Here is a 455,063-nt window from a genome sequence, read left to right as displayed (position 1 = left end):
ATGCTCGATCGGCCGCTGAAACACCGGACCGAGCAGCGTATTGTCGCAGGCGATGATCGGAATGTGTCCCTGGGTCTTGCCGATGGCTTCGGCGACACGGCGCATCATCGCGACGTCGACCAGCCCGTTGGTCGGGTTGGCCGGAGTTTCGATCAGAATCATCGAGACCCGGCCCTTGCGCATGGCCTCCTCCGAGGCCTGGCTGACCGCCGCTTCATCAACGCCATCGGCGAAGCCGACGGCGCCGATCGACAGGCGCGCAAGCGTGTTCGTCAGCAGGGTTTCCGTCCCGCCATAGAGCGGCTGGGAGTGCAGGATGACGTCGCCGGGGCGGACGAACGCCAGGATCGTGGTTGCGATGGCCGCCATGCCGGATGAGAACAGCGCGCAGCTCTCGGTGCGCTCGTAGATCGCGAGCCTGTCCTCGACGATTTCGCTGTTGGGGTGGTTGAAGCGCGAATAGACCAGCCCCGCGCCCATCCCTTCCGGCGGCTCGCGCCGGCCGGCGACGAAATCGAAGAAGTCCTGCCCGTCGTCGGCCGTCTTGAACACGAAGGTGGAGGTCAGGAACACCGGCGGCTTGATGGCGCCTTCCGACAATTGCGGATCGTAGCCATAGGTCAGCATCAGCGTTTCAGGATGCAGCATATGGTTGCCGATGTGCGTCTTCGACGGGAACGGTTTGACCATGGCCTGCCTCGCTGTTTTGATTCAGATTCTCGCCGCGAATTGGAACTCTGCGATCGAAGCACACGACTCGGATGCGCCTGCATCCAACAACTCTCGTCAACGCCGCAGCGGCTGCGGTTGAAGATAAGCTCATACGTGGCGCCCCGACAGCGATCAGCCAGGCCTCGCCAACAAATTTTGCCTTTGGTGTGGTTCGACGAATCGATGCCTCGGTAACCGAGGCACCTCAACGCAATGGTCCGAACCTCCCCCGCCGCCGCCCTACCTTTGACGGGCCGCCCGCAAACATCCCCGATTCCGACCATCCATTTTCGTGTTGCCGCCACAAACAGCACTCACGAAGGCGTGACCCGCGTATGGGGAGAAAAAAGTGCGCGCAAGAAGACCATGGAAAGTCGTGGGGGCCAAACATCACCACTCAAGTGTCGAGCAGCTTCAGCTCGATCTGGCGGCGATCAACCGGTGCATACACGTGCTGGAAAAGGCTGACGTCAATCCTCAGGACATTGAGGTACTGACCGTTCATGCGCTGACGCTCGCCGAACAGATCGATGAGGCACGCTGGTTGAACCCAGCGAAGGCTTTGGGGTGGTTACTCGAAAAAGAGACCCGCAAGCCTGCCGCTCGAAAAGCCTCGGGAGCCGGCTGAGCAATTGCACTCGCCTTCGATCCGCCCAGATGCGCGTCCGACCGAAAACGCGTACGAGTCAACCGAGGCGCCCGCGCACAACGCAAAAAGGGCGGATGCCGTGCGCATCCGCCCTCACTTTTTGCCGGCTCCGCGTCAGCTGTTCTTCACACGAAAGGTCTCGTGACAGCCGCCACATTCCTTGCCGACCGCGGGAAAAGTCGCCTTGAGCGAATCGAGGTCCTTGATCTTGCCCTTGGCCTCGCCGACGACCTTGGCGAAGCTTGCGATCTTGGCGTCGAAGCCGGCCTTGTCCTCCCAGATCTTCGGCGAGGCGCTGTAGTCGCCCTCGGGCTTCTGGCCCTTTGCGCTCGCCGGGAACAAGTTCGGCAGCTTCTTGGCCGTATCCGCGAACTGCGCCAGCGCGCTGTCCACCGTGGCCTGGTCGTAAGGCTTCTCGCCCTTGACGATCGCCGCAACCGCGCCGGCGTTCTTGCCGTTGCCCTTCATGAGGGTCTGGACCTCCTTGACGGAGTCCTGCTGCGCCCAAACCGCGCCCATGCCGAGCAGCAGCGCGCCCCCAACAACCAACACTCGCTTCATTCGCAAAATCCCTTTCCCTGAGACAGGATCGTGCTGACCCCACATTGGGCCAACACCGATTGGCAGAGTTCATTCCATCCAAAGCGCGGCGATAGATCGTCGCACTATGGATTATTTGGTCGAGCTCGAGATTAAAGGCTGTGACGGCGGTGGTGCTCGTTGACGGCGATCCACACCCGCTCCGGGGTGGCCGGCATGTCGATGTGGTCGATCTTGTATTCGCGCCAGAGCCCGTCGACGATGGCGTTGACGACGGCCGGACAGGAGCCGATCGCGCCGGCCTCGCCCGCCCCCTTCACGCCCAGCGGATTGGTCGTGCAGGGAACGTTGCTGGTCTCGAATACGAAGTCCGGACCATCAGCCGCGCGCGGCAGCGCGTAGTCCATGAAGGTCGCGGTGATCAGTTGTCCGTCAGTGGCGCCGTAGACCACCTGCTCCATCAGCGCCTGGCCGATGCCCTGCATGGCGCCGCCATGCACCTGGCCCGCCAAAAGCAGCGGATTGAGCGTCTTGCCGAAGTCGTCGACGATCACGTAGTTGACGATCTTGATGATGCCGGTGGCCGGATCGATCTCGACTTCCGCCAGATGCGTGCCGTTCGGATAGGTGCCGTCGGCGCTGGCAAAGGTCGCGCTGCCGTTAAGCTTCGATGGATCGGCGCTCCCGCGCTTGGCGAGATCGGCGAACGACATCGAACGGTCGGTGCCGGCGATCCGCACGACGCCTTCGGAGAGCTCGAGGTCGCCGGCACTGGCTTCCAGCGCCTGCGCCGCGATCTCCTTCAGCTTTTGCCCGAGCTCGCGCGTGGCGCGCTCGACGCTGACGCCGCCTGACGGGATCGAGGCCGAGCCACCGGTGCCGAGCCCCGTGGCGATCTCGTCGGTGTCGCCCTGGCGCACGTGCACGCGCTCCGGCGGCAGGCCGAACTGCTCGGCGACGATCTGCGCATAAGCCGTCTGGTGGCCCTGCCCGCTCGACTGTGTGCCGATCAGGACGGTGACGTCGCCGTTGGGATCGAGCCGCACATTGGCGGTCTCCTCGCCCATCACGCCGCAGATCTCGACATAGCTCGCAAGGCCAATGCCGCGGATCAGACCATTCTTCTTGGCCGCCTTGGCGCGCTTGGGAAACTCCTTCCACTCGCCGATCTCCATCGCGCGCTTCAGATGCGCGGCGAAGTCGCCGGAGTCATAGACCTTGCCCGTGGCCGTCTTGTAGGGCAGCGCCTTCGGCGGAATGAAATTCTTGCGGCGGATGGCGTCCGGCGTCATGTCGAGTTTTCGCGCACAGGCGTCCACGAGGCGTTCGATGACGTAAGCGGCCTCGGGGCGGCCCGCGCCGCGATAGGCATCGACCGGCACGCTGTTGGTGAAGATGGTGCGCACCCGGCAGTGGAAGGCCTGGATGTCATAGAGGCCCGGCAGCATGCCGGCGCCGCCATGCGGAATGTAGGGGCCGAAGGTCGACAGATACGCGCCCATGTCGCCCATCAAGTCGCAATCCATCGCGAGGAATTTGCCGTCCTCGGCCAGCGCCATCTTGGCGGTGGTGACATTGTCGCGGCCCTGCGCGTCGCCCATGAAGTGCTCGGTGCGGTCGGCCGCCCATTTCACTGCTTTCTTGAGCTGCCGCGCGGCGACCGCCATCAAGGCGTATTCGCGGTACGGAAACAGCTTCGTGCCGAACCCACCGCCGACGTCGGGGCAGATCACCCGCATCTTCTCGGTCGGGATATTGAGCACGTTCTGGCAGAGGATGTCGCGCAGGCGATGGCTGCCCTGGCTGCCGACGGTCAGCGTCAGATGATCGCGCTTGGCGTCGTATTCGCAAACCGCCGCGCGCGCCTCCATGAAGCTCGCGACCACGCGCGGATTGACGATGGAGATCTCGGCCACCGCATGCGCTTTGGCAAAGGCAGCCTCGGTCGCAGCCTTGTCGCCGATCGAGACGTCGAACAGCACGTTGCCGGCCTTGTCCGGCCAGACCTGCGGCGCGCCCTTCTTGACCGCGTTGACGACGCCGGTCACGGCCGGCAGCGGGCTCCATTTGACCTCGATCGCCTCGATCGCGTCGCGGGCCTGGTCGACGGTCTCGGCGACCACGAAGGCGATGGAATCGCCGACATGGCGCACCTCATCCTTGGCGAGGATCGGGTAAGGCGGGCCGGTGAACGGATCGGTCTCGAGATTGAACAGGCAGGGCAGATTGCCGAGATCCTTCACATCATCGGCGGTCAGGATCAGGGCAACGCCCGGCAGCGTGCGGGCCCGGCTCGCATCGATGGTGTATTTGGCATGCGCGTGCGGCGAGCGCAGCATCAGGCAGCGAAGCGCGGCCTGCGGCGCATAATCGTCGGTATAGCGCCCCTTGCCGCGGATGAGCGCGTCATCCTCCTTGCGCAGCACGCTTTGGCCAACGCCGAACTTGATGGGAGCCGCCATTTTCTTATCCCGTCCTCATGGTTGTTTTGCGGGCATATTGCCGTGGAAAAAGTGGCAAGGCAAACGGCTTTAGGCGGGCATCGTCCGCGAAGACTCGCCCGGCGCCTCGCCTGTCAGAGCGGGATGCGACGAAAACGCCGCAGCCCGGTCATTTCCCTGTGAGGAACGGTCCGGTTGATGGCACGATAGTTGCCGAACTCGTCCCGCGGTGCACTCCTAAGAAGTAGTCGTGCTGACTGCCGCTTGTTCGCAAAGCGTATCTCCGCTTCCGACGGTTGATCACCTATATCACGCCCCGCCTCCATAGATCCGTGGCGCGATCTCTCAGCCTATCGATAGCGCGTTCAGGCGTGATGTAGTCGATCTCGGCACGCGTCAAGCCGATATCCATCAGCTCCCTGTCACTCAGGTCCTGCAATGCGACCTGCGGGCGCGGCCGCCGCTCCTGAAACGCAAGCCAGTATCGCTTGATCAGTCTCAAGACGATGGAGAGGTCGAGGCGAAGCCTCGCGGCATCGCGCTCAATCTCGGATGCGCTGTTCGTCTGTTGGGGTGGCATCGGATGCTCCTGCTGTTGTGCCGGCAGGGAGCGTGGCCAAACAAAAGGCCCCGTCCGATGCCGGCGGGGCCTGGTGGAAAAGATGTCGTCGTCGAATTCCTAGCGCGCGACTCCTTCCACGGCCCAGCCGAAGCGGGTCATGTGGTTGCGGTTGAAGTGGCGCGACGATTTGATCATGCGGCGCCAATACCACGGCAATCGTGCAAAATCAAGGGATGTGCGGAGGTCGGTTGCACCTTGGAGGCGAGGCCCTCGCTCCGACGAATTCGCTCATTCGACGCGACGGTTCATGTCCCCTACGCGAGGGGCATTCCAAAGCGGACGTTTGCGACCGCTCTGAGAGCGCGGCCATTGACCCGCTGGGACATTCTCAACAGCCGGCCGACCTGAACAAGCCGGCCGGCTGCGCGCATCGACGGACGTGCGTCGCTCAGGGACGAACGCGGATAATCGTATTTCCCTTACGTCGCTCGGTCGAATTTAAGGCGGCGACAGCATCGTCGAGGGTCGAGACGTTGCCGATGTTGGTCCGCAGTCGTCCGTCCCGCACCCGCTGGACGATCTCACTCAGTTGGGCACGATCAGCCTCGACGACGAAGTCGATCGCCAGCCCGTTGGAAGGCTGCGCCTCCGCCGGCCCGACGATGGACACCAGTGTTCCCCCGGCTCGAATGAGTCCTGTCGATCGCTTCTGGATGTCACCACCGATGACATCGAACACCAGATCGACTTCGCCGATGTCCTCCAGTGCGTCGTTGTCGAGGTCGACGAACTCCTTCGCGCCGAGGTCGAGCACTGTCTGACGATCGGCGGCACGTCCGGAGCCGATGACGTAAGCTCCGGCCGCTCGTGCGAGTTGCGTCACCATAGACCCGACTGCGCCTGCAGCCCCGTGTGCCAGCACGCTCTGCCCCGCCTGTAGGCGACCGTGCTGGAACAGCCTTGCCACGCGGTGAGGCCCGAGATCGGCAGGCTCGCGCCCACGGTAAAGTCGACGTCGCCCGGCAGCGGCGCAAGGTTGCGCGCCTCGATTGCCACGTACTCGGCCAGCGTGCCGTCGCGATACCAGTCCGCGAGGCCGAACACCCGTTGTCCCACCGACAGCCCCGTCGTTCCATATCCAAGGGCAGAGACCACTCCGGCCAGCTCGTGCCCAGGGATCGATGGCGTTCGGTTGCGATCAAGGCGATCGGCCCAGCTCGAGGGCCACGCAAGCTCAGTCGGGATAAATCTCGACGCATGAACCTGGACGACGACATCGTTTATCGCTGCCTGCGGCTCGGGCCGGTGCACCAGCTTCATACCGGCCGTTCCTGCGGCTTGCTCCGTTACAACGATCGCCTTCATGAGATTTTCTCCTTGGTCATTTGTCTCTTCGGTGGAAATGTGAGGGAGCGCGCACGCGCCGGCTTTCCACAAAATGCCAGGCAGTGTGGAACTCCTGTCTCCGTGTCGGCGATTGAGTTGTCTGCACCGATCGGAACTCCCGCCAAGCCCGATGGATCGGGCTCGCTCCGATCCACGGTCGTAGCGAGTAGATGCGTTGCGCCTGGCTATAAAAAAGTACCAAGATTGACGATTCTGGCTGTACCAACCGATGCCGTGATGTCGGCCTTGAGACTGTGAGCCGACGAGAATCGCAAAACTGGGCTTGGCAAGTTGCTGCAGACACCAACCGACTGGACTTATTCAGTCAGCGGGGCATTGCGCGAGAACGTCGCAATCATAAGTTCGGGATCAATCAAAACGTAGCAAGCGGCGACGGTGTCGCCGCCTGCTCTTCCAAGGCTGGATCAAGGCGCGAGATGTGCCTTGATCTCAGCCGACATCTGTCGAATCGCGGCCTTGGGCTCGGGGTCGCTCTGGATGCCGTTCAGCAGGACGAAGTCGTGGATCATCCCGTTGTAGCGGGTCGCGATCACGGACACTCCGGCCTCCTTGAGCTTGCGCGCGTAAGCCTCGCCTTCGTCGCGCAGCGGATCGTTCTCTGCGGTGATGACAAGAGCCGGGGGAAGCCCCTTCAATTGCCGCAGGCTGGCGCGCAGCGGCGAGACGTAGGGGTTGTTGCGCGTCGCTGCGTCCGGCGCGTACAGATCCCAGCCGTATTTCATGAAGGCACGGCCGAGAAATCGTCCCGTGCCATATTCGTGGTAGGATGCGGTGTCGACGCTGGCGTCGGTCGCCGGGATCATCATGACCTGATAGCTGATCTTGGGACCGCTGCGGTCTTTGGCCATCAGCGACAACGCCGCGGTCATGTTGCCGCCAACCGAATTGCCGGCCACCGCGATCCGGCTACCGTCCGCGCCGAACTCTTCGGCGTGGCTCGCTACCCACTTCAGCACGGCATAGGACTGATCGAGCTGCGTGGGGAAGCGCGCCTTCGGCAGGGACGTGTACTCAACGAAAACACCGATCTGGCCGGAGCCGACCACCAGGTCGCGCAACAGACGCTGATGGTTCTGGAAATTCCCGACGATCCAGACACCGCCGTGAATGAACAGCAGCACGCCGGGCTTTCCGGTCACGTGCTCGGGCTTCATGATGTAGATTTTCACGGACTGACCGTCCTGGGTGATGGTCTGCTCAGTCGTGTTCACCGCCGACATGTCGACTGGCGTCTTGTTCTGAAGCTCCGTCAGGATGTCCTGCGGCTTGGGCTGGGGCAGCTCCCAGAACGGGCTCGGATCCTTGTTGATCTCGCGCAGGAAGGCGCGAACCTGGGGATCGATCCGGGGGTCGGTCCCGGCGTCTGGGGCCGCATCGGCGGCTTGGGTCATGAGGATTGCTCCGAGGCTGAGGATTGCGAGTGAAGAGAACAGTTTCATGGTCAACTTTTGCTTGGGGGTAGACGCACTCGCACAGCTAGCCCGCGCGGATGGGCTGCCGCTTCTGTCAAATGACCAGTCCGATGACGGGACGGCGATCAGTCCGCGGGGCGGCTGATGCTTGCGAGAACTGGGCGTAGCCCGGACCGCGAGGTGATTCCGGCCTTCGAAAAGATCCGGTGCAGGTGGTACCCGACGGTTCTGTGGGACAGATACAGTCTGGCGCCGATCTCCTTGTTCGAGAGACCTTCGGCGGCGAGTTGCGCGATGTGAAGCTCCTGCGGGGTCAGCGTGTCCCACACCTGTTCGGTTCGCCGGCGGCTGGTTTCGCCCGACGCTCGCAGTTCCTCGCGGGCCCGATCGCTCCAGGGCGAAGCGCCGAGCGCATCGAACATGTCGCGTGCCTCGCGCAACGGAGCCCTCGCATTGGCGGATCTGCGCTGGCGGCGCAGCCATCCGCCATAGGCCAGGAGAAAACGGGCTCGCAGGAACGGCCATTTCTTCGCGACCGGCCCAGGACCTTGCAGTCCAAGACCTTGCAGGAAGAACGGCTCGGCGTCTTCCGGCGCAGCGAGGAACGCCTTGCCATATTGCAGCATCGTCCCGACCCACGGCACCGGCGTCGGAGCCGAGGCGCGCTCGATCTCATCGAGCACGCGGCTCGCCTCGTCCGCATTGCCGGACGACACGGCGGCCTCCACGAAATCCGCGAGGCCAAAGAACTGAAGGCCGAAATTGAAAGCGGGATCGGCCGGCGTGAACAGGCGTCGCAGATGCTCAAAGGCCTCCCAATGACGGCCCGCGCCGATTGCGGATACGCCTCGTGCGATCTGCAACATGGCCAGCAGGAAACTCGCGCCGATGGACAGGGCCAGGGCTTCCGCCTGCGCCGCATACGCTTCGGATTGCTCCAGATTGCCTTGCATTCCTGCGAGCCTGGCTTTCAGGATCGTGGCTGCGGCAATCCACGGAAGCCCGCCGGTCTCTTCGGCGAGCCGGGCGGATTCCTCGGCCTCCCTCATGGCGCCCCGCCAGTCACCGACTTCCATTTCCGCCCACCCTTGGGCGAAAAGCACCCGGGCGAGATCGCTGAGCCGTCCCTGCATGCGCAGCACGGCACTGGACTCGGCGAGAAAGTTCACGCCGATGTCGAAGGTCCCGATGACATTGGCGGTGCTGCCGAGGATGCTCGCAACGGTGGGGTCGCTGTGCGCCGTTCCCGCAAGCCCCTGAAGCTTGAGGTACAAGTCCGCCCCCCGCCGCAGCGGCTCGACGTAAGCGGATATCGCGATCAGGCGGGGGTCCCCGTCAGGCAATTCCAGCCGCGCAGCCGCATCGTGAACCCTTGCGCAGAGTTCATCGCTTGCGCTGCTCCACCAGCAGCGTTGCGCGGCTCGCCAAAGAAGATTGGCGGCCAGATCGATCGCGCCGGCGGCGTGGGCTTTCGCGGCGAACCCGATCAATGCGAGAATCTTCGCGGGATCGTTGACCGCCGGGGACTGGCTGATCTCACGGCACCAGGCGATCCGGACCAGCGCCAACTGGTTCGTCTCGTCGATGTCGGCCTGCCGCAGCAGGCGCTCCATGAGCTCCGGCTGCCCCAGATCGGCGGCGAGTTCGGCTGCTCGCAACAGCCGGTCGCCTCTCGCCTTCGCCGTGCTGCTCAGCCGTGCCGCGCTTTCCAGAACCTCGATCGCCATCGCCACGGCGCCGCGCCGCAACGCGCGCGCCGCCATCAGGTCGTATTCGCTGGCGAGCTCGTCGTCAGGTCCGATCGTTGCTGCGGCACGATGCCACAATTGGCGGTCGAGCTGATCGTGAATCGCGGCAGCAAGCGCGGCGTGGATCCTTTGGCGGGTCGCCGGGTCGGCGGTCTGGTGCATGGCGGAGCGAACGAGCGGATGCCGAAACCTCACCTCCGTCCCGTTGATCTCGATGAGCTTCGCGGCGACCGCGGGCGCCATGGCATCGATACCCACGCGCTCGCCCAACACGGCTTCGGCGGCGGAAAGGATTTCGTGGAGCGATGTCCCGTCGTTCTCCGCCGTCACGAACAACAGCAATTGCGCGATGTGCGGGAGGTCGGACAAGCGACTGGAGAAGGCGCGCTCGAGCCGGTCGGTCAGCGGAAGCCACGGCGCATCTCCAGCGGCTCGTTCTCCGCGGGGTAGCTCCACAAGGGCCAGCGGATTGCCCGAGGCCTCCCGAAGGAAGCGGCTGCGCAGCTCCGCCGGAAGGCCCGGCGCGTTGGCGTCCAGCAAATGCTCGGCGTCGGCTTGATCGAGCCCTGAAAGGCGCAGCCTCAGGGTGGAGGCGTCGCCAAGCGAACTCTTGAAGTCGTCGCGCATGGCGACCACGAGAACGATCGGGTCCGAGCTCAGTCTGCGCGAGACGAAGGCCAGCACCTCAAAGGTCGCCTGATCCAGCCATTGGGCATCGTCGGCAACAAGCAGCAGAGGCTCGCGCGTCGCCCTTTCGCTCAGAAGAGACAGCGTCGCGAGCGCAACCAGGAAGATATCGGGCGGCCCCGCGTCGTCATGCATGCCAAAAGCGGCCAGCAAGGCCGATCGCTGGCGAGGGACAAGGCCCTCGGCCCCTTTCTTCAGCGGACGCAAGGCCTGTTCAAGTGCTGCAAACGGCAAATGGACTTCGGCGAGGACGCCGGTCATGCTCAAGACGGAGAAGCCGCGTTCACCGGCCCTGTGCCTGGCAACATCGAGGAGCGCAGATTTTCCGATGCCGGGCTCACCGCTGATAACAAGCGTGGATCCACCTTGGTCGATCCGTTCGATCAGGTGATCGATCAGCGCAATGTCCTGCGCGCGACCCTGCAAACTGGGGGACGCAAGGGTAGCACCAACCCGCCCTTTCCGCGGCGAGGTCGCCTTTTTCGCCCGTCTGGTCATCGCATAACCGCCGTTGGTGAGACCGCACCCTTTCGAACTGGACCGAGGTTAAACGTTACCATGTACCGGGAACCAGAGGAGAGCCATATACGTGATGGCTGCTTCCGGCGTGTCTCGCCTGCTGCAGCAGGCTTTGGCCCGTCGGATTGATACAGGCCTAGCCACGCACCAGCGAGACCAGCCAGCTGCGGCCGAACAGGACGAGGATCGCGAGCGCGTAGACGATGGTGCCTCCGACGGCCAGCAGCACCAGCATCAGCTCATCGCGGAAGTGCATCGAGCCCAGCATAGAACCGCTGAAGCGCGCGATCAGCCAGAACGTGGCGGCGAGGATCAGTCCGGTCAGCAGGAATTTGGCGAGCGACAACAGCCAGGCGCGGTCCAGCACGAGAAAGCCGCGCCGCACGGCGAAGAACAGCACCAGCAGCAGATTGGTCCAGACACCGACGGCGGTTGCGAGCGCCAGGCCGATCTGGGCGAGCGATCCCATCAAGGCCACCTTCAGGGCGACGTTGACCGCGATTCCGGTCAGCGAGGCGCGCACTGGCGTGGCGGTGTCCTTGCGGGCATAGAAGGTCGCGACTGCGCTGCGGATCAGCACGAAGGGGATCAGGCCGATGGCATAGGCCGCGAGCGTGGCGCCGGCGGCGGCGGCATCGGCCTTCGAGAACGCGCCACGGGCGAACAGCGCACGCATGATCGCGTCGGGCACGGTGATGAAGGCCGCCACGAACGGCACCGAGAAAAGCAGCGTGAAATCGAAGGCGCGGCGCTGCGCCTTCATCGCACCGTCATGATCGTTGGCGGTGATCCGCCGCGACATCTCCGGCAGCAGAACCGTGCCGATCGCGATGCCGATCACGCCGATCGGTAGCTGGTTGAGGCGGTCGGCATAATAGAGCGCCGACAGCGCGCCTGCGGGCAGGAAGGTCGCGATGATGGTGTCGGCGAACAGCGCGACCTGTGTGCCCATCGAGCCCAGCGTCGCAGGTCCCAGTGCCTTGAAGAAGCCGCGGACGTCTTCGTCGAGCTTGAGCGGCGCAAAGCGCGGCAGGCCGCCATGGCGCGCGAGATCGCCCGCGAGCAGGAAATATTGCAGGAAGCCCGAGATCAGGACGCCCCAGGCGGCAGCGTGGCCCGCACTGGGAAACCATGCGGCGAGCGCCAGCGTCATCATCATGGAGATGTTGAGGAAGATCGATGCCGCCGCGGCACTGGCAAAGCGCTGCATCACGTTGAGCATGCCGCCGTAGAGCGTCACAAGCGTGATCAGCAGCAGATAGGGAAAGGTGATCCGGGTCAGCTCGATCGCGAGCTTGCGCTGCTCGGCGTCCTCGGAAAAGCCCGGCGCCAGAATGCTCATGGCCTGCGGCATGAACAGCCAGGCGACGATCAGCAGCACCACCTGCGAGGCCAGCAGCAGCGTGAAGATGCGGTCGGCGAACAGTTTTGCCGCCCCCTCCCCGCGCTCGCCATGGACATGCGCATAGGCGGGCACCCAGACGGCGTTGAAGGCGCCCTCGGCGAAGATCGCGCGGAAATGATTGGGCAGCCGCAGCGCCACGAAAAAGGCGTCGGCCACGGGGCCGGCGCCCAGGATCGCCGCGAGCATGATGTCGCGGGCAAATCCCGTCAGCCGCGAGAGCAGCGTGTAACCACCAACCGTGAAGATGCGTCCGAGCATGCGTCTGTTTTAGAGACTTATCAGCCCAACGATAAGGCTTTGAAGTTTGACGTGATCAAAAAAGACGGGCGCTCGGCTTGCGATGTGCATTGCTGTGCCCTCTCCCCTTGTGGGAGAGGGCAGCGCCGCAGGTAGATACAAACTCAATCGGGTGAGGGGTCTCTCTCCCAGCTTTCCGTGCGGAGAGAGACCCCTCACCCGTCTCGCCGCTATCGCGGCGAGCCACCCTCTCCCACAGGGGGAGAGGGAAAGAAGGGCAAAACAGCGAAATCAGCCCGCGATCGCGCCGCGCACGGCGGCGATGATTCGCTCCTGGTCGGCTTCCGTCAGGTAGGCGTGCATCGGCAGGCTGATGACGTCCTGCGACAGGCTCTCGCAGCCCGGCAGGCCGCCGTCCGCGACCGGATACTGCTTGTAGGCGGTCTGCTGGTGCATCGACTTGCCGTAATAGATCGCGGTCGACACGCCCTGGGCCTTCAGCGCGGCAGCAAAGCCGTCGCGGTCGGTGCCCTCAGGAAGACGGATGGTGTACTGCGCCCAGACCGAGGTATTGCCCGGCGCAAGCCGCGGCACAGTGACAACATTGGACAGGCCACGCGCGTAACGCTCCGCAACCTTGTTGCGGGCGGCGATCTCGTCGTCAAAAATCTTCAGCTTCTCGATCAGGATCGCGGCCTGCATGGTGTCGAGCCGGCCGGTCAGGCCGAGGCGGACGTTGTCGTATTTGTCCACGCCCTGCCCGTGCACGCGGATGCTGCGCAGCGTCGCGGCGAGCTCGTCGTCATCGGTGAAGATCGCGCCGCCGTCGCCGAAGCAGCCCAGCGGTTTGGCCGGGAAGAAACTGGTCGCGGTGGCGAGCCCGAAGGTGCCGAGCTTGCGGCCCTTGTAGCTCGCACCAAACCCTTGGGCGGCGTCGTCGAGCACGAACAGGCCTTCGGCCCTGGCGATCTCGGCGATGGCATCGTGATCGGCGGGCTGGCCGAACAAATCGACCGGAATCACCGCGACCGGCTTCAGGCCGGCCTTGCGCGCGGTCGCGATGCCGCGCTTCAGCGACTCCGGGCTCATGTTGAAGGTGGCTTCATCGACATCGACGTAAACCGGCGTCGCGCCGGTCCGCGCCACCGGCGACGCGGTTGCGATGAAGGTGAAGGACGGGCACAGCACGGCATCGCCGGGGCCGACATTCTTCGCCATCATGACCATCAGGATCGCATCGGTGCCGCTGGCGCAGCCGATCACGTGCTTGGCGCCGCTATAGGCCGCAAGCTGCTTCTCGAGCTCGGCGACTTCAGGACCATTGACGAACTGGCAATGGTCGAGGACGCGCTTGACGGCGGCATCGAGCGAGGCGCCGAGCCGGCGGCGCTGCGAGGCGACGTCGACGAAGGGAATGGGTTCGGAACGCAGATGCTGGTTCATGGCGCCTTGCGGGTTTTGAGCGGTCGACATGGAGAAGAGATCAGCCCGCGACGCGGCGCGGACCCTTGCGGGCGGACGACGTGGCTGCGGGCCGCGACGGTGTTTCCAGGCACTGCGTGGCGATCTCGAGGCTGGCGACGCCCTCGTCGCCGGTGACCGCCGGCGTCTCGCCGTTGCGGACGGCCTTCAGGAACGCGATCAGCTCGGCGCGGAGCGGCTCGTCGTGGCCGACCGGCAGATGCCGCATCGAATAGCTGCCGTCCGGCTTGAAGCCGAAGCACTCGGTGACCTGGCGCGTCAACAGATCGCCCATCACGTATTTGCCGCGGGTCGCGACCGTGACGCTGCGCGCCTTGAACGGCGTCAGCCAGTTGGTGTTGATGTGCGCGAGCACGCCATTGGCGGTGCGGAACTGCAGGAGCGCGATGTCCTCGCGCTCGGCGACCGCGCTCGACAATTGCGGCTGCACCTCGACGATGTCGGATTCGGTGAACCAGCGGATCAGATCGATGTCGTGCACGGCGAGATCGATGACGACGCCGACATTGGACATGCGCGGCGGGAACGGACCGACACGGGTGATCGCGATGGAGAGAATATCCTCGCCCGCGATCGCCTGCTTGACGGCGGCGACCGCCGGATTGAAGCGCTCGACATGGCCGATCATCAGCGTGACGCCGGCTTTTTGCGCGGCGGCGACGATCTCGCGACCTTCCGCGACCGTGGAGGCGATCGGCTTCTCCACCAGCACATGAACGTTCCTGGCGATGCAGGCGAGCGCGACCTCGTGATGCAGATGGGTCGGCGCGGCGATGGTGACGGCGTCGACGCCTTCGGCGAGGAGCTGGTCGAGCGTCTCGAAACCCTGGCAGCTGGCAAGCTCGGTGGTGCGGGTCAGATGCGCTGGCGACGGATCGACCACACCGACGAGGCTGACGCCTGGAAGACCCGCGAGCACGCGCGCATGGTTGCTGCCCATCACGCCCGCGCCAACGACGCCAACGCGCAAGCCGGCCTTTGCCGGTGCAAACCCTTTGGAACTCATCTGAGCAAACCCCGATTCAACGCAAATCCCCGGGCCGCTTCTAGCACGGGCGCCACATTTGTGGCGAATGTCAGCCGCATTGACCGGACACGATTTGATTCAAAAAGTTACACGTTCCCCGGGCCTTAGCACCAAAAGCTTGCGCCCTCTGGCCCGGGTCGCGTGATTCGGAGCTTGCTGGTTACGACCTTTGATAGTCGTCTTCAATCCGGATGATGTCGTCTTCCCCGAGATAGCTTCCGGTCTGGACCTCGATGAGTTCCAGCATGATCTTGCCGGGATTCTCCATCCGGTGCACCGCGCCCATCGGGATGTAGATGGACTCGTTCTCGTGCACCGTCTTGACGGTCTCGTTGACGGTCACCCTGGCCGCGCCGCGAACGACGATCCAGTGCTCGGCACGATGATGGTGCTTCTGCAGCGACAGCCGCCCGCCCGGCTTCACCACGATGCGCTTGACCTGATGACGCTCGCCATTGTCGACGGACTGGTAGCTGCCCCAGGGCCGGTGCACCTTGAGATGCTCCTCGGTGACCTTCGGTGCGACCGTCTTCAGCTTGGTCACGAGGCGCTTCAGGCCGTTGGCATCCTTCTGGCGCGAGACCAGCACCGCATCCGCGGTGGCGACCACGACGAGATCGTCGACGCCTTCGAGCGCGACCAGCGCTGCATCTGTGGTGACGTTGCAGTTGCGCGAGTCTTCGAACACCGCGCTGCCGTGCGAAGCATTGCCTTGCGCGTCCTTCTCCGACAACTCCCACACCGCGTGCCAGGAGCCGACGTCGGACCAGCCGCAGGACACCGGCACGACTGCTGCGCGCGAGGTCTTCTCCATCACCGCATAGTCGATCGAGATCGCCTTCGCCGCGCCGAACGCCTCGGGCTCCAGCGTCACGAAGCCGAGATCGCGGCCGGCATTGCTCACTGCATTGGACACCGCCTCGACGCTCGCCGCGTCGACCCTGCGATACTCGTCGAGCAGGACAGTGGCCGGGAACATGAAGTTGCCGCTGTTCCAGAGATAGCCCGAACTGACATAGTCGGCAGCCTTCACGGCATCAGGCTTTTCGACGAAGCGCGCGACGGCGTGCACCTCGCCGGAGATCACCTCGCCCGGGCTGATATAGCCGTACTCGGTCGCCGGCCGCTCCGGCTTGACGCCGAAGGTGACGATGCGCCCGGCGCTCGCGGCGGTGAGGCCTTCACGGCACGCCGCGACGAAGGCCGCATTGTCCTGCACCACGTGGTCGGCGGCGAGCGCGAGCACGATCGCGTCACTGGAGCGGTTCTGCGCGAACACCGCGCCCGCGGCGATCGCAGGGCCGGAATCGCGCCGCATCGGCTCGAGGATCACGTCGGCCTCGATGCCGATCTCGGCGAGCTGCTCCAGCACCATGAAGCGATAGGACGCGTTGGTGATGACGATCGGACGATCGAACAGCGAGGCATCCGACACGCGCAACAGCGTGTCCTGGAAGGTCGAACGCGTGCCGAACAGCGGCAGGAACTGTTTTGGGCGCACCTCGCGCGAAGCCGGCCACAGCCGCGTGCCGGCACCGCCGCACATGATCAGGGGGATAATGCGTTTGTCCATCGTCATTTCAAACCTTGAAGTAGTCCCGATACCAGGTGACAAAATTACGGACCCCAAGCGCGATCGGCGTTGACGGTGCAAAGCCGGTGTCGCGCGTCAGATCCTCGACATCCGCGAACGTTTCCAAGACGTCTCCCGGCTGCATCGGCAGCAATTCTTTGATTGCCGTCCGACCCAGCTCCTGCTCCAGAAGCCCGACGACATGCATCAGCTCTTCCGGATGGTGGTTGCCGACATTGTAGACCTTAGACGGCGCATTTGCGGCAGCCGGGTCATCCGCGGGCACCCGATCGATGAGCTTGGATACTACACGGGTGACGTCGTCAATATAGGTGAAGTCGCGACGCATTTTGCCATGGTTAAAGAGCCGGATCGGACGCTCCGCCATGATGGCGTTCACGAACAGAAACAGGGCCATATCGGGCCGGCCCCACGGGCCGTAGATGGTGAAGAAGCGCAGGCCCGTGACCGGCAGCCGGTAGAGATGGCTGTAGGACTGCGCCATCAATTCGTTCGCCTTCTTGGTCGCGGCATAGAAGCTCACGGGATGGTCGGTCCGGTCCTGCACGGCAAATGGCAGTTTAGTGTTGGCGCCATAAACGGAGGATGACGAGGCGTAGACGAGATGACGACAAGAGTTGTTGCGGCAGCCCTCCAGCACGTTGAGAAAGCCCTGGAGGTTGGAATCGGCGTAAGTGTGCGGATGGTGGATCGAGTAGCGCACGCCCGCCTGCGCCGCGAGATGCACGACTTTGTCAAATCGATGTCGCGCAAACAGCGCCGCGATGGTCTCGCGGTCGGCAAGATCGGCCTCGACGAAGGCGAAGCGGGAATCGTTCCGAAGCAGCGCCAGGCGCGCCTGTTTCAGCGCCGGATCGTAATAGCTGTTGAGATTGTCGAGCCCGACCACGGGCCGGCCCTCGGCCAGAAGCTGCCGGGCGACGTGAAAGCCGATGAACCCGGCGGCTCCCGTGACCAAAATCGCCTGATCCGTCATCCTGTTCCCAAGCGATCTGTTGCCACGCGATCCCGAAGCCGGCCCTGCGGCGCCTCTTTAGCCGCGGTATCGAGGCCGTCGCAATAGCCTCGCCGCTGTTCATCACCGCACTTGATAAGCGCTATTGCAAGATCGGCGCCAAAACCATACCAAAGCGGCCGAATTCGACGCCTCGCGTCGGGTTGCCTCAAATCTTCTCAAACCCTGATCAAGCGGGCGAGATGCGCCGGATCCTGCTGTCGACGGCCAAAATCCTGATTTCCGGAGCGCTGCTCTACCTGGCGCTGCGCAAGGTCGATCTGTCCGAACTGTTTTCACGCCTGACCGCGACCAGCCTGCTCTGGATCGCCATGGCGATCGCGGTCACGTTCCTGCAAATCTTCGTCGGCGTGGTCCGCTGGCGCGAGGTCAGCGCCGAATGCGGCGCGCCGCTCGAGCTCGGCCGCGCGATGCGCTACAACGTGATCGGTGCGTTCTTCAACCAGACGCTGCCCTCCGCGATCGGTGGCGATGCGGTCCGGCTGTGGTTGGTTGCGCGCGCCGGCGCCGGATGGCGTGCGGCCACCTACTCGATCTTCGTCGACCGCGCGATCGGCCTTGTCGCGCTGGCGATCGTCGTCGTCGCGAGCCTGCCCTGGAGCTACGAGCTCATCACCGATCCGCACGGACGCTCGGCGCTGCTGCTCGTCGATTTCGCCGCGCTCGCGGGCGGCGTCGGTTTCCTGATCTTCGGCGCGCTGAAATGGTCGTGGCTGAAGACCTGGTGGGCCACCCATCACATCCACGCCTGCGCCGTGATTGCCAACCGCGTGATCTTCAACGCCAAGCGCGGACCGATCGTCGCAATTCTGTCGCTTCTCGTTCACGTGCTCGCCGTCGTCATTGCGTGGTGCGTGGTGCAGTCGATCGCCGCACCCGTCAGCTTCGGCCAGACATTCCTCCTCATTCCGCCGATCATGCTGATCACCCTGATGCCGATCTCGATTGCCGGCTGGGGCGTGCGCGAGGCGACGATGGGCCTGGCCTTCGGTTTCGCCGGCCTTTCCGCCAACGAAGGCGTCAACGTCTCGCTGCTGTTCGGCGCCGTGCTCTTCATCGTCGGCGCGATCGGCGGCCTGGTCTGGATCCTCAGCGCGGAGAAGGCCGCAAAAGGGTCGGCGCCGCTCGGGGCGGGTGAATAAGCGTTCACAAGATCGGCACAGAAGCACCGCGACCGCTGCAGTACCTATCAACCCTCGGGGTTGTTTCCTATAATCTCCGGCGCGTAGCATCACGGACCCGGAATGAAGATCAGCGTCATCACTGCCAGCTACAACTCCCAGGCGACGATCGGCGCCACCATCGAATCCTTCCTCGCCCAGACACATCCCGACAAGGAGATGCTGGTGGTCGACGGTGCCTCAAAGGATGCGACGCTGAAGATCGTGGAGTCGTTCGGCTCCAGCGAGATCCGCGTGATCTCCGAGCCCGACAAGGGTGTCTACGACGCCATGAACAAGGGGCTGCATCTGTTCAAGGGCGACGCGATCGGATTCCTCAATTCGGACGACACGTTCCACAACGACAGCGCGCTGGCGGCGATCGCGGCGGCGTTGGAACAGGCCGATGTCGTCTATGGCGACCTCGACATGGTCACCGATCACCAATCCAAGGCCCTCGTGCGTGCCTGGCGTGGCGGACACTACGGTCGCTACTCGTTTCAGCTCGGCTGGGTCCCGCCCCATCCGACCTTCTACATGCGTCGGAAGGTCGCCGAGACGGTTGGCGACTACGATCTCAGCTACGTCACGACCGCCGATTACGATTACATGCTGCGTGCGCTGGCGCTGAACGACTACAGGGTCGCCTACCTCCAGCGCGTCATCGCCGATTTCCAGATGGGCGGCATCAGCACCCGCGGCTGGCGCGTGACCTTGCGCGCCAATCTGGAGTGCCTGCGGTCGCGCCGGCAGCATCTGAACGCGCCGGTCGTCGATGCCGCGTTCTTCCTGCGCTTTGCCCGGCGGATCTTTCAACTCCGCTCGCCGGCGTCCCTCAGGATGCAGCGCTCGCGTTGACGCCGAACTCCGGAACGGCATCCTTCAGGATGGTCCTGATGGTGGCCCGATCGTCATGCGCGATGGCGAGTTCGAGCGCGGAGATCCATTTGCGCAGCGTCTGCATCGGCGGCTCGTTCGGCTTCGCCGCCATGACGCCTGCGACCCCAATATCGACGGTCGGCTCCTCGGAGGCGAACAGAATTTCGTTCAGCCGCTCGCCGGGCCTCATGCCGCTGAACACGACCTCGATGTCGTGGCCGGGCTGCAAACCGGAAAGCCGGATCATCCGTTCCGCCAGATCGACGATCTTCACCGGCTGGCCCATGTTCAGCACGTAGACCGAAACGTCGAAACGCCTGGCGCCGAGCGCGTGGGTCGCGGCGGTGATGACGAGATCGCAGGCTTCGCGGATGGTCATGAAATAGCGGACCATGTCGGGATGCGTCACGGTAACCGGACCGCCGGCCTCGATCTGCGCCTTGAACTTCGGCACGACGGACCCGTTCGACGCCAGCACGTTGCCGAACCGGACCGAGATGAAGCGCATCGCCGGCTTCCTGCCGCCGGCCTGCGCCACGAGGTCGTGGTCGAGCGCCTGGCAATACATCTCCGCAAAACGCTTGGTGAGACCAAGCATCGAGACCGGCTCGATCGCCTTGTCGGTCGAGATCATCACCATGGCCTCGGCGCCTGCCGCAAGCGCGGCATCGGCCACGTTGATCGAACCGAAGATGTTGGTCTTGACGCCCTCGCTCCAGTCCCGCTCCAGGATCGGAACGTGCTTGAGCGCGGCGGCATGGAACACGATGTCCGGCTTGAACTCCGCCATCAGGCGCGTGATGCGCTCGCGGTCGCGGATGTCGGCGATCCGGCCTTCGATCTCGGCGCCGGAACCTTGCGCGGCGAGCGTCTCGGTGACCGCATAAAGGGCCGGCTCCGAATTCTCGACGATCAGGAGACGCGCCGCGCCGAACGCAACCACGCGCTCGCAGATCTCCGAGCCGATCGAGCCGCCACCGCCGGTGACGATGACGCTCTTGTCCCTGATCAGGGCTTCCAGCCGCGCGTAGTCGATCGTCTCGCTCGGCCGCAGCAGCAGGTCCTCGACGGCAACCGAGGTGAGCCGCGGCATATCCCCCCGCTCGAGCGACGGCAGGCGGCTGACGATCAGGCCAAGCCGCCGCGACCGCATCAGCACGGATTCGGGATGCGATTCCGGTTCGAAGGCGGACGGCGTCATCACCACCCGGGCGATCGATTTGTCGCGCTTGGCGAAGCTAGCGATGACCTCCTCGATGTCGTCGATCGCGCCGACGACCGGCACGTTGCGGATGAGCTGGCCCAGATCGGAGCGGGACGGCGACAGCACCCCGACCGGCCGCAGATGCTTGATGGCACCGCTCTCGATGCCGCGGAGCACGACCTCGGCATCGGCGGTGCGCCCGATCAGGAGCGTCGGCGCGGCATTTTCGGTCCTGACATGATGCATCACCCGGGTATACCGGAAATAGCGATAGGTCAGCCGCAACACGCTCAGCGCGGAGATTTCCAGGAACCAGTAGAGGACGATGGTGATCTTGCCGAGAAAGAAGGTGCCGTGCACGTTCGGTGCGACGAAGATGTAGTCGAGCGCGAGAAGCGCGACGGTGAGCACCGTGGCGACGCGGATGATGTTCAGCGCATCGGGCAGCGAGATGAAGCGCCACTTCGTTGTCGTCAGGTTGAAGACGTAGAAGATGACCACGCTGAAAGCGAGGAAATAGGGCAGGATCTGCAGCAGCAGCGGCAAGCGGGCCGTGAAACCCGCGCCACCCTCGAAGCGCAGATAGAACGCAACGAACAGGGCCGCGGCCGTCGCCACCACGTCGTGAAGCGCGATCAGGAAATTACGCAAGGTAAGATGCGAAAGACGCGTCATCTGCCGGCCGACTATATCCAGTTCTTCAACACAACCTGATCGCGCTGATAACCCATCTGTCCGGGACTTGCCAGCGCTCCGAAGCTCAGCTGCGAGCTTCTCCCGGGCTCCGGCTGTTCCGGCCCGAATTGAGCACCATCCCGCCGGCCACACCGACACCGAGGACGTACATCCACCCTTCATGGAAGTCGAAAAGATGGGAATTGAACAGCGAGGTGAATACGTTTTGGACAACGACCAAAAGCCCTATCCAGTTGGCGAGATCGTCGCCGCGGAACAGGAGGAGATGCACCGCCCACATCGCATACAGGATGATGATGCCGACAACGCCCCATTGCACGGCCACGTTCAGCGTTTGGTTATGGGGATTGCCGATCACCTCGTTTGAGGCCTGGTAGGGGCCGCCGGTCGCAGCCTGCTCGAACAAGCCGCGCGTCGAGCCGGTTCCATGGCCGACGAGCGGCGCCTCGGCAAAGAAACCCAGCGATTTGCGCCAGAACTCGAGCCGAAGTCCGATCGATGTCGGGATGCCCTTGTCCCTGTACAGCTCGTACTGCACGGAGAATGTCTCAATCGTCGTGTGCAGCTTCGACGAGCTCTGCCATGCCAGCGCGGCGAGCGCCGCGAGAGCCACGAAGATGATGAGGACGCTGCGCCATTTCAAATGCAGCAGCCCGAACACCGCCAGCATGATCGGTATGGTCACGAGTGCGGTGCGCGAGATCACCACAAAGGCCATGTTGACGAAGAAGCTGAGCGCGATCGCCGCCAGCAGCGCGGCCAGCCAGACCCTCTTCTGCTGCAGCAGCTTCACGATCGGAAACGCGAGCGCGACCGCGCACAGCGTGAATTCCTGGCCCTGGTCGATATAGTTCTTCACGAAGATGCCGCGCGAATTGGCTTCTTCAGGCGGCTTCAGCGAGAGCGCGGGATGGAGAAACACCAGCCAGGACATCACCGACAGCAGCGCGCAGGACACCAGAAACGCGATGAACACAAGGTGGCCGCGCGACGAGCGTTCGAAGTGATAGATCAGGACCGGGAGCACCAGCAGCTTCGTCGTCGGGTTCACGGCGTAGAACCGCGCGCCCCAGGACGCCTCCGACCACAGCGTGCCGACGAGCGCGAGCAGGAACAGCGCGATCGGCAGTGCGCAGATCGGCCGCTTCAGCGACTGCAGAAAGTCCCTGACGTCGAGAAACGGCACCATGCAGACGAGCATCAAGACATTGAAGATCGCCGCCAGCGACGTCGACCACGGCAGCGAGGCCGCGGTCAGGATGGCAAACAGATCGACCGTCTCGGACCATGCCGCCGGACTGCGCAGGCGCCGGAGCGTCGTCCCCCACATCGACTCCCGCGCGAGCTCCGTCACTTCGTCTCTCCGCGCGCGCGATGAACCAGCGCGGTCGTGCTGAAACCCTTGAGAATGTCGATCAGCACGACCGTTCCGCCGGCGGCCTCGACGACCTCATGGCCGACCACCTGCTCGCGGGTGTAATCGCCGCCCTTGACCAGCACGCTCGGCGTGATGCGGGTAATCAGGTCGATCGGCGTGTCCTGCTCGAAGATGACGACGAGATCGACGGCCTCGAGCGCGGCCAGCACCTCGGCACGCGCCCGCTCGTCCTGGACCGGGCGATCCGCGCCCTTCAGCCGCCGCACCGAGGCGTCGCTGTTCAGCCCGACGATCAAGCGGTCGCAGGCGGAGCGCGCCGCGGTCAGCACCTTGACGTGACCGGGATGCAGGATGTCGAAGCAGCCATTGGTGAAGCCGACGCGCAGCCCCTGCCCCTTCCATTCAGCGAGCTGGGCCTCGAGCGCGCCAGGCGCGCTGACGACCTTCTCCTCGGCCGCGAGATAAGCATGCGGCAGGATCTTTCGCCGCAGCTCGTCGGCGCTGACGGTGGCGGTGCCCTGCTTGCCGACGGCGACGGCGGCGGCCGCACTGGCCATGCGCAGCGCCGTTTCCCAATCCGCGCCCGCCGCGATCGAGACCGCGAGCGCGGCAGCCACGGTGTCGCCGGCGCCGGAGACGTCGCGCACCTTCACCGGGACAGCCGGAACATGGACGGCCTCACCCTTGCGCGGCACCAGCGTCATGCCGTGCTCGCCCTGGGTGACCAGGAGCGCCTCGCAATCGGCCAACCGCATCACGTCCTCTGAGGCATCGACGATGCTCTGCGGCGTGTCGGCGCGGCTGCGGGTGGCTTCCGAAAATTCCTTGCGATTGGGCGTGAGCAGCGTGGCGCCGCGATAGATCGCCCAGTTCAGGCTCTTGGGATCGACGATCACGGGCTTGCCGAGTTTTCGCGCGGCATCGATGGTGTGGCGGATCACGCGCGCGGTCAGCACGCCCTTGGCGTAGTCGGACAGCAGCACGATGTCGGCGCGCGCGATCTGCGGCAGGATCGCCTCGATCAACTTCGTCTCGATTTCATCGGAGGCGGGCGCCGCCTGCTCCCAATCCGCGCGCAGCATATGCGTGGAGAAATGCTCGGAGACGAAGCGGACTTTTCGCGTGGTCGGCCGCGACGGATCGCACACCAGCGCGCTCTCGATGCCGGCATGGTCCGCCAGCGCGGCCTTGAGCCGCGCCCCCGCATCGTCCTCGCCGACGAGGCCGACGAAGACGCAACGCGCACCGAGCGAAGCGATATTGCGCGCGACGTTGCCGGCACCGCCGATATGGATCTCGCTGCGCTGGGCCACGATGACGGGGGTCGGCGCTTCCGGCGAAATCCGCGACACCTCGCCATAGACGAACTCGTCCAGCATGATGTCGCCGATGCAGAGCACCGTGCGGCCGGAGATGGCTTGCGCGAGGGCATCGAAATCGAGAATGGGCGTCGGCATGGTGATTGCGCCTTAGCGGAAACGGTCGGGCCGGTCGAGATAATCGGCGACATAGGCCTTCACCGCGTCCTCGAGCGTCGTGAAGCCGCCGTTATAGCCGGCGCGGTGGAGGCGATCGACCTTGCTCTCGGTGAAATATTGATAGCTGCCGCGGATCTGCTCGGGCATGTCGATGTAGTCGATGTTGGGGCTGGTGCCGAGCGCGGCATAGGCAGCCAGCATCAGCTCCCGGAAGCTGCGCGCCTTGCCGGTGCCGACATTGAACAGCCCGGACACCGCAGGCGTCGCCAGCAGCCACAGGATCACGCGCACGACGTCGTCGACATAGATGAAATCGCGGCGCTGGTCGCCGTCGGCGATGCCGTCGCGATGCGACTTGAACAGCTGCACGACGCGCCCCGCTTTGACGTCGTCGAAGCGACGCGCCAACACGCTCATCATCGTGCCCTTGTGGTATTCGTTGGGGCCGAACACGTTGAAGAATTTCAGGCCGGCCCATTGCGACGGCAGCGGATCGCCGTTCGCTGCGCGCCCGGCGACCGCGAGATCGAACAGCTGCTTGCTCCAGCCGTAGAGATTCATCGGCCGCAGTTTCTTCAGTGCGGGTAGCGAGGCATCGTCGTCAAAACCTTCCGCGCCGTCGCCGTAGGTCGCCGCCGAGGACGCGTAAATCAGCGGCACCGCGTTGGCCGTGCACCAGTCGAGCAGGCGCATCGAGAAGCGGAAATTGGTCTCGATCACGAGATCGCCGTCGGTCGCAGTGGTCTCGGAAATCGCCCCGAGATGGATCACGGCGTCGAGCTTGCGGCCCTTCAGCCAGTCAGCCAGCTCGGCCGGGGGAACGATATCCACAAGCTGCCGCTTGGCGAGATTGCGCCACTTGCCGTCGCTGCCGAGGTGATCGCAGACCACGACGTCGCCGCGGCCAGAATCGTTCAGCGCCGCGACCACATTCGATCCGATAAAACCGGCCCCGCCGGTCACCAGCAACATTCCAACCACCCTGCCCGATTTCTTGCGGCCCGATACCTGCCGTAGCGCATCATCTGCCAAAGTGTAAGCATTTTGGGCAGACGCTTTTGGACTCGCGCTTCTGCCGGCTTTACCTGCCGGCCCGGAGCGGCTAACCGAACCGCCTCATCAGAGCGCCCGCGGCACAATTAACGAATGAACACAGATTCGCAATTTGGCGGAAGTGAGAATCGGAGCGACACCCGCCCGATCCTGATCGTCCCCTATATGTGGATTGGCGATTTCGTCCGGAATCACACTGTTGTCAGGGTGCTCAACGAGCGATGGCCGAATCGGCCGGTCGATCTGCTGACCACGCCCCTGTGCGCGCCCCTGGTCGACTACATGCCCGGCGTGCGCCAGGGGATCGTCTGGGACCTGCCCCGCAGCCGTCTCGCCGTGGGCCGCCAGCTCGGCCTGGCGCGGCTCCTGCGCGAGCGGAACTACGGCACGGCCCTGGTGCTGCCGCGGACCTGGAAGGCGGCCATTGCGCCCGCGCTGGCCGGCATCCCCGAAAGGGTCGGCTTCGTCGGCGAATTCCGGTTCGGCCTGCTCAACCGCTGGCGCTGGGGCGAGAAGAAGCTGCCCCGCTTCATCGACAAGAACGCCGCGCTGGCCCAGCCCGACGGCGCGCCCCTGCCCCCGGAATGGCCGGTGCCGCAATTGCGGGTGCCGGCCGAGGAGATCGCCCGCTGGCGGCAGGCCAATGGCCTCAGCGCCGGCGCCGCCGTGGCGCTCGCGCCGGGCTCGGTCGGGGTGTCAAAACGCTGGACCTATTATCCGGAGGCCGCCCGCCTGCTGGTCGAGCGTGGGCTCGAGGTCTGGGTGGTCGGCGGCCCCGCGGAAAAGGGCCTCGCCCAGGAGATCGTCGCAGCCGGTGGCCCGGGCGTGCGGGACCTCACCGGCAACGATCTGCGTAACGGCGTCCTCGCCATGGCCGCGGCCGGCGTCGCGATCTCCAACGACTCGGGCCTGATGCATATCGCAGCCGCGCTCGACACGCCCACCATGGGCATCTTCGGCCCGACCAGCCCCTATCTCTGGGCGCCCCTCAACGGCCTCGCCGCGACCGTGGTCCAGACCAGGAGCGTGCTCGCCTGCCAGCCCTGCCAGAGCACGATCTGCAAGATGAACGACCACCGCTGCATGCGTGACATCGCGGCGCAGGATTTGGTCGAGATCGCAAGAGACGTGCTGGCCAGGACGCAGGGACTTGCAAATGTCTGACGGCCGCGCGGCGAAGCCCGCCGCATTCCTCGATCGCGACGGCGTCATCAATCACGACGATGGCTATATCGGCACGCGAGACCGCATCCGCTGGATGCCCAACGTTGCCAGGGCCATCCGCCGCCTCAACGAGGCCGGCTATTTTGTATTCGTCTTCACCAACCAGTCCGGCGTGGCGCGCGGCCTCTTTTCCGAAGCTGATGTGAACAGGCTGCACAGCTGGATGCGCGACGAGCTCGCTCGCGACGGCGCGCGGATCGATGACATCCGCTTCTGTCCCTATCATCCGCAAGGAACCATCGCCGGCTACATCGGGGAGCATGACTGGCGCAAGCCCGCGCCCGGCATGTTGCGCGATCTCGTCCAGCACTGGCCCGTGCAGCTCGACGGCAGTTTTGTGATCGGAGATCAGGCCAGGGACATCGAGGCCGGCAAGGCGCTCGGACTGCCGGGCTTTCTCTTTCCAGGCGGCGACCTCGACGCATTCGTGACCGGGGTGATCGCGAAGATTAGGCGACCGCTAACCTAACATGTTGCTTACACCCTCGGGAAGAATTGGCATCCTCTCTTTTCAATGGGGAAACAGCCATGGACAAGGACTCCATCAGGAGGACACGCTCAAGACATCCGCGATCTCGCGACGAAGGCGGACCCGTTCACCAAGAAGCGTCTGCTCGACCTCGCCGCCACCTATGAGCGCAGGCTTGGCCCGGCGCCTCACATTGCAAGAGGCGCAGGCGGGCATTCGCAGCCGCAGGCGAAACGTTAGGAATGCCCAAGGAGACGGAAAGCGAAAGTCAGCGCGTCGTCTTCGAGCGACCACTGACGGTGCAGATGATGGCGATCGACGGCACCTGGCGGCGCCCCTGCTTCGTGAAGGACGTGTCCGAGGGCTCAGCCACGCTTCGCGTCGAGAGTTCGATCGAAGGCCTCGCGCTGACCGAGTTCTTCCTCCTCCTGTCATCGACCTGACTTGCCTATCGCCGATGCCAGCTCGACCGCGTGAATGGCGACGAGCTCAAGGTCAGCTTCTTGCGTCAGAAGGCCAAGAAGAAACCGAGCCGAGAGACGTCGGCATGATCGACATTCGCCGCCGCGCGCGTGCCGCCTGCGGGCGGCGCAGTCTCATCGAAATTTCGGGATGACGCCAACCTACACCTGTTTTGCTCGACGAGTCAAAGCGACTTCGCAAAACCCGCAAAGGCATCGCGCGCGCCGCCAAGCCGTTGATTTCGCTGGCCCTGCTACTGGGCATGGGGTTGTTTTCGCGTTTTGGTTTGCGGCCGGCGAAAAGCGGCGGCTCAGAGCAGCGGCCGATAGACCTCGCCGATCCGTGCCGCCTCGGCATCGAGGCTGAACTTCTCAAGCACCCGCGCCCGTCCCCGCTCGCCCATCGCCGTGGCGGCGGCCACATCGCGCATCAGCGGCTCGAGCGCGGCCGCCTGCGCCTCCGCTTCACCGGTCGGGATCAGCACGCCGCTCACGCCATCCTCGACCACGAGCTCGGCAGCTCCAGCGCGCAGCAACGAGTGCTCGGCATTGCGCGCGGCCGGGGCGATAGCGGCGGCTAGAATCGGGAGAGCAAAGATGCCAGCCGCCTTTAAGCACCTCGCGCACAACGGGCTTTCGTGGAGGGCCAAGCGCATAGAAGCGGAGTGGCAACCTCTGGGTTGATCCAGATCAAAAGAACACAAGCACCGAGAGCATGGCCATGATTGTGTCGGTCGGACGCCCGGTTATTAAGAGACCATGGCGCACCTGGCAAATGTCTCCGCATCAAGTGCGGCTGCTCCCGGTCAACTCAATCAGGCACCGGCTCGCTCTCGGGAGACGACGTGCCCGACGGTTTCGGCCTTGTTCTGGTCAGGATCAGCAACTGTCAGCGAATCCAACAGCAGGTCTTGATTTCAGTCCGCCCGCTTTAGTCAGTGACTTGTCAGTTCATCCGCGGAGAAAGGGCAGCGTTGCTGCCGCTTGCGAAGGCTGAACCAAGATCACGTCGACCAAGACGAACCTTCATCGAGATTCGATCAGAGGTTTCGCCTCAAACGTCGCTCGATACATACCTGTTGGACAAGTTGACATAGCAATGGAGGTAATCCCATGCGGCGACCTTTCCAGTTCTGACAGATCCCACTCGTCATCGCGCTGCGCTGCGCGTTGCCTCGAGCAGACGAGTGCTCTGCAGAGCCTATTGACTTAGATCAAGGACAGGTTCGCCAGTTCGCCGCACCCAAATGCTGCTCAAGACCGATACGAAGGGGCGCGTCTTGCCGCGCGCCCATCGGCGTCGAAGAGGCTGATTTGGCAGTATTGACCATTTAGTCGGAGAGTTTCATGAGGACCTTCAATCCTTTGGTGACGTTGGTACTTCTCGTGACGCAATCGGCCTCGATTCAGGCTGCGGATTTGAACGGAGCTTGGACAATCGACGCCTCGGCCTGTGGCCAAATATTCACCAAAGAGAACAACAGGCTTGCCTTCAAGAAAGATGCTGATCTCCACGCGGGCGGTTTAATCGTCCAGGGAAGGCAAGTAACCGGCACATTTGAAAAATGCACGGTCAAATCGTTGCGCGATGACGGGCCGAACATGCGAATAATCGCGTCGTGCTCGGACGGCGTCTCGATTTCAGACGTCGCATTCGACCTGACATTCTCCGGAGAGAATAATATCACACTCAGCTCCAAGGAGCCGGTGCCAGTGCAAATGCCGTATGTGCGCTGCCCAATGTGAAGTCGACCGCGACGGTTTGAAGGAACCTGGATGGATGATCCGGGTATCGCAACTGCGGCCGATGATGACATCGTGCCGCTGTTTTGCCCGACGTGCCAAACGGCCTCGTAAAATCCGCAACGCATCTACCGGATTCCCAAGCCATTGATTCCGCTAGCACCGGCTACTGTGCATGGGGTTGTTTTCGCGGTTATTGTTTCGCAGCCCTGAGAACGACGCCTCAGAGCAGCGGCCGATAGACCTCGCCGATCCGCGCCGCTTCGGCATCGAGGCTGAACTTTGCCAGCACACTCGCCCGCCCCCGCTCGCCCATGGCGGTCGCAGCAGCAACATCGCGCATCAGCGGCTCCAGCGCCGCAGCCAGTGCATCGGCATCACCGGTCGGGACCAGCACGCCGCTCACGCCATCCTCGACCACGAGCTCCGCCGCACCAGCGCGCGCCGCGACGAGTGCGCTGCCCGCCGCCATCGCCTCGATCAGCGTCAGGCCAAAACCTTCGTTGCGCGAGGTGAAGGCGTAGATCGTCAGCCGCTGATACCAGCGCTGCACCTGTTCGATCGGCAACTCGCCGGTGATGACGATGCGCGATTGCAGGCCGGCGGCCTCAATGCGTTTCTTCAGGTCGTTCGCAAAGGGCATTTGCTCCGGTGTGACCTGACCAACGATGACAGCGATGAAATCCGGATAGCGCCGCAGCAACCGGCACATCGCATCGACGAACACATCCGTGCCCTTCTGCGCGCGCACGCGGCCGAAGCAGCCGATCGCGTAGCGACCGGGCAGCGCGGTTTCCGCGAACGCGGCGGCGCGATCGATCGGCGGCGCGTAGATGTCGGTGTCGACGCCATGCGGGATCACCGTCGCCTTTACTTTCAGAAACGAGGCCGAGATCTCTGATGTCGCGATGATCGCGTCCATGCGCCGGATCAGCCAACGCGTGATCCAACTGTGATGCCGCTGCGCCGCCGAGGTGAACACGAGCTTGAGCGGCCAGCCGAGCACACGCAGCGCGACGCCCGCGATCATCTCGTTGTTGCGCCGGGCGTGCCAGATCAGCGGCTCCTTGCGGCCCCATAATTTCAGGAAATCCGCAGTGCGCAGCCGCACAATTCCCTCCGGCGCGTCGGAGCCGAACCAGCCGGTTCGAAACAGCTTTGCCAGCCGCGGCGCCACCATCCGGTTGGTCGCGGTGACCCCGGAATAGCGCCTGTGCAGATTTGGCACGATCACTTCGAGATCGCCGGGGGAATTCGCCACGTCATGCTCCGTTACGGAAGCCCCCTATACGCAACATTAAGCATAGTGACCAGTTCAGGGCTGCCGAAACCCCCTCTTCACCGCGCAAACGTTAACTTGGCGCGTTGATCCAAGACGGGTGAGATCATGACTGTGCTAGTCACCGGCGGCGCCGGCTATATCGGAAGTCACACGGTCCTGGCGCTGGCGGAAGCCGGCGAGGACGTCGTCGTGATCGACGATCTCTCGACCGGTTTCTCGGCCTATCTGCCCGAGGGCGTGCCGCTGTTCATTGGCGACGCCGGCGACGAGAATCTGCTCGAGGGCGTGATCGCCCAGCACAACATCGAGAGCATCATCCATTTCGCGGGCTCCGTCGTCGTACCGGAGTCGATGCGCGATCCGCTCGGCTACTACCGCAACAACTTCATGACCGCGCGCAATTTGCTCAACGTCGCCGTCAAGCGCGGCATTAGCCGCTTCATCTTCTCCTCGACCGCAGCTGTCTACGGCAATCCGGACCTGGTGCCGGTGCCGGAGCACGCGCCGACGCGACCGCTGTCGCCCTACGGCTCGTCGAAGCTGATGACCGAGATCATGCTGCACGACGTCGCCGCCGCCTATGGCATGCAATACGTGACCTTGCGCTATTTCAACGTCACCGGTGCCGATCCGCAGGCGCGTATCGGGCTGGCCACCGTCGGCGCCACGCATCTGCTCAAGATCGCCGTCGAGGCCGCGACCGGCCAGCGCGCCAAGATCGACGTGTTCGGCACCGACTATCCGACCCAGGACGGCAGCTGCATCCGCGACTTCATCCACGTCTCGGACCTCTCGCAGGCCCATCGCTCGGCACTCGCTTACCTGCGCAACGGCGGCGTCTCGACCACGCTCAATTGCGGCTATGGCCGCGGCTATTCGGTGCTGGAAACCATCGACGCGGTGCGCCGGGTTTCGGGGCGCAGCTTCGCCGTGCAATACGCCCCGCGCCGGCCCGGCGACATCATGACCATGGTCGCCGACACCAGCCGCATCCGCGGCCTGCTCGACTGGAAGCCGCAATACGACGACCTCGAGACCATCGCGGCCCACGCGCTGGCCTGGGAGGACAAGCTGTTCCGCGAGCGCCATGGCGAGCTCCGCCACGCCGTCTCGGCCTAGATTCCATCCCAGCGCAAGCCCTTAATTGGGCTTGAAAAGCGCGGCTTTAGCGGGCACAGAGGCCCTTCGATCCCTGACGCGCGGGCAGGCTTTTCCTTGCCCCGTCAATGGACACCGGATGGCCCAGTTTCCAAAGAAAATCACCGACGATCCCTATACGGCGGCAATCCTGATTCGCCGCCTGGTCACGGAACAGGGGGTCATCTACTGGCGGCGTTACCTCGTCGCCTTCGCGCTGATGGCGCTTGCCGCCGGATCGACCGCGGGCGCGACCTACGTGCTCGGCCAGGTCATTAACCAGGCCTATGTCGACAAGAACATCCCGGGCATCGCGATGTTCTCGGGCATTACGGTGATCCTGCTCTTCATCAAGGGCGTGGCGACCTACGGCCACATGGTGATCCTGACCAAGATCAGCAACGCGATCCTCGCCACCAACCAGCGCCAGCTGTTCGCCAAGCTGATGCGCGAGAGCGTCGGCTTCTTCTCCGAACGGCATTCGTCTGAATTCCTGGCGCGGCTGACCGCCGGCGCCAAATCCATCACCGACGTGCTCAACATGCTGGTCAACGCCGTCGGGCGCGACCTGTTGATGCTGCTCGCCATGATCGGCGTGATGGTGTGGCAAGACCCGGTGATGTCGTTCATCGGCCTCGTCGTGGTGCCGCCGGCAATGCTGGTGCTGCGCAAGCTGGTCAAGCGCATCAAGGGCCTCGCCTTCAACCAGTTCACCGGCACCGCCGACATCTTGGAGACGATGCAGGAATCGCTCCAGGGCATCCGCACGGTGAAGGCATTCACGCTCGAAGACACCATGCAAAAGCGCATCGACGAGAACATCGCGATCGTCGAGCGCAACGCCAACAAGATGGCCCGCGTCGCCAACCGTTCCAACCCGCTGATGGAGATGCTCGGCGGCTTCGCGGTCGCCGGCTGCCTGCTCTACGGCGGCTACAGCGTAGTCGCGCTCAACGCCACGCCCGGCGCGTTCTTCTCCTTCATGACCGCGTTCCTGATGGCGACCGAGCCGGCCAAGCGGCTGGCGCGGCTCAACATCGACCTCAACAGCCAGCTGGTCGGCGCCCGCATGCTGCTCGAGGTCGTCGACAGCCCGGCGAGCGAGCATTCCGACGACGACAAGCCGGCGCTGAAGCTGTCCGACGCCCGGATCGAGCTGCGCGATGTCAGCTTCTCTTACCGGACTGGCGAGACCGTCCTCAACCGCATGTCCTTCGTTGCCGAGCCCGGAAAAGTCACCGCGCTGGTCGGCCCCTCCGGCGGCGGCAAATCGACCGTGCTGGGGCTGCTGCTGCGCTTCTACGAGGTGACGCAAGGCGACATCGTGATCGACGGCCAGTCGATCGGCGCGGTCTCGCGCAAATCGCTGCGCGCGCAGACCGCCTATGTCGGCCAGGACGTCTATCTGTTCCGCGACACCATCCGCAGCAACATCGCCTTCGGCAAACCCGGGGCGACCGAAGAGCAAATCGTTGATGCCGCGAAAGCCGCCTGCGCGCATGATTTCATCATGAGCTTCCCGCTCGGCTACGACACGCCGGTCGGCGAGCACGGCACGCAGCTCTCGGGCGGCCAGCGCCAGCGCATCGCGGTCGCACGCGCGCTGATCAAGAACGCGCCGATCATCCTGCTGGACGAGGCCACCGCCGCGCTCGATTCCGAGTCCGAGCGGCAGGTGCAGGAGGCGATCGAGCATCTCTGCCAGAACCGCACCACCATCGTGATCGCGCACCGCCTGCACACCATCATGCACGCCGATGCGATCCTGGTGGTCGAGGGCGGCGAGATCGTCGAGCAGGGCCGGCACGACGAATTGCTCCGCCGCTCGGGCCGCTACGCCTCGTTCTTCCGCCTGCAACACCACGACGCCGGCGCTCTGGCGCCGATCAGCGCAACCGCATAGAGTTTCCTTCACCCCACCAAGAGCAGCGAGATCGCTCCATGAACGCCGCCTCCTACGTCATTCCGCTTCCGCCCCAGGCTTCGCTTCCCGTCGTCGGGGAGAGCGGTCGTTATCCGGTGCGCCGCATCTGGTGCGTCGGCCGCAACTATCTCGAGCACATCCGCGAGATGGGCAACGACGAGCGCGCCCCGCCGTTCTTCTTCGCCAAGCACGCCGACATGCTGGTGCCCGACGGCGCCACCATTCCCTATCCGCCGCTGACCAAGGATTTGCATCACGAGGTCGAGCTGATCGTCGCGATGAAGAGCGGCGGCCTCAACATCCCCGCCGACAAGGCGCTCGAGCATGTCTACGGCTACGCCGTCGGCATCGACCTCACCCGCCGCGACCTCCAGATCGCCTCGCGCAAGAAGGAGCGCCCCTGGGAGATCGGCAAGTCGTTCGACGGCTCGGCCCCCTGCTCCGCAGTGCAGCCGGCCTCGAAGATCGGCCATCCCGCCAAGGGCAAGATCTGGCTGACGGTCAACGGCAAGGAAGCCCAGAAAGGCGATCTCACCGAGCTGATCTGGAACGTGCCCGAGATCATCTGGCAGCTCTCGCAGCAGGTGAAGCTCGCCGCCGGCGACATCATCATGACGGGCACGCCGGCCGGCGTGTCGCAGCTCCAGCCCGGCGACAAGCTCGAATGCGGCGTCGACGGCGTCGGCACGCTGAAGGTCTCGATCGGCCAGCCGGAATAGGCTGAACGACATCTGGAAATCGAAAGGCCCCGGACATGTCCGGGGCCTTTTGCATTTCTACCAGGCCTTCACCGGCCGATTGGCGTGGCTCGCCTGCGGCACACCGCGATTGAGCGACATGTGCGAATGCACGCACAGCCAACCATCAGCACTTCTGGAGAACACCATCGTCGCCCGACCCGGCCGCGGAAACGAACTGCCATCGGGATGATAGCCCGTGCTCGTCCACGGCGCGATCACCGTCGCCATCGTGCCGTCGGGAGATGCCAGGATCGAGACCTGGTCGAGGACGAAGCGGAAGTCGGTCGTCTTCGGCCAGACGTTATTCCATTGCGTCGTAACCCACTGGTCGAGACCCGGGATGGCATCGTTATGCGTGCCGAAGGCGAGCACGTCCGGGTGGAAGAGCGGCCGCGCCGAAGCGTAGTCGACCTCGCGGACATAGCCTGAGAAGGTATCCAGCCACTCGCGGAAGAATTGCACGATCTCGGTGTTCGCAAGTGGCAACGGGGCCATTGCCTGCTCCATCTTTGGTCGCTAAATCGCGGCGACCTTGTTGCCATGGACTGAAGTGTGCGGCAAGATTCGCGGTCGAGGCCGAAGGGTCCGCCGCAGAGACTGCATCAGAAAACGAGAGGATGTCTCGGATGTCGAACACGATCACGGGGCTCGAGGGCCTGCTGATGCAGCGCTCGCTCACCGACCCACAGCTTGTGGCCGCAGCGGAGAAGGCAGCGGACTTCCGCATCCTCCCCGAGGCAACTGTCATCAAGATCGGCGGCCAGAGCATGATCGATCGCGGCCGTGCCGCGGTCTATCCGGTCGTCGAAGAAATCGTCGCCGCCCGCAAGGCGCACAAGCTCCTGATCGGCACCGGCGCCGGCACCCGTGCGCGGCATCTGTATTCGATCGCCGCCGGGCTCCGCCTGCCCGCCGGCGTGCTGTCGCAGCTCGGGGCTTCCGTTGCCGATCAGAACGCCGCGATGCTCGGGCAGCTGCTCGCCAAGCACGGCATCTCCGCCGTCTCCAGCGCCGGGCTGTCGTCCGTGCCGCTGTTCCTCGCCGAGGTGAATGCCGTGATCTTCAGCGGCATGCCACCCTATGGCCTGTGGATGCGGCCCGCGGCCGAGGGCGTGATCCCGCCCTATCGCACCGACGCCGGATGCTTCCTCGTCGCCGAACAGTTCGGCTGCAAGGCGATGATCTATGTGAAGGACGAGAACGGCCTCTACACCGCGAACCCCAAGACGTCGAAGAACGCCACCTTCATCCCGAAAATCTCGGTGGCGGAGATGAAGGCCAAGGGCCTGCAGGACTCCATCCTGGAATTCCCGGTGCTCGATCTCCTCACCTCGGCGCGCCATGTCCGGCAGGTGCAGATCATCAACGGCCTCGTCCCCGGCAATCTCACCCGCGCGCTTGCGGGCGAGCATGTCGGCACCATCATCACCGCGAGCTGAAGAGAGCACCGTCATGGCTGATACCAACCAGATCAAGCACGTCGCCTCGCCGCTCGCGCGCCAGACTCTGCTCGACAGCGATCTCACCCGTCCCGTTGCGGGCAATCGTCCGATCAAGCTGCTGCCCTGGCTGCAGGTCATCAAGATCGGCGGCCGCATCATGGACCGCGGTCACGAAGCGATCCTCCCGCTCGTCGACGAGCTGCGGTCGCTCTTGCCGGAGCATCGCCTGCTCATCCTGACCGGCGCCGGCATCCGCGCCCGCCATCTCTACAGCGTCGGCCTCGACCTCGGCCTTCCCGTGGGTTCGCTCGCCCCGCTCGCCGCCAGCGAGGCCGGCCAGAACGGACATATCCTTGCGAGCCTGCTCGCGCCGGAGGGCGTCTCCTACATCGAGCATCCCACCATCGCGAGCCAGCTCGCCATACACCTCACGGCCGCGCGCGCGGTCGTCGGCAGCGCCTTCCCGCCCTACCACCATCATGAATTCCCGACCGCACGCATCCCGTTGCATCGGGCCGATACCGGCGCCTTCCTGCTCGCCGACGCGCTCGGCGCCGCCGGCCTCACGATCGTGGAGGACGTTGACGGCGTCTACACGACCGATCCCAATGGCGCGGATGGCAAGAAGGCGGAGCTGCTGAAAGAGACCAGTTTCGCCGAGCTTGCTAAGCTGAAGGGTACGCTGCCGTTCGATCCGGCGCTGCTCGAGGTGATGGCCAACGCGCGGCACATCACGCGCGTGCAGGTCGTCAACGGTCTCGTGCCGGGTCGGATCAGCGCGGCGCTGCGCGGCCAGCATGTGGGGTCGATCATCAACACTGGCGCGAGTCCGGTGTGAGGCAAAAACAAAGCCCCGGAGTACGCTCCGGGGTTTTTCGTAGGGCGGATTAGCGAAGCGTAATCCGCCAACGCGTCGCGCAACGCAGGAAGCGTCAATTGTAGATGAACCGAATGGCGGATTACGCTTCGCTAATCCGCCCTCCAGGCCTGCGCACCTAGCGCAGCGCCGACATCACGATGAGACCGAGGATCAGCGCCGTCAGCGAGTATTTCAGCGTGTAGTAGACGTTGCGGTTCCACTCCTTGACATTGCGGCTGCCGAGATGGATCTCGTAGAGCTTGCCGAACACCTTGTTGAGCACGCCAACGCTCTCGCCGTCCACGTTCTGGGTCGCCGACGCCTTGACGATGTGATGGCTGACCCAGCGATTGATCGCGGTCATGAAGCCGTACTTCATCGGGCGCTCGACGTCGCAGAACAGGATGATGCGGTTGACGTCGGTCGCATTCTCCGCGCTGTGGATGAAGGTCTCGTCGAACATGAAGGCCTCGCCGTCGCGCCAGACGCATTCGACGCCGTCGACGAGGATGCGGCACTTGTTCGAGTTCGGCGTGACGAGGCCGAGGTGATAACGCAGCGAGCCGGCGAACGGATCGCGGTGCGCGCCAAGCTTGCCGCCCGGCGGCAGCATCGCGAACATCGCGCCGTGCACGCTCGGGATCGACTTGAGTAGCTCCACCGTCTTCGGGCACAGCGTGTTCGCCGACGGCAGGAAGTCGTCATACCATTTCAGGTAAAACCGCTTCCAGCCGCTCTTGAAGAAGGAGTAGAAGCCCCAATCATTGTTCTTCGCGGCCGCGCGAATAAAACCTTCGTCGAACAGGCGCACCGCCTCGTCGCGAATGGTCTCCCAATTCTCGCTGAGTGGCTTCAACTCCGGAAACTGATCGACCGGGATCACCGGCTTGTTCGGCACGGCCGAGCCCGCATACATCAGCACGTTGTAGGGCGAGAGATAGGTCGAGTGATCGCCGAGCTGGCGCGCGAAGCGCAGTCGCTGCTTGCCGCGGAAGTGAACGTAAATGGTCGAAGCCGCGAGCACATAGAGAATGACAAGTTGCGGCGCAAAAAGCTGTTTCAGCATTTCCCCAAATCCCGAGTGACCCAGCCGGGGACGTCATCTACTCCGACCCGGCCGGAGCTGCAAGATATTGGCGTGCATCCTGAGGCTGTTCCGCAGGTTGTGATTGGGACGTCCCGAGCCGTGCCGCGCACAATTTGAAATCGTAGCTGACCCGCCGCCAATCCCCGCGTTGCGGTCGGTTTGCGGCGTGCTATCCTGGTTCCAGGGTTGGAAAATCGGGGTGCGTCTTGGGGATGTGGCGGTCGTTGGCGGGCTCCGCGCTCGCGCTGGTTCTGCTTGGAATATTCGCACCCGTGAGCGGCCAAGGCACTTCGCCGTCACCCCAAGGCGGCAAGCCTCCGGATCCGGAGCTGCGCGGCCAGTGGCTACGCGTCGGGCAGACATTCGCCTGCAAGGTCGAAGCCGGTAAGCGCATCACCCCGCCCGATCCCGACGTGCTCAGCTTTGCTTGCCAGCGCAAGGGCGCGCTCGGCGTCGGCATCTCGGAGGCCTCGCTCAAGGCCGTGCTCGGCGAGCCGCACCGCAAGCTGCCGCAACCGAACAACGCGACGGCCTATGTCTACTTCCTCGGCAAGACCGGCGAGTTTCCCTATCTTGCCGCCATCGTGAAAGCGAACCGCACCGTCGCGCTCCAGATCAGCGGCGAGGCACCGGTCGCCGCCTACAGCTTCAACCGCGTCAATCTCGGCGAGCACCGACAAACTGATGGCGCAGTTCGGCGGCCCATTCCACGTCGGGCCGAGCGGGCTGGAGAAGACCGAACTCTGGACTTACGAGCCATGGCCCTTCTCATTCGAGGTGAGGCAGGACCGCGTCACCTCGATCCGGATCAGCGATCCGACCATCAAGTAGATTCGATTGTGTCCGATCAAGCCCGCGACAGCGCCTGCAGGCCTTTGAAGGTGAGGCGCTTGGGGTCGGTGACGCCGGCGAGATAGAGGCGGCGGATGAAGGCGATGACGGCGTCGCGGTCGCAATCGGTCAGCGCGACGACGGCGTCGACCGCAATCTTCTGGGCTTCCATTGGGCTCACCTCGGCCTTGCGAGTAACCCCGGCCGAGACAGGCTAGGACTCATCCGTTAAATCGACGTTAACCGTTCTGGAACCATCGCCGATTCAGCCCGGCGGCCGTATACGCAAAACAACGCATTGGCAGTCGCTGCGCGGCCGCAATGTCTAGCGTGCACCGAGGCTCTTCTTGAGCTGAGCAAACTGCTTCTTCAGCCGCGGCACGGCGAAGTCGGTGAAGGCCCGTACCTTGGGCACCGCGAGCCGGCCCTGCGGGCAGATCAAATGCGCGGGCATCTCCGGATCCTCATCGCCGGCCAGCACAATCTCGAGCTCGCCGCGCCCGACCTGCTCGGCCACCTGGTACGAATACATCCGCGCCACGCCGCGCCCGGCAACCGCGGATGCCACCGCCGCATAGGTGCTGTTGACGACGAGGCGCGGCGTGAACTGGACTGTCCTGGCTGCCGATGAGCCAGCCGGTGGCGCAAAGGTCCAGGAATTGGGAAGGTGCGCCATCGCCACGATCTGGTGCTTGGCGAGATCGCCGGGTTCAGCGATGCGCGGGTGCTGCTTCAGATAGCGCGGCGCTGCGACGACGACGCGGCTGATCTCGCCGACCCGCATCGCCACCATCGCCGAATCCGCGAGAGGTCCGATGCGAAGCGCGATGTCGACGCCCTCCTCGATCAGATTGACGGAACGGTCGAACAGCAGGAGCTTCGCCGACACCGTCGGATAGGCATCAAGAAATGCATCGAGGATTGGCCGCAACACCATCTCGCCCGACACCACGGGGGCAGTTATCGTGAGCAGGCCGCGGGGCGCCGTGCGCGGTCCGGCCGCGATGTCGTCGGCCTCCTCCAGCTCGGTGAGCACGCGACGGCAGATCGCAACGTAGCGCTCGCCCTCCTCGCTCAGCTTGATCGATCGCGTCGTCCGGTGCAGCAGCTCGGCGCCGACCCGCTCCTCGAGGAAGGCGATGGCGCGGCTGACCGCCGCCGGCGAGCGGCCGAGCTTGCGCCCTGCAGCGGCCAAGCTGCCCTCGTCCACCGCAAGGACGAACACCTTCATCGCGTCCAGACGATCCATGCCTACCCGTCGCCCCATCAAATTCCAGTGACAAGCTAGGCGTTCGCCCCCGCCGCGACAACCGCCGCCAAAGGCCGGTCCGGCATTCGTTCGCGCCACGTAACAGTGTCTGCCGGACAACGTGTATTCGCAGCCGGGCCGCCGCGGCGTACCTCAGCACGCAAGCCAGCCGCTGCTGGCGCAGGTTCTGAAAGCCAACAACAGGAGTCCGCCATGGGTATCGAGCAGAAGGTCGCCATCATCACCGGTGCATCGCAGGGCATCGGCGCCGCCCTGATCCAGGGTTTTCGCGATCGCAACTATCGCGTCGTCGCAACGGCGCGCTCCATCAAGCCGTCGGGAGACGATGACATCCTAGCCGTTCCCGGCGACATCGCGGACCGCGCCACCGCCGAACGCGTGGTCTCGCAGGCCGTCGCGCGCTTTGGCCGCGTCGACACGCTGGTCAACAATGCCGGCATCTTCGTCGCAAAGCCGTTCACGCAGTACACGGCCGAGGACTATGCGGCGGTGATGGGCACCAACGTCGCAGGCTTCTTCCACATCACGCAGCTCGCCATTGCGGAGATGGAGAAGCAGGGTTCTGGTCACGTCGTCCAGATCACGACCACCCTGGCCGATCAGGCCAATTCGAACGTGCCGTCGGTGCTGGCCTCGCTGAGCAAGGGCGGGCTGAACGCCGCGACCAAGTCGCTCGCGATCGAATACGCCAGGCGTGGCATCCGCGTGAACGCGGTGGCGCCCGGCATCATCAAGTCGCCGATGCATCCCGTTGCGACGCATGCCCAGCTCGGTGCGCTGCATCCGGTCGGCCACATGGGCGAGATGTCCGACATCGTCGGTGCCGTGCTCTATCTCGAGAGTGCCTCCTTCGTCACCGGCGAGATCCTGCACGTCGACGGCGGCCAGAGCGCCGGCCACTGAGCGCGGAGAAACACCATGCCGATCGTCACTATTCAAGTGACCCGCGAAGGAACGACGCCGGGAGCGGCGTCGCTCACGGCGGAGGAGAAGGCCGCGCTGATCAAGGGATCGAGCCAGTTGCTGCTCGATGTGCTCGGCAAGCCGCTCGAGTCCACCTTCGTCGTGATTGAAGAAGTCGACACAGACAATTGGGGCTGGGGCGGCCTGCCCGTGCAGGACTTCCGGCGCCGCCGCGCCGCAAAGATAGGATGATCCGCGCGCCATTGTGCGCGTAGGAGGATGACATGACTGAACTCAATGCAAACACCAGGCACCACGCCCGGCCGCATCAGCGGCCGGGATCGGAATCGCAATCGACTTCGCGGCAGGCTTGGCGGTACGCCGTGGCGGGATTGTCCGCATCACTGGTCGGGCTTGGCCTCGCCCGCTTTTCCTACACGCCGCTGATCCCGGCGCTGATCGCCGCAAAGTGGTTCAGCGCATCCGACGTCGTTTATCTCGGCGCTGCCAATCTCGCCGGTTACCTCGCCGGCGCGCTCGCGGCACGCGCCTTGGCCACTCGCATCGGCGCAGTCCGCGCGCTGCGGGCGATGATGCTGCTTGCGACCCTCTCCTTTTTCGCGAGCTCTACCCCGGTGTCGTTCACCTGGTTTTTCGCCTGGCGCTTTCTGTCGGGCCTGACCGGCGGAATCATCATGGTGCTGGCGGCCTCCGTCATTCTGCCGCACGTATCGGCCGCGAGGCGCGGCATCGTCGGCGGCGTGATCTTTGCCGGCGTCGGCCTTGGCGTCGCGGCATCGGGCACGCTGGTGCCGCTGCTCCTTCAACAGGGCTTGCAACAGAGCTGGTATGGCCTCGGCGTGCTCTCCGCCGTGCTCACACTCGCGAGCTGGCGGAACTGGCCTGCGGAGGCCAAGAGCGATGCCGCGCCTTCGCATCACGCGAAGTCCCATCAGGCCTCGCCCGCCGTCCGCGCGCTTCTGGTCCAGTATGGCCTCAACGCGGTGGCGCTGGTGCCGCACATGGTCTTCATCGTCGACTTCGTGGCGCGTGGCCTCGGCCTGGGCATTGCCGCGGGCTCGCGCTACTGGGTGCTGTACGGTCTCGGCGCCATCGTCGGCCCGCTCGTCACCGGCCATCTCGGTGACCGCTCGGGATTTGGACCGGCCCTGCGCGCGGCGTTCCTGATCGAGGCGGCCGCCGTGCTACTGCCGACCGTCAGCACCGCGCCTCTCTCGTTGATCGTGTCGAGCGTCGTGGTCGGCGGCTTCACACCCGGTATCGTGCCACTGGTGCTCGGGCGCATTCACGAGCTCGTCCCGCATTCGACCGAGCAGCAGCGCGCGACCTGGAGCCACGCCACCACGAGCTTCGCGTTGTTCCAGGCGGCGGCGGCCTACGGTTTCTCCTGGATCTACGCGCAGACCGGCGGCGACTATCTGGTCTTGTTCGGACTTGGGGGCGCCGCCGTGGTGCTCGCGCTTGCAATCGATCTTGGGCTCGCGCTCACGACGCGCAAGGCGTAAAGCGGGCGCCGGCGCGATCAGGAATACTGCATCACGCCGTCGTCGATCCGGCCGAAGCGCAAGGAGACGATGTCGAGTGCGTAATTCTGGTACAGCCGCCATGGCTGCTTCGAGCCCTGCTTCGGCATCTTCGCGACCGAGCGCTGCACATAGCCCGAGGTGAAATCGAGCGACGGCTGCGCGGTGATTTCAGGGTCGTCATTGTGCGGCATGCACTGACGGAAATTGTGCCGGTCCATGTAGTTGATGAGACGGCAGAAATATTCGCAGGTGAGATCGCATTTCAGCGTCCAGGACGCGTTGGTGTAGCCGAAGGCCGACGCCATGTTCGGCACGTCGGCATACATCATGCCCTTGTAGGTCAGCGTGTTGGCGAAATCGACGGCGCGGCCGTCGACGCTGATTTCGAGACCGCCGACGACCTGGAGCACCAGCCCCGTCGCGGTGACGATGATGTCGGCCGCAAGCTCGCTGCCATCCTTCAGGCGAATGCCGGCGCGCGTAAAGGTGTCGATCTCGTTGGTGACGACGGCGGCACGCTGCTCGCGGATCGCTTTGAACAGATCGCCGTCCGGCACGAGGCAGAGCCGCTGGTCCCAGGGATTGTAGCGCGGCGTGAAATGGGTCGCGACGTCGTAGTCGGGGCCGAGCGCCATCTGCACGCCCTTGAGCACCAGCTCCTTGACCTTGGCAGGCCGGCGCCGGCTGAGCTGGAAGAAGAACATCCCCCACATCACGTTGCGCAAGCGGATGACATGATAGGCAAGCCGCGTCGGCAGATTGCGGCGCAATTTGTTGGCGACGGGGTCCTGCGCCGGACGCGACACCACATAGGTCGGCGAGCGCTGGAGCATGGTGACCTGGGCCGCCTGCTTGGCGAGCTCAGGCACCAGCGTCACTGCGGTTGCGCCCGAGCCGATCACGACGACGCGCTTTCCCGCGTAGTCGATGTCCTCGGTCCATTTCTGCGGATGCACAATGCGGCCGGCGAAATCCGCCACGCCCGCGAACTCCGGCGTATAGCCCGCCTCGTATTTGTAATAGCCCGAGCACATGAACAGGAAATTGCAGGTGAAGCGCACGAGCTCGGTTACGCCCTCGCCCGTGATGCGCTCGACCTCGACGGTCCAGCGCGCCTCCGGCGTCGACCACGCCGCGCGCTTGACGCGATGGCGGAAGCGGATGTGCTTCTCGATGCCGTTCTCGGCTGCTGTCTCGCGCACGTAATTCAGGATCTGCGGCCCGTCCGCGATCGCCTTCGGATCGGTCCACGGCTTGAAGGAGTAGCCGAGCGTGAACATGTCGCTGTCGGAGCGGACGCCGGGATAGCGGAACAGGTCCCAGGTGCCGCCGATACAGTCGCGGCCCTCGAGGATGACGTAGCTCTTGTCCGGGCACTTGCCCTGAAGATGATAGCCCGCGCCGATGCCGGACAGGCCGGCACCGACGATCAGGACGTCGAAATGTTCTGCGGCTTTAGCCATGGCGTTCTCCCCGGCACAGGATGGGCGACGCCGTGCCGAATTGCAACCGTCAGGCGGTGGCAGCGCCATAGACAAGGGCTGTGTCGAAATACTCGTAGAATTCCACTGCCTTGCCATCCTTGAAACGCCAGAAATCGACCTTCGGGGTCTCAGCGATCTTCCCGGTCCTTTTGTTGGTCCAGGCACATGAGCCGCGCGCGAAAACAGCGTCGCCCTGCGCGATGTATTCATTCATGGTGTAGTGCTGCATGCTCCAGTCAGCCAGCAGACCGTCGAAATAGCCACGTAGCTGCGCGCGGTCGTCATAACACTTGGCAAAGGGCACCGCCGGAGCCCCCTGCGGAAGCGAGTCGAATTTGATCTGCGGGCCGATGACGCTGTCGAACCAATAGTCGACGCTCCCGCCCTTGCTGTCGTTCCACCGACGATAAGCTTCTTTGAGCAACTGAACGTTGGCTTCGCTGGACATCGCATTCCCTCCATATGCATTTGACAATGAACGTGGGAAACGCGGCCACCCGCTTCAGAAGTGGCGGGCTTGTTTTGGCTCTACCTCCGAGCGTAGCACAATGAGTCTACAAAAAAAGGCCCCGGATCGCTCCAGGGCCTTCGTGTCGCAGCTGGATGCGATCTCAGTAGCGGTAGTGGTCCGACTTGTACGGACCTTCCTGCTTCACGCCGATGTAGTCGGCCTGGTCCCTGCGCAGCTCGGTGAGCTTGACGCCGATCTTGGCGAGGTGCAGGCGCGCGACCTTCTCGTCCAGCGACTTCGGCAGCACGTACACTTCCTTCTTGTACTTGCCGTCCTTGTTGTTGGCGAACAGCTCGATCTGCGCCAGCGTCTGGTTGGTGAAGGAGGCCGACATCACGAAGGACGGATGGCCCATCGCGTTGCCGAGGTTCACGAGGCGGCCTTCCGACAGCATGATGATGCGGTGCTTGTCGGGGAATTCGATCTCGTCGACCTGCGGCTTGATGTTGGTCCACTTCAGGTTACGCAGACCCGCGATCTGGATCTCGTTGTCGAAGTGGCCGATGTTGCAGACGATGGCGCGATCCTTCATCGCGCGCATGTGCTCGATCGTGATGATGTCCTTGTTGCCGGTCGCGGTGACGAAGATGTCGGCGCGCGGGGCGGCGTCTTCCATGGTCACGACCTCGTAGCCTTCCATCGCGGCCTGCAGCGCGCAGATCGGATCGACTTCCGACACCATCACGCGGCAGCCGGCCTGGCGCAGCGACGCGGCCGAGCCCTTGCCGACGTCGCCGAAGCCCGCGACCATCGCGACCTTGCCCGACATCATCACGTCGGTGCCGCGACGGATGCCGTCGACCAGCGATTCACGGCAACCATAGAGGTTGTCGAACTTCGACTTGGTGACGCTGTCGTTGACGTTGATCGCCGGCCACAGCAGCGTGCCAGCCTTCTGCATGTCATAGAGACGATGCACGCCCGTGGTGGTCTCTTCGGAAACGCCCTTGATGCTCTTGGCGATCTCGGCGAAGTAGCCCTTCGGCTTCTCCTTGAGCTGCTTCTTCAGGAGCGCGAAGAAGACTTCCTCTTCCTCGGAGCCGGGCTTGTCGAGGAAGGCGGTGTCGCCGTTCTCGGCGCGCAGACCGAGATGGACGTACATGGTGGCGTCGCCGCCGTCATCGAGGATCATGTTCGGGTGACCGCCGCCGTGCCAGTCGAACAGTTTTGCGGTGTAGTCCCAGTATTCGGCCAGCGTCTCGCCCTTGACGGCGAAGACGGGAATGCCGGCGGCCGCGATCGCCGCCGCGGCGTGGTCCTGCGTCGAATAGATGTTGCAGGAGACCCAGCGAATGTCGGCGCCGAGGGCTGCCAGCGTCTCGATCAGCACGCCGGTCTGGATCGTCATGTGCAGCGAGCCGGCGATGCGCGCGCCCTTCAGCGGCTGCTTCGGGCCGAACTCTTCGCGGGTGGCCATCAGGCCGGGCATCTCGGTCTCGGCCAGCGAGAGTTCCTTGCGTCCGAAATCGGCGAGCGAAATGTCCTTGACGATGTAGTCGGTGAAGCCGGGCTTCGCATTCATAGCGGAGGTCCTGTTGTTGAATTGGTCGTTCCGGGTCGCCCTAGGAAGGCGAACCCGGAATCTCGACATGATGGATAAGGATCCCGGGTTCGCCGCTGTCGCGGCGCCCCGGAATGACGTTGGTACTTAGACTGCGCGCTTGAGCGCTTCGACCAGGTCGGTCTTCTCCCAGGAGAAGCCGCCCTCGTTGTCGGGCGTGCGGCCGAAATGGCCGTAGGCCGAGGTGCGCGCGTAGATCGGGCGGTTGAGGTCGAGATGGCTGCGGATGCCGCGCGGGGTGAGATCCATCGCCTTGGCGGCGGCCATCTCGAGCTGGTCCTCCGACACCTTACCGGTGCCGTGGGTGTCGATGTAGATCGACAGCGGACGCGCGACGCCGATGGCGTAGGCGAGCTGGAGGGTGCAGCGATCGGCGAGACCGGCCGCGACGATGTTCTTGGCGACGTAGCGCGCCGCGTAAGCCGCCGAACGATCGACCTTGGTCGGATCCTTGCCGGAGAACGCACCGCCGCCATGCGGGGCCGCGCCACCATAGGTGTCGACGATGATCTTGCGGCCGGTCAGGCCGGAATCGCCATCGGGACCGCCGATGTAGAACTTGCCGGTCGGGTTGATGTGCCAGATGGTCTTCGGCGTGATCCAGTCCTTCGGCAGCGCCTCGCGGACATAGGGCTCGACGATGTCGCGGATCTGCTTCGACGAGATGTCCTCGACCAGATGCTGGTGCGACACGACGATCTCGCGCACGCCGACCGGCTTGCCGTTCTCGTACTGCACGGTGACCTGGCTCTTGGAGTCCGGACCCAGCACCTTCTCGCGGCCGGAGTGACGTGCTTCCGAGATGAGGCGCAGGATCTTGTGGGCGTAGAAGATCGGCGCCGGCATCAGGTCCGGCGTCTCGTTAGTGGCGTAACCGAACATGATGCCCTGGTCGCCCGCGCCCTCTTCCTTGACCTCGCCCGGCTGCAGCGCATCGACGCCCTGCGCGATGTCGGCCGACTGCGGGTGCAGCAGGATCTCGATGTCGGCCTTCTCCCAGTGGAAGCCGTCCTGCTCGTAGCCGATGTCCTTGATCGCGGCGCGCACGACGCCTTCGATCTGCTCGTTGGTGACGGATGCGGGACCGCGGGTCTCGCCGGCGATCACCACCTTGTTGGTGGTCGCGAGCGTCTCGCAGGCCGCGCGGATCTGCCACGGATCGATGCCGGCTTTCGGCCCTTCACGGTAGAACAGATCGACGATTTCATCGGAGATCCGATCACAGACCTTGTCGGGATGGCCCTCGGACACGGATTCGCTGGTGAAGAGATAGGACGCGCGCATCAGTAACCCCTTGTTCCGCCGTTAACCTGGCGGGCGTTTGCGATGTTTAACCTTGGATTATGTCAATCACGCCGTCGCGAGATGACGTAGGACTCGTCGAGAAACCAGAGCCCGTTGTACTTCCGCAGCACGTCCCGGGCAGCATCCAGAGTGCGGCCGTTTTGAGTCATTTCTGTCAATCGGTCGTCCTCGATCTGCGCCACATACACCGCCGCATTCCACGCTGCAAAGGCCGTCGAGGTTCCGATGGTACCCGTCACCTCGTTGGGCAGCGCTTCCATATCATACCTGAAGATCGAACGGTTGTCCGCATAGGCATTAAAATTTAGGTCGCGGCCCAACGATCCGAGCTCATACTTTACCGCGCGCAATAGCTCATGACGGCTGACCGAGAAAGGATTTTCTCCAGGCCAAATCGCCTGGATCATTTCCATGCCGGGATCGTGACCATGGGAGTGAATACCGATCAGCCGCCCGCCCGGCCGAAGCGCCCGCGCCAGCGGTGCAATGATCCGCTTTGCCCGGAAATTGACCGAGGACAAAGCGCGGTAGGGCTGGGACGCAATGACCAGGTCGAAATTGGCCTCGGTCTGGCCCGGCCGCGGAATGGTCGAATCCAGCAGGAACCTGTGGTCCTCGCGGTAGAGCACCAGGACGACGGGCCGCTCATAAAGTGGCATGGCTGTGCGTGGGCTGATCGCGGCGCGCCAGTTCTGCTCCAGGAACGGCCTCAACTCGGCGATCTGCTGCTCGAACTCGCCTGACGAGGCGCCCCGTAGCGGAACCTCGTGCCAGACGGTGGCCGCCGCCGCCGCAGGCGATGCCGGCGTGAGCCAGGGTGCCTCGGAGTAGAACATGTTGGTGAACACGAACACCGACGCCGGATGCTCGAAAATGCGATCCGGGACCCTCTCCAGCGTCAGCCGGAGGTCCTCGAGGCTGAGCTCCTTGCCGGCCACATAGAACGGCATGTGCGGGTAGCGCTGGTGCGTTGCGCGCAGCACCCGGGCCAGCACCGTGCCGTCGCCGACCCCCGCATCGAAGATGCGCAGCGCCGGCGGGCGCGGATGGATGCTGGCGAGCTCCAGCGCGACGCGCTCGGCGACCACCCGCTTCTCGCTGCAGGTATGGACGAACAGCAGGTATTTTTGCCGGTTCTCGAAGAAACGGAAATTGCCGCGCGGATCGCGTTTTTCCGGTGGCACCTGGAGCCCCCGCGGCGGCGGCAGGCCGCCCGTCGTCGACGCGGCGATATAGGCCTGGATCCGATCAAGCGTGTCGATCGTGATGCGCTTTCCCTCGCGCAGGCGATGGACCAGCTTCCCATCGTTCACCGCGCGCCGGCCAAACGTCGATTCCGCCATGTCCGCCTTGCGGCAGAACTCGGTGATTTGGCTGAGGATTTCGTCGTTTTTCATGAGTGGGAAAGCGGTGGGCAGGAATGTTGGGACCAGCGTCGTAGCAAACTCTGCCCACTGAGGGAATACCCTCCCCCGCTTTACCCCACGTCCAATGACGAGAGCGTGAACCCCGGCGCACCGCCGGGCAACAAACAAGCGCTTCTCCTTCAAGGGACCACCGCCATGCGCCGCCTGCTCGTCGCGCTCTGCCTGCTCACAGCACATCTGTGGGCCGCGCCCGCCTTCGCGCAGGCGCGCAGCCAGCTCGGGCCGCTCTGCACCACCGACACCACGCCGCCAGACCGGATGATCGACGCCTGCAACAAGATCGTCGCGCTGAAGGTGTTTCGCGGCGAGCAGCTCGCGACGATCTATTTCTGGCGCGCGGTGGGTTGGAACAAGAAGGGCGACTCTTCGAAGGTGATCGCCGACACCACCGAGGCGATCCGGCTCCAGCCGAGCCAGGCGGTCTACAATCTCAGGGGATCGGCCTATTACGACAAGGGCGACTAAGACATCGCGATCGCCGATTTCGACGATGCGCTGAAGCTCGGCCCGCCTGATGGCACCATCTTATCCCCGCCACGCGCGAGCTGAAGGCGCACCTGGACGCGTTCAAGGAAGCGAAGCCCGGTGCACTGGTGATGCTGACGCCGACGGGAAAGGCCTACGCCAAGCGCTATTTCAACGAACACTGGCGCGAAGACTGCGACAAGGTCGATGCCATCGTCGGCAGGTCGCCTTAAACTTCGCCATCTTAAATGGCGGTGGCCCAAATTCTCTGTGCACGTTAGTAGTCATTAAGTTCCCAACTATCTAACAAATATTAGGAATTCACCGTCCACCTTTGGCAAAAAGTGTTGTAGGGCGGCTACAGCAATCTCCTGCGAGCCGCATACACTTGGCCAAGTAGTTGGGCGAATACACCGATTCATTGAACTTGTAATTCATTCTGGGGAGACACGCGCATGAAAGTGCTTTTTGCGGCTGCGGCCGGAACGTTGGCTCTGGCTCTGGCGGCACCAGCCAGTGCGGCGGACTTGGCCGCCCGGCCGTACACCAAGGCTCCGCCGCCGATGGTCGCCACCATCTACGACTGGAGCGGCTTCTACATTGGCGTCAACGGTGGTTACGGCTCTGCGCACACTTGCGCGGATATCGTCGCGATCGGCGCGTTCCCGATTGTTCCGGCTGCCGCCGACGGGTGCCACAACGCAACTGGAGGCACGGTTGGTGGTCAGATCGGGTACCGGTGGCAGTCGGCTAACTGGGTCTTCGGCGTCGAGGGCCAGGGCAACTGGGCCGATTTCACCGGCCGCAACATCGGCCTCTTCACAGGTACCGATAATCGCAGCCGCATCGACGCCTTTGGATTGATCACGGGCCAAGTGGGCTATGCTTGGAATAATGTTCTCCTCTACGTAAAGGGCGGTGCGGCGGTAGTTGGAGATCGCTTTGACGCCTACGTTCCGCCTGGTTTCGTCGGCGCCGGTACGCTCCTGGCTTCCTCACGCGACACCGCTCGTTGGGGCGGTACGGTCGGCGCCGGGATAGAGTTCGGCTTCGCGCCGAATTGGTCGGTGGGCTTCGAATACGACCATATCTTCTTGGGACATCACGACACCGTTTTCACCGATCGGGCGGGAGTTTCTTTCGCCACGGCTCGCATCGGTCAGGATGTCGACATGGGTCTGGTTCGCGTGAACTACCGTTTTGGTGGCCCGCTCATCCCAAGGTATTGAGTAGCTTCATTCAAACAACAAAGGCCGGCTCAAAGAGCCGGCCTTCTGCTTTGGGAGGCTCAAGTGACTAAGACTTACCGGCCAGTCATCCCCTCGAAACTCGCCGATGAGCTGAACCAAGCATTCGCATCAGCTGAACCTCACAGAATCTGCGGGGCGATCGGACAGGCGCTCAAAGATTTCAACATTTCGGAGATCTCAAGGGAGGCCGGGCTGCAGCGTACCAGCATTTATCGTGCTTTCGGCAATGAACAGCTTCCGAATTTTTCAACCGTTTTGGCGGTGCTCACCGCAATGGGCTTGCAGCTCAAAGTAACGCCGAAGCGGGGCGCCCATAAGCGAGTTCTCATCCAGCCGGGCCTCCTTGAATAGATCAACACTACGGAGGCTCCGCGAGGGAGCGCAACTGCCGCAGATCATTCCGCGCAGGATATCGATTTCGAGCTGCGCGAGAACCTGCGGGCTGCTATCGAGGCCCTTCCGAATGGCCCAACTCTTGGACGGCCTTGACCGTTTCCTTCAGGTCGCCATCAGAGCCACCGGATACAGAGTTCTCAATAGACTTTTCAATTGATTGCGAAACCAGCGCGGCGGACCGCTCGTCGAGGTGGACTCCGTCCGTCCACCGCAATTGCGATGGGTCAACATTTATCGGCAGCCAAGAGGCTGTGTTTGGAAAGGCCTCTGATGCCATTTGTGTGCTGAACATAGCAAACGGAGTGGCTTCGTACTGAAGTGAGTAAGGCACATGGAACAGCAGGACTTTGACGCCCCTGGACTCGAGCAGCGCCTTGTATTTCCGAATGTCGGACAATCCGCGACGAACTGTATCGATCGGAGGTAGTACTGCCGCGTCGTTTATCGCAAATTGAACAAGATCGGAATCGACGCCGTCCGACGGCGGCTGAGCAATTAAACGATCGACCGCGGACCTGACTTGTTCTTTTTTCAAGGAAGGGTGCATCAACGTTTCGTAGTACGCCGCAGCAGAGCGAACGGGCCGAAAAGTCGAGAAAGTTCTATCATTCACTCTGCCGATGAAACTGTCGTCCAAGCTGCGATTTAGAATGTTCGCTTCGACAAGGACCAGTTTTGGCGTCGGCGCACCTGCGATAATCGCCATGCCTGTTGCGGGAGACCCTCCAGCCAGCGACAGGTTCTCTATATCGTCGGACCGAAAGTAATTTTCGGATAACCTGAATGTCAGAGAGCTGCCCACCAATACGGTATTGTGCGTCCGTCGGTTGAGGTATTTGGCCGCTACCGCATAGTTTTGAGATTCGGTGGTCGTGACTATCGTATGAACGTCATAGTTGGCGCCCAGTCTAAGCGCGGCGATTGCCACAACAGCCGTGGTACCGAATTTGATCATCCAAAACATCGATGGCGCCTCTAGAATTGGAAGTAAATGAAGGCCGACTCTGGACCGGCCTCGGCATACGCCAAAGCGACGAGTGCGCCGTAGGCGAACGGTTCGATCGCTCTAGCGAAAGCGCCTTGCGGTTGGCGCAGCAGAATGAAGTGCTGAAGAATGACGGGCACCGAATAAGCCAGCGCCAGGGTCCGATATATCTTCGGTGGGTTCTGGATAGTGCTCTCGGTAAAGAGCCCGGCGAAATAACTCGCTGCATGGCCAAAATCAGGGAGCTTGAAGAATATCCAAAGCATCGACACGGTGAGAAAGACGATCCCAGCACGGACCACCTGAAGAGCGGGTGACTTGACGCTGTCCAGCTTGTCGAGAAATGGGCGCTCAACCGCCAGCAGGACGCCGTGCATCAAGCCCCAAACCAGGTAGCTAAGGCCTGCCCCGTGCCACAGACCACCCAGGCCCATAACAGCTACCAGGTTGAAGTAAGTGCGAGCCGGACCGTGTCGGCTTCCGCCCAATGGAATGTAGAGGTAATTCCGAAGCCAGCTAGACAGTGAAATGTGCCAGCGATGCCAAAACTCAGCGATCGATCGCGAGATGTATGGCCTGTTGAAATTATCAGGCAAACGATACCCGAACAGCAACGCAAGGCCGACCGCAATCGACGAGTAGCCGAAGAAGTCGGCATAGATCTGGAAACTGTACAGGAAGATCAGAAGCCATTTGTCGCCAGTCTTCACCGTTTCAAAGAGAGGGTGCGCCATGTAGGACGTCATCTCATTTAGATTGTTGGCGCAGTAGAGCTTGAAGAAATATCCAAGCACCAGCCAACGCGTGGTCTCCGCGAAAGGCACCTTCGAGATCTGCTTCACCTGGATCTGTGGGAAAAAGTTCCGAGCCTGCGTGATCGGCCCAGAAATCAGTTGGGGGAAAAAGATCACGTAGAGGAATATCTCCCAGACCGTCGCCGACCGACCTTGCTTTGGAAGGTCGACCAAGAGGCTGATGTTATGGAAAACGAAAAACGAGATGCCGATCGGCAGCGGAAGGTTCAGCAGGAAGTCGGTAACTGCACTGCCCGATGCGATAGGCGTGGCAACGAACAAAAACTTGTATTTGAAGAAAGCAAGTAGACCGAGATTGAAGACGATGCCGTACTTGGCCCAGGCGCGCCTCCGCTTGATGGACAAGGCTAAGAACGCCCACGTTCCAACGACAGCAATCATGAGCAATGGCAGCAGTTCTGGCTGACCATAGCCGTAGAAGAACAGACTGGCAGCGATCAGCACATACACCTGCAGCCTTCGGATAAACGGCAGGTAGTAGATGGCGAAAACGACGCCGACGAAGGCTGCGAATTGCCAGGAGGTGAAGGTCATTACCAGGGCGTCATCGATGAGGGGATTGCGGCTTTTAGGTGATTAAGGACGTTCTGCCAACTAGCCGATCTTGCGGAAACAGCCCAGCGGGCCAGCGAAGACAGCTATCCTCGACGGCACAAAGAGCGTTAGCGACGGCTTCGCCAGCATGGCGCGCGTAAGCTCGTCGAGCTCGCAGCCAGCGTCGAGGCGGTGCAGGACGGCCGGATCTACATCGAGCGGATCAATGCCCCGTTCTTGTTCAAGCTGAAGGGCAGTGGCAGCGAGTTCGGCTCCGGGCTCAAACACGCGGTCGAGCGCGGCTGGCTCCAGCTGCACGAGAGCGGGACTTATGTACGCTTGCTAGGCCCGGGCAACGGCCCACTCACTCAATAGATCAGCGTAAAGGACAACCAGCCCGAGAGAAGCGCGCAGAAACCAATTCCCACATAAGGCAATGCAAGGCGCATCGGGTATTCCCTCCGAGACGCGAATATGCCGTCAGTCTTTCATGCCGGCCGGCCGTCGACAACGAATCTGAAGTTGTATCCTCGCGCTTCGTGCGCCGCGCGGCACCTGCAGAATGAAAAAGGCCGCCAACTGAGGCGGCCTTACTGTCGGTGCCTGCGCTCGGCCCGAGCATCGATATAGATAATCACCGCGAATGTGGCACCCACTGCCAAGACGCCGACCGAGGCAGTAATCAACAGCACCGTCATCATCGCCGGGTCAGTATCCCTGCGTGGGCAGGGTGCCGGCAATTCACGATTGATTAGCGTCTGGTACAAACTAGGACACAGGCTAAATAAACTTAGGACCAGTGCCCGCCAACGGAGGCGGCGTCAAATCATCAGGATCAGCCAGACGATTAGGCCAGCGTTCACGGTGCCCGCGGTGACAATACCTGCCTGAATAAGTCGCTCGGCCATGGTGTCACCCCCGATTGAGAGGATACCATGCGCTCAATCAAAACGAGCGTCTATGCGGATTATGCCAGAACCCGGAATTTTCGGTAATATATGACGGCGTGTTCCGCCCGTGAATACACCGTATGGTTGACCCAGAACAAAACAGGCCATTTGTCGCTTCTAGGCCACTATCGCCGGAAACAGGCCAGCGCAAAGATTGTGTGAAAACAAAATGCGCCCATTTTGGAGAATGGGCCCGCCAGCTATCGGTTCGTCTTGGGAGGCAAGAACGGCGGCGAGCCCGCCATAGACGGTCAGATCGATCTTGAGCACAAGAAAAGGCCGTTGGGTTGAGCGCCTGCATTGCCTAAGACGTTACCAGGGAAGCTTAGCGATCGCGTAGGCAACAAACGCGAGAAACGCAATCCAACCGAACGACACGCACCAAGACCTAACCGCACGATACGTGCCGACGTCCCGCGCAGCACGGCTCACAGCGATAGAATCATCCATACCACCCCCAAAGCGCTGAAGATCGACAGCCCGACAAAGCCGAACCGATAAATTCGTTCCGCCCAATCCATAGGCGTCCCCTGCTTATGCAACCTGTAGTGATTCCCATATCGTGCTTGGTTGTTCGGGAAAAGGAAGTAACGTTGACCTAAATGCAATTTTCGGCGAACCGTGGTCCGCTCGCGCTGGCGGGTCGTCAGGTTGTCATGAGCATAGGAAAGACCGGCAATCGGTTCTGTCCACTTTCACACAAAGCGGTCTGAGGGAGTCGCCTTCGAATACGATGTTTGGGCCTGCGCATGCGGACCCGGGGTAATTGCGTCACCGTCTCCGCCGATCAATCTTACTGTGGCCAAGGAAGAACAAACCGGCCAGCACGCCAATAGCGGCGGGTATGATAAGGCTGAGACAGTCCATGACGCACCGCCTCTCAGCAAAGGAATCGCCCGTTCGATAAAACTGACGGGCCTTCGGCTATCGAGGATTTGCGTCCTTCGCGGCCGGCAGACTTGGTCGGGGCTCATTAAGATCACGAGCCCAAGGGGCAGCCGAATGGGCCGCCTGCTTAGACCTGGCCTGATCAATGCTCGGACAAGCCGAGGTAAGCGATCCGAGAACGACCACACACGCTGCTTGATATCGTCGCCTGAAAACTCATTCCCGATGCCCGCTCACCGACCTTGTTAGCCGGCTGGAGTTGGTGGCGTGAAGTGGACATGATAATGCGGCCGGCGGGCGAGCCACGCTTTGATCTTGGGTGTCTTGTGGGTGGCGTAATTGATCCCAGCGCCCTTTTATGTGACGAACTTGCATTCCAGATGACTAGCACGGGAAATCGGCGCCGACACCCCGATCTACATCTGCCAGACGGTTGCCTCCTCGTGAGTCCATGCGGCGTACAGTGCGCGGACTTCCTTCAGCAGCCGTCCTGCGCGCGCAACAGGAAGGCTGAGCAAGTGATCAACATTGCTGAGGGCGCGGCAAGGGCGACTACGCCAAGGCGATTGCCGACTACGATGCCACGATCAAGCTGCAGCCCAAATCGACGTTCTCGTTCCAGAATCGCGGCATCGCGAAGGAGGCGCTCGGCGAGCTCGACGGCGCGCTTGCCGACATCAACCAGGCGATCCGGCTCGACCCGACACTGCCGCAGCCGCTGATCAATCGCACCGCGATCTGGCGCGTGCGGGGCGATCTCGATCGCGCCATCGCCGATGGCAGCGAGGCGATCCGGCTTGCGAAAGAAAAACCGCCCGTCAACATCATGACGCCGCCGAACAGCGTGCTGATCTCCGGCTATGTCCACCGCGCGCTAGCCTATGAGGCGAAGGGCGACTACGCCCAAGCGCGCGACGACTACAAGGCGACGCTGGCGATCGTGGCTTCCGATGCCGGCAGCAAGGCCAACCAGGCCACCGCCAAGGTGCGGCTGTCACTGGTGATGGATGCGCTCGCCCCCATCCCGCGCGATACGCCGTCACCGGCGCCGCAGCCGGCCCCGCAGCAAACGGGCGCGGCACCTGCGCCCTCGCCGGCCCCGGCGACGCCTGGCAAGCGCCTCGCACTGGTGATCGGCAATGGCGCCTACGCGCATGTCAAGGCGCTGCCCAATCCGGCCAACGATGCGCGCGCCGTCGCCAGGAGCCTGCGCGACATCGGCTTCACGGTGTCCGAGGGCATCGATCTCGACCGCGCGGCGATGCAGAAAGTGACGCGCGACTTCCTGCGCGAGGCGGCGCGGGCGCAGGTCGCGTTGGTCTACTATGCCGGCCACGGCGTGCAGGTCGACGGCCGCAACTATCTCATTCCCGTCGACGTCGAGCTCAAGCCGGGCGCGGGCATGACGGAGGCGATGATCGATATGGACACGATCATGGCCGGCCTCGACGACCAGGTCCGCACCAACATTTTGATCTTCGATGCCTGTCGCAACAACCCGATGGCGCAGCAGGTCGCAGCCGCCGGCACCAACCGAGGCATCGAGGGCGCTTCGGGCCTCGCAGCTCCAACGAGCCTGGGCGCCGGTGCAACGCTAGGCGCGGGGACGCTGATCGCGTTCGCCACCGCGCCGGGCCAGGTCGCGCTCGATGGCGAAGGCGCCAACTCGCCGTTCTCCGCCGCCCTCTCCCGCCATCTCGGCACGCCGGGGCTGGAGGTGCAACAGATGCTGACGCGCGTACGGGCGGAAGTGGTCTCGAGCACGAAGAACAAGCAGGTGCCGTGGTCGAACTCATCGCTGCTCGGAGAGGTTTACCTGGCGGAGAAGTGAGGGCGGGTGAGCGCACTAGTTTTCAAGGGTGCGACGCTGCCCGCCACTCACTCGGTGTCATCGCCCGACTTGATCGGGCGATCCAGTAATTCGAGACGCCAGTGATTCACCGAGAAGACGCGGCGTACTGGATTCCCCGCTTCGCGGGGAATGACAGCGGCCACGTGGCGAACCTAGTTGCCCCACACTTCCTTCGCGATCTCGACTGCAAGCCCGAGCTTGGCCCACTGCTCTTCCTCGGAGAGGATGTTGCCTTCCTCGGTCGAAGCAAAGCCGCACTGCGGGGACAGCGCGAGCTGTTCCAGCGGCGCGAATTTGGCGGCCTCTTCGAGGCGACGCTTGATGTCGTCCTTTTTCTCGAGCTCGCCGAACTTCGAGGTGATGACGCCGACCACAACGACCTTGTTGCCCTTGGGCAGGAAGCGCAGCGGCTCGAAGCCGCCGGCGCGGTCGCTGTCGTATTCGAGGAAGTAGCCATCGTAATTGGTGCCGGCCAGCATGGTCTCGGCCACGGGCTCGTAGCCGCCCGAAGAAATCCAGGTCGAGCGGAAATTGCCGCGGCAGACATGCGTCGTCACCACCATGTCGGCCGGCTTCTCGGCCAGCGCGTAATTGATGACGCGCGCATAGATCTGCTGGAGACCCTCGGGATTGTCGCCGCGCTCGCGCGCCTTCTTCAATTCGTCCTGCGAACAGAGATAGGCCCACACGGTGTCGTCGAACTGAAGATAGCGGCAGCCGGCATCGTAAAACGCCTTCACGGCCTTGCGGTAGGTCTTGCCGAGGTCTTCGTAGAACGCGTCGAGATCGGGATAGACGTCCTTGGAGATTGCCTTGCGGCCGCCGCGGAAGTGCAGCACGGCCGGCGAGGGGATCGTCATCTTGGCGGTGACGTGGGCCTGGTCGGCGGACTTCTTCAGGAAGCGGAAGTGATCGAGCATCGGATGGTCGTCGGGGAAGTCGAGCTTGCCGATCACGCGGACCGCGTCATGCCGCGTCTCGACACCCGCGAACTGGATGCCCGTGTCCGGGTGAAACATTTCGCAGCCCGTGAGCTTGGCCAGGAAATCGAAATGCCACCAGGAGCGGCGGAATTCGCCGTCGGTCGCGAGCTTCAAGCCGATCGAGGCCTGCTTGTGCACGACCTTTTCGATCTCCAAGTCCTCGATCTTGCGCAGATCGTCGACCGAGATCTCGCCCTTCTCGAGCCTGGCGCGGGCTTCCTTGATCTTCGCGGGACGCAAGAGGCTGCCGACCTCGTCGGCGCGGAAGGGGGCTTTGGTTCGCTGCATTTTCTACTCCCGGGATATTTTAGTGGGCCGCCGCCCCTGCGACGCCGAGGTGGCGCTCGAGGACCGACGGGTCGGCCTTCAGCGCGGCGCTCGGGGCGTCGTGGACGATCGTTCCGCGCTCCAATATCACAACACGGTCGGCGAGCCCCAGAATCTTTTGCGCGTTCTGCTCGACGATGATCGAGCAGATGCCGCCCGCCCGGGTGATGGTGCCGATCGCCTTCAGGAGCTCCTCGACGATGATGGGGGCGAGGCCCTCCGTCGGCTCGTCCAGCAGCAGGACTTTGGGGTTGAGGGTCAGCGCCCGGCCGATCGCCAGCATCTGCTGCTCGCCGCCGGAGAGCTGGTTGCCAAAATTGCTCCGCCGCTCCTTCAGCCGCGGGAACATCTCGTAGACCCTCTCGACCGTCCAGGGGCCGGGCTGCGCCACCGCGGTCATGTTCTCTTCCACCGTCAGCGAGCGGAAGATGTTGCGCTCCTGCGGCACCCAGCCAATGCCGGCCCGCGCCCGCTGATCGGGCCGCAAGCTCGTCACATCGGTGCCGGCGAGCGCGACCGAGCCGGAGAAGCGGCGGGTCACGCCGACGATGGAGTTGATCAGCGTGGTCTTGCCGGTCCCGTTGCGGCCCAGCAGCGCAAGCACCTGCCCCTCGGCGAGGCGCAGAGACATGTTGGGCAGCACCACCGCCTCGCCATAGCCGGCGCGAAGTGCGTCGATCGCGAGCAGGTCAGACATTGACCGCCTCCTCGCCGAGATAGACGGCCTTGACCTGCGGGTCGCGCGCGACCACGTCGGGCGGACCTTCGGTGAGCAGCGCGCCCGAGACCAATACCGAGATGCGGTCGGCGAAGGAAAAGACAAGGTCCATGTCGTGCTCGATCAGGAGCACGGTGACGTCGCGCGGCAGGCTGCCTACGACCGCAAGAATGTCGTGGCGTTCGCTCTCGGGCACGCCGGCGGCGGGCTCGTCGAGCAGCAGCACGCGGGGCTTGGCGGCGATCGCGACCGCGATCTCGAGCAGGCGTTGCTTGCCGTAAGGCAGCGTCACAGTCTCTTCGTTCATGACGTCGAGCAGATGGAAGCGCCTCAGGAGATCGGCGATCTCGCCGTTGACGTCGCCCCGCGTGCCCATCCGCCGCCACCAGTCGCCGCCATGGCCGAGGCGCTCGGAGACGGCGAGGCCGATGGTTTCGAGCGGGGTCAGGTCGGGATAGAGCTGATTGATCTGGAAGGTGCGCGACAGGCCGCGCAGCACGCGCTTGTGCACGGGCAGATCGGTAATGTCCTGGCCTTCGAGCAGGATCCGGCCCGAGTTCGGCTTCAGCACGCCGGTAAGCTGGTTGATGACGGTGGTCTTGCCGGCGCCGTTCGGGCCGATCAGCGCGTGGCGGGCGCCCTGCTCGATCTTGAGCGACAGGTCCCGCGTCACGCGCAGGCCGCCGAACTGCTTTTCGAGATTTTGGGTTTCGAGCGCGATGGTCATGCGTCGCTCTCCGGCACGGCAACGACGGCCTTGCGTCCGGCAACCTGTTTGATGACCAGGTTCGGCACGTACAGCACCCAGCGATGCAGGCGCTGGCGGCCGACCAGCACGATCACGACCAGCACGAGACCGATCCAGAACTGCCAATATTGCGGGGTGATGGTGGAGAACAATTCCTGGAGCATACGGAACACCACCGCGCCGACCAGCCCGCCGTAGAGATAGCCGGTCCCGCCGATCACGAGCACCAGCATCAAATCGGCCGAACGCTCGAAAGCGAACACGTCGAGGGAGGCGATCGCCGTGGTCTGGGTGAAGAGCGCGCCCGCGATGCCGGCATAGAACGCCGCGAGCGTGTAGATCGCGATCAGGCGGCGGTTGACGGGGATGCCGATCGCGGCTGCGCGCAGCGGATTGTTCTTGATCGCGCGCAGCGACAGCCCGAACGGCGAATGCACGACGCGGCGAGCGAACAGGAACAACAGGAACAGCACGGCCAGCGAGTAGAAGAAGCCGGTCTTGCCGAACATGTCGAACGAGATCTCGCCGAAGATCGGCTGCATCTCGATGCCCTGAAGGCCGTCGGTGCCGCCGGTGATGTTGGAGAACCGCTCGGCGAGCGCCTCAAGCAGCAGCGCGATGCCGAGCGTCACCATCAGCCGGGTCAGGTCGACGCCGCGGATCACGAGGAAGCTGGTGGCGAAACCCAGCACCATCGCGGCAAGGCCGGCTACGATCAGCGCGAGCACGGGCTCGTTGATGATCCCATGCAAGGCGAGAAGCCCGGCGGCGTAGGCGCCGACGCCGAAGAAAGCGGCGTGGCCGAGCGAGACGATGCCGGCATAGCCGAGGATGAGATCAAGCGACATCGCAAACAGCGCCAGCCGTAGGATGTCGGTCATGATCAGATAGCGCGTGGGAAATGCGAAGCCGCAGGCCAGCACGACGAGCCAGAAGGCGACTTCGCCATAGTGCCAGCGCGCCTGGCGCTGGGCGTGATAACCGACGTCGGAGGAAGCGCTCATCGGCGGCCTCAACGCGCGGCCGTACGGCCGAACAGGCCGTTCGGGCGCCAGATCAGGATCACGATCATCATGGTGTAGATCACGAAGGGGCCCATCTTCGGCACGTAATATTTGCCGGCGACGTCGCCGATGCCGAGCAGGAGCGAGGCCAGGAACGGCCCGGTGATCGAGGATGAGCCGCCGACGGTGACGACGATCAGGAAGTAGATCATGAACTTCAGCGGGAAATACGGATCGAGGCCGAGGATTTCGGCGCTCAGCGCGCCGCCGAGGCCGGCGAGCCCGCAACCGAAAGCAAAGGTGAAGGCGAACACCTGCGGCACGTTGATGCCGAGCCCGCTCGCGGCACGGGGATCATCGACCGCGGCGCGCAGCCGGTTGCCGAAACGGGTCTTGGCCAGCACCATCTGGAGAGCAATGGTGAGCAGGCCGCAGATCACGATGATCATCAACCGGTAGCGGCCGATGCCGACGCCGAACACGTCGAACTGGCCCTGGAGCGCGGCCGGCAAATTGATGAACACCCGCGACGAGCCCTGGATGTAGTCGACGGCCGCGACCGACATGAACGTGAGACCGATCGTGAACAGCACCTGGTCGAGATGGCTGCGCGCATAGAGATGGCGGTAGAGCGTTCGTTCGAGCACGATGCCGATGGCTGCTGCGGAGACAAAGGCGAGCGGCAGCGCGGCGAAGAACGGCCAGCCCATCCGGTTGACCAGGACCATGCAGACATAGCCGCCGGCCATGGCGAAGGCACCGTGGGCGAGGTTGACGAAGTTCATCAGGCCGAGCGTGACCGCAAGCCCGCAAGCGAGCACGAACAGCAGCATGCCGTAGGCAACGCCATCGAACAGGTTGGTGAGGATAGAGGTCATCGTCTCAGCTTAGAGTTATCGTCATGGCCGGACTTGTGCCGGCCATCCACGTTCTTGTCCGGGCTTTGCATGGATGCCCGGGACAAGCCCGGGCATAACGCAGAGTGTGGCTCACGAGATCCCGGGTTCGCGCTAATGCGCGCCCCGGGATGCCCCGCTTTCGCGGGTCACTTCTTCGTCTTGCCGAGATCCTTGACGGCTTCGAAGGTCGCAAACTCGACATTGTAGAGCTCGCCGTCAACCTTCTCGACCTTGCGGATGTAGATGTTCTGCACGATGTCGCGGGTCTCGGGGTCGATCGAGATCGGGCCGCGCGGGCTTTCCCACTTCTGGCCCTTCATGGCTTCGACCAGCTTGGTGCCGTCGGTATCGCCGTTGGTCTTCTTCAGCGCCTCGTAGATGAGGTGGATGCCGTCATAGCCGCTCACGGCCATGAAGCCCGGACGGTTGCCGAAGGCCTTCTTGTAGGCCGCGACGAAATCCTTGTTCATCTGCGAGGGATGCGCCGCGGAATACAGATGCGCGGTGACCGTGCCGAGCACGGCATCGCCCATGTTGTTGAGGAGGTCGTCGTCGGTGACGTCGCCCGGTCCGATCACCTTGATGCCGGCCTTGTCGAGGCCACGCTCGGCATACTGCTTCATGAAGTTGCCGCCCTGGCCGGCCGGCACGAACACGAAGATCGCGTCGGGCTTGGCGTCCTTCATGCGCTGGAGGAACGGCGCGAAATCGGGATTGGCGAGCGGCGTCTTCACCTCTTCGACCACCTCACCGCCGCCGGCGGTGAAGTTCTGCTTGAAGAAGTTCAGTGCGTCGTTGCCCGGCGCGTAGTCGGAGGTGAGCGTCGCCACCTTCTTGATGCCGTTCTTCACCGCCCAGTCGGCGATGATGGTCGAGGACTGCGCCAGCGTGAAGCTGGTGCGCACGATGTAGGGCGAGCGCTCGGTGATGATGGAGGTGCCGGCCGCCATCACGACTTCCGGGATCTTGGCCTGGGTTGCGAGCGGCGCGGCCGCGAGCGCGGCTGGCGTCACGCCGAAGCCGGCGATGAAATTGACCTTGTCGTTGACGATCAGCTCCTGCGCGGCCGTCTTGGTCTTGTCCGGAATCGCAGCGTCGTCCTTGAGGATGATCTCGACCTTCTTGCCGGCGACGGTGTCGCCCTTCTGCTGCATGTAGAGCTTGATCGCGTTCTCGATCTGCTTGCCGGTCGAGGCCTGGCCGCCGGTCATCGGTAGGATCAGGCCGACCTTGACGGTGTCCTCGGCCTTGGCCGGCACGATGGCCGCGAGGCCGGCGATGGCGGCCGCTGCTGCGGTCCAAGAGACCTTATAAGAAAACGTCTTCCGTTCGAACATCAGATGTCCCTCCCCTTCATTCCTGACCTCTTGTGCGCCGGACCGAGTGCCCGGTCCTTGACTCAACCTTAGCTCACGCACGCGCGATGTCGCGCCACATGGCGTCTTTCGCGCCCTTATTGTCAATCGGACGTTTGGCGACCATTCGGCGCAAGCCGCGCGTCCCGATTGCCGACGACGGGAGCGATGCCGTGGTTACGGCCTGGTAACCCGAGCATCCCGACCTTGGCCGCTTTTATTTGTACGATTGTACAAAGAAAATGGACCTGTCAACGAAAAAGCCCCGCTGCCGACCAAGCCAGTTTGTCGCGCCCCTTGGCACAGTCTAGAAAGCGGCCGGCCGCGTGGATGGAGGATTTCGTCTTCCATTGCAGAATTTGAACATCGTGGGTGATGGCAATTGGGTATGCTCGTACCTATCTCGAATAAGCCAATTTTACCTTGTTGAAGGCTACCCTCGTTGAACGCCGGCCATCCGGCACCCAAGCTCCTGTTTCTGCCCGGCGCGCCCACACGATGATCATGCGATTTCGGTCCCTTCTGCTCCTCCTCGCGATTGCTGCGGGGCTGTCGGGCTGCGGCACGGTCAACGAGAGGCTGTCAGCCGGAATGGGCGATTATGTCCCGCAATGGGCCGGCGGGCTGCCGGCGGACGCCCCGCCGCGGCCAGGCACGCCGCAATACGACGCATGGATGAAGGAACGGGAGCAGAAGCGGCTCCAGCCCGCAGCGCCACGCGACGAGGCCAAAACCGGCCAGAGCAGGCTTGACCCCACGCAACAGCGTTGATTGTAAACGGCGGTTGAGGGCGGATTAACAGCATGCTGGACGGCAGCGCAGCCAAGCAAACGGAATGTCTCGTGATCGGCGGCAGCGGACTGGTCGGCGGCTACCTCGTCGACCATCTCGCTCGCCGGCATGGGCGCGTGTTTGCCGTCTCCCGCTCCCCCCGCAGAGCGACCGCCAGCGTGGAGTGGATTCAGGCCGACCTGGCGCAGCCGGACACTCTGAAATTTCCTGCCGTCACGACGCTGTACTGTACCGCCGACGCAATCCTGCTCGCCAAGACATTACCCGTCATCCTCGCATCCCCGATTAAACGTGTCGTGGCATTGAGCTCAACCAGCGTGCTCACCAAGCAGGATACTGAAGTTGCGGAAGAGCGCGAGACGATCCGAAACCTGACCGAAGCCGAGCAGATCATCGCCAGGCTCTGCGAAGAGCGCGAGGTCAGCTGGACCATCCTGCGACCGACCCTGATCTACGCAGAAGGACGGGACACCAACATCACGCCGTTGTCGCGGCTGATCCGGCGCGCCGGCTTCATGCCGATCGTCGGTGGCGCGAAGGGTCTTCGGCAGCCGGTGCACGCCGAGGATCTCGCCATCGGCGCAATCGCTGCAGCCGAAAGTCCGGCAGCGCGCAACAAATTCTATTCGCTGCCGGGCGCGGAAACGCTGCCCTATAGTGAAATGATTGGCCGGGTGTTTGACGGCATGGGTCGCCCTCGGCGGCTGGTTTCCGTCTCCCCGTGGCTGTGGCGCGTCATATTTGCGATGGCGAAACCGCTGTTTCCCACGGCAAACGTCGCAATGGGCTTGCGGATGATGAAGGACATGACGTTCGATGCGACGCCAGCGATCGAGGATTTCGGCTGGAATCCAAGGCTATTCCGTCCGGTCTTCGATTAAGCCGTATTGGTCGCGACGTCGAGCGTGAGCCCCGGATTGCGCCTCAGGTCTTGACGATTTGGTCGACGCCGACGCCCTGCCCGCGCAACGTCGCCCAGAGCAAGCCGAGATCGCCCGCAAAGCTCTGGGAGTTTACGTATTGGCCATCTAGTTCGGCGAGCCGATCCGCGTTCGACATGTCGACTCCCCGAACCTGGGCCAGCCCGGTGATGCCGGGACGTACGTTGAGCACGCCCAGCTTCCGTCGCGCCTCGACGAGCTCGACTTGCGACGGCAGGCACGGCCGCGGACCGACCAAGCTCATGTCGCCGGCCAATACGTTGAAGGCCTGCGGCAGTTCATCGACCTTGAAACGCCGCATGTGATAGCCCAGTCGCGTGACCTTCGCCGCGGAGACCTGATGGGTCGGAAGATCGCCCGTGTCCGAGGCCATTGTCCGGAATTTGTAGCAGGTAAATGGCTGCCCATTCCTACCGACGCGAACCTGGCGGAAAATCGCACCCCCCCGGCTATCGAGCCGGATGGCAGCAGCGACAATCAGGAAGATTGGCCAGAGCAGCAGCAGGAGCGCCGCGCAGACCGCGACATCGAGCAGACGCTTCATCTGGAAGACGCCTGCACCATCGCGCGCAGCCCATCCTTTGTTTGCACGCTGGGAGACCACCCGACGCTCTGAAGATCGGCTGAACTTGCGACAAGCTCGCGTCCGATGCGATCCCAGAGCCAGCGGCGGCCAGCAGCAAAAACCAGCGCCCGCACGGCAGCCGGCGGAATCCGAACGAGATTGCGCGGCCGCCCGGACGCCTCGCGCAGCGTCCCGATCATTTCCGCCAGCGTGATCGGCTCGGGATCACAGACAATGAAAGTCCGATTGATCGTGTTCGGATTACCGAGGCAGAACATCACCGCCTGCACGAGATTGTCGATCGAGAGCAGCGAACGGCGATTCTGGAAGGAGCCAAACGGCAGCGGCACGGGCAGCGACGCAATCCGCATCATCATGGCCATGTTGGCCTTGGCTCCCGGGCCATAGACGATGACCGGCCGCAGAATGGTGTACGGGACGCCAGAGTGACGAATTTCCTCTTCCGCCGCGAGCTTGGCCCGGTCATAGGCCGTGATGGGCCACGGCTCGTCCTTCTCGGAGACGACGTGGTCGGCGGCAGAGCCCGCCTGTGCGCCAATCGACGACATGAAGATGAGGCGCTTGATCCCGCGCTGCGCACAGGCCTGCACCAGGTGCGCCGTCGCCACGCGATTGGCTCTTGTGTACTGGCCGCTGTCGATGTGAGTGCGATGAGCAATGGCTGCGAGGTGAATAACGGCGTCGATGCCATCGAGAAGCGGGGCCCAATCCACCTCGCGCTCGAGATCGGATAGCTCTGCCCATTCGCTTCCCGGCGCATTGGTCAGCGAGGTGGGCTTGCGGGACGCGGCCCGGACGAAGTGGCCGTCGTTTGCCAGCGCATTGGTCAGGGCAGACCCTATGAAGCCGGAAGCACCAGTCACCAATATCCGCAACGACATCCGCTCACTCGCCCCCACGGCCGAGAAGACAGAAGCTTCCGCTCTGCCAGAATGTTCCACTAGGTGGTGCACGCGAACCGCTCCCGGACGATGATTCTCGACATTCTCATCACCCTTGCGGCGCCGGCTCAGCCGCGGACGCTACAATCTGCTGCACTGCAGCAGAAGACGAAAACATCGAGCGACCCAGTTCCCGCCCCCGCTCCGACATAGAATGCCGCAATCCTTCATCATCCATAAGTTGTTCTGCGAGTTCCTTCAACTCGGTAACGGAGTTCCCGACATACACCTTCCCCACCTGCTCAGCCTCGATCAACCTCATCAGGTCGGTGCCCGGATTGACGCGCGCGAGAACCGGCACCCCATATTGCACGTAGGAGACGAACTTACCCGGAATATTGTGCGTTTTATGGTCGGGATGCAGCGCGACCATGCCGACGTGGCACTGCGCGAGAAGGCCCGGAATCTCGCTAGAATCGATCTCGCCGAAGAACAGCGCGTTGCTGAGATCGCGTGATGCTTTCTCGGCCTCGAGGCGCGCAAACTCGGTACCGCGCCCGACGAACAGGAACCCGATATCGGTGCGGTCGCGGAGGCTGTGGATTAGGTCGATGAAGATATCCATGCCCTGGGCCACGCCCATATTGCCGATATAGACGAAGATCTTACGGCCGGCGAGCGGCGTATTCTTCACCACGATGCTGCTGCCGACGTCGGACGTCACCTCGAGCCAGTTGCGCAGCACCTCGATACGGCGCGGGGCGCGCGCCCACTTCTCGAGGTAGTGGAGATTGGACTCGGTCTGCACGCCGATCACCTGGGCGACGCTGTACTGGAATGCCGCAATGGCCTTGAAGACCAAATAGACCGGTCCCCGCCGGACCAGGCCGAGGTCGACCGCCCATTCCGGAAAGATGTCGCGCAGGATGAGATAGGTCCTTGGCTTGTTCCTGCCCTTCGATTTGCGCTGCAATTTCGCAATCAGCGGGCCGAAGAAGATCGGTGGCGAATACCACACCAGAAGGTCCCAGTTCGCCGAGGCAAACGGGCTGCGTCGGAGGTTCAGATACATGGCGAACGGCAGCCACATTTCGGCGATGGCACGCCGGACAAACGACGGCGAGCGCGTCGGCGGCGCAGCCACGCGCAATACCTCGACTCCGTCGAATTGCTCTACCACCCACGGCTTATCCGACGTCGGCGACGGAACGATGACAACCGGCCGATGTCCCTGCGCGGCAAACTCCCTCGAAAGATCCCGCAATTGCACCGCCGCGGACGTCCGCAGCGGCGGATAGTCCGTCGAGATCAGGGCAATCAGCAGGCCACGGTTCATGTCAGTGCTTCACAGGATCAGCGGCGGCGGCTCGCCGCCGCTCGCTGCGAGGCTCAGAAGAAATTCGTGATCTTGGTGCGGATCGCATTCACCACCACGGACGAGGGCGAATAATCCTCCTCGAACTCGTAGCGCGCGTTCCAGGGCAGGCTGACCGCCAGCGTCACCGCCTCGACGATGTTCTCGGCCTCCATGCCCGAAACGATCGTGGCGCCGCTTTCGAGCGTTTCCATGCGCTCCGTCGCCATGCGCAGGCTGACATTGGGCACCTTGTAGAACAGCCCCTCCTCGGCCGCAGTGCCGGAATCGGAGAGCACCACGTAGGACTGCTTCAGCAGCTGGTTGAAATCGTAGAAGCCGAGCGGCGCCATGATCCGGATGTTCGGCGGCACGTCGATGTTCTTCAGCTTGCTGGTCGTGCGCGGATGCATCGGGAAGATGATCTCGCGCTTGAGTCGCTGGTTGAGAACGCCGAGCGCCTTGAAGATATTGGCGAGATTCTGCGGATCGTCGACGTTCTCGCTGCGGTGCGCCGTTACCAGGATGTAGCTCTTCGGCTCGAGGCCGAGGCGCTTGAGGATGTCGCTGTTCTCGATCTCCGGCATGAAGGCCCGCATCGCCTCGAACGTCGTGTTGCCGGTCACAATGATCTTGGAAGGGTGGATGCCCTCACGCAGCAGGTTTTCGCGATGGTAGTGGTTATAGGGCAGCAGGACATTGCTGATGTGATCGATCAGGATGCGGTTGCGCTGCTCGGGCATGCGGCGGTCCCACGCGCGCAGGCCGGCTTCCATGTGGAAGATCTTGATGCCGCGGTGCGACGCAGGCAGCACGCTCAGGCCGCTATAGGTGTCACCGAGGATCAGCAGGGCATCGGGCTTCACCTTCTCCATCAGCGCGTCGGACTTCTTGATGACATCCGCGACTTCGGGGCCATAGCCCGAGGTGTCGATGTCCAGCTCGTAGTCCGGCTTCCGGAGCTTGAGGTCCTTGAAGAAGAACTCGCGCAGCTCCGGCGTGAAATTCTGGCCGGTGTGGACCATCACATGATCGAAATTGTAGTCGTCGAGCTTCTTAAGCGTCGACCACATCTTGATCATCTCCGGCCGCGTACCGAAAATCGACATCACCTTCATTTTGCGTGTTCCGTATGGCTTTCGTTGAACCGGTGCTTGAGAGCGTGACCTTAGGCGTCGGACGGCGGAAAGATCGAGACCTTCGGCAGGGGCAGGATCATCCGCCCGCCCTTCTCCAGATAGGCTGCGTTTCTCTTCCTGATCTCGTCGAAGAAACTCCAGGCGAAGACTAGGAGATAATCCGGCGGATTGTCGCTGCCGAGAATTGAGCTCGGATGAATCTGGAAGTGCGATTTCGGCGTGTAGAACCCGGCCTTCGCCGGCGCATCGTCGATCATGTAGTCGAGGTGATCGTGGCTGATGCCGCACCACTGGATCATGGTGTTGGCGCGACCTGACGCGCCGTAGCCGGCGATACGCTTGCCCTCGGCCCGCAGACGGTTCAACAGCCCGACCAGCTCATCGCGGTGGGCAGCGACGGTCGCGGAAAACGCCTGGAAGGTCTCGAAGCGATCGAACCCGCGCGCGCGCTCCTCCGCCTCGAGCGCCTTGACCGCGGGCGACACGGACGCGCTATGCTTGCTCCCCCTCTTGCAGGTGTAGAAACGGATCGAGCCGGCGTGGATCGGGATCGGCTTGATGTCGAACACCATCATGTCGTAGCGGGCGAGATGGTTCATCACCGACAGCAGCGAGTAGTAGTATAGGTGCTCATGATAGACCATGTCGTATTGCAGCTCGTCGATCACCTTGCCGAGGTAGTGCACCTCGAAGGCGAACACGCCGTCCGGACCAAGCGCAGCGGCAACCGCGCGCGTCGTGCCCTGGATATCGGGAATATGCGCATAGACGTTGTTGGCCATGATCAGATCGACGCCGCCATGCTCGGCGGCGACGCTGCGCGCCACGCTCTCGGTGTAGTAGTCGTTGACCACCTTGATGCGCGGGTCGTTGATGGTCGCGACCACGTTGGAGGCCGGATCGACGCCGATCACGGTGCGAATGCCCTGGTCCGCGAGCGGACGCAGAAGCACGCCGTCATTGCAGCCGAATTCGAGGACCGTCGCCTTGGCCGGATCGAGAAAGCGCATGGTGACCTCGGCCGCATACGCGCTGAAATGGTCGCGCAGGGTTCCGATCGATGACGAAAAATAGAAGTAGTCCTTGAACATCACGTCGGCCGGCACCTTGTCGGTGACCTGCACGGCGTAGCAGTCCTTGCAGAAATGCAGGCGCATCGGAAAAATGGATTCGGTCGCGAACTGCTCAGGCTTCAGGAACCCGCCCGCGAGGCCGACCCTGCCGAAATCCATCACCAGTCCGAGCCGCCGGCTGTCGCAGAACGCGCAGCAAGGCTGGGCGGAATCACCCGGTTCCATCGCGAAAAGTCCCCTGTTCCCTGCCTACGGCAGTGACCTTGACACAACCGTCGGTAACGGAGGTGCGAGGTAGCATAACCATTTCGTCAGGTCGATAACCCGGGAAAAACTAGATCTCTGCAATTTCGCCGTCCGCGCCTCGCAGATGCCGCTGGATGAAATCCAGCTTGAGCAGCAGCGCCTTGACGCCGTCAACAGTCAAACGTTCGGTATTATGTGACGTATAGTCGTCGAGGGTCGAAATCTCCCGCTGGCCGTCGGTGAAATACATCGCGTAGTTGAGATCGCGATTGTCGGCCGGAATCCGGTAGTAGCGGTCCATGTCCTGGACGCGGGCCATCTCCTCGCGTGAAACGAGCGATTCGTAGAGTTTTTCGCCGTGACGCGTGCCGACGATCTGAACCGGATTGTCGGCGTTGAAGAGCTCCTTGAGCGCCTGAACGAGGTCGGCGATCGTGGCTGCGGGCGCTTTCTGCACGAAGATGTCGCCCTGCTGGCCGTGCTCATAGGCGTGCAGCACCAGCTCGACGGAATCGTCGAGCGACATCAGGAAGCGCGTCATGTTCGGATCGGTCAGGGTCAGCGGCTTGCCGGCCTTGATCTGCTGAACGAACAGCGGGATCACCGAACCGCGCGACACCATGACGTTGCCGTAACGGGTCGCGCACAACAGGGTCTCGGACGGCGACTGCTGGCGTGCCTTCGCGACCATCACCTTCTCCATCAGCGCCTTGGTCTGCCCCATGGCGTTGATCGGATAGACCGCCTTGTCGGTCGAGAGCACGACCACCTTCTCGACATTGTTTGCGATCGCCGCGCTCATGACGTTCTCGGTGCCGAGAACATTGGTGCGGACCGCCTCCAGCGGATAGAATTCGCAAGACGGCACCTGCTTCAGCGCGGCGGCGTGAAACACGTAGTGTGCGCCCTTCAGCGCCTGATGGATGGAATCGTAGGCACGCACGTCGCCGATGTAGAATTTCAGGCGGCTGTTGTTGAACGCCGTGCGCATCTCCTCCTGCTTCTTCTCGTCGCGGCTGAAGATGCGTATCTCGGCAACGTCCGTCGACAGGAAGCCCCTGAGGATGTGCTGGCCGAACGACCCCGTTCCGCCCGTGATGACTACAACCTTATCCTTGAACATCGGGTCCCACCGAACTGAATTTGTCGCGGTACATTGCATCCACCAGCGCCGGCCAGTCCGGCGGCTTGTACCCGGTCGCCCGCTCGAAACGGTCTGCGATCAGCGAGCGATCCGGCGCCGGCCGATCGTCAGCTACCAGATTGATGCTTTTGCCGTAACGCTGGGCAACCAGCAATAGCAGATCGAACTTCGAGATCGGCCGGGATGCGACATGGTAGATGCCGCAAAGGTCCAGCCGCGGAATAACGATATCCCGGATCATATCCGCCAGCACGATTGTCGGGAAGCCGGAGAAGATCGCCCGCGTGAAGGCGCGGCATTCGCCCTGTTGCGACAGAAACCATTCCAGCAATCCGCTGCCGGACTGCAATTCGTGGCCAATGATCGACGTCCGCAGGGTGATGGCGTGCGGCGCATCGATTTCGCCGAGGAATTTCGACGTCCCATAGACGTCTTCCGCATCCGGCACGTCGGCCTCGGTATAGGCGCCGCGGTGGCCCGCGAACACGCCATCCGAGCTGATCTGGACGAGACGAGCTCCGGCGCGCCTGCACAGATACGACAGGCGTTGCGGCAGCACCGCATAGATCGCAACCGACCGCATGGGGTCGGCGGGCGCAGGCCGGCCGACCGCGATGCAATTGACGATGACCTCGGGGCGAACCTCATCAAACAGCTCCGCCTGCTGCCCCGGATCCTCAATATTGCCGACCACAGCCAGACGCCCGGCATTTGCAGGATCGAACAGCTTGCGGGCCGTCTCCTGCCGGATCGTCCCCGTGACCTGCGCACCAGGCATCCGCGACAGGCTGCGAAACACCGCATTGCCGAGCAGACCGTTGGCTCCGAGTACGAGCACCTTCACGGCATGCTCCATACCGATGGTAGTGAAGCCGATTCGCTCTTCGGATGAACTCTAACCGAAAATAGCTCGCGCGGGTCGCTCGCCTTGCTGGACCTGTCAATCAACGACAGCCAAAGCGCGTCATCTGCAAAGAAGAGTTTCTCGAAACCGGGTATTCCTCCATCACGATCATAGTCGGCTGACCGCATCACAAAGCCGGTTCCAAAGGTATCCCGATTAAAGGTAAGGCGGCTCTCGAGATAGTCAGCCGCCGTCTCAATCTCCGGCACGCCAATGCAGCTGCGTATCGTCCTTCCCTGCGAATTGATAGGCCGCGCCCCGGTCTGATAGAAACCACTTTCTGGATGCTTCGATATCAACTCAGTGATCGCCAGCAAGAAATCGGGATCGAACTTATCGTCATGGCCGATCATGGTCATGAATTCTTGCTTGGGAACATCCTTTACCCGAGCCCAGCTTTCGACAATCGACAACGACGATGGCGAGGAATGGATCCGAATTCTGTCGTCACCGACGCTCCTTAACCATTCGACGGTTTGGTCTGTACTTTGGCTGTCAAGAACCAGCAGATCGAAATGGGGATAAGTCTGCGCCAGGATACTTTCTACGCACTCCTTGACATAAGGCCATCCGTTCCGGACCGGCAGAAGAACGCTGAATTTGGTCAAGACAGGCATCGCGACCTCAGCTTGCGATCGACGGCAACAAACGGGAGGGACGGATCAGCGATCGTGTCCAGCCATGGCCCTTGTCGTCTCCGGTCCGCTCAAACTGGTGCAATCGCATCAACCATGACCTCGCCAACCTTCGAACTTACCGTGCAACCAGGAGAGGACTTGGACAAGCGCGAGTGCTGGATATAGCACTAACTCGACGGCTCTCCCCAGAAGACCATCGGCTCGTAGTCGGCGTAGGGCAATTCGCCATATTTCGGCGTGATGCGCCAGCCATTTTGCCGAATTTTGGCCTCGACGAACTCGCGCACCGAGATGGGATGGCCCGAGCAGACGTTCACCGGTCCGCGCTCGGCCGGCGCGAGCGCAAGCGCCACCAAGCGGCGCGCGACCTCCTCGACCGGCAGATAGTCGCGCAGTTGCTCGCCGCCCGACATCGGAAACTCTTCCCGGCCAGCGAGGGCTGCAGCCTTCAGGGACGGCAACAGCGACGTTGCTGGCTGGTCGTCACCATACATGTAGAACAGCCGGGCCCAGGTCAGGCGGAAGGGACGGTCGGTTTGCAGGGCCTGCAATTGCCGCCGGAGGGCATCCTTGGCGACGCCGTAAGGCGTGGTCGGACGTGTCTCGGCCGCGGCTGCGAGCGCTCCCGACTGCAAGCCATATTCGAGACAGGTGCCCGCAACCACGAGCGTGGACAGGCCGTTGCGGACGGCGTTCTCGAGCAGGGCAACGTGGCGCGGCAGCTCGGTTTCGACGTGATATTGCGAGCGATAATTGGGCAAGCCGCCCCAGGCGAGATGCAACCACACGTCCGCGCGATCGAGCGCCGCAAAGCAATCCGCAGGCGGATCGACAAGATCGAGCGGCAGCCATCGAAGCTTTGCCGTACCCGATCCCGCCAGTGCGCCTCCGAGCCGTCCACTGGCGACGACTTCGACGTCGTGACGGGCAAGCTCGGCCAGCACATGCCGACCGACAAAGCCTCGTGCGCCGGTAACAGCAACCTTCATCAGACCGTCCACTGCAAGAGGCGTGTCATCGCCCACTCAGACAATGTCCAGCGCCGGCACCGCCGTGACGAAGCGAGTGTCGGACAATCCCGCGCTTCGCAACTGGTCCATCACCTCGGACTTCAGATTCCAGGGCAGGATCACGACGTAGTCGGGCCGGTCGGCAAGCAGCTTTGCTTCTTCGACGATCGGAATCCGGCTGCCGGGCATATACCTGCCCTGCTTAGCCGGGTTGCGATCGACCACATAAGCGATGAGGTCGCGGCGGACACCGGCAAAATTCAAGAGCGTGTTGCCCTTGGCCGCCGCGCCATAGGCGGCCACGCGCTTGCCCGCGCGCTTCGCCTCGACCAGGAAGCCGAGCAGATCATCCTTCACCTTCTCGGCGCGCGATTGGAAACCGCTGTAGCCAGCCGCGGCAGACAGTCCGGCGGCGGACTCGCGCGCCAGGAGTTGCGCGATGCGGTCGGTGACCGCGTGGCTGCCGGATGCCGCGCGTTGCGCGAACACGCGCAAGCTGCCGCCATGGGTCGGCAGCTCCTCGACATCGAACATGGTGAGCCCGTTGTGGCGGAAGATCTTCTCTAGCGCCGTCAGCGACAGATAGGAGAAGTGCTCGTGATAGATCGTGTCGAACTGGTTCTCCTCGATCAGCCGCAGCAGATGCGGAAACTCGAATGTCGCAACGCCGCCCGGCTTCAGCAGATTGGTGAAGCCTGCGAGGAATCCGTTGATGTCGGGCACATGGGCGAGAACGTTGTTGGCCGCCATCAGATCGGCCTGCTTGCCCGCAGCCGCGAGCCGGGCGCCGATCTCCGCGCCGAAAAACTCCTCCAGCGTCTCGATCCCCTTCTCGCGCGAGGCACGTGCCGTGGAAGCGGTCGGCTCGATGCCGAGACAGGGGATGCCGCGGCTCTTCACATACTGCAGCAGATAGCCGTCGTTGGATGCGATCTCGACCACATGGCTGTTAGGCCCCAACTGGAAACGCTCTACCATGTCGGCAACATAGCGCTCGGCATGTTGCAACCAGGTCGTCGAGAAGCTGCTGAAATAGGCATATTCCGCCGAGAACAGCTCGTCGGCCTGCGCGAAGTCCAACGTCTGAGCCAGCCAGCACTGCTCGCAGACCATGACCTTGAGCGGATAGGTCTTCTCGGGCCCCAGTAGGCCTGCTGCGGACAGATAAGCGTTCGACGGCGGCGAGCTGCCGAGATCGATCAGTTCGAGCTTGAGCCTGGCGGCGCAGTGCCGACAATTCATGATGCTATTCCATCAAATGACGGCGGCAACAGGGGATGGCAGCGGTCGCGCTCTGACAACTCGGCCAGCGGCAACGGCCACGCGATGCCGACGCGCGGGTCCTCAACGTGAATCGCGCCCTCGCTCGCCGGAGCATAGGCGCAACTGTGAAAATAGAGCAGCTCGCTGTCCGGCATCAGCGTCTGGAATCCGTGTGCAAACCCTTCCGGGATCAGCAACGCACGGCCATTGTCCTCCGACAGTTCCACACCGTGCCATTTCAGGAATGTCGGCGAGCCTCGGCGCAAGTCCACCGCCACGTCGAAGACCTTGCCGCGGATGCAATTGACGAGCTTCATTTCCACGTGCGGCGGGTGTTGAAAATGCAGGCCGCGCACCGCGCCGCGCGCACGGGTCAGCGTCTGATTGATCTGGGCGATGGATTTGCTCCAGCCGGCCGCCCCCAATTCCTCGGCGCAAAACAGGCGGCTCAGAAAGCCGCGCGCGTCCGACAGCCGGCTGCGCTCGACGAGCTTTAAGCCTGCGAGCGGCGTGTCGATGACGGCGAAGCGGCTCATGCGGAGGGTCCCCGCGCGGCGGCCATCTCGAAATCCGCCATGTCCTGCAGGCAGAGGCCACGGACGTCCTGCTCCTCTTCGCAGCGCCGATACCAGGTCAACGTCCGTTCGACCGATTGTCCGAGCTGCCAGCGCGGCGCAATGCCGAGCGTGTGCCGGGCCTTCGCCGTCTCCAGCGCAAGCCAGCCGGCCTCATGAGGCCCTTCCTGGCCCCCTCCCCACGTCATCTCACCCTTGCCGTAGGTCTTCCGCGCGAGTTCCACGACGTGGCGGACGCTGGCCGCTTCGGACGTGTCAGGACCGAAATTATAGGAACCCGCGAGGTCCGGGCTCAGCCAAAGGCGCTCGGCCAGCCGCAGATATCCCGCCAGCGGCTCCAGCACGTGCTGCCAGGGCCGGAACGCGTCCGGCCGCCGCACGATCAGGGACTGATTGGTGCTCCAGGCACGCACCGCATCAGGGATCAGACGGTCCTCCGACCAATCCCCGCCACCGATCACGTTGCCGGCGCGAGCCGAGGCCAACGCCACCCCGGCGCTGGCAAGATAGGAATCGCGATAACTGGCGATAACGATCTCGGCGGCAGCCTTGCTGGCGCTGTAAGGATCGTGCCCGCCCAGCGCATCCGTCTCCCGATAGGGATAGACGTGCTCGATGTTGCGATAGACCTTGTCCGTGGTGATTGCGACCACCACGCGAACGGACGAGGTCGCACGAACGGCTTCCAGCAGGTTCGCTGTGCCCTGAACGTTGGTTGCGAACGTCTGCAGCGGCTCGCGATAGCTCGTCCGCACCAGCGCCTGTGCTGCCAGGTGCAGCACCACTTCGGGCTTGGCGGCACGAACCCGCTCCGCGAGCAGCTCGGCGTCGCGGATGTCGATCGAATGACATTCGATCAGCTCATCGATACCGGCGAGTTCAGCAAGACTCGGTGTCGTGGACGGCGGCAGGCTGATACCGACCACACGAGCACCAAGCCGCTGCAGCCAAAGCGCGAGCCAGGCGCCCTTGAAGCCGGTATGTCCCGTGAGCAGGACGCGACGGCCGGCCCAAAATGAAGGATCGGGATTGATCTGCCCGGTCATCTACCAGATCTTCCAGGGCGCCTTGCCGCTCGCCCACAGCTCTTCCAGCAGGTTCTTTTCCCGGAGCGTGTCCATCGGCTGCCAGAAGCCATGATGCGGATAGGCCATCAGCTCGCCGCGCGCGGCTAGTTGGGTCAAAGGCTCATTCTCCCAGGAGACCTGATCATCCGCGACGAGATGGATGCAGGCAGGCGACAGCACGAAGAAGCCGCCATTGATCACGGCGCCATCGCCGCGGGGCTTTTCGGCAAATGCCGTTACCTGGTCTCCCGACCGCTGCAGCGCACCGTATCGCCCAGGCGGAGTGACTGCGGTAATCGTCGCGAGCTTGCCGTGGCGGTGATGGAAGTCGATCGAACCGCGGATATCGACGTCGCTGAGACCGTCGCCATAGGTAAAGCAGAACGCCTTTTCATCCCTGAGATGGTCGGCGACGCGCCTCAGCCGGCCCCCGGTCATAGTGTCCTCGCCGGTATCAATCAGCGTGACGCGCCAAGGCTCGGCTTTGCGCTGATGAACTTCCATCTGATTCTGTGTCATATCGAACGTGACGTCGGACATATGAAGGAAGTAGTTCGCAAAATACTCCTTGATTACATAGCCCTTGTAGCCGCAGCAGATCACGAAATCATTCACGCCATGCGCGGAATACAGCTTCAGGATGTGCCACAGGATCGGGCGGCCGCCAATCTCGACCATCGGTTTCGGTTTGACGGAAGTCTCCTCGGAGATTCTGGTCCCAAGGCCGCCTGCTAGAATAACGGCTTTCACAAGTGGTATCCCGATGTTCTGATATCAGGCTGGTAGTGGTTCAAATTGACGCGGATTGTCAATACCGGAGCATTATTCGATTGTTCTCGTCAATGCACCCGATACGCCGGCCCCTTTGGCCGCGGCACGCCCGAATCTTCCACGGGCGTGCGGCTACCCCGCGGCCTTGATTAACCAAACCTGGGCGGCGGGGGCCTGTCATCGTCCCAGTTCCAGGGATGAACCCAACTGAGCTTTTCCAGATATCGGCGATGTGCAAGGCCTGCCTCGCAGAAGTTCGCCGTGCGGTTGTCCGCAACGACAAGATTATCCTGCTCGCCCACCCGGAATGTGGAAGACAACTTCCATTCTGGTATTCGATACACCCTGCCGAGCCGATCGACGACAGCGGGTTGTAAGCCCTGTGTCAGTATCTGCTTCGTCATCGAGCGGCGCCCACTCTCGAATCCGTAAGTATCGGATTTCGATGTGAAGCTTGGCAGGTCCAGGGCGAGGAACCGATCCCGTTCCATCATGAATGCATTCGTTCGAAGATGAGGGTTAGGAAACCGGCCAAAGCGGTAATACCTGACCGCGTAATCGAGCGGAGCGGCGAGATAAAGTCTGGCCGCTCCTCCCCTGCCCGTGCGAGCTTTGTCGCCGTCAGGCGGCACATGCTCGACGGATTGGTGAAGTTGAGCCGGCAAGCCCAGCATCCTTCGCACCAGGAAAACCATCGTCGCCTCTGGGCCGGCGGTATTTGCGGCCCACGAGCCCGTCGCACCGACCACACCGATTTCGGGGCTATCCAGGGCCCGATCGAAATGTTCCAACCAATTGTGAGCCAGAATCTGGCTGAATGTATTGAGGAACAAGAGACGACGGTTGGGCACGAGCTTGGCTGCCTTCACGTACGAGCCGACGTCAAAGCCCTGGTCGTCGACCTCCAGGGCGTTGATTGGAACACCCGCGAACAGGCTCTGCGCCCGCGCCAAGGTTTCCCGATCCGGAAACCCCTTGAAGACAACGGTAAGGTCGTGATCCCGGCCCGCGGGATGACCGCGATAGCTCTCGAGGAAACGATGAACCGGTCGGTCTCCCTCGGCAAAGCGACAAAGATAGATGATCCCTACGTCCCGCACGGCCGTTCCTGTATCCGTCGATACGGCACGGCATCCCGCACCTTGCTGTTGACCTACACAAGAGGCGCTCCATCGCCAAGCTGATTCAGTTCTTGTCGGCGGTTTCTCCCGCCCGTATGTTCCGCTGCGGACGATCGCAGAGGCCTGCATCCGCTCTCGGCTGTCGATTCCCAGCCACAACAGCGCAAGCCTATGTGACTGACGGCCAGGACGCCGTCGTCTTTTCGGAGTCAAATGAAGACATTTCGTCGGTACTTGAACCGCAACTCCATTGGGGCTGCCAGCGTTTTTTCCGCGCTGGTCGCCGGTGCGGGGTTCTCATTCCTGTTCAATGTGCTGCTTGCCCGCATGATTGGCGCCTCGGGCGTCGGCCTCTATTTCATCTCGACGACCATTGTTGACATCGGGGCGACCGTCTCGCGCCTGGGTCTGGAGAGCACCGTTCTGCGCTTCACGGCCATCGCGAATGATAAGGGCGACCGGGCCAGTCTCGCGGCGCTCTACCGAAAGAGCCTCGGGTTGGCCGTCGGCGCCGCAATCATCATTGCCATTCCAGCATGGTTGATCGCTTCAATGACCGGCCTCGGGGGGAACAGAGCCGGTGAGTTGCGCGCCATGCTTCCGCTTGTCGTTCTATCGTTCGCTCCGGTCGCCGTGCGAGCCATCCAGGCCGAATTCTACAAGGGAATTGGCGCCCCCGGGACCGGCGCCTTGTTTCATTCGGCCCTGCCTCCGCTCGTCTTGCTGGTCGGAGGCGTGATTATGTGGCAAGTCGCGGCGATCGATTTTCAGGATGTCGTGCTCGCCTACATTGTCGTGGCCTTTGCCGCGATGATCGTCGCCCTTGCGGCCTGGAGCCGCCGCATGCCCGGCATTTGGCGACAGCAAGGCACCTTCGACACACGGCTGCTGCTGCGAACCAGCCTGCCATTGCTGTTGGTCAGCTTTGGATATCTCGCGATGAACTGGACCGACATTTTGGTTCTGGGCGGCTATTCTGATCCTAGCGAGGTGGGCTTCTATGGTGTCGCGCGCCGGCTCACGATCTTAACGACCACTTTTGTGATGGCGTCCGTGAACAGCGTCGCAGGGCCGCAGTTTGCGGCCCTGCACGCTCAGCGCAACGATGCGGCATTGGCGCGGCTTGCGCGGCAATGCACGTTTTCGATGCTGGCGGCCACGCTCCCGGTCATACTGGCTCTTCTGATTTTTCCAGAGATCGTTCTGGGACTGTTCGGGCCACAGTTTGAACAGGGAGCCTGGCCACTCCGCATCCTAGCGCTTGGCCAACTGATCATGGTCTGTATTGGACCAGTTGAAACCCTGCTCATCATGACTGGCCACGGCAAGCAAATGCGCAATATCATCGGAGCGGCCGCCATTGCCAACGTCATCGGCAATCTGCTGCTGGTTCCCTCATACGGAGCCATCGGCGCGGCTTGCAGCACCTCAGCTTGCCTGATCGGGATGGAGATCGCTTGTCTATTGATGGTGCGACGAAAGTTAAATATTACGACCTGGAGCGCAAAAGCGCCGCAACCGACCGGTGACAAGTAGACGCCGACTATGCGGATTGCTGACTACCCGGAAGTTGGCAAGAGCCGCCGCATCGCCTGGGCTGTTTCTAACTCTGCTGGAGACACAACTTGACTGCAGAAGCCATGGACGCCGACGATGCGAGAACCAGTGCTGCGCGGCCTTCCTGCACTCCGTCGAATGGTGTCCCGTCGCTTCGCGATTTCGTCGAGATCGTTTGGCGCAACCTGAAACTGCTTCTGTTCGTTCCAGCTTTGGCGGGCCTCGGAGCATTTGCAGCCACGAGCGTCACGCCAAAATGGTATACGAGCGCAGCCTATTTGACCCTTGATGAATGGGGTGCCCGTAGTGCCGACGCGATCATGCATAGCCCGCCGGTGCTGGATGCCGTGAGCCGCGCTATTGGCGACTCTGAGCAGGCATCCGACGCGCGCCGGGAGGCACTGGATCGCAATCGGCGTATTGTCGTTGCGCCGGGAAATGTTGAGGGAGCAGCGAAGCTATTTCGCCTCGAATACTCGGATCGAGATCCGCGCCGCGCGCAAAAGATCAACGAGGCGTTCATCTCCGCATGGATAGAGGCGGCAAAGCCTCCGCCCGACGCTCCGTCAAAAGTCAACGCGGATATTAGCCGAATTCAACTACGATTGACTTCCCTTTCCGAATTGCTGGACGATCTGTTGAATCGGGTGCAGGCTGCGGTTGACGCGAACCAGAAAAATAAAAATGAGGTCGCAGTGAGAGCCAGGGACCTGCTGCTCGCCAATCATCTGGATTTCGCGGACGTTGTTGCAGTCCTCAGATCAATGCGCAGCGTATCGCGGGCGCTGGTGATCAGCGAGCCGAGCCTGCCGCAGGAACCGAGCTGGCCCAAAAGGACTATCGTTAGTATCCTGACGGCCTTTGCCGCAGGCTTGATCGCATTGATTTTCGTGCTTTTGCGCGCAAGTCGGCGAACCTCCGTTACCACCTGACGCCGCCCGCCGGCGGGGATGCGGAGGACCGCCGGCGCCTCTACTGCGCATGCATCCAGAACCGGCGGTACATTTCCCAGAATGGAAGTGCCATCTTGCGCATCGGCGATGCGTTGAGCGCCTCAATTAACCTGATCGTCAATGAGCGCCGAATCGAGGCGGTGGCTGCAGGTGCACGTTGCTCAAGCGATGCGAACAGCCTGTTCGCCGTCTCAGGGTCAATCCTGCGTCCCTTCTGGCACGCTTCGAGCAACGCCAGAATGTACAGATTGTTGTGATATCTTTGCATGAAGTCAGGGAAATTCTGGACGACTATGGCCCGCGCAGCTGCATCGGACCGGACATAATCTTCGACAAAATCCGCAAACTGGTTGAGCCCCAACAGGAGGGATGGCCAGGACGACGGCTGAGTTGTGGACTCCTTGCGAGCATGCATTCGGACACTACAGAGCTCGGCTGCATCGAACGCCTTGTAGCCGCCTCGCATCAACGACAGCCACAGAGCATCGTCTGCAAAGAAGAGCCGCTCAAAATGAGGAATTCCGCCGATACGATCGTACTCGGCCGACCGCATGACGACGCCCGTGCCGGTTATGTCCCGCTGATACGTGAGCCGACCTTGCAGATATTGAGCAGGGCTCTCTCGCTCGGGAACGGGCCGGCATCCCCGAATGGTTTTGCCGACCGAATCAATCAGGCGAAATCCAGTTTGATAGAGCTTTGCGTCCGGATATCGGTCGATTTCACGATTGATGGTCAGCAAGAAGTCGGGATCGAGCGCATCATCATGACCAATCAAGGTCATGTATTCCTGCTTCTCGACAGCGGTCGCTCGCGCCCAGCTATCCACGATCGACAACGCGGAGGGCGAGTAGTGCAGCTGGATGCGGCTATCGGCCAGTGACTTCAACCAAGGAACGGTGTTGTCCGTGCTCTGATTGTCCAGAACGATCAGCTCAAAATCGGGGTACGTCTGCGCCAGGATGCTTTCGACGCACTGCCGCACATATGGCCAGCCGTTTCGGACCGGCAAGATGACACTGAAACTCCGCACGACGATTGTCCCCGTCCCGGCTCACAAGTTACAGGCAACACTCTCTCCCCTTCCCATCAAGCCGCAAAGATTCTTTACAGCCCATTTGGCGGCGGGTCGGCTCAATACCCGGAACTCCGGACAGGCGCAAGTTGCTTGCGATCGATCGCAATTGATTTCAGTAAGTTCCGCGCGGCGGATCGGTGCAGAATCGTAAGCAAACATTACTTTATTTTCCTCCGCCCGACCACAGCAAGAAGCCAGGGGAGAGAATTGCTACGTTAGATTGCCGCCCGTCATACTTTCCCGACTCGCGACAGGTGGCGCGTCTCCTCGAAGCTCGCAACCAGCAACGCAGCCCAGATCAGCATTCCCGAGGAGGAGAAAAGCAGCGGATTCGTAGCGCTCATGCCGAGATAAGCCAGGAAGCCGGTCGCCTGAGCGCGTCGCGCTGTAGTGGACCTCATCAGGAAGGCACGCCCGACCGGATAAAGCACAAGCGCGAGCATGATGGACGCCCCGACCAAACCGAACGATCGGATCATTTCGGGATACGTCAGTTCGGAGATGAAGTAGAAGTTCGAGCCGGTCGTTTCAAAATCCGGCAATCCGGACGCACTCCACTTGTAGAAGGCCCCCAGGCCCTGCCCGAAAATCAAATTAACGGGATCGCTGAAGATGCGGGCGTAGTCTCCAAGAAGCGTCAGCTTCGTTTTGTTGGACAGTTCCGCCGGATTGAGAAAAGCCATCAACTTTCCGATGAAGGGCAGGCTCAATGCGATCAGCGTCGCAAGACTGATGAGCACATTGCGCCCTGGGCGCCGCGTGTAGAGTGTCCACAGAAAAGACGGTAACAGTAATGCCACTGCCATTGTATTACGCAGGCCGACCATGAGCATCGCTATGATACCGAGCGCGGTCAGCCCCCAATAAGCCAGCCTCTGGCGCTTTTCGGCGCCGGACATCGCGCAATCAAAATAATACGAAATTGCAATGGTCAGCATCGGCGCCGTCGCGAAGGCGACTTGAGTGAATGACAAGCCCTCGCCGTAGCTGCGGTAAGATACAAGAAATATCCCAGTGCGTTCTCCCCATTCGTGTATGGGTTCAAATATGTCGGGATGAAGCGACAGGGCAATAAAGATTGAGATTGTAAAAAGCGCGAGAACCGTGAGCGCGGCGCTCAAGACGGGTAGCACGTCGGTCTGGTTGATGAACAAGATAATGGCGAGCAAGACGAAGAGATAGCTCTTCAGGAGGGCGAACCCCGCATAGGGCTCCACGCCATTCACAAGATAATACCAGACGATCGACAGAACCGGGATCAGGATAAGCAGCAGCGTCATGATCAAGAGATCGACAGGCAACTGAATTCTTCCGTGCGCCAAAACGCCAACAGCCAGGGTGGCGGGCCACAGCGCCAAGAATATCCAGACCTTGAGCCCAAGCACCCGGTCAGCCGGATCGAACACGCAGACAAGAACGAATGCAACGATCAGCGCTCGTGCAACGAAGCGCGCGCGGCTCAGAAGCGCGGGGCTCGCATGCTCGATGATGGCCTTCAAGGATGCCCTCCGTCCTGATGCATTTGGCGACGATTCGTCGGCTCAAACCTGCGCTGGATTGGTCTCGAGGACGTCAGCCGTTTCCCGGAGGGAACAGAGTCTTCTTGCGGCAAGTCGGAGAAAATTGCCAGCGCAAATTCATCCCTTGTCCGTCTGCGACGGTTCCCGCGGCATCAGGTACCAAAGCAGGAAGAGCAAAGCTCCGCCATGCGTCAGCAGGGCCGTCGAAAGCGGAACGTTCAGGAGGTTCTGCACGAGCATCGCTGCCGAGACCAGGACGAAAGACGGCGGCAGGCCGGCCGATGCCCGATTCCCGAAAGCAATCGCCACGCCGCAGAAGAAGACCGTGATCGGCGCATACAGCACGCCGACAGAGGCAATTCCCTCGGTCGCAAACAGCGAGGCGTTGTAAGTCCCGCCGTTCGGGAAGTATTTCAGCATCACGACCCCCAACTGTTCCTGATAGGGACAGCCGATGACGGGCTTCACGGCGTTGATCTGACAGAAGTGGGTGACATCGTGGTTAGCGAAAAATTCGTTGTAGAGGTCGAGCGCGAGTGATGGGACCGCGAACATGCGGAGGTTTACGATGAAATGATAGACTCCTGCAAATCTAACGACTGGACCAGTGCCACCAAGGAAGGTGAAAAGCAGCACTCCGGCCATGATCGGCAACAACAACGACAACACAACCACCACCCTCGCCTCGAGCAACCTTGCGAGCACGGCCAGGACGATCAACCAGGCGGGCGCAAAGAAAGTCATCTTGCTGACAGCAATCGGGTAGTAGAGGAGCATGAGCACCACGACCGCGCCGGCCCGCCAGAATGCGTTCCGCGCGATGCAGTACGCAAACAGGAACGGCAACAGCGCGCCCGAGGTCATGCCGACCAGATAGTTCACGCTCGTCGGCAGTGCGTCGGTCCGCATCGTTGATGCCTCGCCGGGCGACACGAACCTGAAATTGTAGGCCGCCCCGACGATGACGGTCGCCGCGCAAATCAGGAAGACGGCCACAAGAAGGCGATCGAACGATTTGACCGACAGCTTTGGAATCTGCGGCAGGGGTGACCTCAGGAATAGCGCAGGCAGCAGAAAGACAATCGCCGATGCGGCGGCAGACAGCCTCGCCGTCTCATGGTCATAGGTGCGGAGCGAGAAGAATGTCAGCCACACATAACCCAGCACCACGGCGCTGAGATAGAAACCCACGAAGTAGCCAAGGCTGAACTCGGCAACTACGAAAAGCAGAAAGACGGGCGCAAAGATCGCGACCGTCAGCAGCGCCGGCGCCAGCGCACGGGAGTCGTAGGCGATTTGATATGCGGTATAAACCTTCGAGACGTTTGCGGCGGAGACGCAGAAAACGGCAATGGAAAGCCCGATCAGGACCGCCAGGATCGGGCGCGTCGACCAGGCTGCGTTCGCGGAGCCGGAACCCGGCAGGCCGTTGGCATGATTCGGCGGCAAAGTCTTCAGTCCACGAACACGACCGTCTTGCGGCCGTTGAGGATCACGCGGTCGTCGAGGTGATAACGGATCGCCCGCGCCAGCACGCGGCGCTCGATATCACGGCCCTTGCGGACGAGATCCTCCGGCGTGTCGCGATGGCTGATGCGCTCGACGTCCTGATCGATGATCGGGCCCTCGTCGAGGTCGCGCGTGACGTAATGGGCGGTCGCGCCGATCAGCTTCACACCACGCTCATGGGCCTGGTGATAGGGCTTAGCGCCCTTGAAGCCCGGCAGGAACGAGTGATGGATGTTGATGCAACGGCCGGACAGCTTGGCCGACAGGTCGTCCGACAGTATCTGCATGTAGCGGGCGAGCACCACGAGATCGGTTCCGGCCTTCGCGACGAGATCGAGGATCTGCGCCTCCTGCTCGCTTTTGGTCTCCTTGGTGACCGGCAGATAGTGGAACGGGATGCCGCCGAAATCGAGCCCGGCATAGACCTCGCGCGGATGGTTGGAGACGATCGCGGCCAGGGTCATCGGCAGCTCGCCGGTGCGCCAGCGGTAGAGGATGTCGACTAGGCAGTGGTCGGACTTCGACACCAGCAGCATCACCTTGCGATGCGCGGCGCGGTCGCGCATCTGCCACTCCATGCCGAAGCGCTCGGCGATCGCGGCAAAGCCGGTCTGGAGCGCGGACAGTTCCACCGCACGATCGGCCGCGGTGAACACGACGCGCATGAAGAACTTCTTGGTCTCAACGTCGTCAAACTGCTGGGCGTCGAGGATGTTCTGTCCATTGTGGGCGAGGAAGGTCGAGACCGCCGAGACGATGCCGGGGCGATCCGGGCACGAGAGGGTCAGAACATATTGGTGATCGGGCATGGCGCTGACTGAACTTTGGAGGGCTCGACGAAACTCTGGATTCCGCACCTGCTCTATCATCGGCGCTGCCCTTGCGCCAACCTCTCAGTTGAGTTCGGCGTTACCAGGGACAGGGGTGCGGCTGCTTCCACCATCCCGACTGGTGCGCATTGACCTCGATGATGCACGTCACGGGCTCGCCAGACTGACTGAAGTGGTAAAGCAAGCCATAGCTCTGCCCTGTGTTCGATACGTAGCGGGCGGTCTCATCTAGATCACGAAATCTAACGCGCGAACGAAACGTGACGCCGCTGGTCGCGAGCGCCTCGGTGAGCTGTGCGATTGGAACGTCACTCCCAGGCAGAAGGGGATATTCTCCCTTTTCCTTGTAGTAGTCATCCAGCAATCCCATGACCAATCGGGCGTCCCAAGCTCGCCTGAGATAGATCGCGGGTCGATGCAAATACAGATACCCGAAATAGGCCGACAGGACTGACACCGCGACAGCGGCCACTTTGCAGAACTGACGCATGGCCTGCTATATCATCGTTGGTGACCTTGCGCCAATTCCATGCCAGGGGCAGGATGAAGCGCCCACTGCACCGGAGCACGCCCATGGCCGACCGTTTGACCGGCACCCGCATCCTGATCCTGGAGACCCGCGAGGAGGCGCAGTTCTCAAAACTCCTCGCCGAACAAGGTGCCGAGGTCGTGCAGTGCCCGATGTTCACCATCCAGGATGCGCCGGACCCGGCTCCGGTCGAAGCCTGGATCCGCCGCGCCATCGACAAGCCGTTTGACGACCTCGTGCTGATGACCGGCGAAGGTCTGCGGCGGCTTATGAAGCTCGCGCGCGCCCGCCAGATCGACCAGGCCTTTGTTGCGGCACTCGCCAAATCGCGAAAATTCACGCGCGGGCCGAAGCCCGGCAAGGCGCTGCGCGAAATCACACTCGAGGCGCAGCAGACCACGGAGAAACCGACCACCGAGGGCGTGATCGAGATGCTGGGCAAGCTCGACCTGAAGGGACGACGCCTCGGGCTTCAGCTTTATCCGGACAAGGACCACAGCGCGCTGACCGGCGCGCTGGCCGCGCAAGGCGCCGAAGTCGATACCGTGTTGCCTTACGTCTACGATTCCAAGGCGGCGGATGCCAATATCGTCGCCGCCGTCGACGACATGGCGGAGGGACGGATAGACTCCATCGCGCTGACCAATCTTGGCCAAGTCCGCCGCCTGATCGAGGCTGCGAAGGCGCACGGCAGCGAGACGAAGTTGCGCGCAGGGTTGGACCGGACGCTGATTGCGTCGGTGGGCCCTGCGGTGTCGGGGGAACTCGCCGCGCATGACCTGCGCACGGACGTCGCACCGGCGGAAGACCACTATTTCATGCGCGCGCTGATCTCGGCGATGGCGGCAGCGCTGGCGGAGAAGAGCCGAAAGTGCCGGTGAAGTGAAAATCTTCGGCAGGGTCGTGCCGGAGCACGATACTATCCCCGCACGATACGATAGACGCACGCATTTTCTTCGACGCGCGAAGAGGTGCATCAAACTCGACGATGGCGTGACCGGCGAGGAGATCGCTGACGCCCGGCGCCGCATAGAGCGCTTCCGCGAGGCAGATTTCGCCGGCATCGGCCAGCGCTGGTACGCGCGCCGCGACATTCACAGTCTGCCCAAAGTAGTCCGGATTTTCGTTGAGGGTCACGGCAATCGACGGACCACAATGCGCTCCGATCTTCAGGATGATGCTCGGATCACCATGCTCGCGATTGTAGCGGAATTCTCCAAGTCGATCACAATGGGGCCAGGCGGAACGGCGGACAGCGAAGGCGAATAGCGCCGCCCTATCCTAATCGTAGGACGGTCGGCGCGGCTGCGGGTTCGTCTCCGACCGAGACCACGAATACAGCCTGCGTTTGAATGTTGACGCCGGCCAGGGCACCGGGACCGAGGTCGGCGCGAAGAGTGGTGGTCGAACCCGGCGGCAAGAACGCAAGTCCGCGAACCATCCACGCAGGAAATCGAGAAATCGGATCTGCTGGTCGGGCATGCGCGCGTCGCCGGATTGGGGACAAACAACGTCCCAACTCATCTCGAACAACCCGCCCCTTGTGGCAAGGAGAAACAGGTCAATGCTTTCCGCCTCGGTAATGGAGCGATCACGGCGACGCTAGGGGTTGATCCGGTAGAGGGAGAGATCGTCACCGCTCCTGATAACCGTCTCAAATTTCGAGATTACGCGCGGGCTCCAGATCGGGCCTGCTCAATCTCGGTCATCTTGCTTTCCAGGAGCCGCTCTTGGGTGTTGGTCATCGTGCGCCTCCGTTATTGCAATGTTATGAACAGGAATGGCTCCACTTCAAGCTGATGGGTATTTCACACGGTTACCGATCTCCGCGATGGCGACGGGGCCGGCGGAGAGGAAGCCGCGGGTTGCAGCGCGTCGAGCGCAGCATTTGCACCGCCAACCAGACGACGATACCTAGCTTGCCATCTGCGAGGCGGCCGACATCACCTCCTGAGGGCTCGGAGCCCCGAACATGCGGTGGCCGCCTTCGGGAACCTCGGTAAAGGTCCAGCGCACGACCCCCTCGCGATCGAGCAGGAACTGGCCGAACAGCTGGCCCTGGCCGGTTGCCGCCATGCGCTGATCGGCCTCCATCATCTCGTAACCGTCCTTGTTGTTGAGGTACTCGGCAGCCGCCAACCGATTCATCGACCCCGACGTTTCGCCGGGCACATCCACCTGCATGCTCTTGACGACGTCCATACCCACCTTGCGCGGCCACTCGGTTTCGTTCTCCGTAAACTCGATAGTGGGCAGGCCGAACGCGCGGTGCGAGACCCGCTCGGGGTCGGACGCGGCGAGCAGATTGGGCAAGGGATGATAGCGGAAGTAGAGCCGCGCGCGTTCGATGGGCGTATTCACGACCGTGAGACTTTCGACGCCCTTGTCGCGCAGGGCTGCGTCAAGTTGCGCCTGTGCCGCGATATGGCGCCGACAGAACGGGCAGTGCAGCCCGCGAAACAAGCCGATCAGTATTGGACTGTGCCCGCGAAAATCCTGGAGCGAGATCGTCCCATCCCTTGTGATGGCGTCCAGCACGATGTTCGGTGCGCGATCGCCCGGTTGAAGCGGTCCATCGACATGAAGTTCTGGCATGGTTGAACTCCTTCATATGACCTAGTCAAGAAATGGCAGCACGATCAGCCCGGCGGGATCAAGCCCGTGGCGGGCGCAGACATCATGGGCCAGCGCGAAATATCGGTCGGCCTCGGGCATGTCGCCTCGATCAAGGCTCAGCGTGGCGAGACCATCATAGCATGGAAACAGCTGCTGCGGTTCGCCGGTTTCGTTCGCCACCTCGATTGCCTCATTGTAGCAGAGGGCGGCCAGATCGGGGCGGAAGTGGCATTGATGGATTTGCCCGAGAACGATCAGGGGCACGGAGAGATGCTCGCGCTGATCGAGTGCACGGTCGATTTCGATCGCCTTTTCGGCGGCCGGCACCCCTTCCTCGGTACATCTGTCCGTGAACGTGCAACAGGCAACGGCAAAATTGGCGAGAAGACGCGCCTGGAAGCCGAGATCCCCGATCCGACGCGCGACATCGAGTCCACGCCGGCAGACCTCCACGGCTTTCGCCGGGTCGACGATCGTGTAGAGCACACCGAGATTGGTGTAGCCGCGGCAGGCTACGTTGAGGAGGCCGGCGGTTTCGGCGGCTGCAACGCTTTGCTCCACTTCGCGCACCGCCTCCTCGTGTCGTCCAAGGCGCGCCAGCGCAACGCCCTTGGTGTTGAGGGCCTCCGCAATCGCGCGTGCCGCCTCGAGACCGGCCTGCTCGTCCGCGTCCGCCGGTACGGACCGCGCATAGCCGAGCGCCTCGTCTGCCCATCTTGCGGCGGCCACGTGATCGCCGGTCCGAAACGCGAGACGGCCACGCTCCTGCAACAGATGCGCCCACTCGATGGGCGCGTCGGTCCCTCCAAGCAGTTTGGCCGCCTCGGCGTAATGCGTCTCTGCCTTGATCCGCTTGCCGGCGTCCCACAGCAATCGGCCAAGCTTGCGAAGAATTCGCGCTTCGCCGATCCGGTCCTGGATGACGCGGTGCCCCTCCAACGCGCTCTGATAGTGCTCGTCGGCCGTGTTCCGGCGGCCAGCCGCGGCACAGAGGTCCGCAATCCGCTCGTACAGGACCAGACGTTCCGGCTCCCGTTCGCCGCCGGTCAACAGCACGGCGAGGGCCTGTTGGTAGAGACGGATGGCATCGTCGTTGGCATAGCTGGCGCGTGCGCGATCGCCGGCCGCGCGCAGATAGCGCGCGCCTTTCGGCTTGCTCGCGCTCAGACTGAAGTGATGTCCGAGCAGTATGAGATCTTCGAGGCGCTCGGGCTCATGGCCATAGAGCCTCTCGAGCGCCCCGCCAATCCGTCCGTGAAGCTCGATCCGGCGCTGCAGAAGCAGGTTTTGATAGATCACGTCCTGAAGCATGGTTTGCGTGAAGCGGTAGGTCCGCAGCGAAATCGAGTTCGCGCCCGCGATCTCCTCGATGATCTCCGCGTCGCACAGAAGCTCGAGCCCTGCTTCAACCCTTGCCGGCTCGGTTGCCGCCGCACCGAGAGCAGCCGCATCAAACCGCGGGCCGATCACGGCGGCTTCCTGTGCCAGGCGGCGCACTTGATGCGGCAAACGGTCGAGACGCGCCAGCAACAACGCCTGAATGCTTGCCGGAATATCGGCGGCGGCTTCATCCGATTTCATCCGCCACTGCGCGCCGTCGCGCTCCAGGGTGCCGGCTTCGATCAGGCCGCGTATGATCTCCTCGAGGAAAAGCGGATTGCCGCCGGCGCGATCAAGAATTCGACCGAACAGAGCTCCCGGCGGTTCACGCCAACCGTGACTGAAATAGGCCGCGAGCAGTCTTTGTCCGTCGGCGTCGCCAAGCGGGGGCAGCCGAAGGGTCGTGTGACTGATCCTGCTCGAACCGAACTGGTCCAGTTCCAGCATCGGCCGATGCGTGAACAGCAGCATCAGCCGCGTCCGCTCGAGCCGGTCCATCAGGAACCGCAACGCTTCAAGCGACACCGCATCGGCCCAGTGCAGATCCTCGACGATGATCAGCAATGGCGACAGTGCCAGGCGGCGTTCGAAGACGGTGCGAATCGCGAAGAATATCTGCCGGCGGAGCTGTTCGGGCTCAACATGCCTGAGCGCGGCGTTGGGGTCGCCGAGGCCGAGGACGTGCAGATAGAGGGGCATCAGGCGGTCGGCCTCGTCGGTCGCGAGGCCAAGCTCCGACAGCGCTTCGGCGACCTTCGCCTCCGCCTCCGCGGCCCCCGCCTTCTGCGCGATGCCATAGGCGCTGCGCAGCACGGCGGCGAGAGTGCCGTAGGATTGTTCGCCAAGCGGCGAGCACGCCGCGTGCCGGATCGCCACGCCGGCGAATCGATCCTGGTCGCGGATGCGCGCGACGAACTCGCTGACCAGGCGCGTTTTCCCGATGCCGGCTTCGCCGACCAGCCGCACCAGTTGAGCCGCGCCGCCGCACGCGCGATCAAGGCTGCCGATCAGGCGCGCAAGCTCGGCGTCGCGCCCGATCAACGGCGCATTGAGGCCCAGCGTGTCGAGACCGCGCGCCGCACGGGGCGTGTCGAGCGGCTCCTTCAGACGGTGGACCAGCACGCTGCCCATCTTGCCCTTCAGCGAGACCTCGCCAAGCGAGTCATAGGAGAACGCATGCCGCGTCAGACGGTGGGTCAACGGCCCGACCAGCACCTCGCCCGGAGCCGCCATCGACTGTAGCCGCTGGGCGGTATTCACCGTGTCGCCGGTCACCGAATAGGATTTGGAAACACCCGCACCGAGCCCGCCCGCGACGACGTGCCCGGTGTTGATGCCGACATGGAGCAGCAGCGGTGAACCGGCATACGCCTCCGCGCGTTCGCTGAGGCGCGCCGTCCGGCCGATCATGTCGAGGGCAGCGCGCACCGCCCGTTCCGGGTCGTCCTCGTGCGCCGCCGGCGCACCAAACAGAGCCAGCAGCGCATCGCCGATGAATTTGTCCACGAAGCCGCCAAAGCTTTGCACCGCGGCCGTCAACTCCTCGAACAATTCGTTTTGAAGCGTCTGCATGACCTCGGGGTCGAGCCGCTCGCTCATCGCAGTGAAGCCGCTGAGGTCGGCAAACAGCACGGTGATGGTGCGGCGGTTCGCCTCGCTGTCGATCTTGTCCAACGGAGCTCGAAATGCGGCTTGAGCGTCCTCCGTCGGCACGAGCGGCGGAGAGGAGGACCGGATCGGAAGCGTCGTCGGGCTCGTCCGCGCCGATGCCTGCCCGCCTGTGGGGACCTCAGCGACGAAGGCACCGCATTTCGGGCAATAGGCGAAATCCGGCGCGCATGGAAACCCGCAGCCAGGGCACGCGTTCGGCTGCTTCGTGCCGCACTTCGGGCAGAAGGCAAAGCCGCTCTGGACCTCTAAACCACAGCAAGAGCAGTTCATGGGTCAAGACCTCGCGGAAGCCGCGATGGCGCGAGCTCCCGGACCTGCCGGATGGGCCCAGGAACCTGGCAAGCATGGGCTCGTCACACGGGAAGAGCAAGCGGCGGTTGGTCAACCTCTCCGTATCGGCTGGGCGACGAAGCGATGCTGCGGGCGCACTGGCGCACCGCAAATCGTCGGCAAGCATGGCGGCATGCGGTAGCGCCAATTGACAGGGGCATGGCCGGGGCTACCCTGCCAACAGAAGAACAAAAACAAGGGGGAATCGCCATGAAACCCGTCATCGCATCTTGAACACATCCGCATTCGCGCCGTTCCGCATCCGCAACTATCGCTTCCAGTGGCCGTCCGATCTGCTCACCTCGTGGGCGTTCGAAGTGGAGACGCTGGTGCTCGGCTGGTACATCATGGTCGAGACAGGCTCGGTGCTGCTGCTCACCGTGCTTGCATCGCTGCAGTTCGTCGGGACCCTGGTCGCGCCGGTGCTCGGCATGATCGGCGACCGGATGGGTCACCGCGATCTCCTGGTCGTGATGCGCCTTGCCTATACGGCGCTCTCGTCAACGATCATGGTCCTGGCGCTGACCGGTCATTTGTCGCCGCTGAGCGTGATGATCATCGTCGCGCTCATGGGCCTGATCCGCCCTTCCGATCTCGGCGTTCGCGGCGCACTGCTTGCCGAGATCATGCCGCCCGAGCAACTGGTGGGCGCCATCAGCGTTGCGCGCACGACCCAGGACAGCGCCCGCATCGCCGGAGCGCTGACGGGCGCAGGCCTGTTCGCCGTCCTCGGCATCGGCCTCGTTTACGTGGCGATCGCCTGCCTGTATCTCGCGGCCGCCCTTCTCATGCTCTGCCTGACCCGGCCGAAAAGGACCGTCACGACGAGCGATCTTCCGGCGAACAGCCACGCGGTCTCGCGATTGCTGGGCGACCTCAAGGAAGGGATCGTCTATGCCTGGAACGGCCCGGGAATGCGCGCGGCGTTGTGCGTCGCCTTCCTGGCCAATCTCACCGCATTTCCCTTCACCGGCGGACTATTGCCCTACATCGCGCGGGACATCTTTCATACCGACCAGACCGGCCTCGGCTATCTCTCGGCGAGCTTCGCCGTGGGCTCGCTGATCGGCTCCATCACGCTCAGCCTGGTCAGCGGACTGCGCATTGCCCGGCTTCTCATCGGCGCGACGCTGGCCTGGTACGCCATGCTGCTGGTGTTCGTCGAGATCAGGACCATGCCGGTGGCGATGGCCTGCCTCGTTCTCGCCGGCATCGCCCAGAGCATGTCGATGATATCAGCTGCCGTGATCCTGATGCGGACGGCGAGCGCACACCTGCGCGGCCGCGTCATGGGCGTGCGCATGATGGTGATCTACGGCCTGCCGCTCGGATTGCTCGCGGCCGGTAGCCTGATCGACATCATCGGCTATTCCGCGACGGGCTCGCTCTACGCCGCCGCAGGCTTCATCGCGATGCTGGCGATCGCGATCCGCTGGCGCGCCGACCTCTGGCCGGTCCACGCGCCGGCAAACGCGCGCTAGTCCCCGTAGCCGCGCAGCCGCTCGACATCCAAAATGGTGACGCCGCCATATTCGAGCCGCAGCAGCCCCTCCTTCTCCAGCCGGTTCAGCGCGCGGTTGGCGTTCTGCCGTGACATGCCCGAGAGCGCCCCGATCTCCTCCTGGGTGATTTCCAGATGCGCGGTCGACTCGGGATAGAGGATCGGATTGAACAGCGAGGCGATGCTGCGCGCGAGGCGTGCGGTGGCATCCAGCGTGCGGTTGACCTCGAGCATGCCGATGAACTGGCCGAGCCGCTCGTTGAGCTGACGCACCAGGAAGCGGTTGAAGCCGACGCTGTTCTCGAACAGCCACATGAAGGCGCTGCGTTCCATCAGCGCGACGCGGCTGTCGCGCAGCGCGACCACGTCGTAGCGGCGCGGCTCGTTCTTGAGCACGCTGCCCTCGCCGAACCAGGCCCCGGCCGTCAGCCCCGCAAGGCTCGTCTCCTTGCCGTCGCGCGAGACCCCGCCCATCCGTGCCAGGCCGCTCACCATGCCCGCCCAATAGCTGAACGTATCGCCGCGCATGAACACGGTCTCACCGGTGCGGTAGGACCGTTCCGTGATCCCGGTGCGGGCGACCTCGATCTCCGCGTCCGTGAGCTCGCGCGACCAGGCGGCGACCCGCTTCAGTTGATCCTCTGAAATCATGATGCCGAAGCCAGCCGCACCGTTCGCCACCCAATCTCTCTGCTGCACTGCAACACGATCGCTTCGACCACCATCCGACGAAAGATGAAGGCCACTCCCGCCTGAAAAAACTTTGTCGCAGAATTGTCAGGCGGGAGACATTTCAAAATAGCGCTTTCCCCTATTGAGGACCACCTTGGGTGATGCGGCTTTTGATCCCGATCGGGAGCAAGAGTGGCGCGGCGCCGGTCGAGACCAATAGCTGCATGGCCTCACCGGCACGGCCGTACTAGGATCGCCCGACAGGAACGGACGAAGAGCGCCGCTGAATGCGCCATCACCGGGAGGGATTTGTTTGGTGGCTACCAGTCTCGAAGTGCGCGGCGTGTCCTTGCGATTCGGCGGCGTCCGTGCGCTGACCGATGTCAGCTTTGCCATCAATGACGGCGAGCTGTTCTCGATCATCGGCCCCAACGGCGCCGGCAAGACCTCGATCGTGAATTGTATTTCCGGCCGCTACAAGCCGACCGAGGGCCAGCTGTTCTACCGGGGCCGCGACATCACAGGGCTGACGCCGAACGCGCGCCCCACGCTCGGCATCGGCCGCACCTTCCAGAATCTGGCCCTGTTCCACCACATGAGCGTGCTCGACAACATCATGGTCGGGCGCCATCACCTCCTGAACAACAATTTCCTCACGGGATCGCTGTACTGGCTCACCGGCGCGCGCAAGGAAGAACTCGAGCACCGCCGCAAGGTCGAGGAGATCATCGACTTCCTCGATCTCCAGTCGGTGCGAAAGGCGCAAGCCGGCACCCTCTCCTACGGCCTGCGCAAACGCGTCGAGCTCGCCCGTGCCATGGCGCTGGAACCGCGCCTCATTCTCCTCGACGAGCCGATGGCCGGCATGAACTTCGAGGAGAAGGAGGACATGGCGCGCTACATCGTCGACCTCAACGAGGAGTTCGGGATGACGGTGGTGATGATCGAGCACGACATGGGCGTGGTGATGGACATCTCCCACCGCGTCATGGTGCTCGATTTCGGCCGCAAGATCGCCGAGGGCGATCCGGCCGCCGTGCTCGCCGATCCCCACGTCAGGCGCGCCTATCTCGGCGAGGAGGACGAGGTGCTGGTCGATCCGGACGATGCTCCGCCAGCGCAGGAGAGTGCGGCATGATGGATTACGCGGGCCGCGTCGCGCAGGCCGACACCTATCCGAAGATGCTGCGGCTCAATGCCAGGGAGCACGGCAACGAGATCGCGTTGCGCGAAAAGGATCTCGGGCTCTGGCGCGTCTTCACCTGGAATGACTACCACACCCGCGTACGCGACTTCGCGCTCGGCCTCATCGAATTGGGCCTGGGGCGCGAGGACGTCATCGGCATCATCGGCGACAACCGGCCGGACTGGGTCGCGGCGGAAGTGGCGACCCACGCCATCGGTGGATTGAGCCTTGGGCTTTATCGCGACGTGCTGGACGAGGAAGCCTCCTACCTCCTCAACTATGGCGAGGCGCAGGTCGTTTTCGCCGAGGACGAAGAGCAGGTCGACAAGCTGCTCGCGCTTGCCGAGCGTGTGCCGCGGCTGAAGCACATCATCTATTCCGATCCGCGCGGCATGCGGAAATACGACGATCCCCGACTGATGTCGGCGGAAGCGTTCGCCGAACTCGGCCGCGGCCGCGCCACGCGTGAGCCGGAGCTCTACGATCGCCTCGTCGATGCCACCAAGGGCGAGGATGTCGCGATTCTCTGCACCACGTCGGGCACCACCTCGCACCCGAAGCTCGCCATGCTCGCCGCCGGCCGCGTGCTCGGCCATTGCGCGACCTATCTCGCCTTCGATCCGAAGGGGCCGGACGACGAATACGTCTCCGTGCTGCCGCTACCGTGGATCATGGAGCAGGTCTACGTGCTTGGCAAAGGCCTCTTGTGCCGGATGAAGATCAACTTCGTCGAAGAGCCTGATACGATGATGAACGATCTGCGCGAAATTGCGCCGACGTTCGTGCTGTTTGCGCCGCGCGTCTGGGAATCCATCGCCGCCGACGTCCGCGCCAAGGTGATGGACGCGACGCCTTTCAAGCAGCGCCTGTTCGACATCGGCATGAAAAGCGGCCTCGCCGCGCTCGCAGACGGCAAACGTTCGAACTTTGCCGACGCAATCCTGTTCCACGCGCTCCGCGACCGCCTCGGCTTTACCCGCCTGCGTTCGGCCGCGACCGGCGGCGCGGCACTCGGCCCTGATACTTTCAAGTTCTTCCAGGCCATGGGCGTGCCGCTGCGCACGCTCTACGGCCAGACCGAACTGTTAGGGGCCTACACGCTGCATCCCGAGGGCAAGGTCGATCCCGACACGACAGGCGTGCCGATGGCCGACAGCGTCGAGATCCGCATCGACAATGCCGACGTCCACGGCGTCGGCGAGATCGTGGTGCGGCATCCCAACATGTTCCTCGGCTACTACAAGAGCCCCGAAGCAAGCGTTGCCGACATCAGGGACGGCTGGATGCTGTCGGGCGATGCCGGCTATTTCAACGCGAACCGCCAGCTCGTCGTCATCGACCGCATCAAGGACCTGGCCGAGACCTCGCGCGGCGAGCGCTTCTCGCCGCAGTTCATCGAGAACAAGCTGAAGTTCTCGCCCTATATCGCGGAGGCCGTCGTGTTAGGCGCCGGCCGCGACGCGCTCGCGGCGATGATCTGCATCCGTTACTCCATCATCTCGAAATGGGCGGAGAAGAGCCGGCTCTCGTTCACGACCTACAGCGACCTCGCCTCGCGCCCCGAGGTCTACGCGCTTCTCAAGAAGGAAGTCGAGACCGTCAACGCCACGCTGCCGCCGGCCCAACGCATCTCGCGCTTCCTGCTGCTCTACAAGGAGCTGGACGCCGACGACGGCGAGCTCACCCGCACCCGAAAGGTGCGCCGCAGCGTCATCAACGAGAAATACGAAGGCATCATCAACGCGATCTACCGCGGCGACGCCGACATCCCCGTCGACACCGTGATCCGCTTCCAGGACGGCACCACGCAACGCGTGCGAACGACGCTGCGGGTGGTCGATCTCGGCGGACACGGACACATGGCGGAGGCCGCGGAGTGAGCCTGCTTCGAACCGAGACCGCGCTGCCAGCCGATGCGCCCTCTCCCCTTGTGGGAGAGGGCATCTCCGCCGCTGGCCACACCCTCGCCCGGGTGAGGGGTCCTCTCTCCGCACCGTCGCTGCCGAGAGAACCCCTCACCCGGCTTCGCTTCGCGAAGCCACCCTCTCCCACAAGGGGAGAGGGTGCACCGTCATCGCTTCTGCATTTTGCGCGGACATCGACATGAACACCGCCTTCCTCATCCAGCTCCTGGTCAACGGCCTCGTGGTCGGCACGCTCTATGGCGTGGTCGCGATGTCGTTCGTGCTGATCTACAAGGCGACGCAGGTCGTCAACTTCGCGCAAGGCGAACTGCTGCTGGTCGGCGCATGGGTGTGCTGGGCGTTGCTTGCAAAATACCAGGTCCCGTTCTGGATCGGCATGCCGATGACGCTGGTGTTCATGTTCGTATTCGGCATCGCGATCCAGGTGCTGATCCTGAGACCGATGATCGGCGAACCCATCATTTCGGTGATCATGGTGACGATCGGCCTCTCGACCGTGCTCCAGGCCACGCTCAAATGGATATTCGGCGTCAATCCGCAACCGTTCCCGCGCGTGTTCGAGAGCCAGTCGGTCAGCCTGCTCGGGCTTCAGATCCAGACCGTCTATGTCATGAGCCTCGTGGTCTCGGTCGCCATGATGATCGGCATGGCCTGGTTCTTCCGCGCCTCGAAGTACGGCCTCGCCATGCGCGCCACCGCGTTCAACCAACAGGTCGCGCAGTCGCTCGGCATCTCCGTCAAGAGCGTGTTCGCGATGGCGTGGGCGATCTCCGCGACAGTGTCGGCGGTCGCGGGCGTGGTGGTCGCCGTCGTCAACGGCGTGTCCTCGGGACTTGCGGCCTACGGCATCAAGGTGTTCCCGGCGGCGATCCTCGGCGGGCTCGATTCCGTCGGCGGCGCCGTGCTCGGCGGCATCATCATCGGCTTGCTCGAGAACATCGCGCAATATGTCGACAGCGAGTATCTGCACTGGGGCAATCTCTACGAGATCGCACCGTTCTACGTCCTCATCATCGTGCTGATGATCAAGCCCTACGGCCTGTTCGGCACCCACGACATCGAGCGGATCTGATCCATGGCCGGCCCTGCCCTCATCCCTGCTGGTGATTTCCGCACCTCCTACGCGGCGGACACCACGATCTTCCCGACCACGACCAGCCGCAACTTTGCGATCATCGGCGTGCTGTTGCTCTGCCTCGTGCCGCAATTCCTTGGCGGGTACTGGCTCAGCATCCTGATCCAGATCGGCATCTTCTCGATCGCAGCGCTCGGTCTCAACATCCTGGTGGGCTTCACCGGCCAGATCTCGATCGGCCATGCCGCCTTTTTCCTGCTCGGCGCCTTTACCTCGGCCTACATCTCCAACAACGCGCCGATCCCGGTGTTCTTCGCGATCCCGCTTGCGGGCGTCGTCACCGCGCTGGTCGGGCTGATCTTCGGCATCCCGGCGGCGCGACTGAAGGGGCTCTACCTCGTCATCGCGACGCTGGCGGCGCAATATATCCTGCTCGACTTCTTCTCCCGCGCGGAGTGGTTCACCGGCGGCTCGGTGCCGGCCAGCGCCAATCCGTTCTCGATCTTCGGCTTCACGCTGCGCGGCGACCGACAATATTTCTATGTCGTGCTGGCCTATGTGGTCGCGAGCTACGTCCTCGTCACCAATCTGATGCGCACGCGCGATGGCCGCGCGCTGGTGGCGATCCGCGACCATTATCTCTCCGCCGAGATCATGGGCATCAACCTCACCAAATACCGCACGCTGTCGTTCGGGCTGGCCGCCTTCTTCGCCGGCATCGCCGGCGCGCTTTATGCCCACTACCAGCTCGTCGTCTCGCAGGAGGGTTTCGGCATCGAGCGCTCGATCCTGTTCCTCGCCATGATCATCATCGGCGGCACCGGCTCGATCATGGGCACGCTGATGGGCACCGCCTTCGTGGTGCTGCTGCCTGAGACGATGGAATTCATCAGCCTCTACCTGAAGGGCGGCGCGATCGACAAGGCGCTGTCCCTCAACACCAACATCACCTTCCTGCGCGAGATCGCGATCGGGGTGATCATCATCGCGTTCCTGATGTTCGAGCCGGACGGGCTTGCGCATCGCTGGCGGCAGATCAAGGCGTACTGGAAACTCTACCCGTTCTCGCATTGAGCGCGGGCAACTCTCTAACCAACGAAAAAACAGGAGGAGGCAACCAATGAAGACAAAATCCATTTTGAGCACTGCATCGCTCGCGCTGGCGATCGCCGCATTCTCGGCCGGCGCGCAGGCGCAGATCGCGATCGGCCATCTCGCCGATTATTCCGGCGGCACCTCCGACGTCGGCACGCCCTACGGCCAGGCCGTCGCCGACACCTTCGCCTGGGTCAACAAGAACGGCGGCGTCGGCGGCAAGCAGCTCAGCGTCGATACCAACGATTACGGCTACCAGGTGCCGCGCGCGATCGCGCTCTACAAGAAATGGTCGGCGCCGGACTCGAAGGTCGCCGCGATCATGGGCTGGGGCACCGCAGACACCGAAGCGCTGACCGGCTTCCTCGCCCAGGACAAGATCCCCGACCTCTCCGGCTCCTATGCCGCAGCCCTCACCGATCCCGAGGGCGTCAGCGGCAAGGCCAAGCCTGCGCCTTATAATTTCTTCTACGGCCCGAGCTATTCGGACTCGCTGCGCGCGATGCTGATGTGGGCGGCCGAGGACTGGAAGGCCAAGGGCAAGCCCGGCAAGCCGAAGTTCGTGCACATGGGCGCCAACCACCCCTATCCGAACGCGCCGAAGGCCGCAGGCGAAGCCATGGCGCAGGAACTCGGCTTCGAGGTGCTGCCGCCGCTGGTGTTCGCGCTCACACCGGGTGACTACAGCGCGCAGTGCCTGAGCCTGAAATCCTCGGGTGCCAACTACGCCTATCTCGGCAACACCGCGGCTTCCAACATCTCCGTCCTGAAGGCTTGCAAGACCGCCGGCGTCGAGATTCAGTTCCTCGGCAATGTCTGGGGCATGGACGAGAACGCCGCCAAGACCGCCGGCGATGCCGCCAACGGCGTGATCTTCCCGCTGCGCACCGCAGTGAGCTGGGGCGGCGATGCGCCCGGCATGAAGACGGTGATGGAGATCTCCAAGATGTCCGACCCCACCGGCAAGGTCTACCGGCCCGTGCATTACATCGCGGCGGTCTGCTCGGCGCTCTACATGAGGGAGGCGCTCGACTGGGCTGCCAAGAACGGCGGGGCGACCGGCGAGAACGTCGCCAAGGGCTTCTACCAGAAGAAGGACTGGGTGCCGGCCGGAATGGACGGCGTCTGCAATGCCTCGACCTGGACCGACAAGGACCACCGCGGCACGCTGAAGGTCGACCTCTATCGCACCAAGATCGCGGGTGCGACCGACGGCGACCTCAATGATCTCATGGCCAAGGGCACGATCAAGCTCGAGAAGGTCAAGACCGTCGAGCTGCCGCGCAAGCCGGAATTGCTGGGGTGGTGAGCCCGGCGCTCACCCAACGCACAACGGTCATCCCCCGCGAAAGCGGGGGGATCCAGTACGCCGCGGCCTCTCGGGGAACGTCGAGCGTCTCTGGAATACTGGGTCACCCGCCTTCGCGGGTGACGACATCAAGAGAGTAACTAGCCATGAGTGAACCGGCTCACATCGAGCGTCCCTCCCCCAGCGTCGTGCCCGCGCCGCCCCTCCTCGCCGTCCGCAACATCGAGGTCGTCTATGACGACGTCATCCTGGTGCTGCGCGGCCTCAGCCTCGACGTGCCCAAGGGCGCGATCGTGGCGCTGCTGGGCGCTAACGGCGCCGGCAAGTCGACGACGCTGAAGGCGATCTCGGGGCTGCTCAAGACCGAGGACGGCGAGGTCACACGCGGCGAGATCCTGTTCGAGGGCTCCGCTATCGCCGGCATCGATCCCGACAAGATCGTGCGTCGCGGCATCTTCCAGGTGATGGAGGGCCGGCGCATCGTCGCCGACATGACGTCGCTCGAAAACCTCAAGCTCGGCGCCTTCACCCGCAGGGATCGCGAGGTCGATGCCGATCTCGACATGGTCTTCAACTATTTCCCGCGCCTGAAGGAGCGCACCGGCCTTGCCGGTTATCTCTCAGGCGGCGAGCAGCAGATGCTTGCGATCGGCCGCGCTCTGATGGCGCGCCCGAAGATGATCTTGATGGACGAGCCCTCGATGGGCCTGTCGCCGCTGCTGGTGAAAGAGGTGTTCTCGATTATCCAGAAGATCAACCGCGACCTCGGCGTCACCATCCTGCTGGTCGAGCAGAACGCCCGCGCCGCGCTGTCGGTGGCGAGCCACGGCTACATCATGGAGCAGGGCAAGGTGGTGCTCGACGGCACCGCGGACGAGCTGCGCGACAACGAGGACGTCAAGGAGTTCTACCTCGGCGGCGCCAGCGATCAGCGCAAGAGCTTCAAGAACCTCAAGAGTTTCAAGCGGCGCAAACGGTGGCTGTGAAACTCAGCTCAGCACCTGCTCCGCTTCCGTGACTGCACAGAGAACATGATAGAACGACGATGCAGGAATGGTGTCGACCAGCGATTTGCCGTCGCGATCGAACTGGTCGTACCAGCCGCCCTTCACGGGATGGCTGAGATAATGCCGTTCGAGCAGCACCAGCGCCGCGCGCGCCTCGTCCGCAGCGCCCGCCTCGCCGGACTCGGCCTGCGCGATCCACGCCTTGGCCATCTCGGTCTGCGGCCACAGCCGGCGCGTGCTGCGACGGATGTTGCCGCTGGCATCGCCCTCGTCGACCAGGCACCCCGTGGCCTCGTCGCGATAGCGCAGCGCGGTCGCGAGCAGTTCGGCGCGAAGTTGTCCGGTCGGACAACCCGTGATGCGTTCAAACCCTTTCAGCAGCCAGACCCACTCGGCCTGATGGCCGGGCTCGACGCTGACGGGCTCGATCTTGGACCAGTCCTCCTCGAAATACTCCGTCAGGATCCGCTTCTGCTTGTCGTAGAGATTGGCGAGGAACAGCGCGAAGAGCTCGCCGGCGCGGTTCTGGAACGACAGGTCGTGGGTCGCATCGAAGCACGCGATCATCGCCTCGAACAGATGCATGTGCGGGTTCTGCCGGCGCGGCAGCGAGACCGGCAGGCCTTCATGCACGCCGCCATGCGGCGAGCGCAGATGGCCGTCAAGGAAGGCGAGCAGCGCATCGATCTCGGCGCGAATTTGCGCATCCTGGTCGAGCCCGTAGACGGCCGCGAGCGCAAACAGGATGAAGGCGTGGTCGTAAGCATCGCGTCGGCCGTCCAGCACGGCGCCGTCCGGCGTCAGCCGGTGCACGTAGCCAGGCCGGCCGTCGAGCGCCTTCGCTTTGCTGAGCAGATGCTCCAGCCCCTTCAGCGCGATGGCGCGCCCCCCAGGGTACCAGCCCATCTGCGCCGCCTTGGCGTAACAATAGATCTGGCGCGCCTGTACGAGCACGCGCCGCGGTGCGGTCGCGTCGGCCGTGCCGTCACGGTTGAGCCGGTCGACGAAACCGCCTGCCGCATCGTCCCAGCCGACGGACGACCACAGCGGCAGCGCCTCGTCGATCATGCGGCGCTTCAGGCGCGCGACGACGTCCGCCGCCTCGTCCACCGCAATGATGCCTTCGTCCGCCATCGCGTCCTCTCCACACCTCGACCCTGGCCGTCTGATACCTATGCCGGCGGCGGCGTGCAACGGATGCCAACCCGGAAAGACCAGCCATGACCGCCCATTACGACGCCCGCGAGACGCGCGAACCAGCCGTACGCGAGGCGGAGCTGTTCTCCCGCCTGCCGGACGTGCTGCGCGGCGCGATGGCCGCGCCCGCCTACGCCGAGCGGCTGAAGGGCATAGACCCGGCCGCCGTGACCTCCAGGGCGGCGCTGGCGGGCCTGCCGGTGCTGCGCAAATCGGAGCTGCCGGCCCTGCACAAGGCCTCAGCGCCCTTCGGCGGCTTCGTGCCGGCAGCCCCGGGATCGTTCGCCCGCCTCTTCACCTCTCCCGGTCCGATCTTCGAGCCTGAAGGGCGGCAGGCCGATCCCTGGCGCGGTGCGCGGGCGCTGTTCGCGGCCGGGTTCCGCCCCGATGACATCGTGCTCAACACCTTCAGCTACCACCTCACCCCCGGCGGCTTCATCTTCGATGCCTCGGCGCGCGCGCTCGGCTGCGCGGTGATCCCGGCCGGCCCCGGCAATACCGAACAGCAATTCGAGCTGATCGAGGCCTACCGTCCCGTCGGCTACAGCGGCACGCCGGACTTTCTGAAGATCCTGCTCGATGCCGCCGCAAGCTCGGGGCGCGACGTCTCATCGATCAAGCGCGCGCTGGTCTCGGGTGCGGCCTTCCCGCCCTCGCTCCAGGCCGAAATTAAGGCACGCGGTATCGACGCCTACCAGGCCTTCGGCACCGCCGACCTCGGCCTCATTGCCTTCGAGACCGAGGCGCGCGACGGTATGGTCGTGAACGAGGATCTGATCATGGAAATCGTCAAGCCCGGCACCGGCGATCCCGTCGCGCCGGGCGACGTCGGCGAGATCGTGGTGACCTCGCTCGATCCGCACCATCCCTGGATTCGCCTCGCGCTCGGCGACCTTACCGCGGTGTTGCCGGGCCCGAGCAAATGCGGGCGCACCAACATGCGCACCAAGGGTTGGATGGGCCGCGCCGACCAGACCACCAAGGTCAAGGGCATGTTCGTCCGACCCGAGCAGGTCGCCGAGATCGGCAAGCGCCATGCCGCGCTCGGGCGCCTGCGCCTCGTCGTCATGCGCCAGGGCGAGGCCGATGCGATGACGCTGAAAGCGGAGACGGCGGCCGCGAGCGAGGCGTTGCGCGAGGAGATTGCAACCACCTTGCGCGCGGTGACGAAACTCGGAGGCGACGTTGAACTGGTGAGGCTCGGCGCGCTGCCGAATGACGGCAAGGTGATCGCGGACGAACGGTAAGCCCGGTTCGACTTCGCGAACCGTTCAGCTTCGCTGATCTTGCTTGCGTTCAATTGCGGGGGTTGCGGGTGCCGGCACCTGCGTCCGAGTGGGCAAGCGGAAGATTCGTGATGAGTTTGCCGCCAGCCGCCGGTAAATCCGACAGTCAACCAGCCCGAAGGCGTAACCCGCGATCAGGCCGATCGCAAAATACAGCGGGAGCCAAGCGAGCCCCTGCACGTGCAATACGCGCACAGCAACGATGATTGCCGGAAAGTGCAACAAATAAATTCCGTATGACGCATCACCCAACGTGGCAGCCAGGCGCGACTTCAAATCAACATCGGCAACAGCGAGCAAGAGGCTCGTTGCGGCCACGCCCAGGAAAAGCAGCTTTTGCGAACTGTACTCAGGAAATGCAAAGCTCACGCAAAATGCAATCAGGGCAGCCGCAACACCTGCCAGCCGGGGTACCTTCCTGAGATAGTCGAAATGAATCCCGCAGATGACGCCCATCGGAAAAACCTGCACGGCCGGCGACCATAGAATGGCGGGAAAGCCCGGAAAGGTGTACCTGCCGACATCAGGCGCAGCGGCCATGAGATTGACGATCAAAATCCAGATGACGGCGAGAATGGTCAGGGTTCGATCACTGAGGCGCGCCCAATAAGCGACGGACGCCAAAGCGTAGAAGGTAATTTCGAATGCAAGGGTCCAGTAGGGAATGGTGAGCGAACTGTCGCCGACGGTCGAGGGATACAGGAGCAGCGATGATGGGCTAGCGCTGACCGGCGAACGAATCGCGGCGAGCCCAATCGCTGCAACGATCATGGCCAGCCAGTAACTGGGGTAAATCCGCAACAATCGATGCTGTACGAAGTCCGCCCAATTCTTCGTTCGCTGCAACGCGATCACGAACCCCGAAATCGCAAAAAACAGCACAACTCCGAACGAGGTCATGCGGATCGGCATGTAATGGTTTGCGACATAGGCGGCATGCTCGCCGACGACCCAAATTGCTGCCACGGCCCTCAGCGCATGTATCCCACCGAAAAATCGCGGCGATGCAGTCATCTCAGCACCTCAGCCCGCTTTAGAGAGCCGGTAACTGCCGAGATACAGCACGTCGAGCCCTGAGCAAAAGTAAGTGTGCAGCGCCTCCAGCGGCGCGTTCACGGTCGGCTGCTCGTTGATGTTGAGGCTGGTGTTGATCAGGACCGGCAGCGAGGTCGCTTTGGCGAACTCGCCGATGAGGCGGCTGTAGAGCGGATTGCTATCCGCATGGACGCTCTGGATGCGCGCGGTATTGTCGACATGAACCACCGCCGGCATCGTATCGGCCACCTTCTGGTTGACCGGGAACGTCACCACCATGAAAGGCGCGTCGAACGTGTCCTCGAAATATTCGGCCTGGCGCTCATACGGCACCGACGGGCAGAACGGACGGAACTCCTCGCGATATTTGATCGTGAGGTTGATGCGGTCCTTCATGCCCGCATGGCGTGGATCGGCCAGGATCGAGCGGTTGCCGAGCGCGCGCGGACCATACTCCATCCGCCCCTGGAACCAGCCGACGGTCTTCTGCTCCGTCAGGTCGGTGACGCAGCGCGAGACAGGATCGTCGAGCAGCTCGAACCGGGCGCCGATCTTGTCCAGCGTTTCGCGGATCGTGTCGTTGGAATATTCCGGTCCCCAATAGGCGTGGGTCAGCGGCGCAATCGCGTGGCCAGCTTCCGCGCACTTCATCATCGCGGCGCCTAGCGCCACGCCCGCATCGTGCGGCACCGGCGGCACGTAGAGACGCTTCACGGACGGCTCGGCCGCGATCTCCATGTTCATCTTGCAGTTCAGGCCGACGCCACCGGCGATGCAGACGTCGCCGCAACCGGTCTCGGCGATCGCGGAGCGGATCACCTCGGTGGTGACGATCTCGAGCTGCTTCTGGCCGCTCGCGGCGATGTTGGTCAGCCGCTGGTCGAGCGGCGCGCCACGCAGGCGCCGCGGCCCCAGAATCTCCTCCATCTTCTCGGTGAAGATGCGCTCCTGCCGCGTCGAGAAATCGCTGGTGAAGATCTCGGCGTCGCGCCTGCGCTTGTCGAGCTCGGGATCAAGTTCGTAGTTGATGCCGGCCGGGCGCAGGAGCTTGGCAAATTTGTCGAGATAGTCGGGGCTGCCATAGGACGACAGGCCCATGACCTTGTACTCGTCATTGGTCATCTGATAGCCGAGATATTGCGTCAGCATCCCGTAATAGAGCCCGAGACTGTTGTGGCGGCCGAACCGCGTCAGCACGCGGAAATCATTGCCGCGCGCATGCGCGACGAGGCCCGAGCTGGAATCGCCGGAGAAGTCGAAGCAGGCGACGGTCGCCTCGGAAAAACCGGAGCCGTAGAACGAGCTCGCTGCGTGACAGAGGTGATGGTCGTAGAGCTCGATCCCCGGGCTGTGCCCGAACTGGTATTTGAAATATTCGGTGAGGCGCTGCGCGTAATTTGTGTAGGTCTTCAGCGGCGAGCAGATCCAGTCGACGTCGCGTATGGTGATGCCGGCCTGCTTCAGGCAGAAGCCGATCGCCCCGCGCGGCAGCTCCCCGCGCGCGTGCTTGGCAAGCGTGAAGCGCTCCTCCTCGGCGGCAGCGATCAACTCGCCATCGCGCAGCAACACCGCGGCACCATCGTGGTGACCGTGCTTGATCCCGGAGCTTATTCCAATCACATGCATGGGCTTAGACCTCTGAAGCGCCTTCTATAGCAACTGAACGGATTGTAAATCGGCCCGGACGGCGAAATCCGGGCCCCTTCGCGCGGCGCCCGCAACCAGTTCCGAGTATAGATCTCGGGAGGTCTCATGGACGCGCCTCCGATCCGGGATGGGCCTTTCCGCTTTGAAGTCGCTCTTGCCGGTGGTATCCAGACCGCAGGCGGCCCCGATGTCGCAGGTCTTCAAAACGTCCAAGCCGATGATTTGGGCTTGTTCTGAAACGGCAACGGATCTTCGTGCGCATCCTCGTCCTCAATGCCGACTATGCTCGCTTCTTGGCTTGGCAATACCAGCGCCAGCCGGGCCTTGCCGACACCGACTATGCGACGCAGATGGCGGCCCGCAACGCCAGCCTGTTCAGCGTTGCCGATTTCTACTCCCGAAATTTTGCCAAGCTTGGACACGTCGCCGCCGACATCCACGTCAACAACGCCCGGATGCAAACGGCCTGGGCGCACGAACGCGGCATTGCCGTCGAGCCGCCGCCTCCTCCTGTTGGCATCGCACGCGATGTCGTGCCGGAATGGCTGCACCGCGCAGTCGCGCCGTTCAAACCGGTTCTGAGGCCGCTGGCGCGCAAGGTCGGACTGAGCCCGCGACTTGACGAGCAATCGGAGCGGATCCTGCTTGCACAGATCGAGGAGTTCAAACCGGATCTCGTGCTCAACCAGGATCTGTTTCATGTCGACACGGGCCTGGCGCGCCGAATCAAACAGATCGGCAGGCCCATCCTGATCGGCCAGATCGGCGTCTCTCCATCACGCGGCGAGGACTGGACTGTTTATGATTTGATGATTTCGCAGATGGCCCACGTCGTGAACATCTTCCGTGCCGGGGGCGCGCGCGCGGAAGTGGTCCATCTCGCCTTCGAGCCTGAGAACCTCGACGTGCTGCCGCCGGCGCCGCCTCGAAGCATCGACATCTCCTTCGTCGGCGCCGTATCGGCCGATCACCAGCAACGCGTGGCGCAACTCGAGGCGGTCGCGCGGCGCTATGACCTGAAGCTGTTCGGCAGCGGCCTCAACGCGCTGCCCGCCTCCTCGCCGCTACACCGCTGCTATCAGGGCGAGGTGTGGGGCGTCGAGATGTACCAGGCGCTGCGATCGTCGCGCATCACTCTCAACTCGCATATCGACATGGCCGGCCCCGAGGCCGGCAATGCGCGGCTGTTCGAAGCCACGGGTGTCGGCACGTTCCTGCTGACCGATTTCAAGGACAATCTTCATACCTTGTTCGAGCCGGACCGCGAGGTGGTCACCTGGCGGTCGGTCGACGAATGTGTCGCGATGATCGATCGCTATCTCGCGGACGAGCCGGCGCGGGAGGCGATCGCAAAGGCGGGCCAAGCCAAGACGCTGTCGTCACACACTTTCCGCCGACGTGTCGGCGACATCCTGAACTTCGTCACTTGAGCGCGAGGCCGGCGCGCCCTTGACGGTGTGGGCCAAAATGGCCAAAGTGCCCCTGCGTGACGCCATGTCACTATAATCACATCGTTTTTTGTCGAGGCTAAGGATGGAACACGTCGAACATGTTCGATTCGGCGACCAGCTCTACGCGATCATCGTGCGCGCCTCGTTCCGCGAGCCGGGTATTCACTTCTTTTCGTCGCCGGAACTGTCGCAGCAGCTCGCCTATATGAGCCATCCGAAGGGCAAGAGCATCGAACCGCATCGCCACAACAAGGTGACGCGCGAGGTGCACTACACCCAGGAAGTCCTGCTGATCCAGAAGGGCAAGCTCCAGGTCGACTTCTACACCGTCGACGAAGAATATCTCGAAAGTCGCGTGCTCGGCGACGGCGACATCATCCTATTGTGCAGCGGCGCCCACGGCTTCAAAGTGCTCGAACCGCTCGAGATGTTCGAGATCAAGCAAGGTCCCTATTCCGGCGAGGCCGACAAGACCCGGTTTGCCGAAGCCTCTCCGTCCGAAATCCGGATCAAAGGCCCGAACCCGTGAGCGCGCCGTTCATTCCCGTCAACACGCCGCTGCTCGACGGCAACGAGGCCGACTATCTCGCCGAATGCATCCGGACCGGATGGATCTCCTCGGAGGGGCCGTTCATCAAGCGCTTCGAGCAGGCGATGGCCGAGGCTGTGGGACGTCGCCACGGCATCGCGGCGACCAACGGCTCGGTCGCGCTCGACATCGCCGTTCATGCGCTCGGACTCGAGCAAGGCTCCGAGGTCATCATCCCGACCTTCACGATCATCAGCTGCGCCGCCGCGATCGTCCGCGCCGGCCTCGTCCCCGTCGGGGTGGACTGCGACGCCGCGACCTGGAACATGACGGCTGAGGGCGTCGAAGCCGCGATCACGCCGCGCACCCGCGCGATCATGCTGGTACATATCTACGGCCTGCCGGTCGATCTCGATCCGATCATGGCGCTCGCCCGCAAGCACGATCTGAAGGTGATCGAGGACGCCGCCGAGATGCACGGCCAGACCTATCGCGGCAAGCCCTGCGGCAGCTTCGGCGACGTCTCGACCTTCAGCTTCTATCCCAACAAGCACGTCACGACAGGTGAAGGCGGCATGATCCTCACCGATGACGATGCACTCGCCGATCGCCTGCAAAGCTATCGCAATCTCTGCTTCCAGCCGCAGCAGCGTTTCGTTCACGAGGAGCTCGGCTGGAACGCGCGCATGACCAACCTCCAAGCCGCGCTCGGCGTCGCCCAGGTCGAGCGCCTGCCACGCACGGTCGAGATCAAGCGCCGGATCGGCCGGCGCTATGACGAGCATCTCGGTGGCCTCAACAGCGTCCGCCGCCCGGTCGTCCGAACCAGCTATGCCGACAACATCTACTGGGTCTACGGCATCGTGCTGAACGACGATGTGCCATTCGACGCCAAGGAGGCGATGCGCCGCCTCGGCGAGAAGGGCATCGGAACGCGGCCGTTCTTCTGGTGCATGCACGAACAGCCGGTGCTGCGCCGGATGGGCCTGATGCTCGACGAAAGCCATCCGAACGCGGAATACATCGCGCGCCGCGGTTTTTATTTGCCAAGCGGGCTTGCCTTGACCGATGACGAGATCGCCCGTTCGGCAGAGGCGCTGAAGGAGATCCTGGCGTGACGGTGTTCGCCGAATACGCGCCCTGGTACGACCTCCTCTATCAGGACAAGGACTACGCGGCGGAGATGGCGTTCGTCGAAGCGCGCCTGCGCGACCACGGTGTTGCCTCTGGCAGGCTGCTCGATCTCGGCTGCGGCACCGGGCTGCATGCGCTGGCCTTCGCCCGTCAGGGCTGGAACGTCGCCGGCATCGATCTCAGCCATGAGATGATCGCGAGTGCCCAGGCGCGCGCCGAGCGGGCCGGGCTATCGATTCCGTTCCGGCAGGGCAATGCCTGCGAGACGGGCCCCGAACGCGACTTCGATGCGGTGGTATCGCTGTTTCACGTCGCCAGCTACCAGACCAGCCGCGATGCGCTGGCGGCCATGTTCCGCACCGCGCACGCCGCGCTGAAGCCGGGTGGCACGTTCTTCTTCGACTATTGGTATGGTGGCGCGGTGCTCGCGCAGGGCGTCGAGACGCGGGTCAAGGTGATCGAGCAGAAGCCGCTGCGCCTCACCCGCATCGCGCAATCCGACCACAACGAGCAGGCCGCGACCGTCACCGTGAACTACATGCTGTTCTGCGAGGACACAGACCGCACCACGATTCGTCGTGTCGATGAAACACACCACATGCGCTACTGGTTTCCGTTCGAGATTGACGCGGCGCTTCAGGCGAGCGGCTTCGAGCCCGCCGCTCACGCTGCATGGCTGACGCAGGACACCCCACACACGAAGAGCTGGGCGGCCTACGCCGTCGCCAGAAAGAGCGGCGCGCCGTGAGACCGCTGCGGCTCGCTGTCATGCTGGAGCAGGCGCTCGAGGTCGGCGGCGGCTTCCAGCAGCCACTCAACGACCTGCTCTGGCTGCGCGACTGGGCGGCCAAGTCCGGCAACGAGATCGTGGTGTACTCGCCCTATCCAAAGACGCTGGAGATCCTGAAGGAGTTCGGCGTCGCGGCCCGCCTGCGCAAGTTCGGCGTGCTCGACTATGTCTTCCTGTTCCTGAAATATTGCGGGCCGTTCGATCTCGTCCAGATTGCGCTAAAGCTGAAATCGCCATTCGAAGGGGTGCTGATCCGCGACGGCATCGACGTCGTGCACTTCACCTCGACCTCGAAGCGGCACTTGCTGCTCTACGAGCTGCCCTTCATCATCACGATCTTCGACGGCTGCCATCGCGACGCGCCGGAATTTCCGGAGGTCCGCACCTTCGGCGAATTCGAGCGCCGCGAGATCCTGTTCGGCCTTGCCAGCACCAAGGCGGCGGTGGTGATCGTCAACGCGCCCGAGCTGATCGAGGATCTCTCCCGCCGCTACGCCATGGAGCGGGATCGCGCGGTCTGCATCCCGTTCTCGCCCTCGGCCTATGTCAGCCAGTCCGCCCCCGCCGCCGACGACGATGCTGCGGTGCTGGCAAAGTACCGGCTCGAGCCCGGCTATCTGTTTTATCCGGCGCAGTTCTGGCCGCACAAGAACCACATGACGCTCCTCGCGGCGCTGGCAAGCCTGTGCGAGCGAGGCATCACTGAACGGCTGGTGCTGTGCGGCTCGGATCGCGGCGGCCGCGACAAGATCGATGCGGCGATCCGCACCTATGGCCTGTCGGACCAGATCTCCATCATCGGCTTCGTCGAATCCGCCGAGCTCGGCGCGCTCTATCGCGGTGCCGCCGCGCTAGTGATGCCGAGCTATTTCGGCCCGACCAACCTGCCTCCGCTGGAAGCCTGGGCTGTCGGCACGCCCGTGATCTATCCCGAGGCCTTCAAGGCCCAGGCCGGCGACGCCGCACTCCTGTTCGACTATGACGACCCGCACTCGCTCGCGGACGCCATCGTCAGTCTCCGCGCCGAAGGCACACGCGAGCGCCTGAGCACGGCCGGCCATCGGCGGCTAGCGCAGTTTGCCGAGGAGACCAAGGCTGGCCAACAGCATTTCGCCCGCCACCTCGAACGGCTGAAGCACCGGCTGGCGCTGACTGCACGCTGAGATCGTCGGCTACGCAGGAACCAGCGCCCGCAGGCGATCGCGCAGCGCAGCGTTCAACAGCGGGCTTGCGAGCCCGCCAACCACCGCCATCCAGATCGCGCATTCCAGGACAAAATGCACGAGCCCACTTCCGGGTACGAGCATGGTGATGGCGAGTCCGATCAGCCAGACCGGCGCCACGATCCCCGCGGCCATGAACATCAGGAACGCGATATGCCTGAGCGGGTGGCGGAGAGTCTGCCATATGATCACCAGCGCGAGCAGCCCGAACTGAACGACGATGTCGCTCGCGACCACCGCAAGCCCCGCGCCGAGCGGTCCGAGCCTCGATATCAGGACGAAGGACAGCAGCAGAAATACGACGAACTGCAGCCCCTTGGTCCGGATCAGAAGCGCGCCGCGATTGCTGTGGTTGGCAAAGACCAGCGCCATCAGCGAGGGCGCGCTCGCGGCCGAGCCGAGCAGCAACGTCACCGCAAGCGGCCCGTCATAGGGTATGCTGCCATGGGTCCACAATGCGAAAAAATCGGGCCAGAATGGCAGAAAGCCCGCGACGACCAGGCAGGCAAGCCCGGTGACAAACGCCGATCCGTAAGCATAAAATCGGCGGAGCCGCTCCTTGTCGCCGATTGCATGATCGTGCCCGAGCTCGGCACCGAGCGGCAACGCGATCTGGAGACAGAGTCCACGTACCAGGCTCGCGATCACGCGCGTCAGCCCCCATTGCACCACCGCGACGCGATCGGTGACGAGCGCGGAGACGAGCAGGACCGGAACGTTGATGAGCGCGAGCTCGGTGATGTTGGCGATCGCGAAGGGCAGCGCGTGGCCGAGCTGGCCGGTGCTCCAGCGCCAGGATGGCGCCATCAACGGCGGCGGCCTAGCGGCACGGCGCAGGAACGGAAAACGGCGCGGCGCATCGACGCCCATGATGAAGATCGTGAAGAGGAGCTGCGTCGACACGAACGCAATCGCAACCGCGAGCAGGCTTCCGAACATGGCGAGCGCGGCGAGCTGCGCGATCTGCCCGAGCAGCAGTGCTGCGTTTTGCAGCCAGACGGCCCGGCTATACAGGCCGCGGACGCGATAGAGGCCGGAGCCGAGGTTGGCGGGCAGGCTCAGCAGCGTTCCCAGCGTCATCACCAGCATCGCGGCATCAAATGTCGGCATCCCGCGAAAACCGAACACGGCCGACGGCGGCGCGAGATACACGGCCGCACAGAGCAAGACGCCGAGCCCGGCAACGATGGCAAGATAGATCCGCAGCATCCCGTGGTAGACGTTCGCCGTGCGCCCGTCGCAGTCGACACAGGACTTGAAGGCGAGAAACCGGTTGATGGCGCGAAGCTGCAATCCGGCATCCGCGACGATGACGAGGCTTCCGGCGGCATAGATCGCAAGCCACGCCGCGAGCACTTCGCCGCTCCAGACGTGCAGGAATGCGGGGATCAGCAGCAATTGCTGAGTCAGCCCCAGCACCATCTGGACCAGATTCGCCGACCAGCCGCGAAGGAGCCGGCGGGCCCGTCCGGCGCCGCCCGGCACCTCGGCCTCGCCGGGCGCGTCAGTCTGCGTGTCGGTCAAACCGCATCCTTCCCGACGGCTGGCGATCGGCCCGGCAAGCCCAATCGGCGGTCGCCCCCCCAATGAAAGCTGCCGATCTGGCGCGATCGGATTGGGGCATTGCAGCCGCGTCATACGGCGGTTGAACGGCTTAGGCAATGGTGTCTGAACCCAGCCCCTTCGCGCGATTTGACGCAGCGCTCAGAGCCCGTCCGGCTGGCCGTTCTTGGGTGTGGACCGGGGCACGAAGGGCGCGAACGACGGGCCGCCAGGGGTCGGCATCATCAACTGGCCGCTGCCATCCGCGGAAGTAGCCGCCATCGCAGGCGCGCCCGTGGGAGCGGACGCGGCCTCCGGCCGCTGGAGCGCCAGCACCTCGCTGCGATCGCCCTGCTTGAACGTCACCTCGCGCGGCTGCACCGAGGTCAGCGACCAGCCGCCGAGCGATTCGCCCTGCCGCAGGCGCACGACCTTCTGATCGGTGCGGTTGACGAGAATCGCGATGGCCTCGCCCTCACCCACCACGGCCCCGACTAGCAAGAGCGGCGGCGGGGCCTCGACCGGCTTGGGCGGCGGTGCGGAAACCTCCTCGATCGGCGATGCCGCGACCGCGCGCGGCGGCGGCCGGCGCATCGCCGAGAAGATTGGGCGTTCTTGGGTCGCAGTCAGGGCCGAGAGCGGCACCGACCACAGCGGATTGCCGCGGGGCGCGGGCTTGTTTGCAGCCGCCGCAGGCCGCGCAATCGGTCTTACCGCACCGACATTAACGTTCTCGGCAGGACTGCCGGCGGCATCGTTAGACAGAATGTCCATGCGTGACGAGGTGGCCGCTACGCTTTCGGTGACGCCGAGGACCGCGCACAACATGGCCAATCCAGCCGATCTCAGCCACCCGGACATCGAAGCTCCCCTGCGACCGGCCACCACGCCAGCGCGCGGCAAGCCCGAGACAGCAAACTAGTTCTGATAGACCTCACGATCAACCCGCCGCCATCCCTTGACCTTGTCGGCGGCGCTGCGCCGTCTGGCATGTTGCGACGCATGAAATTGTTGCCCAATGGCCACGATCGTTGAAATTGTGCACGACCTCGCCGCATCAGACCAACGCGCTCGCCCGCACCGGGTTGATCCTGTTCATCCGTCCGACCGTCATCAAGGACGGCGTCGATGCGCATGTCATCGCCGAGGAGATGCGCAGCAAGATGAACAGCCGCCTGGTCGGCACCAGCAATCCAGTGGTCACGGTGAGCCCGCCCAAGGCGGCGCGCTGTGGGCGTGACGGATCACGCCGCGCACGACGGGGCCGGCCCTCCGCTCGCGCTCAGCCTCGCGCTGCCGCTGGGGGTGTTCGCAAGTCCTCGTGACCGCGCCGGGCGCCGAAGGCCTCTACGGCGCGTTCCTGGCCGCCCAGATGCTCGCGATCGCGGTGTACGATGCCCGCCACTATCTCATTCCCAATGAGCTGACGGGGCCGCTTTCGCCCTCGCCTTGCTCCGCGCCGGCGCCTTCGTTCCCGACATTCGCGCCGAGGCACTGCTCCGGCCGGTCGCCCGTGCTGCGGCCGTGGCGCTGCCGCTGCTGCTGATGGCGCTCTACCGGGGCAGGCGCGGCCGCGACGGGCTCGGGCTCGGGCTCGGTGACGTCAAGCTCGCCGCGGTCTGCGGCGCCTGGCTCGATCTTACTACGGTGACCGCGGTGATCGAGCTTGCGGCGCTCCTCGCGATCGGCGCCTATGCCACCAATGCAGCACTGCGAAGAGGGCGGCTGCGCGGGACCGCCTTCCTGCCGTTTGGATTGTTCCTGGCACCCGCCATTTGGGTCGGTTGGCTGGGCGAAACCTGGTATGCGAACTGGCTCGGCGGCTGGCCCGGCTAAGGCAAGCCGCTTTCACGTCGCACCGTCGCGTTGCCCGAGGTGGCGACCGCCGCAACATTCGCGACTGCCGTTCTGCCAAAGCGAACGGCGGAGAACCCGAAGGGGCGTGCCAATGAGGCAAGCCCCTTCGGTGATCTGCGTCCTTTGCCGAGACGATCAGCCTTCAAGACAATTCGCCCTGGCTTCGCTCTCAGCTTACGCTGCGTGCGCGATCGAGAGCTGGGACTGAGGTTGATACCGCTGCCGCTGATGCGCTCTATCGGCGCCGTCTCGGCCGCGGCGGGCTGGGGCTCGGCGACATCAAGCACGCCGCGGCCTGCGGCGCCTAGCTCGATCTCGCGGCCGTGGTCGTGTGATCGATTTGGCAGCGCTGCTCGCGATCAGCGCCTATGCCGTCAATGCCGCGCTGCAAAGATGACCGCCGCGCGCGACAGCCGTCCTGCCCTTCAGATTCTTCCTGGCACCTGCCATTTGGATCGGTTGGCTGGCTGAGACATGCCTCGTCCGAGGGGAATTGTCTCAGAGGAGGTGGAAATTGTGGAGGGCGGCAGCAACGATGATCCCGGGATCTTCGCCTCCGATCAGCGCGGCTGCCGCCGCATCGCTGTCCGGCGCATAACTCAAGGACGCGACAACCGATGACGAGGTCGGTGCGCCGTGCGCGGCGCTTGCAGCCGAGACCTGGAATTTGGTGAAGCTAGTGTTGCCTGAATAATCGTGGCCATCATAGGCCATAACGTAGAGATCGTCGGTCGTCCCCGCGCTGCCCGCCACGAATGTGGCCTGCGCAAGCTGATCTGCGCCGAACGCCACCACGGTCTGGTTCGCCACCGGCGTTCCATTGATCGTGAAGTGGCCGCTGTTGGGACCTGTCGTACCCTCGTAGATGTAGTAAGTCAGGGTATCGTTGTCGGCATCGGTCACATTGAACAGGCTCGAAAGGGAAAGCGCGTGTCCAGCTGATGTGGAAACGACGGGCGACGGGATTGTGACGACCGGCACGTGGTTGGCCGCGGCCGAGACCTGGAACTTGGTGAAACTGGTGTTGCCGGAATAGCTTTGGCCGTCATACGCCATGACGTTGAGATCGTCGGTTATTCCCTGAGCGCCCGTGACGAACGTAGCCTGCGCAAGCTGGTCAATCCCGAGTGCCACCACGGTCTGGTTTGCTACCGCCACACCATTGATCGTGAAGTGGCCGCTGTTAGGCCCCGTCGTCCCCTCGTAGAGGAAGTAGGTCAGGGTATCGTTGTCGGCATCGGTGACACTGAACAGGCTCGAGAGCGAAAGCACGTGTCCTGCCGTTGTCGAAACGACCGAGGAAGGGATCGTGACGACCGGCGCATGGTTGGCCGTGGCCGTGACCTGGACCTTGGTGAAGCTGGTATTGCCGGAATAGTCCTGCCCGTCATAGACCATGACGGAGAGATCGTCCGTCGTTCCCGCGCTGCCCGCGACGAACTTGGCCTGCGCAAGCTGGTCGAACCCGAGTGCCACCACGGTCTGGTTCGCTACCGCCGTGCCATTGATCGTGAAGTGGCCGCTGTTGGGACCCGTCGTACCCTCGTAGAGGAAGTAGGTCAGGGTATCGTTGTCGGCATCGGTCACATTGAACAGACTGGATACCAAGACCGCGTTTCCAGCCTTTGTTGAAACGGTGGAAGAAGGGATCGTGACGACCGGCGGATGGTTTTGTGAAATTCCCACGAGATCGGATGCACTGATCACGAGGTTACCCACCAGATCGATGGCGAAATCCGCAACCCCGTCGCCGTTGGTGTCTCCGGCGAGAACAGTCATGTTCCGTGAGGCGTCGTAAGAATAGTCGAGCCTGCCAGGCACTCCATCGAAGGCGGCCGTGCCAATGAAGTGAAACCCATCTTTGGCAACTGTGTTGCTGTTGGCGTGAATGCCGGACAGATCGATGTGGTCTACGCCCGGAGTGAAGTCCGTGATGCGATCGTGCTGACCGGCCCCTGGCGAACTGTCCCCGGCATTGAACACGAATGTGTCGGCACCGTCGCCGCCGGTAAGGATATCGACGCCTGAACCGCCAGTCAGGATGTCGCTGCTGCCGCCGCCGGAGAGTGTATCGTTGCCAGCACCTCCCGACAGCGCATTGGCGATCGCATTGCCGATGATCGTGTCGTTGCCGGAGCCGCCGGTGGCGTTGTCGATGTAGGAGCGCGCGTCGTTGTTGTAGAGATAGGCGTTGTAGACGTTGCCTGAGGCGTAGTGGTCGTAGCCGAGATTTTGGTTGTCGCCGAGATTGGCCCGTTGCACGGTGGAGAACAGCGACGTCGCGCCGGGATTGAGATTGATGCTCAGATTCGTCGCATAGTTGGACAGATCGTAGGTATCGATGCCGCCGCCGTCCCAGATCGTCGCGTAGATGCGGTTGGCCGAGTTGCCGGTGCCGCCGCCCGGCGCGAGTTGCCCGACACCGTTGATGAACTCTTGACCCGTGGTGGGATTCCAGGAGTAGACGGTGTTCCCGCCCTGGGCCGCATAGTTCGCGCCGTACATCGTCTGGAGCGCGAGGATATCGTTGGCCATGTAGGTCTGCGGATATCCGTAAGCCTCGTTGCTGTAGCCGGCGGTCGTCGAGGCGCCGACATAGCTGCGATAGCTCATGATGGTGTATTCGCTGTCGTCATGCGCACTCGGCACCGCGACATTGGCGGGGCCGCCGGTCTCCTGGCTGTGCTTGAGACCGAGAGCGTGGCCGAGCTCATGCATCGCTGTCGTGAAATAATAGTTGCCGAGCTTGGCCAGCGAATAGTCGTATTGGGTCCCGAACCAGACGTCGCCGCCGGCCGCATAGTCGCCGGGGTAGTAGGCGTAGGAGGTCGCGGGCTTCGACGACTGCGCGATCATGATGTTCGCGCCGTCGGTCCCCACGTACTGGATGCTGGCGTTGGTGTAGCTGAGGATCAGTCCGACCGCGTAGTTGATCGCCGCTTGCATCGCGCTTGGCGCCGCGGCGAAGCCAGACGATGTCGGCTCACTGTTGCCGCCGTAATAAGGATTGGAGTAGTCGCTGGGCGCGTCGGGAAAGCTGTAGGTGATCGTGCCGGTCCACTTGTAGCCCGACAGCAAACCGTCAATATCGGCGTTGTTGGTGGCACCAACGGTGACAGAATTGGCCAATGGACTCTCCGGAGCAACGGATCACGCGATCGCGGACGAAGGCGCATGATTCTAGCTTGAGAGTTATACGTTTGGTTAAAATTCGGCAGCGGCCTCCGGCCCCCTTTAATAGGGCCGTATTAGCCATCAAATCAAGTGGCGGTACGGGCCAAAGGCAAGGATTCAGGTCCCGCCTGCGGGTATAATCTGTAAAGGAAATCATGAAACCAGGCCCATTTTCAGTCGGTCTCATCGGGGTCCTGGCGGTATTCGCCGGGCCGGATCGTCTGCCCATCGGAGAACAGCCTGCCATGGTCGGGAAAGCCAATGCAGACGGCGGTGGCAAGGACAAAGGCAATGAAAGCGGTAAAGCGGGACGCGCCCCCTCCATGCCTATGGCCCGCGACCCCGCGGCGACGGTCACCCGAGAGTACGAGACCGCGCGTCAGAAGGGAACCCGGGAAGCGTTCGAGCTCTTCATTGCGCGCCACGGCGATGACCCGCTGGCCGAGCAGGCACGCGACGAGCTGAAGCGCCTGTCGCGCTGATCCCTTCATGCAGCGCAGCACACCGCACCAAGCACTGCATTTTGACAGGCGGCATCCGCGCCGGCGCAGACTTGCCGCACGATGTTTCGGCACTATGGTGGCTCCGCAATCTGACCCGGAGCCTTTCACGATGCCCTTTCCGCATGCCTCGGAAGCCCTGTCGCGCTTCACCGTGCTCGATCTGACCCGTGTCCGGTCCGGGCCCACCTGCGTGCGGCAGCTTGCGGACTGGGGCGCCAATGTCGTCAAGATCGACGCGTTGACCGAGGATTCCGGCGGCGAGCAGCCGGGCGGGCCGCGGCGGGGTTCCGACTTCCAGAATTTGCACCGTAACAAGCGGGCGATGACGCTGAACCTGAAGGACGAGCGCGGGCTCGCCGTGTTCAAGCGCCTCGCCGCCAAGGCCGATGTCGTGGTCGAGAATTTCCGTCCCGACGTGAAGAAGAAGCTCGGCATCGACTATGAGAGCCTGCGCGAGATCAATCCGCGCATCGTCTATGGCAGCATCTCTGGCTTCGGCCAGGACGGGCCCTACCACAAGCGCCCCGGCTTCGATCAGATCGCGCAGGGCATGGGCGGGCTGATGTCGATCACCGGCGCCCCGGGCGAAGGGCCGATGCGGGTCGGCATTCCCGTCGCCGACCTCACGGCCGGCCTGTTCTGCGCCATGGGCATCCTCACCGCGCTGCTCGAGCGCGAGGTCTCGGGCAAGGGCCAGTGGGTGCAGACCTCGCTGCTCCAGGCCCAGATCTTCATGCTCGACTTCCAGGCCGCGCGCTGGCTGATGGAGAAGGAGGTCGCCAAGCAGGCCGGCAACAACCACCCGACCAGCATCCCGACCGGCGTGTTCAAGACCTCGGACGGCTACATCAACATCGCCACCACGGGCGGACGGATCTGGGAGCGTTGCGCGCAGGCGATCGGCGCCCCTGAGCTCTACAGCCATCCCGATTATGCGACCGCGCCGGCCCGCTCCAAGAATCGCGACGCGCTCAACGCCAAGATCGAGGAGCGCACGGTCACGAAGTCGACCGAGACCTGGGTCCGCGAGTTCAACGATGCCGGCGTGCCCTGCGGACCGATCTACGCCATCGACCAGATGTTCGAGGACGTGCAGGTCGAACATCTCGGCATCGCGCAGGACGTGCCGAACGACGAGGACCGCCACATCCGACTGGTCGGCCAGCCCGTGACGCTGTCGCGCACGCCGAGCAAGATGGTGGCGCGCCCGCCGGAATTCGGCGAGCAGACGAGCGAATTGCTCGCCGAGTTCGGCTTCGCCCCTGACGAAATTGCTGAACTGAGACGAGTGAAGGTCGTTTGACGTCGCCCAGCGCCAACGCGCGCGGCCTGCCTGGGCCTGCGCACGGCTCGGGTATCCTCTCGCGGCCCGCCCGAAGCGATCTGCCACGGCGATTTCGGGCCGCCCGCCGAATATCATGCTTCAGGGAGCAGAACCACGCGTCATCGTCGTCGTCCTGCTCAAATCCTGCCTCGCGGTTTGCTCGGGCGCGCATCTGAGGCGGTGCCGGCCCATGCCCCGCATAACCCGAATTCTCGAGCTGCCCGCTAGGCTGCCTTCTCCCCTGATCTGCGAACCGGCCTTCCCGCCGGCAATGATCCGTTGATTTATATCGCTCTACGATATATTTCCACGCAGTGCGTTGTGGCTAGGGGACGCGCCCGACGACTAGGCGCGTCCCAAGTACGGCGCCGGCCGATGTTATCGGCGCCACTTCATCGTCCTCACAATCGCGTTACCTCGATCGGACCAAGATGCCCCGCCCCATCCCCGCCAATTCCCTGCCGCGACTCGGCGACTTCACGACAGACCGGCGTGTTCTCCTGCTGGTCGCCATGGCTGTCTTCGTCGGCGCGGGTGGCTCCGGTACGGCGTGGCTGTTGCTGCGCGCCATCGCGCTCGTCACCAATGCCGTGTGGCTGCACACGCTGAGCACGCAGACCCTCTCGACAGCCAATCTGAAACCCGACGCCTGGATGGTTGCAGCCCCGGCCATTGGCGGCCTCGTCATCGGCCTGATGGCGCGCTTCGGGTCCGAAAAAATTCGCGGCCACGGTATTCCCGAGGCGATCGAGGCGATTCTGATCGGCGGCAGCCGTTTGCAACCGAAAGTCGCCGTCCTCAAGCCGCTATCGTCGGCGATATCGATCGGCACCGGCGGGCCATTCGGCGCAGAGGGTCCGATCATCATGACCGGCGGTGCGGTCGGCTCTCTCTTCGCGCAATGCTTCCACCTCAGCGCGGCCGAACGCAAGGCGTTGCTGGTGGCCGGTGCCGCGGCAGGCATGACGGCCATCTTCGGAACACCGATCGCGGCCGTCATGCTCGCCGTCGAGCTTCTCCTGTTCGAGCTGAAGCCGCGCAGCCTGATCCCCGTGATCGCCGCCTGCGTGGTCTCGTCGTCGCTGCGGCCCTGGCTGATCGGCAGCGGCGCGCTGTTTCCGTTCGCCGGCCAGCTCGATCTGCCTTGGTGGGGGCCGCTTGCCTGCGTCGGCGTTGGCGTGGTCGCGGGATTGCAATCGGGATTGCTGACCACGCTGCTGTACAAGGCCGAGGATTTTTTCAGTCACCTGCCGATCCACTGGATGTGGTGGCCGGCGATCGGCGGACTGTTCGTCGGCGCCGGCGGCTTGATCAAACCGCGGGCCCTCGGTGTCGGCTACGACATCATCGGCGACCTGCTCAACGACAACGTTGTGGTATCAGTCGCGGTGCAGATCCTGCTGGTAAAGTCCGCGATCTGGATCGTCGCTCTCGCGTCGGGCACATCCGGGGGCGTCCTCGCGCCGCTTCTCATTTTCGGCGGCTGCGTCGGCTGGCTCGAAGGACAATTGCTGCCGGGGCCGCATGGGGCATGGGCGCTCGTCGGCATGGCCGCGATGATGGGTGGCACCATGCGCTCGCCGCTGACCGGTATCCTGTTCGCCGTCGAACTGACTGGTGACTTTCCGCTGCTCGGATCGCTTCTGATTGCCACGAGCGCCTCCTATGCGCTCACCGTGCTGCTGCTCAAGCGCTCGATCCTCACGGAGAAGATCGCGCGGCGCGGCCAGCATGTGGTGCGCGAATACGGTATCGATCCCTTTGAACTGCTGCGCGTCAACGAAGTGATGGTGACGGACGTCGATACGCTGCCCGGAACGATGACGGTCGGCGAAGCGATGTCGTTCTTCTCCGGGGACGAGCGGCGTCACATCGATGCAGGCGGTCAGGTCTCGGGTCTCGTGGGCCGCGCGGACGTCTTGCGCTGGCGCGCGGAAAGCGCCGACGGTCGCGACACCTTGTTCGACTGCGCATCGGATCGCTCGCTCACACTCGGCTATCCCGACGAACCGGTGTCACATCTTGCGGATCGGATGGTTCTGGCCGACGTCGGGCGCGTGCCGATCGTCGAACGCGCGACCGGGCATCTCGTCGGCCTGGTTGCCCGCAAGGATATCCTGCGCATTCGAGCCACCGCAAGGTCCGTCGAGAAGCAGCGCTCGGCCTTCATCGGCCTTCATCGGCCTTGGCGCCGCAGCCCGTCAGAAAAGGTGACCGCCCTTGACGAAGCGCGGCTTTAGACAGCGGATGCGCCTCGCCGACGATGTCATACAATTCTCTTGCTAGTTCGTATCTTGCGATAGCTATCCGGCGAGGAAGAAGGAGCCATAAAACGCTGCGTAGCAGACCCAAGCGAGCCGTGTTCCCTGCCAAAGGCTCGTCTTAGCAAGAGCAAGAGCCGTTCCAAAAGCAATTACAGCGAGAGCTTGTTGCATGCGCTAATCATTCGTGAGTTGCCCATACCGGACGCTGCAGAAATACTGACCCGGCTATGGATCCCCTGTTGCTAATTGTCGGCGTTGTGGCCATTTTGGCTGTTGGCGCCACGTTCGCGGTGATCACCTATTTCGATGTTAGAGCTGAGCGCAGGCGCCAACGGTAAGGCCGGCTCTGTTCATTTCGGTTTTTGGCGGTTCAATGCTCGCATTGATTCCGATACGGGCAAACATTGTCGGGCTGCCGCCTTCCGCCACCAGGATCAGTGCTGCATCGCGGCTTGCCATTCCGGCGCGGAGTGCTCTTTCTTCGGCAGCGTGGCGATGTACTCGCCGGCGTCGAGCAGCGTCACCGGTACGCGATCACCGATCCTGGGTCGGATCCTCGAACGGCCGACGCCGTCCTCGTTCCGTCACACCGCCCCCGGTTTCCAATAGCCCATGCCACCGATAGGCCCTTTGGCGTTCCAGTTGAAGTCCGGTCGTACGTCTGCGCCACGCCAACTCCGGCTGGCGAGTTTTTATCGCTGACGCGGAACCCCGCCGAAGGCCCGTCAGTTTTATTGAACGGGCGATTCCTTTGCTGAGAGGCGGTGCGTCATGGACTGTCTCAGCCTTGTCATACCGGCCACTATTGGCATGCTGGCGGGTTTGTTCTTCCTGGGCCACAGTAAGATTGATCGGCGGAGACGGTGACGCAATTACCCCGGGTCCGCATGAGTATAGAGGACCCGCCCGTTAGCGCTGGGGGCCTTCTTTGCACGCCCCACAAACTCCCCGTTGACGCGGCCGAGAAGGCTGTCACATTACTTTGACAGACAGGTGCCAGTTTGGCAGGCGCTGGGATTTCAGAGCCCAGACCGGAATACGCGGCGAATGCTGCCGAGCGAATATATTCCGCTTGTGCAGCGTTCAGTATCCTCTCAATTTCGGGAGTTCGGCGTGTTTGATGCTGAAATAACTGCGCTGCTCAGGGCGGTGCTCGAGGAAGTTTGCGAAAATATTCCTGTAAGCGAGACGGGCGCCAGAGCGTACGTTGCCGCGAAGCTGCTGGATGCCGCAGCACACGGACAGCTCTCAACCGACGCGTTGAAAGCGGCGGGCCGGAAGGCCCTCGACCCACCAACGATGTGGCCCTGATTATCCGCTCATCACTCGATCACATCGTATTCGAATGCGACGCCGTCAAAAGTGCGTTTAGGTCAATGTTGCTTTCTTTTCGCATGCAATTAAGCGCGATATGGAATACCACAGGTTGCATAAGCAGGGGACGCTTATGGATTGGGCGGAACGAACTTATCTGTTCAGCTTTGTCGTGCTGTCGATCTTCAACGCTGTGGGGGTGGTATGGATGATTTTATCGCTGTGAGCCGTGCTACGCGGGGCCTTAGCACTCATCGTGCGGTTAGGTCTTGGTGCGTGTCGTTCGGTTGGATTGCGCTACTCGCGATTGTTGCCTACGCGATCGCTAACCTTCCCTGGTAAGGCATCAAGCAACTGCGCTCAACACAACGGCCTTTTCTTTATGCTCAGCGTAGCCACCAGCACCGCTGCCAATAAAACCCAGCCGACGATATGAACGATAGTCATAGAACCGTACCCTCAAGATTATCAGGGTAGTGCCTTGGCCCCGAGAAAGGTTCAAAATCTTCGTGTCATCGCTGGCGCGTGCGGTCGCTAGTTCGTGACTGGAATCAGGGGCTTTGAACGCTGGTCGGTGGAGTGGAAGCCTTCTGGCGGAAGATCGATCTGATCGTCTATGGCGGGCTCGCCGCCGTTCTTGCCTCCCAAGCCGCTGCCTCGATCCGCCTCGCCCAGAAGAGTCGAGCCGGCCAAACCGTCTGACCGGGACTCCCAGAATCTGCATCGCAACAAGCGGGTGATGACGCTGAACTTGAAGGACGAACGCGGGCTCGCCGTGTTCAACGGCCTCGCGGCCAAGGCGGACGTGGTGGTCGAGAATTTCCGGCCCGACGTCTAGAAGAAGCTCGGCATACGATCAATCCGGGCATCGTTTCAGGCAGCATCTCCGGCTTCGGCTAGGACGGCCCCTATCACAAGCGGCCGGGCTTCGATCAGATCGCGCAGGGCATCGAAAGACTAAGGGAGGCGGGCGTCGTCTGAGTCCACTCACGACAGGGGCAGTCTCGCATTGGGTAAATCGTTGGATGCCTGTCCGTTCGGGGCCGCCGGGCCCGACCGGACAAGCCTGATTGACCCTCCATCCCGGTTTTCACGAAAAAAGAGTCTCCGTTCCGGCCGTTCCTGGTTGTTCATGCAAGGCTGCCTTAACCACAGGTGCTCTAGATTTCAGCCCATTCAAAGCGGAATGAACCCGAATGGCGATCGATTCCCGGACGGTTAGCTACAGCATCATTGTCCCGGTCTTCAATGAAGAGGCCGTTCTCCCGATATTGCTGCGCCGGCTCGACCTGCTGCTGACCCGGCTCAACGGGCCGGCGGAGGTCATTATTGTCGACGATGGCAGCATCGATTCCGGCACCATCGTACTGGAAGCACTCGTCAAACGCGATCCGCGCTATCGCTTGATCGGCCTGTCGCGCAATTTCGGCCACCAAGTCGCTATTACCGCCGGCATGGACGCGGCGCAGGGCCAAGCGATTGTGGTTATGGATGCCGATCTGCAGGACCCGCCTGAGGTCGTGGAGCAACTCATCGCCAAATGGGAAGAAGGTTACGAAGTCGTTTATGCGCGGCGCCTGTCGCGCGCTGGCGAAAGCCGGTTTAAGCGCTCGACGGCCCATCTGTTCTACCGGATACTCGGGCGCATGACCTCGGTTCGGATTCCGGCCGACGTCGGTGACTTCCGCCTGATCGATCGCAAGGTGCTCGACGCGCTACGCCAGATGCCGGAGCGGGACCGCTTCGTGCGCGGCATGATCGCCTGGCTCGGCTTCCGGCAGACTGAAGTGACCTTCCATCGCCTTGAGCGCGCGGCCGGCGAAACAAAATATCCTCTGCTCAAGATGACCCGTCTTGCGTTGGCTGCAGCGCTCGGCTTTTCCGATGTGCCCTTACGCCTGGCAATCTGGTGTAGGCTCTTGGTGTCGTGCCTGGCCCTCCTCTACGGCGGCTGGGTGCTTGTGCTGTGGATGAGTAAGGACAGCCACCTGGTTGCCGGCTGGTCCTCGACCATGGTCGTCATATCGCTCCTATGCGGACTTAACATGCTCATGACGGGCATCGTCGGGCTCTACATCGGCCGCATTCATGCCGAGGTGAAGCACCGTCCACTCTACGTCGTGCAGAAGCGGTTGGGCTTCGATCGCGCCCAAGCTGCGCCGGCGAGCGCCGCAGCTCACGCCATGCACGAATAGTGAGCCCACATGAGCGAGCTCTTCGACCAGTACCGCAGCAATTACCGGGACGTCGTCCAATCATCGATCGACTTCTCGGGCCTGCCCCACAGCTTCTTCATGCGCTCCAAAGCCGACCTCCTGCGCGACCTGACCGCGCGGCGTCTCGGATCGGCAAGACCCGCGATGCTCGACGTCGGTTGCGGCGTCGGCAGCTTTCATCCGTTGCTGCGCGGCATGGTCGGCAGCCTGACCGGCATCGATGTTTCATCGGAGAGTATCGAGCAGGCGCGCGCCGACAATCCCGGCGGCGAGTACCGCGCCTTCGACGGCAGGAGCTTTCCCTTCGACGACGACAGTTTCGATATCGTGACTGCGATTTGCGTGCTGCACCACGTCGCGCCTGCCCAATGGACCAACTTCATCAATGAGATGCGGCGCGTGGCGCGCCCGGGGGGCCTTATCTGCATCATCGAGCACAATCCCCTCAATCCGCTTACCCGCCTTGCCGTTGCGCGCTGCGAATTCGATCGCGACGCCGTGTTGCTCAGCGCTCGCAAGGCACGGAGATTGATGGCGGCTAGCGGTTTGCAGAAGATCGGCGCACATCATTTCCTGCTGTTGCCCTGGGAGGCAGAGCCGGCACGCCGCGTCGAGGGCGCCTTGAGGCGTATTCCGCTCGGCGCCCAATACGCCGCCTTTGGTACCGCCTGAACTATTTCTACAACACATCCAACCGCCGATGGGCGACCGCCACATTGTCGCTGAAGATGCATTGCCAGTCCGGCAGGCAGTGGAGCAGCGTGACCCCCGGCGTGTCCAGCTCAAGCAGTGTCGCATCAAGCTTGTATTCGTCGAGCAGCTTGAGAAAATCGCGCAAGTCGGCCGGGGATAAGGCTCGATTGTAGCGCACTCGGGCAGCAGCGCCACAACCCCGGGTGCCGCCGAAGCGGTAACTCACGGCGAAGCGCAGGATGTTGTCGGTGGAGTGCGAGCGATAGCCGACAACCAGCGGTGCGCCGCTGAGCGGGATCACGGGCGTTGCGAGCGAGCCCGAGGCGTTTCCGAGATCGACATAGAGATATTCGAGCCTCGCGTTCCAATTGTCGGCGAAGGCGCCTTCGATGCCCGCGCCCCAGCCGACCTTCGTCGTGCTGCTGTTGAAGCTTGCCGCAACCGGCGTGAACGTTCTGCCGTCGGCGCCCCCGAAGCCGCCAACATTGATCGCGCTTACGCTACCTGAGGTCGAGACCCGCCCATAGGCAAGACCGCCGGTGCCTTAGAACAGCAAGCGTGGCGTCACGACGACACCGAGCCGGCTTGCTCGCGAGATGCGCGGGCGATTCAGTGCCGCGACACCAGGGAAGAGTCCGGCTTGGGTCCTGCGATCGGTAGTTCCAGATTTTCATAGCGAGTTCTCAGTATTTGATCCACGCAAGCAGCGCGATTTTGCGCGGCCGCGCCTCGGAGCCGCCGAGCCCGCCGTTAACGCCACCGCTCGCGCCGGTAGTCGGCGACTGCGCGACAGCCGTAGCGCCACCAGGCGAATTGTAGAAGTGAGACGGTGCGCAACTTGGTATCGGCGCCGAAGGGTCGGTCATGAGTTGCTCGATTAGAGGTTGCGAATTAGATTGTCGCCCCGCTGGGGGAATCTAATGATCCATCGGTTTGTTGTGCCCGGTGACCTGCCCCTGCCGATTTCCTCCAGTTGAAGTTAGAGTCCGGCCTTCTGAAGGACGGACAGATGAAGCGAGCCAGGTTTACGGAAGAGCAGATTATTGGCGTGCTGCGTGAGCATGAGGCGGGTGCGAAGGCTGCCGATTTGGCGCGGAAGCATGGCGTCTCTGAAGCGACGCTGTACAATTGGAAGGCGAAGTTCGGCGGTCTGGACGTCTCCGATGCCAAGCGGTTGCGGCAACTCGAGGACGAGAACGCCAAGCTGAAGAAGCTGCTGGCCGAGCAGATGCTGGATGCTGCAGCGCTACGCGAGCTTTTGTCAAAAAAATGGTAGGGCCCGTCGCCAAGCGCGAAGCCGTCGCGCACCTGCAGGCCGTCATGGGTCTGGCGGAGCGGCGGGCCTGCGGCATCGTCGGCGCTGACCGCAAGATGGTTCGGTACCGATCGTGCCGACCGCCGGACACCGAACTACGCGGCCACTTGCGCGAGCTTGCTAATGCCCGTCGGCGGTTCGGCTACCGCCGGCTGTTCGTGCTGCTTCGCCAGCAGGGCGAGCCGTCCGGGCGGAACCGGATCTACCGTCTGTATCGAGAGGAAGGCCTCAGCGTGCGCAAGCGCCGGGCCCGCCGCCGCGCCGTGGGCACCCGAGCGCCGATACTGGTCGAGGCTCGGCCGAACGCCCGGTGGTCGCTGGATTTTGTCCACGACCAGTTCGCCAGCGGCCGTCGCTTCCGGGTCCTGAATATCGTCGATGACGTGACCCGGGAATGTCTGGCGGCCATCCCCGACACCTCGATCCAGGGGCGGCGGGTGGCACGCGAACTGACGGCGCTGATCAATCAGCGCGGCAAGCCGGGCATGATCGTCTCCGACAACGGCACCGAGTTCACCTGCAATGCCATGCTGGCCTGGTCGGAGGAGAACAAGATCGACTGGCACTTCATTGCGCCGGGCAAGCCGATGCAGAACGGCTTCTGTGAAAGCTTCAACGGCCGGATGCGGGACGAGCTTCTCAACGAAACCTTGTTCTTCGGCCTCGATCACGCCCGCGCCAAGATTGCGGATTGGGTCGGCGACTACAACGGCCAACGCCCGCATTCCTCGCTCGGCTATCTGACCCCTGCGGCCTATGCCGCCTACCTCACCGCAACGTGCGATCGGCTGCGCAACCCCGACCAGCTCCGCCGATCGCACGTTGCTCACACCGCGCCAAACGGCGTAACATCCGCCGAGACTCTAACCGCTACTGGGTGAAACTTCAGGGGCAGGTCACCGGCTGCCATTCGCTGTCCGTTCTCGCTCAACGCGTCTATCGGAGGACCGGGAATGGAAATATTAACCTGACCTCTTCAACTTGAGCCAGACGGGGGCGAAACCAATGACGCTCGGCGCACGCTCAGGCGGCGAACCATCTCCGGGGTGACGGCAAATGATCGATAGTAATGATGACTATTCGCGAAGGTTTCAGGAACTAAGGCCATTTCTCGTAAATGACGAAAGTCTCAGATACGCGGACTTCATCAAGACGCTGACGCCCAACTATACGAGGCTCTATCTGGATATTGCGCTCGGCTACTTTGCGCTGATTGTTACTTTTGCGTTTGTCCGCGCCGTGCCCGTGGAAATGAACTATGGACTGCTATTTACTGTGTTTGCTGGTGCAATCTCTATTGGCTTCTGGATCGCCTACCTGCAACTGTTCCTTCATGAAGGCGCTCACTTCAATCTCGCCCCTGATAGAGGACAGAGTGATTTTCTATGCAACATTCTGGTTGCTTGGATGATAGGCACATCTGTTCAGCAGTACCGCATCACCCATTTTCAGCATCATCGCGCGCTCGGCAAAATCGACGACAGCGAATCGACTTATTTCTCCTCGCTTAATCTGGCATTTCTGATCAAGGCTCTGTTTGGCGTCCGAGTGATGGAAGTGCTGCGGTCGCGCACCGAACTCGAAGCTAAAGCCAAGAGGGTCGATCGAGGCACATGGGTCAGGCCCATGGGTCTCCTTGCGCACATTGCAATCGTCACGATTTCCTTCTTTTCTCGCGAGCTACTTTTTTGCGCCGCGTGGGTCCTGGGGACCGTGATGTTTTTCCCCCTCTTCGGCGCTCTTCGCCAGTTGCTGGAACATAGAGACCCCTCTGCGGATTCATGTGTCGATTACAATGAGCATGATCATGGCGCCTATACGAGGGTGTTTGGACCCGGCATATTCGCTTCGGTATTCGGAGCCGCGGGATTCAATCGCCACCTACTGCACCACTGGGAGCCGCAGGTTTCCTATACAACTTGCATGAAATGGAGGCATATCTCCTCAAGACGGAGTTAGCATCGGTTATCGAGCAGCGTCGCTCCACATATTTGAAAACGTTCCTCAGTCTCTTCAGGTTCACATGACCAAAATTACGTGCCCGATTTGTGCCGATGGTTCTGTGCGTCATTTCGCGAAAGCCAACGACGTTGAGTATTTTACATCCGGCAGGCTCTTCGATTTCTACCGCTGTGACAGCTGCGATATTCTGTTCATTTACCCGATGCTGTCGGATCGGCTGAATGAAATCTATCCATCCAACTATTATTCGTTTCACGCCAATGCAGCCGATACCTTGGCACTACGCTTCAAGAAGCGTCTTGACGACAGGGCTTTCCAAGCAATCACCAAACAACTCAATGGAGAACGCCTGTCTGCATTAGACGTTGGAGGCGGAATCGGCTGGCTCCTCGACGGGCTGAAGAGAGCCGATTCCAGAATTGCTGATACAACCGTCGTAGACATTGATGCTGGAGCGGCCGATGTCGCCCGCGCCAAAGGTCACAACTTTCACCTCACGCCTATTGAAGGCTTCGAGACTGAAAAAACGTTTGACTTGATCTTGATGCTAAACCTGATCGAGCACGTTCCAGATCCGATCCAGATACTGAAAAAGGCAAAGAGCCTGCTTTCTCCTGGTGGTCTCATTTGGATTAAAACGCCCAACTACGACTCGCTAGACGCTCGTATTTTTAGAAATCGTTCCTGGGGAGGATATCACACGCCTCGACATTTTGTTCTCTTCACCAAACCTAGCTTCATTCGTCACTGTGAATCCGCGGGCCTTCATGTTTTGAATTGCTCGTATACGCAAGGCGCCCCATTCTGGACCGTAAGCGCCATTAACGAATTAAAGCGCGTTGGCCTCGCGGAGGTGTCAGCTGCACGGCCATCGCTGCAGAACAGCCTTACTCCCTTTTTTCATCTGCTTTTTGCGGCGTTCGATTTTGTCAGGATGCCTTTCTCTAAGACGTCGCAGATGAATTGCATCCTCACGGCCCAATCATCCACTTCTGAGACATCATCGGCAACACCGATTTCGAGGGCGAAGTTGGGGTCAAGCAGGATTTCTGGCGGTGCGTGATCACGTCGCTCCAATAGGAATCAGCGCGCGGGCCGGACGGCAATCTGAATCCCGGCTCCATATGAATGCCATGGCTGAAGACCCCGGCGCTGCCTAGAAGAGCTGCGAGATCTGCGTGCAAGATCATCCGTTTGGCGAGAATTCTCCGACCTCTCTCAGCCATTGCCCCACGCAAAGACCTGCGCTCAGGACGTGCCGAACGACGGGGACCGCTACATTCGACTGGTCGGCCAACCCGTCACGCTGTCGCGCACGCCGAGCAAGATGGTGGCGCGGCCGCCGGAATTCGGCGAGCAGACCGACGAGATCTTGAAGGAGTTCGGCCTCAGTGCAGACGAGATCGCGACGCTCCGGAACGCCAAGGTGGTGTGAAAGAACGGCCGCGTCGCGACAGCCGGCCTTTCGGATCCGGGCCACCGCGGTGATCACCATCGGCCGCGCATTGAGGGCTTAAGCAACCATCTAGATCTTACGCAAACCGTCGAAGCGCGAGCCGACATAGCGGAGAAAGGTCGTTGTTGGACAGGTCGACCGATCCGCCGACTTGCTTGACGCCGATCGTGTTGAAGGAGATCGTTGTGGCGTCAATGTTGATGCCGCCGCCCGAGATGGCAATGCCGGCAACCGAGTTGCTTGACACGACCGAATTGCTGAGGTGAACGGCGGCGTCGGCACCCACGCCGATACCGCTGGCCGCGTAGATCACCTTGACGTTGCTGAGCGTCGCCTTGATCAAGCCCGCAGCCGCGCTTGCAATCGTAAAGCCGCTGCCTCCCATATCCCGTGCCGTTCACGACGTTCAGCGCTCCAGTTTCCAATCCGCTTGGGTCAAGCGGCAGGCTTCGCCCGCCGCGACCATCCGACGCAGCGCAGCAAGCGGTCGATCACAGGCCAAAATAGCAGCACGATCGCCAAGGTTGTGATCGAGCCGACCAAGCTGTTCGACCAGAACACCTTGAGGTTGCCGCCGGACCCGATCATCGACAGGCGGAAGGCATCCTCGGCGCGGTTGCCGAGCACGAGCGCCAGGGTGAACGGCGCGAGCGGGATGCCGATCTTCTTGAAGACGTAGCCGACGACGCCGAAGCCCAGCATCAGCCAGATGTCGAACATCGCGTTCTGGATCGCATAGGCGCCGATCGCACAGGACACCACGATCATCGGCGCCACCGCGGCGAACGGCACCCGCAGGATCGAGGCGAAGATCGGCACCGTCGTCAGCACCAGCACAAGGCCGACGACATTGCCGAGATACATCGAGGCGATCAGGCCCCAGACGAAGTCCTTGTGCTCCACGAACAGCAGCGGACCCGGATTGAGTCCCCACACCATCAACCCGCCGAGCAGGATCGCGGCCGTGCCGGAACCGGGAATGCCGAGCGCCAGCATCGGCAGCAGCGCCGAGGTGCCGGAGGCATGCGCCGCCGTTTCAGGTGCGAACACGCCCTCGATGCGGCCCTTGCCAAAGCTCTCGGGATCCTTGGCGAAGCGTTTTGCAAGGTTGTAACCCATGAAGGAGGCCGCGATCGCGCCGCCCGGGGTGATGCCGAGCCAGCAGCCGATGAAGGAGGAACGCAGCAGCGTCACCCAGTATTTCGGCAGGTCCTTCCAGACGCCGAGCACGACGCGGAGCGAGATGCTCGCGGCGTGTCCGCGCAGCGCCAGCCGCTCCTCCATCGTCAGCAGGATCTCGCTGATGCCGAACAGACCAATGACGGCAACGAGGAAGTTGATGCCGCGGAGCAGTTCTGACGAGCCGAAGGTCATGCGCAGATTGCCCGACACCGTGTCCATGCCGACGCCGGCGAGCAGAAGGCCGAGCGACATCGAGATGACCGTCTTGTGCTTGGCCTCGCGCCCCAATCCGACGAAGGAGCAGAAGGTCAGCAGATAAACAGCGAAGAACTCGGGCGGACCGAACTTCAACGCAAAGGACGAGATCATCGGCGCGAGGAAGGTGATCAGCAGCACCGCGACCAGCGAGCCGATGAAGGAGGACGTGAACGCCGCGGTCAGCGCCTCCGCCGCCCTGCCCTGCTGCGCCATCGGATAGCCGTCGAACGTGGTCGCGACCGACCAGGCCTCGCCGGGGATGTTGAACAGGATTGAGGTGATGGCGCCGCCGAACAGCGCGCCCCAGTAGATGCAGGACAGCATCACGATCGCCGAGGTCGGATCCATCGTGAAGGTGAGCGGCAGCAGGATCGCAACGCCGTTGGGGCCGCCGAGCCCGGGCAGCACGCCGACGAAGATGCCGAGCACCAGCCCGACCATCATCAGCACGAGCGTCTTCCATGTCAGAAGGACGGCGAAGCCATGAAGCAAGAGACCGAAAGCTTCCATCGTGAGCGCCTAGTGGCCGAAGGCCGCTTCGAGCGGCCCTTTCGGCATGATGACGTCGAAGGCGATATCGAAGGTGACGAACATGATCGCCGTGAACATGAAGGCGGTGAGCAGCGACTTCCACAGCGCGATCTTGCCGACGAGCCGCATGAAGCCCGCGATCAGGAGGAAGCTCGCGACGTAGAGGCCGAGGAACTGCATCACCAGGCAGAACAGCAGCGTCGGCACGAACACCGCCATCACACGGCGCGCTTGCGCACGCGTGACGAAGCTTTCGGATGCAGCGCGGTGCGCCACAAAGGCTGCAATCAGGCCATAGAGGCTGCCGCCACCGAGGATGACGGAGAGATAAAACGGGAAATAGCCGGGCTCCGGCCCGGTCGAATCCCAGGAGGCGCCGGCGCGCCAATTGTCATAGCCAAGGGTTGCGGCCAACGCGAGCAACAGCAGGCAGACGAATATCTCGATCGTGCCGGAGGAGACGACGGAGGGTGAGTCGTCTTCAGGCGCGGTCGGATCGTCGACGACGATTTCAAGTTCGGTTTGGGACATGAGCTGCTTTGCAAAAGCCGGGAGTGATGTCACCTCGCCCCGCTTGCGGGAAGAGGCAGAGGCCGCGTCCGCGGCCGTTTTCTAGAACGCCGAAGCGCCGGGTGAGGGGGGACTCTCCGCGAGTCCGCCTGCCACTCTCTTCGGGGAGAGAGCCCCTCACCCCTGCCCTCTCTCCGTAAGAACGGGGAGAGGGAGAAGAGAGACGGCTACTTCGCGACGAATCCGGCTTCCGTCATCAGCGACTTGTTGGTGGCATCGTCCTCCTCGAGGAATTGCACCATGTCCTTGCCGGTGAGGAAGATCGGCTTCAGCGCCTGCTTTTCCATGTAGTCCTTGTATTCCGCAGTCTGCGTCACCTTGTGGAACAGATCGACATAGAACGCCTGCTGCTCCGGCGTGACCTTGCCGGGCAGGAACATCGCGCGCAGCATCAGATACTGGACGTCGACGCCCTCCTCCTTGCAGGTCGGGATGTCGGCCCAGGATTGCGTGTCCGTCACCTTGCTGGTGTAGGAAATGCGCTCCTTGTCGAACACGCAGAGCGGACGCACCTGGCCGGCACGCCAGACTTCGAGATTTTCGCTCGGGTTGTTGACGTTGGATTCAGTGTGGTTGCCGACGAGCTGGGTCGCGGCCTCGCCGCCGGACTTGTAGGGCAGATAAGAGAATTTTGCGCCGGTCTTCTGCTCGAGGAAGACGGTCAGCACGTGATCCTCGCGCTTGGAGCCCGTGCCGCCCATCTTGAACGGCGAACTCGCCGCCTTCGCGGCCGCGACGAATTCCTTCACCGTCTTCGGACCTGCGCTGTTGTCCCACAGCACGAACTGGTCGAGCGCGATCACCGAGACCGGAGTCAGCTCGCGCCAGTTGAACGGGATCTTCGCCGACAGCGGCAGCATGTAGATCAGCGAATAGGCGATCAGCACCTTGTTCGGGTCGCCTTCGCTGGACTTCATGTACATCAGCGCTTCCGCGCCCGAGGCGCCGCCCTTAAGCGAGACGACGATCGGCTGCTTCATCAGATTGTTCTTCTGAATGGCGGCCTGCATCATCCGCGCCATCTGGTCGGAGGCGCCGCCCGCGCCGGCGGCCACCACGATCTCGACGGGCTTGGTCGGCTCCCAGCCGGCAAAAGCCGGCGCGCCACAAAGCGCGGCGGCCAGCACGACCGCGGCCTTCATTCCATGTCCCACGTGCGTCTCCCCAATTTTTCGCCTATGTTCTTGTTCGGATTGGCAATTCGCGAAGCAATGCGAATTGCATTGTGCGGGCGAATGCCGGCCAGTTCAAGCCGGCCCGGCGCCGCTCCGCTTATGACTTTGGAATGAGATCGATTGCAAGCTCGACCGCTGAAATCTCGGGACTGGAATAGAAGGCGAGTCACCAAATCAACGCTGCAGTTCGGTTTGCCGCCTACGATCGTTCGGGAATTCCCTACTGTCTGGCGGTGAGAGATAATTTGTCACAGCTTTGTGCCAAAAAGCCCGCGAGATCATCGGGCGGATCGGCCAGCACGCCGGACGCAACCGATATGATCACTGGTCTCCAGTCGCTTCAGTGAAGCACGGGCGCGTTTCCTCATTTCGCAGATGGCGAGAGCCTATGGTCTATTTCAATCGGAATTCCATTGGTCGAAAACCAGAAGTAATTCAAAGCACTTTGGCATTCGCTGTTGTCGTATTCGTGCTCGTTGTCACGAGCCTCATGATCGCACCGGGCGCGGATGGGCTGTTAGGTGCATACCTCGCCGCCCTAATGCTCGGCATCGCCTGCAACGACGCCCGCCACTACCTCATTCCAAACGAACTGACCGCCGCGGCTTTCGGCATTGCCTTGTTACGCGGATTAACCTTACCCAATGCCAGTGCAACATCGATATTGTGGCCGGTCTTTCGCGCCTCGGCGGTAAGTCTGCCGTTGTTTTTTCTCTTGTTGTTCTACCGTTACTGGCGCGGCCGGGACGGATTGGGGCTTGGGGACGTCAAGCTTGCCGCGGTTGCCGGTGCCTGGCTCGAACTCCCAACGGCGGCTGCGGTGATCGAATTGGCCGCACTTTCAGCGATTGCCGCATACATCGCCAATGCTCTCGTGCGACGGCGGTCGCTGCGAGGTACGGCATTCCTGCCGTTCGGACTTTTTATGGCACCAGCTATTTGGGTCGGCTGGCTGAGCGAACAATTGCTCTTGCGCTGGGGGTATTTCTGGCCGGGTTGACCTCGCGGCTTGCAAGGCCGGTGCAGCGGCGGTCTCACGGCCGCCGGTTGAGTGATCGAGACGCGGAGACCTGGATTGCGCGCTACTTGCCCTTCCAGTTCGGTGTACGCTTGTTGAGGAAGGCGTCCATGCCCTCGCGGAAATCTTCGCTCATATAGGCCTTGAGGATCAGGTCCTCGCCCTCTTCGCGCGACAGCGTGCGGCGGATGCGGCGCACCGCCTCCTTGGTCGCTTCCAGCGTGAGCGGCGCATGGCTTGCGACGAGCTTGGCGGTCTCGTCGGCACGGCGCTGCAGCGTCTCGACGTCGGGCACGACCTCGTTGAGCAGGCCGAGCGACAGCGCTTCCTGCGCCTCGACGAGGCGCGCCTTGAAGATCAGATCCTTGGTGCGGGCGGGACCAACCAGCGAGACGACGCGGCTGATGTTCGACATCGACAGGCAGTTGCCGAGCGTGCGCGCGATCGGAAAGCCGATGCGCGTCGTCTCGGTGCCGATGCGGAGGTCGCAGCAGGCCGCGATGCCGGCGCCGCCGCCGGTGCAGGCTCCCGCGATCGCCGCGATCACGGGCACACGGCACTGCTCGAGCGTGCCGAGCACGCGGTCGATGCGAGCCTCGTAGTCGAGCGCGTCCTGCGCGGTCTTGAAGGCGCGGAATTGAGAAATATCGGTGCCCGAGGCGAAGGCCTTGTCGCCGGCGCCGGTCAGGATCAGCGCCTTGATCGAGCGATCGGCGTTGATCTCCTGGCAGATCTCCGCCATGCGGTCATACATGGCGAAGGTCATTGCGTTACGCGCCTGGGGGCGGTTGAAGGTGATCCGCGCGATGCCGTCCGTCACGGAGTAGAGCAGGTCTTCGCTGGTCGTCGTCGGTGCGTTCATCGCGCGCTCACTTTCTAAGTTAGTTCAGGCCACCAGGGCCCTCAGGCTACCTGAGCCTTGGCCATCGGCACCGCGTCGCGTCCCTTCAGGACGTCCATGGCCGCCAATACGCCACCGCTCCGGTGCGGAATCTTTGCAAGATCCAGGCCCATCTCGACGCCGGCAAGCGTGCCCATCAGCATCAGGTCGTTGAAATGGCCGATATGGCCGATGCGGAACACCTTGCCCTTGACCTTGTTCAGGCCCGTGCCGAGCGACATGTCGAAGTTCTCGAGCACCACCTTGCGGAAGGCGTCGGCGTCGTGTCCATCGGGTACGCGCACGCCGGTCAACGCCGGCGAGTGTGCGGCGGGATCGGCGCACTGCGTCTCCAGGCCCCAGACCTTGACCGCGGCGCGCGTCGCGGCGCTGTGGCGCTTGTGGCGGGTCCAGACATTCTCCAGCCCCTCCTCTTCCAGCATCTTGACCGCTTCACGCAGGCCGTAGAGCAGATTGGTCGCGGGCGTATAGGGGAAGGTGCCGAGCTTGTTGAAGGAGATGACCTCCTGCCAGTCCCAGTAGGAACGCATGCCGGGGTTGGCCTTCGCCACCGCGAGCGCCTTCTCCGAGACGGCATTGAAGCCGAGGCCCGGAGGCAGCATCAGGCCCTTCTGCGAGCCGGCGACCGAGACGTCGATGCCCCAGGCATCGTGCTCGTACTCCATCGAGCCGAGGCCGGAGATGGTGTCGACCATCAGGAGGGCCGGATGCTTGACGCGGTCGAGCAGCTTGCGCACGTCGAGCGGCGGCGTCACGCAGCCGGTCGAGGTCTCGTTGTGGACGACGCAGACCGCCTTGATCGTGTGCTGCTTGTCGGCGCTAAGCCGCTTCTCGATCTCGGCGAGATCGGCGCCATGGCGCCAGTCGCTCGGGATGAAGTCGACGTCGAGCTTGAACTTGTCGGCGATGCCGCGCCACAGCACGGCGAACTGGCCGGTCTCGCACATCAAAACCTTGTCGCCGGGGGCGAACACGTTGACCATCGCCGCTTCCCAGGCACCGGTGCCGGACGAGGGGAAGATGATCACGGGCCGCTGCGTGCGGAACACCCGCTGCATCGAGGCGAGGACCGCGAAACCGAGCTCCGCGAACTCCGGACCGCGATGGTCCAGCGTCGGCATGTCCATCGCCCGCAGCACCCGGTCGGGCACATTGGTCGGTCCTGGAATCTGTAAGAAATGCCTTCCAGTGTGCACGGTCATCGGCGTCCTTCCCGGTCTAGCCTTGGTTTTAATGGGCGCCGAATAGCACCATTTGACCAGCTTGTCCCCTCTCCTTAAGACGCCTCCCATGCATAAGCGGCGGGCCTCCGCCGCCCCTACTCCGCGGCCACCACCTTTCCGACCGGCAGGCGCCCCTCGGCCTCCGTAAACGGGCGCTCCGGATGCATCAGGAAGGCGGAGAAGCCACCGAGCAACAGCAGCCCCATCGACATCAGGAACGGCAGGTACCAGTTGCCGGTCGCGTCGATCACGAAGCCGGCAACGAGCGGGGAGACGATGGCGGCGAAGGCCGAGCCGGTGTTCATGAGTCCCGAGGCGGTGCCGGAATATTTCGGGGCGATGTCCATCGGGATCGACCACATCGGGCCGATCACCAGCTCGGCGCAGAAGAAGCCGGCCGACAGGCACAGCGCGACGATCGTGATGTCGTGGACGAACAGGATCGGAAACAGCGAAAGCAGCGCCCCGGTAAATCCCGCAACGGTGACGCTCAGCCGCGCCAGGCGGACATTGCCGGTGCGGTCGAGGATCTTGTCCGAAAGCACGCCGCCGACGCTGTCGCCGACCACGCCGGCGAAGAACACGCCGGAGGCGAACAGCGCCGAGTTCTTGATATCGAGATTGTAGTTGTTCTTGAAGAACAGCGGCAGCCAGTTGAGATAGAGCCACAGGCACCAGCCGTAGCAGAAATAGGTCAGCGTCACTGGCCACATGCGGCCGAGCAACGGCCCCCACGGCACGCGAGGCCGCTCGCCGGTCGGGCGCGGCGGCAGTGCGGCGAGCTCGGCCTCGGTGATGGCGGCGTGCTCCTTCGGCTCGTTACGGAAGTACCAGACCCAGACGACGCCCCAGACCAGGCTGACGAAACCGAGCACGACGAACGCGCCGCGCCAGGTCAGCCAGAGGATGAGCAGCGCCACCACCGGCGGCGTCACGGCGTTGCCGAGCCGGGCGAAGGAATGGGTCAGTCCCTGCGCAAAACCGCGGCGGTTCGCGGGCGTCCAGTATTGCATCGCGCGCGTTGCCGTCGGAAAGGTCGCGCCCTCGCCGAAGCCGAGCGCGAAACGCGCGACGAACAGTGCGGCAAGGCCGTTGACGAAGCCGGTCGAGATGGTCGCCGCCGCCCAGATCATGCCGCACCAGAACAACGTCTTGCGCGGCCCGAAGCGATCACCGACCCAGCCGCCGATCACCTGAAACAGCAGATAGGGATAGGCGAAGGCGGAGAAGACGAGGCCAAGCTGGGTGTTCGACAGACCCAGCTCCTTCTGGATCTCGCTCGCGGCGGTGCCGATGTTCACCCGGTCGACATAGGTGATGAAATACATCGCGCAGAGCATCGCCAAGACGAGATGCGTGGCCTTGAACCGAATTCCCATCTCCACCCTCCCTGACTGTTTTTTATGATTGGCCTTGCGTGTCCCGCGCGACCTAGGTGCCGACCACTTTCAGATGCGGCGGGGCATTGCCCTGCGGGCGCTGCTCCAGCAGCTTCATCGCGGCGTCGACACCGCCGGAGCGATGCGGCACGCCCGCAACCGACAGGCCCATCTCCACGCCGGTCAGCGCGCCGAGCAGCGTCAGCGCGTTGCATTCGCCGAGATGGCCGATGCGGAAGACTTTTCCGGCGACCTTCGACAGGCCCGAGCCGAGCGACATGTTGTAATTTTCGAGCACGATCTTGCGGAACTGATCGGCGTCGTGGCCCGGCGGCATCAACACCGCGGTGAGCACCGGCGAGAACTCCGAGGGTTCCTGGCAGAGGATCTCGAGACCCCAGTGACTGACGGCGGCACGCGTCGCCGCAGCCAGCCGCTGATGGCGCGCGAACACGTTGTCGAGCCCCTCTTCGAGCAGCATCGCGATCGCCTCGCGCAGGCCGTAGAGCAGATTGGTCGCTGGCGTGTAGGGGAAGAAGCCGTTGGCGTTGGGCTTGAGCATCTCCTCCCAGTCGAAATAAGAGCGCGGCATCTTGTTGGTCTTCGCGGCTGCGCGCGCCTTCTCCGAGATCGCGTTGAAGCCGAGACCGGGCGGCAACATGAAACCCTTCTGCGAGCAGCTCACGCTGACGTCGACCTTCCATTCGTCGTGGCGGTAGTCGACCGAGCCGAGCGAGGAGATGGTGTCGACCATCAGCAGCGCCGGATGCGCGGTGCGGTCAATCGCGGCGCGGATCTCGGCGATGCGGCTGGTCGCGCCGGTCGAGGTCTCGTTGTGCACGACCATGACGGCCTTGATCGCGCGCGCCTTGTCCTCGGTGAGCTTCGCCTCGATCAATGCGGGATCGGCGCCGCGGCGCCAGTCGCCGGGCACGAAGTCGACCTCGATGCCGAACCGCCCCGCCATCTGCCGCCACAGGGTGGCGAAATGGCCGGTCTCGACCATCAGCACCTTATCGCCAGGCGACAGCGTGTTGACGATCGCGGCCTCCCAGGCGCCCGTCCCCGACGAGGGGAAGATCACCACCGGGCCCGCGGTCTGGAAAATTGTCTGGCTGCCTTCGAGCACGGCGCGGCCGAGCTCGCCGAATTCTGCGCTCCGGTGGTCAATGACCGGCATGTCCATGGCGCGGAGGACGCGCTCGGGGACCGGGCTCGGGCCTGGAATCTGAAGGAAATGGCGTCCCTGGTGCATGAAAACCTCCCTGTCGGCGGACTCTAGCCAGCTTCGGAGGCCATTTTGCATTCATTTTTTGTCATTTCAATTGAATTTTGGTATTCGTTCGTGAACATCGACGCGATCAAACAGGCAAACTATTGTGCTGCAAATGAAATCCACGATTCCCGACACCGGGGTTCCGATCGCCCCACCAGCCGCAAATGGCGGCGACCGCCAGGAGGCCTCGCTTCACGGCGAGATCCTGCTGCGGCTGCGCGACTACGTGGTCGAGGGCAACATTCCCGACGGCGCGCGCGTTCCCGAGCGGCAGCTCTGCGCGATGCTCGGGATCTCCCGCACGCCGTTGCGCGAGGCCCTGAAAGTGCTCGCTTCCGAGGGCCTGATCGAGCTTCTGCCCAACCGCGGCGCGCGCGTCCGCCAACTTAGCCAGCGCGACCTCGAGGAGCTGTTCGACGTCATGGCGGGGCTGGAGAGCCTTGCCGGGCGCCTCGCCTGCGAGGCCATTACGGATGAGGAAATCACCGCGATCGAGCAGCTGCATTACGAGATGTACGGGCACTATCTGCATCGCGACATGCACGGCTATTTCCAGACCAACCAGCGCATCCACGAAAGCATCGTCGCGGCCGCGCGCAACGAGACGCTGAAGAGCGCCTACGCCAACTTCGCAGGCCGCATCCGCCGGGTCCGCTACTCCGCCAATTTCGCCCGCAAGCGGCAGCGCTGGGCGGAAGCGATGCGCGAGCACGAGACCATCCTCGACGCGCTGCGCCGCCGCGCCGCCAGCGAGCTCAGCGACATCCTGTTCCAGCACCTGCGCAACAAGCGGGCGGCCGCAATCGAGCACCTGACCGAACCCCAAGAGGACGCGCCGGCCTCACCCTGAGGGGCGGCCGACTTGCTCATTTTGAATTCATAATATAATCGGTCATGAGAAATAATGAATAACTCAGTAAGGCTGGGCCTCGCTGGGTCAATCCGGGACCAGGGATGACAAACGCCTCCTCGCTCGAACGGCGCCTGCGCGCGGAAATGACCGGCGACGTCCTGTTCGACGGCTTCAGCCGCGGCCGCTATGCCACCGACGCCTCGTTTTACCAGATCATGCCGGCCGGCGTGGTCGTGCCCAGGACCATGGACGAGGCCCTCAAAGCGCTGGCGATTGCCCGCGACGAGGGCATCAAGGTCGCCCCGCGCGGCGGCGGCACCTCGCAATGCGGCCAGACCGTCAATGACGGCCTCGTGGTCGATCTCTCGAAGCACCTCAACCGCATCCTCTCGCTCGACGTCGCGGGCCGCACCTGCGTGGTCGAGCCCGGCATCGTGCTCGACGACCTCAACCGTCAGCTCAAGAAGCACGGCCTGTGGTTTCCGGTCGACGTCTCCACGGCCTCGCGCGCCACCATCGGCGGTATGGCCGGCAACAATTCCTGCGGCGGCCGTAGTCTGCGCTACGGCACGATGCGCGACAACACGCTGTCGATGGAGGCGGCGCTCGCCGACGGCACGCTGGGCCGCTACGGCGAGGTGTCGCGCGATCTCTCCGATCTCGATGCGAACGACAGCGCGCGCGCCCTGTTCCGCGACATGCTCGATCTCGGCGCCCGTGAGGCCGACGAGATCGCCGCGCGCTTTCCCAAGGTGCAGCGCCGTGTCGGCGGCTACAATCTCGATGCGCTGACGCCGCGCAATGCGCGCAACAACATGGCGCATCTCCTGGTCGGCTCGGAAGGCACCCTCGCCTTCACCACCAAGGTCGAGCTGAAGCTGTGGCCTGTCATCCGCAACAAGGCGCTCGGCATCTGTCATTTCGGCAGTTTCTACGAGGCGATGGACGCCGCCCAGCACCTGGTCAAGCTCAAGCCGATCGCGGTCGAGCTGGTCGACCGCACCATGCTCGCGCTCGGCCGCGACATCGCGATGTTCAGGCCGATCATCTCCGCCGCCATCAAGGGCGATCCGGATGCCGTTCTGGTGGTCGAATTTGCCGAAGAGGACCAGGCGGACAATCTGGTGCGCCTCAAGCAACTCGGCGAATTGATGGGCGATCTCGGCTTCGGCTGGAATAACGACCAGCGCAAATGGGGCGGCGTGGTCGAGGTCACCGAGCCCGCGCTGCAAAGCGGCATCGCCGATTTCCGCGCCGCCGGCCTCAACGTCATGATGTCGATGAAGCAGGAGGGCAAGCCGGTCTCGTTCGTCGAGGATTGCGCCGTGCCGTTGCCGCATCTCGCCGACTACACCGCGCGCTTGAGCGAGGTTTTCGCCAAGCACGGCACCAGCGGCACGATGTATGCGCATGCCTCCGAGGGCTGCCTGCACGTACGGCCCGTGCTGAACCTAAAGCTTGAGAAGGACGTCAAGGCGATGCGGGCCATCGCCGAGGAGGCCTTCGCGCTGGTGCGCGAGTACAAGGGCTCGCATTCCGGCGAGCATGGCGATGGCCTGGTGCGCTCTGAATTCCACGAGACCATGTTCGGCGAGCGTCTCGTCGCCGACTTCAGGGAGGTGAAGCAGCGCTTCGATCCCGAAGGCGTCCTCAATCCCGGCAAGATCGTCGATGCACCCCGGATGGACGATCGCTCGCTGTTCCGCTTCAAACCCGACTACCGCGTCAACGAGTTGAAGACGAAGCTGGATTGGTCCGCCTATCCCGGCGCCGGCGGCGGTTTCCAGGGCGCGGTCGAGATGTGCAACAACAACGGCGCCTGCCGCAAGCTCGAGGGCGGCGTGATGTGCCCGTCCTACCGCGCGACGCGCAACGAGAAGGACGTCACCCGCGGACGCGCCAACAGCTTGCGGCTCGCAATCTCCGGCCAGCTCGGCCCCGACGCGTTGTCCTCCGACGAGATGATGGAGACCCTAAAGCTCTGCGTCTCCTGTAAGGCCTGCCGCCACGAATGCCCGACCGGCGTCGACATGGCCAAGATGAAGATCGAGGTGCTCGCCGCCCGCGCTGCGTCCCATGGCCTGACCCCGCGCGACCGCCTGGTCGGTTACCTCCCGCGCTATGCCGGTCTCGCATCGCGCTTCGCGCCGCTCGCCAATTTGCGTAACCGCAGCCCGCTGCTGCGAAACCTGTTCGAGCGCTTTGCCGGCATCAGCGCGCGCCGCGCCCTGCCCGCCTTCCGCAGCGACGTGTTCGTGCCGCCCGCGGAAGCGGTTGGGCCGGAGACCGGCCGCGAAGTCGTGTTGTTCACGGACACCTTCAATCGCATCTACGAGCGCGAAAATCTCGACGCCGCGCTCCGCGTGCTCGCGGCGGGCGGTTATCGCGTGCACCTGCCCAAGCCGACGAGCGGCAGTCGCCCGCTCTGCTGCGGCCGGACATTCCTCTCAGCCGGCCTTGTCGATGAAGCGAGATCCGAGCTCGATCGTCTCGTCACCGCCTTCGCGCCCTTTGCCGCGCGCGGCGTGCCGATCGTCGGCCTCGAGCCGAGCTGTCTGCTGACACTGCGTGACGAGCTCGCCTCGCTGCGCAAGGACAACGATGCCAGGGCCGTCGGCGCCCACGCGCTGACTTTCGAGGAATTTTTGGTGCGCGAAGCGGAGGCCGGAAGGCTGCAGCTGCCGCTCGGTACCGTCGCCGACAAGGCCGTCGTGCACGGCCATTGCCACCAAAAATCCTTCGGCGCCTTCAAGCCGGTCGAGCAAGTGCTGCGCCTCATTCCAGGCCTGAAGGTCGAGACCATCGAATCGAGCTGCTGCGGCATGGCCGGCGCGTTCGGTTACGGCGCTGACACCTATGATGCCTCGATCGAGATGGCCGAGCTGTCGTTGCTGCCCGCCGTGCGGCGCGCCGACCAGAATACACTGGTCGTCGCCGACGGCACCTCCTGCCGGCATCAGATCCACGACGGCGCCCAGCGCCAAGCGCTTCACGTCGCGCGCGTGCTGGCGATGAGCCTCGACCGCGCCGGAGCAAATTCCACTTCACACACTAAAAAGGAAACCAGCCATGGCTGACCTCACGCTCGACACCGCCCGCAAGATCCTCGACGCCGCCTTCGCAAAGTCCACCGAGCTGAAGCTCAAGCCGCTGGTCGTCACCATCCTGGACGCACGCGGCGTGCTCAAGATCGCCGCGGCGCAGGACGGCACCAGCCTGATGCGCGCCGAGATCGCCCACGGCAAGGCCTATGGGGCGCTCGCCATGGGCATGGGCTCGCGCGCCTTGTACCAGCGCGCGCAAGAACAGGCCTATTTCATCGATTCCGTAAATACCATCGCCAAGGGCGCGCTGGTGCCGGTCCCCGGCGGCGTGCTGATCATGGATGGCGCAACGCTGCTTGGTGCCGTCGGCGTGTCCGGCGACACTTCCGACAATGACGAGGCTTGTGCCATCGCGGGCATCCAGGCCGCAAGGCTGAAGGCCAACGCTGGATAGCGCTCGTACGCGGCGATCCAGCTCGTTCACACACGTGCCGGCGCGCGACGAGAACGGGTTCGCCGACCGCACGAACCTGGTGGATTGCGATCTCGGCGTACAGGAAGTCCTCTTGAATGCGTGCGCACAGCGCATTTAGCTGCAATTGACGGCGCCATCGACCTCGACGGCACGGCGATCCAATTTGGTTGGGTGATTGCGGATATTGGCGGCGAACTTCATGTTGCCCTCTTGAATGTCGGGCTTGGATCAAACGGGCGGCTGCCGAACGGCCACCAAGCTAGCAGCTTAACGGAGTTGATGATGCACCGCTGCCAGATGAATCAAGACGGAGATCGTCGACGCCGACAACACACTGAAGGGACTTAGCACCTACAAGAAATGGCTTCGTCCCCCTGAGGGAAAATATCAGGCCAACGAGAGCGCCGCGGTCGGCGAACTCGGCCTCACGATTGTAAAATGGAATGTCGAAACGCAGGATTGGCTGAACAAAGATCCCACGAAATGGATTCCGATGGGAATCGTGTTGGTCCGCACTCCAGGGCCAGGCGAACGTACGCTTCGTGAACGCCTTCATCGTCACTCCGACTCAATAGCACCTTTGAATCCGGGCTTTCGGAGCTTTACGATGGCCAAGTTCGCGTGGATTTCACAGCAAGTCGTCCATCCATCCCTGTTCGCGTGCAGCGACGGGCAAAGTACGTCCCCTACTCGGCGCCAGTGGTGCCGAGTAGGAATCGAAAGACAGCAACACTGCGGGGCGACAGAAGTTGCCCGCCCCGCCGGAATGCCCATTCTCCTTTCGATCTCTAGATCGAGATTGGGGAAGTCAGTCGGGCATTCTCGATACCCTCCAGGAACCCATGTGTCGATGCTCACAGATCGATCGTTCAGTTGAGATCGGGAGAGACAATCGTGTTAGCGATCCGTTGGCATTCGATCACCGCCCCCACTAGCGGAGCCGCCTTCGGTTCGGGATCGAAGAGCTTGACCAATCCTCCGACGTAGTCGGTCAGGAAGATCGTCGGAACTATGAGCTTGCATTGACCGGCACGGATGAGCTCTTTTGTCATCATGATGCGCGAGGTTCGGCCGTTGTCAACTCTGAAACCCAGCTGGTGCTCTGGAAACAGGTCGTCAAGGCGCCTATAAGACGTGCGGCGCTAAGCCGCCAAAAGCTGGGGGAGCCGGATTGAAAACCTACTATGGAATTCAGGCGATGCGAGGCATTGCAGCGCTCTCTGTCGTGTGCGGCCACGCCGCAGCCGCGCGGATCGATCTCTTCCCGGAAGGTCTTCTCGTTCTTCGGCTGTTGCAGGGCGGCGTCGACATTTTCTTCGTGATTTCTGGGTTCATCATCGCAACAACTGCGGCCGAGGTCGGAAGCCGGTCCGGTCGCGCAAGCGTTCTAGATTTCGCCATTAAGCGCGTTGCTCGAATTTATCCGCTCTATTGGGTCGTGCTTTTCGCCTCGGTCATCAGCTCTCAATGGATCTCCGTCTCGTCGTGGGGGCAGGGGGGCTTGGATATCGCGCATGTCTTCTCGCTCGTGATATTCAATCGATACGTGGTGACAGCGTGGTCGCTTTGCTTCGAGCTCGCCTTTTATGCCGCTGTCACGATCATCCTGGGCCTGTTTCCGACTCGGGTGATGGAGACGTTGCTTGCTGTCCTCGGAGCCGTCATCGTCGCGGACATCCTCGGCATATCTCTCTGGGTATACTCGATGCCGCTCACGCTGGAGTTCGGGATCGGCGTTGTCATCGCCTGGCTAGTTCGCACGGGCGCTCCCTGTCCGATTCCCTTGGCTGCGGTAGCCCTCGGACTGATACTCTTCAGCGTCGGCTGGATCCTCATGAATCATGGCTACGACGAGTTCAACACGTTCGTGCGGCTGTTCACCTATGGGACCGGTGCGGGTTGCCTGATCTATGCTGTCATTACAGCGGAGCTCAACGGTGCAGCGTTCCCGAAGGTCCTTCTTTGGCTGGGGCAGATTTCCTATTCACTTTATTTGACGCATTTCTTGCTCGTGACTTGGCTCGCGAATATGAATCCAGCTTGGCTGACCGTCTGGGACGAGCACCCACCATTGTGGATCGTGGCCGTCCGTATAACCGCCTCCATCCTGCTCCCGATCGCTGTCGCGGCTACGACCTATCGCCTGATCGAGTTACCGCCGATGCGCTGGGCGCGCGACCCATCGCGGAAGCTGGTTACCTCAGGCCTAAGAAGGGTTTAGGCAAGCGCAATGGGATTGCGTGGATTGTTCCACCCGAGCGTTTGCCCCCCACTGTAACGCCGGCTCAACATCCACGGCGCAACACCGCGCTCGGCAGGCAAGCACGGCAGAGGTGCAACTTTCGTTTTTACGTTTGCGGTTTCATTCCGAGACGTCGAGCACACATGCTGCCGAAACCACCTGGCGCCCCGACAATTCCGCGGCCGGCGTTCGCATCCTCGGTATTGAGCTGGTTTATAACTCCTGCCGGAGAAGCGATGACGCTGACCTTGCAATACCGGGAGCTGGCCGTGCCGGATCCGCGGTCAGTGTCAATGTCAATGATAGCGGACAGTTGCCAGAGATATGGAGTGGGCCCCTCGGAGCAGACGGGGTCAGGCTGCTGGTTTGACCGTTCGCCGGGTGTGTTGATCCTCGAATTGCACAGGACTGAGATAACCGAGTGCCGAGTGAAGCCGTCGACGGTTGTAAACCTCCTCAAGGAAGCGCGGAAGGTTTTCGGCAACGTCGATGAAGGTTTCGAATGCCATCGGATAAACGGCTTCGACCTTGAGTGTCTTCATGAAGCTCTCCGCCGTGGCGTTGTCGTATGGGTTGCCGCGCCGGCCCATGGAGCCGATCAAGCCGTGGGCGGCAAGATGATCGCGATAGGCAGCCGCAGCGTATTGTGATCCACGATCGGAATGATGCACGCAGCCGGGAGGTGGTTTGCGGCCTTCGATCGCGGCGGCCAGGGCCGCGAGCGTCAGCCGGGCGTCGATCGAGCGGCTGATGGCGTATCCGACCACTCGCCGTGACCAGGCATCCAAGATGACGGCGACATAGACAAAGCCGCCGGCGATGGCGACATATGTGATATCGGCCACCCAGAGTTGGTCGGTACCGGTGGGAGTGATGTCGGTGGCGAGATTCGGGAAGGTCGGCTGACCGTGATCGCTGTCTGTTGTCACCATGAAGCGGCGACGTAATCTCGGCTGAAGGTCATGCTCACGCATCAGGCGGCGGATCTTCTTGTGATTAACGATCAGGCCCTGCTGGCGAAGCGCAGCCTGGACGCGACGCCAGCCATAGTGCTCGAACTCGTCGCAGATAGTGGCGATCGCCTCAACGATCGCAGTATCATCGGCCGCCTTCTCAGAGCGGTCATAGTAAGTCGAGCGCGCAATCCCCATCAGCCGACATCCTTCCGTGACGGAGAGGCCGCGGGGCCGGTGATCGCGGATGTAGGCTCGCTTCTCCTCCGCGGTCGTGCATGCAGAGCCCCCTTTAGAAACTCGAGCTCCAGGGCCTGTTTCCCGACCAGCCTCTCGAGGGCGGCAATTCGCGCCTCATAATCCTGGAGAAGATCGGCCGCCGCCAAATCTTCATCGAGAGCGCCTGCCTGAAACTTCTCGACCCAGATCCGGATCAGATTGCGGGAGATGTCATGCCGCTTCGCGAGCCCGTGCAGCGTCTCGCCGCTCAGATACTCTTGCGACACCTGCCGTTTGAACTCGACGCTGTGGGTTCGGTGCTTTGCCATGGGCCTTCATCCTCTGAAAGCCCGGCCGTCCGGTCAATTACTGAAAGCCAACCTGTCCCCCCTGGAGGGCCCACTCCAATATGAGGTCTCTCCGCTGTTCATTTTGAACGTGCTGGTAGGCGGTCCCCACTGCACCACAAGGACGTCAACGTTTTTTCCGATGTATTCGTCGCCCAACCTTGATGCACGGCCATTGTCACCAAAAATCCTTCGTCGCCTTCAGCCGGTCGAGCAGGTGCTGCGCCTCATTCCGGGCCTGAAGGTCGAGACCATCGAATCGAGCTGCTGCGGCATGGCCGGCGCGTTCGGTTACGGCGCTGACACCTATGATGCCTCGATCGAGATGGCCGAGCTGTCGCTGCTGCCCGCCGTGCGGCGCGCCGCGACACCGGCAAGGGCTTGACCGTGGTTGAGTTAATCAATGCCGGCGACGAGACTAAAGGCTATACAGATATTGTTGCATTGGAAATTCTATTCACGCAGACAATGCCGGATCAATATTACCAAGTCGTCGCAGCGGATTGTGACAGGCCAGCTCAGCCCAGCGAGCACTGAGGGTCCGGGTTGCGTCGCGGGCGAGATCGGCAACGCTACGTCGCGATCTGTTGACGTTAGGCTTACCACCCATTGGCCTAAGAACCTCTCATGACGGAATTTAGCCACCTGATTGTCGGTGTTATTGCTGGATCCAAGCGTTCCAGGCGTCTAGCATTCGGGCTTGGTTGGCTGCGATCCAGGCGGAATCGTGTTTTACGATAGCCTGGAAGGCTTCTCGCGAATTCGGGATGTTGGCCCGTGCGGCCTCGCTCATCATCGCCATGGCGGCGAGGCTCGGCGGTGTGACGTTAAGACGCTCTGCGAGTTTCGCCTGCACCGTCGGACTATCCAGGTAGAACTTCAGCAGCGCCTCCGCTCCGGCGGGGTTGGGGCCGTTGCGGAGGATCTGCATCGTGTCGGCCAACATGAAGGCGCCATCGTAGGAAATCTGAACAGGTTGGCCTTCCGCCTTCAAGGCCGAGGCGCGCGTCCCCCAAATCATGCCGATGACGTATTCGCCATTGCGGAAGCCCTGCTGGCTCTGGTCTCCGGTGCGCCACCAGAGCTGGATTTTCGGTTTGATCTGGTCGAGCTTCTTGAGGGCTCGATTGATGTCGAGAGGGAAGAGGTTGTCAGCGGGCACGCCGTCAGCCAGCAGCGCGGCCGCGAACACGCGCCAGGGATCATTGAAGCTCGGCAACGCACGCGGGCCAGGGAAACGGGCGATATCCCAGAAATCAGCCCAACTCCGGGGCTTGGCGCCCGTGAAACGCGCCGCGTCGAAGGCGAGAAGCGTGGCGTTAAACGTGATCCGCACCCCGGCAGAATTGCAGGTCTTATCGATCAGATCTTTGCGCTCCCTGAACTGCTCGCACAAGACCGATAGGTCGCGGGTGAAAGATCGATTCAGCGGTGACTCGGCGATGATGTCGACGTTGTTGATGATGTCCCACGTAACCCGACCTGCGTTCGCCATGGCCTGGGCGCGCGCCCGCTGCTCGGAATCGTTGGCGGTAACGGTGTTGACCTTGATCCCGGTCGCCTTGGTGAAGGGCTCGAACCAAACCTCCTTCAGTGTCCTGTCGTAGACGCCGCCCGTGGTAGCGACGACTACCTCGCCTGACTGTGCTACCGCCGCAGCTGAGAGCAGAAGGCTGAGCCCGATCTGCCGGATGAGCGTCGCTGCAAGGTGTGCGCCGATGCGTCGACTAGAGCCGCGTGTGCTTGGTTTGGTCATGTAGGAAAGTCCCCATGATGTCCGTTGACGGAAGCAACAGCGGATGTTGGCCAGCAGCAGCGAACTGCTGGTACCCTTGCGAACATCTTGGCGGCGAAATGCCGGAGTTGCCGCTAGGGACGACAGCGTTGCCGCGGGGCCGTGCCATCAGATGACCACCGGTTCGGGGGCGACCACGGGGTCGAGCGCTCCATCAAAGAGGGAAATCGCCGGATGTGCGTCCGGATCGGTGGTGATCTCGATCAGGGTTGGTCGTTCTCCCTGCAACGCGTCGCGCAGCGCCGGAAGGATCTCCGTCGGCGTCTCGACGTGCACGGCGACGCAGCCGCAGGCTCGGGCGATCGCGGCGTGATCGACTGGGGCAAAGTGGCAGGCCGTAGTGTAGGCTCCGAACTTCACGGTCTCGGCGTCCCTCTGATAGCCGAGAACGCCGTTGTTCAGCACAATGACCGTGAGCGAGATGCCCATCCGAACCATGGTTTCGAGCTCTGCCCAGGAATGGGCGAATCCACCGTCGCCGACCAGCGCGACCACCCGGGCAACCGGCTTCGCGACCTTCGCGCCTATAGCGAGCGGCACGCCCCAGCCGAGACCGGCGAGGCCGCGCGGGGTCAAAAAGCGCATGCCCGGCGCCAGTCCACGCAACTGGCCGACGATCCACATTGAGGAGTAGCTCGCATCTGCGACGACGATCGTGTCGTGCGTCAGCAGCGTCTGCAATTCGGCCATCACACGTTCGGGCCGGATCGGGCTCGCGTTGTGCCGCGCGAGCGGTGCGCGGGCGGGTTCGAATCGGCTCCAGGCCTCGGCGATGCGGGCCTCCAGAGCGGGCCGCGCTCGGGCGCGTGAGGACAAGTCCATCGCGCGTATTGCTTCCGTCAGCGCGCCGATTGTCTCCGCAGCGTCGCCGACGAGGCGAAGCGCTTCGTAGTTGCGGCCGATTTCTTGCGGGTCAATGTCGATCTGGACGAGGCGTGCGGTCGGAGGCACGAGCCGCCAGCTGTCAGTACCGTTCTGGTTGTTGCGCGTGCCGATCTGCAGGATCAGATCGGCCTCGGCGAGCAGCGCGCGGCTGTGTCGCCCGACCGAGGCTGGCCCCACCAACGCGCCGAGCACGCCACATGATAAGGGATGGTACTCGTCGACCGCGCCCTTTCCCATATTGGTGGTGAAGACGGGCAAGGCCGCGAGGTCCTGGAGCAGTGCCAGCGCAGCCGGGGCGTCCTGCGTGAGGGCGCCGCCGCCCGCCATGACGACAGGATGTCGGGCCCCAGCGATCAGGCAGGCGACGGCCTCGATATTCGCTTGGGCCGGGCGGCTACGATCGAGGGGAAATTTGCCATAGCTCGCGCTACGCCCGACCGCTGACGGTGTAGCGGCCTCGCGTAGAAGATCCGCTGGAAGGAGCAGCACGGCCGGGCCGGGTCGGCCACTTGCGGCAGCTATGAATGCGGCGTCGACGTAGTCATCGACGCGATCGGCGCCCGCAAGCCGCCGTGTCCATTTCGCACAGGATGCGAACAGCGCGACATGGTCTATTTCTTGGAAGGCGTTCTTGTCGACCTGATGCCGTTCGACCTCCTGGACGAGCGCAACGATCGGAATGCTCGCCTTCAGCGCTTCCGCCAGGGGCGGTACGAGCAGAGTGGCGGCGGGACCGTTCTGCGCGGCGACGACGGAGACACGCCCCGACACGCGAGCATACCCGTCAGCCATGGCGCCGCCCATGTTCTCCTGCCGATAAGCGATCTGCCGAATGCCTAGGGCTTCGGCGGCGAGGATAACGGCCGAAGGCAAGCTCTGCCCGAAGATCACCTCGACGCCGTGGCGCTTCAAGGCGAAGGCGATCACTTGTGCGACGGTGGCGGTGGTCTTGGTCATGCTGCGAGGCTTTCGATCAGGTCACTGCGTGTAGCGAGAAAGTCATCGAAGACTGAGGCGACACGATCGGTGTCCTCGGTTGTCATCGGGGTGGAGAGGCAAGCTGCCGCGCCGCTAGGAAGAACGATGCCGCTCTCTGCGAAGGCGCGGCCGAGCTCTTTCATGACATGCGCTTGCGCGGCGGTCGGCGTCGCCTCCCGGAAATCCCGCGGCAGGGTCGCTTTCGGATGGATTCGGAAGAGCGAGGCGGCGCCGGAAACCGAAAGAGGCGCGTGGTGCCGCGCGATCGCGGCCGTGAGCTGCTCGCGCAGTCGGTCGCCTAGCCTTTCGAGATGCTCGAAGGCGGCTCGATCCAAAGCCGTCATCGACGCAAAGCCAGCGACCATCGACAGCGGATTGGCGGAGAAGGTGCCGCCTTGGGGAAGCGCCGGCTTGCCCGCGGAGGCATCGAAGACACTCATAACCTCGCGGCTGCCGGCGATCGCGCCGATCGGGAAGCCGCCACCGATGATCTTGCCGAAGGTAAAGAGGTCTGGCGTTAGGCCGTAACGTGCCGAGGCGCCTTCATAGCCTTGCCGGAAGCTCAACACCTCGTCGGCAATGACGACGACGCCGTGCCGTTTCGCAGTTCGCTGTATCGCAGATACGAATTCCGCCGTCGGAACGATCAGGCCGGCTCGGCTCGGCATCGGGTCGAGCACGATCGCCGCCAGATGGGCCGCGCGGGTCGTGATCTGTCGTTCCGCAACTTCGATGTCGTTGAAACGGAGCGGCACCACCTCGCTCAGAACCGACGCTGGCATGCCACGGTAGTAGGGAACGGCCGCCGGGGCAGCCGCCTGCCCCCAGTTGCTTGGCGTGCTCGCCTGGCTGACTTCAACCCAATCATAGGAACCGTGATAGGCGCCCTCGATTTTGGCGATCGCAGAGCGCCCGGTGAGGGCGCGTGCGGCCTTGATCGCAAACATCACAGCTTCGGAGCCGGTGTTGACGAAACGGATCGTCTCGACGCCGGGAACACGCTCGCAGATCAACTCCGCGAGGCCGATCTCGGCCAACGTTGGATTCGCGAAGCAGGTCCCGGACTGCAGCTGGCGCGTCACCGCCTCGATCACGGGCGCGAAACGATGGCCATGGATGAGGGTAGTGAAATTGGCGTTCAGGTCTAGGAAGCGGCGTCCGTCGAGATCGACGAGATAAGCGCCGTCGCCCCGCTCCATGTATCGCGGAATCGGATCCCGCTCGATTGTCACCCGTGTGGTTCCGTCGATGAAGACGTGCCGTGCGCGCTCGAACGCTTCCTTCGAGGCGCGTCCTACGGAGTTGTGACCTTTGGTCGTCGCTACTGTCATTGTTCCATCCAGGAGCCGCGCGAGGAGCGGCAGTGGTCGGAACCACTAAACCAAATATGATATTTGATGCAACAAAAATATTCGGGAAGTTCAACGCCTCTACGCCCAGCCTAGCGACGGGCTTCAATCATCGCCTTGAGCTGCACGTAACCGTCACGGATGTCCTGTTCCATGGCGGATCTGACCTTGGCACCATCCTTGGCACGCAGGCCCTGCAAAGCGGCCATATGGTTGGCAACGCCTCGCCGATTCATAGCGAAGCCTGGATAAAGCTCGTTTAGCGAAGGACCGACACGCACCCAAAGGGATTCGATCATCGCGACCAATCGTGGCCAGCCTGACAACCGATAGATCAGGAAATGGAACTCGCGGTTGACTCTTAGGACCTCCCGATACTCGGCAGAATCCAACCCCGCGTTGATCGCCACCTGCATCCGTTCAAGGCCCGAAATGTCGGTAGGAGCAACTGCCAAAACGGAGCGCTCGGCGGCCAAACCTTCCAGGGCGAGCCGCGTGGCGGTGATCTCGTCGAGCACTTCCAGCGTCAGAAATGGCAGGACGACCGTCTTGGGGCCTTCATTGATAAGAGCTCCCTCCGACAGAAGCCGATTGATGGCGTCCCGCGCCGGAGTGGTGCTGACCCCCAGCGCGGCAGCGACCGACCGCACCGTCAGCTTCTCGTTGGGCGGGAAGGCGCCGGAGACGATGATCGCCTTTAGGCGCTCATAGGTGAGTTCTCCGAGATTGGATTGCCGGGCGATAGGAGTGACGACACCGGCGAGCAGATACTCCGACATGGAATCCTCTTGTTGCGTGATGCATCAAATAGCCTTGGTTGCCGTCGATCACCAGCCTCCTTGACAGGGCTCCGTAAATGGTGCACCAAATATCAAAATATGGATATCGGGCGACCGTCCCGGCCGGCGAAGCGCCTCTCAGGGATTCAAGAGTGATTATGATCGCCAAGTCCAACAGCGATGCCTCAAACGGGCACCAGAGCCTAAATTCCCTCAAAGGCGGGGCCATCGCCATCCAAGGCGTTTCGAAACGATTCGGACCGATCGTCGGTGTCGATTGTGTCGATCTTCACGTTGAGGCCGGGGAATTCCTCTCTCTGCTCGGCCCCTCGGGCTCGGGCAAAACTACTCTGTTGATGATGCTCGCGGGATTCGAGATGCCGAGTTCGGGGTCGATCACCTTGGGCGGGCGGGATCTGACCCATGTTTCACCCAACAAGCGCGGCATCGGAATGGTCTTCCAGCGCTACGCCCTGTTTCCGCATATGAGCGTGGCACAGAACGTCGCGTTTCCGCTCAAGATGCGCGGCATGAGGAAGGGCGAAATCGCTTTCTTGGTCGAGCAGGCGCTCTCGCGTGTCCGGCTTCAGAATCACGGTGGCCGCATGCCCGCCCAGCTTTCGGGTGGCCAGCAGCAGCGTGTGGCGGTGGCGCGCGCCTTGGTCTTCCAGCCGCCGGTCCTTCTCATGGATGAACCGCTCGGTGCTCTCGACAAGAAGCTACGCGAAGAACTTCAGATCGAAATCAAGACGCTGCACGCCAGCCTGGGCATCACGATCATCTACGTAACCCATGATCAGGAAGAGGCGCTGACAATGTCCGACCGGATCGCGGTCATGGACAAGGGGCGCATCCAGCAACTCGGCAGCCCCGTCTCGCTCTATCACGAGCCCAGCAGCAGCTTCGTCGCCGACTTCATTGGCAAGATGAATTTCCTCAATGGGGTCGTAACTGGGCTCGACGATCGCCGCATCGAGATCGTGGTCTCGGGACAGACATTCGATGTCGCACGGTCTCAAATAGGTGGGCGCGAGGATGTCGCCATTGGACGCTCCGTGCGGATTGCGGCGAGGCCAGAAAGTCTGAGCCCGACGGACGACGACGAACGAGCCATAGCGGGCGAGATCGAAACGTCGATCTTCCTCGGTCCGCATCGAACGCTGATTGTACGAACGAAAGACGGAACCCAGCTCCAGATCCAGGTTCCATCGTCCCATCGGGACACCGGCGTCTCGCCACGCGGGCGGACTTTCGTGCGGCTAAACCCGGCCGCCGTTCGTGTCTTCGCGGGCGAGGCCTAAGCCATGGCAAACACGACAATCGCCGACGCGGAACGCTCGGTGGCCGGCAAGCTCTCCCGCCCCGCCTCGCTCGTTCTCGCGCTGCCGCTCGTCCTGCTGCTGGGGTTCGCCTTTCTCCTGCCGGTCGCGAAACTGCTGCTGGGCAGCATCTTCACGCCGACGCCGACGGCGGAGCAGTATCTGCGCATCGCCGAGGAGCCGATCTTCCTGAGAATATTCCTGCGCACCGTCCAGACGGCCGCGATCGTTACGCTTCTTGCCTTTCTGCTGGGCTATCCCGTGGCACTGGTAATGTCGCAGCTCGGCGCGCGCGCCGCGATGCTGGTCGCGGCCTGTGTCCTGATTCCGCTTTGGACCAGCGTGCTCGTCCGCTCCTACGCCTGGATCGTGCTGCTGCAGAGGACGGGGATCGTCAACAACGCGCTGCTGAACTGGGAGCTGATCAATCAGCCGCTGAAGCTGATCTACACCGAGGGGGCGGTCATCGTCGCGATGACGCATGTGCTCATGCCCTACATGATCCTACCGATCTTCTCCTCTCTGCGCTCGACCCCACCTGAGCTCGAGCGCGCAGCGAGGAATCTCGGCGCCGGACCCTGGACGAGTTTCTTGGCCGTCACGCTGCCGCTTAGCCTGCCCGGCGTCTATGCAGGGGCGACCATGGTCTTCATCCTGTCGCTTGGCTTCTACGTCACGCCGGCCTTGGTGGGCGGCCCGCAGAACCTGACCATCGCAACCTTGATCGGTCAGCAGACCACGGAATTGCTCAACTGGCCCTTCGCCGGGGCTTTGGCCGGTGTTTTGCTCGTGATGACGCTCGGCCTCATCGGCGCATTCAGGCGGTTCCTCCGCTTTGGAAAAGGTGCCTGATGTCGACCTTGTTTGAAACGACTCCCGCAGGGACGCTGGAACCCGCTCTGTCATCTAATCCAGCGTTCTCGCCCGCGATCGGTCGATGGCTCCTGAACGGGTTCGCCGGCCTCGTATTGATCTTCCTGTCAATCGGCCTGTAAATTTGACCCCTCATCGGCGTCCAATTTTGACCCCTTCGTGCGCCGCGGTTTGACGGTAGCGCTCGGCTCGTTGGAGCTGGCCGGGATAGCGGAGACGAGACGAGCGCGGGTGGCGTGATCGTCGTCGCGGCTTTTGAAGCGCCAGCTGTCATTGCCGGTCTCGACGATGTCACAGTGATGGGTCAACCGATCGAGCAGCGCGGTGGTCATTTTGGCGTCGCCGAACACGCTCGGCCATTCGCCGAAGGCGAGATTGGTGGTCACGATGACGGAGGCGCGCTCATAGAGCCGGCTGACGAGGTGGAAGAGAAGCTGGCCACCGGACTGGGCGAAGGGCAAATAGCCGAGTTCATCCAGCACAATGAAGTCCATCCGGGTCAGATGCTCGGCGAGCCGTCCTTGCCGTCCGTTGCGGGTCTCGGTCTCGAGGCGATTGACGAGGTCGACTACGTTGAAGAAGCGGCCGCGGGCACCGGATCGGATGCAGCTTCTGGCGATGGCAATGGCCAGGTGGGTTTTGCCTGTGCCGGTGCCGCCAACCAGCACGACGTTGCGTTGTTGGGCGATGAAGCCGCCGCCAGCAAGATCATTGACGAGAGTCTGATTGATCGGCGTGCCGTCGAACTGGAAGTCGGCGATGTCCTTGGCAAGCGGAAGCTTGGCAATGGTGAGCTGGTATTTGATCGACCTGGCTTGCTTCTCGTTGATCTCGGCGTTGAGCAGGTCGCCGACAATGCGCTGAGGTTCGTGCTGGCGCTTGACGGCAGTTGCCATGATCTCGTCGAAGGCAGCCTTCATGCCGTAGAGCTTGAGTTCGCCCATGAGGTCGAAGATTTGGGTTCGTTCCATCAGATGGTCCTCCGGAGGTTGTCGTAGCGGGCACAATCGGCGATCGGTGCATGACGGAGCGTCAGTGCGGCCGGCGTCATGATGTTGGCCGGTGGGGCGGGTTCACGTTGACGGGCCAGGATATTGAGAACGACATCGGCCGAATGGACGCTGTGACTGAGCGCTTCGGCACAGGCCGCTTCCACCGCGGGCAGACCGTCAGTCAGCACCGCGTTGAGGATGTCGACCATCTGCCGATTGCCGTCGTCGGTGCTGGCAAGCTTGCGCCGGATCCGCTCGATCGCGGCTGGCAGCACCCAGTCTTTGAAGGGAGCACCGTTGCGCAAGGCGCCGGGTTTGCGGGCGAGCACCGGCACATAATGCCAGGGGTCGTAGACGGTATCGCCGCGGCCAAAGGATCGCGGGTGCTCGGCAACGATGCGTCCATCCTGACGGATCACGATGCGATCGGCATAGGCTTGAACCTCGACCGGTCGTCCGACTGCGCTGGCTGCGACCGAGTACTTGTTGTTGTCGAAGCGCACCAGGCAGGTCTTCGAGACCGATGCCGTCACCGCATGGAAGCCGTCGAAGCGGCCGGCATAGGGAACGAGTTTGGGGCGTTCGGCTTCGAACACTTCCCAGATCGTCTGATCGACCAGCTCCGGATGGCGATGAACCTTGGCGTAGGCGATGCATTTGTCGAGCAGCCAGGCGTTTAACTCGTCGAGGTTTTTGAACCGCAGCCGCGGCGTGAAGAAGCGTTCCCTGACCAGCCCGACCTGGTTCTCGACCTGCCCCTTCTCCCAGCCCGACGCTGGCGTGCAGGCGACCGGATCGACCAGATAGTGGCTGCACATCTGCAGGAAGCGGCGATTGTAGAGACGCCCTTTACCGACGAAGATCGTCTCTACGGCGGTCTTCATGTTGTCGTAGATGCCGCGGGTGCAGGTGCCTTTGAACAGGGCGAACGCCCGGTCGTGGGCGTCGAACACCATCTCCTGCGTCTCCCGCGGATAGGCCCGCACGAACAGCATGCGGCTGTGACAGAGCCGGACATGGGCGGCCTTCACCATCACCGTGGTGCCGCTCAGCAAGACCACCTCGTGGCTCCAGTCGAACTGGTAGGCTTCGCCTGGGGCAAAGCTTAGCGGGACATAAGCAGCCGCGGTCGATTGCCCGCGTTCCTTGCTCCACCGCCTGGCGTAACGCCGCACCGCATCGTAGCCGCCGTCATAGCCACGGCTGCGCAGCTCTTCGAAGATCCGGATTAACGTCAGCTGTTCACGAGCCGGTTTGGCCGCGTTCGCCGCCAGCAGTCCGTCGAGCTCTACTGCCCATCGTCCCAGCTTTGGCCGCGGCTGCACTTGCCGCTCGTACTCGAAGGAGGTCTCTCCTGACCTCAGCACCTTCCGGACCGTGTTCCGCGACACCTTCAGGTCACGGGCAATCTCCTTGATCGTCTTGCCCTTGATGAAGTGCTCGCGCCGAATCCGCGCAATCGTCTCCACGATCAGCATCCTCGACCACCTGCTTCATTCCAAAGCAGGCAGCGCAACAGACCAACCTATAGGGGGTCAATTTTGGACGCCGATCCCCCGGCTTAGGGGGTCAATATTGCAGGCCGAATGACACCTTAATGCAAGTTCACGATCGAATCTGTCGGATAGGCCATTGATCATGCATCCAAAGCAGTTGACTGCCTGCTAGCGGTCCCCCGACGACCGCAACCGAAACAATAACTATTGCCGCCTTTTGGGGATTTCGCCGATCAAAATTGGTTCTCCTCGAGAACTGCACGCCAAAGGCCTCCTTTTTGCACGCTATTGTGGCCTATCGCCGCCAAGCCGCACTGCGCAGTAGAGAGGAAAATTCTTTCACCGTAAAAGTCCCTTTAGGACCCACCCCAACTCCCGCTCCACCGACCACAAGCCGCGAGCAACCTAGATCTTCCGGATCGGACGTCGTTCTTCTGCAAATTCAGCTCTTTTTGCACCAAGCGGGCACCCAACAGTGAGATCAGACCGCCCATTTTCACCGCGCCCCGCGCTGCCTGCCCGCTACCCACCCGCTGGGACCTGGCCCGCGATGATGAGAGCAGACATGGCCGCAGCCTATCTGGACTTTGGGGACACAAGCGAGCTCGCGCGTGCAATCGGTCGAGGGGACGCACCGCCACCAGTCAGCTGGCGCGGAACAGGACGGCTGCGGCAGCCAGTTTGGTCGAAGGCGATCGTGGACCAGTTCGCAGCGCCTATCGGGACAAGACATCTTCGAGAAGCGGAGGACCTATTATGCCTCGTATGATGTCATTTGATACGGCACCGACACTTCCTCGATATTGTCGACGAAAACTATTAGCGAACAATAGGGTCGCCTATTACTTCGAGCCGCCAACCTGGGCTCGCCGACAGGGCTGCGACTTAGGCCCTGAAGCGTTAGGGAGCGATTACGCTAGTGCCGTCGAGCGTGTTGAGAAGGTCCTCTTGCCCGCGTTCGACAGCTGGCGCTCGCGAGGCTTAAGTGACATGATCCCCGCCCCTCCCGAACCCGGCACGTTCGATTGGCTAGTCAGCATCTTCCAGGCTCACCAGAAGTGGGACGAAATCGACAGCAACACTCAGCGTCAGTACAGGAAAAGCCTCGCACTCTTCGCCAATCACGAGTTGAAAGATGGAAGTCGTGTTGGGTCGAAGCAATTGTCCGATTTCACAAAGGCCTTCGTCGACGCAGTCTATGGAAAGCTGCTAGTAGTAACAAAAGTAGGTAGCAATGGAGAGGTAATCGTCCGCGAACGTCGACGTTATGCAAATGTGGCCATGGCGAGCTGCCGGCGCGCCTGGTTCGTTGGCCAGCGCGCCCAGGAAAAGATGGTACCGGCGAGCAATCCATTTTCACGGATGGGACTAAAATCAAGTGCACCCGGACGGCCAATACGGCCCACGCCGACCGCAACGTGGGATGAACTTGTCGCTTTCAGAGCCGCCGCGACAAAGCTTGACTACCGCTCGATCGGAACTGCTGCTTTGTTGGCATGGGAGTGGTTACAGCGGGAGCAGCACGTCTTCGGCGCCTTCGACATTTCGCACTATCGCCCAAGCGAGCGGCCAAATAGCGTCAGGATCGTGCATCCAAAGAATGGAGAGGAAGCCTGGTGGCCGCTGCTAGACGAAACGGGCGCCCCTCTCTTTCCCGAACTTATGGAAGAGCTCGACGAGATTAAAAAGACCTCGCTCTCGGGCCTGGTATTCCGACGCGACCATGCGCATCGTCGGTCAAAAACCCCGCTTCCATGGATTACCCCACGCAAAGACCTGCGCTATCTGCGCAGCGTGGTAAAGAAGATAATCGCGGAGGCTGGCCTTCGTCAGGAACTTTCCTTTACTTCCTTCCGGCACGGAGGATTCACCGAAGGCGCCGACAGCGATCTCACGGATGCAGAGTTGCGCGCCGCTGGCCGTCATAGGTCGAGCCGCCAACTGCCAACCTACGCCAAGCGCACCGGAAAGCAATTGATCAGAGCCACCAAGAAACGTCGCGAGGAGCGGGCAAGATCGCTCTTTGTTCGACTAAACGCCAATCATCCCTTGGAATGAAGGTGTATTGGGCGACCGCGGCATCTAACGAATGTAAATGAAATGATCGCCTATTTTCCCGTCCAGACCGGCTTCCTCTTCTCGCCGAAGGCCTTCAGGCCTTCCTTCGCGTCCTCGGTCATCGCGAGCAATGCGATCTGGCTCTCCGTGTAGGCGATACTCTCGTCGAACGACATCGAGGCGATGGCGCGCATGGCATATTTGCCGCGACGGATCGCGGTGGGGGATTTGTCGACGATGCGGCCGATCAGCCAGTCGACCTTGGCATCGAGTTCGCCGGTGGGCACAACGTAGTTGAGCAGGCCCGCAGCTTGCGCGGCTTTCGCGTCGAACGGCTCGCCGGTGAGCGCCCATTCGTTGACGAGTCGCGGCGGCGCGATGCTCTGCAACAGGCTCAGCACCTGCATCGGGAATACGCCGACCTTGACCTCCGGCAGACCGAAGATGACGTGATCGGCCGCAATCGCCATGTCGGTCATGCACAACAGGCCCATGCCGCCGGCCATGCAGACGCCGCCGACTCGCGCAATCGCCGGCTTCGTCGCATTCTGCGACAACCGCAGCAGATCGGCATAGTCGACGTTCGGCTTGGAATGATCCATCGCGAACGCCGCGCCGGAATTCTGCAAGTCGGCGCCGGCGCAGAACGCCTTGTCGCCTGCCCCCGTCAACACGATGACGCGGACGTCCTTGTCGTCATGCGCGTCGCGATAGCCTTTGGTGATGCTGGCGATAACCTCGCCGTTCAATGCGTTGCGTTTCTCCGGCCGGTTGATGGTGATCCAGAACGCCTGCCCACGCTTTTCGGTGATGATTGCTGTGGTGTCGGTCATGGTACGCTCGCTTCCTTGCTCCCGTTTGCAGCCATTTGCGGCAGCTCGGGCGGCAGGCGCAAGGGCAATCTGCGACGAGGCATTGCTTTAGCGCCTCGACACAAATTGGCGGGCGAGCGAAGCGCGCGCTCAGGGCGAGACCGTTTTCCTGATCCAGACCTTGTTGTCGTGGAATGCAGCTCCCCCGATCGGCGCGATCGTATCGGCTCCAGTCAGCACGTTGATGCCGCGGCCACCGATATGATTCTTGTTCGGGTGAACGGATTCCGCGATCAGCACGCCGCGCCGCACGCCGTCGAACAGCGTTGCGAGCAGCGTGGTCTCGCCGCGGGTGTTGCCGAGCGTCACGGCGTCGCCGTCGGCGATGTCGAGCGCGGCCGCATCCAGCGGATGGATCATCACGCTCGCTCTGCCTTCGCGCGCCTGCGAGGACGGCGTCTCGTTGAAGGTGGTGTTGAGGAAGCTGCGCGAGGGACTGGTCGCGAGCCGGAACGGATGGGCTTGATCGGTATGCTCGATCACCGCCCAATGATCCGGCAGCGACGGCATCTTGTCGAAATCGCCCATCGTCTGGCCGAACGGCGGATGCGCCCAATCGGCCTTGAAATGGAATTTCTTGTCGGCATGGGCAAAGCCGTCGAGATAATGCGAGGTCCGGAAGTCCGGTTGCAGGTCGCGCCAGATGTCGGCTTCGAGACCAGCGATGTCGCCGTGGTTGCTGAGCTTCAGCGTCGCGTCGATCAATTCGCGCGGCGTCATTTCGAAGCCCGGATGCTTCGCGCCAAGCCGCGGCGCCAGCGCCTGCATGACCTGATGGTTGGAGCGGCATTCGCCGGGCGGGTCGATCAGCTTCGGCCCGACCGAGATGTGCTGGTGGCCGCCGCCGTGATAGAGATCGTCATGCTCCATGAACATGGTCGCCGGCAGCACGATGTCGGCCATCTCGGCCGTCTCGGTCATGAACTGCTCGTGCACCGCCACGAACAGATCCTCGCGCGCAAACCCCTGACGCACCAGCGCCTGCTCCGGTGCCACCGTCATCGGATTGGTGTTCTGGATCAGCATCGCCTTAATCGGCCCCTTGCCGAGCAAGGCTTCGGCGTCGCCGGTAAGAATGCGGCCGACCTGCGACTGATCGAGCGCCCGCGTGGTCTTATCGATCGCGTCGTGGCCCTCGATGAGGGATTCATTGAAGTGCCACAGCGCGTAATTGTTGAAGAAGGCGCCACCGCCTTCATACTGCCAGGCGCCGGTCACCGCGGGAACACAGAGCGCCGCATGCATTTGGGTGGCGCCGTTGCGCGAGCGGGTGAAGCCGTAGCCGAGCCGGAAGAAGGTCCGTTTGGTCTGGCCGACCAGTTTCGCAAAGGCCTCGATCTCGGATACCGGCACGCCGCAGATCGCGGACGCCCACTCCGGCGTGCGCGTCTTCAGATGCGCCTCGAGCTCATCGGGGCAGTCCGTGTACTTGTCCATATAGGCGCGGTCGGCGTAGCCATCGCGGAACAGGACATGCATCACGCCGCACGCGAAGGCGCCATCGGTGCCGGGCCGCAGGATGATCTTGATGTCAGCCTGCTTCATGGTCTCGTTGTCGTAGATGTCGACGGCGGCAATCTTGGCGCCGCGCTCCTTCCGCGCACGCGCGGCATGCGTCATCACGTTGACCTGCGTGTTGACCGGGTTGGTGCCCCAGATCACCACAAGATCGGAGAGCGCCATCTCGCGCGGATCGACGCCGGCAATCTTGCCGGTGCCGATCGCGAACCCGATGCGCCCGACATTGGCACAGATGGTCTGATAGAAGCGCGAATATTTCTTCACATGCGTGAGGCGATTGAGGCCGTCGCGCATCACCAGCCCCATCGTGCCGGCGTAGTAATAAGGCCAGATCGATTCCGCGCCATACTCGCGCTCGGCCTTGTTGAAGCGATCCGCGATCTCGTCCAGCGCCTCGTCCCACGAGATCCGCGCGAACTGCCCGGAGCCCTTCGGCCCGGTGCGGCGCATCGGATACATCAGCCGCTCGGGGTGATGGATGCGCTCGGCGTAACGGGCGACCTTGGCGCAGACGACGCCAGCCGTGTAGGTCTGCTTTTTCGAACCTCGGACGCGGCCAATGCTGCGGCCCTCGACCACCTCGATATCGAGCGCGCAGGCCGAGGGGCAGTCGTGCGGACAGGTCGAATGGCGGATTTCGATCTTGGCGTGCTGGTTCATGTCCAAATTCGTAACACCAAAATAACGGGCAGCCGAGGGCATTTATCCGGCAATGCCCATGCGATTTGCTCAAATCGCGCGCGCCCGCGGTTCCTGCCGCGCCTGCGAAATGCTGCGGGATCACACCGAAAACCGCCCGATATTCCCTGTTCGACCAGCTTTGTGAGGCGTCGACAGTCCACGTTCCCTGCCGCTACAGTGCCAGCCAACAAGAACGACATCAGGGAGGTGGGCATAATGGCCCGACGTTTTATGCTGGCGCTGGCCGTAAGCCTGTTCGCCGCACTCTCGGCATCCCCCTCATTGGCACAGGATTACCCGACCCACGCCGTCCGGATCGTGGTGCCCTTTGGCGCCGGCGGGCCGGCGGACGTCGCGGCCCGGCTGATCGGCAACGTGCTCCAGGAGAGCTTTGGCCAGCCCTTCGTGGTCGAGAACCGCACCGGCGCGGGCGGCGTCATCGGCACGGTCGAAGCGGCGAAGTCGCCGGCCGACGGCTACACGCTGCTGATGATGTCCAACACCCAGACCGCGAATGAATCGCTATTGACGCCGGACAAGCGCAAATACGAGCTGATGCGCGACCTCGCGCCGATCGCGCCGGTGAACTACTCCGATCTCGTCATCGTGGTGAACCCGCAGGTTCCGGCGAAGACGCTGCAGGAGTTCATCGCGCTCGCCAAATCGCAGCCGGGCAAGCTGAACTACGCCTCATCCGGCCAGGGCACGCCCTATCACATGGCCGGCGAGCTGTTCAAAGCGATGGCCGGCATCGATGTGGTCCACGTGCCCTACCGCAACAGCGGCGAGGCGCGCAGCGGCGTGATCGGTGGACAGGTGCAGATGATGATCGACGCCGTGCCGGCGATGGCGCCGAATATCGGCGAGAACCAGGTCCGCGCGCTCGCGACCACCGGCAAGGAGCGCTCGGCCGTGCTGCCGAACGTGCCGACCGCGGGCGAAGCCGGCGTCGCAGGCTATGAGGCGACGATCTGGCTTGGCCTGATGGCCCCGGCCGGCACGCCGAAGCCTGTCATCGACAAGCTCAATGCCGCCGTGAACGCAATGGTGAAGCGACCGGACATCGTAAAGCTCTGGACCGAGCAGGGTGCCGTACCCATGTCCATGACGCAGGGAGAATTCGAAAAATTCCTTCGCGGCGATATCGAGAAATGGGCCGATGTCGTCAAGAAGTTCGACAAGTCCTGAGGTCGCGGAACGATCATGCCGACCATTCGATTTCAGCTCAACGGCGCGGCGATGGCCGTGGAGGCCGATCCCGACCAGACGCTGCTCGATGTGCTGCGCGGCCGGCTCGGCGTCACCGGTCCGCATTTCGGCTGCGGAGCCGGTGAGTGCGGGGCCTGTCACGTCATGGTCGATGGCCGCGCGATGGCCTCCTGCGACATGCCGATGTGGTCAGTGGCGGACAAGGACGTCGTCACGGTGGAAGGCCTCGGCACGGCCGAGCAGCCGCATCCGCTGCAACGCGCCTTCGTCTCCGAGCAGGCGATGCAATGCGGTTACTGCGTCTCAGGAATCCTCATCAGCGCGGCGGCGCTGCTGAAGCGCAATCCTTCGCCGACGGAGACCGAGGTCAGAGCCGCGCTCGATCGCAATCTGTGCCGCTGCGGATCGCATAATCGCATGGTCCGCGCCGTGATGCGCGCGGCAGCGGAGACGGCGACGTCATGAGTGTGCCGTCCCCCGTCCCGAAACTGCCGGTTAGCCTCGCGGCCAATCCAAAGCTGTCGTCCTGGGTGCGGTTCAGCGGCGAAGGCGGTGTCGCAATTTCGCCCGGCAAGGTCGAGATCGGCCAGGGCATCGTCACGGCGCTGGCGCAGATCGCCGCGGACGAACTCGACGTCGATATCGGCAGGATCGAGCTGATCCGCGCCTCGACGGCGGCCAGCCCGAACGAGGGCGTCACCTCGGGCAGCCTTTCGGTCCAGCAATCCGGCCGCGCGCTGCGACAGGTCTGCGCCGAGGTCCGCCAGCGCTTCCTCGCTGCCGCATCGGAGCGTCTCGGCGTCGATGCGGCGCTGCTCGATGTCGATGACGGCACGATCTCGGGTCCCGGCAATGTCAGGACCAGCTATTGGGAGCTGGCTGGCGACGTCTCGCTCGACCGCGACGCCACCGCGGGCGTCGTTGCGAAGCCCGCTGCCACACGTGGTGTCGCCGGACATTCGGTCCAGCGGGTCGACATTCCCGACAAGGTGTTTGCGCGACCGCGTTTCATTCACGATTGTGCATTGCCGGACCTGGTACACGGCCGCGCGCTGCGGCCTGACATCTCCGGAGCCAGACTGATTGCGCTCGACGAGACGGCGGCGCGCGCCGTTCCCGGCCTCGTCGCGATCGTCCGCGACGGCGGCTTTGCCGGCGTGGTTGCCGATAGCGAGGCTGCGGCGGAAGCCGCACTGAAAGCCTTGCGCAAGGGCGCAACCTGGTCAGCCGGCGAGCCGTTGCCCGACGAAGACGATCTCGCGGGCTTCCTGAAGAGCCAGCCGATCGAAACCACCGTCATCGACGCCAGAGCAGCGGCAGCGACGAAGAGAGCTGCGCGCACCCTTCGCCGGAAATACACCCGTCCCTACATCGCACATGCCTCGATCGCGCCATCTTGCGCCATGGCGCGATGGGACGGCGATCGTCTCCATGTCTGGACCCACAGCCAGGGCGTCTATCTGCTGCGCGCCGATCTTGCGATCGTGCTCGAGCTGCCGGCCGAGAACATCGTCGTCGAGCATATGGAGGGGGCCGGCTGCTACGGACACAATGCGGCCGACGACGTCGCGCTCGATGCCGTGTTGCTGGCGAAAGCCGCCGGCGGCCGCCCGGTGCGGGTGCAGTGGTCGCGCCATGACGAGATGTCTCATGCGCCGTTCGGCGCAGCGATGGCCATCGAGATCGAGGCCGACCTCGATGCGGACAGCGAGATCGTCGGCTGGCGCCATGCGATCTGGAGCAACGGCCATGCCGCGCGCCCGGGACGCGCGGCGCAGCCGGCGCTGCTTGCGGCGACCGAGATCGCGAACCCCTACCCGCGCATGATCTCGACGAATCCACCGGCCGCCAATGGCGGGGGCGGCGACCGCAACTCCGTTCCACTCTACGACCTTCCGGCCTGGACCATCACGAGCCACCGACTGCTGACGATGCCGGTGCGCACGTCGGCGCTGCGGACCCTGGGCGGGCAAGGCAATGTGTTCGCGATCGAATCCATACTCGACGAGATCGCGGTCCTGCGCGGCGAGGACCCGATCGCGTTCCGCCTGCGTCATCTCCGCGACGAGCGTGCCAGCGACGTCATTCGCGCCGCGGCACGGCGCGCGCAGTGGAAACCGCAAAAACAGTCTGGCATCGGCCACGGCGTCGGCTTCGCCCGCTACAAGAACACGGGCGCCTATTGCGCCGCGATCGCGGAGATCGAAGGCACCGACGACATTCGCGTCAGGCGGTTGACGCTTGCGGTCGACGTCGGCGAAGCCATCAATCCGGACGGCGTCATCAACCAGATCGAGGGCGGTGCGATCCAGGCCACGAGCTGGGTGCTGAAGGAACGCGTCCGCTTCGACCGGACGCGCATCACCTCAACGTCATGGACGGACTATCCGATCCTGACTTTCAGCAAGGTGCCGGCGGTGGATGTCGAAATCATCCAGCGGCCGGAGATCGAGCCGGTCGGCGCCGGCGAGGCCGCGCACGGTCCCGTGACGGCGGCGATCGCCAATGCGGTCTACGATTGCCTCGGCGTGCGCGTGCGCGACCTGCCGATCACAAGCGACAGGATCATCGCAGCCATGGAGCTTGCATCGTGACGACAGTGACCATTTTGAGCGGCGGCGCGGCGCAAGGCCTGGTGCGCGGCCTCGGCGAGCCCTTCAAGACGCAGACTGGATTCGGCATCGATGGCGAGTTCGGTGCGGTTGGTCTCATGGCCGACAAGCTGCGCGCCAGCACGCCGGCGGATCTCGTGATCCTCACGCAGGCGCTCCTTGCGAAGCTCGCCGCGGAGAAGCTCGTCGTCCCCTCCTCGATCGCAGATATCGGCCGGGTCGAGACCGCGCTGGCGGTCCGTAACCGCGATCCGAAAGTCACGGTGAAGACTGAGGCCGATCTCCGCGAGGTGCTGCGATCCGCGGATGCCATCTACGTTCCGGACACCAAAGCCTCGACCGCGGGACAGCATGTCGCAAAAGTGCTGGATCAGCTTGGGATCGCCTATGAGGTCGCATCGCGTCTCAAGATCTTTCCGAACGGCGCGACCGCGATGCGCGAGCTTGCTGCATCCACCGCAACTCGGCCGATCGGATGCACCCAGGCGACCGAGATCATCGCGACCGACGGCATCGCGCTGTCGGGGTCGCTGCCGCCGGGCTGCGCACTGGTGACGATGTACACGGCCGGCGTCACGGCGCGGGCCGCACACCCGAAGGAGGCGGCCGCGCTGATCGCACTGCTGACCGGCGCAGACCGGAAGGAGCTGCGCCAGCGCGTCGGCTTTGCCGGCTAGATACGGATGGCCGCCCTATTTGTGCAGCTGGGTAAGGCCGGTCGGCGGCCCGTCGACCGCGGTCCAGCCGCCGTCGACGAACAGCGTGCTGCCGCTGACATAGCTCGCGGCATCCGAAGCGAGATAGGCGACCGCCGTCGCGACTTCGTCGGCGCTGCTCCAGCGGTTGAACACGGTGTGGCCGGCATAGAGATTGTAGATATCGGGCCGCTGCTTGAACGGGCCGGTCAGCGCGGTCTCCGCAATGCTCGGCGCGATCGCGTTGACGCGGACGCCGGCGTGGCCGACCTCTGAAGCAAAACCCTTCACCAGCAGGCCGATCGCCGCCTTGGTCGAGCCATAGACGCCAAGACCGGGCTCGATGGTCACCGCGCGCACCGAGGAGCAGGCGATGATGCTGCCGCCCTTCTGCTCGACCATGATGCGGCCGAAGGCCTGGAAGAACCAGACGGTGCCCTTGATGTTGAGGTTGAGGACACGGTCGAGATCCTCCTCGGTGTAGTCGAGGATGGTCTTGCGGATGTTGAGCCCGGGCGTCGTCACGGCGATGTCGAGCCGTGAGAATTTCTGCATCACGATCTTGGCGAGCGCATTGACGTCCGCAGCGCTCGCGGCGTCGCAGCTGGCTGCTTCCGCCCAGCCGCCCTTGTCGCGAATGCCGGCTGCCGTCGCCTCGGCGGCGTCAAGCGCGCGATCTGCGCAAACGACGCGGGCGCCGAGCCCGGCCAGCGCCTCGGCCGACGATTTGCCGATGCCCGAGGCGGCGCCGAGCACCACGGCGGTCTTGCCGGTGAGATCGAAGAGCTTGCGATAGTCAGTCACGAACGGATTCTCCCTGTTGCTGCTATCCCTTGTAGCCCATCAGCAGGCGGGGCAGCCACAGCGAGAACGCGGGGACGTAGGTCACGAACATCAGAGCTGCGATCAGGGCAGCATAGAACGGCAGGATGGTGCGCATCACCGCCCCCACCGAGATGCCGCCGATGGCGCAGCCGACGAACTGCGTCGTTCCGACCGGCGGGGTGTTCAGCCCCAGCGCGCAGTTGATCAGCATCAGCATGCCGAACTGCACGGGGTCCATACCCGCCTTCATCGCGATCGGCAGGAAGATCGGGGTGCAGATCAGGATGGTCGCCGCCATGTCCATGAAGGTGCCGAGCACAAACAGGATGACGTTGATGAGCAGGAAGATGACCCAGGGTTGCGAGGACACCCTGCTCATCAAGTCACCGGCGAAGTCGGCGACCTCGTAGAGCCCCATCAGATACTGGAACATGGTGGAGACGCCGATCAGCAGCAGCACCACGCCCGTCGTCTTCACGGCCTTGGCGGCAGCCCGCAGGAAGTTCGGCAGGGTCATGGTGCGGTAGATGAAGAAGGTCAGCAGGATCGTGTAGGTGACCGCGACGGCAGCGGACTCAGTTGCAGTGAAGACACCGGACAGGATGCCCGCCAGGATGATGCCGACGATCAGAAGTCCGGGCAGCGCGGCTGCGAACGAGCGGAAAACCTCGGCCCAGCCCGGGAACTTGCCGGCCGGATAGCCGCGCTTCACCGCGACCGCGTAGGCGGCGACCAGCATGCACACCATCAGCACGATCGCCGGCAGAAGTCCGGCGGCGATCAGCGCGCCGATCGAGACCTTGCCGCCGGCAGCGAGCGCATAGATGATCATGTTGTGGCTGGTCGGCATCAGCGCTCCGACCAGCGAAGCGTGGGTGGTGACGTTGACGGCGTAGTCGGTGTCGAACCCTTCCTTTTTCATCATCGGGATCATCACCGCGCCCATCGCCGACACGTCGGCCACAGGCGAGCCGGAGACGCCGCCGAACAGCGTGCAGGCGACCACGTTCGACATGCCGAGCCCGCCGCGGATGTGCCCAACGAGATTCTTGGCGAGCTGCACGATCTTGTCGGCGACGCCGCCATGCAGCATGAGCTCACCGCTGAAGACGAAGAACGGAATGGCGAGGAAGGAGAAGATGTTCATCCCCGACATCATCTGCTGGAAGATGACTGCGACCGGCAGGCCTTCGTAGAGGATGGTGCAGATCGCCGAGAGGCCGATCGCGAAGGCGACGGGTACGCCGAGGATCAGGAAGCCGAAGAAGGTCGCGCCGAGAATGATCAGTTCCATGAGGGGACGACCTCTTCGCCGCGCAGGAGCGCAATGATGTGCTCGATTGAAAAGGAGACGATCAGGACGCCGGAGGCGATCAGCGGGACGTAGCGGATGACCTCGGGGAGCCCGAGATTGGGGATCTTCACGGTTCCGACCGACGCTCCGAGGATCCAGCCGTTATAGGCCATCGCAATGCCGAACACGGCCACCAGAACGTGGATCACGAGCTCGATCTTCTCTCGCAGATGATCCGGAAGCATCACCAGCAAACTGTCCATGCCGATGTGTCCGGCGTCGCGAACGCCGACGGCGGCGCCGATCAGCGTGACATACAGGATCAGGACCAGCGCAAGGTTCTCCGTCCAGGTCGGGCTGGAATTGAGCACGTAACGTCCGAACACCTGGTAGAACACGATGGTGACGATGACGAGCAGGCCGGTCACGGACAGATACATGCCGAGGCGAGCAACGACGGCATTGATCCGCGACAGCAAGCCGGTCGACGGTCGGCCGGTTACCTCCTGCTCGTGGCTTGCGACATGTGGGTCTGTCATCGGCGTCTCCTTGCGGGGGTCCGGCGCCGCCTCGCGGCGACGCCGGACCCGACGCTGTGGCCCTACTTCGTGTCCTGGATCCGCTTGACGAGGCCCTTCAGCTTTTCGTCACCTGCGAACTTGTCGTACACCGGCTTCATCGCGTCGACGAATTCCGCCTTGTTGGCGATCGTGACGACCTGAACGCCGGCCGCCTCGACGGTCTTGCGCGAGGCCTGCTCACGCTCGTCCCAGAGCTTGCGCATGACGGGCACCGATTCCTTGGCCGCCTTGCGGACCATCGCCTGATCCTCCTTGCTCAACGTGTCCCAGACCGTCTTGGACATCACGAGAACTTCCGGCGCGAGCGAGTGCTCGGTGACGTTGTAGAACTTGGCGGCCTCGAAGTGACGCGAGGATTCGTAGGACGGCCAGTTGTTCTCGGCGGCGTCCACGAGGCCGGTCTTGAGCGCGGTATAGACCTCGCCATACGGCATCGGTGTCGGGTTGGCGCCGAGGCTCTGGATCATGCCAACCCAGAGGTCGGACTGCTGGACGCGGATCTTCAGGCCCTTGAGGTCGGCGAGCGATTTGACCGGCGCCTTGACGGTGTAAATGGACCGGGCGCCGCTGTCGTAATAGGCAAGGCCGATCAGGCCCGCGGGCGCCATGGACGCCAGGATTTCGTCGCCGATCGGACCATCGAGAACCGTGCGCATGTGCTGGGTGTCCCGGAACACGAAGGGCAGGCACAACGCGATGGTCTCGGGCACGAAGTTGTTCAGCGGCGATGCGTTGATCCGCATCATGTCGAGCGCGCCGATCTTCAGCTGCTCGATGGTGTCCTTCTCCGAGCCCAGGGCTCCGTTGGGAAACACCTTCACACCGAGCTTGCCGCCGCTCGCGGCTGCGAGCTGCTTGCCCATGAACTTGACGGCTTCGACGGTCGGATAATCGGCGGGGTGGATGTCGGCCGAACGGAAATCGCGTGCGGTCGCCAGCGGCGCTGAGACCGCCAGTACGGCGGCTGCGATGATACCGGTGAGTGTCTTCATCTGGGTTTCCTCCTGAGTTGATTATGTTGTCGTTGGGCCGATGCTGCAGGCCGCCTTGGGTCGCTCCACTTCAGGTGTAAAGTCAAGCGTTACAAACGCACCACCTTGGTAGGATTGCGCGGCGGAGTCGAGCGGATTTGACTGGTGGATGATCACGGCGAGGAAAGGTGCGAGCTTCATCGCGCCCTCTCCGGCGGGGACTTGCGCGGCAGGTGCCGGCTTCCCTTTAATCCCGCCTCGCCGTCGGCCAATGCCGGACGCGAGGTGACGATGCTCGTCATATCCATGGACGTTCCTCTGGTTTTAGAATCGACCGCTATTGGTTGCGGCTTGGAGGTGCAGACGTGACGGTCGCCCCATCCTTGTGCGATGCGCGCTGATCAGCGCGATGTCGCCAACGTCGTCCCTAGGGCGGGCGGCATTCTGAGTCCAAGCCAAATCCGGCATCGATCAATGCTGGAGTTGCATCGATCGATCATGCATCACTTCGAGGGCGCGACCGGCGAATGGCCCCCTTTTTCCGAAATCGCCTGCACCGGGGCGTTACTTGACGCCACGGGTGGAGCCCGCCCAAGATGCACCGAAACGGAACATCGCGAGGAAATGCCCATGCCGCGGAAGCTGATCGATATTTCCGTGCCGCTCAGAAACGACGTGACGGCCGATCCGCCGGGCAATCACCCGACGATCCAGTATATTGATCACCAGCAGGGCCTGCCCCGCATGCTGCAGTTCTTCGACGGCCTCAAGGCGGAGGATTTGCCGGATGGCCAGGGCTGGGCGGTCGAGCAGGTCTCGCTGTCCACCCACAACGGCACGCATCTCGACGCGCCCTGGCACTTCCACCCGACCATGAATCGCGGCGAGCGGTCATGGACGATCGACGAGGTGCCGCTCGAATGGTGCCTGCAGCCCGGCGTGAAGCTCGACTTCCGCCACCTGGCCGATGGGTACGTGGTGACTGCCGACGATGTCGAGAAGGAGCTGAAACGGATCGGGCACACGCTGTCGCCGCTGGAGATCGTGGTCGTCAACACCAGCGCCGGCGCCAAATTCGGCCAGGCCGATTACGTCAACTCCGGCTGCGGCATGGGCTATGAGGCCACCATGTACCTGCTCGAACGCGGCGTGCGGCTGACCGGCACCGACGGCTGGAGCTGGGACGCGCCGTTCGTCTACACCGCGAAGAAATATGCCGAAACAAAAGATGCCGGCCTGATCTGGGAAGGTCACAAGGCGGGACGACACATCGGCTATTGCCATCTCGAGAAGCTGCACAATCTCGACAAGCTGCCGTCGACCGGATTCACGGTCTCATGCTTCCCGGTGAAGATCGAGCGAGCGTCCGCAGGGTGGACCCGAGCGGTCGCCATCGTCGACAATCAGGTCTGAGGCCTCACTCGCCGTTGAGGCCGCTCTCGGCGAGGTCGTGCAGCGCATCGGTATCCAGCACGACGATGGCGCCGTGCTCGAGACGAACCCAGTTGCGGCCGGCCCAGGCGCGCAATTGCTTGTTGATGCTCTCGCGCGTCATCCCCACCATCTCGCTGATCTCCTGCTGCGTGATGGCGAGCGTGCCGCTGCCGGAGTCGAACTTGCGCTCTTCGGTGAGACCGAGCAGCGCGCTCGCAAGCCGGCCCGGCAGATTTTGCAGGATCACCTGCTCGACCTGCTGGCTGGTCCAGCGCAGGCGCGCGCAAAGCAGCTCGATGAACTTCATCGCCAGCGCCGGCTGGCTCTTCACGAATGGCAGGAAGTCGCGACGGTCGATGATGTAGAGTTCGCAATTGGTGTTGGCAGTCGCGTCGGCCGAGCGCGGCGCGCCGTCGAGAACCGCGATCTCGCCAAAGATTTCTCCAGGACCGATCAGATTGAGAATAGCGTTCCTTCCATCCGGCGAAGAAGAGGAAATCTTCACTGTTCCCGTGATCACCGCGAACAGGTTGTTGCCGGGATCGCCCTTGGCGGCGATCGTCGCACCGCGTTTCACCGTGGTGTGCTTGGCGTAGCGGCAGAGCTGATCGAGCGCATCTGGCTCCAGATCCGCGAAGATCGGGTGCTTGCGCAGGACCGATAATTTGTTGCCCGCCGCTTGTCGGGGGTCGCCGGTCTTGTCCTGAGGCACGCCGCTCGGCTCCTAAGACTGCGAGGCACTGGAGTTCCTGCGTAGTCAACGTTAGCAGGCTTTTCAACCGGAAAGCATGTGCACGGTTTGAGCCAAATACGGCGAAAATGCCGCGGTCGGGCGCAAAGGCGGCATCCGGGGGATGAGCCAATGTGTCCCGGTCGATGCAGAGTTGCAGCTATCGCGCGCACCATTGCGTTGAGGCGCTGCCGAACGGCCGCGAGCTGGCCGTGGAAGCCTCCGCGGCAAGCACGGTAAAACGCGATTGTGATCTCGGGACCGTCAGTGCTTGGCGTCCGAATCGGGCCGACCTGCGCTGGTTTGCCGGTCTGCCCATGCCAAGGCCCCGGCGAATGTGACAAAAACGACCACGACAGCGATCGTCACCAGCAGTGCGTCAGTCGGCATGATGCCCTCCCCTGTTATTTTGGGCATTATTGGCGGCGCACGACCGCCGTCATTGATTGGGATCAAAATAGGCGAGCGCCGGATCAGGCCGCAGCCAAGGCCTCGACCTTCGCCGGATCGAGCAGGCTGATGCCGCCATGAACGATCTCGATCACCCCATGTCGCTCCAGCTTGGTGAAGGTGCGACTGACGGTTTCGATGGTCAGGCCGAGATAATCGGCAATGTCCTGACGACTCATCGGCAGCTGAACCGTGTCCGACGCCCCCTTCAGCGAGAATAGCCGCTCGCGCCAGGCGAGCAGAAACGTCGCGACTTTCTCGTCCGCCGATCGGCGGCCGAGCAGGACCATGTGGTCGCGCGCCTGGCTCAACTCGCGAATCGCCAGCTCGTTGATCCGCCTGAGGAGATGCGGCCGGCTCTCGACGAAGCGGCCGAAAGGCGCCTTCGCGAACTGGCACACGGTGACGCCACCGATCGCATCCGCCGAAAAATTGTGACGGCCGGAAATATTCATCCCCAGGAAATCGCCTGGTAACGCAAATCCCACGATCTGTCGCCGGCCGTCGGGCAACAGCTTGTAGAGCCGCATGACGCCGTCGAGGAGATTGTAGAACGAGGTCGTGCTGTCCTCCTCGGAAAAGACGGTCTCGCCCCCGTCAAAGAGGACGCGGCGCCCCAGATGCTCGAATTCCCTGAGCTCGGCCGGGTCCAGCGACGAGCACACCGCGAAGTCGCGGACCGCACAATCGCTACAAAAATGCCCGTTCGGCTCGATCGTCACCACGGAAGCCTTCATCTACCGCTCCAAGCACCGGCTGCCCCGCATCAGGCCGAGCCCACCGCGCGGGCTGCATTTTACTGCACTGCGCCAAAGCCGATTGACCCAGATCAATTTTGGCGGGCATGGCCGTCTTGTGCTGTTGCTAGACCGCCTGCACCGTCCAGCCGATCAGCTCCTTTGCAATGCGGGCGAAAGCTGTGTCGAACGCTGCGACCGCTGCGGCCGGCTCGACCTTGTCAAGCTTCTCGCTGGTCTCGACGAGGCGCGACGCCACCACCTTGCCGTTCTTGTCGACGATGCGTGCCGACAGTCCAATCTCGACCCGAGCCTCGCCTTCCGTGGCGATCCGGAAGCGCCTGATGTCGATCAGAAGCTGGTAGTCCGCCTGGCCGAGATCGCTCGTGCGTAAGGGCGCGTGGGCGATGTCGTAATTCTCAAAACTGTCGATCAGCCGCGCCTGCACCAGCTTCGGAATGCTGTCGGCCCAGAGGAATTCGGCAAAGCCCGGATTATCCCCGCTGGGTGCAAACAACATGCGCTGGGTCTGGAGCATCGCGACCGCGGTCGGCTCGGGAATCGCCAGTGACGCCGAAAGCGTCTTGCCGGCCGGCCCAAGATTCTGCGGCGTGCGCAGGTCATAGGTGATCTTCTGCGCCGGCGTCCCGCCGCCGGTCATCTTTTCCAGGCCTGCCAGAATACCGTCGATCTTGCCGGTGTTGCGCGCGAGCCCGTCGGAGAATATCTTGAGGTTCGCGATAGTGTCCTTCAGCGGACCGGAATTGTCCTCCAGCACGGTGTCGACCCGTCGCAGCGCATCGCGCGCAGCCTGCGTCATGCTCTGGCCTGCACCGGCATCGGCGACCAGGGTCACGGGCTCGCCGGCCTTGGCAACGATCATGCCGCCCTCCAGCGTCACCACCGGCACGCCGGTCAGCCCCTGGAAATCCAGCCCGACCTTGGTGTCGGTACGCACGGGTGTCGTCGAGGCAACCGAGATCGTCGCATTGACGAAGCGCGGATTATCCGGCGCGAGGCCGATCTGCGTCACCTCGCCGACCCGGATGCCGTTGAACAGCACACCGGCACCGACCAGCAGACCCGGCACCGGACCCTGGAATTGCACATGATAGTTCGCGCGCGGCCCGATGCCGCCCGTGTTGTTCAGCCAATAGACGAAGCCGAACACCGCAAGGATAGCGGCCAGCACGAAGCTGCCGATCAGCACGTAGGGAGCCCGGGTTTCCATGTCTCATCTCATCTCGTGTTGCAGCATCTGCGAGCGCTTGCCGTGGAAATAGGCGCGCACCCAGGGATGCTCGGATTGCAGCAAATCGCGCATCGGACCGATCGCCACGATCTTGCCGTCGGCGAGCGCGGCGACGCGGTCGCAGACCGTGGTGAGGCTCGCAAGATCATGGGTGACCATGAACACGGTGAGGCCGAGGGTCTTCTGCAGCGTCCCGATCAGCGCGTCAAAATCGCCGGCGGCAATCGGGTCGAGACCGGAGGTCGGCTCGTCCAGGAACAGGATCGGCGGATCGAGCGCGAGTGCGCGGGCCAGCGCCACGCGTTTGGTCATGCCGCCCGAGAGCTCGGACGGATATTTGTCGGCGTCCTGCGCTCGCAACCCGACCATCTCGAGCTTGGCGATGGCGATCTCGTCCATCAGCTCCTGCGACAGCACGAGATTTTCGCGGAGCGGAAACTGCACGTTTTGACGAACTGTCAGCGAGGAGAACAGCGCACCCTGCTGAAACAGGATGCCCCACGTCTTGGCCGCGCCGTCCTTGCGGCCACCGATCGGCCGTCCCATGACTTCGATGCTCCCGCCCTGGCGCGGGATCAGGCCAATGATGGTGCGCATCAAGACCGACTTGCCGCCGCCGGACGCACCGACGAGCCCGAGGATTTCGCCTCGGCGGACGTCGAGCGACAGATGGTCGAGCACAGTCTGGCGACCGAAGCCGACCACGAGGTCGCGAACGCGGATCGCCAATACCTCTTGCGATTCGTCCATTGTTACATTCCGATCGAAGCGAAGAAGATCGCGAACAGGCCGTCGAGCACGATCACCAGGAAGATCGACTTCACCACCGACGTGGTCGTCTGCCGCCCGAGCGATTCAGCGCTGCCCTTCACGCGCAATCCTTCGCTGCAGGCGACGATCCCGATCACCAGAGCCATGAAGGGCGCCTTCAGGATGCCGACCTCGAAATGGGTGACGGAGATGGCCTCATGCAGCCGCGCGATGTAGATCGCCGGCGCCATGCCGCCGTAGAACTGCGCGACCAGCCCTCCACCATAGAGCGCCGCAACCGCCCCAATGAACGCGAGGATCGGCAGCGCGATGACGAGGGCTGCTACTCGCGGCAGTATCAGGACATGGACGGGATCGAGGCCCATGGTCGAGAGCGCATCGATCTCCTCGCGCATCTTCATCGAGCCGAGCTCGGCGGTGTACGCGCTCCCCGAACGTCCTGCGACCATGATGGCGACGATCAGCACACCCAGCTCGCGCAGCACCAGGATGCCGACCATGTCGACAGTGTAGGACTCCGCACCGAATCTGCGGAAATGAAAGAACCCCTGCTGGGCGATGATGGCACCGATCAGGAAGGTAATGAGAACGACAATCGGAATGGCCTGCCAGCCGATCCGGTAGAGCTGATAGACAAGCGATGTCAGCCGCAGCGAGCGTGGCCGGCGCAGCACGCCGATCACGGCGATGAACAATGCACCCAGCATTTGAAGAAAGATCGTGACGTCTTCGCGCGCGCCAACCGTAGATTTGCCGAGATCGCCGAGCCTGAGCAGAATCGGGTTTGGCGCGGCCGCAACCGCCGGGGGGTGGCGGTTGACCTGACGCACCTCATCCATCAGGCCGCTGAAATGATCGGCAACGCCGACGAATTCGGCCGATCTGCCGGATGATGCGGCCCGTCGCGACAGCTTCTCCAACACCCAGGCGCCGAGCGTGTCGAGCGCACTGACGCCGGACATGTCCAGCGTCACGGCGCTGGATCGATCGACATCCGCTCCGACCGATCGGGACAGCGTTTCGAGCGCCGAGACGTTGGCTGCCGTCCACGGCCCTTCCGGGCGCAATTTCAGCGCATCGCCGGAGGGCGTTGCCAGCAACAGCGGTTCGGAGTTCACGCTTCCACCTCATCGGGACAATTGGCCCCCATTCAGCCGCCACTTCTAGGCCAGCATGTGGCGGCCGGGTTGACCTGTCTCAACACCAGGACCGCGCGCCGTCCCTTGACGCAAATCAAGCGCGGCCGCGCCGCCGGGCCTTAGGGTCGCTTCCATTCAAGGGAGTTCTCAAATCCATGTTCAACAGCGACAGGATGAGCGAAGAACTGCGAGCGTTGAAGGTTGACGTCACGCGTCTGCTGAGCACCGCAGGCGAAGAGATGTTCGACAGCTCGAAAGACCGGGCCGAGGCTCTGGCCGATCAGATCAAGGCCGCGCTTGCCGAGCTCGGAGAAACCGTCAGCGACGAGCAGGAGCAGCTTCAGCGCCTCATTGTGGAACGCCCGGTCACATCGCTCGCCTCCGCTTTCGCACTCGGCGTCGTCGTCGGCGTCATGCTGAGGAGACATTAAGTGAATACCGAGAATGTCGTCAAACATCTGCGCGTGCTGTGGCGCGCGGACAGGATCATCGCGGACATCAAGCTGCGCCATCTGTTGATCGGCCTCGGCCTGCGGGCCTTCGCGGCCCTGATCGCGACATTCGGGCTCCTGATGCTGGAGCTGTCGGCCTATTTCGCGCTGGTCCAGATCTGGAGCGCAATTGCGGCGGCTGCCATCCTCGGCGCCGTCAATTTCGCCATCGCGGCGGTTCTCTTCGTCGTTGCCGGCCGTCCTCCATCCGGCCGCGACATCGAGCTCGCCAATGAAATTCACGGCGCATCCATCGAAGCCTTGCAGCTCGAGGCGCGGGCGCTCCAGGCCCAGGTGTCAGGCGCGGTCCATCATCCGCTCAGCACAATTGTGCCGGTGCTGGTGCCGCTGATCGCGATCATCGTCAAGAGTCTGCGGAAAACGGCCACGGAATCCGCCGCATCGCGCGAAGCGCACTCGTGATCGGAACGCTCAGAGCTTGAGCCTGACGTCACAGAGGTCGGGCTCGGTCGAATCCGGCTTCACGTCGAAGCCGAGCTGGCGGCACATCTCAAGCATTGTGGTGTTCTCCCTGAGAACATCGCCCGAGATGGTCTTCAGCCCCTCCGACCTCGCATAGTCGATGATCAACTGCATCAACGCCCATCCGAGCCCCCTACCCTTGAGGTCCGACCGCAGCAGGATCGCATATTCGCCGCTCTCATAGACCGAGTCCGAATGGAGCCGGACCACGCCGACCATCTCGCCGGTCGCTTCGTCGAATGCGATGAAGGCCATTGCGCGGGCATAATCGAGCTGGGTCAGGCGCGCGATGAACTCGTGGGTGAACTCCTTCATCGGCGCGAAGAAGCGCAGGCGGAGGTCGTGCGCCGTGACGTGACGCAGGAATTCGTGGATGGTCGGCTCGTCCTCCGGACGCAAGGGCCGTACGAAGATGCGCCAGTCATCCTTGAGCGCCAGCCGGCGCTCCCACTGCGACGGATAGGCCCGGACGGCGAAGTTGGCCGGGCCGGAGCCGGCAAATTTGCGCTGCGGCGGCCCCACCGCGACGCGGGCGTCGACCGCGGTCACGCCGGTCTCGTCCGCAAGCAGTGGGTTGATGTCGAATTCCCGGATCTCGGGAATGTCGGCGGCCATCTGGGCGAGCTTGACCAACACCATCGCGACGGCGTCCGGCTCGACCGCGGGTACGTCGCGATAGGCCTTCAGCAGCCGTGATACGCGCGTGCGGCCGATCAGGTCGCGGGCGAGTTGCAGATCGAGCGGCGGAAGCGCCAGTGCCTTGTCGTTGATGATCTCGACCGCCGTCCCGCCCCGGCCGAAGACGACAACGGTGCCAAAGGTGGGATCGTCGGCAAGACCTAGGATCAGCTCGCGCGCCTTCGCCTTGACGACCATCGCCTGCACGATGACGCCCTCGATGCGGGCTTCGGGACGGAGCTTCCTCGCCCGCGCGAGAATGTCGGTGGCAGCCGCGCGCACGGCCTCCGGCGTGGTCAGATTGAGGACGACGCCGCCGACGTCCGACTTGTGGACGATGTCGCGCGACATGATCTTCAGCACGACTGTGACGCCCTGCGCGAACATCTCGCTGGCGCAGGCGACGACTTGCTCGACATCGGTCGCAGCACGGGTCGGTACCATCGCGATGTCATAGGCTCCGAGCAGGTGCTTGATCTCGATGGGCTCGAGCCATTTGCGGCCGTCCGCGATCGCAGCGGCGACGATCTGCCTGGCAGCTCGGGCGTCAGGCACGAACGTGTCGGGCATCGCGGGAGGAACCTGGCTCAGCTCCTCTACGACCTCGCGATGCCTCACGAGATGCATGAAGCCGCGCACCGCGTCATCTTCGGTCGGATAATTCGGAATGCCCGCGCCGGAGAGCGCCTGAACGATGTTCTGATCGGCTCCAACCCAAGCCGCCAGCACCGGCTTCGCCCATCGACGCTGCTTCTCGCGATATTTGCGGACGAGCTCCGTCACGGTCGCGGCGATGTCGGCCGCCGGGGCGATCGCGGTCTGCACGTTGAGGACGAGGACGGCATCATTATCAGGATCTGCGAGCAGCACCTCCAGTGCGGCCGCGTAGCGCGATGCATCGGCATCACCGACGATGTCGACGGGATTTGCACCCGACCAGGTCGGTGGCAGCACTGCATCGAGGCTCTTGCGCGTCTCAGCCGAGATGGGCGCCGGGATTCCACCAAGGTCCACCAACCGATCCACGGCCAAGACGCCGATGCCGCCGCCATTGGTGAGGATGGCGAGACGCTTTCCCGCCGGCGGTTCAACGCGACCGAGCGTCTCGGCGCAATCGAACAGCTCGCGCAGATCGGAGACCCGCAGGACGCCCGCACGGCGGAACGCGGCGTCATAGACGGCGTCGGCGCCGGCGAGCGCGCCGGTATGGGTTGCCGCCGCTTTGGCACCCTGCGCCATGCGGCCGGACTTCACCACGACGACCGGCTTGACGCGCGCCGCGGCCCGTGCCGCCGACATGAACTTGCGCGCGTCCTTGATGGCTTCGATGTAAAGCAGGATCGCGCGGGTCTTGGGATCCATCGCGAAATGATCGAGCAGGTCGGCAATATCGACATCGATCTGATCGCCGATCGTGACAATGCCGGAGAACCCAACGCCGCGCTGCGCAGCCCAATCCACCATTCCGGCCGCGATCGCGCCGGATTGCGAGATCAGCGCGAGGTTGCCCGCCCCCGGCATGTGCGCGGCAAAGCTTGCATTGAGGCTGACGCCCGGCATCATGATGCCGAGGCAGTTCGGCCCAATCAGCCGCATGCCGTATTTGCGTGCAGCAGCGATCGCGGCCTCGTGCAGGGATCCCGGTCCGTGACCGAGGCCCGCCGAGACGATCAGCGCGCCGGCCGAGCCGCGACGTCCGGCCTGGTCAATGATGCCGGGAACCTCCCGCGCCGGCGCGGTGATGACCACGAGCTCGGGCACGAAGTCCAGCCTGTCCAGACTGCCCACCGCAGCGATGCCGCCGATCTCGGCATGGCGCGGATTGACGAGGCCGAACCGACCCTTGAACTCGGCTTTGTGAATGTTCTCGAGAACGGCGCGTCCGACCGAGACCGGGCGGGCGCTCGCGCCGACGAGCGCAACCGAACGCGGCGACAGCAGATTCTTCAAGCGATAGGTTGACATGAAAGCAAATGCGCCCGGTCGGTGGCGGTTCCGATGATTGACAATTAGGCCGATAAACTGGCGATGCGCCTAGTGCGAGATCATAACCCAGCACGGCGGCTGGCCAATGACAGTCTTTGTCACACCACCCCAAACGATCTCGTTCAGGCGTGAATGATGGTAGGCGCCCATCACGATCGCATCCACGGCATGGGAATTAGCCCAGCTTCCGAGCACCTTGCCGATCGAGCTGCCGCCGCCCTTCGTCGTTTCGAACGAGGCGTAGACCCCGTGTTCCCTCAGATGATCGACGAGCGCGGTTCCGGATTGCACGATGGCATCGGTCTTGTCGTCCGCCACCGTGACCACCCGGACGGATGAAGCAGCCTGAAGAATGGGCAGCGCGTCGCCGACGGCCCGCGCGGCGCGGGCGGAGTGATCCCAGGCGATCATGACGTTCTCGAACTCCGGTCGCAGCTCGTCCACATGCTGTTCCGGGCAGAGCAGCAGCGGCCGGCCGGATTCGAACAGGAGCGTTTCGATGATGCGCTCCGTCTGACTGTCATGCGGCCTCACGGGGACCAGCGTCAGATCGCTGAAGCGCGCATGCTCGGCCAGGATCGACGCGATCTGGTCCGCGGGCACCTTGCCCGATCGGCTTTGGGCGCGAATGTTGGCGCGGGAGGCTGCATTGGTGAAGGCGTTGAGGAGTTGCTGCACGTCGCTTACCTCACGCGAACCGCTCGCCTCCGCGGAATCCAGATCGCCAGGGATGATGACCTTCGGCCGCACGAAAACATCTTCCTCGAGCGCGAGCGCGGTGATCCTGGCGCCGAGGTCGGCGGTGACAGCCACGCATGTCGCGATCGCGGCGAGGGCCGGTCCGCGCGGTTGGCCGACAAGCGGCAGAAAGACATCCTTGATGGGCATCGGGATTCTCCTTACCGGTTAGGATAAGCCACCTTTCGCCGGGAAGCTTGATCCTCCTCAAGGCGGGAACACCGCGCAGCCAGCCGACGACAGGCTTTGACCGATGTCAAGGACTGGCCCCGATCCGCCTCTAAGGATTAGCCTGCTGCCTCACCGCTGACGCATCTGGAAATGCCTGCTGAGATGACAGACGATTCTGCAATCCAGGAACGGGTCTTCGAAGCTCTAAACGCGCGTCCTGGCGTAAAGCGGATCAACACCCACGCAGCGTCGGTGTTTCTCGACGGAACGCGCGCCCTGAAGATCAAGCGGGCTGTCAAGTTTCCATTCCTCGACTATTCGACGCTCGAAAAGCGCGAGGCGGCCTGCGAAGAGGAGATCAGGATCAACCGGCCGCTCGCGCCGCAAATCTATCACCGCGTCGTGGCGATCACGGAGGAGCCGGATGGATCGATCGAGATCGACGGTGGCGGCCGGCCGGTCGAGTATGCGGTCGACATGTCCCGCTTCGACGAAAACCGGACGCTGGACCGTGTGGCCAAAACCGGCCCGCTGGATGCAGAGCTCGCCCCGGCCATCGCGGATGCGATCGCAGCATCGCATGCGAGAGCGCCGGTCGCGGACGGCACCGCATGGATTGCCTCCATTCCTGCGCTGATCGATGGCAACAGCACCGGGCTGCGCAATGGCGATCATTTCGAAGCCGCCCAGATCGAGCAACTCTGCGAAGCCTCACATCAGGCATTCCTGCGCGTCCGCGCTACACTGGAAGAACGCGCGCGCCACGGTTTCGTGCGCCGCTGTCACGGCGACTTGCATCTTGCCAATATCGCGTTGATCGATCGGCAGCCTGTCCTGTTCGACGCGATCGAATTCGACGCGCAGATGGCGACCGTGGACGTGCTCTACGATCTTGCGTTCACGCTGATGGACCTGCTGCGCCATGACCAGTCGGCCACGGCCAATGCCGTCCTGAACCATTATCTGATGACGGCGCCCGGCGAAACGCTCGACGCCCTGGCTGCGCTGCCACTGTTCATGTCCATTCGCGCGGCGATCCGTGCGCAGGTGGCGCTGGCGCGGCTGAGACGGCCTGATGCCGACGGCCCCGGCACTCTCGACGAGGCGCGCCGCTATTTCGAGCTCGCCCGGGCTTTGATTCATCCCCCCGCCCCTCGCCTGATCGCGGTTGGCGGACTGTCGGGTACCGGCAAATCCGTGCTCGCGCGCGCGCTGGCGCCCGCCGTGGCACCACAGCCGGGCGCCGTCGTGCTGCGCAGCGACGTCATTCGCAAGCAGCTGTTTCAGGTGGGACACACCGAACGGCTACCGCCGTCCACGTACCGGCCTGACGTGACGGCGCAGGTCTACGAGGTGCTGATGCAGCGCGCCCGGCAGGTTCTGGCGCAAGGCCATTCGGCAATCGTCGACGCCGTCTTTGCGCGCGAGTCCGAGCGAGACGAGATGGCCGCCCTGGCCCACGAGTGCGGCGTACCGCTCAATGGACTATTCCTCGTCGCCGACCTCGCCACCCGCCAGGCGCGAATCGGCGGCCGCCGGGGCGACGCGTCCGACGCCACGCAAGAGGTTGCCGCGCAGCAAGAGCACTATAATATCGGCCATGTCGGTTGGGCGACCATCGATGCATCCAGGACACAAGCGCAGACGCTCCAGAATTGCCGGGACGTAATCGCTGAGGGCAAATAGGGCAATCTGATTGGCGCGGGCTAGGATGGCGCGACCCACCACGAGTTCGATGGCGACCGCTCGCGCCAAGCCTGCGGCGCGGCGCAATGTTCTGCCCGGCCGCCTCAGCCCTGGCATGGCCTGCGACACCGCGTTCCGGATCATCGCCCGCCGTCACCTCGATGCCGTCCTCGCCCAGCACGATGGCACCTGCCACGGCGATCCCGAGGCGCTGCATCAGATCCGGATCGCACTGACGCATCTGCGCACCGCCATCCGCTTCTTCTCGCCCATGGTCGACGATGCCCTGCGGCCGAATGTCTGGGCCGAACTGAAATGGCTGAACAGCCAGCTCGGCATGGTGCGCGACCTCGACGTGGCGATCGAGCGGGTTATCGCCGAGAGCGGGGGCGAGCTTGATGTGATCGCCGAGCTCCAGCATTGGGACGAGAAGCGCGCCGAGAGCCACCGCCTGCTGGCGCGCGCGCTGCAATCGGCGCGGTATCGCCGTCTTGTCGAGCAGACCTCGGCCTGGATCGAGAGCGGTCCTTGGTCGACCCGGCGCAGCAAGGAGGCCATCCGATTGCGCCGTTGCCCGCTTGCCGACCACGCGACGGCGCAGCTTACGGAATGGGAAACGACGCTGCTCAGGAAGGCGCGGAAACTCCGCAAGCTCGACGTCGAAAAACGGCACAAGCTGCGGCTCCTCAACAAACGGCTGACCTATTCGATCGAATCGCTAGAGGATTTGTTTGCAGACGAATCGCTGACCAAACAGAAGTCGATCCTCAAGCAATTGCGCAAGGCGCAGAAGTCCCTCGGGCAATTGAACGACGATGCACGAGGCCAAACCCTGGCAGCGTCGCTGAACGAGGCCGTCCCCGAGGCGGGCATTCGCTTCCTCAACCGGAAGCGCCAAAAGAAGCTGTTGCGGACCGCCTCGAACGCTTACCGGAAACTGGACAAGGCCAAGCCGTTCCGCTCCTCCGACCTCGCCCCGAATGCAGAGCCCGAGGATTAGGTGCGGACCAGCTTGACTTGGGTCAAATCAGCTTCCTGCCGGTGCCCTAAGCTCCACACATCGATATTCGTGTGAACTTGCGGAGCTTTCCCATGCGCGCCCACCAGATCATGACCCGCTCGGTCATCTCGGTTGCCCCCCACACCAGCATCGTCGAGGCGGCAAACATCATGCTGAAGCGGCACGTCAGCGGCCTCACCGTGGTCGACGATGCCGGCAAGCTGGTCGGCGTGGTCTCCGAGGGGGATTTCGTCCGCCGCAGCGAAATCGGCACCGGTCGCAAGCGAGGCCGCTGGCTGCGGTTCATCCTCGGCCCCGGCGCATCCGCCAGCGATTTCGTCCACGAACATGGCCGCAAGGTCTCGGAGGTGATGACCGCCTCGGTCGTGACCATCACCGAGGATACGGCGCTCGCGGAAATCGTTGATCTCATGGAACGGAACAACGTAAAGCGGCTGCCGGTGGTGCGCGGCGACAAAGTCGTCGGCATCGTCTCGCGCGCGAATTTATTGCAGGCGGTGGCGGGGCTCGCCCGCGAGGTACCGGATCCGACGGCCGACGACGATCACATTCGCGGCCGTATCATCGACACCATGGAGAAAAACGACTGGTGCCCGTTCGGACTGAACGTCATCGTCCGGGACGGCATCGTTCATCTCAGCGGCGTCATCACCGAGGAACGCGCGCGTCAGGCCGCCGTCGTCGCGGCGGAGAACGTCGAGGGCGTCAAGAAGGTGCACGACCATCTGTGCTGGGTCGACACTGTATCGGGCGTCTATATGAATTCGCCCGAGGACGACGATCTCGCCAGGGCCAGTTAGGCGCGAACCGAAGGCGACTTAGCGGGGAATGACAGCGGTGGCTTCGATCTCGACGCGCGCCGCCCTCTCGACGAGGCGGACGACCTGCACCAGCGCCATCGCAGGATAGTGCGCACCGAAGGTGGCACGGTAGCTCTTGCCGAGCTCCCTCAGGTTCGCCAGGTATTCGTCCATGTCGACGACGTACCAGGTCAGGCGCACGAGGTGCTCGGGCCGCGCACCCGCCTCCGCCAGTATCTCGGCGATGTTGCTCAGGGCTTGGCGCACCTGCGCGACAAAGCCCTCCGCGAGACGCTCCTCGACGTCCCAGCCGATCACGCCGCCGGTGACGACGATGCGTCCCTCGGCGGCCATGCCGTTGGCATAGCCTTTCGGTAGCGGCCAGCCGGACGGTTGGAGCACCTGCGCCCTGGAGCCGGTTTCGCCCTCGGCTGCTGTCGGCAGCACCGCGAGGTGCGGGCCTTTCGGCGTCGTCACGGACAATTCTTCATCCTTCTCTTATTCCGCCGCAACGCCAGAGGACGTCGCTGCAGCCTGCGCCAACTGCCGCAGGGCAAATCGCTTCAACTTGCCGGTCTCGGTCTTCGGCAGTTGCGCCACGAACTCGATCGCGCGCGGATATTTGTAAGGCGCAATCTCACGTTTGACATGCTCCTGCAACTCCGCTGCGAGCTGAGCGTCCGGCGTCACACCGGGGGCGGCGATGACATAAGCCTTCACGATCATGCCACGCGCCTCGTCCGGCGCACCGACGACGCCGCACTCGGCTACGGATGGATGCGTCAGCAGCGCCGCCTCCACATCCGTGCCCGCGATGTTGTACCCGGCTGACACGATCATGTCGTCGGAGCGCGACTGGTACCAGAAGTAGCCGTCGCTATCCATCAGATAGGTATCGCCGGTGATGTTCCAGCCGTTCTGGACGTATTTGCGCTGCCGCTCGTCGGCGAGATAGCGGCAGCCGGTCGGGCCGCGCACCGCGAGCCGCCCCATCGTGCCCGGCGGCAGGTCATTGCCGTCGTCATCGACGATTTTTGCTTCGTAACCCGGCACGGGTTTGCCGGTTGCGCCGGGACGGATCTCGTCCACGGTCGCGCTGATGAAGATGTGCAGCAGCTCGGTCGAACCGATGCCGTCCATCAGCTTGATGCCGGTGGCCTTGAGCCAGGCATCGAATGTCGGCTTGGGGAGGGTCTCGCCCGCAGAGACGCACTTTCGCAGCGAAGAAATGTCGCGACCCGCGAGCTTGCCGATCATGGCGCGATAGGCGGTCGGCGCGGTGAAGCAGACCGAGGTCTTGTATTGCTCGATCGCCGTCAGCATGTCGTCCGGCGTCGTCTTCTCCAGCACGACGAAGGAAGCGCCGATATGCATCGGAAACAGCACGCCGCCGAAGCCGAAGGTAAAGGCGAGCGGCGCTGAACCGACGAAGCGATCCTTCTGCTCCGCCCTCAAGATGTTGTGCGCATAACCGTCGCAGACGGCCAGCATATCCCGATGGAAATGCATGGTGCCCTTGGGATCGCCCGTCGTGCCCGACGTGAAGGCAATCAGGCAGATGTCATCGGCGGCGCTATCGACCGCCTTGAACTCCGGGCTCGCATCAGCAATCAGCGCCTCGAGCGAGTCCGACGCGCCGTTGCCCCAATAGACCACGTGCTTGAGACCGGGCGCCGCCGCTTTCGCCTTCTCCATCTCCTCCGAGAGTTTTCCATCGCAGAGCGCGAGCGTAATCTCCGCCTTCTGGATCGGATAAGATAGTTCCTTGGCGCGCAGCAGAGGCATGGTCGCCACGACGATGCCGCCAGCCTTGATCACCGCGAGATAGGTCGCAACCATCATCGGATTGTTGGCGGAGCGCAGCAGCACGCGTCCGCCGGTTACGAGACCAAGCTTGCGAACCAGCACGTTGGCGATGCGGTTCACGAGCGCTTGCAGCTCGCGATAGGTGTAGCTGACGGCCGGACTGATCACGCACGGCGCGTCGCCGTGGCCCTGCTCGACCCAGCGGTCGAGAAAATAGCTGACGCAGTTCAATCGCGGCGGGTAGTGCAGCTCCGGCCGCGTGAAGATGAATTCGGGCCAGAACTCTCGCGGCGGCAGATGCTGCCGTACGAATGTATCGACGTGGGCTGTCGCGGCGTTGCCGTCATACGAGCCCGACTCTTGAGCCTTAGCGGCGTTGGCCATCGCACGTTCCTTTCAGCATGGAAAGCACCCGGCAGCATCATATGGGAAACATTTTAGGCTTAAAACAATTCGGCGCAATAGCGGATTTTGGGCATCCCATGCATTTTCCTGCGGCAAGGTGGTGGGACTGGCGGGGTGCCCCGCCGGCGGACTACGGCCGGCGGCGAGCGGCCGATTTCTGCGCCGACGCCTTTGTCTTGGCCAGGAGCCGCATCAATTCGCGGACGTCCTTCGGGGTCAGGTCGGCGAAGAGATCGGCGATCCAGGTCTCGTGCTCCGCAGCCATCCTGCGAAACTCGGCGCGACCCAGCTTTGTGAGGCGGATCACCTGGACGCGGCGGTCCGTCTCCGAGGTGCGCCGGTCGAGATGGCCCGATTCCACCAGCCGTTCGACGAGGCCGGTGACGTTGCCGTTGGACACCATCATGCGCTTGGAGACGTCGGACAGCGTCATGCCATCGGGCGCCTTGTCGAGCTGCGCCATCAGGTCGAACCGGGGCAGCGTGACGTCGAAGCGCTGTCGCAGGCGGCCACGGACTTCGCCTTCGATCAGGGTCGTGCAGGTGAGCAGACGCAGCCACAGCCGAAGCTCTTCGGCGTGGTCCTCCGGCGTCTCGACGGCCTTGGTCTCGGAATCGAGCATCTCGATGCAGTCACTCATGGCCGGCCTTGGCGCCAGCACGGATTCCCCAACGTTTTGAGCTTCAAATAAATCGGCCCCGGCCGCAAGCCTAAAGCTGCAACAAACGACCGCACTCAAATTTCTTTAGGCTTCAAATAACTGGCGCGCCGCTTGCATGCGCCACTGCCCGCAGGATGGCCCCGCCTTGAGCTTGCTTGCCGCGGCCGCCATCATCGGCATAAGCTTGAATTGGAGTACCCGGCTTGCTGCGCAGGCCCGATCGTCACGGGGGACACATCATGAAGACGCAACTGACCTTGGCCGCTGCCGCCCTGCTGCTCGGCACCGCAGTGAGCCCTTCCTTCGCCCAGGAGAAGATCAAGCTGGGCGTGGTCGTGACCCTGTCGGGCCCCGCCGCCGCGCTTGGCCAGCAGGTCCGCGACGGCTTTGCGCTCGCCGTGAAGGATCTCGGCGGCAAGATGGGGGGCCGAGATGTCGAGGTGATCGTCGCCGATGACGAGTTGAAGCCCGACGCAGCGGTCACGAAGGTCAAGGGCCTTCTGGAGCGCGACAAGGTCGACTTCGTGGTGGGCCCGATCTTCTCCAACATCCTCCAGGCGATCCACCGCCCCATTACGGAGTCCAAGACGTTCCTGATCAGCCCCAACGCCGGCCCATCGACTTTCGCCGGCAAGGACTGCAACCCGTTCTTCTATGTGACGTCGTATCAGAACGACCAGGTCCACGAGATCCTCGGCAAGGTCGCGCAGGATCGCGGCTACAAGCGCATGTATCTGATGGTGCCGAACTATCAGGCCGGCAAGGATTCAGTGGCGGGCTTCAAGCTCGACTACAAGGGCGAGATCGTCGAAGAATCCTACATGCCGCTGAACACGCTGGACTTCCAGCCGGAACTTTCCAAGATCTCGTCGCAGAAGCCCGATGCGCTGTTCACGTTCATGCCGGGCGGCCTCGGCGTCAATCTCGTCAAGCAATACCGGCAGGCCGGCCTCGCCGACACTATTCCGGTGCTCTCGGCTTTCACGGTGGATGAATCGACCTTGCCGGCGCAGCAGGATGCGGCCGTCGGCATGTTTGGCGGCGCGAACTGGGCGCCCAATCTCGACAACCCCCAGAACAAGAAGTTCGTCGCGGCCTATGAAGCCGCCTACAACGTCGTGCCCGGCACCTACGCTTTCCAGGCCTATGACGCCGCGATGCTGATCGACAGCGCGGTCAAGGCCGTGAAAGGCGATCTCTCGAACAAGGATGCGGTTGGGGCTGCGCTGAAGAAGGCCGACTTCACCTCTCTGCGCGGCGCCTTCAAGTTCAACACCAACGGCTATCCGATCCAGGATTTCTATCTGACCAAGGTCGCCAAGCGTGCGGACGGCAAGTTCCAGACCGAGATCGTTCAGAAAGTCTTTGAGAACTATGGCGACCGCTATGCCAAGGACTGCAAGGCGGCAAACTAAGCCGCACCGCATTACGGGAGGACTGCAATGAAAAGCGAAATCACCGGCATCACACGGGCCAATGAAGGGATCCAGGGCATTTCCTGGAACATCCTCGGCCAGACCTACGTGCCGAAGAGCAATACCGAGCACAGCTTCTCCTGGCACGCGACATTGCCGCCGGGCACATTCGTGCCGCCGCACATCCATCCCGACCAGGATGAGTATCTCTACATGCTCGAGGGCAAGCTCGACTTCATGCTCGGCAATTCGGAGTCGCAGGCGACCGCGGGCGATCTGATCCGCCTCGGCATGGGTGTGCCGCACGGCATCTTCAACAAGTCGGAGCAGACCGCAAAGGTGCTGTTCTGGGTGTCGCCGACCCGCAAGCTGTTCGACCTGTTCTGGGGCCTTCACAATATGAAGGAACAGAAGCCCGAGGACGTGGTGGCGATGGCCGCCGAGTTCAACATCCACTTCCTGCCGCCGCCGCCCGGCGGCTAGCAGCGAGTCCTAAGCGCGCACCGCCGCCAGACCCGGCACTGCGGCGAAGCCGGCCTTGGTGGCGTAGCCGCGGACGATCGCCTCGCGCTGGGAATAGCTCAGCACGTTGTCGACGTTGTCGAAGCCATCGGGCGCAAGCTGCTCGACTGCGTCGATGACGCCCTCGGGACCGCCGCGCCGGTTGGATCGGACGATGTCAGCGGTCATCGGCAGACGCTTCTTCTCATATTCAAGCAAAGCCTGGCGCGGATGCTCGGCGCGCACCAGCGCATCGGCAAGGCAGCGCGCGTCGAGGATCGCCTGAGATGCGCCGTTGGAGCCGACCGGATACATCGGATGCGCGGCGTCACCGAGCAGCGTAACGCGCCCGGACGACCAATAAGGCAAGGGATCGCGGTCGCAGGTCGGATATTCGTAGAATTCCGGCGTTGCCGAGATCAGGCTCTTGACGTCGATATAAGGCACCGAGAAGCGCGCGACATGCGGCATCAACTCCTCGCGCCGGCCGGGCCGCGACCAGTCTTCCTTCCGGGGCGGCGGGGCATTACCTTCGCCGACCTTCACCAGCACCGCCCAGTTGGTGAGACGGCTCGCCGGGCTCGATCCCTCTGCGATCGGATAGATCACCACCTTGGCGTTGAGGCCGCCGGCCACGATCATCGACTTGCCGGTGAGGAACAGCGGCCAATCGCGCGCACCGCGCCATAGCATCAGGCCGTTCCAGCACGGCGGTCCCTCGTTCGGGAACAGCGTGTCGCGAACGCGTGAATGGATGCCGTCAGCGCCGATCAGGATATCGCCGCGCGCAGTATGGATGTGCGCGCCCGAGCGGTCGAAGAAATAAGCGGTGACGCCGCCCTCGTCCTGCGTGAAGGCGCCGAGGCGGCAGCCGGTGTGAATTGCCTCCGGCCCGAGCCGCTCCTCGACGGCGCGATGGATGACGCCCTGAAGGCGGCCGCGGTGAATCGAGAATTGCGGCACGTCATGGCCGGCGTCGATGCCGCGGGCTTCACGCCAGACCTCCTGGCCGTGGCGATTGAGGTAATAGAGCTGGTCGGTGCGGATCGCGACGTCGTCGAGCTGCTGGAGGAGACCGAGGCCGGCAAGCTCCCGCATCGCATGCGGCAGCGTGTTGATGCCGACGCCGAGTTCGCGGATGGTGTCGGCCTGCTCGAAAATCTCGCATCCGATGCCGCGCGAGCGCAGCATCAATGCCGTGGTGAGACCACCGATACCGCCACCGACGACAATCGCCTTCATCGCCCTTACTCCACTCGAAAATACGCCAGGCAATGGGGTTAAAGTCGCACGGGCGGTCACTCCGCCGCAAGCGGCTTTGTCGCCTCCGCCTTGAGCTCGGCCCGGGTCTTGGGCTTAGCCTTAATTCTCAGCTTCTCGAGATCCCGCCGGCCGCGCACGTCGTTGCAGAAAATCTGATCTGTTCCGTGCAAGTACTGCGGCGCAAATCCCCATTGCTGGCTTCCCGCAGCAAGTCCGGAGCTCAGTCGCCCCTGAAGACCGGTTTGACCTTGTTGGCGAACGCTTCAAAGGCGCGCTCGAAATCCGCTGTGGTCATGCACAAGGCCTGGGCAACGGCTTCCGCTTCGATCGCCTCTTCAATCGACATCGCCCATTCCATCGCCAGCATCCGCTTGGTCATGGTGTTGCCGAAGGTCGGGCCTTCCGCAACCTGCTTGGCCAGCAACTGCGCCTGGGGCAGCACCTGCTCGGGCGTGACGATGCGGCTGAAGAAGCCCCAGCGCTCGCCCTCCTCCGCCGTCATGAACCGGCCGGTGTAGAGCAGCTCGGAGGCGCGGGACTGTCCGATGATCCGCGGCAGGATCGCACAGGCGCCCATGTCGCAGCCGCCAAGTCCGACCTTGTTGAAGAGGAACGCGACCTTCGCGCCGCTCGCCGCAAGCCGCATATCCGATGCCATCGCGATGATCGCGCCGGCGCCGGCGCAGATGCCTTCGACCGCGGCCACAATGGGTTGAGGGCAGGCCCGCATCGCTTTGACGAGGTCGCCGGTCATCCGCGTGAAAGCGGTCAGCCCCTTGGTGTCCATCTTCACGAGCGGGCCGATGATCTCGAACACATCGCCGCCGGACGAGAAGTTACCGCCGGCGCCGGTGACGATGATGGCCTTGACCGCATCATCGAAAGCGCAGGCGCGGAAGAAATCCGTCAGTTCCCGATAGCTCTCGAAGGTCAGTGGATTCTTCCGCTCGGGACGGTTGAGCGTCACCGTGGCAACGCCGTCGACCACCGCCAGCAGGAAGTGCTGCGGCGAATAATCCGCGAGCGGCACGGTCACAGGATTAGCTGGTCTGCTCATGCGATCTCCTAACTATGTTTGTTCCGCGCTACTAGATTTCGCCGCCTGCGACTGCAATCGCCTGCCCGGTGATCGCACCAGCGCCTTCGCCGCACAACCAAAGCACTGCGTCAGCCACCTCTTGAGGCGTGATCAGCCGTCCCTGCGGATTGTGCTTCGCGAGCTCGGCGATCGCCTGCTCGCGGCTCCTGCCGGTCTTCTTCATGATGTTTTCAATGCTGCCGGCGACCAGATCGGTGTCGGTGAAGCCCGGACACACCGCATTCACAGTCACATTGCTTCCGGCCGTCTCGAGGGCAAGAGAGCGCACGAGACCGACGACGGCGTGCTTCGCCGCCGTATACGCGCTGACATAGGCGTAGCCCTTGAGCCCCGCCGTCGAGGCAATCGCGACGATGCGGCCATAGGGACGATCCTTCATGCCCGGCAGAACGCCCTGGATGGCATGGACAACGCCCATGAAATTGACGTCCATCATGCGCACAAACAGGGCAGCGTCCGATTTCGCGAACGGCGCGGATTCGGCGCTGCCCGCGTTGGCGATCAGGATGTCGATCGGCTTTCGCGCGCTCGCTTCAGCGATAGCGGCTTTCAGTGATAATTCGTTCGAGACGTCGGCGATCGCAGCAAAATGCGCGGCACCTGCGCTGACCGCCTCTTCTAGAACAGCGGCGTTCCGGCCGAGCACCGTCACGGTTGCGCCTGCCCCGACAAGAGAGGCTGCGATGGCGCGGCCGATGCCGCGACCGCCACCGGTCACGAGCGCGTGCGGCGAGTGCGGCAATCCGGACATGCGCTGGCTCCTTGGCTCTGCTGATCGTTCCTCGATATATTTTAACCTTCAAGTTTTTGCAACGAAGCTGCCGTAGCGCCGCGAACGCCTTAGCGCGAGAGACCGGCCCGAAAATTGCTTTAAGTATAAAATTATCGCTTCCCATCCCCTACAGGCCTGTTAGCATCGACCGGCCGAGCAAAAGGATGTCGCGTGTCGCAGCCTGCGCCAATGATAACAAAAGACGGCCGCTTCGCCTATGAAGCCGCGGGCGATCCGGACGCGACACCCCTGATCTTCCTGCATGGCATTGGCGGCGCGGCACGGGCCTGGCGGCAGCAGCTTGCGAGATTCAGCACTCAGTTCCGCGCGATTGCATGGGACATGCCGGGCTACGGCGGATCGGCGCCGCTCGCCAGCGTCAGCATCGCGGCCCTTGCCGATGCGCTCCAGCAATTCATTGAGCAGCTTGGTGCAACCAAGCCAATTCTGGTCGGCCATTCGATCGGTGGCATGATCGTCCAGAAATGGCTGGCGCAATCCCCGAAACTGGCGCGCGCGGTCGTCCTCGCGCAGACCAGCCCGGCCTTCGGCAAGGCCGATGGCGATTGGCAGAAATCGTTCATCGCGGCGCGGCTTGGGCCGCTCGATCGCGGCGAGACCATGAAGTCGCTGGCTCCTTCCCTGGTGAAGGAGCTTGTCGGCGACGATCCTGATCCGAAGGGAATGGAGCTTGCGCGCGAGTGCATGGCAAGCGTGCCCGAGGCGAGCTATCGCGCCATGATGCTGGCTTTGATGGGCTTCGATCAGCGCAGCACACTCAAGGACATTTCCGTCCCGACGCTGTTGCTGTCCGGCTCCAAGGACAACAATGCGCCTGCCCCCATGATGGCAAAGACGGCAACATTCATTCCCACTGCCGAATATGTCGAGCTGGCCGGGGTCGGCCATCTCGCCAACCTTGAACGCCCTGACGCGTTCGACGAAGCCCTCGGCCGGTTCCTGAATTCCGTCGCGACCAAAACGTAGGGTGGCTGCGCAATGACCATGCAAGTCAGAAAGAACATCGGCGCAACCGACAAGGTCGCGCTGGATGCTCCGATCTTCGATCCCGTCGCATTCCGCCTGAACGACGAGCAGGCCGGCATCATCGCGCGCGCCCGCGAGATCGGCCAGAGCGTGTTCGCTGGTCGCGCGGCGACTTACGATCGCGAGGCGATCTTCCCGACAGAGAATTATCGCGACCTGCATCGCGTCGGCCTGCTCGGCATCGCGGTTCCCAAGAAGCATGGCGGGCTCGGCGCGCACTATCAAACTTACGCACTAGCGGCAGCGGAAATCGGCCGCTATTGCGGCGCGACCGCCCTCACCTGGAACATGCACGTCTGCTCGACCCTGTGGTCCGGTCCGCTCGCCGACGATCTCGACATGGACGCGGAGACCCGCGCCGAGCACGAGCGGCGGCGCGCGGTGCATTACAAGCGTATCGTCGAGGATGGCGCGATCTACTCGCAGCCCTTTTCCGAGGGCGGAGCGGCCGCGGCCGGCGGCGTCGCGTTCGGCACGGAAGCAAAGCCCGTAAAGGGCGGTTGGATCGTCAACGGCAGGAAGATCTTTGCATCGCTGTCCGGTCATGCCGACTATTACGGCGTGCTCTGCACCGAGATCGAGGAGGGCGAAAAAGCCTCGCGCCGCAACACCCTTTACCTCGCGATCTCCGCGAAATCGGACGGTGTCTCGGTGGTCGGCGACTGGGATCCACTCGGCATGCGCGGCACAGTCTCTCGCACGCTGCTGTTCAAGGATGTGTTCGTCCCTGAGGATTCCGCGCTGATGCCGCGCGGCGTCTATTTCCAGGCGGCGATGCGCTGGCCTCACATGTTCCTGACGCTGTCGCCGACCTATATGGGCCTGGCGCAAGCCGCCTATGATTTCACCGTGCGCTATCTTCGCGGCGAGGTACCGGGCATGCCGCCGGTCAAGCGCCGGATGTACCCGACCAAGCAAATCGCGGTCGCGCAGATGCAGATCAAGCTCGAGCAGATCAAGGCGATCTGGTTCCAGGCCGTCACCGAGGCCCGCGCCAATCCAAGCAAGGAGCAGGTGCTGCGCGCCTATGCCGCGCAATATTCGGTGATGGAGGGCGCCAATGAGCTCGCCGCGCTCGCGATCCGCACCTGCGGCGGTCAGGCCATGCTCCGTTCACTGCCGCTGGAGCGCATCTATCGCGACAGCCGCTGCGGCTCGCTCATGCTGCCCTGGACCGCCGAGCTCTGCCTCGACCGGATCGGGCGCGAGGCGCTGTACGAGGCCGGTGAAACGGACGACTGACCGTGGACCTCTGTAGTCTGATCGATCGCAACGCGGCGTTCGCGCCAGACAAGACGGCGATCGCCTTCGAGGGTGAGCGGCTGAGCTACGCCGCACTCGCCGCGCGCATCGAACGGACCGCCACGGCGTTGAAGCAGGAGCTCGGCGTCGGCCGAGGCGACCGCGTCGCAATCCTGAGCCTGAACCGGCCGGACTATCTGGTTCTGCTCTACGCATGCGCGCGACTTGGTGCGATGCTGGTGCCGCTGAACTGGCGGCTGGCGGTTGCCGAGCAGCGCTTCATTCTCACCGATGCGGGCGCAAAGGTCCTGGTACTCGAGCAGGCATTTGCCGGAGTTCTCCCGGAGCTTGCGCCGGGGACGGCCGTCATCGGCCTCGATTTCGCGCCGTCGCGGGGCGTAACATTCGAAGACCTGCTGGCTCGCAGCGAAGGCAGCGGCCGCAATCCGCACACTGATCTCTCCTGCCCGCTGCTCGTCGTCTACACGTCTGGAACGACGGGACGGCCGAAGGGCGCTGTTCTGCGGCAAGAAGCCTTGTTCTGGAACGGCGTCATGAGCCAGCACATGCAGAACATGACGTCAGATGATCACGTGCTGACGGTACTGCCGTTCTTCCATGTCGGTGGCCTCAACATCCAAACCACGCCGGCGCTGCAGCTTGGTGCGACGGTCACGATCCACGCCCGCTTCACGCCAGATACTGCGCTCGCGGCCATTGAACGGGAAAGACCGACCCTGACGGTGATGGTGCCTGCAATCCTCCAGGCCGTGAGCGAGCATCCCGCCTGGACAACGACCGATCTCTCGTCGCTCAAAGCCGTCTCGACCGGCTCGACCATCGTGCCACCGCACCTGATCGATCGCTTCGTGGCGCGCGATGTTCCGGTGCTTCAGGTCTATGGTTCGACGGAAACCTGCCCCATCGCAATCTACACCCGGCTTGGCGGCGATCTTTCGCGCGCGGGATCGACCGGACTTGCCGGCCTGTGCTGCGAAGCGAAGGTGATCGATCAGGCCGGCAATGAGGTCCCTGCGGGTACGCCGGGCGAAATCGCCGTGCGAGGGCCCAACGTGTTCTTCGAATATTGGGGCAATGCGGATGCCACGCGCGATGCGCTGCACGACGGTTGGTATCGCACCGGCGATATCGGCCTGTGCGACGCCGACGGCTATTTCTGGGTCCGCGACCGCAAGAAGAATGTGATTATTTCCGGCGGCGAGAACGTCTATCCGGCCGAGATCGAGCGCGTCCTGCTCGAACATCCCGATGTCAGCGAATGCGCCGTGATCGGCCGGCCGGACCCGCGCTGGGACGAGGTGCCGATCGCCTATGTCATCGGGCGGTCCGGCTGCCGGCTCGAAGCGGAGGAGCTGAGAGCGCATCTTCAGACGCAGCTCGCCCGTTACAAGGTTCCGCGCGACATCGTCTTCGTCAACGACCTGCCGCGCACGGCGCTGGGCAAGGTCCAGCATTTCCTGCTGAAGCAGCTTGATGCGCAATCGCGCGCGCAAGGAGAAGCATCTTGAAGATTGCAGTTCTGGGTGGGGGAAACGGCTCTTTCGCGGCCGCGGGCGATTTTGCGCTGTCCGGGCATGAGGTCCAGCTCTGGCGCCGCGACGCTGATCAGGTGACGGCGCATCGCGCGGCCGGCTCGCGCATCCTGGTGAAGGATCATAATGGCCGGCACGATGTGAAGCTCGCGCTGGTGACGACCGACATCGCCGAAGCAATTGATGGCACCGAGCTGATTCTGTGCCCCGCCCCTGCCTTCGCGCAGCCGGACATTGCTCGTTTGCTCGCTCCGCATTTGCAGGACGGCCAGGTCGTGTTCCTGCCGCCCGCCACATTCGGCTCGATGATCTTCGCCCAAGCCGCGCGGGATGCCGGAAACCACGCCAAGGCGAGCTTTGCCGAGACCGGCACGCTGCCTTGGCTGACCCGCAAGCACGGGCCGTTCGAGGTCGCGATTACCATCCGCGCCAAGCGGTTGCCGGTTGGCGTGTTTCCGCTCGATCGGGCCGCGCATGCAATCGAAGTGATCGGACGCGCTTTCCCTGATGCGATCGAGCCCTGCGGCGATGCACTCTCCGGCGCGCTGATGAATGCTGGGCCCATTATTCACCCGCCGTTGATCGTGATGAACGCGGGCCCGATCGAGCATTTCGAACGATGGGACATCCACAAGGAAGGAACGCAGGCCGCGATCCGCCGGGTGACCGACGCGCTCGACGCAGAACGAATCGCGGTGCGCGAAGCGCTTGGCTATGGCGCACCGCATTTTCCGCTGGCCCACCACTACGCCAAAGAGGGCGAGATCTGGATGTACGGCCGTGGCTCGCACGACCGGCTGACCGATTCCGGCGACTGGCGTGAGCGGATCGTGCTGACCGAGCACCGCTATATGCGTGAGGATCTGCGGCTTGGGCTGTCGCTGCTGGTCTCCGTTGCCGGCATCGCGGGTGTATCCACGCCGCTGGCCAGAGCATTCCTCTCCATCGGCGGCGCTGTGTGCGGTGAGGATTTTGCGCAAGGCGGCCGAACGCTCGAGACGCTCGGACTAGGCAATCTCGGCAAGGCCGAACTACAGACGATTCTCCGTACGGGGTTTTAACCGATGACCAGTCGCGCCAATATCGCCTGTCTGGGAGCCGGCCGCATGGGACGCGGCATCGCCGTCGCGTTCGCCTATGCGGGTCATGCGGTCACGATGATCGACATCAAGGCCCGTTCCGCGGAGGACTTCGCCAGGCTGGAGGCGGACTCGCTGGGCGAGGTCAGCAAGACCATTGCCAGCCTGTCGAAGCTCGGTCTGCTGACGGAGGCGGACGTTGCTCCGCTCATCGCACGGGTTTCGGTGGTGCCGGCCAGCCGAAGCAGCGCAGCGCTGGCCGAAGCCGGGATGGTCTTCGAGGGCGTTCCCGAGGTCGTCGAGCTCAAGCGCGAGGTGCTGGGGGCGGCTTCAAAACAAGTCGGCCCGGATACGATCATCGCTTCGACCACGTCGACCATCCTCGTCGACGATCTCTCCGGTGCGATCGTGAACCCTCGCCGCTTCCTCAATGTGCACTGGCTCAATCCGGCCTATCTAATCCCGCTGGTCGAGGTTTCGCCCGGCAAAGCCACTGACCCCGCCATCATCGATGAGGTCAAGGCGCTGCTCGAAGCCATCGGAAAGGTCCCCGTGGTCTGCGCGGCGACGCCCGGCTTCATCGTCCCGCGCATCCAGGCGTTGGCGATGAACGAGGCCGCACGCATGGTCGAGGAGGGCGTCGCCAGCGCCGAGGAGATCGACAAAGCGATCCGTTACGGCTTTGGCTTCCGCTATGCCGTGCTCGGACTGCTCGAGTTCATCGACTGGGGCGGCGGCGACATCTTGTACTACGCCAGCCGGTATCTCGAAGGCGCGCTCGGCAGCGATCGCTATCGCGCGCCGGACGTCATTTCCCGCAATATGCAAGAAGGCCGCATCGGCTTGCGAACGGGTGCCGGCTTCCTCGATTATTCAGGCATGGACGTCGACGCCTATCGCGTTAAGCGGCTTCAGGCCATGGTCGACCTGCTCCGGCATTTCGGCCTGGCGCGCCCACCGGTCCTCGACCGCAGCTAGCCGAAGACGTCCTGCAGCACGCCTTCGCGAACGACCGCGACGCCGTCGAGTTCGATCGTCGTTCCCATCATCGGCAAATCAAAGTGGCCCGCCGTGTAGCGGCCGGCAAATTCGTTCGCGCCGGTCGAGAACAGGAAATTGCCGGAGACGGCGCGAATTTCAGTGCCGTTGGTGTCGCGCTGGTCATACATCGAGAGGGCCTCGTAGCGGGCCCCCGGATTCATGCCGAAACCGACATGCGAGACCGCATAGGCCTCGCGATCACCCCACGCTGCGAGATAGGCGCGCATCATCGCGGCATCTGTGCCCTCGCCCTCCAGCTCGACGACATAATCGTCCTTCAGCGTCATTTTCACCGGGGACGCCAGGTAGCGCTTGAAGGTCAGATTGATGTCACCGGGGGCCATCACCAACGTCCCGTTGATCGTTCCGCTCTTGGGAAAGCTAACCACAATGCCACCCGGCCAGTGCGCCAGCGTGCCGGGCTTGTCGGTCCAGCCCCACACGCCGACCGTGGACGCACCGACCATGTCAACGTCGAGCGCCGTGCCGGCGTTCGATGTCACGCGCATCCGCTTCGTCCCACGCAACAACTTCGCCGCCGCGCGAACGCGCTTCTCGAGTGCGGGATCCGGCACCATCCGCTCCAGCGCTTCCGGGTGTTCGTTGGAGATCACCAGTATCCGCGCACCGGCCTTGAGGATCTCCGGCGTTTCCACCGCATGCATCAGGCCCTCGATGGTGCAATCCACCACAAAGCCGGCCTGCTGGAGTGCGGTGATGACCGGACCAAGCCGCTGGATTGCCTCGCTTGCCCCGGTCGAGCGAACCGGCACGATATTCCGGTTACGTGGCGTCGGCATCACCACATGAAACGGCCGCGCGCCCATCCGCAGCAGGGCGAGCTCCGCCAAATGAACGTTCAGCGCGCGCGATTGGGTTTCCGAGAGGATTGCCGCGGTGTCGCCGGCCTTGACGGCGCAGCGCTCAAAGATCTCGCAAAACGCGTCGATCCATTTTGCCTCGATGCGATCCGCCAGCATGGTTCACTCCCAGTCTTCTGGTTTCTTTGTTCAGTCAGATCACGTTTCGGGGAAGCCCCGCAAGAGATACGATCGCAGGGCACCCAGCAAGCCGTTCAGGATCAACCCCAGCAGCGAAATCGTGATCAGCGGTACGAACATGTCGACGGCCTGAAAAGTTCGGGCCGCCGTCACCAGCACGTGCCCCAACCCGTCCGTCGACGTGATCATCTCGGCCAGAAACACCACGATGCAGGAAATGACAAGGCCGATCCGGCAGCCGGTCAGGATCGAGGGCATCGCTGCCGGCAAGACCACCTTGAACAAGATTTCATAGCGCGGGGTTCCCGCTGCCATCGCCGACCAGATCAGCTTCTGCTCGACGGCTGATGCGCCGTAATAAGTGGACAGCAGAATGGGAAAAAGCGCATCCGCAGCCACCAGCGTAATCTTCGATCCGTGACCGAAGCCGAGCAGAAGCAGCAGCGCCGGATAGAGTGCGACTTTAGGCAACGGCGCCAATACGCGCACGATTGGCCGAACCACGGCATTGATCGCTGGATTGGCGGCCGCGGCGATGCCGATACTTACACCGAGCACGACCGCAATCGCAAAGCCGGCAAACAGCCGGATCAGGGTCGCCGCGATCTCCTGCTGAAACGTCCACGTCACGAGTTGCTGGAGCAACCTGCTGAAGACGTATCCCGGCGGCGGCAGCAAGACCGCAGGCGCAAAGCCGAACGATACGAGGCCTTGCCAAACCGCGATGACCAGCACAATTGGCGCGAGCCCGAGAACGACGTTTGCTGAGGGAAGACGCGATGTCATGAGAAGCTCAGCGGCATGTCGAACTGAGGCTCGGACCAGCGCACCAGCCGTGCGCGGACCCGCTCGAAAATCGCATCGAGGCAAATTCCCATCGCCCCCACGATGATGATCATCGCGAAGACGGTGTCGTATTGGCCCATGTCCAGCGCATTGAACAGAATGTTGCCGGCGCCGGACTGGCGGGCGATCATCTCGCTGGTGATCATCGTGATCAGCGCCAGCACGAGACCGGTGCGACATCCGGTCAGGATCTCCGGCAGCGCCGCCGGCAGCACGATCCGCACCAGCCGTTGCAGCGGCGAAAGTCCCATCGCGGCGCCCGACCACAGCATCTTCTCTTCGACGGCTTGGGCTCCCTCAAAGCTGTGATAGATCACGGGGAGGCTGACGCCGAGGAAGATCACCAGCGTCTTCGTGATGTCGCCGACGCCCAGCCAAAGCATGATGATCGGCATCAGCGCCGCTTTCGGCACGGGATAGATCACCATTAGAAGCGGGTTGAAGAAGGCCGCGACGGCGCGGCTACGCCCCATCAACAGACCCAGCGGGATCGAAACGAGCACGGCTACGCCGAACCCGATCGCCATGCGGCGAAGCGAGGCCAGGATGTTGATCAGCGACTCCTTGTCGCCAAGGATATCCGGGATTGCGCGGATCGCCTCGATCGCCGTCGGAAAGCTGTCATTCTTCAGTACGAGCGACGCGACCTGCCACACCGCCAGCAGCCCGATGCAAGCGAACACCGGGGCGGCACGTCTGGCGGCGGCAGCCAGCGATGTCATGACGGCGATCCGGTCTCGTCGACCTCGTCGAACATGCGCTCGATGTCGACGACGTATTTCTGGTAGCGCGGATCGAGCAACAGCTCGTTGCGGCGACGCGGCCGAGGCAGATCGATGTCGATCACCTGCCTAATGCGGCCGGGAGATTTCGACATCATCACGACTTTGTCCGACAGGAAGACGGCCTCGTCGACCGAATGGGTCACGAACAGCACCGTCTTGCGGTCACGCTCCCAGATGTTCAGGAGATCATTCTGGAGACGTGTACGGGTGTGCGCGTCGAGCGCGCCGAACGGCTCGTCCATCAGCAGAACTTCAGGGTGGTAAGCCAATGTCCGGGCCAGCGCGACGCGCTGCTTCATGCCACCCGAGAGCTCCTTGGGATAAAAGTTCTCATAGCCTTTGAGGCCGACCATCTCGATCAAGGCCTGGCTCTGTGCTCCGGCCTCGGTGGCAGGCACACCTTGCTGGCGCGGGCCATACATCACATTGCCCAACACGGTCTTCCAGGGAAACAGAGCGAACTCCTGAAACACTGGTCCGCGATCCGGACCCGGGCCCGTGATCGTCTGTCCCTTCATCCGCGCCACGCCGCTGGTCGGGCGGACGAAGCCGCCGACGATATAAAGAAGTGTCGACTTGCCGCAGCCGGACGGACCAAGGATGGAGACGAAGGCTCCTTCCTCGATCGTCAGCGAGATGTCCGATAGCGCCAAATGATCCTTGCGCGCCGAGGTCTGGAAAACCTGGGAGACGCGGTCGATCTCGATGATCGCAGAAGCCGGCCTTTGTGACGTCACCGGATTCACCCATTCGCTCGATCTCGAAGGCACTACCCTCATTCCGTCTCTCGCTTGACTCACGCGCGAACGTCACGCAGCCGATCCGCTGATGTCCTCCATCAGCTGATCGAGCTTAGCAAGAAACTTGCCAGACAGGCGGTCATTCTCGCGCGGGAGCAGCGCATCATTCGAACCAAGGCCATTCTGCAGGGCCCTCATGTGTCACGGCTCCGCCCGGCGCCTGTCCGACCAGCCGCGCATACTTTGCGAGCGCACCTCCACGGTGACGGGGCGGCCTCGGCTTCCAATCGCGTCGGCGCGCCGTGAGTTCCTGCTCGTCGACCAGCATATCCATCCGCCGGTTTGCGGCATCGATCAGGATCCTGTCGCCGTCGCGAACAAGCGCCAACGGACCGCCGACGAACGCTTCGGGGGACACGTAGCCGATGCACATGCCGCGAGTAGCGCCGGAGAACCGTCCATCGGTGATCAGGGCCACTTTCTCGCCCATACCCTGGCCGTAGATCAGCGCGGTAACGCCGAGCATCTCACGCATGCCCGGGCCGCCGACTGGCCCTTCATTGCGGATCACCAGCACCTCGCCCGCCGTGTAGGCGCGGTCACGGACCGCTTTGACACACGCCTCCTCATCTTCGAAGACGCGCGCAACGCCCTCGAAGTGCTGACTCTTTAAACCTGCGACCTTGATCACCGCACCGTCTGGACAGAGATTGCCCTTCAGAACCGCCACGCCACCATCAGGCATGATCGGCGCACGAGACGCGTAAACGACTTCACCATCGGGAGCGTTGGCCGCGCCATATTCTTCGGCGAGCGTGCGCCCCGTGACGGACAAGCAGCTCCCATCGATGTGCCCGCTCTGGATCAACTCGCGGATCACGACGGCCGCACCGCCGATGTCGTAGACATCCTTCGCAGTGTACTTGCCGCCCGGCCGCAAGTTTCCAATCAGCGGCGTCCTGGCAAAGACCTTGCCGACGTCATCAATCGTGAATGCGATCCCGGCCTCATTCGCGATCGCCGGCAGATGCAGCGCAGCGTTGGTCGAGCCGCCCGTGGCGGCAACAATCGCCGCACCGTTCTCGAGGGATTTCCGAGTCACGAGGTCGCGCGGCAGCGGGCCGCCACGTTCCAGCATCTCCATCACCAGCCGCCCGGCGCGGCGCGAGATCTGTGCACGTTCGGCATAGACACCGGGCACCATCGAGACGTTGGGAATGGTCAGCCCCATCGCCTCCGACGCCATCCCCATCGTGTTCGCGGTAAACTGGCCCGCGCACGCGCCAATGGTCGGCAGGCAGGCGCGCTCGATCCGTTCGAGCGTGGCGCCGTCGATCTCTCCGGTCATGAAGCTGCCGACAGCTTCATAGGAGTCGAGCACCGTGAGCGTCCGCCCGTCCACCCGGCCCGGCAGCGAGCTGCCGCCGTAGATGAAAATGGACGGTACGTTGCAACGAACCATGCCCATCATCACGCCGGGAAGTGTCTTGTCGCATCCGCCGTACCCGATCAGCGCGTCATAGGCGAGACCATGAACGACGGCTTCGATCGAATCGGCAATCAGCTCGCGCGAAAAGAGAGAAAACTTCATTCCCTCGTGATTCATGCTGATGCCGTCGGAGACCGACACGGTGGAGAATTCGCGCGGCGTGCCACCCGCCTCCTCGATTCCCGTCTTGGCCGCGGCCACTTGGAAGTCGTGGGTCATATTGCAGGGCGTCTGCTCGCCCTTCATGCTGACGACGCCCACCATCGGCTTGGCGATCGCTGCGTCGTCGAGCCCCATTGCGCGCATGAAAGCGCGGTGCGGGGCCCGGTCGAGGCCGTCAGTCGTGACCCGTGATCGCAACTTCTTCATGCGCGCATCTTTTTCATGCAACGTCCGAGATGATCCGGGACGCCGCGCCCCTTGTTGGGACAATTCGCCCGTCGCCTATTCCAGCGGCGCGACGATCGTCGCGTGCTTGAACTGCATGGCATCCAGCTTCGGCAGCATTCCGGTCTCCGCGTAGATGTCCAGCATCTTCTGGATCGCGGGGAAGTTCGGCGCCGCACCCGGATCGCGGCCGAAATCGTTGTCCTTGAGCAGATAGGTCTCGAGCACCGGAATAGGCGCCTTCAGAACCTCATTGACGACCTTTAGCGTCTCTTCGCGGTTGGCCAGCGCTTTCTTCATACCTGAGATAATGTCACGCACGTAGGCCTTCACCAAGTCGGGGTTCTTGTCGACGAAATCCGCGCGGCAGGCTTCCAGGATGTGCACGATGTTCGGCATCGCCTGCGACAACGAGAACAGCTTTCTTGTGCCACCCTTCGCCTCCGCACGTGCGGCAAAGGGCTGGTTCATGTTGACCGCGTCGACGCGGCCCTGACGCAGCGCATCTTCGGAGACGGCAAAGCCGACCTCGACCAGCTTGATGTCCTTGGCCGGATCGACGCCATTCTGCTTGAGCAACAGGTTGAACGGGCCTTGCGTGCCGCCACCGATCACGGAAATGCCGACCGTCTTGCCTTTGAGATCGGCGATCGTCTTGATCGGCGAGTCATCCATCACCGCCCAATAGACCGAGAAACCGCCGGGCTTCTCGAAGACGTGCTGCGCCACGATGTAGGCCTTGAGATTGCCGCCGACCACACCGTTGGCCAGCGACAGCGGCGCTTGCGTCGCGCAATCCAGCGCGCCGGCCGCCAATGCCTGCGTCATCGGCGCGGTGCCCTGAAATTGGGTCCATTCGATGTTGTAGGCCTTGCCGATATTGGGAAACTCAGCTGGCCTGCGCATCATCCAGTACTTGGATTCCTCGGCCGGGATGGTCCAGCCGACGCGAATGGTCTGCTGTGCCCATGACGGGGCTGCCCCCGCGCTCGCAGCCACGGCCGCTCCCAAAGCCAGGATCCACTTCGAAACGGTTCGCATCGTGCCCACTCCGCTGCTCCGGCGCCGACCGGCGCCGCCCAACCCGACCACTCAAATGTTTCATGGTTCAAACAATCAGGCAAGCCATGCGAGCCGAACGGTTTCACTGTCCAGCCTGCAATGTATGGTAAGGCGGCGTTTGCGCTGCGACAGATGGAGGCAACCTATGGCTGATGCGAGCAAGACAAACCCGCAGGGCGTCGAGAGGCTCGGCTATCTCGGCCTTGGACTGATGGGAACGCCGATGACCCGGCGCCTGCTCAAAGCCGGCCATCAGGTCGCTGTCTGGAATCGTTCGGAGGGCAAGGTCGCTCCGCTCGTCGCGGCCGGCGCCAAGCGCGCAGCCACGCCCCGCGACATGTTGGCGAACGCGGATCTCGTCTTCATGTGCGTGACCGATGCCGCCGCCGTCGAAGAGGTGATCTTCGGGCCCGACGGTCTTGCAGCGGCTCCCGGCGCAGGCAAGCTCGTCGTTGACTTCTCGTCGATCCATCCCGACGCCGCGCGCGATCTTGCAGCGCGGCTGAAAGACGCGAATGGCGCGGGTTGGATAGATGCGCCGGTGTCCGGCGGCACCAAGGGCGCAGAGGAAGGCACGCTCGCCATCATGGCCGGCGGAGAAGCTGCTGACATCGAGCGGGCACGGCCCTATGTGCTGCACATGGCACGCAGGTTCACCCACATGGGCCCGATCGGGGCTGGCCAAACCACAAAACTCTGCAACCAGGTGATCGTCGGATGCGCGATGGCCGTTCTGGCGGAAGCAACGCGCCTTGCCTCGAATGCAGGGATTGACGCAGGCCGGCTGCCCGAGGCGCTCGCCGGCGGCTTTGCGGATTCCATCCCGCTTCAGCTCTTCGTGCCGCGCATGGTCCAGGGCATCCACTCGCCGCCGCTTGGCCATATCGCGACAATGCTCAAGGATCTCGACACAGTCGCCGATGTCGCCCAGGCGACGTCAACGCCGGTGCCGATGGCGACCCTCGCCGGACAGATATTCAGGCTGGCCAAGGCTGCACGCGGCGCGGACGCGGACGCTTTGGAAATCTACAAACTCTCGGCCACAGACCGCTGAGCCGACGAGCGTCCTTGTATCGCCTTATGGCGACTTCTTGCGTTCATCATCAGCCAGGAACCGGCCATACCCCCCGCGCGCAAACAGCAGGGGCTCCTTGGCACTGTAGGCATAGGCCTCGACCGCGCCGAGAAAAATCACGTGGTCACCGCCATAATAGCGATTGACCGATCGGCACTGAAAGTTGGCGACACTCTCGGCAAGGACCGGCGCGTTCCCGAGGCCCGGGGTCCAGTCGACTCCGGCGAACTTGTCCTCGGACGATTTTGAAAATTTGTTCGCAAGCGTTTGCTGCGACGTGCCGAGTATGTGAACGGCGAAATGGCTGGCGTTCTGAAACACGGGGAGGCTCGAGGAATAGAATCCGAGGCTCCACAGGACCAGAGGGGGATTCAGGGAGACTGACGCGAACGAATTGCAGGTGATACCATAGGGCTTGCCATCAGCGGCCATGGCCGTGATGATCGTTACGCCCGTTCCGTATGTTCCAAGCGCGTTGCGAAAATCACGAGGATCGATCGGCGAGCTGTCGCTGGCGAGTTCGTTGGCTGGATCGGAAATGGCCGGCTGCTTCGGCAGATCATTCATCGGCCGGCCTCACAGCGTGAGATTCTCGGACGGCAGCCCCAGAGCCACCCGTCCGTAGTTGGTTCCGGCCGCATCGAAGTTGAACGCAAGATGCGAGTTTATCGCGTGCGCATCGCGGAACTGCCGCTGCAACACGCCCGTCGTGAACAGACCGCGCGCTCCGCTCGCCGCAAACAGCATCGAGACCGCGTCGGTGCATAGATTCACCGAAAATGCGCCATCGCGACGATATCTGGTCTTGATCGCCATATCAGGAATACGGCCGCGCCTTGCATCTTCCATTGCATTGACGCAGGCCGAACGCATGATCAGGCGCGCAGCGTCGATCTTGGCCGAAGCCTCCGCGATCTTGATCTGAGTGCTTTGAAAGTCGCTGAGCTTGGCGCGGTTGTAGGTTGAAATGCGATGACGTGCGACCTCCGCATAATCGTCGAGGCATACTTGAGCGTTCCCCAGCGCGACGCCGGAGAGGACGTAAGGAAATAGCGAGAACACAGGTAGCGCATACAGCGGATTGGGATTGACCGTGCTTCCCGGCGTCGGGCCACCGGCAAGATCGCCAACCGCTACCGTCATATAGTCGGCCACGAAAACGTCCCTGACTTCGACATCGCAGGAGCCGGTACCGCGCAGTCCCGTGACATTCCAGGTGTCGAGCACCTTGTAGTCGACTTTCGGCAGCAGGAAGATTCGGTACTCGATCCCGTCTGCTTCGTCGTCGGAATAGACAACGCTTGCAAGCATGTTCCATTCGCAGGAGGCAACGCCCGAGGAGAACGGCCAGCTCCCGTGCAACCTGTAACCGCCCTCGACCCTCGTGGCGCGACCGGCTGGAAAAATGAACGAGGACGCAATCAGCGCGTCGGGATCACGGCCCCAGACCAGATCCTGCGCCTTCTGCTCGAACATGCCGAGCATCCAGTGATGGCTCGCCAGGTTAGCGAGATTCCACGCCACTGACGCATCCGCCATTCCCAGCAGTTCGGCGCAGTCGACAAGGGCGACATAGTCAAGCTCGGCACCGCCGATGCGCTTCGGCTGCAGCATGCGGAACAGGCCAGCGTCGTGGAGATCCTTCTCGGTTTCCGTCGGAAGATGCCGCAGCTCCTCCGTGCGGGCAGCCCGCTCTCGCAGCCGCGGCACGAGCGCCCGGGTCCTCGCGATCATTGCCGCATAGGCGCGTTCGCCGGCTTCCTGCCCCGTCGGCTGGCCCATGCTCGGCCCTTGACCAGGCGCCATTCGTGTCCCTCGCTTTCACATAGTTATGCGGCGGGAACTTCGCCAAATCAAGCTGGGCAGGGTTAACGTTGCGTGGTCGCCCTGCATCCCGGCTGTCCGCAGGAATGCGATGTCACGTACACCGTCTTCTCAAAGCAGCTTTCCGCGAACTTTGCGGTGCCTGGCTCCGCGGACCTGACCGCTCAGGCTTGGCCTGAGGTCGATGGCTTGTCTGATCCAAAGACGCCCTTCTGAGTGAACTCCGAAATCCGGCGCTCGTCGTAACCGAGCGTATCACGCAGGACGTCTTCGGTATGCTCGCCTAACAGGGGCGCAGCGACGGGATCAATCGCTCCCGTCAGGCTCATATTGATCGGAGGTTCGATATTGGGGACCCACTCTGCAGTACGGTGCGGAATCCTGTTCAGGCGATGGCGCTCGCGGGCCTCGGGCGCATTGAACCCCTCCTCGACCGTTCGGAGATAGCCGACCGGGATATTGGCCAGCTTCATCTTCGCTATCCAGTTCTCGAGGGTATCGCTCGCAAAGACCTCTGCGATGGCTGCCCGCAGGAGCTCCTTGTTCTCAGAGCGCGCTTTGCGCGACGCGAACTGCGGATCAGTGATCAAATCGGGCCGGTTCAGCACCTCGACCACCAGCCGGCGATAGAGCCGGTCGTTGGCGCAGGCCATGTAAAGCGGCCCATCGGAAGCTTCATAGACACCAACAGTGGGGGACCCGTTCGGCGAATTGCCGAACCGGCCAGGGTTTTCGCCGTTGATCAGATAGGCCATGCCGTAGAAGCCGGTCATGCCCATGGCGACGTCGAACAGGGCGACCTCGACATGCTGCCCACGGCCGAGCCGATCGCGCGCCAACAGCGCCAGCAGGATGGCGTTGCAGGCGGACATCCCCGTCGCCATGTCCACGATCGGCGGGCCGGTACGAACCGCAGGCCCATCGGCGAACCCATTGAGGGACAGGAAGCCGCTTTCCGCCTGCGTGATGGGATCGAAGCCGGGCCGCGCGGCAAATGGTCCTGAGCGTCCGTAAGCCGAGATCGAGCAATAGACCAGCCGCGGGTTGAGCGGCGCGACCGCCTCGTAGTCGAGGCCGAACTTCTTCATGACCCCGCTCGAAAAATTCTCCACGACTACATCCGCCTTCCGGATCAGGTCCAGTGCGATCTCGCGAGCCTGCGGCATGGTCAGGTCGAGCGCGATGCCGCGCTTGTTGCGGTTCAGGCTCAGATAGGCGGCGCTTTCTCCGCCGATTTCGGCGTGTTCGTAGGCCCGCGTATCGTCGCCACCATCCGGATTCTCGATCTTGATGACGCGTGCACCGAAATCGGCAAGCGTCTGCGTGCAGGCCGGCCCCGCCACGACCCGCGTAAAATCGACGACCAACAGACCGTCGAGCGCGGTAGGCGCGCCCGTCGCCCGCGACGAACGTTCCGGTAATTGAGGCTTGGTGGGCATCGACGGCGCTCCCTTACATCGGCTTATGGTTGCCGAATTTCCTGCAAGAGCAAACTTAAAGCCCGGCACCACCAACTTCGCAAGTGCTTCACCCGCATCGCTTCAATACGCAAAAAGGGCCCGTCAGCCATCAAGCCGCCGGGCCCCCGAACATCTTGGGAGTGCGAGCCACACTGTGTCTCGCATTGGCCATCCTACGCCGAGAAAAGTACGTTCCGCATTACGGGAAACCCTGCTCAGCGAAGCCACTTCCGCCAATAGAGCGTGTGCGCCGAGGCCTCGGGCACCTCTGGCTCGAAGAGCCGATAGCCCGCCTGGATGAAGTTGTCCGTCGTATTCAAGACAATGACATCCCTTTCGATACGCAGCCCCCTGAAGTCCCCGCTCCCAATGCCGTCGCAGCACGCCGACCCTCGAGAAGTAGCGCCGTTTCGAATGTGCGTCGACGGTATGACGCCGGCAAATGCGACCGCCTCATCGCCATGTTAGGCAAGCCACCACGCTCCCAACTCGAATTGCGGCATGGCCGCCGTGTCGAAGAACGTCGACCGATGCAGATCAGCCAACGTCTCGACGAGGTCGTCATCGGATGCATCAACGATGCGAATTTTGTACGGCCCGTTTGCGGGAAATAGCGTGCGTGCAAGTGCAGCGATGTCGGCACCGTGGGAGCTCACTTGCCCAGCACGACCCTAACGCCTAGCAAAACGGCCCCCATCAGTCCGGTCGCGATCACCGTGATAACGGCCTTGAAGGTGTAGCTCTGCGCCTGCTCCACGCTCTTTCGCCACCTCCGCACGTGTTGGAGATCAGCCCTTAGCTCCTTCCGGTCGTCATGTTCGATTCCGAAGGAAGTTAGCACCGATGCGACGGCCTTCAGTACGAAGGCATCGATGCTCTCCTGTTGCACCCTGTGTTGCTCGGCCAGTGTCTCAGCCACGATCGCCCTGATTTCATCATCTGGTTGATGATCCTTGCAACGTTCTCGAAACCACGCTTGGCGAAGTAGAAGGATACAATCAGTCTCGGTCAGCATCCGCGCCTTAGACGTCTTCCGTCGCGCGGGCGGGCGGGCCGGCTCGCTCGCGAACTCCCTTTCGATCTCATCGCTCAAGAAAACGTCTCCCACAACACGATTGCAACCAAGCCCGCGAGTGCGAGCGATATCAGTTAGGCGGTCATCGTCTCTCCACGAAAAAGAAAAAAGTGGCAGATCGCGTGACCAAGCGCGATCGTTTCGGGCGCGAACCCTATGTCCGTGAGCCCCGAGACCGCAGCGGCGCGAGCAACGGACCCGGCGCCGCGCCGGTCGGCGTTCCTTGAACGTGGTCTAGCGAGTGCGTGGCCGGATGCGCGGCCACCGTCCGATCTCAAAATCGAGACGAAAAACCCGCGGCGGGTGCTTCCAGCGCGGGTGACCAAACTCGTCTCGATGATGTCATTGGCCAGTGTTTCGACATGTCAAACATCCCTCGTTCGACCACACCGTGCCGGAACTAACCCGAAGAGCGTCGCGTTCATTCCTTTAGTCAAAGGAACGTGCATGCGATGAGCCACACTGTACTGGTTGTTGACGACGATCCCGGCGTCCTCGACGTCATCGTGGGCATGTTGGAAGATCTCGGCTGCGAGGTGACAAGCGCCGAAAGCGGCCCGGATGCGCTCGATCAGCTCGGGCAGAACGAGAACATCTCCATCCTTATCACGGACATCAATATGCCGGGCATGGATGGTCACGAACTGGCCGAACTGGCGAAGCGGCTACGCCCGGGATTGAAAATCCTGCAATTATCGGGGCGCGAGCCGCGGCGCGGAGGCCTGCCAATGATCCGGAAGCCGTTTTCGTTCGAGGAGCTCGCCGACACCATGCGGCGAACCACCGGCGTTTGCTGAACGCAGAGCCCAAAAGAAAACCCGCGGCGGGGGCTCCCGCGCGGGTCGAACCAAACTCATGTCGATGATGCCATTCTGCCGGTGTTTTGCCCGACGTGTCAACGCGGCGAACGCGGAAGAAGGAGCCCTCCCTCCCACTTTGATATGTGGTGCGCAAGAGACTTGCTTCAAGCCCCCCGCCCTGCCGTAGAACCCCCGACCCAATGAACATCCAAAGCAGGGGGTCCACATGCCTGTATTGCTTCCGTCGTCCCGGCCGCGCGGCCGTTCCGAGCGGGCCGGCGCCAGCCGCGCGAGTCACCATGCCGTGGTGATCGCCGGCGGCGGCCCGACCGGTTTGATGCTGGCCGCCGAGCTGGCGCTCGCCGAGGTCGACGTCGCCGTGGTCGAGCGGCGCCCGGATCAGGAGCTCGTCGGTACGCGGGCCGGCGGATTGCACGCGCGTACCATCGAGATCCTCGATCAGCGCGGCGTCGCGGAGCGCTTCCTGCGCGAGGGGCAAGTCACCCAGCTCGCAGGCTTCGCCTGGACCAGGCTCGACATCGGCGATCTCCCCACCCGGCACGCTTATGGCCTCGCGCTGCGGCAGAGCCACATCGAGCGCATCATGGCCGACTGGGTCGAGGAGCTCGCGGTGCCGATCTATCGAAACTCCGAGGTGACGGGCTTCGTTCAGGACGCGACCGGCATCGACGTTGCGCTCTCCGGCGGCAAGACATTGCGCGCAAACTATCTCGTCGGCTGCGACGGCGGTCGCAGCCTGGTGCGCAAGCGGGCCGGCATCGATTTCGCCGGCTCCGATCCAACGCTCAGCAATCTCATGGCCGAAGTCGAGATGCGGGACGAGCCGGTATGGGGCCTCCGCCACGACGCCATCGGCTTTCATGGCCTCAGCAAAGCGGAGAGCGGTCGCGTGCTGGTCGTCGTGACGGAAGCGACGCTCGACCGCACCGGCGAACCCGGACTGCGCGATCTCAGCGATGCGCTCGTCGCAGTATTCGGCACCGACTTCGGGGTCCAAAACCCCGCCTGGATCTCCCGCTTCACCGATGCGGCGCGGCAGGCCGTGTCCTATCGCCGGGAGCGCGTGCTGCTCGCCGGCGATGCCGCGCATATCCATCACTCCGTCGGCGGGCAAGGCCTCAACACCGGCGTGCAGGACGCGGTCAATCTCGGCTGGAAGCTGGCGCAGGTGGTCAGGGGCATTGCGCCCGACGGCCTGCTCGACACCTACCACGCCGAACGTCATCCTGTAGCCGCGCGCGTCTTGCGTAACACGATGGCGCAAATCGCCATGCTCCGCCGCGGCGAGGCCGGCCTCAGGGCCGCGCGCGATGTGGTGTCCGACCTGCTCGCCATGGAGGAACCGCGCAAACGTTTTGGCGCGATGATGAGCGGGCTCGATATCCGCTATGATCTCGGCGAGGGACACGAACTGCTCGGGCGCCGGATGCCCGATCTCGACCTGATCGTCGACGGCTATCCACAGAGATTGTTCACGCTGCTGCACGGAGCGCAGGCGCTGCTGATCAATTTCGGCAAGTCCGGCGGCTTCGACATAGTATCCAGGGCTGATCGCATCAGAGTCATCAACGCCAGCCACGACGGCGCGTGGGAGCTCCCCGCCATCGGGCAGGTCGCCGCGCCCGAAGCGGTGCTGGTTCGGCCAGACGGGCACGTGGCGTGGGTCGGAGATGAAAGCCAGCGAGGACTTGAGGACGCGCTGATCATCTGGTTTGGATCGGCTGCCGCGGCGTAGCGCATGAGCGCCTCACCTAGAAACAAAAAGAGCCCGCGGCATTCCGCAGGCTTGATCGTAAGCGTCGTTCCGCTCCCACCTTTTCGGGGCAGATGGGATAGGCGAGTTTCACGATCTCTTTGAAGGGATCGGTTTGTGTCTATGTTTGACCATACGCTTAAGTCGGATGTAACGGCGCGCCGGCTGGAAGTGATCACGGAGACGGGACGACGTCGTTGGTTCTCCAAGGACGACAAGGCCCGGATTGTCGAGGAGACGCTGGTACCAGGCGCGGTCGTTTCCGAGATTGCCCGGCGACACGGGCTGACCCCACAACAAGTGTTCACTTGGCGCCGGCAAGCGCGCCGGGAGCCGGCGCCGATGGCTAACGATCCGCAGTTTGTACCTGCGGTGGTAGACGCCATGGCGCCGGTCGCGGTTGCGGGCCGTGAGCGCAAGACAGCGCGACGGAAGGCCAAGCCGGATGTTGGGGGCATCGAGATCGAAGCCGAAGGCGTCACTATCCGGGTCGGCCAAGGCGCGGACGTGGCGATGATTGCGGCCATCGTCCATGCGTTGAAGGCAAGCCGGTGATCGGCCCGTCCGGCACTGTCCGGGTGATGGTGGCAACCAAGCCAGTCGACTTCCGCAAGGGAATGGAAGGGCTTGCTATGTTGGTACGCGAGCACATGAAGGCCGATCCGTTCTCGGGTGCTGTTTATGTCTTCCGTGCCAAGCGCGCGGACCGGATCAAGCTGATCTTCTGGGATGGTACGGGTTTGTGCCTGTTCGCCAAGCGGCTCGAGGAAGGCGTCTTCCGCTGGCCGAAGATCGAGGATGGCGTGATGCGTTTGTCAGCGGCAGAATTGTCGGCGCTGCTCGAAGGGCTCGATTGGCGGCGTGTCCACGCGGCACGGGAGACGGTCGTCCCGACGCAAGCCGGATAATTGTGGGCCGCGCTGCGGCGAAGTGAATCAGAGGCATCGAGTACGTCGTCAGGCGGGCGCGAATATGCTCTGATTTGCCCGTGAGCGATAACCTTCCTGATGATCCCGAGACGCTGAAGGCGATGCTGCTTGCCGAGCGGCACGAGAGCGAGCGGCTGCGCCAGATCATCAAGGAATTGCAGCGTCATCGCTTTGGCCGGAGGGCGGAGTCGCTTCCTGAGGAACAGATGCTGCTGGGCCTCGAGGACGTCGAGCAGGTCGCGGCCTCTGCCGAGGCCGGTCAGGACGAGACCGCCCCGGAAGGTCGGGCGGAACGGGCGCGCAAGCGCCGCGTCAACCGCGGGGCACTGCCGGCGCATCTGCCGCGGATCGAGGTCGTCGTCGACATCGACGACAAGACCTGCCCCTGCTGCCAGGGCGAACTGCATTGGATCGGTGAAGACAAGAGCGAGCGGCTGGACATGGTGCCGGCGCCGTTCCGCGTTGTCGTTACCCGGCGTCCCAAATACGCCTGTCGTGCCTGCGAGGATGGTGTCGTGCAGGCCGAGGCTCCGGCCCGGCTGATCGAGGGCGGCCTGCCGACCGAGGCCACGGTCGCCCAGGTTCTGGTGTCCAAATATGCCGATCATCTGCCGCTCTACCGGCAGGCCCAGATCTATGCCCGCCAGGGCATCGCTCTCGATCGATCGACGCTGGCGGACTGGGTTGAGCATGCCGCCTTCCACCTGCGCTCGCTGCATGAGCGCCTTCTCACGATGCTTCGAGCGAGGTCCAAGCTGTTCGCCGACGAGACGACGGTGCCGGTGCTCGATCCCGGTCGAGGGCGCACCAAGACCGGCCAGCTCTGGGCCTATGCCGCCGACGACAGGCCCTGGGGCGGCCTCGATCCGCCGGCATCGCCTATGTCTATGCACCCGACCGCAAGGCCGAGCGGTTGTTCAGCCATCTTGCCGGCTACAAGGGCGTCCTGCAGGTCGATGGCTACACCGCCTATCCAAAGCTTGCCGAGCGCGGCGAGGTCGAGCTCGCCTTCTGCTGGGTGCACATGCGGCGCAACTTCTACGAACTCGCGACGGCGGGCCCCGCGCCGATCGCAAGCGAGGCGCTGAAGCACATTGCCGCATTCTACGCGATCGAGAAGGAGATCCGCGGCCGCAGCCCGGAGGAGCGCCGTCTCGTGCGTCAGCAGAAAAGCCGACCGCTGGCCGATGCCTTCGAGGCTTGGCTACGCGCCAAGCTGGCTCTCATCAGCCAGAAGATCAAGCTCGCCGCCGCCATCCGCTACGCTCTCTCGCGCTGGCAGGGGCTGACGCGCTTCATCGATGACGGTCGCATCGAGCTCGACAACAATACGGTCGAACGATCGATCCGCGGCATCAAGCTCAGTCGCAAGAACGCGCTGTTTGCCGGATCCGACGGTGGTGCCGAACACTGGGCGGTCGTCGCGTCCCTGGTCGAGACCTGCAAGCTCAACGACGTCGATCCGCTTGCCTATCTCACCGACGTCCTGACCAGGATCGTCAGTGGTCATCCGAACCGCGACATCGACCAGCTATTGCCTTGGGCCTACCGCACTCAGTTCCTCAAAGCCGTGGCCTGATAACGACGCTTACGCTTGATCTACATCAAGTTTTTGGAACCCGTGGTTGATGCGGCTTCTACCAGTTGGTGCTCATGTATTCTGCTGCGAACGCAGCCAAAGCTCTTCGTCGAAATCGCCCGTCGCGCCGAAGCTTCCAAGAACGCTTAGCCACAGCCGCCGGCAACGTAGCCGAGGCCGAAAGCACCCCGACGTCATTACCGGCCGAAACGACAAAGCCCGCCGCGGAGGTCCGGGCGAGCGTAATTCGGCATTCAATGTGATCGTGCAGGTCATTTTGCATATTCCAGCGCTAGGCGTTTGCCTGGATCCCATCGCACTTCGTGTTGCACGAGCGTTCAGGACAAACGAAAAAGCCCCGGCGATGCCGGGGCTTTGACGTCTGAAGTTGAGTTCAGATCAGTACTTCGCGACAACCGGACCGGTCCAGTTGAAGCGGTAGACCAGCGAGGTCGAGATCGTCTGATTCCAGCTGTTGGCGCGGATGCTGTTGCCGACCGGAACATTGCCAGCGTCGAACAGCTCGTCCTGGGTCTTGGCGTTGTAGAAGGCCGAACGATATTCGGTCTTCATGAACCAGCCGGGCGAGCTGATGCCGAAGAAGTTCAGGCTGTTCTCGACGCCGCCACCGATGAACCAACCGTTGCGGTTGTAGCTGTTGAGGTGGGCACCGACGGGAACGCCGGCGAGGTCCGTGAAGTTGGTCTGGCCGAAGTGGGCGCCCGAGTAACCGCCGTTGACGTAGGTAAGAACGTTCGGGGCGGCCAGCCAGCCGAGGCGCACACCAGCGGCCCACGACGTCTCGAGCTTCTGGGAGCCCGTGATCTGATTGAGCGGATCCTGGATGGTGGCGCGGATGCTGCCGAACTGACCGTCAGCGAACACGCCAGCGACCCAGGTGCCGCTGAACTGCCAGTCGTAACCGGCGCCCACGGTGCCGAACCAGCCCGAGCCGCCCTGACGCTGGGTGATCGTCAGCGGCGTACCGGAAACCGTATCCACAACGCTCTGGTCAGCATTCGAGAGGCCGCCACCGCCACCGCCAAAAATGTAGAAGCCGGTCCAGTTGGCGACCGGCGCCGGCATCGGAGCGTTCACGTAAGGGCGGGCAGCCAGGTCAGCGGCCGAGGCCGAACCGGTCATCGCCACAACCGCGGCGAGAGCGAGCAAAGTCTTTTTCATTGTCGAAATTACCCCAAGTGGAAGCGTCGTCGATGTCTGTGAGGTAATCTAGACGTATTGGCCGATAATGCTGTAGCTGGAAGGCCACAGTGACGGACAAACGCTCTGGAAATGCTGGCTGGCAACGAAGAAGACATAGCCAATTTAGTCCGCGACAATCCAGCGGCTATCGCCATCTATCTATCTGATAACTTTGAAGAAAACGAGATACTGAAGGCTAAGACGGCGCTCAGCCTCGTCACGCGAGCTCATAACGTACAGATCCTGGCACGGGACGCGGGCCTTCGACGCGACACCCTCTATAGGACGTTTGGCGGTCGAATCGACCCGCAGCTCAGCCGGGTTCTTAGGCTGCTCGAAGCGCTGAACGTAAAGGCCCGGGTTACGCCTGCGTCCGGGATCGCCAGCCCGAGCGCGATCGCTACACGGCTCAGTCAAGCCTTCGCTTTCGACGATCCGACTGACACCATCCGGGAGCTGAGCACCGTCGTCAAATCGCAGAACGTCACCTCGCTCGCGCGCGAACTCGGCATTATGCGGACGACGGTTTACAAGACGTTCGGAGGAACCGTCGATCCGCAGCTAAGCCGGGTCCTAAGTCTCTTTGAGACTTTCCGGGTCAGGCTGGAGGTCGTGCCGTCGACTGAGCCCAAGGCCAGGCCACCCCGTCCGAAGCTTGGTCGACCGCGAAAGACCCTGGTCGAGCGGCCTTAGAGTTTCTCAAGTTGAGCCCCGTCCCGGCACCTATATGCGGCCTCGTACGGGAAACTCTTTCAAGCCAGAAAACCCGCTGGCCTCGCATGATGTGCAGGACCGCGTCCTGCGACCAGTGCGGCGGCGGGCGAGTACCTCACGGTAATGATCCGCGAGCTTAGCAATGTCGAGCCAGACTGGGCGGCTTGTATAACCCTTCGACACCTCGCCAGCCTCGAAAGCGAAGCCCTTGAGATCGACTTCGCTCCCCCCTCTTTCCAAATAGGTGGTACTTTCCGAATGGGTGGAAAGCGTCAGCCCGTGCATTTCGGAATCCCTGCCCTGCGCTAGCTCCCCGGGACGTTGAGCCCGCTCGCTGATTCGTCATTGCGTAACCCAGAAGTTTCGCGGCTGCGGCCCGAGCAGCTCACGAGCGAACAAGCCATGGCGAAGGCTAAGGAGTTTGCCAGAGAGGCGCTGCTGCGTAAGTCAGCGACGCGCCTTCGACCACCGTAATTCCGCGGTTCTGGAACATGGCCGAGAGATCGGCTTCGGTTGCCTTCCCCGTCGCCAAAAGCTGATCCGTCTTGAAGTCGTCGACCACGAAGCTTTTGCCGGCTGCCCGGCAGATGAGGTTGTTCTTCATGCAGTAGACCGCCCCGGGGATCTTCGAGACGCTCACCGCCGCCGCGGTCATGGCGGCGGCGGCGGTCGCGTAGCGGGCGCGGAATTGCGGATCAAGCAGTACTTGGGCGCTTTCCTGTCGACCGGACAAGACCAACCGCAGCGCCAACGCGACAACCACCATCACTCGCGATCGGTTCAGGCCGATCGCCGCGGCTATTGGCGAAGCGGCGATCCGCGCCAAGGTCGCGCCGAGACCGATCGCGAGCGCGATCGTAAGGTCGAACTCAGCATTCCCGAAGACGCCATCGCCGAGCCATTGCGTGAGGCAGGAGGCCAGCGCAACAGCGGAATGCAGCGCCGTAAAGCGCGCGGCGTAGCTGGCCCGGTCGAACCACGCCCACGACCCCCACAGGATCGCCGCGAGTGCCAGCCATTGCAGATGCCCCAACTGGCTCACCAGATGCCCCACCGAATAGGCGCGAGCAGTGAGCAGATTGGCGAAGAACTGAGGTCCGAAGACAGCGCCGCAGAGGGCGAGCCCCGCCGCTGCCGCCCCGCCACTGATCAGCACGGGCCGTGCAGCAGAGCGCCAGTCGCGCAGGCATAGCCACAGAACGGCCGCCGCCGGGATCGCGATGATGTTGTGTTTCCAGAAGCCTGCCAGAACCATCAGCAACAGCGGCGGAAGCGCTGATCGGCCAGCCTTTTCTCGGGCGAGGAACCACACCAGGGCAGCGCCCATGATCGCCTGCCCCGCAATCTGCGGGTCGTTCGCTCCAACATAGAGGGCGGCATTGTGCGCCATCAGAGCGACGAACCACATCCCGCCGACGACGCCGGCAGAGAACGACCCGGCCAAGATCCTTACGGCCAGCGTGATCTCCACGGCCAGCGCTAGCAGCCCAACGAACGAGAGCACCCGTCCGACATAGAGATTGTCACCGAACAGCTTGCCGAGCTCGCCGATGACTAAGAAGGAAAGCGGAGGGTAGTTGTTAACGACGAGCTGATCGCTGCCTGGATAGAGAGGCAGCCCAGCGGCCGCGATATCCTGATGGAACGCGTTCCACGACTCGGTGAACCAAATCTCGATCGGGAATTGAGCCCGCCAGACCGGCCAAAGCAAAAAATACGACGCGAGCATCGCAAGGATGCCCACGCACAAAAAGCGCGTGTGACTATGCATTTCTCAGCCCCGCCGGACGCTACTCAACCGGCGCGCGAACTGCAAGTCCTTCAATTGAACACGGGAGTTTAGATCCTGCGTCGGAAGCGAGCACCCTCTGGTCGTATCGGCAAGCTGTCGCGCGAGAGCAGAGATTAGCCCGCAAAATAGAGGTTCAGCGGCAAGCCTTGCTCGACTTGCAGGAGGCCGCTGCGTCTCTTGTACGCGCGACTTCGATCGGCTCACTTCACGACATCACGCATCTCACCGAAGCTCGACCCACAGGTCGGCAACAATATCGTTGCGAGTGTCCTGTTGGAGGTTACGTGGTGCGAAGCTGGACAGCCACTCGAAGTCACCGTCTTCGGGTATGTAAAGCGGGATATCGCTGCCAGGCACGACCTCAGCGGGTCGCTCAAAAATCACCCCTTTAACGCGCTGGGACGGGAGATTGTCGCAAAGTATAAGAGAGAGAATCCAATGAAAGCCTATGGCGACATTCGTTCACCGCGGCCGCTCGATGCGCCTGCGTATCTCGACGGTACTATGACGCGCGTCGAGATTGTCTCGGAGAGCCTCTGGTCGTGAACCAGCCGGTCTAGATTCGTTAGTTATCGACAACAATGCGGGCCCGTCAGCTGACACTGGCGGGCCGCTAACTGAAGCAGGCTTGTTCTCACAGCTTTCTACCCATTCGGCTCTGTACGGAGATTTCCGATCGGTGTTAAGTTGGCACGCGATGATCTTCAGAAATCCTCAGGCCGTCATTACGTTGATGGGCATTGGGGCCTGTTTTGGTCTGATGCTCTGGCTCCTTGCAAGCCTCTGGCCGGTTTTGCTTGCTCTCGGTGGTTGACGATTCCTTTGCTGAAAGGCGGTGCGTCATGGACTGTCTCAGCCTTGTTATACCCGCCGCAATTGGCGTGCTGGCCGCTTTGTTCTTCATTAGCCACAGTAAGATTGATCGGCGGAGACGGTGATGCAATTACCGCGGGCCCGCATGTGTATAGAGGGCCCGCCGGCTCACGCTGGCGGGCTCTTCGTCAGTGGAATCGCGGTCTAAGCCGTTGAGCTGACTCTCGTTTGATCCGGAATAAGCCAAAACGATTCACTGCAAGAATCCCCGCCGGCGTCACGTCGGCGGGGGGCTGACACTAACGGGAGGCGGAGAGAATGATCTTTTGGGCGTTCGTTTCGAATTTGATGGTGGTGGTCTGCGTCTTGGCGGCAAACTACCTAGATCGCCGAGCTATTGAGGCCGGGGCCTCTGGTCTGCGGTGGCGCCGACATTAAGGCCGCCTCAGTTGGCCTACTTGCCGGTTTTCGACACTGTCTCGCGCCGAATTGGCACAATGCTGCACATGCCAAGGAAAAGAGTCCCAGCTATGTTGGGTGATGCGTGAGGAATGGGGTTTTCGGTTTTTCATCTGCGCGGCCGGGGCCATACCAGTCGTCGTAGTGTTCATTCTGCTATTCAAAAAGTAAGGCCGCGTCGGTCGGCGGCCTCTCTACTGATCCCTCTTGAGCTTGCGCCGGCCCCAATGGGGCTCCTTTCCCTTCGGGTTAAGCTCGGGACGTGGTGCCGGTTCAATGCCCGCATGATGCCGATCCGAGCGAACATCGTCGGGCCGCCACCTTCCGCCACCAGGATCAAGGCTTCCATCGCCGCTTGCCACTCCGGTGCGGCGTGCTCCTTCTTCGGTAGCGCGGCGATGTACTCGCCGGCGTCGAGGAGCGTCACCAGAGTGCGTTCGCCAATCTTGACCGGATCCTCGAAACGCCGACCCAGCCTCGTTCGGTCATTCCTTCCGCTTCAGCTCAGGTCCCGCAACAGCAATGGCGTGTTCAACCTCGTCGGCCAGAACTGTCAGATGCTCGGCCAGCCTTGTGAACAGTTCTCGCTTCTTGGGTTCAGTAGCAAGATCGCGGATCAAGGCGCACTCGGCAGCATCCGTGCGGAGCTTTTCTAACTGAGCCTGCATGTCCTTCATTGCGATCGGTTCCGTTCCCGATGAGGAACTATACCGCTTTGGGCACAAGTGGACAGAACTGATTGCCGGTTTTTCCTATGCTCGTGATCACCGTGGCGACCCCATTACCGCCAAGGTAACTCCAACGGCCCCGGCCTTCACACCTCAAAAGCCATGCCGGGGCCGTTTTTAAGTGGCGATAGCCCATGCCACCGATAGGCCCATCCCTCGCCGCCGCTCTGTTCTCTGCCTTGGTCATGGCCCAAGATTACGAGGGAGTCGGACAAGGAGCCAGCCGCCGGATTTCGCAGGGCTGAAGCGGTCGAGCCCAAGCTATAGGTCAATAGGCTAGCGCTCGTGGACCCCAAAGCACCTTATCGATCACCGTCGCCATTAGAAGAATAGATGCGCGGTCAGTGAGGTGAACTGTATCGCTTGAGGTGAGATCGGCCGCCGTTGGTCCAATTCTCGTCAAACACCCCCGATGGTCGCAGAGTGCATCCCGTGCCGAGATGAACTCAGCTCCAAGCTGTTCCAGCTTCGCCCGCATGGGGGCATCCTGCCAATTCAGGGAAACTCCTATATTGGATCTTTCGGGGATCAATTCCTGATGTTGCAAGTAATGCAAAATGACCTCCTGCGGTAGGCCGCGCCGCCACACCGGCACGGGACCGAGGACCACTATACGGGCGTGAGTGCGCTGTTTCAGGGCCGCGACAATGCCGGCCACGCCATCCAAGTTTAGACCCCAGTAGGCATGCAGCAGCACAACCTCCGGGTCCATCTTCACCGCGATTTCGAGCACTCGTGCATTGTTTTCACGGCAATTCGCAGGGCCGTCCAGATCGGGCATGCAAGAGCTGGCAGTGAATTGCGCAATGCCAAATTCGCGCGTTTCTTGGGCTCGGCGCAGTCCAGGCAGAAGCGCACCGGCCGTCGAATCGCCCCATAGGAAAACCATCGGGCGCTTGCCGTGATCGACGCACGTTTCGGCGTAATCTGTTTTTTGACTCAGATCGAGAAGGCATTCGCCGACTCGCCAGCCAGAGCCATCCGTGCGGATGGAAGCTATCGCTCGGACCTGCGGAGGCAACCGCCCGTCAAAGCCATCCGATCGAACCACAATTATGCCGGCGGCCGCGATTGCCATCATCCCCGCGACTAGGCCGCAGGTCTTGAGTGGTTGGCTGCGGCCGAACCGGATTGGAAATTCAATGAACCGATAGGTCACCCATGCCAGCAGCAAGCTGAGGCTGATGACTAGGCCACGCTCGATTTCGGTCAGTGAGGCGGTTTTGATCATCGCGAAGTAGACAAGCAGCGGCCAGTGCCAGAGGTAATGCGGATAACTGATCAAACCACCCCACACCATCGGTCGGCTGGCAAGAATGACTCGGCACCCCCACGCGCCGGGAGACGAAAGCACAAGCAGCGTTCCGATAACGGGCAGCGCAGCCCGCCAGCCAGGAAATGGAGTGGCGCTATCGAATAGAACCACCGTGCAGCCGATCAACAGTGCGCCTGCCAGTGCTCGAATGTCCTGCCATCGCCCTTCCGAGGCCTCGCGACAGCCCAAAGCAAGCGCTGCGCCCGCGAAAAGCTCAAAGGCTCGGGTGACCGGCAGATAGAAAGCCGCAATGGGGTGATTGCCGATCAGCGCCAAATTTAGCGCGAATGAAGCCAAGCCGAGGAACAGCGACGCCCGGAACAGGCTTAGGCCTTTGCGGGCAAATACAATTAAAACCAATGGCCAGAAAAGATAAAACTGCTCTTCGATGCCGAGCGACCATAAATGCAGAAGTGGCTTCTTCGCCGATTCCACGTCGAAGTAGCCGGACTGCATCATGAGCGCGATATTGGCAGAGAACGCCGCGCTCGCCGCCGTGTCGATGCCAAGTTGCCGATAGGCGTCTGGAAGCATCAACCTGTAGCCGAGGGCCAATGCGGCGGCCAGCACAACCAGAAGCGCCGGGAATATTCGGCGAGCTCGCCTTGCGTAGAAGCCAGCCAGATCGAAGCGGCCCGCGCCAACGTCCCGAGCAATAATGCCCGTGATCAAGTAGCCGGAGATGACGAAAAAGATGTCAACGCCAATGAACCCGCCTGGGAAGGTGGACGGATAGGCGTGGAACAAGACGACCAGCGAAACCGCGATGGCGCGGAGCCCGTCAATGTGCGGTCTATAAATAGCTTGATTGCCCATGTCCCAGCGCCCGGCCAGCGCCCCCAGAAACATTGGGCAATAAAGCGTAACGAGCACACAAGGGCAACCATTGCGCGAGCGGGACTATTCCGGGGGCGGAAATCGACTAACTGGCAGGTGCTGCGCAGGTCTTTTCTATCAAATTGGTCAGCAGGCGGCCCGCGACGTTCATGTCCTCTCGGCCTGCGCTGACCAGCAGTCAACTTCAGGCGGGGCAGCACCCACGTTTCCTTCATGACAATGTAGCCTGGTCCGGTCCGTTGGACGTTGGCGCAAATTTCCGGATTAAACCGCGGGGCAGGAGGCATCTGAGCAACGCTAGTTGCCAATAAGACCGCGACAATCATGAACACCTCTACAGCAGGCCGGCGCCAGCATGATCCTTAAAAAGTTCCGCCTCTTGGACGTAGCCGCTCATCGTCTCGATTGACTTATGCCGGCTCACGTCTCGAATTCGGAAGATGGACTTTCCCGCAGCAGCAGACGAGGTGAGGAAGCCGCGGCGCAGCGAGTGCCCGGAGAATTGCTTTTCGTCCAAGCCGGCGGCGCCAGCGTAGACCTTCACGATGTTGGCGACCGATCGATCAGTGAGCCTACCCACGCTCACCGTGCCGGCTTTGTTGACCGGTCGGAACACTGGCCCGGCTTCAATGCCAGCCGCGTCGAGCCATTCCCGCAGAGCGACAACCGGACAGCTTGTGGAAGATCCTCGAGCAATGGCTATGGTTACGCCTTGGGCCACCATTAGGCCACCCCAGCGAACTGCCGCGGATCGATGCCGTCCGCCTTCAGTCTTACGATTACCGACTGCCGAATGTATTCGGATTTCGACTGCCACTTCGTAAGCGATGTTCTCAGGCCACGCGCCAGCGTTCTTGGGTAGCGAGATAGGCCCAGGGTAGCAGTTCGTCGATCTGGCTGTTCGGGTGGTCGTTGACGATGCGGGTGATGACGTCGGCGAGATAGGCGTGGGGTTCGACGCCGATGAGCTTGCAGGTTTCGATCAGTGAGGCGATGACGGCCCAGTGTTCGCCGCCGCCGTCCGAGCCAGCGAACAGGGCGTTCTTGCGGTTGAGCGCGATTGGGCGGATAGCGCGCTCGACGACGTTGGAATCGATCTCGACGCGGCCGTCGGCAATGAAGCGCGTCAGCCCGTCCCAACGCGACAGCGCATATCGGACGGCCTCCGCGAGTTTGGTCTTCTGGCTAATCAGACCAAGCTTGGCGCGCAGCCAGGGTTCGAACTCGTCGGCGATCGGCCGGCTCTTCTCTTGGCGGACGGCGCGACGCTCGTCGGCGGTGCGGCCGCGGATCTCGGCTTCGATGACGTAGAGCCCGGCGATACGTTCGAGTGCCTCGCTGGCGATCGGTGCGGGACCGGCCGCGGCGAGTTCGTAGAAGCGCCGGCGCACATGGGACCAGCAGAACGCCAGTTCTACGTCACCGCGCTCGGCCAGGACCCGATAGCCGGCATAGCCGTCGACCTGGAGGATGCCGGCAAAACCCGCGAGGTGGACGATCGGCCGTTCGGCCTTGCGATCGGGAGCGTAGACATAGGCGACGGCGGGCGGGTCCGTGCCGCCCCAGGGCCGGTCGTCGCGGGCATAGGCCCAGAGCTGGCCGGTCTTGGTGCGGCCGCGTCCGGGATCGAGCACCGGGGCGGTGGTCTCGTCGGCAAACAGTTTTGGCGACTGCTTCAGCCTCGCGAGCAGTCGCTCATGCACCGGCCGCAACAGGAAGGCTGCCCGCCCGACCCAATCGGCCAGGGTCGAGCGATCCAGCTCGAGGCCCTGGCGGGCGTAAATTTGAGCCTGCCGATACAGCGGCAGATGGTCGGCATATTTGGCGACGAGTACCTGCGCCACGGTGGCTTCGGTCGGTAGCCCGCCCTCGATCAGCCGCGCTGGCGCCGGTGCCTGTACCATGGTCTCGCAGGCCCGGCAGGCATACTTCGGCCGCCTTACGACTAGGACCCGGAACTGGGCCGGGACGATATCCAGTCGTTCGCTCACATCCTCGCCGATCCGGTGCAGCGCCTGCTGACAGCACGGGCAGGCGTGATCGTCGAGGTCGACCAGCATCTCGACCCGCGGCAGATGCGCCGGCAACGCTCCTCTGTTCCTGCGGCGCCGTGCGGCTCGGCTCGATCGCTCGGCAGCATTGGCTGCATCGGTCGCCGCATCACTGCTCGCCTCGACCTGCTCGACCTCCTCCAGGCCGAGCAGCAACTGGTCCTCCGGCAGCGTCTCGGCCCGGCGGCCGAAGCGATGACGCTGCAACTCCTTGATGATCTGCTCGAGCCGCGCGGCGCGCGCCCGTTCGGCCAGCAGCATCGCCTTGAGCGTGCCGGGATCGTCCGGAAGCGTGTCGGCCGTCGTCGCCATGATGCGATTACACCATGCGTCGCGGCATCCCGCGAGCGCGACATGCATACTGATTCACTGTGCCGCAGTTCAACTCGCTTGGATCGGCGACGGTGTCTCGCGCGCGGCGTGGACGCGCTTCCAGTCTAGTCCTTCGAGCAAGGCTGACAGCTGCGCCGCGGTCAGGCGAATGACGCCGTCCTGCACGTTGGGCCAGCAGAACGAACCGGTCTCAAGCCGCTTGGCGAACAGGCACACACCCGTGCCGTCCCAATAGATCAGCTTTACCCGGTCGGCGCGCTTGGCGCGGAACACATACACGGCGCCGGAGAACGGATCGGCCTGGATGCTCTCACGCACCAGGGCCGCGAGCCCTTCGGCACCCTTGCGGAAGTCGACCGGCCTGGTCGCCACCATCACCCGCACCGCGCCCGTCGGACCGATCACGTGCAGGTCTTCAGCGCATGGATCACGGCCGCAATCGTCGCGGCATCCGCGCCGCGGCCGACCCGGACCGCGACGCCGTTGATCTCGAGCTCGATGATGCTGCTGTTCTCGGCGCCCTCGAGCGCCTTCCGGAGGCGTCGGCGCTGCCGCGGTGAGCGCTCCGGCGGCGTGGACGATGGGGTAACGACAGCGGGCACGAACGTCTGCGGCTCGGGAGCCACAGGGATCGCAACCGGCTGTCGCATTTGCCGGCGCCACGTAAACAGCTGTTGCGGCGACAATCCGTGCCGCCGCGCGACCTCCGATACCACGGCTCCCGGGGCCAGCGTCTCCTCGACGAACCGCGCCTTGTCGTCGGCCGAGAACTGCCGGCGTCGGCCGCTCTCCGTGATGACCTCGACCAGACGAACCGAGGCCCTGGGCTCAAGCATATGTTCAAGCTTAGACACAAGCCGATCTCCAATCAGAGATCGATCATTCCTCGCTCGACGCCTTCAATGGAAGGTGGGACCGAAACAGCGCTTACGCCACTTCAGTCTGGCCGCGCCGTCAATCGCTTCCGACAAACCAGTCGGCGCACGAAATTTCACCAATTGTTCAAACCTGGTGGGGTCGTCCATTTCTTGTCCTCATGCGCTCTGCATGAGGTTGTAAATACGCGAGATGGATGATGCGTGGCCATGCCAACGCTGCTGGTGTTACGAGTTTGGTGAAAGCCGCGAACTTTCCGGCGCGCATCTGGGCCGGTCTCGGATCTGCCTTCTTCCGAGAAGGGACGACACTCGGACATTGCGGTAAAAAGAGAGGCACTACATCAAAAGAAAATCCAGGAAGTGCAAATGCTCCCGTACAAACACAGGACGCAAATGGACGCCGTCCGAAAATATCGGCTCGCGCGCTCCAAAAAAGGGTGAACACATCTCACCGTTACCGCAAACGTCAGGAAAGACATCTAGCAACTTCGCGCCCGTGCGCTCCGCGACGGTGCGTAGATCTGCGTCATGCTGAGCAAAAGGCGCTCGCAAATCGGTAATTCGCACGGATGATTGGGCATTCGGATCGACACGAATCCCAGTGACACTTCGAGTGACCATGCGTTGGGGATTTAGAGCGGTAGGGGACTGCGGCGCGCCTAGCACAAGGTAAACCGTCGCGTTTCGCTTCAATTCGCGAACAAAATCTTCGAGATTGGCATAGAAAGCGCGCCTGCCTTCGTCTCCTCCCTCCAGAGGGATAGACGTGCCAGCCCGTTCGATGAAGGCATGTTTCCTTGGCCAATAATGAGGACTGATAACGACCGCTTGCACTTTCTCTCTTCGTACCAGTTCCGACAATCTGTTCACGACGACGCCGCAGTCTGCAAATTCATCGCGTGCGGTCACGCCAGGCACCAACGGGCATGCTGGGCCTGTCACAAAATAAGCGCTGACCGCCAACTGCCCTTGGTCTTCGAGTTGCTGCAAACGAGGGCCGTAGTGGAACATTGTGCTATTGCCTGCCAGCGCGACTTTACGGTCGCCTTGTCCGATCTGCGCCACTACGGAATTTCTGCGGCGATCAAATTCAAGAACGTTCATGCCCTTCGTCGGCGCGTAGGTCTCATCGAGAGTGGCAGCATTCATCTTCTCCAGATCAAGGCTGGCCTGAAACCGTTGAGGCACACCACCTATGATCGATACCATCAAGCCAGAAGCGCCAAGCACGGCGACGCATGCCGCCGCAATGGCAGTGTATCGAAAGCGATTTGAATTAAGACGAACGGGCTGCTCAATGAAACGATACGTGGCCCAAGCTAGCAGCAAGCTCGCAACCACAAGTCCGAAAGCCATAAGAGAGGTTGGGGGCTTCCCTCGGATAACATAGGAGAAGGCGATCAGTGGCCAGTGCCAAAGGTATAGGGGATAGCTGATAAGGCCTATGGATACCGCAGCGCGGTTTGAAAGGATCGTTTTGTTAACAATGGCATTTGGTCCCGCCATGATGACCGCGATCGACCCCGCCACAGGTAGCAAAGCGAGCCATCCGGGAAAGCGCATCTCGGGTGCGAACGAAGCCGCAGAGATTGCAATGGCTGCAATGCCCGTAATTGAAATTACATGCCTGAGGCTTGCTTTGAGATTGATATCCGGTCGCCAAGCCAGTGCTGCACCCGCCAGTAGTTCCCAGAAGCGGGAGACCGGCAGGTAGAAATCGCTCGATGTGTCAGTGAGCGAGAGAGCCAAGTTGACCACAAAGGAGGCCACAAGCAACCCAGCTGTCAATCGCCCAATCGTAGCCTTTAGTTTGAAAGCAACCCAAAGCAGCGGTGGCCAGAGAATATAAAACTGCTCTTCAATCCCCAAAGACCAAAGATGCAGTAGCGGCTTTGAAGTAGCGGCACCGTCGAAGTACCCGCTCTCGCTCCAGAGCGCGATGTTAGACAGGAAGCTGGCCCCGAAAAATACCTGCTTGCCGAGTTGAGCAAGCTGCGAGGGCATCAATACGACGAAGCCATATACCAAGACGGCGGTGAGGCATACGGCGAGGGCAGGAAAGATGCGCCTGATGCGGCGCCCATAAAAGCCCGCCAAGGAGAAGCGGTGCTGCTCGATTTCGCTGAACAGGATTTTCGAGATGAGATATCCGGAGATGACAAAAAACACGTCAACGCCAACAAAGCCGCCAGGAAGCCACGCTTCATTAGGGAACGCATGGAAGATCACCACCAAAAGCACAGCCACCGCCCGCAACCCGTCGATATCGGGGCGATAGCTTTGGGCGAGCGTAGTTGTGTTGATCGGCGCGCGTCCGGCGCGGTTGAACTGCCCTGGATAAGATCCAAACTCGACAAATGTTTTTGTTGGCGCGTCTCGCGGAAAACTGTCGAGCAACTCCGCTTGTCTGCGGGCGCCTTGCATCCGGGAATAATGCTGTCGCAACTGAGTAGCGTTGCGAAGCACTCCAACCACAGTATGGATCATGCCGCTCGTTCTGACCTGCCCCTGAAGTTTCACCCAGTAGCGGTTAGAGTCTCGGCGGATGTTACGCCGTTTGGCGCGGTGTGAGCAACGTGCGATCGGCGGAGCTGGTCGGGGTTGCGCAGCCGATCGCACGTTGCGGTGAGGTAGGCGGCATAGGCCGCAGGGGTCAGATAGCCGAGCGAGGAATGCGGGCGTTGGCCGTTGTAGTCGCCGACCCAATCCGCAATCTTGGCGCGGGCGTGATCGAGGCCGAAGAACAAGGTTTCGTTGAGAAGCTCGTCCCGCATCCGGCCGTTGAAGCTTTCACAGAAGCCGTTCTGCATCGGCTTGCCCGGCGCAATGAAGTGCCAGTCGATCTTGTTCTCCTCCGACCAGGCCAGCATGGCATTGCAGGTGAACTCGGTGCCGTTGTCGGAGACGATCATGCCCGGCTTGCCGCGCTGATTGATCAGCGCCGTCAGTTCGCGTGCCACCCGCCGCCCCTGGATCGAGGTGTCGGGGATGGCCGCCAGACATTCCCGGGTCACGTCATCGACGATATTCAGGACCCGGAAGCGACGGCCGCTGGCGAACTGGTCGTGGACAAAATCCAGCGACCACCGGGCGTTCGGCCGAGCCTCGACCAGTATCGGCGCTCGGGTGCCCACGGCGCGGCGGCGGGCCCGGCGCTTGCGCACGCTGAGGCCTTCCTCTCGATACAGACGGTAGATCCGGTTCCGCCCGGACGGCTCGCCCTGCTGGCGAAGCAGCACGAACAGCCGGCGGTAGCCGAACCGCCGACGGGCATTAGCAAGCTCGCGCAAGTGGCCGCGTAGTTCGGTGTCCGGCGGTCGGCACGATCGGTACCGAACCATCTTGCGGTCAGCGCCGACGATGCCGCAGGCCCGCCGCTCCGCCAGACCCATGACGGCCTGCAGGTGCGCGACGGCTTCGCGCTTGGCGACGGGCCCTACCATTTTTTTGACAAAAGCTCGCGTAGCGCTGCAGCATCCAGCATCTGCTCGGCCAGCAGCTTCTTCAGCTTGGCGTTCTCGTCCTCGAGTTGCCGCAACCGCTTGGCATCGGAGACGTCCAGACCGCCGAACTTCGCCTTCCAATTGTACAGCGTCGCTTCAGAGACGCCATGCTTCCGCGCCAAATCGGCAGCCTTCGCACCCGCCTCATGCTCACGCAGCACGCCAATAATCTGCTCTTCCGTAAACCTGGCTCGCTTCATCTGTCCGTCCTTCAGAAGGCCGGACTCTAACTTCAACTGGAGGAAATCGGCAGGGGCAGGTCAGTTCCACCCTAGGTGCGTCGTGGCATGTTTTTCGATATGTGTCTAATTATTTCCAAGCGTTTCTATTCCGCTGTCGAAAATCACCTATTCTGGACATTTGGAGGGTTTGGGCAGGGGGACGCCGAAGCGATCAACGTACCGCACCACTCGCAAGTTCGAATGATCGCCCGCATGGTAAGCCGCGAGCGCCGCCTCATCCCCGTCTAGGAACATGGCAAGTGCAACTTGACTGACGACCCAAACGCCACCACCGACCCGCCGGCCAAGTCCATGTTGAGGACACCAATTCCGGATCGTGGTCTCAGATTTTCCTGCCCTTCTAGCTGCCGCAGCTAAACTGATCCCTTCCCGAGGGTCATATGGCGTGAGCACCTTCATATGAGCAGCCTCAGGCGCTTTCACGTTCAGTCTAAGTATCCCGGAAGGGTCGACTTGCTCAAACCGGTCGATTATCTCTGCGACCAAACGTGCCCAACGTATCACGCAGGCCATTGGCTTTATTGGGACGCTACGCATTTTACCTTGGCCGGATCGACTTTCATGACCGATAGGGCTGCCTCAACATTTCGCACGTTCATCCTGGGTGGATCGAACGCGATGTCTTCAGGCGCACCAACTGGGAACTGATCTGTTTCGCCTTCGCGCTCGACGAGGTCCGTCCTCTCGCATACTTCGTCGTGCGCGTGGTGCACGTTGTCGATCACGTATGAAGTAACAGGAGTAAGATTCGGGTTCATGCACGAGCTCTCCTGTGTCCGACAAGTACACGCTGGGATGTGCGCCAACTTAAACTTGCGAAAAATGACGGATTATTTTTGCGGGGGCATCAGATAGGTTGACGCTTGCAAGTTTCCCCCATGCCGCGCGTGCGTCGGCAAATTGTGGTCACAGCACTGTCACAACGGTCACATCAATTCGGCTTGCCTCGACTTGACCTTTGGGGGGTACGCCCCCTAACATATTGTAGTGATCGTCAGTGTTTTCAGGGACTTTTGAGACTTGCACTAGAGAGACGCCAAGCCCACCGAACCGGTCGCGTTGCCCTCCAATGCAGCCGTTTCACCCGGCGAGCCGACGTCTAGAGCCGGGCTCTGTGGTCTGTATGTAAGCGCGTCGGCCATCCAGCGCGGCCAACCGGTCAATTCCGCAATGCCTTGAGCTGGGGGATCTGGCTCAATCCGCGGTTGGCGCGGCTTCTGTCGGTCAGTGCTCATGTATTCTCCTGCGAACGCAGCCAAAGCTCTTCGTGAGAGACGTCGAAATCGCCCGTCGCGCCGATGCTTCCAAGAACGCTTAGCGGTTCGCGGAGCACGGATTCCTCAACATGGGCGTCGAACGTTTGACCGTCGCCGGGATGTACAATGACCCGCTCGATGCGATGAATGAACTCAAGGGCTTACCGTCTTCATTCGCGATGGGCTGCAACGGCTTGCCCCATCCGCGATCGAGAATGGCATTGGCGGCCGAGACACGTGCATGCGCTGGAGCATTCTTGTCGAGCATGATCTTCACGAGAGTATTCACGGCGTGTACCGTGTGCGTCCGCGCAAAGGATTTGATCTCAGTCATCGTTCGCTGCTTCAAAGTTCTGCGAGCCGCCTCCCTCACCAACGCCACTTCAGAACGCTTGTTCACCAATTCGGTCATCTGAAAAACCCCGTTGCAATCAGGTCCGGTCCTGGTTCGAGAATAAAAAAACCCGCGGCGGATGAATCTCCGGCGCGGGTACGAACGAAATCGTCTCAATGATAGTATTATGCCAGTGTGTTGCCCGACGTGTCAAAGACGCCAAAGCGGCTCCGGGTGCGGGTCGCGCCGGCGCCGTCATTCCAACCGGCAAATCGGCGACGTCGGTTTTTGGGATTTGAGCAGAAATTCTCTGCCAACCAGAGTATTGCCGGTTTTGACCCAACTCGGACCTCGACAGCTACGGCCGCGCGTCCAGTGTTGCCAGACGATTTCTCATGGCTCTCAACTACTTCTTGTAGCCGACGTAATAGGTGCCGATTTCGGCGCCCGTACTGTCCTTGATCGGTTCGTATCCGGTTATGTAGGGCGTACCCAGTATAGGCACCTCGCCGTAATAGCTCTTCCCCGCCTTGATCGCTTCAAGCGCTGGCCCGGCCAGGACGGTGCCAACTGCTCGGCCGCTTCCATCGGGTTTTGGCACACTTGTGGACACTCGGACGTATTCGCCTCCGTCTTTTGCAAACAGCGTGGCCGTCATCCCTTTGCCGTCCTCGCTTCCAACCGCGTCGACGATGTCAAAGTTGTTATTGATCTTAGTCGTGCCGAAATGCAGAGCGGGTGCGTCTTTACCCCCAACAGCTTCCCTTCCTTCGAGCTTGGGGGCTCCTAATTTCGCCGTCATAGCTTTTAAGGTTTCCATCGATTTCGTTACTCTCGGATCCGCTTGGGCGTGCCCGGTGCCCGGCGTTAGTGCAACAAGGCATGCGGCGGCCATAATGCCGACCAGAAAGGTTTTCCGATCCATTGTAAGCTCCTGATGTGAAATACGGCATTTTCCTTCACGCGCACATCACGCGGTGTGCACGACATTCGCGCCTCGGTTTTGACTGCGATTGAACAGACCAGAGATTACAGGTCTAAGAATTTGCCCGCCGACGGCATCAGCGCTGCCGCTAAGATAATTGGCGAATACAGGACTGTCGGCACGTCCTCATGGCAGCTCGCAAGAGAAGTTACATCACTTCTGCCTTGCCGCAAAGCGCGGTCGCGGCCCGCGCGTTGGTACACGGTTCACTCTGCTTCAAGGTCCTGCATTAGATTTGTAGTCGGGGTACCCGAAACTGACGAGCCCGGCGGCACTCGAGCAATCACAGAAATGCGCTCTGTTGGGCAGACCGGACATAGGCGACACGGTCGCTGATCGATGCGATTGACCGAGGCGGTCCTGCACGCGGATGGCGCGTTGTCGCATGCACCATCCGCACCCACAATCGATCTCTTGCGAAGAAACGAGCGTTAAGCCTTTAGGTCGGTGATCCGCATAATCGCGACCACATTCCCATCGTTGAACGCCTGTTCTTTTGTTTCCTTGTTGCAGGTCCAGACAAAATTCTTCTTGCCCGTAAAGGTCTTTCCCTCCTGCTCAAGCCGAAGCTCCCCTTCGGTGATATGGCAGATCATGGCATTCATCATCGGGGGCCCCATGGTCTTTGACCCCGGCTGCATAATGATATCGCGCATTGAGACGGTCTTAAAACCTGGGATCAAGGATGGTGTTTCGCCTTCATATTCACGCACCACGACACCTGGCCAAGGCGTCGTATCCTTGTAGCTTGTGGCTTGAGCGGCGGCTGGCTTGACCATGGCAGCCGAAACTGCAGCCAACGCGATTCCCAGTGCGGACCTTCGATCGATCTTGCTCATCGCTTTCTCCCGACGTTACCGAACGAGCCGCCGCATAAGCAGCGCGCAAAGTTCGTGGTGAACGGTGGTACGAAACCGAAAAAAGAACGGCTTCTAAGAGAGCGTGCTTGCCGACGGCACAAGTGCTGCTCGTTTGCCCGGACGGTGATTTCGGCACGTCCCGCTTCAAGGGGCAGTGGCATTCTACGTCACTTGACGCATCCGGGAAACAGGTGGCGTCACACGAAGACACTGTGGCCCCTAAGCAATGTCCGGAATTGGCCCTTAATGCACAGGCCAACCTGACGTCTGTTTGCCCATTGATGCGAATACAAGCATCATTACAACTAGCGACCCCCCTCACTCGAAACTACCTTTGGCCTGGCGAGCGGTAAGGAATAATCGTCTCCATGTGCAATCTGTATTCGATCACCACCAATCAGGCCGCCATCGCCGGGCTCTTCCGCGTGGTCCGTCGCTACGAGGGTAACTTGCCACCAATGCCGGGCGTATTTCCGGATTACCCGGCACCGGTCATTCGCGACGCAGGTGGGGGCGAACGGGAGATTGTGATGATGCGTTGGGGCATGCCGCCACCACCGAGCAAGCCCGGCCCGCCCGTCACCAACATCCGCAACACCTCGTCGCCGCACTGGCGCGCATGGCTCAAGCCGGAGCATCGCTGTCTCGTGCCCGTCAACAGTTTTGCTGAGTATGCCCCTGAGCCGAATCCGGAAACAAAGAAGAAGGACGTCGTGTGGTTTGCGATGGACGAGACGCGGCCGCTGTTCGCGTTCGCCGGTATCTGGACAACTTTCAAGGGCGATCGCGGTACGAAGTCAAAGCCCGTGCCTGGACCTCATCAGGTCCATGGCTTTCTCACGACGGCGCCGAATGCCGTTGTCGAGCCCATTCATCCAAAGGCAATGCCGGTGATCCTGACGACGGCCGAAGAACGAGATGCTTGGCTGCGGGCGCCATGGGACGAGGCTAAGGCGCTGCAACGGCCTTTGTCAGATCAAGCGCTTAAAATCGTGGCGCGGGGCGCAGACAAGGAGGATAGACCTTCAATCGCCGACGCCACTTCCGTTCAATAGTGAACTTAGGAACTACCTGCACGCGATAGGAATAAACTGCTCAAACCGAGCTGCGATGACGCCCGAGAGATTCTTCGATCCACTTAACAAATGATACTGACTCTCCTCGGCCCGAGGCGTAGAGTTGAAATATCACCGCAGCGGCACTTGGCATCGGTCGGTGATGAGAACGCCAGTTGCGCTCCCGCCCCACTCGAACGAGGGAGCAATGCCATGCTGAAGCGACGTCGTTACAAACAGTCCAAAACTCTCAAGGAGCGGCTCGCTGACGAGGCCGCTCGCCTTCGCGAGGAGGCCCAGTCGCTTGCGCCGGGACGGCGCCGTGAGATCCTGCTGCGCCGGGCGCGACAGGACGAGACGGCCATGCAGATCGAGTCCTGGCTGCATTCGCCGGGCCTGAGGGCGCCGACATGAGCCGGCAATACCGCGCCTATCTGGTCGGCGAGAACGGCGTGTTTCGCTCCGCCGAAGCGTTCGAGGCTGACTCCGATGCATCCGCGCTTCGCGTCGCACAACAGTTCACGCGCCGGGGCAACGTCGAGGTCTGGCAGCTCGACCGGAAGATCGGCCTGTTGCTGGCGCAAGCCACGCCGCCCATCGCAGCCTGACCGGCAGCCACGCGCCTGAACCGCCGCACTGGAAGGTGTCACTCCTCCGCAAGCTTGCGCTCGATATAGGCGTCCACCGTCTCCGCGAAGGAGCGCTGCACCCCGACCGCGGCACCGTGCTGGTCGAGCGCGTCGCGCTGGAGCACGCGCAGGCCGCGCCCGCGGAGGCTGGCCGGCGCGGTGTTCAAATATTGATCGATGGCGCCTTTGGCGAGCGGAATGGCCCTCGGATCGCCCCTTGCGATCAAGAGACGCAAGAGGCTCTGGCAATCGGCCAAACCGGGCATGGCTCCGCCTTCAGCGTTGCTGCGATTTCGGCTTCGGCCGCTTGACCGGCTGGGTGTGCGTGCCGAACAGTGCCAGCAGAAACGCGACTTCTTCCTTCGAACCGACCTGGATCATGACTTGTCTCCTTCTCGCTCCGTTGGTCGGGGCCAACGGGCGCGGCGTTCAGGACAATCGGGTTTCAGCAATGTTTCAGGCGTGTTTCGTCGAGACCGAAATCGATCTTCAGACAACGATCTACAGGTGGCTGCTGAACGTCTGGCGGCGGTGCCGCCGGTGTTTTTGTCCCACCTAACTCCTGAAAACGGCCCCGGCGCGGGACGGGGGGCTGGGGGGCGCCGGAGCCGCCATTCCAGGCCGGCCATCGGCGGTGGGCCGACCACAAGACCAATTCCAGTTTGGAGCAAGAAGTTCCAAAGGGGACCTGGCAAAGCGAACAGCTCAATACTGAGGACGCTTCAACAGCTCCGGCAATCGCGCGATTGCCGTTGCGATCCGTCGCGCCTCGTCGCGCGATAGATATTGGTGGGCATACTGATAGCCCCACGAGTGCAGATCATCGCGATGAAGAACGCAGCAGATCGTGAAGCCGTTCGCGTCCTTGACTCGGAAGCACTCCTCTTCCGCGATCATGACCCACGGCGCCGGAAACCGCCTGAGATTGTCCATCCATGATCACGGGCGTGCGTGGCCCCGTTGCTGCTCAACTCCGTGCGGTACGAGGCGGCGCTTGGCAAGACCAGTCCGCGGCGTTGCCGGCGGCCGGCGCGGAACGAAGAGGCTGCGCACGAGAATAGGCTCGCTGTCGCCGAGCCGTGTCCGCTCCTGAACCAGGCCGCTCATCACGACGCGCATCTTCATGATCTCTTCCGCCACGAAGGTGCAGTCCTCGTCGCGATTGATCTGCTCGTGCATGATGGCCTCGGCCTCTCGCATGCTGATGCGTAACGCTCTGATAATGTTGCGGATTTCATTGATGCGGTTGTCCACGGCCCATCTCCACCTGACGACCGGACAATAAGAACAAATCATGAACAATGAGTCAATACGATCTTCACTCGGATGACTGATTGCTGCCGGAGAGGCCATGCACAAGAATAGGCTGTCGCCGAGCCGTGTCCGCTGGCCTGTTTCCGACGTGGCCTAGTTTCAATTTTGGAACTGAAACCGGACGAGCCGTTACGAGAGTCGATCAAATGGCTCAAGGAGCGCGACATGCCGGAGCGCCGGAGAGTGACGCAAACCCGCTCCCTTGAGGAACGCCTTGTCGAAGAAGCCAAGCGGCTTCGTGCGCAGGCTCAACTACTCCCCCCAGGTTTTGATCGGGAGCATGCAATCCGTAAGGCCTGCCAAGCCGAGACCGGGTCGCACATGAACGAGTGGCTGAGATCGCCCGGGCTACAGCCGCCGAAGTGAGGCCACCTCAGTTGGCGGCCTCTCCTGTTTCTGGCGGCATGTAATCGTCCGGAAACGGCAGCATGAAGTCCTATCCCATGGTGTCCTAATCCGCCTCTGCGGGTGTGAAACGATCTCGTCTCCTACCCGTATCTATTGGGGCGGGGGATTTCAGTGCCCAGTTCGACGCAGCGCCGCTAAGCATCCATTTGAGCTTGGTCGCGTTGTGCCGTTGAACCTTCTCGTCATCCATTTGGACTGATCAATATCCGGGATTTTGCTGATCCCTCTCGGGGCTGGAACGCCGCCGCCTGCGCTTCATTTCAAGCGGGCGGCGTTTTCATTTGTGTCCTAATCTGCCAGATCGGCTGTCCTAATTAGAACAGCCCCCGATGTGGGAGATCTTCCACCCCCAAAGGTCCGGCCAACAGCGTCCCGGCATCGTTGGCCCAACGGGTCAAACTTTAGCCAAATGCGGTGAAGCGGATTCGGCGGAATGAAATCTCCTCGCGCCATGCTGGGACATGTCCCTTGCGAGGGTGCATGGGCAGGCTGGAGATTCCGTCGATGTATTACGTCGCCGCCGCATTGCTGGTGCTGTCGGGACTGTTCTACTCCGCGAGCCATCACGAGCTCGGCCAGTTCGGTGCGAACGTGTGCAGCTATGGCAGCACGTTCTGCGACAACCCGGTGGTCGTCTTCACCGGCGGCGCGCTGGCCGCCGCCTGGGGCATGTTCGTCAGCATCAAGTAGCAGCACGCGCCTCGGCGCGCATGCGTTGGACGCGTTACATCGCCAATTCCTTGCGGACGGCCGCGGCCGAATTGCCGACCTTGTCGACAGCCTTTTGCAGCTCCTCCTTCGATACGCCGAGCGCGTGCGTCCAGTACTTGACCTCGAAGGCCTCGTGCATGTTGATCTTGCTGCGATCCGGTTGCCCGCGCTTCGTCAGATGGTCCATCGCGTATCCTCCCTCATGGAAGAGCAAAACGCCACCATGGACCGGCCGTTCCAAACGGCAGGACGAGACTCATACGTCGAGGCTTACGCGTCGAGGCTCATACGTTCAGCCACAGCATCGAAGCGAGCACCGCTGAAAAGAGAAACAGCCCGACAATTGCAATTCTGAAAACCAGGTCGGCGGCCAAATGTGCCCCCTCTTGTCGTTGCAAATTCTTTGCTCGTACGGCGCGCGGCCCCGCCTTGGGCAAGGCAGGACCGCACCGTGACTTTGCTGCCGGGGCGGGTTGGAACGGCCCGTCAAGCGGCACCGCAACACGCTCATCCACCATTGGTTCCAGGTTTTTCGGAGAGCGCGAATCGGAGCGATGTTAACCCCACTGATCAGTGGGCGCCACTGTCATGAGAACCAGACCGTGCCGCGCGACGGCGGACAGCCGAGCAAGTGCTGCCTGATCGCCGACGGCTTCCGTGTCCAGGGATCGGCCGACCGTCGGCGACATGCTCTGGCGCAAGAGGCTGGCGACCGTTTTGAACGTGGGCAAACGAAGAGCCCGCAACCGGTGACGGTGCGGGCTCGACGATCTCTGTGATGGTACTACTTTACAAGTGTTTTGCCCGACGTGTCAAAGCAAAGAAGAAGCATCGGCGTCAGCAGACGGCGCGGCGCCGGCCGACGCAGGAACTTTGCGGCCATGACGCGCTTAAAGCACACTTCGCAATTCCGGAAGCCGGAAGGTCAGCCCCTGTCAAACCGATCGAAGCAGCACGCCGCCAAGCACGACAGCGCCGAAGGATCGGCGAAGCCCGGGACGGGACTGCTGCAACGGCTGGGGCCCGGGCTCATCACCGGCGCAGCCGACGACGATCCGTCGGGCATCGCCACCTATTCGCAGGCGGGTGCGCAATTCGGCTACGGGCTGCTCTGGACGGTTTTTCTCACCCTGCCGTTCATGATCGCGATTCAGCTCGTCAGCGCTCGGATCGGCCGGGTCACCGGCAAAGGGCTCGCCGCCAACGTCCTGCAGCTCGCGCCGCGCTGGATCGTGCTGGGGCTCGTCTCGCTGCTCGTCATCGCCAACACCTTCAACATCGCCGCCGACATCGCCGCGATGGCGGAGGCGCTCTCGCTGGTCATCGGCGGGCTCAATCACGAGCACGCCCTGATCTTCGCGGCGGGTTCGACCCTGCTCCAGGTGTTCGTGCCCTATCGCCGCTATTCGCCGGTGCTGAAATTCCTGACGCTGACGCTGTTCGCCTATGTCGCCACCGCCTTCACCGTGGAGATCCCGTGGAGCACCGCGTTGCTCGCCGCGGTATGGCCGAAGGCGACGATCAGCGCCGACTATTTCCTGATGGTCGTCGCCGTGCTCGGCACCACCATCAGCCCCTATCTCTTCTTCTGGCAGGCCTCGCAAGAAGTCGAGGAGATGAACCAGGGCAAGCGCGACAAGCCGCTGCGCGACCTTCCAACCGGGGGCGCCCCTGAAATCGCGCGCATCAAGGCCGACACCATCGTCGGCATGCTGCTCTCCAACAGCATCGCCTTCTTCATCATCCTGACCACGGCGGCCGTGCTGAACGGCAATGGCATCACCAGGATCAACTCGGCGACGGAAGCGGCCGAAGCGCTGCGTCCGCTCGCCGGCGATTTCACCTTCGCGCTGTTCGCGCTCGGCATTATCGGCACCGGCCTTCTGGCGATCCCGGTACTCGCGGGCTCGGCGGCTTACGCCGTTGCTGAGACTTTCGGCTGGCACGCCACGCTGGAGGCGAAGCCGGAAAAGGCGATCGGCTTCTACGCCATCATCGCGGCCGCAACCATCATCGGCTTCGGTCTCGGCTTCACCGGCATCGACTCGATTCACATGCTGGTATGGAGCGCGGTGCTCAACGGCATCGTTGCCGTGCCGGTCATGGCCATGATGATGCTGATCGTCTCGAGCCGTGCGATCATGGGCCGCTTCAAGGCCCGCTCACGGCTGGTCGCGCTGGGCTGGCTCGGCACCGCGATCATGGCGCTGGCCGTCCTCGCTCTGCTCGGCTCGTCCGCGATCGGCTGACCAGACCGGCGACAGCGACGCCGAGACCTGCGACGCCAAGATCTGCGGCGCCAAGATCTGCGACGCGACGACGACGATGAAGGCCGCGAGCACGGCCGGCACGCTGATGAACCGTATTACGGCGTCACGGGATTGACGGTCGGAGATGTCTTCGGCCCCGGCCGCTCCGGCTCGACCAGCGACTTCGGTGCGGTGGGAAGCACCTTGGCGCCGGCGGCATGTGCGGCCTCGCCCGTCGTCGCATACATCGCAACATGAGCCGGCTGAGTCTTGGCGCGGTTCCACGGCCCGTGATCGACGATCACCATCGCAGCAATCGTCAAGCCGGCCACGATCAACGCGATCACGCCGGGATGGCGAAGCGCCGAGGACATGGAGTTTACGAAGCGATGTGTTGTCATCGAAGGACCCGTGCTGTTTCCTCTCGCGGGTTAACTCAAACGCATCCTGCGAGTTCCGCCCTTCGCTTAAGCAAGTTCTGAGCCACTGCGCGGAACCGATCGTCCCGATGCGATCACTTTTTCACGTCCGGGCGCGCGTCGCCGACAAAGCTGTCGCGGTTCGGCATTTTGACAGCCGAAAGCGATTTGGCATTGAGTGTCGCATCGGCTCCCACCAGCCCGTTCAGGTTCAGGATATAGGCGGACACCGCATAGACGTCCTCGTCGCTCAGCGACTGCGGCGCGTTCTGCGGCATGGCGCGGCGGATATAATCGAACAGGGTCGGCGCATAAGGCCAATAGCTGCCGACGGTGCGGATCGGCTTGGCCGTTGCGATCGTGCCCTGCCCACCGGCGAGCCGGTCACCCAAGCCACCCTCGCCTTTATCGCCATGGCACGAAGCACATTGCTGGGCGAACACCTCGCGCCCATGGCTGACCGAACCGCCTCCCTGCGGTAGATTGCGGCCGTCACGTCCGACATCGATATTCCAGCCCGCGATCTCCGCAGCCGTCGCAGGGCGACCGATGCCATAAGGGCTTTGCGCCTGCGCTCCGCTCGCGAAGGCACCCAGCGCGATTGCGACGGCAACGCCGCAGGTCTCACGCCAGCGCATTGGTCACCTCGCCGTCGGCCGCGATGCGCCAGGGCCAGATCGCGTTGTTGTGGTAGAAATAGTTCTCGCCGCGCACCGCGAGCAGTTCGGCCAGCGTCGGCTGCACATAGCCGGTCTCGTCGACGGCACGGCTCTGGATCACGGCTGGCTTGCCGTCCCATTGCCAAGGCAGGCGGAAGCGCGTGAGGGCGCGCGTCAACACCGGCTCCTGCAATCGCGCGTCCTGCCAGCTCTTGCCGTCATCGACCGAAACCTCGACACGCTTGATCTTGCCATGTCCGCTCCACGCGATGCCGGTGATCTCGTGGAAGCCGGGCGCGCTCAGGCGATGACCGCCCGAGGGGCGCGTAATGATCGACTTCGTTTCCATATAGAAGGAAAACTCGCGCGCCGTGCCGTCGGACAAGAGATCGGTGTATTTCGAGGTCTCTTCGCGCGAATAAATGGGCTCCGCGGTCACGTGCAGGCGGCGCAGCCACTTCACGCTCATATTGCCTTCGAAGCCCGGCAGAAACAGCCGCAAGGGATAGCCCTGCTGCGGACGCAACCGCTCGCCGTTCTGGCTGTAGACCAGAAGGGCGTCCTCGAGGCATTTCTCGATCGGAATGCTGCGCGTCAGCGCGGCGGCGTCAGCGCCTTCGGCGACGACCCATTTGGCGTCCGGTTTCAATCCGGCCTCCTGGAGCACGAGCTTCAGGCTCACGCCGGTCCATTCGGCGCAACTCACCAGACCCACGAGGTCCGATGCCGTCTTGCCATAGGGCTTGGTGTAACCGGGATTGCCGGAGCATTCGAGGAAGTGGATGCGCGACTCCGACGGGAAGCGCCTGAGATCGTCCATCGTGAAGATCAGAGGCCGCTCGACGAGGCCGTGCATCATCAACCGATGCTGCGCCGGGTCGATGGTCGGAACACCGCCATGATGCCGCTCGTAGAACAGTCCATTCGGCGTGATGATGCCGTCGAGCTCCTGCAATGGCGTCCGGCTGGAGGCCGATATGTACTGCTTGAGAGTCTTCGAGATGTTCTTGACGACGCCCTTCTCGAACGGTGACGGCGCGCCATAGGGCTGGGCTCCCATCGGCTCGCCCGGCGCCTTCATCCATTCGGGAATGTTGGGCGGAAGGTTGTCCGTCTCCGCCGCGGCCGACGCACCAGCGCCCAGAACGGCGCCGCCCGCCACCGCGGTGCCGCCTTGCAGGAAGCGACGGCGTGTTGTTCTCGCGGATTTTCCCGCGGCGTCGATCGTGCTGCTCATTGCGGATCCTCGGCTGAAGCGCGACCCGCATCAAACCCTCCGCGAAGGGCGTTTGCAATCCGCACCTATTTCAAAAACAGGCGATTTCGACCAGGACTGGTCTAGATCAGCCAGCCGCAACAGTCATTCCGTTCTTCGCGATGCAAGACAGCTCTCAGTTTCACTCGCCCGGAGCGATCGCGTTACTCGGCGTCGGGCGGTCGGTGATCTGCTGTCCGAACAGGCTGCCGATCAGCTCGACCGCAGTGCGCGCGGTGCGACCGCGCTCGTCCAGGAACGGGTTGAGCTCGACGATGTCGACCGATCCGACCACGCCGGAATCATGAAGCAGCTCCATGATCAGATGCGCCTCGCGATAGGTCGCTCCGCCCGGCACTGTGGTGCCGACTCCCGGCGCCACACACGGATCGAGGAAATCGACATCGAAGCTGACATGGAGCACGCCATCGCACGCCTTGACGCGCTCGATGACGCGCCGGATCAGCACAGCGACGCCAAACTCGTCGATCTGGCGCATGTCGACCACCCTGATCCGGCGTGTGCGCATCAATTCCCTTTCGAGCTTGTCGATCGAACGCGCGCCGAACAGGTCCAGCCTGTCGGGATCAATCGAGGCGCGCGGATCATCGCCGAGCAATCCGTCGAGGCCGGGCTCGCCACACAAGAACGCCGCCGACATGCCGTGCATGTTGGCGGTGATCGTCGTCTCGGGCGTGTTGTAATCGGCATGGGCGTCGAGCCAGAGCACGAACAGCGCGCGTCCGCGCTCCTGCCAATGGCGCGCCATGGCATTTACCGATCCCATCGACAATGTGTGATCGCCGCCGAGGAAGATCGGCAACGCGCCGGTCTGCGCGATCTCATGGCCTCTGCGACTCAGCACCCGCGTCCAGCGCTGGATTTCGCGATAGTGATTGGCTTTCTCGGGCGGCCTGTCAGCGAGGTCCCCGACCTCCGCCACGGAGAGATCACCGTAATCGACGACTTCGAAATCAAGGCTTTCGAGCAGTGCCGCAAGGCCGGCGGTGCGCAGCGCTGCGGGGCCCATCAAGGTGCCACGCTGCGAAGCTCCCATGTCGATGGGCGCGCCTAGCAAGGCGATGCGCCGGGCTCGATCCGGCATGGTCCGATCGGTCACGGCAGCCTCCTGACATCCACAAGGTCGTGACAGCCTAACAGAGATTCGGACCCGTCGTTTCACGGGTATTTCCCGCTGAAAAGACGCCGCGCGAGAAGCCGTCCCGGAACAAAATCCCGCGCGCCGCATTTTCCCTGCAAGGCCGGCACCCGCCGTACATTACGGCGCCTGTCGCGGATAGCCAAAGGTCTTCGGACCCGCTGTTCAAAACGAGCGCTCGCGCGGATAGCCAAAGGTGCCGGCCTCATTCACCTCATCAGAAGCGGAGTTTACGACTTTGAGCACCGAGATTCCGCAGCCCCCGTCCCAGCCCGGCATGGCCGAGCGCGCCATCGACGCGGCGGCCGACGTCTCCCACACGATCGGAGAGGTCGCGGGAGGCTTGCGCGCCGCTGTCGACCGCTTGACGCATGTCATCGACGAAGCTCGAAAGCCCGGCCGGCCGCTCGCGACGGTCGCGGCAATCACGCGCGAAGCGCCCCTGGCCAGTCTGTTCGTCGCCTTCCTCTTTGGCGTGGCAGTTGCACGCCGGCGCTACCGATCGGAGTTGAAGCGGTTCAGGCCGCGCTGACGGCTTCGAGTTCAGCCGGCAGGAATTGCCTCTCGAACGCCTCGGCAGGCATCGGGCGGCCGAAGAAATATCCCTGCCCTTCCTCGCATCCCATGCTGACCAGGAAGTCGGCCGTGGCACGGTTCTCGATGCCTTCCGCCACCACAGTGAGCCCGAGTTGCTTGCTGAGACCAATGGTCGAGCCGACGATCGCGGCGTCGTCGGAATCGGCGAGCAGGTCAAGCACGAACGACCGGTCGATCTTGAGCCCGTCGAGCGGAAACTTCTTCAGATAGCTCAGGCTCGCGTAGCCCGTGCCGAAATCGTCGAACAGGACGCGGACGCCGAGCTGCTGGATCCGCTCGAACATGTCGAGCACGCGGCTTTCGTCATGCAGCAGGATATCCTCCGTGACTTCGAGCTCGAGCAGCGAGGGCGTGAGCCCCGTCTTCGCGAGCAGCGCCGCAACGGAATGCGCGAGGTCGCCGGAGTCGAGCTGCGACGGCGAGAGGTTGATCGCGACGCGCACGCTGTTTCCGGACAATTCCCAGGCTCGCGCCTGCCGGCAGGCGGTCTCCATCACCCAGTTCGCGATCCGCTCGGACAGGGACGAGGTGTTGACCACCGGCATGAATTCCCCGGGCGAGACATAGCCGCGCGCGGGATGCCGCCAGCGGATGAGCGCTTCAGCCCCGAGCAGGCTGCCGTCGACCAGCCGAACCTGTGGCTGGTAGAACAGTTCGAACTCTCCGCGATCCGCGGCAAGCGCCAGTTCGCTCTCCAATGTCAGCCGGTTCTCCAGCTCCTGCCTGATCGCGCTCTCGAAGATCACGTGGCTGCCGCGCCGCGTCATCTTTGCCTTGCTCAGCGCCAGATGACCATTGCCGAGAAGATCATCGGCGTTGTGCCCACCTTCCGGATAAACGGCGACGCCAATGCTGATCCTGACGCGATGTTGGCGCGCGCCCGTTGCGAGCGGCACTTCGAACGCGCGCGCGATCCGCTCGGCAAACTCCACAATCGGCTCGCCAGCCTCCGTGCAATCAAGCGCGATGGCGAACTCGTCGCCGCTGAGCCGGGCGACGACCGCCTTGCCATCGACCTTGGTCCGGAGGCGCTCCGCGACGGCCCGCAGCACGAGGTCGCCGGCCGAATGTCCAAGCATGTCGTTGATCTGCTGGAAGCCATCGAGGCCGAGCACGAGCAGCGCGACGTCGGACGATCGCCGCTCCGCCGCGGCGATCAGATTGGCGAGGCTCGCATGCAGCATGTTGCGGTTGGCAAGACCGGTCAACGCGTCATGTTCGGCGAGATACCTGACGCGTTCGGCTTCGCGCTTGCGGACCGAGATGTCGCGCAGGATCGCTCCGTACTGGAAGCCGTCCGTGCCCTGCCAGCCCGAAAAGCTCGCTTCGACCGGGAACGTCTCGCCGTTCTTCCGCCGCCCCTGGAACTCGACGACGACGGCACCGCCGGGCACCAACAGCGCCTGGCGCGCAGCATCGCGCATGGCAAAAGCCTTTGCGCCACCGCCGGTGGGCTCCGCACAGAGCGTTTCGAACGGACGCCCGATCATCTCGGTCGGCATGTAACCGAAGATCGCACTGGCGCCCGGATTCCACACCGTGATCCGATGATCCTCGTCGGTGCAGATCAAACCGTCGCCGAGCGACATCGCGATACGATGAAAGCGGCTCTCGGCAATACGTCCCAGGAGACTACGGAAATCGATCTCGTCGAGTGCAATCGCCGTCAGATAGGCAATGATCGCAATGTGAAACAGCGACGTGTCGATGATGAGCGGCCAGCTTGCCTGCACGAGCGCAGCGGCAAGTTCCACGCCCGCTCCTGCGGCGACGAGGATGGTGACACGGACGCCCGGTGCGGAACGGCGCCACGAATACATCATCGCCAGGCAGATCAGGCCCAAGCCAATGATCATGCCGGCATCGGACGTCCAGCGCAGCATCCGGTTCTGGAGGATCGATTCCGCCGCGAGCGCCTGGAGGACGGGCCCAGAGACGCTCTTACCGTTTGGAACACTGAACCGGTCGCCCAGTTCGAGCGCGGTAGCACCGACGATGATCTTCTTGTCTCTCAGCTTGTCCAAGGTCGCGGTATCGCCGCGCAGCACGTCATAATAGGAGACACTTGGGATGGAGGCCGCACGAATGCCGAAATCGATCAGGAAGGGTGGCCGCCGATTGGCGTCCTGCCCGGCCAGCACGACGGCCATCGACGGCATCACGGCATCGCCAAGCTTCTCTCCGACCGGATAGCGGCGCACGAGCCCGTCGGATTCGATCGCAACATTGACGACGGCCGGCCACGACTGGTTGCTGAACGGCTTCAGTGGACGATTGATGTGAACCGCGCCACCATTCGGCGTCGGCTGCTTGAAGGAGGGCAGGATCGTCGAACCGCCGACCTCCCGAAGCGCCGTGACGAGGGCCTCGTCTGAGGCCGGATCCGATGGTGTGCTGAAATCGACGTCGAAGGCGACGTCCTGTGCCCCCGCCGCCTCGAGCCTGTGCAACAGTTCCGCGTGGAGCCGGCGCGGCCAGGGCCATATCCCGATCTGGTCGATCGAGGGGGCGTCGATCGCCACCACGACGACATTGCCGCTGGCCGTACGCGATTGCCAGGCGAAGCGCAGATCGGTGAGCGCGTTGCGAAGCGCGCCGTGCCACCCCGTGGACAGCACGACCGCAAGCGCGATCATGACGAGAATATGCGGCCGATGGCGTTTCACTTTGCTCCCCTGCACCGGCGGTCCCTGCCGCCAGGCGCTCCCCTATGCCGACGACACGGTCCTAGCGATGGCCTCTGCCCCAATACCAACCATAGTGGTGGCCATGATTGCCGTTACCGTTGTTGCCGTTATTCCCGTTTCCGCTATTCCCGTTGCCGTTGTCGCCATTATTGCCGGTGCCACCGCTTCCGTTGCTGGTTGTACCAGTCCCGTTGCTTCCGCTCCCAGAGCTTCCGCCGGACACATCGCTGGTCGAACCAGAGGTGGTCGCAACAGTCGTCGTCGTATTTGACGACGTCGACGTGGCACTGGCCGCGGGTGCACTGCTGCTCACCGTAACCGCCGTCACGTTGGAGCTGTTGGCGGCCGTGGTCGTCTTGCTCGCCTTCGTATCGCTCCACACCGTCTCGGTCCCGGTGCTGGCGTTCGCGTTGCGCACGTGCCCCGTTGTCACGGCGCCGTGGGCGAGCCCGTTCGTGACCTTGTGGACGTTCAGCTTGACCTCGCCGAGCGAACTGGAGATGCGCACGACGCCGCCTTTGGGCGCCTGACCGCCGGCCGCTTGATGCGATTGCGCCGGCGCGCCGGCCGCCTTGGTCCCCTTGTCGATCGGACCGAGCGCATGGATCGCATGGCCGCTCGCCGCATTGCGCGGTGCCGACAGGCCCGATTTCGGCACCGGGACACGCTCGATCGTCGAGGCGCGCGGCTTGCCGTGCTCGATCGGATTGAAGGTCCCGGCACCACTCAGGCTGAGGCCGGGCTTGCCGTGCTCAAAGGAGGTGGCGGCCTGTCCCGGCATGACCTGTGCGATCTGTCCGGACTTGAAGTCGGAGACTTCAACCTGGCCGCGGAGCACGCCGACCTTGGTGCTGCCAGCATTCACGGTGACGCTGAATTGCGTTCCCTTGACCACGGCGGCGAGATACGGCGTCTCGACCTCGAAATGCTTGACGTTGCGCTTCTCGACCTCGAGCAGGATCGAACCCGCCTGCTGGATGATAGTGGTCGAGAGCCCTTCCTTCTTCTCGGCCGGCAAACCGACCACCGACTTCGGGGAGATCAAAATCGATTCCTCGCCGCGGACGAGTAGCACGCGTCCGTTGCGTCCGGTGCGAATGGTATCACCGGCCCTCAGCGTCCCTTCTTGGGTCAATGACACAGGCTGCGCGCCGTTGGCGGCAAGCCAGACCTCACCCGAGGACTTGCTGATTGACCAGACGCCATCATCCGCGGCAGATGCGAACGAGGCCGTACCCAGGATCAGCGCGGCCACGAAGGCGCACCGCATTCCAACTCTGCCCAGCATCACGATCCTCAGTCCCGCATTACAGCCAGGCCTGAGGCGTATCCGAAATCACTCAAGAGAGAATTAGCGGGAACCGGCAAGTCCAATGGCTGCATTAACCAATCATTGACCATAAAAAACTAAGAAAAATCATGCAGCTAACGAACTCTTACCGGCTCTTGTGCACTGCTCCGTTAAACTACGGTGAGCAGCTCGCTGCGCGCGTTGAGAAGCGGCATCTCCTCGTTGCACTGGTGCTGGCGGCACCGATTTTCACGGGAATTTCGCAGGCGTTCGCTCAACAGGCGAACCAGCCCGGCTTCGATCCGCGGCAGCCCGAGAAATACTTTGAAAACCAACCGAGCAGGAATCGCTGAGCCGTCCTCCGGTCACGCTGCCGGCGGTCGGCCGGCCCAACACAGGCGGGGATGCGAAACCACAATTCGTGTTGCGCGGGATCGATGTCGGCGGCGCCCAAGCCATTCCCCGCGATCGCATCGCCGCAGCCTATCAGTCCTATCTCGGCAAGAAGGTCTCGCAAGCCGACCTCGCCACGATCGCCGGCGCGATCAGCGATCTCTACCGCGCAGACGGCTTTCATCTGAGCCGGGCGATCGTGCCGCCGCAGGACATCGCCGACGGTCGCATCCGGATCCAGGTGATTGAAGGCGCCATCGTGCAGGCCGAGCTGAAAGGCGACGGCGCCGAGCAGTTTGGCGTGAGGCCGATGCTGGGGCCGGTTCTCGCCGAGCAGCCGTCGCGCCTGGCAACGCTCGAACGTCAGCTCTTCCTCATCAACAGCGGGCCGGGCATCCGGATCACCGACACCGCGCTCGAGGAGATCGGCGGTGCCACCGGCCGCTTTCGCCTCATCGTCCATTTGAAAACCTGGCACGTCTTCTCGTCGTTCGGCGTGGATAATTTGGGCTCATCGTCGGTCGGCCCGTGGCAGACCTACGCGACCGGCGCTTTCAACTCCTACCTCACGCCCGGCGATACGCTGGCGGTCAACCTGTCGACCATTGCCAACGACCCGCGTGAGCTTGGCTTTGCGCGATTATCCTATGACGCGCCCGCCGGCGTCGACGGCGTGCGCCTCGGCGCTTCCGTCCTGTACAGCGCGGTCCGGCCGGGTGACGCCCGCCGCCTCGACAGCGACATCACCACGACAGAGGCGTTCGAGCTGCGGGCAAGCACCGTGCCCTTCATGTCGCAATCATCGGCGTTGACGCTGACCTTGGCCGGCACCTTCAGCAACGTGTCCGAGCACGATCTTTACGGCCCCTGGTACAACGACCACATCAGGACCGCGAGCCTGACCGCCGATTACCGGCTCCAGGATCGCTTCGGCGGCACCAATTTCGCGACGCTGACCTACCGCCAAGGTCTCGACATCTTCGGTGCCTCGCATTTCGACGACGATCTGCTGTCGCGCGACGGCGCCGCGTCGAACTTCTCGGTGCTGAACCTCTGGTTCACGCGCTACCAGACCCTCAACGACGCCTGGTCGCTCAAGCTGTCCGCGGCCAGCCAGACGGCATCGCGGCCGCTGTTCATTTCGCAGCAGTTCTATCTCGGCGGCGCGGCTTTCGGCCGGGGCTATGGCGCGGCCGAGATCAGCGGCGACAACGGTCTTGCCGGCTCGCTCGAGCTGCGCTTCGACCAGAAGCTCAATTTCCGCTACTGGACCGGCTATCAGCTCTACGCCTTTGGCGACGCCGGCGCAGTCTGGAACGACGGTTACCGCCTGAGCGACGGCCTGTCGCTGACATCGGCCGGAGCCGGCGTGCGGTTCTTTCTGCCGGATGATCTTCAAGCCGATCTCGGCGTAGCCGTCCCCTTGAGCTACCGGGCGCCAGACAACGAGCGCCGCAGCCCACGCTTCCTGTTCACCCTCTCGAGCGCATTCCGGCTCTGCCCCGAACGCGGCAGGGGCGGCTGCCTCTAGCTGCCGCGCTTTGAGCACACCCGGCATGCGGCCCTTTTGCGGCCTTGCTCACAGACTTGCCTAAATTTAATCCCGTAACCTGCTCACGATCGCTCGATCCGGGGGCTTGCAATGACCATTTTCAGTCGAAAGTGATTGGGACGGAACCATGAAGAGGGTGTTTGCAATCCTGGCCTTTCTCTGCGTGCTCGGCGTCGGCCAGTATTTCGTGGTCAGCCGGTTCGCGATCCGACATGAGATTTTGACCCTGTTCGATGCCTCGCGCCAACGGCCGATCTCGGTCGAGATCGCGGTGCGGCGCGACTACGAGACCAAGGCCAATCTCGGGCTCTGGAAGCTCCCGCTCGCCATCATCAGCAACGGCAACACCGTCAAGGCGACCGAGTATTCCTTCCTCGCCAACGTGCTCGCGGCGCGCGGTTATCTCGTTGCCAGCATCCAGCAGGACCTGCCGAGCGATCCGCCGTTGATGACCCATGTCGGTCAGCAATATGTCGGGCGGCGCGAGGTCTATATCCGCTGCGAGGCCAACATCCTTTTCGCCCTGGCCGAACTGAAGCGACGGCAGGAAAACACCGACTACGACCACATCACCCTCGTCGGCCATTCCAACGGTGGCGACGTCTCGATGTATGTCGCCCATCAGCACCCGGAGATCGTGTCGAAGGTGATCACGCTCGACAATCTGCGGGTGCCCTTCGTGCTCAGCGACAACCTGAAGATCCTGTCGTTCCGCTCCAAGGATCCGCATTTCCAGACCGACCCGGGCGTGCTGCCGACGCCTGAAGAGGCCAAAGCGCGCGGCATCGACATCGTCCATACCGGTGCTCAGCACACCGAGATGAGCGATCGCGGTCCCGATGCGGTCAAGGAGAAGATCCAGGCGACACTCGACCGCTTCCTGCGTGACAGCGCCAGCAGCTCGCTCGCGCCGGCTGACACCAGAAGCCCGATGATCATGAACCCCGGCGACTACTAGCCGGGTCCCCTTTGCGGCAGATCAAGGCAGCTCCAGGGTGGCGACGATAGGAAGGGCCTCACCATCCCGGAGGGGCACGTGTCGCACTCCATCGAAAGCCTTGATGCGAAACGTCTCGAGACGGCAGGCCTTGGCCTGCCGGCTGCGGGGACACCGGCATTCGCGCGGCATCTCTATCGTGCGACCCGCAAGCTGCTGCGGTCGATCATCGCCCGCATCGATCTCTCGCAATTTCCGGGATCGTGCTGCGGCTGAGCGCGGCGTCACGCAAAATCAATTTGCGGTCACGCGGCGCACACCGGAACTCAGGACTTTCCCTTGCCGGGCTGCATGAAACTGCCGGTCATCTGGCGCATGTGGTCGCCGGCGCTGGTGAACTGGCTCCGCAGGAAGTCGGACTGGATTCGCATCGCTTCCTGAAGGTCGGTGGCATGCACGAGCTTGCGCGCGTGCTCGAACGCCGACTTCATGTTCTGCTCAGTGAACGCGAGCGCCTGCTTGGACACCTCGGTACCCGCTCCGGGAACCGACGTCATCGATTTGGTGGCAGCTTCGAAAAACATGCCGAATGCCTGTTCCGCCTGATCGATCGTCTTTTCGGCCAGGTCGCGCAGTTCGGCCGGGACTTCGAGCTTCGGTTCGATCATGGTCATACTCCTCCCCTTTTTCCCAACTGAATACCACACTTGCCGGATCGCATTCCAGCGGCAGCCTGGCGGACAAACGTCGCCCGGCGGTCCGGCTCCGGCCGGAAAACGGGGGACGAGGCGTACGGCCGGGGTCAGGACAGGGGGTGCTCGGGAAGGGTTTCTTCGGTGCCGAGGTCTTCGACCAGCTTGATGACCTCGAAACGCTGTCGAGGCCCGAGCTTCAGGAACGCGCGAAGCAGGCGCAGACTTTCAACGGTGCTGCTTGCAGGCGCGCCGAGCTTGAGGTGCAGTTCAGCCGCGAAATTGAGGTTTTTCATCTCGCACCTATGACAAGCATCGGCCCTCGTGATCAGACGTCGAGGTCTCGCTCGAGAATCGAACACCATGACCGGACGCCATGGTGACCCTGAGATCTCGGCCGGGGCACCCGGTGGGTTAACACGCTGAACCATATACTGGCTCAACCGAACAGGTTGCAATTATGTCAAGAAACAACCCTTCCGGCAAGCCCAACCGTCGCCGTAGCGATGCTTCGTCCGCATCGCAGCACGGCAATTCCGGATAACAGGAATATGGACCGTCGTCACCCACCTGCGTCAAGAAGCGGCATCACTCACGCACACGGCCTCGGTCGCTGTCAATCGGTGCGGCGTTTCGCCGTGTTTCCGGTGTGAACGAGGCCAGATTGAAGTTTCTTCAGCGTATACACGTAATTGTTGAGCCCGACCTCGGCGGTTGTATCGTCGGCGAAATGAACGTCGAGCCGCGCAGCCGGCCTGCAGCGTCTTGATCCGTCCGCCAGTGAAGCCCCCCTTGAGCTGCTCGGCTTGGACGCGGTTCCCCGTACCGGGTTCATCGGTCCGAAGATATCTCCGCCAATGAACCGTCGTTCAAGGTGGAACGACCAAGCGGTTGCGAAGCGGCCACGCAGACCACGGGCGCCATGGCTGACGGACTTCTCGATTCGGGCGCGCCTCAGCACCAAAGGACGACAGCATGCTTTCCCGCTGCGATCTCATCAAGGGCGGCGCCGTCGCGCTTCTCACTTTCTCGATACAAGGCGCATGGGCGCAGGAGACAAGGATGAATCTGTTCAAGATCGTCACCATCAAGGACGAAATCGTCGTCGGATTGTCGGCGGAGGAGCTCCAGGCGCTCGGCGGCAATGATGCGAGCGCGGTTGCGCACGCGCTGGCGCAGAAGGGCGATCTCACGGTCTGGCAGTACAACGTGCATCGCGGCCCGAACGGTGAATTGCAACAGGCGCCGACCGCGAAGATCGGGCTCTTGGCCAACGCGTCTCTCCGTGTCGAGCCCTACACGACGCCTTACCAGATCGTGCCGCATCCGTAACAAGCGACCCGGGCGCGCCTGCGGCGAGACCCGCAGGCGCACCACTACTCTCAACGCTGCTTGGCGCGCCGAGCCCGGCCTTCCGTCGCAAAGCCGTAGATCAGCGCCAGCCGGTCCAGGCATTCGCGAAAGCGCCGCGCGAAATAGTCGTTCCAGCGCTGGGTACGAACAGCGCGCCGCTCCCCGATCTGATCCATGGTCAGCCCCAGCACCAGGACGTCGTGCACCAGCGCGGCGCCATCGGTACCGAGTTCGCGCTCGACCCGGTTGAGGCGCAGCACGGCCTGGCGCTGGTCCTCGGTGACGGGCTCGCGCGAGCGCGTGCCATCGACATATTCGCGCGTCGGGTCCACCGCCTGGGGCCCGCGCTCCGCCCTCTCCCAGTCGTTCTGGAAGGCGCGCCCGCCGCGATATTGCGCCTCGTCGATCTGGTGATGCGCGTGCAACCGGCCGAGCGGATCGCCGCGGATCGAGCGGACGGCGACGATCTTCTCGCCGGCATCGAGCGCCAGCGGATTGTCGACCTCGACCTCCGCCACCTCGGCATTGAACGGCACCTCGCGCGAGCGCCGATCGTAGATTCCAGTCAATCTGTAGGACTTGTTACGTCGTGCACCTGCCACTCGGATACTCCTCGCAAATTGAATGAATAGCGGTCCCGTCAGGCGGCAGAGATCAGCCTCAGGACGACGGGACCGGCGGCGCGAGCGGACGCAGCCTCAGACCTTCGCGTCAGGCAGGCATGCGGCGTGCAATAGCTGGAGCCCGGTTGGCGCGGATGGCCACAGAAGGCGATCCCCTCCCCGTCCTTGTCGCCACCATAGGGATAGCGGCAGTCGTCGCGCCCGAGTTCGCCTAGCGCGACTAGGCGGGGCTGGACGCCGACACAGCGCAACTTGACCCGCGCGGGTTTCATTGCGGATTTCGGTGGCAAGTTCAGGTTCGGCACCGCCGCACGGGGCGGCCCGATGAGACAGGCTCCTGACGGCAAGGACGGCACGATCGATGGACTCGTCATCCGCGCCGGCGTCGCGAGTCCAAGCCGCTTGGCGCGGCCGGCCACCGCGTTGCGTGTGTAAGCCGTTCCAAACCTTCCGTTTATCTGTCTTCCGATCTCCGCATAAGACATTCCCTTGAGAAAATAGTCGCGAAGCGCGTCGGAGTGCTCCGACGGCCAATGACCCGGTTCCATGCTGCTGTCCTGTGATGCGCCTCCTCCGATCGTTCGATCGCGAGGCGGATCCTACATTCCGGTATTCCGAAGCAACTGTCAAGCGACAATTCTGATATTCATAATTGCATCAATTCCGAATTTCGGATTACAAGAGGCGGGACGATGGGCAATCGAGGGAATCACCATGTTGGACGTTGCAATGATCGAGCGGGGCCTGGAGAAGACGGGCAAGAGCAAGGGCGGCCTGGCGGCGGCCATGGGCGTGCGGCCCGGCGCGGTGTCGGAGATCCTGGGCGGCGAGCGCCTGGTGAAGGCGTCCGAAATCATTCCGATCATGGAATATCTTGAGCTCAATCTCGCGCCGATCATGGGCCGCGTCGGGGCCGGCGCTGTGATCGAGCCCGATTATGAACAGGTTCCCCCGGAAGGCCTCGGCGATATCGCGCTGCCGTTCCCGATCATGGAAGAGACCGTCGCCTTCGAGATCGTTGGCGATTCGATGCTGCCCAAATACGAGAGCGGCGACGTGATCGTCGTCTACAAGGACCAGCGTCATCCGCTGTCGAGCTTCTACGGCGAAGAGGCCGTGGTCCGGCTCAAGACCGGTGAACGCTATTTGAAGACCATTGAACGCGGAAAAACTCCCTCCGTCGTCAATCTCAACAGCTTCAACGCCAAGCCGATCGTCGGCGTCAAGCTCGAGTGGGTCGGCGAGATCTGCTTGTCCATGCCCAAGGGCCAACTCGAGCGGCTGCGCGCCAAGTCGGCACGCCCTCGCAAGAAGAGCAAATAGGCGCCGATTTCCGATTTTTGGAAATCTTCCTTGACTTAATTCTGCTTTTCGGAAATACTCTGCCGCACTCCCGGCTACGGGGCGCGGCAGGATCGTTTCATGCAGTATTTCGTCGTGATGATCGACTATGGGCGGCGCGGACGCGAGGCGGTCGTCGATCCCGAAATCACAAGGCGCGAGGTCATCTCCCGCGTCGTTTCGGGTGAATATCGAAACATCTCGTTCATCCACGAAATCGCGGAGAATGCGGTCGAGGACGTGACCGAGGCGATCCTGACCGAGGCCGCCCTCCCCCAGGTTCCGCCTGAAGAAGTCGACCTCCAGGCCATCCGCCTCGATCACGCCCGCGACCTGCGCAAGCACGAGAAGACGTGACGCAGGCCCAAGCGGCCTGCGTCACGTCACTGCCCGGCCGGATATCACACCGTGAGAACGGTCGATCCCGTGGTCTTGCGCGCAGCGAGATCGGCATGCGCTTTGGCGGCATCCTTCAGCGGGTAGGTCTGGTGCACCTCGATCTTGACTGCGCCGGACTTCACGACGTCGAACAGCTCGTTCGCCATGGCGACCAGGGCCTCGCGCTTGGCAGCGTAGGTGAACAGCGTCGGACGGGTGACGTAGAGCGAGCCCTTCTGCGCGAGCAGGCCGAGATTGAGCGGCTCGACAGCGCCGGAGGACGCACCGAACAGCGCGGCAACACCGAGCGGCGCAAGACAATCCAGCGACTTCAGGAACGTATCCTTGCCGACGGAATCATAGACCACCGGCACCTTCTTGCCGCCCGTGATCTCGTCCACGCGCTTCACGAAATCCTCGCGCGTATAGATGATCACATGATCGCAGCCATGTGCCTTGGCGAGCTTTGCCTTCTCGTCGCTGCTGACGGTGCCGATCACTGTCGCGCCGAGATGTTTTGCCCACTGGCTCAAGATGAGACCAACGCCGCCGGCTGCGGCGTGGAGCAGGATGGTGTCGCCGGCCTTCACGCGATAGGTCTGCCGGATCAGGTATTGGGTGGTGAGCCCCTTCAGCATCATGGCCGCCGCGGTCTTGTCATCGACACCGTCGGGCAGCTTCAACAGCCGGTCGGCCGGGATCAGCCGCGCCTCGGCATAGGCTCCGAGCGGTGAGGCGCCGTAGGCAACGCGATCACCGGTCTTCAAATCGGTGACACCGGCCCCGACTTCCTCGACGACGCCGGCACCCTCGCTGCCGAGACCGCTCGGCAATTGTACCGGATACACCCCGGAGCGATTGTAGATGTCGACGAAGTTGAGGCCGACCGCCGTGTGGCGGATGCGCGCCTCGCCCGGCCCGGGCTTGCCGACACTGACTTCCTCCCAGACCAGGACTTCAGGACCGCCGGTCTTGTGAAAGCGAATGGCATGCGTCATGGGCGTTGCTCCCTTATTGTTGCAGTGAAGGTCCGTGGAAAACGGATCGGCCTGTGAAATAGGAATTCGGTCGGCCCGTTACAGTACAGAGACGTAACAAGAATGTCACAGCGAACGACAAACGCCTGCCGTTCCGCCTCTGTTCGAAAGAGTTGATGACGGCACCGGCGCGTTCCGGCAGTAGCCTTTTCGCGGGGTTTGGTGGTCGCCTGCGAAGGAGAGCCGAGATGCCAGCTTATGTACAGCATCATCAGGACATCGAAATCGCGCCTGTAATTTGTCCCGCCTGCATGGGGTTCCTGCCGATGTACGTCCGCGAGGTCGAACCGCATTGGGGCCTTGCCAGGATCGACTTCGTCTATGAATGCGCGGACTGCGGCGCGGAAGTCCGGCAGACCATCCGCAAGCCGGAGCTGCGGCACTGACCGCACCATCAGCCATCGCTTAAGTATTTGCGCTGAACGGAAAAAGCGACGTTCTGCGCGGGTCAGGCCGTCCCAAACGAGGCTTGTTCTTTGCCGGGAACGCAGGCAGAACAAGCCTCAAGCAAGACCTTTGGGAGCGCCCTTTCGTGGCTGAACAGAAGGCCTCGACCTCGATCGAGGCAGTGGAGAGCGGCCTCGCCGCGCAAGGCTATATCGCGAGCCGGCAGATCGCGACCGCAGTCTATTTGTCGCAGCAGATCGAGAAGCCGATTCTGGTCGAAGGCCCCGCGGGCGTCGGCAAGACCGAGCTTGCCAAGGCCATTGCCGCCTGGCGCGGCATGAAGATGATCCGCCTGCAATGCTACGAGGGCCTCGACGAGGCCAAGGCGCTCTACGAGTGGAAATACGCAAAACAGCTTCTCTATACCCAGATCCTCAAGGACAAGCTCGGCGAAGTCCTCGGCGGCGCGCAGACGCTGCATGCCGCGCTCGAGCAGCTCCATGATTTCGGCGATGTGTTCTTCTCCAAGGAGTTCGTCGAGCCCCGACCACTGCTCCAGGCGCTGGAGCAGCCTGGCGGCTGCGTGCTGCTGATCGACGAGATCGACAAGTCCGACGCTGAATTCGAATCGCTGCTGCTGGAAATCCTCTCCGATTTCCAGGTCACGATCCCGGAGCTCGGCACGGTCGCGGCGATCACGCCGCCGACGGTGATCCTCACCTCGAACAGCGAGCGTGACCTCGGCGACGCCCTGAAGCGGCGCTGCCTGCATCTGCATATCGGCTTCCCCGAGCAGCGGCTCGAAGAACGCATCGTCGAGAGCCGCGTCTCCGGCATCTCGCAGGCGCTGCGCCGGCAGATGGTCGGCTTCATCCACGAGATCCGCTCGCTCGACCTGAAAAAGCTGCCGTCGGTCAGTGAGACCATCGACTGGGCGCGCGTCCTGGTTCTACTTCAGGCCACGGAGCTCGACACCGATATCGTCAAGGACACGCTCAATGTGCTCCTGAAGTACGAGGCCGACATCGAGGCAGCAACGCCGCAAGTTACGACCTTCATTGCCAAGGCGGCACGGTCCAACGTCTTCGGTTGACGCCGATGCGCGAGAATCTCCATCGTTTCTTTCGAGCGGCGCGCGGTGCCGGCGTGCATGTCTCGCCCGCCGAAAGCATCGATGCGATGCGCGCGGTCAAGCAGGTCGGCTTTTCCGACCGGGCCATCCTGCGCGATGCGCTGCTCCTGACGCTCGCCAAGTCGCAGGACGAGAAGCTCGCCCTCGGCGACTGCTTTGATCTCTTCTTCAGCCAACCAGAGCCGCGGCAAGATCAACCCGAGGCCGACGACAACGACGACGCATCGCAGGACGCGGATCAGACCCCCTCACCCAGCTCGGCCAGTGAAGCAGGCGAAGGCCAGGCTTCCGAAGCATTGGGCCCGCTTGCGCAGATGCTGCTGTCGCAGGATCGCAACGCGATCGCAGCGGCGATCGCCAGCGCTTCCGGTGTGGCTTCGCTGTCCGACATCCGCTATTCGACTCAGCGCGGGATCTTTTCCAGCCGCATCCTCGACGCCATGGGCCTTCAGCGCCTGCGCGACGATCTCGACGCGCTCACCGCGACCAATCCGTCGCTGGCCGAGCGTCTGCGCGGCGCGCTGGACGCGTTGCGCGAAGCAGTCCGTGACACGGTCTCGCAAGGCCTTGCGCTTTATGCCCGCGAAGAGGCCGAAAACCTCCGCAACGAGATCCTGCGCAACGCGCCTCTCGCCCGCATCGAGCGGCGCCAAGTCGCGGAGATGCGCGCGCTCATCCGCCAGATCGCGCGGCGCCTGCGCGAGCGCTACTCGAAGCCGCGCAAGCGCCAGCGCCGCGGCCATCTCGACGTCCGCCGCACACTGCGCCGCAACGCGGCCTGGGGCGGCGTGCCCTTCCTCACCGCGTGGAAGCGCAAGCACCGCGACCGGCCCAAGATCGTCGCCATCTGCGACGTCTCAGGCTCGGTCGCGCAGGTCTCCGATTTCTTCCTGCTCCTGATCCACTCGCTGCACGAGGTGGTCGACGACGTCCACTCCTTCGCCTTCTCCTCGCATCTGATCGAGGTCAGCGAGATCCTGGAGAAGAAGTCGCCGGAAGAGGCGATGGCCGAGATCATGTCCAAGGTCGGCTTCGGCTCATCCGACTACGGCTCCTCGCTGGTCGATTTCGAGAAGGAGTTTATGAGCACGCTGACGCCGCAGACCACGGTGATCGTGCTCGGTGACGCCCGCAGCAACAATCTCGACCCGCGCGCCGACATCCTGCGCCGCATCTCCGAACGCTCGAAGCGCGTGGTCTGGCTCAATCCCGAAGGACGGCTCGCCTGGGGCTTCGGTGATTCCGAGATGCCGCGCTACGCGACCTTCTGCACTGTCGTGCGCCAATGCGCCACCGCACAGCAGCTCGAGCGCGCCGTGTCCGACATCGTGGCGACTTATCAGTAGACGGCAATCACGTCCGCCGCTGGCGTCAGGCGGCAGTCAGTTCGGCCTGGACGAGGTTGCACTCCCGAAAGTGATGCGCAATTTCGTCGAGCGCGCGCTGCTCCCATTCCTGGGCCTGCGCGAGCCAGAACGCCCGTCGCTCCGAATCCAGCGCCGCGCGCTCTCGGCAGAGGAATTCCTGACTGCGAATTGCCATCAGCCTGTTCATGCACTCACACTCCTGTCGTGTGAAGCCAATCCCCTGCGAATCAACGTAGCAGAGTCCAGTCAGAGTCCAATCGCCCTCGCTTCACGATTTCTGTGCATATCGCGACGCGCAATGGGACAGTGATGCTTCCCGTGCACTGCGGTAACTCTCGCCGCACGATCAAGCGCACATCATCAATTAGTGATCGGAGACCGGGACGATTTTCGTGCGCGAGCGATCTTAACTGTTGTGGCGCAATGAAGTGCGGCAATTCGTGAAGAGAGGTTCTAAACAGCTTACCGAATTCCCGACTCATTGTCGTCGCATGGTGTTCATGCGGCGCCGCTAACAGGGGCGCACGAACTTGGACTATCGCTTGAGGCAACATGAGCAACGACATCGACTTCGATCTTTCGCCGGACCAATGGGAAGCGCTGAAAGCGCTTCGCAACCCCGTGTCGAATGGTCGCCTCTCGAAGGCCTATCTCGTCGAAGGTCTCGTCAAGCTCGGTCTCGTTGTTGTCAGTGACGGCGTACCTTCGATGACGCCAACCGGACGCAAGGTGCTGGTGCGCGGATCGTGCCGGCTACTGGATCTCGTGGCGTGACGGGACTGTCCGCGCGCAATAGCTCTGCATGATCGCCTGAAAAATAATCTCTTGCGTTCCCGCTGACAGCGCGTCGCGGGAACGACCTCAATCCGCCAGCGTAACGATCAAAGGCCCATTGCGGGTTGCGACAACCGTGTGCTCGTACTGAACGGTAGGCGCCTCGGGGCTGCTGTAGAGCGTCCATGGATCGTCATCACCGTTCTCGGCCCACTCCGCGCCAAGCGACAGGAACGGCTCGACGGTGAACACCAGGCCATCGCTCATGATGCGTCGCTCGGAGCGATCGGGCCATGTCGCGATCTCCGTCGGCTCCTCGTGGAGCGACAAGCCGACACCGTGACTGGCTAGGTTCTTGACGAGCATGTAGCCGTTTTTCCGCGCAAACGTCCCGATGGCTTGACCGATGCCGGCAATCGGTTTGCCGGCGCCGACCTGCCGCAAGCCCGTCCACATCGCCCGCCGACCATCCCTGCAAAGACGCTCGATCGAACGGGTCACGGGCGGAACGGCGAACGAGGCTCCCGTATCGGCAAAGAAGCCGCTCTTCTCGGCCGAGACGTCGATGTTGACGAGGTCGCCACGCTCGATCCGCCGGGCACCCGGGATGCCATGAGCGATCTCTTCGTTCACGCTGATGCAGGTTGCGCCAGGAAAGGCATAGGCCAGTTCCGGCGCCGAACGCGCTCCGGCGGCCTCAAGGAGCGCTCGTCCGATCCGGTCGAGTTCCGCGGTGGCCATGCCGGGCTCGAGGGCCTTCCCCATCGCCTCAAGGGCATTGGCGACGATACGCCCGACCTCTTTCAGGCAGATCAGATCGTTCTCATTCGAGATTGTCATATCAGGCTCTTGCGAAAGCCGGGACATAGCTGTTGCGATGCCGACTTGCAAACGGAAGAGCGCGCGCAAGAATCCCGGATTATGCGCGCCCTGGATCACTTCCAAGACCAGGCCGCGACAATCTGGCACGGTTGTTGCTCCTTTTTGACGTCCAAGACGCGTCAAACCGGGGGAGTCCACCATGTCGACCATCACCGCGGCACCTACCGCCGAGCCGAAGCCGCTCTACACCTCGCTGTTCGTCCAGGTCCTCGCCGCGCTGGTGCTTGGCGTCATCCTGGGGATGGCCGTTCCGGACTTCGCCATCGGGCTCAAGATCCTCAGCGACGCCTTCCTGAAGCTGATCTCGATGATCGTGGCCCCGATCGTGTTCTGCGTCGTCGTGCACGGCATTGCCGGTGCCGGCGACCTCAAGAAGGTCGGCCGGGTCGGCGTCAAGGCGCTGGTCTATTTCGAGGTGATGACGACGGTCGCCCTCGTGGTCGGTCTGCTGCTCGCCTATCTCTTCGGTCCCGGCCACGGCATGAACATCGATCCCTCGACGCTCGACGCCAAGGCGCTCAACACCTATGCCGACAACGCGCACAAGCTGTCCGGCGGCGGCATCGGCGCCTTCCTGATGAATGTGATCCCCAGCACCTCCTTCGATGCGCTGTCGCGCAACGACGTGCTCCAGGTGCTGTTCTTCGCGGTCCTGTTCGGTGTTGGCCTTGCGCTCGTCGGCGGCGAGAAGGGCGCGCTGGTCACATCGATCATCGACGCGGCCTCCACCGTGCTGTTTCGGGTCATGGGGCTGATCGTGCGGGTCGCGCCGCTCGGCGTGCTCGGCGCGGTCGCCTATACCGTCGGCAAATACGGCGTCGGCTCGCTGAAGCAGCTCGTCTCGCTGGTGATGCTGTTCTACGTCTCGGTCGGCATCTTCGTGCTGGGCGTGCTCGGCGGCGTGATGGCGCTCGCCGGAATCAACATCCTCAAATTCCTCGCTTACCTGCGCGAAGAGCTGACCATCGTGCTCGCGACCGCATCCTCCGATGCCGTGCTGCCGCAGATCATGAAGAAACTGGAGCGGATGGGCGTGAAGGATTCCGTGGTCGGCCTCGTCATCCCAACCGGCTATTCCTTCAACCTCGACGCTTTCTCGATCTACCTGACGCTCGCCGTCGTCTTCATCGCGCAGGCGACCAACACGCCGCTGTCCTTCGGCGACCTCCTGCTGGTGCTCGGCGTCTCGCTGATCACGTCGAAGGGCGCGCACGGCGTGCCGGGCTCGGCGATCGTGATCCTGGCCGCGACGCTCAACGCGGTGCCGAGCATTCCTGCGATCGGCCTCGTGCTGGTGTTGTCGGTCGATTGGTTCATCGGCATGGCCCGCGCGGTCGGCAACCTCGTCGGCAATTGCGTGGCGACGGTGGTGGTGGCCGCCTGGGAAGGCGATCTCGACCGCGCCAAGGCGGCCAAGGTGCTGGAGGGCGGCGAACTGGTGGACGTGACCGCGGGATAGGCCGCGGATCAATCATTCCACTGGAGGAGCGGCGTTCCATACGCCCTCCTCCAGACCGACAGGAAGCGCGGAAACCAGGAATGCGCCACGGCGCCCTTATAGGCCCAGGTGCGATACTTGAGCCCCTGCTCCGAGATCAGCTCCTGATAGCCGCCATGGACCTCGGTCGCGGTCCGAATGTCCTTCAATATCCCCTGCGCGCAAGCCCGATAGGTATCGCTCCCTGAGGCTTCATCAAAATCCAGCATCCGATCCGCGAATTCGACATTGAATGTCGGCCACGACGAACGCCCCTGATAGGCCGGCGCCGCGATCTTGTGGATCATCTTGTTCCGTGGATTATCCGCGGACACCAGGAAGTGGAACGTGCTGGGGATGCGAAAGCGCGGCTCGGCGATGATCAGATCCGTCGTAGCCGCAAACAGCGCCCGCTCGCTGGCATCGTTCATGTCCCAGAAGCCGCGATGCACGCTGACGAAATCCAGGGCCACCAAGGACACCGGTGCGCCCGCCGGGCCGTCAAGCGAATGCCTGATATAGCCGTCCTTGCCGAACAAACGGAGCAGATCCCTCTTGTACTGCGCAAGGTCGCGACCGAGCAGCCGCTTCAGTTCGTTCTCGTCGACGATCCCGAGCTGCACGCCCCACACGAACGTCGTGTAGACGCAGGCGTTGGTGACGAAGCGCCTGCGCTCGGCCCGCGTATCCGTTGCCGCAGAGCGAGGTCCGCCGGCATCGCACAGCAAATACCTGGTACCGTCAGCGTCAAACGGCTCAAGCTCACTCGCGAGCTGAAGGATCGCGCGCTTCAGGTCGACGCCATATTCGGCCAGCAGCAGGCGGCCGGCATGTGCGCATTGCGACATCGCCAGATAGGAAGACGCTCTCTCGTCGGCACCTATCATCTGCTGGAGACCGGCGAGAATGCCGAGCAGCGTGTCCGAGGGCCGCGAGAAATAATTCACGCCGAGGTACCGCCCGCGTCCCGCAGGAACGATGGTCGTCGTGACCACGTCGGCGCGAACCGCCTCCAGCAGGAGGCGAACGCTCTTTTCGAGCAGGCGCGCCCGGCGCACTGCGTCCTGCGAATCCATGATGGTTTCGGGATCGAGAACGTCGGGATAAAACCAGGCGAAGTCGCGCGGGTAATAGGCGGAGGCGTGCGGCGCTCCCGTGACGAGGAAGGCCTCGGTCACCGAAAAGGCACTGTCCATCGAGTGCCGGTAGAGGTCCTCGATGTCCGACAACGCATGATGCGATTGTCTCAGGAAGCGATCACCGAGAAAATTGACCGCCTGAAGCGCGTTGGCGACGAAGGTCGCAGCCATCCCCTGGTAGAACCGGTTCTCACGATGTGATGGAAGAGAGATGTCGCTGTTCATATGCGTCAATCGGCTGATGTCTCGTGACCCCGTGATGGCGGCCACCATTTTAAACATGACTGATTCGTATCTCTACCCGGTGACTTGCGGGCTTCGGGCTATCAGGTCGCGCCGGCACGGCCCTCCTGCGGCCTGAAATTCTCGATCACCCGCAGCAGCACGCGCGCGCCGGCATCGGCATCGGCGAGCTCGACGTGCTCGTCCGGGTGGTGGCTGATGCCGCCGCGGCAGCGGACGAAGATCATGCCGACATCGGCGATATCGATCATCGCCATGCCGTCGTGCCCTGCCCCGCTCGGCAGCTCGAACACCGACGCGCCTTCGGCAGCGATCGCCTGCGCGATCTGATCCTTCAGCCAGGGTGCGCAAGGCGCGGTGCGGTTCTCGTGCGTGACGTCGAGCTGAAGCGCCAATTGCCGGCGCTTGGCGACGGCCTCGATCTGCCGGACGACGTCGGCGACCGCGCGCTTGCGATGCATGTCCGTCGGTGCCCGCATGTCGATGGTGAACGACACTTCGCCCGGGATGACATTGGTCGCGCCGGGCCTCGCCTGGATATAGCCGACGGTGCCGACCAGCCCGTCCGCGTCGGTACGGCAAAACTGCTCGATCGCGCCGATGCATTCGGCCGCGCCGGCGAGCGCATCACGGCGCAGCGCCATCGGCACGGTGCCGGCGTGACCGGCCATGCCGGTCAGCCGCGCAGCGAGCCGTGTCGCGCCCGCAATCGCAGTGACGACACCGACGGGCAGGTTCTGGGCTTCCAGCACCGGGCCCTGCTCGATGTGCAATTCGAGATAGGCGAGCAGTTCGCGCCGGGCCCGCGCAGCCGCGCCGATTAGATCGGGATCGAGGCCGAACGCGACGAGCGCATCGCGCATCGACACGCCGTCGCGGTCGCGCGTGTTCAGGACGCTCTCGTCGAAGGTGCCAGCCACCGCCCGGCTTCCGAGCAGCGTCGAAGCGAAACGTACCCCCTCTTCATCGGCAAAGCCGATCACCTCGATCGCGAACGGCAGGCGCTTGCCGCGGCGATTGAGATCGGCGACGCAGGCGACCGCCGTGATCACCCCCAGCGGCCCGTCCCATTTGCCGGCATCGCGCACCGTGTCGTAGTGCGAGCCGAGCATCAGGCAGGGCGCCCCCAACTGCTCGCCTTCGTAGCGTCCGCAGACATTCCCGATCGCATCGAGATGCGCGCTCATGCCGGCTTCGCGCATCCAGCCCAGGATGAGGTCAGCGGCCTTGCGCAGTTCGTTGGTGAGGTAGATGCGGGTGAGCTTGTCGCCGTCTTCCGAGATCGCGGCGAGCTCGTCGATCCGTCGCACGATCTCCTCGCCGAGCGATGCATTCTGAACGGCGTTACCAGCAACCATCTCGACGAGCTTCCCATCTCTTGGGACCGCGGCGGCGGTCCTGGCGGCGATCGATACAAGTTCGGTGCCAGCAAAAAATCACGACCGCGGTCCCGATCCGCGCGTGGGTAGCATGAATGCGGGTTGCCGGCAGTTCGTAGCTCCCGCCATGCACACACGCGCCCTGGCCTGGCTGCTTAACTCAATTGCATACAACTGATATATTTTGCTCAAAAATTAATCTGCCGGCGTACTCGGCAGGATTCTGAAAATTTATAAATACGATACTTTTCAATAACTTCAGATCAATTGACCACTCCGTGGCCTCTGGCACGAAGCTTGCGACATCTTATCCCCAGGCTCCGCCAGACCGGCGCGGCCGCGAGATTAAGGCGGGACATCCGCCAAGGGGAGCGAGCAATGGATTTCGGCAAGATTTCACGACGTCATTTGTTGCAGGGCGGCGCGGCCCTGACCCTCGGTGCGGCTGCGGGCGTCCGTCCCGCCTTCGCGGCCGATACCACCATCGGCTTCATCTATGTCGGCTCGCGCGACGACTACGGCTACAACCAGGCGCATGCGCAGGGCGCGGCGGCACTGAAGAAAATTCCGGGGCTGAAGGTCGTCGAGGAAGAGAAGGTGCCGGAGACCGACGCGGTCGAGAAGACGATCGAGTCCATGATCAACCTCGACGGCGCCACCCTGCTCTTCCCGACCTCGTTCGGCTACTACAACCCGCACATGATCAAGATGGCCACCAAGTTCCCGAAGCTGCGCTTCGAGCACTGCGGCGGCCTGTGGAGCGACAAGGATCCAAAGAACGCCGGCAGCTATTTTGGCTATATCGACGAGGCCCAGTACATTTCGGGCATCGTTGCCGGCTACACCTCCAAGAGCGGCAAGCTCGGCTTCGTTGCCGCCAAGCCGATCCCGCAGGTGCTGCGTAACATCAACGCCTTCGCGCTCGGCGCCAGGCTCGCCAATCCCAAGGCCACCACGCAGGTTATTTTCACTGGCGATTGGTCGATGCCGGTCAAGGAGGCCGAAGCCACCAACAGCCTGATCGATCAGAGCGTCGACGTGCTCACCTGCCATGTCGACGGTCCGAAGACCATGGTCGAGAACGCCGCACGCCGCGGCGCCTTCGTCTGCGGCTATCACACCAACCAGTCGCCGCTGGCGCCGAAGGCGTATCTCACCGGTGCCGAGTGGAATTGGGAAGCGCTCTATCCGAAGTTCGTGAAGATGATCGCCGCCGGCGAAAGCATCCCGAACTTCTATCGCGGCGGCCTCAAGGAAGAGATCGTCAAGACCTCGCCCTACGGTGAGGCAGTCTCCGCCGAAGCGCGCAAGCACGCCGACGAGGTCAAGGCCAAATTCCTGTCGGCGGAGGGCTACGCCATCTTCAAGGGCGGCTTGGTCGACAACAAGGGCAAGACGGTGATCGCAGCCGGCACCGATCGCGGCCAGAAGGATCCCGAACTTGAGAAGATGGACTACCTGGTCGAAGGCGTGATCGGAGCGACTTCGTGACAACGGAAGCCGCGGATTCTACTGAAGCGGCCGGGACAATTGCCCCGGCCGCCGATCCCGGCTTTCTCCAGCGCCACGGCGCGACAATCGAATACATCCTGATCCCGGGCGCGGCGCTGGCCGGCGCGCTCGTGATCTTCGGCATCTTCGTCGCGATGTTCGGCAAGAACCCGCTCGACCTCTATTTCTACATGTACTACGGCGCTTTCGGCACCTGGTTCTCCTGGCAGAATACGTTGACGCGTGCCGCGCCGCTGATCCTCACCGCGCTCTGCACCGCACTGCCGGCACAGCTCGGCATGGTCATCATCGGCGGCGAAGGCGCGCTCCTGATCGGCGCGTTATCGGCGACCAGCGCCGCGCTGGCGCTTCAGGGCATGCCGCCGCTCGTCGTCCAAATTGCCATGGTCGTCGGCGGCGTGATCGGCGGCGGTCTGTGGATCATGCTGTCGGGCGGCTTGCGCCAGTATCGCGGCGTCAACGAGACCATCTCGAGCCTGCTGCTCGTCTACATCGCGCTCGCGATCCTCAATCACCTCGTCGAGGGGCTGATGCGCGATCCCGCCAGCCTCAACAAGCCGTCGACGCGCGAGATCGGCGCCGCCAACATGATCGGCAGCATTCCCGGCACCGACGTGCATTGGGGCCTCGTCTTCGGCCTGATCGCCGCGATCGCCGCCTACATCCTGATCTATCACACCGTGTTCGGCTTCGCCGCGCGGGTCGCCGGCGGCAACATCCGCGCCGCAAAGATCGTCGGTCTCGGCGTCAGCAAGCTGATCCTGACCATCTGCTTCCTCGCCGGCGGCGCCGCGGGCCTTGCCGGCATGGTCGAGGTCGCCGCCGTGCAGGGACGCACCAACGCCAATCTTGCGGCGGGCTACGGCTTCACCGGCATTCTCGTCGCCTTCCTCGCCCGGCAGAATCCGCTCGCGATCATTCCTGTCGCGATCCTGCTCGGCGGCATCAGCGCCAGCGGCGGCCTGCTGCAGCGCCGTCTCGGATTGCCCGACGCATCCGTTCTGGTGCTTCAGGGCATCATCTTCGTCTTCGTGCTGGCCAGCGATGCACTTTACGGCCGCATTGGATTGTTGAAGGGAAAATCCTGAGATGGCAGACGGATCGATCGGGCTCTGGACTGTCCCGCTCGCCGTGCTCGGCGGCGCCATCCGCGTCTCGACGCCGTTCCTGTTCGTGAGTCTCGGCGAATGCATCACCGAGCGCTCCGGCCGCATCAATCTCGGCCTCGAGGGCACGCTGGTGATGGGGGCGATGAGCGCCTACGGCATCTCCTATCTCACGGGATCGCCCTGGCTCGGCGTGCTCGCCGCCGGCATCACAGGCGCACTGCTGGGGGCGCTGCACGCCGGTATCTGCTCGCTGCCGCGCGTCAACGATATCGCGGTCGGCATCGCGCTGATGCTGTTCGGCACCGGCCTTGCCTTCTATCTCGGCAAGCCGCTGATCGAGCCCACCGCGCCGCGCCTGCCCGCGATCGATTTTGGCTGGTGGAGCGACGTCCCGCAGGTTCGCGCCGCGCTGCGCGTCAACGTCCTGTTCCTGATCGGCGTCGCGCTGGCGCCGATCCTCTATTGGGCCTTCCGCACCACGCGCTGGGGCCTTTTGATCCGCACCGCCGGCGAGAGCTCCGACGCAGCGCGCGCGATGGGCCACTCCGTGCTGCTGATCCGCCTGCGCGCGACCATGGTCGGAGGTTTTCTTGCCGGCATCGGCGGCTCGTTCCTGTCGCTGTTCTATCCCGGCAGCTGGAACGAGGGCCTGTCCTCCGGCCAGGGCATCACCGCCGTGGCGCTCGTGATCTTCGCGCGCTGGGATCCCCTGCTCTGCCTGTGGGCCTCGCTCGCCTTCGGCGGTGCCGCGGCCCTGGGCCCTGCACTGCAATCGGTCGGCGTCACCTCCGGCTACCACCTCTTCAACGCCGCCCCCTACATCCTGACGCTGGCGATCATGATCATCACCTGCTCGCCGAAACGCACGCTGACCGGAGCCCCGGCCGAATTGTCGATCACCCGCTAGAGAGCGAAATCATGCCCGAGCGCTATATCAAGTCCGAGCCCTACGCCTGGCCCTACAATGGCGATCTCCGCCCCCAAAACACCGCGCTCGTCATCATCGACATGCAGACCGATTTCTGCGGCATCGGCGGCTATGTCGACAAGATGGGCTACGACCTCTCGCTGACGCGGGCGCCGATCGAGCCGATCAAGAAGCTGCTCGCGGCCATGCGCGCCCAAGGCTTTCACATCATCCATACCCGCGAGGGCCATCGCCCCGATCTCTCCGACCTTCCCGCCAACAAGCGCTGGCGCTCGCGCCAGATCGGCGCCGGCATCGGCGATCCTGGTCCCTGCGGCCGTATCCTGGTGCGCGGCGAGCCGGGCTGGGACATCATCGAAGAGCTTGCACCACTGCCGGGCGAGCCGATCATCGACAAGCCCGGCAAGGGCTCGTTCTGCGCCACCGACCTGGAGTTGATCCTGCGCGTGCGCGGCATCGAGAATATCGTGCTGACGGGCATCACGACCGACGTCTGCGTTCACACCACGATGCGCGAGGCCAACGACCGCGGCTTCGAATGCGTCCTGCTGCACGATTGCTGCGGCGCCACCGACAAGAGCAATCACGACCATGCCCTGAAGATGATCAAGATGCAGGGCGGCGTGTTCGGCGCGGTCTCGACGTCGGACGCCTTCATCGGAGCTATTTCGTGATCATCGGCGAAACGCCGCCGCCAGCAGGCGCCTTCGGCGTCGACGCCATCGCCATGACCATGCGCTTCGGCGACTTCCTCGCGCTCGACAATGTCGAGCTGAAGGTGCGGCCGGGCTCGTTCCACGCGCTGCTCGGCGAGAACGGCGCCGGCAAGTCGACGCTTGTCAAATGCATCATGGGCTATTACCACGCGACCGAAGGCGACATCCTCGTCGGCGGCCGCGAGCAGGCGATCGCAAATCCAAAGGACGCTCACGCGCTCGGCCTCGGCATGGTCTACCAGCATTTTACCCTGGTGCCGGCCATGACGGTCGCCGAAAACCTCGTGCTGGCCCGCGACGATGTGCCGGCCGTGGTGAACTGGTCGAAGGAGATGAAGGAGCTCGAGGCTTTTCTGGCGCGGATGCCGTTCAAGGTGCCGCTCGGCGCCAAGGTCTCCGACATCTCCGCCGGGGAGCGGCAGAAATGCGAGATCCTCAAGCAGCTCTATCTGAAGCGCCGCTTCCTGATCCTGGACGAGCCGACCTCGGTGCTGACGCCGGCGGAGGCCGACGAAGTTCTTGGCATGCTCCGCGACATGGTCGTCAAGGGCGAGCTGACGATCCTGATGATCACGCACAAATTCCGCGAGGTCATGGCCTTCGCCGACGACGTCACGATCCTGCGCCGCGGCAAGCTCGCAGGTGCCGGCAAGGTTTCCGAACTCACACCGGATGCGATGGCGCGAACCATGATCGGCGCCGAAGAGCTGACCGTGCAGCCGCCGCGCACCGGCGAAGCTGGCAATGCGCGTTTGGAGCTGGAAAAGCTCCGCGCGCTCGACGATGCCGGTGCCATCGCCGTGCACGACGTCTCACTCACGGTCCGCGCCGGTGAGATCGTCGGCATTGCCGGCGTCTCCGGCAATGGCCAGCGCCAGCTGGTCGAGGTGTTGGCCGGCCAGCGCGAGCCGGAGGGTGGTGAAATTCGCGTCGCGGGCGATTCCTATCGCGCCAGCCGCGAAGAGATGCGCCGCCACAAGATGTCGCTGCTGCCCGAGGAGCCGCTCAAGAACGCCTGCGTCGGCGGCATGAGCGTCGCCGACAACATCGCCTTCCGCGAATTCGACCGCGCGCCCTTCGCAAGCCTCGGCTGGTGGCTCAACCGCGGCGCCTTCCGGGACGATGCGAAGAAGAAGATCGCCCAGTACAAGATCAAGACCCGCACGCCCGATACGCCGATCGCGGCGCTGTCGGGCGGCAACGTCCAGCGCGCCGTGCTGGCGCGCGAGCTTGGCGGCAACGTCGAGGTGCTGATCGCGGCCAATCCCTGCTTCGGCCTCGACTTCGCGGCGGTGGCGCAGATCCACGCCGAGATCATGGCCGCCCGCAACCGTGGCGCCGCCGTGCTGCTCGTCAGCGAGGACCTCGACGAATTGCTCGAACTCTCCGATCGGCTGGTGGTGATGTTCCACGGCGAATTCGTGTATGAAGCACGAACCAGCGAAGCCGATCTCACCGTGGTCGGCCGGCATATGGCGGGGCATTGACCAGGGACGAGCGATGAGCGGCGGATCCGAGCGCGACGAGCACTTCCTCCGCCTGTCCTTTACGGTCGCCCGCCGCTCGCTCACCCATGGCAACCATCCGTTCGGCTGCGTCGTCGTCGATGCCGATGGCAAGGTGCTGATCGAGACCGAGAACGGCTACATGCCCGACCACGACGGCACTGCGCATGCCGAGCGCCTCGCGGCCACGCAGGCCTGCCGTAGGTTCGACCGCGAGGTGCTGGCGAAGGCCACGCTCTATTCCTCCGCAGAGCCCTGCGCGATGTGTGCCGGCGCCATCTACTGGGCCGGCATCGGCCGTGTGGTCTACGGCCTCAGCGAGCACCGCCTGCGCGGCGTCACCGGCAACCATCCGGACAACCCCACGCTCGATTTGCCGTGCCGTCAGGTCTTTGCCAGCGGCCAGCGGCCGACGGAGGTTGTGGGGCCGCTGCTTGAGGACGAGGCCGAAGCGCTGCACGACGGCGTGTGGACGAAGTAGGCGCCGCCACACACTCGGCTTCGTAGCCTTAGTAGGGTGGGCAAAGCGAAGCGTGCCCACCAATCCCAACCGCCCGGAGAGATGGTGGGCACGGCGCGTTGCGCCTTTGCCCACCCTACGCTCTCACAAGCGCCGATGGAGCCGCGCGGACATGCGCGGCGCCATCGTTGTAGCTTGGAGACTCAGCTGATCAGAACTTCACAGTGATACCGCCGTAGACCGTGGATTCGGTGCAGCTGTTGGTGCTCTGGCCGGTCGCGGCGACCGTGCAGACGCCGGGCATGGCGTTGTGGTCGAGGCCGAACTTGTTCTGCCAGTAGCGATAGGCAACCCAGAGATCGACGAAGTGCGAGTACTTGTCACCCCAGGCGGCCTTCGAAGCGTCGAAGGTCAGACGGATCGGTTCGCTGTTCAACTCGACCTTGGAAGCAGTAGAGAACCGGCCAGGGCCGGAGAGCGCGGGAAGGCCGTTCGAGTCGCCCTTCGCTCCATACCAGCCGGCGCGGCCGCTGATCGACCAGAACTGCATGTTCGGCGGCAGGAAACCGAGGTCCATGTAGTAGTTGATTTCGACGGCCCAGGTCGGGTTGTAGCTGACATTGCCATCGGAATTACAGCTCACACCCGGGAGGGGGCCAGCAAAACCGCTGCCGCACTGAGTGAAGGCGTTGTGGTTGGAGAACTCCCAGTACATCAAGGGCGCGACGTTGATGTAGCCCTTGTAAGGAAGATCGAAGGCGAACTGGAGACCGGCAACGACGTCCCGCTTCGCGGGCGCCAAGAAGGTGTTCTCGGAATTGCCATCCATACCGACTTCAAACGAGATGTTCTGCAGCGGCCCCGTGGTGAAGGCCTTGGTGTTGAAGAGCTGGTTCCAGCCGAAGGTCGAGCGGAATAGGCCGTAGATCTCGGTCGCGCCGGCGCAGTCGGCTGCACCGAAGGAGGAGGACAGACCAGGTGCGATACAGGGCGAAGCAGGGTCGTTATGACCCGACTTGAACATGGAGATGGTGAAGAAGTTGGTGCCGTAGGCCCAGAGGTCGAAGTGCGTGAACGAATAAACCTGCTTGGCGGTCGTACCGTTGATGCTGCCGTTCGGATTGACGCTCCACATGCCGGGGTCAGTGCCCTTGGGCATCCAGGAGAACGTGACGCGGTTGTCGATCACCAGGAAGAACGGGACGTCCGACGCTTTCTTGGCAGCCTTGACCGGCAGGTCCGCTGCCTGAGCCAGGCCACTGGTAGCGAGTGTAGCAATCGACAGCGCCGCGGCTGCGATTGCCTTGAAACCAAACGACATCCTGAATACCCCCAAGTTTGGACACGTAAAAATGAACGCCCCTTGGGTGCGACACTTGCGCCGATCTCCCGGAGTGAGAAGCCTCAACTTTTTTCAAGGCATGCCGCTTGTTTCGGCAGGAGGCGGCCTTTCAACCCAGGAATTCGAGGATTTTTTCCGTTTCGCTGCGGCGTGCGTGCGGTGACGCGATGCCGAAGATTCCCGTTTGATTTCATTTGTCTTTTGTGGCGGCGCAAGAATGCAGACACAATTGACGACAGCGACCGTTGGCCCGGTCGGGAATTGCATACGCGCGCAGGCGCGACTTTGCTCAACTTCACGTCAGGCCTGCACAGCGGGTTCCGATTTGGTTTGAGCCGTCACAAATTTGCAACAGGCGTCTCTCGCAGGAGGCCGCCGCAATGGCTCTCCCTGATGTCGGTTGGAAACGATCATCGACTGACGAGGGCCGCGACTCGCGACACAGACCGCCTGCCGAAGCGTTGAGCAAGGGATGACGCTTTTTCACATCTTACGCGACGGTTCAAACTAGCCCACAATTGAGGCACTTCACCCCGTGCCAGCGCATCAGCGAATGTTAGACCAGACGTCCAACGACCTGCATTCCGGCGAGCCCCCTCTGCTTCAGACGATCGGGCTCACCAAGCGCTATGGTGATTTCCTCGCCAACGACTCCATCAGCATCGAGATCCAGCCGAAACAGATCCATGCCCTGCTCGGCGAGAACGGCGCCGGCAAGTCGACGCTGGTCAAGGCGATCTACGGGCTGATCCAGCCCAGCGCCGGCGAGATCCGCTGGCAGGGCCACCCCATCGTGCTGTCGGGTCCGTCAGAGGCGCGCAGCCGCGGCATCGGCATGGTGTTCCAGCATTTCTCGCTGTTCGACAATCTCACGGTCGCCGAGAACGTCGCGCTCGGCCTCGACGGCAGGGAATCCTTCAAGGACATGTCGGCGCGGCTGGAGCAGGTGTCGAAGACCTATGGACTGCCGCTCGATCCCAGGCGCGAGGTCTGGCAACTCTCGGTCGGCGAGCGCCAGCGCATCGAGATCGTCCGCGCGCTGATGCAGGATCCGAAATTCCTGATCCTGGACGAGCCGACCGCCGTGCTGACACCGCAGGAGGCCGACCAGCTCTTCATCGTGCTGGAACGCCTCAAGGCCGAAGGCCGCGCCATCCTCTACATCAGCCACAAGCTCGACGAAGTGAAGCGGCTCTGCGACACCGCCACGATCCTGCGCGGCGGCAAGAAAGTCGAGACCTGCAATCCCCGACTCGAGACCGCGGCCTCACTCGCGCGGATGATGGTCGGCGGCGAGATCAGGGAGGTGAAGGCACCGGCAGGCCGGAAGACCACCGTGCCGCGACTCGTCGTCAACGACCTTTCACTCGCGCCGAGCGAGGCGCATGGCGTGCGGCTCGAGCACATCTCGTTCGAGCTGAAGGGCGGCGAGATCCTCGGCATCGCCGGCGTCGCCGGCAATGGCCAGGACGAGTTGTTCGCCGCGCTCTCCGGCGAGCGCCTGTCGAAGGACCCTGGCACGGTGGTGATCGAGGGCATCGCCGCCGGCCACCTCTCGATCACCCGGCGCCGCAAGCTGGGCGCGGCGTTCGTCCCGGAGGAACGGCTCGGCCACGGCACCGCGCCGCGCATGAAGCTGTCGGAGAACGCGCTACTGACCGGGCACGCCGCCAGCGGCATGGTCCATCACGGCTTCATCGACACCGCGGCGACACTGAAGACCGTGGACCGCGCGACCGAAACGTTCGACGTTCGCAAGGCCAAACGGGATCCGGAAGCTGCGAGCCTGTCCGGCGGCAATTTGCAAAAGTTCATCGTCGGCCGCGAGATCCTGCGCAACCCCGCGGTGCTGGTGGTGAGCCAGCCGACCTGGGGCGTCGATGCCGGTGCCGCCGCCGTGATCCGCCAGGCGCTGCTTGATCTCGCAACCGCAGGCGCCGCCGTGCTCGTCACCAGCCAGGATCTCGACGAGCTCGCGGAGATCGCCGACCGCATCGCCGTGATGTTCCACGGCCGGCTCTCGGCGCCGCTTGTCACGAGCGAAGCCACGCGCGAAAAACTCGGCCTGTTGATGGGGGGCAGCAGCCTGGAGCCGAAGGAGGCCGCGCATGCAGTTGGTGCTTGAGAAGCGCGTCGAGCGTTCCAACACGATCGCGCTGGTCTCGCCGCTCATCGCGATCGGCCTCACGATCGCGACCATGACCGTCCTGTTCGCGATCCTCGGCAAGAATCCGCTTCTGGCGCTGCAAGCCTATTTCATCGCGCCGTTGACCGACGGCTATTCACTGCAGGAGATCGCGGTGAAGGCGACGCCGCTGGTGATGATCGCGATCGGGTTGTCGCTCTGCTATCTCGCCAACGCGTGGAACATCGGCGCCGAGGGCCAATTCCTGATCGGCGCGGTGGCCGGAAGCTGGATCGCGGTGAAGACGCAGGGCACCGATGCCGGGGCCTGGGTGCTGCCGGCGATGCTCGTGCTCGCCGCCGCCGCAGGTGCGCTCTATGCGCTGATCCCGGCGATCTGCAAGGTGAAGTTCGGCGCCAGCGAAATCCTGACCAGCCTGATGCTGGTCTATGTCGCCGACCTCTTCCTCGACTATCTCGTGCGCGGCCCCTGGCGCGATCCGCATGGCTTCAACTTCCCGACTACGGCCGAGTTCGATCCGGTAGCGACGGTGCCGCTGCTGATCGAAGGCGGCCGGCTGCATCTCGGCTCGATCATCGCCCTGCTCGTCGTCGCGGCAGCCGCGATCCTGCTCGGACACACCATCAAGGGCTTCGAGATTCGCGTGGTCGGTGCGGCGCCGCGCGCCGCACGGTTCGGCGGCTTCAACGCCAACCAGTTGGTCATCCTGACTTTCGCAGTGTCGGGCGCGCTCGCCGGGCTCGCCGGCATCATCGAGGTCGCGGGTCCGGTCGGGCATCTCCAGCCCGGCATCTCGCCCGGCTACGGCTTCACCGCGATCATCGTCGCCTTCCTCGGCCGGCTGAACCCGCTTGGAATATTAATTGCAGGCCTTTTTCTCGCATTGACCTTTATCGGCGGCGAGCAGGCGCAGATCGCGATGAAGATCCCGTTGGACGTCACCAAGGTCTTCCAGGGCATCCTGCTGTTCTACGTGCTCGCCTGCGATTCGCTCATTCTCTATCGCTTCAAGCTGGTCTTCCCGAACCGACAGGTGGCCCGTGGAACTGGTTGAAGCCATCATCCTCGCGGTGCTCGCCGCCTCGACGCCGCTGCTGATCGCCGCGACCGGCGAGCTCGTGACCGAGCGCTCCGGCGTGCTCAATCTCGGCGTCGAGGGCATGATGATCGTCGGTGCAGCCTGCGGTTTTGCAGGTGCGTGGCTGACCGGCTCGATCTTCATCGGCGCGCTGTTCGGCATCGTCGCGGGCACGCTGATGTCGCTGGTGTTCGCGCTGATGACGCTCGGGCTCGCCGTCAACCAGGTTGCAACGGGTCTCGCGCTGACCATCCTCGGCGTCGGCCTGTCCGGCCTGATCGGCGCCGGCTTCGTCGGCGAGCGCATCACGCCCGCGATGCACCTCTATATTCCCGGCCTCACGGACATGCCGCTGATTGGCCGGGTGCTGTTCGGCGAGGACGCCTTCGTCTATTTCTCCATCGCACTCGTCATCGGCGTCTGGTGGTTCCTGTACCGCACGCGGGCGGGTTTGATCCTCCGCGCCTGCGGCGACAATCATGTCTCCGCGCATGCGCTCGGCTATCCCGTGCTGCGTATCCGCACCTTCGCTGTGATGTTCGGCGGCGCCTGCGCAGGCCTCGCCGGCGCCTATCTGCCGCTCGCCTACACGCCGTTCTTCATTCCAGGCATGACCGCGGGGCGCGGCTGGATCGCGCTGGCGCTGGTCGTGTTTTCGTCCTGGCGGCCGGGCCGGCTCGTGGTCGGCGCTTATCTGTTCGGCGCGGTGACGATCCTGCAACTCCACGCTCAGGGCTGGGGCGTCGGCATTCCCTCGCAATTCATGTCGGCGCTGCCTTACCTCGCAACCGTCGTCGTCCTGGTCCTGCTCTCACGCGCGCGCACCGGCGGCTCGACCGCGCCGGCCGCGCTCGGCACCGTGTTCGTGCCGGACCGCTAGCGTTTCATTTCCGCGGCGGGCGCGATGGGGCGCGCACGTTGCGGATCGTGGCTGTCCCCTGATGTTTGGAGATTGATGATGAGGAAATCACTTCTTGCGCTGGCTACCGGGCTTTTGCTTGCCGGAAGCGTCAGCGCAGCCTCCGCCGCCGACAAGCTGAAAGTCGGCTTCATCTATCTGGGTCCGATCGGAGACTTGGGCTGGACATACCAGCACGACCTCGCGCGCCAGGCCCTGGTGAAGGAGCTGGGGGACAAGATCGAGACCACCTATCTCGAGAACGTGCCCGAAGGTCCCGACGCCGAGCGCTCCATCGAGCAGCTCGTCCGCGCCGGCAACAAGCTGATCTTCACGACCTCGTTCGGCTACATGGACCCGACGCTGAAAGTCGCCAAAAAATATCCGAACGTGCATTTCGAGCACGCCACTGGCTACAAGCGCAACCCGAACATGTCGACCTACTCGGCCAAATGGTGGCAGGGCCGCTACATCCAGGGCCTGATCGCGGCCAAGATGTCGAAGTCCGGCGTGCTCGGCTATATCGGCTCGTTCCCGATTCCGGAGGTCGTCTCCGGCATCAACGCGACGATCCTCGCGGCGCAGACCATCAATCCGAACATCAAGGTCAAGATCATCTGGGCCAACACCTGGTTCGACCCGGGCAAGGAGGCCGACGCCGCCAAGGCGCTGATCGACCAGGGCGCCGACGTGATCATGCAGCACACGGATTCGCCGGCGGCGATGCAGATTGCCAGCGAACGCGGCAAGCTCGCCTTCGGCCAGGATTCCGAGATGATCAAGTTCGGGCCAAAGACCCAGCTCACCTCGATCCTGGACACCTGGGGCCCTTACTACATCGAGCGCGTCAAGGCCGAGCTCGCCGGCACCTGGAAGTCCGAGGACAGCTGGGGTGGCCTCGACAGCCACATGTTCGCGATGGCGCCCTACACCAACATGCCTGACGACGTGAAGAAGCTCGCCGAGGATGCCCAGGCCGCGATCACAGCGGGCAAGCTGCATCCATTCAAGTGCCCGGTCGTTGGGCAGGACGGCAAGCCGGTCGAGTGCAAAGGTGGCGATCACCTCGATGACGGCCAGATCCTCGGCATGAATTTCTACGTCAAGGGCATCGACGACAAGCTTCCGGGCAAGTAGCACGCTTCTTGCATTGCCTAGATCACCTGCTCCTCCCGGAGGAGGTTCGGAGGGGGTGGCCAGAAGCACCCGGCACTTGTGGTCGCCCCCTCTTTCTTTTTTGCCCGGATTATCCCGCCTGCATCGCCCGCGCCGCGGAACTGTGGCGGCGAATGAGATCGGGAACATCCAGTCCCGGGATCGCGCCGTCGATCACGGCCCATTGTCCCGCCACCATCACCCTGTCGGCCCGATGCGCCCCGCACAGCACCAGCGCGGCCAGCGGATCGCCGTGACCGGAGAAGCGTAGCTCGTCGAGCCTGAACAGGGCGAGATCGGCGGCCTTGCCGACGGCGATCTCGCCCAGCTCCGGCCGGCCGACGCAGGCCGCCGAGCCCTTGGTCGCCCAGCGCAGCGCATCCTTGTGGCTGACCTTGGCCACTCCGTAGCGCGCCCGCTGCAGCAGAAACGCAGCCCTCACCTCCTGCATCAAATTCGATCCGTCGTTCGAGGCCGAGCCGTCGACGCCGATGCCGATGCCGACACCGGCCTCCTCCATCTCGCACACCGGGCAGCAGCCCGACGCCAGAATTTGATTGCTGCACGCGCAATGGCTGATGGTCGTCTTCGCCTTGCCGAGCCGCTTCATCTCCTCCGCATTGAAGAAGATGCCGTGAGCGAGCCAGGTCCGCGCATTGAGCCAGCCGCATTGCTCGAGATAGTCGAGCGGGCGGCAGCCATACATCTGCTGGCAGAATTTGTTCTCGTCCTCGGTCTCGGCGAGATGGGTGTGCAGACGGACGTCGAGCTTGTCGGCGAGATCGGCGGTGGCGCGCATCAGTGACGTCGTCACCGAGAAAGGTGAACATGGCGCCAGCGCAATCTGCACCATCGCATCCGTGCCGCGCTGGTGATGCTTTGCAACCACCCGCGCGCTGTCGGCGAGGATGGTGTCCTCGTCCTGTACGACGCTGTCAGGCGGCAGGCCGCCGTCGCGCTGCGACAGGTTCATCGAGCCGCGCGTGAGCAGCACCCGGACACCGAGCCGTTTTGCGACTGCGACCTCGATATCGACGGACTCCTCGAGTCCCGCCGGGAACACATAGTGGTGATCCGTTGTGGTGGTGCAGCCCGAGAGCAGGAGCTCGGACATCGCCACGGTGACGCCGAGCTCGAGCGATTCCGGCGTCATCCTCGCCCACACCGGATAGAGCGCCTGGAGCCAGGGAAACAGCTCGCGGTCCATCGCCGCCGGCAGCGCCCGCGTCAGCGTCTGGTAGAAATGATGATGCGTGTTGATCAGGCCCGGCAGCACGACATGCTCGCCCGCGTCGAACACCGCGACATCCGCCGTCGCAGGCCTGCCGCCGGCCGGCACGAGCTCGACAATCCGGCCATCCCTCACCACGATCCCGCGCTCGGCACCATCAGCGAGGATGGCGAGGGGATCCCTGATCCAGATCGGCTTTGCATCGCTCATGATCGTGGTCTCCTCACATCCGCTGATGACAAGGCCGGCAAGGCGGCCGCCGGCCCGATCACCTTCATGCTACGACTTGCTTGTTGCGACTTGGCTCCGGTCTTGCAAGACTCATCTGTACGATTCACGGGCGAAAAGCTTTGGCGCAGCCATGGATTTGAATACCATCACGACGGTGGCCCATCCGCAAACGCGCGCGCAGCTGCCCGCCTGGACGGAAGGTGATGCTTGGCTCGCGGGCGGCACCTGGCTGTTCTCGGAGCCCCAGGTCCACCTGAAGCGGTTGATCGATCTCACTGACCTGAAATGGCCGGCGCTGACGATCACCGACACCCATCTCACCATCTCCGCCACCTGCACCATCACGCAGCTCGACGGTTTCGCCTGCCCGCCCGACTGGCTCGCAGCCCCGCTGATCGGCCAGTGCTGCCGGGCTTTCCTTGCTTCATTCAAGATCTGGAAGACCGCGACGGTCGGCGGCAATCTCTGCATGTCGTTGCCGGCGGGACCGATGATCTCGCTCACGTCAGCGCTGGATGGCGTCTGCACCATCTGGAAGGCCGGCGGCGGCGAAGAGAAGATACCCGTCGTCGACTTCGTCATTGGCAACCAGCGCAACCGCCTGACGCCGGGCGACCTGATCCGGCAGATCGATATCCCGATTGCCGCGCTGAAGCGCCGCACGGCCTTTCGCCAGATCTCGCTGGCCCCGGTCGGCCGCTCTGCGGCGCTTCTGATCGGCAGCCTGGACAGCGATGGCACGCTGACGCTGTCGGTGACCGCATCGACGGTGCGACCGATCCAGCTGTCCTTTCGCAAGGCCCCGGACGCGGGCGCGCTTCGCGACGCGATCGCGCAGCAGATCCCGGATGATCTGTACCACACCGATATCCACGGCAAGCCGCTCTGGCGCAAGCACATGACGCTACGGCTCGCCGAGGAGATTCGCGCCGAACTCGTCGGGGCAACGCCGTCATGAGTTTCGAGGTCAACGGCAAGACGTTTCCGCAAGAGCCGCGCGCCGGCCAGTGCCTGCGCACGTTCCTGCGCGAGCTCGGCCATTTCGGCGTGAAGAAGGGCTGCGATGCCGGCGATTGCGGCGCCTGCACCGTGCTGCTCGACGGCGAGCCGGTGCATAGCTGCCTGATCCCGGCATTCCGCGCCGAGGGGCGCGCCGTCACCACGATCGAGGGCCTCGGTGGCGACCATGGCGCGCATCCGATGCAGCAGGCCTTCCTCGATGCGCAGGGTTTCCAATGCGGCTTCTGCACCGCCGGCATGATCCTGACCTGCGCCTCGCTGAACCAGGCGCAGCGCACCGACCTCGGATCGGCGCTGAAGGGCAATATCTGTCGCTGCACCGGCTATCGCTCGATCGAGGACGCGCTGCTCGGCAAGACCAATGTCGAGGAGAGCGTCGAGGCCGGCGCTGCCTTCGGCCGCAGCCTTCCGGCCCCAGCAGGCCCCGACGTCGTGCGCGGCAAGGCGCGCTACACCTTCGACACCCAGATCGACGGCCTGCTGCACATCAAGCTGCTGCGCTCACCGCACGCCCACGCGAAGATCGTCGCGATCGACAAGTCGGACGCGCTACGCGTGCCCGGCGTGCACGCGGTCTTGACGCACGAGGATGCGCCGTCGGTGCTGATCTCGACCGCGCGGCATGAGAAGGACTGGATGGATCCGGAGGATACCCGCATCCTCGATGACGTCGTCCGCTTCATCGGCCAGAAGGTCGCCGCCGTCGTCGCCGAGAGCGAGGCCGCCGCCGAGGAGGCGTGCCGGCGGCTGAAGGTCGATTACGAAATCCTGCCTGCGCTGATCGACCCGGAGCAGGCGATGGCACCGGGTGCACCTGTCATTCATCCTGACCGCACCACCGCAAACCGCATCGCCGATCCCCAGCGTAACCTCGCGGCGGAGACCCATGGCGAATACGGCGACGCGGCGGCGGCACTCGCCACGTCTGCCGTCACCTATGAGGCGACCTTCCACAGCCACCGCGTGCAGCACGCGGCGCTGGAGACCCATGGCGGCCTCGCCTGGCTCGATGCTTCCGGCGTGCTCAATGTCCGCACCTCCACGCAGGTGCCGTTCCTGACACGCCGCGCGCTGTCGGACATCTTTGGGCTTCCCTTGGACAAGGTCCGCGTGTTCTGCGAACGCGTCGGCGGCGGCTTTGGCGGCAAGCAGGAGATGTTCGTCGAGGACATTCTGGCGCTCGCGACGCTCAAGACCGGACGACCGGTCAAGCTGGAGCTGACCCGCGAGGAGCAGTTCATCGCGACCTCGACGCGGCATCCGATGCGGGTCCACATCAAGGCCGGCGCCGATGCCGACGGCCGGCTCACCGCGCTCCAGCTCGAGGTGCTCTCCAACACCGGCGCCTACGGCAATCACGCCGGGCCCGTGATGTTCCACTCGCTGTCCGAGTCCATCGCCGTCTACAACTGTCCGAACAAGAAGGTCGACGGCTTCGCCGTCTACACCAACACGGTGCCGTCGGGCGCGTTTCGCGGCTATGGCCTGCCCCAAACGCAGATCGCGATCGAAGCCGCGATCGACGAATTGGCACGGCAGCTCGGTATCAACCCCTACGACATGCGCCGGCGCAACGTCGTCAAACCAGGCGATCCCATGCTGTCGCCGCCGCCGTCCGAATTTCATGACGTGCTCTATGGCTCCTACGGGCTCGACCAGTGCCTCGACCTCGTCGAACGCGCCATGCAGGCCGATGGCCCGCAGCCGGACTTGACGCCGGAGTGGCTGATCGGCGACGGCGTCGCGCTGACCATGATCGACACAGTGCCGCCGGCCGGCCATCTCGCGGATGCGATGATCGCGCTCAACGACGACGGCGGCTTCGACCTCACCGTCGGCACCGCCGAGTTCGGCAACGGCACCAGCACCGTGCACCGGCAGATCGCGGCGACGACGCTCGCAACCACCGTCGACAGGATCCGCCTGCGACAGTCCGACACCGCCCATGGCGGTCACGACACCGGCGCCTATGGCAGTGCGGGCACCTTCGTTGCGGGCAAGGCAACGCATGCGGCCGCGATGCGGCTTGCGACCGAACTGAAAGCTGCAGCCGCCAGCGCCTGGCTGTGCGACGCAGCGAGTTGCACGCTCGACGACGAAGCCGTCGTCAGCGGCGTCCGGCGCATGTCCTTTGCAGAACTCGCGAAGCTTGCGCGCGAACGCGGGCAGCCGTTCGCGGCCAGCGGCAATTCCGAGGGGACGCCGCGCTCGGTCGGCTTCAACGTCCAGGGCTTTCGCGTTGCCGTGAACAAGGGCACCGGCGAGATCAAAATTCTCCGGAGCGTGCAGGCGGCGGACGCCGGCGTCGTCGCCAATCCCATGCAGTGCCGCGGCCAGGTCGAGGGCGGCGTCGCGCAGGCGATCGGGGCGGCGCTCTACGAGGAGATGGTGATCGACGCAACTGGCCGCGTCACCAACCCGAAATTCCGCGACTACCACCTGCCCTCCTTCGCAGACGTCCCGCGCACGGAGGTCTTCTTTGCTGAGACCTCCGACACGATCGGGCCGCTCGGCGCCAAGTCGATGAGCGAGAGCCCCTACAATCCGGTCACCGCCGCGCTCGGCAATGCGATCGCGGATGCCACCGGCATCCGCTTCACCGCGCCGCCGTTCAAGCCGGACCGGCTGTTTCCGGCACTGCACGAGAAGTTTGGGAATTAACTTCCACGATAGGTCGAGTAGCTCCACGGCGTGACCAGCAGCGGCACATGGTAGTGGCTTTCCGGCTCGCTGATCGCAAAGCGCAGCGGGATCTCGTCGAGGAACGGCGGGTCTGACAGCGGCACGTTGCGCTCGGCGTAATATTTGGCAACGCTGAATTTGAGCTCGTAGCGGCCGATCGGCAGCGGACGGCCGCCGATCAGCGGCTGGTCGGTGCGGCCATCGGCATTGGTGATTGCGCGCGCGATCACGCGGCTCTCACCGAGGCTCGCGAGCTCGACGAGCTCCACCGGGATGCCGGCTGCAGGCTTTCCGGCGTGATTGTCGAGCACATGCGTGGAAAGCCGGCCATGCACTTTCAGCTTGTCGTCGGCGACGACGAGCTGATCGAGCCGCAGCGCGGAGATGCGGCCGATCTCCTCGATCGCGCGCCGCGTCTCGGTCTTGGCGATATTGCGCAACCGCGTCTCGAAGTCGCGCAACACGGAATCCCTGGTGTGACGGCGCACGCAGACGATATAGGGGAAGCCGAATTTTTCGCGGTACGCATTGTTGACGCGCTCGAACGCGGCGTATTCTGCATCCGAGAGACGGTCGAGGCCGGCGCTGTTCTGCTCGTCTGTCGATTCTGCAGTGAGCCCCGCTGCACGCTGGGTCTTGTTGGCGAGATCGGGATGCGCCCGGATCAGCGCGAGCTGCACGTCGGGCTCGGCGGCCTGGATCGCCGCCATCAGCGCTGAGTGCAACTGGTTGATACCGGCGAACGGCCGCTGCCCGGCAAGTTTCTCCGCAATCCACGGTGAATATTCGACGACGTTGGCGAGGGCCGCGACAAAGCTGGCCTTATCAGCAGCATTGAGATCGGCGAGCGAGATTTGCGCCATCGTCCTCACCCGATCTCGAAGGCGTCGGCGGCAAGATGGGCATGCTTGTCGTGCCAGTGCTGCGCGATCTGGAGCCGCGTCGGCACCCAGACGCGATCGTGCTTGCCGATATAGTCGAGGAAGCGGATCAGTCCCGCGGCGCGGCCGGGCCGGCCGGCAAGACGGCAGTGCAGCCCCACCGACATCATCTTCGGCGCGGTCTCGCCCTCGGCATAGAGCACGTCGAAGGCGTCCTTCAGATAGGTGAAGAACTGCTCGCCTTCGGCAAACCCTTGCGGGTTGATGAAGCGCATGTCGTTGGCATCTAACGTATAGGGAATGATGAGCTGCTTACCGTTCGCGCCCTTGACCCAGTAGGGCAGATCGTCGGCATAGGAGTCGCAGAGATAGAGGAAGCCGCCCTCCTCCATCAGGAGGCGGTTGGTGTTGATCGAGGAGCGCCCGGTGTACCAGCCGAGCGGCCGCGAGCCCGTCGCCTCGGTGTGAACGCGAATGGACTCGGCGATCTCGGCACGCTCCTGCGCCTCGGTCATGTCCTTGTGCTCGATCCATTTCAGGCTGTGGCTTGCGATGTCCCAGCCTGACTCCTTCATCGCCGCGACAATCTCCGGATTCCGCTTTAGCGCGGTGGCAACGCCGAACACGGTGGTCGGCCACTTCCGCTCGTTGAACATCCGCCACAGCCGCCAGAAGCCGGCGCGCGAGCCATATTCGAACATCGACTCGATATTGGCGTGGCGCTGGCCCGGCCAGGGCTGCGCGCCGAGGACGTCGGACAGAAACGCTTCCGAGGCGCGATCGCCGTGCAAGATGTTGTTCTCGCCGCCTTCCTCGAAGTTGACGACGAACTGCACCGCGACCCGCGCGTTGTCAGGCCATTGCGGATGCGGCGGGTTGCGGCCGTAACCGCGGAGATCGCGCGGGTAGCGAGTATCCGTCACTCAGACTTCCTCGAAGCGGATCGGCAGGGCGCCCTTCCACAGCACGCTCTTGCCGAGGGTCGCGAGATTCTCGAGGCCCGAGGTCAGCGTGATGAAATGGTTGCCGGCGAGCTGGCCCATTTTGCTGGCGAAGTGTACGCCGCCATAGGCGAGCAGGATCTCGGTTTCGCTGATACCGCCGGGATAGAGGATGATCTGACCCGGCGCGGGATAGCTCGTGTGGTTCTCGTAGCCGACGCCGAAATCGAGATCGCCGAGCGGCATCCAGACGCCCTCGCCGCTCCAGCGCACATGGATGATGTGGCTTTCGAACGGCAGCGCCTTGCGGAACGCAGCGACGGTCTTGGGCGCCAGTTGCTCCTCGAAGCGGGCATCGAAGGTGAAGTCGCCGGCGCGGATAACGAGTTTGCTCATCTCATCTCTCTGGATCGGGGGCTAAAGGCCCACGGGGAATTTTCAAGCAAAGAGCATTCCAGAGGGCTTCACGCAAGTGGCGCGGCCCGTCATCTGCGGTCGTAGGACCAGCCGAAAATACCGCTCCGCCGCACCTCCGGCTCGGGCTCGGCGGCGGGCGCGGCCGAAGGGGGCGCCTCCTTCAGTTCCGCCTGTGGCGGAGGTGGAGGCGGCGCCGGCAGATTCTCGCATTTCATGGAGTAGACCAGCTTGCCGTCCGCGGTCCGCCCGATCGGGGCGCAGGGGTCTGGATGCGCTGCCGAGGTCTTTGGCGTGAGCTTAACCTGCGCGGCCGCCGGCGACGCGATCAGGAGAAGGACCAGCAGATATTTCGACATCGTTGTCGCCTGAGAACTCAATTCGCCTCATTGAACCGGATTGCCGGGGGCAAGTCCACCGGCGCTGCGGGCGCGATTGCCGAATATTTGGCCGGGGCCAGAAAATTTGCTCGCCCCAACGTGATGGCCGCGCTTCAGATCGTGAAACCGGCCCGGCTGATATCCGGCAGGACACATCGCCATGTCAGCCACGACCGCGAACACAGGCGACCTTTTTCTCACAGCCTGAATCGCCGTCACGGGAGAAACAACCATGCGAAAGACCTTTGCCATTCTCGGCGTCACCCTGATCGCCGCCGCCACCATCCAGACCGCCGCCGCGAGCGACCGCCACCACAGAAGCAAGGTACACCCCGCCCCGATCACCCAGTCGGTCCGCGACTCCAACGCGTTCTGGCCGTCGCAGCCGACCACACCCGACTGGCAGCGCTACGCCAACGGCGCGCTGTCGGCACCGGCGGGGCGGTGATGCGGGCGTAGAACGCGGTTGCTGCGACGTCTCTCGTGTCCCGGACGCGCTGCAACGCGCAAGCGTTGCTGCGCAGAGCCGGGACCCAGAAAGCGACACGGTACAATGCGGAGAGTAGAACGCGGAGACATGGGCCCCGGCTCTGCAGCGCACCGCAAGAGCGCTGCGCTGCGTCCGGGGCACGAGACGGAGTATGAGGCAGCGGCGGCGTCCTCCAAGTGCCATTGTCATTCCCCGCGCAGGCGGGGAATCCAGTACGCCGCGGCCTCTCGGCTCAATCACAGCCGTCTCTGGAATGCTGGATCGCCCGGTCAAGCCGGGCGATGACAGCGAGTGCTGCAGACGCACCAATGGCCGACGCGCTGACAGTCGCAGAACCTTTGGCGATGGGCGGGCCGTCGCTCTCGGTCATCGTGTTCATTCCTGTTGCGTCGCGACAGGATAACTCGCTTCCGCTTTTTTGGCGGCATAGCGAACCTTGCCCGGACTTGCCGGTAGGTCAACCGAATGACCCCAACCGGACTTTGGCTGCGGGCCTCACGCATGCGCTACGCGGTTCGGGATGAACCCTGCATGACACGCTTGACCACCATGGCCGCGATCCCCGCGAGCACGGCCTTTGCCTGCGGGGACGCAAGTATGTCGATGATCGGGTTCGACGGTTGGGCTTGCTCGTGAGGCTGGGCATCGCCACTCGCGAGGATATCCCGGAGCTGACCGGGCCTCCCATGCAGATCGGTGAGCACCTCGCCCAGTTCCTTCGGTTCGGGGGCCACTTGTCCCGGTAGCGCCACGCCGCGCGCGGCGGCTCGCTCCTGCAGCATCTTCACGAACGCCGCCCGTTCTTCCGGCGAAAGCTTGCCCAACGCTTCTATCGCTGCCTGCGCGTACTGGTCAGACGGCACGGCGTGTGACACATCACCATACCGTTTGAGAACCTCTTGATCGGAATAACCCTCCGACGGATTTCCTTGTTCGTATCGATCAACGAAATCCCGATACTCTTTCTGGCGTTGCCCACCGCCCAGTAACTCGTCAAGGATACCCATGTACAGCTCCTCCTTGCGTGATTAGCTCAGGCTGCTTGCCACGGACAACCACACGTTTCCCTTGCGCGACATACGAGCGATATCGGCGTTACGCAGAAGATACAGGCGAAGAGTGCGGTCGCTCCGATAGTTGCTACTTCCAAGGTAAACCCACGTTGAGAGTATTGACCTAGGTCAAAGGGTCATGGCGGCCGTGCAAACTGAAAGTTTTGCTTGTGAGGCGTGAGTGGACATTCCACGCGCGTGTCGCAATGATCGCTATTGTCCCTGCTGAAGCTTTTGGGTCCGGCCAAATGTGCGGTTTGCGCCAAAACGGGCTGCACTTACGGTCCTCGGATTACGGCATTCGCCACATCGCGCCCGCCGTTTGTCTACCGGTTCGTATTAAATAAAATCGGGAATGCGCGATGGCAAATATTCGCAAGGGTCACCGTCGCGCGGTCCCCGCCAATCCTTTTGCTCTCCACAGGACCCGGTGACCGATGCGGATGGTCGCTCTGCGACGCCCGGCAATCCAGAGGAGCAAAAGATTCGTTTTTACGCCGGAGCAGCTGCCTTCGCCTGATCCGACGCATCAGGTTGCGCAGAGGTCACGTGAACGACTGCTTCCAAGGCTGCACCGAACGACCCGCTTGCTACCAACGCGTTGGAAGCGTTTCCCACCGTTTCTGCGGCTCCCGTTCCCAGCAAAGCGAACAGGATACGGGTTGCGCCAATCCTTTTACTGAGCCCTCGAACGACGTGCTGAATCTTGGCGGTGGACGGCTGACTCAGATAGCAGACGCATACAAGCGCGGTGTTCGCCAATTCGAGCGAAAGCAATTTCGACATTGATGAAGCATCAGCCTTTTCCGCAATTGCCTGAATCCCGCGGTACCGCAGAAGCTGCGCCAGCACAAGCGCCGTCGCCTCATCGAGTCGCCCGGCACCAGGGATGCAAACGACCGAAATAGACGAGGTCGGCGGCTCCGGAATCAAAGCGTGCTCGGAGCCTGCTCGCTCGAATGTAATGGCAGCTCCGGGGCTTGAGCTTAGATCCGGGGAACTGGGTCCTGTTGCTTCCACGTCATGGTGTGCCCCCAGCTCAGCGACCAATTCTTCCACCGTTGAGACTACCCGATTTAATCGGTCCTGATCGAGGTGACCCAATTGACGGTCGGCCTCCGCGAGTCTCAGGCCTTTCAAGAGGATGTCGTCATAATAATTCTCAAGCGACGAGTCATTCAGGTATTCATGTGCCTGTTCCACCGCTTCAATGGGATCTCCCGCCAGCATTCGTTGATAAGCCAGTTGCGGCGGCGTCAGCGGTGGTCGGTCGCCAAGCATAACGTCAAGAAATTTGAGGCGATCGACATGCCGCCCAAGGACGACGAGACAAATTGTTAAGGGCGTGGCCAACACCAGTCCGACCGGCCCCCAAAGCCACGTCCAGAATGACGCTGACAGGATAATTGCAATCGGGGAAAGACCCGAGCTATGCCCAAAAATCAAGGGTTCGAGGACCTGTCCTGCGAGCAACTCAAGCACGACGAACAATGCCGCCGTAAGTATCAGCATCTGCCAGCCCGTGCCCACCGCCGCCGCGAGAATGAGAGGGAATACCGCAGATATCAATGCACCGATATACGGTACAAATCGCATAATCATCGCGATCAGACCCCATAGCGGAGCCGAGGGGACACCGATGAATTCAAGACCTAAGCCTATTGCAAGACCGAACACGCCATTGAACGCGATCTGGGTAAGAAAGAGCTTGCTCAGACGCTTACCGGCGTCGTCCAGGGCCGCAGTCGTGCGTTGAATATCCGCGGATCCGGCCAGTCGGACAAGCCGATTCCTCAGATCTTCCCGTTGCAGCAGGACAAAGACAACAAAGATCACGACGATCCCTGTCGTCGTTAAAGGTGAAATCAGTGGCTGGATGATTGCGCCAAACGTCGACAGAGCACCAGGATCGGGTTGCCTTACCTCAACGGGTATGGGTATCGGCTTGTCTGAGGGCTGTCTGCTGAGTTCGCCGTCAGTAGGTCGACCGGCCCCATCTCGATTCTGCAACTCTGTCTTCAATTCTTTCAGAACTGTCGACGCCTGCTCCAATGTTCCAGAGCCGCCGCCCATTAAGCCGCGCAGGCTTTCGATCTTGTCACTCAATGTTTGTTGATAGCCTGGCAGCTTGGTGGCGAGCCGGGTCGCCTGCGAAACCATAAGACCGCCTAGACTAAATATGATCGAGAATCCGATGAAGACGACCACCAGCACAGAAATCGTGCGCGGAATTCGCCAGGAACGTAAGCGCATCACGAAGGGCGCCATAACGAAACTCAGGAGAACTGCTAACGCGAAGGGGACAAAAATTTCACGACCGAAATAGAGCGCAGCAATTATCAACGCTGCGACGGCCATATTCGTCAGCACAGTCCCCCGCGGCTGTGCCAATCTCATTTGAGGAGATTTCTCTTCCATGGCGCGTCTTCCATGGCGCGGCTCATTCATCCCATACGTGGGTGAATTCTCCTTCGCGACACCATCCTACACCGAACTAACTTGTTCCGACAGCCCGAGCATGCCGTTCAATGTCGCTAGCTCGTCTCATAGCGCGCGGGTTGACAGCCCGCCGGGTGTTTTGCCCGTCGGGCAACACAGAGACGCGTAACCCGGACGGAGCCAACGGGTCGGCGCGAAGCACCGCAGGCTGACACGCTCCGTGCAATCCGGGCTACGGAGAGAACAGGTGCCTAATAAGGCTGATAGTAGCCACGCGGACCGTAATAGGGACCGCCGCCATAATATCCCTGACCGCCATAGTAAGGACCCGGGCCGTCATAATAGCGATTCTCGTAGTACTCTTGGCGTCGGCTCTCTGCGATCGCGCCTCCGATCAGACCTGCCGCCACGCCCATGAAGGCAAGCCCTGCCGCATTTGGACCGCGGCGATAGTAGCGGTGGCGGCGGGCGGCGCTGAAATCGGTCGCTGCTGATCTGCCCGATGTCGCAGAGTCCGCGCTGACGGACGGCGAACCGGCCGGCGCCGCAGACGAGGGCGAGACGGAAGCTGTCGCCAGAGCCAGACTCGCAAACGCAGCCAGCGCGGTGTTGCGGCCGAACCTTGAATTTACGGGCCTGTCGCTCATCTCGGCGTCCTTTGTTCTTGTTCAAAGTCAAAATATGAAACGATCCACAACGTGCAAACCACTGAAAAGTTTCGTGATCGCGGCAATCTGCCACGCTTCGAACGATTGTAAACCGAACGACCAGATCCAGCTTGAACCACTCAACCTGAGCGGATAATGAACAGCCGCGCCGTTTTTCGGTCGCCGTAAGCGTTTCACGTGAACCAACGCATCAACCGACGCCGTCGGGATCGATGCATTTTCGCAGGTTCAACGTGACTGACGCGTCCTTTTCCTCAAGAGAAATCAGATGATTGCGGTTCGCAAACTGCCGGCGCGCTATGCGCCGATCGTGATGCCATTTGTGCTGTCCATCCTCATGACGGCCGTGGTGTCGGTCATTTCGACGCTCCGGAGCCTCGGCGCGACGCCGGCGTTCCTCGCGACCTGGCCGGGCGCCTGGGCGCTGTCATGGCTCGTCGCCTTTCCCACGCTGCTGATGGTGCTGCCACTGGTCCGACGGATCGTGGCGTGCGTCGTCGCTTCCCCATCTCAACCAGGCCGATAGCCGGCGCGGACGGCGGCACACGAAGCACGCCGTCCCGCTTCCATGCGCCTGCGGGAGTGATCCTACGACAGCGCCCCGAGCACGCCGCGCGTTGCCTTGTCGATCTCCTCGACATAGCGGCGGCGGGCAAACGTCTCGGTGAGGAAGCCGACCACCTTGCGGCTGTCGGTGGAATCGACCACCGCCAGCATCTCGGCTTCCGCTTCGTCGAACACGGCCATCGCCGACTTCACATTCATTTCCGGGATCAGCACGATCTCGGTCAGGCGTGCGAGCTCGATCACCTGGATGTCGTCGGCGATGCTGTCGAGGTCGCTGGAGAACAGGTCGGGCAGCAGGACGAGGCCGACATATTCGTCCGCATTGTTGACGATGACGATGCCGGGCCGCGATCCCAGCGCGAATTCACCGCGCACGGCGGCGATCGTCGTGGTCGACGGCACCTTGCCTACGTCGGAGCGCATCAGCCGCTCGACCGTCAGGTTGCGCAGCCAGCCCACGTCATTGGCACTGCGGATGGTCTCGCCGCGCAGATGCAGGCGCCAGGTCGAGAAGGAATGGCCGAACATGAAGCGGACGCAGATCGAGGTGACAATGCAGCCGGCCAACACCACGGCGGTGACGTCGACATTGCGGGTCATCTCGAGCACGAGGAACGACATGGTCAGGGGACCGCCGACGATGGCGACGCCGAGCGTCGCCATACCCGTCAGCATCGCGACCAGCGGGTCGATCACGAACTCCGGGCTGATGAGCAAAAGAACCGCAGCGAAGAACTTTCCGATCAGGCTGCCGACGAACAGCGAGGCGAAGAACAGTCCGCCGCGGAAGCCCGAGGCGAGCGAGATCAGGCAGGCCGTCACCTTCAGGGCGATGATCAGCGCGATCAGGCCGATCGTCATGTCGTGAAAGAGATCGAGCACCATGGCGCCGTGGCCGGCCGCGAGCACCTGCGGCGTGACGATGGCAAAGCTGCCGACGATAAGGCCGCCGATCACCGGGCGCAGCCAGACCGGCAGCCAGACAAACAGGCGCTCGAACATCGAAGACGACCGCATCACGGCGATGCCGACGCCGCTGGTAATGAGCGCAAGCCCGATCAATGCCAGATATTGCTCGACGCCGACCGCGCTGACCTTCGGTATCTCGATAGAGTACGGCGCGCCGCCGAGCCATTGCGCGGTCAGCGCGCCAGCAAGCGAGGCCGCCAGGATCGGCGCGGCGCTGCCGACCGAATAGACGCCGACGATCAGCTCGCAGGCATAGAACGCGCCGGTGATCGGCGCGCCAAACGCCGCTGCGATCGCAGCGGCGGCGCCGCAACCGACGATCAGGCGCAAATCGTTGCGGCGCAGATTGAAGAACTTGCCGAGCAGTGAGGCGATACCCGAGCCGATCTGGGTGTAGCCGGCCTCGAGGCCGACCGAGGCGCCGCAGCCGTTCGAGATCAGCGTCTGGCTCGACACCACCATGCTGTCGCGCATCGACAGATTGCCGCCGCGCAGCGCGTTCGCCTCGATCGGGTCGACCGCGTTGGAGATCTTCAGCCGCCGCCGCCACCACTCCATGATACCGAGCGCCAATCCGCCGAGCGCGGGCGCGATCAGGGCCGCCCAGGGGCTGACCCGGGCGTGCGCGGATAGGCGAACGTCGACGGGAATGCCGTAGATCATCATATGGGCAATCTGCGCGATCTCGGCCATCAGCGTCACGATGGCACCGGTAAACGTGCCGATCACGAGTGCCAGCGGGATCAGGTAGAACTCGTTGCTGCGCAAGAGCGCGCGCAGGCGAACCATGACGCGGTTCGATCCCTTGCGATCGGCGATGTGTCTGATCCGCGCGAACACCTTTTTGCCCGCCCTAACCTTCCGACATGCCGTAGCCGGCCATGCGCTGGCTGACACGTTCGATCTCGGCACTCGACAGCAGTGGCGGTTTTCCGATCTGGAGGCAGCCGTGATACTGCCGCGCCAGCGTCTCGACCTCGACGGCGAGCCACATCGCCTTGTCCAGCGTCTTGCCGACCGCAATCATGCCGTGATGGTCGAGCAGGCAGGCGAGCCGGCCCTCCAGCGCCCGCAGCGCATGCTCGGACAGCTCCGCCGTTCCGAAGGTGGCATAGGGTGCGCAACGGATACTGTCACCGCCGGCGGCCGCGATCATGTAGTGCACGGGCGGAATCTCCATGCCCAAGATCGCCAGGATGGTGCAAAAGGTCGGATGAGCGTGGACGACGGCGTTGACGTCGGGCCGCGATTTCAGGATGTCGCGGTGGAAGCGCCATTCACTGGACGGCTTCTGACCGGGGGCATGCGAGCCGTCCATCGCCATGAACACGATCTGGTCGGGCGTCATGGCGTCATAGGGCACGCTGGTCGGCGTGACCAGAAGCCCGTCCAGATGCCGGACGCTGATATTGCCCGAGGTGCCCTGATTGATGCCGAGCGCGTTCATGCGGCGGCACGCGTCGATGATGGCCTGTCGCTTTGCGAGCTCGTCCGCTGTCATCGATATCTCGGATTCTTCTCGGTTTCTTGACGATGGACCTTTGTTAGACCGGGAGTACGTCAAAGCTATATGGCAGTGCAAGAGAAAGCGGCCGGGATTGGCTGCTGCCTTGCCGGCTGTACCGTTACATCAAGAAACCAATTGTAAAATCAGTATATTAGCAGATTGTCGCAGGTTTACAAAAAGCTCGCCCGGACGGCCGCGATCCCGTTGATCACGAACTGCACCGAATAGGCTGCGAGCAGCATGCCAAGCACGCGTGAGAGCACGGCATTTCCGGTGCGCCCGAGGGTGTGCGCGATCAGGCTCGCGGAGACGAAGCACAGCATGCAGAGCAGGCAGACGGAGACGACGACCGCGATGATGATCGCGAGCTTGGCCCCATAGCCGGCATTGCCCGTCAGCAGCAGAGTGGTCGCGATCGCGCCGGGACCGGCCATCATCGGGATGGCCAAGGGAAACACCGCGACGTCTGAGGCATGCTCCGAGGTCGCCTTGTCGGCCTCGCGCGCCTCGCGATGCGGACGGTCGCCGAAGATCATCTGGTAGGAGACGCCGAACAGCAGCAGTCCGCCGGCGATCTGGAAGGCGGGGATGCCGATCCCGAGTTGGCGCAGCAGCCAGTTTCCGGCCAGCGAGATCACCACCAGGATCGAGGCCGCGATCAGCGGCGCGCGTAGCGCGATCGTTCGCTTGACCTTGTCGGGCATGCCTCCGGTCGCGGCGAGGAAGGCCGGCGCAAGGCCGACGGGATCGACCACCAGCAGCAGCGTCACGAAGGCGGACAGGGCGAAGTCGAGCATGCGGGTGGGTCTCACGCGAGGTGCAGCCGCAATCCATAACCGCTGGAGGAGGCCTTCGCGAGGAACATTTGCCCTCGCAGAGTCTTGGTCGCGCGAGGATTGAGGAGGGCATCGCCCTTCCCGTGTCGCCTCAAGAGGAGGATTTATGGCTAAACGAGCGAAGAAACGTGCGAACGCCAAAAAGACCGCGGCGCGCCGTCCGCGTCAGGCACCGAAGATGTTGAGCGACCTGTTCCTGGAGACGCTGAAGGACATCTATTACGCCGAGAACAAGATCATCAAGACGCTGCCGAAGATGGCCAAGGCCGCGCATTCCAAGGACCTTGCCGCCGCCTTCAACAAGCATCTGCGCGAGACGCAGGGCCAGGTCAAACGGCTCGACCAGATCTTCAAGATGCTGGGCAAGCCGGCCCGCGGAAAGCCCTGCGAAGCGATCAACGGCATCACCGACGAGGGCGCCGAGATCATGAAGGATTTCAAGAACGCCCCTGCCCTCGACGCCGGCCTGCTCGCGGCCGCTCAGGCCGTCGAGCACTACGAGATCTCCCGCTACGGCACGCTGCGCACCTGGGCCGAGGAGCTCGGCATGCCGGACGCGGCAAGGCTGCTCCAGGAGACGCTGGACGAGGAAGAGGCGACCGATCACACGCTGACCGAGCTCGCGACCTCGGTCATCAACCTCGAAGCGGAAGAGGAGTACCGCGCCGCGGCCTGATCGGCGCGACGCGCCCTACTGTTGCCTTCGATGCCGCGGAATATCCCCGCGGCGTCGAAGCGTGCGACGACAAGGGCCTCTTCCGGTTGGAGAGGCCAGGCATGCTCCAAACGCGCGATGCTGGAATTTTGGGGAACCGTCCCCATATGCTCGTTTTCCAACCGCAGCGCCTTCCCCGAGTTTTGCCATGCAACCCAAAAATCCCCTCGACTGGATGCTGTCCGAAGCCCTGGACTCGCTGACCCGCGCCGAACGGCTGCGGCAGCAGTTCGGCCGCCAGGAAGCCTGCTGGGAGCCGCCGATCGACGTGCTCGAAACCGAGCATGAGCTTCTCATCCTGGTCGCGCTTCCCGGCGTCAACCCTGATAATGTCGAGACGGTGATCCTCGACGGCGTGCTCGTCATCTCCGGCCAGCGCACGCTGCCGCCGGAGCTTCGCAACGCCCGCATCCACCGACTCGAGCTGCCGCAGGGCCGCTTCGAGCGGCGCATCGCGCTTCCCGTTGGCCGCTACGCCATCAGCCGCTTCGTGATGGACGGCTGCGTCGCGCTGCGCCTCGCCAAATCCTGAGGTCGATCATGGCCACCGAACAGATGAATAACGCACAGACCAATTCCACCGAGTCCGACGTGAAGATTCCCGAAGACGCGCTGATCGTCATCCCGGTGCGCGAGATGGTGCTGTTTCCCGGCGCCATCGCGCCGATCGCGATCGGCCGGGCGAAGTCCATCGCCGCCGCGCAGCAGGCGCTGCGCGAGCAGCGGCCGGTCGGCATCGTCCTGCAGCGCAGCCCCGAGATCGAGGAGCCCGGGCCTGATGATCTCTACCGGGTCGCGACCATCGCCAACATCGTGCGCTACATCACTGCGCCCGACGGCACGCATCACATCGTCTGCCAGGGCGTGCAGCGCGCCCGCATCCTCGACTTCCTGCCGGGAACACCGTTCCTGGCCGCGCGTTTCCAGCAGATCCCCGAGCCGACCACGAGCTCGCCCGAGATCGAGGCGCGCGCGCTGAATCTGCAGCGCCAGGCCATCGAGGCGGTCGAGCTGCTGCCGCAGGCGCCGCCCGAGCTGGTCGCGATGTTCCAGAGCACCACCGCGCCCGGCGCGCTGGCGGACCTGGCGACCTCGTTCATGGACATCAAGCCGCAGGACAAGCAGGAGGTGCTGGAGACCATCGACCTCGCCTTGCGCGTCGAGAAGGTGTCGAAGCACCTGGCCGAACGGCTGGAGGTGCTGCGCATCTCCAACGAGATCGGCCAGAAGACCAAGGCCTCTTTCGACGAGCGGCAGCGCGAGGCGATCCTGCGCGAGCAGATGGCGACCATCCAGCGCCAGCTCGGCGAAGGCGACGGCAAGGCGGCCGAGGTCGCCGAGCTGACGGCTGCCATCGCCAAGGCCAACATGCCGCCGGAAGCGGAGGCGCACGCCAAGAAGGAGCTGCGGCGGTACGAGCGCATGCCGGAGGCTGCCGGTGAATCCGGCATGGTCCGCACCTATCTCGACTGGCTGATCGAACTGCCGTGGGCGCTGCCCGCGGAGAAGCCGATCGACATCACGGAAGCACGCCGCATCCTCGATGCCGATCACTTTGGCCTGGAGAAGATCAAGAGCCGGATCATCGAATATCTGGCGGTACGCAAGCTCGCTCCGCAGGGCAAAGCGCCGATCCTGTGCTTCGTCGGCCCGCCCGGCGTCGGCAAGACCTCGCTCGGCCAGTCCATCGCACGCGCGATGGATCGCCCGTTCGTGCGCGTCAGCCTCGGCGGCGTGCATGACGAGGCCGAGATCCGCGGTCACCGGCGCACCTATATCGGCGCGCTGCCCGGCAACATCATCCAGGGCATCAAGAAGGCCGGCACGCGGAACTGCGTCATGATGCTGGACGAGATCGACAAGATGGGCCGTGGCGTGCAGGGCGATCCCTCGGCCGCCATGCTGGAGGTGCTCGACCCCGAGCAGAACGGGACGTTCCGGGACAACTACCTGGCCGTGCCGTTCGACCTGTCGCGCGTGGTGTTCATCGCGACCGCCAACATGCTGGACCAGATTCCGGGTCCGCTGCTGGATCGCATGGAGCTGATCAGCCTCGCCGGTTACACCGAGGAGGAGAAGCTGGAGATCGCGCGCCGCTACCTGGTGCGGCGTCAGCTCGAGGCCAACGGTCTGACGGCCGAGCAGGCCGAGATCGAGCCGGAGGCGTTGAAGCTGGTCGTCAAGGGCTACACCCGCGAGGCCGGAGTGCGCAATCTCGAGCGCGAGATCGGCAAGGTGTTCCGCCATGCCGCGGTGCAAATCGCCGAGGGCACGGCTGCCAAGGTCGTGGTGAGCCCCAAGGACATCGCCACCGTGCTCGGCCAGCCGCGCTTCGAGGGCGAGATCGCGCAGCGCACCAGCATTCCGGGCGTCGCCACCGGGCTCGCCTGGACGCCGGTCGGCGGTGACATCCTGTTCATCGAGGCCTCGCGCGTGCCCGGCCGGGGCGGCATGATCCTGACCGGCCAGCTCGGCGACGTCATGCGCGAGAGCGTGCAGGCTGCGATGACGCTGGTGAAGAGCAAGGCCACGCAGCTCGGCATCGATCCGTCGGTGTTCGAGAAGAGCGACATCCACGTTCACGTGCCGGCGGGCGCAACCCCGAAGGACGGACCGAGCGCGGGCGTTGCGATGTTCACGGCGTTGACGTCCCTGCTCACCAATCGCACGGTGCGCAGCGACACCGCGATGACCGGCGAGATCTCGCTGCGCGGCCTGGTGCTGCCTGTCGGCGGCATCAAGGAGAAGGTGGTGGCTGCGGCCGCCGCCGGATTGAAGCGGGTGATGCTGCCGGCACGCAACAAGCGGGACTACGACGACATCCCGAAGAGCGCGCGGGACAACCTCGAATTCATCTGGCTGGAGCGCGTCGACGAGGCCATCGCCGCAGCGCTCGAGCCGGCTGATGCCAAGGTCGAAGCGGCGGAGTGAAGACGATGAAGAAACTGCTGGAAAAAGCGAGGCGATCGCGGAAAACGCAGCGGCTGCGTCAGCTGCTCGACCGTGCGATCGACCGGGTTCGCGATGCGCTGGCGGCACCAGGGCCGCGGCTTCAGCCCGTTCCGGTCCGGGTGAAGCGCCGCAAGGGTTGAGCCCTCCGTCTCAAGCCCTCGCGGCAGCCCCAAACAAAAGGCCCCCTCCTAGCCGAGGGGGCCTTTGCGTTGTTAGCCCACCGCGTCCTTGGCGGCCTTGACCGGGCGGGCGCGGACGATCTTCCGGGCCGGCTTGGCCTTGAACATCATCTCTTCACCCGTGAACGGGTTGGTACCCTTGCGCGCCTTGGTCGCGGGCTTCTTGATGACCACGAACTTGGCGAAGCCCGGCACCAGGAACAGGCCGTTCTTCTTGAGCTCCTTGTGACCGACGTCGGTCAGCGTCTCCATGACGCTCTTGACGTCGCGCTTGGAAAGCTCGGTGGCGGTCGCAATCTTTTCGATCAGCTGCGATTTGGACATTTGGGTTGGCATCGTGTCTCCTCTGATTCGTTGCCGGTTGCATATTAGACCAACCGTTGAAGGCCCAGAGCCTTCTGCACAGTTTTGTCGCGATTTTACGGGCTTTTTTGGCCCTCTGAGGCAAAAAACCCTGCTTTTCAGCGGCTTCCAGAGCGGAAGGAGCCTCCGGCAGCGGTTTTTGCCTTGTTTCAAAGGCCCGCACGCCGCCTTGCTAAAGCTGATTCGCTGCTTTCGACAAGCGACGACCGGCCTCTTTGTGAAAGGCCGGTCGCGATTCACCCTGAAAAATAAGGCTAGACGCGCTCGATGATGACGGCGGGAGCCATGCCGCCGGCCGCGCACATGGTGACGAGACCGCGCTTCAGGTCGCGCCGTTCGAGCTCATCGAGCACGGTGCCGATCAGGATCGAGCCGGTGGCGCCGATGGGATGGCCGAGTGCGATCGAGCCGCCATTGACGTTGACCTTGGCGCGGTCGAGCTTGAGGTCGCGGATGTACTTTTCCGCCACCACCGCAAAGGCCTCGTTGATCTCGAACAGGTCGATGTCGTCGATGGAGAGCCCCGCCTTCGCCAGCACCTTGCGCGTGGCCGGCACCGGCGCGTTCAGCATCAGGGTCGGCGAGTCCCCCATATTGGCCATCGCGATGACACGAGCGCGCGGCTTCAGGCCGTGCGCGCTGGCATAAGCGGGCGATGCGAGCAGAATCGCGGCGGCACCGTCGACGACGCCGGAGGAATTGCCGGCGTGATGCATGAAGTCGATGTTCAGGTCCGGATATTTCTGCAGGATGAGGCCGCGATAGGTCGTCCCCTTGTCGTCGAGCGCATAGTCGGCGATCGCGGGGAATGCAGGCTTCAATGCGCTCAGCCCTTCCATCGTGGTTTGCGGCCGCGGATACTCTTCATGGTCGAGCGCGAGGCTGCCGTCCTCGCGATGCACGGGCACGAGGCTCTTCTTGAAGTGACCGCCGGCAATCGCCTGCGCTGCGCGCTTCTGGCTTTCGAGACCGAGCGCGTCGACGTCCTGCCGCGTGATGCCTTCCAGCGTCGCGATCGCGTCGGCGCAGACGCCCTGATGCGACTGCGGATGCCGCGCACGCAGGCGCAGATTGCCGGAGTCCATCATCATCGGACCGCCGCCGCGGCGTCCCTCCATCGACATCATCTCGCAGCCGCCGGCGATGACGAGGTCTTCGGTGCCCGACATGATCGAGGCCGCCGCCATGTTGACGCTGGTGATGCCGCTTCCGCAGAAGCGGTCCAGCGTCACCGCGCTGGCGCGCACGTCGTAGCCGGCATCGAGCGCCGACATGCGGCCGAGGTCGCCACTTTGGGTCGCGACCTGCGCGCTACAGCCCCATACGATGTCGTCGACATCGGCGGTGTCGATGCCGGTGCGATCGGCGAGCGCGCGCAGCACGGTCGCGCCGAGCTGCTGCGGATGAATGCCCGAGAGTGCTCCCTTGCCGGCCTTGCCGACGCCCCGCGGGGTCCGGCAGGCATCGATGATCAGCGCGTCAGCCATTGGCGTTGTCCTCTTGTTTATGGGTGTTGATGTCGTTTCTGAATAAGGGGAAGAGTGGAGTCAACGTGCGGTGCTGCGCAGCCTCCGCGCAAAAACTGAAAAACAACCCCATGCACAGTAGAAACGCGGGTTCCGCATGAGGCGCGGTGATACCGGTGAAGCGATTGGCCTGTCAGGCTAAACGGCCGTGGCCGCGCGATCTTGCGTCACCTCGCCCCGCCTGCGGGAAGAGGTCGGATTTTACGCGCGGCGGAAAATCCGGGAGAGGGAGAGAAAGCTATGCCCCCGCCGCGTTCTTCGCGATCACGTTGCGGTAGAAGGTCGCGCTGAGCTTCGGCGTGCGCACCTGCGTGTCGAAATTGACGTGATAGAGCCCGAAACGCTTGTTGAGCCCGAACACCCATTCAAAGTTGTCCAGCAGGCTCCAGAGGAAGTAGCCGCGCACCGGCACGCCCTCCGCGGTGGCGCGCTGGAGCTGCGCGAGATAGTTGCGCAGGTACATGATGCGGTCGGTGTCGTAGATCTTGCCGTCGGGCGTCACCACGTCGTCGCCGGAGGTGCCGTTCTCGCTGATGTAGATCGCATCCGTCTTCCAGATCTTTGCGGCCAGCTTCGGCACCCAGTAGATCGTCTCCGGCGCGACGCGGAGCCAGTTCGAGTTCATGTGCGGGAACGATTTCGGGATCGGAAGCGGCATGAAGCCCGCGCCCTGGTCGGAGGGCACCACGTAGTTCTGTGGCGCGTAGATGTTGAGGCCGAGGAAGTCGACCGGCGAGGAGATGATCTTCAGCTCGGCGTCGGTGTATTTCGGCGCATCGGCGCCCGCGTATTTCAGGAAGGCGTCGGTATACCGGCCGGTCATGATGACGTTGAGATAACCGGCATTCATCTCGCGTAGCGCGATCTCGGCCGCACGGACATGCTCGGGCGTGTCGATTGCGGGAACGCAGACGTCGATATTCTCGGCCGGCCCGACCCTGGTGCCGGGGCGGCCGTGCGCCCGCACCGCCTGCACCGCGAGCCCGTGCGCGAGCGCGCTGTTATGCCTGACCTGGTTGACCTCCGCTTGCGGCAGCGTCACGCCGGGCGCGTCGATGCCGAGGCCATAGCCGAACTGGACGAAACGTCCGCTCTCGTTCAGCGTGAACACGTTCTTGACGCGATCGGTCAGGCGCTCGGCGACATAGCCCGCATAGTCGCCAAAGATCTTGCACGTCTCGGTCGAGCGCCAGCCGCCGAAGCGATCCTGGAGCGATTGCGGCAGGTCCCAGTGATAAAGCGTCAGCCACGGCTCTATGCCGTTCTTGAGGAGCTCGTCGACGAGACGATTGTAGAAGTCGAGCCCCTTCGGGTTCGGCTTGCCGTCGCCGTCCGGAAACACCCGCGGCCATGCCACCGAGAAGCGGTAGGCCTTGCAGCCGAGCTCCTTGATGAGCGCGATGTCCTCCTTGTAGCGCTGATAATGCTCGACGGCGCGATCGCCGGTGGTGCCGTCCTCGATCTTGCCGGGGATGCGCACGAACTTGTCCCAGATCGAAGCCCCCCGCCCGTCGACGTCCACCGCACCCTCGACCTGATAGGACGAGGTCGCCGTGCCCCAGACAAAGCCCGCCGGAAAGCCGTCCACGCCCCGCGGCGCCGGCGCCGGCTTAACCTCGGCGGCCTCCAGCGGATTTGCGATTCCGGCTGCGGACAATCCCGCCAGCTTGGCAAACTGGCGACGCGAGACCTTGTCCGACATTGATACTGCCCCTTGAGACGATTGTTGCGGCGGCACAATGGCGTGTCGGAAGCTGCTTGAAAAGCGGGAGTTCCGGGACTTGCGGATGCAAAAATGCAGAAGAACGCCCCGGATTTACCCCACAGCCCTGCTTTTTGCCCTTCACGCCCTGAGCCGCGTCGAAGCACGCCAACAGCGAATTGATCACGGCTCGCGAGCCCAGACCATCCACCACGAAGTCGCGGTCCTTGCCGTTGGGCGGTATGATCTTCAGCTTCGCGCTGCGAATGCAGGAGCGATCGTCCGAAACCATCGATAGAACGATCCGACGCTCCACCATCGATGGCAAGAACGCATACGTCCGTTCACAAACGCGGTCCCGAGTGATTGCGAGTCCTGCTGCGGCCGTCGCGCCAGCCTGGCAAGCTGGCGACGCGAAGCCTTGTCCGACATGATGCTGTATTGAACCGAGCACGCCGAGCGACCCGGCTCGCTCGATCAGCGCGAGCGCTTGGGCAATTTCGGAAGCTTGTCGGGATTGAACGCCGATGCCTGCTCGGTTCGCTCACGCGCGGGCGGCTGCTGTTCCGTGAGAATGAGCGTACCCTGGAGGATCATTCCCGGCATCTGCGCTGCCTTCGCCGTGTAGGTCGCGACCTTGCCGGGGCAGTTTCCCTCGATGTCCAGCGTGAGCTCGTCGTCGATGCCGAAGACCGTTGCACGTCCGTCGGTGTGACGCTTCGTCGACACGGTGGCGGTGAAGCGATCGCCATCGACCTTGCAGGAGCCGTGATAGGTCATCAGGCTGTCGCAGCCCCAGATTTGTCCGTCTGCGACATGGACGATCCCGGTACCCTGGTCGAGTGGCGTCTTGTACCACGCCGCGTAGGTGCCGTCCTTCAGCATGGGAGCAGTCTCCCTTGACATTCCCTCGCGAATAATCCGCATGATTAGCGCTAAGAAACGGTTAATCGCGCGGCCCGTGCGAATCCGGTCTGTCCCTTCGCAACTCGGCTTCCAGATCCTCGATGATGCTGTGAAGCAGGCACGCGGCAAGCGGATCGGTGACTTCGCGCTCCAGAAGCCTGTAACGCGCGATCTGGAATTCCCGCTCTCGCAACTGGTGCTCTGTCATCGGACGGGCCCTCCGGCAAACCTACCCGGAAACAGCCAAGTCGTTTCGTTACAATTTTCAGATCATTCGCTATGGTTTCTGATCGGTAAAGGAACGCGGCGCCAAGCAGGTCGGTGTACGGGGTTTGCAATGTCGATCGTTCAAAGCTATCGCGCCTTCGCCTACAATAATGCCTGGGCGAACCACCGGTTGCTCCGCGCGTGCGCCGAGCTGAGCCAAGGCGAATTTGAGGTCGAGCGGACGGGCTTCTTCCCGAGCCTACAGCGGACGTTGAACCACATTTACGTCGTCGACCTCTTTTACGTCGATGCACTCGAGGACGGATGGCTTGGGCCGAAGGCCTGGGAGGATCCGATCCCATTTCCAGCTCTTGCAGGGCTCTCGGAAGCTCAAGCATCGATGGACCGGCGCTTCATCGGCGTCTGCGATGCTCTGACACCCGCCTCGTTGAACGAAGACGTGCGGATCAATCGAGATCCTGGTGTCCAGATAGAGCGACGCGACCGGCTGCTGATGCATCTCATTCAGCATCAAATTCACCACCGTGGGCAGGTGCATACGATGTTATCGGGAACACGCGTCAAGCCGCCGCAGCTCGACGAGTTCTTTTCAGCTGCCGAAGCGCCGTTGAGGGCATCCGAGTTTGCCGATCTGGGCTGGACGGAGGAAACGGTTTGGGGGCCGCCCAACTCCTAGGTCGCCTATGGCTTATCAGCCCTCTCCCACAAGAAGGGGGAGAGGGCAAAACCTGCGCCGGTGCCCGACGCTAGTGGCTCAACGGAGCCACACTCAGAACGTCATCCGCATGCCCGCATAGAACGCACGGGGCCTTGCCGGGCTCAGCGATCGCGGGTCGTTAAATTCCGCACCGCCATTGGTGAAGTTGGGCAAGGCTTCCCTGTCGAAGAAGGTGCCAAGGGTCGAGTAGCGGTTGTCGAAGATGTTGGCGACGCGACCGTAAATCTGCAGGTTCTTGGTGATCTGGTAGGAGGTGTGGAGATTGAACACCGCGTAGGACGGCAGCTGCGGAAACTGGTTGGACTCGTCGCCGACGAAATACTGGCTCGAGACAAAGAGCGCGTCACTCCCGACCTTCCAGACATCGGTAACCGCATATTCGATGCTTGCCTTAATAAGGTGGCTAGGGAGGCGCGGAATGTGATTGCCCGGCAAGACCTGGATGTTGCCGGCGTCGGCGAACGGGCTCTCTGATCCAAGCGTCAGCGCGTCGAGGAAGCGCGCGTCCAGGAACGCATAGCTCGCCTGGAACTGAAGCACATTCGACTTCAGGCTCACCTCGGCTTCGATACCCTGCCTGCGCGTCCGGCCGACGTTCTGGAAGAAGCCGAAGCCAGTCAGGCCCGGAATTGGGGTCGCGAGGATGTCGTCGTAGTTGGTGGCACGGTAGGCACCGATTTTCCAGCCGAGCGAGCCGATGTTCAATTCCTTGGTACCGCGGAAGCCCGCTTCGAACGTCTTGGATACGACTTGCTGAAGTGGGGGGTCAGCGATCAGAAACTGCCCGATGATGCACGGCCTCGCCGGATCGGCGCAGCCGAGCTCGAGTGGCGTGGGCACCCGGTTGGCTTCGGAATAGCCGGCATAGGCAGTCACTTCAGAGGTGATCTTGTAGGTGCCGCCGATGATCGGATTGAACCGATCATAGGTATGATCGCCATTGAGTGCGGTGCCGAGCTGGTCCATCAGCGTGACACGGGCCGCGTTGAATCGCCCGCCTGCCGTCACCGCAAAGCGATCGTCCACGTTGAACGTGTCGAGCGCATAGAGCCCGTGATATTGGTTGACGGTGCGAAGCGACACGGGACCAACCGATGTCGGATCACCGGAGGGACCTAGGAATATGCCGCTGCCCGTGACGACATAGTTCGTGCCTATGGTTCCTAATTCAGCGCTGCCGGTGAAGCGCGTGCTGCTGACATCATAGCTCGCGCCAACTACGAAGCGGTTCTCATGACCGAACAGCTGGTCGGTGTTGGTTGCCTGACCGGATACGCCAAATGTGGTCGATTTCGTGCTGGTGCGATCGATCTCGCTGAGGATGGCGTCTGGCGCAAAGGTATTGGCGAGCTGAACGCCATTCAGGCCAAAAGCCGGGACCGTATCATTGCCAAAGCACAGGAGCGTTGGATCGGCACATGCCTGGGCGTCGGTCGGGTTTCCGTCCACGGTGCTCTGTTTGAAGCTCCGCACATGCGCCGTGCCCTCAAAGGTCCAGGTCGGCGTCGCCTCCACCTTGCCGGTCAGGTTGAGATAGCCGACCTTGTTGGAGATGGTTTGCGGCGTTGTGTAGGTCGCCCCCCAATATTGCTGGAGCAATTCGGCCGGAACAGTGCTGGGTCCTGCCAGGGAATTGTTGGCGACGCCGCCATTGAGGTGAAACTCGTTGCCTTCGAAGCGATACCCGACATCGCCATAGAACCGCCGGACATCCGATTGCGAGAAATTGCGGAAACCATTGTCGTGAACGCCTTCGAGCGCTCCGTAGACCGACCAATTGTTGTCGACCTGCTTGCCCCATTGTGCAGAGCCCTGGATGCGGCCGAATGAGCCGCCCATGATGTCGATTTCGGCACCTTGATAGTTAAAGCCGTTCTTCATCTGCAGATCGATGGCGCCGCCGAGCGCGTTAAGGCCGTATGCCGGATTGTTAGTTACGACCAGCGCCGATCGGATCGCGGCCGTCGGGATCAGATCCCAATTAACAGTGTCGGAAAACGCCTCGTTGATGCGCACGCCGTTCTGGTAGACGGCGAGGCCCTGCGGCGTGCCGGCCAGAGGTGAAGCGACGAAGCCGCGAAACTGCACATCGGGCTGGAATGGATTGCCGGTCACTTCATTGATGCTGAGACCAGGCACGTACTGCTGCAGGGCAACGGCGATATCTGGCGAGGCGGTACGCCTGATCTGGCTGGCATCAACCGCATTGATCGCGGACGGCACCTTGTCGACATCGAGACCTCGGCCGGTGCCCGGTGAGGTCGGGTAGACGTAAAGGCGTGTCTTCGGAGCGGCGGACGCCGGCGCCCCTACCCGTGCGACCGGCCGCGTTGGCGCACTGCGCCTCACGGCCGACGGCGGTGGTGCCGCGATCTCGACCGCCGGCAGATTCTGGACGTTGGTTTCCTCATCCTGCGCGGCTGCGGCGGGGCCTGCAAGGACCAAGCCCGACACCAGCCCCGTCGACACCGAGGCTATCAACAAACGACGCTTGAACCAAAGAGGCTTGCCCATCCCTGCCTTCCCATCCGTGACCACCGGCTGTTTTGATTTTCGCCGTTTGGTTGAGATGAGTGTATTCGGCGGCAGTGAGTCCGCCAGCCACAAAAGGTCTGGCACTATCCGCACCCGTTTTCCCGACCAAATCGGGAATTTTTCCCGATGCAATCAGGACGCCGCCGTCGGAACCAGCGCCTCCACGGTCAAGCCGCCGTCGCCGGAGACGACGTTGAGCGTGCCGCCCAGCGCCAGAATGCGCTCGCGCATGCCGACGAGGCCGAAGCCGAGCTTCTGGCCCGGCTCCATGCCGCGGCCGTTGTCGCTGACCCGCACGCGCGCATAGCCGCGGCCGCCGGCCTGCTCGACGGGCTCGATCACGACATTGACCGACGTCGCGCCGGCGTGGCGGAACACGTTGGTGAGCGCCTCCTGCACGATGCGGTAGATGGTGAGGTCGGCCGTCTCGCCGGTGACCCCGAGCGTGGCGGAGATCACGGTTTCGATCGCGACGTCGGGATGCGACTCCCGCCACAGCCGCGAGAGCGATTCCAGCGCCTGGCGCAGGCCGAGCTCGGCAAGGCCGACGGGCCGGAGCCGCTCCAGCACCCGGCGGGTGAACTGCTGGAGCTGGTTGATCTGTTCCAGCAAGGCGCTGCCGTGCTTTCGGACCGAGTCGGCATTCGGCGCGCGCCCGTCCGCGAGCTTCGCCAGCGCGCTCGCATGCGCGCGCAGCGAGAACAGATACGGCCCGAATTCGTCGTGCAGCTCGCGCGCGATCTCCTTGCGCTCGACGTCCTGGAGCGACACCGCGCGCTCGGCCAAAAGCCGCTTTTCCTCCACCGCCTCGCCGAGCGCCGCCGCGAGATGATTGAGCTTGCCGCAGATCGCGGCCAGCTCGGGCGCACCGCCCGGCGTGGCGCGCGCGTCATAATGCCCGCCCTCGATCGCGGTCATCGTCTGCGCCAACGACTGCAGCGGCGCGAGCGCGCGGCCGACCACCGTCATCATCACCAGGAACAGCGCGAGCGCGATCACCGAGCCGACCTCGAGCTGGGTCACGATGGCGTCCCAGATCTCGGCGATCTCGTCATCGGGATGCGCGGTGATCACCAGCGAGCCCGGCTTGCCATGGACCGAGACCGGCACGCTCACCGTGGTCTGCTCGGGATGAACCAGGCCGACGAACCAGGCCGGCGGTCCGCGCGCGTCGTCGTCGGCAGGCCGGGGCGGCGTCAGCGGGTTACCGCCGGCGTCCTGAAGCGCGATGCTGACATGGCGCAGGCGGCTCAGATCGCGCGCGATCTGGTTCAGCCTGGCATCCGGATCGGGCGCCTCGTTCAGATCCGCAACGATCATCTCGATGAATTCGCGCGCAAGCCGGATCACGCTCTGGTCCTCGGCCTGCACGCGCGGCCCGGCTTCCGCGACCTGGCGGCCGATATTGACGGCAAGCCCCAGCGCCAGCAGCAGCGCCAGCAGAAGGTTGATGCGCGCGCGCAACGATAGATTTTGCCACATTGGTGCTGCCCGTGCCTCGCGAAGGTTGGCCCGCGCCTGTCCGATGACGTTGACAGAGGCGAAGCGCCCGATATCTAATCGAAAGCGTACAGCAATCCCGGCCGGGTTGCATGAGGCGACATGAGACGCGCGCAGCGTTCTTGTTCGGATCATGCGGCGGAAAAGCAGGCCGAGGCTGTCACGGGGAACGCCTATGCGCATTCTGATCGTCGACGATCATCCCATTGTCGCCTCCGGCTGCCGTGCCGTGCTGGCCGACGAGGGCGAGATCGAGATTTTGGAGGCCGCCGACGCCGAGGACGGCGAATGCGTCTTCATTGTCGAGCGCCCCGACCTCTGCATCATCGACATCAACCTGCCGACCGTCTCCGGCTTCGAGCTCGCGCGCCGCATCCTCGAACGTGCGCCCGAGGCCCGCATCATCATGTTCAGCATGAACGACGACCCTGCATTCGCCGCGCGCGCGATCGAGTGCGGGGCCAAGGGCTACGTCTCCAAGACCGGCGACCCCGACGACCTCGTCGAGGCGATCCGCGCCGTCGGGGGCGGCGGCACCTATCTGCCCACCGCGATCGCGCGCAGCATCGCGTTTGCAGGACCGACGCTGGCGCAAAGCCCGCTGTCGAAGCTGAACGCACGCGAGATGGAAATCCTGCGGCTGCTCAGCGCCGGAAAGAGCCTGTCCGAGATCGCGTGGCTGGTGCAGTCGTCCTACAAGACTGTCGCCAACACCTCCTCGATCATGCGACAGAAGCTCGGCGTGAAGACCTCGGTCGAGCTGGTGCGGCTGGCGATCGACAGCGGCGTCGCCTGACAAACACCGCCACGAATTCGGTCACACAAGCGTTGCAATCTTGATGTGGTTAGATGCCACGGAGCATAACGGCATGACGATCCAGACTGTCTCGACCAACACATCCTATGGCGGCGTGCAGGGCGTGTACCGCCATGCCAGCCAGGCGACCGGAACCGACATGGTGTTCTCGGTCTATGTTCCCCCACATTCCGCCGGCGCAAAGCTTCCCGTGGTCTGGTATCTCTCCGGCCTCACCTGCACGCATGCCAACGTCACCGAGAAGGGCGAATTCCGCAAAGCCTGCGCCGAGCTCGGCCTGATCTTCGTCGCGCCGGACACCAGCCCGCGCGGGCCCGACGTGCCGGGCGACGCCAACAATGCCTATGATTTCGGCCTCGGCGCCGGCTTCTATGTCGACGCGACGCAGGAGCCGTTTGCGCGCAACTATCGCATGTGGAGCTATGTCACCGACGAGCTGCCCAAGCTCGTGGCGGAGAATTTTCCGGTCGACGCCAAGCGGCAATCGGTGATGGGCCATTCGATGGGCGGCCACGGCGCACTGACGGTCGCGCTGCGCAATCCGCACCGCTATCGCGCCGCCAGCGCATTGGCGCCGATCGTGGCGCCCTCGCTCGTGCCCTGGGGCATCAAGGCGCTGACCGGCTATCTCGGACCGAACAAGGAGACCTGGCGCAACCACGACACCGTTGCGCTGATCGAGGACGGCGCGAAATATTCCGGCTTCCTCGTCGACGTCGGCGAGGCCGACAATTTCCTGAAAGAACAGCTCAAGCCTGAGCTGCTGCAGGCCGCCTGCACCAAGGCGGGCATCCCGCTGACGCTGCGGCGGCAGGCGGGATATGACCACAGCTATTATTTCATCTCGACCTTCATGGGCGATCATCTGCACTGGCATGCGGAAAGATTGAAGGGGTGATGACTTCTTCCTTCTCCCCTTGTGGGAGAAGGTGGCATAGGCGGCCCACGGCCGCCGTTCTTAAGAACGCCGAAGCAAAGCTTCGGCTATGGCGCCGGATGAGGGGTATCTCACCGCGCGTTCAAATGAGAGTTAGACTCGCGGAGAGAGACCCCTTGTAAGTCGAAGCGCCGCAGGTCTGCTATTGTAGACGTTGCGGTGACGGACGGGAGCCCGCAAACCCCCAGGTCGTTGCAGGCCGTGGGAGAGAGAGGTGCCCCGTCCGTTAGTCCATTGAACCCGAACAGTCGCCTGGGCCGCAAAGTGCGAAGCCCGATTAGGCAAGGAAGGGTGACCATGGATATCATCGCGGTTGGTATCGACGTATCGAAGGACCGTCTTGACGTTGCAGTTCATCCCGGTGGTGAGGCGTTCGTCGTAGAACGCAACGATGCGGGGTTGGAGCAGCTGACCGCTCGGCTGAAACAGCTTGCACCCACTATTGTGGCGCTCGAGGCGACGGGCGGCTTCGAGACCATTGCGGCAGCGGCAGTTGGCGGCGCCGGCCTTCCTATCGTCGTTGTCAATCCGGCGCAGGTCCGTGCCTTTGCCAAGGCACTCGGACAACGCGCCAAGACCGATCCGATCGATGCTTCTGTAATCGCTCACTTTGCCGCAGCGACACGGCCCGAACCCCGGCCTTTGCCGGATGAGGCGACACGGTTTTTGTCGGATTTGGTGACGCGCCGGCGTCAAATCGTGGACATGATGGGTGCCGAGCGGCAACGGGAAAAGCGCGCAACCTCGCAGCATTTAAGAAAGAGCATCACACGGCTGATCAAGGCGCTGGAGAAGGAGCTCGTCAGCGTCGATACGGACATCGACGATGCAGTGCGATCTTCGCCGGCCTGGCGCGAAGCAGAGGATTTGCTCGCCTCCGTTCCCGGCGTTGGGCCCATCATTCCCCGGACCTTGATGGCCGAACTGCCAGAGCTCGGCCGCCTGAACCGCAAGCAGATTGCGGCACTGGCCGGCTTGGCGCCCTACACGCGCCAATCCGGCCAATGGCGCGGAAAAAGCTTCATTGGTGGCGGGCGACAAGCGGTGCGAACGGTATTGTTCATGGGAGCAATGACCGCCAGACGTCACAACCCCGTCCTCAAGGCCTTCTTTGAGCGCCTCGTGGCCAAGGGAAAGCCGAAGCTCGTTGCCCTGATCGCCGTCGCCCGCAAGCTGCTTACCATCCTCAACGTCATGATCAGGACGAAAACACCATGGCAACCCGCTTGACAGCGAACACAGTCGCTCACCCGTCTTCGCTTCGCGAAGCCACCCTCTCCCACAAGGGGCGAGGGTGCAGCAGAGCTAGCGGGGAAAGGCGAAAATCTACTCCGGCTTCCCGTAGTTCGGCGCCAGCAATCGATTGCGGATCAGGTAGCTCATCGTGCGCGACCACGATTCGTCCGTGTTGCCGCGCATGTCGGCGCTGGCGGTGGTGATCATGTTGCCGGTCTTCACGTCGCGCAGATAGATGTTGAGATTGATGATCAGGTTCGAGACCTTCTGCACCATGCCGGTGATCTCGAGGTCGGCGCCAAGCTGGCCGGCAAGCTTGAGGTCGCAGCCGCCGCAGGCCTGCAAATTGGCGTGACGGGCGGCATCCCTGATCGGCGCGATGTCGAGCAGCTGGAACCTTCCTGACAGCGCCAGTTCCTTGCGCAGCTGGTCGCTGATGCGCTCGAGCCGCGCCTCTTCCGGCCTGGAGCCGTAGAACTCGCCGGGAAGGCTGGTGTCGATCAGCTCGAAATCGAACACAGCGAGCTTGGGCGGATCGGCCAACGCGACCGAACCCGTCAACAGCAAAGCTGCGAAATAGATCAGCGCTCGCATGATCGTGATTCCCGGCCTCGCGCGCGCGGGGACGAAATGCGGGGTTGCAAGCCGGGCCAAATCGGTCATGCTTTAGCAGAGACAATTCTCCACCGGCGGTCAAGCCAGGGAGAACATCTGGAGGAAACATGATCCGATGGTTGGTCGGCCTGATCGGCCTGGGTCTTGCCGCGACGAGCGCGCTCGCGGCCGACCCGGTGCAGATCGGCGTCGGCTATCTCGGCGTCGCCGGCACCAGATCGACGCTGTCGCTGGTCGAGCAGCCCGCGGAGAATGACGGCGTCGCCGGCGCGCGCCTCGCCATCGAGGACAACAACACCACGGGAAAATTCCTCAACCAGCGTTTCACGCTGGAGGAGCGCCGCATCAAGGAAGGCGAAGATCCGGTTGAGGCTGCGGCTGCGCTTGCCGAGAAGAACGGCTTCATCATCGCCGACCTGCCGGCCGACGCGCTGTTGAAGGTCTCGGATGCCCTGCGTGAGCGCGGCACGCTGCTGTTCAACGCCGGCGCGATCGACGAGCGCCTGCGCGAGGCCGATTGCCGCGCCAACGTCATCCACACCGCACCGACGCGCGCGATGCTGGCCGATGCGCTCGGCCAATATCTGGTGTGGAAGCAGTGGAAGCGCTGGGTGCTCGTGGTCGGCTCGCATGACGAGGACAAGCTGTTTGCAGACGCGTTCCGGCGTACCGCCACACGCTTCGGCGCCAAGATCGTGCAAGAGAAGACCTTCGAGGACAAGGGCGGCGCGCGCCGCACCGATAGCGGTGTCACGCTGATCCAGCGCCAGATGCCGGTGTTCACGCAACAGTTGCCGGCCTATGACGTGCTGGTCGCCGCCGACGAGAGCGAAGTGTTCGGCGCCTACCTGCCCTATCGCACCTGGGATCCGCGCCCCGTCGCGGGCTCGGCCGGCCTCGTGCCGCGCAGCTGGGACGCATCGCAGGACCAGTGGGGCGCGATCCAGATGCAGAACCGCTTCATCAAGCTGAATTCGCGGCGCATGACCGCGCTCGACATGCAGGCCTGGACGGCGGTGCGCATGATCGGCGAGGCCACCTCGCGCACCAATTCCGGCGACGTCAAGAAGGTCACCGACTTCATCAAGGGGCCGGATTTTTCGGTCGCTGCCTTCAAGGGCACGAAACTGACCCTGCGCGACTGGAACCTGCAGCTGCGCCAGCCGATCCTGCTGGTCGACGGCCGGATGGTGGTGTCGGTATCGCCGCAGGAGGGATTTCTGCACCAGGTCTCCGAGCTCGACACGCTCGGCTACGACCGCCCGGAGAGCAAATGCAAGCTGAAATGAGGACGCGAATGTTGCGCATGTGGCGTGTGGGGTTGCTGTCCGGACTGGCGCTTGCGGCCGCGCCCGCGCATGCGTTCATCGCCTATGTCTCGAACGAGAAGAGCAACACGGTCTCGGTGATCGACACCGACAGCTGGACCGTGACCAAGACCATCAAGGTCGGCCAGCGCCCGCGCGGCATCGATTTCACGCGCGACGGCAAGTTCGTGATGGTCGCGGTCGGCGACGACGACACCATCCAGGTGATCGATGCCAAGACGCAAGCGATCGTGGACAGCCTGCCCTCCGGGCCCGACCCGGAATTGTTCGCGCAGGATGCGGCCGGAAAAATCCTCTATGTCGCCAACGAGAACGACAACACGGTGACCGTGATCGATCTGGAGAAGCGCGCGCGGCTCGGCGACATCCAGGTCGGCGTCGAGCCCGAGGGCATGACCATCAGCCCCGACGGCAAGACATTGATCAACACGTCCGAGACGACCAACATGGCGCATTTCATCGACACCTCGTCGCGCCAGATCGTCGCCAACGTGCTGGTCGACGCGCGGCCGCGCTTTGCCGAATTCAAGCACGACAGTTCGGAGCTGTGGGTGTCCTCGGAGATCGGCGGCACCATCTCGATCATCGATCCCAAAAAGCACGAGGTAACCGGCAAGGTTACGTTCGAGATTCCGGGGTTGCGGAAAGAGGCGATCCAGCCGGTCGGCATCGGCATGACCAAAGACGACAAGACCGCCTTCGTCGCGCTCGGCCCGGCCAACCGCGTCGCCGTGGTCGACGTCGCCTCGCGCAAGGTGACGAAATACCTGCTGGTGGGACAGCGGGTCTGGCACATGGCGTTCACGCCGGACGAGAAATACCTGCTCACCACCAACGGCGTGTCGAACGACGTCTCGGTCATCGACGTCGCCGCGCAAAAGGTGATCAAGACCATTCAGGTGGGCGAACTGCCCTGGGGCATTACGATCTCGCCATGACCAGCCCTGCTCCCATCGCCGAGCCGCAGGAGATGCCGAGGCTGGAAGCGGCCGCGGTGCCGGCGCTGTCGATCGACGGCGTCAGCCATTCCTATGGGCCGCGCCGGGCGTTGATGGACGTCTCCTTCAATGTGCAGCCTGCGAGCTTCACTGCGCTGCTCGGGCTCAACGGCGCCGGCAAGAGCACGCTGTTCTCGCTGATCACACGCCTGTTCGGCATCCAGAGCGGCCGCGTCGGCATCTTCGGCCACGACATCAGCAAGAGCCCCGGCGAGGCGCTGCGGCTGCTCGGCGTCGTATTCCAGCCGCGCACGCTCGATCTCGACCTGTCGCTGACGCAGAACCTGCTCTATCACGCCGCCCTGCACGGCATCAACCGGCGCGAGGCGGCCGCGCGCAGCGGCGAGCTGCTCGGCCGCATCGGCCTCTCGGAGCGTGCCGGCAGCAAGGTGCGCGATCTCTCGGGCGGCCAGATGCGGCGGCTGGAGATTGCCCGCGCCCTGCTGCACCGGCCGCGGCTGCTGTTGCTGGACGAGCCGACCGTCGGCCTCGACGTCAAGGCGCGCGCCGACATCATCAGCCATGTCCGCCAGCTCGTCACCGAGCAAGGCATCGGCGTGCTCTGGGCCACGCATCTGTTCGACGAGATCATGCCTGGTGACGACCTCGTGGTGCTGCACCAGGGCAAGGTGCTGGCGCAGGGGCCGATGAGCCGCGTCATCACGGATGCCGGCGCACAGGACGTCAACACCGCCTTCATGCGCCTGACCGGTGCGCAGACGATGCCGGGAGGCGGTGCATGAGCAGCATCACGACGCGGGATACACCGCGCGGTTTCTCGGCCGCGGAATACATGACTTGCCTCACCGGCATCGTCTGGCGCGAGGGCCTGCGCTTCCTGCATCAGCGCGAGCGCTTCGTCTCGGCGCTGGTGCGCCCGCTGGTGTGGCTGTTCATCTTCGCCGCCGGCTTCCGCCAGGTGCTCGGCATCTCGATCATCCCGCCTTACGAGACCTACATCCTCTACGAGGTCTATATCGCGCCCGGGCTGATGGCGATGATCCAGCTCTTCAACGGCATGCAGTCCTCGCTCTCGATGGTCTATGACCGCGAGATGGGCAATATGCGGACGCTGCTGGTGAGCCCGCTGCCGCGCGGGTTCCTCTTGTTCTGCAAGCTGCTGGCGGGCACCGCGGTGTCGCTGCTCCAGGTCTATGCGTTCCTGCTGATCGCCTGGTTCTGGGACATCACCCCTCCCGCGATCGGCTATCTCACCGTGCTGCCGGCGCTGATCCTGTCGGGGCTGATGCTGGGCTCGCTCGGCATGCTGATCTCCTCGGGCATCAAGCAGCTTGAAAGCTTCGCCGGCGTGATGAACTTCGTGATCTTTCCGATGTTCTTCGCCTCCTCCGCGCTCTACCCGCTCTGGCGCGTGCAGGAGGGGAGCCCCTATCTCTACTATCTCTGCCAGGCCAACCCGTTCACCCATGCGGTCGAACTGATCCGTTTTGCATTCTACGGGCAAATCAACTGGATCTCGCTGGCGGTAGTGGCGGCCTGCACAATCGTCTTCATGATCGGCGCGATTCTGGCCTATGATCCCTCGCGCGGGCTGGCGCGACGGGGCCCTGCGGGAGGCGAAGGATGAAGGTTCTGGCCATGGCCGCTTTTGCGCTCGCCGTTGCGAGCACGGCTGCGTGCGCCGCCGATCCGCGCTATCCCAACTGGCCTTGCACGCAGGCCAAGGTGCCGGACATCTCGCTCGCCGCCGTCTGGGCCGGTCCCGCACTCGACGACGCCGAGACCAAATGGAAGGACGACGCAAAGGTCACCGCGCTGGTCTCAAAACTGTCGGCGCGGAAGACGCCGATGGACGAGGCCGAGAAGTCGGTGAAGGAGTTTTTGGCCGGCTCCGCCGCTGACAAGACGGCAAACGCCAAGCTGTTGTTCGCCGGCTTGTTCGACACGCTCAACGCCCAGCGCTCGCAGGTCATGAACGGGCTCGAACGCGTCAGCCGCAAACAGCGCGAGGCGGCCGACAAGATCCGCGAGGAGTCGATCCAGCTCCAGGCGCTCCAGAGCGCGACACCACGCGACGACGCAAAGGTCGATGCGCTCAGCAACCAGTTGATCTGGGAAACCCGCATTTTCGAAGATCGCCACAAGGTGGTGCGGTTCGTCTGCGAGGTTCCGACCGCGATTGACCAGCGCCTGTTCGCTCTCGGACGCGTGATCCAGCAGGAAATGGAATAGCGTCAGCCTCGCTGACGACGACTTTCGGAAGGTTCCCGCGATATCAACGCCATCGTTACCCTTTGCCGCGCTATCAGCCGGAACCAAATCGCTCTAGGATGGCTTGTCGACGTGAACTCCAAGACGTCGGGAGGCCTCGATGGGAACAACAAAATTCATCTTCGCATGCGCTGCAGCCATCAGCACGCTTGCGTCCCCTGCTTTTGCTGACGACATGACCGGGATGGTCACCAGAATCGACCGGCTCAACAGCACGATCTCGATCCAGCAGACACAGAAGGGCACGGTCGGCGGCAGCGCAGGCGGCGCCGGCACGCTTCAGGAGTACAAGGCCAAGGACGCCGCGATGCTGGATGCCGTCCATGCCGGCGACAGGGTGACGTACTCGGCGACCGACAACAATGGTACAGGCACGCTGACGAAGCTGCAGAAGCAGTAGGCTTTGCTTCCGCCTCGCTCTCGGCGAAAGGGAGCTTCCGCGAGGCGTCTAGTCGATGTGCGCGGACGCTCGACCCACACCGTCATTGCGAGGGCAGCGAAGCAATCCAGAATCTTTCCACGGAGGGACTCCGGATTGCTTCGCTACGCTCGCAATGACGAGGAGAGAACTATTGCTCCGGCCGCGGCTCGGGTTGCGCATCGTCCAGCGGAAGGTTTGCGCGCTCCCAGCCATCTGTGCCGTCGGGGTACCAGGCGACGTTGGCATAACCGTAAGCCAAGGCGCGCTTGGCGGCGTTCCAGGACATCCAGCAGTCGGCCAGGCAATAGATCACGAGCAGCGCAGCCTTGTCGCCGCGCGCGGCGCGGGCGAGGCCGCGCTGGAAATAATCGTCCATGGCGGGCGGCAGCACGCCGTAGCCGGTGTCCGGCAGCCAGGTGCTGCCCGGTATGTTTCTTCGCGGCATATCGCGCCAGACGGTGCCTTCGGGAAGGTTCTTCGGCTTCGGCGCGCGCGGCAGCACGTCGATGAAGGCGCCGCTCTTCGCACGCCAGATTGCTTCGGCCTCCGCAGTCGTCAGCACGCGCGCGCCAGTGAGCGTCGCCGGCACCGGCGCGCGGTAATTGTCGGAGCGATATTCCTCGGGCTCGAACGGCTCCTGCTGCTGCGCCAACGCCGGCGCCACCAGAATGGCGGCAACCAGCGCAGCGGCAACGCGCCGCCTCATGGCGTCTTCTTGGCCGTCTCCGCGCCGAGCGGCTTGTCGCTCTCGTCGAGCAGCGGCACGCCAAAGTCGATCAGGATCTTGTTGATCTCGCCCTGGTTCTCCTGGATCAGCTTGTTGAGCTGCCGCTTCCAGTTCTGGTCGGCGGGCCGCACGCCCATGCCGATGCGATAGACCAGCTTCGGCCCGGTGGTTTCCTTCACCAGCGGCGTGACATGAAGCGAGCCAGCCTTCTTCGCATAATACCCGGCCATCGGACCCCACAGCACGCCTGCGTCGATCTTGCCGGCGACGAGGTCGTCGACCATCGCCTGCGCGGAGTTATCGAAGCGCGTGTCGATCATCAGGGGATAGGGTTTTGCATCGCCCATCAGGCCGGCGATCGCCATGTTGGTGGCCGGCGGCGTGCCGGCGACGATGCCGACATGCTTGCCCTTCAGGCGCGCGTCTTCGAGCGTATCGACGTCCTCGAGCCCGCTGCCGGTCTTGGCGACCAGCGCATAGGTCGTGCGGTAATAGGGATTGGTGCCCTGCACGAGGTCATCGCCTTGCGGAAATCCCATGATGACGTCGCAGCGATGCGCGCCCAGCGTCATGCGCACGAAGCCGGTGGCCTGCGGGAAGAAGACGTAGTCGAGCTTCTTCTGGAGCTTGTCCGCGAGCAGCTCGGCGAGCTTGTTCTCGAACCCCTCGCCCTTCTCGTTCGAGAACGGCAGATTGCGCGGGTCTGCACAGACGCGCAGCACTTTTGGATCGACCAGCTCGAACGAGAGGTCGCCGGTCTCGCTGGTCTGCGCAATGGCGACGTCGCCGAATGCGCAGGATGCCACCAGGACCCACAGTGAAAACAACCAGCGACGATGTCGCCCGGCCTCCGTCATCGCGCTTCCTCCTCGGTTTGTTTGAATGCTAGCCATGCAACGCATGACGCGCCATGCTTTGCCAAACTTTGTGTTGGCTTTGGTTTGTTGCAGTGCAGTGCGGCAAGCCATCTGAACTGAGGCGGAAAAGTGTCTCGCATCGCTTCCTTGATCGCAGCCCTGTCCCTGCTGGGGACAGCAACGCTAGCACGCGCCGGGGCAGCCGAATTGCCTGTGAGCGAAGTCGCACCGGGAATCTTCGTGCACTCCGGGACCACCGCCCTCATGACCCGCGAGAACGAAGGCGACATCGCCAATGTCGGCTTTATCGTCGGCGAGGATGCGGTAGCCATGATCGACACCGGCGGCAGCCTCCGTGAGGGCGAGGCGCTGCTGGCGGCGGTGCGGGCTCGCACATCCAAGCCGATCCGCTACGTCATCAACACCCACGGCCATCCCGACCATGTCTTCGGCAATGCGGCCTTTGCCGCAGAAGGAACCAGCTTCGTCGGCCACAGCAAGCTGCCGCAGGCGCTGGCGACGCGCGGGCCGTATTATCTCGACAATTTTAGACGCATCATGGGTAGCGAATTGATCGATCCCGTGAAGATCGTGCCGCCCACCCTGCTCGTCGTTGATACCCTGAAGCTCGATCTCGGGTCGCGCCGCCTCACCTTGCGGGCCTGGTCGGCCGGGCACAGCGACAACGATCTGACCGTGTTCGACGAGACCAGCAAGACGCTGTTCGCGGGCGATCTCGTCTTCCTCCGCCATATTCCGGTGATGGACGGCAGCATCCGCGGCTGGCTCGGCACGCTCGGGGAACTCGATAAAATTCCGGCGCAGCGCGTCGTGCCGGGTCACGGGCCTGTGAGCGACTGGCCTGCCGCGCTCGGCGACGAACGGCGTTATCTCACGACCCTGCTGGCGGACGTCCGGGCGTCGAACAAGAAGGGCGAGCCGATCCGGACTGCCGCCGACAAGGCGGCCGCATCGGAACGGCCGCATTGGCAATTGTTCGACGACTACAATGCTCGCAACGCAACCGCAGCATTTTCGGAAATTGAATGGGAGTAGTGGACGCGCTACGCTGGACGGGGGATCGGCTGCGCCGCCCCAGAGAAAACTGCTTCGTCCGCACGGAACCACGACCATGACGGGATGCACACGCCGCCTGCCCCTGATCGCCGCATTGCTTGGCATCGCCTTCGCTGTGCCGGCGAGCGCCGAGGAGGCTTACGATCCCTGGCCGGGCCTGGTGCAGGACATCTTCAGCAACCGTCCGATCAACGACGGCAACGACGTCATCGGCATCGAGATGCCCTATCGCGCCGAGGACGCGGCGATCGTGCCGGTGACCCTGCGCAGCAAACTGTCGCCCGCGGATAGCCGCCGCATCCGTTCGATCACGCTGGTGATCGACCGCAACCCCGCGCCGATGGCAGCGAAGTTCGAGCTCGGCGCAGATGCCAACGTCACCGAGATCTCCACGCGCGTGCGCGTCAACAACTATACCGACGTCCACGCGGTTGCCGAGCTCAGCGACGGCCAGCTTTACGTCGCCAAGACCTATGTGAAGGCCTCAGGCGGCTGCTCGGCGCCGGCAGGAAAGAACATCGAGGAAGCCAGGAACCGGCTCGGCCAGATGCGCTACCGGCAATTCGCGCGCGAGGAGGCACCTGCGAGCCGCGTCCGCGAGGCGCAGATCATGATCGGCCATCCCAACAATTCCGGCCTGCAAATGGACCAGGTCACGCAGCTCTACATCCCCGCCTTTTTCGTCAACCAACTGAGGCTGACGCAGGACGACAGTCCCGTGCTGTCGGTGGAGGGCGGCATCTCGATCTCGGAAGATCCCAATCTGCGCTTCACCTACGTCTCCAATGGCGCCAAGCGCTTCCGTGCGGAGGCGAAGGACACGGATGGGCACGTGTTCCGCAATGAATGGGATGTGGAGAAGCCGGGGACGTGAGGCTCTCGATCGTCATGGCCGGGCATAGCCGTCCGAAGGACGGCGTCGCTTTGCTCGCCTATGTCCCGGCCATCCACGGACTTCGCGCCTATCCTAAGAACGTGGATGCCCGGGACAAGCCCGGGCATGACGGCTACGGTTGGCGTGAAGCTAGCCGTCAGAAACACCTCACCTCGGCTTCCGCCTGCGCGCGCCTGAGATCATTCACCGCCGAATTTGCCTGCTCGGATGTACGAAACTGGACGCCGAGATTGCCGCGCACCTGGGACATGCTCAGCGCCGTCTCGGCGGTGACGTAACGGTCATAGGACACGATCGAGGCCACCACGTCGATCGAGCAGGAGCATTGCTCGATCGACTGCCGGCTCTCGCCATTGGCCTTCATGCAGCCATAGACGTACTCGGCACGCGCTGAGGTCGGATAATCATTGGCCTCCTCGGCACGCGCGGCGTAGACGGTCGCAGCCCACACCGCCAATGCGGCGACAATCGGTCGTAGCTGTCCCGCCAGATTCATGAGCGTCCTCCCGCTGGTTGCGACGAAAGCTATGCTATGCGTATTGTCATGAAAAGCACTCCCTTCGAGGAAACGGCTCACAAGGTGATGAGAGCACTTGGTTTGAGAGCGCCTGGACGAACATTGGCGCTCGCGATGACGCTGGCGCTGTCGCTGGCCGCCCCCGGCCGCGCCGCGGATACGATCCGCCTTGCAGTGCAGAAGACCGGAACATTCTCCTGGGAGCTGGCTGCAATCCGCGCCGGCGGGCTCGACAAGGAAGCCGATCTGTCGCTCGACGTCACCGAGCTCGCGAGCCCCGAGGCCGGCAAGATCGCCCTGCGCGCCGGGAGTGCCGACATCATCCTGTCCGACTGGCTGTGGGTGTCGCGCGAGCGCGTGCTCGGCGCCATGCTCACCTTCTATCCCTATTCCAGCGCGCTCGGCGCGGTGATGGTGCCGGCCTCGTCGCCGCTCAAGACGCTCGCCGACCTCAAGGGCCGTAAGCTCGGCGTCGGCGGCGGCGCGATCGACAAGAGCTGGCTGCTGCTGCAGGCGCGGATGAAGCAGGACGGCATCGACCTGAAGTCCGATGCGAGCATCGTCTATGGCGCGCCGCCTTTGATCGCCGCCAAGGCGCTCGATGGCGAGATGGATGCAAGCCTCAACTTCTGGAATTTCTGTGCGCAGCTCGAGGCCAAGGGCTTTCGCCGCCTCGCCGGCATCGAGGACATTTTGCCGAAGCTGGGGGCCAAAGGCGCGGTATCCGCGGTCGGCTATGTCTTCGACGAGAGCTGGGCCGCAAGCCATCGCGATGCGGTGGCGCGTTTCATTGCGATGACCCGCAAGGCCAAGCAGCTGCTGGTCACCTCGGATGCCGCCTGGGACAAAATCGCTCCGCTCACCGGCGCGAGCGATCCGGCCATCCTCAAGACCTACCGCGACCGCTATCGCGACGGCATTCCGCGCCGAAGCATCGTGGACGAGGAGGCGGATGCGCGCGTGCTCTATCGCGTGCTCGCCGAGATCGGCGGACGCGACCTGGTCGGGCCGGCGGCCGAGCTCGATCCCGGCACCTTCTATCACGCGGTCCCCGGAGACTGAGGTGCTGCGTCTTCTCTCGTTTTCCCTGTTCCTCGCGACCTGGTGGATTGCAGCGCTGTTCGTCGGCGGCGCAAAGCTGCCCTCCCCGCCTGCCGTGCTCAACGTCACCATCGCCGAAGCATCTAGCGGCGCCCTGTTCCTGCATCTCGGCGCAACGCTGGCGCGCGTCGCGCTCGCCTTCGTGCTAGCGATGTCGCTCGGCAGCGCCATCGGCTACTTGATGGGACGGGTGAAGCTTGCCGACCGGCTCGGCGATCCCTGGCTGATCCTGCTGCTGAACCTGCCGGCGCTGGTCGTGATCGTGCTGGCCTACATCTGGGCCGGCCTGACCGAAGCGGCCGCGATCGCGGCGATCGCTATCAACAAGCTGCCGACCGCCATCGTCACCTTGCGCGAGGGCACGCGCGCGCTCGACCGTTCGCTCGACGAGATGGCCACCGTGTTCGCGATGCCGCGCTGGCGTGCGTTCCGCCACGTCGTGCTACCGCAGCTTGCGCCCTATATCGCAGCCTCGGCCCGGTCCGGATTGTCGCTGGTATGGAAGATCGTGCTGGTGGCCGAGCTGCTGGGACGGCCGAACGGTGTCGGCTTCGAGATCGGCGTCGCCTTCCAGCTGTTCGACACGCCGCGACTGCTGGCCTATTCGCTCACCTTCGCGGCCGTCGTACTCGTCATCGAAACCTTGCTGGTGCAGCCGTTCGAAGCCCGCGCAACACGGTGGCGGCCCCGTGCGGCTTGAAGTCGATATCTCCGGAAAGACATTCAGGAGTGCCGCGGGCGAAACGCACGAGGTGCTGGCCCCGGTCAGCTTCGCGCTTCAATCCGGTGAGGTCGGCGTTTTGATCGGCCCCTCCGGCTGCGGCAAGAGCACGATGCTGCGCATCATCCTCGGGCTCGACCGCGATTTCCACGGGACCATCGCGCGTCCACCGGAAGCGCGGATCGGGATGGTGTTCCAGGAGCCGCGGCTGTTGCCGTGGCGCTCGGTCGAGCAGAATGTGCGGCTTGCGGCTCCTGATATCTCCGAGGCGAAGCTGTCGGAGCTGTTCAGGATCCTGGAGCTGGAAGCGCATCGCAGCCACTTTCCCGGCGAATTGTCCCTGGGTCTTGCCCGGCGCGTCGCGCTGGCCCGCGCCTTCGCGGTCGAGCCCGATCTGCTCGTGCTCGACGAGCCCCTCGCCTCGCTCGACGACGCGCTCGCTGGCCGCCTGCGCGACGAGATCGCGACGCTGGTCGCAAGCCGCCCCATGATGACGCTGCTCGTCACCCACAGCCTCGACGATGCGATCCGCCTCGGCGACCGCTTGTTCTTCCTGTCGCCGCAGCCGGCGCGAATTCTGGCAGAAGTGCCCATCAGCATCCCGCGTGGCGCACGCGGCGACGCAGAGATCGCCGCGATCAGGGCGGACCTCGTGGCGAGAATCCAAGGCGAACATGGCGGCGAACACGCCGGGCGTGATGCCTCATAGGCAGCCACGCAAAGCGCGTGCTAAACAGGGCCCGTAGCGGAGCCCGATGATGACGCGAATGGTCGCCCTCATGACGCTTGGCCTCGCTCTCGTCGCGACCATGGCGAGCGCGCAGGACATGATGCGTGACGTCGACCTCACGTCACCCGCGATGGTCTCCGCGGAAATGAGCCGGCAGGAGGTCGAGGCCATCCTGGCCAAAGCCAGCCCCGGGGCGCCGGCCGATTTCACCGGCAAGCGGTTGTCGGGGCTCGATCTCTCGGGTCTTGACCTTTCCACGGCGATTCTCCGTGCGGCACGACTCAACAAGACGAAACTCGCCGGTGCCCGTCTTGATCAGGCGATCCTCGATCAGGCGTGGCTGCTCGACGCAGATCTCGCGGGCGCGAGCCTGAAGGGCGCCAATCTGTTCGCCTCGCAGATGGCGCGCGCGCGTCTGGACGGCGCGGACCTGACCGGTGCTCGCATCGCGGCCGACCTCACCGGCGCAAGCCTGATCGGCGCCTCGATTGCGAACGCGCATCTTGGCGCCGATATGCGCAACCAGTCGATGGGGCTGATGCGCGCCGTGCTGCGATCCGCCAATCTGGAAGGGTTGAACGCGCGCAATGCCGACCTGTCGCGCGTCGATCTCGAATTTGCCTCCCTCAAGGGAGCCGACCTGACCGGCGCATCGCTCAAAAATGCTCAGCTCGGCGGCGCCGACCTGACCGGAGCCACCGTCACTGACGCCGATTTCGAGGGCGCTGATCTTGCCTCGGCGAAGCTGATCGCGCCGATCGGCCTTGACCGCGCCAGGAATTTCGACAAGGCAAAGAACCGCGAGCGCCTGATCAGGGAATAACAGGGCGCCTTTGGGAGGATCGGCTGATGCGTTGGTTTCTGGCTTTGATCGCGTTGTTGACGTTGGCCGGCGAAGCCGCCGCCCAAAGCAAGGGCAAGGGCATCCGGCTCTGGAATTTGACGACGGAGACGATCTCCGGCTTCCAGCTCTCGCCCGCCGGCAAGACCGAGTGGGGCCCGAACCAGTGCCTGAACGACAAGGACAAGGAGGTCGACCACGACGAGCGGCTGCGCATCACCGGCGTCGAACCCGGCCGCTATGACGCCAGGGTCAGCTCTCCCAATGCGCGGCAGTGCATCGTCCGCGACATCGAGATCAAGGCGGACGCGGTGTTCTCGATCGCCGACAAAGACCTGAAGGACTGCTCGAAATAACGAAGGCGGCTCACGCCTTGTCGTTCGGGTGCGGATATTCGCAGCGCCACCGCACCGCCTGCCACTTCGGATGGTCGCCGACCCATTGCGCGATATAGGGCGGCGCAGCCATCACGCATTGCCTCGGCGACCCCGCAAAGTTGAACACCAGATGCTGCTCCTCGCAGGTCGCAGGCGAGAGCACCGCACACACAGTCACCACCAGGTCAATCGGGTTCATGCCGGAATCCTGTCGCAAGGGGACAATCGAGATTAGCACGAAAGATTACGTTCCGAGGAGCGGGAAGTTTCGAACGGACGGGATGTTCCCTCTCCCAGCGCGCGGGCAGAGGCGGAACAAACACCTAGAAGTTTACCCCGAACACCAATCGCGCCTGATGACGCTCGAAATTGACGAGGTCGAGATTGCCGCCCGATCCGGCCGGGCGGCCCCAGGCCTGCATGCTCCAGCTCAGGGTGAGCCGCGACTTCTCCGATAGCTGGAAATAGGCGGTCGGACCGACAAACAGCGCCTGCCCCGAGAGCTCACCGAGGCCGATGCCCTCATACTGGCGGAAGTAGCGCATCTCCCCACCGAGCAGAAAATTGGGGCGCACGCGCACCAAGCCGCCAAACGCCGCCCCGATCGTCGAACTCTTCTCGGACAGACCTGCCACCTCGAAGCGCGCCCATTCCGGCTGATAGATCAAATTGAGCGCGCCGATGACGAAGTTCGGGACCAGCTCGCGGTCGAAAGCGAGCGTGAAATCGGTGCCGTACATCCGCCCCTTCGCGCCGCTGGTCTCGTCGATGCGATCGCCATGGAGTTCGGCGGCGACAGTCAATCCGAATGGCGCGCGCCCGCGGTCGAGCAGGCGGTAACGCAGGTCGAGCGAGGCGCCCTGGAAATTGAACTGGCGGCGGTCGTCGATATCGGGAACGCCGGTGATGTCATGCAGCGTGGCGGTGCCGCCGACCTCGATACGGAAGTTCGGCAGCGGCACGACTTCGATCTCGACCTCCTGCTGGAGGGCGCGATAGGTGCCGCCCTTGCCGAAGCGTCCCGTGGTCTGAGTCTGGAATTCGCGCTCGCCGGGATTGCCGACGTCGGTGCCGATCATGAAGCCGAAGATGTGCTCGGTATCGAAGCTCTCTTCGGCACTGACACACGCCGGTGCAAGCGCAACACCGAACGCAATTGCCGTCCAGATCGTGTGGGCTCCAAGGCGCATTGCGAACACTACCACGGCTTCGACGGCGTTCGCCATCGAAGCCGCGGCAGGTCGTCAGTCTTACTTGCGCGCAGCGCAGGCGTACATGTTGATTTCCATGCCGACCGGCACTTCCACGATCTTCGGAGCTTTCCAAGCCATTCGGGTCTCCCAAGGGTATTGAGCGCGACATCGCGCGGGGCAAAACCTAGGGCTGCGTCAGGTGCAGCGCAAGCCTGGAATCGAAGCGCAAACACAGCGAACTGTCGCATTATGCTCGCGAATTTCCCTCTCGGGCAAATCGCCTTCGCTCCCAGTCAAGCGCCGCGTCTCTCACCGCAACAAGCGCAGCAGCGCGCGGCCGGCGCGCGAGTTCAGCTCCTTCGCATCCAGCGTTCCGTCCTTGTCGGGATTCGCTGCGTTGAAGCGCTGCTCCACCACCGCGAGATATTCGTCGAGCGTGAGAGTCCCGTCGCGATCGGGATCGGCGGCGGCGAGTTCCTTCGCCGTTAACCGTCCGCGCAATTCGCGCGCGTCAAGCGTGCCGTCGTGATCGGGATCGAGCTTTGCGAACAGCGCGGCGGCCGCCTTCTTCACCTCGGCGAGATCGAGCGTGCCGTCATTGTCGGTGTCGAACATCTTTACGGCGTTGCCGGAAGCAGCCCAAGCTGGACCGGACAGCACTGCAATCGTGAGCGCAAGCGCAACTGAGCGACGTGAAATCATCAAACCCTCCTGACCAGCCCCCCGATTCGCAGGGGATCGAAACGACATAAGTCTACAAGCGAGCCCCGGTTCAAGTCCGGAATTGCAACCTGCGCACTGCACAACTCGCGGAACCCGACGGCCCGAGCAGAGCGGCCGAAGCCGCCTCCGCTTCATGCCACGGAATTTTTTCAGCGTCTGCGCACAAGTGAAAGTGGGTTGTCAGGTTTCTGTCAGGTGACCGGCATCTGGCATCCAACATATCGGCGACGCACTTACCACTTTCGTATTGACGTGTTTTGCGTTCGGGCGGAGTGTTGCTGCCGCAGCGTCAAAAGGCGCGCATATTGGGAGGAACGGATGAAACGCTTTGCGATGGCCGCGAGCCTCGTCATGCTTGCATCGACGTGTGCAAACGCCCAGACCACCGAGCAGCTGGTCAAGGGTGCGACCGATACATCGAACGTTCTCAATTACGGGATGGGCTACAATCTGCAGCGCTTCTCGACGCTGAACCAGGTCAACAAGGACACCGTCAAGAATCTCGTCCCGGTCTGGAACTACAGTTTCAACGACGATCGCAGCGAGGAATCGCAGCCGCTGGTGTACCAGGGCGTGATCTACGTGACCTCGCACAACGCCACCATGGCGGTCGACGCCAAGACCGGCAAGCAGATCTGGAAATCCAAGGTCGAGTATCCCGCCGAGACGCCGCGCATCGTCTGCTGCGGCATCATCAACCGCGGCGCCGCGCTCTATGACGGCAAGGTCTTCCGTACCACGCTCGACGCCAACGTGATCGCGCTCGATGCCAAGGACGGCAAGGAGCTGTGGCGGCAGAAGGCGGCCGACATCAAGGAAGGCTATTCGATGACGGTGGCGCCGCTGGTCGCCGACGGTGTCGTCATCACCGGCATCTCCGGCGCCGAGTTCGGCACCCGCGGCTTCATCGACGGCTGGGACCCGGCGACGGGCAAGCATCTCTGGCGTACCCATTCGATCCCCTCGCCGGACGAGCCCGGCGGCGACACCTGGAAGGGCGACACCTGGAAGCTCGGCGGCGGCTCGACCTGGATCACCGGGTCCTACGATCCCGAGCTCAACACGGTCTATTGGGGCATCGGCAATCCCGGACCGTTCAACTCGGCGGTGCGTCCCGGCGACAACCTCTACACCTGCTCCGTGCTGGCGATGGATCCCAAGACCGGCAAGATCAAGTGGCACTACCAGTTCTCGCCGAACAATCCGTTCGACTATGACTCGGTGGCCGAGATGGTCCTCGCCGACATGAATGTCGAGGGCAAGCCGACCAAGGTGCTGATGGACGCCAACCGCAACGGCTTCTTCTATGTGCTCGACCGCACCAACGGAAAGCTGCTCGCGGCCAATCCTTACGTGAAGGTGAATTGGGCAACCGGCATCGACATGAAGACCGGCAAGCCGATCGAGACCGACGTCTCGAAGGACGCGCGCGACGGTAAGAAGGTCACCGTCTATCCGTCGATCCTCGGCGGCAAGAACTGGGAGCCGATGTCGTTCAATCCGCAGACCGGATTGGCCTATGCCAACACGCTCGCCTTCGGCGGCAGGTACAAGACCGAGCCCGTCACCTTCAAGCAGGGCGAATGGTATCTCGGCATGGACCTCACCGACCTCTGGGAGTGGGGTGACGGCCCGCGCGGTCATCTGAAGGCGATCGATCCCATGACCGGCAAGGCCAAGTGGGAAGCGCCAAGCGACATCCCGCGCTTCTCGGGCGTGCTGTCGACCGCAGGCGGCATCGTGTTCTCGGGCGCACTGACAGGCGAGTTCGAGGCCTTCGACGCCGACACCGGCAAGAAGCTCTGGCAGTTCCAGACCGGTTCCGGCATCGAGGGACAACCGGTGACCTGGCAGCAGGATGGCGTGCAGTACGTTGCCGTCACCTCCGGCTATGGCGGCGTCTACTCGCTGTTCTCCGGCGACGAGCGGCTTGCCAAGGTGCCGCCCGGCGGCTCGCTGTGGGTTTTTGCGGTCAAGCAATAACCACGGCCCGATGCTGAAGGACATATCTCACAAGACGGTGGCGACGATCGCCACCGTCGCGGTGCTGACGGTCGCGCTTGCGGCGACCGTTCGTGCCGCGGACGATGCAACCGGCAATCCCGTGCAGGCACAGATCGACTATGGCAAGTCGACCTATACTTCGAAATGCTCGCACTGCCACGGCCCCAACATGATGAATTCTGGCACCATCACGCCGGACCTGCGCGCCTTTCCCGACGACAAGACGCGCTTCGTCACGACGGTGAAGAACGGCAAGAACAACAAGATGCCGCCCTGGGCCGACATTTTGAGCGACGACGAGATCGGCAATCTCTGGGCCTTCGTCTCGAGCAGGAGAAAGCCATGAGACCCTGGCTCGCCGCATGGAGCGTTGCCGCGATCCTCGCGGCGGCGACTACCGCCTCGCGCGCGGCCGAGGAGCCGCTGAAGGTTTGCCTCGATGAGGACCGGCCTCCGCTCTCGGTGCATCACAAGGGCAAGCCGGATTCAGGCTTCGACGTGCTGCTGGCGCAGGCGATCGCGGACCGGATCGGCCGGCCGCTGAAGATCCAGTGGTTCGAGAGCAAGCTGGACGAGGATTCGAGCCCGCAGCTCGAGGCCAACGCCTTGCTCTCCGATGGGCGCTGCTCGCTGGTCGGCGGCTATGCGTTGACGACGGATTCCCTCGTCAAGCCCGGCATGAAGACGGCACGCTTGCCCGACTTCGCCGGGGCCACGCGCGACGACCGGCGCCGCCGCGTCGCGCTCGGCGTGCTTGTGCCCAGCCAGCCTTACGTCTATTCGCCGATGACGGTGGTACTCGGGCCGAAAGCGCAGGGCCGCAAGATCGGCGACATCGGCGATCTCGGCGGCCTTCGCCTTGCGATCGAGAGCGGCTCGCTGGGCGATGCCATCCTGATGACCTTCGAAAAGGGCCGCCTGATCGACAGCATCACCCATCTCGTCCCCGGCCGCGACGATCTCCTCGGCGCGCTCCAGCGCGGCGACTATGACGCGACGCTGATCGACCTCGGCCGCTTCGATGCCCACCGCGCCGCGCATCCCGACACGACGATCACCGCGTCGGGCTATTATTATCCGATCGGCGCCAATCGCGGCTATGTCGGGCTCGCCAGCGACGGCGCACTGATCGACGCGGTCAACAAGACGCTGACCAGCCTTGCCGCCGAGGGCAAGATCGCCGAATTCGGCAAGCAGGCCGGCCTCACCTATCTGCCACCGCGCGAGCCTGCGATCCTCGGCGATGTCTGGACGAAGATCATTCAGCGGTGAGGTAGCCACACGTGCCGTCACATCACCGGTGTCATGCCCCGCGAAGGCGGGGCATCCAGTACGCTGCGGCCTCTCGATTCAATCGCAAGCGCCTCTGGAATACTGGATCGCCTGGTCAAGCCGGGCGATGACAGCGAGGGTGTGGCGCGACCGTCGCTCCACACGCCAAAGTGCCGACCACATTTCCGTGGTATGCATCGTGTTTCGTTCGCCCCTTTGGTGCCCCGTGAATCCCCCCACGACTCCCTCCGCCACCAACTTGCGTGATCTCCTCTCCCGCGAAGTCAAGACCAGCGAACTGCTGCGCGCGCTGATCGTCGTCGGTCCGATGGTCGCCGCCTATTTCATCTCGCGCGAGACGGCGCTGCTGAACCTGGGGCTCGTCGCGGTCTCGCTGCTGATTCCGGCGCTCAGGCAGCACTTTCCGCCAAAAGTCGTCGCGTGGCATTATCTCGCCATCCTCGTCACCTTTGCCGCGCTTTTCCTTGCAGCTCCGGTCAAGCCGCTATTCGTGGTGCTGACGGCGCTCGCCGGCTTCCTTGCGGTGGCGGGAACGCGCTATGGCGAACATTTCCGCACGCTCGGCAATTGGGTTTTCATCCCCGCCGTCTATCTCGCCTGCGAGGTGCGGGAGGGCGTGAGCGCCGAGGAAGCGATACGTCATGCCGGCGTGGTCATCGCCTCCTCTCCGATCGCGCTGGCGCTCGTCTGCGCGATCCAGATTTACGACCAGCGGCAGCGCGGCAATGCCGCGACCTCGTTCGGACCGCCCGCGACCGACTGGTTTCTGCCCGCCGCGGCAACCGCTATGGCGGTCTTTGCCGCAGCCGCCCTGGTCGAGATCTTCAACCTCGCGCAGGGGCAATGGGTGATGTGGTCGGCCGCAAGCGTCGTGGTCGGCGACCTCACGGCGTCCACCGGCAAGCTGAAGCAGCGGGCGATCGGCGCCTTCATCGGCGCGCCGCTCGGCTTTCTCGCGGGCCTTGCACTGCCGCAAAGCCGCGTCGGCTACGCCATCGCGATTCTCGCGGCCACCCTCACCCTGATCTCGTTCTCCCGCTACATCGTCGGCTTCGGCCTGCGCTGCTGCTTCATCGCGCTCGCCGCATCCTTTGCCGGCGGCGCCAGCGGCATCGCCGAGGAGCGCATCGTCAACGTGCTGATCGGCGGCACGTTCGGCCTGATTGCGGTGGCCCTGACCGAGATCGTCTGGCTGCGGGTGATGCGGAAGACCCGATCGCCCGGATGACGCGCAAATGGGCACCGCGCGGCCTTGTCGAATGCGCCAATCTGTCTCGCCTACCACCCCAGCCTGATGCAGTAGGGTCGGCAAAAATCAGGAGGGAATCATGCCCGCAAAATTCGATCGCCGCCACTTCATCGCCGCCGGTACCAGTGCAATCGCGATGCCCTTCGTCGCGCGCGGCGCCTCGGCGCAAGGCAGTTGGCCCTCGCGGCAGATCCGCATGATTTGCAGCTATCCCGCCGGCGGACAGACCGATTTGCTCGCGCGCGCCTATGGCGAATTCATCTCCAAGCAGGTCGGTAAGACCGTCGTGGTCGAGAACAAGCCCGGCGCCTCCGGCGCGATCGGCACCGCAGAGGTCGCCCGCGCCGAGCCCGACGGCCACACCATCCTGTGCTCGATCTCGACCACCTACATCATGAACCGGGTCGTGATGAAGAATCCCGGCTACGACATGGACAAGGATCTGACGCTGGTCAGCGTCATTCCGGGCGCCGGCCTGTTGCTGGTCGCAAACCCCAAGACCGGGGTCAAGACGCTGGAGGATTTCGTCGCCTTCGCGCGCAAGAGCGGCAAGGTCAACTTCGGCACCTATAGCGCGGGCTCGGCCCCGCACATGACGATCAACGAGCTCAACAAGCAGTACGGTCTTTCCATCGAGCCGGTTCACTACCGCGGCGAAGCGCCGATGTGGACGGGGATGCTGGAAGGCACGCTCGATGCCGCAATGGGCAGCTACACGGCGGCGCAGTCCGTCCTGCAAAGCGACCGTGGCACCGTGTTCGCCGTGCATTCGAAGAAGGTCGACGCGATCCCAGCCATCAAGACCCTCCCGGAGCAGGGCGCAACGTCGAAATTCTTCACCGTGAGCGGCTTCTCCGGCTGGGCCGTGCCGAAGGCGACGCCGCAGCCGGTGGTCGACCGCCTGGCGGCGCTCTGCGTCGCCGCCAACAGCGATCCGAAGGTGAAGGAGGTTCTCGCGACCTTCGTGCTCGAGCCGGCCATCGGCTTCAAGGAGACCAATGCCCTGTATCAGCACGAGTTGCCGATCTGGATCGAGAGCGCGCGGTCGCTCGGCCTCGAGCCGGCCTGAACCTTCCGCGGCGCACGGGGCTGTCCCATCGGAGCCCGGCATCCGACCAAAGCCTAGTGTCGGAAGCGCATTTTCCCGCTATGATTGTGCGCCGGTGCCGGCCCCCTCACCGGCGGACAAGAAAGGCCGATCGCATGACACCGGATGGCGTCGCCGTTGCCGTCATGATCACTCTGCTCTTTCCGATGGGCTACTTCACGCTGGCCTCGCCCGCCTTCCTGCTGGTGAAGCTCGATATCCAGCCCGTCGCCCAGCTATTGCGTGGGATGTTCAACGCCCATTTTCTGGTGATGCGCGTCGCCGGCGTGATCGGGGCGCTGGCTTTCCTGCTCGACGGTCGCCTGGTCGCCGCGATGGGCGTCGGCCTGCTCGCGGCCCTGGCGATCTGGGGACGCCGCTGGTTCATGCAACGGATCGACGACCAGCTCCGCGCGAGGGACGCAGGTGATGCTGAGGCCCCGCACCGGCTGCGCCGGCTGCATTGGAGCGGCATGCTGGGCAACGCGGTGCTGCTGGTCGCTCTCGTGACCAGCATTCCCTACGTCGCCATATCGGCCTGAGAGATATCGCCGCGCGGCCTGCGTCGGCTGCGGCGCTCGCCTAATGCTCGCCCGAGGCCGCGGCGCCCTGCTGGGCCTTGTGGATCGAGGACGGCACCACGCCAAAATATTTCCGGAACACGCGGCTGAAATGCGATGAGCTGGAGAAGCCCCAGGAGAAGGCGACATCGGTGATGGTCTTGCCGCCGTGCGCCTCGAGCTCCTGGCGACAATTCTGCAAGCGCGCCTGCCAGATGTAGTCGCTCACCGTGGTGCCGCGCTCGGAGAACAGCATGTGCAGATAGCGCTTGGAGCAGCCGAGCTCGGCGGAGATCTGGTCGATGCACAGATCCGGATCGCGCAGGTGCTCGCGGATGAAGAATTGTGCGCGCACGTACATTGCCTCGGGCCCGACGCGATCGAACATCGTGTCCGCTTCGCGCAACGGCAACAGCAAGAGGTCGATCAGCGAATCGGCGACACCGACCGCGCTGTTCGCCGACAGCTTGGCCGCCTCGTCGAAGGTGGCATGGACGAAATCATGGGCGATCCTCCCCGTCCCGGTCTTCGCCGACAATTTGCAGGCCGGCATCCGCTGCGACGGGAATCCACGGTCGCGCAGCAAGGCCTTCGGCACGATCACCACGTCGTGGCGGGTGAAGGCGGGGCTGATGATGGAATGCGGACACGAGACGTCATAGGCGATGATGTCGCCCGGGTTCAGCTCGATGTGGCGGCCTTCCTGCTCGAAATAGGACACGCCGTAGGTCTGGAAGTGGATCTTGATGTACGGGTGTTCGTTGGCCTTGGCGCGCGCCAGCGTGTGCGCGATGCGATGCTGGCTGACCTCGATCTGGCAGAGCTTCAGGCGCGAGACGCTCGTGTAGTCGATGCGGCCCTCGAGCGAGGACGCCTCGAGCGGATCGACGTCGAAATGCCCACACAGGCTTGTCAGCCCGTCGATCCAGCTCTGGATCTGCCGCTTCGGCGTCAGGCCGGTCGTCGAGAGCGTGTGAATGGTGTCGGACATTAATCCAGCCGCTGGTTTCATCTGCAGATTCGACGCGAATCGCAACCAGCGCTGCTGGAGCCCTCAGCCATGATTGCGTGACGTTTACCTCGAATTTGAGCGGTCTCTTGCAACGAGCGCGATCGTTCCATTGCCACCCTTGACGGTTAATCCTCCGCCTTAGTTGCAGCGCCGTCAAGGGGAACCTGAGCGCCGAAGGCGCCGCGAAGGCGCGCGGAAGCCGCTGAATTCGCTACTGCAAAATCAAAAACTTTGCGTCCGTGCGCTGTCAAGCAAACCGGCTTCCCTCTTGGGCAAGTTTCCCGATGACGAAGTCGTTAGGGATTGCGGCAGGAACAACAAAAACGGGCCTCTCCTGCACGTGGACCCGTAGCTCTCATCCGGAGGAGGAAACAGCACAGCATCGTTTCTGGTCCCAAACGTGACCGCCCTGCACGAGCAGACGCCGGACGAGAAGCCCGGTGATTAATCAATGCTTCGGAAACAATAAACGAGACCAACGGAGGAATGACTATGCGCAAGGTGCTAATGGCGACCTATCTTGGCTCCGCGGCGATGCTCGCCGTCGGCAGCGCGTCAGCCAATGACGAGCTGATCAAGATGTCGCAGAATCCCAAAGACTGGGTCATGCCGGCGGGCGACTACGCCAATACCCGCTATTCCAAGCTGAACCAGATCAACGCACAAAACGTAGGCAAGCTCCAGGTCGCCTGGACCTTCTCCACCGGCGTGCTGCGCGGCCACGAAGGCGGCCCGCTGATCATCGGCAACGTGATGTACGTCCATACACCGTTCCCGAACAAGGTCTATGCTCTTGACCTTTCCAACGAGAACAAGATCATCTGGAAGTACGAGCCGAAGCAGGATCCGAACGTCATCCCGGTGATGTGCTGCGACACGGTCAACCGCGGCCTGTCTTACGGCGACGGCAAGATCATCCTGCATCAGGCTGACACCACACTGGTTGCGCTCGACGCCAAGACCGGCCAGGTCGCCTGGTCTGTGAAGAACGGCGATCCCACTAAGGGCGAGACCGGAACCTCTGCGGCGCTCGTCGTCAAGGACAAGGTCCTGGTTGGCATTTCCGGTGGCGAGTTTGGCGTCCAGGCTCACATGACGGCTTACGATCTCAAAACGGGCAAGTTGGCTTGGCGCGGTTACTCGGGAGGGCCTGATGATCAAATCCTGGTCGATGCCGAGAAGACCACCGCTCTCGGCAAGCCGGTCGGCAAGGACTCCAGCCTCAAGACCTGGCAGGGCGATCAGTGGAAGATTGGCGGCGGCGCCACCTGGGGCTGGATCTCCTTTGATCCTGAGCTGAACCTGATCTATTACGGATCAGGCAATCCCTCGACCTGGAACCCGAAGCAACGTCCAGGCGACAACAAATGGTCGATGACGATCTGGGCCCGCAATGCCGACACCGGCGTGGCCAAGTGGGTCTACCAGATGACGCCGCACGATGAGTGGGATTATGACGGCGTCAACGAAATGATCCTCTCGGATCAGTCGATCAACGGCCAACCGCGCAAGCTGCTGACCCATTTCGACCGCAACGGCCTCGCCTACACGATGGATCGTGTCACCGGCGAACTGCTGGTCGCCGAGAAATACGACCCGAAGGTGAACTGGACCTCCGGCGTCGACATGGACAAGAACTCACCGACCTATGGCCGCCCGAAGGTTCTCGACGCGGCCTCGACTGAAAAGGGCGGCGAGGATCACAACACCAAGGGCATCTGCCCGGCCGCGCTCGGTACCAAGGACGAGCAGCCGGCAGCCTACTCGCCGGACACGCAGCTGTTCTACGTTCCGACCAACCACGTCTGCATGGACTACGAGCCGTTCAAGGTGAGCTACACCGCGGGCCAGCCCTATGTGGGTGCGACGCTCTCGATGTATCCGCCGCAGGGTGAAACCCATATGGGTAATTTCATCGCCTGGGACGGCAAGACCGGCAAGATCGTCTGGTCGAACAAGGAGCAGTTCTCGGTCTGGTCGGGTGCGCTCGCAACCGCCGGCGGCGTGGTGTTCTACGGCACGCTCGAAGGCTACCTGAAGGCGGTCGACGCCAAGACCGGTAAGGAGCTCTACAAGTTCAAGACTCCCTCCGGCATCATCGGCAACGTCACCACCTATGAGAACGGCGGCAAGCAGTATGTCGCAGTGCTCTCCGGCGTGGGCGGCTGGGCCGGTATCGGTCTGGCAGCTGGTCTGACCGATCCGACCGCCGGTCTCGGCGCAGTCGGTGGCTACGCGGCTCTCAGCAACTACACGGCACTCGGCGGTACGCTGACCGTGTTCTCGCTGCCAGCGGCGAACTAGCCTCACCTTCGTGTCGCTCCGGCGCGTGGATCAACTCCACGCGCCGGCTCGTCTCCACCGAACGCCTTCGAGGATCATCTCTTGCGTAAAATCTGCTTTGTCATCGCTGCGACCATCTTCGTGACCTCGGGGGGAATTGCCGTTGCGGACGGTCCGGGCGACCCGACCGCCGTCAAGAAGGAAGACGACGGAAAGTGGCTCGATAAGGAAGGAAACCCGACCTACAAGATTTCGGCCGACGGCACCGTGGACTGGTTCACCTATTCCGGATATCGCCGCTATCACTCCGACTGCCACGTCTGCCATGGCCCCGACGGCATGGGATCCACCTACGCACCGGCGTTGAAGGATTCGGTCAAGACCATGAGCTACGGCGACTTCCTCGGCGTCGTCGCCTCCGGTCGCAAGAACATCTCGACCGCGCAGGAGAACGTCATGCCTGCCTTCGGCGACAACCCGAACGTCGCCTGCTACATGGACGATCTCTACGTCTATCTGCGCGCCCGCTCCGACGAGGCGTGGGGCCGTCAACGTCCCTCCAAGAAGGATGAGAAGAACGAGACCTACACCAAGGCGGAAGACGCCTGCATGGGCAAGAAATGAAGGTTACCAGGACCGATACCACCTCGTGGCGTCCTGCGAGAATTTGAGGAGTTTACGATGAAGACACGTGCCGCCGTTGCTTTCGAAGCCAAGAAACCACTCGAGATCGTCGAAGTCGATCTGGAAGGACCGAAGGCCGGCGAAGTCCTGGTCGAGATCAAGGCGACGGGCATCTGCCATACCGACGCCTACACGCTCGACGGCTTCGACAGCGAAGGAATCTTCCCGTCGATCCTGGGTCATGAGGGCGCCGGTATCATCCGCGAGATCGGACCGGGCGTGACCTCGGTGAAACCGGGCGACCACGTCATCCCGCTCTACACGCCGGAGTGCCGGCAGTGCAAAAGCTGCCTGAGCCAGAAGACCAATCTCTGCACCGCGATTCGCGCGACGCAGGGCAAGGGCGTGATGCCTGATGGCACCAGCCGCTTCTCCTACAAGGGCAAGCCGGTCTACCACTACATGGGCTGCTCGACCTTCTCGAACTTCACCGTGCTGCCGGAGATCGCCGTCGCCAAGATCCGCGAGGACGCGCCGTTCGACAAGAGCTGCTACATCGGCTGCGGCGTCACCACCGGCGTCGGCGCCGTCGTCAACACCGCCAAGGTCACGCCGGGCTCCAACGTGGTCGTGTTCGGCCTCGGCGGCATCGGCCTCAACGTGATCCAGGGCGCCAAGATGGCCGGCGCCGACAAGATCATCGGCGTCGACATCAACGACTCCAAGGAGGATTGGGGCCGCCGGTTCGGCATGACCGAGTTCGTCAACCCCAAGAAGATCACCGGCGACATCGTCGCGCATCTGGTCAACCTGACCGACGGTGGTGCCGACTACACCTTCGATTGCACCGGCAACACCACCGTGATGCGCCAGGCGCTGGAAGCCTGCCATCGCGGCTGGGGCACCTCGATCATCATCGGCGTTGCCGAATCCGGCAAGGAGATCGCCACCCGCCCGTTCCAGCTCGTCACCGGGCGCAACTGGCGCGGCACGGCCTTCGGCGGCGCGCGCGGCCGCACCGACGTGCCCAAGATCGTCGACTGGTACATGAACGGAAAGATCCAGATCGATCCGATGATCACCCACGTGCTCAAGCTCGAGGAGATCAACAAGGGTTTTGACCTCATGCACGAGGGCAAATCCATCCGTTCAGTCGTTGTGTTCTAGCTCGAAAGCGTCACACCCAAGGAGGATCGACCCATGACTGTTGCACTCCATCCCTCGATCGATAACGGCGTCAAACAGGGCAGCGGCAGCTTTGCCGGCGGCACACTGGTTTGCAAATGCACGGACCACCCGGTCAAGGTCGCCGTGAAGGGCGACGTCGCCCACAACCACGCCTGCGGCTGCACCAAGTGCTGGAAGCCGCAAGGCGCGAATTTCTCGGTGGTCGCCGTGGTGCCGCGCCAGAACGTCAGCGTGACCGAGAACGGCGACAAGCTCCAGATCGTCGATCCCTCGGCGGTGATCCAGCGGCACGCCTGCAAGGCTTGCGGCACCCACATGTACGGCCGCATCGAGAACAAGGGCCATCCGTTCTACGGCCTCGACTTCATCCATCCCGAGCTGTTCCAGGAGCAGGGCTCGCAGGCGCCGCAATTCGCCGCCTTCGTCTCCTCCGTGATTGAATCTGGCGTGAAGCCGGAACAGATGGCAGGCATCCGCTCGCGGCTGAAGGAAATCGGGCTCGAGCCCTATGACTGCCTATCGCCGGCGCTGATGGACGCGATCGCGACCCACGTGGCGAAAGCCAAGGCTGCCTGACAAGGCTGCCTGACAAGGCCGCCTGAACAAGGCCGTCAGACCTTCGCCGTGCCCGTCCGCTCGCTGGCCCCGACCATCGCCAGCGAGCCGGACGGTCCGGCCCTCGACCAAATCGCTGCGATGCCGCCGCATCGCACGAGGCAGACGCGAGCGCCATGAGCTCCTCAGATGAGCTCCTCAGTCCTGGTCTCTGAATGACTGCGCAGTGCCGCCCACTTCCCCCTCGAAGTCCGCGCCGCTGCGTTCTCCCTCCCTCGACTGAGGCATCCTGCTTCGTCCGCGCAGTCTCTGCCGGACGAAGCTTTTTTCGTCGTGCACATTTCGCAGGCGCAGGGGCGTGATGCCGCGCCCTGCTTTTGACAAACCTTCGTTGCAACTTTTCCCTTCAACAACACCCGGCTGTGAACGCCGGGCCGGCGCGGTCTCTGCTACGGTCGCGTCGTCACGATGCCGCGCGAATTCAATCAATCAAGAATAAGACGGGAGGTATCGAGCACATCCGGACATCACGATTCGCATTCCTGCTTGCTGCCGGGATCTGCCCGCGCAGGAGAACAGGCCGGGATGCGACGACACGACGAAACGGGCAGTGCGCCGACCTGTGTCGGCAATGTTCAATCGACAAGCTTATGAAGAGCGAGGGACCATCATGATCAAGGTGAAGATCAACGGCCAGGAACAGAGCTGGGACGGCGACCCGGATCTCCCGCTACTCTGGTTCTTGCGTGACGAGGCCGGCCTGACCGGCACCAAGTTCGGCTGCGGCCAGGCCCTGTGCGGCGCCTGCACCGTCATCGTCGACAAGGAGGCCGTGCGTTCCTGCATCACGTCGATCAACGACGTCGCCGGGCGCGAGGTGACCACCATCGAAGGGCTGCATCCGAACGGCGACCACCCCGTCCAGAAGGCCTGGCGCCAGGTCAACGTGCCCCAATGCGGCTTCTGCCAGGCTGGCCAGATCATGCAGGCCGCCGCGCTGTTGATGGAGAATCCCAAGCCGTCACACGACCAGATCCGCGAAGCGATGGCCGGCAACATCTGCCGTTGCGGCTGCTACCAGCGCATCGAGAACGCAGTCCATCTCGCATCGACGGGAGTGTGACATGAATTTCATCGATAAACCCGGGAAGCTTCGTGGCTTCGAGAAGAACATTCGGGTCGAGAAGGTCTCGCGCCGCAGCATCCTGAAGGGGCTCGGCATCACCGGCGGCTTCGTGCTCGCCGCCCCCGTGATGTCGCGCCAGGCGTTTGCCTACGAGACCGGCGCCGGCAAGATGCCGCACGGCGTCGTGGTCGATCCCCGCGTCTTCGTCGCGGTTGCGCCCGACGGCACCGTCACCATCCTCGCCCATCGTGCCGAAATGGGCACCGGCGTGCGCACCAGCCTTCCGCTGATCGTCGCCGAGGAGATGGAGGCTGACTGGTCCAGGGTCAAAGTGCAGCAGGCCCATGGCGACGAGGTCAAGTTCGGCAACCAGGACACCGATGGCTCCCGCAGCACGCGGCATTATCTGATCCCGATGCGCCAGATCGGTGCCTCCGCCCGCACCATGCTGGAGCAGGCCGCGGCCAAGCGCTGGGGCGTGCCGGCGACCGAGGTCAAGGCCGTCAACCACGAGGTCGTCCACAGCGCCAGCGGCCGCAAGCTCGGCTTCGGCGAACTCGCCGCGGACGCAGCCAAAGAATCGGTGCCGAGCATCGAAGGCCTCAAGCTGAAGGACCCCAAGGACTTCCGTTATCTCGGCAAGGGCCAGATCAGCATCGTCGATCTCCACGACATCACCACCGGCAAGGCGCGCTACGGCGCCGACGTACGCCTGCCAGGCATGAAATATGCGGTCATCGCACGCCCGCCGGTGACCGGCGGCAAGCTGGTCTCGTTCGATCCGGACGCGGCGCTGAAGGTCCCCGGCGTCGAGAAGGTGATGCAGGTGCGCGGCTGGCCGTGGCCGTCGAAATTCCAGCCGCTCGGCGGCGTCGCGGTGATCGCGCGCAACACCGGCGCGGCGATCAAGGGCCGTGACGCGCTGAAGCTGACCTGGGACGACGGCGCCAACGGCAAATACGACTCGGTCGCCTATCGCAAGGAGCTCGAGGAAGCCTCGCGCAAACCGGGCCTCGTCGTACGCCAGGAGGGTGACGCAGACGCTGCGCTGAAGAGCGCCGACAAGGTCGTCGTCGGCGAATACTATCTGCCGCACCTCGCCCATGTCAGCATGGAGCCGCCGGTGGCGGTCGCCGACGTCAAGGGTGACAAAGCGGAGATCTGGGCGCCGGTGCAGAGTCCCGGCGGCACCCGCGAGGACGTCGCCAAGACGCTCGGCATTCCCGAGGACAACGTCACGGTGAATGTCACGCTGCTCGGCGGCGGTTTCGGCCGCAAGTCGAAATGCGACTTCGCGCTCGAGGCCGCGCTGCTGTCGAAGGAGCTCGGCGCGCCGGTGAAGGTGCAATGGACGCGCGAGGACGACGTCCGTCACGACTTCCTGCACACCGTCTCGGTCGAGCGGATCGAGGCAGGGCTCGACAAGAACGGCAAGGTGATCGCCTGGCGCCACCGCAGCGTGGCCCCGAGCATCGCCTCGACCTTCGCCGCGGGTGCAAACCACCAGGCACCCTTCGAGCTCGGCATGGGCCTCGTCGACATGCCGTTCGAGATCGCCAACATCTCCTGCGAGAACCCGGAAGCCGCGGCGTTCACCCGCATCGGCTGGTTCCGTTCGGTCTCGAACATCCCGCGGGCCTTTGCGGTGCAGTCGATGGTCGGCGAGATCGCGCAGGCGACCGGGCGCGACCAGAAGGAGACGTTGCTCGCGCTGATCGGCAGTCCCCGCATCGTCAAGCCGGCGGTGAAGGACATGTGGAACTACGGCGAGCCCTATGACAGCTACCCGATCGACACCGCGCGTCTCCGCAAGGTGGTCGAGCTGGTCGCCGAGAAGGGCGAATGGGGCCGTCAGGTACCGAAAGGCCATGGCCTCGGCATTGCCGTGCACCGCAGCTTCGTCAGCTACATCGCGACCATCGTCGAGGTGGCCGTCGACGAGAAGGGCAAGCTGACGGTGCCGCGGGTCGACACCGCGATCGACTGCGGCACTTATGTCAATCCCGAGCGCATCGCCTCGCAGATGGAGGGCGCGGCGATCATGGGGCTGAGCGTCGCCAAATACGGCGCGATCACCTTCAAGGACGGCAAGGTGGAGCAGAAGAACTTCGACGACTTCCAGGTCCTCAGGATGGATGAATCTCCTCTTGTAACCAACGTCTACATCGTCCCGCCCGGACCCGACACGCCGCCGAGCGGCGTCGGCGAGCCCGGTGTTCCGCCGTTCGCACCCGCGCTGACGAACGCGATCTTCGCCGCGACCGGAAAGCGTATCCGCAGCCTTCCGCTCGGTAAGCAATTGGAGGCTTAAGGCGGAACATTGAGCGGCCTCGCGCCGTTTCCATCGATCTGACAGGAGCAGATCGATGACCAACATCTCAAAGGCGCTCGCAGTCTCGTTGCTGTCGGGCGCCTTTTTCATGACGACCACGGCTGCGTTCGCTCAAAGCAACACCACCCCGCCGACCACCGCCACGCGCCCCACCGCGCCGGAGCAGAACTCGCTTCCCAACGCCGGAGCCCCGCCGCCTTCGACCACACAGACCACCGGGCAGACCAGCTCCGATCCGAAGGTTCAGGAGATGAACCAGAAGGAAAAGGACAAGGTTGATCGGCAGGGGAAGTAGCGGTCCAGCGCCTGCGCCCACAAACCGCCGCTCGCCGTCATGGCCGGGCTTGTCCCGGCCATCCACGACCTCTGCCGCGGCACGAAGAACGTGGATGCCCGGGACAAGCCCGGGCATGACGGGTTCGTGGCGCGAGCACCGCACACGCAAAATGCGGCGGACGTTGCCGTCCGCCGCATTTGCCCCCTGACGCTCCGCTTCCTTCGATTCGCCCGCGGAGCTTATTTCTTCAGCGCGAACACCCAGATCACGCCGCCCTGCGGCACATTGGATTCGATGCCGATATTGTTGGTCGCGAGCGCATCCTGGATGCGTTGCGCGTCCACGCCCCACCCCGACTGGATCGAGATGTATTGCGTGCCGTCGATCTCATAGGACACCGGCATGCCCATGATGCCGGAGTTGGTCTTCTGCTCCCACAAGAGTTCGCCGGTCTTGGCGTGGAAGGCGCGGAAGTTGCGGTCGTTGGTGCCGCCGACGAAGACGAGATCGCCTGCCGTCGCCGTTACCGAACCGAACAACTGCGATTTCGGGAAATTGTGCTGCCACACCTTCTTGCCGGTGGCGGGATCCCAAGCCTGGAGTTCGCCGAAATGATCGGCGCCGGGCTTCGTCGTTAGGCCGATGTCCTCCGGCTTGGTGCCGAGCCAGAGTTCGCCCGCCTTGAGCGGAACCTTCTCTCCGGTGAAGCCGCCGCAGAAATTCTCGTTGGCGGGCACGTAGACGAGGCCGGTCCTCTGGCTGTAGGCCGCCGACGGCCAGTCCTTGCCACCCCACAGCGACGGACAGAACTCGACCCGCTTGCCGATGACCGGCTTGTGCGCAGGATCGACGATCGGCTTGCCGCTCTCGGCGTCGATGCCCTTCCAGACATCGGTCGCGACGAAGGGCCAGCCTGCGACGTGGTTGATCTTGGTCGGGGTGCGCTCGAGCACCCAGAAGATCGCGTCGCGGCCCGGATGGATCAGGCTCTTGATGGTGCGACCGTCGCGTTGCAGGTCGACCAGGATCGGTGCTTCGACCTCGTCCCAGTCCCAGGAATCGTTCTGGTGGTACTGGTGGTAGGTCTTGATCTTCCCATTGCTGGGATCGAGCGCGAGCACCGAGGAGGTGTAGAGATTGTCGCCGGGATGCGTCTCGCCAGGCCATGGCGCGGCGTTACCGACGCCCCAATAGATCGTCTTGGTGTCCTTGTCGTAATTGCCGGTCATCCAGGCGGAGCCACCGCCGGTCTTCCAGTCGTCGCCCTGCCAGGTATCGTGACCGGGCTCGCCCTCGCCGGGGATGGTGAAGGTGCGCCACAACTCCTTGCCGTCCTTGGCATCGTATGCGGCGACGTAACCGCGCACGCCGAGTTCACCGCCGGAGCCTCCGACGATGACCTTGCCCTCGACGACAAGCGGCATCAGGGTCATGTACTGGCCCTTCTTGTAGTCCTGCACCTTGGTGTCCCACACCACCTTGCCGGTCTTGGCGTCGAGCGCGACGACATGGTCGTCGGTGGTGGCGAGATAAAGCTTGTCCTCCCAGAGACCGACGCCGCGGTTGGTCGGATGCAGCTGAAAGAGGTCGTCGGGAAGCTGCCGCTTGTAGCGCCAATATTCGTCGCCGGTCTTCGCGTTCAGCGCGATCACCTGCCCCATCGGGGTCGTTACGAACATCACGCCATTGTTGACGATCGGCGGCGCCTCGTGGCCTTCGACCACGCCGGTGGCAAAGGTCCAGACCGGTGTGAGATTCTTGACGTTCGAGGTGTTGATCTGGTCGAGCGGGCTGTAGCCCTGTCCGTCATAGGTGCGCCGATAGAGCATCCAGTTGCCGGGTTCCGGATTTTCCAGCCGCTGCTGGGTGACCGGCGCGTAGTTCTCGATCGGGCCGGCGACGGCGACGGTCGAGACAAGGCACGTGAAGGCGACGAAGCCGGACAGTAACCATTGCTTCCTGGTCATGAACGTTCCCCTTTTTCATCCGTTTGAATTCTTGTTTTGAATTCTTGTCGTTCGTCCCGTCGTCCGCCCATCGGCGGATGCGGCCTCTCGTGACGCGGGCACAACCCGCACCGTCCGTCATCCTGGCTGCACGCCACCTACCTTTCCGATGAAGTTGCCGGCGACGCTGAGCGAACCGTCAGCGAGCGCGAGCGGCAGCGCGGCAAGCCGCCGCGGCGCCGGTCCGAACACGACCTGCGCGCCCTCGCGGGGATCGTATTCGGAGTTGTGACACATGCACTTGAACACGTCCTTGTCGCCGACATCGCTCTTGACCCAGGCAGTGACGGGACAGCCTGCATGCGAGCAGATCGCCGAATAGGCCAGGATGCCATCGACGGCCCGCGCGCGGGTCTTCTCGTCGAGCTCGGCGGGATCGAGCCGGATGATCAGGATTTCGTTGAGGCGCGATGCGCTGCGCACCACCGATGTGTTGGGATCCTTCGGCCACGCATGGACCGGCGGTCCACCGGCCGGGAGATCGGCCGCAGTGATGAGCTTTCCCTCCTGGTCGCCTTCGGAGAAGACGAGCAGATCACCCTTCTGCGGACGTTCATCGGAGCCTGGCGGATCCTCGCCCGCGCGCGTCTGCGTGGAACAACCAAGGCAGGCGGTCGTGGCGAGCGCGCCAAGCAGCAGCGTTCGCCGCGTCTGTTCTGTACCCGCGTCGACTTCAGACTCCGCGGTGCTCTCGGACGATGAGGGAGTGGTGTTGAATGATGCGCGCGACATGCACGTTAGCAGGCGCTGGAACTCTGCCGAAAAAAAGGCGGAGAGTTGGCGCCGCAGCGCATCAATATGTCTTTGCTCGCTTTGGTTGAACGCAAATGAATGCGTTCCAGCGCATATTTGCAATTGCAACGTCGCGTCGCGCGATCGGCATGATGATTTTGCAGATCAGACCGATGATGCGGGAATTGGTGCAACGCGTTATTAGCCGCGCAGCGCAACCTCAGAGCGACACAACTGCACGTTTTACAGGCAGATTTGCTGTCGTCAGGACCGGAGCACGTGACGCGGCGCAGCGATACGGCCGGCGATGGTCGCCGACGCCATCTCAAAACTGTCGGCGATGCGTCGCGCCTTGTCGATGAAGAGCGCGGCCGCCGGCGGCGGACAGACCTCGCGCGCGGTCTGCTCGAACAGATCGAGCCAGCGGTCGAAATGATCGCCGACCAGGCTGAGCGGCACATGCGCCCGCATCGGCGAACCATGGTAGCGGCCGCTCATCAGCACGACCGACGACCAGAAATCCTTGAGTTTGGCGAGATGCTCGTCCCAATTCTGCACGATCGCAAAGACCGGCCCCAGCAGCGCATCCTCGCGCACGCGTCCGTAGAAGCGGGTGACGAGCTCCCCGATCATCTCCTCGGTGATCCCGGTGCGCTCGATCGCATCCTGGGTCAGCAGGTTCCGCCGCGCGGCCGCCGCCTCGCGCTCGGCCTTCAGTCGATCCGACATGTCCTTCGTTATCCGTTCATTTGTTCCCGCGGGCCGCCCGTTCGACATTGTCGGGCCAATTGCGCGCGGCGTCTTTGTCGCAGCGCAAATTGCGGGGATCGGGCGGCGGATGCTGGGCACCCGCCGCCGGCGCCATCAGGCACCGTAAGTGTAGAAGCCCTGGCCGGTCTTGCGGCCGAGATGGCCGGCATCGACCATTTCCTTGAGCAAGGGGGCCGGACGATATTTGGGGTCATTGAAGCCCTTATAGAAGACCTCCATCACCGAGAGCATGGTGTCGAGCCCGACGAGATCGGCGAGCGCCAGCGGCCCGATCGGATGGTTGCAGCCGAGCTTCATGCCGGCATCGATCTCCTCGGCGGTCGCGATCCCTTCCTGGAGCGCAAAGATCGCCTCGTTGATCATCGGGCACAGGATGCGATTGACGGCGAAGCCGGGGCTGTTCTTGGCCGTGATCGCCACCTTGCCGACCCGCTTGGCGAAATCCAGCGCCTTGGCGTGGGTGTCGTCGGAGGTCTGCAGGCCGCGGATGAGTTCCAGCAGCGCCATCACCGGCACCGGGTTGAAGAAGTGCATGCCGATGAAGCGATCGGGACGATCGGTTGCGGCGGCAAGCTTCGTGATCGAGATCGAGGAGGTGTTGGTCGCGAGCAGCGTGCGCGGCGACAGCGTGGCGCAGAGGTCCTTCAGGATCTTGACCTTGAGCTCCTCGTTCTCGGTCGCGGCCTCGATAACGAGGTCGCAATCGGCGAGCTTCGCGCGATCGGTGGTGCCGGTGATGCGCTTGAGAGCCGCCTCGCGATCGGCAGCCGACATCTTCTCCTTCTTGACCAGGCGCTCGAGGCTACCGCCGACGGTCGACAGCCCGCGGTTCACCGCCGCATCGGAGATGTCGACCATCACGACCGAGAGCCCGGCCGCGGCACAAATCTGCGCGATGCCGTTCCCCATGGTCCCTGCCCCGATGATGCCAACCGTGTTGATCATTGCCTCGTATCCTTCATCCTTGCGGGCGTGCCAGACGGCCCGGCCCCATTGTTCCTGCATCAGGGTCTAGCACCGCCACCGGGCGGGTGCGACCTGATCCTGCCTCTCCTTAAAGCATCCCGGGCGGGAATAAAGCCGCTCTTCCGCCGCGGAGAGGTGCGATTTGATGCCCCGGCGAGCTGATTTGTTCGCATTTTGCCCGGCCGCTGCAGGGGGCGAGGGGCGCGCCAGCGAGCAGCTGGCCAAGACGTCTTTGTGACACAGGCCACATCTGCCTCGCGCCCGGCCTGCTAGGCTCGGCCCTATGATGAAGCACCTAACTCTCCCCGTACTCTTCACCGCTCTGCTCGTCGCCACGCAAAGCCTGGCGGCCGAGACCAAGGGAGCCGGCTCAACCTTCGTTTCGCCCGTGATGGCGAAATGGATCGACGCATACAAGACGAAGACCGGCAACACCGTCAGCTATCAGGCGGTCGGCTCGAGCATCGGCGTCGGCCTGATCAAGAAAGAGGCCGTCGACTTCGGCGCAAGCGACATGCCGTTTGATCCCAAGGAACTGGAGAGGCTCGGCATGATGCAATTCCCGATCGTGATCGGGGGCGTCGTACCGGTCGTCAATATCGATGGAGTCAAACCCGGCCAGATCCGCTTCACCGGCCAGATGCTCGCCGACATCTATCTCGGCAAGCTGAAATCATGGAACGATCCGGCCATTCGCGCGATCAACCCCGACATCAGGCTGCCGAACACTGCGATCACGGTGGTTCATCGCATCGACGGATCCGGCACGACGTTCAACTGGTCGAACTACCTCTCGAAGGTCAGCACGCAGTGGAAGACGAGCGTGGGCGAAGGCACCTCGGTCGAGTGGCCACTTGGTCTCGGCGGCAAGGGCAATGACGGCGTCGCCTCGCTCGTCAGCCTCGTGCCCGGTTCGATCGGCTATCTCGAATACACTTACGCGCTGCAACGGCTAGATAGAATCTCATTTGGCGTCGTGCAGAACAGCGCCGGAAATTTCGTCGTCCCCGACGCCGCATCGTTCCAGGCAGCGGCCTCGAGTGCGGACTGGAAGGCGGAGAAGGATTTCCACCTCGTGCTCACCAACGCGCCCGGCGAAGACGCCTACCCGATCACGGCCACGACGTTCGTACTGATGCCGAAGGCGCCGAAATCCGAGGAACGATCGGCAGCGGCCATCGACTTCATCCGCTGGTCGTTGGAGAACGGAAAGGCCCAGGCCGAGACGCTCAATTACGTGCCGCTTCCGCCTGCCCTGGTCAACCAGATCGAACGCTATTGGCAGCAGAGCATCGAGACAAACCCCACGGTCTCGGCCTCGGCTAACGTCAAGCGCTGAAGCTTGGAAACGAGCGGCCGTCATGCCCGGGCCTGTCCCGGGCATCCACGTTCCCAGTGCCAGCCACGCGACCGCGATCCTTCTGGAAATCTCGCCGTGAATCGTGATTTAGTCCCGCGGAAGGCCTGTTGCCGGCTCGCAGCGGCGAGAACGCGCGAAGGTCCAGGCCCGGGGGCTTTCGAATGGACGTGATCATCTACCACAATCCCGATTGCGGCACGTCGCGCAGCGCGCTTGCCACAATCAGGAGTGCCGGCATCGAGCCGCACGCGGTCGAATATTTGAAGACGCCACCTTCGCGTACCTTGTTGCAGCAGCTCGCGCGCATGGGGATTTCGGTGCGCGAGGCGGTCCGCGAAAAGGCGGCGCCCGATACGGAGCTCGGGCTCGACAACCCGGCACTGGCGGATGACCAGCGGCTCGAAGCGATGATGGTACATCCGATCCTGATCAACAGGCCGATCGTGGTGACCCCGAACGGCGTCAGGCTTTGCCGCCCTTCGGATCTGGTGCTTGATCTCCTGCCGGCGCAACAGCGTCCGGCCGGATGAACGATTTCGCGCGATCCATCGGCGCCGCGCTCACGCTGATCGGCGAGGCCGACGCCGAGCTGCTCGGCATCGTCGCGCTGTCGGTTCGTGTCAGCCTCACCGCCGGCATCGTCGCGCTGCTGATCGGCGCGCCCTTCGGGGCCCTGCTCGCGATCACCCGATTCCGCGGGCGACAGGTCGTCATCGTATTGACCAATGCGTTGCTCGGCCTTCCGCCGGTCGTGGTCGGGCTTGCGCTCTATCTTCTGCTGTCGCGGTCCGGCCCGCTCGGAGCAGCCGGACTGTTGTTCACGCCGACCGCCATGGTGATCGCGCAGACCCTGCTCGCGACCCCGATCGTGGTCGCGCTGGTGCACCGGCCGGCAAGCCTGCTCTGGGCCGAGTATGGCGACCTCGCGCGGATCGACGGACTATCGATACTGCGCAGCATCGGCTTGCTGTTCGCGCTCGGCCGAACGTCGCTGCTGACGGCCTTTCTCGCGGCTTTCGGACGCGCGATCGCCGAGGTCGGCGCCATCATCATCGTCGGTGGCAACATCCGCGGCTTCACGCGCACGATGACGACGGCGATCGCACTGGAGACCAGCAAGGGCGACCTGCCGCTGGCACTCGGGCTCGGGCTGATCCTGCTCGCGCTCAGCGTGGCGGTGTCGACCGTCGCCTTCCTGCTAGTGGGACGCGTTGGGGAAAAATAGCTGCTCGCCGCCGACCTTGTAGCCGGCGATCGCATCCTGCCCCTTCGGCGAGACCAGCCAGTCGATGAAGGCCTGTCCGTCCTTCGCCTTCACGTTCGCATGCGTCGCCGGATTCACCAGCATGACGCCATACTGGTTGAACAGCCGCTTGTCGCCCTCGGTCAGGACGGCAAGCTCGCCCCGGTTCTTGAACGACAGCCAGGTGCCACGGTCCGACAGGAGATAGGCGTTCGACGACGAGGCCATGTTCAGCGCCGGACCCATGCCCTGGCCGATCTCGCGATACCAGCTGTCCTTGCCGCCGCCGATATCGACGCCCGCCTCCTTCCACAATCTCAGCTCGGCCGCATGCGTGCCGGACTTGTCGCCGCGCGAAATGAAGGTTGCCTTTGCCGCCGCGATCTTGCGCAGCGCATCCGTGACGTCCTTGCCGCCGGCGATCTTTGCGGGATCGCTCTTCGGACCAACGATGATGAAGTCATTGTACATGACATCGAAGCGCTTCACGCCCTGCCCCTCGGACATGAACTTGTCCTCGGCCGGCCTGTCATGCACGAACACCACGTCGGCGTCGCCGCGCCGCCCGATATCGAGCGCCTGGCCGGTGCCGACGGCAACGACCTTCACCTCGATGCCCTCCGCCTTCGAGAACAACGGCAGCAGGTAACCAAACAGGCCCGACTGTTCCGTCGACGTCGTCGAGGCCACGGTGATGGTGCGATCCTGCGCGAATGCGCATGTCGACCAGAACAGAACCGCTGCGATGGCGGCAAGCTTTCTCATTGCGTTGTCCTCACTCCCCAGACGTTTGAACTTAGGCGGGAAGGATGACGCAGGGAAGTCCGACGTTCGGTGCAGGATCAGCGGCCGGGTATGTCTTGCGGATCACGCCTTTTCTCCTTCGCTGCCGAAGGAAGCGTTTCGGGGATCGGCGCGGCAACTCTGTGGGCGCGGTCACATTGGCCGCCTGCCGCGCCCGAGCTTCAGGACGGCCGCAGCTTTTCGATGATGGCCGTCACCTCGTTCAGCTGGGCCTTGGCCGTGGCCAGCAGATCGAGCAGATCGCGCGCCGACTGGGCTGATCCGCCAGCGGCGGCCTGATCGATCACGCTCAAGCCGTCGGTGAGACGCGAGATGATTTGCACGAGTTCATCGCGGCGCGCCTCGAGGTCCGCAAGCGTTGCGTCAAAGCGCTCGTCGAGCCGGGCGCCTTGCAACGAGCGGATCGGAACGATCCTGTCGTCGGGAGGATCGGACATGCGCGTGCTTTGCGTTGCTGTCCCGCCCATCCTAGGCGCGACCGCCCGCAACCCGGCGGTGGTGCATTGTCGCATCCGACACGGCAGTCGCGTTGCCCTTTCCCGCGCGTTGGACGCACGGATGTTCTGCAATTGGTCCCACCTACATTGACATCGATGTGACGGCCGGGGCACTTTTTTGCATTGCTGGCGAATCAGCGATTGCTTCACGCCGAGTACCTCTTGGACAACTCCCTGTGCTTTCGAGACTGATATCGTTGCTGCGCCGCATTCCCGCGGTGAAATGGGCGTTCACCCGGCTTAGGCCCTTGCCTCACGGCGGCAGCGTCGATGTCGCGCCGATCGCGGCAAGCGATTCGCCCGCAACCGTTGCCGACATCGCAGAAGCTGTTGCGGCTCCCGACAGCATCAGCACCAACCCGCTGCCCAGTGACACCGAGATCGCCGTTGCGGCTCCGGTCGCCGAAGATGGCGCCGCTATCTCTGTCATCCCGGAGAGCTCGTCCGCGGCGCCAACTGATGTCAGCGTCGCCGATGATTCATCCTTGGAAGCGCCGACAGAGGTCGAGGCGGTCGTCGTCGAAGAGGTTTCGGTCTCATCAGTCGAGGTGGAGAGCGAGGCCGTTGAGCTCGTCAGCAGCGATCCACCCGCGGAGCTTGAGACCAGCGTCGCACCCGTTGTCGTAGAAGAGACACCGGTCCCGGTTGTCGAGATCGAGAGTGAGCCGGTCGGTGCACCCGAGCTCGTCATCAGCGACCCACCTGTGGAACTTCCGGAGATCGTTGAACCCGTCATCGTTGAAGAGGCGCGGCTGTCGCCTGTCGAGGCCGAGAACCAGCAAGCCAACGTTTCCGAGCCCGTCATCGGCAGCGATCCATCTCCCGACCTCTCGGCCGAGGTGGAGCTCGTCGTCGCAGAGGAGGCGCTGGTCTCGTCTATCGACATCGAGATCGCTCCGGTTGATGCCCCCGTTCTCGCCGTCAACGACGATACCTCCTCTGACGTCGCTGATGTGGAGCCGACTGTCGTAGAGGACACGTGCGTCGCGCTTGCGGACAGCGACGTCTCGGCGGGAGAGGTCTCCGGGAACAGCATCGACAGCGTTGCCATCTCTGTCGTCGCAATGGAGATCGAGCCGGTCCCGGCCAACGATCCCGCCCCGATCGCAACGGAGGGTCCCTCCGCCGACACAGCGAGCGCCGTCACGCATGTCGCGCCGGAGCCGGTCCTCGAGTCTCCCGCTCCGGTGATCCCCAGCGCTCCGAAGACGCGCGCAAAGGTCGTGGAACCCGTCGACCGCGCCACGTTGATCCGGCAGCGCTGGACGGAGACCGGGATCAGGATGTGGAATCCGCGGCTTCACGGCGCCGGCGACGCCACGCTGAACATCCAGGGCCGCGTCGAGCTGCTGCCGCCCGCGCCCGGCGAGACCATGCCACGCTACGACAAGCTCGAATTCAGGATGCTGGACGGGCAGATCGTCTGCGAGGGCGTCGTCGTCGAGGCGCCCGCGTCGGCGGGTCAGCGCAGCTTTACCCGGCTCGCCGAGCCGCGTAACCCCGACCGGCCCCGCGAACCGGTACGGGAGCGCCGGGCCGCTCTCGCCTGACCCTTGTCCTCTGCGACCATGCCCGCCATATGCTAGGCTGACGGCTTGGACATGGGAGGCCGCATGCCCGCAAGATCATTGCGCCTGGTCGTAATCGCCGCCCTCTGCATCTCGCAAGGGGCCTTTGCGGCGTCCGGCAAACGCCCGCACCATGCGCCCGCCACCGATCGGGCCGCGCCCTACAAGGCCGACCGGCTCTCGACCTCGCGCGGCGATACGATCCTCAACACGCCCGGCCAGACCACCGTGCTGACACGTCAGATCCTTGACGACATGAACGCGACGACCCTCCGGGACGCCATGCGCTCGACCGCCGGCGTGACGATAGGGATTGGCCGCTAGATTTCGCGCGACTTCGCGTTCAGGGGATCGGATAGCCCTTCCAGACCCACTCCAGCGCCGACGGCAGCGTTTGCGCAATCGTCGGCCGGTCGACGTGCTTGGCGTTGCGCACGAACAGGAACTGGTAGTGGTAGCCCTTCTCCGCCAGCACCTTCGCCATCAGCGCGTTCGACAGGGTCCAGTCGTGCATACCATCGGGAATGGTGGGGTTCGGATAGAACAGGTCCTGGTCGCCGCCGAAGAACCAGAAGCGGATCGGCTTCGCCGGCGCGGCGACGATCAGCGGCACGCCGGGCGGCTCGGCCGGCGTGAGCACGCCGGCCTTCGATATGAGGTTGGGACCGGCCGGCCCCGTCCATACGCTGTGATATTCCCAGGCGCCGCCACGCAGCGACGGATCGTGAGGCCATTGCTGGTTGACCATCGTCGGCGAGAAGGCCAGCACGCGGTGATAGAGATCGGGATAGAACCACGCCATGGTGAAGGCCGCCACACCGCTCGAGCTCAGGCCCATGGTCGCGCGCCCGTCGGGGTTTTTGGTCAACTTGACGTCGGCGTTCTTCTCGACCAGCGGCAGCACCTCGCGCTCGACGAACTGCGCATAGTCGCCTGACACCGCATCGTATTCGCGGCCGCGCTGGCTGCCCTGCGCGTCCTGCCCGCCATTGCCGATCTGGATCGCGATCATCGGTGGCACGCGGCGCTGCGCGATCAGATTATCGAGCGTCGTGGCGAGGTCCTTGTAGGCGTTGGAGCCGCCGTCGCCGACCACGATGAACGGCGCCTCGGTGCCGCGTACATATTGCGCCGGCACGTAGACGTCGATCGTGCGCGACCAGATTCCAGGATGGCTGGTGGTGACGATCATGTGCGACTTGTCATCCGGCGCAGTGACGGTCGTCATGATCGACGAATTGGTGCAGCCGGCGACGTCGTCGCGGATCAGGCCGGGATTATAGATCGTGCTCTCTTTCGACGTCAGCGTGAAGGATTTTGTCGTGCCGCGTGGTACGCCTTCCTTCGCAATCGTCTCCGGCGCTGGATTGTGGGTGGGCCCGATGATGAAATTGCCCTCGGCGCCGGGCGGCGGCAGCGTTCCGTCGGGCAGCTCGGTCGCGCGCGGATAGTTGGGGTTCGAGGGATCGCGCGTCGGCGGCGCCGTCTTGAAATCCAGGCCCGCCGTGTCAATGAAGAACGGTGCCGCCTTGTCGGTGGTGTTGGCCCCGGGCGGCACAGCCATGTTCTGGATGACGCAGGCCGGCTGCGACAATGCAATTGAAGTGAAGGAGACGAGGGAAATCAACGTCCCCGCAAGGACGGACAAAGAATTGGTCATTTCAGCTCCCGGTGCCGACAAGTCTTTCTGGCTCGCCTTGACGCAAAGTATGGCGGGCCGCCTGCGCGCGGTCAAACAGCAAGCGGCCGCATTCCAGCGATAGCCGCCATGCTCAAACCGAACGGCGACCGCTATTCCGCGCATGCCCATGAATATTTCCGGATACGAGGCCGTTGCTGCCGCAGCTCGCGCGACGTAGCTTGGGCACCGCGCCGTGCCAAGCAAAAGGCGCGCACGGTCAAAATGAACAAGAACACTTCGGGAGGCAACCTATGAAGAAGCTCGCGGCCACGCTATGTGCGCTGGCGTTCCTCGCAACCGGCGCACAGGCGCAGACCATCAAGGATTTCCTGACAGCGGTCATGCAGAAATGGACGGCGCCATTCGATCCGTTCCAGCTGATCGGCAACATCTATTATGTCGGAACCGACGGCATTGCCGTTTATGTCATCAAGACATCGCAGGGCCTGATCCTGATGGACACGGCGATGCCCCAGTCGACCGGCATGATCGAGGAGCACATCGCGAAGCTCGGCCTCAAGGTCGCGGACATCAAGATCATCCTCAACACGCATGCGCATCTCGACCACACCGGCGGCTTCGCCGAGATCAAGAAGGAGACCGGCGCGCAGCTCGTTGCCGGTGAGCGCGACAAACCGCTGCTCGAAGGCGGCTACTATCCAGGCGACGAGAAGAACCAGGACCTCGCCTTTCCGGCGGTGAAGGTCGACCGCGCGGTGAAGGAAGGCGACAAGGTCACGCTCGGCGACACCACGCTGACGGCGCATGCAACGCCCGGCCACTCGCCGGGCTGTACGAGCTGGGAGATGACCGTCAAGGACGGTGGCCAGGACCGCGAGGTGCTGTTCTTCTGCAGCGGCACGGTGGCGCTGAACCGGCTGGTCGGCCAGCCGACCTATGCCGGCATCGTTGATGATTACCGCGCGACCTTCGCCAAGGCCAAGGCGATGAAGATCGACGTGCTGCTCGGACCGCATCCGGAAGTCTATGGCATGCAGGCCAAGCGTGCGGAGATGAAGGACGGCGCACCGAACCCGTTCGTCAAGCCAGACGAGCTCGCAACCTACGCAACCAGCCTGTCGGAGGATTTCGACAAGCAACTCGCCAAGCAGACGGCGGCGTTGGAGAAGAAATAACGGCCATTTGTCCTCTCTTCACCTCTCCTTCCGCGGGGAGAGGTGAAGCGCGCGCGTCGGCTGACCGCGCGGCCATGCGCCGTCGCCGACGTGAAAAGCCAAGACTCGCAATGGTTAGCGGATCGTAGCTGCGGGTGGCTGCGGGCAAGGTGTGCCTGAGACACGCGCCTCGGCCGCCGGATATCCTTAACACGGTCTCACCAATACACGCGGCTGGAAAATCCCGTGGCCGCGCGCAACCTGCGCTGGCTTTTCGTGCAGCCCCACCTAACGCGACCTTTACCCCCGTCGTGCAAGATCGCCGCCGTTTTGAAGGGATCCGGGGCGCGTATTGCAATGCCTGTCGCCAATTTGAAGTCTCAGCTCGCCGCCGCGATGCGGCTGTTTCGCGTGCCGGCCGATAACCCGGACCTGACGCGCGCGCAGTTCGATGCCTTCTCCAAGCAGATCCCGCTGCTCTATTTCATCCTGATGAGCAACACGATCGCGGTCGCCTACACCTATGTCAATGTGGCGCCGGACTGGCTGACGTTGATCGTGCCAAGCGTGCTCACCGTGCTCGCCGCGCTTCGCACCTTCTGGTGGCTGCGCCAGCGGCACCTCGTGCGGAGCGATGCCGATATCCTGCGCAATCTGCGCGCCACCAACTGGATGACATTGCCGATCGGCGCCGGCTTCACCGCATGGTCCTTCGCGCTGTACCCTTACGGCGATGCCTTCGCCAAGAGCCAGGTCGCCTTCTACATGGCGGTGACCGTGATCGGCTGCATTTTTTCGCTGATGCATCTGCGTTCCGCAGCGTTGATCGTGACGCTCGTCGTCGACGTGCCCTATGTGCTGTTCTTCTGGGCCACCGGCGAACCGACGCTGAAGGCGATCGCGGTCAACAACCTTCTCGTCTCGGGCGCGATGGTGACGGTGCTGTTCATCTACTACCGCGACTTCGCCGATCTCGTCTCGAGCCGCAAATCGCTGCTGGCGCAGCAGGCGGCGACGCAAGCGCTCTCGGACGAGAATTTCCGCCTCGCCAATCTCGATTCCCTCACCGAGCTGCCGAACCGCCGCCGCTTCTTCGCCGAGCTGTCGAGCGCCTTCAGCGACGCCGAGCGCAGGCGCGTTCGCGTCGCGGTCGGGATCATCGACCTCGACGGCTTCAAGCCGATCAACGACAATTACGGCCACTCGGTCGGCGATCGCGTCCTGATCGAAGCCGGGCGCCGCATCCGCGAAGTTTGCGAGGGCTTCGGCCCGCAGCGGGTGGAATTTGCCCGGCTCGGCGGCGACGAGTTCGGCCTCGTAGTGTGCGGCGATCCCGAAGATGACGATTTGATGCGGCTCGGCCAGCGCATCGGCGAACAGGTCAAGTTGCCCTACCAGCTCGACACCGCCCATACCGGGCTGTCCTGCTCGATCGGCTTCGCGCTGTTCCCAAGCTCGGCGACCAGCGCCGAAGCGCTCTATGAATGCGCCGACTACTCGCTCTATCACGCCAAGCGCCATCTGCGCGGCCGCACCGTGATCTTCTCGAGCGAGCTCGAGGCCGAGATCCGCAGCCGCGGCGTCATCGAGAACTTGCTTCGCACCGCCGATTTCAGCACCGAGATGGACCTGGTGTTCCAGCCGATCGTGGACGCCATGAGCGAGCACACCGCCGGCTTCGAAGTCCTGGCGCGCTGGCACAGCTCCCGCCTCGGCCTGGTCTCACCGGCCGACTTCATTCCGGCCGCAGAGCGCATCGGCCTGATCCGGCCGCTGACGCAGGCGCTGCTGGTCCGCGCGCTTGCGACGGCAAGGACCTGGCCCGACCACATCCGTCTGTCGTTCAACCTGTCCGCTCACGATGTCTGCGCAGCCGAGGCATTTTGCCGCTGATCTCGATCATCGAGAAGAGCGGGTTGCCGCCGAACCGGATCGACTTCGAGATCACCGAGACCGCCGTCACCTTCGACTTCGTGCGCGCGCAGCAATCGATCGCGACGCTGAAGGCCATGGGCTGCGGCATTTCACTGGACGATTTCGGCACCGGCTATTCCTCGCTGAGCCACGTGCATCGGCTGCCGCTCGACAAGATCAAGATCGACCGCAGCTTCGTCGCCGACATCAACGAAAATCCGGTAAGTCACAAGATCATCAAGTCTCTCGCCGGCCTGTGCGACGACATGGAGATCGCTTGCGTCGCCGAGGGCGTCGAAACCCGCGCCCAGCTCGACAGTCTGCGCCGCCTGGGATGCGACTTCATCCAGGGCTACTACTTCGCAAAGCCGATGTCGGGCGATGCGATCGGCGACTATCTCGCAAAGGAACGCCAGCGTCTCGGCGCCGGCGCCAAGGTCGTGGCCTGAGAGGCCAGATCTCAATCCGCACGCGCAGCGCTGATAAATTAAATTGCTGCCTGTCAATCGTCCGCTTCACATGCGTCGAAACGCCCCCGACATGCCGGGATGCTGTGTCGGTGCTTGTCAGCGACGTCAAAACGCGCGATACTCAATTTCAAGGGGAAAGATATTAAATATACAACTTTTTGATCTTGGTGGCCTTCAACTGGGCGCGGCGGCAAACACGGTTGTGAGTTGGCAATCGGGAGGCAGGCATGTCGTCCAATGCGTCATTTTCGGCAGGGCGCCACGCCCCGCCGCATTCCCACCTCACCGCTTCGCATGCATCACCGCCGCCCGCCGAGCTGGACGCCGGCAGCCTCATACCCATCAGCCTCTTCATCCTCAGCGACGTGCGCCTGCTCTGCGAAGGCCTCAGTTCCTGCCTGGCCCGGCAGGAATGCTTACGCATCGCCGGACACGGTGATCTTGCGACCCCGCCTGAGCAAGTCGTCGACAGCGGCGCGCAGGTGCTGCTGGTCGACATAGCGACGCCGCAAGGCTTGCAGCAATCGGCAGCCTGCCGCGCCCTGGCGCCGGCGTTGAAGGTCGTCGCCATCGCGGTCGCCGAGGCCGAGCAGGATATCCTGGCTTGCGCGGAGGCCGGTGTGTCCGGCTTCGTGCTGCGCGAGGGTTCGATCAGCGACGTCGTCGCCGCCGTCCATAACGCGATGCGCGACGAGCTCGTGTGCTCGCCCAAGGTCGCCGCCGCCCTGTTCGGCCGCCTCGCGCTACTCTCTGCGCGGACCGTCACGCGAGAGGCGGCCGCCGGCGTCGACACGCTGACACCTCGCGAGCACGAGATCATTCGCTTCGTCGGCGAAGGGCTGTCAAACAAAGAGATCGCACGAGCCTTGCGGATCCGCAATTCGACCGTGAAGAACCACATGCATAACGTGCTCAGCAAATTGCAGATTCGCCGGCGCGGCGAGATCAGCAAGCATCTGCACGCGAACGGCGCGCTCGCGTCTGCATCGTCGCGGATCCAGACCCGCTAGACCTTTCGGACTAGATCCTCCGAGCCGTTACGGGCCGGCATCGCGCGCGAAGCCGCCATGTCGCGGTGCATCGCGCGCCCGTTTCCGTCATCGGGGTCTCACCGCCGCGGGCATGGTCCGGACCATCAACTCCATCCTCGCTAGACCTTTTGGCTCAGTCGCGCCGTCGCGCCTTGTGCAAGGCTCACCGCAAAGGTGGCCATTGCGACAGAGACGCATCCTCATTGCGGGATTTCCGAGGCTGATGACCGATCTTCTCGAGCATGTCGTCGCGAAAGATCCGGCGTTGTCCGTAGTCGGGACGAGTGACGACGCCAATCTGGCAACGGAAGCACGCCGCACCCGGGCCGACGTTCTCGTGGTGGCACAGAAGGCACCGGACGAGCGCGACAGCCTCGCAAGCCTTCTGCACAGTCGGCCGCGGATGAAGGTCGTCACCATCGTCGCAAGCGGCGAAAGCGGCGCGCTCTACGAGCTGCGGCCGCACCGCACGGCCATCACCGAGATCACGACGCAATCCCTGTCGGAAGCCATTCGGGATCCGCCCGGCCCGAGGCGCAGGCCGCGCCAGCGGCGCGCGCGCCGGCTGGGCAAGACCATCGCCGCGGTCTGACCAAGGAAGACGGACCGCCAAATCACAGGAGCCGACATGCCCTCAGCCCTTCTGCAACCCGGCGTCTATATCGAGGAAATCTCCAGCGGCGTGCGCTCGATCTCGGGCGTGGCGACGTCGATCGCGCTGTTCATCGGCTGGGCGCCGCGCGGCCCCGTTGACCGTGCCGTGCGCATCTCGAGCTTTGCCGACTATGAGCGCGCCTATGGCGGGCTCGACCGCCGCGCCAATCTCGGCTACGCCGTGCGCCAATTCTTCGACAACGGCGGCAGCGACGCCTACGTCGTGCGGATCGCGCTGTTCAATTCGGGAACGCCCGCCAACGACGCGAAGACCGCGACCTGCGCGATCAACGATCTCGGTATCGAGGCGAGTTCGCCGGGTCTGTGGGCCAACTCCTACAGCGTCCGACTGACGCTACGCGCGGACGACAGCACCCGCTTCCGGCTCGACGTCATCGGCCCGTCGCCGAGCACTGACATCGTGGAGACGTTCCAGGACCTGTCGATGAACAAGGCGGATCCGCGCTACGCGCCGAGCGTCGTCAACGGCCGCTCCGCCTTCATGGACAAGCTGACCACGGCGTCAACGACGGTCCCGACCCCGGCCACGAAACCACTTGCGGGCGGAGCCGATGGCACGGTCCTCTCCGCCAATGACGGTCCGTTCGTCAGCGCGATCGATCCGCTGTTCGCGACCGGCGGGATCGTCGATCGTATCGACATCTTCAACCTGGTCTGCGTGCCCGGCCTCACCAACGTCAATTCAACAACCCAGGGCGCACTCGCCAAGCTACAGCAACGCTGCCACGTCCGCCGTGCGTTCCTGATCATCGACAGCCTCCAGAACGAGACCGTCGCCAACATGAGCGGCGCCAACGGCGAGGCCGGCCTGACCGGCTCGGACGGCAATTTCTCCGCGCTGTACTACCCGTGGGTGATGCAGGCCGATCCACTGCAATCCGGCGTCGTGCGCGACTTTCCACCTTGCGGCTTCGTCGCCGGCGTCTACGCCCGAACCGACGCCACGCGCGGGGTCTGGAAGGCGCCGGCCGGCACCGATGCCAGCGTCAACGGCGGCGTCGGCTTCGCGTTGAGCTTGAGCGACGCCGAGAACGGCCAACTCAATCCGATCGGCGTCAACTGCCTGCGCACGCTGCCGGTCTACGGCAACGTGGTCTGGGGCGCGCGCACGCTGCACGGCCAGAACGACCGCGGCTCGGAATGGAAATACGTTCCGGTACGGCGCATGGCGCTGTTCCTGGAGGAGAGCCTCTACCGCGGCACGCAATGGGTGGTGTTCGAGCCCAATGACGAACCGCTCTGGGCGCAGATCAGGCTCAACATCGGCGCCTTCTTGCAGGGCCTGTTCCGGCAGGGCGCGTTCCAGGGCCGCTCGCCGCGCGAGGCCTATTTCGTCAAATGCGACCGCGAGAGCACGACGCAGGCCGACATCAATCTCGGCATCGTCAACATCATCGTCGGCTTCGCGCCGCTGAAGCCCGCCGAGTTCGTCGTCATCAAGATCCAGCAGATCGCCGGCGACATTCCAACCTGAGGCAAAGACACCTGAGGCAAGCAAATGGCACAGTTCTCGGTCAATCCGCAGCGCTTCGATCCCTACAAGAACTTCAAGTTCCGCGTGAAATGGGACGGCCGCTACGTCGCCGGCATCAACAAGGTGTCGGCGCTGAAACGCACCACCGAGGTGGTCGAGCACCGCGAGGGCGGCGATCCCTCGACGGGACGCAAGTCGCCCGGCCGCAGCAAGTTCGAGGCGATCACGCTCGATCGCGGTGTCACCCACGACACCGAGTTCGAGAAATGGGCCAACAAGGTCTGGCATTTCGGCGCAGGACTTGGCGCCGAGGTCTCGCTGAAGGATTTCCGCAAGGACATCATCCTCGAGGTCTATAACGAAGCCGGGCAGCTCGCGCTCGCCTACAAGATCTACCGCTGCTGGGTCTCCGAATACCAGTCGCTACCCGATCTCGACGCCAACGCCAATGCGGTGGCGATCCAGCACATCAAGCTGGAGAACGAGGGATGGGAGCGCGATCAAGCCGTCGCCGAGCCGTCCGAGCCCACTTTCACCGATCCAGCCTGAGACCGCTCATGCTCTCCGCCACCGCTCAACGCGAGCAGGACATCCTGGCGCTGTGGGACCGGGCCGCCGGCCGCGCGCAGCGCCAGCGCGACGATGCCCTGTTCGCGGCGGCCGGCGCAGCGCCGACGGACTCGATCGGCACAGGCAATGCCGCGCTGCTGGCCTTGCGCACGCGATTGTTCGGCGCGCCGTGGCGGCTGCGCGCCGCCTGCCCCATTTGCCGCACCGACTGCGAGTTCACGGCGGACAGCGCAGTGCTCGCGGACGGACTTGCACCACCGGCTGACGCCGTGCCGCCGCGTATCACGAACGGGGGCAGCGAGCTGGCGCTGCGGCTGCCGACGCTGTCCGATCTTGCAAGCCTCGCCGCGACCTGCGATTCCGCCGCCGCGGCAAACCTGTTGCTCGCACGCTGCCTCGGTGAGGCGCCGCCGGCTGCGCAGGACATCCTGCACAGGGTCGAGGCCGAGCTCGAACGTTGCGATCCCGGCGCGGTGCTCAGTTTCGCGCTCGACTGCCCCGATTGCGGCCACGCCTGGCAGGCCGTGATCGACATCGCGCCGGCGCTCTGGACCGAGGTGCAGGCAGCGGCCGAGCGTACCCTGCTCGAAGTCGACGCGCTCGCGCGCGAATATGGCTGGAGCGAAGCCGAGGTGCTGGCATTGCCGCACACCCGCCGCGCCGCCTACCTGCAACTTGCGGGCGCGTCATGACGGGCCTCCTGCAAAATCTCGCGCGCATCGGCCGCGGCGAACCGATTCCCGGCGCAGCACGCGTTGCCCTGCCGCCGCGTTTTGCCGCCCCGCCCCAGAACGACGATGCTCCGGTGCACGAGACGACACAGGATGAAAGGCAGACACCGGCATCCTCGCCGGCGGCATTGCCGAACATGACCGGCGCAGACGATCCTGCCACTGGCGTGCAGGCGCCGCAGCGCAGACAAAGGGAGCCGGACAACGAAGGCGCACCGTTACGTCTCGAGGCCAAGGTCGCTGCTGCCGCACAGCCGCTTCAATCGACCGACGCGCTGTTAAGATCGCCTGTCGATGCCCCTCTGCCTGCCGCCCCGCGCGATCCGCTACGCGGCAGACAGCCGCGTGACACGGTTTTGCGCGAAACGCCCCGCCCCCGAAACGAGGCTGTAACACCGCCGGCGCTTCCGCTCGGCCAGACCGTGCTCGCCGGCCAGGCGCAGCGCCGACGCGAGACACCGCCGGTGATCAAGGTGACGATCGACCGCATCGACATCCGCTCGCCGGAGCCCCCACGCGCGGCGCGCGCCGTCAAGCCCGCACCAAAGCCGTCGGTGTCGCTGTCCGACTATCTGCGCCGCCCTGGACCTGGAGGCCGCGCATGAGCTCGCCGCTCGCAATCGGCGCGGTCAGCGCAGTCCTGCGCAACCTGCTCGACAACGGGCTGATCGAGGCCGGGCCCGCGGTCGGTGGGACGGTGAACGTCAGTGCTGTTGCGCCCGACACGATCGACCTCAGCAGCGCAGAAGAGCAGCCGCGGCTCAATCTGTTCCTGCATCAGGTGACGCCGAACCCGGGCTGGCGCAACCATTCCCTGCCGTCGCGGTCCTCGACCAGCGGCGAGCGACTGACCAACGCGCCGCTCGCGCTCGACCTGCACTATCTGCTGACGGCCTACGCGCGGGTCGACTGCCAGGCCGAGATCCTGCTCGGCTATGGCATGCATCTGTTGCACGAGCGCCCGGTGCTTGATCGCGCCGCCGTGCAGCGCGCGCTCAATCCCAATCCGCTCGACGTCGCGATGCTGCCGCCGGCGTTCCAGGCGCTCGCTGCCGCCGACCTCGCCGATCAGGCCGAGTTGATCAAGATCACGCCGGCTGTGATGGGGCCGGAGGAGATGTCACGACTATGGGCGGCCATCCAGTCGCATTACCGGCCGACGGCCGCCTATGTGGTGTCGGTGGTGCTGATCGAAGCCACGAAGCCCGCAGTCTCGCCGCTGCCGGTGCTGTCGCGCGGGATCATCGATCCCGCCACCAAGCGCGACCGCGGCGTCGTCGTCAATCCCGACACATTGCCTCCGTTGCCGACGCTGTTTGCGGCGACGCCGCAGAAGAAGCAGGCCGGCGCGCGGCTCGGCGAGCCCGTGGCGCTCTCCGGCATTCGCCTCAGCGGCAGCAATTTTCATGTGCGGCTGGCGCACCCGCTATTTCCAGCTCCTTTTGAACTGGTGCCCGGCGTACCCAACGACGACGGCACCGAGCTCACCGTGACGCTACCGAACGATGCTGCCGCGCAGGCAGCGCTCGCGCCTGGGCAATGGAGCCTCACGCTGCGCCTGCTGCCGGCCGGCGAAGCCAATGAGCGCGAGACCAACGCGGTGGCCCTGGTCATCGCCCCAGCACTGGTCATTGCAGCCGATGCCGGACTTTCGCTGCCCGCGGCGACCGTGCTGCGCAAGACTGCGCCGCTGCGCGTCACGGCCACCCTGTTCTCGCGGCCTCAGGTGCAGCCGCGGCAGCGCGCGAGCCTCGTCCTCGGCACGGCGGAAGCCACCGCCAAACCGCGCAGCGCGGCCACCGATCCGCTGGTGTTCGACTTCCCCACGACGCTTCCCGCTGGGGCCTATCCGGCGCGGTTGCGCATCGACGGCGTCGACAGCCTCCTGCTCGATCTCAGCGGCGATGCGCCCGCTTTCGATGCCTCGCAAACCCTGAGCGTGCCGCCATGAACATGCACGACAGACCGCAAGCGCAGCCGGGGCTCGATTGGGCCAGCCGCAACCAGCAATGGCTGGCGGAGCAGCTCGTTGCGCTGCGCCTGCGCCTCGCACGGCAGTTGCGCGAGACATCGGCCAACGCCGAGCCGCCTCCGCCGGTATGCGGCGATGATTTCGAGCCCGCGCTCGACGCGCTGACAAAGCTGTTCGGCCTGTCAGCGTTCGAGCGCGACGTCGTGCTGCTCGCGGCCGGCGTCGAGCTCGACACTGCGCTGCGTCGCCTCGTCGGCGTGGCGATGGCGCAAGCGCCCGAAGCTATCGCGAGCACGCAGCCGACGTTCAATTTCGCCGTGCAGATGCTGACTGAGCCACATTGGGATGCGCTCTCGCCGCTCCGGCCGTTGCGGCGTTGGCGCCTGATCGTGTGCGAGGGCCGCGAGGCGCCGCCGCGCCGTCCGATCCAGATCGATGAGCGCGTGCTCCACTACCTGACCGGCGTGGCCGCGATGGATGCCCGCCTGATCGGGCTCGTTCGCTGCGAGCCGGTCGGCTCTATCCAGCCCGATACACCACAGGCGAACACGATCGCGCACGCGCTCGGCACGGGGGCGGCCGCCCTGGCCGCCCTGGGTCACGCTCGCGGCGAGATCGAGCCGCAGCGAGACCTCGCGCGCGCGGCGCTCGCCTGCCTCGGTGCGAACGGGCTGTGGTTGCACGCCCGCGATCTGCCGCACGATCCGCGCGAGCTTGCCGAGATCGCCCGTCTGCTCGACCGCGAGGCCGCCCTCTCGGATGCCATCATCGCGCTCGAGCTCGACCGTCCGATCGAGGCGGCGGATACCGAGGCGCATGCGATGACGCTGCTCGCCCATCTGATGGGACCCGCGATCGTGCTCAACGCGCCGGAGCCGGCCCGCTTGTCGCGACTCCGGCAGCGCCGCACGCTACGGCTCCAGGTCGCCGATGCCCCCGCCGCTGCGCGGCAAGTCGCAGCCTTGCGCGGGCTTTCGCGCGAGCAGGCCGCCGCGCTCGCAGCCGCGCTGCGTCCGGCGCTGCGGCAGTTCAACGTCTCCGCCGCCGACCTGCGCCTCGTGGTCACCGAAGGCCTCGCCGAGACACAGGCCGATCCCGCTCTGCTCGGGCCGGCGGTATGGCGGCTCTGCCGCGCCGCGGTGCGCGGCGGGCTTGACGCGTTGGCGCAGCGGATCGACAGCCGCGTTGCCTTCGACGACCTGGTCGCGCCACCGGTGGTGACCGCGCAGCTCCGCGCCATCGCGAGTGAATTGCAGCACCGGCCGCGCGTCCATGGCGACTGGGGCTTTGCCGCGCATAACGGCCGCGGGCTCGGAACCGCTGCGCTGTTCGCCGGGGAATCCGGCACCGGCAAGACCTACGCCGCCGAAGCAATCGCGAGCGCGGCCGCACTTGATCTCTACCGCATCGATCTTGCCAGCGTGGTCAGCAAATATATCGGCGAGACCGAGAAGAATCTGAGCCGGCTGTTCGAGGCCGCGGAGACCAGCGGCGCCATCCTGCTGTTCGACGAGGCCGATGCGCTGTTCGGCAAGCGCAGCGAGGTGCGCGACAGCCATGACCGCTTCGCCAATATTGAGATCGCCTACCTCTTGCAGCGGATCGAGACCTATCGCGGGCTCGTGATCCTCACCACCAACATGAAGAGCGCGCTCGATCGCGCCTTCCTGCGCCGCATCCGCTACGTGGTCCAGTTCCCCTACCCTGACGCCGCTGCGCGCGAGACACTCTGGCGCATGCAATTCCCCGCCGACGCTCCGCTCGGCGAGGTGGATTTCGCAGGCCTCGCCAGACTGCAACTGACCGGCGGCAACATCCGCGCCATCGCGCTTAACGCCGCCTTCCTGGCCGCCGCCGGCGGCAGCGGACGGATCGACCAGGACGCGATCAACGCCGCGGTGCGTGCGGAGTTCTCAAAGCTCGAGCGGCCTTGGCCGGGAGTCGGGTCATGAAACATTCCGGCATCGATATCCGGATTAGACATCTCGTCGTCGATGCGTCGCGACACTCCGAAGCTGCGGGACTTGCCGACGCAATCGGACAGGCCTTGCAACAGCGGCTCACGGGGTCCGCCAACGAGGCGAGCGCCGCCCATGCCGAGGCGCCGCGCGCGGTCGCCGATCGGATCGCGGCACGATTGACCACCACATCCGGCGCCGACGCTCCGCGAGGCAAGCCATGACCGTGCACGCCGCACCAAAGGCAGTGCCGAAGCCATCCTCGCCGGCCCATGCGCCTTCGCTCGAGCTTCGTCCGGCCCGCGACCGCTTCGAGAGCGAAGCCGAGCATGCGGCCAAAAACGCCCTGCGGCCATCGCAGCCGGCTGGCCCGGCGCCGGCGCTATCGCCGCTTCCACGCTCCACTGGCACGACGGGACCGGCCGCGCCGGCCGCGGTATCAGAGGTGGTCGGATCGACAGGCTCGCCACTCGGCGCTCCGACGCGCGAGACGATGGAACGTCAATTCCGGTCCGACTTCAGCCATGTGCGGATCCACACCGACGCGCAGGCCGCAGCCTCGGCCCGTGCGATCCGCGCAACCGCCTACACCGCGGGCGCCCACATCGTGTTCGGCGACGGCGCATACAATCCGCAAAGCCCACGTGGCCGGCACATTCTGGCGCACGAGCTCGCCCATGTCGTGCAGCAGCGCGGCGCGACCGTGCCGCCGGCGGCGGTGCAGCGGCTCGCCTGGTACGAATCGATCGCCGTGTTTTTCGGCGCCGAGGGCAATTTCGGCGACAAGGAGCTGCTCGCCTATCTCGACAAGATCACCAAGTCCGCAGCGATCGAAGGTAGCTTCGACAGCGACAACAAGGCGCGTGCGATCGTCCGTCGGTGGAAAGCCGGCCAGGCCGAGTTCAAGCTCGATCCACGGCAAAAGGCGCTGTTGATCCTGGAGATGCAGGACGGCCCCACACTCGATGACGACGAGAACGCCATCCTCGACCTGCTCGAGCTGAGCGATATCGCCGCACTGAGGATCATGTTCGGTTCAGGCAAACTCAGCGTCACCGAGCTCGAATCCGACATCGACGGCGCCGAGTACAAGAGGTTGAAGCGCTTCTTCGCAACCCGCTTTCGCGGCGGACGCGACGCGCTCGCCAAGGGCGACGTCGAACCGCAGGGCGAACCGGGCAAGGGCGCGCCGACCTTCGCCTACGATGCCATGGCCATCAAGATCCGGATTGCGACGGCAGCGGGCCACGACGAGGTCGCCACCATCGCCGCGGAGGTGTTCGCGCTCGCGCCGGCCGAGCGGGCGAAGGCCACGGAGGAACTCGGCCGCGAACGCGCCGACATCGCCCGCCGGTTCGACCTCCTCAGCGACCAGGCCGAGGATGAAAGCGATCCGGCGAAAAAAGCAACGCTCAAACAGCAGGCTGACGCGACAGAAAGGATCCTCGGCAAATACGACGTCATGCTTCAGGGCGTGTTCCGCGACGTCACGCTGACCACCAGCGCCGGCGATCTGTCGACGACGGTCGAACCCGATGCCGCGAAGAAGGCAGACATCGCGGTGGCGCTGAGGCCCGACCCCAGCAGCCCGCTGCCGTTCGACAACTCCCCGGCGGGCAAGAAGAAGTACGACGACGCCTTGCGCCTGCTGATGCCCGGCATGATCCAGGACTACTGGGATGAAATGGTCAAGGACAAGGGGACCGCGGAGCACGGCGATCCGAACAAGGTGCACCAGCTTGCGGAGTTCGAGCGGATCGGCAAGGCCAGCAAGGACGAAACCGACAAGGTGTTCGGCGAGTACTACGACCAGTCGAAGCATCCCGAGCTGAAAGCCGATACGCTCGGCGCGCGCGGCAACATCCACGACCTGTTCGCCGAGACCGAGGCCGAGCTCGCGGGCATGGACAGCACCGAGAAGCGCGACAAGGCGAAGGCGCTGATGCGGTATTTCTTTCAGGCCAACGACCGCGTGCGCGCCATCAATCGCAAGCTCAATGCCTCACCGCATTTCGATGCCAGCAACAATCCCGTGGGCGACGAGGCGATCATCCTCGACCAGATCGCCGACGACTTCACCAGCACGGCCGCGCAGGTCGACAAGCTGAACGAAATCGACCGCGGCTGGGATGCCTCCGCCAATCTCGGCGACATCAACATCCAGATCTTCAAGAAGGCCGACTCGGACAAAGATCGCGATTTCCTGTGGGACATGTTCCAGACGCTGATCCACGAATATATCCACACGCTGCGGACCACGGAATACGACAATTTCGCCAATACTTTCGGCGATGGCTCCAACGAGAACAATACGCTGATCGAAGGCGTCGATTCGCTCTTCGACGAGATCGCCTGGGAGAATGTCGCACCGCGGGTCAACGATCCCAAGCTGCGCGAGGCGGTTGAGGGCCCCGCATATGCAAAGCTCAAACCGATCACCGTGCAGCCGGCATCACGCCGACGCTATTCCTCGTATGCGGAGGCGGTGAAGCTCGTCAACGTCGTCGGCATCCGCAACCTCTACGCCGCCTATTTCCAGGGCGACGTCAAGAAGATCGGAGGCTGAGCGATGCAAGCCGCGCGCCCGTCGGATCTCGCTCTGTCACCACTGCGGCTGCTCGCCGGCCGCGACCTGCGTTCGTTCGCAGGCCTCGCGCACCCGACCTCCCTCGACGACGTCGCAGCCGTATTCGATCTCGACCGCTCCTGGCATGGTCAGGGCGCGCTCGGCAGCGCCAGGCACCGGACCGACTGGTTCAACGCCGCGGCCGCAGGCTTCGCGCGCGGCGCACGGGTATGGGCAAACGACGGCACGGTGGTGCTGATCGATGCGACCGACGTCGTCCTCGTCGAGCCGCTGCCGTCGTTGCTCGACGCACTCGGCGAGCCGGAGACAAGGCTCAATTCGTTCCAGGGGACGTTCGAGGTCGAGGCCAATGAATACGTCTACGCGCGGCGGGGCCTGACGCTGTACGTCAATCGCGCCGTCGATACGACGCTCCGGATCGCCGCGTTCGCACCGAGCAGTCTTGAACGCTATCAGCGCGACTTGCGGCTCGACCTTCAGATGAAACGACTGCCACCGTCGCGCGGCCCATCGGGGGATCGCCTGCCATGACCGGCCTCACCTCGTCCCCAAAACTGATCAAGGGCGGCCTCGTGGTGTTGGCGCCGGGCGGCGGCACGGTGCGACGGCAGATCGCGCTCCAGTACAATCCGGACACGCTGAGCCGCAGCTACCAGGTGCAGGGTACCGGCGGCGACGGCGCGGCCGGCGGGCGGGCGCAACCGTTCCGGCTGAAAGGGCCCGCGATCGAGACCATCAAGCTCGACGCCGAGATCGACGCGACCGACCAGCTCGCCGATCCCGACGCGCATGCCAATGCGATCGCCTTCGGCATCGCGCCGCAGCTCGCGGTGCTCGAGGCCCTCGTCAATCCGAGCGTCGACGATCTGCTCGGCATCGCAAGCCAGGCCGATCGCGGCACGCTCGAGATCCTGCCGCCGGAGGCGCCGCTCACCTTGTTCGTCTGGAGCAAGAACCGGGTCGCGCCGGTGCGCGTCGCCGAGTTCTCGATCGTCGAGGAAGCGTTCGATCCCGCGCTCAATCCGATCCGCGCAAAGGTCTCGCTCGGGCTGCATGTGATGAGCACCGACGATCTCGGCTTCTCGCATCGTGGCGGCACCATCTTCCTCAATTACCTGCGCAATCGCGAGACGCTTGCCGGCCTGACCGGCGGCGCCTCACTGGCCTCGCTTGGTCTTTCCAGTCTGCCCTGACGGAGCACATGATGTCCTCGGATCCCGTCCAGATGCTGATCGATGCCGGAGCGTTCCCGGACAACAGTTTTCCGCCGAACAGCCGCTATCACGGCGCCGCGATCGGGCGGCTCAAGCGCAGCGCGGACGATCCCGGTGTCGCCTATGTGCTGCGCCGCTTCATCCCCCAGGCGCGCGACATCGGCATCGCCGGCGAACACATCGTCAATGCCGGCGAACGGCCCGACACGCTCGCCTCCGCGACGCTCGGCGACCCCGAACTGTATTGGCGGATCGCCGACGCCAATGTCGTGACCGATCCGCTCGAACTCACCGACACGCCCGGTGAGCGCGTGCAGATCCCGCGCCCGAACGGGCTTTAGGGAGACGATTTCCGATGATGCAAGGCGGCGTCCAGCTATCTCTCCAGATCGGTCCGGCGCCGGTGCCGGCGCCGCGCGAGGTGCTGGAGACGCTGACCCATGCCAAGATCGAGATCGGATCGGGCGATGCACAGAGCGGATTCGAGCTCACGTTCGACCTGCCGGTGCGCTCGCCGCTGCGCACCATCTTCCTGCTTGCCGGCGGCGGCGCGCTGCCGCCGCTGCTGCGCGTGGTGCTGATCGTCACCATCAACGGTACGGCCGAGTCCGTCATCGACGGCATGGTCACCAATGTCGAGACCCAGCCCGGCAGCGGCGGCGTCGGCAAGCTGGTGATCAAGGGCAAGGACATGTCGGCGCTGATGGACATCATCGAGCTGCCCGGCCTGCCCTTCCCGGCGATGCCGCCGTCGGTGCGGGTGCTCGCGATCCTCGCCAAATACGCAGCCCTCGGCGTAATCCCGATGGTGATCCCGAGCGTGCTCGACATCCCGCCGATCCCGGTTCAGCAGATCCCGCAGCAGAAGGGCAGCGACTACGCCTACGTCAAGAAGCTCGCGGGCGAAGCCGGCTACGTCTTCTATCTCGAGGCCGGTCCCGCGCCCGGCGCCTCGAAGGCCTATTGGGGCCCGGAAATCCGCTTCGGCGCGCCGCAGCCGGCACTCACCACCAACATGGATGCGCTCACCAATGTCGAGGACATCTCGTTCAACTTCGACAAGGAACGCAAGGTCATGCCGATCGTGTTCTTCCAGGAGGCCAACAGCAAGGCACCGATCCCGGTGCCGATCCCTGACATCACCCCGATGAGCCCGCCGCTCGGCGCGGTGCCGCCGCTGCCGCCGAAGATCGAGAAGCTCTCCAACACCGCGCATCTATCCGCGCCGCAGGCGCTGATGGCAGGCCTTGCCTATGCCAGCCAGCACAGCGACAGCGTGTTCGGCTGCGGCAAGCTCGACGTCGCCAGATATGGCCGCGTCCTGAAGTCGCGGCAACTGGTTGGCGTGCGCGGCGCAGGCCTGCCGTTCGACGGGCTCTATTACGTCAAAAACGTCACCCACGAGATCGAGCGCGGCTCCTACAAGCAATCGTTCTCGCTCGCACGCAACGCGCTGATCTCGACCGTCCCGCAGGTGCCGACATGAGCGATGCGCCACTTTTCGGAAAGTATCGCGCGGTGGTGATCAACAATATCGATCCGCTGCAGATCGGCCGGATCCAGGTGATGGTGCCCGACGTCGGCGCCGCGATACCGACGAGCTGGGCGATGCCTTGCCTGCCGACCGCAGGCATCAATGCCGGCTTCTTCACGGTGCCGATCATCGGCGCCGGGGTCTGGGTCGAGTTCGAGCGCGGCGACCCCGACTATCCGATCTGGGTCGGGTGCTACTGGGGCAGTGCCGCGGAGGTGCCGGTACTGGCGCACGCAGTGCCACCCGGCGTCCCCGGCATCACCCTGCAAACCCCCTTGAAGAACGGTCTCACCATCAGCGACGTGCCGGGCCCGACCGGCGGCATCCTGATGCAGACCACGACGGGCGCGATGATCTCGGTCAGCGACGTCGGCATCACCATTTCCAACGGCAAAGGCGCGGTCATCACCATGACCGGACCGACCGTCGACGTGAATCTCGGCGCGCTCACCGTGATCTAGGAGACGCACATGCCCGCTCCCGTCTTGCATCTCGGCGCCACGGTATTGTGCAGCCATGCCGGACAGGCAACGCCGGTCGCGCCGTTCCCGCGTGTGATGCTGTCGGGCCAGCCCGCGGTCAATCTCACCAGCCCCTATGCGATCGTGGCCTGCTCGCTCACCGGCTCGGCACCGCCTTGCGTCACGGCGCAGATGGTGATGGGCGCGGCGCGGGTGATGATCGGCGGCGCACCGGCCGCGACCATGATGGGGCAATCCGTCTGCACGCCGACGGGCACGCCGATGCTGCCCGTCGTGGCGCAGACGCGCGTACTGGCAACCTGAGGGGAGGACGGCGTGAGCAGCGAACTCGACTTCCCCTATCATTTCGACGACCAGGGCCGCACGGCCACGACCGGCCGCCCCGATCACATCCGCGACCTAATCGAGCAGGTGCTGTTCACGATGCAGGGCGAGCGGGTGATGCGGCCGGATTTCGGCGCAGGACTCCTGGCGCTGGTGTTCGAGCCCAACTCGGTGACGCTCGCCGCGACGACGCAGATGCTGGCCCAGGCCGCGCTGCATCAGCACCTGTCGCATCTGATCGCCGTCACCTCGGTCGAGGTGATCAATGACGACGCCGTGCTGCGGGTCGAGATCCGCTACGTGGTGCTGGCCGACCGCACCAGCCACGTCGCGAGCTTTGCGGTTCCAGGAGGCGCGGCATGAAGCAACATTGCTGCGATCCGCGCCGGCTCGAGGTGCTCGAGGCCAAGGGCAGCGCCAACGCCATCGCATTCATCGAGGTGCTCGACCTCGCTTCTCCGCCCGGCGCGCCGCGGCAACAGACCCTGCTGGTGCGGCTGCTGCATTCCGGCTTCACGCTCTCGCCGGACAATCTGCGCATCACCGGTGGCGAGCGGATCGCGACCGTCGGCGTGGTCTGGTGCGCACCGGCCGACGCGCTGCCGGTGCAGGCTGAGCCCGGTCTGGTCGACACTGTCGACGATCTCGCCCGCACGCTGGTCGTCCGGACCGACAGCAGCGGGGATTATTCGATCTACAATTTCGGCATCTTCGCCAATTCCGGCTCGGCCCTGCCGCCGGCCGGGTTCGATCCGAAGCTGTCGGCGATCGACTTCACCTGCAAGGTCGAATGCCCCTCGGACTATGACTGCGCGGACACCGCGCCGTGCCCGCCCGCGCCGCGTTTGAGGCCGGAGATCGACTATCTCGCGCGCGACTATCAGGGTTTTCGCCGGCTGATGCTTGACAGGCTGAGCCTGCTCGTGCCCGGCTGGCAGGAGCGTTCGGCGGCCGATCTCGGCGTGACCCTGGTCGAGCTGCTCGCCTATGCCGCCGACAACCTCGCCTATCGCCAGGATGCAGTCGCCAACGAAGCCTATCTCGCCACCGCGCGGCAGCGCATCTCGGTGCGGCGCCATGCGAGGCTGGTCGACTATCACCTGCACGAGGGCTGCAACGCCCGCGCCTTCGTCCATTTCGACGTGAATGGGCAGAAGATCGCACTGCCCAAGGGGACGCAGCTGCTCACCCGCGTGCCCGGGTTGGACGTGGTGCTGACGCCGGGCTCGCGCGCGCTCGGTGATGCGATAGAAGGCGGCGCCGAGATGTTCGAGACGGTCGCGCCCGCCGAGCTGGATCAGCAGCAAAATAGCCTCGCGTTCTATGCCTGGGGCAACAACGGATGCTGCCTGCCGCGCGGCACCACACGCGCGACGCTGCGCGGCCACATTGATACGCTCGCCATCGGCGACATCCTGATCTTCGAGGAGGTCATCAGCCCAACGACGTTGTCTACCGCCGATGCCGATCCCGGCCATCGCTGCGCGGTGCGGCTGACCGAGAGGACGCTTGCGAGCGATCCGTCCGGCGGGCTGTTCGACGAGCCCCCGGTCGACGGCCCGGTCGACGTCACCGAGATCGCCTGGAGCGAGGCCGACGCACTGCCCTTCCCGCTTTGCCTGACGGTGGAGGATCGCCCCGAGCTCGCGATCAGTGTTGCGCGCGGCAACATCGTGCTCGTCGATCACGGCCGCACGCTGCCGCCCGAACAGCTCGGCGTGATGCCGCGCGCGACATTGAAGCAGGCATCATCTGCGCCGGGGGATTGCTGCACGTCGGCCCCGGACGTCATGCTGCCGCCGCGCTTCCGCCCGGTGCTGGCAAACAGCCCGTTGACGCAATCCTTCGATCTCGGCGCGCTGCTCGCCGTTCCCGTCAGCAAGGACAAGCCGTGGTGGGCGGCGAGTGCGTTCAGCCTCTTGTCGCCGCGCGACGCCACGCCTGCGATCGTCGATCTCACCGGACAAGTTGCCGGCATCACCGAACACTGGCTGCCGCGGCGCGATCTCATCGACAGCGCCGGAAATGCACCCCATGTCGTCGTCGAGATCGACCATCACAGCCGCGCCTTGCTGCGTTTCGGCGACGGCCTACTCGGGAAGCGTCCGGCCGAGGATACCGCGTTCATGGCGACCTACCGGATCGGCAACGGCACGGCAGGCAATGTCGGTGCGGATGCCATAGCGCACATCGTCAGCGCGACGAATGGCGTGTTCACCGCCGTGCGCAATCCGCTTCCCGCATCCGGCGGCGTCGAGCCCGAGGACATCGAAGCCGCGCGCCGCGATGCCCCACAGGCGTTCCGCACCCAGGAGCGCGCGGTGACGGCGGCCGACTACGCCGCCGCCAGTGAGCGACGCGCCGACGTGCAGCGCGCGGCCGCAACATTCCGCTGGACCGGAAGCTGGCACACCGTGTTCGTGACGCCCGACCGCTTCGGCGGCGGCGCGGTCGACGCGCCCTTCGCCACCCAGCTGCGCAACCATCTCGAGCGGTTCAGGATGGCCGGCTACGACCTCGACGTACGACCGCCGCGCTATGTGCCGCTCGACGTCACACTGCATGTCTGCGTCAAGCCGGACTATTTCCGCGCCGATGTCGCGCAGGCCGTGCGGACGGTGCTGTCGAGCGCGGTGCTGCCCGACGGCACGCTCGGCCTGTTCCATCCCGACAATTTCACCTTCGGCGATCCCGTCTATCTCAGCCGCATCATCGCGGCCGCACAAGCGGTCGAGGGCGTCGAGGCGGTGCAGGCGGAAAAATTCCAGCGGCTGATCTCGCCGCTCGCGACCTCGCTGGATGACGAGGTGATCCCGATCGGAAGCCTCGAGATCGCGCAGCTCGCTAATAATCCGAGTTTCCGCGAGCGCGGCCGGCTCATCATCGAGGCGGGAGGCGGCAAATGACGCTACCGGTTCCAACCATCAAGCCTCATGCCCTGCCTGCCGGCAGCGAGAGCTGCGGCTGCTGCGCCGGTGTCGAAGCCGAGACGCCGCAAGGCATCTCGAACCGCTACGGCCTCTCCGCCATCGCCTACCGCGTCGGTGACTACGCCCAGTTCCGCGACAGCCTGCACGCCGCGCTGTCCTCTGCCGCGTTCGCACCGCTCGGCAAGCTGCAAAGCCGCGCCGATGACGATTTCACCATCGGCCTGATCGATGCGTTCGCCTGCGCTGCCGACGTGCTCACTTTCTACCAGGAGCGCATCGCCAACGAATCCTATCTCCGCACTGCGCTGGAGCGCGTCTCGCTCCAGGAGATGGGCCGGCTGATCGGCTACCGCCTGCGGCCCGGCGTCGCCGCCGAGACATGGCTCGCCTTCACGCTGGAAACGCCGCCCGCGCCGCCACCAAAACTGTCGCCCGAGCCGGGCAGCTTCGTCACCGGCGTGCCCGCGCAAGTGTCGATCGAGATCGGCACGAAGGTGCAGAGCGTGCCGGGACCGGACGAGAAGCCGCAGACCTTCGAAACGGTCGAGCGACTGGACGCCGCACGGCCGGCCTGGAATGCGATCCGGCCGTGGCTGGCGGAGACACGCCGGCCGGACAAAGGCGACACGGTCATGTACCTTGCCGGCCAGCGCAACAATCTGAAGCCGGGTGATGCGTTGTTGATCGTCGGTGACGCCTTCAATCCCGGTACGAATGACAGCAACTGCGATTTCCGCTTCATCGACAGTGTCGAGCTGCAATCGGATTTCGATCGTACCAAGATCACCTGGCAAGCCGGTCTTTCCGGGGTCACGGCCGCCCAGAACTCGAAGGTCTATGCGCTGCGCAAGCGGGCAGCACCCTTCGGCCACAACGCGCCGATGTGGAAGTCGATGTCGACGGACTTTCGCAACAACTATCCGAGCGGGAGTGACGCGCCGGAGTGGCCCGACTACACGATCTCGCCGATGGGCTCGGCCCAGGGCGGCGGTTTCATTGATCTCGATACGGTCTATTCCGAGGTCCGCGCCGGCGGTTACGTCGTGCTTTCGATGGCAGCCAGGGGCTCCATCCAGGTCATCATCAAGGCCTTCGGCAAGTCGGATGTCATCCTCGATCTCGGCCCGCATCTCGACGTCTACCAGATCGCCGATGCGGAAGAGACGTCGCGCGCGGAGTTCGCGCTGGCCGGCAAGGTCACCCGGCTGCAACTGCGCGGCTCCCATTACGACCGCTATCAGGACCAAGTTCGTCGCATCACGGCCTTCGTGCAGTCCGAGCAGCTCGCGCTTGCGCCCTACGCCGTCGATGATGCCGCGACCGGCAGCAGCATCCCTGCAGCCGTCAGTGCCGATGGCCTCATTGCAGGGCGACGACTGATCGTACGTGGCAATCGCGTCTCCGACGGCAAGGCTGTTGTCGTGCAGGCCAATCTCGTATCCGCCCAGGCTGTCGATGCCGGCCGCTGCATGCTTCAGATAGATCCGCCGCTCGCCGGCAGCCTCGAGCGCGGCAGCGTCGTCGTTCATGGCAATGTGGTGCCGGCCTCGCATGGCGAGACGGTGACTCAGATCCTCGGCTCGGGCGATGCGGCCCAGCCGTTCCAGCAATTCGAGCTGAAGCAGGTACCGCTGACCTATCGCGCCGCCGCCAATGAGAGCGGTGCCGCGAGCGAATTGACGCTGCGGGTCGGCGAGATCGCATGGCACGAGCGCGCGACGCTGTTCGGCACAGTCGCCACCGATCGCGTCTTTGCGCTCGATATTGACGAGCAAGGGCGCAATCTCGTGAAGTTCGGCGATGGCGTCAGCGGCGCGCGGCTGCCGAGCGGGCTCAACAACATCCGCGCCACCTACCGCAAGGGCATCGGTGTCGCCGGCAATGTTCGCGCCGAGACGCTGGGCCAACTGCTGTCGCGCCCGCTCGGCCTCAAGGGCGTGAGCAACCCGTTCGCGGCCGAAGGCGGCAACGATCCGGAGCCGGCGGATGCGGCGCGACGCAGCATGCCGCTCGGCGCACGCACGCTCGGCCGCGTCGTGTCCGTCCTTGACTATGAGGATTTTGCCCGCGCCTTCACCGGCATTGCCAAGGCGCAGGCGCAGGTGTTGCAACTGCCGCGCGGAAAGACCATCGCCATCACGATCGCGGGGCCGCTCGGCGCTCCCGTCAATTCGACAAGCCCGGTGTGGACCAATTTGCTCGCTGCGCTGAAGGCCGGCGGCGATCCGCATGTCGCCGTCGTGCTGCTGCCCTACCGGCCCGGCACCTTCCGGATCGGATTGAAGGTCAAGCGCGATCCCGATTTCGACGCCAAGGCCGTGCTCACCGCGGTCGAGGCGGCGCTACGCGCGCACTTCGCCTTCGACGCGCGTGAGCTCGGCCAACCGGTGCAGCAATCCGACGTGATCGCGGCGGCACAATCGGTGCCCGGCGTCGTCGCTGTCGACCTCGTCCAGCTCTATGGCGGCACGGCGCCCTTCGCGCAGACCATTCCCTCGCGCCAGGTCCGCCTGCTCGCCTCGCGGATGCATGTCGACCAGGGCGTGGCGAAGCCGAGCGAGCTACTGACATTGAACCCGGCGCCGTTCGACCTCCTGGAGGAGATGGCATGAACAGCCTCACCCCCGAACGGCTCTACAGCCTGCTGCCGACGCTGCACCGATTGCGCGACGCCGCGCTTGCGGGCGATCCGGCAAAGGCCGGTCCGCTCCAGGCTCTGTTGGCGGCAATTGCGCGCGAGTTCGCCACGCTGGAAGAGTCCGTCGACCAGCTCTACGACGACCAGTTCATCGAAACCTGCGCCGAGTGGGTGACGCCCTATATCGGCGATCTCATCGGCTACCGGCCGCTGCGCGGGCTCGGCACCGAGCTGACCTCGCCGCGTGCCGAAGTCGCCGACACCATCGCCTTCCGCCGCCGCAAGGGCACCGCGCTGATGCTGGAAGAGCTCGCGCAGGACGTCACCGGCTGGCCGGCACATGCGGTCGAATTTTTCGAGCAGCTCGCCACCACGCAATACATGAAGCACATCCGACTGCATGCGCCCGCGACCTGCAATCTGCGCGACACGGCGGCGCTGTTCCGGCGTGACGGCGCCTTCAACAGCATCGCGCACACCGCCGAGATGCGGCGGCCGGAAACCGGCGCCGGCCGCTACAACATTCCCAACATCGGCATCTTCCTGTGGCGGCTGTTGTCGCTGTCGCTCACGGCGGTGCCGCTGACGCCTGACGCCGGCGACGCGACCGGCCGGAAATTCCGTCTCAACCCGCTCGGCGCGGACATGCGGCTGTTTCGATTCGCGCAGGCCGAGTCCGACATCTCCCATCTCGCCGAGCCGGTCAACGCGCCGGAGCCGCTGTCGGTGCGGCTGATGGCTATGGGGGTGCGCGCCGCACAGGCAACCGCACAGCCGGACGCACAGCGCGAGGGCGATTATGGCGACGGCGAGAGCCTGGTGTTTTTCACGCCGGGCACCCCGCCCATCCCGATGCCGACGGCCAAGGTGCGGGTCTGCGATCTCCGCGACATTCTCGATGGCGGCGGCAATGTCATCGGCTGGGCCCATGAGGCGCAGGTGACGGCGGGCACGATCGGCTTCGATCCCGAGCGTGGCCGTGTGCTGCTCGGCAATCCCGCCGACGGACCGCTGCTTGCGACATTCCACTACGGCACTGCGCGGCAGATCGGCGGCGGCGAGTATCCGCGCGTGCCCGCCGCGGGCGATATCGGCAACGAGCAGGCAGTCGATGCCGGAGGCGCGTGGCAGGCCAAGCTCAATCTGATCAGGACCGGTGGCCGCCTCATCATCGGCGACAGCCTGACCTACAAGGAGACGCCGACCTTTGTCGTCGACGACGTGACCGGCGATGCCACGCCGCACCATGTTGTGGTCGCCGCCCATGACCAGACCCGCCCGCTGCTGGCGGCGGGCGGCGAGATCACGCTCGACATCGGCGCGCGTGGTCGCCTCACGCTCGACGGGCTCGTGATATCGGGCGGCGCGTTGCGGCTGGCGGCTTTTGCCGATGTCGAGCCGCGGGAGCTGCTGCTGCGCGATTGCACGCTGGTGCCCGGACTGACCCTGAATGGGGACGGCAGTCCGACCTCGCCGGGCGAGCCGAGCCTGATCATCGAGCATCCCTTCGCCAAAGTGACATTGGAGCACTGCGTCGTCGGCCCTATCCGCGCCGTCACTGATGCCGAGGTAACGCTGACCGACTGCATGATCGATGCCGGCGCGCCGGCGAACGTCGCCTTTGCCGCCGATGCCGCGGGCAGCCCCGGCGCCGAACTGACGGTCGCCCAATGCACCGTCATCGGCAAGGTTCACACGAAACTGTTGAAGCTCGCCTCCAACACCATCTTGTTCGCAGAGCTTGGTCCAAAGCCCGCGGAAACGTGGATCGCGCCGCTCTTGGTCCAGCGTCGCCAGGAAGGTTGCGTCCGCTTCTGTTACGTGCCCGCGGGTTCGATCACGCCGCGGCGCTTCCATTGCGTGCCGAATGACACGGCGCCCACGGCGCTGCCGCTGTTCACCTCGCTGCGTTATGGCGATCCCGGTTACGGGCAGCTGCGCCGCGCCACGAGCCTCACGATCCGCGCCGGCGGCGACAATGACAGCGAGATCGGCGTTCTCAACGCATTATTCCAGCCGCAGCGCGAGGCCAATCTCAGGCTGCGGCTCGATGAATATCTACGTTTCGGGCTGCACGCGGGCCTGTTCTTCGCGAGTTGACCGAGTGCATCGGAGGCTATCATGGGTGCCGACTTCTCACGCGTTCGTCTCGACCCGCTGCTCGACTTCGCCGGCGTGGAGCTGAAACAGGGCGCGGTGCTGCTGGACGGCGATGCCAACGAGTTGATGGCGATCCTCGATCGCAGGCTGCGGGCGCTCGCCAGCGACATTCTCGGCCGCGATACGGTGTCCTCGACGACCCCGGATGCATTCAAGCTCGGCGTTGCCGGCAATACGCTCGAAATCGGCAAGGGGCGGCTCTATGTCGACGGTTTGCTCGCGGAGAACCACGGCCTTGCCGATCCCGACAAGCGCCTGTTCGACGATCTCATGGCCGAGACTGTTTTCACCGACAAGCTGACCTATGAGACCCAGCCCTATCTGCCGGATGCGGTGCGGCCGCCGCTGCCGACGGCCGGTCGCCATCTCGTCTATCTCGACGTCTGGGAGCGCGAGCTGACCTGGCTCGAGCGGCCGGAACTGGTCGAGATCGCCGTCGGCGTCGAGACCAGCTCGCGGCTCCAGACGGCGTGGCAGGTGCGTGTGCTCGACACCGATGCCGGCGCCAACACGAGCTGCGCGACGCCCGATGAGGACATGCCGGGTTGGAGCACAGTGATCGCGCCATCGACCGGCGTGCTCACGACAGGCACGTTTGATGCAGCTCCGGTGACCGACCCCTGCGAGCTGCCGCCGACCGGCGGCTTCCGCGGCCTCGAGAACCAGCTCTACCGGATCGAGATCCACGACCCCGGCCAGCCCGGCGGCACTGCGACCTTCAAATGGTCGCGCGAAAATGCCAGCGTCGGCTCGCGCGTCGCCAGCATGATCTCAGCCACCGAACTCGAGCTCGACAGCCTCGGGCGCGACGACGTGCTGCGTTTCAACACCGGCGACTGGGTCGAGATCATCGACGACCCCAGGGAGTTCTCGCAGAAGGCCGGCGAGATGCGCCGCATCACCGTCACCGAGGCGACCCGCCGCATCAGCTTCACGCCGGCACTGCCGGCCCTGATGCTGCCGCCGGGATTCCCCAACAGCGATTGGCCGAAGCAGACCAATTTGCGAGTGCGCCGCTGGGATCAGAAGGGAAAGGTGTTCCGGACCGATGCCAGCGGCACGCCGGTGCAGATCGGCGATCTCGATGCCGCCGGATCGACCGGCGTGATCAAGGTGCCGGCCGCGGGCACGACCGTCCTGCTCGAGGACGGCGTCACCGTGAGCTTCGATTCGACCGGGGCTGCGGGCTGTCGTGCCGGCGACTGGTGGGCCTTCGCCGCGCGCACGGGGGATGCCAGCGTCGAGTTGCTCGACCGCACCCCGCCGCGCGGGATCCATCACCATTATGCACGGCTCGGCATCTGGGATGTCGATGCCAAGAGCGTCACCGACTGCCGCCACCCTTGGCCGCCGAAAGGCGAAGGCCACGACTGTGCCTGCACGGCCTGTGTCACCGTCGAGCAGCACGAGAGCGGCAGCTTCACCATCCAGGACGCCGTCAACAAGGTGCGCGAGACCGGCGGCACCATCTGCCTCGGCCCAGGCCGCTACGTGCTCAAAGAGGCCGTGGCGATCAACCAGGCGAAATCGGTCCGCATCACCGGCAAGGGCCCGGCGACGCTGCTGGTGGCGCCGACCGGCGCCTTCGTCATCCAGGACTCTTTTGCGATCGCAATCGAGGACCTCGCGATCCTTTCGCTCGCACGCGATCCCACCATCGACGTCTCGACCTGCATCGGCCTCGGCCTGACCCGTCTCGCCATCGCGGCACTCGGCACCGAGAATGCACAGCTCCCGGCGGTGGTGCTGCGCGGCGTGGTTGGCGCTGTAAAGCTCGCCGAGAACGCAATCTTCGCGCCGGTTGGGATTGCGGGCGGCGCGCTCAAGGGCGTGGAGAACGGTGCCGGCTTCCTGCTGACGGCCGCGGTGACCATCGAGGAGAACGTCCTGCTGTGCCAGCGCGGCGCGATCGCCTTCGCCGACGAGGTGCTGCATCTGCTCGCCACGCGAATCGCGCATAACGAGATCATCGGCTGCACCGACACCGCCATCGCCGCGCAGGGCCTTGCGCTTCCCGGCGCCTCGCTGGCGATCGACGGCAACAGTTGCAACGTCACGGCCAACGGTATCGCATGCGCCGCGGCGGGGCTGTGGATCGACCGCAACCAGCTGCGCAACTGGTCGCCCGGCGATCACGTCGGCATCGGGCTGATCCCCGGGCTCGACCGCCGCAGCACCGCCACCGCGCATATCCTCGCCAACCAGATCCACGGCTTCGGCACGGCCGGAATCAAGGTGATTGCCGGAGCACAGGACCTGATCATCAAGCTCAACGCGATCGACGCCTGCGGCGCCGGGATCATGCTCGGCGGCGCGACCGACGCCGCAGCCGTCTCGATCGAGAACAACCACATCCGCAACATCGAGCCGGTCACCGAGAGCGAGAACGGCACCGTGGTCGGCATCGAGGTGATCCGCGCCGACAGCGCGACGATTGCGGGCAATCTGGTTCGCGCGATCGGCCTGACGGCGGTCAAGTCGGCACTGCGCGCCGGCGTCGTCACCTTCGGCGTCAACCGCCCGCGCGTGAGCGGCAACGAGATCGTCGAGGTCGCGCCCGCCAAGGGGTTTGTCGGCACCAGCGCCGGCATCATGCTGCGCGCGCCGCAGACCCAGATCGAGGTCAATCACAACAGCGTGCAGCGCGACCTCACGCCGGGCGTGGACAATTCGGACGGCAACTGGTTCGCGCTCACCACGGCGGAGGTCAATCCGAAGGTGCCGTTCGGACAGGCCGGCGACAAGGTCGCGATCCGGCTCGGCGACGGGCGGATCCTCGCGCTTGGCGCCGACTATGCGTTCGTCAGGGCAAGCCTTGCCGCCAACGACACCGAGGGCGCGCGCGCCGGCATCATCGGCAACATGCTGTCCGCGCGCGGGCCAGCCCCCGCCGTTCTGGTCGTGGCCGGCCAGGAATGCCTGTTCAACGACAACCGGGTGGAATCCGGCAGCAAAAGCGTCGCCGTTTCGCTGGAGAGCGCGGTCGCCATCATAAGCACGAACCGGGTGCGCGGCGGCGAAAGCTCGATCCGCCTCACCGGCGCGCGGGCAGTGACCGTGATCGGCAACATTACAACCAGCACCATCATCATCCCCGGCGGCATTGCCAACACGCCGTGGGCGCCACTCAACGTGATCGGCTAATTCGCGGAGATTTCGATGCGCACCTTCATCGTTGGAGACGAGACGAAACTCAAGGCTGTCAGCGAGAAGCTGCTGCATGCCAATCTGAGCCAGGTTCGCGGCGAGGCTGCGCTGAAAGCCTTGCAGGAGGCCAATCCGCATGCCGATCTGAACAGGCTCGCGCGCGGCACCGTGCTGTTCGTGCCGGATACGCCGGGCTTCAAGGTCAGCACCACAAGCTCCGCCACCGAGGGTCCGCTCGCAGCCTTGCACGAACTCCTGGATGAGGCGCTCGGCCTCGCGCTCAAGGAGACCGAGGCCGGCAGCAACGCGCGGCTCGAGGATCAGGAGCAGACCGTCAAGGCCTTCGACGACGGTGCGGTGAAGAAAGCGATCGGCGACCCCAATGTGGGCGGCCAGATCCGCGAAAGCGTCAATGCCGCCAGGAAAGGCTTCGAGGCCGATCGCGAGCTCGCCGCGCGCGCGGAAAAGAACATCACCGAGGTCGGCAAGGCCGCGATCGCAAAGCTCAACGAGCTCGGCAAGCTGCTCGGATGACCTGCTGGCGTGCGGCCCTCCGCGGCCGTCACACCGCGCAATAACGCTCCTGGATGTCCTTGTCCGCCAGCAGCGCCGCGGCGCTGCTTTGATGCACGACCTCGCCCTGGTCGATGATCACCGCGCGGTCGGCCAGCCGCAGGGCCCATTCGACGTTCTGCTCGACCAGCAGCAGTGTCTTGCCCTCGTCGCGCAGGCGGCGGAACAGCACGCCCATCTCCTCGACCAGGACGGGCATGATGCCTTCCGAGGGCTCGTCGAGCAGGATCATCTTGGGCTTTGCGATCAGCGCGCGGGCGATCGCGAGCATCTGCTGCTCGCCGCCCGAAAGCGTGACGCCCTCCTGATCGAGGCGTTCCTTCAGGCGCGGAAAGGTTTCGGCGATCTCGTCGATCGCGGCGCGCTCCTCGATCTCGCTTCCGGCCGCGACCAGGCCGAGGCGGAGATTTTCGCGCACGGAGAGCCCGGGAACGATGCGGCGCTCCTCCGGCACATAGGCCAAACCGAGATGGAAGCGCTGATGAGCGCGGAGCGGCAGCAGCTCCCTGCCCGCAAAGCGCACGCGGCCGGTCGCCTTCGGCATCAGACCCATCATCGCCCGCAGCGTCGTGGTCTTGCCGGCGCCGTTGCGGCCGACGAGAGCTACCACCTCGCCCTCCTTCACGTGCAGGGAGATGCCGTGCAGGATATGGCTTGCGCCATACCAGGCGTGGAGGTCATCGATTTCGAGCAGCGCGGTCTCAGCCATAGCCTTCACTCTGTCCGAGGTAAACCCGCCGGACTTCCGGGTTGCTCCTGATCTCGTCGGGCGCGCCGTCCGCCAGCAGACGGCCGTGATGCAGCACCACGACACGCTTGGACAGGCCGAGCACCATCTTCATCTTGTGCTCGACCAGCAGCACCGTGCGCTTCTCCGCGAGCCGTTCGAGCAGCGCGACCATGTCCTTGGTCTCTTCCGGCCCCATGCCGGCGGTGGGCTCGTCGAGCAGGAGCAGCTCGGGCTCGGAGACCAGCGCGATCGCGATCTCCAGCGCGCGCTGCTGGCCGTGCGAGAGGAATTTTGCTAAGTCGGCGCGCTTGCCGAGCAGTCCGACCGCCTCAAGCGCCGCGTCGGCGCGCGCGTTCAGCTCCGTCAGCCGGGCGCGGTTGCGCCAGATGTCGTAGCTCACGGTCAGCGCCTGGGCCGCTACGCGCACATTCTCGTGCACGGACAAGTCCGGAAAGATGTTCGTGATCTGGTAGGAGCGCGAGATGCCCTGATGCACGAAGCGGTGCTGCGGCAGGCCGTTCAGTTCGCGTCCCCTGAAGTGCAGCGTGCCCGACGTCGGGGCCAGCGCGCCGGAGAGGATGTTGAAGAAGGTGCTCTTGCCAGCGCCGTTCGGCCCGATGATCGAGGTGAGCTGTCCCGCCGCAAAGGACACGGTAATGTCTTCGAGCGCGACGAAGCCGCCAAAACGCTTGCCGACCCCCTCGACGCGAAGCAGTTCGCCGCTCATGGCCGCGCCTTTCCGATGCCGAGCGTGTCGAGCAGCGTTCCCCAGATCCCCTTGGGCAGGAACAGCACGAACAGCGCGAAGATCGCGCCGACAAAAATCTGCCAATGCGGCGTCCAAAGCGAGATGACATCCTCCAGGATCAGGAAGCTCGCAGCCCCGACGAAGGGCCCGAAGAAGCTGCGCGCGCCGCCGAGCAGCACCATCATCACGATCATGCCCGATGTCTGGTAGTGCAAAAGGTCGAGCGGTACGATCGACAGGTGCAGCGCCAGCATGCAGCCGCCAAGCGAGGAGATCGCACCCGACAGCATGAACACGATCAGCTTGCTCCGCTCGACGTCATAGCCGCACGCCCGCGCCCGCTGCTCGTTTTCGCGGATGGCCTCGATGACGGCGCCGAACGGTGAGTTCAGGATCCGCGACTGGAACCACATCGCGAGCGCCGCGAAGGCCATCAGCACGTAATATTTGTTGACGGGGTCGAGGAAATTGACGGGGAAGCCGAACAGGCTGATGCGGTCGACGGTGAAGCCGCGCAGGCCGTTCTCGCCGCCCGTGAAGGACGAGGCTTGCAGCGCGACGTAGTAGACGAGCTGGGCCAGCGCCAGCGTCACCATGGAAAAATAGATGCCGCGGGTGCGCGTCGAGACGATGCCGATTGCGGCGGCAAGGCCGGTGCTGAGAAGCACAGCGATCGGCACCGCGGCGAACCAGGGCACGCCGTAGCGGCCGATCGCAATACCCGTGAAGTAGGCGCCCGCGCCGAAGAACGCCGCCTGCCCGAACGACAGCAGCCCGGTGTAGCCGAACAGCAGATTGTAGCCCATCACCACGACGCCGTAGATCAGGACGTTGACGGCCAGCGCCTGCGACGGCAGCAGCCATGGCAGCACGGCCAGCACCGCGATGGAGAGCAGGACGCGCTGCTCGAGAATCCAGCCGAGCCCGCGGGACGAGGGCTTGGCGACCGCTTCGCCGTTCGATGGTGACCTCACGCGGTCCTCCCTCTCACGCCGAACAGGCCTTGCGGGCGGATCAGCAGCACAATCGCCATCAGCGCGAACATCACGATGGTCGCCATTTCAGGTGCGAACAGCGCCACCAGGCTGATGGAGATGCCAACCATGAGGCCGGCGACGACTGCGCCGACGATCGAGCCGAGCCCGCCGATCACGGTCACGACGAAGGCCTCCGCCAGTACCAGCGAGCCCATCTCCGGATTGACGCTGCGCATGGGACCCGCGAGCACACCACCGAGCGCGGCAAGTCCGACGCCAAGGCCAAAAATCGCGAGCCAGACCCGGCCGATATCGACGCCGAGCACCTGCATGATGGTGGGATCGCGGGCGCCCGCGCGCACAATGAGGCCGATGCGGGTCTTCTCCAGCGTCAGCCAGAGCACCAGCAGCACCACCGCCACCAGCGCGATGACGAACAGGCGATAGCGCGGGAAGAAGCCGATGCCGAGATCGAGCACGCCGACGAGCTGCGGCGGGGTCGGAAACGGAATGCCGTCGCTGCCGAACACGATCCGCACGCCCTCGACCAGGATGTAGCTGAGGCCGAAAGTGAGCAGCAGTGGATCGTCGATCGAGCGTCCATAAAGTCTTCGGATCAGGACGAACTCGATCAGCATGCCGAACGCGCCGATCAGGATGGGAGCGAGCAGCAATCCCCACCAGAAACTGCCGGTGAGCGACGCCAGATACAGCCCCGCATAGGCTCCGATCATAAACAGCGCGCCATGGGCGAAATTGACCACCCCGAGCATGCCGAACACGATGGTCAGTCCAAGCGCAGTGATCACCAGGACCGCCCCAAGGGCGATCCCGGAAAGAAGCTGCATGATGATCAGCGACAGGTCCATCGGTTGAGGCTTCAGGTCGCGTGGCCGAGCTCGCTGCAGCTGCGCAGCATATCATCGGAGCCGGTGTCGTTGGCGAGAATCGCAAACAGGTCGTTGTCGTTCGCCATCGCGGACTTCTTCTTGGACTCCAGCACCAGCACCGACTGCACCGACTGGTGGTCGCATTTGCGGTAATGCTGCGGGCCCTTGGTCAAGTCATATTGCAGCTTCTCGAGGGCATCGACGACCTTGTCGGTGTCGGTGCCGCCGGCGGCCTGCATGGCTGCCAGCAGCGATCCGACGCCGGAATAGCCGTAGGCGCCGTAATCGGTCGGGATCGCACCGCCATTGGCGGCCTTGAACGCCGCGTTGAAAGCGGCCGCCGATTTGCTCTGCGGCTCCAGGCCCCAATAGTAATTGGCACCGCCGACCACGCCCTCGAACACGTCAGGGCCGACCGCGAGCCGCTGGTTGTGCAGGATGACGGGCACGACGATCTTCATCTGCTGCTTGACGCCGAAATCCACCGCCTGCTTGATCGCGTTAGCCTGGTCGCGGCCGAAATTGGAAATGCAGAGCACGTCCGGCCGCATCGACATCAGGCGCGGCATGAAGGTGGAATAGTCGGCCGCGCCGAACGGATGAAGAATTTCGCCGACGGTATCGGCGCCGATCGCCGTCTGCGCGCGCTTGAAGCCACGCAGCATCTCGTGACCATAGGCGTAGTCCGCAACGAGATGGGCGACCTTCATGCCCTTCTTCAGCGTCTGCCGCGCCACCGCAGCGGTCGTCATGTGCGGGTTCAGCGCCTCGTGGAACGTATACTTACTGAAATCCTTGGCCTCGTTGATGGTGTCGGACTGGCTGATCGACACGTAGATCACGCCGCGGGCACGGGTGACTTCATTGACGGCGAGCTGCACCGCGCTGGAAAGCGCGCCCACCACGGCGTGGACCTTGTCCTTCTCGATCAGCTCCAGCGTCCGGGTCGCGGCCTCGCCGGCATTGAGCTTGTCGTCACGCACCAAGAGCTCGACCTTGCGGCCGCCGATGCCGCCCTTGTCGTTGACGAGCTTGACGGCGAGCTCGGCGCATTTGACCTGATCGCGCGCCTCAGCGGCGAACGGTCCGGTCAGCGGCGTCGGGAAGCCAATGCGAATCGTCTCGTCCGCGGCGCGGCCGAGCCGCGGCATGGCGAGCAGGGCGGCGCCGGCGGAGAGGCCGGCGAGCGCAGTGCGGCGGGATATTGTCGAGGTCGAACCGGATTTGGGCATGATTTCCTCCAACTGACTTTTTTTAGAAGCGTTTCAGGGCTTTCAGGACTTTTATGGGCGTGATCGGGATCGAATTGATCGTCGCGCCGAACGGCGTGAGCGCGTCGTTGACGGCGTTGAGAACGCAGGCGGATGCCGCCGCCGTGCCGGCCTCGCCAACCCCCTTGGCGCCGAGTTCGGTGTCGGCGGTCGGCGTCTCGACATGGCCGATGACGATGTCGGGCATTTCCATCGGCATCGGAACGAGGTAGTCGGCGAGCGAGCCGTTCATGAGCTGACCTGTCTCGCTGTAGCGGCATTCCTCAAACAGCGCCGCGCCGAGCCCCTGCACGATGCCGCCGCGAAGCTGCTCGTCCACCAGCATCGGATTGATGACGCGGCCGCAATCCTCGACGATGAAGTGCTTCAGCACCTTGATGAAGCCGGTCTCGACATCGACCTCCAGCGAACAGCCCTGGATGCCGTTGGTGAAGGCGAAGGGATAGCCCTGCGGAGCGAAATGATGACTGACGGTGAGCTGCGCCTGTGTGCCGGGCGGCAAGGTGTCGGAGCGGAAATAGGCGATCCGCGCGATCTCGGAGATCGGCAACCGCTGGTTCCGGGTCACGGCGTCGACGACCTCGCCATCGATGATGTCGAGTGCCGACGGCTGCTCCTGAAGAATGAGCGCGGCAATCTCCAGAATATTGCGCTTGAGCACGCGCGTGGCCTGCAGCGCGGTCTCACCGCCGATGCCGGCGCCACGGCAGGCCCAGGTCGCGCCGCCATGCGGCGTCACCTCGGTATCTCCCGTGATGACCTTGACGTGTTCCTGCGCAAGGCCGAGCTGATCGGCCACGATCTGGCTGATGATCGCCTCGGTACCCTGCCCCTGCTCGGTGACCGAGATCAGGCAGCGGACCTCGCCCGACGGCGTCAGGCTGAGGATCGCGCCGTCCTGCGACGAGATGCGCGCGCCGCCGACGCCGTAGAAGGCCGGGCTGGGATTGGTGATCTCGACGAAGGCCGCAATGCCGATGCCGCGATAGATGCCGCGCTTGCGCAAATCGGCCTGCTCGGCGCGCAACGCCTCATAACCCATCATCTCGTGCAGGCGCTTCAGGCAGGCCTGATGCGACAGCGCCTCGAAGCGATAGCCGGTCGGCGAGGTCTGCGGATAGGCATCGTCAGCGATAACGTTCTGCGCGCGGATGACGAAGGGATCGAGGCCGACCTTGGCCGCCGCCATGTCCACCAGCCGCTCGGTGACGGCGCAGGCGATGGGATGGCCGACGGCGCGGTACTGGCTGGTCTGCACCTTGTTCTGGAAGATCACCTCCAGTGTGGCGCGATAGTTCTTGAAACGATAGGGCGCGCCGATCAGGCGGATCACCTGGTTGCCCTCGACCACGCTGGTGCGCGGATAGGTCGAGAACGCCCCGATCGCGGTCAGGTCCAGCACGTCCATCGCCAGAATCTCGCCCTTGGCATCGAGCGCCATGCGGGCGCGGACGCGATGGTCGCGGGCGTGGATGTCGGAGACGAAGGACTCGATGCGGTCGGCGACGTATTTGACGGGACGGCCGAGCAGGATCGACAGGCCGACCACCGCCATGTCCTCGTGATAGACATGCAGCTTCATCCCGAAGGAGCCGCCGATGTCGGTCGCGATCACGCGAACGCGGGCCTCGGGGATACCGTAGTGGCGCGAATAGAGATCCTGGAACTGGTAGGGCGTTTGCGTCGCGTGATGCACGGTCAGCGCACCGGCGGCGGGATCGTAGTCGGCGACGATGGCGCGAGGCTCCAGCGTCACCGCAGTGTGGCGGCCGAAGGAGAACTCCTCTTCCACCACATGCGCGGCCTGCGCAAACGCGTCGTCAACGGCGCCATTGTCGAGCTGGGCCCGGAAACAGGTGTTATTGACACTGCCCGGATTGATCAGCGGGCCACCAACCTCTCGTGCACTGTCGATATCGACCACGACAGGGAGGTCCTCATAGTCGATCTCGATCAGCTCCAGCGCATCTTCCGCAAGCGCCCGGCTCTCGGCCACGACGGCCACCACAGCCTGCCCGGCCCAGACCACGCGGTCGAGCGGCAATGGCAATTGCGGAGCCGACGTCATGCCCTTGAAGTGGTCGAGCGTGCCGGTCCAGGGCGTGCAGATCTTTGCGAGGTCCTCGCCGGTGGCAATGAGATGCACGCCTTCGAGTGCGCGCGCTTGCTCGGTATTGATGGCGACGATCTTCGCGTGCGCATGCGGACTGCGCAGGAAGGCGGCATGGAGCATACGCGGCAAGCGAAGGTCGCTGACATAGCGTCCGCGGCCGGCGAGCAGCCGCTTGGCGTTCGGGCGCGGCACGGAACGGCCGATATAGGAATTAGGGCGGTCGAGCGAGGTCAGTGGCGCGCTCATGTCGCGCCTCCATTTTCATTGCGCGCTTTGGCCACCGCGTCGATGGCGTCGACGATCGCCTCATAGCCGGTGCAGCGGCAATAATTGCCCGACAGCGCGTCGCGGATCTCGTCGCGGCTGGGCAGAGCGATCTGCGAGAGCAACTCGTGCGCATTGACCAGCATGCCCGGCGTGCAGAAGCCACATTGCAGCGCGTTGCGGCGATGGAATTCGGCCTGGAGATCGGCGATCACGCCGCTCTCGGTAAGACCTTCGATGGTATTGATCTTGGCGCCATCGGCCTGCACTGCAAAGATCAGGCAGGAGTGCACAGCGCGGCCGTCGAGCTGCACCAGGCAGGCGCCGCAGGCCCCCATCTCGCAGCCCGCATGCGTGCCGGTCAGTTCGAGCGCGTTGCGCAGGCAATCGACCAGCGTCTCGCGCGGCGCCACCTCGCAGGCGACCTTGCGGCCATTGACGACGAAGCGGACCCGCACGGTCTCGTCGGGGTCGTCCAAAAGGGTTTCGTCAAAACCGCTCATGCGCCCTCACCCAGACGTCCGAGCAGGCGGCCGAGCAGCACGCGGGCAAGATGCAGCCGCATCGCCGGCGGCACCTCGTCGCTGTCCGGCGGGGCGAGATCGCCTTCGAGCGCAGCTTGTGCGGCGGCGATACGCTCAGGATCCAGGTTCGAGCCGATCAGGGTTGCCTCAGCGCCCTTCACCCGCGTCGGTGTATTGCCGACCGAGAAGAAGGAAATGCGGATGTCGTCGATGCGTTCGGCTGTGAAAGTCGCAAGCATGCCGCACCCGACCAGAGCATAGTCCCCGCGCCGGCGCGCCAGCTCGTCGAACGCAAAACGCTGATCGGCTTTGAACAGCGGAACATAGATCGCGGTGATCAGCTCACCGGGCTGCAATGCGGTCTCGAACAGCTCGACGAAGAAGTCGTCGGCTTTCACACGCCGGCTGCCGGAAGGGCCGGCGATTTCGATCTCGGCATCGAGCGCCAGGGTCATCGCCGGGAATTCGGAGGCAGGATCGGCGAGCGCGACGCTGCCGCCAATGGTGCCGCGGTTGCGGATCGCGGGATGGGCTACAAAAGGCGCAGCAGCATGCAGCAGCGGCGCGAATTCGGCGATTAGCGGCTCGCTCAGCATCTCGCAGTGCCGCGTCAGCGCGCCGATACGCAAGTAACCGCCTGCACGCCCGACGCCGCGCAGCTCGTCAATATGGGTGATGTCGATCAGCAAGCGCGGTGCTTGCAGCCGCAGCGACAGTGCCGGTACGAGGCTCTGCCCCCCGGCGATGAAGCGCGCGTCATCGCCAGCGCGGGCATGAGCATCCAGCGCCTGGTCGATCGTCGCAGCACGAAAATAGCTGAAAGCCCTCGCCTTCACCGCCGTTTCCTCAGAGATCCGTCGGCTCATCAGCCGGGATGCCAGATTTGTAACCATCTGGTCTCAAAATCCTGACACGCCGCCGGGAGGCGGTCAACAGGAAATGACCATTTGGTCACAAATGCACCTTTAGGCTAAGAAGGCAGCCGGAGATTGCTAAACAGCGTCGAAATGGCCCGAAAAGCGCAGAAACTAGCGAAGCGACCGGTCCGGAAGCGGACGGACACAGGCAGCAAGTCCGCGCCAAAGCGCCGCAACATGCGCGCGGCCGACCGCGAGCGCGCGATCGTGGACGAGGCGATCCGCTTCTTCGCCGAGCATGGCTTCGAGGGCCAGACCCGCGAACTGGCAAAACGCATGGGCATCACGCATTCGGCGATCTATCGCCACTTCCCGAGCAAGGAGGCGCTGATCGAGCGGGTCTACCAGGAGGTCTATCTCAGCCGCTGGTCGCCCGACTGGGGGCCGATGATCCGCGACCGAACCTTACCGCTCGAGGCGCGGCTGACGCGCTTCTATCTCGACTATGTCGAACGCGTGTTCGAGTACAATTGGGTGCGGATCTTCGTCTTCTCCGGCATGAAGTCGTTCGGTATCACCGGCCGTTATCTCGACATTGTCCGCCGCGAGATCATCGAGCCCGCGGCGGCCGAGCTGCGCCACGATCTGAAGCTGCCCGACGCGAAATCCCATCCGCTTAGCGAACGCGAGACCGAGCTGTTCTGGGGCCTACACGGCCGCATCTTCTATCTCGCCATCCGCAAGTTCATCTACGAGACGCCGATCCCGCCCGATCTCGACGCGATCGTCCGCGACGCCGTCCAGACCTTCATGGACGGCGCGAAGATGACGATGCCGAAGCTTTTGGCGCGCGACTGAAGCGTAGCTACTTCGCCAGGCTCGGTAGATCGAGCCCCTTGCCGCGGGCGCAATCAATCGCGGTCTCATAGCCCGCGTCTGCGTGGCGCATGACGCCGCTGGCGGGATCATTCCACAGCACGCGCTCAATGCGCTTCGCGGCTTCCGGCGTGCCGTCGGCGACGATCACCATGCCGGCATGCTGCGAGTAGCCGATGCCGACGCCGCCGCCATGGTGCAGCGAGACCCAGGTCGCGCCGCTGGCGCAATTGAGCAGTGCGTTGAGCAGCGGCCAGTCGGACACAGCGTCCGACCCGTCCTTCATCGCCTCGGTCTCGCGGTTGGGACTCGCCACCGAGCCGCTGTCGAGATGATCGCGGCCGATCACGATCGGCGCCTTCAGTTCGCCACGTGCCACCATCTCGTTGAAGGCAAGGCCCAGGCGATCTCGGTCGCCGAGGCCGACCCAGCAGATCCGCGCCGGCAGGCCCTGGAACTTGATCCGCTCCCTGGCCATATCGAGCCAGTTGTGCAGATGCTTGTCGTCAGGCATCAGCTCCTTGACCTTGGCGTCGGTCTTGAAGATGTCCTCGGGATCGCCCGACAGCGCAGCCCAGCGGAACGGCCCGACGCCTCGGCAGAACAAGGGACGGATATAGGCGGGAACGAAGCCCGGAAAATCGAAGGCGTTCTTCAGGCCCATGTCCTGCGCCATCTGGCGGATGTTGTTGCCGTAGTCGAGCGTCGGAATGCCCTGCGCATGGAAATCCAGCATGGCCTGGACGTGCTCGACCATCGACGTCTTCGACGCACGCTCCACCGCCTTCGGATCGGCGGCGCGCTTGGTTTCCCAATCGGCGAGCGTCCAGCCCTTCGGCAAGTAGCCGTTGATCGGATCATGCGCGCTGGTCTGGTCGGTGACGATGTCGGGTTTGACGCCGCGGCGCACCAGCTCAGGGAAAATCTCCGCGGCATTGCCGAGCAAACCGACCGATATTGCCTTCTTGGTCCTCGCCGCCTCTTCCATGATCGCCAGCGCCTCGTCGAGCGTCGCGGCCTGCCGATCGAGATAGCCGGTGCGCAATCGCATCTCGATGCGGCTCGGCTGGCATTCGACCGCGAGCATCGAGGCGCCCGCCATGGTCGCGGCCAGCGGCTGCGCGCCGCCCATTCCGCCGAGACCGGCGGTGAGAATCCATCTTCCCGCGAGGCTGCCGCTATAGTGGCGCCGGCCGACCTCGACGAAGGTCTCGTAGGTACCCTGCACGATGCCCTGGCTGCCGATATAGATCCAGGAGCCCGCCGTCATCTGGCCGTACATCATCAGGCCCTTGCGATCGAGCTCGTTGAAATGGTCGAGCGTCGCCCAATGCGGCACAATGTTGGAGTTCGCGATCAGGACGCGCGGGGCATCGGCATGGGTGCGGAAGACACCGACCGGCTTGCCGGACTGAACCAGCAGCGTCTCGTCATTCTCGAGCTTGCGCAAGGCCGCCGTGATGCGGTCAAAGCTCTCCCAGTCGCGCGCGGCGCGGCCAATGCCGCCATAGACGACGAGCTCGCTCGGACGCTCCGCGACATCAGGATCGAGATTGTTCATCAGCATGCGCAGGGGCGCTTCCGTCAGCCAGCTCTTGGCGCTGATGTCGCTGCCGCGGGGGGCGCGGATGGTGCGGTCATTGTCCAGTCGGCGGTTCATGCGGAGCACCTCTTTGGTCAAGTCTCGGGAACGGATCGGTTGGAAGCGCCGCGATCGCCACGGCCGGTAGCGCATCGGCTTCGATCAACGCAGCCGCCCTGGCGAGATCGCCGGCCATGTATCGGTCGGCGGCGAGTGCGGGCACATGCTCGCGAAGCGCAGCGATGACGGCTGCGAGTGGAGCACTGGTCGCATGCGGCGCGCGCAGCGTGATGCCTTGTGCGGCGACCAGCAGCTCGATGCCGAGGATGGCGGCGAGATTATCGGCCATATCCGAGAGGCGACGCGCGGCGTGCGCGGCCATCGAGACATGGTCTTCCTGGTTGGCGCTGGTCGGTGTCGAGTCGATCGAGCAGGCAGCCGCACGCTGCTTGTTCTCGGCGTACAGTGCGGCAGCCGTGACCTCGGCGATCATGAAGCCGGAATTGATGCCGGGGTCGGGCGTCAGAAACGGCGGCAGACCGAAATTGAGCGCGGGATCGACCAGCGTCGCGATCCGCCGCTCGCTGATCGCACCGATTTCCGACAGCGCCAGCGCGATCGTATCGGCGGCAAAGGCGACCGGCTCGGCGTGGAAATTGCCGCCGGAGACGATCTCGCCGGTCTCGACCAGGACGAGCGGATTGTCGGTGACGGCGTTTGCTTCGACGATCAGCGTGCGCGCGGCCTGCGTGATCAGGTCGAGCGCAGCGCCCGCGACCTGCGGCTGGCACCGCAGGCAATAGGGATCCTGCACGCGCTCGTCACCTTCGAGATGCGACAACCTGATATCGCTGCCGTCGAGCAACGCTGTCAACGTCGCGGCGGCAGCGACCTGTCCTGCGTGACCGCGCAACGCCTGAATTTCCGGGCGGAACGGCGCCGTCGAGGCCATTGCCGCATCGACCGACAGCGCGCCGGTGACGAGCGCGGCGCGAGCCAGGCGAAACGCGCGCAGGACGCCGGAGATAGCGTAGGCGGTCGAGAACTGCGTGCCGTTGATCAGGGCGAGCCCCTCCTTGGGGCCCAGCGTCAGCGGCGCAAGTCCGGCGACGGCGAGTGCCTCACGGCCGGAGACAGTCTTGCCATCGACAATCGCCTGCCCCTCGCCGATCATCACCGCCGTCATATGCGCGAGCGGCGCAAGATCGCCGGAGGCGCCGACCGAGCCTTGCTGCGGCACCAGCGGATAGACGTCCTGCGCCAGCATGGCCCGCAACTGCTCGATCACCTCGCGACGCACGCCGGAGGCGCCGCGGCCGAGCGAGACGATCTTCAGCGCCATCATCAACCGGACGATCGGCTCCGGCGTGGCCGGGCCGACGCCGCAGCAATGCGAGACGATGAGATTGCGCTGGAGCATCGCGGTCTGGTCGGGCGGAATGCGCTTCGAGGCCAGTTTTCCAAAACCGGTATTGATGCCGTAGACCGGCGCGGCGCCATGTGCTGCCTTTGCGACGATCTCCGCCGCCGCTTCGACGCGCGGCCAGAATGACGGATCGAGTACAACAGGAGCGCCAGCGAGCACGCGCGCGAGATCGTCGAGGCTGACCGTTCCTGGATTGACGACGATCGCCGCGCCCTGTTCCGTCACTGTCCCCTCCACACCCGGCGATGCAGCGGATTGAAGCCGATGCGGTAGACGAGCTCGGCGGGCCGCTCGATGTCCCAGATCGCGAGATCGCACCACTTCCCTGCTTCCAGCGTGCCGGTCTCATTGAGCACGCCGAGCGCACGCGCGCCTTCACGGGTGACACCAGCGAGGCATTCGGCCACCGTCATCCGGAACAGCGTCGCGCCCATGTTCATCGTGAGCAGCAGCGATGTCAGCGGCGAGCTGCCGGGATTGCAGTCGGTCGCGAGCGCCATGTGGACGCCGTGCCTGCGGAACGCTTCGATCGGCGGTTTCTGCGTCTCGCGGATGAAATAGAAGGCGCCGGGCAGCAGCACGGCGACAGTTCCGGCCTTCGCCATTGCGGCGGCGCCGGCCTCGTCGGTGTGCTCGAGATGATCGACGGAGAGCGCCGAGAATTCTGCGGCCAGCGCAGCGCCGCCGAGGTTCGACAGCTGGTCGGCATGGAGCTTGACCGGCAGCCCAAGCCCCCTCGCCGTCTCGAACACCCGCGCGGTCTGCTCGGCCGAGAACGCGATACCTTCCATGAAGGCATCGACGGCATCGGCAAGACCGGCCTTTGCGACGGCCGGCAGCATCTCATGACACACGAGATCGATGTAGCGATCCTTGTCACCGCCGGCCTCCACAGGCAGCGCATGCGCCCCGAGAAAGGAGGTGCGGATCGCAACCGGCCGCTGACGGCCGAGGATGCGCGCCGCTGAGAGCTGCCGCATCTCGGTCTCGGTATCGAGGCCGTAACCGGACTTGATCTCGATGGTGGTGACGCCCTCGCCGATCAGCGCATCGAGCCGCGGCAGCGCGCTTGCAACGAGCTCGGCCTCGCTCGCCTTGCGCGTCGCGGCGACTGTCGAGACAATGCCGCCGCCGGCGCGCGCGATTTCCTCGTAGCTTGCGCCCTTCAGGCGCAGCTCGAATTCGTGCGCGCGATTGCCGCCATAGACGAGATGGGTATGGCAATCGACGAGGCCGGGCGTGATCCAACGCCCCTCGCAATCGATCCGCTTGATCGCGTCCGCATCACCAGGAAAATCCGCCGCCGCGCCCGCATAGACGATATGGCCGCCGCGCGTGGCGATCACGCCATGCTCGATCTCGCCGAGATCGGAACGGTCGGCCCGCATCGTGGCGAGCCGGGCGTTGTGCCAGATCCGGTCGAAGCGCTCTGCCATGCAATGGTCCCTTCGTGGGATGCTTGACTTATATGTCTAGACATATAATCGTGGGGCGGTTCTGTCCAGCCGGCGTGTAATCATGACCCGACTGCATTTCGCCTCCGCGCTCCTGCCTTCGGGCTGGGCCAATGACGTGCAGATGGTGATCACCGCCGGCGCGATCGCCGAGGTGACGCCGGGCGTGGCGCCGGCCGCCGGCGACGAGCGTCATGGAATTGCGCTTCCGGGGTTGGCGAGCCTGCACAGCCACGCATTCCAGCGCGGCATGGCGGGGCTGGCCGAACTGCGCGGCGATAGCACCGATACGTTCTGGACCTGGCGCGACACGATGTATCGCTTCGCGCTGACGATGACGCCGGACGATGTCGCCGCCGTTGCGACGCTGTTGTATGTCGAGATGCTCGAACAGGGCTTTACCCGCGTCGGCGAATTCCACTACCTCCACCACGATCGCGACGGCTCCCCTTATGCCGACCTCGCGGAAATGGCTGCGCGCATTGCACAGGCTGCCGAAGCTTCCGGCATTGCCCTGACGCTGCTGCCGAGTTTTTATGCGCATGGCTCCTTTGGCGGCGCAGCACCGCATGCCGGACAACGCCGCTTCATCTGCTCGGTCGATCAGTTCGCCGCGCTGATGGCTGCGTCGCGCAAGTCGATCAGCAGATTGCCGGGCGCCAATATCGGCATCGCGCCGCACAGCCTGCGAGCGGTGACGCCGGATGAGCTCGCGGCGATCATTCCGCTCGCGGATGGCGGGCCGGTGCACATCCATGCCGCCGAGCAGGTGAAGGAAGTCGAGGATTGCCTGGCCTGGTCGGGACGACGGCCGGTGCAATGGCTGCTGGAGCACGCGCCGCTCGATCAACGCTGGTGCCTCATCCACGCGACCCATACGACTGATGCGGAAGTCACCGCGTTCGCGAAGACCGGTGCTGTGGCGGGTCTCTGCCCCATCACCGAGGCCAGTCTCGGCGACGGCATCTTTCCGGCGCGCGAATTCGTCGACGCTGGGGGCGCGTTCGGTGTGGGCACCGACTCCAACGTGCTGGTCGGCGCCGCCGACGAGCTGCGTCAGCTCGAATATGGCCAGCGTCTCAAGCATCGTGAGCGCAACGTGCTCTCCGGCGGCGCAGGTCGCTCGACGGGACGTACGCTGTTCGATCACACGCTCGCCGGCGGTGCGCGCGCGCTGGCACAGGCGACGGTTGGCCTCGGGCCCGGCGCACGCGCCGACATCGTCACGCTCGACACCGCGCATCCGTCGCTCGCGGGACGTTTGCGCGACGCCGCCATCGACGGTTGGATTTTTGCCGGAGGGACCGGCGCGATCGATTGCGTCTGGGCCGGCGGCCACAAGGTCGTCGAAGGCGGACGACACAGACTGCGACAGACCGCGCGCGAGCGCTTCAACGCAGCGGTGCGGAGGCTCGTCGCATGAGCCTGGCCACCGATGCCGCCGACCAGCCGACGCTCTACAAGCGCATCCGCGCCGACATCGAGAGGCGCATCCTGACCGGCGAATGGCCGCCCGGGCATCGCATCCCGTTCGAGCACGAACTGGTCGCACGTTACGGCTGCTCGCGCATGACGGTGAACAAGGCGCTGTCGGAGCTCGCGCAGGCAGACCTGATCGAACGGCGGCGGCGCGCCGGCTCCTTCGTACGCCGGCCGCAGCATCTGTCCGCGGTGCTGAAGATCGCAGACATTCGCGCCGAGATCACCGCGCTTGGCCGCGGGTACGGCTACGAGCTGATCGGGCGCAAGCTGCGCGCGGCGACCGCCGCCGACCGCGAGCGTCTTGGCGTCAAGAAGGCCGGAAAGGTGGTTGCGATCACCTGCCGGCACAGCGCCGACAAGGTGCCGTTTGCCGTCGAGGACCGACTGATCGATCTGTCGTCCGTGCCGGATGCAGCGACGGCGGATTTCTCGCGCGAACCGCCCGGCTCGTGGCTGCTTCATCATGTCCCATGGACGGAAGCCGAGCATACGATCAGCGCCATCGTTGCGGACGATCGCACGGCGGAGGCGCTCGACATCGCCGTCGGCGCGCCTTGCCTCGTGATCGACCGCTATACTTGGCGCAGCGCGCGCACCATCACCGCGGTGCGCCTGCTCTATCCCGGTGACTCTCACCGCCTTGTCGCCCGATTCAAGGGAGGCTGAGAGAACGATGTCGGCACAAATCGTGCAACGCTTCGGGCAACGGTCTATCAGGACCGAATGATCAACAGGGACGTCAATCCATCGATCGGCAAGAGGACGACAATCATGCGTAGTTCGACAATTTTTGCGACAATCATTGCCCTCGCGGCCTCCACTCCCGTGCTCGCCGACGACGTCAAGGTCGGCGTGGGCATCTCCGGATGGACCGGCTTCGCGCCGCTCACGCTGGCGAAGGAGGCCGGCATCTTCAAGAAGAACGGTCTTGACGTGACGATCAAGAAGATCCCGCAGAAGGACCGCCACCTCGCGATCGCCTCCGGCGACGTCCAGTGCGCGGCCACGACCGTCGAGACCTGGATCTCGTGGAACGCCAATGGCGTTGCGACCAAGCAGATCTTCCAGCTCGACAAGAGCTACGGCGCCGACGGCATGGCCGTGCGCAACGATCTCGCATCGATCAAGGACCTCAAGGGCAAGACCGTCGCGGCTTCCGCGCCCGGCACCTCGCCCTATTTCGCGCTGGCCTGGATGCTCAAGAAGAACGGGCTCTCGGTGAAGGACGTCACCGTCGTGAACCTCGAGCCCGCGGCGGCCGCGCAGGCCTTCGTCTCCGGCCAGAACGATGCCGCGATGACCTACGAGCCGTATCTGTCGACGGTTCGCGCCGCGCCCGACAAGGGCAAGATCATCGCGACCACGCTCGACTATCCGATGGTCATGGACACCTTTGGCTGCACGCCGAAGTTCCTCACCGAGAACCCGAAGGCCGCCAAGGCGCTCGCCGACAGCTATTTCGAGGCGCTCGACATGATCGCCAAGGATCAGGCCAAGGCCTATGAGATCATGGGTGCCGATGTGAAGCAGACCGGCGACGCGTTCGGCAACTCGGCAAAATATCTGCGCTGGCAGGACAAGGCCGCGAACCAGAAGTTCTTTGCCGGCGATTTCCTGACCTTCAACAAGGAGGCCGCCGACCTCCTGCTCGAGATCGGCATCATCAAGGCCGCGCCGAAGGTCGAGGACCTCTTCGACGCGAGCTACATCAAGTAAACCGTTCAGGAGCTGCCGGCCCCGTCTCGCGGCGGGGCCGGAAAACTCGTTCACCGCCCGGATAGATCGTTGATGCGTCCCCTGGATCCCGTGACATCGAAGCAGCGCGTGGCTTACGGCCTCGCGTTCTTCGTGCTGTTCGTTGCCCTCTGGTCGTGGGCGACGCTCGGCGGCCATGTGTCGAAGACCTTTCTCGCCAACCCGCTGACCATGATGCAGGAAGGCTATGACCTGCTCGCCAAGCAGGGCTTCCTGTTCGACATCGGCATGACGATCTGGCGCGTCGTCGGCGGCTTCGCGCTCGCGGCGATCATCGCGGTTCCGCTCGGCGTGCTGATGGGCGCCTACAAGCCGGTTGAAGCGTTCCTCGAACCGTTCGTCTCCTTTGCTCGCTATTTGCCTGCCTCGGCCTTTATCCCGCTGCTGATCCTGTGGGCCGGCATCGGCGAATTGCAGAAGCTGCTCGTCATCTTCATCGGCGCGGTGTTCCAGATCATCCTGATGATCGCCGTAACCGTGGGCACCACGCGGCGCGATCTGGTCGAGGCGGCCTATACGCTCGGGGCCAGCGACCGCGGCATCATCCGCCGGGTGCTGCTGCCCTCCTCCGCACCCGAGATCGCGGAGATTCTGCGGCTGGTGCTGGGCTGGGCCTGGACCTATGTCATCGTCGCCGAGCTGATTGGCTCGTCATCGGGCATCGGCCACATGATCACCGACAGCCAGGCGCTGCTCAACACCGGCCAGATCATCTTCGGCATCATCGTGATCGGACTGATCGGTCTCCTCTCGGACTTCATGTTCAAGGCGTTCAACGCCTGGCTGTTTCCGTGGAGGCTCGCATGACCACGCTGAAGATCGAACAGGTCTCGCGAACCTTCCCCGCGCGCCACGGCAACGCACCGACCAGGGCGCTGGAGCCGACCGACCTCACCATCGGCAACAACGATTTCGTCACCATCCTCGGCCCCTCCGGCTGCGGCAAGTCCACGCTGCTTCGCATCGTCGCCGGTCTCGACCGGCCGACCAGCGGGCGCGTCACGCTCGACGGGCGCGAGGTGACCGGCCCGGGCGCCGATCGCGGCATGGTGTTCCAGTCCTACACGCTGTTTCCCTGGCTGAGCGTGCGCGAGAACATCGCCTTCGGCCTGCGCGAGCGCGGCGTGCCCGAGGCGGAGCGCAACAAGATCGCCGATGCCTTTATCCGCCAGGTCGGGCTGTCCGGCTTCGAGAACCACTGGCCGAAGCAGCTCTCCGGCGGCATGCAGCAGCGCACCGCGATCGCCCGCGCGCTCGCCAACGATCCAAAGATCCTGCTGCTCGACGAGCCCTTCGGCGCGCTCGACAACCAGACCCGCGCCCTGATGCAGGAGATGCTGCTGGGCATCTGGGAGCGCGACCAGAAGACCGTGCTGTTCGTCACCCACGACATCGAGGAAGCCATCTTCCTCGGCAGCCGCGTCATCGTGATGAGCGCGCGCCCCGGCCGTATCAAGGCAGAGATCAATGTGGACCTGCCGCATCCGCGCTCCTACAAGATCAAGACCACGCCCGAATTCGTCCAGTTGAAGGAACGGCTGGTCGAGGAGATCCGCACCGAGGCGCTGAAGGTTGCCGAACATGCCTGACACCAAGCCGCGTGCCGATGGGCAACGCGTTCTCGCCGATCTCAATGCGCTCCGTGCCATCGGCGCCTACAAGACCGGCGTGCACAAGCCGACCTTCTCCGAGCCGCACAAACTGTCGCTCGACTGGCTGGTGCAGAAGCTGCCCGACGCCGGCCTCACCGCCGCGATCGACGGCATCGGCAATGTGTTCGGCAGCAGCGCGAAGCCGGGGCCGAAGCTGCTGGCGGGCTCGCACCTGGAGAGCCAGAACTACGCCGGTTGGCTCGATGGCCCGCTCGGCGTCGTCTATGCGCTCGAAGCGGCCCGCGTGCTCAATGCCGATCCGTCCGTGAGGGGCGCGGTCGAAATCGCCGCCTGGTGCGACGAGGAAGGACATTTTGGGCACTTCCTCGGCTCGCGCTCCTATGTCGGACAGGTGACCGAGGCCGACATCGATGCCGCCCGCGACCGCACCAGCGGCCGCACCATGCGCGGCGCGCTCGCCGACATGGGGCTCTCGGGCCGCGCGCGCGTCGCGGCCGAGCCGGGACGGCACGTCGGATATCTGGAGGCGCATATCGAGCAGGGCGACACGCTCGAAAGCGGCAAGCTGGCGATCGGCGTGGTGACCTCCATCGTCGGCATCTGGCAATACCAGATCAATTTCGTCGGCGAGCAGAACCATGCCGGCACCACCCGCATGGCGGCGCGGAAAGATGCCGGCCTCGCGCTGGCCAAGTTCTGCGTCGCGATCGACGAGCGGTTCCCAGGCGCCTGTGGCCCGCGCACGGTCTGGACCACCGGCCGCATCACGCTCGATCCCGGCGCGCCGAGCATCATTCCGGGCAAGGCCGAATTGCTGTTCCAGATCCGCGACGACGATCCGGCTGTGATCTCGCGGCTGGAGCAATTGCTGCGGACCATGTCGGAAGAGGCCAACGCGAAGGGCCCTTGCACCGTCACCGTGGAGAAGATTCGCACCGGCGCGCCCGCGATGATGAACGCCGGCTTCCAGGACGCCATCGAAGCCGCGAGCAAGGCCCTTGCCAGCGGACGATCCATTCGCATGCCCAGCGGCGCCGGCCACGACGCGCAGCTGCTCGCGACCGTCATGCCCGCGGGCATGCTGTTCGTGCCGTCGATCGGCGGCATCAGCCACCACTGGACCGAGAACACCGCCGACGCCGACATCGTCACGGGCGCGCAGGTCTTCGTCGACGCCTGCCGGCGGCTCCTCGGTGGTTAGAACGACGTGCCGCCGCATCTGAACTCCTGGACGATGTCGTACTTGCCCTTCGTGATCGGCACGGCATAGCCGAAGCGCAGCGTTCAACCACACCCGCCTCTGGAATGCTGGGTCGCCCGCCTTCGCGGGCGATGACAGCGCGTGTTGCAGACACACCATCGCATTCTCGCGGCTCATTTCGCCCGAGCTTTGCTTCGTCGTTCCACCCTCGAAGCCAAGAGGGCGCAGGGAAGGCCGGGTGCTGACCTCGCACCCGCGGTCCGCTGCGCGAAAGGTAGCGCAAGGAAACCGCACAGCAGCATACAGGTGGTGCCAATCACTCGGCCTTCCCTGCGCAGGGAAGAATTAATGAGCAAAAAATGTAGCTAAATCAATTCCATGTGGTTGTTGTGTTTACATTTGTGTCGCGATCCGGTGACGGTTCGGCCGCGAAAATATATATGAATGCCTATGAACCCCTGTGGATGGCGGTGAAGGCTGGCGGCGGTCGCTCCCACCAGTGCACTGAGTGATTTTGCGCGTCTCGGGCAATCAGGGTTATGCACGCCAGAGGGCTTTTGGTTCCGCTAAGTCATTAATGGATATAAACAATTTGAAGATGTGATCCGAAGCGAGTGTTGCAGCTCGGCTACAGCAACCACGGGGCGAACGAACTACTGTTGATTCGTCGGGCGGGGCTTATCGCCCTATCGAACTGCTTTCTGAGGAGATTACTTGTATGAAAAAATTTCTGGTTGCTGCGGTCGGGATGATGGCCGTTGGATTGTCCGCTCCGGCGTCGGCGGCTGACTTGGCGGCGCGTCCGTACACCAAGGCACCGCCTCCGATCGTGGCACCGATCTACGACTGGACCGGCTTCTACATCGGCGGCAATGGTGGCTGGGCGCAGAACCACAACTGCGTGGATTTCCTTGACGCGGCCGGCGTAGCCGTAGCTTCCGGCTGCCGCGATCGGTCCGGTGGCGTCATCGGCGGCCAGCTCGGTTATCGCTGGCAGGCCAGCCAGTGGGTGTTTGGCCTGGAAGCCCAGGGCGATTGGGCGGATCTCAGCAACCAGCGCGTCAGCCTGATCGATGCTTCGCTCTCCACTCGCACCAAAACCAGTGCCATCGGCCTCTTCACCGGCCAGATCGGCTACGCCTGGAATGCGTCACTGTTCTACGTGAAGGGCGGCGCGGCGGTGACAGACAACCGCTTAAGCGTCATCGATAATGCCTTCGGCACCGAGCTCGCCGCGCAAAGCGCTACCCGCTGGGGTGGTGTCATTGGTGTTGGATACGAGTATGGCTTCACCCCGAATTGGTCGGTGGGCGTCGAATACGACCATTTGTTCATGGGGCACCGGAATAATTCGTTCACGGTCGCTGATCCGCGACTTGCCGCCTTTGTGAACGACCGGATCACGCAGGACGTGGACATGATCACGCTGCGCTTCAATTACCGCTTCGGCGGTTATGGCGCCCCGATCGCAGCGCGTTACTGATTTCCTCCAGCGAACTTAAGCCCCGGCGTCGTCCGGGGCTTTTCTTTATCTCTCGACAACGCGGCGGTCCCGCTTAGGAAAAAGCCGGTAGGACCACTCAGGCGGTGCAGACGCCGATAACGCCGAGCATCTGCCTCATTGAGGATCAAGATCGCGATTTGCATGGCGCGGGAAAGCCTGTCCATAAGGGCAATTGAAAGGCGCCGCAAGGTCATCGATGGTCGATGCGCGTTCGAGCCTCAGCCCGAGGCCTGGCCTTAACAACCTCCAAGCCCCGGCCTGCCCCAAACCCAAGGCCGGGGTTTTTTCTCGGCTGCGCGAGGCCCTCGCCAGTGTCCTCTGAGCCAGGCGATCGCCTCATCGAGGCTGTCGGCGCACAGCGCCGGGCCAGGCGCGCCGGCATCACCGGCGGCTCACACCAGGCCGACGCCGAGGACCGGCGGGTGCTCGACAGATTGTTGGCGGACGCCCTCACTGCGGAGCGAAATACCCTCAACGAAGGGACCAATGTCAGCTACAAAGAGAAGGAAAACCGAGGCAAGTCCTCTGCGGAAAATCTAAGAATGGCTAGCAATCAGGCCCCGCTTTTACTTTACCCCGCCGAGTTTCGGTCGCTCCGTTCATAAAGAAGATGGCGCTAGACACGACCGATGCACACGCTACGTTAGTCCGATAGTTTGGTAGTCGCGTACTGGTGGCGGACGTGAGCTTTCAGATGTCGATACTCAAAATCCTCGCCGGCCAGCCCGATGGCCGGGCCAGTCTTGACGTCGTCAAGCAACACCTGGCTCTTTTCTACACCAGCGGACCCGAGTGGACCGGTCGCATGAAGCTTCTGGCTGCGCGGGCACCAGACCTCGATATCTTCGGCCAAAAGCTGATCGCGCGCGAGCCAGGCGAGTGGTGTATCACGGACGCGGGCCGGGACTTGCTCTCGGCGGTTGAGCAGCCACCTACGACCGTATCTAAAGATCTTACGCTCGGCGAGCTGATCGAGAATCTGCCGGCCAGCGAGTTTGCCTCGCCGCCCCCGCCCCCGCAACGTCGTCTAGAAGAGCACAAGCGTCGCCGCGGCATCCAACGCCGGGTCGCACGAACGCGCAGATCGGCATAAGAGCTCCCGACTACCTTATCGCTCCTCGACCAATGGCGCTCATGACGTCGAAGAAAAGCGCGAGCGGGAACCGTGACGAACCTGCCTTCAAAAGATCACCTTCGGTGAGATGCGCGCCTCCGGCGCCCGCGACGTCCTGAACTACACCGCGACTATGGCTGCTGCCAGCATGTCGACGCCAGCGCTGACGGCTGGGTCCTCCAGTTCAACGCCGCCGACTATCTTGGCGCTGCATTGACCGGCGATGGACGTGACATCGAGGCCTGGCAACCCGCAAAGTTACCGTTCTGAAGGACAAAGATTGCCCTCTGCGAGGCCGGCCTCTGGGACGCCGTTACAGACCCAGCACCAGCGTATACGCGAAAGATGCTGAAAGAACGCTCAGCCCAATAATGGCGACTTTGAAAACGAGGTCTGGCGCTGCCACGATGCCCTCCACGAGTTCGCAAATCACTTGAATCTTACGCTTTATTCCGGAGGTTGCAATTCGGCTTCACAACGTCAACGATGCGATCAACGCGAGACCAAACGCGGCTGATGCCCAGACCAGTGATTGGTAAATCCAGTACCGACGGCGATTTCATGACGCGCCTTCCTCGCATGAGGAGGCCGCTCGATAGGCAGCTGCGCCATTGAGCCAGATCAATGAACGTCGTTAATCACATTCTAAAAAGCGCGAAAGAGAGCAGCGCCACCGGCAGCATGCCGACAGCAATGACTGCGATCCGAAGGAGCACTTCCCGCCACATGGGTAATCGTAACGGGCCGCGCCCCAAGGGGGCTGCAGTTCGTGCCAGCTTGACCGAAACAGTAAGAGGAATTCGGCAAAAAGCTGCGCGACTAGAAGGGTCTACGCCCTCGGGAGACCAATGACCGCAGAACGGTCAACAAATATAAGCTCGCGATCACGCCAGCGTCCGACCAAACGCCAGCTGGCATTAATCGCATGGACGGTGGCCCACCCGGCTCGGGACGCAAGCTTCAGCGAGAGGGCCATGATCGCCGACAAGCTGACCCGGTGGCTGACCCAGGCTGAGCAGCATCAGGTCTCGAAATTCATCGCGGACGAAACGGCGATGCGCAAAGCACTCAACAAGCGGGTCACGAAGCGATAGCCGCCAAGTGCGGATGAGGACGCACGGGCCAGCCCACTTTGACGGGAGGCGATCTCACTTGCCTTCCGACTTCGCGATCTCTGCAAGGTTCTCAAGCTGGCTCCCAAGCGCTGCCCAGCTCCGTGAGATGTTCGTCAGCACGGTCGCTCGGCGGGGTGAATTCCTCGGATCAGCGGCACGTAGTTTGTACTCGGCGGCATAAGCGCGGCATTGTTCAGCTGTAGGCACGTTGTCCCCTTGTGCGCATCAGTGTCACTGTCGTGTGACCGATGGCGATGAGACGATCATCACCATTGCAAGGAAGCCGACACAATCAGGAGAAGCCGCGATGCAGCTATGGGGCTTTGCCGTGCCCCACGATGCGGCGGCCCGTCACCAGACCGATACACGACGCCAGCGAGCACAACCGCGCTGACGGCAACAGTGACAATGCTCCACTGTCCCTTGGTACAGTACCATCGCGTCAGTCGCCAAATACTATGCTTCACTCCACCTTGGGGTGGAGCTTATCGTTCCGCGCACCGAGACGTATTCGATTGGCTAAAAATCAATAAAAGAGTAGCCCGCATGTTTGTGCGTAATACTACGGGGCGGTCCCTCTGCCCTAATTCGCTCACTGACCTTGGCATCACGAGCGAATCAAATCCGGGCGTCAGTTCGAGTGTATTGATCTACAAAAAGGGGAAAGCAATTTTCAGTGAGAAGGAACCTGCCGAATACGTCTATCAAGTAATCAGGGGAGCGGCGCGCAGTTACAAACTGCTCTCTGACGGTCGACGCCAGATTGGCGCATTCCATTTGGCCGGAGATATTTTCGGGCTGGAGAACAGTGGGACGCATCGATTTACGACCCAGGCGGTGGTCGAGACGACGCTTCGCCTGATCAGACGGCAAACTCTAGAAATGGTCGCCGAAACCGATCCAGCTGTCTCGCGCAACCTACTCCGTATGACTACCAGCAACCTCGAGCACGCGGAAAATCATATGCTGCTGCTTGGCCGTAAATCGTCATCGGAGAGAGTTGCCGCGTTCTTGCTGGAGATGGACAAGCGCCTGACCGCCACTAACTCAATGGCACTCCCCATGTACCGTCGCGATATAGCTGACTACCTCGGCTTAGCACTCGAAACGGTGTGTCGTGTTCTATCCAGGCTGCATGGAGCGGGCGTACTTGATTTCACCGCTGGTAGTCACCGGGAAATCGTACTTCTCGACCGAGAGCGGCTGGCAAACCTCGATCCACCAGATTAGGTCCAGTTCAGGACGAAGCTGAGTGCCCTCGAAGCAGGCTAAGTGCGGCCGGCCGTAGCGGAGTTGACGGGTGTTCGAGATGACGAACCTAAAATCCAGAGCCGTTTATTTGGTTCTTCTCGTGGTTCAACTGACAGGAGCACTCTTCATAATCTTGGACGGCCTGCCCGAATTTAGGCACTTGATAATCCATCCCGGTGAGCAGTTGCCGTTCGAACGGTCCGATAACCTTGCTAGGCCCGTCATTATCATTGCGATGCAGGTCGCCTATTGGTATCGCCTGCGACGCGTTCCGCTCCCACCTCCGCGCTCGAATCCGATCCTGAGTCACCTGTTTCTGTTTCTGGGGCGTCTCGCCTTTATTTTCGGCGGCTCGCTATTCGGTGTCGTGTTCTTCAGACATTTGCCGGAGATCAATCAGGGCGCCGATCTTTGGCTCATGTTCCGCCGGGGACTGCAACTCGTCGTATCGTTGTTCACGCTATTCTGCGTCACGCTTGAACTGGAACGACTGGGGCGTGCGCTTGGAGGCAGCCAATAGAACTGACGGATGCCGGCCCTCCGCATCGTGACTGACATTTTTCCATTTAGCTTCTTGCCCCCAACTACCTCAATACCTGCGGTCGCATTGGCACAAAGGGCACTAGCCAAACACCCAGGTTCTGCTTGTCTGGGGCACGCCTTGCCCATCTTTCCAGCCCCCAAGCTTTCTTAGATTGGCGAGAACGTAGAAGGCCCCGGCGCGGTCAGCAACTTCGCCGGGGCCGGTTAACACGTGGGGTAGCTAAGACGATGGACGCAGAGGCTGAGCGGCAACGCGGATTGGAATTGGGACGCCGCTGGGCGGAGCATGCTTCGGCGCATGAGCTTACGACTATGGTGAGCGGCTCGTTCGATGATCTCAGCCAAATTCTGCCAGCGGATACGTCTGATCATTTCGTCGGCGGCTTTCGCGAGGGCGTGTTGCGCGTCTGGCGCGGGGCTTAGGCCTCAGCACAAGGGCGCCCGGATGGGGGACCAAGCACCCTTGCACCCCCATCGTTGGCCGATCCAGGTGTGAGTTCTAAGGGACTGCTGGACAAGCCGACGAACGCTGGATTACCGAGCGAATCAATAGCTGAGTCCCTTGCCGCAATTGAGGCGGTTGCATTTTTCGACAATGCGGCACTGACCAACAGTGCCTTACCGCCGCACTCCCACGCGATTGACGCCGCCATTTGCGTTGCCGCCGACGTTATGACGGACCGCAGCGCGCGCCACGGGACGAGGCCTGAGCACGACGCCAGCCCTCGCAACGCACCCGACCGGATATTCAACGTACTGGCAATACACGACCGCCTTGGCTGGCGTTGGATTGAGCGTGAGACCCGCCAACCCCAACAGGAAGCTGGCGGCAATCCCGGCAACTGTCGCCGACTTGATCGAGAGACTCTTTGTCCGATGCATGGTGATCCTCCCTTTCGCCGCGAACCGATGGAGATGCACCGGGCGGCCAAGCGTTTGTGAGCGGTAAGGAGACTAGGTGATGTTGACGTAGGTCAACGCTGGAGGCGACGTCGCTCTCAATAGCACGGGGGGTATGGATAGTAACCGCATTGCCGGCGGTGATAGTACGCTCCCGTGGCCGCTGCTCCGACGGCAGCCGCACCTACAGCAGCTCCATAGTACCCGCGCCGATACGCGCGTCTATGCACTCGCCTATTAACCCCCGCAACGCTGCCAGGTGTGAGCGGACGACCGACACGAGCGTCAGCTTTCTCGACGGAGATAACGACAGTCCCTTCTGGTGACCAGTGAAACGACACGGGCGCCAAGCACAACATCGCTGCACCGAGGGCCGCGCCGAGCACCGTTGAATTTTTCATGTTCTTGCTCCTAATTGGTTTCTTGGGACGTGCTGGTGGACGCGCGGCTACTTTTTCTCTTCGGCAGCACCGTCATGCCGCTCTTCGCGCCGCTCCGTGCGCCCCGTCCGTCGCGCCTGACGCCGTTCTGTTCGCCCTGTCCGTCGATCCTGACGCCGTTCGGTGCGCCCCGTGCGTCGTTCCTGACGCCGCTCCGTACCCGACTGCGGTGTCTCAGTGGAAGGCGCTGCGGGCGTGGTCGGTGCGGTTGAGGTCTGAGCGCCAGCATCTGACGAGGCCACGAGCCCGAACACGGCTGCGTATCCACAAAGAGCAAGAGCGCCTCGACGGCTGACCATCGATTCCGAACGTTCACCCATATCTCAAACTCCCGGTCTCCCGCCCTTTTGCAACTGGTCCATATTCCGGAGTGTGATTATTGATCTAAATCAACCTTGAGGCATGCGCTCGCCGACGATGGACGCTGGCAACGGCACGAGCCTTTACCCACGCCAGCGCGAGGGGGCGTCTCCGAAACGGACCCGCGCTGTGCGCAAATCCAAGACGGAACCCCGCAGCCGGCTCGTTCGGGTGAAACGTGGATGGAGCGAAAAGAATGAAGAAGATCTTGTTGAGTGGTGTGGGCTTGCTGGCAGTGAGCATGGCGGCACCCGCGTCAGCGGCTGATCTGGCTGCTAAACCTTACGTCAAGGCCCCGCCCCCGGTGGTCGCGCCGATCTATGATTGGACCGGTTTCTACATCGGTGCTAACGGCGGTTGGGGGCAAAGCCACGGTTGTGTGGATTTCGTGACGCCCGCAGGAACAGTCGCAGGTGGTTGCGCCGATCGCTCCGGGGGCCTCGCGGGCGGACAGATCGGGTACCGCTGGCAAACCAACCAGTTTGTGCTCGGCCTCGAAGCGCAGGGAGATTGGGCCAACATCAAGAACACGCGCGTCAGTCTAATCGATCCATTGATCTCGACCACAGGCAAGATCGACGGCATCGGGTTGTTGACGGCGCAACTCGGTTGGGCGTGGAACGCCTCCCTATTCTACGTGAAGGGCGGCGCCGCCGTGACGCGCAATCGCTTCGATATCTTCAACAACATCACCGGTGTCGGCTTGGCCTCGGCAGGCCACACGCGCTGGGGCGGCGCCCTGGGCGTCGGCTGGGAATACGGCTTCACGCCCAACTGGTCGCTCGGTATCGAATACGACCACCTCTGGATGGGGCGTGATAATTCCGGCTTCGCAGGCGTGGTTACTCCCGGAGGGTTCACCCTGACCGGGAGCGGCGTCAGCCAAGATGTGGATATGGTCACGCTTCGGCTGAACTATCGCTTCGGTGGATACGGTGCCCCGATCGCGGCGAGATACTGATCACACCAGTCGCGCAGGCCAAAGCCCCGGTTCGCCGGGGCTTTTTTGCGGGTTAACCATCCCAAGCGCTTGCTGCATCTTAAAATATCTAGGGTCAGAAGCAGCGGTCAAGACAAGTGCGGCTCGACACCGGTTGACCGACGACAGCCGACATTGAACCGGCACCAGATGCGATTGTGAAATGGTTCACAGATCGCAAAAAAGTTCGGGGAACGTTCCTTCGAACGTTTCTTGTTTCTGTCATCTAAGTGCGCAAGAATTGGAGGGCCAGGATTTAAAGCCCCGGCCAAGGGGAATTTCGGCGTTGGGAGGAAAAATATTCTGCTCCAGCGACGACTAGGAATGTTGCCTCGGGGCACCTCACCCATGAAGCAAAAAGGAAATGAGACAGTAGCGTCAAGGAAGGCGATGATGATTGACGACCAGTTGGCGCGTGCACACCGCAACAATATTCAACGCTATCGCCACTTATTGCAGACTAGCGTGACAGAGGTCGAGCGCCAGTTTGTCGAAAGGCGCTTGAGTGAAGAGCAATCGAAGCTCGAACTATTGATCGTCTCGTTCTCAAATGAAGTGCACCACGATCCTTTCAGAGGACCGGACAGCCGCTTGACTTAAGTCGTTCAAGCGGTGGTGGACCGGCGGTCGCTGCCCGTCGGCAAACTTCTCCGCATCGGACCGGCAACCCGCGCGAAGATGAGCTCGCTTAGTGTCTACACTGGCCCGACATGCGAACTCAGACGTTGGAGTTCATGCAAGCCAACTTTGGCAAAGAGGCGCGCGCTTTCCGCCATCGGACGTATCCGATCATTTCGTTGGCGGCTTTCGCGAAGGCGAGCTGCGCGTCTGTCACGAGCCTAGGCTCAGCACGTACGCTCGATGCGGAACCGAGCGCCTTGTACCCCCATCGTTGGCGGTCACGAGGTTACTCTCTAGATCGTGGCACAAGTCTAGCTGCACTCGTTTCCAAATTCGCCCATCGAAAGCAGCGTTCTAAAACATAGCGCATTCGAGAATTTTTCCTCTCCCTTCATGCGGGCAAAGCGTGCCTTCATGCGCCGCCCGACATGACCCGTACAATCACGGTGCTAGAATCGCAGCTCTCCTGTTAGAAACCGTCAGACCTACCTCCCCATGTAGTGGGATATCCTGCTCGGAATGAGATCGGTCGCTGGTTCATCGCGGCGGAGCTTGGGCGAGAGCTGCTGCTCGTCACTGCGCTCTTCTAGGTCACGGCTGACGTAAGTCTTGGGGAGTCACGTGTTGGGGTTTGTGCATGTTGTGGATGACGACAGTGCCTTCCGAATAGCAGTCGAACGTCGCCTCAAACTCGCCGGGTACGAAGTGGCGACCTATGCGTCGGCTGAGCAGTCGTTGGATCGACTACCGGACGACTGTAGACCCGGCTGCATTCTCCTCGATGTGCGACTACCGGGAGTGAGCGGTCCTGAGCTCCAGGCGCAATTATACGAACTCGGTTCGACGTTGCCGATTATATTCTTTACGGGCTTTCCCGACATCCAGACCACCGTACAGGCCATCAAGGCGGGCGCAGAAGATTTTCTGATCAAGCCCGCATCTTCCGACGACCTACTTCGCGCAATTGAGTGCGCGTTCGCTCGTTACGAAGTCACGCGCGCCAAAAAGGAGGAGCTGGATGCGGCTCGCGCTCGTGTCACGGCACTAACGCCGCGTGAGCGGCAAGTGTTCGAGCTTGTGGTTCAGGGCAAGATCAACAAGCAAATCGCGTACGCTATAGGCTGTACCGAGCGTACGATTAAGGCACATCGCCATCAGGTGATGGAAAAAATGCAGGTCCAGTCATTGGCGGAACTTGTCGCCATTGCCGAGCGTATGGGCTATCGCCCGAACGGGCCGTCTCCTCACCTGCCTTAGACGAACCATAAGCGGTTCCAGCGGTTTGACAGGAGTAACGCGCTCATTGGACCCAGCAAAACTCGGCTGCGTCTTCGTCCGTGAAATCAGGCATTAACTCTTCCTATTGACACAAAGTGCAATAGCCAAACACTCCGCCTGTGATTGTCTAACAACGCGCTTTTTAGATCTCTCACAGAGCCCTAGGCCCCCAAGATCGGCGGCAGCGCGCTCGGCCCCGGGGCGGGCGCAAGTCCTCGCCGGGGCCGCTTAAACGTTGGATGATCGAGGACGGGGACGCGGAGCAGGAGCGACAACGTGGTTTGCAACTAGGCCGCCGATGGGCGGCGAATGGTCCGGCGCATGTGCGTGCGACAAGGCTCGAAGCTTGAACTCGGGATCTAGCCGGGGGTAAAATGACGCCGACTTGGTACGTTACCTTTGAAGCTCAGAAGCGTGGCATCCTGCCAAAAAGCCGCAGCCCTCGCGGGACAAAGACGTTTGCAACAGAACATGAAGCAAAGGCGTTCGCTATAACGAGGCTAGGTGGTTTGGCGCTATTTGCCGGCACGATCAATCCGCATTCTCCCAAACAACTTATTCCATCGTCGCGCGTCCATACTTGGCTCTATGGGGAACAGGTGGAAGGCGGCGGGTCGTAGAAATTACGGTGTCGGAGTCGAATGGGTGCCGGCTTGACGTGCATCCAGACAAGCCTTAATTGGCGGCGACGGCGGCAGGCGGACTAGACCCCAGCGTCTCAGTAAACGGCCCGATAACCGCAAATCTCCATCATCGGCCCGACTAGCGCATAATCATCATCACGAACTCACACAGAGCCGTCGCTGACCTCAACCCGGCGACGGCCGTTTTGTTGGTTGCACTGATGGACTATCGAGCTTTCACGAACGACAGTCTCACGATGATGTACGAGAGCATTCGGGGGGCTCTCGCGTCGGACGACGCTCAGAAGGCTGCCGGTGAACAGCCTCGCTTCAAGGTTCGTGAAACATCAGATTGGAAGGCGCACGCGGCAAATCTAGAAACCGAAATGCTGCGACGAGGCATGTTCTTCGAGATCATCGATTGGTCCGAAGATCAGGCACAACTGCCCCTCTAAAGGCGCGTCCTGGATTTTTGCAGTGCATCCTGTTCGATAGCGCCCCAAGTACCAATAGCCTTCTCACGAAATTGGCTACAATGTTCCTCGCGCCACTGCAACTGGTAGGCCGGCTATTCGAGGACCGGTCCATGAAGGACATGACAACGCAATTAGAGAAGCTGCGAGTGGATGCGGCGGAATGCGCTTTGATCCGGGACCTTGCTACGGACCCCAAGAAGCGCGAGCTTTTCGCTCGCTTGGCTGACCATCTTCAAGTGCTCGCGGCCGAAGTGGAGAGCGCCGTTGGCGCAGGTCGAAACCCGAACGCACCCGACGGCGCGAAATAGATCCCATTAGCATCATCTCACCCCAGCCTTATCAGAGCGAGGACGGCGCAAGCGAGCCTGCACCAGCGTGTTACTTAGGAGCATTCTTCGTAGGGGCTTTGGCGAAAACAAGCATGCTTTCCGGCATATTTCCTCCCCTTTGGGTTGCCCGCTCCCTTGGCCGGATCATTTAGACGAAGCAGCTTCGATCATTTCTCGAACGCCCGCGATTTCGCACCGGGCAAGCCTCGGATCTGTGCGGCGTTCGGGATGCCGACTGCCGACGCGTTGCGGGTCGGATACATCAACAAAGTTCTTCCGCCCATCCCCGCTAACAGCAGACATCCTCAGAAGCAGTCGGCAGGTCTGAAAAGGAGCCACAAGCAGACATCGGCACCGGATCGATCACCTCGTTCGCGCTCAGTAGGAACGATCCGAGCGTCGTTGACGACGTAAAGTGCGTCAGCGCGACCATTGAGCGATGAGCGGCACCACATGCCGCCGCGGCGGTGAGGCCCCGCTCGGCCCGCGGGTGCGGCAACTCCTGCCAACCACTCAACGGAAATTTACTGGTGCGCTCGTTCGGCGGCGGCGGTCGCGGTGCCCATGTATTTCGATTGGAAATGAGCAACCCGCTCGCGCCACATTCCGACGAACGCCTCCGACGTCAGCTTCTCTACCGATTTCCACGCCTCTTTGACGGCTGGAAGCGTATTGCCCCAGATCGCGCGCCTGCACCATTTTTCGCCCTTCTCCCTACCTTCGCTGGTGGCGCACATCGATTTCCAGGCGATGCGATTGGGTTGACTGAGGTGCTCCGCGGCGCCTTCCCAGCCCTGCTGATGGATCAAGTAAAGATCGTTCAAGTCCGACTTCCTGTGCGTCACCCACTCGAACAGAATGCCTTCGGTGATGACCTTGTAGGCTGCCGCAACGGCATTATCGCGGGGATTAAGAATGTCTCCGGAGCCGAACTTTCTGAACTCGTATTTGCTCAGCTGGAACAGCCCGATATACGACCCGGTGCGTTGCTTGGGGTCGAAACCGGACTCGACCTTGGCCACCGCCTTCATGAAAGTGAAATCCAGACCGAAAGCGTCGGACGCGCGCTTGATCTCTTCCACCGGCGTTCCGACCGGGATGTCCTTGAACGAACGCAAGACGATCGCCGCCGGCTTCTCGGCAGGCGGCAGTTCGGACCAGACATAACAAATGAGATACCGGAAATCCTGCGGCCCCTTGCTGGAGGCACCGCCGGGTGCATCGCACATTGTCGGCGCCGGTTGGGCGACATAACGGTGACCCAAGTCCACCGATTCCTGCACAGGCGGTAAATCGGCCGACGGCATCTGCGACGGATCGGGCAACGCGGCCACGACGATCGAGTCCGGCTTATCTGATGCCGCCGTCGTGTCGGTGGTCATCCCTGCCGCGGATTCATCGGCCGTCGCCACTTCGGCGTTCGCGACAACGGTGTTAGCGACAACGGTGTTAGCGACAACGGCGTTGTCCATTGCGATTGCCTGCGGTTCATCCGCGAGCCTGGCGTTGGCGGCGAAAGATGCTGCGCGGTCCTCGATTGGCACTGCGCGGGTGTTCTCGGTGCCGGCCGAACCGAAGCCAGCCAACCAGCCAGTGATCCACCCCGCGAGAACGACCGTTCCGCAAAAGGTCGGCGCCACTATCGTAAATCGCCGCGGGTTCATGATGCTGTCGCCTCCATAGGCTCCGCCGGAGCCGTGTAGAAAAGCCAAGCATGCGAAGAGCCTCATTCTTGGGATCAATGTGCGTTGCGCAATGGCGGAAACGGCCGCTCGTCGATATTTCCAAAGCATGTTGCCCGATTGCAACGCGTCGACCGCAAGCCATTGTGCCCGCCTCAACGGCAACTCGCACTGTAATCGTGAGTACGGTCCCATTTTCGACCCACTGCGACCAGATTTGGAGGAGAGGCTTGATGCGCTGTCAGGATGACGCATCAGGCGTCGGCTTCGCGCATCGTCTCGAAAAGAGGAATTGCGCCTATTGGGACCGGGCGATGCTCGTTAAGAAATTACCAGCAATGCGGCGCACGATAGCAACTGCTGTATTCGCCATTTCCATGCTCCCTCCGGGGATCGCACACGCTCAATTTCTGTTTGGACCCCAACACACGTTCTGGCGAAGCCAATACGCTCCGTACAAGCACAAGCACCACCACCGGCAGAGAAACTCTGAAACGCCAAAGAGCGCTCGGCCGGAGCCCCTTCCGAAGGGCCCGCTCCAGATCATCATCTCGATAGCAGACCAACGGGTCTCGCTTTTTGACAACGGGGTGCTGATTGCACGCTCTTCGGTGTCCACGGGAATGGAGGGGCATCCGACGCCCCTCGGTGTGTTCAGCGTCATCAGCAAACAACGATGGCACCGTTCAAATATTTATAGCGCCGCCCCCATGCCCTACATGCAACGCATCACCTGGTCAGGGATAGCGTTGCACGCCGGTGTCGTGCCTGGGCATCCAGCGTCACACGGCTGCATCCGTTTGAACAACGATTTCGCCGTTCGACTCTGGCACCTCACGAAGCGCGGCACGCGCGTGATCATTGCGCATGGTGATGTCCAGCCGGTCGAGATAACCAATCCGCATCTATTTCAACCGAAAGCCGCGTCCGGTTCGTCCGAACTCCAGAGTGCCACCGTCGCAACCAAGAGCATCGGTGCAGCCGCGGCAACGCAGGGAACACTGGTGTCAAACGCCGAGACTCCAGAAGCCGCCAATCTCCAGGTGCCGGGCTCGGCTCCCGCCGCAAGCGCGCCTAAAAAGATTGTCCCGATCTCCATCTTCGTCAGTCGTAAGTTGAGCAAGCTGTTCGTGCGTCAGGGCTTCACGCCCTTGTTTGATGTCCCGGTCAAGATCGAAAATCCGGAGGAGCCGCTGGGAACGCACGTGTTTACCGCAATGGAATTCCAGAAGGAGGGAACGGCTATGCGCTGGAGCGTCGTGTCGATTCCAGAGGAATTGCCCCGTAGATCCGAGGCTGCCACAAAAGGGCGAGAAGCGCCCGCGAAGCAACCCGTGTCGGGACCGTTACCCGACAAAGCCAACGCTGCGCTCAACCGCATCGAAATGCCACAGGATACGGTTGAGAAGATCTCTGAACTCCTGACGCCGGCCTCTTCGTTGATTGTTTCCGACTACGGAATTAGCCACGAGACGGGAAAAGATACGGATTTTATCGTGGTAACGCATTGATGCAGCGACGCGACCCGCCAACAAGGCGACGCTGCTGCGCAACCGCTGAATTGTTCGACCGCAATTCTGCTGCAACTTGATGTCCGCACCTAAGCCAAAGGGGCGCGAGGTGCGTTCTGAGTCACGCGATTTCCGCAAATGGGCCGGCAACCAGCTTGGCGGATAGCCTCAAACACTGATCTGGCTGCCGATACGCGTGTCGTTTGGTGCAGAGTCGGGACTATGGGAACAAGAGCGCCGGCCTGGGTGACCAAGCGTCCACAGGCAAGACCTTTACCGCCTCGCCCCCACGCGATTGACTCCACCATTCATATTGCCACCAGCGTTGTGACGGACCGCAGCGCGCGCCACCGGGCGAGGCCTGAGTACGACGCCCGCCCGGGCAACACAACCAGCTGGGTACTCAGTGTATTGACAGTAGACCACTGCACTGGCGGGCGCTGGATTGAGCGTGAGACCGGCAAGGCCCAGGAGGGCGCTAGCAGCAATCCCGCTAACAGTCGCTGACTTGATCGAAAGACGCTTCTTGGAATGCATGGTGCGGGTCTTCCTTTTTCGTGCCTGCGCAACAGATGCACGGACGCCATCTCCGGTGCGGCTGCACGCAGCGTGTCCGCCAAAGGAGCGCCGGCGTTGACATAGATCAACCGAGTGTTTGCCTAGCGACGCGGGGAACCTCACAGGACGCGAGTGCAGCGCACACGTGTCGGTGCAGCTCCTGCGGCTCAGGCGGTAGGGGTGGGCTTACGCGCCGAGCCGGTGCTGCTGAGCTCGAGGGTAACGAGCCTCGCCAGAAGGGTCGCCGGATAAAGCTGACCGATCACGCTCTCGATGTTGCAGAGACTTCGTGCCAAGGGATGTACCGGAACGATGTCTCCATACCCGGTTGATGTAAGTGTGACAAAGCTCATGTAAAAAAGCGATGCGGCGACCGAATGATCGTCCTCGAAAGCTATTCCCTTGATTGCGTCGGGAGCCGCCAGCCCTACAAACAGGAACAGCGTTGCAAAGGCCACCGCAATTAAAAGGTACAGAAGGATCGCTCCGATAATTCGGTGATATGTAACGAGACCTCGCCTGAATACGGCCTGAAGCACGACAACACCTAACGTGCAGGCGATGACCAGCCATGCGCCGGCCAAAATGTGAAGGTGGTACGGTACTGGGTAGTAAATGCGCAGGAAGAATACGGCGACGTTGAAAACGAGCGCGAGCGACATCAGAACGAGAGCAGTCGGATTGTTGGAGATGATCACCATGCTGACGATGATCGCTAGCAACAGGCCATCCGCAAACAGGTGAAAGGCGGTAATGCCCATTGCTTGTAGCGGGGCGAAGACAAAAATCAGTAATGCCAGCACTCCCGTGAGCACCGAGAGCAGCCAGTCAATGCGTTCTCCGCGCAAACGGCGCAGCTCGCTTACGGGCGTCTTCATCGATGTTCCTAAGGCCTGGCGCTGACCGCAGCGCTGCACCTTTGTACAATTCAGGACGAAAGTTCAGTCTCGTTGACCTAGATCAAGGGAACGGGAGCAAGCCCAGGCGCGCTCAGTGAATGGGTTAGTGGCCTGCCGCAGCCTGTTTGAGCGGCTCGATCAGCTCGTGCGCTGAGAACGGCTTAGTTAGAAATGCGACGCATCCGGACCGCAGTGCGGCCTCGCGAACGGAAGGAATCTCATTGCCGGTGATGAAAATGACGGGGACCGCAACGCCGTTGGCTTTGAGTTGATGCCGGAGGTCGATCCCCGACCCCCCGTTGAGGTTGATGTCCAAGATGATGCAGAGTGCGTTGGCGATGTCGGCGTGCTGCTCCAGCTCTTCGGCAGACGAGAAGAGGATTGGTTTGAAGCCATGCTGGCATAGCAGCCGATTGAGGGCTCGCAGCATTCCGGGATCGTCATCGACCACCAAAACAGGGTCGCTTCTACCCATTGGATTGCGCTCCGATGACAAGCGGGAGCGCACCGGCTCTCTCAGTCACCGATGGTAGCCGCTGGCGACCCAGTGATGACGAGAACCAATAGGCATTCGGGAGTCTGACACAAGTGTCCCATAGGCCAATAACTTGAAAAATGGTTGAGAATTGGCCTAGGCCATAGGTCCGCTATTAGGCTTATCGCCAATGACACCGACTCGTTCAGCAACCGCCACAAGTTCAGCCAAGGTCCGAACCTGCATTTTCTCCATGACCTGCTGGCGGTGGGCCTTGATGGTGCGTTCGGTCGTACCCAAGATGCTGCCGATCTGCTTATTGGTCTTACCGGCAACGATGAGTTCAAATACTTGCCGCTCCCTCGGCGTTAGTTTGGCGATGAGGGCGCGAACAACATCCAGCCTGGACTGTTGCTCGCGGAAGCCTCGGTGGCGTGCGAACGCCCGTTCAATTGCAGTAAGAAGGCCGTCGGACGTTACCGGCTTTGTCAGGAAATCCTCCGCGCCCTCCTTTAGGGCGCGCACCGTGAGCGGAATATCGACATGACCGCTGACGAATATGATCGGCAGCGTCGAACCGAGTTCGTTTAATCGCTTTTGCAGTGCTGGACCGTCGATGCCAGGTATCCGTACGTCGAGGAGGATGCAGCTCGGAACACTGTCGCTCGGCAGTCGGTCCAGCAACGCCTGTGCTGACGCATAGACCGCGACCTCATAACCGGCGTGCTTCAAATGACGCTCCATCGCCGTCAGAAAGGACGGATCGTCGTCAACAATATGCACAAGCCCCTGCACCGGTCCCCTTTCGTTGCAAAGAGGGTACCGGGCAATTCAAAGTGTGTAAGTATCGTTTAACGCTCATTTGGGGCATGGCTGATCTGTCAGTCCGAACGCGACTATGCAGTTTGTGCCAACCCGATGCCTCGCTGACTGCCGTCCCGTCGCCTGACGTGATGACAATGACCCGGCGATGCTGCCGGCAACCTTGCCCAGACCGGAGTTACAGGCTGTGTACCCCAGCGGCTGGCCTCCGTTGCGTTTGGGTCCCGCATTCGCGCAATTCAGCACTGGGGTCCTCTGAGGGGCGTGTGTATGTGGGGGGACCGCGCGACGGCAGCATTTGAAGACATTAGCATTTTTGGTTTTCCGAGTTGCGTTTCGGAGACGATTTGCCCGGTGTTTCGCGCGCTGACCTCATGAGAACCGCAATGTCGTACTTCGAAATTGCGAAGCTGTTCGGATCGACCGGCGCGGCGAGCGGGGCTCGATGAGCCGCCGCATGAGCCATTTCGCGGAATTGCTGCCGCTCAAGGCGCAGCGCCGCCCGCAAGCCCGCTTGGAAAAACCGTTCGCGCTGGGATGGGTTGAGCCGCGCCCAGCCCCGCATCGTTGCCTCGAACAGATCACGCGGCATCTCGCGGCCTTTCAAAAACGAGAATTCAGCAAATGAAACTCAAAAATCGAGAATTGCAAAGATGCTGATCGTTGACGACCGGCGGCACTGGTGGAGGAAATCCGGCCGGGGGCGCGACAGTCCGCGCCAGCGTGTCATCACCTAGACAGTCATGCCATTACGTCGCTCACCGGGGCAAAGCAGACATCCGCCGCAAGGCCGGGTCGTCCGATCTTGACCCCAAGCGGTCGTTTGATTTGAATCAACACAAACTAACTGGCATCTCCTTTCTTGCTTGCCTGATGGGGCAGTCAGAGCACAAGAGATTCAAGCTCACGCCTGCGGTTCGTCGCGCGATGATCGCGACCAATGACCAGAAAGTGTTCGCACTTATGGGCCGAACGGCAGCGCTTGGAAGAGCGAGCGCAATGGCGTCTCGCCGCGCGTGCTCTGGAAACTCCTCGCGAACGAACTGATCGAGGACGAGCCACAGACGGCCGTCACGACGGCTGCATCCACAACCATCCGCACGCGCCTGAGTAAGGTTGGGCTGATCATTTTGAAAGCGAGCTTAGACGGGAAAGCATGAGGCGGCCAAAGATCATAGGCCAACGTCCTCAATCTAGTAAGTAACGCACGGAGGGACCCCCCGGACGATCAACGGCCATCCGGCGTATGTTGGCACTCACCATCGCACCGGCCACGGCTCACGCGATCATGTGTCCTCTGCCGGACGCTGGCGAACGCGCTGTAGGTACTGCGCCAGTGCCGTAGCGGAGAATGGCTTGGTGAGAAACGCGAGGCAGCCGGATCGATGCGCTGCCTCGCGAAGGACGGGTTGGTCGTTTCCCGTCATGAAGATGATAGGCACCGAGACGTTTGCCGCCTTGAGACGGTGAGCGACCTCGATGCCGGAAACCTCGCCGATATTGATGTCCAGCAGGATGCAGGCGGCTTTGTCAAAATCGTCGTGCTTGGTGAAAGTTTCCGCCGAGGGAAACAATAAACTGGTATAGCCGAGGGACCGCAGCAGTCGCCCCAAGCTTTGCAATAGCGTGACGTCGTCATCAACGACGTAAACACAGTTTCCCTGCGACATGCGTTTGCTCCATTTTCATGGTTCCCGCCACAGACGTACTTTTTCCTCGGTGTGCCAACGTCCAAATGGACCATCAGTTTCGATTCCGACGGCTTGGAACTCTTTGCACGCCGCGCGGTCGCTTTTGGCCATTACGCTGTGCCTGACAGCCGCCTCAGTTGGCGGCCTCTTTCATGTTCGGGGGTAAAACTGGGATGTCGCTCATTTGCCCAAGGGGGACCTGCTGAAGGCCAGCCCGAATGTCCGCTTCTTGCCGTGAGACCTTGGCCGCGTCGCCGCCTCCGTTGTGCCCGTCTCGTCATCCACGCAATCTGTAGCGGCTTGCCTGGCCCGCGCGGCCCGCACGCGGTCCAAAGGACAGGAGCCTTGTGATCCCTAGCAGCCGCAGCACGGCTCACAGCGCCGGTTTTGCCTATTAATCGTTTGGTCGAGCCGCTACGGTATTCGGACTGCGGACTTCGGAGTAGGACGGGAATGCTTTTCTGGACTGCTGCTCTATCTTGGCGATCTTTTTGCGCGCGGACCCTCATCGCTGTGCTGGCCGTCGCATTATTGCTGGCGATGCAGGGCCAAAGTCAGGCGGCTGATCCAGAACCCAAGCGGGTAATGATGCTGCATTCATTCGGTCTTCGCTTTAGGCCGTGGACTGATTATTCCGAAGCCCTTCGCGCCGAGTTAAGCCGACGGGCATCCATTGAGTTTCAAGATCACTCGCTATTGAATGCCCGGCGAAGCAGCGACAAATCAGACGCTCCATTCGTCGAGTATCTTCGCACTCTTAATATTGACCAGTCGCCCGATCTGATCATCGCCATCGGCGCGCCTGCGGCCAATTTCGTGCAGGCCCACCGCAAAGACCTCTTTCCAACGACGCCCATGCTGTACACTCTGGTAGAGCGACGCCGCGTGGACTTCGATAAATTGACCAAGTACGATACTGTCGTGGCGATCACGAACGACGATCCTGTTTTCTTTGAAAATATCCTGCACGTCCTGCCTCAAACAACGACCATCGCCATCGTTGTCGGTGCTTCGCCGAGCGAAACCTGGTGGCGCAACGAGGTCGCCAAGTCCACTGCGCGGTTCGCGGATCGTGTGCGATTTCGATGGTACAATGAACTTTCCTTTGAAGAGATGCTCAAGGATGCGGCCAACCTTCCGCCACACAGTGCGATTTTCTGGATTGGGTTGAATGTCGATGCGGCGGGAGTGGCGCATGAGGGTAACAGTGCGTTCGCCCGGTTTTACCGGACAGCCAACGCACCCATCTTTTTTCACGACGAAGCCTTTTTTGGAGAGGGCATCGTTGGTGGGCCAATGCAGATCGTCGCCAGACAAAGCAAGCAGGCGGCGGAAGTCGCGCTCCGCATCCTTGACGGCGAAAATGTTGCCGACATCAAGCCGACGTTTGTTCAACTGGCCGCGCCTATGTTCGACTGGCGGCAAATGCAGCGGTGGGGAATTGCCGAGAGCAATCTGCCGCCCGGCAGCACCGTCTATTTCCGAGAACCAACCGTCTGGGAACGGTATTGGTGGCAAGTCGCACTCACAGCCACGATTATTCTATCGCAAACCGCGCTGATCGCCGGTCTGCTGCGCGAACATCGTCGGCGTCAACTTGCCGAAGTGCAGTCGCGGCAGCGCATGACGGAACTGGCGCATGTCAACCGCTTCTCAACGGCTGGCGAATTGACCGCGTCAATTGCCCACGAAATCAACCAGCCGCTCGGCTCTATTCTCACCAATACCGAGACGGCGCAGGCGATCTTGAAGTCTCCAAATCCGGACATCGACGAAGTAAACGAAATCCTTGATGACATTCTAAGGGACGACAACCGCGCCACCGAAGTCATCCGGAGAATGCGCAGCATTCTGAAAAAGGCACCGTTTGAGCAGAAGCAATTTGACCTCAACGAAGTCGTGCGTGAGACGATCAGTTTTTTTTCAGCGCTGGCGGTTGGCCGGAAATTCCAATTAGTCAGCGCGATCACGCCGGATGCGCTTCCGGTTCTCGGCGACCGCATTCAAATTCAACAGGTGATCTTGAACCTTGTCGTGAACGGGATCGACGCGATGAAGGATACGCCAATCGAAGACCGCATCATCAACATCCGGACTTCGCGCGTCGAAAAGTTTGCCGATCTATCCGTGTCTGATCGCGGCCATGGCATTCCCGAAGACAAACTGAAAGAGATCTTCGAGCCGTTCTACACCAGCAAGGCGGAAGGCATGGGTATGGGGTTGTCCATCGCGCGCACCATCGTGGAAGCGCACAATGGCCAGTTATCGGCGAAAAATCGGGATCACGGCGGCGCGTCGTTTAGGATCAGGCTTCCTCTTGTCTGATGCTCACCAAAGGGTGAATAGGACCACGACCACCACAGCCACGCTGAGAACGATGGTGGCGTATCCGATATAGCATGCTTGCGCCGCTAGTTTGTCAAAAAGCACTACGGCCCCAGTCGGAGGAGAATGACTGGGGCCGTCGGGGCTAGAGTTTAGTACCGCGCTGGTACCTCCGATCATGGCTCAATGACCGAGCCACGACAATTGTCTCGGGGGACATTGTCCTGAGGTACAAGCGACATCGAGACCGTGGTCATCATCGCCATAATGCGGCAAGCGCGGCGCCGGAAGTCAGGCCGAAGTTGCATGGGAACCGGACTATCCGCGCCTGTGGCCGGTGACCCATGGTCGAGCCTGACCACACTGCGAGGCTGGGATAGACGGACGCCAGCACATGACGGCTCGCGTGATGAAGATCAGCAAACGTCGTGAGTATCGCCGCAAGGTGTAGGCCAAGGCCATCGCGATGAAGGGTGGCCGGTGCGAGCAGTGCGGCTTCGAAGATGAACGGGCATTGTGCTTCCGTCACATCAGACCTGTGCGACGTGGCCGCAACGGACTGCGCAAGCAGGCTCAGTCATCGACCAAGTCGCATCTCGCTGTTGTTCGCGGTGAGGGCAAGGGCGTTCTCCTGCTGTGCGCGAACTGCTCCTGCATCGACACGGCGCGAGACTGGACGTTGAGCGTCAACATCAAGCGGACCGCGAAGCGCGCGTGACAGTCGGTGCGAGTGGATGGGTGCGCGCTCAAGTCCAAATTTGGACCGGTTCGCCGTTGGGGTCCTCTGAGGCGGGTGAGTTTGTGGGGGGACCGCAGAACCCCACGTCTCGATCGTATCTAACCCGGGTGTTATCCAGATTGCGTTGCGGAAGGGTTTTTTGGGGCGCGCCGACTTCATGAGCAGCGCAATGTCGGTCTTCGAAATTGCGAAGCTGGCCGGATCGACCGGCGCGGCGAGCGGGGGTTCGATCAGCCGCCGCATGAGCCAAGCGCGGAATTCCTGCCGCTCAAGCCGCAGCGCCGCCTTCAGGCCCGCTTGGAAAAACCGCTGGCGCTGCTGCGGGTTGAGGCGCGCCCATCCCTGCATCGTGGCTTCGAACAGATCAGTGCGCCGCATCTCGCGAGCCTTTGAAAAGCAGATGCGGCAAACAAACATCGAAAAACGAAAAACGCAAATATGCTGAAGGGGCGCGGTCACGCGGTCCCGGCACCAATACCCCTTATCGGAAGGACCCTAACGACCTGGGGAGGGTCCGCCTTCTCTCGATGCTCCCCGCCAACGTCATCTCGACGCGGCGGCGCATGGGTGCCGAGAACACGGCGTTGGCGCGCGCGTCACGTCGCGTGGGCCACGCCACAATCAGCCCAAGCGTTGATCTAACGCAAGCACCTCCAAACTGGGTTCCGATCCCATGGATCCTATCTGCTCGCCTACATCGAGAGGAGAACGCAAATGAAGTGGATCATCCTGTTGTGGACGTCCTTCGTTTCTGTCTTGATCGCGATTTATGCCTATGCCTGGCGCGACATGCTCAAGACCAAGCGGGTTGTGCGACCGTACATCGACGACATTCCGTTTCGGCCTAATCGCTATCGTCAGAGCGACTGACTTAAAGCGAACCAACCGGGCGCGGACAGGCGATCGATCGCGGAGGGCAACCAACGGAGCATGGCTGATGATGGATAAAATCCAACGCGCCATTCTAGAAAATCAAGTCATCCTTGCCGAAGCGCTGTGGATGCTCCTGCATTCGCAAGGTATCAGTTCGGACGCAACGCTTCAGAACGTCTCCGCCCGCATCAAGGCTACGCGGAAGCTGCTCGAAGAACACAGCGAGGAGAACCCTTAGCGCGGCGTCGCCTCATCACCCGTCGAGCGCGGCAGCACGTCACCGCAACGGCGACAGGCGGCCCACGGCACCGCCAAGGCCCGGCAGAAGGCCGTACAGTGCGCCGCCAGCGCCGGGCCATAGGACGGACACCGGGAGGGGCAACAGTGCACAGACCCCTCGTTGATCTACGTCAACGTTAGCGGTCCTTTAGCGCTCACGCTATGTTCAGCCGCACCTGAGGCGGCTCCCGTCACCTTTCAGTGACGCAAGCGCGAAGAGGGAGGTCCAACATGCATCCGGAGAAGCGTCTTTCGATCAAGTCAGCGACTGTTGCCGGGATTGCTGCTAGCGCCCTGTTGGGGCTTGCAGGTGTCACTCTCAATCCAGCGCCAGCCCAGGCGGTCGTGTACTGCCAGTACGTTGAATATCCGGTGGGTTGCGTTGCCCGGGCAGGCGTCGTGCTGAGGCCTCGTCCGGTGGCGCGCGCTGCGGTCCGTCATAACGCCGGTGGCAATGCAAATGGCGGCGTCAATCGCGTTGGGGCGGGGCGGTAAAGGCTTGTTCGCGGTCACGAGCGAGAAAGAAGCCGTCACCGCTTCGTCCCGGTGGCGGCTTTTTTATCGTCCCGACGCGGACAGGCGACCGAATAGCGAACGGGCGGGACATCACAGCCACGTGGCGGCGACTTTTTGGAACCAAGTCAATACATGCGCAGGAGCTGCGGCGCACGTGCGCCGCAAGGGCTATGCCGATGGCCGCAGGCAACAGATCCAATGTCCGGCGCGGGCAGCATTTCAGGATGAGATCACGAGGTTGACCGCCTTGGGGCCTTTGCCCTTCTTGTCCGGTTCGACCTCGAATGTAATGCGCTGTCCTTCAGTCAAGTCCTTCAGTCCGGCCCGCTCGACTGCGGTGATATGAACGAACACATCACGGCCGCCGTCATCGGGATTGATGAAGCCATAGCCACGCTCTCCATCGAAGAACTTGACCGTACCAACCATGGACATCGCGAAACCCCTCCCCCCGTATTGTAGGCTCGCCATGAAAGCGGACGACCTATTCTTCGCCGAGCCAAACCGAAACGCTTTCTAGGACAGCGCGCCTGACCGGCAAATTGCCCTTAGGGACAATTGCAAGCTTCGGTTCGGTCGCCTTTTATGGGCGCGCGAATGGCGTCGCGCAGGGACAGGGAGGCGCTCATGGGGTCGATGGAAGAGTTCATCCACTATGCGAATTTGATCATCGCCAAGCGGCAGCTTGCCAATCCGAGCATCACGGACAAACACCGGCGGATGCTCGCAAGGCTGGTCGCGCAGGAGGAAGCGAAACGCTTTCACGAAGAGGACGGCGGTCACGCTGAATGCTAGTCCGTTGCCTTTCCCAAATTTGCTGGCTATCGCGTCAATTTTCGCTCATCAGGAGTTTTAGCATCGCATCGCAGGCAGCTTCGGCCTCGTCGAAAGTTTTAAAGGGCGAGCCGGTGATCCTGATCGCGCTGCGGCCTTCATAAACAGGACGCCACGACGCCAGATAACCGGCGCGTCCGTGAAAGCCGGGACGGCAGGGCTTTCATAGCTGATCACGAAAGAATAGCCGTCGCTGTTCGCGCTCCATATTTCCATCTTCTCGACGGCACGCTCGAACTGCAGGGGCATGGCTGTTCACGAGTATTCAAGCAATTCCCGAAGGATCCAAGTCTTTAAAAATTCCCTCCCGGCGTGGTCTGAAGAAGTCGTGCCGCACCGATGGCAATTCAGCTTGCCTATTCACTACAGGGCTTGATCTGGATCAAGCTGCGAGCACCTGCAGACGCTCGTGCCTGTTGGGCCGTCACGCTATCCACCGCAATCTGTGGCGGCTTGCCTGCCCATCGTGTCCGGGCGGAGTTGCTTGCTATCTCTGCGCCCCGCGATATTCTCGATGTGTATCTGAACACTAAGCGTGATCTGTTGGTTGTGCGCAATGGTCTGCCAATTCCTGACGCGTCAGGTAGATGGCGTAAGAAGAAAAAAGTAGCGAGCGTTAGCGAGGACATTAAGCTCGCCGTTGAGAGGCAGGGCTACTACATGCGGAAGCTAACGGACTTCAACAAGTGTTAGCCCGCAAAGCGCATGTGCAACCTCTTGTCTGATTGCGGTTGCTGGCACAAGGGTTCAGCTCGTTACCGACAGCCTGCGAGGCTCGCTCTTGTCTACGAGGTCGACGTTCATAGCCGCCTCACGATGGTAGTCCGAAGATCGGGAGCTGCTATCTATTAGGCGCGTGCTGCAGGCCCAGAGGTTGCAGCGCAGTCACCCCGACCTCGTCCTCGCAGGACGTCGTCCCGCCTTTTCGGCGGATCCGCTGAATTGCTAATTGATCATGCGGTCGCCTCCTCGCGGGTCCATCGGAACTCGCTTCCATCTGCCCAGATCCGATGCATCACGATCGCTAATTTTCGTGCGACTGCTACGACCGCTCGGCGAAGGCCGCGTCGCTTGGCCACCCTTACACCCCAAGCTTTCAATGCGGACCAACGCTTGGTGCGGGTTAGAAGTGCAAGCGCTGCCTGATAAAGTATGGTGCTGAGCATCACATCGCCACACCTCGAAATAGCGCCATTCCGATCGGTTTCCCCAGATGCGTATTTGCGTGGCGTAAGGCCAAGATGCGCGCCAACATCGCGGGAGCGTTGAAAGCGATCCGGGTCATCAATGGTTGTTAGAAACGTGATTGCCGTCAGTGCACCTACGCCCGGTATCGTCATGAGCCGCTGACATGTCGGTTCGCGGCGTACTATTTCAAGTACCATCTTGTGCAGGACGCCGTACTGTTCACGCAGCGCGGCTCGAGCCACAAGCATTGGGCGCAGCATCGCCGCGAGTCGTGGATGGCCATCTGTGAGTTCATTAGTCTGCTGCTCAAACGTCGCTTGAGGTATACGACCAGATAGCTTTAAGCCGAAGACGCGTAAGACGCCGCGAATTTCGTTCTCGATATCGATCTGCTTGATCAAAAGCGTCTTGCGATTGTTGAGAAGCATTCGTAGCTCCTGGCTCACGTCACCCTTGATATGAACAACGGTGTACCAGCCGACCCGCATTACCTGTGCAATGGCGCGAGCGTCGTTTCGATCGGTCTTAATCGGCATCGTCTTAGTCACGCCACGCAGTCTTCGGGGATCGATGCAGACTGCGTGTAAGCCGGCAGCACGCAGTTCGCTGTACAGCCAACGAGCGAGACCACCAATCTCAATCCCGATCTTGACAATGGGCAATCCGCTTTCGTTGAGCCAGGCACCAATAGCCTCCGGTTCCGAAAGTGCCTTGCCCTCGCGAATGACGACGCCATTCTCGTCCACAACACAGATAGCCGTCTCCTTTAGCGAAACATCCAGACCGACATAGTGCTTCATGTTCCCGCTCCTGCTGCCACCGGCTCGCCGGCTTCCCTTCCAGGCTGAGCCTTTCGAGCAGCAACCGCAATCACCCCATCTACAGCATCACCACAAACCAAGCCGCGATCATCGCCCTATTCCGCGTCGTCAACCGCTATGTCGGCAACCTCGCGCCGATGCCGGTCGTGTTTCCGGATCACCCGGTGGTGCGCAACACCGACACGGGCCGCGAGCTGGCCATGATGCGCTGGGGCATGCCGCCGCCACCAAAGTTCGGCGGGCCACCGGTCACCAACATCCGCAATGCCGTCACCGCACTGGCGAGCCTGGCTGAAGCCGGAGAACCGCGGCCTTGTCCCGGCTAACAGCTTCTCCGAGCAACGTCCGCTGCCGGGTGATGCGCTGAGGATCGTGGCGCGTGGCGCCGAAGGAGGACTAAGGCCGTCAAATGAAAGTCGCCGTCGATCGACCTTACCGATCCCCAAAAATCTGCCCGCAAGAGTCTTGAGATCGCTATGCAGTCTAGCTCGGCAAGCGCGCGGCATCGCCGATTAATTTCTTGAAGCCGAGCATTTCAGGCGCTCTAGGTACCGTTTTCTGTCCGCGGCACCCGCCAGGAGATGTTCGGCAATTTCAAGTGCCGAAGGCGACTTCCGCTGATGGAAACGGACGTCAAGCAGCACCTCGTCCAACGCGCGGCGCAATGTGGCTATCGTGGATGGATCGTAGCTCATGTCGGTCGTGTAGCCCGCGCTGACAACAGTGAGATGGCTGCCAAAGGACGCCAGGTCCGTTTGGCCTCTTTACGGCCGCGGTCACACTGAAGATCAAGAATTGTCCGGATTTTATACCCGTTCAGTCGTTTGGTTGTCGCAGATCGATGCACCTACAGCGCCGAAGGCCTCCAGCCGGCGGATTTTGGCTTCGGCGCCAGCGTATGCGGCTCGTGCGAGATCGGATCGAGGGGCGGGCCTCTCCGGGGGCGTCGGCCGCCTCAACCCGAGTCGTCGCGCCCCTGTCCGATCTAGTAGGCGCGACGAGGCCGTCGATAGGCTGGTTCCCGTGGCACTTGTGCGTTCGCAAAATATGGATTGGTAACGCACATGGCGGAGAGGCCCGATGCATTGGCGTGGCACTGCGCCATCGAGCTATAGCCGCAGTAGAAAGTTTCGCCTCCGCCCCAGTACCAACGTTGTAGGCAGATCGGTGCATTCCCGCCATATGTTTGGGCCTGAGTTGGTGCGGCGGTCAAAACCGCGATCGTTGCCCAGATCGCCAAAGCTGGAATGCGCATCAGAATTTCCTTACGGATCGACGCCATCGCATCAGCACCTCGAACCAGACAAAGCCTATTGCTTCAGATCAATTCACATTCGCGCCGACAACATTGCTGGGCCGGAGAAACTCGCAATGCAGGATGATGCTTACTGTCAGTCAATCGGTGCTGCCAAAGGCACCCCACAATATACGAATTGTCGACTGACGGTAACTCAGCAGCGCGAAGACAAACATAATACAGCGTGGGCAGCAGCAATCATATCGGAAGGGAACAATTCCGACGGGAAGCATGCTTTTTGTTGGGGGCGGGTGTCAAACCATGCCGCGATTTACGTGCCAACCGGTCTTGTCGTGATGGCGCTGCGAAATGCGAGAGGCGAATTAACGGTGGAAATGGTTTGCGTACCCTCGCCGACGCCCTGAATGGTGAGGTCGCCATAGTTCAAAAGGCGGCCAAGAACGCTTTGATTGACATCGACGCTCTCAACTTTGTCGAGGCTCATCTCAAAGGTCCGCCTCTTGATGAAACCGGTCTTGTGGACGACCCGCATGTTGGTAACGTCGGTCTCGGTGGTCCAGCGGTGGAACCAAGCCGTCGCCGTCCAGTACAATGCCGCAAGCCCAGCGACCGCCGCCAATACTAACCAAACCAACATCAGCGCGTCGGCGGCGGCCAGGCGCCACAGCACCAGAAATGCGACCGCCGCGATCCACGCCCCGATTGCAGGCAGAAAGTACACCCAGTGTTCGTTGGTCGAATACAGCACCCTTTCGCCAGGCTGTAGGATTTCGTCAATATAGCGCCCCATACGCCTACCCTGAGTTTACCTATCACCGCAGTAATATGCGCCATTTTAAACCGAGACAGACCTTGATCTATCTCAAGCCTTCCAACGGCCAGCGCCGGAAACTCGCGTTGCTTTCACACGAGAGCCGGACCCATCTCCTGCCGTGAGAAGTCGGGAGGTTAGGGACGGTTAAGGGAGGTGCAGAATGATTAGGTTGATTGCTATTGCTGGCTTCGCCTTATCGGTCGCAGTATCGGCGCAAGCCATGACACCTGCGCCGATTACTCCTCCGCCCAACGGCATGATCACGGAAGTCGCTGCTGCCTGCGGCGCGGGTAGGACACGAGTTAACGGTGTGTGCGTCGCAAGAACGACCGTCCGCCATACCCGTCGAGCCGTCCGTAGATGTGCGACCGGAATGACTTGCTAGCGCGCTGATGGCTTAAGCGGTGCAACCATGAGGGCTGAGACGACCCGAAACTGTCCCTAGCGGCATTCTGCGCTCAATGTTGCCCGAAGCCGCTGAAGGAGCGGCTGCTGGGTGTGATGGTCGCCGCACATGATCCAGATTAACGCTGTCGCTCGACTGCCACCAAAAATGGCGCATGGCATTTAACCCAAGACGGGTATTCACCGTCGAAGCGGCGGGGATCGCCACCCTCGTTCCCAGCGTGGCTGCGCTCTCCGTCGTCCTGTTTTGGTAGGTTCAGCCAAGAGGAAGTCTGATCCGGAACATCGCGCCGCCGTGATCCCGTTTTTCTGCTCATACTGCCCGCTGTGCGCTTCAAAACAATAGTGCGCGGCGATCGACAACCCCATGCCCATGCCCTCCGTCTTGCTGATGAAAAACGGCTCAAACACCGCTTTCATTTGTCTTGGGAATGCCCGAGCTGCGATCCGAGACAGATAGCTCGGCAATGTTATCGACGGCGCGAAGTCCGGATGCTGATGATGTGGTTTTCGGTAGGCGTCCTTCATCGCGTCCATCCCGTTCACAACAAGGTTCAGAATGACTTGTTGAAGTTGAATATGGTCGCCAAGGATCGGAAGCGCATCCCGCGTGATCATGTTCGCCATTTTGAAGTTCCGGCTAACAGCCAACGCGGAAAAAAATCTGATCGTCTCTTCCACAACTAAAAGCATTCCCGTCCCGCCCCAAGGGTCCCGAGTCAGTCCGAGTACCGTAGCGGCTCGACCAAACGATGAACAGGCAAAAACGGGTTGTTATCAGCCCGTGCTGCGGCTGCTAACGAGCAGGAGGCTTGTGGACGGCGTGCGCTCGGACGGGACTGGCCGCGCGGAACAGGCAAGCCGCTACAGATTGCGGTGGATGACGTGCCCGCCTACGCCATGGGCAGCGCGAGATGTTCCAAAACGAACGATTGCCGCCTAGTTGACGTGGATCAAAGCCATCGTTTTCCGACTGTTGCTAACGATGGCGTATCGCATTTGACCCGCGAAGGGATTTCTCATAGATGGCCTGCATGCCAGAGCGGGGTCTTGTTCTTGTCGTCGATGACGACGCCGGAATGCTGCGGAGTGTAACGCGACTGCTGCGGCAGTCTGGCTACGAAACCTTGCTATTTCCTTCGGCGGAAGCCTTCTCAAATCACAACGATTTCGACGGGGTGACCTGTGTCATTCTCGACATCGACGTGGGCGGCGTTTCGGGTATCGAAGTGAGGCACCGTCTCAAAGCAGCGAACATTTCTGTGCCAGTCATCTACATCACCGGGAACGACAGCCCAGCCGTTCGCGCGGCTGCGTATCAATCCGGGTGCCTCGCCTATCTGACAAAGCCATTCTCGGCGAATTCGTTGATGGAGCCGCTGCATAGGGCGGCGACGGGGTTGGCGTAGCGCGCCCACTATCCGACGGCTGGCACGGTTCGATGAAAGCCGGGAGGACGCCGCCGCGCGGCGAGACCATGATGGCTGTTTGGGCGGGGCTCAACCACTACTCCTCGTCGTCTGGCCACACCAGCACGACCTTGCGACCGAAGTGATCCGCCAGCGCGTGAGCAAGATCGTCTATCCTGTCAGCTTCGTCCCGCTGATCGGCTGACACTTCTGCTTCTGATTTCGGCACTTCCACGATCCCCCTACTGCGTCCCCGGAACCGAAAATCGTAGGTCTCCGGGATCGCTCTAATTATGACGGTCGAGGGAACAACCGCGCATTTCCAGCCGGTGTGACAAATCTGCACGGTCGCCGGGGCCTCCAGACCTTCCAATGGAGCGGCGCGCCGCTCCGCTGCCGGTCAACGATTGGGCCAGCAAGCATCACCGCGACCGCGACCACAACGGCGATCACGACGATGAAGATCAGTGGCTCGGTTGCGCAGCCTGATCGCCTGCCACCGGATTTGCAGCACCGCCGGTCGTCAACGCCACGTCAGCATCACCGCGCCCGCGATGGTGATCATCACCGCCAGCAGCATCAGCACCTCAAGGTTGGACATGGTCCCCATCGGGATCACTCAAGGTTTAGAAGCGACTTCTAAACTCGTCAGCCCTGCTCATCCATGCTTTTTGGGTGTCCCTTAGGGCACAGGACCCTTCCGCCGGGGTGCGCGAACCGCGCCCCTTCAGCCTTTGCAATTTTCGATTTTTGAGTTTCACTCGCCGAATTCTCGTTATTAAAAGGTCGCGAGATGGCGCGTGATCTGTTCGAGGCCACGATGCAGAGATGGGCGCGGCTCAACCCAGCGCAGCGCGAGCGGTTCTTCCAGGCGGGCCTGAAGGCGGCGCTGCGCCTTGAGCGCCAGGAATTCCGCGAATGGCTAATGCGGCGGCTGATCGAGCCCCCGCTCGCAGCGCCGGTCGATCCGGCCCGCTTCGCCATCTCGAAGGCCGACATTGCGCTGCTCATGAAGTCGGCGGGCGAAGCACCGCTCGAATAAGCGTCCGCTATCAGACAGTTTCGCGGCGTGCCGTCTCCGCAACGCAATCTGGATTTCGTCCGGGTTGAATACGATCGTAGGGCTCCGTTCTGCGGTTCCCCCACGAATTCACGCCTTGAGAGGACCCCAGCCCCGATGGCGTCCCGCAAGAGGTCCCTCACCGTCACCGCATCGACTGTCACGCGCGCTTCGTGCTTCGCTTGATGCTGACGCTCAACGACCAGTCCCGTGCCGTGTCGATGCAGGAGCAGTTCGCGCACAGCAGGCGGGCGTCCTTGCCCACACCGCGAACATCAGCGAGATGCGACTTGGTCGATGACTGAGCCTGCCTGCGCAACCCGTTGCGACCACGCCGCACAGGTCTGGTGTGGTGGAAGCGCAGCGCCTGTTCGTCGGCAAAGCCGCATTGCTCGCACCGGCCACCCTTCAGCGCGATGGCTCTGGCCTTCACGTTGCGGCGGTACTCTCGGTGCTTGCTCTGCTTCATCACGCGGGCCGTCATGGTTGCTGGCGGCATTCTATCCGATCCTCACCACGTTGATCAGGTAGTAACACCACCTCTAGCCCTCGCGACGAGAGGAAGTGGCATCGCGCCCGTCGTTAACGCTCCCTTCACCATGTCCGAGCATCATCGGTCCCGTCCTTTCTGGGACACGGTGTTGCGTGCGTGAGCGAGAAGGAGCCGTCACCGGGGCATCGGTGACGGTCTTTCGTCGTCTAATGCCCGAAACCTAGACCCATTCGTCCGGGGAGAACTCGATCTGTGCCGGGGCTCATCCATCTCGTTGACGACGACCAGTCATTCCGGACGGCGATAGAGCGTCGCTTGAAGCAGGTCGGGTACAGCGTGGCGACCTACGCTTCCGCCCAGCAGTTGCTCGACCGGCTACCGAGCGATAACGAGCCAGGCTGCATCATTCTCGACGTGCAGATGTCCGGCTTGGACGGTCCGGCTCTGCAAAAGCGGCTGAGCGAACTCGGGTCATCGCTGCCGATCATTTTTCTCACCGGCTATGCTGACACCCCGACCATCGTACGGACGCTGAAGGCGGGTGCGCACGACTTCCTCACCAAGCCGGTAGTCGTCCGTGAAGAATGCGGATTGATCTGAGAAATAAGCAGAATTTGTCTTGATGTAGTATTCGATTTTGCAGGAAAGCGGGGTGTTGGACCTCGCTTTCTTGCGTTTTAGGATTTTGCTTTTGGGCGATTCGTGATTCCCTGACGGCGTCGTCGACATTGGGGAATGCGATGAGCAAGCCGAGGGATGATCGCCAGAAAGACCTGTTGCTTCCGGCGCTTGATCAGATCATCGACATGGGTCATCCGCTGGTGCGGTTGGCAGCGCTGATCGACTGGAACATCCTGAATGAGCGCTTCAGTTCAGTGTGCCAAGCAGGGTCGGGCCAGCCGGGCTTGCCGACGCGGCTAGTCGCCGGCCTGTTCATTTTGAAGCACATGCACAACCTGTCAGATGAGGTGCTGTGCGCTCGCTGGATCGAGAACCCCTATTACCAATACTTCTGCGGCGAATTGAGCTTCTGCCACCGTCTGCCGTTCGATCGATCGTCGATGACACGCTGGCGGCAGCGGCTCGGCGAGGAACAGCTCGTCGCCCTGATCCAGGAAAGTCTTTCAGTGGCGCACAAGACCGGCGCCATCGGTCCCAAGGACCTGGAACGGGTGGTCGTCGATACCACAGTGCAGCCCAAGGCGGTTGCACATCCGACCGACGCGCGGCTGCTGCATCGAGCAATCACCAAGCTGGTCGGGCTCGCCAAGTGCAACCGTGTGCCGCTACGCCAGAGCTATCTGCGCCTGGCCAAGCGCGCCGCCATCATGACCGGCCGCTATACCCACGCCCACCAGTTCAAACGCGCCCGGCGGCAGCTCAAGTTCCTGCGGACACGGCTTGGCCGGATCATCCGCGACATCCGCCGCAAGATTGATGGCGATACGGTGCTGGAAGCTCGCTTCGGCCCGTTGCTCGGTTTAGCGCAGCAGGTGCGCAGCCAGGATCAGCATCAGCGCGGTCCGAAGGTCTATGCGTTACATGCTCCGGAGGTTGAGTGCATCGGCAAAGGTAAAGCCCGCGCGCCCTACGAGTTCGGCTGCAAGGTCAGCATCGCCACCCCTGTGACGTCTCCGAAGGGCGGCCAGTTCGTGCTCCATGCCAAGGCCCTGCATGGCAATCCCTTCGATGGGCACACGCTCGGTCCCGTAATCGCCGACATGGAGAAGCTCACCGGGGTGGAGACTCGCCGTATCCACGTCGACAAAGGATATCGCGGTCACAACCACCCGCATCGGTTCAGGGTCTGGATCTCGGGTCAGGTCCGCCGCGTCACAGCTTCCATCCGTCGCGAGATGAAGCGTCGCGCGGCTGTCGAGCCTGTCATCGGCCACGTCAAGGCCGAGCACCGCATGGACAGAAATTATCTCAAGGGACGCCTCGGCGACCGCATCAACGCTGTTCTCGCCGCCGCCGGCTATAACTTCGGTCTGCTGCTGCGATGGCTCGCAGAGCTCTTGCGTGTCATCATCCGAGCCTTCTTCGAGACCGTCCCGGCTCGAAACACCGCTTGAGCCGGGCGCCGCCGCCAGTTCTTCACGAACGACCCGGTACAAGGCGATGAACTGCTTCGCGCCATTGAGAAGGCGCTCGCACATCAGCAAACATGGCGCGATCAGCAGAGCGCCTTGGACAGCATTCGCGCTCGCCTCGCGACGCTGACGCCGCGCGAGCGGCAGGTTTTCGAACTGGTCATTCGCGGCAAACTCAACAAGCAGATCGGCCACACGCTGGGAGCGACCGAGCGCACCATCAAGGCCCATCGCCACATGGTGATGGAGAAGATGCAGGCTCAAAGCTTGCCCGAGTTGGTTTCGATGGCCGAGCGGATCGGCATTTTGAACGACCACAACCGAGACCGACCAGCGAGCTAATTGGTCAAGATCGCGCGCCCAGCGTCATCGCCAGATCAGAGATACGATTGACGCCACACCAAGAGCGGCGATTGCCCAGATCAAAGCATTGATCCGCAAGAACTGACCGCGTGTCATGATGCACCTCATGGAGGCCTAATGGCGAAGCAGTTCAGCCGAAGAGCGGCAAGGCGACGATAACGGGCGTCCCGCCACCCACCATGGGACCACGGGAGGTTCGCGCCGTCGTCATCACTGTCTCAATCTTCCTTTGGCTGCACGTCGTCGGGGTACACGTCTGGCGGTTGGACGGTCACTGGCGGGGATAGCTCGCCAGCTTCGTCTTTAAGTTTGGAGGCGGCTTCAATAAGCCCGACAGCAACAGCCGGATCGGAGGTGGCCTTTGCCATTTTGAGCAGCGCCGCTGCCGCTTCGCGCGCGTGGTAGTGGTTCTTGGACAAGGTACGCCAGCCCCAAAGTTTGGCGCACTAACGCTGCAGCCTGAGTTTCCGTTCCGCAGCGAAAGTATAAAAGTGAACCGAAGAAAGCGGATTCGTCAGACACCAAGGTCACAGGACGGCCCGAACAACCCCGCCAGCGCCCAAGAGGGCAATCCGGTCGATCGCATGCGCGGACTCGCAGGGGACGCCCTGGTGGGCGTCTGTCCCGTCGCACATGTGAAGACGCGCACGGCCCGCAGACGTACCAGAGCGCGTCCCAAACGCGTTAGATCGCGTCCCTGAGAGGGATCAGTGCCTGAAGATCGGGAGGTTGCAACCACAGCCAGAAGCCCTGCGATCTTTCCTGTGTAAAGCCCGTGCGCGCTGTTTGTCTGGAACGTATATCGCTGGCGGCCTCGCCGTCGAGAAACGTCGCTTGAGAAATACGATAACCAATTGAAACAACACGGTCTTTCTGATTGATCCGAATTATCGATCGACATTGTTGCAAAAGTCGAAAATCGAACAACCGTAAAAATCGCGAAAGCTAATCTCAAGGCCTCTCCGCTGCTGCAGCGGTTGTCAGTGCCATTATGGAGATCGGGGATCGATTTTGGATCAGTTGATATGGTCCCTCACGTCGGCGCCCGCAAAACGAATTAGTGGTTCTAAGAATTTTTGTTCGACGCACCAAAAAGAGTTTTGCAACAATATCCTCCGGAAGCGGACTCCAATCTGCGCATTGAGTACATGCCCTGCCTACTTGACCCATCCCGGTCGGGGGTCTTCGGCTTCAGGCTTTGCTTCACCGGTTGTTCACTGGCACCTTTGCTACCCGTCGCGAATGTTACAGTGTCTTCGTCGCAACAACTCTTTTGTTTCATTCGGAGGAGCATACTTTGGACTCGCGCTCCGATTTGCTCGGTGCAAGCTTTGCGATGGACCGGGCGGGCCGATTGAGCAAGCAATCAATACTGAGGAGCCCGGCAATCCCGCAGGGCGCGAATGCTCTGCGGGAATTCCGGTAGTCGGAGAGGCAAACAATGACGTTCAGGTCGTTGCTCATTCTCGTCGCCATCTGCTTTTCGACAACAGCGCTCGCTCAGAGCGCGTCCCCAAAGGTAGGCAACAGGCCGGCGGTTCAGGCAAAGCCGAAAGAGCAGACCGGCTGCAAACTCGTTGGAACGGTCCGAGGCACAAAGCTATGGGCCGGTGATTGTGTAGGAGTTGAGCTGCTCAAGGGCACGACGGAAACGACCCCGCCCGATCAGAAGGAATGAAAGCGGCCCCGGCGGGGGCTGGCTTCGCGCGGGGCCGCTCACTCCCCTGCACGCAAATCTATCGTAACTGTAAAAGTTCGCACCAGGCACGCCATCCTGGCATGGGCGCAAGTGCATGAAATTATGGAAGCAGCGCTAACGCGATGAAGACAACGATGCTTTCACGAACGGCCCTCTTGCGCGAAGTCCGCTTTTCCAGCGTGCAGCTCGTTACTTTAAGTTTCCGGCAGTCGATACCAGCGCGTGTCACGAAACGGTCGCATGGAACTCTTAAGCGAAATTAAGACTTTGCCCGAGTTTTGGTTAGCGAGTGTGGTTTCCACGCTACGGCCGCTCCGCCTTGTCTCATCTACCAATACAGTTGGAGTCGCAGGCATTCCTGCCTAGCCCCTTCGGGGTCAACGGAAGCGGATTTGAGGAAAGCAATGAAGAAGATTTTGGTAAGGGCTATTGGCGCAATGGCGCTGGCGGCTAGAAAAACCCTGGCATGCCGCCGACAAAGAACACTTTCTCGAATTTGACGTTGATGTCGAACGCCGCGCCGCCACCATCTGCGTAGATGCGGCACTATACGGACCGCCGTTGTACACCACGTTCTCAACGCGCTTATCGCCTCAATATCTAGCCGCCTTACCGGAGCGAGCCAAGGCAGTCGGCGATTACTGACCCGGCCGGAGCTACAGGCGGTTGGCGGGAGAGACCTTTGTCGGGGTTCGTGCGATTGTCGACGACGACGCGCGTCGGCCGCAAGCCACCACGCCCAACCGTTGATGTCCAGTTGTGCAATCGTCGATTTACGGAACTTCGCGGCGCGAGATGCGCATTTCCAAATTGGCGCGCGGGATCATCTGATCTGCAATCGTGAGGGCCGGACCATGCGCAGCAAGAGTTTCAAAGGTCTCGGGCTGATATTGACGACCAGCCGCGTCAGTTATGTACACGTCCCAACCCGCGTCGTGAAGCGCGAGCGCGCGCTCGACTGCTGAACGAGAATTAATTCTCAACGTCTGTTGGACGTTTCCGTCTTTTGACGAGTGGATCGTGAAGGTCAAGGCTACCTCCTCGCTTCCCTGCGGATGGAGCCCAACACATCGAGCAAACGACAACAAGAAAATTGCATCTCGCAACGCGGCAGCTGACTGAGCAAGCGCAAAGCACACTATTCTTGCTCGGCATACAGTCGTTCGGATGAAGAGCGATCCGCCGGGCGCTCCGTAAGTCTCCAGCGCTGTCTCGAGCGCGGGACCTTCCACGCCCACCCTCGCCGCCCGTGCACTTAGCAACCCAGCGCGGTAATAGCGTATCTTACGTCGGGCGGGCGCTTTTTGTGCTAGGGTATGCGCGTGACGCGCAGCGCCGGACGCCGCCAACAGGAGGGGGAGGTTCACCCCGCACACCATTGCCGCGAAAGAAAATCCCAACTGATCTGCGGTCGCTCGCACGGGGCCACACCGCGCTATGTGTCAAGGTGTTGGCTGGGATCGTCAGCCAAGAGACCGTGCCACCGGCGGCGCGCGTGGCGGCGGCAGGCATCCTGCTGGATCGCGGCTGGGGTCGACCGATCCAGCCGCACACTGACGAGGATGGCGGGCCGATCCGGGTCATCATCCGCCAGATCATCGATTCCGGCAGCGAAGCCGAGCCGCTGCTGATCGAACATGAAGCTCTGAAAAAATAGGCCCTTCGATCAGCCTGCACCTTGTTGCAATCGAGGTGATTAGCACAGGGCATTCCGCCCTGAGCACGGGCGGAATAGTCGGCTTGTGCTACCCCTGACCATTGGACATCGTTTGCTCCGTTGCTTCCAGAAGGCTATCTGGCGACCACTCATGCGTTATTTCAGCAGGCCAGTGGGTAGCCCCTAACCACGCTGCCCCTCTGTGAATCTCCGGCCGCCCATGGCGCGGCAGGTGCGCCTCCTCGTGTGTCGGCTATTTGCAAAACACCAATACGTTCGATATGGTGTTTTGCAAATGCAGGCAGGACATGGTCAGACACGACGGCAAGTATGTCAGTTACCTCAGAGTTTCGACCGGTAAGCAGGCTCGATCTGGCCTAGGCCTCGAAGCGCAGCGCACGGCGGTCACCACATGGCTCAACGGCGGCCGCTGGAAGCTGGTCGATGAAGTCGTCGAGATCGAATCCGGCAAGAGCGACAAGAACCGGCCGGCATTGCAGCGGGCACTGGATGCTTGCCGTCGCTACAAGGCTAAACTGATCATTTCGCGGCTTGATCGTCTGTCGCGTGATCCGGTGTTCCTGCTGAGCCTACGCGATGCCGGGATCGATTTCGTCGCGCTCGACATGCCGGAAGCCAACCGCATGATGGTCGGTATCATGGCAATGGTCGCCGAACAGGAGCGCGAGGCCCTCAGCCAACGCACAAAAGACGCGCTGGCCGCCAAGAAGGCGCAAGGCGTCAAACTCGGCAATCCGCGCCCGGAAACGCTGACCTTCAACGATCCCGCCGCCGCCGCCGCCGCCGCCGCCAAGTCCGGTGCTGCGGTCCGTGAACAAGCGGACCAGTTCGCCAAACTGATTCGTCCGATGTTGCAAGGCGAACTCGCCGGGCTAAGCGCCAACGCCAGCGCACATGAACTTAATCGTCGCGGCGTTCGCACCGCTCGTGGCGGCAAGTGGACGGCGCGCGCGGTCATCAACGTGCGCAGTCGCCTCGCAGATTGAGGCCCACCTCCCGTGAACGGATCGGAATCGTTCAGCGGGGGGTGGGGAGATACCGGGGTATAGGTCCGGATTTGATCAGGCTGGGACTCCGGTACCGGTCATTGAAGCTTGTTTTCGCCCACAGTTGATTGCCCGACGGTGGCCGCCGGTCGGTAGGAAATGAATGCGAAAATCGATGCTCCGCTCGGGTTGTTACCGGGGGGCAATATGCCCCCCGATCAATGAACCAAAGGTTCAGAACGGCGGATCGTCCTCAAACTCCATCTGACGCTCGAGGCCGCGCTTCGCGAGGCAGATGCCACGCTGAACAATATCGAACGGGACATCCCCAAACTGCGATTCAACGATGTCGGAGATGACATTGTCCAGCGTCGCCCCCGTTCGAGCGCGCTCTTTCAGCAGTGCATCACGGATGTCCCGTGCCGTCATTGGCCGACGCGATCGGGCCAGTTGGTCATGTTCCAATTGCAAATCGGTCGCCGCGCTGCACAGGCGCCGGATAGTCAGCACCAACACCGCTTCGCATTGCGAGGGCTCCATGTGATGCTCAAGCTTGAACTTCAACCAATCATCCGCCGCAAACCAAGGGGGGCTCGCGGTGACGCACATGTTATACAGTCGCCGAGCGAGATCGGTAGTGTCCATGGTTTTGTCTCCTAGGTGTTGCCCGGCAGCCGGCCGGGTGCGGTTTCAATCCCGATCGCGCCGTCGCATCAGCGCCGACCGGGTGTGATCGAGCGGAGGCAGGCGCTCCCAGCCATCCGCCTCAAACCTCGCAACGTCGGCATGCCGGACGTAGCGGCACACTGCGGAGGAACCCGGTCGAGCGGCTGTCACGCTAGATGTCACGCGAAGCCTGTTGCGATGGGCGCGCTGCCTACACCTCTCGGAACAGAACCGCGAACTGGATCGCTGTGGCTCGTAAGCATTCCGGCAGTGTTCACACAGCCGGAATCGTAATTCCGGCGTTGACCCCTTCGGGTGAAAGATCGGTCCCCCGGCATGATCGACTGAGAATCGATACCAAGCGCAATTCTCCTTGCCGGTGTGCTTGGAGCCCTCAATCCATTTGACCCGGCCGATTGCCACTATGTCCGTGGCATAGGGCAAAAAGGGTGCTGCCTGTTTGGTGTGCGCCCAATCCGCATCCAGAAGCAGCCAAGTCGGCCGGATGCTCTGGAAGTGCGCGATCAGCCTGTGCATCAGGTTGCGAGACCAAGGCGGGTTCGTGATGATCACGTCGGCTGCGCCGTAATGGTCGAGCGCAAGCGCATCCTGACCGCTGCGGATGTCGCCGCTGTAGACGCAAGCCAGCCCGAAAGATTCCAGATGCCGGACAAGGTCGCCATTGCCCGCACAGGGCTCGGCAAAGCTCTTGACGCTACTAAGGTACGGGATCAGCGGCACCACCGCATCGAGTGGCGTCGGGTAGAAATCAGCCTCGCGGCGCTCGAAGTTGGATCGCTTGCCCATTAGCCAGCCCCTAGGGTCAGCGATAAGGCGGCGGCTACCGTCGCCTTCCGATCCGCATGCCATGCTGCCCAGCAGCGCGAATGCAGCCAGGCGTGACCGGTCGGTTCGGTGCCATACGGCAGCAGCTCGTCGTAGGTGTCCTCGCTGGCACCGCATTCGAGACAGCGGCCACGCGGAGAGCAGACCGGATGGCGGTTCAGCCATTCGACAACGCAGCATTCAAAGGCGCGAGCCTCGGCGGGCGCCCGCGGCAGTCCGCCATCGAACTCGGCAATGCCCGCCCGTTCATTAAAGTAAACTTGCCAGTCCTCAGCCGACCATCCGTCACCGGGCCGGAGCAGTGCCACGACCTCGGCCTTATGCCGGGAAAGTGCATCGAGAACGGCGGTCGGCGGTGCCGAGGTTCCCCTCAACGCGAGATCGTCGCCATCGAGTGCGAGTTCTATACCGGCGGCCCGGGCCGCCTTGAGAGCCTCGACCGCGCTCATAGCCGCGTACTCCACCCCGCGACAGTTTCTTCAGCCGATGGAGCGGAAGGCGGAAAAGGCGGTAAAGGCGGTGATCTAGCGGGCACCACACGCCAGGCGGCGCGCCCGTCCGCTTCGGTCCGTTGAAACTTAAATCCCCCAACGATCCGGTCGGCATTCTTCTTCAACAGCCAGCCCAGCTTCGAACGGTTGATCTCGCCGCGCTCCTCCACCGGGAATTCGCGCATTGCATCGAGCAGATTGGGGTAACTCTTCGCCGCCTCAACCGCCTTGCGCACGGTCGTGGCACTTTCACCGAATACGGCATGCCATTCTTGCATCAGGCCGCTGAGGGCATCACCATCCGGATCGTGACGGATCTGTTCGAATAGCGCCGTCGCCGGATCGGGGTATCCGAGCCACATCAACGGATACCTACAATAGTCCGACCACGCGCCGCTGTAAGTGACAATGCTATCAGCCGGAGCACGAGGCGAACCTGCCCTGCGCCACGCCTGAATGATCGTCAGCACGGCGGCTACGTAAGCGCCGCGCCGCTGGCGCACCTTATCGACTGGAGCGCCTTTGTAGGTCATCGTCGCTGGTGTCGGGCAGCGAGGGTCGAGATGGATCGTCAGTACGCGTCGCAGCAGATCGCGGACCGGACCGACGTTATTTCCGGATCCGAGAAACAGGGCGCGCGTGCTGACCGTCGCCGTCTTGCTCACCCCGAGGATTCGATCCGTAATCGTCTCCGCCGTGAGCATCCTCTTGATGATGCCGTGCGGAATCCAGTCGGTGTCCATGTCGTCGAACTCGACGCAGGCCGGGCTCGTTAACAACAAGGACAGAATGACCTTGGTCGCTTCCTCCGAGGTCTTGGGATAGCTCACCTTGGCGTTGCCGCCCGGCCCGGAGAAGGCACCGATCAGTTCGCAAAGGTAGGTCTTACCGCTTCCAAATATCGGCGCTCGGACGTGAAATGCAGGCGCATGTGGCAACGTCGGGCGCACCACGGCGGTGAAGATGGCTGCCAGAGCAGCAGCCTTATCGTGGGCGGCCAGGAAGTGGAATTCGGTGAGCAACTCTTCCAGCAGGGTCAGTGCCGCGCGAGCCGCATCAGGTGTCGCGTCAGGGATTACGAAATGCCGCGCATCGAACACGCCGAACCGCTGTGCGGTTTTGTCATAACCAGGCTGCTTGACGAGTTCGCCGTCCGATTCACGGAAATACGGTTGCCGCGCCACGCCCGCCAGGGGCGGCAAGTAGCGATAGTTCTGTGCATCGAACAGGATGCCCATGTGTCGTGCCGGCGGATCGCAGCGCACCCAGTCCTTCGCTCTGCCGTCATATTTCTCCCATGTCGCCGCGACTGACAACTCGCGCGTCAGCGCCGGTGCGCTGGTCGGCACAATCGACGGATCACCGCTGGTAGGATTAGTCGCGACCGAGACAATCAAGCTTCCTGCCTGGTAGTGCCGCTCGCGGTTCGCCAGTTCCTGTTCGGCGGCGTCCACGACGCGGTGCAGGTCACCGGCCACGACACGAATGACCGGCTTATGCCGGGCTTCGGCGACGGGCACACCGATGAAGTCGAGCAGCGCCAGAATATGGAAATTGTCACGGTGCGAATGCTGGCAGCAAAAACCGCCAATGGGAAAGGACTCGTCTGGCTCAAAATAGCCCGCCGCCGTGTCCAATTCATCGGTGTGCTCATGGACCCACGGACACGTCATGTCGTGCTTGCCGGACCCCAAGGGGGTCTTGTAAAGCCCCCGCGCCTTGAGCGCCGTAATGACCGGGTTCTCCTCCGCCTTCGGAGTCAAGACGTCGTCCGCGTCGTGGCCAGAGCGGAGCGGAACCCTGGTGAATGGCGCAGAAGCCTTTGCAGGCTTCTTCTTCGGCCGTCCGGTGGGGACGAGTTCCAATTCTAGCCGATCCACAATCTCCTGTGGCGAGTAGCGCTTGCCAGGCCGCCATTCGATCAGGCGGCACCGGAACGGAACGCCGGCCTCGTCCGCGTATTTCGGTTTGCCGTTGATGGCCACCGGCAACCGTGCCCAGCGGCTCAACGGCCCCCTAGCCCCTGCGTCGCACAGACCCGCGTCGATCACCGAATTGAGCAAACGCACGGCAACCGCGCCATCGGTGATCGCGGAGTTGAGGATAATACCGCCCTGATAATTTTCAGGGCTGGTCTCGATCAGCCAGGACAATTCAAAATCACCCAGCCGATCCAGCGGCACCTTGGTGCCCAGGTCATCGAGCAGCAGGAAATGGCAGGCGGCAAACTGCGCTTTGCGGGCCTTGAACGACCCGTCTTCACCAGCATAGAAACTTGAGCAGCCGAGGTAGTTGTTGTGCTCTGGCACAACGATCGAGGGCACCCCATCGACCCTGCGCGCCACCCATCCGCCCAGATTCGGGTTGCCAGGCTTCGAGCATACGGCTGCAAAGGCACCGTGGGGTAGTTCCGCGATAACCGCCGCAATGAACTCAGCGTTGGTAATCCGAAAAGCACCGCCTTCGCCGCCTTTACCGGCTTCCCCTTGCCCGAAAGGCAAAACTGTCGGCGCGTTCTTCGCAGCAGTGATAGTCTCGGTTGCCCTCTTCCCCAATCCTTCCGATGCGTCACGCGCCTTCTCCGCCGCAACATTCGCATTGGAGGCCTTGAGCTCGGCGACACCGATCGATTCGTCGTTGGCTGTATTCACTTGGATGACGAGCTGCGAAGGAACGCCCGGGGCGAGAGGATCGTTTCCATTGCAGCGTCGGCAGGCCGAATGCGGAAGCCCGTGCAGGCACTCGTCCACGGTTACCGCCATGGCAGGTCACCCTGCGTGGCACTTTCGCGCTCACGACGCCATTCGGCCGCGGATTCCAGCGTGATCAGCGTGCGCGCGCCGACTTTCATCTCGCGCGGGCCTTCACCCTTCTTTTTCAGCTTGTAGAAGAATCCCGCACTGATGCCGTGGGCGGCGCAAAACTCGGCGATGCTGAGCGCCAAGCGCGGCATTGGAGGTCGCGGCCGGTCGGCAGCGAACTGGGTGCGGGATTTCGGCATGCTCAGCACCTCGATTAGGGCTGGCACCGCTTGGCGAATGCGAAGATCGGAACTATAGTAGGGCTCTCGATGCCCCTATTCATGTGTTCCCGGCCGGCGCCTCGCCAAAGGTGCCGGCCTCTCTATTTTGCGGAAGACTTATCGGACAGCGCCGCGCGGCGCTTAACCCAAGCATGCACGCGGGTTTTCAGGAACGGCGCTTGGCGTTCCCCGGTTTTGATCGGCCACGGAAAACCGTACCGCAGTTGCTTGCGGCGCAAATCCGATCGATCACGAACGATGCCGCGCGCTTCCAGATCAGCGTAGCTGTAGAGCCCGGCCGCGATCTCCTCGTCGGTCGGCGCATCGTCTTTCACTTCGTTTTGGGGCTTAGTCAGGAACATCGCGTCACCTCAGGCAATTTGGTGACCCAGAAACCTAAACAGAAAATCTCGCCTGTAAATACCAGAAAACTGCGAAAATAGGGCCTCGGCGAAGCTAAGTGGCTCATTTGCATCGCCGGGTCTAGCTCAGCTCCGAGCTCGGCTTGGACCGATATAGCCCTCGTTTGCCGCGCCCCTGCAAATCCGCTTGTCGGCGGACTTCAAGGACCCGTGGCATTGGTTACGAACGTTTCGAAGTTTATGTCGACCTCAACTCCGAGTGCATCATGCAACCATGTTGTCAGCGGCTGGCGCAGGTTCCGACAACAACCCGACGCGCGCGATGTCGTCGATGGAATGCTCGGTGATGTACCTCGAGTAATGCTTTTCGATCATCGCTACGCTGGTGTTGTGCAGCGACGCCACCAGCCTGATCGGCACATTTCGCAGCAGCATGCGGACGATGCTCGAGTGGCGCAGGCAGTACATCGTCACCTCGGCGGGATCGAGCCCAATGGCGGTAACGGCCTTGTCCACTTGGCGATGATAGTTCTCGCGCGGATTGTTGTTCCAGGGACTGCCGTTGCTTTGCAACAGCAGCTGAGCATCGGCTGCACGACCTCTAGCCGCCAGCTTGAGCCGTACAGCCAACTGGACCGTAATCGGCACGCTGTAGCGCTCGGCCTTTTTCGCACTGCGATTTCTGCCGCCGCCCTTGGCAGACTTCGGCATCATCAATTTCGGCCGCACCGGATGATCCTGCAGATCCTCGACGCGAAGCCGGACCGCCTGACTGGGGCGCGCGCCAGTGTTCGCCAGTGTGTCGGTCAGCAGTCCGAATTGATGATCGAGTCCGTAAGCGGCGGCGACGAATTCGTGCACCTTGTTGTCCGGCAGGATCACGTTTCTCGCCTCCTGCGCGTTAGGCAGATTGGCAAGACCAATTTCCCATGCCTCACGGTTCTTGACGCGCTGGTCATGCTGCGCCGCCAGTTCCAGCGCAGCGCAAACGCAGCGGCAGAGCCGATTGATCGTGGCCGGCGCCATCGTGCCAAGCAGGCCGTCGCGCCACTTCTTCAGTTCGATCGCCGCGAGCAGCGCCACCGGCTTCGACAACAGCGCCGGCGTGAGATGCAGGCGCGGATGCTCTGCGTTGTAAGGATTGGCTGCGCGGGCCTCAAGATCGCGCTTGTAGTCCTTGAGCGCACCGTCAACAGTGATCGGTGCGTTGCTGGCGCTACCGTCATCGCTGCGCGCCAGCTTCTTCGCCGCATCCTGCGCCTCGTGGAACGTCAACACGTTCCTGGCGTCGGCATCCTCGAAATCGTCGGCCAACGCAAAGCTCTTGGTCCAGTAAGCGCCATGGCCGTCGCTGACCTTAAGCACCCATGTGCCGTTGGTCTTGTTGCGCCTGTACATCAGCGCGATTCCGCGCGCGAGCGACGGGCCACTGTAAGGCCTGCGGCGAATCTTTAATCGCAGCCGCGCGCTGCGGCTTTCCAGCGCACTGAAGCTGACTTTGCGTGCCATGTAATTCGTGTCCCCGTTCTCGCGAAGTGTCGCGATCGTGTCTGTAGAGGCCCATGAAGGCGTATGACACGTTATGGGGATATTGCGCGCGGGATCAATGGGATGCGAACTGCACGTCGCTCTACAGAACTCCATGCGCCTATTTATTTTCCCTGCGCAGTGGTTGGACGGCTTATGCCGTGCTCTCCCGGGAGCCGAGTTCCTTCTGGCCTCCCTCACGCTTGCAAAAGTCACCAGCACCGCACCGGTTGACGCGACTGCCGCATTCGCAAAGCACTTGACCGTAGCAACGACGGCCAGGACCACACGTCTATACTTTGGCATTCGGTGAAACACGCCGAAACTAACAAAACCCTTTAAAATTAGGCTTTTTCAACTAGCCTGATGCGGGCTGTTTCAGCGGGCTTCACCAAAATAAGGGCCCGGCCCTAAGCCTTTCAGCGTCCGCACGACAAACTGAAAGCCCCAATGCCGAGCCCTTTGGTCTCAAGCCTTAGGAGCCGAAACCACATGGATAGTAGCATTGCCCCCTCCCCCGCCGGCAAGCGGGGCCGCAACAGCAGCGTCATTCTGACCGACCGCATGTGCGAGAAACGCGTTGCCAAACGGACCAAGCTCTACGACCGTAAGTGCCCTGGTCTGTACGTAAGCATCACCACGACCGGGGTGGCAACCTTCTCGTTCAAGTTCACCGACCGGGAGACCGGCAAGCAACGCACCGGCTGGCTTGGCGTCTACAATGCTGAGACCTTCACCGTCGAGGACACCCGTAGCAAGGTCTACGGCCTCAGGGCCAGGGGTGGCGAGGCGCTTGCCGAGACCTTCCGCGACCAGAAAGCTGCGAAGGCGAAGCGCGGCAAGACCGTCGCCGAGATCATCGACGAGCGCATCGCGTGGATGAAGACGTTGGTCAAGAAGCCCGATGGCGAGATGCGCCCCCGGCTCGAAAGCTGGCAAAACACCGCGAGCCACCTCGACCGCCTCATCCGTCCACGCCTCGGCAAGAAGCTGGCCATGGAGGTCACCAAGCACGACATCGCCACACTCTCGAACGACATCGTCGCAGGCAAGTTCGGCAAGCCCTCGGTCAGCAACGCGCGCCATATGCGCAAGGCGGCCTCGGGCCTGTTCACCTGGGCGGCGGAGGCAGGCCGCGACTATGTGACCGCCAGCCCCTGCGTCAACCTGCCAAAACTCGATCCCGAACATCCCCGCACCCGGGTCCTCTCCGAAGACGAGATCAAGACGTTCTGGCACGGACTGGACCGCAACGACCTTCCCTACGACCGCCGGACCCGGCTCGCACTCAAGTTCGAACTGGTCACCATGCTGCGCTCGCGGGAACTGCTCGGCGCGCATCGGGATGAGCTGTTTGACCTCGACGGCGAGCATCCGCGCTTCGAGTGCCGCTCAAGCGGGTCAAGAAGCGGCGGGTGATCCAGCAGCCGTTATCCGATCTGGCGGTCGAGATCATCAAGGAGGCGCTCGCCTCGGATGGTCAGCAGTTTGTCTTCGAGAGTCCCATGTACAAGGGCCAGCCGATCCACCGGAAAGCGATGGCCGACGCCCTGCGCGGCACCAAGCACGAGACGAACAAGGACAAAACCAAAACCGCTGGCCTCTGCGAGCTGCTCGGTCTCAAGCCGTTCACGCCCCATGACCTGCGCCGGACGGCAGCGACCCTGGCCGGCGACCTCGGCTTCGACGACGCATGGATTGCGAAGTGCCTCGACCACGCCGCGAGCAAGAAGGCCGAGCAGATCGTGCCGACGGTCACCGGCAAAGTGTACAATCACTCCAAGCGGATGAAGGAAAAGCGCGCGGTGCTGGACGGCGTCGCGGCCGAGCTGCGGCGGATCGTCGGCGGGCGGACATCGAGAAAGGACGCCAATATCGGGCTTCACGTTGCGGCCTGATCTATCGCCCCGCCTGAGCTTCGATCAGGCGGGCTTCAATCAGTAGTTCTGCGGGAGTGCGTTCAAGCAGCATTCATCACAGTCCATCTAAGTCCCGCGCCGGGAGCGGCGCGGCTGATGATGGAACCTCCATGCCTATTTCGAGGGATGACTTTGACCCCGTTGCCACAGTTGTAGACTGGCTCGACGCCTGCCGGCGTGGAGACGTCAACGCGCTGCTCGATCTGTATGATGAGCGAGCGGTGCTTGAATGCGCCTGCGAAGGCGTCAGCCTGACTGGGCGAGAAGCAATCGCTGCCTACTGGTCACCTAAGCTCGAAACGAAGCGAGTACTCTCATTTTCGCTGGACGACGTGAGCCTGACGGGCCACGGCGTTCAAATCGACTATCAAAATTACGAAGGCAAGCCGGCTCGCGTTTATTTTCGGTTCGGTGTCTCAAACAAGATCATCTACACAAGCTGCGCACCCATGGCTCGGGCGGCCGCCCGAAGCTCCGTCAACTGAGATAACGGTCCGCGCGGCCGCAGAGTTGCGGCGATTGTAGCTCTATCGAGCAGCCCAGCCGGCACGTCCCTAGCCGGCGGCACACATCAGCCCTTCGGCAGACACTCCGCTGCTTCACTTCACCTTCGCTGCTTCATCGAGACACTTGTAACCTGAGCCGCCGCGCGCCATGCACTGGTCGAAGTGTTTTGTCTGCCGCGCTGCCGTTGGTCCAGCAGGCTGCAGCTTTCCGTTCTTATCGACGCATTCGTACAGCAAGCCGGGTGTGCGCAGCGAGCAGGGCATGCACGACTGCTGGGCTTGCACCGCGCCCACTCCGACCAGCAGCAGCATCATCACAAAACAGCTTTGCTATCACATCAAAGGGGGCCGAATCGATTCGCGCGGAGTCAAGACGCTGTGAATAGGTCGAATAACTGCGGGGTGTTTCCCCCGGACTCCGCGTGGCGCGCGAATCTCTTGTAGGGTGAGTAGGTCAGGCGAACTTGATTCGTCTGATGTCCGAGGCAGCTGGCGGCCGACCGGCGTGCGACGAAACGGTTCACGTCATGGCCGCCCGGCTGACGATGCGGTCGGATGCCCTTCCTTTGGATCAGACGGTTGCCCCGCGTTGCCCTCTCCGAGCACGCTGTCGAGCGATCGGACGGCGCGTTCATAAACGGGCCTCGTTGAGGTCGGCTTCGCGGCCAGGCAGCAGGGTTAAGGGAGCGATCACAGCGATACCAAGCTCCGTCCATGCAGACCAAGCCGGTAGACCCAAAGCAGAACACGACTGGTACCCGATCGTCGCGGTGCGCCGACGAAGCAGTGACGATGTCCATCGTGCTCATGTCCGAGACGTCGACTGTCCCGAATCCTGCACGGCTCAAAAGGCGAAGGCGTGCCGTCGGCGAGGATTGATCTAGATCAAGCGTCGCCGGGTTTCACGATTCAGATTCGGCGCAAATGGCTGGAGGGCATGCGCCATGGATACCGTCAGGTGGATGATCTCCACCGCTCCGGAAATCTTCCTGCTGCTTTCCATCGCCATCGGCACGGTGCTGGGCCGAGCCAAGATTCGTGGTTTCTCAATCGGAACGACAGCCTG

The 455,063-nt window shown here is 63.1% G+C and carries 420 protein-coding genes and 18 pseudogenes (2 of these 438 running past the window's edge); 217 read left to right on the top strand and 221 right to left on the bottom strand.

Annotated features, from left to right (window positions below; genetic code table 11):
* Nucleotides 1–690 carry the 5' portion of a cystathionine gamma-synthase family protein gene (locus tag AB7G19_RS14360; protein ID WP_063982215.1) on the bottom strand. 594 nt of this gene lie to the left of the window's left edge, so only the first 690 of its 1,284 coding nucleotides appear in the window; the start codon lies at nucleotides 688–690; its stop codon lies beyond the left edge, outside the window.
* A gap of 370 nt (nucleotides 691–1,060) precedes the next feature.
* Between AB7G19_RS14360 and AB7G19_RS14355 the strand changes: the two genes are divergently transcribed.
* Nucleotides 1,061–1,339, top strand: a complete 279-nt coding sequence (locus AB7G19_RS14355) for a hypothetical protein (RefSeq protein WP_354126690.1) — start codon at nucleotides 1,061–1,063, stop codon at nucleotides 1,337–1,339.
* Between the two features lie 135 nt (nucleotides 1,340–1,474).
* On the opposite strand, the gene AB7G19_RS14350 is transcribed toward AB7G19_RS14355, so the two are convergent.
* The 11 genes and pseudogenes from AB7G19_RS14350 to AB7G19_RS14300 form a co-directional block, all read right to left on the bottom strand.
* Nucleotides 1,475–1,921 (bottom strand): c-type cytochrome, encoded by a 447-nt coding sequence (locus tag AB7G19_RS14350; RefSeq protein WP_028153044.1) that lies wholly within the window; start codon nucleotides 1,919–1,921, stop codon nucleotides 1,475–1,477.
* Between the two features lie 131 nt (nucleotides 1,922–2,052).
* Entirely contained in the window at nucleotides 2,053–4,362 is a 2,310-nt protein-coding gene (locus AB7G19_RS14345) for a xanthine dehydrogenase family protein molybdopterin-binding subunit (RefSeq protein WP_354126691.1), read from the bottom strand.
* Nucleotides 4,363–4,645: 283 nt separating this feature from the next.
* The gene (locus AB7G19_RS14340; RefSeq protein ID WP_441267888.1) at nucleotides 4,646–4,921 is read right to left on the bottom strand and encodes a DUF1127 domain-containing protein; all 276 of its coding nucleotides are present in this window, start codon (nucleotides 4,919–4,921) and stop codon (nucleotides 4,646–4,648) included.
* 430 nt (nucleotides 4,922–5,351) lie between these two features.
* Nucleotides 5,352–6,268 (bottom strand): annotated as a pseudogene (locus AB7G19_RS14335) (NADP-dependent oxidoreductase).
* A 446-nt stretch (nucleotides 6,269–6,714) separates the two neighbouring features.
* The gene (locus tag AB7G19_RS14330) at nucleotides 6,715–7,701 is read right to left on the bottom strand and encodes an alpha/beta hydrolase (RefSeq protein ID WP_354130484.1); all 987 of its coding nucleotides are present in this window, start codon (nucleotides 7,699–7,701) and stop codon (nucleotides 6,715–6,717) included.
* A gap of 146 nt (nucleotides 7,702–7,847) precedes the next feature.
* On the bottom strand, nucleotides 7,848–10,655 hold the full coding sequence (locus AB7G19_RS14325) for a helix-turn-helix transcriptional regulator (RefSeq protein WP_441267887.1): 2,808 nt from the start codon (nucleotides 10,653–10,655) through the stop codon (nucleotides 7,848–7,850).
* 157 nt (nucleotides 10,656–10,812) lie between these two features.
* Entirely contained in the window at nucleotides 10,813–12,339 is a 1,527-nt protein-coding gene (gene murJ, locus AB7G19_RS14320; protein ID WP_354130487.1) for a murein biosynthesis integral membrane protein MurJ, read from the bottom strand.
* Between the two features lie 270 nt (nucleotides 12,340–12,609).
* Nucleotides 12,610–13,761 (bottom strand): DegT/DnrJ/EryC1/StrS family aminotransferase, encoded by a 1,152-nt coding sequence (locus tag AB7G19_RS14315; RefSeq protein WP_441268826.1) that lies wholly within the window; start codon nucleotides 13,759–13,761, stop codon nucleotides 12,610–12,612.
* A gap of 40 nt (nucleotides 13,762–13,801) precedes the next feature.
* Nucleotides 13,802–14,806 carry a Gfo/Idh/MocA family protein gene (locus tag AB7G19_RS14310; protein WP_028153038.1) on the bottom strand — a complete coding sequence of 335 codons (1,005 nt, stop codon included), beginning with the start codon at nucleotides 14,804–14,806 and terminating at the stop codon, nucleotides 13,802–13,804.
* A 181-nt stretch (nucleotides 14,807–14,987) separates the two neighbouring features.
* The gene (locus tag AB7G19_RS14305; RefSeq protein WP_354130489.1) at nucleotides 14,988–16,400 is read right to left on the bottom strand and encodes a mannose-1-phosphate guanylyltransferase/mannose-6-phosphate isomerase; all 1,413 of its coding nucleotides are present in this window, start codon (nucleotides 16,398–16,400) and stop codon (nucleotides 14,988–14,990) included.
* A gap of 7 nt (nucleotides 16,401–16,407) precedes the next feature.
* Complete coding sequence (locus AB7G19_RS14300) at nucleotides 16,408–17,397, bottom strand: SDR family NAD(P)-dependent oxidoreductase (protein ID WP_354130490.1); 990 nt, start codon at nucleotides 17,395–17,397, stop codon at nucleotides 16,408–16,410.
* Between the two features lie 221 nt (nucleotides 17,398–17,618).
* Here AB7G19_RS14300 and AB7G19_RS14295 point away from each other — a divergent pair, with 221 nt between their 5' ends.
* Together AB7G19_RS14295 and AB7G19_RS14290 are read left to right on the top strand one after the other, a co-directional pair.
* Nucleotides 17,619–18,578, top strand: coding sequence for a lysylphosphatidylglycerol synthase transmembrane domain-containing protein (locus AB7G19_RS14295; protein ID WP_354130491.1), 960 nt, complete (start codon nucleotides 17,619–17,621; stop codon nucleotides 18,576–18,578).
* Between the two features lie 102 nt (nucleotides 18,579–18,680).
* Entirely contained in the window at nucleotides 18,681–19,454 is a 774-nt protein-coding gene (locus AB7G19_RS14290) for a glycosyltransferase family 2 protein (protein WP_354130492.1), read from the top strand.
* On the opposite strand, the gene AB7G19_RS14285 is transcribed toward AB7G19_RS14290, so the two are convergent.
* From AB7G19_RS14285 to rfaD, 4 genes are all read right to left on the bottom strand, one after another.
* Nucleotides 19,432–21,354 carry an SDR family NAD(P)-dependent oxidoreductase gene (locus AB7G19_RS14285; protein ID WP_441267886.1) on the bottom strand — a complete coding sequence of 641 codons (1,923 nt, stop codon included), beginning with the start codon at nucleotides 21,352–21,354 and terminating at the stop codon, nucleotides 19,432–19,434. The genes AB7G19_RS14290 and AB7G19_RS14285 overlap by 23 nt on opposite strands.
* Nucleotides 21,355–21,439: 85 nt before the next feature.
* Entirely contained in the window at nucleotides 21,440–22,729 is a 1,290-nt protein-coding gene (locus tag AB7G19_RS14280) for an O-antigen ligase family protein (protein WP_354130494.1), read from the bottom strand.
* Nucleotides 22,726–24,210, bottom strand: a complete 1,485-nt coding sequence (gene rfaE1 / locus AB7G19_RS14275) for a D-glycero-beta-D-manno-heptose-7-phosphate kinase (RefSeq protein ID WP_354130495.1) — start codon at nucleotides 24,208–24,210, stop codon at nucleotides 22,726–22,728. Before rfaE1 ends, AB7G19_RS14280 begins: the two co-directional genes overlap by 4 nt.
* A gap of 12 nt (nucleotides 24,211–24,222) precedes the next feature.
* The gene (rfaD, locus tag AB7G19_RS14270; RefSeq protein WP_354130496.1) at nucleotides 24,223–25,203 is read right to left on the bottom strand and encodes an ADP-glyceromanno-heptose 6-epimerase; all 981 of its coding nucleotides are present in this window, start codon (nucleotides 25,201–25,203) and stop codon (nucleotides 24,223–24,225) included.
* Nucleotides 25,204–25,377: 174 nt separating this feature from the next.
* Between rfaD and waaF the strand changes: the two genes are divergently transcribed.
* The 3 genes and pseudogenes from waaF to AB7G19_RS14255 all read left to right on the top strand — a co-directional run bounded on the left by waaF (nucleotide 25,378) and on the right by AB7G19_RS14255 (nucleotide 27,528).
* A complete protein-coding gene (gene waaF, locus AB7G19_RS14265; protein ID WP_354130497.1) occupies nucleotides 25,378–26,448 on the top strand; it encodes a lipopolysaccharide heptosyltransferase II in 1,071 nt (356 codons plus the stop codon).
* A complete protein-coding gene (locus AB7G19_RS14260; RefSeq protein ID WP_354130498.1) occupies nucleotides 26,441–26,977 on the top strand; it encodes a D-glycero-alpha-D-manno-heptose-1,7-bisphosphate 7-phosphatase in 537 nt (178 codons plus the stop codon). The genes waaF and AB7G19_RS14260 overlap by 8 nt, the downstream gene beginning before the upstream one ends.
* 242 nt (nucleotides 26,978–27,219) lie before the next feature.
* Nucleotides 27,220–27,528, top strand: a pseudogene (locus tag AB7G19_RS14255) (PilZ domain-containing protein).
* Between the two features lie 221 nt (nucleotides 27,529–27,749).
* Here AB7G19_RS14255 and AB7G19_RS14250 read toward each other — a convergent pair.
* Nucleotides 27,750–27,971 (bottom strand): annotated as a pseudogene (locus tag AB7G19_RS14250) (glycosyltransferase); the annotation flags it as partial.
* An 814-nt stretch (nucleotides 27,972–28,785) separates the two neighbouring features.
* Here AB7G19_RS14250 and AB7G19_RS14245 point away from each other — a divergent pair.
* Nucleotides 28,786–29,184 (top strand): hypothetical protein, encoded by a 399-nt coding sequence (locus tag AB7G19_RS14245; RefSeq protein ID WP_283017097.1) that lies wholly within the window; start codon nucleotides 28,786–28,788, stop codon nucleotides 29,182–29,184.
* A 220-nt stretch (nucleotides 29,185–29,404) separates the two neighbouring features.
* On the opposite strand, the gene AB7G19_RS14240 is transcribed toward AB7G19_RS14245, so the two are convergent.
* Nucleotides 29,405–30,442 carry a glycosyltransferase family 4 protein gene (locus AB7G19_RS14240; protein WP_354130499.1) on the bottom strand — a complete coding sequence of 346 codons (1,038 nt, stop codon included), beginning with the start codon at nucleotides 30,440–30,442 and terminating at the stop codon, nucleotides 29,405–29,407.
* A 126-nt stretch (nucleotides 30,443–30,568) separates the two neighbouring features.
* On the opposite strand from AB7G19_RS14240, the gene galE reads away from it, so the two are divergent.
* The 3 genes from galE (at nucleotide 30,569) to AB7G19_RS14225 (ending at nucleotide 34,243) form a co-directional block, all read left to right on the top strand.
* A complete protein-coding gene (gene galE / locus AB7G19_RS14235; protein WP_354130500.1) occupies nucleotides 30,569–31,582 on the top strand; it encodes a UDP-glucose 4-epimerase GalE in 1,014 nt (337 codons plus the stop codon).
* A 118-nt stretch (nucleotides 31,583–31,700) separates the two neighbouring features.
* On the top strand, nucleotides 31,701–33,503 hold the full coding sequence (locus AB7G19_RS14230) for an ABC transporter ATP-binding protein (RefSeq protein ID WP_354130501.1): 1,803 nt from the start codon (nucleotides 31,701–31,703) through the stop codon (nucleotides 33,501–33,503).
* A gap of 38 nt (nucleotides 33,504–33,541) precedes the next feature.
* A complete protein-coding gene (locus AB7G19_RS14225; RefSeq protein WP_354126545.1) occupies nucleotides 33,542–34,243 on the top strand; it encodes a fumarylacetoacetate hydrolase family protein in 702 nt (233 codons plus the stop codon).
* Nucleotides 34,244–34,300: 57 nt separating this feature from the next.
* Here AB7G19_RS14225 and AB7G19_RS14220 read toward each other — a convergent pair whose 3' ends face one another.
* Nucleotides 34,301–34,759 (bottom strand): YybH family protein, encoded by a 459-nt coding sequence (locus AB7G19_RS14220; protein ID WP_354130502.1) that lies wholly within the window; start codon nucleotides 34,757–34,759, stop codon nucleotides 34,301–34,303.
* 131 nt (nucleotides 34,760–34,890) lie between these two features.
* Between AB7G19_RS14220 and AB7G19_RS14215 the strand changes: the two genes are divergently transcribed.
* Together AB7G19_RS14215 and AB7G19_RS14210 are read left to right on the top strand one after the other, a co-directional pair.
* The gene (locus AB7G19_RS14215) at nucleotides 34,891–35,703 is read left to right on the top strand and encodes an amino acid kinase family protein (protein ID WP_441267885.1); all 813 of its coding nucleotides are present in this window, start codon (nucleotides 34,891–34,893) and stop codon (nucleotides 35,701–35,703) included.
* A 13-nt stretch (nucleotides 35,704–35,716) separates the two neighbouring features.
* Nucleotides 35,717–36,544 (top strand): amino acid kinase family protein, encoded by an 828-nt coding sequence (locus AB7G19_RS14210; protein ID WP_283017102.1) that lies wholly within the window; start codon nucleotides 35,717–35,719, stop codon nucleotides 36,542–36,544.
* 157 nt (nucleotides 36,545–36,701) lie between these two features.
* On the opposite strand, the gene AB7G19_RS14205 is transcribed toward AB7G19_RS14210, so the two are convergent.
* Together AB7G19_RS14205 and AB7G19_RS14200 are read right to left on the bottom strand one after the other, a co-directional pair.
* On the bottom strand, nucleotides 36,702–37,631 hold the full coding sequence (locus tag AB7G19_RS14205) for an aspartyl/asparaginyl beta-hydroxylase domain-containing protein (protein WP_354130504.1): 930 nt from the start codon (nucleotides 37,629–37,631) through the stop codon (nucleotides 36,702–36,704).
* Nucleotides 37,632–37,996: 365 nt separating this feature from the next.
* Nucleotides 37,997–38,332 carry a hypothetical protein gene (locus AB7G19_RS14200; RefSeq protein ID WP_354095682.1) on the bottom strand — a complete coding sequence of 112 codons (336 nt, stop codon included), beginning with the start codon at nucleotides 38,330–38,332 and terminating at the stop codon, nucleotides 37,997–37,999.
* 4 nt (nucleotides 38,333–38,336) lie between these two features.
* On the opposite strand from AB7G19_RS14200, the gene AB7G19_RS14195 reads away from it, so the two are divergent.
* On the top strand, nucleotides 38,337–38,483 hold the full coding sequence (locus tag AB7G19_RS14195; protein ID WP_354095681.1) for a hypothetical protein: 147 nt from the start codon (nucleotides 38,337–38,339) through the stop codon (nucleotides 38,481–38,483).
* A gap of 16 nt (nucleotides 38,484–38,499) precedes the next feature.
* On the opposite strand, the gene AB7G19_RS14190 is transcribed toward AB7G19_RS14195, so the two are convergent.
* Together AB7G19_RS14190 and AB7G19_RS14185 are read right to left on the bottom strand one after the other, a co-directional pair.
* Complete coding sequence (locus tag AB7G19_RS14190) at nucleotides 38,500–38,655, bottom strand: hypothetical protein (RefSeq protein ID WP_014493894.1); 156 nt, start codon at nucleotides 38,653–38,655, stop codon at nucleotides 38,500–38,502.
* Nucleotides 38,656–38,808: 153 nt separating this feature from the next.
* Entirely contained in the window at nucleotides 38,809–39,732 is a 924-nt protein-coding gene (locus AB7G19_RS14185) for a LysR family transcriptional regulator (RefSeq protein WP_354095680.1), read from the bottom strand.
* A gap of 213 nt (nucleotides 39,733–39,945) precedes the next feature.
* Between AB7G19_RS14185 and AB7G19_RS14180 the strand changes: the two genes are divergently transcribed.
* Genes AB7G19_RS14180 through AB7G19_RS14170 form a run of 3 tightly spaced genes read left to right on the top strand, consistent with a single transcriptional unit; the run spans nucleotide 39,946 to nucleotide 42,182 of the window.
* The gene (locus tag AB7G19_RS14180; RefSeq protein ID WP_354095679.1) at nucleotides 39,946–40,656 is read left to right on the top strand and encodes an SDR family NAD(P)-dependent oxidoreductase; all 711 of its coding nucleotides are present in this window, start codon (nucleotides 39,946–39,948) and stop codon (nucleotides 40,654–40,656) included.
* A 15-nt stretch (nucleotides 40,657–40,671) separates the two neighbouring features.
* Nucleotides 40,672–40,908: a tautomerase family protein gene (locus tag AB7G19_RS14175; RefSeq protein ID WP_354095678.1), complete on the top strand. Its 237-nt coding sequence runs from the start codon at nucleotides 40,672–40,674 to the stop codon at nucleotides 40,906–40,908.
* 32 nt (nucleotides 40,909–40,940) lie between these two features.
* Nucleotides 40,941–42,182, top strand: a complete 1,242-nt coding sequence (locus tag AB7G19_RS14170) for a YbfB/YjiJ family MFS transporter (protein WP_354095677.1) — start codon at nucleotides 40,941–40,943, stop codon at nucleotides 42,180–42,182.
* 17 nt (nucleotides 42,183–42,199) lie between these two features.
* Here the strand turns inward: AB7G19_RS14170 and AB7G19_RS14165 are convergent, their stop codons facing one another.
* The 5 genes from AB7G19_RS14165 to AB7G19_RS14145 form a co-directional block, all read right to left on the bottom strand.
* The gene (locus AB7G19_RS14165) at nucleotides 42,200–43,666 is read right to left on the bottom strand and encodes a flavin-containing monooxygenase (protein WP_354095676.1); all 1,467 of its coding nucleotides are present in this window, start codon (nucleotides 43,664–43,666) and stop codon (nucleotides 42,200–42,202) included.
* A 49-nt stretch (nucleotides 43,667–43,715) separates the two neighbouring features.
* The gene (locus AB7G19_RS14160; protein ID WP_354095675.1) at nucleotides 43,716–44,135 is read right to left on the bottom strand and encodes a nuclear transport factor 2 family protein; all 420 of its coding nucleotides are present in this window, start codon (nucleotides 44,133–44,135) and stop codon (nucleotides 43,716–43,718) included.
* Nucleotides 44,136–44,298: 163 nt separating this feature from the next.
* Complete coding sequence (gene ahcY / locus AB7G19_RS14155; RefSeq protein ID WP_441267884.1) at nucleotides 44,299–45,720, bottom strand: adenosylhomocysteinase; 1,422 nt, start codon at nucleotides 45,718–45,720, stop codon at nucleotides 44,299–44,301.
* 126 nt (nucleotides 45,721–45,846) lie between these two features.
* Nucleotides 45,847–47,043, bottom strand: a complete 1,197-nt coding sequence (metK, locus tag AB7G19_RS14150; RefSeq protein WP_259256739.1) for a methionine adenosyltransferase — start codon at nucleotides 47,041–47,043, stop codon at nucleotides 45,847–45,849.
* Between the two features lie 62 nt (nucleotides 47,044–47,105).
* Entirely contained in the window at nucleotides 47,106–48,461 is a 1,356-nt protein-coding gene (locus AB7G19_RS14145) for a hypothetical protein (RefSeq protein WP_354095674.1), read from the bottom strand.
* 165 nt (nucleotides 48,462–48,626) lie between these two features.
* Between AB7G19_RS14145 and AB7G19_RS14140 the strand changes: the two are divergent.
* The 3 genes and pseudogenes from AB7G19_RS14140 to AB7G19_RS14130 all read left to right on the top strand — a co-directional run.
* Nucleotides 48,627–49,016, top strand: a pseudogene (locus tag AB7G19_RS14140) (tetratricopeptide repeat protein); the annotation flags it as partial.
* A 395-nt stretch (nucleotides 49,017–49,411) separates the two neighbouring features.
* Nucleotides 49,412–50,185 carry an outer membrane protein gene (locus tag AB7G19_RS14135; protein ID WP_354126555.1) on the top strand — a complete coding sequence of 258 codons (774 nt, stop codon included), beginning with the start codon at nucleotides 49,412–49,414 and terminating at the stop codon, nucleotides 50,183–50,185.
* 63 nt (nucleotides 50,186–50,248) lie between these two features.
* Nucleotides 50,249–50,557 carry an addiction module antidote protein gene (locus AB7G19_RS14130; protein WP_354095672.1) on the top strand — a complete coding sequence of 103 codons (309 nt, stop codon included), beginning with the start codon at nucleotides 50,249–50,251 and terminating at the stop codon, nucleotides 50,555–50,557.
* A gap of 94 nt (nucleotides 50,558–50,651) precedes the next feature.
* Here AB7G19_RS14130 and AB7G19_RS14125 read toward each other — a convergent pair whose 3' ends face one another.
* Genes AB7G19_RS14125 through AB7G19_RS14115 form a run of 3 tightly spaced genes read right to left on the bottom strand, consistent with a single transcriptional unit; the run spans nucleotide 50,652 to nucleotide 53,254 of the window.
* Nucleotides 50,652–51,566: a hypothetical protein gene (locus tag AB7G19_RS14125; protein ID WP_354095671.1), complete on the bottom strand. Its 915-nt coding sequence runs from the start codon at nucleotides 51,564–51,566 to the stop codon at nucleotides 50,652–50,654.
* Between the two features lie 11 nt (nucleotides 51,567–51,577).
* Nucleotides 51,578–52,936 carry an MBOAT family O-acyltransferase gene (locus AB7G19_RS14120; protein WP_354095670.1) on the bottom strand — a complete coding sequence of 453 codons (1,359 nt, stop codon included), beginning with the start codon at nucleotides 52,934–52,936 and terminating at the stop codon, nucleotides 51,578–51,580.
* A 60-nt stretch (nucleotides 52,937–52,996) separates the two neighbouring features.
* The gene (locus AB7G19_RS14115; RefSeq protein WP_354095669.1) at nucleotides 52,997–53,254 is read right to left on the bottom strand and encodes a hypothetical protein; all 258 of its coding nucleotides are present in this window, start codon (nucleotides 53,252–53,254) and stop codon (nucleotides 52,997–52,999) included.
* A 2,058-nt stretch (nucleotides 53,255–55,312) separates the two neighbouring features.
* On the opposite strand from AB7G19_RS14115, the pseudogene AB7G19_RS14110 reads away from it, so the two are divergent.
* Nucleotides 55,313–56,605 (top strand): annotated as a pseudogene (locus AB7G19_RS14110) (caspase family protein); the annotation flags it as partial.
* A 173-nt stretch (nucleotides 56,606–56,778) separates the two neighbouring features.
* Here AB7G19_RS14110 and AB7G19_RS14105 read toward each other — a convergent pair.
* The 6 genes from AB7G19_RS14105 to AB7G19_RS14080 all read right to left on the bottom strand — a co-directional run bounded on the left by AB7G19_RS14105 (nucleotide 56,779) and on the right by AB7G19_RS14080 (nucleotide 62,642).
* Nucleotides 56,779–57,897: a cobalamin-independent methionine synthase II family protein gene (locus AB7G19_RS14105; RefSeq protein WP_354095668.1), complete on the bottom strand. Its 1,119-nt coding sequence runs from the start codon at nucleotides 57,895–57,897 to the stop codon at nucleotides 56,779–56,781.
* 19 nt (nucleotides 57,898–57,916) lie between these two features.
* A complete protein-coding gene (locus AB7G19_RS14100) occupies nucleotides 57,917–58,633 on the bottom strand; it encodes an ABC transporter ATP-binding protein (protein ID WP_063982182.1) in 717 nt (238 codons plus the stop codon).
* Entirely contained in the window at nucleotides 58,626–59,381 is a 756-nt protein-coding gene (locus tag AB7G19_RS14095; RefSeq protein ID WP_135214497.1) for an ABC transporter ATP-binding protein, read from the bottom strand. Before AB7G19_RS14095 ends, AB7G19_RS14100 begins: the two co-directional genes overlap by 8 nt.
* Complete coding sequence (locus AB7G19_RS14090; RefSeq protein ID WP_354130729.1) at nucleotides 59,378–60,406, bottom strand: branched-chain amino acid ABC transporter permease; 1,029 nt, start codon at nucleotides 60,404–60,406, stop codon at nucleotides 59,378–59,380. Before AB7G19_RS14090 ends, AB7G19_RS14095 begins: the two co-directional genes overlap by 4 nt.
* 8 nt (nucleotides 60,407–60,414) lie before the next feature.
* Nucleotides 60,415–61,284, bottom strand: a complete 870-nt coding sequence (locus AB7G19_RS14085; RefSeq protein ID WP_354130728.1) for a branched-chain amino acid ABC transporter permease — start codon at nucleotides 61,282–61,284, stop codon at nucleotides 60,415–60,417.
* Between the two features lie 167 nt (nucleotides 61,285–61,451).
* The gene (locus tag AB7G19_RS14080) at nucleotides 61,452–62,642 is read right to left on the bottom strand and encodes an ABC transporter substrate-binding protein (RefSeq protein WP_354130727.1); all 1,191 of its coding nucleotides are present in this window, start codon (nucleotides 62,640–62,642) and stop codon (nucleotides 61,452–61,454) included.
* Nucleotides 62,643–63,158: 516 nt separating this feature from the next.
* Here AB7G19_RS14080 and AB7G19_RS14075 point away from each other — a divergent pair.
* On the top strand, nucleotides 63,159–63,431 hold the full coding sequence (locus AB7G19_RS14075; protein WP_354130726.1) for a hypothetical protein: 273 nt from the start codon (nucleotides 63,159–63,161) through the stop codon (nucleotides 63,429–63,431).
* Between the two features lie 32 nt (nucleotides 63,432–63,463).
* Nucleotides 63,464–64,333: an NAD-dependent epimerase/dehydratase family protein gene (locus tag AB7G19_RS14070; protein ID WP_354130725.1), complete on the top strand. Its 870-nt coding sequence runs from the start codon at nucleotides 63,464–63,466 to the stop codon at nucleotides 64,331–64,333.
* A 43-nt stretch (nucleotides 64,334–64,376) separates the two neighbouring features.
* On the opposite strand, the gene AB7G19_RS14065 is transcribed toward AB7G19_RS14070, so the two are convergent.
* The 14 genes from AB7G19_RS14065 to AB7G19_RS14000 all read right to left on the bottom strand — a co-directional run bounded on the left by AB7G19_RS14065 (nucleotide 64,377) and on the right by AB7G19_RS14000 (nucleotide 78,144).
* Nucleotides 64,377–64,937, bottom strand: coding sequence for a sugar transferase (locus tag AB7G19_RS14065; RefSeq protein ID WP_354130724.1), 561 nt, complete (start codon nucleotides 64,935–64,937; stop codon nucleotides 64,377–64,379).
* Entirely contained in the window at nucleotides 64,934–65,860 is a 927-nt protein-coding gene (locus AB7G19_RS14060) for an NAD-dependent epimerase/dehydratase family protein (protein ID WP_354130723.1), read from the bottom strand. Before AB7G19_RS14060 ends, AB7G19_RS14065 begins: the two co-directional genes overlap by 4 nt.
* 109 nt (nucleotides 65,861–65,969) lie before the next feature.
* Nucleotides 65,970–67,196 carry a glycosyltransferase family 4 protein gene (locus AB7G19_RS14055; protein ID WP_354130722.1) on the bottom strand — a complete coding sequence of 409 codons (1,227 nt, stop codon included), beginning with the start codon at nucleotides 67,194–67,196 and terminating at the stop codon, nucleotides 65,970–65,972.
* A gap of 53 nt (nucleotides 67,197–67,249) precedes the next feature.
* On the bottom strand, nucleotides 67,250–68,332 hold the full coding sequence (gene wecB, locus AB7G19_RS14050; RefSeq protein ID WP_354130721.1) for a non-hydrolyzing UDP-N-acetylglucosamine 2-epimerase: 1,083 nt from the start codon (nucleotides 68,330–68,332) through the stop codon (nucleotides 67,250–67,252).
* A 50-nt stretch (nucleotides 68,333–68,382) separates the two neighbouring features.
* The gene (locus AB7G19_RS14045) at nucleotides 68,383–69,651 is read right to left on the bottom strand and encodes a class I SAM-dependent methyltransferase (RefSeq protein WP_354130720.1); all 1,269 of its coding nucleotides are present in this window, start codon (nucleotides 69,649–69,651) and stop codon (nucleotides 68,383–68,385) included.
* A 109-nt stretch (nucleotides 69,652–69,760) separates the two neighbouring features.
* Nucleotides 69,761–70,795, bottom strand: a complete 1,035-nt coding sequence (locus AB7G19_RS14040) for a polysaccharide biosynthesis protein (protein ID WP_354130719.1) — start codon at nucleotides 70,793–70,795, stop codon at nucleotides 69,761–69,763.
* Nucleotides 70,782–71,660 carry a dTDP-4-dehydrorhamnose reductase family protein gene (locus tag AB7G19_RS14035; RefSeq protein ID WP_354130718.1) on the bottom strand — a complete coding sequence of 293 codons (879 nt, stop codon included), beginning with the start codon at nucleotides 71,658–71,660 and terminating at the stop codon, nucleotides 70,782–70,784. Before AB7G19_RS14035 ends, AB7G19_RS14040 begins: the two co-directional genes overlap by 14 nt.
* Entirely contained in the window at nucleotides 71,657–72,328 is a 672-nt protein-coding gene (locus AB7G19_RS14030) for a glycosyltransferase family 2 protein (RefSeq protein ID WP_354130717.1), read from the bottom strand. Before AB7G19_RS14030 ends, AB7G19_RS14035 begins: the two co-directional genes overlap by 4 nt.
* Nucleotides 72,329–72,525: 197 nt before the next feature.
* Nucleotides 72,526–73,347: an NAD-dependent epimerase/dehydratase family protein gene (locus tag AB7G19_RS14025; protein ID WP_354130716.1), complete on the bottom strand. Its 822-nt coding sequence runs from the start codon at nucleotides 73,345–73,347 to the stop codon at nucleotides 72,526–72,528.
* 36 nt (nucleotides 73,348–73,383) lie between these two features.
* On the bottom strand, nucleotides 73,384–74,610 hold the full coding sequence (locus AB7G19_RS14020) for a class I SAM-dependent methyltransferase (protein ID WP_354130715.1): 1,227 nt from the start codon (nucleotides 74,608–74,610) through the stop codon (nucleotides 73,384–73,386).
* Nucleotides 74,607–75,167 (bottom strand): dTDP-4-dehydrorhamnose 3,5-epimerase, encoded by a 561-nt coding sequence (gene rfbC / locus AB7G19_RS14015; RefSeq protein WP_354130714.1) that lies wholly within the window; start codon nucleotides 75,165–75,167, stop codon nucleotides 74,607–74,609. The genes AB7G19_RS14020 and rfbC overlap by 4 nt, the downstream gene beginning before the upstream one ends.
* Complete coding sequence (gene rfbG / locus AB7G19_RS14010; RefSeq protein ID WP_354130713.1) at nucleotides 75,164–76,252, bottom strand: CDP-glucose 4,6-dehydratase; 1,089 nt, start codon at nucleotides 76,250–76,252, stop codon at nucleotides 75,164–75,166. Before rfbG ends, rfbC begins: the two co-directional genes overlap by 4 nt.
* Nucleotides 76,253–77,023, bottom strand: a complete 771-nt coding sequence (gene rfbF, locus AB7G19_RS14005; protein WP_354130712.1) for a glucose-1-phosphate cytidylyltransferase — start codon at nucleotides 77,021–77,023, stop codon at nucleotides 76,253–76,255. It abuts the gene before it with no gap.
* A 170-nt stretch (nucleotides 77,024–77,193) separates the two neighbouring features.
* On the bottom strand, nucleotides 77,194–78,144 hold the full coding sequence (locus AB7G19_RS14000) for a hypothetical protein (protein WP_441267883.1): 951 nt from the start codon (nucleotides 78,142–78,144) through the stop codon (nucleotides 77,194–77,196).
* Nucleotides 78,145–78,378: 234 nt separating this feature from the next.
* Between AB7G19_RS14000 and AB7G19_RS13995 the strand changes: the two genes are divergently transcribed.
* Nucleotides 78,379–79,701, top strand: coding sequence for a lipopolysaccharide biosynthesis protein (locus tag AB7G19_RS13995; RefSeq protein ID WP_354130710.1), 1,323 nt, complete (start codon nucleotides 78,379–78,381; stop codon nucleotides 79,699–79,701).
* A gap of 89 nt (nucleotides 79,702–79,790) precedes the next feature.
* Nucleotides 79,791–80,654, top strand: a complete 864-nt coding sequence (locus tag AB7G19_RS13990; RefSeq protein ID WP_354130709.1) for a Wzz/FepE/Etk N-terminal domain-containing protein — start codon at nucleotides 79,791–79,793, stop codon at nucleotides 80,652–80,654.
* Between the two features lie 40 nt (nucleotides 80,655–80,694).
* Here the strand turns inward: AB7G19_RS13990 and AB7G19_RS13985 are convergent, their stop codons facing one another.
* From AB7G19_RS13985 to AB7G19_RS13965, 5 genes are all read right to left on the bottom strand, one after another.
* Nucleotides 80,695–81,708 carry a glycosyltransferase family 2 protein gene (locus AB7G19_RS13985; protein WP_354130708.1) on the bottom strand — a complete coding sequence of 338 codons (1,014 nt, stop codon included), beginning with the start codon at nucleotides 81,706–81,708 and terminating at the stop codon, nucleotides 80,695–80,697.
* A 275-nt stretch (nucleotides 81,709–81,983) separates the two neighbouring features.
* Nucleotides 81,984–83,252 (bottom strand): hypothetical protein, encoded by a 1,269-nt coding sequence (locus AB7G19_RS13980; RefSeq protein WP_354130707.1) that lies wholly within the window; start codon nucleotides 83,250–83,252, stop codon nucleotides 81,984–81,986.
* A 138-nt stretch (nucleotides 83,253–83,390) separates the two neighbouring features.
* Nucleotides 83,391–84,722: a hypothetical protein gene (locus tag AB7G19_RS13975; RefSeq protein ID WP_354130706.1), complete on the bottom strand. Its 1,332-nt coding sequence runs from the start codon at nucleotides 84,720–84,722 to the stop codon at nucleotides 83,391–83,393.
* A gap of 5 nt (nucleotides 84,723–84,727) precedes the next feature.
* Entirely contained in the window at nucleotides 84,728–85,591 is an 864-nt protein-coding gene (gene purU, locus AB7G19_RS13970) for a formyltetrahydrofolate deformylase (RefSeq protein WP_354130705.1), read from the bottom strand.
* A 100-nt stretch (nucleotides 85,592–85,691) separates the two neighbouring features.
* The gene (locus tag AB7G19_RS13965; RefSeq protein ID WP_354130704.1) at nucleotides 85,692–86,102 is read right to left on the bottom strand and encodes a hypothetical protein; all 411 of its coding nucleotides are present in this window, start codon (nucleotides 86,100–86,102) and stop codon (nucleotides 85,692–85,694) included.
* A gap of 83 nt (nucleotides 86,103–86,185) precedes the next feature.
* Between AB7G19_RS13965 and AB7G19_RS13960 the strand changes: the two genes are divergently transcribed.
* Entirely contained in the window at nucleotides 86,186–87,022 is an 837-nt protein-coding gene (locus AB7G19_RS13960; RefSeq protein WP_441267882.1) for a uroporphyrinogen-III synthase, read from the top strand.
* Nucleotides 87,023–87,060: 38 nt separating this feature from the next.
* Here the strand turns inward: AB7G19_RS13960 and AB7G19_RS13955 are convergent.
* From AB7G19_RS13955 to AB7G19_RS13945, 3 genes and pseudogenes are all read right to left on the bottom strand, one after another.
* A pseudogene (locus AB7G19_RS13955) lies at nucleotides 87,061–87,886 on the bottom strand (DUF5939 domain-containing protein).
* 169 nt (nucleotides 87,887–88,055) lie between these two features.
* Nucleotides 88,056–88,736 (bottom strand): redoxin family protein, encoded by a 681-nt coding sequence (locus AB7G19_RS13950; RefSeq protein ID WP_354130702.1) that lies wholly within the window; start codon nucleotides 88,734–88,736, stop codon nucleotides 88,056–88,058.
* 21 nt (nucleotides 88,737–88,757) lie between these two features.
* A complete protein-coding gene (locus tag AB7G19_RS13945) occupies nucleotides 88,758–92,078 on the bottom strand; it encodes an adenylate/guanylate cyclase domain-containing protein (protein WP_354130701.1) in 3,321 nt (1,106 codons plus the stop codon).
* 290 nt (nucleotides 92,079–92,368) lie between these two features.
* On the opposite strand from AB7G19_RS13945, the gene AB7G19_RS13940 reads away from it, so the two are divergent.
* Nucleotides 92,369–93,619 (top strand): MFS transporter, encoded by a 1,251-nt coding sequence (locus AB7G19_RS13940; RefSeq protein ID WP_441267881.1) that lies wholly within the window; start codon nucleotides 92,369–92,371, stop codon nucleotides 93,617–93,619.
* Here the strand turns inward: AB7G19_RS13940 and AB7G19_RS13935 are convergent.
* Entirely contained in the window at nucleotides 93,616–94,290 is a 675-nt protein-coding gene (locus tag AB7G19_RS13935) for a Crp/Fnr family transcriptional regulator (RefSeq protein WP_028152011.1), read from the bottom strand. The two genes, AB7G19_RS13940 and AB7G19_RS13935, sit on opposite strands and share 4 nt — an antisense overlap.
* Nucleotides 94,291–94,627: 337 nt before the next feature.
* Between AB7G19_RS13935 and AB7G19_RS13930 the strand changes: the two genes are divergently transcribed.
* The 6 genes from AB7G19_RS13930 to AB7G19_RS13905 all read left to right on the top strand — a co-directional run bounded on the left by AB7G19_RS13930 (nucleotide 94,628) and on the right by AB7G19_RS13905 (nucleotide 101,887).
* Complete coding sequence (locus tag AB7G19_RS13930) at nucleotides 94,628–95,449, top strand: ABC transporter ATP-binding protein (protein WP_063986231.1); 822 nt, start codon at nucleotides 94,628–94,630, stop codon at nucleotides 95,447–95,449.
* Nucleotides 95,446–97,377: a long-chain fatty acid--CoA ligase gene (locus AB7G19_RS13925; RefSeq protein ID WP_354130699.1), complete on the top strand. Its 1,932-nt coding sequence runs from the start codon at nucleotides 95,446–95,448 to the stop codon at nucleotides 97,375–97,377. The genes AB7G19_RS13930 and AB7G19_RS13925 overlap by 4 nt, the downstream gene beginning before the upstream one ends.
* Nucleotides 97,378–97,600: 223 nt before the next feature.
* Nucleotides 97,601–98,494, top strand: coding sequence for a branched-chain amino acid ABC transporter permease (locus tag AB7G19_RS13920; protein WP_063982173.1), 894 nt, complete (start codon nucleotides 97,601–97,603; stop codon nucleotides 98,492–98,494).
* A gap of 3 nt (nucleotides 98,495–98,497) precedes the next feature.
* Entirely contained in the window at nucleotides 98,498–99,571 is a 1,074-nt protein-coding gene (locus tag AB7G19_RS13915; protein WP_041960455.1) for a branched-chain amino acid ABC transporter permease, read from the top strand.
* Between the two features lie 46 nt (nucleotides 99,572–99,617).
* On the top strand, nucleotides 99,618–100,901 hold the full coding sequence (locus AB7G19_RS13910; protein ID WP_354130698.1) for an ABC transporter substrate-binding protein: 1,284 nt from the start codon (nucleotides 99,618–99,620) through the stop codon (nucleotides 100,899–100,901).
* A 146-nt stretch (nucleotides 100,902–101,047) separates the two neighbouring features.
* Nucleotides 101,048–101,887 carry an ABC transporter ATP-binding protein gene (locus tag AB7G19_RS13905; RefSeq protein ID WP_354130697.1) on the top strand — a complete coding sequence of 280 codons (840 nt, stop codon included), beginning with the start codon at nucleotides 101,048–101,050 and terminating at the stop codon, nucleotides 101,885–101,887.
* Between the two features lie 3 nt (nucleotides 101,888–101,890).
* Here AB7G19_RS13905 and AB7G19_RS13900 read toward each other — a convergent pair whose 3' ends face one another.
* Nucleotides 101,891–103,042, bottom strand: a complete 1,152-nt coding sequence (locus AB7G19_RS13900; RefSeq protein ID WP_354130696.1) for an AGE family epimerase/isomerase — start codon at nucleotides 103,040–103,042, stop codon at nucleotides 101,891–101,893.
* Between the two features lie 86 nt (nucleotides 103,043–103,128).
* Between AB7G19_RS13900 and AB7G19_RS13895 the strand changes: the two genes are divergently transcribed.
* Complete coding sequence (locus AB7G19_RS13895; protein ID WP_354130695.1) at nucleotides 103,129–104,352, top strand: phenylacetate--CoA ligase family protein; 1,224 nt, start codon at nucleotides 103,129–103,131, stop codon at nucleotides 104,350–104,352.
* A gap of 24 nt (nucleotides 104,353–104,376) precedes the next feature.
* Here AB7G19_RS13895 and AB7G19_RS13890 read toward each other — a convergent pair whose 3' ends face one another.
* On the bottom strand, nucleotides 104,377–105,405 hold the full coding sequence (locus AB7G19_RS13890) for an acyltransferase family protein (RefSeq protein WP_354130694.1): 1,029 nt from the start codon (nucleotides 105,403–105,405) through the stop codon (nucleotides 104,377–104,379).
* A 9-nt stretch (nucleotides 105,406–105,414) separates the two neighbouring features.
* Nucleotides 105,415–107,052 (bottom strand): carbamoyltransferase family protein, encoded by a 1,638-nt coding sequence (locus tag AB7G19_RS13885; RefSeq protein ID WP_354130693.1) that lies wholly within the window; start codon nucleotides 107,050–107,052, stop codon nucleotides 105,415–105,417.
* 275 nt (nucleotides 107,053–107,327) lie between these two features.
* Between AB7G19_RS13885 and AB7G19_RS13880 the strand changes: the two genes are divergently transcribed.
* The 5 genes from AB7G19_RS13880 (at nucleotide 107,328) to AB7G19_RS13860 (ending at nucleotide 112,140) form a co-directional block, all read left to right on the top strand.
* Entirely contained in the window at nucleotides 107,328–108,503 is a 1,176-nt protein-coding gene (locus AB7G19_RS13880) for a CgeB family protein (RefSeq protein WP_441267880.1), read from the top strand.
* 103 nt (nucleotides 108,504–108,606) lie between these two features.
* Nucleotides 108,607–109,053 carry a cupin domain-containing protein gene (locus AB7G19_RS13875; protein ID WP_354130691.1) on the top strand — a complete coding sequence of 149 codons (447 nt, stop codon included), beginning with the start codon at nucleotides 108,607–108,609 and terminating at the stop codon, nucleotides 109,051–109,053.
* On the top strand, nucleotides 109,050–110,171 hold the full coding sequence (locus AB7G19_RS13870) for a DegT/DnrJ/EryC1/StrS family aminotransferase (RefSeq protein ID WP_354130690.1): 1,122 nt from the start codon (nucleotides 109,050–109,052) through the stop codon (nucleotides 110,169–110,171). Before AB7G19_RS13875 ends, AB7G19_RS13870 begins: the two co-directional genes overlap by 4 nt.
* A complete protein-coding gene (locus AB7G19_RS13865) occupies nucleotides 110,168–110,935 on the top strand; it encodes a class I SAM-dependent DNA methyltransferase (RefSeq protein ID WP_354130689.1) in 768 nt (255 codons plus the stop codon). Before AB7G19_RS13870 ends, AB7G19_RS13865 begins: the two co-directional genes overlap by 4 nt.
* Entirely contained in the window at nucleotides 110,932–112,140 is a 1,209-nt protein-coding gene (locus tag AB7G19_RS13860) for a glycosyltransferase family 4 protein (RefSeq protein ID WP_354130688.1), read from the top strand. The genes AB7G19_RS13865 and AB7G19_RS13860 overlap by 4 nt, the downstream gene beginning before the upstream one ends.
* A gap of 9 nt (nucleotides 112,141–112,149) precedes the next feature.
* Here AB7G19_RS13860 and AB7G19_RS13855 read toward each other — a convergent pair whose 3' ends face one another.
* Together AB7G19_RS13855 and AB7G19_RS13850 are read right to left on the bottom strand one after the other, a co-directional pair.
* Entirely contained in the window at nucleotides 112,150–113,724 is a 1,575-nt protein-coding gene (locus tag AB7G19_RS13855) for a lipopolysaccharide biosynthesis protein (protein WP_354130687.1), read from the bottom strand.
* A 180-nt stretch (nucleotides 113,725–113,904) separates the two neighbouring features.
* Complete coding sequence (locus AB7G19_RS13850) at nucleotides 113,905–114,570, bottom strand: hypothetical protein (RefSeq protein WP_354130686.1); 666 nt, start codon at nucleotides 114,568–114,570, stop codon at nucleotides 113,905–113,907.
* Between the two features lie 203 nt (nucleotides 114,571–114,773).
* Here AB7G19_RS13850 and AB7G19_RS13845 point away from each other — a divergent pair, with 203 nt between their 5' ends.
* Nucleotides 114,774–115,067 (top strand): hypothetical protein, encoded by a 294-nt coding sequence (locus AB7G19_RS13845; protein WP_441267879.1) that lies wholly within the window; start codon nucleotides 114,774–114,776, stop codon nucleotides 115,065–115,067.
* A gap of 124 nt (nucleotides 115,068–115,191) precedes the next feature.
* Complete coding sequence (locus AB7G19_RS13840) at nucleotides 115,192–115,578, top strand: prepilin peptidase (protein WP_354130685.1); 387 nt, start codon at nucleotides 115,192–115,194, stop codon at nucleotides 115,576–115,578.
* A gap of 519 nt (nucleotides 115,579–116,097) precedes the next feature.
* On the opposite strand, the gene AB7G19_RS13835 is transcribed toward AB7G19_RS13840, so the two are convergent.
* Nucleotides 116,098–118,728: a M10 family metallopeptidase gene (locus AB7G19_RS13835; protein ID WP_354130684.1), complete on the bottom strand. Its 2,631-nt coding sequence runs from the start codon at nucleotides 118,726–118,728 to the stop codon at nucleotides 116,098–116,100.
* Between the two features lie 200 nt (nucleotides 118,729–118,928).
* Here AB7G19_RS13835 and AB7G19_RS13830 point away from each other — a divergent pair, with 200 nt between their 5' ends.
* From AB7G19_RS13830 to AB7G19_RS13800, 7 genes and pseudogenes are all read left to right on the top strand, one after another.
* A complete protein-coding gene (locus AB7G19_RS13830) occupies nucleotides 118,929–119,255 on the top strand; it encodes a hypothetical protein (RefSeq protein ID WP_354130683.1) in 327 nt (108 codons plus the stop codon).
* Between the two features lie 130 nt (nucleotides 119,256–119,385).
* Nucleotides 119,386–120,579, top strand: a complete 1,194-nt coding sequence (locus tag AB7G19_RS13825; RefSeq protein ID WP_354130682.1) for a CaiB/BaiF CoA transferase family protein — start codon at nucleotides 119,386–119,388, stop codon at nucleotides 120,577–120,579.
* Between the two features lie 452 nt (nucleotides 120,580–121,031).
* Nucleotides 121,032–122,840, top strand: a complete 1,809-nt coding sequence (locus AB7G19_RS13820) for a chloride channel protein (RefSeq protein WP_441267878.1) — start codon at nucleotides 121,032–121,034, stop codon at nucleotides 122,838–122,840.
* 1,071 nt (nucleotides 122,841–123,911) lie between these two features.
* Nucleotides 123,912–124,175 carry a hypothetical protein gene (locus AB7G19_RS13815; protein WP_441267877.1) on the top strand — a complete coding sequence of 88 codons (264 nt, stop codon included), beginning with the start codon at nucleotides 123,912–123,914 and terminating at the stop codon, nucleotides 124,173–124,175.
* A 709-nt stretch (nucleotides 124,176–124,884) separates the two neighbouring features.
* A pseudogene (locus AB7G19_RS13810) lies at nucleotides 124,885–125,075 on the top strand (CoA transferase); the annotation flags it as partial.
* 299 nt (nucleotides 125,076–125,374) lie between these two features.
* A complete protein-coding gene (locus AB7G19_RS13805; protein ID WP_441267876.1) occupies nucleotides 125,375–126,373 on the top strand; it encodes a glycosyltransferase family 2 protein in 999 nt (332 codons plus the stop codon).
* Nucleotides 126,374–126,382: 9 nt separating this feature from the next.
* Nucleotides 126,383–127,066: a class I SAM-dependent methyltransferase gene (locus tag AB7G19_RS13800; RefSeq protein WP_212454617.1), complete on the top strand. Its 684-nt coding sequence runs from the start codon at nucleotides 126,383–126,385 to the stop codon at nucleotides 127,064–127,066.
* 7 nt (nucleotides 127,067–127,073) lie between these two features.
* On the opposite strand, the gene AB7G19_RS13795 is transcribed toward AB7G19_RS13800, so the two are convergent.
* A complete protein-coding gene (locus AB7G19_RS13795) occupies nucleotides 127,074–127,388 on the bottom strand; it encodes a hypothetical protein (RefSeq protein WP_354130679.1) in 315 nt (104 codons plus the stop codon).
* A gap of 88 nt (nucleotides 127,389–127,476) precedes the next feature.
* On the opposite strand from AB7G19_RS13795, the gene AB7G19_RS13790 reads away from it, so the two are divergent.
* From AB7G19_RS13790 to AB7G19_RS13765, 6 genes and pseudogenes are all read left to right on the top strand, one after another.
* The gene (locus tag AB7G19_RS13790; RefSeq protein WP_354130678.1) at nucleotides 127,477–127,614 is read left to right on the top strand and encodes a hypothetical protein; all 138 of its coding nucleotides are present in this window, start codon (nucleotides 127,477–127,479) and stop codon (nucleotides 127,612–127,614) included.
* Nucleotides 127,615–128,096: 482 nt separating this feature from the next.
* Nucleotides 128,097–128,249: pseudogene (locus AB7G19_RS13785) on the top strand (transposase); the annotation flags it as partial.
* Nucleotides 128,216–129,283: an IS3 family transposase gene (locus AB7G19_RS13780; RefSeq protein WP_231142186.1), complete on the top strand. Its 1,068-nt coding sequence runs from the start codon at nucleotides 128,216–128,218 to the stop codon at nucleotides 129,281–129,283. The pseudogene AB7G19_RS13785 and the gene AB7G19_RS13780, both read left to right, overlap by 34 nt.
* Nucleotides 129,284–129,458: 175 nt before the next feature.
* On the top strand, nucleotides 129,459–130,361 hold the full coding sequence (locus AB7G19_RS13775; protein WP_441267875.1) for a fatty acid desaturase: 903 nt from the start codon (nucleotides 129,459–129,461) through the stop codon (nucleotides 130,359–130,361).
* Nucleotides 130,362–130,425: 64 nt separating this feature from the next.
* Nucleotides 130,426–131,427, top strand: coding sequence for a class I SAM-dependent methyltransferase (locus AB7G19_RS13770; protein WP_354130676.1), 1,002 nt, complete (start codon nucleotides 130,426–130,428; stop codon nucleotides 131,425–131,427).
* Between the two features lie 183 nt (nucleotides 131,428–131,610).
* Nucleotides 131,611–131,799 (top strand): annotated as a pseudogene (locus AB7G19_RS13765) (CoA transferase); the annotation flags it as partial.
* Between the two features lie 97 nt (nucleotides 131,800–131,896).
* On the opposite strand, the gene AB7G19_RS13760 reads toward AB7G19_RS13765, so the two are convergent.
* From AB7G19_RS13760 to AB7G19_RS13745, 4 genes are all read right to left on the bottom strand, one after another.
* On the bottom strand, nucleotides 131,897–132,205 hold the full coding sequence (locus AB7G19_RS13760) for a right-handed parallel beta-helix repeat-containing protein (protein WP_354130675.1): 309 nt from the start codon (nucleotides 132,203–132,205) through the stop codon (nucleotides 131,897–131,899).
* 50 nt (nucleotides 132,206–132,255) lie between these two features.
* Nucleotides 132,256–133,770 (bottom strand): tripartite tricarboxylate transporter permease, encoded by a 1,515-nt coding sequence (locus AB7G19_RS13755; protein ID WP_354130674.1) that lies wholly within the window; start codon nucleotides 133,768–133,770, stop codon nucleotides 132,256–132,258.
* Nucleotides 133,771–133,779: 9 nt separating this feature from the next.
* Nucleotides 133,780–134,322: a tripartite tricarboxylate transporter TctB family protein gene (locus tag AB7G19_RS13750; RefSeq protein WP_063982139.1), complete on the bottom strand. Its 543-nt coding sequence runs from the start codon at nucleotides 134,320–134,322 to the stop codon at nucleotides 133,780–133,782.
* A 206-nt stretch (nucleotides 134,323–134,528) separates the two neighbouring features.
* A complete protein-coding gene (locus AB7G19_RS13745; RefSeq protein ID WP_028149699.1) occupies nucleotides 134,529–135,503 on the bottom strand; it encodes a Bug family tripartite tricarboxylate transporter substrate binding protein in 975 nt (324 codons plus the stop codon).
* Between the two features lie 421 nt (nucleotides 135,504–135,924).
* On the opposite strand from AB7G19_RS13745, the gene AB7G19_RS13740 reads away from it, so the two are divergent.
* Entirely contained in the window at nucleotides 135,925–136,536 is a 612-nt protein-coding gene (locus tag AB7G19_RS13740) for an A24 family peptidase (protein WP_354130673.1), read from the top strand.
* An 82-nt stretch (nucleotides 136,537–136,618) separates the two neighbouring features.
* Here the strand turns inward: AB7G19_RS13740 and AB7G19_RS13735 are convergent, their stop codons facing one another.
* From AB7G19_RS13735 to AB7G19_RS13720, 4 genes are all read right to left on the bottom strand, one after another.
* Nucleotides 136,619–137,416, bottom strand: coding sequence for an enoyl-CoA hydratase/isomerase family protein (locus AB7G19_RS13735; RefSeq protein WP_354130672.1), 798 nt, complete (start codon nucleotides 137,414–137,416; stop codon nucleotides 136,619–136,621).
* A 41-nt stretch (nucleotides 137,417–137,457) separates the two neighbouring features.
* Nucleotides 137,458–138,657, bottom strand: a complete 1,200-nt coding sequence (locus AB7G19_RS13730) for a pyridoxal-phosphate-dependent aminotransferase family protein (RefSeq protein ID WP_354130671.1) — start codon at nucleotides 138,655–138,657, stop codon at nucleotides 137,458–137,460.
* A 116-nt stretch (nucleotides 138,658–138,773) separates the two neighbouring features.
* Nucleotides 138,774–140,057, bottom strand: a complete 1,284-nt coding sequence (locus AB7G19_RS13725) for an MFS transporter (RefSeq protein ID WP_354130670.1) — start codon at nucleotides 140,055–140,057, stop codon at nucleotides 138,774–138,776.
* Nucleotides 140,058–140,109: 52 nt separating this feature from the next.
* The gene (locus AB7G19_RS13720) at nucleotides 140,110–141,312 is read right to left on the bottom strand and encodes a pyridoxal-phosphate-dependent aminotransferase family protein (protein WP_441267874.1); all 1,203 of its coding nucleotides are present in this window, start codon (nucleotides 141,310–141,312) and stop codon (nucleotides 140,110–140,112) included.
* 133 nt (nucleotides 141,313–141,445) lie between these two features.
* On the opposite strand from AB7G19_RS13720, the gene AB7G19_RS13715 reads away from it, so the two are divergent.
* From AB7G19_RS13715 to AB7G19_RS13705, 3 genes are all read left to right on the top strand, one after another.
* Nucleotides 141,446–142,183 carry a GntR family transcriptional regulator gene (locus AB7G19_RS13715; RefSeq protein WP_304490682.1) on the top strand — a complete coding sequence of 246 codons (738 nt, stop codon included), beginning with the start codon at nucleotides 141,446–141,448 and terminating at the stop codon, nucleotides 142,181–142,183.
* Nucleotides 142,184–142,287: 104 nt separating this feature from the next.
* A complete protein-coding gene (locus tag AB7G19_RS13710; protein WP_354130668.1) occupies nucleotides 142,288–145,263 on the top strand; it encodes an FAD-binding and (Fe-S)-binding domain-containing protein in 2,976 nt (991 codons plus the stop codon).
* Nucleotides 145,256–145,684, top strand: a complete 429-nt coding sequence (locus AB7G19_RS13705; RefSeq protein ID WP_354130667.1) for a GlcG/HbpS family heme-binding protein — start codon at nucleotides 145,256–145,258, stop codon at nucleotides 145,682–145,684. Before AB7G19_RS13710 ends, AB7G19_RS13705 begins: the two co-directional genes overlap by 8 nt.
* 890 nt (nucleotides 145,685–146,574) lie before the next feature.
* On the opposite strand, the gene AB7G19_RS13700 is transcribed toward AB7G19_RS13705, so the two are convergent.
* A complete protein-coding gene (locus AB7G19_RS13700; protein ID WP_441267873.1) occupies nucleotides 146,575–146,757 on the bottom strand; it encodes a hypothetical protein in 183 nt (60 codons plus the stop codon).
* A 119-nt stretch (nucleotides 146,758–146,876) separates the two neighbouring features.
* Here AB7G19_RS13700 and AB7G19_RS13695 point away from each other — a divergent pair, with 119 nt between their 5' ends.
* Nucleotides 146,877–147,926, top strand: a complete 1,050-nt coding sequence (locus AB7G19_RS13695; RefSeq protein WP_441267872.1) for an acyltransferase family protein — start codon at nucleotides 146,877–146,879, stop codon at nucleotides 147,924–147,926.
* Nucleotides 147,927–148,300: 374 nt separating this feature from the next.
* Here AB7G19_RS13695 and AB7G19_RS13690 read toward each other — a convergent pair whose 3' ends face one another.
* Complete coding sequence (locus tag AB7G19_RS13690) at nucleotides 148,301–149,149, bottom strand: IS3 family transposase (protein ID WP_354133514.1); 849 nt, start codon at nucleotides 149,147–149,149, stop codon at nucleotides 148,301–148,303.
* Entirely contained in the window at nucleotides 149,098–149,448 is a 351-nt protein-coding gene (locus tag AB7G19_RS13685) for a transposase (protein ID WP_063981905.1), read from the bottom strand. Before AB7G19_RS13685 ends, AB7G19_RS13690 begins: the two co-directional genes overlap by 52 nt.
* A gap of 179 nt (nucleotides 149,449–149,627) precedes the next feature.
* On the opposite strand from AB7G19_RS13685, the pseudogene AB7G19_RS13680 reads away from it, so the two are divergent.
* A pseudogene (locus AB7G19_RS13680) lies at nucleotides 149,628–149,830 on the top strand (hypothetical protein); the annotation flags it as partial.
* 294 nt (nucleotides 149,831–150,124) lie between these two features.
* On the opposite strand, the gene AB7G19_RS13675 reads toward AB7G19_RS13680, so the two are convergent.
* The 4 genes from AB7G19_RS13675 to AB7G19_RS13660 form a co-directional block, all read right to left on the bottom strand.
* A complete protein-coding gene (locus AB7G19_RS13675) occupies nucleotides 150,125–151,222 on the bottom strand; it encodes an ABC transporter substrate-binding protein (protein WP_441267871.1) in 1,098 nt (365 codons plus the stop codon).
* A gap of 147 nt (nucleotides 151,223–151,369) precedes the next feature.
* A complete protein-coding gene (locus AB7G19_RS13670; RefSeq protein WP_354130570.1) occupies nucleotides 151,370–153,103 on the bottom strand; it encodes an acetolactate synthase catalytic subunit in 1,734 nt (577 codons plus the stop codon).
* Nucleotides 153,100–154,455, bottom strand: a complete 1,356-nt coding sequence (locus tag AB7G19_RS13665) for an aspartate aminotransferase family protein (protein WP_354130571.1) — start codon at nucleotides 154,453–154,455, stop codon at nucleotides 153,100–153,102. Before AB7G19_RS13665 ends, AB7G19_RS13670 begins: the two co-directional genes overlap by 4 nt.
* A 110-nt stretch (nucleotides 154,456–154,565) precedes the next feature.
* Nucleotides 154,566–155,252 carry a GntR family transcriptional regulator gene (locus tag AB7G19_RS13660; protein ID WP_354130572.1) on the bottom strand — a complete coding sequence of 229 codons (687 nt, stop codon included), beginning with the start codon at nucleotides 155,250–155,252 and terminating at the stop codon, nucleotides 154,566–154,568.
* Between the two features lie 158 nt (nucleotides 155,253–155,410).
* On the opposite strand from AB7G19_RS13660, the gene AB7G19_RS13655 reads away from it, so the two are divergent.
* Together AB7G19_RS13655 and AB7G19_RS13650 are read left to right on the top strand one after the other, a co-directional pair.
* A complete protein-coding gene (locus AB7G19_RS13655) occupies nucleotides 155,411–156,553 on the top strand; it encodes an ABC transporter ATP-binding protein (protein WP_441267870.1) in 1,143 nt (380 codons plus the stop codon).
* 3 nt (nucleotides 156,554–156,556) lie between these two features.
* On the top strand, nucleotides 156,557–157,423 hold the full coding sequence (locus AB7G19_RS13650) for an ABC transporter permease (RefSeq protein WP_441267869.1): 867 nt from the start codon (nucleotides 156,557–156,559) through the stop codon (nucleotides 157,421–157,423).
* Nucleotides 157,424–157,551: 128 nt separating this feature from the next.
* On the opposite strand, the gene istB is transcribed toward AB7G19_RS13650, so the two are convergent.
* Nucleotides 157,552–158,415, bottom strand: a complete 864-nt coding sequence (gene istB, locus AB7G19_RS13645; protein ID WP_039183785.1) for an IS21-like element helper ATPase IstB — start codon at nucleotides 158,413–158,415, stop codon at nucleotides 157,552–157,554.
* A gap of 8 nt (nucleotides 158,416–158,423) precedes the next feature.
* Nucleotides 158,424–159,914 (bottom strand): annotated as a pseudogene (istA, locus tag AB7G19_RS13640) (IS21 family transposase); the annotation flags it as partial.
* A 966-nt stretch (nucleotides 159,915–160,880) separates the two neighbouring features.
* On the opposite strand from istA, the gene AB7G19_RS13635 reads away from it, so the two are divergent.
* Complete coding sequence (locus AB7G19_RS13635; protein ID WP_441267868.1) at nucleotides 160,881–161,990, top strand: hypothetical protein; 1,110 nt, start codon at nucleotides 160,881–160,883, stop codon at nucleotides 161,988–161,990.
* A gap of 50 nt (nucleotides 161,991–162,040) precedes the next feature.
* On the opposite strand, the gene AB7G19_RS13630 is transcribed toward AB7G19_RS13635, so the two are convergent.
* Both AB7G19_RS13630 and AB7G19_RS13625 read right to left on the bottom strand, forming a co-directional pair.
* The gene (locus AB7G19_RS13630) at nucleotides 162,041–162,823 is read right to left on the bottom strand and encodes an enoyl-CoA hydratase/isomerase family protein (protein WP_166100021.1); all 783 of its coding nucleotides are present in this window, start codon (nucleotides 162,821–162,823) and stop codon (nucleotides 162,041–162,043) included.
* Between the two features lie 129 nt (nucleotides 162,824–162,952).
* Nucleotides 162,953–165,043: a molybdopterin oxidoreductase family protein gene (locus tag AB7G19_RS13625; protein WP_441267867.1), complete on the bottom strand. Its 2,091-nt coding sequence runs from the start codon at nucleotides 165,041–165,043 to the stop codon at nucleotides 162,953–162,955.
* A gap of 237 nt (nucleotides 165,044–165,280) precedes the next feature.
* Here AB7G19_RS13625 and AB7G19_RS13620 point away from each other — a divergent pair, with 237 nt between their 5' ends.
* From AB7G19_RS13620 to AB7G19_RS13605, 4 genes are read left to right on the top strand one after another with little or no spacing between them, the layout of a single operon-like run.
* The gene (locus AB7G19_RS13620) at nucleotides 165,281–166,252 is read left to right on the top strand and encodes a Bug family tripartite tricarboxylate transporter substrate binding protein (protein WP_441267866.1); all 972 of its coding nucleotides are present in this window, start codon (nucleotides 165,281–165,283) and stop codon (nucleotides 166,250–166,252) included.
* 15 nt (nucleotides 166,253–166,267) lie between these two features.
* Nucleotides 166,268–166,738, top strand: a complete 471-nt coding sequence (locus tag AB7G19_RS13615) for a (2Fe-2S)-binding protein (protein WP_441267865.1) — start codon at nucleotides 166,268–166,270, stop codon at nucleotides 166,736–166,738.
* Complete coding sequence (locus AB7G19_RS13610) at nucleotides 166,735–168,867, top strand: molybdopterin cofactor-binding domain-containing protein (RefSeq protein WP_441267864.1); 2,133 nt, start codon at nucleotides 166,735–166,737, stop codon at nucleotides 168,865–168,867. The genes AB7G19_RS13615 and AB7G19_RS13610 overlap by 4 nt, the downstream gene beginning before the upstream one ends.
* Nucleotides 168,864–169,562 carry a molybdate ABC transporter substrate-binding protein gene (locus tag AB7G19_RS13605; protein WP_441267863.1) on the top strand — a complete coding sequence of 233 codons (699 nt, stop codon included), beginning with the start codon at nucleotides 168,864–168,866 and terminating at the stop codon, nucleotides 169,560–169,562. Before AB7G19_RS13610 ends, AB7G19_RS13605 begins: the two co-directional genes overlap by 4 nt.
* A gap of 15 nt (nucleotides 169,563–169,577) precedes the next feature.
* Here AB7G19_RS13605 and AB7G19_RS13600 read toward each other — a convergent pair whose 3' ends face one another.
* The 5 genes from AB7G19_RS13600 to AB7G19_RS13580 form a co-directional block, all read right to left on the bottom strand.
* A complete protein-coding gene (locus AB7G19_RS13600) occupies nucleotides 169,578–170,384 on the bottom strand; it encodes an SDR family NAD(P)-dependent oxidoreductase (RefSeq protein ID WP_247303232.1) in 807 nt (268 codons plus the stop codon).
* Between the two features lie 22 nt (nucleotides 170,385–170,406).
* Nucleotides 170,407–171,699: a TRAP transporter large permease gene (locus AB7G19_RS13595; protein ID WP_208087830.1), complete on the bottom strand. Its 1,293-nt coding sequence runs from the start codon at nucleotides 171,697–171,699 to the stop codon at nucleotides 170,407–170,409.
* A complete protein-coding gene (locus AB7G19_RS13590; protein WP_014493779.1) occupies nucleotides 171,690–172,238 on the bottom strand; it encodes a TRAP transporter small permease in 549 nt (182 codons plus the stop codon). The genes AB7G19_RS13595 and AB7G19_RS13590 overlap by 10 nt, the downstream gene beginning before the upstream one ends.
* 62 nt (nucleotides 172,239–172,300) lie before the next feature.
* The gene (locus AB7G19_RS13585) at nucleotides 172,301–173,272 is read right to left on the bottom strand and encodes a TRAP transporter substrate-binding protein (RefSeq protein WP_071911867.1); all 972 of its coding nucleotides are present in this window, start codon (nucleotides 173,270–173,272) and stop codon (nucleotides 172,301–172,303) included.
* A 21-nt stretch (nucleotides 173,273–173,293) separates the two neighbouring features.
* Nucleotides 173,294–173,452, bottom strand: a complete 159-nt coding sequence (locus AB7G19_RS13580; RefSeq protein WP_161495946.1) for a hypothetical protein — start codon at nucleotides 173,450–173,452, stop codon at nucleotides 173,294–173,296.
* A 429-nt stretch (nucleotides 173,453–173,881) separates the two neighbouring features.
* On the opposite strand from AB7G19_RS13580, the gene AB7G19_RS13575 reads away from it, so the two are divergent.
* Nucleotides 173,882–174,664, top strand: coding sequence for a cyclase family protein (locus tag AB7G19_RS13575; protein WP_071917324.1), 783 nt, complete (start codon nucleotides 173,882–173,884; stop codon nucleotides 174,662–174,664).
* A gap of 4 nt (nucleotides 174,665–174,668) precedes the next feature.
* Here AB7G19_RS13575 and AB7G19_RS13570 read toward each other — a convergent pair whose 3' ends face one another.
* From AB7G19_RS13570 to AB7G19_RS13545, 6 genes are all read right to left on the bottom strand, one after another.
* Nucleotides 174,669–175,397 carry a Crp/Fnr family transcriptional regulator gene (locus AB7G19_RS13570; protein ID WP_259256673.1) on the bottom strand — a complete coding sequence of 243 codons (729 nt, stop codon included), beginning with the start codon at nucleotides 175,395–175,397 and terminating at the stop codon, nucleotides 174,669–174,671.
* A gap of 282 nt (nucleotides 175,398–175,679) precedes the next feature.
* Complete coding sequence (locus AB7G19_RS13565) at nucleotides 175,680–175,805, bottom strand: hypothetical protein (RefSeq protein WP_256461316.1); 126 nt, start codon at nucleotides 175,803–175,805, stop codon at nucleotides 175,680–175,682.
* 83 nt (nucleotides 175,806–175,888) lie between these two features.
* Complete coding sequence (locus AB7G19_RS13560; protein WP_071911865.1) at nucleotides 175,889–176,602, bottom strand: helix-turn-helix domain-containing protein; 714 nt, start codon at nucleotides 176,600–176,602, stop codon at nucleotides 175,889–175,891.
* A gap of 127 nt (nucleotides 176,603–176,729) precedes the next feature.
* Nucleotides 176,730–177,833: an ABC-type transport auxiliary lipoprotein family protein gene (locus AB7G19_RS13555; protein ID WP_354130614.1), complete on the bottom strand. Its 1,104-nt coding sequence runs from the start codon at nucleotides 177,831–177,833 to the stop codon at nucleotides 176,730–176,732.
* Between the two features lie 3 nt (nucleotides 177,834–177,836).
* On the bottom strand, nucleotides 177,837–178,604 hold the full coding sequence (locus AB7G19_RS13550; RefSeq protein WP_354130615.1) for an ABC transporter ATP-binding protein: 768 nt from the start codon (nucleotides 178,602–178,604) through the stop codon (nucleotides 177,837–177,839).
* A gap of 2 nt (nucleotides 178,605–178,606) precedes the next feature.
* On the bottom strand, nucleotides 178,607–179,743 hold the full coding sequence (locus tag AB7G19_RS13545) for an ABC transporter permease (RefSeq protein WP_354130616.1): 1,137 nt from the start codon (nucleotides 179,741–179,743) through the stop codon (nucleotides 178,607–178,609).
* Between the two features lie 176 nt (nucleotides 179,744–179,919).
* On the opposite strand from AB7G19_RS13545, the gene AB7G19_RS13540 reads away from it, so the two are divergent.
* A complete protein-coding gene (locus AB7G19_RS13540) occupies nucleotides 179,920–180,195 on the top strand; it encodes a hypothetical protein (RefSeq protein ID WP_208087837.1) in 276 nt (91 codons plus the stop codon).
* A complete protein-coding gene (locus AB7G19_RS13535) occupies nucleotides 180,196–180,678 on the top strand; it encodes a phage holin family protein (protein WP_354130617.1) in 483 nt (160 codons plus the stop codon).
* Nucleotides 180,679–180,687: 9 nt separating this feature from the next.
* On the opposite strand, the gene AB7G19_RS13530 is transcribed toward AB7G19_RS13535, so the two are convergent.
* Both AB7G19_RS13530 and AB7G19_RS13525 read right to left on the bottom strand, forming a co-directional pair.
* The gene (locus AB7G19_RS13530) at nucleotides 180,688–183,381 is read right to left on the bottom strand and encodes a bifunctional acetate--CoA ligase family protein/GNAT family N-acetyltransferase (RefSeq protein ID WP_354130618.1); all 2,694 of its coding nucleotides are present in this window, start codon (nucleotides 183,379–183,381) and stop codon (nucleotides 180,688–180,690) included.
* A gap of 69 nt (nucleotides 183,382–183,450) precedes the next feature.
* The gene (locus AB7G19_RS13525; protein WP_354130619.1) at nucleotides 183,451–184,290 is read right to left on the bottom strand and encodes a universal stress protein; all 840 of its coding nucleotides are present in this window, start codon (nucleotides 184,288–184,290) and stop codon (nucleotides 183,451–183,453) included.
* 183 nt (nucleotides 184,291–184,473) lie between these two features.
* On the opposite strand from AB7G19_RS13525, the gene AB7G19_RS13520 reads away from it, so the two are divergent.
* The 3 genes from AB7G19_RS13520 to AB7G19_RS13510 all read left to right on the top strand — a co-directional run bounded on the left by AB7G19_RS13520 (nucleotide 184,474) and on the right by AB7G19_RS13510 (nucleotide 187,818).
* Nucleotides 184,474–185,997 (top strand): AAA family ATPase, encoded by a 1,524-nt coding sequence (locus tag AB7G19_RS13520; RefSeq protein WP_354130620.1) that lies wholly within the window; start codon nucleotides 184,474–184,476, stop codon nucleotides 185,995–185,997.
* 25 nt (nucleotides 185,998–186,022) lie between these two features.
* The gene (locus tag AB7G19_RS13515; protein WP_071911849.1) at nucleotides 186,023–186,997 is read left to right on the top strand and encodes a CHAD domain-containing protein; all 975 of its coding nucleotides are present in this window, start codon (nucleotides 186,023–186,025) and stop codon (nucleotides 186,995–186,997) included.
* A 92-nt stretch (nucleotides 186,998–187,089) separates the two neighbouring features.
* Nucleotides 187,090–187,818: a CBS domain-containing protein gene (locus AB7G19_RS13510; RefSeq protein ID WP_354130621.1), complete on the top strand. Its 729-nt coding sequence runs from the start codon at nucleotides 187,090–187,092 to the stop codon at nucleotides 187,816–187,818.
* Nucleotides 187,819–187,836: 18 nt separating this feature from the next.
* On the opposite strand, the gene AB7G19_RS13505 is transcribed toward AB7G19_RS13510, so the two are convergent.
* From AB7G19_RS13505 to AB7G19_RS13495, 3 genes are all read right to left on the bottom strand, one after another.
* Nucleotides 187,837–188,295, bottom strand: a complete 459-nt coding sequence (locus AB7G19_RS13505) for a RidA family protein (protein ID WP_441256270.1) — start codon at nucleotides 188,293–188,295, stop codon at nucleotides 187,837–187,839.
* Nucleotides 188,296–188,316: 21 nt separating this feature from the next.
* Nucleotides 188,317–190,008, bottom strand: coding sequence for a benzoate-CoA ligase family protein (locus AB7G19_RS13500; protein ID WP_441267862.1), 1,692 nt, complete (start codon nucleotides 190,006–190,008; stop codon nucleotides 188,317–188,319).
* A 151-nt stretch (nucleotides 190,009–190,159) separates the two neighbouring features.
* Nucleotides 190,160–190,669 (bottom strand): MarR family winged helix-turn-helix transcriptional regulator, encoded by a 510-nt coding sequence (locus tag AB7G19_RS13495; RefSeq protein WP_231142628.1) that lies wholly within the window; start codon nucleotides 190,667–190,669, stop codon nucleotides 190,160–190,162.
* Nucleotides 190,670–190,929: 260 nt separating this feature from the next.
* Between AB7G19_RS13495 and AB7G19_RS13490 the strand changes: the two genes are divergently transcribed.
* Together AB7G19_RS13490 and AB7G19_RS13485 are read left to right on the top strand one after the other, a co-directional pair.
* Nucleotides 190,930–192,105, top strand: a complete 1,176-nt coding sequence (locus tag AB7G19_RS13490) for an ABC transporter substrate-binding protein (protein WP_063982087.1) — start codon at nucleotides 190,930–190,932, stop codon at nucleotides 192,103–192,105.
* Between the two features lie 27 nt (nucleotides 192,106–192,132).
* Nucleotides 192,133–192,588 (top strand): cupin domain-containing protein, encoded by a 456-nt coding sequence (locus AB7G19_RS13485; protein ID WP_007601580.1) that lies wholly within the window; start codon nucleotides 192,133–192,135, stop codon nucleotides 192,586–192,588.
* A gap of 9 nt (nucleotides 192,589–192,597) precedes the next feature.
* Here AB7G19_RS13485 and AB7G19_RS13480 read toward each other — a convergent pair whose 3' ends face one another.
* From AB7G19_RS13480 to AB7G19_RS13470, 3 genes are all read right to left on the bottom strand, one after another.
* On the bottom strand, nucleotides 192,598–193,848 hold the full coding sequence (locus tag AB7G19_RS13480; protein ID WP_063982086.1) for a flavin-dependent oxidoreductase: 1,251 nt from the start codon (nucleotides 193,846–193,848) through the stop codon (nucleotides 192,598–192,600).
* A 241-nt stretch (nucleotides 193,849–194,089) separates the two neighbouring features.
* Nucleotides 194,090–194,926 carry an enoyl-CoA hydratase family protein gene (locus AB7G19_RS13475; RefSeq protein WP_028156623.1) on the bottom strand — a complete coding sequence of 279 codons (837 nt, stop codon included), beginning with the start codon at nucleotides 194,924–194,926 and terminating at the stop codon, nucleotides 194,090–194,092.
* A 31-nt stretch (nucleotides 194,927–194,957) separates the two neighbouring features.
* Nucleotides 194,958–195,719 (bottom strand): SDR family NAD(P)-dependent oxidoreductase, encoded by a 762-nt coding sequence (locus AB7G19_RS13470; protein WP_063982085.1) that lies wholly within the window; start codon nucleotides 195,717–195,719, stop codon nucleotides 194,958–194,960.
* A 210-nt stretch (nucleotides 195,720–195,929) separates the two neighbouring features.
* Here AB7G19_RS13470 and AB7G19_RS13465 point away from each other — a divergent pair, with 210 nt between their 5' ends.
* Genes AB7G19_RS13465 through AB7G19_RS13445 form a run of 5 tightly spaced genes read left to right on the top strand, consistent with a single transcriptional unit; the run spans nucleotide 195,930 to nucleotide 201,639 of the window.
* Nucleotides 195,930–196,727, top strand: coding sequence for an alpha/beta fold hydrolase (locus AB7G19_RS13465; RefSeq protein ID WP_441267861.1), 798 nt, complete (start codon nucleotides 195,930–195,932; stop codon nucleotides 196,725–196,727).
* 12 nt (nucleotides 196,728–196,739) lie between these two features.
* Nucleotides 196,740–198,029 carry an acyl-CoA dehydrogenase family protein gene (locus tag AB7G19_RS13460; protein ID WP_441267860.1) on the top strand — a complete coding sequence of 430 codons (1,290 nt, stop codon included), beginning with the start codon at nucleotides 196,740–196,742 and terminating at the stop codon, nucleotides 198,027–198,029.
* Nucleotides 198,030–198,031: 2 nt separating this feature from the next.
* Nucleotides 198,032–199,558, top strand: a complete 1,527-nt coding sequence (locus tag AB7G19_RS13455; RefSeq protein WP_354098874.1) for a class I adenylate-forming enzyme family protein — start codon at nucleotides 198,032–198,034, stop codon at nucleotides 199,556–199,558.
* Nucleotides 199,555–200,643, top strand: coding sequence for an NAD/NADP-dependent octopine/nopaline dehydrogenase family protein (locus tag AB7G19_RS13450; RefSeq protein WP_135215116.1), 1,089 nt, complete (start codon nucleotides 199,555–199,557; stop codon nucleotides 200,641–200,643). The genes AB7G19_RS13455 and AB7G19_RS13450 overlap by 4 nt, the downstream gene beginning before the upstream one ends.
* Nucleotides 200,644–200,646: 3 nt before the next feature.
* A complete protein-coding gene (locus tag AB7G19_RS13445; protein ID WP_441267859.1) occupies nucleotides 200,647–201,639 on the top strand; it encodes a 3-hydroxybutyryl-CoA dehydrogenase in 993 nt (330 codons plus the stop codon).
* Here the strand turns inward: AB7G19_RS13445 and AB7G19_RS13440 are convergent.
* The 6 genes from AB7G19_RS13440 to AB7G19_RS13415 all read right to left on the bottom strand — a co-directional run bounded on the left by AB7G19_RS13440 (nucleotide 201,636) and on the right by AB7G19_RS13415 (nucleotide 207,991).
* On the bottom strand, nucleotides 201,636–202,682 hold the full coding sequence (locus tag AB7G19_RS13440; RefSeq protein ID WP_441267858.1) for a peptidase M29: 1,047 nt from the start codon (nucleotides 202,680–202,682) through the stop codon (nucleotides 201,636–201,638). The genes AB7G19_RS13445 and AB7G19_RS13440 overlap by 4 nt on opposite strands.
* Nucleotides 202,683–202,721: 39 nt before the next feature.
* Nucleotides 202,722–203,489 carry an ABC transporter permease gene (locus AB7G19_RS13435; protein ID WP_441267857.1) on the bottom strand — a complete coding sequence of 256 codons (768 nt, stop codon included), beginning with the start codon at nucleotides 203,487–203,489 and terminating at the stop codon, nucleotides 202,722–202,724.
* The gene (locus AB7G19_RS13430) at nucleotides 203,486–204,271 is read right to left on the bottom strand and encodes an ABC transporter permease (RefSeq protein ID WP_439035334.1); all 786 of its coding nucleotides are present in this window, start codon (nucleotides 204,269–204,271) and stop codon (nucleotides 203,486–203,488) included. Before AB7G19_RS13430 ends, AB7G19_RS13435 begins: the two co-directional genes overlap by 4 nt.
* Nucleotides 204,268–205,113: an ABC transporter ATP-binding protein gene (locus AB7G19_RS13425; RefSeq protein ID WP_439036986.1), complete on the bottom strand. Its 846-nt coding sequence runs from the start codon at nucleotides 205,111–205,113 to the stop codon at nucleotides 204,268–204,270. The genes AB7G19_RS13430 and AB7G19_RS13425 overlap by 4 nt, the downstream gene beginning before the upstream one ends.
* A 124-nt stretch (nucleotides 205,114–205,237) precedes the next feature.
* Nucleotides 205,238–206,932 (bottom strand): dihydroxy-acid dehydratase, encoded by a 1,695-nt coding sequence (ilvD, locus tag AB7G19_RS13420; protein WP_441267856.1) that lies wholly within the window; start codon nucleotides 206,930–206,932, stop codon nucleotides 205,238–205,240.
* 75 nt (nucleotides 206,933–207,007) lie between these two features.
* Nucleotides 207,008–207,991 carry an ABC transporter substrate-binding protein gene (locus AB7G19_RS13415; RefSeq protein ID WP_441267855.1) on the bottom strand — a complete coding sequence of 328 codons (984 nt, stop codon included), beginning with the start codon at nucleotides 207,989–207,991 and terminating at the stop codon, nucleotides 207,008–207,010.
* 166 nt (nucleotides 207,992–208,157) lie between these two features.
* On the opposite strand from AB7G19_RS13415, the gene AB7G19_RS13410 reads away from it, so the two are divergent.
* On the top strand, nucleotides 208,158–209,066 hold the full coding sequence (locus tag AB7G19_RS13410) for an NAD(P)-dependent oxidoreductase (protein WP_441267854.1): 909 nt from the start codon (nucleotides 208,158–208,160) through the stop codon (nucleotides 209,064–209,066).
* A 24-nt stretch (nucleotides 209,067–209,090) separates the two neighbouring features.
* Here the strand turns inward: AB7G19_RS13410 and AB7G19_RS13405 are convergent, their stop codons facing one another.
* The 4 genes from AB7G19_RS13405 to AB7G19_RS13390 all read right to left on the bottom strand — a co-directional run bounded on the left by AB7G19_RS13405 (nucleotide 209,091) and on the right by AB7G19_RS13390 (nucleotide 213,365).
* Nucleotides 209,091–209,654 (bottom strand): flavin reductase family protein, encoded by a 564-nt coding sequence (locus AB7G19_RS13405; protein WP_231142657.1) that lies wholly within the window; start codon nucleotides 209,652–209,654, stop codon nucleotides 209,091–209,093.
* Nucleotides 209,655–209,663: 9 nt separating this feature from the next.
* Nucleotides 209,664–210,869 (bottom strand): acyl-CoA dehydrogenase family protein, encoded by a 1,206-nt coding sequence (locus AB7G19_RS13400; protein ID WP_441268825.1) that lies wholly within the window; start codon nucleotides 210,867–210,869, stop codon nucleotides 209,664–209,666.
* 206 nt (nucleotides 210,870–211,075) lie between these two features.
* Nucleotides 211,076–212,350 carry a CaiB/BaiF CoA transferase family protein gene (locus tag AB7G19_RS13395; protein ID WP_441268824.1) on the bottom strand — a complete coding sequence of 425 codons (1,275 nt, stop codon included), beginning with the start codon at nucleotides 212,348–212,350 and terminating at the stop codon, nucleotides 211,076–211,078.
* A 673-nt stretch (nucleotides 212,351–213,023) separates the two neighbouring features.
* Complete coding sequence (locus tag AB7G19_RS13390; RefSeq protein ID WP_063986218.1) at nucleotides 213,024–213,365, bottom strand: hypothetical protein; 342 nt, start codon at nucleotides 213,363–213,365, stop codon at nucleotides 213,024–213,026.
* 533 nt (nucleotides 213,366–213,898) lie between these two features.
* On the opposite strand from AB7G19_RS13390, the gene AB7G19_RS13385 reads away from it, so the two are divergent.
* From AB7G19_RS13385 to AB7G19_RS13360, 6 genes and pseudogenes are all read left to right on the top strand, one after another.
* Nucleotides 213,899–214,243: a response regulator gene (locus AB7G19_RS13385; protein WP_063982070.1), complete on the top strand. Its 345-nt coding sequence runs from the start codon at nucleotides 213,899–213,901 to the stop codon at nucleotides 214,241–214,243.
* 229 nt (nucleotides 214,244–214,472) lie between these two features.
* Nucleotides 214,473–216,002 carry an FAD-dependent monooxygenase gene (locus tag AB7G19_RS13380; protein WP_063982069.1) on the top strand — a complete coding sequence of 510 codons (1,530 nt, stop codon included), beginning with the start codon at nucleotides 214,473–214,475 and terminating at the stop codon, nucleotides 216,000–216,002.
* Between the two features lie 141 nt (nucleotides 216,003–216,143).
* Nucleotides 216,144–216,575, top strand: coding sequence for an IS66-like element accessory protein TnpA (gene tnpA, locus AB7G19_RS13375; RefSeq protein ID WP_231145760.1), 432 nt, complete (start codon nucleotides 216,144–216,146; stop codon nucleotides 216,573–216,575).
* Nucleotides 216,572–216,928 carry an IS66 family insertion sequence element accessory protein TnpB gene (tnpB, locus tag AB7G19_RS13370; protein WP_063980520.1) on the top strand — a complete coding sequence of 119 codons (357 nt, stop codon included), beginning with the start codon at nucleotides 216,572–216,574 and terminating at the stop codon, nucleotides 216,926–216,928. The genes tnpA (AB7G19_RS13375) and tnpB (AB7G19_RS13370) overlap by 4 nt, the downstream gene beginning before the upstream one ends.
* Before the next feature lie 212 nt (nucleotides 216,929–217,140).
* Nucleotides 217,141–218,387 (top strand): annotated as a pseudogene (gene tnpC, locus AB7G19_RS13365) (IS66 family transposase); the annotation flags it as partial.
* Entirely contained in the window at nucleotides 218,379–218,528 is a 150-nt protein-coding gene (locus AB7G19_RS13360) for a transposase domain-containing protein (RefSeq protein WP_354142353.1), read from the top strand. The pseudogene tnpC (AB7G19_RS13365) and the gene AB7G19_RS13360, both read left to right, overlap by 9 nt.
* Nucleotides 218,529–218,927: 399 nt before the next feature.
* Here the strand turns inward: AB7G19_RS13360 and AB7G19_RS13355 are convergent, their stop codons facing one another.
* Nucleotides 218,928–219,710, bottom strand: a complete 783-nt coding sequence (locus AB7G19_RS13355) for an outer membrane protein (RefSeq protein ID WP_063982067.1) — start codon at nucleotides 219,708–219,710, stop codon at nucleotides 218,928–218,930.
* A gap of 111 nt (nucleotides 219,711–219,821) precedes the next feature.
* Between AB7G19_RS13355 and AB7G19_RS13350 the strand changes: the two genes are divergently transcribed.
* Nucleotides 219,822–220,424 carry a helix-turn-helix domain-containing transcriptional regulator gene (locus tag AB7G19_RS13350; RefSeq protein ID WP_063982066.1) on the top strand — a complete coding sequence of 201 codons (603 nt, stop codon included), beginning with the start codon at nucleotides 219,822–219,824 and terminating at the stop codon, nucleotides 220,422–220,424.
* 433 nt (nucleotides 220,425–220,857) lie between these two features.
* Here the strand turns inward: AB7G19_RS13350 and AB7G19_RS13345 are convergent, their stop codons facing one another.
* The 11 genes and pseudogenes from AB7G19_RS13345 to AB7G19_RS13295 all read right to left on the bottom strand — a co-directional run.
* Complete coding sequence (locus AB7G19_RS13345; RefSeq protein WP_354100732.1) at nucleotides 220,858–222,216, bottom strand: hypothetical protein; 1,359 nt, start codon at nucleotides 222,214–222,216, stop codon at nucleotides 220,858–220,860.
* A 1,453-nt stretch (nucleotides 222,217–223,669) separates the two neighbouring features.
* The gene (locus tag AB7G19_RS13340) at nucleotides 223,670–223,936 is read right to left on the bottom strand and encodes a hypothetical protein (RefSeq protein WP_354102597.1); all 267 of its coding nucleotides are present in this window, start codon (nucleotides 223,934–223,936) and stop codon (nucleotides 223,670–223,672) included.
* A gap of 58 nt (nucleotides 223,937–223,994) precedes the next feature.
* Nucleotides 223,995–224,186, bottom strand: a complete 192-nt coding sequence (locus tag AB7G19_RS13335; RefSeq protein WP_063982064.1) for a hypothetical protein — start codon at nucleotides 224,184–224,186, stop codon at nucleotides 223,995–223,997.
* A gap of 319 nt (nucleotides 224,187–224,505) precedes the next feature.
* A complete protein-coding gene (locus AB7G19_RS13330; RefSeq protein WP_187387994.1) occupies nucleotides 224,506–226,368 on the bottom strand; it encodes an acyltransferase family protein in 1,863 nt (620 codons plus the stop codon).
* Nucleotides 226,369–226,723: 355 nt separating this feature from the next.
* Nucleotides 226,724–227,113, bottom strand: coding sequence for a tyrosine-type recombinase/integrase (locus AB7G19_RS13325; protein ID WP_063982062.1), 390 nt, complete (start codon nucleotides 227,111–227,113; stop codon nucleotides 226,724–226,726).
* Between the two features lie 109 nt (nucleotides 227,114–227,222).
* The gene (gene tnpC, locus AB7G19_RS13320; protein ID WP_283018506.1) at nucleotides 227,223–228,752 is read right to left on the bottom strand and encodes an IS66 family transposase; all 1,530 of its coding nucleotides are present in this window, start codon (nucleotides 228,750–228,752) and stop codon (nucleotides 227,223–227,225) included.
* Nucleotides 228,753–228,821: 69 nt separating this feature from the next.
* Nucleotides 228,822–229,178 (bottom strand): IS66 family insertion sequence element accessory protein TnpB, encoded by a 357-nt coding sequence (tnpB, locus tag AB7G19_RS13315; RefSeq protein ID WP_007606730.1) that lies wholly within the window; start codon nucleotides 229,176–229,178, stop codon nucleotides 228,822–228,824.
* On the bottom strand, nucleotides 229,175–229,609 hold the full coding sequence (gene tnpA / locus AB7G19_RS13310; RefSeq protein ID WP_441267853.1) for an IS66-like element accessory protein TnpA: 435 nt from the start codon (nucleotides 229,607–229,609) through the stop codon (nucleotides 229,175–229,177). Before tnpA (AB7G19_RS13310) ends, tnpB (AB7G19_RS13315) begins: the two co-directional genes overlap by 4 nt.
* Before the next feature lie 378 nt (nucleotides 229,610–229,987).
* Nucleotides 229,988–232,138 (bottom strand): acyltransferase family protein, encoded by a 2,151-nt coding sequence (locus AB7G19_RS13305; protein ID WP_084795043.1) that lies wholly within the window; start codon nucleotides 232,136–232,138, stop codon nucleotides 229,988–229,990.
* A 29-nt stretch (nucleotides 232,139–232,167) separates the two neighbouring features.
* Nucleotides 232,168–233,235: an IS3 family transposase gene (locus AB7G19_RS13300; RefSeq protein ID WP_231142186.1), complete on the bottom strand. Its 1,068-nt coding sequence runs from the start codon at nucleotides 233,233–233,235 to the stop codon at nucleotides 232,168–232,170.
* A pseudogene (locus tag AB7G19_RS13295) lies at nucleotides 233,202–233,354 on the bottom strand (transposase); the annotation flags it as partial. The pseudogene AB7G19_RS13295 and the gene AB7G19_RS13300, both read right to left, overlap by 34 nt.
* Nucleotides 233,355–233,795: 441 nt before the next feature.
* Here AB7G19_RS13295 and AB7G19_RS13290 point away from each other — a divergent pair.
* Nucleotides 233,796–233,909: pseudogene (locus AB7G19_RS13290) on the top strand (hypothetical protein); the annotation flags it as partial.
* 5 nt (nucleotides 233,910–233,914) lie between these two features.
* On the opposite strand, the gene AB7G19_RS13285 reads toward AB7G19_RS13290, so the two are convergent.
* The 4 genes from AB7G19_RS13285 to AB7G19_RS13270 form a co-directional block, all read right to left on the bottom strand.
* Complete coding sequence (locus tag AB7G19_RS13285) at nucleotides 233,915–234,154, bottom strand: hypothetical protein (protein WP_187387993.1); 240 nt, start codon at nucleotides 234,152–234,154, stop codon at nucleotides 233,915–233,917.
* A gap of 556 nt (nucleotides 234,155–234,710) precedes the next feature.
* Entirely contained in the window at nucleotides 234,711–235,064 is a 354-nt protein-coding gene (locus AB7G19_RS13280) for a hypothetical protein (RefSeq protein WP_063982058.1), read from the bottom strand.
* Nucleotides 235,065–235,392: 328 nt separating this feature from the next.
* The gene (locus AB7G19_RS13275) at nucleotides 235,393–235,911 is read right to left on the bottom strand and encodes a Cache 3/Cache 2 fusion domain-containing protein (RefSeq protein WP_063982057.1); all 519 of its coding nucleotides are present in this window, start codon (nucleotides 235,909–235,911) and stop codon (nucleotides 235,393–235,395) included.
* Between the two features lie 491 nt (nucleotides 235,912–236,402).
* Nucleotides 236,403–236,810 carry a hypothetical protein gene (locus AB7G19_RS13270; RefSeq protein WP_085405751.1) on the bottom strand — a complete coding sequence of 136 codons (408 nt, stop codon included), beginning with the start codon at nucleotides 236,808–236,810 and terminating at the stop codon, nucleotides 236,403–236,405.
* Nucleotides 236,811–237,199: 389 nt separating this feature from the next.
* Between AB7G19_RS13270 and AB7G19_RS13265 the strand changes: the two genes are divergently transcribed.
* The 3 genes from AB7G19_RS13265 (at nucleotide 237,200) to AB7G19_RS13255 (ending at nucleotide 238,494) form a co-directional block, all read left to right on the top strand.
* Complete coding sequence (locus tag AB7G19_RS13265; RefSeq protein ID WP_354077023.1) at nucleotides 237,200–237,886, top strand: SOS response-associated peptidase; 687 nt, start codon at nucleotides 237,200–237,202, stop codon at nucleotides 237,884–237,886.
* Nucleotides 237,887–238,099: 213 nt separating this feature from the next.
* On the top strand, nucleotides 238,100–238,300 hold the full coding sequence (locus AB7G19_RS13260; protein ID WP_063982055.1) for a hypothetical protein: 201 nt from the start codon (nucleotides 238,100–238,102) through the stop codon (nucleotides 238,298–238,300).
* Nucleotides 238,297–238,494, top strand: a complete 198-nt coding sequence (locus tag AB7G19_RS13255) for a hypothetical protein (RefSeq protein ID WP_028153017.1) — start codon at nucleotides 238,297–238,299, stop codon at nucleotides 238,492–238,494. Before AB7G19_RS13260 ends, AB7G19_RS13255 begins: the two co-directional genes overlap by 4 nt.
* 38 nt (nucleotides 238,495–238,532) lie before the next feature.
* Here the strand turns inward: AB7G19_RS13255 and AB7G19_RS13250 are convergent, their stop codons facing one another.
* From AB7G19_RS13250 to AB7G19_RS13240, 3 genes are all read right to left on the bottom strand, one after another.
* On the bottom strand, nucleotides 238,533–238,781 hold the full coding sequence (locus AB7G19_RS13250) for a hypothetical protein (RefSeq protein WP_014493719.1): 249 nt from the start codon (nucleotides 238,779–238,781) through the stop codon (nucleotides 238,533–238,535).
* A 439-nt stretch (nucleotides 238,782–239,220) separates the two neighbouring features.
* Nucleotides 239,221–239,412, bottom strand: coding sequence for a hypothetical protein (locus AB7G19_RS13245; RefSeq protein ID WP_231142698.1), 192 nt, complete (start codon nucleotides 239,410–239,412; stop codon nucleotides 239,221–239,223).
* Between the two features lie 42 nt (nucleotides 239,413–239,454).
* Entirely contained in the window at nucleotides 239,455–239,769 is a 315-nt protein-coding gene (locus tag AB7G19_RS13240; protein ID WP_231142700.1) for a hypothetical protein, read from the bottom strand.
* A gap of 972 nt (nucleotides 239,770–240,741) precedes the next feature.
* Between AB7G19_RS13240 and AB7G19_RS13235 the strand changes: the two genes are divergently transcribed.
* A complete protein-coding gene (locus tag AB7G19_RS13235; RefSeq protein WP_014493715.1) occupies nucleotides 240,742–240,927 on the top strand; it encodes a hypothetical protein in 186 nt (61 codons plus the stop codon).
* 34 nt (nucleotides 240,928–240,961) lie between these two features.
* Here the strand turns inward: AB7G19_RS13235 and AB7G19_RS13230 are convergent, their stop codons facing one another.
* Complete coding sequence (locus AB7G19_RS13230; RefSeq protein ID WP_064502491.1) at nucleotides 240,962–241,135, bottom strand: DUF3606 domain-containing protein; 174 nt, start codon at nucleotides 241,133–241,135, stop codon at nucleotides 240,962–240,964.
* 694 nt (nucleotides 241,136–241,829) lie between these two features.
* On the opposite strand from AB7G19_RS13230, the gene AB7G19_RS13225 reads away from it, so the two are divergent.
* Nucleotides 241,830–243,197 carry an NRAMP family divalent metal transporter gene (locus tag AB7G19_RS13225; RefSeq protein ID WP_231142703.1) on the top strand — a complete coding sequence of 456 codons (1,368 nt, stop codon included), beginning with the start codon at nucleotides 241,830–241,832 and terminating at the stop codon, nucleotides 243,195–243,197.
* 116 nt (nucleotides 243,198–243,313) lie between these two features.
* On the opposite strand, the gene AB7G19_RS13220 is transcribed toward AB7G19_RS13225, so the two are convergent.
* The 4 genes from AB7G19_RS13220 to rocF form a co-directional block, all read right to left on the bottom strand.
* Nucleotides 243,314–243,598 (bottom strand): hypothetical protein, encoded by a 285-nt coding sequence (locus AB7G19_RS13220; RefSeq protein ID WP_063982050.1) that lies wholly within the window; start codon nucleotides 243,596–243,598, stop codon nucleotides 243,314–243,316.
* Between the two features lie 113 nt (nucleotides 243,599–243,711).
* Complete coding sequence (locus AB7G19_RS13215; RefSeq protein WP_063982049.1) at nucleotides 243,712–244,254, bottom strand: c-type cytochrome; 543 nt, start codon at nucleotides 244,252–244,254, stop codon at nucleotides 243,712–243,714.
* Nucleotides 244,241–245,512: a sulfite dehydrogenase gene (gene soxC, locus AB7G19_RS13210; protein ID WP_063982048.1), complete on the bottom strand. Its 1,272-nt coding sequence runs from the start codon at nucleotides 245,510–245,512 to the stop codon at nucleotides 244,241–244,243. The genes AB7G19_RS13215 and soxC overlap by 14 nt, the downstream gene beginning before the upstream one ends.
* A gap of 160 nt (nucleotides 245,513–245,672) precedes the next feature.
* A complete protein-coding gene (gene rocF, locus AB7G19_RS13205) occupies nucleotides 245,673–246,650 on the bottom strand; it encodes an arginase (protein WP_063982047.1) in 978 nt (325 codons plus the stop codon).
* 277 nt (nucleotides 246,651–246,927) lie between these two features.
* Between rocF and AB7G19_RS13200 the strand changes: the two genes are divergently transcribed.
* Nucleotides 246,928–247,221: a hypothetical protein gene (locus AB7G19_RS13200; protein ID WP_063982046.1), complete on the top strand. Its 294-nt coding sequence runs from the start codon at nucleotides 246,928–246,930 to the stop codon at nucleotides 247,219–247,221.
* Here AB7G19_RS13200 and AB7G19_RS13195 read toward each other — a convergent pair.
* Nucleotides 247,208–249,952 (bottom strand): EAL domain-containing protein, encoded by a 2,745-nt coding sequence (locus AB7G19_RS13195; RefSeq protein WP_063982045.1) that lies wholly within the window; start codon nucleotides 249,950–249,952, stop codon nucleotides 247,208–247,210. The genes AB7G19_RS13200 and AB7G19_RS13195 overlap by 14 nt on opposite strands.
* Before the next feature lie 61 nt (nucleotides 249,953–250,013).
* Nucleotides 250,014–251,261: a FecR family protein gene (locus AB7G19_RS13190; protein ID WP_063982044.1), complete on the bottom strand. Its 1,248-nt coding sequence runs from the start codon at nucleotides 251,259–251,261 to the stop codon at nucleotides 250,014–250,016.
* 131 nt (nucleotides 251,262–251,392) lie between these two features.
* On the opposite strand from AB7G19_RS13190, the pseudogene AB7G19_RS13185 reads away from it, so the two are divergent.
* The 3 genes and pseudogenes from AB7G19_RS13185 (at nucleotide 251,393) to AB7G19_RS13175 (ending at nucleotide 254,422) form a co-directional block, all read left to right on the top strand.
* Nucleotides 251,393–253,188 (top strand): annotated as a pseudogene (locus tag AB7G19_RS13185) (ShlB/FhaC/HecB family hemolysin secretion/activation protein).
* A gap of 148 nt (nucleotides 253,189–253,336) precedes the next feature.
* Entirely contained in the window at nucleotides 253,337–254,167 is an 831-nt protein-coding gene (locus tag AB7G19_RS13180; RefSeq protein WP_063982042.1) for an alpha/beta hydrolase, read from the top strand.
* 78 nt (nucleotides 254,168–254,245) lie between these two features.
* Nucleotides 254,246–254,422, top strand: a complete 177-nt coding sequence (locus AB7G19_RS13175) for a hypothetical protein (protein ID WP_441267852.1) — start codon at nucleotides 254,246–254,248, stop codon at nucleotides 254,420–254,422.
* Between the two features lie 50 nt (nucleotides 254,423–254,472).
* Here the strand turns inward: AB7G19_RS13175 and AB7G19_RS13170 are convergent, their stop codons facing one another.
* Entirely contained in the window at nucleotides 254,473–254,814 is a 342-nt protein-coding gene (locus tag AB7G19_RS13170; RefSeq protein ID WP_014493705.1) for a phasin, read from the bottom strand.
* A 134-nt stretch (nucleotides 254,815–254,948) separates the two neighbouring features.
* Nucleotides 254,949–255,134, bottom strand: a complete 186-nt coding sequence (locus AB7G19_RS13165) for a hypothetical protein (RefSeq protein WP_063982041.1) — start codon at nucleotides 255,132–255,134, stop codon at nucleotides 254,949–254,951.
* A 679-nt stretch (nucleotides 255,135–255,813) separates the two neighbouring features.
* Here AB7G19_RS13165 and AB7G19_RS13160 point away from each other — a divergent pair.
* Nucleotides 255,814–256,170: a hypothetical protein gene (locus tag AB7G19_RS13160; protein WP_063982040.1), complete on the top strand. Its 357-nt coding sequence runs from the start codon at nucleotides 255,814–255,816 to the stop codon at nucleotides 256,168–256,170.
* 50 nt (nucleotides 256,171–256,220) lie between these two features.
* Here the strand turns inward: AB7G19_RS13160 and AB7G19_RS13155 are convergent, their stop codons facing one another.
* Together AB7G19_RS13155 and AB7G19_RS13150 are read right to left on the bottom strand one after the other, a co-directional pair.
* Complete coding sequence (locus AB7G19_RS13155) at nucleotides 256,221–256,793, bottom strand: hypothetical protein (protein ID WP_063982039.1); 573 nt, start codon at nucleotides 256,791–256,793, stop codon at nucleotides 256,221–256,223.
* Nucleotides 256,794–256,831: 38 nt separating this feature from the next.
* On the bottom strand, nucleotides 256,832–257,362 hold the full coding sequence (locus AB7G19_RS13150) for a GcrA family cell cycle regulator (protein WP_084795042.1): 531 nt from the start codon (nucleotides 257,360–257,362) through the stop codon (nucleotides 256,832–256,834).
* 166 nt (nucleotides 257,363–257,528) lie between these two features.
* Here AB7G19_RS13150 and AB7G19_RS13145 point away from each other — a divergent pair, with 166 nt between their 5' ends.
* Nucleotides 257,529–258,137 (top strand): S24 family peptidase, encoded by a 609-nt coding sequence (locus AB7G19_RS13145; protein ID WP_028152904.1) that lies wholly within the window; start codon nucleotides 257,529–257,531, stop codon nucleotides 258,135–258,137.
* A gap of 99 nt (nucleotides 258,138–258,236) precedes the next feature.
* Nucleotides 258,237–258,512: a hypothetical protein gene (locus tag AB7G19_RS13140; protein WP_063982037.1), complete on the top strand. Its 276-nt coding sequence runs from the start codon at nucleotides 258,237–258,239 to the stop codon at nucleotides 258,510–258,512.
* Between the two features lie 44 nt (nucleotides 258,513–258,556).
* Here the strand turns inward: AB7G19_RS13140 and AB7G19_RS13135 are convergent, their stop codons facing one another.
* Nucleotides 258,557–259,531, bottom strand: a complete 975-nt coding sequence (locus AB7G19_RS13135) for a quinone oxidoreductase family protein (RefSeq protein WP_063982036.1) — start codon at nucleotides 259,529–259,531, stop codon at nucleotides 258,557–258,559.
* 227 nt (nucleotides 259,532–259,758) lie between these two features.
* On the opposite strand from AB7G19_RS13135, the gene AB7G19_RS13130 reads away from it, so the two are divergent.
* The 3 genes from AB7G19_RS13130 to AB7G19_RS13120 all read left to right on the top strand — a co-directional run bounded on the left by AB7G19_RS13130 (nucleotide 259,759) and on the right by AB7G19_RS13120 (nucleotide 262,435).
* Nucleotides 259,759–259,956, top strand: a complete 198-nt coding sequence (locus AB7G19_RS13130) for a hypothetical protein (protein WP_028152902.1) — start codon at nucleotides 259,759–259,761, stop codon at nucleotides 259,954–259,956.
* Between the two features lie 146 nt (nucleotides 259,957–260,102).
* Nucleotides 260,103–261,050, top strand: a complete 948-nt coding sequence (locus AB7G19_RS13125) for an AAA family ATPase (RefSeq protein ID WP_063982035.1) — start codon at nucleotides 260,103–260,105, stop codon at nucleotides 261,048–261,050.
* 5 nt (nucleotides 261,051–261,055) lie between these two features.
* The gene (locus AB7G19_RS13120) at nucleotides 261,056–262,435 is read left to right on the top strand and encodes a vWA domain-containing protein (protein ID WP_063986213.1); all 1,380 of its coding nucleotides are present in this window, start codon (nucleotides 261,056–261,058) and stop codon (nucleotides 262,433–262,435) included.
* A 25-nt stretch (nucleotides 262,436–262,460) separates the two neighbouring features.
* Here the strand turns inward: AB7G19_RS13120 and AB7G19_RS13115 are convergent, their stop codons facing one another.
* Entirely contained in the window at nucleotides 262,461–262,643 is a 183-nt protein-coding gene (locus AB7G19_RS13115; RefSeq protein WP_028152900.1) for a hypothetical protein, read from the bottom strand.
* A gap of 365 nt (nucleotides 262,644–263,008) precedes the next feature.
* On the opposite strand from AB7G19_RS13115, the gene AB7G19_RS13110 reads away from it, so the two are divergent.
* A complete protein-coding gene (locus tag AB7G19_RS13110; protein WP_063982034.1) occupies nucleotides 263,009–263,230 on the top strand; it encodes a hypothetical protein in 222 nt (73 codons plus the stop codon).
* An 87-nt stretch (nucleotides 263,231–263,317) separates the two neighbouring features.
* Here the strand turns inward: AB7G19_RS13110 and map are convergent, their stop codons facing one another.
* Nucleotides 263,318–264,070 (bottom strand): type I methionyl aminopeptidase, encoded by a 753-nt coding sequence (gene map / locus AB7G19_RS13105; protein ID WP_354096647.1) that lies wholly within the window; start codon nucleotides 264,068–264,070, stop codon nucleotides 263,318–263,320.
* A 181-nt stretch (nucleotides 264,071–264,251) separates the two neighbouring features.
* Between map and AB7G19_RS13100 the strand changes: the two genes are divergently transcribed.
* The gene (locus AB7G19_RS13100; RefSeq protein WP_063982032.1) at nucleotides 264,252–265,571 is read left to right on the top strand and encodes a dicarboxylate/amino acid:cation symporter; all 1,320 of its coding nucleotides are present in this window, start codon (nucleotides 264,252–264,254) and stop codon (nucleotides 265,569–265,571) included.
* 8 nt (nucleotides 265,572–265,579) lie between these two features.
* On the opposite strand, the gene AB7G19_RS13095 is transcribed toward AB7G19_RS13100, so the two are convergent.
* The gene (locus tag AB7G19_RS13095) at nucleotides 265,580–266,953 is read right to left on the bottom strand and encodes a hypothetical protein (RefSeq protein WP_441268823.1); all 1,374 of its coding nucleotides are present in this window, start codon (nucleotides 266,951–266,953) and stop codon (nucleotides 265,580–265,582) included.
* A gap of 101 nt (nucleotides 266,954–267,054) precedes the next feature.
* Nucleotides 267,055–268,329 carry an allantoate amidohydrolase gene (locus AB7G19_RS13090; RefSeq protein ID WP_166100278.1) on the bottom strand — a complete coding sequence of 425 codons (1,275 nt, stop codon included), beginning with the start codon at nucleotides 268,327–268,329 and terminating at the stop codon, nucleotides 267,055–267,057.
* A 399-nt stretch (nucleotides 268,330–268,728) separates the two neighbouring features.
* On the opposite strand from AB7G19_RS13090, the gene AB7G19_RS13085 reads away from it, so the two are divergent.
* Genes AB7G19_RS13085 through AB7G19_RS13060 form a run of 6 tightly spaced genes read left to right on the top strand, consistent with a single transcriptional unit; the run spans nucleotide 268,729 to nucleotide 274,601 of the window.
* A complete protein-coding gene (locus tag AB7G19_RS13085; RefSeq protein WP_441267851.1) occupies nucleotides 268,729–269,841 on the top strand; it encodes a BMP family ABC transporter substrate-binding protein in 1,113 nt (370 codons plus the stop codon).
* Nucleotides 269,838–270,950 carry an ABC transporter permease gene (locus AB7G19_RS13080; RefSeq protein WP_441267850.1) on the top strand — a complete coding sequence of 371 codons (1,113 nt, stop codon included), beginning with the start codon at nucleotides 269,838–269,840 and terminating at the stop codon, nucleotides 270,948–270,950. The genes AB7G19_RS13085 and AB7G19_RS13080 overlap by 4 nt, the downstream gene beginning before the upstream one ends.
* Before the next feature lies 1 nt (nucleotide 270,951).
* Nucleotides 270,952–271,878, top strand: coding sequence for an ABC transporter permease (locus AB7G19_RS13075; protein WP_038957599.1), 927 nt, complete (start codon nucleotides 270,952–270,954; stop codon nucleotides 271,876–271,878).
* An 11-nt stretch (nucleotides 271,879–271,889) separates the two neighbouring features.
* Nucleotides 271,890–272,573 (top strand): biuret amidohydrolase, encoded by a 684-nt coding sequence (gene biuH, locus AB7G19_RS13070; protein ID WP_354096633.1) that lies wholly within the window; start codon nucleotides 271,890–271,892, stop codon nucleotides 272,571–272,573.
* Nucleotides 272,570–274,102 carry an ABC transporter ATP-binding protein gene (locus tag AB7G19_RS13065; RefSeq protein ID WP_354266771.1) on the top strand — a complete coding sequence of 511 codons (1,533 nt, stop codon included), beginning with the start codon at nucleotides 272,570–272,572 and terminating at the stop codon, nucleotides 274,100–274,102. The genes biuH and AB7G19_RS13065 overlap by 4 nt, the downstream gene beginning before the upstream one ends.
* Nucleotides 274,103–274,115: 13 nt before the next feature.
* Entirely contained in the window at nucleotides 274,116–274,601 is a 486-nt protein-coding gene (locus AB7G19_RS13060; RefSeq protein WP_441267849.1) for a nucleoside deaminase, read from the top strand.
* A gap of 190 nt (nucleotides 274,602–274,791) precedes the next feature.
* Here the strand turns inward: AB7G19_RS13060 and AB7G19_RS13055 are convergent, their stop codons facing one another.
* Nucleotides 274,792–275,901: a hypothetical protein gene (locus AB7G19_RS13055; protein WP_354130744.1), complete on the bottom strand. Its 1,110-nt coding sequence runs from the start codon at nucleotides 275,899–275,901 to the stop codon at nucleotides 274,792–274,794.
* A gap of 574 nt (nucleotides 275,902–276,475) precedes the next feature.
* Between AB7G19_RS13055 and AB7G19_RS13050 the strand changes: the two genes are divergently transcribed.
* From AB7G19_RS13050 to AB7G19_RS13035, 4 genes are all read left to right on the top strand, one after another.
* Complete coding sequence (locus AB7G19_RS13050; protein WP_441267848.1) at nucleotides 276,476–278,047, top strand: ABC transporter ATP-binding protein; 1,572 nt, start codon at nucleotides 276,476–276,478, stop codon at nucleotides 278,045–278,047.
* Complete coding sequence (locus AB7G19_RS13045; RefSeq protein WP_441267847.1) at nucleotides 278,031–279,122, top strand: ABC transporter permease; 1,092 nt, start codon at nucleotides 278,031–278,033, stop codon at nucleotides 279,120–279,122. Before AB7G19_RS13050 ends, AB7G19_RS13045 begins: the two co-directional genes overlap by 17 nt.
* Nucleotides 279,109–280,026, top strand: a complete 918-nt coding sequence (locus AB7G19_RS13040; protein WP_441267846.1) for an ABC transporter permease — start codon at nucleotides 279,109–279,111, stop codon at nucleotides 280,024–280,026. The genes AB7G19_RS13045 and AB7G19_RS13040 overlap by 14 nt, the downstream gene beginning before the upstream one ends.
* 78 nt (nucleotides 280,027–280,104) lie before the next feature.
* Nucleotides 280,105–281,181, top strand: a complete 1,077-nt coding sequence (locus AB7G19_RS13035) for a BMP family ABC transporter substrate-binding protein (RefSeq protein WP_441267845.1) — start codon at nucleotides 280,105–280,107, stop codon at nucleotides 281,179–281,181.
* Nucleotides 281,182–281,290: 109 nt separating this feature from the next.
* Here AB7G19_RS13035 and AB7G19_RS13030 read toward each other — a convergent pair whose 3' ends face one another.
* Nucleotides 281,291–282,640 (bottom strand): 8-oxoguanine deaminase, encoded by a 1,350-nt coding sequence (locus AB7G19_RS13030; RefSeq protein WP_441267844.1) that lies wholly within the window; start codon nucleotides 282,638–282,640, stop codon nucleotides 281,291–281,293.
* A 151-nt stretch (nucleotides 282,641–282,791) separates the two neighbouring features.
* On the opposite strand from AB7G19_RS13030, the gene AB7G19_RS13025 reads away from it, so the two are divergent.
* Together AB7G19_RS13025 and AB7G19_RS13020 are read left to right on the top strand one after the other, a co-directional pair.
* Nucleotides 282,792–283,619, top strand: coding sequence for an FAD binding domain-containing protein (locus tag AB7G19_RS13025; protein ID WP_441267843.1), 828 nt, complete (start codon nucleotides 282,792–282,794; stop codon nucleotides 283,617–283,619).
* The gene (locus AB7G19_RS13020) at nucleotides 283,616–286,342 is read left to right on the top strand and encodes a molybdopterin-dependent oxidoreductase (RefSeq protein WP_441267842.1); all 2,727 of its coding nucleotides are present in this window, start codon (nucleotides 283,616–283,618) and stop codon (nucleotides 286,340–286,342) included. Before AB7G19_RS13025 ends, AB7G19_RS13020 begins: the two co-directional genes overlap by 4 nt.
* Here the strand turns inward: AB7G19_RS13020 and uraD are convergent.
* The 4 genes from uraD to AB7G19_RS13000 form a co-directional block, all read right to left on the bottom strand.
* Entirely contained in the window at nucleotides 286,339–287,226 is an 888-nt protein-coding gene (uraD, locus tag AB7G19_RS13015; protein ID WP_441267841.1) for a 2-oxo-4-hydroxy-4-carboxy-5-ureidoimidazoline decarboxylase, read from the bottom strand. The genes AB7G19_RS13020 and uraD overlap by 4 nt on opposite strands.
* A gap of 5 nt (nucleotides 287,227–287,231) precedes the next feature.
* Nucleotides 287,232–288,167 (bottom strand): allantoinase PuuE, encoded by a 936-nt coding sequence (gene puuE, locus AB7G19_RS13010; RefSeq protein ID WP_063982017.1) that lies wholly within the window; start codon nucleotides 288,165–288,167, stop codon nucleotides 287,232–287,234.
* A complete protein-coding gene (locus AB7G19_RS13005; RefSeq protein WP_014493672.1) occupies nucleotides 288,168–288,581 on the bottom strand; it encodes a DUF3830 family protein in 414 nt (137 codons plus the stop codon). It lies immediately after the preceding gene.
* Between the two features lie 89 nt (nucleotides 288,582–288,670).
* Complete coding sequence (locus AB7G19_RS13000) at nucleotides 288,671–288,958, bottom strand: hypothetical protein (RefSeq protein WP_038934641.1); 288 nt, start codon at nucleotides 288,956–288,958, stop codon at nucleotides 288,671–288,673.
* Nucleotides 288,959–289,211: 253 nt separating this feature from the next.
* Here AB7G19_RS13000 and AB7G19_RS12995 point away from each other — a divergent pair, with 253 nt between their 5' ends.
* Complete coding sequence (locus tag AB7G19_RS12995) at nucleotides 289,212–289,427, top strand: hypothetical protein (protein ID WP_063982016.1); 216 nt, start codon at nucleotides 289,212–289,214, stop codon at nucleotides 289,425–289,427.
* A 548-nt stretch (nucleotides 289,428–289,975) separates the two neighbouring features.
* On the opposite strand, the gene AB7G19_RS12990 is transcribed toward AB7G19_RS12995, so the two are convergent.
* The 3 genes from AB7G19_RS12990 to AB7G19_RS12980 form a co-directional block, all read right to left on the bottom strand.
* The gene (locus tag AB7G19_RS12990) at nucleotides 289,976–290,476 is read right to left on the bottom strand and encodes a hypothetical protein (protein ID WP_063982015.1); all 501 of its coding nucleotides are present in this window, start codon (nucleotides 290,474–290,476) and stop codon (nucleotides 289,976–289,978) included.
* Nucleotides 290,477–291,013: 537 nt separating this feature from the next.
* Complete coding sequence (locus tag AB7G19_RS12985; RefSeq protein WP_231142722.1) at nucleotides 291,014–292,939, bottom strand: AI-2E family transporter; 1,926 nt, start codon at nucleotides 292,937–292,939, stop codon at nucleotides 291,014–291,016.
* 272 nt (nucleotides 292,940–293,211) lie between these two features.
* Nucleotides 293,212–293,607 carry a hypothetical protein gene (locus AB7G19_RS12980; RefSeq protein WP_063982014.1) on the bottom strand — a complete coding sequence of 132 codons (396 nt, stop codon included), beginning with the start codon at nucleotides 293,605–293,607 and terminating at the stop codon, nucleotides 293,212–293,214.
* 289 nt (nucleotides 293,608–293,896) lie between these two features.
* Here AB7G19_RS12980 and AB7G19_RS12975 point away from each other — a divergent pair, with 289 nt between their 5' ends.
* A complete protein-coding gene (locus AB7G19_RS12975; RefSeq protein WP_014493668.1) occupies nucleotides 293,897–294,154 on the top strand; it encodes a DUF2798 domain-containing protein in 258 nt (85 codons plus the stop codon).
* Nucleotides 294,155–294,216: 62 nt separating this feature from the next.
* Here AB7G19_RS12975 and AB7G19_RS12970 read toward each other — a convergent pair whose 3' ends face one another.
* The 3 genes from AB7G19_RS12970 to AB7G19_RS12960 form a co-directional block, all read right to left on the bottom strand.
* Nucleotides 294,217–296,004 (bottom strand): chloride channel protein, encoded by a 1,788-nt coding sequence (locus AB7G19_RS12970; RefSeq protein WP_063982012.1) that lies wholly within the window; start codon nucleotides 296,002–296,004, stop codon nucleotides 294,217–294,219.
* A gap of 13 nt (nucleotides 296,005–296,017) precedes the next feature.
* Nucleotides 296,018–296,665 (bottom strand): L-fuculose-phosphate aldolase, encoded by a 648-nt coding sequence (locus tag AB7G19_RS12965; protein ID WP_231142724.1) that lies wholly within the window; start codon nucleotides 296,663–296,665, stop codon nucleotides 296,018–296,020.
* 176 nt (nucleotides 296,666–296,841) lie between these two features.
* On the bottom strand, nucleotides 296,842–297,468 hold the full coding sequence (locus AB7G19_RS12960) for a MarC family protein (RefSeq protein ID WP_231142726.1): 627 nt from the start codon (nucleotides 297,466–297,468) through the stop codon (nucleotides 296,842–296,844).
* Nucleotides 297,469–297,613: 145 nt separating this feature from the next.
* On the opposite strand from AB7G19_RS12960, the gene AB7G19_RS12955 reads away from it, so the two are divergent.
* The 4 genes from AB7G19_RS12955 (at nucleotide 297,614) to AB7G19_RS12940 (ending at nucleotide 301,314) form a co-directional block, all read left to right on the top strand.
* A complete protein-coding gene (locus AB7G19_RS12955; RefSeq protein WP_063982009.1) occupies nucleotides 297,614–298,183 on the top strand; it encodes a YciE/YciF ferroxidase family protein in 570 nt (189 codons plus the stop codon).
* 187 nt (nucleotides 298,184–298,370) lie between these two features.
* The gene (locus AB7G19_RS12950; RefSeq protein WP_014493661.1) at nucleotides 298,371–298,754 is read left to right on the top strand and encodes an Hsp20/alpha crystallin family protein; all 384 of its coding nucleotides are present in this window, start codon (nucleotides 298,371–298,373) and stop codon (nucleotides 298,752–298,754) included.
* A gap of 8 nt (nucleotides 298,755–298,762) precedes the next feature.
* A complete protein-coding gene (gene lon, locus AB7G19_RS12945) occupies nucleotides 298,763–301,153 on the top strand; it encodes an endopeptidase La (protein ID WP_354096624.1) in 2,391 nt (796 codons plus the stop codon).
* A gap of 5 nt (nucleotides 301,154–301,158) precedes the next feature.
* Complete coding sequence (locus AB7G19_RS12940) at nucleotides 301,159–301,314, top strand: hypothetical protein (RefSeq protein WP_187387991.1); 156 nt, start codon at nucleotides 301,159–301,161, stop codon at nucleotides 301,312–301,314.
* A 72-nt stretch (nucleotides 301,315–301,386) separates the two neighbouring features.
* On the opposite strand, the gene AB7G19_RS12935 is transcribed toward AB7G19_RS12940, so the two are convergent.
* The 5 genes from AB7G19_RS12935 to AB7G19_RS12915 form a co-directional block, all read right to left on the bottom strand.
* Nucleotides 301,387–301,689, bottom strand: a complete 303-nt coding sequence (locus AB7G19_RS12935; protein ID WP_014493658.1) for an HU family DNA-binding protein — start codon at nucleotides 301,687–301,689, stop codon at nucleotides 301,387–301,389.
* A 281-nt stretch (nucleotides 301,690–301,970) separates the two neighbouring features.
* Nucleotides 301,971–303,203: an acetyl-CoA C-acetyltransferase gene (locus AB7G19_RS12930; RefSeq protein WP_063982007.1), complete on the bottom strand. Its 1,233-nt coding sequence runs from the start codon at nucleotides 303,201–303,203 to the stop codon at nucleotides 301,971–301,973.
* Between the two features lie 277 nt (nucleotides 303,204–303,480).
* Complete coding sequence (locus AB7G19_RS12925; protein ID WP_063982006.1) at nucleotides 303,481–304,944, bottom strand: GH1 family beta-glucosidase; 1,464 nt, start codon at nucleotides 304,942–304,944, stop codon at nucleotides 303,481–303,483.
* A 477-nt stretch (nucleotides 304,945–305,421) separates the two neighbouring features.
* Complete coding sequence (locus AB7G19_RS12920) at nucleotides 305,422–305,829, bottom strand: hypothetical protein (protein WP_063982005.1); 408 nt, start codon at nucleotides 305,827–305,829, stop codon at nucleotides 305,422–305,424.
* Between the two features lie 61 nt (nucleotides 305,830–305,890).
* Nucleotides 305,891–306,058, bottom strand: a complete 168-nt coding sequence (locus AB7G19_RS12915; protein WP_187387990.1) for a hypothetical protein — start codon at nucleotides 306,056–306,058, stop codon at nucleotides 305,891–305,893.
* A gap of 129 nt (nucleotides 306,059–306,187) precedes the next feature.
* On the opposite strand from AB7G19_RS12915, the gene AB7G19_RS12910 reads away from it, so the two are divergent.
* On the top strand, nucleotides 306,188–306,754 hold the full coding sequence (locus tag AB7G19_RS12910) for a DinB family protein (RefSeq protein ID WP_063982004.1): 567 nt from the start codon (nucleotides 306,188–306,190) through the stop codon (nucleotides 306,752–306,754).
* A gap of 93 nt (nucleotides 306,755–306,847) precedes the next feature.
* Here AB7G19_RS12910 and AB7G19_RS12905 read toward each other — a convergent pair whose 3' ends face one another.
* Nucleotides 306,848–309,310 (bottom strand): TonB-dependent receptor domain-containing protein, encoded by a 2,463-nt coding sequence (locus AB7G19_RS12905; RefSeq protein WP_441268822.1) that lies wholly within the window; start codon nucleotides 309,308–309,310, stop codon nucleotides 306,848–306,850.
* Between the two features lie 153 nt (nucleotides 309,311–309,463).
* The gene (locus AB7G19_RS12900; RefSeq protein WP_063982002.1) at nucleotides 309,464–310,813 is read right to left on the bottom strand and encodes a histidine kinase; all 1,350 of its coding nucleotides are present in this window, start codon (nucleotides 310,811–310,813) and stop codon (nucleotides 309,464–309,466) included.
* Nucleotides 310,814–311,006: 193 nt separating this feature from the next.
* On the opposite strand from AB7G19_RS12900, the gene AB7G19_RS12895 reads away from it, so the two are divergent.
* The 3 genes from AB7G19_RS12895 to AB7G19_RS12885 all read left to right on the top strand — a co-directional run bounded on the left by AB7G19_RS12895 (nucleotide 311,007) and on the right by AB7G19_RS12885 (nucleotide 313,815).
* Nucleotides 311,007–311,627: a response regulator gene (locus tag AB7G19_RS12895; protein WP_014493646.1), complete on the top strand. Its 621-nt coding sequence runs from the start codon at nucleotides 311,007–311,009 to the stop codon at nucleotides 311,625–311,627.
* A gap of 73 nt (nucleotides 311,628–311,700) precedes the next feature.
* Nucleotides 311,701–312,546, top strand: a complete 846-nt coding sequence (gene fghA / locus AB7G19_RS12890; RefSeq protein ID WP_354102667.1) for an S-formylglutathione hydrolase — start codon at nucleotides 311,701–311,703, stop codon at nucleotides 312,544–312,546.
* Between the two features lie 336 nt (nucleotides 312,547–312,882).
* Nucleotides 312,883–313,815: an IS110 family transposase gene (locus AB7G19_RS12885; RefSeq protein WP_354102668.1), complete on the top strand. Its 933-nt coding sequence runs from the start codon at nucleotides 312,883–312,885 to the stop codon at nucleotides 313,813–313,815.
* A gap of 96 nt (nucleotides 313,816–313,911) precedes the next feature.
* Here AB7G19_RS12885 and AB7G19_RS12880 read toward each other — a convergent pair whose 3' ends face one another.
* Nucleotides 313,912–314,484 (bottom strand): DUF3280 domain-containing protein, encoded by a 573-nt coding sequence (locus tag AB7G19_RS12880; protein WP_187387989.1) that lies wholly within the window; start codon nucleotides 314,482–314,484, stop codon nucleotides 313,912–313,914.
* Between the two features lie 59 nt (nucleotides 314,485–314,543).
* Here AB7G19_RS12880 and AB7G19_RS12875 point away from each other — a divergent pair, with 59 nt between their 5' ends.
* From AB7G19_RS12875 to AB7G19_RS12850, 6 genes are all read left to right on the top strand, one after another.
* The gene (locus AB7G19_RS12875) at nucleotides 314,544–315,725 is read left to right on the top strand and encodes an ABC transporter substrate-binding protein (protein WP_063982000.1); all 1,182 of its coding nucleotides are present in this window, start codon (nucleotides 314,544–314,546) and stop codon (nucleotides 315,723–315,725) included.
* An 8-nt stretch (nucleotides 315,726–315,733) separates the two neighbouring features.
* Nucleotides 315,734–316,702: a YVTN family beta-propeller repeat protein gene (locus AB7G19_RS12870; RefSeq protein WP_063981999.1), complete on the top strand. Its 969-nt coding sequence runs from the start codon at nucleotides 315,734–315,736 to the stop codon at nucleotides 316,700–316,702.
* Complete coding sequence (locus AB7G19_RS12865) at nucleotides 316,699–317,505, top strand: ABC transporter ATP-binding protein (RefSeq protein WP_354096576.1); 807 nt, start codon at nucleotides 316,699–316,701, stop codon at nucleotides 317,503–317,505. Before AB7G19_RS12870 ends, AB7G19_RS12865 begins: the two co-directional genes overlap by 4 nt.
* The gene (locus AB7G19_RS12860) at nucleotides 317,502–318,350 is read left to right on the top strand and encodes an ABC transporter permease (protein WP_063981997.1); all 849 of its coding nucleotides are present in this window, start codon (nucleotides 317,502–317,504) and stop codon (nucleotides 318,348–318,350) included. Before AB7G19_RS12865 ends, AB7G19_RS12860 begins: the two co-directional genes overlap by 4 nt.
* Nucleotides 318,347–318,955 carry a hypothetical protein gene (locus AB7G19_RS12855; RefSeq protein WP_063981996.1) on the top strand — a complete coding sequence of 203 codons (609 nt, stop codon included), beginning with the start codon at nucleotides 318,347–318,349 and terminating at the stop codon, nucleotides 318,953–318,955. Before AB7G19_RS12860 ends, AB7G19_RS12855 begins: the two co-directional genes overlap by 4 nt.
* 139 nt (nucleotides 318,956–319,094) lie before the next feature.
* Nucleotides 319,095–319,394 (top strand): copper-binding protein, encoded by a 300-nt coding sequence (locus AB7G19_RS12850; protein WP_063981995.1) that lies wholly within the window; start codon nucleotides 319,095–319,097, stop codon nucleotides 319,392–319,394.
* A gap of 169 nt (nucleotides 319,395–319,563) precedes the next feature.
* Here the strand turns inward: AB7G19_RS12850 and AB7G19_RS12845 are convergent, their stop codons facing one another.
* Nucleotides 319,564–320,121: a PQQ-dependent catabolism-associated CXXCW motif protein gene (locus AB7G19_RS12845; RefSeq protein ID WP_441267840.1), complete on the bottom strand. Its 558-nt coding sequence runs from the start codon at nucleotides 320,119–320,121 to the stop codon at nucleotides 319,564–319,566.
* Complete coding sequence (locus AB7G19_RS12840; RefSeq protein WP_063981993.1) at nucleotides 320,118–320,999, bottom strand: substrate-binding domain-containing protein; 882 nt, start codon at nucleotides 320,997–320,999, stop codon at nucleotides 320,118–320,120. Before AB7G19_RS12840 ends, AB7G19_RS12845 begins: the two co-directional genes overlap by 4 nt.
* A 129-nt stretch (nucleotides 321,000–321,128) precedes the next feature.
* On the opposite strand from AB7G19_RS12840, the gene AB7G19_RS12835 reads away from it, so the two are divergent.
* Together AB7G19_RS12835 and AB7G19_RS12830 are read left to right on the top strand one after the other, a co-directional pair.
* Nucleotides 321,129–322,055, top strand: a complete 927-nt coding sequence (locus AB7G19_RS12835; protein WP_063981992.1) for a quinoprotein relay system zinc metallohydrolase 2 — start codon at nucleotides 321,129–321,131, stop codon at nucleotides 322,053–322,055.
* Between the two features lie 76 nt (nucleotides 322,056–322,131).
* Nucleotides 322,132–322,950: a quinoprotein dehydrogenase-associated SoxYZ-like carrier gene (locus AB7G19_RS12830; protein ID WP_063981991.1), complete on the top strand. Its 819-nt coding sequence runs from the start codon at nucleotides 322,132–322,134 to the stop codon at nucleotides 322,948–322,950.
* 157 nt (nucleotides 322,951–323,107) lie between these two features.
* Here AB7G19_RS12830 and AB7G19_RS12825 read toward each other — a convergent pair whose 3' ends face one another.
* The gene (locus AB7G19_RS12825) at nucleotides 323,108–323,467 is read right to left on the bottom strand and encodes a hypothetical protein (RefSeq protein ID WP_014493633.1); all 360 of its coding nucleotides are present in this window, start codon (nucleotides 323,465–323,467) and stop codon (nucleotides 323,108–323,110) included.
* 135 nt (nucleotides 323,468–323,602) lie between these two features.
* On the opposite strand from AB7G19_RS12825, the gene AB7G19_RS12820 reads away from it, so the two are divergent.
* From AB7G19_RS12820 to AB7G19_RS12800, 5 genes are read left to right on the top strand one after another with little or no spacing between them, the layout of a single operon-like run.
* Entirely contained in the window at nucleotides 323,603–324,550 is a 948-nt protein-coding gene (locus AB7G19_RS12820) for an ABC transporter substrate-binding protein (protein ID WP_063986209.1), read from the top strand.
* A 1-nt stretch (nucleotide 324,551) separates the two neighbouring features.
* Complete coding sequence (locus AB7G19_RS12815) at nucleotides 324,552–325,289, top strand: ABC transporter permease (protein ID WP_063981990.1); 738 nt, start codon at nucleotides 324,552–324,554, stop codon at nucleotides 325,287–325,289.
* Nucleotides 325,279–326,019, top strand: a complete 741-nt coding sequence (locus AB7G19_RS12810) for an ABC transporter ATP-binding protein (protein ID WP_063981989.1) — start codon at nucleotides 325,279–325,281, stop codon at nucleotides 326,017–326,019. Before AB7G19_RS12815 ends, AB7G19_RS12810 begins: the two co-directional genes overlap by 11 nt.
* A gap of 46 nt (nucleotides 326,020–326,065) precedes the next feature.
* Nucleotides 326,066–326,863 carry a pentapeptide repeat-containing protein gene (locus AB7G19_RS12805; protein ID WP_063981988.1) on the top strand — a complete coding sequence of 266 codons (798 nt, stop codon included), beginning with the start codon at nucleotides 326,066–326,068 and terminating at the stop codon, nucleotides 326,861–326,863.
* 26 nt (nucleotides 326,864–326,889) lie between these two features.
* Complete coding sequence (locus tag AB7G19_RS12800) at nucleotides 326,890–327,237, top strand: hypothetical protein (protein WP_354096575.1); 348 nt, start codon at nucleotides 326,890–326,892, stop codon at nucleotides 327,235–327,237.
* A gap of 10 nt (nucleotides 327,238–327,247) precedes the next feature.
* Here the strand turns inward: AB7G19_RS12800 and AB7G19_RS12795 are convergent, their stop codons facing one another.
* The 4 genes from AB7G19_RS12795 to AB7G19_RS12780 form a co-directional block, all read right to left on the bottom strand.
* Nucleotides 327,248–327,457 carry a hypothetical protein gene (locus AB7G19_RS12795; protein WP_014493627.1) on the bottom strand — a complete coding sequence of 70 codons (210 nt, stop codon included), beginning with the start codon at nucleotides 327,455–327,457 and terminating at the stop codon, nucleotides 327,248–327,250.
* A 124-nt stretch (nucleotides 327,458–327,581) separates the two neighbouring features.
* Nucleotides 327,582–328,484 (bottom strand): hypothetical protein, encoded by a 903-nt coding sequence (locus tag AB7G19_RS12790; protein ID WP_063981986.1) that lies wholly within the window; start codon nucleotides 328,482–328,484, stop codon nucleotides 327,582–327,584.
* A 24-nt stretch (nucleotides 328,485–328,508) separates the two neighbouring features.
* Nucleotides 328,509–328,589, bottom strand: coding sequence for a pyrroloquinoline quinone precursor peptide PqqA (gene pqqA, locus AB7G19_RS12785; RefSeq protein WP_012029362.1), 81 nt, complete (start codon nucleotides 328,587–328,589; stop codon nucleotides 328,509–328,511).
* A gap of 171 nt (nucleotides 328,590–328,760) precedes the next feature.
* Entirely contained in the window at nucleotides 328,761–329,153 is a 393-nt protein-coding gene (locus AB7G19_RS12780; RefSeq protein ID WP_063981985.1) for an EF-hand domain-containing protein, read from the bottom strand.
* 339 nt (nucleotides 329,154–329,492) lie between these two features.
* Here AB7G19_RS12780 and AB7G19_RS12775 point away from each other — a divergent pair, with 339 nt between their 5' ends.
* The 6 genes from AB7G19_RS12775 (at nucleotide 329,493) to AB7G19_RS12750 (ending at nucleotide 335,349) form a co-directional block, all read left to right on the top strand.
* Complete coding sequence (locus AB7G19_RS12775) at nucleotides 329,493–331,157, top strand: methanol/ethanol family PQQ-dependent dehydrogenase (RefSeq protein ID WP_354096574.1); 1,665 nt, start codon at nucleotides 329,493–329,495, stop codon at nucleotides 331,155–331,157.
* 10 nt (nucleotides 331,158–331,167) lie between these two features.
* Nucleotides 331,168–331,524 carry a c-type cytochrome gene (locus AB7G19_RS12770; protein ID WP_063981983.1) on the top strand — a complete coding sequence of 119 codons (357 nt, stop codon included), beginning with the start codon at nucleotides 331,168–331,170 and terminating at the stop codon, nucleotides 331,522–331,524.
* Entirely contained in the window at nucleotides 331,521–332,450 is a 930-nt protein-coding gene (locus AB7G19_RS12765) for a substrate-binding periplasmic protein (protein ID WP_063981982.1), read from the top strand. The genes AB7G19_RS12770 and AB7G19_RS12765 overlap by 4 nt, the downstream gene beginning before the upstream one ends.
* 259 nt (nucleotides 332,451–332,709) lie before the next feature.
* The gene (locus AB7G19_RS12760) at nucleotides 332,710–333,699 is read left to right on the top strand and encodes an FUSC family protein (protein WP_231142734.1); all 990 of its coding nucleotides are present in this window, start codon (nucleotides 332,710–332,712) and stop codon (nucleotides 333,697–333,699) included.
* Between the two features lie 100 nt (nucleotides 333,700–333,799).
* A complete protein-coding gene (locus tag AB7G19_RS12755; RefSeq protein ID WP_231142736.1) occupies nucleotides 333,800–334,789 on the top strand; it encodes a Bug family tripartite tricarboxylate transporter substrate binding protein in 990 nt (329 codons plus the stop codon).
* Between the two features lie 134 nt (nucleotides 334,790–334,923).
* Nucleotides 334,924–335,349 carry a hypothetical protein gene (locus AB7G19_RS12750; RefSeq protein WP_063981979.1) on the top strand — a complete coding sequence of 142 codons (426 nt, stop codon included), beginning with the start codon at nucleotides 334,924–334,926 and terminating at the stop codon, nucleotides 335,347–335,349.
* Nucleotides 335,350–335,389: 40 nt separating this feature from the next.
* On the opposite strand, the gene AB7G19_RS12745 is transcribed toward AB7G19_RS12750, so the two are convergent.
* Nucleotides 335,390–336,358 carry a helix-turn-helix domain-containing protein gene (locus tag AB7G19_RS12745; protein ID WP_014493617.1) on the bottom strand — a complete coding sequence of 323 codons (969 nt, stop codon included), beginning with the start codon at nucleotides 336,356–336,358 and terminating at the stop codon, nucleotides 335,390–335,392.
* A gap of 513 nt (nucleotides 336,359–336,871) precedes the next feature.
* Between AB7G19_RS12745 and xoxF5 the strand changes: the two genes are divergently transcribed.
* The 7 genes from xoxF5 to AB7G19_RS12710 all read left to right on the top strand — a co-directional run bounded on the left by xoxF5 (nucleotide 336,872) and on the right by AB7G19_RS12710 (nucleotide 344,782).
* A complete protein-coding gene (xoxF5, locus tag AB7G19_RS12740; RefSeq protein ID WP_063981978.1) occupies nucleotides 336,872–338,683 on the top strand; it encodes a lanthanide-dependent methanol dehydrogenase XoxF5 in 1,812 nt (603 codons plus the stop codon).
* A gap of 81 nt (nucleotides 338,684–338,764) precedes the next feature.
* Nucleotides 338,765–339,286 (top strand): c-type cytochrome, methanol metabolism-related, encoded by a 522-nt coding sequence (locus AB7G19_RS12735; protein ID WP_207794581.1) that lies wholly within the window; start codon nucleotides 338,765–338,767, stop codon nucleotides 339,284–339,286.
* A 57-nt stretch (nucleotides 339,287–339,343) separates the two neighbouring features.
* A complete protein-coding gene (locus AB7G19_RS12730; protein ID WP_014493614.1) occupies nucleotides 339,344–340,453 on the top strand; it encodes an S-(hydroxymethyl)glutathione dehydrogenase/class III alcohol dehydrogenase in 1,110 nt (369 codons plus the stop codon).
* 33 nt (nucleotides 340,454–340,486) lie between these two features.
* A complete protein-coding gene (gene gfa / locus AB7G19_RS12725; RefSeq protein WP_063981977.1) occupies nucleotides 340,487–341,050 on the top strand; it encodes an S-(hydroxymethyl)glutathione synthase in 564 nt (187 codons plus the stop codon).
* Nucleotides 341,051–341,699: 649 nt separating this feature from the next.
* Nucleotides 341,700–342,152 carry a (2Fe-2S)-binding protein gene (locus AB7G19_RS12720; protein WP_014493612.1) on the top strand — a complete coding sequence of 151 codons (453 nt, stop codon included), beginning with the start codon at nucleotides 341,700–341,702 and terminating at the stop codon, nucleotides 342,150–342,152.
* Between the two features lies 1 nt (nucleotide 342,153).
* Entirely contained in the window at nucleotides 342,154–344,466 is a 2,313-nt protein-coding gene (locus AB7G19_RS12715; RefSeq protein WP_063981976.1) for a xanthine dehydrogenase family protein molybdopterin-binding subunit, read from the top strand.
* Between the two features lie 55 nt (nucleotides 344,467–344,521).
* Nucleotides 344,522–344,782 carry a hypothetical protein gene (locus AB7G19_RS12710; protein WP_028151274.1) on the top strand — a complete coding sequence of 87 codons (261 nt, stop codon included), beginning with the start codon at nucleotides 344,522–344,524 and terminating at the stop codon, nucleotides 344,780–344,782.
* Nucleotides 344,783–345,003: 221 nt separating this feature from the next.
* Here the strand turns inward: AB7G19_RS12710 and AB7G19_RS12705 are convergent, their stop codons facing one another.
* The 4 genes from AB7G19_RS12705 to AB7G19_RS12690 all read right to left on the bottom strand — a co-directional run bounded on the left by AB7G19_RS12705 (nucleotide 345,004) and on the right by AB7G19_RS12690 (nucleotide 349,278).
* A complete protein-coding gene (locus AB7G19_RS12705; RefSeq protein ID WP_283017230.1) occupies nucleotides 345,004–346,731 on the bottom strand; it encodes a methanol/ethanol family PQQ-dependent dehydrogenase in 1,728 nt (575 codons plus the stop codon).
* Nucleotides 346,732–346,848: 117 nt separating this feature from the next.
* Complete coding sequence (locus AB7G19_RS12700) at nucleotides 346,849–347,502, bottom strand: ubiquinol-cytochrome c reductase iron-sulfur subunit (RefSeq protein WP_063981974.1); 654 nt, start codon at nucleotides 347,500–347,502, stop codon at nucleotides 346,849–346,851.
* 264 nt (nucleotides 347,503–347,766) lie between these two features.
* The gene (locus AB7G19_RS12695; protein ID WP_063981973.1) at nucleotides 347,767–348,231 is read right to left on the bottom strand and encodes a group III truncated hemoglobin; all 465 of its coding nucleotides are present in this window, start codon (nucleotides 348,229–348,231) and stop codon (nucleotides 347,767–347,769) included.
* 135 nt (nucleotides 348,232–348,366) lie between these two features.
* The gene (locus AB7G19_RS12690; protein ID WP_155257984.1) at nucleotides 348,367–349,278 is read right to left on the bottom strand and encodes a 3-hydroxybutyryl-CoA dehydrogenase; all 912 of its coding nucleotides are present in this window, start codon (nucleotides 349,276–349,278) and stop codon (nucleotides 348,367–348,369) included.
* Between the two features lie 244 nt (nucleotides 349,279–349,522).
* Here AB7G19_RS12690 and pstS point away from each other — a divergent pair, with 244 nt between their 5' ends.
* From pstS to AB7G19_RS12675, 3 genes are all read left to right on the top strand, one after another.
* The gene (pstS, locus tag AB7G19_RS12685) at nucleotides 349,523–350,578 is read left to right on the top strand and encodes a phosphate ABC transporter substrate-binding protein PstS (protein ID WP_187387986.1); all 1,056 of its coding nucleotides are present in this window, start codon (nucleotides 349,523–349,525) and stop codon (nucleotides 350,576–350,578) included.
* 182 nt (nucleotides 350,579–350,760) lie between these two features.
* Complete coding sequence (arsC, locus tag AB7G19_RS12680; RefSeq protein WP_063981972.1) at nucleotides 350,761–351,129, top strand: arsenate reductase (glutaredoxin); 369 nt, start codon at nucleotides 350,761–350,763, stop codon at nucleotides 351,127–351,129.
* On the top strand, nucleotides 351,126–351,824 hold the full coding sequence (locus AB7G19_RS12675) for an ABC transporter permease (RefSeq protein WP_063981971.1): 699 nt from the start codon (nucleotides 351,126–351,128) through the stop codon (nucleotides 351,822–351,824). The genes arsC and AB7G19_RS12675 overlap by 4 nt, the downstream gene beginning before the upstream one ends.
* Here AB7G19_RS12675 and AB7G19_RS12670 read toward each other — a convergent pair.
* A complete protein-coding gene (locus tag AB7G19_RS12670) occupies nucleotides 351,798–352,607 on the bottom strand; it encodes an extracellular solute-binding protein (protein WP_063981970.1) in 810 nt (269 codons plus the stop codon). The genes AB7G19_RS12675 and AB7G19_RS12670 overlap by 27 nt on opposite strands.
* A 200-nt stretch (nucleotides 352,608–352,807) precedes the next feature.
* Nucleotides 352,808–353,215: a hypothetical protein gene (locus tag AB7G19_RS12665; protein ID WP_283017231.1), complete on the bottom strand. Its 408-nt coding sequence runs from the start codon at nucleotides 353,213–353,215 to the stop codon at nucleotides 352,808–352,810.
* Nucleotides 353,216–353,340: 125 nt separating this feature from the next.
* Here AB7G19_RS12665 and AB7G19_RS12660 point away from each other — a divergent pair, with 125 nt between their 5' ends.
* Both AB7G19_RS12660 and AB7G19_RS12655 read left to right on the top strand, forming a co-directional pair.
* Nucleotides 353,341–354,693 (top strand): hypothetical protein, encoded by a 1,353-nt coding sequence (locus tag AB7G19_RS12660; RefSeq protein ID WP_354096572.1) that lies wholly within the window; start codon nucleotides 353,341–353,343, stop codon nucleotides 354,691–354,693.
* Between the two features lie 63 nt (nucleotides 354,694–354,756).
* The gene (locus tag AB7G19_RS12655) at nucleotides 354,757–355,035 is read left to right on the top strand and encodes a Plug domain-containing protein (RefSeq protein WP_201266280.1); all 279 of its coding nucleotides are present in this window, start codon (nucleotides 354,757–354,759) and stop codon (nucleotides 355,033–355,035) included.
* 19 nt (nucleotides 355,036–355,054) lie between these two features.
* On the opposite strand, the gene AB7G19_RS12650 is transcribed toward AB7G19_RS12655, so the two are convergent.
* Complete coding sequence (locus tag AB7G19_RS12650) at nucleotides 355,055–356,371, bottom strand: alpha/beta hydrolase (RefSeq protein ID WP_283017232.1); 1,317 nt, start codon at nucleotides 356,369–356,371, stop codon at nucleotides 355,055–355,057.
* A gap of 272 nt (nucleotides 356,372–356,643) precedes the next feature.
* On the opposite strand from AB7G19_RS12650, the gene blaBJP reads away from it, so the two are divergent.
* The 24 genes and pseudogenes from blaBJP (at nucleotide 356,644) to AB7G19_RS12530 (ending at nucleotide 385,852) form a co-directional block, all read left to right on the top strand.
* Nucleotides 356,644–357,528, top strand: a complete 885-nt coding sequence (gene blaBJP / locus AB7G19_RS12645; protein ID WP_283017233.1) for a BJP family subclass B3 metallo-beta-lactamase — start codon at nucleotides 356,644–356,646, stop codon at nucleotides 357,526–357,528.
* A 336-nt stretch (nucleotides 357,529–357,864) separates the two neighbouring features.
* Nucleotides 357,865–359,870: pseudogene (locus tag AB7G19_RS12640) on the top strand (putative bifunctional diguanylate cyclase/phosphodiesterase).
* Between the two features lie 248 nt (nucleotides 359,871–360,118).
* Complete coding sequence (locus AB7G19_RS12635; RefSeq protein WP_283017234.1) at nucleotides 360,119–360,901, top strand: LuxR C-terminal-related transcriptional regulator; 783 nt, start codon at nucleotides 360,119–360,121, stop codon at nucleotides 360,899–360,901.
* A gap of 244 nt (nucleotides 360,902–361,145) precedes the next feature.
* A complete protein-coding gene (locus AB7G19_RS12630; protein ID WP_283017235.1) occupies nucleotides 361,146–361,514 on the top strand; it encodes a hypothetical protein in 369 nt (122 codons plus the stop codon).
* Between the two features lie 36 nt (nucleotides 361,515–361,550).
* Entirely contained in the window at nucleotides 361,551–363,071 is a 1,521-nt protein-coding gene (locus tag AB7G19_RS12625; protein ID WP_063981961.1) for a phage tail sheath family protein, read from the top strand.
* A gap of 24 nt (nucleotides 363,072–363,095) precedes the next feature.
* Nucleotides 363,096–363,620: a phage tail protein gene (locus tag AB7G19_RS12620; protein ID WP_283017236.1), complete on the top strand. Its 525-nt coding sequence runs from the start codon at nucleotides 363,096–363,098 to the stop codon at nucleotides 363,618–363,620.
* A gap of 8 nt (nucleotides 363,621–363,628) precedes the next feature.
* A complete protein-coding gene (locus tag AB7G19_RS12615; RefSeq protein ID WP_283017237.1) occupies nucleotides 363,629–364,333 on the top strand; it encodes a hypothetical protein in 705 nt (234 codons plus the stop codon).
* A complete protein-coding gene (locus tag AB7G19_RS12610) occupies nucleotides 364,330–364,977 on the top strand; it encodes a hypothetical protein (protein ID WP_354096571.1) in 648 nt (215 codons plus the stop codon). Before AB7G19_RS12615 ends, AB7G19_RS12610 begins: the two co-directional genes overlap by 4 nt.
* Nucleotides 364,974–366,323 carry a DUF4255 domain-containing protein gene (locus tag AB7G19_RS12605; RefSeq protein ID WP_283017239.1) on the top strand — a complete coding sequence of 450 codons (1,350 nt, stop codon included), beginning with the start codon at nucleotides 364,974–364,976 and terminating at the stop codon, nucleotides 366,321–366,323. Before AB7G19_RS12610 ends, AB7G19_RS12605 begins: the two co-directional genes overlap by 4 nt.
* Nucleotides 366,320–368,296, top strand: a complete 1,977-nt coding sequence (locus tag AB7G19_RS12600) for an ATP-binding protein (RefSeq protein WP_283017240.1) — start codon at nucleotides 366,320–366,322, stop codon at nucleotides 368,294–368,296. Before AB7G19_RS12605 ends, AB7G19_RS12600 begins: the two co-directional genes overlap by 4 nt.
* Nucleotides 368,293–368,526, top strand: coding sequence for a hypothetical protein (locus tag AB7G19_RS12595; RefSeq protein WP_085405632.1), 234 nt, complete (start codon nucleotides 368,293–368,295; stop codon nucleotides 368,524–368,526). The genes AB7G19_RS12600 and AB7G19_RS12595 overlap by 4 nt, the downstream gene beginning before the upstream one ends.
* A complete protein-coding gene (locus AB7G19_RS12590; RefSeq protein ID WP_283017241.1) occupies nucleotides 368,523–370,868 on the top strand; it encodes an eCIS core domain-containing protein in 2,346 nt (781 codons plus the stop codon). The genes AB7G19_RS12595 and AB7G19_RS12590 overlap by 4 nt, the downstream gene beginning before the upstream one ends.
* Before the next feature lie 3 nt (nucleotides 370,869–370,871).
* On the top strand, nucleotides 370,872–371,420 hold the full coding sequence (locus AB7G19_RS12585; protein WP_085405630.1) for a hypothetical protein: 549 nt from the start codon (nucleotides 370,872–370,874) through the stop codon (nucleotides 371,418–371,420).
* Nucleotides 371,417–372,082: a hypothetical protein gene (locus AB7G19_RS12580; protein ID WP_085405629.1), complete on the top strand. Its 666-nt coding sequence runs from the start codon at nucleotides 371,417–371,419 to the stop codon at nucleotides 372,080–372,082. The genes AB7G19_RS12585 and AB7G19_RS12580 overlap by 4 nt, the downstream gene beginning before the upstream one ends.
* Nucleotides 372,083–372,093: 11 nt before the next feature.
* The gene (locus AB7G19_RS12575) at nucleotides 372,094–372,444 is read left to right on the top strand and encodes a base plate wedge protein 53 (RefSeq protein ID WP_039157624.1); all 351 of its coding nucleotides are present in this window, start codon (nucleotides 372,094–372,096) and stop codon (nucleotides 372,442–372,444) included.
* A 14-nt stretch (nucleotides 372,445–372,458) separates the two neighbouring features.
* Entirely contained in the window at nucleotides 372,459–373,589 is a 1,131-nt protein-coding gene (locus AB7G19_RS12570; RefSeq protein WP_085405628.1) for a hypothetical protein, read from the top strand.
* Nucleotides 373,586–374,098, top strand: coding sequence for a phage baseplate assembly protein V (locus AB7G19_RS12565; protein ID WP_085405627.1), 513 nt, complete (start codon nucleotides 373,586–373,588; stop codon nucleotides 374,096–374,098). The genes AB7G19_RS12570 and AB7G19_RS12565 overlap by 4 nt, the downstream gene beginning before the upstream one ends.
* Nucleotides 374,099–374,107: 9 nt before the next feature.
* Nucleotides 374,108–374,422: a hypothetical protein gene (locus AB7G19_RS12560; protein ID WP_085405626.1), complete on the top strand. Its 315-nt coding sequence runs from the start codon at nucleotides 374,108–374,110 to the stop codon at nucleotides 374,420–374,422.
* Between the two features lie 12 nt (nucleotides 374,423–374,434).
* Nucleotides 374,435–374,806, top strand: a complete 372-nt coding sequence (locus AB7G19_RS12555; RefSeq protein WP_063981950.1) for a GPW/gp25 family protein — start codon at nucleotides 374,435–374,437, stop codon at nucleotides 374,804–374,806.
* On the top strand, nucleotides 374,803–377,349 hold the full coding sequence (locus AB7G19_RS12550; protein WP_085405625.1) for a putative baseplate assembly protein: 2,547 nt from the start codon (nucleotides 374,803–374,805) through the stop codon (nucleotides 377,347–377,349). Before AB7G19_RS12555 ends, AB7G19_RS12550 begins: the two co-directional genes overlap by 4 nt.
* Nucleotides 377,346–379,985 (top strand): putative baseplate assembly protein, encoded by a 2,640-nt coding sequence (locus tag AB7G19_RS12545; RefSeq protein ID WP_283017242.1) that lies wholly within the window; start codon nucleotides 377,346–377,348, stop codon nucleotides 379,983–379,985. The genes AB7G19_RS12550 and AB7G19_RS12545 overlap by 4 nt, the downstream gene beginning before the upstream one ends.
* A complete protein-coding gene (locus tag AB7G19_RS12540) occupies nucleotides 379,982–382,111 on the top strand; it encodes a hypothetical protein (protein WP_085405623.1) in 2,130 nt (709 codons plus the stop codon). The genes AB7G19_RS12545 and AB7G19_RS12540 overlap by 4 nt, the downstream gene beginning before the upstream one ends.
* 21 nt (nucleotides 382,112–382,132) lie before the next feature.
* Nucleotides 382,133–385,315 (top strand): DUF6519 domain-containing protein, encoded by a 3,183-nt coding sequence (locus AB7G19_RS12535; protein WP_283017243.1) that lies wholly within the window; start codon nucleotides 382,133–382,135, stop codon nucleotides 385,313–385,315.
* A 15-nt stretch (nucleotides 385,316–385,330) separates the two neighbouring features.
* Nucleotides 385,331–385,852, top strand: a complete 522-nt coding sequence (locus AB7G19_RS12530; RefSeq protein ID WP_283017244.1) for a hypothetical protein — start codon at nucleotides 385,331–385,333, stop codon at nucleotides 385,850–385,852.
* A gap of 28 nt (nucleotides 385,853–385,880) precedes the next feature.
* On the opposite strand, the gene AB7G19_RS12525 is transcribed toward AB7G19_RS12530, so the two are convergent.
* The 8 genes from AB7G19_RS12525 to AB7G19_RS12490 are packed head-to-tail and all read right to left on the bottom strand — an operon-like array spanning nucleotide 385,881 to nucleotide 394,244.
* A complete protein-coding gene (locus tag AB7G19_RS12525) occupies nucleotides 385,881–386,600 on the bottom strand; it encodes an ABC transporter ATP-binding protein (RefSeq protein ID WP_283017245.1) in 720 nt (239 codons plus the stop codon).
* Entirely contained in the window at nucleotides 386,593–387,348 is a 756-nt protein-coding gene (locus AB7G19_RS12520) for an ABC transporter ATP-binding protein (RefSeq protein WP_283017246.1), read from the bottom strand. The genes AB7G19_RS12525 and AB7G19_RS12520 overlap by 8 nt, the downstream gene beginning before the upstream one ends.
* Complete coding sequence (locus AB7G19_RS12515) at nucleotides 387,345–388,343, bottom strand: branched-chain amino acid ABC transporter permease (protein WP_283017247.1); 999 nt, start codon at nucleotides 388,341–388,343, stop codon at nucleotides 387,345–387,347. Before AB7G19_RS12515 ends, AB7G19_RS12520 begins: the two co-directional genes overlap by 4 nt.
* Nucleotides 388,340–389,215: a branched-chain amino acid ABC transporter permease gene (locus tag AB7G19_RS12510; protein ID WP_071911591.1), complete on the bottom strand. Its 876-nt coding sequence runs from the start codon at nucleotides 389,213–389,215 to the stop codon at nucleotides 388,340–388,342. Before AB7G19_RS12510 ends, AB7G19_RS12515 begins: the two co-directional genes overlap by 4 nt.
* A gap of 11 nt (nucleotides 389,216–389,226) precedes the next feature.
* Entirely contained in the window at nucleotides 389,227–390,468 is a 1,242-nt protein-coding gene (locus tag AB7G19_RS12505; RefSeq protein ID WP_283017248.1) for an ABC transporter substrate-binding protein, read from the bottom strand.
* Nucleotides 390,469–390,490: 22 nt separating this feature from the next.
* A complete protein-coding gene (locus tag AB7G19_RS12500) occupies nucleotides 390,491–392,866 on the bottom strand; it encodes a xanthine dehydrogenase family protein molybdopterin-binding subunit (protein ID WP_283017249.1) in 2,376 nt (791 codons plus the stop codon).
* Nucleotides 392,863–393,387: a (2Fe-2S)-binding protein gene (locus AB7G19_RS12495; protein WP_283017250.1), complete on the bottom strand. Its 525-nt coding sequence runs from the start codon at nucleotides 393,385–393,387 to the stop codon at nucleotides 392,863–392,865. The genes AB7G19_RS12500 and AB7G19_RS12495 overlap by 4 nt, the downstream gene beginning before the upstream one ends.
* Complete coding sequence (locus AB7G19_RS12490; protein ID WP_441267839.1) at nucleotides 393,384–394,244, bottom strand: FAD binding domain-containing protein; 861 nt, start codon at nucleotides 394,242–394,244, stop codon at nucleotides 393,384–393,386. Before AB7G19_RS12490 ends, AB7G19_RS12495 begins: the two co-directional genes overlap by 4 nt.
* A 258-nt stretch (nucleotides 394,245–394,502) precedes the next feature.
* Here AB7G19_RS12490 and AB7G19_RS12485 point away from each other — a divergent pair, with 258 nt between their 5' ends.
* The gene (locus tag AB7G19_RS12485) at nucleotides 394,503–395,123 is read left to right on the top strand and encodes a TetR/AcrR family transcriptional regulator (protein WP_283017252.1); all 621 of its coding nucleotides are present in this window, start codon (nucleotides 394,503–394,505) and stop codon (nucleotides 395,121–395,123) included.
* Between the two features lie 7 nt (nucleotides 395,124–395,130).
* On the opposite strand, the gene hutU is transcribed toward AB7G19_RS12485, so the two are convergent.
* From hutU to hutI, 3 genes are read right to left on the bottom strand one after another with little or no spacing between them, the layout of a single operon-like run.
* On the bottom strand, nucleotides 395,131–396,801 hold the full coding sequence (gene hutU, locus AB7G19_RS12480; RefSeq protein WP_354130734.1) for a urocanate hydratase: 1,671 nt from the start codon (nucleotides 396,799–396,801) through the stop codon (nucleotides 395,131–395,133).
* Nucleotides 396,779–398,374 (bottom strand): histidine ammonia-lyase, encoded by a 1,596-nt coding sequence (hutH, locus tag AB7G19_RS12475; protein WP_283017254.1) that lies wholly within the window; start codon nucleotides 398,372–398,374, stop codon nucleotides 396,779–396,781. Before hutH ends, hutU begins: the two co-directional genes overlap by 23 nt.
* Nucleotides 398,371–399,585, bottom strand: coding sequence for an imidazolonepropionase (gene hutI / locus AB7G19_RS12470; protein ID WP_283017255.1), 1,215 nt, complete (start codon nucleotides 399,583–399,585; stop codon nucleotides 398,371–398,373). The genes hutH and hutI overlap by 4 nt, the downstream gene beginning before the upstream one ends.
* Nucleotides 399,586–399,667: 82 nt before the next feature.
* Here hutI and AB7G19_RS12465 point away from each other — a divergent pair, with 82 nt between their 5' ends.
* The 10 genes from AB7G19_RS12465 to AB7G19_RS12420 all read left to right on the top strand — a co-directional run bounded on the left by AB7G19_RS12465 (nucleotide 399,668) and on the right by AB7G19_RS12420 (nucleotide 411,158).
* A complete protein-coding gene (locus tag AB7G19_RS12465; protein ID WP_283017256.1) occupies nucleotides 399,668–401,026 on the top strand; it encodes a formimidoylglutamate deiminase in 1,359 nt (452 codons plus the stop codon).
* The gene (hutC, locus tag AB7G19_RS12460) at nucleotides 401,023–401,751 is read left to right on the top strand and encodes a histidine utilization repressor (protein ID WP_354096566.1); all 729 of its coding nucleotides are present in this window, start codon (nucleotides 401,023–401,025) and stop codon (nucleotides 401,749–401,751) included. Before AB7G19_RS12465 ends, hutC begins: the two co-directional genes overlap by 4 nt.
* A 105-nt stretch (nucleotides 401,752–401,856) precedes the next feature.
* Nucleotides 401,857–402,801: an ABC transporter substrate-binding protein gene (locus AB7G19_RS12455; protein ID WP_283017258.1), complete on the top strand. Its 945-nt coding sequence runs from the start codon at nucleotides 401,857–401,859 to the stop codon at nucleotides 402,799–402,801.
* 72 nt (nucleotides 402,802–402,873) lie between these two features.
* Nucleotides 402,874–403,647: an ABC transporter permease gene (locus tag AB7G19_RS12450; protein WP_071911576.1), complete on the top strand. Its 774-nt coding sequence runs from the start codon at nucleotides 402,874–402,876 to the stop codon at nucleotides 403,645–403,647.
* On the top strand, nucleotides 403,644–404,429 hold the full coding sequence (locus tag AB7G19_RS12445) for an ABC transporter ATP-binding protein (protein WP_063981932.1): 786 nt from the start codon (nucleotides 403,644–403,646) through the stop codon (nucleotides 404,427–404,429). Before AB7G19_RS12450 ends, AB7G19_RS12445 begins: the two co-directional genes overlap by 4 nt.
* Nucleotides 404,422–405,654, top strand: coding sequence for a Zn-dependent hydrolase (locus AB7G19_RS12440; RefSeq protein ID WP_354096565.1), 1,233 nt, complete (start codon nucleotides 404,422–404,424; stop codon nucleotides 405,652–405,654). The genes AB7G19_RS12445 and AB7G19_RS12440 overlap by 8 nt, the downstream gene beginning before the upstream one ends.
* Before the next feature lie 718 nt (nucleotides 405,655–406,372).
* Complete coding sequence (locus tag AB7G19_RS12435; protein ID WP_063981930.1) at nucleotides 406,373–407,137, top strand: outer membrane protein; 765 nt, start codon at nucleotides 406,373–406,375, stop codon at nucleotides 407,135–407,137.
* A 703-nt stretch (nucleotides 407,138–407,840) separates the two neighbouring features.
* Entirely contained in the window at nucleotides 407,841–408,251 is a 411-nt protein-coding gene (locus tag AB7G19_RS12430) for a hypothetical protein (protein WP_441267838.1), read from the top strand.
* A 1,682-nt stretch (nucleotides 408,252–409,933) separates the two neighbouring features.
* Nucleotides 409,934–410,617, top strand: a complete 684-nt coding sequence (locus AB7G19_RS12425) for a helix-turn-helix domain-containing protein (protein ID WP_063981927.1) — start codon at nucleotides 409,934–409,936, stop codon at nucleotides 410,615–410,617.
* A gap of 79 nt (nucleotides 410,618–410,696) precedes the next feature.
* Nucleotides 410,697–411,158: a hypothetical protein gene (locus tag AB7G19_RS12420; protein ID WP_283018915.1), complete on the top strand. Its 462-nt coding sequence runs from the start codon at nucleotides 410,697–410,699 to the stop codon at nucleotides 411,156–411,158.
* A gap of 641 nt (nucleotides 411,159–411,799) precedes the next feature.
* On the opposite strand, the gene AB7G19_RS12415 is transcribed toward AB7G19_RS12420, so the two are convergent.
* A complete protein-coding gene (locus tag AB7G19_RS12415; protein WP_084795037.1) occupies nucleotides 411,800–412,063 on the bottom strand; it encodes a hypothetical protein in 264 nt (87 codons plus the stop codon).
* A 1,014-nt stretch (nucleotides 412,064–413,077) separates the two neighbouring features.
* Between AB7G19_RS12415 and AB7G19_RS12410 the strand changes: the two genes are divergently transcribed.
* From AB7G19_RS12410 to AB7G19_RS12390, 5 genes are all read left to right on the top strand, one after another.
* Nucleotides 413,078–413,842: an outer membrane protein gene (locus AB7G19_RS12410; protein ID WP_063981924.1), complete on the top strand. Its 765-nt coding sequence runs from the start codon at nucleotides 413,078–413,080 to the stop codon at nucleotides 413,840–413,842.
* 411 nt (nucleotides 413,843–414,253) lie between these two features.
* Nucleotides 414,254–414,460, top strand: a complete 207-nt coding sequence (locus AB7G19_RS12405) for a hypothetical protein (RefSeq protein ID WP_167768322.1) — start codon at nucleotides 414,254–414,256, stop codon at nucleotides 414,458–414,460.
* 642 nt (nucleotides 414,461–415,102) lie between these two features.
* Nucleotides 415,103–415,738: a response regulator transcription factor gene (locus AB7G19_RS12400; protein ID WP_063981922.1), complete on the top strand. Its 636-nt coding sequence runs from the start codon at nucleotides 415,103–415,105 to the stop codon at nucleotides 415,736–415,738.
* Nucleotides 415,739–416,603: 865 nt separating this feature from the next.
* The gene (locus AB7G19_RS12395; RefSeq protein ID WP_063981921.1) at nucleotides 416,604–416,837 is read left to right on the top strand and encodes a hypothetical protein; all 234 of its coding nucleotides are present in this window, start codon (nucleotides 416,604–416,606) and stop codon (nucleotides 416,835–416,837) included.
* A gap of 131 nt (nucleotides 416,838–416,968) precedes the next feature.
* On the top strand, nucleotides 416,969–417,166 hold the full coding sequence (locus AB7G19_RS12390) for a hypothetical protein (protein WP_063986200.1): 198 nt from the start codon (nucleotides 416,969–416,971) through the stop codon (nucleotides 417,164–417,166).
* Between the two features lie 545 nt (nucleotides 417,167–417,711).
* Here the strand turns inward: AB7G19_RS12390 and AB7G19_RS12385 are convergent.
* Entirely contained in the window at nucleotides 417,712–418,851 is a 1,140-nt protein-coding gene (locus tag AB7G19_RS12385) for a transglycosylase SLT domain-containing protein (RefSeq protein WP_283017259.1), read from the bottom strand.
* Between the two features lie 251 nt (nucleotides 418,852–419,102).
* On the opposite strand from AB7G19_RS12385, the gene AB7G19_RS12380 reads away from it, so the two are divergent.
* On the top strand, nucleotides 419,103–420,380 hold the full coding sequence (locus AB7G19_RS12380; RefSeq protein WP_244623479.1) for a L,D-transpeptidase: 1,278 nt from the start codon (nucleotides 419,103–419,105) through the stop codon (nucleotides 420,378–420,380).
* Nucleotides 420,381–420,653: 273 nt separating this feature from the next.
* Here the strand turns inward: AB7G19_RS12380 and AB7G19_RS12375 are convergent, their stop codons facing one another.
* From AB7G19_RS12375 to AB7G19_RS12360, 4 genes are all read right to left on the bottom strand, one after another.
* On the bottom strand, nucleotides 420,654–420,917 hold the full coding sequence (locus tag AB7G19_RS12375) for a hypothetical protein (RefSeq protein WP_084795033.1): 264 nt from the start codon (nucleotides 420,915–420,917) through the stop codon (nucleotides 420,654–420,656).
* Nucleotides 420,918–421,105: 188 nt separating this feature from the next.
* Nucleotides 421,106–421,816, bottom strand: coding sequence for a potassium channel family protein (locus tag AB7G19_RS12370; protein WP_135217039.1), 711 nt, complete (start codon nucleotides 421,814–421,816; stop codon nucleotides 421,106–421,108).
* Between the two features lie 124 nt (nucleotides 421,817–421,940).
* Entirely contained in the window at nucleotides 421,941–422,312 is a 372-nt protein-coding gene (locus tag AB7G19_RS12365; RefSeq protein WP_354096561.1) for a response regulator transcription factor, read from the bottom strand.
* A gap of 156 nt (nucleotides 422,313–422,468) precedes the next feature.
* Complete coding sequence (locus AB7G19_RS12360; RefSeq protein WP_063981920.1) at nucleotides 422,469–423,107, bottom strand: response regulator transcription factor; 639 nt, start codon at nucleotides 423,105–423,107, stop codon at nucleotides 422,469–422,471.
* 472 nt (nucleotides 423,108–423,579) lie between these two features.
* Between AB7G19_RS12360 and AB7G19_RS12355 the strand changes: the two genes are divergently transcribed.
* Entirely contained in the window at nucleotides 423,580–423,762 is a 183-nt protein-coding gene (locus AB7G19_RS12355) for a hypothetical protein (protein ID WP_441267837.1), read from the top strand.
* Between the two features lie 658 nt (nucleotides 423,763–424,420).
* Here the strand turns inward: AB7G19_RS12355 and AB7G19_RS12350 are convergent.
* Nucleotides 424,421–424,804 carry a response regulator transcription factor gene (locus tag AB7G19_RS12350; protein WP_063981918.1) on the bottom strand — a complete coding sequence of 128 codons (384 nt, stop codon included), beginning with the start codon at nucleotides 424,802–424,804 and terminating at the stop codon, nucleotides 424,421–424,423.
* A gap of 474 nt (nucleotides 424,805–425,278) precedes the next feature.
* On the opposite strand from AB7G19_RS12350, the gene AB7G19_RS12345 reads away from it, so the two are divergent.
* On the top strand, nucleotides 425,279–427,150 hold the full coding sequence (locus AB7G19_RS12345; protein ID WP_135217043.1) for a sensor histidine kinase: 1,872 nt from the start codon (nucleotides 425,279–425,281) through the stop codon (nucleotides 427,148–427,150).
* A gap of 577 nt (nucleotides 427,151–427,727) precedes the next feature.
* Here AB7G19_RS12345 and AB7G19_RS12340 read toward each other — a convergent pair.
* On the bottom strand, nucleotides 427,728–428,348 hold the full coding sequence (locus tag AB7G19_RS12340; RefSeq protein ID WP_135217044.1) for a hypothetical protein: 621 nt from the start codon (nucleotides 428,346–428,348) through the stop codon (nucleotides 427,728–427,730).
* Nucleotides 428,349–428,603: 255 nt separating this feature from the next.
* Between AB7G19_RS12340 and AB7G19_RS12335 the strand changes: the two genes are divergently transcribed.
* The 3 genes from AB7G19_RS12335 to AB7G19_RS12325 all read left to right on the top strand — a co-directional run bounded on the left by AB7G19_RS12335 (nucleotide 428,604) and on the right by AB7G19_RS12325 (nucleotide 429,536).
* Nucleotides 428,604–428,759, top strand: a complete 156-nt coding sequence (locus tag AB7G19_RS12335) for a hypothetical protein (RefSeq protein WP_167768323.1) — start codon at nucleotides 428,604–428,606, stop codon at nucleotides 428,757–428,759.
* Between the two features lie 67 nt (nucleotides 428,760–428,826).
* Nucleotides 428,827–429,000 carry a hypothetical protein gene (locus AB7G19_RS12330; protein ID WP_167768324.1) on the top strand — a complete coding sequence of 58 codons (174 nt, stop codon included), beginning with the start codon at nucleotides 428,827–428,829 and terminating at the stop codon, nucleotides 428,998–429,000.
* Between the two features lie 272 nt (nucleotides 429,001–429,272).
* Nucleotides 429,273–429,536 carry a hypothetical protein gene (locus AB7G19_RS12325; RefSeq protein WP_080586857.1) on the top strand — a complete coding sequence of 88 codons (264 nt, stop codon included), beginning with the start codon at nucleotides 429,273–429,275 and terminating at the stop codon, nucleotides 429,534–429,536.
* Between the two features lie 240 nt (nucleotides 429,537–429,776).
* Here the strand turns inward: AB7G19_RS12325 and AB7G19_RS12320 are convergent, their stop codons facing one another.
* Entirely contained in the window at nucleotides 429,777–429,992 is a 216-nt protein-coding gene (locus tag AB7G19_RS12320) for a cold-shock protein (RefSeq protein WP_063981915.1), read from the bottom strand.
* Nucleotides 429,993–430,184: 192 nt separating this feature from the next.
* Here AB7G19_RS12320 and AB7G19_RS12315 point away from each other — a divergent pair, with 192 nt between their 5' ends.
* The gene (locus tag AB7G19_RS12315) at nucleotides 430,185–430,352 is read left to right on the top strand and encodes a hypothetical protein (RefSeq protein ID WP_167768364.1); all 168 of its coding nucleotides are present in this window, start codon (nucleotides 430,185–430,187) and stop codon (nucleotides 430,350–430,352) included.
* A gap of 992 nt (nucleotides 430,353–431,344) precedes the next feature.
* On the opposite strand, the gene AB7G19_RS12310 is transcribed toward AB7G19_RS12315, so the two are convergent.
* Nucleotides 431,345–432,379: an IS110 family transposase gene (locus tag AB7G19_RS12310; RefSeq protein ID WP_063981913.1), complete on the bottom strand. Its 1,035-nt coding sequence runs from the start codon at nucleotides 432,377–432,379 to the stop codon at nucleotides 431,345–431,347.
* 77 nt (nucleotides 432,380–432,456) lie between these two features.
* Here AB7G19_RS12310 and AB7G19_RS12305 point away from each other — a divergent pair.
* Nucleotides 432,457–432,754 (top strand): annotated as a pseudogene (locus AB7G19_RS12305) (SOS response-associated peptidase); the annotation flags it as partial.
* Between the two features lie 631 nt (nucleotides 432,755–433,385).
* Here the strand turns inward: AB7G19_RS12305 and AB7G19_RS12300 are convergent.
* The 3 genes from AB7G19_RS12300 to AB7G19_RS12290 form a co-directional block, all read right to left on the bottom strand.
* Nucleotides 433,386–433,655 carry a DUF3551 domain-containing protein gene (locus AB7G19_RS12300; RefSeq protein WP_283018916.1) on the bottom strand — a complete coding sequence of 90 codons (270 nt, stop codon included), beginning with the start codon at nucleotides 433,653–433,655 and terminating at the stop codon, nucleotides 433,386–433,388.
* Nucleotides 433,656–433,968: 313 nt separating this feature from the next.
* Entirely contained in the window at nucleotides 433,969–434,448 is a 480-nt protein-coding gene (locus AB7G19_RS12295) for a PH domain-containing protein (RefSeq protein ID WP_283017263.1), read from the bottom strand.
* A gap of 609 nt (nucleotides 434,449–435,057) precedes the next feature.
* Nucleotides 435,058–435,504, bottom strand: a complete 447-nt coding sequence (locus AB7G19_RS12290) for a hypothetical protein (RefSeq protein WP_187387982.1) — start codon at nucleotides 435,502–435,504, stop codon at nucleotides 435,058–435,060.
* A 398-nt stretch (nucleotides 435,505–435,902) separates the two neighbouring features.
* On the opposite strand from AB7G19_RS12290, the gene AB7G19_RS12285 reads away from it, so the two are divergent.
* The gene (locus AB7G19_RS12285) at nucleotides 435,903–436,286 is read left to right on the top strand and encodes a response regulator transcription factor (protein ID WP_346283375.1); all 384 of its coding nucleotides are present in this window, start codon (nucleotides 435,903–435,905) and stop codon (nucleotides 436,284–436,286) included.
* A gap of 97 nt (nucleotides 436,287–436,383) precedes the next feature.
* On the opposite strand, the gene AB7G19_RS12280 is transcribed toward AB7G19_RS12285, so the two are convergent.
* The gene (locus AB7G19_RS12280) at nucleotides 436,384–436,521 is read right to left on the bottom strand and encodes a hypothetical protein (RefSeq protein WP_283017264.1); all 138 of its coding nucleotides are present in this window, start codon (nucleotides 436,519–436,521) and stop codon (nucleotides 436,384–436,386) included.
* 558 nt (nucleotides 436,522–437,079) lie between these two features.
* Between AB7G19_RS12280 and AB7G19_RS12275 the strand changes: the two genes are divergently transcribed.
* The gene (locus AB7G19_RS12275) at nucleotides 437,080–437,328 is read left to right on the top strand and encodes a hypothetical protein (protein WP_063981910.1); all 249 of its coding nucleotides are present in this window, start codon (nucleotides 437,080–437,082) and stop codon (nucleotides 437,326–437,328) included.
* Nucleotides 437,329–437,506: 178 nt separating this feature from the next.
* Here the strand turns inward: AB7G19_RS12275 and AB7G19_RS12270 are convergent, their stop codons facing one another.
* Nucleotides 437,507–437,845 (bottom strand): hypothetical protein, encoded by a 339-nt coding sequence (locus tag AB7G19_RS12270; RefSeq protein WP_135217019.1) that lies wholly within the window; start codon nucleotides 437,843–437,845, stop codon nucleotides 437,507–437,509.
* A gap of 246 nt (nucleotides 437,846–438,091) precedes the next feature.
* Here AB7G19_RS12270 and AB7G19_RS12265 point away from each other — a divergent pair.
* The 3 genes and pseudogenes from AB7G19_RS12265 to AB7G19_RS12255 form a co-directional block, all read left to right on the top strand.
* Nucleotides 438,092–438,409: pseudogene (locus AB7G19_RS12265) on the top strand (response regulator transcription factor); the annotation flags it as partial.
* Between the two features lie 170 nt (nucleotides 438,410–438,579).
* A complete protein-coding gene (locus AB7G19_RS12260) occupies nucleotides 438,580–439,914 on the top strand; it encodes an IS5 family transposase (protein ID WP_063982113.1) in 1,335 nt (444 codons plus the stop codon).
* 114 nt (nucleotides 439,915–440,028) lie between these two features.
* Complete coding sequence (locus tag AB7G19_RS12255) at nucleotides 440,029–440,274, top strand: response regulator transcription factor (RefSeq protein WP_346283376.1); 246 nt, start codon at nucleotides 440,029–440,031, stop codon at nucleotides 440,272–440,274.
* Nucleotides 440,275–440,513: 239 nt separating this feature from the next.
* On the opposite strand, the gene AB7G19_RS12250 is transcribed toward AB7G19_RS12255, so the two are convergent.
* Nucleotides 440,514–440,714 (bottom strand): hypothetical protein, encoded by a 201-nt coding sequence (locus AB7G19_RS12250; protein WP_283017265.1) that lies wholly within the window; start codon nucleotides 440,712–440,714, stop codon nucleotides 440,514–440,516.
* A 2,053-nt stretch (nucleotides 440,715–442,767) separates the two neighbouring features.
* Nucleotides 442,768–443,025, bottom strand: coding sequence for a hypothetical protein (locus AB7G19_RS12245; RefSeq protein ID WP_135217021.1), 258 nt, complete (start codon nucleotides 443,023–443,025; stop codon nucleotides 442,768–442,770).
* 419 nt (nucleotides 443,026–443,444) lie between these two features.
* Here AB7G19_RS12245 and AB7G19_RS12240 point away from each other — a divergent pair, with 419 nt between their 5' ends.
* On the top strand, nucleotides 443,445–443,651 hold the full coding sequence (locus AB7G19_RS12240; protein ID WP_187387981.1) for a hypothetical protein: 207 nt from the start codon (nucleotides 443,445–443,447) through the stop codon (nucleotides 443,649–443,651).
* Nucleotides 443,652–443,908: 257 nt separating this feature from the next.
* Nucleotides 443,909–444,658, top strand: a complete 750-nt coding sequence (locus AB7G19_RS12235; RefSeq protein ID WP_245328587.1) for a recombinase family protein — start codon at nucleotides 443,909–443,911, stop codon at nucleotides 444,656–444,658.
* 234 nt (nucleotides 444,659–444,892) lie between these two features.
* Here AB7G19_RS12235 and AB7G19_RS12230 read toward each other — a convergent pair whose 3' ends face one another.
* The 7 genes from AB7G19_RS12230 to AB7G19_RS12200 form a co-directional block, all read right to left on the bottom strand.
* On the bottom strand, nucleotides 444,893–445,303 hold the full coding sequence (locus AB7G19_RS12230) for a hypothetical protein (RefSeq protein WP_187387980.1): 411 nt from the start codon (nucleotides 445,301–445,303) through the stop codon (nucleotides 444,893–444,895).
* Between the two features lie 45 nt (nucleotides 445,304–445,348).
* Complete coding sequence (locus AB7G19_RS12225; protein WP_245328585.1) at nucleotides 445,349–446,131, bottom strand: hypothetical protein; 783 nt, start codon at nucleotides 446,129–446,131, stop codon at nucleotides 445,349–445,351.
* Nucleotides 446,131–446,619 carry a hypothetical protein gene (locus AB7G19_RS12220; protein WP_063981902.1) on the bottom strand — a complete coding sequence of 163 codons (489 nt, stop codon included), beginning with the start codon at nucleotides 446,617–446,619 and terminating at the stop codon, nucleotides 446,131–446,133. Before AB7G19_RS12220 ends, AB7G19_RS12225 begins: the two co-directional genes overlap by 1 nt.
* Nucleotides 446,616–449,423, bottom strand: a complete 2,808-nt coding sequence (locus tag AB7G19_RS12215) for a DNA-primase RepB domain-containing protein (protein ID WP_187387979.1) — start codon at nucleotides 449,421–449,423, stop codon at nucleotides 446,616–446,618. Before AB7G19_RS12215 ends, AB7G19_RS12220 begins: the two co-directional genes overlap by 4 nt.
* The gene (locus AB7G19_RS12210; protein WP_245328584.1) at nucleotides 449,414–449,662 is read right to left on the bottom strand and encodes a hypothetical protein; all 249 of its coding nucleotides are present in this window, start codon (nucleotides 449,660–449,662) and stop codon (nucleotides 449,414–449,416) included. The genes AB7G19_RS12215 and AB7G19_RS12210 overlap by 10 nt, the downstream gene beginning before the upstream one ends.
* Nucleotides 449,663–449,784: 122 nt before the next feature.
* Entirely contained in the window at nucleotides 449,785–450,045 is a 261-nt protein-coding gene (locus tag AB7G19_RS12205; protein WP_063981899.1) for a hypothetical protein, read from the bottom strand.
* Nucleotides 450,046–450,309: 264 nt separating this feature from the next.
* Nucleotides 450,310–451,554, bottom strand: coding sequence for a site-specific integrase (locus AB7G19_RS12200; protein ID WP_063981898.1), 1,245 nt, complete (start codon nucleotides 451,552–451,554; stop codon nucleotides 450,310–450,312).
* A gap of 510 nt (nucleotides 451,555–452,064) precedes the next feature.
* Here AB7G19_RS12200 and AB7G19_RS12195 point away from each other — a divergent pair.
* The 3 genes from AB7G19_RS12195 to AB7G19_RS12185 all read left to right on the top strand — a co-directional run bounded on the left by AB7G19_RS12195 (nucleotide 452,065) and on the right by AB7G19_RS12185 (nucleotide 453,976).
* Nucleotides 452,065–452,991, top strand: a complete 927-nt coding sequence (locus tag AB7G19_RS12195) for a hypothetical protein (protein WP_441267836.1) — start codon at nucleotides 452,065–452,067, stop codon at nucleotides 452,989–452,991.
* On the top strand, nucleotides 452,988–453,470 hold the full coding sequence (locus AB7G19_RS12190; RefSeq protein ID WP_354096863.1) for a tyrosine-type recombinase/integrase: 483 nt from the start codon (nucleotides 452,988–452,990) through the stop codon (nucleotides 453,468–453,470). The genes AB7G19_RS12195 and AB7G19_RS12190 overlap by 4 nt, the downstream gene beginning before the upstream one ends.
* 131 nt (nucleotides 453,471–453,601) lie before the next feature.
* The gene (locus AB7G19_RS12185) at nucleotides 453,602–453,976 is read left to right on the top strand and encodes a YybH family protein (protein ID WP_038944053.1); all 375 of its coding nucleotides are present in this window, start codon (nucleotides 453,602–453,604) and stop codon (nucleotides 453,974–453,976) included.
* A 114-nt stretch (nucleotides 453,977–454,090) separates the two neighbouring features.
* On the opposite strand, the gene AB7G19_RS12180 is transcribed toward AB7G19_RS12185, so the two are convergent.
* A complete protein-coding gene (locus tag AB7G19_RS12180) occupies nucleotides 454,091–454,312 on the bottom strand; it encodes a hypothetical protein (protein ID WP_085405589.1) in 222 nt (73 codons plus the stop codon).
* Between the two features lie 629 nt (nucleotides 454,313–454,941).
* Between AB7G19_RS12180 and AB7G19_RS12175 the strand changes: the two genes are divergently transcribed.
* Nucleotides 454,942–455,063, top strand: partial view of an aspartate:alanine exchanger family transporter gene (locus AB7G19_RS12175; RefSeq protein ID WP_028154208.1) — the beginning only. The gene runs 1,567 nt beyond the window's last position; the window shows 122 of its 1,689 coding nt (coding positions 1–122); its start codon is at nucleotides 454,942–454,944; its stop codon lies beyond the right edge, outside the window.

The sequence above is a fragment of the Bradyrhizobium sp. 215_C5_N1_1 genome (genome assembly GCF_052075935.1).
Classification (GTDB): domain Bacteria; phylum Pseudomonadota; class Alphaproteobacteria; order Rhizobiales; family Xanthobacteraceae; genus Bradyrhizobium; species Bradyrhizobium barranii.
This window is presented reverse-complemented; position numbering and strand designations above follow the sequence as displayed.

Coding starts and splice junctions, on each gene's coding strand:
- AB7G19_RS14095 (WP_135214497.1), bottom strand. CDS start 59,381: ATGACCATCGCGCTCGAAACCCAAAATCTCGAAAAGCAGTTCGGCGGC.
- AB7G19_RS14185 (WP_354095680.1), bottom strand. CDS start 39,732: ATGGATCGTCTGGACGCGATGAAGGTGTTCGTCCTTGCGGTGGACGAG.
- AB7G19_RS12395 (WP_063981921.1), top strand. CDS start 416,604: ATGGACTATCGAGCTTTCACGAACGACAGTCTCACGATGATGTACGAG.
- AB7G19_RS14285 (WP_441267886.1), bottom strand. CDS start 21,354: ATGACGCGTCTTTCGCATCTTACCTTGCGTAATTTCCTGATCGCGCTT.
- AB7G19_RS13915 (WP_041960455.1), top strand. CDS start 98,498: ATGGCCGGCCCTGCCCTCATCCCTGCTGGTGATTTCCGCACCTCCTAC.
- AB7G19_RS13145 (WP_028152904.1), top strand. CDS start 257,529: ATGTTGGACGTTGCAATGATCGAGCGGGGCCTGGAGAAGACGGGCAAG.
- AB7G19_RS12390 (WP_063986200.1), top strand. CDS start 416,969: ATGAAGGACATGACAACGCAATTAGAGAAGCTGCGAGTGGATGCGGCG.
- AB7G19_RS13585 (WP_071911867.1), bottom strand. CDS start 173,272: ATGAAGACACTCACCGGTATCATCGCAGCCGCCGTACTGGCGGTCTCA.
- AB7G19_RS14060 (WP_354130723.1), bottom strand. CDS start 65,860: ATGTCGTTGCGGATATTGGTGACTGGTGCTTCCGGCTTCATAGGGTCT.
- AB7G19_RS12915 (WP_187387990.1), bottom strand. CDS start 306,058: ATGACAGAGCACCAGTTGCGAGAGCGGGAATTCCAGATCGCGCGTTAC.
- AB7G19_RS13625 (WP_441267867.1), bottom strand. CDS start 165,043: ATGAACCAGCACGCCAAGATCGAAATCCGCCATTCGACCTGTCCGCAC.
- AB7G19_RS13610 (WP_441267864.1), top strand. CDS start 166,735: ATGAGTGTGCCGTCCCCCGTCCCGAAACTGCCGGTTAGCCTCGCGGCC.
- arsC (WP_063981972.1), top strand. CDS start 350,761: ATGGACGTGATCATCTACCACAATCCCGATTGCGGCACGTCGCGCAGC.
- AB7G19_RS14125 (WP_354095671.1), bottom strand. CDS start 51,566: ATGTTTTGGATGATCAAATTCGGTACCACGGCTGTTGTGGCAATCGCC.
- AB7G19_RS13115 (WP_028152900.1), bottom strand. CDS start 262,643: ATGAACAGGCTGATGGCAATTCGCAGTCAGGAATTCCTCTGCCGAGAG.
- AB7G19_RS13075 (WP_038957599.1), top strand. CDS start 270,952: ATGGCAGACGGATCGATCGGGCTCTGGACTGTCCCGCTCGCCGTGCTC.
- AB7G19_RS12750 (WP_063981979.1), top strand. CDS start 334,924: ATGACACCGGATGGCGTCGCCGTTGCCGTCATGATCACTCTGCTCTTT.
- AB7G19_RS13490 (WP_063982087.1), top strand. CDS start 190,930: ATGAAGACGCAACTGACCTTGGCCGCTGCCGCCCTGCTGCTCGGCACC.
- AB7G19_RS12525 (WP_283017245.1), bottom strand. CDS start 386,600: ATGGCTGAGACCGCGCTGCTCGAAATCGATGACCTCCACGCCTGGTAT.
- AB7G19_RS12905 (WP_441268822.1), bottom strand. CDS start 309,310: ATGGGCAAGCCTCTTTGGTTCAAGCGTCGTTTGTTGATAGCCTCGGTG.
- AB7G19_RS13885 (WP_354130693.1), bottom strand. CDS start 107,052: ATGCATGTGATTGGAATAAGCTCCGGGATCAAGCACGGTCACCACGAT.
- AB7G19_RS14055 (WP_354130722.1), bottom strand. CDS start 67,196: ATGAACCGTGGCCTGCTGATTGCCCTGATCTCGACGGACTATCCGCCG.
- AB7G19_RS13000 (WP_038934641.1), bottom strand. CDS start 288,958: ATGTCGAAATATCTGCTGGTCCTTCTCCTGATCGCGTCGCCGGCGGCC.
- AB7G19_RS12875 (WP_063982000.1), top strand. CDS start 314,544: ATGATCCGATGGTTGGTCGGCCTGATCGGCCTGGGTCTTGCCGCGACG.
- AB7G19_RS12950 (WP_014493661.1), top strand. CDS start 298,371: ATGCAACCCAAAAATCCCCTCGACTGGATGCTGTCCGAAGCCCTGGAC.
- AB7G19_RS12985 (WP_231142722.1), bottom strand. CDS start 292,939: ATGGAAGAGAAATCTCCTCAAATGAGATTGGCACAGCCGCGGGGGACT.
- AB7G19_RS13750 (WP_063982139.1), bottom strand. CDS start 134,322: ATGTCCCAAACCGAACTTGAAATCGTCGTCGACGATCCGACCGCGCCT.
- AB7G19_RS14160 (WP_354095675.1), bottom strand. CDS start 44,135: ATGTCCAGCGAAGCCAACGTTCAGTTGCTCAAAGAAGCTTATCGTCGG.
- AB7G19_RS12710 (WP_028151274.1), top strand. CDS start 344,522: ATGACCAACATCTCAAAGGCGCTCGCAGTCTCGTTGCTGTCGGGCGCC.
- AB7G19_RS12590 (WP_283017241.1), top strand. CDS start 368,523: ATGACCGTGCACGCCGCACCAAAGGCAGTGCCGAAGCCATCCTCGCCG.
- AB7G19_RS12385 (WP_283017259.1), bottom strand. CDS start 418,851: ATGAACCCGCGGCGATTTACGATAGTGGCGCCGACCTTTTGCGGAACG.
- AB7G19_RS13430 (WP_439035334.1), bottom strand. CDS start 204,271: ATGACATCGCTGGCTGCCGCCGCCAGACGTGCCGCCCCGGTGTTCGCT.
- AB7G19_RS14290 (WP_354130492.1), top strand. CDS start 18,681: ATGAAGATCAGCGTCATCACTGCCAGCTACAACTCCCAGGCGACGATC.
- AB7G19_RS12960 (WP_231142726.1), bottom strand. CDS start 297,468: ATGCTCGACTTCGCCCTGTCCGCCTTCGTGACGCTGCTGCTGGTGGTC.
- AB7G19_RS12435 (WP_063981930.1), top strand. CDS start 406,373: ATGAAAAAATTTCTGGTTGCTGCGGTCGGGATGATGGCCGTTGGATTG.
- AB7G19_RS12755 (WP_231142736.1), top strand. CDS start 333,800: ATGCCCGCAAAATTCGATCGCCGCCACTTCATCGCCGCCGGTACCAGT.
- AB7G19_RS13230 (WP_064502491.1), bottom strand. CDS start 241,135: ATGGACCATCTGACGAAGCGCGGGCAACCGGATCGCAGCAAGATCAAC.
- AB7G19_RS13095 (WP_441268823.1), bottom strand. CDS start 266,953: ATGAACAGCGACATCTCTCTTCCATCACATCGTGAGAACCGGTTCTAC.
- AB7G19_RS14315 (WP_441268826.1), bottom strand. CDS start 13,761: ATGAACCAGCATCTGCGTTCCGAACCCATTCCCTTCGTCGACGTCGCC.
- AB7G19_RS13270 (WP_085405751.1), bottom strand. CDS start 236,810: ATGAGCAAGATCGATCGAAGGTCCGCACTGGGAATCGCGTTGGCTGCA.
- AB7G19_RS14190 (WP_014493894.1), bottom strand. CDS start 38,655: ATGGAAGCCCAGAAGATTGCGGTCGACGCCGTCGTCGCGCTGACCGAT.
- AB7G19_RS12320 (WP_063981915.1), bottom strand. CDS start 429,992: ATGTCCATGGTTGGTACGGTCAAGTTCTTCGATGGAGAGCGTGGCTAT.
- AB7G19_RS12635 (WP_283017234.1), top strand. CDS start 360,119: ATGTCGTCCAATGCGTCATTTTCGGCAGGGCGCCACGCCCCGCCGCAT.
- AB7G19_RS14295 (WP_354130491.1), top strand. CDS start 17,619: ATGCGCCGGATCCTGCTGTCGACGGCCAAAATCCTGATTTCCGGAGCG.
- AB7G19_RS12560 (WP_085405626.1), top strand. CDS start 374,108: ATGCCCGCTCCCGTCTTGCATCTCGGCGCCACGGTATTGTGCAGCCAT.
- AB7G19_RS12285 (WP_346283375.1), top strand. CDS start 435,903: ATGGCCTGCATGCCAGAGCGGGGTCTTGTTCTTGTCGTCGATGACGAC.
- AB7G19_RS12705 (WP_283017230.1), bottom strand. CDS start 346,731: ATGACCAGGAAGCAATGGTTACTGTCCGGCTTCGTCGCCTTCACGTGC.
- AB7G19_RS14045 (WP_354130720.1), bottom strand. CDS start 69,651: ATGGAACCGGGTGATTCCGCCCAGCCTTGCTGCGCGTTCTGCGACAGC.
- AB7G19_RS12630 (WP_283017235.1), top strand. CDS start 361,146: ATGACCGATCTTCTCGAGCATGTCGTCGCGAAAGATCCGGCGTTGTCC.
- AB7G19_RS12425 (WP_063981927.1), top strand. CDS start 409,934: ATGTTTGTGCGTAATACTACGGGGCGGTCCCTCTGCCCTAATTCGCTC.
- AB7G19_RS14180 (WP_354095679.1), top strand. CDS start 39,946: ATGGGTATCGAGCAGAAGGTCGCCATCATCACCGGTGCATCGCAGGGC.
- AB7G19_RS13960 (WP_441267882.1), top strand. CDS start 86,186: ATGGCCGACCGTTTGACCGGCACCCGCATCCTGATCCTGGAGACCCGC.
- AB7G19_RS13050 (WP_441267848.1), top strand. CDS start 276,476: ATGTTAGACCAGACGTCCAACGACCTGCATTCCGGCGAGCCCCCTCTG.
- AB7G19_RS14090 (WP_354130729.1), bottom strand. CDS start 60,406: ATGAGCGCTTCCTCCGACGTCGGTTATCACGCCCAGCGCCAGGCGCGC.
- AB7G19_RS12625 (WP_063981961.1), top strand. CDS start 361,551: ATGCCCTCAGCCCTTCTGCAACCCGGCGTCTATATCGAGGAAATCTCC.
- AB7G19_RS14245 (WP_283017097.1), top strand. CDS start 28,786: ATGAGGACCTTCAATCCTTTGGTGACGTTGGTACTTCTCGTGACGCAA.
- AB7G19_RS13770 (WP_354130676.1), top strand. CDS start 130,426: ATGACCAAAATTACGTGCCCGATTTGTGCCGATGGTTCTGTGCGTCAT.
- AB7G19_RS14020 (WP_354130715.1), bottom strand. CDS start 74,610: ATGAATTGTCGGCACTGCGCCGCCAGGCTCAAGCTCGAACTGATCGAT.
- AB7G19_RS13170 (WP_014493705.1), bottom strand. CDS start 254,814: ATGATCGAACCGAAGCTCGAAGTCCCGGCCGAACTGCGCGACCTGGCC.
- AB7G19_RS12520 (WP_283017246.1), bottom strand. CDS start 387,348: ATGAGCGGCGAACTGCTTCGCGTCGAGGGGGTCGGCAAGCGTTTTGGC.
- AB7G19_RS12790 (WP_063981986.1), bottom strand. CDS start 328,484: ATGGCGAACGCCGTCGAAGCCGTGGTAGTGTTCGCAATGCGCCTTGGA.
- AB7G19_RS12795 (WP_014493627.1), bottom strand. CDS start 327,457: ATGAACCCGATTGACCTGGTGGTGACTGTGTGTGCGGTGCTCTCGCCT.
- AB7G19_RS13790 (WP_354130678.1), top strand. CDS start 127,477: ATGCCCGCGCCCCAGCCGACCTTCGTCGTGCTGCTGTTGAAGCTTGCC.
- AB7G19_RS13435 (WP_441267857.1), bottom strand. CDS start 203,489: ATGACATCGCGTCTTCCCTCAGCAAACGTCGTTCTCGGGCTCGCGCCA.
- AB7G19_RS12355 (WP_441267837.1), top strand. CDS start 423,580: ATGAGCCGCCGCATGAGCCATTTCGCGGAATTGCTGCCGCTCAAGGCG.
- AB7G19_RS14300 (WP_354130490.1), bottom strand. CDS start 17,397: ATGACGGATCAGGCGATTTTGGTCACGGGAGCCGCCGGGTTCATCGGC.
- AB7G19_RS13655 (WP_441267870.1), top strand. CDS start 155,411: ATGATCGCCAAGTCCAACAGCGATGCCTCAAACGGGCACCAGAGCCTA.
- AB7G19_RS13910 (WP_354130698.1), top strand. CDS start 99,618: ATGAAGACAAAATCCATTTTGAGCACTGCATCGCTCGCGCTGGCGATC.
- AB7G19_RS12955 (WP_063982009.1), top strand. CDS start 297,614: ATGGCTAAACGAGCGAAGAAACGTGCGAACGCCAAAAAGACCGCGGCG.
- AB7G19_RS13345 (WP_354100732.1), bottom strand. CDS start 222,216: ATGCATAGTCACACGCGCTTTTTGTGCGTGGGCATCCTTGCGATGCTC.
- AB7G19_RS12195 (WP_441267836.1), top strand. CDS start 452,065: ATGGATAGTAGCATTGCCCCCTCCCCCGCCGGCAAGCGGGGCCGCAAC.
- rfbG (WP_354130713.1), bottom strand. CDS start 76,252: ATGACCGGGCAGATCAATCCCGATCCTTCATTTTGGGCCGGCCGTCGC.
- AB7G19_RS13830 (WP_354130683.1), top strand. CDS start 118,929: ATGAAACCAGGCCCATTTTCAGTCGGTCTCATCGGGGTCCTGGCGGTA.
- AB7G19_RS13385 (WP_063982070.1), top strand. CDS start 213,899: ATGAGCCACACTGTACTGGTTGTTGACGACGATCCCGGCGTCCTCGAC.
- AB7G19_RS12450 (WP_071911576.1), top strand. CDS start 402,874: ATGCGTCCCCTGGATCCCGTGACATCGAAGCAGCGCGTGGCTTACGGC.
- AB7G19_RS13500 (WP_441267862.1), bottom strand. CDS start 190,008: ATGGCCAACGCCGCTAAGGCTCAAGAGTCGGGCTCGTATGACGGCAAC.
- AB7G19_RS13495 (WP_231142628.1), bottom strand. CDS start 190,669: ATGAGTGACTGCATCGAGATGCTCGATTCCGAGACCAAGGCCGTCGAG.
- pqqA (WP_012029362.1), bottom strand. CDS start 328,589: ATGGCTTGGAAAGCTCCGAAGATCGTGGAAGTGCCGGTCGGCATGGAA.
- AB7G19_RS13085 (WP_441267851.1), top strand. CDS start 268,729: ATGGATTTCGGCAAGATTTCACGACGTCATTTGTTGCAGGGCGGCGCG.
- AB7G19_RS12345 (WP_135217043.1), top strand. CDS start 425,279: ATGCTTTTCTGGACTGCTGCTCTATCTTGGCGATCTTTTTGCGCGCGG.
- AB7G19_RS12765 (WP_063981982.1), top strand. CDS start 331,521: ATGAGACCCTGGCTCGCCGCATGGAGCGTTGCCGCGATCCTCGCGGCG.
- AB7G19_RS14120 (WP_354095670.1), bottom strand. CDS start 52,936: ATGACCTTCACCTCCTGGCAATTCGCAGCCTTCGTCGGCGTCGTTTTC.
- AB7G19_RS12670 (WP_063981970.1), bottom strand. CDS start 352,607: ATGAGAAAGCTTGCCGCCATCGCAGCGGTTCTGTTCTGGTCGACATGC.
- AB7G19_RS13460 (WP_441267860.1), top strand. CDS start 196,740: ATGACCATGCAAGTCAGAAAGAACATCGGCGCAACCGACAAGGTCGCG.
- AB7G19_RS13005 (WP_014493672.1), bottom strand. CDS start 288,581: ATGAGCAAACTCGTTATCCGCGCCGGCGACTTCACCTTCGATGCCCGC.
- AB7G19_RS12570 (WP_085405628.1), top strand. CDS start 372,459: ATGATGCAAGGCGGCGTCCAGCTATCTCTCCAGATCGGTCCGGCGCCG.
- AB7G19_RS12780 (WP_063981985.1), bottom strand. CDS start 329,153: ATGATTTCACGTCGCTCAGTTGCGCTTGCGCTCACGATTGCAGTGCTG.
- AB7G19_RS13140 (WP_063982037.1), top strand. CDS start 258,237: ATGCAGTATTTCGTCGTGATGATCGACTATGGGCGGCGCGGACGCGAG.
- AB7G19_RS13445 (WP_441267859.1), top strand. CDS start 200,647: ATGACCAGTCGCGCCAATATCGCCTGTCTGGGAGCCGGCCGCATGGGA.
- AB7G19_RS13560 (WP_071911865.1), bottom strand. CDS start 176,602: ATGAAGGCTTCCGTGGTGACGATCGAGCCGAACGGGCATTTTTGTAGC.
- AB7G19_RS13405 (WP_231142657.1), bottom strand. CDS start 209,654: ATGAATGATCTGCCGAAGCAGCCGGCCATTTCCGATCCAGCCAACGAA.
- xoxF5 (WP_063981978.1), top strand. CDS start 336,872: ATGCGCAAGGTGCTAATGGCGACCTATCTTGGCTCCGCGGCGATGCTC.
- AB7G19_RS12995 (WP_063982016.1), top strand. CDS start 289,212: ATGCGAAAGACCTTTGCCATTCTCGGCGTCACCCTGATCGCCGCCGCC.
- AB7G19_RS12330 (WP_167768324.1), top strand. CDS start 428,827: ATGATGGATAAAATCCAACGCGCCATTCTAGAAAATCAAGTCATCCTT.
- AB7G19_RS13425 (WP_439036986.1), bottom strand. CDS start 205,113: ATGAGGGTAGTGCCTTCGAGATCGAGCGAATGGGTGAATCCGGTGACG.
- AB7G19_RS13755 (WP_354130674.1), bottom strand. CDS start 133,770: ATGGAAGCTTTCGGTCTCTTGCTTCATGGCTTCGCCGTCCTTCTGACA.
- AB7G19_RS13740 (WP_354130673.1), top strand. CDS start 135,925: ATGGTCTATTTCAATCGGAATTCCATTGGTCGAAAACCAGAAGTAATT.
- AB7G19_RS13670 (WP_354130570.1), bottom strand. CDS start 153,103: ATGACCAAGACCACCGCCACCGTCGCACAAGTGATCGCCTTCGCCTTG.
- rfbC (WP_354130714.1), bottom strand. CDS start 75,167: ATGAGCCGCTTCGCCGTCATCGACACGCCGCTCGCAGGCTTAAAGCTC.
- AB7G19_RS13045 (WP_441267847.1), top strand. CDS start 278,031: ATGCAGTTGGTGCTTGAGAAGCGCGTCGAGCGTTCCAACACGATCGCG.
- AB7G19_RS14305 (WP_354130489.1), bottom strand. CDS start 16,400: ATGGACAAACGCATTATCCCCCTGATCATGTGCGGCGGTGCCGGCACG.
- AB7G19_RS12365 (WP_354096561.1), bottom strand. CDS start 422,312: ATGGGTAGAAGCGACCCTGTTTTGGTGGTCGATGACGATCCCGGAATG.
- AB7G19_RS12690 (WP_155257984.1), bottom strand. CDS start 349,278: ATGCAGGAACAATGGGGCCGGGCCGTCTGGCACGCCCGCAAGGATGAA.
- murJ (WP_354130487.1), bottom strand. CDS start 12,339: ATGCTCGGACGCATCTTCACGGTTGGTGGTTACACGCTGCTCTCGCGG.
- AB7G19_RS12290 (WP_187387982.1), bottom strand. CDS start 435,504: ATGGCGAACATGATCACGCGGGATGCGCTTCCGATCCTTGGCGACCAT.
- AB7G19_RS12550 (WP_085405625.1), top strand. CDS start 374,803: ATGAAGCAACATTGCTGCGATCCGCGCCGGCTCGAGGTGCTCGAGGCC.
- AB7G19_RS12485 (WP_283017252.1), top strand. CDS start 394,503: ATGCGCGCGGCCGACCGCGAGCGCGCGATCGTGGACGAGGCGATCCGC.
- AB7G19_RS13030 (WP_441267844.1), bottom strand. CDS start 282,640: ATGAGCGATGCAAAGCCGATCTGGATCAGGGATCCCCTCGCCATCCTC.
- AB7G19_RS13035 (WP_441267845.1), top strand. CDS start 280,105: ATGAGGAAATCACTTCTTGCGCTGGCTACCGGGCTTTTGCTTGCCGGA.
- AB7G19_RS12405 (WP_167768322.1), top strand. CDS start 414,254: ATGATTGACGACCAGTTGGCGCGTGCACACCGCAACAATATTCAACGC.
- AB7G19_RS13620 (WP_441267866.1), top strand. CDS start 165,281: ATGGCCCGACGTTTTATGCTGGCGCTGGCCGTAAGCCTGTTCGCCGCA.
- AB7G19_RS13090 (WP_166100278.1), bottom strand. CDS start 268,329: ATGGTTGCTGGTAACGCCGTTCAGAATGCATCGCTCGGCGAGGAGATC.
- AB7G19_RS12600 (WP_283017240.1), top strand. CDS start 366,320: ATGAACATGCACGACAGACCGCAAGCGCAGCCGGGGCTCGATTGGGCC.
- AB7G19_RS12310 (WP_063981913.1), bottom strand. CDS start 432,379: ATGAAGCACTATGTCGGTCTGGATGTTTCGCTAAAGGAGACGGCTATC.
- AB7G19_RS14205 (WP_354130504.1), bottom strand. CDS start 37,631: ATGCTGAAACAGCTTTTTGCGCCGCAACTTGTCATTCTCTATGTGCTC.
- AB7G19_RS13250 (WP_014493719.1), bottom strand. CDS start 238,781: ATGCCCGGTTTGGCCGATTGCCAGAGCCTCTTGCGTCTCTTGATCGCA.
- AB7G19_RS13280 (WP_063982058.1), bottom strand. CDS start 235,064: ATGACCGAATTGGTGAACAAGCGTTCTGAAGTGGCGTTGGTGAGGGAG.
- AB7G19_RS13555 (WP_354130614.1), bottom strand. CDS start 177,833: ATGGAAACCCGGGCTCCCTACGTGCTGATCGGCAGCTTCGTGCTGGCC.
- AB7G19_RS12975 (WP_014493668.1), top strand. CDS start 293,897: ATGATTGCGGTTCGCAAACTGCCGGCGCGCTATGCGCCGATCGTGATG.
- AB7G19_RS12800 (WP_354096575.1), top strand. CDS start 326,890: ATGCGTTGGTTTCTGGCTTTGATCGCGTTGTTGACGTTGGCCGGCGAA.
- AB7G19_RS13660 (WP_354130572.1), bottom strand. CDS start 155,252: ATGTCGGAGTATCTGCTCGCCGGTGTCGTCACTCCTATCGCCCGGCAA.
- AB7G19_RS12695 (WP_063981973.1), bottom strand. CDS start 348,231: ATGTCGGATCGACTGAAGGCCGAGCGCGAGGCGGCGGCCGCGCGGCGG.
- AB7G19_RS13410 (WP_441267854.1), top strand. CDS start 208,158: ATGGCTGATGCGAGCAAGACAAACCCGCAGGGCGTCGAGAGGCTCGGC.
- AB7G19_RS12505 (WP_283017248.1), bottom strand. CDS start 390,468: ATGCCCAAATCCGGTTCGACCTCGACAATATCCCGCCGCACTGCGCTC.
- AB7G19_RS13890 (WP_354130694.1), bottom strand. CDS start 105,405: ATGACTGCATCGCCGCGATTTTTCGGTGGGATACATGCGCTGAGGGCC.
- AB7G19_RS14230 (WP_354130501.1), top strand. CDS start 31,701: ATGGCCCAGTTTCCAAAGAAAATCACCGACGATCCCTATACGGCGGCA.
- AB7G19_RS13825 (WP_354130682.1), top strand. CDS start 119,386: ATGCCCTTTCCGCATGCCTCGGAAGCCCTGTCGCGCTTCACCGTGCTC.
- AB7G19_RS13055 (WP_354130744.1), bottom strand. CDS start 275,901: ATGTCGTTTGGTTTCAAGGCAATCGCAGCCGCGGCGCTGTCGATTGCT.
- AB7G19_RS13650 (WP_441267869.1), top strand. CDS start 156,557: ATGGCAAACACGACAATCGCCGACGCGGAACGCTCGGTGGCCGGCAAG.
- AB7G19_RS13550 (WP_354130615.1), bottom strand. CDS start 178,604: ATGGACGAATCGCAAGAGGTATTGGCGATCCGCGTTCGCGACCTCGTG.
- AB7G19_RS13525 (WP_354130619.1), bottom strand. CDS start 184,290: ATGCCCATCAAGGATGTCTTTCTGCCGCTTGTCGGCCAACCGCGCGGA.
- AB7G19_RS13920 (WP_063982173.1), top strand. CDS start 97,601: ATGAACACCGCCTTCCTCATCCAGCTCCTGGTCAACGGCCTCGTGGTC.
- AB7G19_RS12880 (WP_187387989.1), bottom strand. CDS start 314,484: ATGACCGATTTGGCCCGGCTTGCAACCCCGCATTTCGTCCCCGCGCGC.
- AB7G19_RS13945 (WP_354130701.1), bottom strand. CDS start 92,078: ATGAACTGCTCTTGCTGTGGTTTAGAGGTCCAGAGCGGCTTTGCCTTC.
- AB7G19_RS12580 (WP_085405629.1), top strand. CDS start 371,417: ATGACCGGCCTCACCTCGTCCCCAAAACTGATCAAGGGCGGCCTCGTG.
- AB7G19_RS13665 (WP_354130571.1), bottom strand. CDS start 154,455: ATGACAGTAGCGACGACCAAAGGTCACAACTCCGTAGGACGCGCCTCG.
- AB7G19_RS13715 (WP_304490682.1), top strand. CDS start 141,446: ATGAAATCCACGATTCCCGACACCGGGGTTCCGATCGCCCCACCAGCC.
- AB7G19_RS12350 (WP_063981918.1), bottom strand. CDS start 424,804: ATGTCGCAGGGAAACTGTGTTTACGTCGTTGATGACGACGTCACGCTA.
- AB7G19_RS13540 (WP_208087837.1), top strand. CDS start 179,920: ATGTTCAACAGCGACAGGATGAGCGAAGAACTGCGAGCGTTGAAGGTT.
- AB7G19_RS13060 (WP_441267849.1), top strand. CDS start 274,116: ATGAGCGGCGGATCCGAGCGCGACGAGCACTTCCTCCGCCTGTCCTTT.
- AB7G19_RS12885 (WP_354102668.1), top strand. CDS start 312,883: ATGGATATCATCGCGGTTGGTATCGACGTATCGAAGGACCGTCTTGAC.
- AB7G19_RS12615 (WP_283017237.1), top strand. CDS start 363,629: ATGCTCTCCGCCACCGCTCAACGCGAGCAGGACATCCTGGCGCTGTGG.
- AB7G19_RS13575 (WP_071917324.1), top strand. CDS start 173,882: ATGCCGCGGAAGCTGATCGATATTTCCGTGCCGCTCAGAAACGACGTG.
- AB7G19_RS12700 (WP_063981974.1), bottom strand. CDS start 347,502: ATGTCGCGCGCATCATTCAACACCACTCCCTCATCGTCCGAGAGCACC.
- map (WP_354096647.1), bottom strand. CDS start 264,070: ATGACAATCTCGAATGAGAACGATCTGATCTGCCTGAAAGAGGTCGGG.
- AB7G19_RS12575 (WP_039157624.1), top strand. CDS start 372,094: ATGTCCTCGGATCCCGTCCAGATGCTGATCGATGCCGGAGCGTTCCCG.
- purU (WP_354130705.1), bottom strand. CDS start 85,591: ATGCCCGATCACCAATATGTTCTGACCCTCTCGTGCCCGGATCGCCCC.
- AB7G19_RS13720 (WP_441267874.1), bottom strand. CDS start 141,312: ATGCACCAGGGACGCCATTTCCTTCAGATTCCAGGCCCGAGCCCGGTC.
- AB7G19_RS12545 (WP_283017242.1), top strand. CDS start 377,346: ATGACGCTACCGGTTCCAACCATCAAGCCTCATGCCCTGCCTGCCGGC.
- tnpA (WP_231145760.1), top strand. CDS start 216,144: ATGTTTGACCATACGCTTAAGTCGGATGTAACGGCGCGCCGGCTGGAA.
- AB7G19_RS12865 (WP_354096576.1), top strand. CDS start 316,699: ATGACCAGCCCTGCTCCCATCGCCGAGCCGCAGGAGATGCCGAGGCTG.
- AB7G19_RS12805 (WP_063981988.1), top strand. CDS start 326,066: ATGATGACGCGAATGGTCGCCCTCATGACGCTTGGCCTCGCTCTCGTC.
- AB7G19_RS12540 (WP_085405623.1), top strand. CDS start 379,982: ATGAACAGCCTCACCCCCGAACGGCTCTACAGCCTGCTGCCGACGCTG.
- AB7G19_RS12730 (WP_014493614.1), top strand. CDS start 339,344: ATGAAGACACGTGCCGCCGTTGCTTTCGAAGCCAAGAAACCACTCGAG.
- tnpC (WP_283018506.1), bottom strand. CDS start 228,752: ATGGCGACGACGGCCGACACGCTTCCGGACGATCCCGGCACGCTCAAG.
- hutI (WP_283017255.1), bottom strand. CDS start 399,585: ATGGCAGAGCGCTTCGACCGGATCTGGCACAACGCCCGGCTCGCCACG.
- AB7G19_RS12315 (WP_167768364.1), top strand. CDS start 430,185: ATGGGGTCGATGGAAGAGTTCATCCACTATGCGAATTTGATCATCGCC.
- AB7G19_RS13935 (WP_028152011.1), bottom strand. CDS start 94,290: ATGATTTCAGAGGATCAACTGAAGCGGGTCGCCGCCTGGTCGCGCGAG.
- AB7G19_RS12225 (WP_245328585.1), bottom strand. CDS start 446,131: ATGGGCAAGCGATCCAACTTCGAGCGCCGCGAGGCTGATTTCTACCCG.
- AB7G19_RS13905 (WP_354130697.1), top strand. CDS start 101,048: ATGAGTGAACCGGCTCACATCGAGCGTCCCTCCCCCAGCGTCGTGCCC.
- AB7G19_RS12205 (WP_063981899.1), bottom strand. CDS start 450,045: ATGTTCCTGACTAAGCCCCAAAACGAAGTGAAAGACGATGCGCCGACC.
- AB7G19_RS14310 (WP_028153038.1), bottom strand. CDS start 14,806: ATGAGTTCCAAAGGGTTTGCACCGGCAAAGGCCGGCTTGCGCGTTGGC.
- AB7G19_RS12820 (WP_063986209.1), top strand. CDS start 323,603: ATGACGCTGGCGCTGTCGCTGGCCGCCCCCGGCCGCGCCGCGGATACG.
- AB7G19_RS13735 (WP_354130672.1), bottom strand. CDS start 137,416: ATGAACGCACCGACGACGACCAGCGAAGACCTGCTCTACTCCGTGACG.
- AB7G19_RS12895 (WP_014493646.1), top strand. CDS start 311,007: ATGCGCATTCTGATCGTCGACGATCATCCCATTGTCGCCTCCGGCTGC.
- AB7G19_RS14215 (WP_441267885.1), top strand. CDS start 34,891: ATGTCGAACACGATCACGGGGCTCGAGGGCCTGCTGATGCAGCGCTCG.
- AB7G19_RS12845 (WP_441267840.1), bottom strand. CDS start 320,121: ATGAGGCGGCGCGTTGCCGCTGCGCTGGTTGCCGCCATTCTGGTGGCG.
- AB7G19_RS14345 (WP_354126691.1), bottom strand. CDS start 4,362: ATGGCGGCTCCCATCAAGTTCGGCGTTGGCCAAAGCGTGCTGCGCAAG.
- AB7G19_RS12605 (WP_283017239.1), top strand. CDS start 364,974: ATGAGCTCGCCGCTCGCAATCGGCGCGGTCAGCGCAGTCCTGCGCAAC.
- AB7G19_RS12500 (WP_283017249.1), bottom strand. CDS start 392,866: ATGAGCGCGCCACTGACCTCGCTCGACCGCCCTAATTCCTATATCGGC.
- AB7G19_RS13710 (WP_354130668.1), top strand. CDS start 142,288: ATGACAAACGCCTCCTCGCTCGAACGGCGCCTGCGCGCGGAAATGACC.
- AB7G19_RS12990 (WP_063982015.1), bottom strand. CDS start 290,476: ATGGGTATCCTTGACGAGTTACTGGGCGGTGGGCAACGCCAGAAAGAG.
- AB7G19_RS13330 (WP_187387994.1), bottom strand. CDS start 226,368: ATGGGCAATCAAGCTATTTATAGACCGCACATTGACGGGCTCCGCGCC.
- AB7G19_RS13760 (WP_354130675.1), bottom strand. CDS start 132,205: ATGGGAGGCAGCGGCTTTACGATTGCAAGCGCGGCTGCGGGCTTGATC.
- AB7G19_RS13440 (WP_441267858.1), bottom strand. CDS start 202,682: ATGCTGGCGGATCGCATCGAGGCAAAATGGATCGACGCGTTTTGCGAG.
- gfa (WP_063981977.1), top strand. CDS start 340,487: ATGACTGTTGCACTCCATCCCTCGATCGATAACGGCGTCAAACAGGGC.
- AB7G19_RS13355 (WP_063982067.1), bottom strand. CDS start 219,710: ATGAAAAAGACTTTGCTCGCTCTCGCCGCGGTTGTGGCGATGACCGGT.
- AB7G19_RS12455 (WP_283017258.1), top strand. CDS start 401,857: ATGCGTAGTTCGACAATTTTTGCGACAATCATTGCCCTCGCGGCCTCC.
- AB7G19_RS13530 (WP_354130618.1), bottom strand. CDS start 183,381: ATGTCAACCTATCGCTTGAAGAATCTGCTGTCGCCGCGTTCGGTTGCG.
- blaBJP (WP_283017233.1), top strand. CDS start 356,644: ATGAAGAAGCTCGCGGCCACGCTATGTGCGCTGGCGTTCCTCGCAACC.
- ahcY (WP_441267884.1), bottom strand. CDS start 45,720: ATGAATGCGAAGCCCGGCTTCACCGACTACATCGTCAAGGACATTTCG.
- AB7G19_RS14325 (WP_441267887.1), bottom strand. CDS start 10,655: ATGACCAGACGGGCGAAAAAGGCGACCTCGCCGCGGAAAGGGCGGGTT.
- AB7G19_RS14105 (WP_354095668.1), bottom strand. CDS start 57,897: ATGCAGCGAACCAAAGCCCCCTTCCGCGCCGACGAGGTCGGCAGCCTC.
- AB7G19_RS13135 (WP_063982036.1), bottom strand. CDS start 259,531: ATGACGCATGCCATTCGCTTTCACAAGACCGGCGGTCCTGAAGTCCTG.
- AB7G19_RS12325 (WP_080586857.1), top strand. CDS start 429,273: ATGCATCCGGAGAAGCGTCTTTCGATCAAGTCAGCGACTGTTGCCGGG.
- AB7G19_RS13180 (WP_063982042.1), top strand. CDS start 253,337: ATGAAGAGGGTGTTTGCAATCCTGGCCTTTCTCTGCGTGCTCGGCGTC.
- AB7G19_RS12275 (WP_063981910.1), top strand. CDS start 437,080: ATGGCGCGTGATCTGTTCGAGGCCACGATGCAGAGATGGGCGCGGCTC.
- AB7G19_RS12860 (WP_063981997.1), top strand. CDS start 317,502: ATGAGCAGCATCACGACGCGGGATACACCGCGCGGTTTCTCGGCCGCG.
- AB7G19_RS12585 (WP_085405630.1), top strand. CDS start 370,872: ATGCAAGCCGCGCGCCCGTCGGATCTCGCTCTGTCACCACTGCGGCTG.
- ilvD (WP_441267856.1), bottom strand. CDS start 206,932: ATGAAGAAGTTGCGATCACGGGTCACGACTGACGGCCTCGACCGGGCC.
- istB (WP_039183785.1), bottom strand. CDS start 158,415: ATGGAACGAACCCAAATCTTCGACCTCATGGGCGAACTCAAGCTCTAC.
- AB7G19_RS13875 (WP_354130691.1), top strand. CDS start 108,607: ATGGAACACGTCGAACATGTTCGATTCGGCGACCAGCTCTACGCGATC.
- AB7G19_RS12380 (WP_244623479.1), top strand. CDS start 419,103: ATGCGCTGTCAGGATGACGCATCAGGCGTCGGCTTCGCGCATCGTCTC.
- AB7G19_RS12210 (WP_245328584.1), bottom strand. CDS start 449,662: ATGCCGAAATCCCGCACCCAGTTCGCTGCCGACCGGCCGCGACCTCCA.
- AB7G19_RS13395 (WP_441268824.1), bottom strand. CDS start 212,350: ATGCCCACCAAGCCTCAATTACCGGAACGTTCGTCGCGGGCGACGGGC.
- AB7G19_RS12260 (WP_063982113.1), top strand. CDS start 438,580: ATGAGCAAGCCGAGGGATGATCGCCAGAAAGACCTGTTGCTTCCGGCG.
- AB7G19_RS12180 (WP_085405589.1), bottom strand. CDS start 454,312: ATGATGCTGCTGCTGGTCGGAGTGGGCGCGGTGCAAGCCCAGCAGTCG.
- AB7G19_RS14075 (WP_354130726.1), top strand. CDS start 63,159: ATGATCATGCGATTTCGGTCCCTTCTGCTCCTCCTCGCGATTGCTGCG.
- AB7G19_RS13925 (WP_354130699.1), top strand. CDS start 95,446: ATGATGGATTACGCGGGCCGCGTCGCGCAGGCCGACACCTATCCGAAG.
- AB7G19_RS13325 (WP_063982062.1), bottom strand. CDS start 227,113: ATGGTGGCCCAAGGCGTAACCATAGCCATTGCTCGAGGATCTTCCACA.
- AB7G19_RS13225 (WP_231142703.1), top strand. CDS start 241,830: ATGACGCGCTTAAAGCACACTTCGCAATTCCGGAAGCCGGAAGGTCAG.
- AB7G19_RS13685 (WP_063981905.1), bottom strand. CDS start 149,448: ATGGCAAAGCACCGAACCCACAGCGTCGAGTTCAAACGGCAGGTGTCG.
- AB7G19_RS12720 (WP_014493612.1), top strand. CDS start 341,700: ATGATCAAGGTGAAGATCAACGGCCAGGAACAGAGCTGGGACGGCGAC.
- rfaD (WP_354130496.1), bottom strand. CDS start 25,203: ATGTTGCTGGTGACCGGCGGGGCCGGTTTTATCGGATCGAATGTGGTC.
- AB7G19_RS12900 (WP_063982002.1), bottom strand. CDS start 310,813: ATGTGGCAAAATCTATCGTTGCGCGCGCGCATCAACCTTCTGCTGGCG.
- AB7G19_RS13415 (WP_441267855.1), bottom strand. CDS start 207,991: ATGCGAACCGTTTCGAAGTGGATCCTGGCTTTGGGAGCGGCCGTGGCT.
- AB7G19_RS12655 (WP_201266280.1), top strand. CDS start 354,757: ATGCCCGCAAGATCATTGCGCCTGGTCGTAATCGCCGCCCTCTGCATC.
- AB7G19_RS12925 (WP_063982006.1), bottom strand. CDS start 304,944: ATGTCGGACAAGGTCTCGCGTCGCCAGTTTGCCAAGCTGGCGGGATTG.
- AB7G19_RS12420 (WP_283018915.1), top strand. CDS start 410,697: ATGACGAACCTAAAATCCAGAGCCGTTTATTTGGTTCTTCTCGTGGTT.
- AB7G19_RS12465 (WP_283017256.1), top strand. CDS start 399,668: ATGACCCGACTGCATTTCGCCTCCGCGCTCCTGCCTTCGGGCTGGGCC.
- AB7G19_RS12445 (WP_063981932.1), top strand. CDS start 403,644: ATGACCACGCTGAAGATCGAACAGGTCTCGCGAACCTTCCCCGCGCGC.
- AB7G19_RS14085 (WP_354130728.1), bottom strand. CDS start 61,284: ATGACCTCTATCCTCACCAACCTGTTCGATGGCGTTGCCTACGGCATG.
- AB7G19_RS12215 (WP_187387979.1), bottom strand. CDS start 449,423: ATGGCGGTAACCGTGGACGAGTGCCTGCACGGGCTTCCGCATTCGGCC.
- AB7G19_RS13565 (WP_256461316.1), bottom strand. CDS start 175,805: ATGCCGACTGACGCACTGCTGGTGACGATCGCTGTCGTGGTCGTTTTT.
- AB7G19_RS13245 (WP_231142698.1), bottom strand. CDS start 239,412: ATGATCGCGGAAGAGGAGTGCTTCCGAGTCAAGGACGCGAACGGCTTC.
- AB7G19_RS13260 (WP_063982055.1), top strand. CDS start 238,100: ATGCTGAAGCGACGTCGTTACAAACAGTCCAAAACTCTCAAGGAGCGG.
- AB7G19_RS14025 (WP_354130716.1), bottom strand. CDS start 73,347: ATGAAGGTTGCTGTTACCGGCGCACGAGGCTTTGTCGGTCGGCATGTG.
- AB7G19_RS12300 (WP_283018916.1), bottom strand. CDS start 433,655: ATGCGCATTCCAGCTTTGGCGATCTGGGCAACGATCGCGGTTTTGACC.
- AB7G19_RS13480 (WP_063982086.1), bottom strand. CDS start 193,848: ATGAAGGCGATTGTCGTCGGTGGCGGTATCGGTGGTCTCACCACGGCA.
- AB7G19_RS14065 (WP_354130724.1), bottom strand. CDS start 64,937: ATGAAGCGTCTGCTCGATGTCGCGGTCTGCGCGGCGCTCCTGCTGCTG.
- soxC (WP_063982048.1), bottom strand. CDS start 245,512: ATGAGCAGCACGATCGACGCCGCGGGAAAATCCGCGAGAACAACACGC.
- AB7G19_RS13275 (WP_063982057.1), bottom strand. CDS start 235,911: ATGGATCGGAAAACCTTTCTGGTCGGCATTATGGCCGCCGCATGCCTT.
- AB7G19_RS13285 (WP_187387993.1), bottom strand. CDS start 234,154: ATGAACCCGAATCTTACTCCTGTTACTTCATACGTGATCGACAACGTG.
- AB7G19_RS12415 (WP_084795037.1), bottom strand. CDS start 412,063: ATGCATCGGACAAAGAGTCTCTCGATCAAGTCGGCGACAGTTGCCGGG.
- AB7G19_RS13580 (WP_161495946.1), bottom strand. CDS start 173,452: ATGAAGCTCGCACCTTTCCTCGCCGTGATCATCCACCAGTCAAATCCG.
- AB7G19_RS13515 (WP_071911849.1), top strand. CDS start 186,023: ATGGCGCGACCCACCACGAGTTCGATGGCGACCGCTCGCGCCAAGCCT.
- AB7G19_RS13165 (WP_063982041.1), bottom strand. CDS start 255,134: ATGAAAAACCTCAATTTCGCGGCTGAACTGCACCTCAAGCTCGGCGCG.
- AB7G19_RS12200 (WP_063981898.1), bottom strand. CDS start 451,554: ATGGCACGCAAAGTCAGCTTCAGTGCGCTGGAAAGCCGCAGCGCGCGG.
- AB7G19_RS14100 (WP_063982182.1), bottom strand. CDS start 58,633: ATGTCTGACCTGCTCGCGATCGACGCACTTCGCGCCGGCTATGGCGAG.
- rfaE1 (WP_354130495.1), bottom strand. CDS start 24,210: ATGCCGACGCCCATTCTCGATTTCGATGCCCTCGCGCAAGCCATCTCC.
- AB7G19_RS14170 (WP_354095677.1), top strand. CDS start 40,941: ATGACTGAACTCAATGCAAACACCAGGCACCACGCCCGGCCGCATCAG.
- AB7G19_RS13130 (WP_028152902.1), top strand. CDS start 259,759: ATGCCAGCTTATGTACAGCATCATCAGGACATCGAAATCGCGCCTGTA.
- AB7G19_RS12675 (WP_063981971.1), top strand. CDS start 351,126: ATGAACGATTTCGCGCGATCCATCGGCGCCGCGCTCACGCTGATCGGC.
- AB7G19_RS13510 (WP_354130621.1), top strand. CDS start 187,090: ATGCGCGCCCACCAGATCATGACCCGCTCGGTCATCTCGGTTGCCCCC.
- AB7G19_RS13485 (WP_007601580.1), top strand. CDS start 192,133: ATGAAAAGCGAAATCACCGGCATCACACGGGCCAATGAAGGGATCCAG.
- AB7G19_RS12715 (WP_063981976.1), top strand. CDS start 342,154: ATGAATTTCATCGATAAACCCGGGAAGCTTCGTGGCTTCGAGAAGAAC.
- hutU (WP_354130734.1), bottom strand. CDS start 396,801: ATGAACCGCCGACTGGACAATGACCGCACCATCCGCGCCCCCCGCGGC.
- AB7G19_RS13995 (WP_354130710.1), top strand. CDS start 78,379: ATGAAGACATTTCGTCGGTACTTGAACCGCAACTCCATTGGGGCTGCC.
- AB7G19_RS14040 (WP_354130719.1), bottom strand. CDS start 70,795: ATGTTCAAGGATAAGGTTGTAGTCATCACGGGCGGAACGGGGTCGTTC.
- AB7G19_RS12840 (WP_063981993.1), bottom strand. CDS start 320,999: ATGACGGAGGCCGGGCGACATCGTCGCTGGTTGTTTTCACTGTGGGTC.
- AB7G19_RS13900 (WP_354130696.1), bottom strand. CDS start 103,042: ATGGCGGACGAAGGCATCATTGCGGTGGACGAGGCGGCGGACGTCGTC.
- AB7G19_RS12610 (WP_354096571.1), top strand. CDS start 364,330: ATGACGGGCCTCCTGCAAAATCTCGCGCGCATCGGCCGCGGCGAACCG.
- uraD (WP_441267841.1), bottom strand. CDS start 287,226: ATGGCGCAAATCTCGCTCGCCGATCTCAATGCTGCTGATAAGGCCAGC.
- AB7G19_RS13255 (WP_028153017.1), top strand. CDS start 238,297: ATGAGCCGGCAATACCGCGCCTATCTGGTCGGCGAGAACGGCGTGTTT.
- AB7G19_RS12745 (WP_014493617.1), bottom strand. CDS start 336,358: ATGTCCGACACCATTCACACGCTCTCGACGACCGGCCTGACGCCGAAG.
- AB7G19_RS13800 (WP_212454617.1), top strand. CDS start 126,383: ATGAGCGAGCTCTTCGACCAGTACCGCAGCAATTACCGGGACGTCGTC.
- AB7G19_RS12535 (WP_283017243.1), top strand. CDS start 382,133: ATGGGTGCCGACTTCTCACGCGTTCGTCTCGACCCGCTGCTCGACTTC.
- metK (WP_259256739.1), bottom strand. CDS start 47,043: ATGCGCGCGTCCTATCTCTTCACCAGCGAATCCGTGTCCGAGGGCCAT.
- AB7G19_RS14220 (WP_354130502.1), bottom strand. CDS start 34,759: ATGGCCCCGTTGCCACTTGCGAACACCGAGATCGTGCAATTCTTCCGC.
- AB7G19_RS12370 (WP_135217039.1), bottom strand. CDS start 421,816: ATGAAGACGCCCGTAAGCGAGCTGCGCCGTTTGCGCGGAGAACGCATT.
- AB7G19_RS12855 (WP_063981996.1), top strand. CDS start 318,347: ATGAAGGTTCTGGCCATGGCCGCTTTTGCGCTCGCCGTTGCGAGCACG.
- AB7G19_RS14350 (WP_028153044.1), bottom strand. CDS start 1,921: ATGAAGCGAGTGTTGGTTGTTGGGGGCGCGCTGCTGCTCGGCATGGGC.
- AB7G19_RS12495 (WP_283017250.1), bottom strand. CDS start 393,387: ATGAGCGGTTTTGACGAAACCCTTTTGGACGACCCCGACGAGACCGTG.
- AB7G19_RS12920 (WP_063982005.1), bottom strand. CDS start 305,829: ATGCTGAAGGACGGCACCTACGCGGCGTGGTACAAGACGCCACTCGAC.
- AB7G19_RS14210 (WP_283017102.1), top strand. CDS start 35,717: ATGGCTGATACCAACCAGATCAAGCACGTCGCCTCGCCGCTCGCGCGC.
- AB7G19_RS12185 (WP_038944053.1), top strand. CDS start 453,602: ATGCCTATTTCGAGGGATGACTTTGACCCCGTTGCCACAGTTGTAGAC.
- AB7G19_RS13950 (WP_354130702.1), bottom strand. CDS start 88,736: ATGCCAGAACTTCATGTCGATGGACCGCTTCAACCGGGCGATCGCGCA.
- AB7G19_RS13700 (WP_441267873.1), bottom strand. CDS start 146,757: ATGACAAAAGAGCTCATCCGTGCCGGTCAATGCAAGCTCATAGTTCCG.
- AB7G19_RS13725 (WP_354130670.1), bottom strand. CDS start 140,057: ATGGGAATTCGGTTCAAGGCCACGCATCTCGTCTTGGCGATGCTCTGC.
- fghA (WP_354102667.1), top strand. CDS start 311,701: ATGACGATCCAGACTGTCTCGACCAACACATCCTATGGCGGCGTGCAG.
- AB7G19_RS14080 (WP_354130727.1), bottom strand. CDS start 62,642: ATGTTCGAACGGAAGACGTTTTCTTATAAGGTCTCTTGGACCGCAGCA.
- lon (WP_354096624.1), top strand. CDS start 298,763: ATGGCCACCGAACAGATGAATAACGCACAGACCAATTCCACCGAGTCC.
- AB7G19_RS14195 (WP_354095681.1), top strand. CDS start 38,337: ATGGCGCAGTTCGGCGGCCCATTCCACGTCGGGCCGAGCGGGCTGGAG.
- AB7G19_RS13590 (WP_014493779.1), bottom strand. CDS start 172,238: ATGACAGACCCACATGTCGCAAGCCACGAGCAGGAGGTAACCGGCCGA.
- AB7G19_RS13675 (WP_441267871.1), bottom strand. CDS start 151,222: ATGACCAAACCAAGCACACGCGGCTCTAGTCGACGCATCGGCGCACAC.
- AB7G19_RS14225 (WP_354126545.1), top strand. CDS start 33,542: ATGAACGCCGCCTCCTACGTCATTCCGCTTCCGCCCCAGGCTTCGCTT.
- AB7G19_RS13150 (WP_084795042.1), bottom strand. CDS start 257,362: ATGGAACCGGGTCATTGGCCGTCGGAGCACTCCGACGCGCTTCGCGAC.
- wecB (WP_354130721.1), bottom strand. CDS start 68,332: ATGAAGGTGATGTCGATTTTCGGTACGCGGCCGGAGATGATCAAGATG.
- AB7G19_RS13265 (WP_354077023.1), top strand. CDS start 237,200: ATGTGCAATCTGTATTCGATCACCACCAATCAGGCCGCCATCGCCGGG.
- AB7G19_RS13805 (WP_441267876.1), top strand. CDS start 125,375: ATGGCGATCGATTCCCGGACGGTTAGCTACAGCATCATTGTCCCGGTC.
- AB7G19_RS12620 (WP_283017236.1), top strand. CDS start 363,096: ATGGCACAGTTCTCGGTCAATCCGCAGCGCTTCGATCCCTACAAGAAC.
- AB7G19_RS14340 (WP_441267888.1), bottom strand. CDS start 4,921: ATGCCACCCCAACAGACGAACAGCGCATCCGAGATTGAGCGCGATGCC.
- AB7G19_RS13100 (WP_063982032.1), top strand. CDS start 264,252: ATGTCGACCATCACCGCGGCACCTACCGCCGAGCCGAAGCCGCTCTAC.
- AB7G19_RS13215 (WP_063982049.1), bottom strand. CDS start 244,254: ATGCGCTGGCGTGAGACCTGCGGCGTTGCCGTCGCAATCGCGCTGGGT.
- AB7G19_RS13190 (WP_063982044.1), bottom strand. CDS start 251,261: ATGCTGGGCAGAGTTGGAATGCGGTGCGCCTTCGTGGCCGCGCTGATC.
- AB7G19_RS12295 (WP_283017263.1), bottom strand. CDS start 434,448: ATGGGGCGCTATATTGACGAAATCCTACAGCCTGGCGAAAGGGTGCTG.
- AB7G19_RS13400 (WP_441268825.1), bottom strand. CDS start 210,869: ATGGGCCAGCCGACGGGGCAGGAAGCCGGCGAACGCGCCTATGCGGCA.
- AB7G19_RS13595 (WP_208087830.1), bottom strand. CDS start 171,699: ATGGAACTGATCATTCTCGGCGCGACCTTCTTCGGCTTCCTGATCCTC.
- AB7G19_RS12830 (WP_063981991.1), top strand. CDS start 322,132: ATGACGGGATGCACACGCCGCCTGCCCCTGATCGCCGCATTGCTTGGC.
- AB7G19_RS12410 (WP_063981924.1), top strand. CDS start 413,078: ATGAAGAAGATCTTGTTGAGTGGTGTGGGCTTGCTGGCAGTGAGCATG.
- AB7G19_RS12375 (WP_084795033.1), bottom strand. CDS start 420,917: ATGCATTCCAAGAAGCGTCTTTCGATCAAGTCAGCGACTGTTAGCGGG.
- AB7G19_RS12220 (WP_063981902.1), bottom strand. CDS start 446,619: ATGAGCGCGGTCGAGGCTCTCAAGGCGGCCCGGGCCGCCGGTATAGAA.
- AB7G19_RS13220 (WP_063982050.1), bottom strand. CDS start 243,598: ATGACAACACATCGCTTCGTAAACTCCATGTCCTCGGCGCTTCGCCAT.
- AB7G19_RS14175 (WP_354095678.1), top strand. CDS start 40,672: ATGCCGATCGTCACTATTCAAGTGACCCGCGAAGGAACGACGCCGGGA.
- AB7G19_RS13615 (WP_441267865.1), top strand. CDS start 166,268: ATGCCGACCATTCGATTTCAGCTCAACGGCGCGGCGATGGCCGTGGAG.
- pstS (WP_187387986.1), top strand. CDS start 349,523: ATGATGAAGCACCTAACTCTCCCCGTACTCTTCACCGCTCTGCTCGTC.
- AB7G19_RS14330 (WP_354130484.1), bottom strand. CDS start 7,701: ATGACCCAAGCCGCCGATGCGGCCCCAGACGCCGGGACCGACCCCCGG.
- AB7G19_RS12910 (WP_063982004.1), top strand. CDS start 306,188: ATGTCGATCGTTCAAAGCTATCGCGCCTTCGCCTACAATAATGCCTGG.
- AB7G19_RS12870 (WP_063981999.1), top strand. CDS start 315,734: ATGTTGCGCATGTGGCGTGTGGGGTTGCTGTCCGGACTGGCGCTTGCG.
- AB7G19_RS12770 (WP_063981983.1), top strand. CDS start 331,168: ATGCTGAAGGACATATCTCACAAGACGGTGGCGACGATCGCCACCGTC.
- AB7G19_RS12530 (WP_283017244.1), top strand. CDS start 385,331: ATGCGCACCTTCATCGTTGGAGACGAGACGAAACTCAAGGCTGTCAGC.
- AB7G19_RS12650 (WP_283017232.1), bottom strand. CDS start 356,371: ATGACCAATTCTTTGTCCGTCCTTGCGGGGACGTTGATTTCCCTCGTC.
- AB7G19_RS13850 (WP_354130686.1), bottom strand. CDS start 114,570: ATGTTGTGCGCGGTCCTCGGCGTCACCGAAAGCGTAGCGGCCACCTCG.
- AB7G19_RS13520 (WP_354130620.1), top strand. CDS start 184,474: ATGACAGACGATTCTGCAATCCAGGAACGGGTCTTCGAAGCTCTAAAC.
- AB7G19_RS14070 (WP_354130725.1), top strand. CDS start 63,464: ATGCTGGACGGCAGCGCAGCCAAGCAAACGGAATGTCTCGTGATCGGC.
- AB7G19_RS13820 (WP_441267878.1), top strand. CDS start 121,032: ATGCCCCGCCCCATCCCCGCCAATTCCCTGCCGCGACTCGGCGACTTC.
- AB7G19_RS12850 (WP_063981995.1), top strand. CDS start 319,095: ATGGGAACAACAAAATTCATCTTCGCATGCGCTGCAGCCATCAGCACG.
- AB7G19_RS13775 (WP_441267875.1), top strand. CDS start 129,459: ATGATCGATAGTAATGATGACTATTCGCGAAGGTTTCAGGAACTAAGG.
- AB7G19_RS13335 (WP_063982064.1), bottom strand. CDS start 224,186: ATGAAGGACATGCAGGCTCAGTTAGAAAAGCTCCGCACGGATGCTGCC.
- AB7G19_RS14145 (WP_354095674.1), bottom strand. CDS start 48,461: ATGAAAAACGACGAAATCCTCAGCCAAATCACCGAGTTCTGCCGCAAG.
- AB7G19_RS13470 (WP_063982085.1), bottom strand. CDS start 195,719: ATGTCCGGATTGCCGCACTCGCCGCACGCGCTCGTGACCGGTGGCGGT.
- AB7G19_RS13465 (WP_441267861.1), top strand. CDS start 195,930: ATGATAACAAAAGACGGCCGCTTCGCCTATGAAGCCGCGGGCGATCCG.
- AB7G19_RS13895 (WP_354130695.1), top strand. CDS start 103,129: ATGACCGCCCATTACGACGCCCGCGAGACGCGCGAACCAGCCGTACGC.
- AB7G19_RS13120 (WP_063986213.1), top strand. CDS start 261,056: ATGCGCGAGAATCTCCATCGTTTCTTTCGAGCGGCGCGCGGTGCCGGC.
- AB7G19_RS12980 (WP_063982014.1), bottom strand. CDS start 293,607: ATGAGCGACAGGCCCGTAAATTCAAGGTTCGGCCGCAACACCGCGCTG.
- AB7G19_RS14135 (WP_354126555.1), top strand. CDS start 49,412: ATGAAAGTGCTTTTTGCGGCTGCGGCCGGAACGTTGGCTCTGGCTCTG.
- biuH (WP_354096633.1), top strand. CDS start 271,890: ATGCCCGAGCGCTATATCAAGTCCGAGCCCTACGCCTGGCCCTACAAT.
- AB7G19_RS13965 (WP_354130704.1), bottom strand. CDS start 86,102: ATGCGTCAGTTCTGCAAAGTGGCCGCTGTCGCGGTGTCAGTCCTGTCG.
- AB7G19_RS14260 (WP_354130498.1), top strand. CDS start 26,441: ATGTCTGACGGCCGCGCGGCGAAGCCCGCCGCATTCCTCGATCGCGAC.
- AB7G19_RS13630 (WP_166100021.1), bottom strand. CDS start 162,823: ATGACCGACACCACAGCAATCATCACCGAAAAGCGTGGGCAGGCGTTC.
- AB7G19_RS14165 (WP_354095676.1), bottom strand. CDS start 43,666: ATGGCTAAAGCCGCAGAACATTTCGACGTCCTGATCGTCGGTGCCGGC.
- AB7G19_RS13020 (WP_441267842.1), top strand. CDS start 283,616: ATGAGTTTCGAGGTCAACGGCAAGACGTTTCCGCAAGAGCCGCGCGCC.
- AB7G19_RS12440 (WP_354096565.1), top strand. CDS start 404,422: ATGCCTGACACCAAGCCGCGTGCCGATGGGCAACGCGTTCTCGCCGAT.
- AB7G19_RS12935 (WP_014493658.1), bottom strand. CDS start 301,689: ATGCCAACCCAAATGTCCAAATCGCAGCTGATCGAAAAGATTGCGACC.
- AB7G19_RS12775 (WP_354096574.1), top strand. CDS start 329,493: ATGAAACGCTTTGCGATGGCCGCGAGCCTCGTCATGCTTGCATCGACG.
- AB7G19_RS13705 (WP_354130667.1), top strand. CDS start 145,256: ATGGCTGACCTCACGCTCGACACCGCCCGCAAGATCCTCGACGCCGCC.
- AB7G19_RS13235 (WP_014493715.1), top strand. CDS start 240,742: ATGTATTACGTCGCCGCCGCATTGCTGGTGCTGTCGGGACTGTTCTAC.
- AB7G19_RS13025 (WP_441267843.1), top strand. CDS start 282,792: ATGGATTTGAATACCATCACGACGGTGGCCCATCCGCAAACGCGCGCG.
- AB7G19_RS13350 (WP_063982066.1), top strand. CDS start 219,822: ATGCTGGCTGGCAACGAAGAAGACATAGCCAATTTAGTCCGCGACAAT.
- AB7G19_RS12230 (WP_187387980.1), bottom strand. CDS start 445,303: ATGGACACTACCGATCTCGCTCGGCGACTGTATAACATGTGCGTCACC.
- galE (WP_354130500.1), top strand. CDS start 30,569: ATGACTGTGCTAGTCACCGGCGGCGCCGGCTATATCGGAAGTCACACG.
- waaF (WP_354130497.1), top strand. CDS start 25,378: ATGAACACAGATTCGCAATTTGGCGGAAGTGAGAATCGGAGCGACACC.
- AB7G19_RS12940 (WP_187387991.1), top strand. CDS start 301,159: ATGAAGAAACTGCTGGAAAAAGCGAGGCGATCGCGGAAAACGCAGCGG.
- AB7G19_RS13305 (WP_084795043.1), bottom strand. CDS start 232,138: ATGATCCATACTGTGGTTGGAGTGCTTCGCAACGCTACTCAGTTGCGA.
- AB7G19_RS13815 (WP_441267877.1), top strand. CDS start 123,912: ATGCTGCCGAGCGAATATATTCCGCTTGTGCAGCGTTCAGTATCCTCT.
- AB7G19_RS12510 (WP_071911591.1), bottom strand. CDS start 389,215: ATGGACCTGTCGCTGATCATCATGCAGCTTCTTTCCGGGATCGCCCTT.
- AB7G19_RS13110 (WP_063982034.1), top strand. CDS start 263,009: ATGAGCAACGACATCGACTTCGATCTTTCGCCGGACCAATGGGAAGCG.
- hutC (WP_354096566.1), top strand. CDS start 401,023: ATGAGCCTGGCCACCGATGCCGCCGACCAGCCGACGCTCTACAAGCGC.
- AB7G19_RS12595 (WP_085405632.1), top strand. CDS start 368,293: ATGAAACATTCCGGCATCGATATCCGGATTAGACATCTCGTCGTCGAT.
- AB7G19_RS13380 (WP_063982069.1), top strand. CDS start 214,473: ATGCCTGTATTGCTTCCGTCGTCCCGGCCGCGCGGCCGTTCCGAGCGG.
- AB7G19_RS12965 (WP_231142724.1), bottom strand. CDS start 296,665: ATGACAGCGGACGAGCTCGCAAAGCGACAGGCCATCATCGACGCGTGC.
- AB7G19_RS12565 (WP_085405627.1), top strand. CDS start 373,586: ATGAGCGATGCGCCACTTTTCGGAAAGTATCGCGCGGTGGTGATCAAC.
- AB7G19_RS12825 (WP_014493633.1), bottom strand. CDS start 323,467: ATGAATCTGGCGGGACAGCTACGACCGATTGTCGCCGCATTGGCGGTG.
- AB7G19_RS12335 (WP_167768323.1), top strand. CDS start 428,604: ATGAAGTGGATCATCCTGTTGTGGACGTCCTTCGTTTCTGTCTTGATC.
- tnpA (WP_441267853.1), bottom strand. CDS start 229,609: ATGCTTGAGCCCAGGGCCTCGGTTCGTCTGGTCGAGGTCATCACGGAG.
- AB7G19_RS12930 (WP_063982007.1), bottom strand. CDS start 303,203: ATGGCTGACGCGCTGATCATCGATGCCTGCCGGACCCCGCGGGGCGTC.
- AB7G19_RS12270 (WP_135217019.1), bottom strand. CDS start 437,845: ATGCCGCCAGCAACCATGACGGCCCGCGTGATGAAGCAGAGCAAGCAC.
- AB7G19_RS13730 (WP_354130671.1), bottom strand. CDS start 138,657: ATGACCGTGCACACTGGAAGGCATTTCTTACAGATTCCAGGACCGACC.
- AB7G19_RS13475 (WP_028156623.1), bottom strand. CDS start 194,926: ATGAGCAGACCAGCTAATCCTGTGACCGTGCCGCTCGCGGATTATTCG.
- AB7G19_RS13160 (WP_063982040.1), top strand. CDS start 255,814: ATGCTTTCCCGCTGCGATCTCATCAAGGGCGGCGCCGTCGCGCTTCTC.
- AB7G19_RS13745 (WP_028149699.1), bottom strand. CDS start 135,503: ATGAAGGCCGCGGTCGTGCTGGCCGCCGCGCTTTGTGGCGCGCCGGCT.